Annotated in this window: 387 protein-coding genes, 1 tRNA gene and 16 pseudogenes (1 of these 404 only partly in view); 181 read left to right on the forward strand and 223 right to left on the reverse strand. The window is 62.5% G+C overall.

Annotated features, from left to right (window positions below; genetic code table 11):
* Positions 1 to 118: the 3' end of a hypothetical protein gene (locus YUO_RS0105485; RefSeq protein WP_028346371.1), read on the forward strand. Its footprint begins 134 nt before the window's first position; only the last 118 of its 252 coding nucleotides appear in the window; the start codon falls outside the window, past its left edge; its stop codon occupies positions 116 to 118.
* 532 nt (positions 119 to 650) lie between these two features.
* Here the strand turns inward: YUO_RS0105485 and YUO_RS0105490 are convergent.
* On the reverse strand, positions 651 to 1,406 hold the full coding sequence (locus YUO_RS0105490) for an SDR family oxidoreductase (protein ID WP_028346372.1): 756 nt from the start codon (positions 1,404 to 1,406) through the stop codon (positions 651 to 653).
* A gap of 162 nt (positions 1,407 to 1,568) precedes the next feature.
* Here YUO_RS0105490 and YUO_RS0105495 point away from each other — a divergent pair, with 162 nt between their 5' ends.
* Positions 1,569 to 3,650, forward strand: a complete 2,082-nt coding sequence (locus tag YUO_RS0105495) for a methyl-accepting chemotaxis protein (RefSeq protein WP_028346373.1) — start codon at positions 1,569 to 1,571, stop codon at positions 3,648 to 3,650.
* 9 nt (positions 3,651 to 3,659) lie between these two features.
* Here YUO_RS0105495 and YUO_RS44535 read toward each other — a convergent pair whose 3' ends face one another.
* Positions 3,660 to 3,824 (reverse strand): nitroreductase family protein, encoded by a 165-nt coding sequence (locus YUO_RS44535; protein WP_235782626.1) that lies wholly within the window; start codon positions 3,822 to 3,824, stop codon positions 3,660 to 3,662.
* Positions 3,825 to 3,865: 41 nt separating this feature from the next.
* On the opposite strand from YUO_RS44535, the gene YUO_RS0105505 reads away from it, so the two are divergent.
* A complete protein-coding gene (locus YUO_RS0105505; protein WP_028346374.1) occupies positions 3,866 to 4,840 on the forward strand; it encodes a glycerophosphodiester phosphodiesterase family protein in 975 nt (324 codons plus the stop codon).
* Between the two features lie 39 nt (positions 4,841 to 4,879).
* Here the strand turns inward: YUO_RS0105505 and YUO_RS0105510 are convergent, their stop codons facing one another.
* The gene (locus tag YUO_RS0105510; RefSeq protein WP_028346375.1) at positions 4,880 to 6,502 is read right to left on the reverse strand and encodes an ABC-F family ATP-binding cassette domain-containing protein; all 1,623 of its coding nucleotides are present in this window, start codon (positions 6,500 to 6,502) and stop codon (positions 4,880 to 4,882) included.
* A gap of 262 nt (positions 6,503 to 6,764) precedes the next feature.
* Here YUO_RS0105510 and YUO_RS0105515 point away from each other — a divergent pair, with 262 nt between their 5' ends.
* The 5 genes from YUO_RS0105515 (at position 6,765) to YUO_RS0105535 (ending at position 8,457) form a co-directional block, all read left to right on the forward strand.
* A complete protein-coding gene (locus YUO_RS0105515) occupies positions 6,765 to 7,214 on the forward strand; it encodes a DUF2267 domain-containing protein (RefSeq protein WP_028346376.1) in 450 nt (149 codons plus the stop codon).
* Positions 7,215 to 7,304: 90 nt separating this feature from the next.
* On the forward strand, positions 7,305 to 7,487 hold the full coding sequence (locus YUO_RS44540) for a hypothetical protein (RefSeq protein ID WP_083754509.1): 183 nt from the start codon (positions 7,305 to 7,307) through the stop codon (positions 7,485 to 7,487).
* 15 nt (positions 7,488 to 7,502) lie between these two features.
* On the forward strand, positions 7,503 to 7,727 hold the full coding sequence (locus YUO_RS0105520; RefSeq protein ID WP_028346377.1) for a hypothetical protein: 225 nt from the start codon (positions 7,503 to 7,505) through the stop codon (positions 7,725 to 7,727).
* Positions 7,724 to 8,221, forward strand: a complete 498-nt coding sequence (locus YUO_RS47600; protein ID WP_235782627.1) for a hypothetical protein — start codon at positions 7,724 to 7,726, stop codon at positions 8,219 to 8,221. The genes YUO_RS0105520 and YUO_RS47600 overlap by 4 nt, the downstream gene beginning before the upstream one ends.
* 86 nt (positions 8,222 to 8,307) lie before the next feature.
* The gene (locus YUO_RS0105535) at positions 8,308 to 8,457 is read left to right on the forward strand and encodes a hypothetical protein (protein ID WP_235782628.1); all 150 of its coding nucleotides are present in this window, start codon (positions 8,308 to 8,310) and stop codon (positions 8,455 to 8,457) included.
* A 33-nt stretch (positions 8,458 to 8,490) separates the two neighbouring features.
* Here YUO_RS0105535 and YUO_RS0105540 read toward each other — a convergent pair whose 3' ends face one another.
* The 3 genes from YUO_RS0105540 to YUO_RS47035 form a co-directional block, all read right to left on the reverse strand.
* Complete coding sequence (locus tag YUO_RS0105540) at positions 8,491 to 8,868, reverse strand: response regulator transcription factor (protein ID WP_028346379.1); 378 nt, start codon at positions 8,866 to 8,868, stop codon at positions 8,491 to 8,493.
* On the reverse strand, positions 8,865 to 9,752 hold the full coding sequence (locus tag YUO_RS0105545) for a S1C family serine protease (protein WP_028346380.1): 888 nt from the start codon (positions 9,750 to 9,752) through the stop codon (positions 8,865 to 8,867). The genes YUO_RS0105540 and YUO_RS0105545 overlap by 4 nt, the downstream gene beginning before the upstream one ends.
* Before the next feature lie 117 nt (positions 9,753 to 9,869).
* Positions 9,870 to 10,040: a hypothetical protein gene (locus YUO_RS47035; protein WP_198027971.1), complete on the reverse strand. Its 171-nt coding sequence runs from the start codon at positions 10,038 to 10,040 to the stop codon at positions 9,870 to 9,872.
* A 315-nt stretch (positions 10,041 to 10,355) separates the two neighbouring features.
* On the opposite strand from YUO_RS47035, the gene YUO_RS0105550 reads away from it, so the two are divergent.
* Genes YUO_RS0105550 through YUO_RS39830 form a run of 3 tightly spaced genes read left to right on the forward strand, consistent with a single transcriptional unit; the run spans position 10,356 to position 13,975 of the window.
* A complete protein-coding gene (locus YUO_RS0105550; protein WP_028346381.1) occupies positions 10,356 to 12,617 on the forward strand; it encodes a TonB-dependent siderophore receptor in 2,262 nt (753 codons plus the stop codon).
* A 57-nt stretch (positions 12,618 to 12,674) separates the two neighbouring features.
* A complete protein-coding gene (locus tag YUO_RS0105555) occupies positions 12,675 to 13,778 on the forward strand; it encodes a PepSY-associated TM helix domain-containing protein (RefSeq protein WP_235782629.1) in 1,104 nt (367 codons plus the stop codon).
* Positions 13,775 to 13,975: a hypothetical protein gene (locus tag YUO_RS39830; RefSeq protein WP_051379235.1), complete on the forward strand. Its 201-nt coding sequence runs from the start codon at positions 13,775 to 13,777 to the stop codon at positions 13,973 to 13,975. Before YUO_RS0105555 ends, YUO_RS39830 begins: the two co-directional genes overlap by 4 nt.
* Before the next feature lies 1 nt (position 13,976).
* Here the strand turns inward: YUO_RS39830 and YUO_RS0105565 are convergent, their stop codons facing one another.
* Positions 13,977 to 14,681: a GrlR family regulatory protein gene (locus tag YUO_RS0105565; RefSeq protein WP_028346384.1), complete on the reverse strand. Its 705-nt coding sequence runs from the start codon at positions 14,679 to 14,681 to the stop codon at positions 13,977 to 13,979.
* Between the two features lie 82 nt (positions 14,682 to 14,763).
* Positions 14,764 to 15,057 carry a hypothetical protein gene (locus YUO_RS47040; protein WP_198027999.1) on the reverse strand — a complete coding sequence of 98 codons (294 nt, stop codon included), beginning with the start codon at positions 15,055 to 15,057 and terminating at the stop codon, positions 14,764 to 14,766.
* On the opposite strand from YUO_RS47040, the gene YUO_RS0105575 reads away from it, so the two are divergent.
* The gene (locus YUO_RS0105575) at positions 15,049 to 15,492 is read left to right on the forward strand and encodes a DMT family transporter (protein WP_028346385.1); all 444 of its coding nucleotides are present in this window, start codon (positions 15,049 to 15,051) and stop codon (positions 15,490 to 15,492) included. The genes YUO_RS47040 and YUO_RS0105575 overlap by 9 nt on opposite strands.
* A gap of 3 nt (positions 15,493 to 15,495) precedes the next feature.
* On the opposite strand, the gene YUO_RS0105580 is transcribed toward YUO_RS0105575, so the two are convergent.
* The 3 genes from YUO_RS0105580 to YUO_RS0105590 all read right to left on the reverse strand — a co-directional run bounded on the left by YUO_RS0105580 (position 15,496) and on the right by YUO_RS0105590 (position 18,121).
* Positions 15,496 to 16,182: a substrate-binding domain-containing protein gene (locus YUO_RS0105580; protein ID WP_028346386.1), complete on the reverse strand. Its 687-nt coding sequence runs from the start codon at positions 16,180 to 16,182 to the stop codon at positions 15,496 to 15,498.
* A gap of 6 nt (positions 16,183 to 16,188) precedes the next feature.
* Positions 16,189 to 16,893 carry a GrlR family regulatory protein gene (locus YUO_RS0105585; protein ID WP_028346387.1) on the reverse strand — a complete coding sequence of 235 codons (705 nt, stop codon included), beginning with the start codon at positions 16,891 to 16,893 and terminating at the stop codon, positions 16,189 to 16,191.
* 190 nt (positions 16,894 to 17,083) lie between these two features.
* Positions 17,084 to 18,121: a glutamine synthetase beta-grasp domain-containing protein gene (locus YUO_RS0105590; RefSeq protein WP_028346388.1), complete on the reverse strand. Its 1,038-nt coding sequence runs from the start codon at positions 18,119 to 18,121 to the stop codon at positions 17,084 to 17,086.
* 566 nt (positions 18,122 to 18,687) lie between these two features.
* On the opposite strand from YUO_RS0105590, the gene YUO_RS0105595 reads away from it, so the two are divergent.
* Positions 18,688 to 18,891 carry a DUF2735 domain-containing protein gene (locus tag YUO_RS0105595; RefSeq protein ID WP_028346389.1) on the forward strand — a complete coding sequence of 68 codons (204 nt, stop codon included), beginning with the start codon at positions 18,688 to 18,690 and terminating at the stop codon, positions 18,889 to 18,891.
* Positions 18,892 to 18,984: 93 nt separating this feature from the next.
* On the opposite strand, the gene YUO_RS39840 is transcribed toward YUO_RS0105595, so the two are convergent.
* Entirely contained in the window at positions 18,985 to 19,302 is a 318-nt protein-coding gene (locus tag YUO_RS39840; RefSeq protein ID WP_035725910.1) for an MliC family protein, read from the reverse strand.
* A gap of 86 nt (positions 19,303 to 19,388) precedes the next feature.
* Here YUO_RS39840 and YUO_RS0105605 point away from each other — a divergent pair, with 86 nt between their 5' ends.
* Positions 19,389 to 20,135 (forward strand): tyrosine-protein phosphatase, encoded by a 747-nt coding sequence (locus YUO_RS0105605; RefSeq protein ID WP_028346390.1) that lies wholly within the window; start codon positions 19,389 to 19,391, stop codon positions 20,133 to 20,135.
* Here YUO_RS0105605 and YUO_RS0105610 read toward each other — a convergent pair whose 3' ends face one another.
* Both YUO_RS0105610 and YUO_RS0105615 read right to left on the reverse strand, forming a co-directional pair.
* Positions 20,136 to 20,693, reverse strand: coding sequence for a hypothetical protein (locus YUO_RS0105610; protein WP_028346391.1), 558 nt, complete (start codon positions 20,691 to 20,693; stop codon positions 20,136 to 20,138).
* 200 nt (positions 20,694 to 20,893) lie between these two features.
* Positions 20,894 to 21,094 carry a hypothetical protein gene (locus tag YUO_RS0105615; protein ID WP_028346392.1) on the reverse strand — a complete coding sequence of 67 codons (201 nt, stop codon included), beginning with the start codon at positions 21,092 to 21,094 and terminating at the stop codon, positions 20,894 to 20,896.
* A 241-nt stretch (positions 21,095 to 21,335) separates the two neighbouring features.
* Here YUO_RS0105615 and fabG (YUO_RS0105620) point away from each other — a divergent pair, with 241 nt between their 5' ends.
* Positions 21,336 to 22,016, forward strand: a complete 681-nt coding sequence (gene fabG / locus YUO_RS0105620; RefSeq protein ID WP_028346393.1) for a 3-oxoacyl-ACP reductase FabG — start codon at positions 21,336 to 21,338, stop codon at positions 22,014 to 22,016.
* Here fabG (YUO_RS0105620) and YUO_RS0105625 read toward each other — a convergent pair.
* Positions 22,013 to 22,723, reverse strand: a complete 711-nt coding sequence (locus YUO_RS0105625) for a hypothetical protein (RefSeq protein ID WP_035725914.1) — start codon at positions 22,721 to 22,723, stop codon at positions 22,013 to 22,015. The genes fabG (YUO_RS0105620) and YUO_RS0105625 overlap by 4 nt on opposite strands.
* 194 nt (positions 22,724 to 22,917) lie before the next feature.
* Between YUO_RS0105625 and YUO_RS0105630 the strand changes: the two genes are divergently transcribed.
* Both YUO_RS0105630 and YUO_RS0105635 read left to right on the forward strand, forming a co-directional pair.
* Positions 22,918 to 23,604: a DUF2161 domain-containing phosphodiesterase gene (locus tag YUO_RS0105630; protein WP_028346395.1), complete on the forward strand. Its 687-nt coding sequence runs from the start codon at positions 22,918 to 22,920 to the stop codon at positions 23,602 to 23,604.
* A gap of 143 nt (positions 23,605 to 23,747) precedes the next feature.
* Positions 23,748 to 24,050, forward strand: a complete 303-nt coding sequence (locus tag YUO_RS0105635) for a hypothetical protein (protein WP_028346396.1) — start codon at positions 23,748 to 23,750, stop codon at positions 24,048 to 24,050.
* A 78-nt stretch (positions 24,051 to 24,128) separates the two neighbouring features.
* Here YUO_RS0105635 and YUO_RS0105640 read toward each other — a convergent pair whose 3' ends face one another.
* A complete protein-coding gene (locus tag YUO_RS0105640; protein ID WP_051379236.1) occupies positions 24,129 to 24,761 on the reverse strand; it encodes a GNAT family N-acetyltransferase in 633 nt (210 codons plus the stop codon).
* 259 nt (positions 24,762 to 25,020) lie between these two features.
* On the opposite strand from YUO_RS0105640, the gene YUO_RS0105645 reads away from it, so the two are divergent.
* The 3 genes from YUO_RS0105645 (at position 25,021) to YUO_RS0105655 (ending at position 28,245) form a co-directional block, all read left to right on the forward strand.
* Entirely contained in the window at positions 25,021 to 25,974 is a 954-nt protein-coding gene (locus YUO_RS0105645) for an AraC-like ligand-binding domain-containing protein (RefSeq protein WP_051379237.1), read from the forward strand.
* A 175-nt stretch (positions 25,975 to 26,149) separates the two neighbouring features.
* Positions 26,150 to 27,163 carry a carbon-nitrogen hydrolase family protein gene (locus YUO_RS0105650; protein WP_028346399.1) on the forward strand — a complete coding sequence of 338 codons (1,014 nt, stop codon included), beginning with the start codon at positions 26,150 to 26,152 and terminating at the stop codon, positions 27,161 to 27,163.
* Between the two features lie 32 nt (positions 27,164 to 27,195).
* Positions 27,196 to 28,245: a phenylacetaldoxime dehydratase family protein gene (locus YUO_RS0105655; protein WP_028346400.1), complete on the forward strand. Its 1,050-nt coding sequence runs from the start codon at positions 27,196 to 27,198 to the stop codon at positions 28,243 to 28,245.
* Positions 28,246 to 28,247: 2 nt separating this feature from the next.
* Here YUO_RS0105655 and YUO_RS0105660 read toward each other — a convergent pair whose 3' ends face one another.
* Positions 28,248 to 28,646 (reverse strand): PaaI family thioesterase, encoded by a 399-nt coding sequence (locus tag YUO_RS0105660; protein WP_028346401.1) that lies wholly within the window; start codon positions 28,644 to 28,646, stop codon positions 28,248 to 28,250.
* Positions 28,647 to 28,770: 124 nt separating this feature from the next.
* On the opposite strand from YUO_RS0105660, the gene YUO_RS0105665 reads away from it, so the two are divergent.
* Positions 28,771 to 29,562, forward strand: a complete 792-nt coding sequence (locus YUO_RS0105665; RefSeq protein ID WP_028346402.1) for a cobalamin-binding protein — start codon at positions 28,771 to 28,773, stop codon at positions 29,560 to 29,562.
* A gap of 140 nt (positions 29,563 to 29,702) precedes the next feature.
* Here the strand turns inward: YUO_RS0105665 and YUO_RS0105670 are convergent, their stop codons facing one another.
* Together YUO_RS0105670 and YUO_RS0105675 are read right to left on the reverse strand one after the other, a co-directional pair.
* Complete coding sequence (locus tag YUO_RS0105670) at positions 29,703 to 30,980, reverse strand: ArgE/DapE family deacylase (RefSeq protein WP_028346403.1); 1,278 nt, start codon at positions 30,978 to 30,980, stop codon at positions 29,703 to 29,705.
* Positions 30,981 to 31,038: 58 nt separating this feature from the next.
* Positions 31,039 to 31,752 carry a pyridoxamine 5'-phosphate oxidase family protein gene (locus YUO_RS0105675; RefSeq protein ID WP_028346404.1) on the reverse strand — a complete coding sequence of 238 codons (714 nt, stop codon included), beginning with the start codon at positions 31,750 to 31,752 and terminating at the stop codon, positions 31,039 to 31,041.
* Between the two features lie 76 nt (positions 31,753 to 31,828).
* Here YUO_RS0105675 and pdxR point away from each other — a divergent pair, with 76 nt between their 5' ends.
* Both pdxR and YUO_RS0105685 read left to right on the forward strand, forming a co-directional pair.
* A complete protein-coding gene (gene pdxR, locus YUO_RS39845; RefSeq protein WP_051379238.1) occupies positions 31,829 to 33,334 on the forward strand; it encodes a MocR-like pyridoxine biosynthesis transcription factor PdxR in 1,506 nt (501 codons plus the stop codon).
* Between the two features lie 88 nt (positions 33,335 to 33,422).
* Entirely contained in the window at positions 33,423 to 33,683 is a 261-nt protein-coding gene (locus YUO_RS0105685; RefSeq protein ID WP_028346405.1) for a DUF6719 family protein, read from the forward strand.
* Positions 33,684 to 33,699: 16 nt separating this feature from the next.
* Here YUO_RS0105685 and YUO_RS0105690 read toward each other — a convergent pair whose 3' ends face one another.
* Genes YUO_RS0105690 through YUO_RS47045 form a run of 3 tightly spaced genes read right to left on the reverse strand, consistent with a single transcriptional unit; the run spans position 33,700 to position 34,800 of the window.
* The gene (locus YUO_RS0105690; protein WP_028346406.1) at positions 33,700 to 34,149 is read right to left on the reverse strand and encodes a nuclear transport factor 2 family protein; all 450 of its coding nucleotides are present in this window, start codon (positions 34,147 to 34,149) and stop codon (positions 33,700 to 33,702) included.
* Between the two features lie 49 nt (positions 34,150 to 34,198).
* Positions 34,199 to 34,594 carry a hypothetical protein gene (locus tag YUO_RS0105695; protein WP_028346407.1) on the reverse strand — a complete coding sequence of 132 codons (396 nt, stop codon included), beginning with the start codon at positions 34,592 to 34,594 and terminating at the stop codon, positions 34,199 to 34,201.
* A 44-nt stretch (positions 34,595 to 34,638) separates the two neighbouring features.
* Positions 34,639 to 34,800: a hypothetical protein gene (locus YUO_RS47045; protein WP_198027972.1), complete on the reverse strand. Its 162-nt coding sequence runs from the start codon at positions 34,798 to 34,800 to the stop codon at positions 34,639 to 34,641.
* A gap of 378 nt (positions 34,801 to 35,178) precedes the next feature.
* Here YUO_RS47045 and YUO_RS45985 point away from each other — a divergent pair, with 378 nt between their 5' ends.
* Positions 35,179 to 35,472 carry a hypothetical protein gene (locus tag YUO_RS45985; protein ID WP_156908488.1) on the forward strand — a complete coding sequence of 98 codons (294 nt, stop codon included), beginning with the start codon at positions 35,179 to 35,181 and terminating at the stop codon, positions 35,470 to 35,472.
* Between the two features lie 51 nt (positions 35,473 to 35,523).
* Here YUO_RS45985 and YUO_RS0105710 read toward each other — a convergent pair whose 3' ends face one another.
* The gene (locus tag YUO_RS0105710) at positions 35,524 to 36,015 is read right to left on the reverse strand and encodes a CreA family protein (RefSeq protein ID WP_235782645.1); all 492 of its coding nucleotides are present in this window, start codon (positions 36,013 to 36,015) and stop codon (positions 35,524 to 35,526) included.
* A 403-nt stretch (positions 36,016 to 36,418) separates the two neighbouring features.
* On the opposite strand from YUO_RS0105710, the gene YUO_RS0105715 reads away from it, so the two are divergent.
* From YUO_RS0105715 to YUO_RS39850, 7 genes are all read left to right on the forward strand, one after another.
* On the forward strand, positions 36,419 to 37,867 hold the full coding sequence (locus YUO_RS0105715) for a L,D-transpeptidase (protein ID WP_051379286.1): 1,449 nt from the start codon (positions 36,419 to 36,421) through the stop codon (positions 37,865 to 37,867).
* A 70-nt stretch (positions 37,868 to 37,937) separates the two neighbouring features.
* Positions 37,938 to 38,510 carry a glutathione peroxidase gene (locus YUO_RS0105720; RefSeq protein WP_028346410.1) on the forward strand — a complete coding sequence of 191 codons (573 nt, stop codon included), beginning with the start codon at positions 37,938 to 37,940 and terminating at the stop codon, positions 38,508 to 38,510.
* Between the two features lie 157 nt (positions 38,511 to 38,667).
* Entirely contained in the window at positions 38,668 to 39,615 is a 948-nt protein-coding gene (locus tag YUO_RS0105725) for a polysaccharide deacetylase family protein (protein WP_028346411.1), read from the forward strand.
* Between the two features lie 68 nt (positions 39,616 to 39,683).
* Positions 39,684 to 40,193: a dihydrofolate reductase family protein gene (locus YUO_RS0105730; RefSeq protein ID WP_051379287.1), complete on the forward strand. Its 510-nt coding sequence runs from the start codon at positions 39,684 to 39,686 to the stop codon at positions 40,191 to 40,193.
* A 154-nt stretch (positions 40,194 to 40,347) separates the two neighbouring features.
* Positions 40,348 to 41,448 carry a TRAP transporter substrate-binding protein gene (locus tag YUO_RS0105735; RefSeq protein ID WP_028346413.1) on the forward strand — a complete coding sequence of 367 codons (1,101 nt, stop codon included), beginning with the start codon at positions 40,348 to 40,350 and terminating at the stop codon, positions 41,446 to 41,448.
* 75 nt (positions 41,449 to 41,523) lie between these two features.
* Positions 41,524 to 42,117, forward strand: coding sequence for a TRAP transporter small permease subunit (locus YUO_RS0105740; protein WP_028346414.1), 594 nt, complete (start codon positions 41,524 to 41,526; stop codon positions 42,115 to 42,117).
* Complete coding sequence (locus YUO_RS39850; RefSeq protein ID WP_063830267.1) at positions 42,114 to 43,532, forward strand: TRAP transporter large permease; 1,419 nt, start codon at positions 42,114 to 42,116, stop codon at positions 43,530 to 43,532. Before YUO_RS0105740 ends, YUO_RS39850 begins: the two co-directional genes overlap by 4 nt.
* A 6-nt stretch (positions 43,533 to 43,538) precedes the next feature.
* Here the strand turns inward: YUO_RS39850 and YUO_RS0105750 are convergent, their stop codons facing one another.
* Positions 43,539 to 43,991 carry a DoxX family protein gene (locus YUO_RS0105750; RefSeq protein WP_028346415.1) on the reverse strand — a complete coding sequence of 151 codons (453 nt, stop codon included), beginning with the start codon at positions 43,989 to 43,991 and terminating at the stop codon, positions 43,539 to 43,541.
* 286 nt (positions 43,992 to 44,277) lie between these two features.
* The gene (locus tag YUO_RS0105755) at positions 44,278 to 46,587 is read right to left on the reverse strand and encodes an NADP-dependent malic enzyme (protein WP_028346416.1); all 2,310 of its coding nucleotides are present in this window, start codon (positions 46,585 to 46,587) and stop codon (positions 44,278 to 44,280) included.
* A gap of 255 nt (positions 46,588 to 46,842) precedes the next feature.
* Here YUO_RS0105755 and YUO_RS0105765 point away from each other — a divergent pair, with 255 nt between their 5' ends.
* Positions 46,843 to 48,825 carry a hypothetical protein gene (locus YUO_RS0105765; RefSeq protein ID WP_028346417.1) on the forward strand — a complete coding sequence of 661 codons (1,983 nt, stop codon included), beginning with the start codon at positions 46,843 to 46,845 and terminating at the stop codon, positions 48,823 to 48,825.
* Between the two features lie 12 nt (positions 48,826 to 48,837).
* On the opposite strand, the gene aspS is transcribed toward YUO_RS0105765, so the two are convergent.
* Entirely contained in the window at positions 48,838 to 50,613 is a 1,776-nt protein-coding gene (gene aspS / locus YUO_RS0105770) for an aspartate--tRNA ligase (RefSeq protein ID WP_028346418.1), read from the reverse strand.
* 192 nt (positions 50,614 to 50,805) lie between these two features.
* Between aspS and YUO_RS0105775 the strand changes: the two genes are divergently transcribed.
* On the forward strand, positions 50,806 to 52,278 hold the full coding sequence (locus YUO_RS0105775; RefSeq protein ID WP_028346419.1) for a protein adenylyltransferase SelO: 1,473 nt from the start codon (positions 50,806 to 50,808) through the stop codon (positions 52,276 to 52,278).
* Between the two features lie 590 nt (positions 52,279 to 52,868).
* Positions 52,869 to 54,017 (forward strand): ribonuclease D, encoded by a 1,149-nt coding sequence (rnd, locus tag YUO_RS0105785; RefSeq protein ID WP_028346420.1) that lies wholly within the window; start codon positions 52,869 to 52,871, stop codon positions 54,015 to 54,017.
* A 169-nt stretch (positions 54,018 to 54,186) separates the two neighbouring features.
* On the opposite strand, the gene YUO_RS48630 is transcribed toward rnd, so the two are convergent.
* Together YUO_RS48630 and YUO_RS48875 are read right to left on the reverse strand one after the other, a co-directional pair.
* Positions 54,187 to 54,960 carry a helix-turn-helix domain-containing protein gene (locus YUO_RS48630; RefSeq protein WP_051379239.1) on the reverse strand — a complete coding sequence of 258 codons (774 nt, stop codon included), beginning with the start codon at positions 54,958 to 54,960 and terminating at the stop codon, positions 54,187 to 54,189.
* 13 nt (positions 54,961 to 54,973) lie between these two features.
* Positions 54,974 to 55,189 (reverse strand): annotated as a pseudogene (locus YUO_RS48875) (cupin domain-containing protein); the annotation flags it as partial.
* 235 nt (positions 55,190 to 55,424) lie between these two features.
* Here YUO_RS48875 and YUO_RS0105800 point away from each other — a divergent pair.
* Together YUO_RS0105800 and YUO_RS0105805 are read left to right on the forward strand one after the other, a co-directional pair.
* Positions 55,425 to 56,009: a carboxymuconolactone decarboxylase family protein gene (locus tag YUO_RS0105800; protein WP_028346421.1), complete on the forward strand. Its 585-nt coding sequence runs from the start codon at positions 55,425 to 55,427 to the stop codon at positions 56,007 to 56,009.
* A gap of 52 nt (positions 56,010 to 56,061) precedes the next feature.
* A complete protein-coding gene (locus tag YUO_RS0105805; protein ID WP_028346422.1) occupies positions 56,062 to 56,457 on the forward strand; it encodes a rhodanese-like domain-containing protein in 396 nt (131 codons plus the stop codon).
* 103 nt (positions 56,458 to 56,560) lie between these two features.
* Here the strand turns inward: YUO_RS0105805 and YUO_RS0105810 are convergent, their stop codons facing one another.
* On the reverse strand, positions 56,561 to 57,706 hold the full coding sequence (locus tag YUO_RS0105810) for an autotransporter outer membrane beta-barrel domain-containing protein (RefSeq protein ID WP_028346423.1): 1,146 nt from the start codon (positions 57,704 to 57,706) through the stop codon (positions 56,561 to 56,563).
* A gap of 360 nt (positions 57,707 to 58,066) precedes the next feature.
* Here YUO_RS0105810 and YUO_RS0105815 point away from each other — a divergent pair, with 360 nt between their 5' ends.
* Positions 58,067 to 58,270, forward strand: coding sequence for a cold-shock protein (locus tag YUO_RS0105815; protein ID WP_028346424.1), 204 nt, complete (start codon positions 58,067 to 58,069; stop codon positions 58,268 to 58,270).
* Positions 58,271 to 58,334: 64 nt separating this feature from the next.
* Here YUO_RS0105815 and YUO_RS0105820 read toward each other — a convergent pair whose 3' ends face one another.
* The 3 genes from YUO_RS0105820 to purM form a co-directional block, all read right to left on the reverse strand.
* Complete coding sequence (locus YUO_RS0105820; RefSeq protein ID WP_028346425.1) at positions 58,335 to 59,066, reverse strand: glutathione S-transferase family protein; 732 nt, start codon at positions 59,064 to 59,066, stop codon at positions 58,335 to 58,337.
* A 66-nt stretch (positions 59,067 to 59,132) separates the two neighbouring features.
* A complete protein-coding gene (gene purN, locus YUO_RS0105825) occupies positions 59,133 to 59,786 on the reverse strand; it encodes a phosphoribosylglycinamide formyltransferase (protein ID WP_028346426.1) in 654 nt (217 codons plus the stop codon).
* Positions 59,783 to 60,856, reverse strand: coding sequence for a phosphoribosylformylglycinamidine cyclo-ligase (gene purM, locus YUO_RS0105830; RefSeq protein ID WP_028346427.1), 1,074 nt, complete (start codon positions 60,854 to 60,856; stop codon positions 59,783 to 59,785). The genes purN and purM overlap by 4 nt, the downstream gene beginning before the upstream one ends.
* 149 nt (positions 60,857 to 61,005) lie before the next feature.
* Between purM and YUO_RS0105835 the strand changes: the two genes are divergently transcribed.
* The 4 genes from YUO_RS0105835 to ppx all read left to right on the forward strand — a co-directional run bounded on the left by YUO_RS0105835 (position 61,006) and on the right by ppx (position 66,200).
* Complete coding sequence (locus YUO_RS0105835; protein ID WP_028346428.1) at positions 61,006 to 61,548, forward strand: CDP-alcohol phosphatidyltransferase family protein; 543 nt, start codon at positions 61,006 to 61,008, stop codon at positions 61,546 to 61,548.
* Between the two features lie 97 nt (positions 61,549 to 61,645).
* Positions 61,646 to 62,323, forward strand: a complete 678-nt coding sequence (locus YUO_RS0105840; protein ID WP_028346429.1) for a P-loop NTPase family protein — start codon at positions 61,646 to 61,648, stop codon at positions 62,321 to 62,323.
* Between the two features lie 163 nt (positions 62,324 to 62,486).
* Positions 62,487 to 64,685, forward strand: a complete 2,199-nt coding sequence (locus tag YUO_RS0105845; protein WP_028346430.1) for an RNA degradosome polyphosphate kinase — start codon at positions 62,487 to 62,489, stop codon at positions 64,683 to 64,685.
* Between the two features lie 12 nt (positions 64,686 to 64,697).
* Positions 64,698 to 66,200, forward strand: coding sequence for an exopolyphosphatase (ppx, locus tag YUO_RS0105850; RefSeq protein WP_028346431.1), 1,503 nt, complete (start codon positions 64,698 to 64,700; stop codon positions 66,198 to 66,200).
* Positions 66,201 to 66,287: 87 nt separating this feature from the next.
* On the opposite strand, the gene YUO_RS39860 is transcribed toward ppx, so the two are convergent.
* From YUO_RS39860 to YUO_RS0105870, 4 genes are all read right to left on the reverse strand, one after another.
* Positions 66,288 to 67,712, reverse strand: a complete 1,425-nt coding sequence (locus tag YUO_RS39860) for a TRAP transporter large permease (protein WP_063830268.1) — start codon at positions 67,710 to 67,712, stop codon at positions 66,288 to 66,290.
* Positions 67,709 to 68,272: a TRAP transporter small permease subunit gene (locus YUO_RS39865; RefSeq protein ID WP_051379240.1), complete on the reverse strand. Its 564-nt coding sequence runs from the start codon at positions 68,270 to 68,272 to the stop codon at positions 67,709 to 67,711. The genes YUO_RS39860 and YUO_RS39865 overlap by 4 nt, the downstream gene beginning before the upstream one ends.
* A gap of 104 nt (positions 68,273 to 68,376) precedes the next feature.
* Positions 68,377 to 69,483: a TRAP transporter substrate-binding protein gene (locus tag YUO_RS39870; protein ID WP_051379241.1), complete on the reverse strand. Its 1,107-nt coding sequence runs from the start codon at positions 69,481 to 69,483 to the stop codon at positions 68,377 to 68,379.
* A 327-nt stretch (positions 69,484 to 69,810) separates the two neighbouring features.
* Entirely contained in the window at positions 69,811 to 71,133 is a 1,323-nt protein-coding gene (locus YUO_RS0105870) for an FAD-dependent monooxygenase (RefSeq protein WP_028346432.1), read from the reverse strand.
* 529 nt (positions 71,134 to 71,662) lie between these two features.
* On the opposite strand from YUO_RS0105870, the gene YUO_RS0105875 reads away from it, so the two are divergent.
* Complete coding sequence (locus YUO_RS0105875) at positions 71,663 to 73,771, forward strand: methyl-accepting chemotaxis protein (RefSeq protein WP_028346433.1); 2,109 nt, start codon at positions 71,663 to 71,665, stop codon at positions 73,769 to 73,771.
* 153 nt (positions 73,772 to 73,924) lie between these two features.
* On the opposite strand, the gene YUO_RS0105880 is transcribed toward YUO_RS0105875, so the two are convergent.
* Positions 73,925 to 74,536: a class I SAM-dependent methyltransferase gene (locus tag YUO_RS0105880; protein ID WP_028346434.1), complete on the reverse strand. Its 612-nt coding sequence runs from the start codon at positions 74,534 to 74,536 to the stop codon at positions 73,925 to 73,927.
* Positions 74,537 to 74,725: 189 nt separating this feature from the next.
* Here YUO_RS0105880 and YUO_RS0105885 point away from each other — a divergent pair, with 189 nt between their 5' ends.
* Positions 74,726 to 75,355, forward strand: a complete 630-nt coding sequence (locus YUO_RS0105885; protein WP_028346435.1) for a cation efflux transmembrane domain-containing protein — start codon at positions 74,726 to 74,728, stop codon at positions 75,353 to 75,355.
* Between the two features lie 527 nt (positions 75,356 to 75,882).
* Here the strand turns inward: YUO_RS0105885 and YUO_RS0105895 are convergent.
* The 5 genes from YUO_RS0105895 to YUO_RS0105915 form a co-directional block, all read right to left on the reverse strand.
* A complete protein-coding gene (locus YUO_RS0105895) occupies positions 75,883 to 76,638 on the reverse strand; it encodes a c-type cytochrome (protein WP_235782630.1) in 756 nt (251 codons plus the stop codon).
* 8 nt (positions 76,639 to 76,646) lie between these two features.
* Positions 76,647 to 79,838 (reverse strand): efflux RND transporter permease subunit, encoded by a 3,192-nt coding sequence (locus YUO_RS0105900; protein ID WP_028346437.1) that lies wholly within the window; start codon positions 79,836 to 79,838, stop codon positions 76,647 to 76,649.
* Positions 79,835 to 81,238, reverse strand: a complete 1,404-nt coding sequence (locus YUO_RS0105905; RefSeq protein WP_028346438.1) for an efflux RND transporter periplasmic adaptor subunit — start codon at positions 81,236 to 81,238, stop codon at positions 79,835 to 79,837. Before YUO_RS0105905 ends, YUO_RS0105900 begins: the two co-directional genes overlap by 4 nt.
* Positions 81,235 to 81,642, reverse strand: coding sequence for a FixH family protein (locus YUO_RS0105910; protein WP_028346439.1), 408 nt, complete (start codon positions 81,640 to 81,642; stop codon positions 81,235 to 81,237). Before YUO_RS0105910 ends, YUO_RS0105905 begins: the two co-directional genes overlap by 4 nt.
* A gap of 77 nt (positions 81,643 to 81,719) precedes the next feature.
* Entirely contained in the window at positions 81,720 to 82,091 is a 372-nt protein-coding gene (locus YUO_RS0105915; protein WP_028346440.1) for a hypothetical protein, read from the reverse strand.
* Between the two features lie 224 nt (positions 82,092 to 82,315).
* On the opposite strand from YUO_RS0105915, the gene YUO_RS0105920 reads away from it, so the two are divergent.
* On the forward strand, positions 82,316 to 82,720 hold the full coding sequence (locus YUO_RS0105920) for a four-helix bundle copper-binding protein (protein WP_028346441.1): 405 nt from the start codon (positions 82,316 to 82,318) through the stop codon (positions 82,718 to 82,720).
* A gap of 10 nt (positions 82,721 to 82,730) precedes the next feature.
* Here the strand turns inward: YUO_RS0105920 and YUO_RS0105925 are convergent, their stop codons facing one another.
* Positions 82,731 to 83,366 carry a class I SAM-dependent methyltransferase gene (locus tag YUO_RS0105925; protein WP_028346442.1) on the reverse strand — a complete coding sequence of 212 codons (636 nt, stop codon included), beginning with the start codon at positions 83,364 to 83,366 and terminating at the stop codon, positions 82,731 to 82,733.
* 281 nt (positions 83,367 to 83,647) lie between these two features.
* Here YUO_RS0105925 and YUO_RS0105930 point away from each other — a divergent pair, with 281 nt between their 5' ends.
* The 5 genes from YUO_RS0105930 to YUO_RS0105950 are packed head-to-tail and all read left to right on the forward strand — an operon-like array spanning position 83,648 to position 85,599.
* Complete coding sequence (locus YUO_RS0105930) at positions 83,648 to 83,971, forward strand: ArsR/SmtB family transcription factor (protein ID WP_028346443.1); 324 nt, start codon at positions 83,648 to 83,650, stop codon at positions 83,969 to 83,971.
* On the forward strand, positions 83,968 to 84,399 hold the full coding sequence (locus YUO_RS0105935) for an SRPBCC family protein (RefSeq protein ID WP_028346444.1): 432 nt from the start codon (positions 83,968 to 83,970) through the stop codon (positions 84,397 to 84,399). Before YUO_RS0105930 ends, YUO_RS0105935 begins: the two co-directional genes overlap by 4 nt.
* 36 nt (positions 84,400 to 84,435) lie before the next feature.
* On the forward strand, positions 84,436 to 84,657 hold the full coding sequence (locus tag YUO_RS0105940; RefSeq protein WP_028346445.1) for a hypothetical protein: 222 nt from the start codon (positions 84,436 to 84,438) through the stop codon (positions 84,655 to 84,657).
* 11 nt (positions 84,658 to 84,668) lie between these two features.
* Positions 84,669 to 85,121 (forward strand): DUF1801 domain-containing protein, encoded by a 453-nt coding sequence (locus YUO_RS0105945; protein WP_028346446.1) that lies wholly within the window; start codon positions 84,669 to 84,671, stop codon positions 85,119 to 85,121.
* Between the two features lie 16 nt (positions 85,122 to 85,137).
* Positions 85,138 to 85,599: a DUF1801 domain-containing protein gene (locus YUO_RS0105950; RefSeq protein WP_028346447.1), complete on the forward strand. Its 462-nt coding sequence runs from the start codon at positions 85,138 to 85,140 to the stop codon at positions 85,597 to 85,599.
* Between the two features lie 146 nt (positions 85,600 to 85,745).
* On the opposite strand, the gene YUO_RS0105955 is transcribed toward YUO_RS0105950, so the two are convergent.
* On the reverse strand, positions 85,746 to 85,961 hold the full coding sequence (locus YUO_RS0105955) for a hypothetical protein (RefSeq protein WP_028346448.1): 216 nt from the start codon (positions 85,959 to 85,961) through the stop codon (positions 85,746 to 85,748).
* A gap of 200 nt (positions 85,962 to 86,161) precedes the next feature.
* Positions 86,162 to 86,896 carry a Crp/Fnr family transcriptional regulator gene (locus YUO_RS0105960; RefSeq protein WP_028346449.1) on the reverse strand — a complete coding sequence of 245 codons (735 nt, stop codon included), beginning with the start codon at positions 86,894 to 86,896 and terminating at the stop codon, positions 86,162 to 86,164.
* A 133-nt stretch (positions 86,897 to 87,029) separates the two neighbouring features.
* Between YUO_RS0105960 and YUO_RS0105965 the strand changes: the two genes are divergently transcribed.
* Entirely contained in the window at positions 87,030 to 87,233 is a 204-nt protein-coding gene (locus tag YUO_RS0105965; RefSeq protein WP_028346450.1) for a hypothetical protein, read from the forward strand.
* A gap of 17 nt (positions 87,234 to 87,250) precedes the next feature.
* Here YUO_RS0105965 and YUO_RS0105970 read toward each other — a convergent pair whose 3' ends face one another.
* Positions 87,251 to 87,481, reverse strand: a complete 231-nt coding sequence (locus YUO_RS0105970) for a DUF6894 family protein (protein WP_028346451.1) — start codon at positions 87,479 to 87,481, stop codon at positions 87,251 to 87,253.
* A 304-nt stretch (positions 87,482 to 87,785) separates the two neighbouring features.
* On the opposite strand from YUO_RS0105970, the gene YUO_RS48880 reads away from it, so the two are divergent.
* Positions 87,786 to 88,148, forward strand: coding sequence for a hypothetical protein (locus YUO_RS48880; protein WP_028346452.1), 363 nt, complete (start codon positions 87,786 to 87,788; stop codon positions 88,146 to 88,148).
* Here the strand turns inward: YUO_RS48880 and YUO_RS45990 are convergent.
* Positions 88,149 to 88,247: pseudogene (locus YUO_RS45990) on the reverse strand (IS5/IS1182 family transposase); the annotation flags it as partial. It lies immediately after the preceding gene.
* 196 nt (positions 88,248 to 88,443) lie between these two features.
* On the opposite strand from YUO_RS45990, the pseudogene YUO_RS47615 reads away from it, so the two are divergent.
* Positions 88,444 to 88,899 (forward strand): annotated as a pseudogene (locus YUO_RS47615) (transposase); the annotation flags it as partial.
* A gap of 155 nt (positions 88,900 to 89,054) precedes the next feature.
* Here the strand turns inward: YUO_RS47615 and YUO_RS0105985 are convergent.
* Entirely contained in the window at positions 89,055 to 89,630 is a 576-nt protein-coding gene (locus YUO_RS0105985; RefSeq protein ID WP_028346454.1) for a hypothetical protein, read from the reverse strand.
* Positions 89,631 to 89,901: 271 nt separating this feature from the next.
* Between YUO_RS0105985 and YUO_RS45995 the strand changes: the two genes are divergently transcribed.
* On the forward strand, positions 89,902 to 90,078 hold the full coding sequence (locus YUO_RS45995; protein WP_156908489.1) for a DUF2934 domain-containing protein: 177 nt from the start codon (positions 89,902 to 89,904) through the stop codon (positions 90,076 to 90,078).
* A gap of 932 nt (positions 90,079 to 91,010) precedes the next feature.
* On the opposite strand, the gene YUO_RS47620 is transcribed toward YUO_RS45995, so the two are convergent.
* From YUO_RS47620 to YUO_RS0106000, 4 genes are all read right to left on the reverse strand, one after another.
* Positions 91,011 to 91,160, reverse strand: coding sequence for a hypothetical protein (locus tag YUO_RS47620; protein ID WP_430649527.1), 150 nt, complete (start codon positions 91,158 to 91,160; stop codon positions 91,011 to 91,013).
* Positions 91,147 to 92,007 (reverse strand): tripartite tricarboxylate transporter substrate-binding protein, encoded by an 861-nt coding sequence (locus YUO_RS47625; RefSeq protein ID WP_051379244.1) that lies wholly within the window; start codon positions 92,005 to 92,007, stop codon positions 91,147 to 91,149. The genes YUO_RS47620 and YUO_RS47625 overlap by 14 nt, the downstream gene beginning before the upstream one ends.
* A gap of 77 nt (positions 92,008 to 92,084) precedes the next feature.
* A complete protein-coding gene (locus YUO_RS0105995; protein ID WP_028346455.1) occupies positions 92,085 to 93,302 on the reverse strand; it encodes a CaiB/BaiF CoA transferase family protein in 1,218 nt (405 codons plus the stop codon).
* Positions 93,299 to 94,312 carry a hydroxymethylglutaryl-CoA lyase gene (locus tag YUO_RS0106000; protein WP_235782631.1) on the reverse strand — a complete coding sequence of 338 codons (1,014 nt, stop codon included), beginning with the start codon at positions 94,310 to 94,312 and terminating at the stop codon, positions 93,299 to 93,301. Before YUO_RS0106000 ends, YUO_RS0105995 begins: the two co-directional genes overlap by 4 nt.
* A gap of 60 nt (positions 94,313 to 94,372) precedes the next feature.
* Here YUO_RS0106000 and YUO_RS0106005 point away from each other — a divergent pair, with 60 nt between their 5' ends.
* Positions 94,373 to 95,329 carry a LysR family transcriptional regulator gene (locus YUO_RS0106005; protein ID WP_028346457.1) on the forward strand — a complete coding sequence of 319 codons (957 nt, stop codon included), beginning with the start codon at positions 94,373 to 94,375 and terminating at the stop codon, positions 95,327 to 95,329.
* A gap of 42 nt (positions 95,330 to 95,371) precedes the next feature.
* Here the strand turns inward: YUO_RS0106005 and YUO_RS0106010 are convergent, their stop codons facing one another.
* The 6 genes from YUO_RS0106010 to ndk form a co-directional block, all read right to left on the reverse strand.
* Positions 95,372 to 95,788, reverse strand: coding sequence for a GFA family protein (locus tag YUO_RS0106010; protein ID WP_028346458.1), 417 nt, complete (start codon positions 95,786 to 95,788; stop codon positions 95,372 to 95,374).
* Positions 95,789 to 95,828: 40 nt separating this feature from the next.
* A complete protein-coding gene (locus tag YUO_RS0106015; RefSeq protein ID WP_028346459.1) occupies positions 95,829 to 96,293 on the reverse strand; it encodes an SRPBCC family protein in 465 nt (154 codons plus the stop codon).
* 2 nt (positions 96,294 to 96,295) lie between these two features.
* A complete protein-coding gene (locus YUO_RS0106020) occupies positions 96,296 to 96,610 on the reverse strand; it encodes an ArsR/SmtB family transcription factor (protein WP_028346460.1) in 315 nt (104 codons plus the stop codon).
* Positions 96,611 to 96,717: 107 nt separating this feature from the next.
* The gene (locus YUO_RS39880) at positions 96,718 to 99,066 is read right to left on the reverse strand and encodes a xanthine dehydrogenase family protein molybdopterin-binding subunit (RefSeq protein WP_051379245.1); all 2,349 of its coding nucleotides are present in this window, start codon (positions 99,064 to 99,066) and stop codon (positions 96,718 to 96,720) included.
* A gap of 240 nt (positions 99,067 to 99,306) precedes the next feature.
* Complete coding sequence (locus tag YUO_RS0106030; RefSeq protein ID WP_028346461.1) at positions 99,307 to 100,143, reverse strand: TerC family protein; 837 nt, start codon at positions 100,141 to 100,143, stop codon at positions 99,307 to 99,309.
* Between the two features lie 61 nt (positions 100,144 to 100,204).
* A complete protein-coding gene (gene ndk / locus YUO_RS0106035) occupies positions 100,205 to 100,627 on the reverse strand; it encodes a nucleoside-diphosphate kinase (RefSeq protein ID WP_028346462.1) in 423 nt (140 codons plus the stop codon).
* Between the two features lie 325 nt (positions 100,628 to 100,952).
* Here ndk and YUO_RS0106040 point away from each other — a divergent pair, with 325 nt between their 5' ends.
* From YUO_RS0106040 to YUO_RS0106050, 3 genes are all read left to right on the forward strand, one after another.
* Positions 100,953 to 101,231, forward strand: a complete 279-nt coding sequence (locus tag YUO_RS0106040; protein ID WP_028346463.1) for a hypothetical protein — start codon at positions 100,953 to 100,955, stop codon at positions 101,229 to 101,231.
* A gap of 206 nt (positions 101,232 to 101,437) precedes the next feature.
* A complete protein-coding gene (locus tag YUO_RS47070) occupies positions 101,438 to 101,611 on the forward strand; it encodes a hypothetical protein (protein WP_198027975.1) in 174 nt (57 codons plus the stop codon).
* Positions 101,612 to 101,679: 68 nt separating this feature from the next.
* Complete coding sequence (locus YUO_RS0106050) at positions 101,680 to 103,542, forward strand: ABC-F family ATP-binding cassette domain-containing protein (RefSeq protein ID WP_028346464.1); 1,863 nt, start codon at positions 101,680 to 101,682, stop codon at positions 103,540 to 103,542.
* A 25-nt stretch (positions 103,543 to 103,567) separates the two neighbouring features.
* Here YUO_RS0106050 and YUO_RS0106055 read toward each other — a convergent pair whose 3' ends face one another.
* The 3 genes from YUO_RS0106055 to YUO_RS0106065 form a co-directional block, all read right to left on the reverse strand.
* Positions 103,568 to 104,101: a hypothetical protein gene (locus YUO_RS0106055; protein WP_028346465.1), complete on the reverse strand. Its 534-nt coding sequence runs from the start codon at positions 104,099 to 104,101 to the stop codon at positions 103,568 to 103,570.
* A gap of 123 nt (positions 104,102 to 104,224) precedes the next feature.
* Positions 104,225 to 104,677, reverse strand: coding sequence for a DNA polymerase III subunit chi (locus tag YUO_RS0106060; RefSeq protein WP_028346466.1), 453 nt, complete (start codon positions 104,675 to 104,677; stop codon positions 104,225 to 104,227).
* A gap of 14 nt (positions 104,678 to 104,691) precedes the next feature.
* Positions 104,692 to 106,194, reverse strand: coding sequence for a leucyl aminopeptidase (locus tag YUO_RS0106065; RefSeq protein WP_028346467.1), 1,503 nt, complete (start codon positions 106,192 to 106,194; stop codon positions 104,692 to 104,694).
* 347 nt (positions 106,195 to 106,541) lie between these two features.
* Between YUO_RS0106065 and lptF the strand changes: the two genes are divergently transcribed.
* From lptF to YUO_RS0106100, 7 genes are all read left to right on the forward strand, one after another.
* Positions 106,542 to 107,711, forward strand: coding sequence for an LPS export ABC transporter permease LptF (gene lptF, locus YUO_RS0106070; RefSeq protein ID WP_028346468.1), 1,170 nt, complete (start codon positions 106,542 to 106,544; stop codon positions 107,709 to 107,711).
* Positions 107,708 to 108,805 carry an LPS export ABC transporter permease LptG gene (lptG, locus tag YUO_RS0106075; protein WP_028346469.1) on the forward strand — a complete coding sequence of 366 codons (1,098 nt, stop codon included), beginning with the start codon at positions 107,708 to 107,710 and terminating at the stop codon, positions 108,803 to 108,805. The genes lptF and lptG overlap by 4 nt, the downstream gene beginning before the upstream one ends.
* A 98-nt stretch (positions 108,806 to 108,903) precedes the next feature.
* The gene (locus tag YUO_RS0106080; protein ID WP_083754476.1) at positions 108,904 to 111,300 is read left to right on the forward strand and encodes an LPS-assembly protein LptD; all 2,397 of its coding nucleotides are present in this window, start codon (positions 108,904 to 108,906) and stop codon (positions 111,298 to 111,300) included.
* Positions 111,301 to 111,372: 72 nt separating this feature from the next.
* Positions 111,373 to 112,314: a SurA N-terminal domain-containing protein gene (locus YUO_RS0106085; protein WP_028346471.1), complete on the forward strand. Its 942-nt coding sequence runs from the start codon at positions 111,373 to 111,375 to the stop codon at positions 112,312 to 112,314.
* A gap of 3 nt (positions 112,315 to 112,317) precedes the next feature.
* Positions 112,318 to 113,322 carry a 4-hydroxythreonine-4-phosphate dehydrogenase PdxA gene (gene pdxA, locus YUO_RS0106090; RefSeq protein WP_028346472.1) on the forward strand — a complete coding sequence of 335 codons (1,005 nt, stop codon included), beginning with the start codon at positions 112,318 to 112,320 and terminating at the stop codon, positions 113,320 to 113,322.
* Positions 113,319 to 114,176 carry a 16S rRNA (adenine(1518)-N(6)/adenine(1519)-N(6))-dimethyltransferase RsmA gene (gene rsmA, locus YUO_RS0106095; RefSeq protein ID WP_028346473.1) on the forward strand — a complete coding sequence of 286 codons (858 nt, stop codon included), beginning with the start codon at positions 113,319 to 113,321 and terminating at the stop codon, positions 114,174 to 114,176. The genes pdxA and rsmA overlap by 4 nt, the downstream gene beginning before the upstream one ends.
* Before the next feature lie 34 nt (positions 114,177 to 114,210).
* Positions 114,211 to 115,269, forward strand: coding sequence for an alcohol dehydrogenase (locus YUO_RS0106100; protein ID WP_028346474.1), 1,059 nt, complete (start codon positions 114,211 to 114,213; stop codon positions 115,267 to 115,269).
* 12 nt (positions 115,270 to 115,281) lie between these two features.
* Here the strand turns inward: YUO_RS0106100 and YUO_RS0106105 are convergent, their stop codons facing one another.
* From YUO_RS0106105 to YUO_RS0106120, 4 genes are all read right to left on the reverse strand, one after another.
* Positions 115,282 to 115,494, reverse strand: coding sequence for a hypothetical protein (locus YUO_RS0106105; RefSeq protein ID WP_028346475.1), 213 nt, complete (start codon positions 115,492 to 115,494; stop codon positions 115,282 to 115,284).
* A gap of 147 nt (positions 115,495 to 115,641) precedes the next feature.
* Positions 115,642 to 116,097: a carboxymuconolactone decarboxylase family protein gene (locus YUO_RS0106110; protein ID WP_028346476.1), complete on the reverse strand. Its 456-nt coding sequence runs from the start codon at positions 116,095 to 116,097 to the stop codon at positions 115,642 to 115,644.
* A 75-nt stretch (positions 116,098 to 116,172) separates the two neighbouring features.
* Positions 116,173 to 116,706 carry a YkgB family protein gene (locus tag YUO_RS39885; RefSeq protein WP_035726183.1) on the reverse strand — a complete coding sequence of 178 codons (534 nt, stop codon included), beginning with the start codon at positions 116,704 to 116,706 and terminating at the stop codon, positions 116,173 to 116,175.
* A gap of 76 nt (positions 116,707 to 116,782) precedes the next feature.
* Entirely contained in the window at positions 116,783 to 117,592 is an 810-nt protein-coding gene (locus YUO_RS0106120; RefSeq protein ID WP_028346477.1) for an SDR family NAD(P)-dependent oxidoreductase, read from the reverse strand.
* Positions 117,593 to 117,704: 112 nt separating this feature from the next.
* Here YUO_RS0106120 and YUO_RS0106125 point away from each other — a divergent pair, with 112 nt between their 5' ends.
* The gene (locus YUO_RS0106125; protein ID WP_028346478.1) at positions 117,705 to 118,652 is read left to right on the forward strand and encodes a LysR family transcriptional regulator; all 948 of its coding nucleotides are present in this window, start codon (positions 117,705 to 117,707) and stop codon (positions 118,650 to 118,652) included.
* Between the two features lie 18 nt (positions 118,653 to 118,670).
* Here YUO_RS0106125 and YUO_RS0106130 read toward each other — a convergent pair whose 3' ends face one another.
* From YUO_RS0106130 to YUO_RS39900, 5 genes and pseudogenes are all read right to left on the reverse strand, one after another.
* Positions 118,671 to 119,684: a fatty acid desaturase gene (locus YUO_RS0106130; RefSeq protein WP_051379290.1), complete on the reverse strand. Its 1,014-nt coding sequence runs from the start codon at positions 119,682 to 119,684 to the stop codon at positions 118,671 to 118,673.
* Between the two features lie 406 nt (positions 119,685 to 120,090).
* Complete coding sequence (locus tag YUO_RS39890; RefSeq protein WP_051379247.1) at positions 120,091 to 121,038, reverse strand: alpha/beta hydrolase; 948 nt, start codon at positions 121,036 to 121,038, stop codon at positions 120,091 to 120,093.
* A 131-nt stretch (positions 121,039 to 121,169) separates the two neighbouring features.
* Positions 121,170 to 121,619 (reverse strand): ester cyclase, encoded by a 450-nt coding sequence (locus YUO_RS0106140; RefSeq protein ID WP_028346480.1) that lies wholly within the window; start codon positions 121,617 to 121,619, stop codon positions 121,170 to 121,172.
* Positions 121,620 to 121,870: 251 nt separating this feature from the next.
* A pseudogene (locus YUO_RS46005) lies at positions 121,871 to 122,030 on the reverse strand (DUF2277 domain-containing protein); the annotation flags it as partial.
* Positions 122,031 to 122,090: 60 nt separating this feature from the next.
* On the reverse strand, positions 122,091 to 123,347 hold the full coding sequence (locus tag YUO_RS39900; RefSeq protein WP_198027977.1) for a tetratricopeptide repeat protein: 1,257 nt from the start codon (positions 123,345 to 123,347) through the stop codon (positions 122,091 to 122,093).
* A 315-nt stretch (positions 123,348 to 123,662) separates the two neighbouring features.
* Between YUO_RS39900 and YUO_RS0106155 the strand changes: the two genes are divergently transcribed.
* Positions 123,663 to 124,601, forward strand: a complete 939-nt coding sequence (locus YUO_RS0106155; RefSeq protein ID WP_028346481.1) for an AEC family transporter — start codon at positions 123,663 to 123,665, stop codon at positions 124,599 to 124,601.
* A gap of 36 nt (positions 124,602 to 124,637) precedes the next feature.
* Here the strand turns inward: YUO_RS0106155 and YUO_RS39905 are convergent, their stop codons facing one another.
* Positions 124,638 to 124,841 carry a hypothetical protein gene (locus YUO_RS39905; RefSeq protein WP_156908491.1) on the reverse strand — a complete coding sequence of 68 codons (204 nt, stop codon included), beginning with the start codon at positions 124,839 to 124,841 and terminating at the stop codon, positions 124,638 to 124,640.
* 290 nt (positions 124,842 to 125,131) lie between these two features.
* On the opposite strand from YUO_RS39905, the gene YUO_RS0106165 reads away from it, so the two are divergent.
* Entirely contained in the window at positions 125,132 to 125,353 is a 222-nt protein-coding gene (locus tag YUO_RS0106165) for a hypothetical protein (RefSeq protein WP_156908492.1), read from the forward strand.
* A gap of 219 nt (positions 125,354 to 125,572) precedes the next feature.
* On the opposite strand, the gene YUO_RS0106170 is transcribed toward YUO_RS0106165, so the two are convergent.
* The 5 genes and pseudogenes from YUO_RS0106170 to YUO_RS0106195 form a co-directional block, all read right to left on the reverse strand.
* A complete protein-coding gene (locus tag YUO_RS0106170; RefSeq protein WP_156908493.1) occupies positions 125,573 to 125,926 on the reverse strand; it encodes a hypothetical protein in 354 nt (117 codons plus the stop codon).
* A gap of 257 nt (positions 125,927 to 126,183) precedes the next feature.
* Positions 126,184 to 127,131, reverse strand: a pseudogene (locus YUO_RS47075) (sensor histidine kinase); the annotation flags it as partial.
* Positions 127,132 to 127,561: 430 nt separating this feature from the next.
* Entirely contained in the window at positions 127,562 to 128,254 is a 693-nt protein-coding gene (locus YUO_RS0106180; protein ID WP_028346485.1) for a response regulator transcription factor, read from the reverse strand.
* Between the two features lie 359 nt (positions 128,255 to 128,613).
* Positions 128,614 to 129,216: a hypothetical protein gene (locus YUO_RS47080; RefSeq protein WP_028346486.1), complete on the reverse strand. Its 603-nt coding sequence runs from the start codon at positions 129,214 to 129,216 to the stop codon at positions 128,614 to 128,616.
* Positions 129,217 to 130,161: 945 nt separating this feature from the next.
* Positions 130,162 to 130,536 carry a group I truncated hemoglobin gene (locus YUO_RS0106195; protein WP_028346488.1) on the reverse strand — a complete coding sequence of 125 codons (375 nt, stop codon included), beginning with the start codon at positions 130,534 to 130,536 and terminating at the stop codon, positions 130,162 to 130,164.
* Between the two features lie 204 nt (positions 130,537 to 130,740).
* Between YUO_RS0106195 and YUO_RS0106200 the strand changes: the two genes are divergently transcribed.
* Positions 130,741 to 131,433 (forward strand): winged helix-turn-helix transcriptional regulator, encoded by a 693-nt coding sequence (locus tag YUO_RS0106200; protein WP_028346489.1) that lies wholly within the window; start codon positions 130,741 to 130,743, stop codon positions 131,431 to 131,433.
* Between the two features lie 183 nt (positions 131,434 to 131,616).
* The gene (locus tag YUO_RS0106205; RefSeq protein WP_035725930.1) at positions 131,617 to 131,970 is read left to right on the forward strand and encodes a hypothetical protein; all 354 of its coding nucleotides are present in this window, start codon (positions 131,617 to 131,619) and stop codon (positions 131,968 to 131,970) included.
* Between the two features lie 134 nt (positions 131,971 to 132,104).
* Here the strand turns inward: YUO_RS0106205 and YUO_RS0106210 are convergent, their stop codons facing one another.
* Both YUO_RS0106210 and YUO_RS0106215 read right to left on the reverse strand, forming a co-directional pair.
* Positions 132,105 to 132,434 (reverse strand): HigA family addiction module antitoxin, encoded by a 330-nt coding sequence (locus tag YUO_RS0106210; protein WP_028346491.1) that lies wholly within the window; start codon positions 132,432 to 132,434, stop codon positions 132,105 to 132,107.
* A gap of 9 nt (positions 132,435 to 132,443) precedes the next feature.
* Positions 132,444 to 132,734: a type II toxin-antitoxin system RelE/ParE family toxin gene (locus YUO_RS0106215; protein ID WP_028346492.1), complete on the reverse strand. Its 291-nt coding sequence runs from the start codon at positions 132,732 to 132,734 to the stop codon at positions 132,444 to 132,446.
* Positions 132,735 to 134,198: 1,464 nt separating this feature from the next.
* Between YUO_RS0106215 and YUO_RS39910 the strand changes: the two genes are divergently transcribed.
* Positions 134,199 to 135,335, forward strand: coding sequence for a hypothetical protein (locus tag YUO_RS39910; protein WP_156908494.1), 1,137 nt, complete (start codon positions 134,199 to 134,201; stop codon positions 135,333 to 135,335).
* 18 nt (positions 135,336 to 135,353) lie between these two features.
* Here the strand turns inward: YUO_RS39910 and gmk are convergent, their stop codons facing one another.
* The 10 genes and pseudogenes from gmk to YUO_RS0106270 form a co-directional block, all read right to left on the reverse strand.
* Positions 135,354 to 136,007: a guanylate kinase gene (gmk, locus tag YUO_RS0106225; RefSeq protein ID WP_028346493.1), complete on the reverse strand. Its 654-nt coding sequence runs from the start codon at positions 136,005 to 136,007 to the stop codon at positions 135,354 to 135,356.
* A gap of 3 nt (positions 136,008 to 136,010) precedes the next feature.
* Positions 136,011 to 136,898 carry a YicC/YloC family endoribonuclease gene (locus YUO_RS0106230; protein ID WP_028346494.1) on the reverse strand — a complete coding sequence of 296 codons (888 nt, stop codon included), beginning with the start codon at positions 136,896 to 136,898 and terminating at the stop codon, positions 136,011 to 136,013.
* Between the two features lie 126 nt (positions 136,899 to 137,024).
* Positions 137,025 to 138,308 (reverse strand): endolytic transglycosylase MltG, encoded by a 1,284-nt coding sequence (mltG, locus tag YUO_RS0106235; protein ID WP_028346495.1) that lies wholly within the window; start codon positions 138,306 to 138,308, stop codon positions 137,025 to 137,027.
* A gap of 125 nt (positions 138,309 to 138,433) precedes the next feature.
* Positions 138,434 to 139,699 (reverse strand): beta-ketoacyl-ACP synthase II, encoded by a 1,266-nt coding sequence (fabF, locus tag YUO_RS0106240; RefSeq protein WP_028346496.1) that lies wholly within the window; start codon positions 139,697 to 139,699, stop codon positions 138,434 to 138,436.
* Positions 139,700 to 139,795: 96 nt separating this feature from the next.
* On the reverse strand, positions 139,796 to 140,035 hold the full coding sequence (locus tag YUO_RS0106245) for an acyl carrier protein (protein WP_008969609.1): 240 nt from the start codon (positions 140,033 to 140,035) through the stop codon (positions 139,796 to 139,798).
* Positions 140,036 to 140,338: 303 nt separating this feature from the next.
* Positions 140,339 to 141,076 (reverse strand): 3-oxoacyl-[acyl-carrier-protein] reductase, encoded by a 738-nt coding sequence (gene fabG / locus YUO_RS0106250; protein WP_028346497.1) that lies wholly within the window; start codon positions 141,074 to 141,076, stop codon positions 140,339 to 140,341.
* 22 nt (positions 141,077 to 141,098) lie between these two features.
* Positions 141,099 to 142,052: an ACP S-malonyltransferase gene (gene fabD, locus YUO_RS0106255; protein ID WP_028346498.1), complete on the reverse strand. Its 954-nt coding sequence runs from the start codon at positions 142,050 to 142,052 to the stop codon at positions 141,099 to 141,101.
* 111 nt (positions 142,053 to 142,163) lie between these two features.
* Positions 142,164 to 142,790: pseudogene (locus YUO_RS39915) on the reverse strand (LysE family translocator).
* 53 nt (positions 142,791 to 142,843) lie between these two features.
* Positions 142,844 to 143,869, reverse strand: a complete 1,026-nt coding sequence (locus tag YUO_RS0106265) for a fatty acid desaturase family protein (protein WP_028346499.1) — start codon at positions 143,867 to 143,869, stop codon at positions 142,844 to 142,846.
* Positions 143,866 to 144,573 (reverse strand): TetR/AcrR family transcriptional regulator C-terminal domain-containing protein, encoded by a 708-nt coding sequence (locus YUO_RS0106270; RefSeq protein ID WP_028346500.1) that lies wholly within the window; start codon positions 144,571 to 144,573, stop codon positions 143,866 to 143,868. The genes YUO_RS0106265 and YUO_RS0106270 overlap by 4 nt, the downstream gene beginning before the upstream one ends.
* 339 nt (positions 144,574 to 144,912) lie before the next feature.
* Here YUO_RS0106270 and rpsF point away from each other — a divergent pair, with 339 nt between their 5' ends.
* The 6 genes from rpsF (at position 144,913) to rplI (ending at position 150,897) form a co-directional block, all read left to right on the forward strand.
* The gene (rpsF, locus tag YUO_RS0106275; protein WP_028346501.1) at positions 144,913 to 145,383 is read left to right on the forward strand and encodes a 30S ribosomal protein S6; all 471 of its coding nucleotides are present in this window, start codon (positions 144,913 to 144,915) and stop codon (positions 145,381 to 145,383) included.
* Positions 145,384 to 145,388: 5 nt separating this feature from the next.
* Complete coding sequence (gene rpsR / locus YUO_RS0106280; protein ID WP_002711478.1) at positions 145,389 to 145,628, forward strand: 30S ribosomal protein S18; 240 nt, start codon at positions 145,389 to 145,391, stop codon at positions 145,626 to 145,628.
* Between the two features lie 407 nt (positions 145,629 to 146,035).
* The gene (locus YUO_RS0106290) at positions 146,036 to 147,022 is read left to right on the forward strand and encodes a TAXI family TRAP transporter solute-binding subunit (RefSeq protein WP_083754478.1); all 987 of its coding nucleotides are present in this window, start codon (positions 146,036 to 146,038) and stop codon (positions 147,020 to 147,022) included.
* Positions 147,023 to 147,032: 10 nt separating this feature from the next.
* On the forward strand, positions 147,033 to 148,919 hold the full coding sequence (locus YUO_RS39920) for a TRAP transporter permease (RefSeq protein ID WP_035725934.1): 1,887 nt from the start codon (positions 147,033 to 147,035) through the stop codon (positions 148,917 to 148,919).
* 357 nt (positions 148,920 to 149,276) lie between these two features.
* Positions 149,277 to 150,248 carry a hypothetical protein gene (locus YUO_RS0106300; RefSeq protein WP_028346503.1) on the forward strand — a complete coding sequence of 324 codons (972 nt, stop codon included), beginning with the start codon at positions 149,277 to 149,279 and terminating at the stop codon, positions 150,246 to 150,248.
* A gap of 49 nt (positions 150,249 to 150,297) precedes the next feature.
* Complete coding sequence (gene rplI / locus YUO_RS0106305; protein ID WP_028346504.1) at positions 150,298 to 150,897, forward strand: 50S ribosomal protein L9; 600 nt, start codon at positions 150,298 to 150,300, stop codon at positions 150,895 to 150,897.
* A gap of 45 nt (positions 150,898 to 150,942) precedes the next feature.
* On the opposite strand, the gene YUO_RS0106310 is transcribed toward rplI, so the two are convergent.
* The 3 genes from YUO_RS0106310 to YUO_RS0106320 form a co-directional block, all read right to left on the reverse strand.
* Positions 150,943 to 151,407, reverse strand: coding sequence for a PaaI family thioesterase (locus tag YUO_RS0106310; protein WP_028346505.1), 465 nt, complete (start codon positions 151,405 to 151,407; stop codon positions 150,943 to 150,945).
* Positions 151,404 to 152,030, reverse strand: a complete 627-nt coding sequence (locus YUO_RS0106315) for a TetR/AcrR family transcriptional regulator (RefSeq protein ID WP_156908495.1) — start codon at positions 152,028 to 152,030, stop codon at positions 151,404 to 151,406. Before YUO_RS0106315 ends, YUO_RS0106310 begins: the two co-directional genes overlap by 4 nt.
* A 74-nt stretch (positions 152,031 to 152,104) precedes the next feature.
* Positions 152,105 to 153,190, reverse strand: coding sequence for a hypothetical protein (locus YUO_RS0106320; RefSeq protein WP_028346507.1), 1,086 nt, complete (start codon positions 153,188 to 153,190; stop codon positions 152,105 to 152,107).
* Between the two features lie 253 nt (positions 153,191 to 153,443).
* Here YUO_RS0106320 and YUO_RS0106325 point away from each other — a divergent pair, with 253 nt between their 5' ends.
* Positions 153,444 to 154,694, forward strand: coding sequence for a cyclopropane fatty acid synthase (locus YUO_RS0106325; RefSeq protein ID WP_028346508.1), 1,251 nt, complete (start codon positions 153,444 to 153,446; stop codon positions 154,692 to 154,694).
* A gap of 18 nt (positions 154,695 to 154,712) precedes the next feature.
* On the opposite strand, the gene YUO_RS39925 is transcribed toward YUO_RS0106325, so the two are convergent.
* Positions 154,713 to 154,919, reverse strand: a complete 207-nt coding sequence (locus YUO_RS39925; RefSeq protein WP_028346509.1) for a hypothetical protein — start codon at positions 154,917 to 154,919, stop codon at positions 154,713 to 154,715.
* 573 nt (positions 154,920 to 155,492) lie between these two features.
* On the opposite strand from YUO_RS39925, the gene YUO_RS0106340 reads away from it, so the two are divergent.
* On the forward strand, positions 155,493 to 156,995 hold the full coding sequence (locus YUO_RS0106340; RefSeq protein ID WP_028346511.1) for a replicative DNA helicase: 1,503 nt from the start codon (positions 155,493 to 155,495) through the stop codon (positions 156,993 to 156,995).
* Between the two features lie 53 nt (positions 156,996 to 157,048).
* Positions 157,049 to 158,284 (forward strand): alanine racemase, encoded by a 1,236-nt coding sequence (gene alr, locus YUO_RS0106345; protein WP_156908496.1) that lies wholly within the window; start codon positions 157,049 to 157,051, stop codon positions 158,282 to 158,284.
* 206 nt (positions 158,285 to 158,490) lie between these two features.
* On the opposite strand, the gene YUO_RS0106350 is transcribed toward alr, so the two are convergent.
* Complete coding sequence (locus tag YUO_RS0106350) at positions 158,491 to 158,712, reverse strand: cysteine rich repeat-containing protein (protein ID WP_028346513.1); 222 nt, start codon at positions 158,710 to 158,712, stop codon at positions 158,491 to 158,493.
* 48 nt (positions 158,713 to 158,760) lie between these two features.
* On the opposite strand from YUO_RS0106350, the gene YUO_RS0106355 reads away from it, so the two are divergent.
* Complete coding sequence (locus YUO_RS0106355) at positions 158,761 to 159,528, forward strand: exodeoxyribonuclease III (protein ID WP_028346514.1); 768 nt, start codon at positions 158,761 to 158,763, stop codon at positions 159,526 to 159,528.
* A 45-nt stretch (positions 159,529 to 159,573) separates the two neighbouring features.
* On the opposite strand, the gene YUO_RS0106360 is transcribed toward YUO_RS0106355, so the two are convergent.
* Positions 159,574 to 160,023: a cupin domain-containing protein gene (locus YUO_RS0106360; protein WP_028346515.1), complete on the reverse strand. Its 450-nt coding sequence runs from the start codon at positions 160,021 to 160,023 to the stop codon at positions 159,574 to 159,576.
* A gap of 160 nt (positions 160,024 to 160,183) precedes the next feature.
* Between YUO_RS0106360 and YUO_RS0106365 the strand changes: the two genes are divergently transcribed.
* The 9 genes from YUO_RS0106365 to YUO_RS0106410 all read left to right on the forward strand — a co-directional run bounded on the left by YUO_RS0106365 (position 160,184) and on the right by YUO_RS0106410 (position 170,815).
* Complete coding sequence (locus YUO_RS0106365) at positions 160,184 to 160,912, forward strand: adenylate/guanylate cyclase domain-containing protein (RefSeq protein ID WP_028346516.1); 729 nt, start codon at positions 160,184 to 160,186, stop codon at positions 160,910 to 160,912.
* Between the two features lie 145 nt (positions 160,913 to 161,057).
* Complete coding sequence (locus YUO_RS0106370; RefSeq protein ID WP_028346517.1) at positions 161,058 to 161,780, forward strand: sulfite exporter TauE/SafE family protein; 723 nt, start codon at positions 161,058 to 161,060, stop codon at positions 161,778 to 161,780.
* A 133-nt stretch (positions 161,781 to 161,913) separates the two neighbouring features.
* A complete protein-coding gene (locus tag YUO_RS0106375; protein WP_051379251.1) occupies positions 161,914 to 162,810 on the forward strand; it encodes a prohibitin family protein in 897 nt (298 codons plus the stop codon).
* Between the two features lie 230 nt (positions 162,811 to 163,040).
* Positions 163,041 to 164,435, forward strand: a complete 1,395-nt coding sequence (locus tag YUO_RS0106380; RefSeq protein WP_028346519.1) for an adenylate/guanylate cyclase domain-containing protein — start codon at positions 163,041 to 163,043, stop codon at positions 164,433 to 164,435.
* Between the two features lie 104 nt (positions 164,436 to 164,539).
* Positions 164,540 to 166,003, forward strand: coding sequence for a DNA repair protein RadA (gene radA / locus YUO_RS0106385; protein ID WP_028346520.1), 1,464 nt, complete (start codon positions 164,540 to 164,542; stop codon positions 166,001 to 166,003).
* Between the two features lie 167 nt (positions 166,004 to 166,170).
* Complete coding sequence (locus YUO_RS0106390; RefSeq protein ID WP_028346521.1) at positions 166,171 to 166,800, forward strand: CvpA family protein; 630 nt, start codon at positions 166,171 to 166,173, stop codon at positions 166,798 to 166,800.
* A 31-nt stretch (positions 166,801 to 166,831) separates the two neighbouring features.
* Positions 166,832 to 168,337, forward strand: coding sequence for an amidophosphoribosyltransferase (purF, locus tag YUO_RS0106395; protein WP_028346522.1), 1,506 nt, complete (start codon positions 166,832 to 166,834; stop codon positions 168,335 to 168,337).
* A 155-nt stretch (positions 168,338 to 168,492) separates the two neighbouring features.
* Entirely contained in the window at positions 168,493 to 169,233 is a 741-nt protein-coding gene (locus YUO_RS0106400; protein WP_028346523.1) for an SDR family NAD(P)-dependent oxidoreductase, read from the forward strand.
* Positions 169,234 to 169,588: 355 nt separating this feature from the next.
* Complete coding sequence (locus YUO_RS0106410) at positions 169,589 to 170,815, forward strand: ABC transporter substrate-binding protein (protein ID WP_028346524.1); 1,227 nt, start codon at positions 169,589 to 169,591, stop codon at positions 170,813 to 170,815.
* A gap of 132 nt (positions 170,816 to 170,947) precedes the next feature.
* Here the strand turns inward: YUO_RS0106410 and YUO_RS0106415 are convergent, their stop codons facing one another.
* From YUO_RS0106415 to YUO_RS0106430, 4 genes are read right to left on the reverse strand one after another with little or no spacing between them, the layout of a single operon-like run.
* Positions 170,948 to 172,189 carry a TCR/Tet family MFS transporter gene (locus YUO_RS0106415; protein ID WP_028346525.1) on the reverse strand — a complete coding sequence of 414 codons (1,242 nt, stop codon included), beginning with the start codon at positions 172,187 to 172,189 and terminating at the stop codon, positions 170,948 to 170,950.
* Positions 172,186 to 173,568 (reverse strand): ribosome biogenesis GTPase Der, encoded by a 1,383-nt coding sequence (gene der, locus YUO_RS0106420; protein WP_028346526.1) that lies wholly within the window; start codon positions 173,566 to 173,568, stop codon positions 172,186 to 172,188. Before der ends, YUO_RS0106415 begins: the two co-directional genes overlap by 4 nt.
* Before the next feature lie 55 nt (positions 173,569 to 173,623).
* Positions 173,624 to 174,139 carry a hypothetical protein gene (locus tag YUO_RS0106425; RefSeq protein ID WP_028346527.1) on the reverse strand — a complete coding sequence of 172 codons (516 nt, stop codon included), beginning with the start codon at positions 174,137 to 174,139 and terminating at the stop codon, positions 173,624 to 173,626.
* 29 nt (positions 174,140 to 174,168) lie between these two features.
* Complete coding sequence (locus YUO_RS0106430) at positions 174,169 to 174,822, reverse strand: tetratricopeptide repeat protein (protein WP_028346528.1); 654 nt, start codon at positions 174,820 to 174,822, stop codon at positions 174,169 to 174,171.
* Positions 174,823 to 175,061: 239 nt separating this feature from the next.
* Between YUO_RS0106430 and YUO_RS0106435 the strand changes: the two genes are divergently transcribed.
* On the forward strand, positions 175,062 to 175,922 hold the full coding sequence (locus tag YUO_RS0106435) for a hypothetical protein (RefSeq protein ID WP_028346529.1): 861 nt from the start codon (positions 175,062 to 175,064) through the stop codon (positions 175,920 to 175,922).
* Here the strand turns inward: YUO_RS0106435 and YUO_RS0106440 are convergent.
* From YUO_RS0106440 to YUO_RS0106470, 7 genes are all read right to left on the reverse strand, one after another.
* The gene (locus YUO_RS0106440; protein ID WP_028346530.1) at positions 175,919 to 177,514 is read right to left on the reverse strand and encodes a class I adenylate-forming enzyme family protein; all 1,596 of its coding nucleotides are present in this window, start codon (positions 177,512 to 177,514) and stop codon (positions 175,919 to 175,921) included. The genes YUO_RS0106435 and YUO_RS0106440 overlap by 4 nt on opposite strands.
* Positions 177,515 to 177,529: 15 nt before the next feature.
* Positions 177,530 to 178,351 carry a 3-methyl-2-oxobutanoate hydroxymethyltransferase gene (gene panB, locus YUO_RS0106445; protein WP_028346531.1) on the reverse strand — a complete coding sequence of 274 codons (822 nt, stop codon included), beginning with the start codon at positions 178,349 to 178,351 and terminating at the stop codon, positions 177,530 to 177,532.
* Position 178,352: 1 nt separating this feature from the next.
* Positions 178,353 to 178,937, reverse strand: a complete 585-nt coding sequence (locus tag YUO_RS0106450) for an NnrU family protein (protein WP_028346532.1) — start codon at positions 178,935 to 178,937, stop codon at positions 178,353 to 178,355.
* 173 nt (positions 178,938 to 179,110) lie between these two features.
* Positions 179,111 to 179,713, reverse strand: a complete 603-nt coding sequence (locus YUO_RS0106455; protein ID WP_028346533.1) for a hypothetical protein — start codon at positions 179,711 to 179,713, stop codon at positions 179,111 to 179,113.
* Between the two features lie 72 nt (positions 179,714 to 179,785).
* A complete protein-coding gene (locus tag YUO_RS43630) occupies positions 179,786 to 180,343 on the reverse strand; it encodes a TetR/AcrR family transcriptional regulator (RefSeq protein WP_051379252.1) in 558 nt (185 codons plus the stop codon).
* Positions 180,344 to 180,402: 59 nt separating this feature from the next.
* On the reverse strand, positions 180,403 to 181,128 hold the full coding sequence (locus YUO_RS39935; protein WP_035725941.1) for a crotonase/enoyl-CoA hydratase family protein: 726 nt from the start codon (positions 181,126 to 181,128) through the stop codon (positions 180,403 to 180,405).
* A gap of 279 nt (positions 181,129 to 181,407) precedes the next feature.
* A complete protein-coding gene (locus YUO_RS0106470; protein ID WP_028346534.1) occupies positions 181,408 to 183,027 on the reverse strand; it encodes a peptide chain release factor 3 in 1,620 nt (539 codons plus the stop codon).
* 156 nt (positions 183,028 to 183,183) lie between these two features.
* Between YUO_RS0106470 and sugE the strand changes: the two genes are divergently transcribed.
* Entirely contained in the window at positions 183,184 to 183,507 is a 324-nt protein-coding gene (gene sugE / locus YUO_RS0106475; protein WP_028346535.1) for a quaternary ammonium compound efflux SMR transporter SugE, read from the forward strand.
* Here sugE and YUO_RS0106480 read toward each other — a convergent pair.
* The 7 genes from YUO_RS0106480 to YUO_RS0106510 form a co-directional block, all read right to left on the reverse strand.
* Positions 183,499 to 184,503: an inorganic phosphate transporter gene (locus tag YUO_RS0106480; protein WP_028346536.1), complete on the reverse strand. Its 1,005-nt coding sequence runs from the start codon at positions 184,501 to 184,503 to the stop codon at positions 183,499 to 183,501. The genes sugE and YUO_RS0106480 overlap by 9 nt on opposite strands.
* Before the next feature lie 15 nt (positions 184,504 to 184,518).
* A complete protein-coding gene (locus YUO_RS0106485; RefSeq protein WP_028346537.1) occupies positions 184,519 to 185,163 on the reverse strand; it encodes a DUF47 domain-containing protein in 645 nt (214 codons plus the stop codon).
* 151 nt (positions 185,164 to 185,314) lie between these two features.
* The gene (locus tag YUO_RS0106490; protein WP_028346538.1) at positions 185,315 to 186,283 is read right to left on the reverse strand and encodes a branched-chain amino acid ABC transporter permease; all 969 of its coding nucleotides are present in this window, start codon (positions 186,281 to 186,283) and stop codon (positions 185,315 to 185,317) included.
* Between the two features lies 1 nt (position 186,284).
* Entirely contained in the window at positions 186,285 to 187,172 is an 888-nt protein-coding gene (locus YUO_RS0106495; RefSeq protein WP_028346539.1) for a branched-chain amino acid ABC transporter permease, read from the reverse strand.
* A 90-nt stretch (positions 187,173 to 187,262) separates the two neighbouring features.
* The gene (locus YUO_RS0106500) at positions 187,263 to 188,480 is read right to left on the reverse strand and encodes an ABC transporter substrate-binding protein (protein ID WP_028346540.1); all 1,218 of its coding nucleotides are present in this window, start codon (positions 188,478 to 188,480) and stop codon (positions 187,263 to 187,265) included.
* A 37-nt stretch (positions 188,481 to 188,517) separates the two neighbouring features.
* Positions 188,518 to 189,261 carry an ABC transporter ATP-binding protein gene (locus tag YUO_RS0106505; RefSeq protein ID WP_028346541.1) on the reverse strand — a complete coding sequence of 248 codons (744 nt, stop codon included), beginning with the start codon at positions 189,259 to 189,261 and terminating at the stop codon, positions 188,518 to 188,520.
* Positions 189,254 to 190,009 (reverse strand): ABC transporter ATP-binding protein, encoded by a 756-nt coding sequence (locus tag YUO_RS0106510; protein ID WP_028346542.1) that lies wholly within the window; start codon positions 190,007 to 190,009, stop codon positions 189,254 to 189,256. Before YUO_RS0106510 ends, YUO_RS0106505 begins: the two co-directional genes overlap by 8 nt.
* 316 nt (positions 190,010 to 190,325) lie before the next feature.
* Between YUO_RS0106510 and YUO_RS39940 the strand changes: the two are divergent.
* A pseudogene (locus YUO_RS39940) lies at positions 190,326 to 190,981 on the forward strand (PAS domain-containing protein).
* On the opposite strand, the gene YUO_RS0106520 reads toward YUO_RS39940, so the two are convergent.
* A complete protein-coding gene (locus YUO_RS0106520) occupies positions 190,978 to 191,349 on the reverse strand; it encodes an ArsC family reductase (protein WP_028346543.1) in 372 nt (123 codons plus the stop codon). The pseudogene YUO_RS39940 and the gene YUO_RS0106520 overlap by 4 nt on opposite strands.
* A gap of 110 nt (positions 191,350 to 191,459) precedes the next feature.
* Here YUO_RS0106520 and YUO_RS47085 point away from each other — a divergent pair, with 110 nt between their 5' ends.
* Positions 191,460 to 191,618 (forward strand): DUF5993 family protein, encoded by a 159-nt coding sequence (locus YUO_RS47085; RefSeq protein WP_198027979.1) that lies wholly within the window; start codon positions 191,460 to 191,462, stop codon positions 191,616 to 191,618.
* Positions 191,619 to 191,625: 7 nt separating this feature from the next.
* Positions 191,626 to 192,183 (forward strand): disulfide bond formation protein B, encoded by a 558-nt coding sequence (locus tag YUO_RS0106530; protein ID WP_028346544.1) that lies wholly within the window; start codon positions 191,626 to 191,628, stop codon positions 192,181 to 192,183.
* Here the strand turns inward: YUO_RS0106530 and YUO_RS0106535 are convergent.
* Complete coding sequence (locus YUO_RS0106535; RefSeq protein ID WP_028346545.1) at positions 192,180 to 192,884, reverse strand: glutathione S-transferase family protein; 705 nt, start codon at positions 192,882 to 192,884, stop codon at positions 192,180 to 192,182. The two genes, YUO_RS0106530 and YUO_RS0106535, sit on opposite strands and share 4 nt — an antisense overlap.
* 78 nt (positions 192,885 to 192,962) lie before the next feature.
* Between YUO_RS0106535 and YUO_RS0106540 the strand changes: the two genes are divergently transcribed.
* Together YUO_RS0106540 and YUO_RS0106545 are read left to right on the forward strand one after the other, a co-directional pair.
* On the forward strand, positions 192,963 to 193,835 hold the full coding sequence (locus YUO_RS0106540) for an SDR family oxidoreductase (protein WP_028346546.1): 873 nt from the start codon (positions 192,963 to 192,965) through the stop codon (positions 193,833 to 193,835).
* A 21-nt stretch (positions 193,836 to 193,856) separates the two neighbouring features.
* Positions 193,857 to 194,492: an HAD hydrolase-like protein gene (locus tag YUO_RS0106545; RefSeq protein WP_028346547.1), complete on the forward strand. Its 636-nt coding sequence runs from the start codon at positions 193,857 to 193,859 to the stop codon at positions 194,490 to 194,492.
* A gap of 41 nt (positions 194,493 to 194,533) precedes the next feature.
* Here the strand turns inward: YUO_RS0106545 and YUO_RS0106550 are convergent, their stop codons facing one another.
* The 3 genes and pseudogenes from YUO_RS0106550 to YUO_RS0106560 all read right to left on the reverse strand — a co-directional run bounded on the left by YUO_RS0106550 (position 194,534) and on the right by YUO_RS0106560 (position 197,294).
* Positions 194,534 to 195,076, reverse strand: coding sequence for a 2'-5' RNA ligase family protein (locus YUO_RS0106550; protein WP_028346548.1), 543 nt, complete (start codon positions 195,074 to 195,076; stop codon positions 194,534 to 194,536).
* A gap of 77 nt (positions 195,077 to 195,153) precedes the next feature.
* A pseudogene (locus tag YUO_RS39945) lies at positions 195,154 to 196,874 on the reverse strand (dihydroxy-acid dehydratase domain-containing protein).
* Between the two features lie 69 nt (positions 196,875 to 196,943).
* Entirely contained in the window at positions 196,944 to 197,294 is a 351-nt protein-coding gene (locus YUO_RS0106560) for a Lin0512 family protein (protein ID WP_028346549.1), read from the reverse strand.
* Positions 197,295 to 198,129: 835 nt separating this feature from the next.
* On the opposite strand from YUO_RS0106560, the gene YUO_RS44575 reads away from it, so the two are divergent.
* Positions 198,130 to 198,696, forward strand: coding sequence for a putative glycolipid-binding domain-containing protein (locus tag YUO_RS44575; RefSeq protein WP_083754481.1), 567 nt, complete (start codon positions 198,130 to 198,132; stop codon positions 198,694 to 198,696).
* A gap of 49 nt (positions 198,697 to 198,745) precedes the next feature.
* Here YUO_RS44575 and YUO_RS44580 read toward each other — a convergent pair.
* A pseudogene (locus tag YUO_RS44580) lies at positions 198,746 to 198,862 on the reverse strand (IS5/IS1182 family transposase); the annotation flags it as partial.
* Positions 198,863 to 199,012: 150 nt separating this feature from the next.
* Between YUO_RS44580 and YUO_RS0106570 the strand changes: the two are divergent.
* Together YUO_RS0106570 and trpS are read left to right on the forward strand one after the other, a co-directional pair.
* Complete coding sequence (locus YUO_RS0106570) at positions 199,013 to 199,666, forward strand: glycerophosphodiester phosphodiesterase (protein ID WP_028346551.1); 654 nt, start codon at positions 199,013 to 199,015, stop codon at positions 199,664 to 199,666.
* A gap of 409 nt (positions 199,667 to 200,075) precedes the next feature.
* Positions 200,076 to 201,095, forward strand: coding sequence for a tryptophan--tRNA ligase (gene trpS, locus YUO_RS0106575; protein ID WP_028346552.1), 1,020 nt, complete (start codon positions 200,076 to 200,078; stop codon positions 201,093 to 201,095).
* A gap of 166 nt (positions 201,096 to 201,261) precedes the next feature.
* Here trpS and YUO_RS0106580 read toward each other — a convergent pair whose 3' ends face one another.
* The 5 genes from YUO_RS0106580 to YUO_RS0106600 all read right to left on the reverse strand — a co-directional run bounded on the left by YUO_RS0106580 (position 201,262) and on the right by YUO_RS0106600 (position 204,403).
* Positions 201,262 to 201,528, reverse strand: a complete 267-nt coding sequence (locus YUO_RS0106580) for a hypothetical protein (RefSeq protein ID WP_028346553.1) — start codon at positions 201,526 to 201,528, stop codon at positions 201,262 to 201,264.
* Positions 201,525 to 202,274 carry a DUF899 domain-containing protein gene (locus tag YUO_RS0106585; protein WP_051379255.1) on the reverse strand — a complete coding sequence of 250 codons (750 nt, stop codon included), beginning with the start codon at positions 202,272 to 202,274 and terminating at the stop codon, positions 201,525 to 201,527. Before YUO_RS0106585 ends, YUO_RS0106580 begins: the two co-directional genes overlap by 4 nt.
* Before the next feature lie 53 nt (positions 202,275 to 202,327).
* Positions 202,328 to 202,861 (reverse strand): SRPBCC family protein, encoded by a 534-nt coding sequence (locus tag YUO_RS0106590; RefSeq protein WP_028346555.1) that lies wholly within the window; start codon positions 202,859 to 202,861, stop codon positions 202,328 to 202,330.
* A 4-nt stretch (positions 202,862 to 202,865) separates the two neighbouring features.
* The gene (locus tag YUO_RS0106595; RefSeq protein ID WP_028346556.1) at positions 202,866 to 203,231 is read right to left on the reverse strand and encodes an ArsR/SmtB family transcription factor; all 366 of its coding nucleotides are present in this window, start codon (positions 203,229 to 203,231) and stop codon (positions 202,866 to 202,868) included.
* Between the two features lie 71 nt (positions 203,232 to 203,302).
* A complete protein-coding gene (locus YUO_RS0106600; protein ID WP_028346557.1) occupies positions 203,303 to 204,403 on the reverse strand; it encodes an adenylate/guanylate cyclase domain-containing protein in 1,101 nt (366 codons plus the stop codon).
* Positions 204,404 to 204,507: 104 nt separating this feature from the next.
* Here YUO_RS0106600 and YUO_RS0106605 point away from each other — a divergent pair, with 104 nt between their 5' ends.
* The gene (locus tag YUO_RS0106605) at positions 204,508 to 204,963 is read left to right on the forward strand and encodes an SRPBCC family protein (protein WP_028346558.1); all 456 of its coding nucleotides are present in this window, start codon (positions 204,508 to 204,510) and stop codon (positions 204,961 to 204,963) included.
* Between the two features lie 35 nt (positions 204,964 to 204,998).
* On the opposite strand, the gene YUO_RS0106610 is transcribed toward YUO_RS0106605, so the two are convergent.
* From YUO_RS0106610 to YUO_RS0106620, 3 genes are all read right to left on the reverse strand, one after another.
* Positions 204,999 to 205,697 carry a GNAT family N-acetyltransferase gene (locus YUO_RS0106610; RefSeq protein WP_028346559.1) on the reverse strand — a complete coding sequence of 233 codons (699 nt, stop codon included), beginning with the start codon at positions 205,695 to 205,697 and terminating at the stop codon, positions 204,999 to 205,001.
* Between the two features lie 31 nt (positions 205,698 to 205,728).
* A complete protein-coding gene (locus tag YUO_RS39950) occupies positions 205,729 to 206,700 on the reverse strand; it encodes an SDR family oxidoreductase (RefSeq protein WP_198027981.1) in 972 nt (323 codons plus the stop codon).
* Positions 206,701 to 206,763: 63 nt separating this feature from the next.
* Entirely contained in the window at positions 206,764 to 207,288 is a 525-nt protein-coding gene (locus tag YUO_RS0106620) for a MarR family winged helix-turn-helix transcriptional regulator (RefSeq protein ID WP_051379292.1), read from the reverse strand.
* A gap of 182 nt (positions 207,289 to 207,470) precedes the next feature.
* Between YUO_RS0106620 and YUO_RS0106625 the strand changes: the two genes are divergently transcribed.
* The 7 genes from YUO_RS0106625 (at position 207,471) to YUO_RS0106655 (ending at position 212,174) form a co-directional block, all read left to right on the forward strand.
* The gene (locus YUO_RS0106625) at positions 207,471 to 208,157 is read left to right on the forward strand and encodes a VOC family protein (protein WP_028346561.1); all 687 of its coding nucleotides are present in this window, start codon (positions 207,471 to 207,473) and stop codon (positions 208,155 to 208,157) included.
* Positions 208,158 to 208,227: 70 nt separating this feature from the next.
* Positions 208,228 to 208,629, forward strand: a complete 402-nt coding sequence (locus tag YUO_RS0106630) for a cupin domain-containing protein (protein ID WP_028346562.1) — start codon at positions 208,228 to 208,230, stop codon at positions 208,627 to 208,629.
* A gap of 34 nt (positions 208,630 to 208,663) precedes the next feature.
* Positions 208,664 to 209,365 (forward strand): cytochrome c biogenesis CcdA family protein, encoded by a 702-nt coding sequence (locus tag YUO_RS0106635; RefSeq protein WP_028346563.1) that lies wholly within the window; start codon positions 208,664 to 208,666, stop codon positions 209,363 to 209,365.
* A gap of 2 nt (positions 209,366 to 209,367) precedes the next feature.
* Entirely contained in the window at positions 209,368 to 210,348 is a 981-nt protein-coding gene (locus YUO_RS0106640) for a thioredoxin family protein (protein WP_051379257.1), read from the forward strand.
* A 133-nt stretch (positions 210,349 to 210,481) separates the two neighbouring features.
* Positions 210,482 to 210,946 carry an Rrf2 family transcriptional regulator gene (locus YUO_RS0106645; protein ID WP_028346565.1) on the forward strand — a complete coding sequence of 155 codons (465 nt, stop codon included), beginning with the start codon at positions 210,482 to 210,484 and terminating at the stop codon, positions 210,944 to 210,946.
* Complete coding sequence (locus YUO_RS0106650; protein ID WP_028346566.1) at positions 210,936 to 211,637, forward strand: class I SAM-dependent methyltransferase; 702 nt, start codon at positions 210,936 to 210,938, stop codon at positions 211,635 to 211,637. The genes YUO_RS0106645 and YUO_RS0106650 overlap by 11 nt, the downstream gene beginning before the upstream one ends.
* A gap of 39 nt (positions 211,638 to 211,676) precedes the next feature.
* Positions 211,677 to 212,174 carry a peptide deformylase gene (locus YUO_RS0106655; RefSeq protein ID WP_028346567.1) on the forward strand — a complete coding sequence of 166 codons (498 nt, stop codon included), beginning with the start codon at positions 211,677 to 211,679 and terminating at the stop codon, positions 212,172 to 212,174.
* 64 nt (positions 212,175 to 212,238) lie between these two features.
* On the opposite strand, the gene YUO_RS0106660 is transcribed toward YUO_RS0106655, so the two are convergent.
* Positions 212,239 to 213,453, reverse strand: a complete 1,215-nt coding sequence (locus YUO_RS0106660; RefSeq protein ID WP_028346568.1) for an MFS transporter — start codon at positions 213,451 to 213,453, stop codon at positions 212,239 to 212,241.
* Between the two features lie 405 nt (positions 213,454 to 213,858).
* Here YUO_RS0106660 and YUO_RS39955 point away from each other — a divergent pair, with 405 nt between their 5' ends.
* A complete protein-coding gene (locus YUO_RS39955; protein ID WP_156908498.1) occupies positions 213,859 to 214,563 on the forward strand; it encodes an arginase family protein in 705 nt (234 codons plus the stop codon).
* Positions 214,564 to 214,621: 58 nt separating this feature from the next.
* Here the strand turns inward: YUO_RS39955 and YUO_RS0106670 are convergent, their stop codons facing one another.
* Entirely contained in the window at positions 214,622 to 216,070 is a 1,449-nt protein-coding gene (locus YUO_RS0106670; RefSeq protein ID WP_028346569.1) for a carotenoid oxygenase family protein, read from the reverse strand.
* Positions 216,071 to 216,149: 79 nt separating this feature from the next.
* Positions 216,150 to 217,028: an NAD(P)/FAD-dependent oxidoreductase gene (locus tag YUO_RS0106675; protein ID WP_028346570.1), complete on the reverse strand. Its 879-nt coding sequence runs from the start codon at positions 217,026 to 217,028 to the stop codon at positions 216,150 to 216,152.
* A gap of 131 nt (positions 217,029 to 217,159) precedes the next feature.
* On the opposite strand from YUO_RS0106675, the gene YUO_RS0106680 reads away from it, so the two are divergent.
* Entirely contained in the window at positions 217,160 to 217,570 is a 411-nt protein-coding gene (locus YUO_RS0106680; protein WP_028346571.1) for an Rrf2 family transcriptional regulator, read from the forward strand.
* 32 nt (positions 217,571 to 217,602) lie between these two features.
* Here YUO_RS0106680 and YUO_RS39960 read toward each other — a convergent pair whose 3' ends face one another.
* The 3 genes from YUO_RS39960 to YUO_RS0106695 are packed head-to-tail and all read right to left on the reverse strand — an operon-like array spanning position 217,603 to position 219,603.
* Positions 217,603 to 217,959: an Atu4866 domain-containing protein gene (locus YUO_RS39960; RefSeq protein WP_035725946.1), complete on the reverse strand. Its 357-nt coding sequence runs from the start codon at positions 217,957 to 217,959 to the stop codon at positions 217,603 to 217,605.
* Between the two features lie 31 nt (positions 217,960 to 217,990).
* Entirely contained in the window at positions 217,991 to 218,509 is a 519-nt protein-coding gene (locus YUO_RS39965) for a nuclear transport factor 2 family protein (RefSeq protein ID WP_035725948.1), read from the reverse strand.
* 32 nt (positions 218,510 to 218,541) lie between these two features.
* Entirely contained in the window at positions 218,542 to 219,603 is a 1,062-nt protein-coding gene (locus tag YUO_RS0106695; protein ID WP_035725950.1) for an aldo/keto reductase, read from the reverse strand.
* Positions 219,604 to 219,701: 98 nt separating this feature from the next.
* On the opposite strand from YUO_RS0106695, the gene YUO_RS0106700 reads away from it, so the two are divergent.
* From YUO_RS0106700 to YUO_RS0106715, 4 genes are all read left to right on the forward strand, one after another.
* Positions 219,702 to 220,592, forward strand: coding sequence for a LysR family transcriptional regulator (locus YUO_RS0106700; RefSeq protein WP_028346574.1), 891 nt, complete (start codon positions 219,702 to 219,704; stop codon positions 220,590 to 220,592).
* A gap of 51 nt (positions 220,593 to 220,643) precedes the next feature.
* Complete coding sequence (locus YUO_RS0106705) at positions 220,644 to 221,078, forward strand: antitoxin Xre/MbcA/ParS toxin-binding domain-containing protein (RefSeq protein WP_028346575.1); 435 nt, start codon at positions 220,644 to 220,646, stop codon at positions 221,076 to 221,078.
* 2 nt (positions 221,079 to 221,080) lie between these two features.
* Positions 221,081 to 221,557: an RES family NAD+ phosphorylase gene (locus tag YUO_RS0106710; RefSeq protein WP_035725953.1), complete on the forward strand. Its 477-nt coding sequence runs from the start codon at positions 221,081 to 221,083 to the stop codon at positions 221,555 to 221,557.
* A gap of 139 nt (positions 221,558 to 221,696) precedes the next feature.
* Entirely contained in the window at positions 221,697 to 222,089 is a 393-nt protein-coding gene (locus tag YUO_RS0106715; protein WP_028346577.1) for a VOC family protein, read from the forward strand.
* A gap of 95 nt (positions 222,090 to 222,184) precedes the next feature.
* Here YUO_RS0106715 and YUO_RS0106720 read toward each other — a convergent pair whose 3' ends face one another.
* Positions 222,185 to 222,661, reverse strand: coding sequence for a VOC family protein (locus YUO_RS0106720; RefSeq protein WP_028346578.1), 477 nt, complete (start codon positions 222,659 to 222,661; stop codon positions 222,185 to 222,187).
* Between the two features lie 195 nt (positions 222,662 to 222,856).
* Here YUO_RS0106720 and YUO_RS46015 point away from each other — a divergent pair, with 195 nt between their 5' ends.
* Positions 222,857 to 223,207, forward strand: a complete 351-nt coding sequence (locus YUO_RS46015; protein ID WP_156908499.1) for a hypothetical protein — start codon at positions 222,857 to 222,859, stop codon at positions 223,205 to 223,207.
* 253 nt (positions 223,208 to 223,460) lie between these two features.
* Here the strand turns inward: YUO_RS46015 and YUO_RS39970 are convergent, their stop codons facing one another.
* The 4 genes from YUO_RS39970 to YUO_RS39985 all read right to left on the reverse strand — a co-directional run bounded on the left by YUO_RS39970 (position 223,461) and on the right by YUO_RS39985 (position 227,409).
* Positions 223,461 to 224,180, reverse strand: a complete 720-nt coding sequence (locus YUO_RS39970; RefSeq protein WP_051379260.1) for an SDR family oxidoreductase — start codon at positions 224,178 to 224,180, stop codon at positions 223,461 to 223,463.
* Positions 224,177 to 224,479 carry a hypothetical protein gene (locus YUO_RS0106735; RefSeq protein ID WP_028346579.1) on the reverse strand — a complete coding sequence of 101 codons (303 nt, stop codon included), beginning with the start codon at positions 224,477 to 224,479 and terminating at the stop codon, positions 224,177 to 224,179. The genes YUO_RS39970 and YUO_RS0106735 overlap by 4 nt, the downstream gene beginning before the upstream one ends.
* Before the next feature lie 260 nt (positions 224,480 to 224,739).
* Entirely contained in the window at positions 224,740 to 225,915 is a 1,176-nt protein-coding gene (locus YUO_RS43635) for a spondin domain-containing protein (RefSeq protein ID WP_051379261.1), read from the reverse strand.
* Positions 225,916 to 226,563: 648 nt separating this feature from the next.
* Positions 226,564 to 227,409 (reverse strand): helix-turn-helix transcriptional regulator, encoded by an 846-nt coding sequence (locus YUO_RS39985; RefSeq protein ID WP_051379262.1) that lies wholly within the window; start codon positions 227,407 to 227,409, stop codon positions 226,564 to 226,566.
* Positions 227,410 to 227,579: 170 nt separating this feature from the next.
* On the opposite strand from YUO_RS39985, the gene YUO_RS0106765 reads away from it, so the two are divergent.
* A complete protein-coding gene (locus YUO_RS0106765; RefSeq protein ID WP_198027982.1) occupies positions 227,580 to 228,047 on the forward strand; it encodes a hypothetical protein in 468 nt (155 codons plus the stop codon).
* Between the two features lie 105 nt (positions 228,048 to 228,152).
* Here the strand turns inward: YUO_RS0106765 and YUO_RS0106770 are convergent, their stop codons facing one another.
* Complete coding sequence (locus YUO_RS0106770) at positions 228,153 to 228,908, reverse strand: SDR family oxidoreductase (protein ID WP_028346581.1); 756 nt, start codon at positions 228,906 to 228,908, stop codon at positions 228,153 to 228,155.
* 137 nt (positions 228,909 to 229,045) lie between these two features.
* On the opposite strand from YUO_RS0106770, the gene YUO_RS0106775 reads away from it, so the two are divergent.
* On the forward strand, positions 229,046 to 229,936 hold the full coding sequence (locus YUO_RS0106775; protein WP_028346582.1) for an AraC family transcriptional regulator: 891 nt from the start codon (positions 229,046 to 229,048) through the stop codon (positions 229,934 to 229,936).
* A gap of 60 nt (positions 229,937 to 229,996) precedes the next feature.
* On the opposite strand, the gene YUO_RS0106780 is transcribed toward YUO_RS0106775, so the two are convergent.
* Positions 229,997 to 230,632: a class I SAM-dependent methyltransferase gene (locus YUO_RS0106780; RefSeq protein ID WP_028346583.1), complete on the reverse strand. Its 636-nt coding sequence runs from the start codon at positions 230,630 to 230,632 to the stop codon at positions 229,997 to 229,999.
* 155 nt (positions 230,633 to 230,787) lie between these two features.
* Positions 230,788 to 231,288, reverse strand: a complete 501-nt coding sequence (locus tag YUO_RS0106785) for a styrene oxide isomerase (protein WP_028346584.1) — start codon at positions 231,286 to 231,288, stop codon at positions 230,788 to 230,790.
* Between the two features lie 137 nt (positions 231,289 to 231,425).
* Between YUO_RS0106785 and YUO_RS43640 the strand changes: the two genes are divergently transcribed.
* The 4 genes from YUO_RS43640 (at position 231,426) to arsH (ending at position 233,706) form a co-directional block, all read left to right on the forward strand.
* A complete protein-coding gene (locus YUO_RS43640) occupies positions 231,426 to 232,022 on the forward strand; it encodes a DUF3237 domain-containing protein (RefSeq protein ID WP_051379263.1) in 597 nt (198 codons plus the stop codon).
* Between the two features lie 303 nt (positions 232,023 to 232,325).
* Positions 232,326 to 232,715 (forward strand): PadR family transcriptional regulator, encoded by a 390-nt coding sequence (locus YUO_RS39995; protein ID WP_235782632.1) that lies wholly within the window; start codon positions 232,326 to 232,328, stop codon positions 232,713 to 232,715.
* An 85-nt stretch (positions 232,716 to 232,800) separates the two neighbouring features.
* On the forward strand, positions 232,801 to 232,947 hold the full coding sequence (locus tag YUO_RS0106800; RefSeq protein ID WP_156908500.1) for a hypothetical protein: 147 nt from the start codon (positions 232,801 to 232,803) through the stop codon (positions 232,945 to 232,947).
* Positions 232,948 to 232,953: 6 nt separating this feature from the next.
* Entirely contained in the window at positions 232,954 to 233,706 is a 753-nt protein-coding gene (gene arsH / locus YUO_RS0106805; protein WP_028346587.1) for an arsenical resistance protein ArsH, read from the forward strand.
* Between the two features lie 296 nt (positions 233,707 to 234,002).
* Here arsH and YUO_RS47630 read toward each other — a convergent pair.
* Positions 234,003 to 234,176, reverse strand: a pseudogene (locus tag YUO_RS47630) (dihydrofolate reductase family protein); the annotation flags it as partial.
* Here YUO_RS47630 and YUO_RS47635 point away from each other — a divergent pair.
* Positions 234,170 to 234,256, forward strand: a pseudogene (locus YUO_RS47635) (winged helix-turn-helix transcriptional regulator); the annotation flags it as partial. The pseudogenes YUO_RS47630 and YUO_RS47635 sit on opposite strands and share 7 nt — an antisense overlap.
* A 71-nt stretch (positions 234,257 to 234,327) precedes the next feature.
* Here YUO_RS47635 and YUO_RS40000 read toward each other — a convergent pair.
* Positions 234,328 to 235,398: a nucleoside recognition domain-containing protein gene (locus tag YUO_RS40000; RefSeq protein ID WP_156908501.1), complete on the reverse strand. Its 1,071-nt coding sequence runs from the start codon at positions 235,396 to 235,398 to the stop codon at positions 234,328 to 234,330.
* 117 nt (positions 235,399 to 235,515) lie between these two features.
* On the opposite strand from YUO_RS40000, the gene YUO_RS0106815 reads away from it, so the two are divergent.
* A complete protein-coding gene (locus YUO_RS0106815) occupies positions 235,516 to 235,968 on the forward strand; it encodes an Lrp/AsnC family transcriptional regulator (RefSeq protein WP_028346588.1) in 453 nt (150 codons plus the stop codon).
* 105 nt (positions 235,969 to 236,073) lie between these two features.
* Here YUO_RS0106815 and YUO_RS0106820 read toward each other — a convergent pair whose 3' ends face one another.
* Positions 236,074 to 237,333 carry a serine hydrolase domain-containing protein gene (locus tag YUO_RS0106820; protein WP_028346589.1) on the reverse strand — a complete coding sequence of 420 codons (1,260 nt, stop codon included), beginning with the start codon at positions 237,331 to 237,333 and terminating at the stop codon, positions 236,074 to 236,076.
* Positions 237,334 to 237,503: 170 nt separating this feature from the next.
* Between YUO_RS0106820 and YUO_RS0106825 the strand changes: the two genes are divergently transcribed.
* Both YUO_RS0106825 and YUO_RS0106830 read left to right on the forward strand, forming a co-directional pair.
* Complete coding sequence (locus tag YUO_RS0106825) at positions 237,504 to 237,818, forward strand: ArsR/SmtB family transcription factor (protein ID WP_035725955.1); 315 nt, start codon at positions 237,504 to 237,506, stop codon at positions 237,816 to 237,818.
* Positions 237,815 to 238,294, forward strand: coding sequence for an SRPBCC family protein (locus tag YUO_RS0106830; RefSeq protein WP_028346591.1), 480 nt, complete (start codon positions 237,815 to 237,817; stop codon positions 238,292 to 238,294). Before YUO_RS0106825 ends, YUO_RS0106830 begins: the two co-directional genes overlap by 4 nt.
* Positions 238,295 to 238,530: 236 nt before the next feature.
* On the opposite strand, the pseudogene YUO_RS47640 reads toward YUO_RS0106830, so the two are convergent.
* Together YUO_RS47640 and YUO_RS40005 are read right to left on the reverse strand one after the other, a co-directional pair.
* Positions 238,531 to 238,644, reverse strand: a pseudogene (locus YUO_RS47640) (MmcQ/YjbR family DNA-binding protein); the annotation flags it as partial.
* A 12-nt stretch (positions 238,645 to 238,656) separates the two neighbouring features.
* Entirely contained in the window at positions 238,657 to 239,151 is a 495-nt protein-coding gene (locus tag YUO_RS40005; RefSeq protein WP_051379264.1) for a MarR family winged helix-turn-helix transcriptional regulator, read from the reverse strand.
* Positions 239,152 to 239,275: 124 nt separating this feature from the next.
* On the opposite strand from YUO_RS40005, the gene YUO_RS0106840 reads away from it, so the two are divergent.
* On the forward strand, positions 239,276 to 239,788 hold the full coding sequence (locus YUO_RS0106840; RefSeq protein WP_028346592.1) for a DUF1993 family protein: 513 nt from the start codon (positions 239,276 to 239,278) through the stop codon (positions 239,786 to 239,788).
* A gap of 149 nt (positions 239,789 to 239,937) precedes the next feature.
* Here the strand turns inward: YUO_RS0106840 and YUO_RS0106845 are convergent, their stop codons facing one another.
* The 3 genes from YUO_RS0106845 to YUO_RS0106855 all read right to left on the reverse strand — a co-directional run bounded on the left by YUO_RS0106845 (position 239,938) and on the right by YUO_RS0106855 (position 241,703).
* Entirely contained in the window at positions 239,938 to 240,729 is a 792-nt protein-coding gene (locus YUO_RS0106845) for an aminoglycoside nucleotidyltransferase ANT9 (RefSeq protein ID WP_035725958.1), read from the reverse strand.
* A 202-nt stretch (positions 240,730 to 240,931) separates the two neighbouring features.
* Positions 240,932 to 241,324 carry an MAPEG family protein gene (locus tag YUO_RS0106850; RefSeq protein WP_051379265.1) on the reverse strand — a complete coding sequence of 131 codons (393 nt, stop codon included), beginning with the start codon at positions 241,322 to 241,324 and terminating at the stop codon, positions 240,932 to 240,934.
* Between the two features lie 43 nt (positions 241,325 to 241,367).
* A complete protein-coding gene (locus YUO_RS0106855; RefSeq protein ID WP_028346595.1) occupies positions 241,368 to 241,703 on the reverse strand; it encodes a VOC family protein in 336 nt (111 codons plus the stop codon).
* A 96-nt stretch (positions 241,704 to 241,799) separates the two neighbouring features.
* Here YUO_RS0106855 and YUO_RS0106860 point away from each other — a divergent pair, with 96 nt between their 5' ends.
* The gene (locus YUO_RS0106860) at positions 241,800 to 242,216 is read left to right on the forward strand and encodes a winged helix-turn-helix transcriptional regulator (RefSeq protein WP_028346596.1); all 417 of its coding nucleotides are present in this window, start codon (positions 241,800 to 241,802) and stop codon (positions 242,214 to 242,216) included.
* Positions 242,217 to 242,378: 162 nt separating this feature from the next.
* Here the strand turns inward: YUO_RS0106860 and guaA are convergent, their stop codons facing one another.
* From guaA to YUO_RS0106875, 3 genes are all read right to left on the reverse strand, one after another.
* Entirely contained in the window at positions 242,379 to 243,974 is a 1,596-nt protein-coding gene (guaA, locus tag YUO_RS0106865; RefSeq protein ID WP_028346597.1) for a glutamine-hydrolyzing GMP synthase, read from the reverse strand.
* A gap of 215 nt (positions 243,975 to 244,189) precedes the next feature.
* On the reverse strand, positions 244,190 to 245,488 hold the full coding sequence (locus tag YUO_RS0106870) for an RsmB/NOP family class I SAM-dependent RNA methyltransferase (protein WP_028346598.1): 1,299 nt from the start codon (positions 245,486 to 245,488) through the stop codon (positions 244,190 to 244,192).
* A 10-nt stretch (positions 245,489 to 245,498) separates the two neighbouring features.
* Entirely contained in the window at positions 245,499 to 245,921 is a 423-nt protein-coding gene (locus YUO_RS0106875) for an MAPEG family protein (protein WP_028346599.1), read from the reverse strand.
* Positions 245,922 to 246,241: 320 nt separating this feature from the next.
* On the opposite strand from YUO_RS0106875, the gene YUO_RS0106880 reads away from it, so the two are divergent.
* From YUO_RS0106880 to YUO_RS40015, 3 genes and pseudogenes are all read left to right on the forward strand, one after another.
* A complete protein-coding gene (locus YUO_RS0106880) occupies positions 246,242 to 246,934 on the forward strand; it encodes an acriflavin resistance protein (protein WP_156908502.1) in 693 nt (230 codons plus the stop codon).
* 120 nt (positions 246,935 to 247,054) lie between these two features.
* Entirely contained in the window at positions 247,055 to 248,023 is a 969-nt protein-coding gene (locus YUO_RS43645) for a dienelactone hydrolase family protein (protein ID WP_028346601.1), read from the forward strand.
* A 205-nt stretch (positions 248,024 to 248,228) separates the two neighbouring features.
* Positions 248,229 to 249,062: pseudogene (locus YUO_RS40015) on the forward strand (metallophosphoesterase family protein).
* 3 nt (positions 249,063 to 249,065) lie between these two features.
* Here the strand turns inward: YUO_RS40015 and YUO_RS40020 are convergent.
* The 4 genes from YUO_RS40020 to YUO_RS0106915 form a co-directional block, all read right to left on the reverse strand.
* Complete coding sequence (locus tag YUO_RS40020) at positions 249,066 to 249,332, reverse strand: hypothetical protein (RefSeq protein WP_035725961.1); 267 nt, start codon at positions 249,330 to 249,332, stop codon at positions 249,066 to 249,068.
* Between the two features lie 117 nt (positions 249,333 to 249,449).
* A complete protein-coding gene (locus tag YUO_RS0106900; protein WP_028346602.1) occupies positions 249,450 to 250,475 on the reverse strand; it encodes an NADP-dependent oxidoreductase in 1,026 nt (341 codons plus the stop codon).
* Positions 250,476 to 250,633: 158 nt separating this feature from the next.
* The gene (guaB, locus tag YUO_RS0106905; protein ID WP_028346603.1) at positions 250,634 to 252,124 is read right to left on the reverse strand and encodes an IMP dehydrogenase; all 1,491 of its coding nucleotides are present in this window, start codon (positions 252,122 to 252,124) and stop codon (positions 250,634 to 250,636) included.
* Between the two features lie 222 nt (positions 252,125 to 252,346).
* On the reverse strand, positions 252,347 to 252,595 hold the full coding sequence (locus YUO_RS0106915; protein ID WP_028346604.1) for a hypothetical protein: 249 nt from the start codon (positions 252,593 to 252,595) through the stop codon (positions 252,347 to 252,349).
* A 138-nt stretch (positions 252,596 to 252,733) separates the two neighbouring features.
* Between YUO_RS0106915 and YUO_RS0106920 the strand changes: the two genes are divergently transcribed.
* The gene (locus YUO_RS0106920) at positions 252,734 to 254,212 is read left to right on the forward strand and encodes a DHA2 family efflux MFS transporter permease subunit (RefSeq protein ID WP_028346605.1); all 1,479 of its coding nucleotides are present in this window, start codon (positions 252,734 to 252,736) and stop codon (positions 254,210 to 254,212) included.
* Between the two features lie 110 nt (positions 254,213 to 254,322).
* Here the strand turns inward: YUO_RS0106920 and YUO_RS40025 are convergent, their stop codons facing one another.
* Together YUO_RS40025 and YUO_RS0106930 are read right to left on the reverse strand one after the other, a co-directional pair.
* Complete coding sequence (locus tag YUO_RS40025) at positions 254,323 to 255,291, reverse strand: Crp/Fnr family transcriptional regulator (protein ID WP_347335912.1); 969 nt, start codon at positions 255,289 to 255,291, stop codon at positions 254,323 to 254,325.
* Between the two features lie 75 nt (positions 255,292 to 255,366).
* Positions 255,367 to 256,050 carry an RlmE family RNA methyltransferase gene (locus YUO_RS0106930; RefSeq protein WP_028346606.1) on the reverse strand — a complete coding sequence of 228 codons (684 nt, stop codon included), beginning with the start codon at positions 256,048 to 256,050 and terminating at the stop codon, positions 255,367 to 255,369.
* A 524-nt stretch (positions 256,051 to 256,574) separates the two neighbouring features.
* Between YUO_RS0106930 and phaP the strand changes: the two genes are divergently transcribed.
* On the forward strand, positions 256,575 to 257,204 hold the full coding sequence (phaP, locus tag YUO_RS0106935) for a phasin family protein (protein ID WP_028346607.1): 630 nt from the start codon (positions 256,575 to 256,577) through the stop codon (positions 257,202 to 257,204).
* A 233-nt stretch (positions 257,205 to 257,437) separates the two neighbouring features.
* Here the strand turns inward: phaP and YUO_RS0106940 are convergent, their stop codons facing one another.
* Entirely contained in the window at positions 257,438 to 258,481 is a 1,044-nt protein-coding gene (locus YUO_RS0106940; RefSeq protein ID WP_028346608.1) for a Ppx/GppA phosphatase family protein, read from the reverse strand.
* A gap of 220 nt (positions 258,482 to 258,701) precedes the next feature.
* Here YUO_RS0106940 and YUO_RS0106945 point away from each other — a divergent pair, with 220 nt between their 5' ends.
* The gene (locus YUO_RS0106945) at positions 258,702 to 261,077 is read left to right on the forward strand and encodes a xanthine dehydrogenase family protein molybdopterin-binding subunit (RefSeq protein WP_028346609.1); all 2,376 of its coding nucleotides are present in this window, start codon (positions 258,702 to 258,704) and stop codon (positions 261,075 to 261,077) included.
* Positions 261,078 to 261,227: 150 nt separating this feature from the next.
* Here YUO_RS0106945 and YUO_RS0106950 read toward each other — a convergent pair whose 3' ends face one another.
* On the reverse strand, positions 261,228 to 262,022 hold the full coding sequence (locus tag YUO_RS0106950; RefSeq protein WP_028346610.1) for a hotdog family protein: 795 nt from the start codon (positions 262,020 to 262,022) through the stop codon (positions 261,228 to 261,230).
* Positions 262,023 to 262,174: 152 nt separating this feature from the next.
* On the opposite strand from YUO_RS0106950, the gene YUO_RS0106955 reads away from it, so the two are divergent.
* The 3 genes from YUO_RS0106955 to YUO_RS0106965 are packed head-to-tail and all read left to right on the forward strand — an operon-like array spanning position 262,175 to position 265,606.
* Positions 262,175 to 262,669, forward strand: coding sequence for a YaiI/YqxD family protein (locus YUO_RS0106955; protein ID WP_028346611.1), 495 nt, complete (start codon positions 262,175 to 262,177; stop codon positions 262,667 to 262,669).
* A 3-nt stretch (positions 262,670 to 262,672) separates the two neighbouring features.
* Complete coding sequence (locus tag YUO_RS0106960; protein ID WP_028346612.1) at positions 262,673 to 264,487, forward strand: ABC-F family ATP-binding cassette domain-containing protein; 1,815 nt, start codon at positions 262,673 to 262,675, stop codon at positions 264,485 to 264,487.
* A 36-nt stretch (positions 264,488 to 264,523) separates the two neighbouring features.
* On the forward strand, positions 264,524 to 265,606 hold the full coding sequence (locus YUO_RS0106965) for a D-TA family PLP-dependent enzyme (protein WP_028346613.1): 1,083 nt from the start codon (positions 264,524 to 264,526) through the stop codon (positions 265,604 to 265,606).
* Between the two features lie 91 nt (positions 265,607 to 265,697).
* Here YUO_RS0106965 and YUO_RS0106970 read toward each other — a convergent pair whose 3' ends face one another.
* From YUO_RS0106970 to YUO_RS0107005, 8 genes are all read right to left on the reverse strand, one after another.
* Complete coding sequence (locus YUO_RS0106970) at positions 265,698 to 266,927, reverse strand: TIGR03862 family flavoprotein (RefSeq protein WP_028346614.1); 1,230 nt, start codon at positions 266,925 to 266,927, stop codon at positions 265,698 to 265,700.
* A gap of 171 nt (positions 266,928 to 267,098) precedes the next feature.
* The gene (locus YUO_RS0106975) at positions 267,099 to 268,016 is read right to left on the reverse strand and encodes an SDR family NAD(P)-dependent oxidoreductase (protein ID WP_028346615.1); all 918 of its coding nucleotides are present in this window, start codon (positions 268,014 to 268,016) and stop codon (positions 267,099 to 267,101) included.
* A 245-nt stretch (positions 268,017 to 268,261) separates the two neighbouring features.
* The gene (locus tag YUO_RS0106980; protein ID WP_028346616.1) at positions 268,262 to 268,741 is read right to left on the reverse strand and encodes a MaoC family dehydratase; all 480 of its coding nucleotides are present in this window, start codon (positions 268,739 to 268,741) and stop codon (positions 268,262 to 268,264) included.
* Between the two features lie 3 nt (positions 268,742 to 268,744).
* Positions 268,745 to 270,475: an AMP-binding protein gene (locus YUO_RS0106985; RefSeq protein ID WP_028346617.1), complete on the reverse strand. Its 1,731-nt coding sequence runs from the start codon at positions 270,473 to 270,475 to the stop codon at positions 268,745 to 268,747.
* A gap of 10 nt (positions 270,476 to 270,485) precedes the next feature.
* Positions 270,486 to 271,373 (reverse strand): 3-hydroxyisobutyrate dehydrogenase, encoded by an 888-nt coding sequence (gene mmsB / locus YUO_RS0106990; protein WP_028346618.1) that lies wholly within the window; start codon positions 271,371 to 271,373, stop codon positions 270,486 to 270,488.
* Between the two features lie 32 nt (positions 271,374 to 271,405).
* Complete coding sequence (locus tag YUO_RS0106995; RefSeq protein ID WP_028346619.1) at positions 271,406 to 272,479, reverse strand: enoyl-CoA hydratase/isomerase family protein; 1,074 nt, start codon at positions 272,477 to 272,479, stop codon at positions 271,406 to 271,408.
* Positions 272,476 to 273,621, reverse strand: coding sequence for an isobutyryl-CoA dehydrogenase (locus YUO_RS0107000; RefSeq protein WP_028346620.1), 1,146 nt, complete (start codon positions 273,619 to 273,621; stop codon positions 272,476 to 272,478). The genes YUO_RS0106995 and YUO_RS0107000 overlap by 4 nt, the downstream gene beginning before the upstream one ends.
* Positions 273,622 to 273,740: 119 nt before the next feature.
* On the reverse strand, positions 273,741 to 275,237 hold the full coding sequence (locus YUO_RS0107005; protein WP_028346621.1) for a CoA-acylating methylmalonate-semialdehyde dehydrogenase: 1,497 nt from the start codon (positions 275,235 to 275,237) through the stop codon (positions 273,741 to 273,743).
* A 103-nt stretch (positions 275,238 to 275,340) separates the two neighbouring features.
* On the opposite strand from YUO_RS0107005, the gene YUO_RS0107010 reads away from it, so the two are divergent.
* Positions 275,341 to 276,255, forward strand: coding sequence for a LysR family transcriptional regulator (locus YUO_RS0107010; RefSeq protein WP_028346622.1), 915 nt, complete (start codon positions 275,341 to 275,343; stop codon positions 276,253 to 276,255).
* A gap of 99 nt (positions 276,256 to 276,354) precedes the next feature.
* Here the strand turns inward: YUO_RS0107010 and YUO_RS0107015 are convergent, their stop codons facing one another.
* On the reverse strand, positions 276,355 to 276,972 hold the full coding sequence (locus YUO_RS0107015; RefSeq protein ID WP_028346623.1) for a TetR/AcrR family transcriptional regulator: 618 nt from the start codon (positions 276,970 to 276,972) through the stop codon (positions 276,355 to 276,357).
* A gap of 62 nt (positions 276,973 to 277,034) precedes the next feature.
* Positions 277,035 to 277,571, reverse strand: coding sequence for a PaaI family thioesterase (locus YUO_RS0107020; RefSeq protein WP_028346624.1), 537 nt, complete (start codon positions 277,569 to 277,571; stop codon positions 277,035 to 277,037).
* A 135-nt stretch (positions 277,572 to 277,706) separates the two neighbouring features.
* Between YUO_RS0107020 and YUO_RS0107025 the strand changes: the two genes are divergently transcribed.
* Together YUO_RS0107025 and YUO_RS0107030 are read left to right on the forward strand one after the other, a co-directional pair.
* Positions 277,707 to 278,477, forward strand: coding sequence for an enoyl-CoA hydratase (locus YUO_RS0107025; RefSeq protein WP_028346625.1), 771 nt, complete (start codon positions 277,707 to 277,709; stop codon positions 278,475 to 278,477).
* A gap of 222 nt (positions 278,478 to 278,699) precedes the next feature.
* Positions 278,700 to 279,980: an MFS transporter gene (locus YUO_RS0107030; protein WP_028346626.1), complete on the forward strand. Its 1,281-nt coding sequence runs from the start codon at positions 278,700 to 278,702 to the stop codon at positions 279,978 to 279,980.
* 102 nt (positions 279,981 to 280,082) lie between these two features.
* Here the strand turns inward: YUO_RS0107030 and YUO_RS0107035 are convergent, their stop codons facing one another.
* Positions 280,083 to 281,642: an acyl-CoA carboxylase subunit beta gene (locus YUO_RS0107035; protein ID WP_028346627.1), complete on the reverse strand. Its 1,560-nt coding sequence runs from the start codon at positions 281,640 to 281,642 to the stop codon at positions 280,083 to 280,085.
* The gene (locus tag YUO_RS0107040; RefSeq protein ID WP_028346628.1) at positions 281,572 to 282,552 is read right to left on the reverse strand and encodes an IclR family transcriptional regulator; all 981 of its coding nucleotides are present in this window, start codon (positions 282,550 to 282,552) and stop codon (positions 281,572 to 281,574) included. The genes YUO_RS0107035 and YUO_RS0107040 overlap by 71 nt, the downstream gene beginning before the upstream one ends.
* A gap of 140 nt (positions 282,553 to 282,692) precedes the next feature.
* Between YUO_RS0107040 and YUO_RS0107045 the strand changes: the two genes are divergently transcribed.
* The 4 genes from YUO_RS0107045 (at position 282,693) to glsA (ending at position 288,200) form a co-directional block, all read left to right on the forward strand.
* Positions 282,693 to 282,914 carry an acyl-CoA carboxylase biotin carboxyl carrier protein subunit gene (locus YUO_RS0107045; RefSeq protein WP_028346629.1) on the forward strand — a complete coding sequence of 74 codons (222 nt, stop codon included), beginning with the start codon at positions 282,693 to 282,695 and terminating at the stop codon, positions 282,912 to 282,914.
* A gap of 122 nt (positions 282,915 to 283,036) precedes the next feature.
* On the forward strand, positions 283,037 to 284,200 hold the full coding sequence (locus YUO_RS0107050) for a TAXI family TRAP transporter solute-binding subunit (protein WP_028346630.1): 1,164 nt from the start codon (positions 283,037 to 283,039) through the stop codon (positions 284,198 to 284,200).
* Positions 284,201 to 284,251: 51 nt separating this feature from the next.
* Positions 284,252 to 286,318, forward strand: coding sequence for a TRAP transporter permease (locus YUO_RS0107055; protein ID WP_035726233.1), 2,067 nt, complete (start codon positions 284,252 to 284,254; stop codon positions 286,316 to 286,318).
* Between the two features lie 22 nt (positions 286,319 to 286,340).
* On the forward strand, positions 286,341 to 288,200 hold the full coding sequence (glsA, locus tag YUO_RS0107060) for a glutaminase A (protein WP_028346632.1): 1,860 nt from the start codon (positions 286,341 to 286,343) through the stop codon (positions 288,198 to 288,200).
* Between the two features lie 163 nt (positions 288,201 to 288,363).
* Here the strand turns inward: glsA and YUO_RS0107065 are convergent, their stop codons facing one another.
* Positions 288,364 to 290,697, reverse strand: coding sequence for a Tex family protein (locus tag YUO_RS0107065; protein WP_028346633.1), 2,334 nt, complete (start codon positions 290,695 to 290,697; stop codon positions 288,364 to 288,366).
* A gap of 227 nt (positions 290,698 to 290,924) precedes the next feature.
* On the opposite strand from YUO_RS0107065, the gene YUO_RS0107070 reads away from it, so the two are divergent.
* Positions 290,925 to 292,181, forward strand: coding sequence for an Hsp70 family protein (locus tag YUO_RS0107070; RefSeq protein WP_028346634.1), 1,257 nt, complete (start codon positions 290,925 to 290,927; stop codon positions 292,179 to 292,181).
* A 29-nt stretch (positions 292,182 to 292,210) separates the two neighbouring features.
* Here YUO_RS0107070 and YUO_RS0107075 read toward each other — a convergent pair whose 3' ends face one another.
* The 14 genes from YUO_RS0107075 to YUO_RS0107145 all read right to left on the reverse strand — a co-directional run bounded on the left by YUO_RS0107075 (position 292,211) and on the right by YUO_RS0107145 (position 306,285).
* Positions 292,211 to 292,738 carry a carboxymuconolactone decarboxylase family protein gene (locus YUO_RS0107075; RefSeq protein WP_028346635.1) on the reverse strand — a complete coding sequence of 176 codons (528 nt, stop codon included), beginning with the start codon at positions 292,736 to 292,738 and terminating at the stop codon, positions 292,211 to 292,213.
* A 524-nt stretch (positions 292,739 to 293,262) separates the two neighbouring features.
* Positions 293,263 to 293,622, reverse strand: a complete 360-nt coding sequence (locus YUO_RS0107085; protein WP_028346636.1) for a Zn-ribbon domain-containing OB-fold protein — start codon at positions 293,620 to 293,622, stop codon at positions 293,263 to 293,265.
* Positions 293,619 to 294,755: a thiolase family protein gene (locus tag YUO_RS0107090; protein WP_028346637.1), complete on the reverse strand. Its 1,137-nt coding sequence runs from the start codon at positions 294,753 to 294,755 to the stop codon at positions 293,619 to 293,621. Before YUO_RS0107090 ends, YUO_RS0107085 begins: the two co-directional genes overlap by 4 nt.
* A 164-nt stretch (positions 294,756 to 294,919) precedes the next feature.
* Complete coding sequence (locus tag YUO_RS0107095) at positions 294,920 to 296,086, reverse strand: acyl-CoA dehydrogenase family protein (protein ID WP_028346638.1); 1,167 nt, start codon at positions 296,084 to 296,086, stop codon at positions 294,920 to 294,922.
* 9 nt (positions 296,087 to 296,095) lie between these two features.
* Positions 296,096 to 297,298, reverse strand: a complete 1,203-nt coding sequence (locus YUO_RS0107100) for a CaiB/BaiF CoA transferase family protein (protein ID WP_028346639.1) — start codon at positions 297,296 to 297,298, stop codon at positions 296,096 to 296,098.
* A 148-nt stretch (positions 297,299 to 297,446) separates the two neighbouring features.
* Positions 297,447 to 297,647 carry a hypothetical protein gene (locus YUO_RS0107105; protein WP_028346640.1) on the reverse strand — a complete coding sequence of 67 codons (201 nt, stop codon included), beginning with the start codon at positions 297,645 to 297,647 and terminating at the stop codon, positions 297,447 to 297,449.
* 147 nt (positions 297,648 to 297,794) lie between these two features.
* Positions 297,795 to 298,964: an acetyl-CoA acetyltransferase gene (locus YUO_RS0107110; RefSeq protein WP_028346641.1), complete on the reverse strand. Its 1,170-nt coding sequence runs from the start codon at positions 298,962 to 298,964 to the stop codon at positions 297,795 to 297,797.
* Between the two features lie 56 nt (positions 298,965 to 299,020).
* A complete protein-coding gene (gene eda, locus YUO_RS0107115; protein WP_028346642.1) occupies positions 299,021 to 299,671 on the reverse strand; it encodes a bifunctional 4-hydroxy-2-oxoglutarate aldolase/2-dehydro-3-deoxy-phosphogluconate aldolase in 651 nt (216 codons plus the stop codon).
* Positions 299,668 to 300,627 carry a sugar kinase gene (locus YUO_RS0107120; protein WP_028346643.1) on the reverse strand — a complete coding sequence of 320 codons (960 nt, stop codon included), beginning with the start codon at positions 300,625 to 300,627 and terminating at the stop codon, positions 299,668 to 299,670. Before YUO_RS0107120 ends, eda begins: the two co-directional genes overlap by 4 nt.
* Positions 300,628 to 300,660: 33 nt before the next feature.
* Complete coding sequence (gene denD / locus YUO_RS0107125; protein ID WP_028346644.1) at positions 300,661 to 301,644, reverse strand: D-erythronate dehydrogenase; 984 nt, start codon at positions 301,642 to 301,644, stop codon at positions 300,661 to 300,663.
* 188 nt (positions 301,645 to 301,832) lie between these two features.
* Positions 301,833 to 302,678, reverse strand: coding sequence for a carbohydrate ABC transporter permease (locus tag YUO_RS0107130; protein ID WP_235782650.1), 846 nt, complete (start codon positions 302,676 to 302,678; stop codon positions 301,833 to 301,835).
* A gap of 73 nt (positions 302,679 to 302,751) precedes the next feature.
* Complete coding sequence (locus YUO_RS0107135; protein WP_028346646.1) at positions 302,752 to 303,711, reverse strand: carbohydrate ABC transporter permease; 960 nt, start codon at positions 303,709 to 303,711, stop codon at positions 302,752 to 302,754.
* Between the two features lie 129 nt (positions 303,712 to 303,840).
* The gene (locus tag YUO_RS0107140) at positions 303,841 to 305,160 is read right to left on the reverse strand and encodes an ABC transporter substrate-binding protein (protein WP_028346647.1); all 1,320 of its coding nucleotides are present in this window, start codon (positions 305,158 to 305,160) and stop codon (positions 303,841 to 303,843) included.
* Between the two features lie 57 nt (positions 305,161 to 305,217).
* The gene (locus YUO_RS0107145; RefSeq protein WP_028346648.1) at positions 305,218 to 306,285 is read right to left on the reverse strand and encodes an ABC transporter ATP-binding protein; all 1,068 of its coding nucleotides are present in this window, start codon (positions 306,283 to 306,285) and stop codon (positions 305,218 to 305,220) included.
* Between the two features lie 193 nt (positions 306,286 to 306,478).
* Here YUO_RS0107145 and gntR point away from each other — a divergent pair, with 193 nt between their 5' ends.
* The 7 genes from gntR (at position 306,479) to YUO_RS0107180 (ending at position 312,874) form a co-directional block, all read left to right on the forward strand.
* On the forward strand, positions 306,479 to 307,537 hold the full coding sequence (gene gntR, locus YUO_RS0107150) for an HTH-type transcriptional regulator GntR (protein ID WP_028346649.1): 1,059 nt from the start codon (positions 306,479 to 306,481) through the stop codon (positions 307,535 to 307,537).
* A 159-nt stretch (positions 307,538 to 307,696) separates the two neighbouring features.
* Positions 307,697 to 309,517, forward strand: coding sequence for an IlvD/Edd family dehydratase (locus YUO_RS0107155; protein ID WP_028346650.1), 1,821 nt, complete (start codon positions 307,697 to 307,699; stop codon positions 309,515 to 309,517).
* Between the two features lie 136 nt (positions 309,518 to 309,653).
* Complete coding sequence (locus tag YUO_RS0107160) at positions 309,654 to 310,388, forward strand: SDR family oxidoreductase (RefSeq protein ID WP_028346651.1); 735 nt, start codon at positions 309,654 to 309,656, stop codon at positions 310,386 to 310,388.
* A gap of 124 nt (positions 310,389 to 310,512) precedes the next feature.
* The gene (locus tag YUO_RS0107165; RefSeq protein WP_028346652.1) at positions 310,513 to 311,259 is read left to right on the forward strand and encodes an SDR family NAD(P)-dependent oxidoreductase; all 747 of its coding nucleotides are present in this window, start codon (positions 310,513 to 310,515) and stop codon (positions 311,257 to 311,259) included.
* 8 nt (positions 311,260 to 311,267) lie between these two features.
* A complete protein-coding gene (locus YUO_RS0107170; RefSeq protein WP_028346653.1) occupies positions 311,268 to 311,660 on the forward strand; it encodes a GFA family protein in 393 nt (130 codons plus the stop codon).
* A gap of 50 nt (positions 311,661 to 311,710) precedes the next feature.
* The gene (locus YUO_RS0107175) at positions 311,711 to 312,391 is read left to right on the forward strand and encodes a site-2 protease family protein (RefSeq protein WP_028346654.1); all 681 of its coding nucleotides are present in this window, start codon (positions 311,711 to 311,713) and stop codon (positions 312,389 to 312,391) included.
* A gap of 45 nt (positions 312,392 to 312,436) precedes the next feature.
* Entirely contained in the window at positions 312,437 to 312,874 is a 438-nt protein-coding gene (locus YUO_RS0107180; RefSeq protein WP_235782633.1) for a hypothetical protein, read from the forward strand.
* A 96-nt stretch (positions 312,875 to 312,970) separates the two neighbouring features.
* Here the strand turns inward: YUO_RS0107180 and YUO_RS0107185 are convergent, their stop codons facing one another.
* Complete coding sequence (locus YUO_RS0107185; RefSeq protein WP_028346656.1) at positions 312,971 to 313,882, reverse strand: helix-turn-helix domain-containing protein; 912 nt, start codon at positions 313,880 to 313,882, stop codon at positions 312,971 to 312,973.
* A gap of 172 nt (positions 313,883 to 314,054) precedes the next feature.
* On the opposite strand from YUO_RS0107185, the gene YUO_RS0107190 reads away from it, so the two are divergent.
* From YUO_RS0107190 to YUO_RS0107215, 6 genes are read left to right on the forward strand one after another with little or no spacing between them, the layout of a single operon-like run.
* Positions 314,055 to 315,278 (forward strand): amino acid ABC transporter substrate-binding protein, encoded by a 1,224-nt coding sequence (locus YUO_RS0107190; RefSeq protein ID WP_028346657.1) that lies wholly within the window; start codon positions 314,055 to 314,057, stop codon positions 315,276 to 315,278.
* 30 nt (positions 315,279 to 315,308) lie between these two features.
* Entirely contained in the window at positions 315,309 to 316,178 is an 870-nt protein-coding gene (locus YUO_RS0107195) for a branched-chain amino acid ABC transporter permease (RefSeq protein ID WP_235782635.1), read from the forward strand.
* The gene (locus YUO_RS0107200; protein WP_028346659.1) at positions 316,175 to 317,119 is read left to right on the forward strand and encodes a branched-chain amino acid ABC transporter permease; all 945 of its coding nucleotides are present in this window, start codon (positions 316,175 to 316,177) and stop codon (positions 317,117 to 317,119) included. The genes YUO_RS0107195 and YUO_RS0107200 overlap by 4 nt, the downstream gene beginning before the upstream one ends.
* Complete coding sequence (locus tag YUO_RS0107205) at positions 317,116 to 317,865, forward strand: ABC transporter ATP-binding protein (protein WP_028346660.1); 750 nt, start codon at positions 317,116 to 317,118, stop codon at positions 317,863 to 317,865. Before YUO_RS0107200 ends, YUO_RS0107205 begins: the two co-directional genes overlap by 4 nt.
* Positions 317,858 to 318,589, forward strand: coding sequence for an ABC transporter ATP-binding protein (locus YUO_RS0107210; RefSeq protein ID WP_028346661.1), 732 nt, complete (start codon positions 317,858 to 317,860; stop codon positions 318,587 to 318,589). Before YUO_RS0107205 ends, YUO_RS0107210 begins: the two co-directional genes overlap by 8 nt.
* 24 nt (positions 318,590 to 318,613) lie before the next feature.
* Positions 318,614 to 320,065 (forward strand): aldehyde dehydrogenase, encoded by a 1,452-nt coding sequence (locus YUO_RS0107215; protein ID WP_028346662.1) that lies wholly within the window; start codon positions 318,614 to 318,616, stop codon positions 320,063 to 320,065.
* Between the two features lie 161 nt (positions 320,066 to 320,226).
* Here YUO_RS0107215 and YUO_RS0107220 read toward each other — a convergent pair whose 3' ends face one another.
* The 4 genes and pseudogenes from YUO_RS0107220 to YUO_RS47090 all read right to left on the reverse strand — a co-directional run.
* Positions 320,227 to 321,018 (reverse strand): TonB family protein, encoded by a 792-nt coding sequence (locus YUO_RS0107220; RefSeq protein WP_028346663.1) that lies wholly within the window; start codon positions 321,016 to 321,018, stop codon positions 320,227 to 320,229.
* Positions 321,015 to 321,482, reverse strand: coding sequence for a TonB system transport protein ExbD (exbD, locus tag YUO_RS0107225; RefSeq protein WP_028346664.1), 468 nt, complete (start codon positions 321,480 to 321,482; stop codon positions 321,015 to 321,017). The genes YUO_RS0107220 and exbD overlap by 4 nt, the downstream gene beginning before the upstream one ends.
* Positions 321,483 to 321,485: 3 nt before the next feature.
* Positions 321,486 to 322,469: a tonB-system energizer ExbB gene (gene exbB, locus YUO_RS0107230; RefSeq protein WP_051379294.1), complete on the reverse strand. Its 984-nt coding sequence runs from the start codon at positions 322,467 to 322,469 to the stop codon at positions 321,486 to 321,488.
* Between the two features lie 8 nt (positions 322,470 to 322,477).
* Positions 322,478 to 322,779, reverse strand: a pseudogene (locus YUO_RS47090) (2OG-Fe(II) oxygenase family protein); the annotation flags it as partial.
* Between the two features lie 361 nt (positions 322,780 to 323,140).
* Here YUO_RS47090 and YUO_RS0107240 point away from each other — a divergent pair.
* From YUO_RS0107240 to YUO_RS0107250, 3 genes are read left to right on the forward strand one after another with little or no spacing between them, the layout of a single operon-like run.
* The gene (locus YUO_RS0107240) at positions 323,141 to 324,313 is read left to right on the forward strand and encodes an efflux RND transporter periplasmic adaptor subunit (protein WP_028346666.1); all 1,173 of its coding nucleotides are present in this window, start codon (positions 323,141 to 323,143) and stop codon (positions 324,311 to 324,313) included.
* Entirely contained in the window at positions 324,310 to 327,456 is a 3,147-nt protein-coding gene (locus YUO_RS0107245; protein ID WP_028346667.1) for a multidrug efflux RND transporter permease subunit, read from the forward strand. The genes YUO_RS0107240 and YUO_RS0107245 overlap by 4 nt, the downstream gene beginning before the upstream one ends.
* Positions 327,457 to 327,516: 60 nt before the next feature.
* Positions 327,517 to 328,083, forward strand: a complete 567-nt coding sequence (locus YUO_RS0107250; RefSeq protein WP_028346668.1) for an invasion associated locus B family protein — start codon at positions 327,517 to 327,519, stop codon at positions 328,081 to 328,083.
* A gap of 158 nt (positions 328,084 to 328,241) precedes the next feature.
* Here the strand turns inward: YUO_RS0107250 and YUO_RS0107255 are convergent, their stop codons facing one another.
* Positions 328,242 to 328,409 (reverse strand): hypothetical protein, encoded by a 168-nt coding sequence (locus YUO_RS0107255; protein ID WP_156908504.1) that lies wholly within the window; start codon positions 328,407 to 328,409, stop codon positions 328,242 to 328,244.
* Positions 328,410 to 328,524: 115 nt separating this feature from the next.
* Here YUO_RS0107255 and YUO_RS0107260 point away from each other — a divergent pair.
* Positions 328,525 to 328,598 (forward strand) — tRNA-Gln (locus YUO_RS0107260).
* Positions 328,599 to 328,815: 217 nt separating this feature from the next.
* Here YUO_RS0107260 and YUO_RS0107265 read toward each other — a convergent pair.
* From YUO_RS0107265 to YUO_RS0107315, 10 genes are all read right to left on the reverse strand, one after another.
* Positions 328,816 to 330,033, reverse strand: a complete 1,218-nt coding sequence (locus tag YUO_RS0107265; RefSeq protein WP_235782636.1) for a transporter substrate-binding domain-containing protein — start codon at positions 330,031 to 330,033, stop codon at positions 328,816 to 328,818.
* Positions 330,034 to 330,398: 365 nt separating this feature from the next.
* Positions 330,399 to 331,607 (reverse strand): cytochrome P450, encoded by a 1,209-nt coding sequence (locus YUO_RS0107275; RefSeq protein ID WP_028346671.1) that lies wholly within the window; start codon positions 331,605 to 331,607, stop codon positions 330,399 to 330,401.
* Positions 331,608 to 331,728: 121 nt separating this feature from the next.
* Entirely contained in the window at positions 331,729 to 332,679 is a 951-nt protein-coding gene (locus YUO_RS0107280; RefSeq protein WP_028346672.1) for a catechol 2,3-dioxygenase, read from the reverse strand.
* Between the two features lie 96 nt (positions 332,680 to 332,775).
* Positions 332,776 to 333,618 carry a substrate-binding domain-containing protein gene (locus YUO_RS0107285; RefSeq protein WP_051379296.1) on the reverse strand — a complete coding sequence of 281 codons (843 nt, stop codon included), beginning with the start codon at positions 333,616 to 333,618 and terminating at the stop codon, positions 332,776 to 332,778.
* A 7-nt stretch (positions 333,619 to 333,625) separates the two neighbouring features.
* Positions 333,626 to 334,318 (reverse strand): 4-carboxy-4-hydroxy-2-oxoadipate aldolase/oxaloacetate decarboxylase, encoded by a 693-nt coding sequence (locus tag YUO_RS0107290; protein ID WP_028346674.1) that lies wholly within the window; start codon positions 334,316 to 334,318, stop codon positions 333,626 to 333,628.
* Complete coding sequence (locus YUO_RS0107295; RefSeq protein ID WP_028346675.1) at positions 334,315 to 335,040, reverse strand: PIG-L deacetylase family protein; 726 nt, start codon at positions 335,038 to 335,040, stop codon at positions 334,315 to 334,317. Before YUO_RS0107295 ends, YUO_RS0107290 begins: the two co-directional genes overlap by 4 nt.
* A 55-nt stretch (positions 335,041 to 335,095) precedes the next feature.
* Positions 335,096 to 336,100: a Bug family tripartite tricarboxylate transporter substrate binding protein gene (locus YUO_RS0107300; RefSeq protein WP_035725967.1), complete on the reverse strand. Its 1,005-nt coding sequence runs from the start codon at positions 336,098 to 336,100 to the stop codon at positions 335,096 to 335,098.
* Positions 336,101 to 336,113: 13 nt separating this feature from the next.
* Positions 336,114 to 336,983 (reverse strand): amidohydrolase family protein, encoded by an 870-nt coding sequence (locus tag YUO_RS0107305; protein WP_028346677.1) that lies wholly within the window; start codon positions 336,981 to 336,983, stop codon positions 336,114 to 336,116.
* A 34-nt stretch (positions 336,984 to 337,017) separates the two neighbouring features.
* On the reverse strand, positions 337,018 to 337,743 hold the full coding sequence (locus YUO_RS40035) for a TetR/AcrR family transcriptional regulator (protein WP_083754487.1): 726 nt from the start codon (positions 337,741 to 337,743) through the stop codon (positions 337,018 to 337,020).
* A gap of 171 nt (positions 337,744 to 337,914) precedes the next feature.
* Entirely contained in the window at positions 337,915 to 339,174 is a 1,260-nt protein-coding gene (locus YUO_RS0107315; protein WP_028346678.1) for an MFS transporter, read from the reverse strand.
* 404 nt (positions 339,175 to 339,578) lie between these two features.
* Between YUO_RS0107315 and YUO_RS0107320 the strand changes: the two genes are divergently transcribed.
* The 4 genes from YUO_RS0107320 (at position 339,579) to YUO_RS44300 (ending at position 342,982) form a co-directional block, all read left to right on the forward strand.
* A complete protein-coding gene (locus tag YUO_RS0107320) occupies positions 339,579 to 341,342 on the forward strand; it encodes an ATP-binding protein (RefSeq protein WP_156908505.1) in 1,764 nt (587 codons plus the stop codon).
* 111 nt (positions 341,343 to 341,453) lie between these two features.
* Complete coding sequence (locus tag YUO_RS0107325) at positions 341,454 to 342,038, forward strand: peroxidase-related enzyme (RefSeq protein WP_028346680.1); 585 nt, start codon at positions 341,454 to 341,456, stop codon at positions 342,036 to 342,038.
* A gap of 127 nt (positions 342,039 to 342,165) precedes the next feature.
* Entirely contained in the window at positions 342,166 to 342,516 is a 351-nt protein-coding gene (locus YUO_RS0107330; RefSeq protein WP_028346681.1) for a hypothetical protein, read from the forward strand.
* Positions 342,517 to 342,829: 313 nt separating this feature from the next.
* A complete protein-coding gene (locus tag YUO_RS44300; RefSeq protein ID WP_198027983.1) occupies positions 342,830 to 342,982 on the forward strand; it encodes a hypothetical protein in 153 nt (50 codons plus the stop codon).
* A gap of 81 nt (positions 342,983 to 343,063) precedes the next feature.
* Here YUO_RS44300 and YUO_RS0107340 read toward each other — a convergent pair whose 3' ends face one another.
* Both YUO_RS0107340 and YUO_RS47650 read right to left on the reverse strand, forming a co-directional pair.
* On the reverse strand, positions 343,064 to 343,375 hold the full coding sequence (locus YUO_RS0107340) for a YnfA family protein (protein WP_028346683.1): 312 nt from the start codon (positions 343,373 to 343,375) through the stop codon (positions 343,064 to 343,066).
* 72 nt (positions 343,376 to 343,447) lie between these two features.
* Entirely contained in the window at positions 343,448 to 344,170 is a 723-nt protein-coding gene (locus tag YUO_RS47650) for a hypothetical protein (protein ID WP_235782637.1), read from the reverse strand.
* A gap of 92 nt (positions 344,171 to 344,262) precedes the next feature.
* On the opposite strand from YUO_RS47650, the gene YUO_RS44605 reads away from it, so the two are divergent.
* Positions 344,263 to 344,730, forward strand: coding sequence for a MerR family transcriptional regulator (locus YUO_RS44605; RefSeq protein WP_083754488.1), 468 nt, complete (start codon positions 344,263 to 344,265; stop codon positions 344,728 to 344,730).
* Between the two features lie 488 nt (positions 344,731 to 345,218).
* Here the strand turns inward: YUO_RS44605 and YUO_RS47655 are convergent.
* From YUO_RS47655 to YUO_RS0107370, 4 genes and pseudogenes are all read right to left on the reverse strand, one after another.
* A pseudogene (locus YUO_RS47655) lies at positions 345,219 to 345,324 on the reverse strand (ClpX C4-type zinc finger protein); the annotation flags it as partial.
* 93 nt (positions 345,325 to 345,417) lie between these two features.
* Positions 345,418 to 345,540 (reverse strand): annotated as a pseudogene (locus YUO_RS48460) (glyoxalase superfamily protein); the annotation flags it as partial.
* Between the two features lie 204 nt (positions 345,541 to 345,744).
* On the reverse strand, positions 345,745 to 346,314 hold the full coding sequence (locus tag YUO_RS0107365; RefSeq protein ID WP_035725970.1) for an inner membrane-spanning protein YciB: 570 nt from the start codon (positions 346,312 to 346,314) through the stop codon (positions 345,745 to 345,747).
* 120 nt (positions 346,315 to 346,434) lie between these two features.
* The gene (locus YUO_RS0107370; protein ID WP_028346687.1) at positions 346,435 to 346,902 is read right to left on the reverse strand and encodes a MarR family winged helix-turn-helix transcriptional regulator; all 468 of its coding nucleotides are present in this window, start codon (positions 346,900 to 346,902) and stop codon (positions 346,435 to 346,437) included.
* 188 nt (positions 346,903 to 347,090) lie between these two features.
* Between YUO_RS0107370 and YUO_RS0107375 the strand changes: the two genes are divergently transcribed.
* The 6 genes from YUO_RS0107375 to YUO_RS0107400 all read left to right on the forward strand — a co-directional run bounded on the left by YUO_RS0107375 (position 347,091) and on the right by YUO_RS0107400 (position 353,665).
* Positions 347,091 to 349,016: an FAD-binding monooxygenase gene (locus YUO_RS0107375; RefSeq protein ID WP_028346688.1), complete on the forward strand. Its 1,926-nt coding sequence runs from the start codon at positions 347,091 to 347,093 to the stop codon at positions 349,014 to 349,016.
* Between the two features lie 359 nt (positions 349,017 to 349,375).
* Positions 349,376 to 349,669, forward strand: a complete 294-nt coding sequence (locus YUO_RS0107380) for an acyl carrier protein (RefSeq protein ID WP_028346689.1) — start codon at positions 349,376 to 349,378, stop codon at positions 349,667 to 349,669.
* A gap of 9 nt (positions 349,670 to 349,678) precedes the next feature.
* Positions 349,679 to 350,152 carry a 3-hydroxyacyl-ACP dehydratase FabZ family protein gene (locus tag YUO_RS0107385; protein WP_028346690.1) on the forward strand — a complete coding sequence of 158 codons (474 nt, stop codon included), beginning with the start codon at positions 349,679 to 349,681 and terminating at the stop codon, positions 350,150 to 350,152.
* On the forward strand, positions 350,145 to 351,344 hold the full coding sequence (locus tag YUO_RS0107390) for a beta-ketoacyl-ACP synthase (RefSeq protein WP_028346691.1): 1,200 nt from the start codon (positions 350,145 to 350,147) through the stop codon (positions 351,342 to 351,344). The genes YUO_RS0107385 and YUO_RS0107390 overlap by 8 nt, the downstream gene beginning before the upstream one ends.
* Before the next feature lie 88 nt (positions 351,345 to 351,432).
* Complete coding sequence (locus YUO_RS0107395) at positions 351,433 to 352,710, forward strand: beta-ketoacyl-ACP synthase (protein ID WP_028346692.1); 1,278 nt, start codon at positions 351,433 to 351,435, stop codon at positions 352,708 to 352,710.
* A gap of 19 nt (positions 352,711 to 352,729) precedes the next feature.
* Entirely contained in the window at positions 352,730 to 353,665 is a 936-nt protein-coding gene (locus YUO_RS0107400; protein ID WP_028346693.1) for a lipid A biosynthesis lauroyl acyltransferase, read from the forward strand.
* Positions 353,666 to 354,149: 484 nt separating this feature from the next.
* Here YUO_RS0107400 and YUO_RS0107410 read toward each other — a convergent pair whose 3' ends face one another.
* From YUO_RS0107410 to YUO_RS0107435, 6 genes are all read right to left on the reverse strand, one after another.
* Complete coding sequence (locus tag YUO_RS0107410; RefSeq protein ID WP_035725972.1) at positions 354,150 to 355,256, reverse strand: polyamine ABC transporter substrate-binding protein; 1,107 nt, start codon at positions 355,254 to 355,256, stop codon at positions 354,150 to 354,152.
* Between the two features lie 3 nt (positions 355,257 to 355,259).
* Positions 355,260 to 356,432, reverse strand: a complete 1,173-nt coding sequence (locus tag YUO_RS0107415; protein WP_028346695.1) for an aminotransferase — start codon at positions 356,430 to 356,432, stop codon at positions 355,260 to 355,262.
* Positions 356,433 to 356,439: 7 nt separating this feature from the next.
* Positions 356,440 to 356,718, reverse strand: a complete 279-nt coding sequence (locus YUO_RS0107420) for a rhodanese-like domain-containing protein (protein WP_051379298.1) — start codon at positions 356,716 to 356,718, stop codon at positions 356,440 to 356,442.
* Positions 356,719 to 356,931: 213 nt separating this feature from the next.
* Positions 356,932 to 357,381 carry a GNAT family N-acetyltransferase gene (locus YUO_RS43650; protein WP_051379266.1) on the reverse strand — a complete coding sequence of 150 codons (450 nt, stop codon included), beginning with the start codon at positions 357,379 to 357,381 and terminating at the stop codon, positions 356,932 to 356,934.
* Between the two features lie 232 nt (positions 357,382 to 357,613).
* Complete coding sequence (locus tag YUO_RS0107430; protein WP_028346697.1) at positions 357,614 to 358,660, reverse strand: cyclase family protein; 1,047 nt, start codon at positions 358,658 to 358,660, stop codon at positions 357,614 to 357,616.
* 28 nt (positions 358,661 to 358,688) lie between these two features.
* The gene (locus YUO_RS0107435) at positions 358,689 to 358,940 is read right to left on the reverse strand and encodes a hypothetical protein (protein WP_028346698.1); all 252 of its coding nucleotides are present in this window, start codon (positions 358,938 to 358,940) and stop codon (positions 358,689 to 358,691) included.
* 590 nt (positions 358,941 to 359,530) lie between these two features.
* Here YUO_RS0107435 and YUO_RS0107445 point away from each other — a divergent pair.
* Together YUO_RS0107445 and YUO_RS0107450 are read left to right on the forward strand one after the other, a co-directional pair.
* A complete protein-coding gene (locus YUO_RS0107445) occupies positions 359,531 to 359,821 on the forward strand; it encodes a hypothetical protein (protein ID WP_156908506.1) in 291 nt (96 codons plus the stop codon).
* 183 nt (positions 359,822 to 360,004) lie between these two features.
* Positions 360,005 to 360,184, forward strand: a complete 180-nt coding sequence (locus tag YUO_RS0107450) for a hypothetical protein (protein WP_028346701.1) — start codon at positions 360,005 to 360,007, stop codon at positions 360,182 to 360,184.
* 128 nt (positions 360,185 to 360,312) lie between these two features.
* Here YUO_RS0107450 and YUO_RS0107455 read toward each other — a convergent pair whose 3' ends face one another.
* On the reverse strand, positions 360,313 to 361,047 hold the full coding sequence (locus YUO_RS0107455) for an SGNH/GDSL hydrolase family protein (protein WP_028346702.1): 735 nt from the start codon (positions 361,045 to 361,047) through the stop codon (positions 360,313 to 360,315).
* 281 nt (positions 361,048 to 361,328) lie between these two features.
* Here YUO_RS0107455 and YUO_RS40050 point away from each other — a divergent pair, with 281 nt between their 5' ends.
* The 3 genes from YUO_RS40050 (at position 361,329) to YUO_RS0107470 (ending at position 365,359) form a co-directional block, all read left to right on the forward strand.
* On the forward strand, positions 361,329 to 362,504 hold the full coding sequence (locus YUO_RS40050) for a vanadium-dependent haloperoxidase (RefSeq protein WP_156908507.1): 1,176 nt from the start codon (positions 361,329 to 361,331) through the stop codon (positions 362,502 to 362,504).
* A gap of 693 nt (positions 362,505 to 363,197) precedes the next feature.
* Positions 363,198 to 364,418, forward strand: a complete 1,221-nt coding sequence (locus tag YUO_RS0107465) for a vanadium-dependent haloperoxidase (protein ID WP_028346703.1) — start codon at positions 363,198 to 363,200, stop codon at positions 364,416 to 364,418.
* A 323-nt stretch (positions 364,419 to 364,741) separates the two neighbouring features.
* Entirely contained in the window at positions 364,742 to 365,359 is a 618-nt protein-coding gene (locus YUO_RS0107470) for a L,D-transpeptidase (RefSeq protein ID WP_028346704.1), read from the forward strand.
* A 75-nt stretch (positions 365,360 to 365,434) separates the two neighbouring features.
* On the opposite strand, the gene YUO_RS0107475 is transcribed toward YUO_RS0107470, so the two are convergent.
* From YUO_RS0107475 to YUO_RS0107485, 3 genes are all read right to left on the reverse strand, one after another.
* Entirely contained in the window at positions 365,435 to 365,914 is a 480-nt protein-coding gene (locus YUO_RS0107475; RefSeq protein WP_028346705.1) for a Crp/Fnr family transcriptional regulator, read from the reverse strand.
* Between the two features lie 150 nt (positions 365,915 to 366,064).
* Positions 366,065 to 366,652, reverse strand: a complete 588-nt coding sequence (locus YUO_RS0107480) for a response regulator transcription factor (protein ID WP_235782638.1) — start codon at positions 366,650 to 366,652, stop codon at positions 366,065 to 366,067.
* Between the two features lie 8 nt (positions 366,653 to 366,660).
* Positions 366,661 to 368,304 carry an ATP-binding protein gene (locus tag YUO_RS0107485; RefSeq protein ID WP_028346707.1) on the reverse strand — a complete coding sequence of 548 codons (1,644 nt, stop codon included), beginning with the start codon at positions 368,302 to 368,304 and terminating at the stop codon, positions 366,661 to 366,663.
* A 158-nt stretch (positions 368,305 to 368,462) separates the two neighbouring features.
* On the opposite strand from YUO_RS0107485, the gene YUO_RS0107490 reads away from it, so the two are divergent.
* From YUO_RS0107490 to YUO_RS47095, 3 genes are all read left to right on the forward strand, one after another.
* Positions 368,463 to 369,725, forward strand: a complete 1,263-nt coding sequence (locus YUO_RS0107490; protein ID WP_051379268.1) for a putative Na+/H+ antiporter — start codon at positions 368,463 to 368,465, stop codon at positions 369,723 to 369,725.
* 90 nt (positions 369,726 to 369,815) lie between these two features.
* Positions 369,816 to 370,268: a universal stress protein gene (locus tag YUO_RS0107495; protein ID WP_028346709.1), complete on the forward strand. Its 453-nt coding sequence runs from the start codon at positions 369,816 to 369,818 to the stop codon at positions 370,266 to 370,268.
* 133 nt (positions 370,269 to 370,401) lie between these two features.
* A complete protein-coding gene (locus YUO_RS47095) occupies positions 370,402 to 370,569 on the forward strand; it encodes a hypothetical protein (RefSeq protein WP_198027984.1) in 168 nt (55 codons plus the stop codon).
* Positions 370,570 to 370,676: 107 nt separating this feature from the next.
* Here YUO_RS47095 and YUO_RS0107505 read toward each other — a convergent pair whose 3' ends face one another.
* Positions 370,677 to 371,966, reverse strand: coding sequence for a serine hydrolase domain-containing protein (locus YUO_RS0107505; protein ID WP_198027985.1), 1,290 nt, complete (start codon positions 371,964 to 371,966; stop codon positions 370,677 to 370,679).
* A gap of 170 nt (positions 371,967 to 372,136) precedes the next feature.
* Positions 372,137 to 374,329 carry a PAS domain S-box protein gene (locus tag YUO_RS40055; protein ID WP_083754491.1) on the reverse strand — a complete coding sequence of 731 codons (2,193 nt, stop codon included), beginning with the start codon at positions 374,327 to 374,329 and terminating at the stop codon, positions 372,137 to 372,139.
* Positions 374,330 to 374,642: 313 nt separating this feature from the next.
* On the opposite strand from YUO_RS40055, the gene YUO_RS0107515 reads away from it, so the two are divergent.
* Positions 374,643 to 375,938: an ABC transporter substrate-binding protein gene (locus YUO_RS0107515; protein ID WP_235782652.1), complete on the forward strand. Its 1,296-nt coding sequence runs from the start codon at positions 374,643 to 374,645 to the stop codon at positions 375,936 to 375,938.
* Between the two features lie 142 nt (positions 375,939 to 376,080).
* Here the strand turns inward: YUO_RS0107515 and YUO_RS0107520 are convergent, their stop codons facing one another.
* The 3 genes from YUO_RS0107520 to YUO_RS0107530 all read right to left on the reverse strand — a co-directional run bounded on the left by YUO_RS0107520 (position 376,081) and on the right by YUO_RS0107530 (position 379,051).
* Entirely contained in the window at positions 376,081 to 376,848 is a 768-nt protein-coding gene (locus YUO_RS0107520; RefSeq protein ID WP_028346712.1) for a substrate-binding periplasmic protein, read from the reverse strand.
* Between the two features lie 37 nt (positions 376,849 to 376,885).
* A complete protein-coding gene (locus YUO_RS44615) occupies positions 376,886 to 377,233 on the reverse strand; it encodes a c-type cytochrome (RefSeq protein ID WP_235782639.1) in 348 nt (115 codons plus the stop codon).
* Between the two features lie 93 nt (positions 377,234 to 377,326).
* Complete coding sequence (locus YUO_RS0107530) at positions 377,327 to 379,051, reverse strand: pyrroloquinoline quinone-dependent dehydrogenase (RefSeq protein WP_028346714.1); 1,725 nt, start codon at positions 379,049 to 379,051, stop codon at positions 377,327 to 377,329.
* 608 nt (positions 379,052 to 379,659) lie between these two features.
* Here YUO_RS0107530 and YUO_RS44620 point away from each other — a divergent pair.
* Positions 379,660 to 379,844 (forward strand): helix-turn-helix domain-containing protein (locus tag YUO_RS44620; RefSeq protein ID WP_028346715.1); only part of this gene is annotated, 185 nt, incomplete at its 3' end.

Consider the following 379,844-nt stretch of genomic DNA (forward strand, 5'->3'; position numbering starts at 1 on the left):
CCATGCCTATCAGCAGGCGGCCGACGGCTCATGGACGCAACTGCCCTGTCAGGAAATGGGTTCAAAGGCGCCGCAGCCAAAATCCGCATCGAAGAACGCGGAAGAGGAAACGCGCTGAGCGCGGAGCCTGTGACTGGAGGCGCCGGACCTCCAGTGCAATCCGCCGCAGGCAAATCACTTCTGATTTTCCGAAATGGTGTCAAGCCCCGGAATCAAAAATATTCCGCTTAACGCGAGGGGCAAATCAGTCGCATAACTCCGCTGTCTCACCCGATGGAGGGGCGGCTCGCGATCGTCACGAACGTGCGGTGAGATGCGGTGGACGCGGATGGCGCGCTAGACGTACGCGCAGGAAGCGTACGGCGAAGTCGTGTGGTTCGGGCGTCGCGGTGCTGGCGCTAAGCTGCGTGAAACTATTTGCGCAGCGACGGAGCCGGAGCCTGTCATCGGGCGCGCATTCGCGCGACCCGTTGGCGGAGGATGACAGCTTGTGGTGCTTCGACACTCGTCGTCATTGCGAGCCACCCGGTCGGCGCGAAGCGCCGCCGGATGACAGGCTCAGCGAAGCAATCCATGCCACCGCAATGACGTGGATAGGCCGCAGCGGACTGGATAGCCGCCTTTCGCTGTCTATCACGAGCTCATGTAATTCATGCCGAACGAACCGCCCCACCCAGCCAATCGTCGAAACGCGTCGGCATGATCCGCGCGCCGTCGTCCGGCACCAGCGTGCGCAACGCGAGTGGCGCGCCGAAATACGGCACGTCCGCGCCCGCCACGATCTTGCTGGTATCGCCTTGCTTGCGGAGCCAGCGGCCGACGAAATCCGCAAGCGGCGCCGCTTCGGGACCCGCGACCTCGCTTATGCCGTTGGCAGGCTCGCCAAGCGTCACGTCGGCCAGCGCTTGGGCGACCTCATCGGACAACAACGGCTGCATCAACTGGCTGGAAACGTGAACCTCGCCGTCCCTGCGCCCGTAGTCCGCGATTCCACCGATGAATTCGAAGAACTGGGTGGCGCGCAGGATCGTGTAGGCCAGCCCGGAATTTTCGATCAGCCGCTCCTGCGCCAGCTTGGCGCGGAAATATCCGCTGCTCTCAAGCCGATCGGTACCGACGATCGACAGTGCAATGCAGTGCCGCACACCGGCCTGTTTCGCCGCCGCAATCAGGTTGCGGGTTCCGCTCTCGAAGAAGTGCAGCACCGCCTTGTCCTCGAACGAGGGCGAATTCGAGACGTCGACGACAATGTCGGCTCCCACGAGCGCCGGTTGCAGCCCCTCCCCGGTCACGGCGTTGATCCCCCTGCTCGGGGACGCCTGCTGCACCTCGTGACCGCGCGAGGCGAGCAACGGGGCCAATTTCGAACCGATCAGACCTGTACCGCCGATAACAACGATCTTCATTTCCTCGCTCCTCTGCCGCTAAGGCCGCGGCACCACGCGCCATCGCCAAGACCAACTGGGACGGGCCGGTGTGACACGTGCAACCATAAACCCTGGATTAATTTGCACCACCTATACTGGCAGTCCGCACATCCGTTACCAGCGCAAATGGCCTAAAATCCCATGAAAATCGGTACCCTCCTCACCGCTGCCATCGTCTCGCTTTCCGCCGTCGGCGGCGGGCTCGCCGTCTACGTGGCGGTTTCGAAGTACCAGACCATGGACAAGGTCTCGGTCGCGCAGACCCGGCTGGAGGTGGTGCGCGCGGTCGGCGATATCCCGCGCTACATGAATCCCGAGCGCGGTTTTGCCACCAACATCATGTTCGGACCTCCTGCCGTGGATCCGAAACTGCTCACCGAACTCGACAAATATCGCAAGAACACCGATGGGGCGCGCGACAAGATGAACCGGGTCAAAGCGACCCTGGCAGGCGCGATCGATGACAGTGCCGCCGTCGGCAGCAGCATCGATGCCCTGAACACTCAGTTCTCCGCACTGCGCGCAGCCATCGACAAGGCCCTCACCGGTCCGCCGGAAGCCCGCCGCGATGCTGCCAAGAAGATCGTTTCCGACAACTCCGTCTTCAACAAGGCTGTCACAACGCTGCTCGACGAGCAGGTGCGCAAGATCGCGCTGCTCGACGGCACGGCCTACCGGCAGGCAAGCTACGCCAATATCGCCTGGACGCTACGCGACGTCGGCGGTCTCAACTCCAGCCTGCACAAGAATCTCATCGGTGCCAACCGGGTAGCCACTGAAGCCGAGAAGATGGAGATCAGCCGCTCGCAGGGGAGAAACGATCAGATTCTGATGTCGCTGCAGGAATTGCGCGGCAATCCCTCTACGCCGGCCAATGTGGCCGCGGCGCTCGACAAGATGAACGCGGCCTATGTCGATCGCTTCGGCAAAGAGCTGAAGCTCGTCAAGGATGGCGCCATCAGCGGCAAATATGAACATGATATGGAAACCTACTACGCGGAGACGCAACTCGGTCTTGCGTCGATCATTACGGTCCGCGACGCGTTCTACGACAACGCCGAGCAGGTGCTCGGTGAGGCCTATTCCTCCGCGCGCTTCAGCTTCCTGGTCGCGCTGGCGGGCCTGATCGCGGTTGTCGCCGCCAGCGCCACGCTGATCGTGATGGTACGCCGCCGCGTCTGCAAGCCGATCTTGGACCTCACCGCCACCATGTCGCGGCTGGCCAGCGGCGACGTATCCGGTGAAATCGCCGGCGCCGGCCGCGGCGACGAGATCGGCGCGATGGCATCGGCGGTAGGCGTCTTCAAGGACAACATGATCGAGGCGGAACGTCTTGCCGCCGAGAAGGCCGCCGAGAACGACGGCAAGATGCGCCGCGCCCAGGTGCTCGACGAACTCACCCGCGCGTTCGAAGCCAAGGTCACCGAACTCGTCGGCGGACTTTCGGCCGCCTCGTCCGTCATGGAAGACACCGCGCAGTCGATGTCGTCGACGGCGACCGCCACCAACCGCCAGGCGGCAATCGTTGCCGCCGCTTCCGAGCAGACCTCGGCTAACGTACAGACGGTTGCCAGCGCCACCGAAGAATTGACCTCCTCGATCTCCGAGATCGGCCGCCAGGTCGCGCAATCGACCGAAATCGCCGCCCGCGCCGTCGATAATGCGCGGCGCACCGGCGAGACCGCCCGCTCGCTCGCCGAGGGCGCGCAGAAGATCGGCGACGTCGTGACGCTGATCCAGAGTATTGCCGCGCAGACCAACCTGCTGGCGCTGAACGCGACCATCGAAGCCGCGCGCGCCGGCGATGCCGGCCGTGGCTTTGCGGTCGTCGCTTCCGAAGTCAAATCGCTGGCCGGCCAGACTGCCAAGGCAACCACCGAAATCTCTGAGCAGATCGCGTCCATTCAGGCGGCGAGCGATCAGACCGTGACGGCGATCCAGAACGTCGCCAACGTGATCGCCGAGATCGACCAGATCGGAACCGCGATTGCCGCCGCGATCGAGGAACAGGGCTCCGCGACGAAGGAAATCTCCCGCAGCGTGCAGGAAGCCGCGCGCGGCACACAGGAGGTCAATTCCAACATCACCGGCGTCCAGAAGGCCGCCGACGATACCGGCGCTGCCGCCAATCAGGTGCTCGGAGCGGCCGAGCAGTTATCCTCGCAGTCCAAGGATCTCGCCGGACAAGTCAACCGCTTCCTCTCGGAGGTGCGTGCGGCGTAAATTCGCTCGTCAATCCGCAAAGCCGACATAGCGGACGAAATCGCCGTTCGGCTCGCGGTCGGAGCGGACGGCATTGGCGGGAAAGCTGTCGTCGGGATAGCCCATGGCGACGCAGGTCATGATGACCTCGTCCTCGGGGATATTGGCGACCTCGCGCTGCCGCAAATAGACCAAAAATCGTGCCTAGCGATCCGCCTCGCAGGCGGGGGCAAGTCTTGAACAAGAAACTGAAATATGCGGCAGCGGCGATCGCCGTCTTTGGCGCAGCCATTTACCTCAACAACACCAATCATCTCGCCGCCCATCAGGAAGGCAAGCCCGTCCTGCTCGCGCATCGCGGCATCGCCCAGCGCTTCGACGAGCGCGAGCTGAAGAACGACACCTGCACGGCGGCGCGAATGCTGCCGTCAAACCATCACTATCTCGAGAACACGATCGAATCGATGCGAGCCAGCCTTGCGGCCGGCGCCGATGTCGTCGAGCTCGACGTTCACCCGACGACCGATGGCGAATTCGCGGTGTTTCATGATTGGACGCTGAATTGCCGCACCGACGGGCGCGGCGTCACGCGCGAGCACTCCATGGCCTATTTGAAGAAGCTCGACATCGGCCATGGCTATACAGCCGATGGTGGCAAGACCTTTCCGTTTCGCGGCAAGGGCATCGGCCTGATGCCGACGCTCGCCGAAGTACTGGCGGCCTTTCCGCAACAGCGGCTGCTGATCAACGTCAAGAGCCGGGACGCGTCCGAGGGAGAGAAGCTGGCAGCCGTGCTGACCAAGCTCCCCGCCGAACGCCGAGCGCAGATCATGGTCTATGGCGGCGACGAACCGGTCGAAATGGTCCGCCGGCGGCTGCCGGATGTCCGAACCATCTCGCGTTCGACCATCAAGAGCTGCCTGCTCGGCTACATCGGTTACGGTTGGACCGGACTCGTCCCTCAGGCCTGCAACAATGCGATGGTGATGGTGCCGATCAACGTCGCCCCATGGCTCTGGGGCTGGCCCGACCGCTTCCTCAGCCGCATTCGAGCAGCCAATAGCGAAGTGTTTGTGCTCGGCCCTTACCGAGGCGGCGAATTCTCAACCGGAATAGATACGCCCGAGCAGTTTGCTCGATTGCCGCAAAACTATTCCGGCGGCATCTGGACCAATGAAATCGAAGCCATCGCGCCGCTGGTGGGCAATTAGGCTGTAGCCGGATCGCGCTTCGCCATCGGGGTTACGAGGTTAACTCCGCAATCCCGGCGCCTCGTGCCCGGTGCGCGCGACATATTCGGTGTAACCGCCGCCAAATTGGTGGATGCCCTCCGGCGTCAGCTCCAGCACGCGGTTGGAGAGCGCCGCGAGGAAATGCCGGTCGTGGGACACGAACAGCATGGTACCCTCGAACTCGGACAGCGCATTGATCAGCATTTCCTTGGTCGCGAGGTCCAGATGGTTGGTCGGCTCGTCCAGCACCAGGAAATTCGGCGGATCGTAGAGCATTTTTGCCATCACCAGCCGCGCCTTCTCGCCGCCCGAGAGCACGCGGCACTTCTTCTCGACGTCGTCGCCGGAGAAACCAAAGCAGCCCGCGAGCGCGCGGAGCGATCCTTGTCCCGCCTGCGGAAAGGAATCTTCCAGCCATTCGAAAACCGTGCGTTCACCGTCGAGCAGGTCCATGGCGTGCTGGGCAAAGTAGCCCATCTTGACGCTGCCGCCGATCGCCACCGTGCCATCGTCAGGTTCGGCCGAGCCCGCCACCAGCTTCAGCAGCGTCGACTTGCCGGCGCCGTTGACGCCCATCACGCACCACCGCTCCTTGCGGCGGATCATGAAATCGAGCCCCTGATAGATGGTGCGGCTGCCATAGCCCTTGTGGACGTTCTTCAGGCTGACGACATCCTCACCCGAGCGCGGCGCCGGCAGAAACTCGAATGCCACCGTCTGCCGCCGCTTCGGCGGCTCGACGCGCTCGATCTTGTCCAGCTTTTTCACCCGGCTCTGCACCTGCGCCGCATGCGAAGCGCGCGCCTTGAAGCGCTCGATGAACTTGATCTCCTTCGCCAGCATCGCCTGCTGACGCTCAAACTGGGCCTGCTGCTGCTTTTCGTTCAGCGCGCGTTGCTGCTCGTAGAACTCGTAATTGCCGGAATATGTCGTGAGCGTCCCGCCGTCGATCTCGACGACCTTGTTGATGATACGGTTGATGAACTCGCGGTCATGCGAGGTCATCAACAGCGCGCCCTCGTATCCCTTCAGGAACTGCTCGAGCCAGATCAGGCTCTCGAGATCGAGATGGTTGCTCGGCTCGTCCAGCAGCATCACGTCAGGCCGCATCAGGAGGATGCGCGCCAACGCGACCCGCATCTTCCAGCCGCCGGAAAGCGCGCCGACGTCGCCCTCCATCATCTCCTGGCTGAAGCCTAAGCCCGACAACGCCTCGCGGGCCCGGCCGTCAAGCGCATAGCCGTCGAGCTCCTCGAAGCGGTGCTGCACCTCGCCGTAGCGCGCGATGATATCTTCCATCTCGTCTGCACGATCCGGATCGGCCATCGCGGCCTCGAGCTCCCTGAGCTCGTTTGCCACGACGCTGACAGGCCCGGCGCCGTCCATCACCTCGGCCACGGCGCTGCGGCCCGACATCTCGCCGACGTCCTGGCTGAAATAGCCGATAGTGATCCCCCGATCGAGCGAGACCTGGCCCTCGTCGGGTAGGTCCTGGCCCGAGATCATCCGGAAAAGCGTGGTCTTGCCCGCCCCGTTCGGGCCGACGAGGCCGATCTTCTCGCCCTTCTGAAGGGCTGCGGAGGCTTCGATGAAGAGAATCTGGTGGCCGACTTGCTTACTGACGTTATCGAGACGGATCATTGGGCCCTGAAGGGAGAAAATCGCTGTGGGCCGCTCCTTAGGACATCTAGCGTGCTTGTGGAAGCGGTTCCGAGATAGTCCCGCCGCAACAAGCGGCGCTACCTGACGGTGTTTTATCTTGTCGACACAACTGCATCCCAGGAGACATATACCAGTGGCCGAATGAACTCGCGTATGGGCAGTAAAACCTTCCAGCGCTGCGAACCGATCTGTACCAGCATCGTTAGCCCGTCATCTCCAATTGAACCGACGGAGAGTTCCCATGAGCGCAACGGGTCTCGAAGTATTCGATAGAACGCTCCAGATCACCAACACGTGGTTGGACGAAGTGATGACAAACCTGCCGCGCGATCGCAAGCTGGCGTGGCATATTCTGGGATCGGTATTGCGAACCATCCGCGACCGGGTTCCGGTCAATCTGGCCGCACATCTCGGCGCGCAGCTTCCGCTATTGGTGCGCGGCACCTATTACGACCAATGGCGGCCGAGTGAAACGCCGAAGGCGTGGCGATCGGCAGATGAGTTTCTCTCCATCGTCTCGGCAGAACTTAGTTCGCAGAAGCCGGTCGATTCCAAAGATGCAGCGCAGGCGGTGTTCCGCGTTCTGAACCATCATGTCGATCCCAATCAGGTCGAGAAGGTGCGCCACGCGCTTCCGGAAGACGTCCAGGCGTTGTGGCCTCGTAACAACCGGGTTTCATCGGCGGCCTGATGCGGCATCTGATCGCGGTTCCGAAGATCGACAAGAACCCTGATGTTCGCCGGGCGTTGTCTTGCAGCACGAAAACAACGGGAGCGAACCATGACCAGACCTCCGCCCGTGCCGCAGGACAATCAAAGCCACAAGGGTACAGGTGATCCGAGATCCGGCAACGCCCATGAAGTTCGGAAGGGCCGCGGCCGCGTTGAAAATCCCCGTGAGCAGGGGCAGCAGGGCAACACCGCTCAGAACACGACTCACCAGGGCTATCAGCAGGATCGCTAGTCAGGAGCGAGCACCATGTCGACTTCAACGAAGACGCGCGCGAGCATTCGCCAGGGCGGCCCGGGTGCTTCCCATGAAAACGCCAAGGCGCCGCTTCACGTCGAAAAGCCGCCCGCCGATGATCCGCAGCGCCGGCACAGCAAGGTGTCCGGCGGCGGGGGCGAACATGATACCCACCACACTCACGATCCGGAGCGAAAGGGCGGCGGCACCCATCCCGCATCGAAGGACGCGTCATGAGCACCAAGCATGTGAAACTGAACCGACCGACTAACGTCGATCTTGTTCGCAATCCGCTGATCGGAGGCTCGAAGGGAACATCGATGGCGCAGGTAACGTCCGACGAGCTTGAGGAATTCGAGGGCGCCAATACCTTCGAGGGCGACATCGAGAACGATACCAATCCTCAGGGCGGTATCACCAAAGCAGAAGTTCGCGACCGCCGCCGCGGGCCGCCGCAAAACGATCGGGATAGTGCTCCGCGGAGAATGCCGCTGCAAGGGAAGAAGACGCACGAGCAGCAAATGCGCATTCTCGAACGGAAGCCCGATGTGCCCGACGCGAGGCAGATGGAGGAGATTGCACAGACCCAGCACCGTGGCGGCGCCAAAATAGCGAAGCGCCAAGCACGTCAATCGGAATTTCCGGTAAGCCGCGGCGGGCTCAACCAGGAAAGCCAGCACAACAAGCACAATCGTCAGGGCCAGTCCGGCCACAAGCCTCAAAAGCCATAGGGGACAGTACTATGACACGTGGAGCACACGGAGACGGCAAGCACCTCGGCCCTGGCGCGAAGGGCAAAGGCACCGGAACCGGCGCTATGACCGACGTGCAGAACGACCTGATCGGCGACAACGCGGTGCTTTCCAACCGCGACAAGGCTGAGCATTCGCGCGATCGTGGCCAGGACAGCAAATGGTCTCAAACCGAGCAGTTGAAAGACCACGCGGCAAACAAGGGCCGCGGATAAGGCGCGAGATTGCCGGTCGAGCGCGCGCGGAGATCACAGGTTGATCACGCCAAGTCGTGCGGCATGTGCCACAGCATCGGTGCGGCCGGTGGCATCAAGTTTGGCAAGCAGCGAAGCCACATGGAATTTGGCGGTATGCACGGATATTCCAAGTTGGCGCGCAATGGCTTTGTTGGATGCGCCTTCGGCCATCAGGACAAGCACGTCGCGCTCGCGTGGCGTGAGATCGATTTCGGACGCGTCGACGGCCGTCGGCGCGTCACGTGATATGAGCGCGACTGTCGCTGCCTCTCCCGACGCCGCCAAGCGAAGCCCGGATACTCCGCCGAGCAGCGACGCGAGCCGGTCCGCCAGCACCGGATCGGCGATCTCGATAGCCACCACAATGACCGGCGAGGCCTCCTCGCTCACGGTTCTGGCCTTTCACCGATCGTGAGCTTGACTTGCAGCGGTTGGCCGGCGCGGCGAATTGTAATGTCGACGACGGAGCCGATACTGTCGGGCCCAAGCGATCGGATCAGCGAGCGCATGCTGGTCAGCTTCTCGTTATTCCAGCCGACGATCACGTCGCCTTGCAGGATACCGGCGGCGGCCGACGGACCTGACTTGTCGACACTCATCACCATCGCTCCGACGCCATCGTCGAGCTTGATCGGCTGCAATCCAACCCCGAGATAGCCGCGGGCAATCCGGCCGTGGGTTTCAAGCCTTCCCGCGATCCGGTCGATCGTCGCGCCGGGAATCACGAGAATGCGTCGCACCCCTTGAACGGCCATGCCGATCGCTTCGCCGGAGGCATTGACGGCAAGTCCCCCCTCGTGATTGCTGCGCAGCCGCACGTCGAGCTCGATCCTGGCATCGATCTCACCGCCCCGAAGGCTGCGCCAGCGGCCCCCGATTAGCGAGACGACGCCGAGCGCCGCCGTGGGAACGCCATGCTCGGCAGCGACCACGACCATCAGCGAGCCCAGATTCGGAACAACAGGCGAGAGCGCGACAGAGGCAGTATTGCTGGCATCACTTTTGGTCTCGAGCCGCAGCAGCGCGATATCGGTGGTGTGATCGCGTCCTGCGATCTTGGCCGACTGCGTCGTTCCGTCGGCAAATTTGACTGAGACTTCGCCTTCGTCGGCCAGTGCTTCATCAGCCGTCACGATCAGGCCGGGTTTCCAGATGAAGCCCGAGGCCCGCGAGCGGTGCGAATGCACCGAGACGATCGCGGCCTTTGTCCGGGCGACGACATCGGCAAGGGCGGAGGATAACGACGGAAGGATAGCTGCGGTCGGGTCGGGCATGACAGAACTCCTGGATCGGTTGAATCCAATCTGGGAGTTCAGATTGCGTTCGGGAACTAGCCTGATGGGCAGGCCGCGGGAGTTTTCGGCCTCGAACGCGAGCGCTCCCGCTTCGCGCTATGCCGTGTGTCCGGGTTCGATGTGCTTTGGCGTCTTCTTCTCCCGTTGAGGCGTCATCCTCGCAGGGTCGGGGGCACCAGGCACGCCGCGCGGTCCGAGCTGCTCTCGCTGAATATCGTCTTCCGACTTCTCGGGCTCGACGCCATTGGGCTCGCGATTTCGGGTCATGGCTGAACGGGTTCTCCTTCGAACATTAGCTCACGCTGTTAATGTCTCAGCAGAATACCTGTTCCTATTCCTGAATCTGGCCACGCGGTGGAACCAGCATTGCAGCGCGTCCAGTGCCACACCTTTCGAGCGCTGACGCGGCATCAATCAATCCACGGACGTTAAATTGGAGACCTTCTAAGAGTCTCTCTAAGAACCATTCCATTAGAGGAATCGTAATACCTCACGTATGCGTCACCGCGTTGCGCTGCCGAACTTTCTGAAGGCGCGACGTAAGTGCTCGCAGGTTTGGGGTGAACCTTGAAGTCTCGTGATTTGTTCCGGATCGCCACGTTGGCGACCGTATCCGCATTGGCGTTGTGGCCGCAGTCGACGTTCGCGCAGTCAAGCTCTTCGTCGCAATCCGGGGCGCAGTCGTTACCTCCTATCGTCGTCGCCTCGCCAGAGGCTCGCCGTCGCGCCGCAGCGCCGGAACGGCGCCAGATACGACGCGCAACGCAGACAGCGCAAACCACTAGACCGCAGCCGCAACGCGGCGTCGGCTTCGTCGAAAACCCGCGCGGCGCCGTCCAGGGTTATGTCGCCGGCCGCTCGATGGCGGGCACCAAGACCAACACGCCGATCATGGAGACGCCGCAGTCGTTGTCGGTAATCGGCAACGAACAGATCCGCGACCAGAAGCCCGGCAAGTTCGACGAGATTTTGCGCTATACCCCGGGCGTTGTCGCCGGAACGTTCGGCGCCGACACCCGCAACGACTGGTTCCTGATCCGCGGCTTCAAGTCCGACGATGTCGGCCTGTTCCTCGACGGGCTGCAGCTCTTCTACACGTCATACGCGAGCTGGAAGCTGCAGCCGTTCAACCTCGCCCGAGTCGAGGTGCTACGCGGCCCCTCCGCCGTGCTGTATGGCGGCTCCAGCCCGAGCGGCATTGTCAATGCGGTCAGCAAAATGCCGCCCGCTGAGCCGATCCGCTATCTCGAGACCGGCGTCAACAATTTCGGCAACGCCTATCTATCGTTCGATTTCGGCGGCCCGGTTGCAACCGCGCCCGAAAACGGAAAGCTGTTCTATCGTGTGGTCGGACAGGTCCAGAACGGCGGCACGCAAGTCGATTTCACGCCCGACAATAACTACTTCATCGCACCGTCCGTCACCTACAAGCCGGACGCAGACACGACGTTCACCGTGCTGGCTTCAGCGTCGAAGCAGGATACGCGCGGCATTAACTTCCTGCCCTATGTCGGAACGGTGGTCGATGCACCGTTTGGCCGCATCCCAACAAAACTGTTCGTCGGCGATCCCAGCGTGGATACGTTCAAGCGCGAACAGGAGATGGTCGGCTATCAGTTCGAGAAGAACCTCTCCGACAGCGTCACATTCCGGCAGAATGCCCGCTACGCGCACGTTGACATCACTTATCGCGGTTTGGTCGGCAATAGCTATACCAACATAGCAACCGGTGACCTCGGTCGCTACAATTGGTACGCAAAGAACACCGCCAACCAGGGCAATCTGGACAACCAGTTGGAGTATCGTTTCGATACCGGCCCCGTGCAGCACACGATGCTATTCGGCCTCGATCTGAAAGCCTATCGGATCGACGACTACCAAATCTTCGACTTTGGCGGTGTGCCCTCGATCAACGTGTTCAATCCGATCTACGGTGTCGGCGACATACCCTTCACTGTCGCGCCGTTCCGCAACTTCCTCCTGACTCAAAATCAACTCGGCACCTACATTCAGGACCAGATCAAATTCGGCGGCTTCACGCTGGTATTGAGCGGCCGCAACGACTGGGTATCGACCAGCCAGGGCGATCGTCCGACCGGCGCCACTCTTTTCAACCGCGAAGATAGCAAGTTCAGTGGCCGTGCCGGCCTGATCTACAATTTCGCTAACGGCCTCGCGCCCTATGTCGCCTACGCGACCAGCTACAATCCGATCATCGGCCTCAACGCTTCGAACCAACTGTTCCTGCCGGAAACCGGCGAGCAGGCCGAGATCGGATTGAAATTCAAACCTAACGGCTTCGACGGCCATTTCAGCATTGCCGTATTCGATCTGAAGCGGCAAAACGTGCCGACGACGGTCCCGAATACCACGCCGGTTCTTCAGAACCAGACCGGTGAGGTCACCTCGCGCGGTCTCGAGTTGGAGGCCGTGGCCAATCTCGCACCCGGCCTGAAGATGGTTGGTGCATTCACTACCTACGACCTCTTCATCAGCAAGGACGCGAATCCGGCGCTGCTTGGCCTGACGCCGACCAACACGCCGCAGCAGGTTGGATCCGTCTGGGGTGACTACACCTTCCAGGAAGGACCGTTGAGGGGCTTTGGCTTTGGTGGCGGCGTGCGCTACATCGGCAAGTCCTTCGCTAATGCCGCGAATACGCTTGTGGTTCCTTCGGTCGTGCTCGGTGACGCTTCGATCCATTACGAATGGCAAAACTGGCGCGCAGCGTTGAACGTCATCAACATCGCCGACAAAACTTATGTCGCCAGTTGCGCGTCGGATACCTCGTGCTTCTACGGCGATCGCCGCCGCGTGACGGCAAGTCTCGCCTACAAGTGGTAACGCGCCGCAATCGGAAGGGAGGCAGCGCTGAAAGCCAGGACGGTTCGCATCTGGTCGGTGGTCCACACCTGGAGCAGCCTGATATCGACGCTGTTCCTGCTGCTGCTGTGCATCACCGGCTTGCCGCTCATCTTCCATCATGAGATCGATGAGCTGCTCGGCTACGATCCAAAGCCCGAGATCGCACAGCCGGGCGCGGTGAAACGGAGCATTGACGAGATCGCCCGCACGGCGCTGGCGCATGACCCGGGACGCGTCCTGCAGTACATCTTGTGGGACAAGGACGAACCGAACAACGTGATCGCCTTCACCAACAACAAGGTCGATGGCGATCCGGATGCCGCGACGCTCAGGGCCTATGATGCACATACCGCCAAGCCGCTCGGCTCGGTCGGTGGCGGCCCGATGCTGATCTTCCTTAAACTCCACGTCGATATGTTTGCGGGCCAGCCCGGCAAGCTGTTCCTCGGCGCCATGGGATTCCTGTTCCTGGTCGCCATCGTCTCCGGCGTGGTGTTGTACTGGCCGTTCACGCGCCGCCTGAGCTTCGGCACTCTCAGGGACAAGTCGCGCCGCATTGCCTGGTTCGACTGGCACAACCTTCTGGGCGCTGTAACCATCGCATGGGCGCTGGTGGTCGGCGCCACCGGCGTCATCAATACGCTCGCCGAGGTGATGCTGAGCCAGTGGAAAGCCAACGAGCTCACTGACATGGTCAAACCCTATGCCGGCAAGCCGCCGCCGGTCCATCTCGCCTCGCTTGATGTAGCGCTTGAGAATGCGCGTAAGGCCGCGCCGGACATGAACGTCTCCTTCGTTGCCTTCCCCGGCACGCCGTTCACGAGCTCGCATCATTTCGCGGTGTTCATGCGCGGCGACACGCCGCTGACGTCGCGGCTGCTGAAGCCGGTGCTGCTGGATGGCGAAACCGGCGAAGTTTCCGACGCGCGCGATCTTCCGGTCTATCTCAAGGCGCTGCTCGTGTCGCAACCGCTGCATTTCGGTGATTATGGCGGCATGCCGCTGAAGATCATCTGGGCCCTGCTCGACATCATGACCATCGTCGTCATCGTGAGCGGGCTCTATCTGTGGGTCGTCAAACGCCGCAAGCACCGCAGCCACGCGATCGCGGGACAGCCTGCGTTGCAGCCGTCGCGATGACCGACGCACGCAAGTTGCGCTCCAGTGGCAACTGGTGGACCGTGTATGGCGGTCCACTGCTGATCGGGGTGCTGTCGGTCGCTGGGTTGTTGACGGCGCTGCTTTCGGAAGGCGCCGGCCGTTATTTTTCCTGGATCGCGGTTGGCGCGCCCGTGGCGCTGACCGGCTGGTTTTTCGCGCGGCGCAAGCGACGTTAGACTAGACCGGCCGCATCAGCTTCAGCGTCGCGGCCAGCCGCAAGCTGCGCTTTCCGGCCAACGCAATGGCTTCGAGTTCAGCGCCGGCTTCGTCGCAGGTGCCGGTAAAGCCGATGCCCACCTCATGGCCGCCGAACACAGGGTTTTCGCCCTTCGCCGGCGTATGCTCCTGGTTCAGGATCTCGCCCTTCCAGCGGCCGTCGGCCGAAGCGTAGGACCCGAGGTAATAGAAAAAAGCGTCGCCGCCGAGGATGCGGCCGTCCAGCAGCAGCATGACGCCGGACAGACCGGCCTCGATACCGTCGAGCGCGCGGAGCTGGAGGGAATAGAGCCCGTTGACAATGCCGCCCGGTCCGACGGTGCCGACCGGCGGCAGTGCCTCGTCGTCGAGCCGCGTCAACTCGGCCCAGAACAAGGCGCCCGGCCGCGGCGCGGCGCTGCCTTCAAAACGAATCCTGTTGCCCTGCAGCCGGCCGCGCACGCTGATGGCGGCGACGTCGGTATCCATAAGCGGCTTGTAGTGGGGGTCGTCATTGTGGCGCTGGGTGATGACCTCGCCGATAATTTCCCCAGCCGTCTCCCGGTAGGTGCCGAGATGGGCAAAGGCGGAATTGCCGCCCAACAGCTTGCCATTGTGCATGCACATGATGCTGCGGCCGAACGCGTCGTTCCCGCCGTACTCGACCTTGTAGAGCCCGTTCAGCAACGAAAATGTCCTGCACTATGGAATCGTCCGGCGGGCTTAGCACCGCCGCCGAGATGGAACCAGCGCGCGTTTTATCGCAGTTTCAATGCCGTTTGAAATACTGCACGGCGCGCTCGTGCTTTTCCGCCGCCGCACGCGATTTGAAGGTTCCGAGGTTACGGCGCTTCCCGGTTTTCGGATTGATTTTGCGGGAATAGAGCCGGTATTCGCCCGAGGATAGCTTTCGGATCATGGCCAGCACCGCTTTGTTGCTTGCCCCGTCCGCAATAATGACGCCAAGGGTCCCTTGTTCCGCTCCGGCTATTCGCGTTGTCTGGCCTTGCAATGCCGGCATCGTTCGGCCGGTGTGCAATGAACGGGGGATCATGTGCAACATTTCTTCCTCTATCTCCTTGCGCTCGGCGCTGGCGTCAGCGTCGCGACCCAGCAGGTGCTCAATGGCGGCCTGCGCACCGCGCTGGGCTCGCCGGCCTGGGCGGGGCTGATCAGCTATGCGGGTGGCCTCATCACCATGGTCGTCGCGGTGATCGCGCTCGGCGAACGCGTGCCGTCCTGGAAAACGATGGTCGATGTGCCGTGGTATGCGTGGTCCGGCGGCGTGTTCGGCGCTGCCTTCATCCTGCTGGCGATCCTGTTGTTGCCCTCGCTCGGCGCCGCGACGCTGTTTGCGCTGGTCATTGCCGGCCAGGTGCTCGCTGCGGTGACGCTTGACCATTTCGGCGCGTTCGGGCTGACGCCGCATCCCGTGAGCGCCGCGCGGCTCGCAGGCGCAGTGCTGTTGATCGCCGGTGTCGTCTTGATCCGGGATTGAAATTCAGGGCTCGAGCCCGCTCTCGCGCAACGCCGGTGCGACCGCAGGCGACGCAAGAAATCGCAGCAGCCGGTCCGCTTCATCCGGCTTGTCGCTCGCTACCATACGCCCACCGGAAAACACCGCGGGCTTTTGCAAGTCGCGTGGAATGGCTCCAACCACCTCGATGCCGCCGACCTGCTTCAACTCGCTGATCTGCTGGACGGCGAGATCGGCCTCGCCGGTCACCAGCTTCTCAGCAGTAAAACCCTGCGGGATGATCTGCGCCCTCGCATTGACCTCGGAGGCAATGCCGAGTTGCGCGATCAGTCTTGCAAACAGAATGCCGCTGGCGCCGAGCCGCGAGTAGGCTACCGAGCGCGCGCCGAGTAGCGCCGCACGCAGCGCCGCCTCGGTCGCGATATCAGGATGGGCCGCCCCGGCCTTCACGGCGATGCCGACGAAGGAGCGGGCCAGGTCCACGCAAGCCTCCGGGACCACCCGCCCCTCGCGCACGACTTCGTCCAGCCCCTCGCGGGTCAGGATGACGACGTCTGCAGCCTCGCCCGCGCGCAGCCGGTCCAACAGCGCCAGCGTGGGCGCGAAATCGGCGTCGATGCGTGCGCCGCCGGCCGCCTGATACTGGCCGGCCAGGCCTTGCACGGCGCCCTTCAACGCCAGCGTCGAAAGCATGCGGATGGTATCAACCATCAGCTGCTATACCCGGCGCATCAGCTTGAGCACCGCGGTCATGCGAAGGCTGCGCTTGCCGGCGAGCGCGGTCGCCTCCAAGAGCGCGCCTTGCTCGTCGCAGGAGCCGGAAAAGCCGATGCCGACTTCGTGGCCGCCAAAGATGGGGTTCTCGCCCATGGCGGGTGTGTGCTCCTGATTGAGGATCTGGCCTTTCCAGCGGCCGTTCTCCGAGGTGTACGTGCCGAGATAGTAGAAGGATGCGTCGCCGCCGAGGATGCGCCCGTCATTGAGCAGCATCACGCCGGTCAGGCCGCCCTCGACGCCGTCGAGCAGGCGAACGTGGATGGAATAGAGGCCGTTGACGATACCGCCTTTGCCGACGCTGCCGGCGATCGGGATGGCCTCCTGCTCGATCGGCGTCATCACCGAATGGAACGCCACGCCGGGCAACTCCTTCAGGCCCCCTTCGAAGCGGTACAGATTGCCATCTGCCCTGCCCTTCGCCAGCAAGGTGGCATCGTCGGTGCCGGCCATCGCGCGGTAATTCGGGTCCGGGTTGTGGCGCACGGTCTGGATCACGATGTCGACGCCATCGTCCCGCTTTTCGTAACTGCCGATATGGGCAAAGGCCGAATTGCCGCCCAGCATCTTGCCGCCGCGCGCATACATCACGCTGCGGCCGACCGCCGCGCCAAGCTGAAACCTGACTTTGTAAAATCCCTCAAACAATGCCGTCACCCCGGCAAACCCGGCTAATTGTCTAGCGCGGTTCATAACGCAGGGAAACGGCCTTGAACCGCCGTATTTGAATCAACCTATCAAGACAGCGGTGTCATCAAAACGCAATGATCCGCCAAGGTGGTGCCTTGGCGGATCAGCTTTGCACCCAGGCGCGCCCCGGGTCCTATCGTTAAGTCCCTTAGGCCGCGGCCGCCTTGGCGCCGGTCGGGACTTCCGCGATCGTCTTCAGGATCTGGGATGCGATCTGGTAGGGGTCGCCCTGCGAGTTCGGGCGGCGGTCTTCCAGATAGCCCTTGTAGCCATTGTTGACGAAGGAGTGCGGAACGCGGATCGAGGCGCCGCGGTCAGCCACACCGTAGCTGAACTTGTTCCAGGGCGCGGTCTCGTGCTTGCCGGTCAGGCGCTTGTCGTTGTCCGGCCCGTAGACGGCAATGTGGTCCATGAGATTCTTCTCAAAGGCAGCCATCAGCTTCTCGAAGTATTCCTTGCCACCGACTTCGCGCATGTACTTGGTCGAGAAGTTGGCGTGCATGCCCGAGCCGTTCCAGTCGGTATCGCCGAGCGGCTTGCAGTGGAATTCGATGTCGATGCCGTAGCTCTCGGTCAGGCGCAGCATCAGGTAGCGAGCCATCCACATCTGGTCGGCAGCGGTCTTGGAGCCCTTGCCGAAGATCTGGAATTCCCACTGGCCCTTCGCCACTTCGGCGTTGATACCTTCGTGGTTGATGCCGGCGGCGAGGCAGAGGTTGAGATGCTCTTCCACGATCTTGCGGGCGACATCGCCAACGTTCTTGTAGCCAACGCCGGTGTAGTACGGGCCCTGCGGACCCGGATAACCGTCCGAGGGGAAGCCGAGCGGACGGCCGTCCTTGTAGAAGAAATATTCCTGCTCGAAGCCGAACCAGGCCCCTTCATCGTCGAGGATGGTTGCACGCTTGTTCGAGGAGTGCGGGGTCTTGCCATCGGGCATCATGACTTCGCACATCACCAGCGCGCCGTTTTCCCGCGCAGCATCCGGATAGACGGCGACCGGCTTCAGCACGCAATCGGAGCTGTGGCCTTCGGCCTGCATGGTGGACGAGCCGTCGAAGCCCCACAGCGGAAGCTGTTCGAGCGTCGGGAACTTGTCGAATTCCTTGATCTGCGTTTTGCCGCGCAGATTCGGCGTCGGCGTATAGCCGTCGAGCCAAATATACTCGAGCTTGTACTTGGTCATTGAGCCTCTCTTGAGTTGCTATGAAATGCGGAAGACCGAAACCTTGAATTCTGGATTTTGACGCCCAGCCCCCGGAGGTCTCCGCATACGTGTACCCGGCCACGTCAGGCCACTTCTCACTAAGCACGTAACGTGCCAATCGCTGCAGTGCGGTATTGGCCATCCACAGCCCAGGCCGGCGGCGGCCCAAAATAGAAGCTGCGACATAGGAGCGCGGTCGGCCCGCAAATCGGGCGGTCTGAGGGCGGGTCGGCGGTCCGAATCCAGCCCATTTTTCCGGCATTTTCGCTTCGCTACCGCTAAGCGCTCAAAGGTGCGGCATCCCTTTGAGCCTCCCAGGTCGGACGCCAACTCACCCGAGCAACCATCCCGTCGGCCCACGCGTTGGTCATGCAAACGCTGCCTCGCAGAATGCACCGCCAAAGCTGCCTACGAAATAGACAAAACCTGCCGCTCTCTTGGTCACTTGCACCCGCCCGGGGCACCGACAATATCGCCTTACGTAACCAGTAGAGAACGAGTCGGGCGCACCATGGAGGCTCGCGCTTCGACAACAGGAGACTGCAATGATGAATCCGAGTTTGAATCACGGGTCAGCCACGATCTACCAATTCCCAACCGGGGGCCGGGCGGCTCTCGGGGGACGTCGCTATGGCGAGACCAAGGCCGTGACCGAGTTTGTGGCCCAACCGGTCAACCTCGCGGACTGCTGCGATAGCTGGTACCACGCCGCGGCGATCGAGGACGCCAAAACCGAGCGGGATCACTGATGCTTGGGAGGTGTTTGGCAGGGGCGCGCCGGGCAAACGAGGCGCGGACAGAGAACTAGAAAAGGGTCGGAACGAAATCGTTTCGGCCCTTTTTCATGTCTGCTCGCACGTCGTGGTCCGCCGTCTGGCATGCTTGAGTGTGGTGACGCCGGCTTTGGTGATCCGTAGCGTCACGCCCTTCCCCTGGTAACGCGACCCTGACAGGGTCCAACGCTTGGGTAGCGTCACCGCCTTGCCGTCGAGTTGTAGATGGGCACGCTTGTCGTATTGAAAAAATCCAACCGTGAACTGCGAGCCGTCGGCGCAACGATAATTCTGGAAGCTGGACTGCGCCGACGCCGGTGACGGCATGGTTGCAACCGCGGCGAACCCTAGCGCCGCGCCAAAAATCGTGATGTTCCGCCGATTCATGCTTCGCCCTCTTGCGAGTTCAGTATAGACGAGACGGGGCCGAACGACACCCGTCCCTTGTTCTCCGTCCGAACCCTTGCTGCATGATGTCAGATTCCCCTGCCCGCCATCTCAATCTCGCCGGCGCCAGCAATTTTCGCGATCTCGGCGGCTACCCCACAAGCGACGGCCGGACCGTACGCTGGCGGCAGATTTTTCGTTCCAACCATCTTGGCCACCTCACCGAAGGCGATGTCTCCGTCCTGCGGGAGCTGGGCGTCCGCAGCGCGTTCGATTTTCGCGGCACCGAGGAGCGCGCCGTCGCCCTGTGCGGCATGCCGGAAATCACTGTTCATTCGCTGCCGGTCGAGCCGACGGTGGTCGCGGCGCTGCGCGCGATCGCAGCCGCCGGTACGCCGCTGTCTACGGACCACGCCGTCGAGGTGATGCGCGATTCCTACCGCAGCTACGTACAGAACAACACGCAGCATTTCCGCGCGCTCTTTGCCCATCTGTTGGAAGACCGCGCGCCCCTGGTGATCCATTGCACCGCCGGCAAGGACCGCACCGGCTTTGCGTGCGCGCTGATCCTGCATACGCTCGGTGTTTCCGAGGACATCATCTCGGAAGACTATCTGCTGACCAACCGCTTCTACCGCAGGGACCCCAATCACAGCAGCGACCTGCCCGAGAACGTCAGCCAGGTGCTGGGCTCGGTGCAGGCATCGTTCCTCGCCGCCGCCTTCGAGGCCATCGACGCCGACTATGGTGATCTCGAAAGCTATCTCCGCGATGGTCTTGGCCTCGGCGAAACCGAACGCGCCCATCTCGAAGCGCGCTATCTGCAGCGCTGATCACCTCACCCGCTGCATCGACACGACCTGCGCGGACAGCTTGCCGCCTCTCGCCCTGACGTTGACCTGCACCTTGTAGTCGTTGCTGGTTTCGCCCTTGGGCGCATAGAGCATCGCGGTAAAGCGCACACGGCCGCGCGCATCGAGTGTCACGGGCAGGTCCTCATGCACTCGGAATGAATTACCCTGGCGGTCTCGCGGCGGAAGCCTGGCCGTCATGACCGGCTCGACCAGCGCACGCAGATTGAGCTTGGTCGCCGTTTCACCATCAATCCGGTAATAGGCAAAGGAATCGCTCTCCCAGCGGCTGTTCGCCACCTCGACGACGGCCCGGCTGTCCGGCGACCAGGCCGCAAGCAGTTCGTAGCGGTTCGCCCGCATTTCACCCGTCTCCCAATAGGTGCCGCCCAGTGTGGCCAGCACCGCGCCATCGGTGACACGGATCAGGACGTTTTCGACGTCGTTGGGAGTATCCTGGCCGTACGGCAGCCCTTGCGCGGTTCGCCAGGCGAACGCGTAGTCCTTCGAGGGCGAGGTGGTGCCGGCGACGACACGCATCGCGTCCCTCCCCCCACCGCATACGAGGCTGCCATGTTGATCGGCGACGCAGGCCTGCGCATAGGCGCCGGCCATTGGCTGAACGCAAAATGCGAGGAGCGCGAGTCGAAATGCCAGATCGCGACGCATGGCGCCATCTTATCTGGTAGACGCCCGCCGTAAAGCGAGCCGGAGCGGCCCGGAAGGCGGCGCTTATCGGCTCAGGCCGCCGCTTCCATTTCCAGTTCGGCGTCGAGATCGGCGATGACGTCCTCGAACGCCGAGATCGCCTGCTGGATCGCTGCGATCTGCATCAATTCCCAGCTCGAGACCGGACCGCTGCGATTCTGCAGCGCTACAACCAGGTCGCGCCGCTGCTCCTTAAGCTGAACAAGCGGTAAACCATGATCCGGCAAACCCATGACAAATCCCCCTGCCTTTTTGTTGGAGTCCTGTTGTACCGAATGGATTCTGCAAACGGCTTACAGAACTCCGGCAAATTTTATCGATTTGGCTCCATCCCTACGTAGCTCGCCACCGCCAGCCAGCGCGGACCGCGATAATTTGGGCTGGCGAGACTGACGGTCATGCAGAAATTCGCCGCATTGGGATTGAAAATCTCCTGATAGGGTGCGCTCCCTCATCCGCATGCGGAGGCCCTTCATGGACGGAAAAGTCATTGTCGTGACGGGCGCGCTGGGTGCGCTCGGCCGGGTGGTCGTGGACGAAGCGCTGGCGCAGGGCGCCCGGATTGCAAGCGTCGATCATGCCCCGACGCAAGTCCCCGCCACGGCGGATCTATTCGAACTCGGCGGCGTCGACCTCACCGATGCCGCGGTAGCCAAAAAGGCCATCAACGCCGCGGCCGCGCATTTCGGCAAGCTCGATGCGCTGATCAACATCGCCGGCGGTTTTGCCTTCGAGACGGTGGCGGAGGGCGATCCCAAGACCTGGCAACGGATGTACGCGCTCAACGTCATGACCGCGCTCAACGCCTCGTGCGCGGCGATCCCGCATCTCGCCGCATCGGGCGCGGGCCGCATCGTCAATATGGGCGCAATGGGCGCGCTGCAGGCAGGTAGTGGCATGGGCGCCTACGCCGCCTCAAAAGCCGGCGTACACCGCCTCACCGAGGCGCTCGCCGCCGAGCTCAAGGGCAAGATCACGGTCAACGCCGTGCTGCCGTCGATCATCGACACCGCGGCCAACCGCGCCAGCATGCCGAACGCCGATTTCACCAAATGGGTGACGCCGAAGGAACTGGCCGACGTGATCCTGTTCCTCGCCAGCGACGCCGCAAGCGCCGTCACCGGCGCGCTGCTGCCGGTGAATGGGCGGGTTTAGCCCTCCACCTCCACCAGCTTTCGCAGCACCGCCCTGAAGCGGATGCTGCGCTTGCCGACGAGCGCGGTGGCTTCGCCTTCCGCACCGTCGCGGTCATACGTGCCGGAAAAGCCGATGCCGACTTCATGGCCGCCGAACACCGGCCGTTCGCCCATGGCCGGGGTATGCTCGCGGTTGATGAGTTCGCCCTTCCATCTGCCGTTCGCCGCAGTGTACGCCCCGACATAGTCGAAGAACGCATCGCCGCCCCTGATGCGGCCGTTTTGCAGCATCATGACACCGGTGTTGCCGGCATCGATTCCGTCGAGCATACGAATGTGGATCGAATAGAGCCCGTTGCCGATCCCGTCAGGGCCGACCGTACCAGGCGGCGGCGCATCGGTATCATCGATAGGGCTCAGAACCGTCGTGAAATGGATGCCGGGCAAGGCCGCGCTGCCGCCGTTAAAATGAAACTCCTCGCCGCGGGGCGCGCCCCTGAAATTCATCACGGCATGTTCAACTTCGAACATCGGAACGTATTTGGGATCGTGATAGTGGCGCGACATCGTAACCTGGCAAGAGACGATGCCATCGGTTTCGGTGAAGTGGCCGACAAAGGAAGAGCCGGAATCGCCGCCGTACAGTCTGCCGCCCGATGTCGCAAACATCACGCCGCTGCCCGTGCCGCGGGCCGTGGTGAAGCGGAATTTGTATAGCCCTTGCAACGCGCCTACTCGCTGTGGGAGCGGCAAATGCCTGTGGCCCGCGAACGATCGATTCGCAGGTTCCCTCAAACTGCCGCTGGCCTTGTCCCCGCGCCGACAATAGCCGCTCCGGGGCTATCCGATCAAACGCTTTACCGGAATTGGGCTAGGCTCGGCGTGTTGAGTCGCGGCAGCCAGCGCCGCCGGAGCTTGCCTTGGAAACCGCACTTTATCTTCCCGTCAAACGCTTCCTCGAAAAGCTCGGCTTCACCGTCAAAGGCGAGGTCGGCGGCTGCGATCTTGTGGCGCTGAGTGGCGACGATCCGCCGATCGTGGTGATCGGCGAACTGAAGCTCTCCTTCAATCTGGAACTGATCCTGCAGGCGGTCGATCGCGCCGGCGCTGCCGACGAGGTCTGGCTTGCGGCTAAATTATCCGCCCGCGGCAAGGGCCGCGAAAGCGACGCGCGGTATCGTAACCTCTGCCGCCGGCTTGGCTTCGGCATGCTCGCTGTCACCAACACCGGCGATGTGGAAGTACTCGTCAAGCCGCCGACATCAGCGCCCCGCCGCGATCCCAAAAAGCGCTCGCGGCTGATCGCGGAGCACCAGAAGCGCAAGGGCGATCCCGTCATGGGTGGATCGACGCGCGCGCCGATCATGACGGCGTACCGTCAGCAGGCGCTGGCCTGCGCCTCCGCGCTGTCAGGCGGGCCGCGGCGCGTCAGGGATTTGCGGGCGGAGATTCCCGATGCCGGAAAAATCCTCTTGCATAATGTTTATGGCTGGTTCGATCGCGCCGAGCGCGGCATCTACGTGCTGACTGATGCCGGCCATGCCGCGCTGAAGCGCTGGCCACAACCGCCGCTGGATCTGGCTGTCGCGGGCAATCCCTCGCCATGATGGCAAGCATGGTGACACCGAACCATACAGCGCTACCGGACTTGAAAGATTTTAGACGCATGGCTGTATTGCCGAGCGAAATTCATATTGCAATGCAACATTAGGGCACCTAGGTATCTCCGCAATCAAATGCGAGGCGCCTTATGAGCGAAGACTGGAACACGAAATACGGCACACGACGCGTCCGGCGGGATCCGCCGACGCTGGAGGAGGCAATCTTCGCCGCGGTCGGGATCACTGACGATCAGCAGCAGCAGGCGGAAATCGCCGCCGCGCTGATGGGCCTGCCTTATGAGGAAGTGCTGGCTGAAGTGAAGAAGACCGGCCGTGCGCTGGCACGATCGGCCACCCGCGTCATTGCAGGCGAGCAAGGCGCACAGCGTTCGGTCGTGGTCGAGCGCCGCGTCGTCAGGCGTTTTGGCAATGACAAGCGTACCGGCACCTGAACAGCCGCGACTAGCTGAATTGCACGGAGAATTGCCCAAGGCGTTGGGCAATCCTCGAGATCGAACGTACGGATCGGCTTAAGAGGCCCCCCACTCAGACGGGGCGGTCCCGGCCATACGAAGCAGCATTCGCCGATAAGCGCGGTTGAAAGCCACCACCGCCCGCGTCGTATTCAGCACGCTCTCGATCCAGGACGTCGCAAGTTCGGCCTGATCATACTTCGTCAGATCGATCGTGCCGGTGGATTCGCCGTGGCGGAATACAAGCTGCGCGCCAAACTTGCTGGCGAGCGCCCGCATCGCCTCGTTCTGCGCGCCGGTGGTGATTCGCAGGCTTTTATAGCCCTTGGCGCGTGCTTCCTTGATCAGCTTGCGGAACAGGATGCTGCCGACGCCGCGACGCCGCACGGAGGTTTCGACGCTGAAGGCGATCTCGGGAAGCGAATCCGGTGACTGGTCCGGCGGATGCAGCTCCGCCGCTCCGCGAACCACGCCGTTTTCAAAGAAGGCGATGATCGTCGTGCCGTCATTGGCGCATTTCTCGGCGTAGCGCTCGATGAAGCTGTCGTCCATGAAGCCATGGAAACGATCGCGACGGCTGGTGCGGTCGAGCCGCAGCAGGTGATCGCGCAATAGCGGCAGTTCTTCCTGCTGGCTCAGCGTGCGCACGCTGCTATCGGCAAGCGCAGCCGCAATAACGGTGAGGTACATAGTCCAAAACTCCTCTGAGAAAACCCTCGAGGAGGCGTCGAATCCCTAGACCACCCATATTGTGCGGCGCAACATCGAATTCAAGACCGGATTGCTCCGTGTACTGCCTTAAATAACAGCAACATTTCCAGCGATTTAGCCGACCCGCCATTAACCAATTGTTAAGCTTCGTCACCCGGCCCAAAGTGGGCATGGAGCTTGCTTATTTTGGATGCGCCAAGCCCAGGCAACGCACCCGGATGGTTCGTGGAGACCCATTGTGGCTGTCGTGCTCGACACCAGATCTTGCCTTCCGGAGCGCCGGCTTGCGGTGTGGCAGGACATCGTGTGCGACACCTTCGTCGGGCTCGACTGCAAATCGGACCTGCGCGGCGCGTTTTGGGGCTCGGTGTCGCAATCCAGAATTGGACAGGTCGCGCTCACGCAGGTCGATTCCACTGCACAGCGGGTATTCCGCACGCCGTCGCGAATAGCCCGCGCCAGCGAAGATTTCGTGCTGATGGCGCTGGGCAACAACGGCGTGAACGGCGTGTTTCAGGATGGCCGCGAGGCTGTCGTCTCCGCGGGACAATTCGTCATTTACGACACCACCCGCCCCTACGAGCTGCGGTTCGACGACAGCTTTTCGCAGACCATCTTCCAGATGCCGCGCAAGCTGCTGCAACAACGCGTCGGCTCGTTCGATAGTCTGACTGCGACGACGTTTGCAGGCGATCGTCCGCTCGAACGGCTGACATATGATTTCGCGCGCAATGTGAGCAAGACGATCGAACTGGTTGATCCCGCCGCCGCAACGCGCCTGCTCGACCAGGCGCTCGACCTGCTGGCGATGACGCTTGCCGAAAGGCTGCATGCCCGCTTGCCGGAGCAGTCGGCCCACCGGTCGGCGCTGCTCTATCGCCTCAAGAACCATATCCTGACGCATCTTTCCGATCCCGAACTGTCGCTGCCGCGCGCTGCAGCCGCAGTCGGAATCTCGCCGCGTTATGCCAGCGATCTGATGGCCGCCGAACAATCCTCGTTCCGCAGCTATGTGCAGGCGCAACGGCTGGAGCGCTGCAAGCGTGATCTTGCCGACCCCGCCTACCAGGCCCGGCACATCGGCGAGATCGCCTTCGCCTGGGGCTTCAACGACCTCGCCCATTTCAGCCGCATCTTCAAGCAGCGCTTCGGCATCTCGCCGCGCGAATGGCGCGAGCAGCCGGGCAAGTAACGTCTTTCGACCTCACCTCTTCTTCCCGTTGCGCCCACCCATCGGACGCCGCTTAGCGCCGTCCTCCTGCCGGTTAAGACAAGTTTTCGTTCCGCCGCGGACAAGCGGTGCGCATCGCCACGGCTGTAGGCTTGGCATCAGCGAATGTCAGTTGTCGATGCGGGAGGACGATGCGATGGGTCTGGTTCATCAGAAATACAAGGTGGCGGTGGTTCAGGCGGCGCCGGTTTTTCTCGATCTTGATGCGACCGTGGACAAGACTATCAACCTGATCGAGGAGGCTTCCGCCAACGGCGCGAAACTGATCGCGTTTCCCGAAACCTTTATTCCCGGGTACCCATGGCAGATCTGGCTCGGCGCGCCGGCCTGGGCGATCGGTCGCGGTTTCGTGCAGCGCTACTTCGACAACTCGCTCGCCTTCAACAGCCCGCAGGCGGAAAAGATCCGCCAAGCCGTGAAGCGCACCAAACTGACCGCGGTGCTCGGACTATCCGAACGCGATGGCGGAAGCCTCTATATCGCGCAATGGCTGATCGGCCCTGACGGCGAGACCATCGCCAAGCGGCGGAAACTGCGGCCGACCCATGCCGAACGCACCGTGTTCGGTGAAGGCGACGGCAGCGATCTCGCCGTGCACGATCGCGCCGACGTCGGACGGCTCGGTGCCTTGTGCTGCTGGGAGCATCTGCAGCCGCTGTCGAAATACGCGATGTATGCCCAGAACGAACAGGTCCATGTCGGCGCCTGGCCGAGTTTTTCGCTGTACGATCCGTTCGCGCATGCGCTCGGCCATGAGGTCAACAATGCCGCCAGCAAGGTCTATGCGGTCGAAGGCTCGTGCTTCTTCCTCGGCCCCTGCGCTGTCGTTTCGCAAGCCATGATCGACGAACTCTGCGACACCCCCGAAAAGCATGCCTTCCTGCATGTCGGCGGCGGCCACGCCGTGATCTACGGGCCGGACGGCAGTTCGCTGGCCGATAAACTCCCGCCTGACCAGGAAGGAATTTTGTATGCCGACATCGACCTCGGCATGATCGGGGTAGCGAAGAACGCCGCCGATCCGGCCGGGCATTATTCGCGGCCCGACGTCACGCGGCTGTTGCTCAACTCCACGCGCGCCAACCGCGTCGAGCATTTCTCGCTTCCTGTCGACGCCGAGGTCATGAGCGAAATCAGGCTGCAGGCCTGACGCGCTTCATTTTTTCGAGAAGGAGCAGGCCCATGGAATCCGCAATCCCTGCGCATCTGCAAACCGCGCGAACGCGTCACCGCCGCGTCGGTGAAGATTATGCGCCGCCCTACCCGTCCTTCGTGGCGCGGCACAAGCCAAGCGTGACGCGGGTCGTGATGGCCTATTTCGGCATCCAATCCCGCGGCGCGTTCCCGGCCGTCGCGGAGCAGGCGTTGGCCCGGCTCGCATCGGATTTCGCAGCCGCGGACGGCCCTTCCCATTGGGACCGCGCGAGCTATATCGATGAGGCCGGTTTCACCAACGTCATCACGGTGGCCTATTGGGATGACCGGCAGAAATTCGATCGCTGGTTTCCCGCCGTGCGCGAGCGCTGGACTGGCGAGCAACGGACCAATAACGGGTGCGGGACTTTCATCGAGGCGCTTTACCCGTCCGTGGAAGGCTACGAGACGCTGTTCTCTTCGCTCGGAAGGCCCGAAGGCGTCGCCGTTCTCGCCGATGGCATGAGCGGCGAAGTGTTGGAGCACGCCTATTGGGGTGGCATGCGCGACCGCATCCCGCTGTCCCAAACCAGCGAGATGGCGCCCTCAGGTTCCGCGCGAGCCATTCGTGAGGGCGCGCGCATCCGGATCATCCCGCACGACAACATCTGCCTGATCCGCTCGGGCCAGGATTGGGGCGATACCGAATCCGCGGAGCGCAAGATGTACCTCGGCGATGTCGAGCCGGTGCTGCGCGAAGGCATGGATTTCCTCCGCGACCAGGGACGTTCGATCGGCTGCTACGCCAACCGCTACATGACCGTCATCGGCCCTGACGGCGCGCGAGCCGAAAAGTCCTACGGCATGAGCTGGTGGAAGAGCCTGTCGGCGCTGGAGCGCTGGGCTGAATCGCATCCGACCCATGTCAGGATTTTCGGCGCCGCCATGAAATATCTGTCGACGCTCGGACCGGCCGCAAAACTGCGGCTGTACCACGAGGTCACCGTCGCCCGCGCCGACGAACAGCTCTTCGAATATGCGGATTGTCACCCGCAAACCGGAATGCTGAACGCCGTGCAGAGGGTGGAGACGGCCTGAGGCTACAGCACCATCTGGGTTTGCGTAACGACCGCGACCAGCTTGCCGTCCTCTGTCTCCAGCCGCGTCTGCCAGACTTGGGTGCGGCGCCCCCGATGCACCGGTGTGGCGGTCGCTATCACCGTAGACCCTTCCTTGGCGCCGCCGATAAAATTGGTCTTGCTCTCGATCGTGGTGGTGCCCTTGGCATCTTCGGGCAGATTGATGAAGGTCGCGGCAGCGCCGACTGAATCCGCAAGGGCCATGATCGCGCCGCCGTGAATCGTATTCCGCAGCGTGCAGAGGTCCGGCCGCACCAGCATCCTGGCGACCACCCGATCCATTCCGGCTTCCGTGAAGGTAACCCCCTTCAGTTCCGCAAACGGCATCTTCATCGACTGGATCTTTTCGAGCGGCGTCATTCGTCCTCCGGCTTTTCTTTGAAGTGATTTCCTGAACAGAATGGAGGCTGCCGGTAAATCAGGCAATGACCTCCGAGGTAATGGCGGCCGTGACATGGCGCGCGGAATTCGGCATACCGTCGGCATGCGCTACTTCCCGCCCCGCCGGATCGTCTGCCTGACCGAGGAGACCGTGGAGACGCTGTACTTGCTCGGCGAGCAGGACCGCATCGTCGGTGTCTCCGGCTATGCGGTGCGCCCGCCGGGCGTCCGTCGCGAGAAGCCGCGGGTCTCGGCCTTCATATCGGCGGACATTCCAAAGATTCTGGCGCTTGAGCCCGACCTCGTGCTCGCCTTTTCCGATCTGCAGGCAAACATCGTTGCCGACCTCGTGCGCGCGGGCGTCGCCGTCCATGTCTTCAACCAGCGCGACATTGCGGGCATCCTCGCGATGATCCGGACGCTGGGGGCTATGGTCGGTGCGGCGGAGCGCGGGGATCAACTCGCGCGCGGCTTTGAAGAGCGCCTCGCGCAGGTCGCCGCGACGCCCCGGGCCGCACCGAAGCCCAAAGTCTATTTCGAGGAGTGGGACGATCCGCTGATCTCCGGCATCGGCTGGGTTTCCGAACTGATCGAGATCGCCGGTGGCGAGGACGCGCTGCCGAAGCTGCGGTTTCAGCAGGCCGCCAAGGACCGGATCATTTCGTCCGACGTGGTGCGCGACGCCGCACCCGATGTGATCCTCGCCTCGTGGTGCGGCAAGAAGGTGGTGCCCGACCGCATCCGGCAGCGTTCGGGCTGGGGCGATATCCCAGCGGTGCGCAACAACCGCATTGTCGAAATCAAGTCGACGATCATCCTGCAACCGGGGCCGGCTGCGCTGACGGATGGGCTGGATGCGATTGTTAGGGCGTTGTGGCCGGAGTCGACAATTTAACCGTCGTCCCTGCGAACGCAGGGACCCATAACCACTGGCGCCAATTGGAGCAGAAGGTCACGACCATCTCGCGCCACTGAGAGGCCGCGGCGTATGGGTCCCTGCGTTCGCAGGGACGACGTAGCTTTCGCAGCGCGCGCCTACATCTTCTCCACACCGCACCATTCCGCAATGAACAGCGCGGTGGCTTTGGTCGACTTTCGCAACGAGTCCAGCTCGACATACTCGTTGAAGCCGTGCATCGCGGCGCCCTTCGCGCCGAAGCAGAGGCTCGGAATGTTGTAATTCAACCCGTAGAACCGGGTATCGGTCAGCGCGGTGAACGCGCGATCTGGCACCGCGCCTCCATAGACGGCGTCGAACGCTTTTGCGAAAGCGGCTTCCGGCTCAGCCGAGTTCGTCAGCTCATAACCCTCAGACAAAAAGCCCGACCATTCGACCTGCGGCGGATTGTTGGAGAGGAATCGATGACCGCGCGCCGCCGCCGACACGCAGGCCAAAATCTCCTTCTGGCATTCGGCGATCGACCAGCCCGGCAGGACTGCAATCCGGCAATCGACGTCGCACCAGGCCGGCACGCTGGAGGCCCAGTCGCCGCCCTTGATGATGCCGGGGTTGAAGTTGAGCGGATGCGCGACCGCCTTGAAATGGCGGTCCGCCTTGGCACGCTCGTTCCAGTCGGCCTCGAGCTTCTGCAGCGCGTGGATCAGATGATACGCCGCCATGATCGCGTTGGCACCGGCGCCGGCCTCGAACACATGCACCGGGAAGCCGCGCACCTTCAGGCGAAACCAGATCACGCCGACCTGCGAGCGCACCATGGTCTCGCCGGTCGGCTCCGGGATGAAGCAGGCGTCCGCGCGATAACCGCGCTGGAGGGTAGAGAGTGCGCCGACGCCGGTCGACTCTTCCTCGATCACGGATTGAAAATGGATGCGCGCCGTCGGCCTTAGCCCGGCAGCCTTGATCGCATCCAGCGCATACAGCGCACCGATGGTGCCGGATTTCATGTCGCAGGCGCCGCGGCCGTACATTTTGCCGTCCTTGATGGCGGGCGAGAACGGCGGCGTTTCCCACATGTCGAGGGGACCGGCCGGCACCACGTCGCAATGACCCTGCAAGATCAGCGATTTGCCTGAAATGTTCGCGGGACGGTACGTGCCGACCACCGTGCGCGCTCTGGAAAAATCATGCTCGATCGGACCGAAGCCGCGCAGACCCTTCAAATCCTCGACGTCGATATGCCAATCGTCGACCTCGTAGCCGCGTTGGCGCAGGAGATCGCCGATCATGTCCTGGCACGGCCCCTCGGCGCCGCGGGTCGAGGGGATCGCAACGAAATCCTTCGTCGTCGCCAGTTGCGCATCAAAGCCGGCGTCGACGGCGTCGAGGATTCTTTGTTGCGTATCGGTCGTCATGCGGCAGCTCCAGTGAAGGAAATTTCGGGAAGTCGGGTGTGCGCACCCTACCCCGATCTCAGCCGCCGGCGTAATGCGTAAAATGCGCATCCCGCAATGCATCTTCGAGCAGGCGGCCTTCGGAATAGCCGCTCAGCGAGGCCGGTCGCTCGACGCCGTCAAGGAGCCGCGGACAGGGTTCCGGCCGACCCAGCACGGTCCGCACCGGAATACGCTCGGCATAAACAGGCAGTTCATAGTCTTCATCGTCGTCAGCGACACCCTTCGACCTGATCTTGGCGGAGGCCTGCTCGATTTCCATCGCGATCACCGACGTCGCCTTGATCTCCTGCGCCGTGCTTTGCCTTAGCGTCGCGGTCCGATCGGGAAAGAAGCGGTCGACCATGGCGACGAGCGCGCGCTCCTTCTCCACCGGATCGGTGACGAGATAGGCGGTGCCGAAAGCCATCACGGCGCGGTAATCCGCCGAATGATTGAAGCCGCAGCGGGCCAGCACCAGGCTGTCGAGATGGGCAACGGTAAGACAGACCCTCTCGCCCTCGGACTGGTTTCGCAGCATGCGGCTGGCGCTGCTGCCATGCCAGTACAGTTTGCTGCCCTCCCGCCAGAAGAACGTCGGCGTGCAATAGGGCTGTCCGTCGATGACGTAGGAGACGTGGCACAGCATCGAGGCGTCGAGCAGGCTGTGCACGGTGGCGTGGTCGTAGAAGCCGCGATCATGACGGCGCTTCACCTGGTTGCGCGGCGATAACGGATACACATCGGCGGTCACGGCAGCTCCTGTTGGATCGGGTGAGCGGTCGTTGAGAGTTGTACCGGCCAATTTGGTCTGCGATAGTGCCAATTCGATGCGAAAAATTCCGACCAATTCCCCGCCGGCGCGACGCAAGGCCGAGCTCGCGCTCGATCTCTCCGGCCCCCACGTGGCGCCGGGCGCCTCGGCCCCGCACCGGCTCTATCAGGCGCTGTGCCACGCCATCACGGGCGGAATTGCAAAGCCCGGCGAGCCGCTGCCGCCGTCGCGCACGCTTGCGAAGCAGACCGGCTTCCGCCGCAACGCCGTCACGTCAGCCTATGAGCGGCTGATCGCGGACGGCTTTGCGGTAGCCACCGTCGGCTCCGGCACTTTCGTCGCCGCGCGCATTCCCGCCCGCGTCCATGACTCTCGCAGGACGAAGATTGTAATCGAGCCGCCGCAGCAAGGCCCGCTGGCGCTCGGCTGCACGCACATCGACGAACGGGCGCTGCAGCGCTTCCGGGCATTTGTCGGCCGGCGCATGCGCGCCTTCGGCACCGAACACCTGCAGTACGGCGATCCCAGGGGCAGCCGCGAACTCCGCGCCGCGATCGCCGATCATTTGCTGTCGGCGCGTGGGCTGCGCTGCGATCCCGACCAGATCATGCTGACGTCGGGAACGCAGCATGCGCTGCGGATCGTGCTGGGCGCGATCCTGAAATCCGGTGATCAGACCTGGTGCGAAGACCCCGGCTATCCCGCGGCACGAAGGGCGATCGAGCATTGCGGCCTGCGCCCCATCTCGGTGCCGGTCGACGCTTCAGGCCTGATCGTGGCCAGGGGCCGAGCCCTCGCCCCTTCGGCTGGCGCGGCCTATGTGACTCCGTCCCACCAATTTCCCCTCGGCGTGCAGATGTCGATGCCGCGGCGGCTGGAACTGCTCGACTGGGCCAGGGATGCGGATGCCTTCGTGATCGAGGACGACTACGACAGCGAATTTCGATACGACGGCGCGCCGCTGCTGTCACTCGCCGGCATCGATCATCTCTCGCGCGTCATCTACATGGGCACGTTTGCAAAGACATTATTTCCCGGATTGCGCATCGGCTACTGCGCGCTGCCCGAGCGGCTCGTCGAGCCGGTGACGACCGCCCGTGCCGCGCTCGACCGTTTTCCCGGCACACTGCTCGAAGGCGCCGTCGCAGACATGCTGAATTCCGGCGCGTTCGCGGCCAACCTGCGCCGGGTGCGCGGGATCTATCGCGAAGCGCGGGACGTGCTGGCTTCGACCCTGTCGACCGCGTCGAATGGAGCGCTATCAGTGCCGGTGCCCTCGCAGGGTCTGCATCTGGTCGCGCAGTTCGATCCATCGACCGATCCCTGCATCGCCGCGCAGGCCAAGGCCGAGGCCGGCGTCGCAGGTTGGCTGCTGGCGGAAACTTATTTCCGCGCCCGCCCGCTTGCCGGCTTCGTCCTCGGCTTTGCCGGCCACAAGCTGCCACAACTGATCGCGTCGGCCGAGCGACTCGCGAAGTCATCGCTGGCCGCTTTGCAGGCAAATGGCAAGCCGAACAAGGCTGGAATTGGCAAGGTCAAACGGCTGAAGGCCGTGACGTGACCACTCACACCGGCTGGCACCCTATCAGAATCGCGGCCGCGTCACTAAGCTCGATAGTCAAAATCAACTTCACGAACGGAAATACCCAATGCCCGGCCATCGCAACGTCTCGCATCTCGTCATCGGTGCATTGATCGCAGGCGTGGTCGGCCATGCAACGACGGCCCTCGCCCAGACGGTCTCGCGCGAGCAGGACATTGTCGACCTCAGGCTCGGCCAGCGCGTCCTGGTCGATGATGGATCGTGTCCGACGGGACAAATCAAGGAAGTCCAGGGCTCGCAAATGACGACGTCAGGCGTGCTCCGCACCCGCAAGTGCATTCCGCGGCTGGGGACCAAAAAGCGCTAGCGGCGATCGCGCCGGCCTAGAACATGCCGTTGTTGTTGGCGGCCTTCTCGGGAATTTCCTGCACGACATCCCAGTGCTCGACGATCTTGCCGTTCTCCAGCCTGAAAATGTCGACGATGGCGCGGCCGCGCGTGCCTTTCTCGCGCACGCTATGGACGTGGACGATCACGTAGTCGCCATCGGCAAAAGCGCGCTTGATCTCGCTGCGGGAGTCCGGAAATTTCTCGCGCAGAAAACCGAGGAAGGCCTTGAAGCCCTCGATGCCATCCGGCGCCGTCGGATTGTGCTGAATATAATGCGGCCCGAAAAACTTCGCCGCGGCATCAAAATCCTTCCGATTGAGAGCCGCATCGTAAAATTCGAGCACGGCCTTCTTGTTGGCCTCCTGTGTTGCTGCGTCGGCAGCGAACGCCGGAGATATGGCCAGCGACAATAGGGCGATCAGGCCGACAAAAAGAGATTTCATGACAGCTCCCTTGTGCAATCGGTCTAGATACGGAGCCTAACCTACCAGCTTACTGGTTCGTCGCCGGCTCGAACATGCATTGCAGCGTCGGCTTGGCGATCTTGGTGAAGGTCGGGCCGATCAGGGATTGCTTTGATGCCGGCACCCACGCGGTCTCGATCGTCGGCACCCCGGTCTCGCTGATGCCGCGCAGCAGCGCTTCGCGCAGGTCGGCATCTTCGACGGTCGCGGCGGCGTAGTCGTGCAGGCAGGCGCAAACGGTTTCGGGATGCGCCCAGCGTCCGACCATATGCGGCGCGCAGAGCCGCACGAACTCGCCGCGCGGATCGGGCATCTTGAACAGCGAACGGAACGAGGTCTGCGGCGGCTGAAACTGGACTTGAGCCTGCGCCGCACCGCTGAGAAGAGACGCAAAGATAACAGCAGAACAGATGCGTACGAACATACCGAGCCTTTATCGGCGATCTCGTTGCAAAGGATCCGCTACGCTCAGTTGGCGGCCACGACCATTGGTAACGGCGCCGGAGCCGCAACCGGCGAGCCGTTATAGGCGAAGGTGCCAACCCCCGGCAGGTCCTGATCCGAAGAACCAGCCATCGAGGGACCAGCCAGGACGAAGACCAAGGCGAGGATGAAGCTGATGGTCCACATCTGACTGTCTCCAGGTGGCCGGCGGTGCCCGCCGTCTCGTTGGCCACCTGATAACTGTCGGCTGTTTCCAGACATCTGCTCCAAAAACGAAAAATGGTTTCGTCGCGCGGGAGAATTGTTTCGTCGGTCCTGTCGGACGAAACAATAGCGGGAAAAATCCAATGAATTCAGCCGGGCCGCTCGTACTTGAGATGCTCAGGCTGAACTTCGCAAGCTGGTCATTGCGGCCACTTTGGCCCTCGTCCAATGACCGAGGACCGCCTCACTCGCTGGCAGATCGGATGAACCGAAGCTTCGGTCCAGCCGACTCAGCGAATGCCACGCAACCTTCCGCGTGCCTGTGCGTTGTGATCCTTCCTCAACAAAAGGACAGCAGTCGTGGGCAATGGCAACAGTGCACCCCCGACCCGCAAACCCGGCCAGCCGGGGGGTGAAAATTTGTCTGGAAGTAACGGCCCCGAACAGCGGATCAATACTTCCATGAAGACAGAGCGCCACGGAAAAGCCTCAGAGCATCCTGTGAGCCTTTGTGGCGCGATGTCGCAACAAGGCAGCGAGTTTCGCGGCAATGTCTCTGCGCCGCAGAAATTCGTGCATCTGGTCGGCTGCCGCGACCGCAAGGTCGGATCCGGCCTGGAGGTCCGCCAATATTCCAATCCGCTCAAGCGGTAAGCTTGATGCCCTCATCCCGGATCCGATCTCGGATCCCGGCCGGTATCGGACTTACTGGAAGAATTCACCGCATTTCTGAACCGCGGCCTCAGTGGCCCCCCAGGGCATGATCGGCACCGAGGACGTCGAGTTTTTGGGCGAACCTTCGATCAACTTGTCCGAATAGACCATGTAGACCAGCACATTGCGCTTGGCGTCGCAGCCGCGAACGATCTGCATCTTCTTGAAGAACAACGAGCGGCGCTGGCGGAACATGTCGTCGCCCTGCTCCATCTTGTGCTTGAACTTGACCGGGCCGATCTGGCGGCACGCCAGCGAGATGTCCGAGACTTCCTCGGCAAGGCCGAGCCAGCCCTTGAAGCCGCCCTTTTCCGGCACCGTGAAGTGACAGGCCACCCCCTCGACCTCGGGGTCATCGACCGCGTAGGTCGCGAGCTTGTCGTTGGGGCTAAGCCATTTGAAAACCGTCGAGCGACGAAAGATCAGGTCAGGCTCTTCCGCGGCTGACGCCGGTGCCGCCTGCCACAATGTCAGCGCCAACATCACCAAGGCCAGAACTTCCCACTTCTTGTCACACTTAACGATGGCCTTGGATGTCATTGATATCTCCGCTGAAGGGCTCGCCGCGTATGTAGTGCCGGAATGTCGCAGAGGAAGGCTGCTAGCGGACTTGGAGGCCTCAGTGCTGCCTTATGGATGGCGTCAGATTGAGCCGGCCAGCGTTTAACGGAATGTGAGGCTTTTTTGCTACGATCGGGGCGAAAAGCGCTGCAATTAGAAGGCCTATGCTGGTGAACGCTTTTCGCCTCTGCGACAACAAACGGATTGGCAGGACGGCAGATTCGAGTACCTGGATTTGAGGGTTATGCGCGTGAGCGGGCATCGGTTTTTCAGTGCGAGTACTCCGGGCGCGACGCTTTCGAAGCAGCGATTTTGGCAGATTGCGATGTTGACCGCGGCCGGCATAGTCGCCGCCGCTCCCCAAGCCGACGCCGCCCTGTTTTACTGGCAGGATTTCGATCCGGGCTATTACCGGCCCTTGCCGCCGATGCAGCCGCGCAAACCGAAGGTACGGCGACCGTCAGCAAAGACCGAGGCGGTCATCAAGGAGACCAACGCCAAACCGCAAGGGCCGTTGATTATCGCAGTCTCGATCGAGCAGCAGAAGGTCCGCGTCTACGACGCCAACGGGTTGTTTGCCGAAAGCCCGGTGTCGACGGGCATGAAGGGTCATTCGACCCCAATGGGCGTATTCAGCGTCATCCAGAAGCACAAGATGCACCGCTCCAACATCTATAGCGGAGCGCCGATGCCTTACATGCAGCGCATCACCTGGTCGGGGATTGCGCTGCATGCCGGCGTGCTGCCGGGCTATCCGGCGTCGCATGGCTGCATTCGCATGCCAACGGCCTTTGCCATAAAGATGTGGAACTGGACCCGGATGGGCGCGCGCGTCATCATCACGCCCGGCGAGATCACGCCTGCAAGTTTCTCGCACCCGTTGCTGGTGGCGCAGAAAGTCGTCCCGCAGCCGCTCATCGCCGACGACCCCACGACCGATGCGCCCGCGGTGAAGGGCGACAAGGGCGCGGACGCAGGCCATGCGGAACCAAGCCTCGAACTCCGATCGACCGTCGGCCACGCGGCGCCGCTGCGCGAACAGACCCACACGGCGGATGCCGGCAGCACTCGGCCGACGAGCGCCGTCGTGACCATGTCCGACGCAACGCCTGTCAGTGATACATCGAGCGCGGAGGCAAAGGCGGACGCGCCGAAATCCGAGCCAGCTATCTCGGCAGCCGATGAGGCCACGAAGGCGATCGTTGATACACCGGCTGCGTCGCCTGTTGCGCCTGAGGTCAAGAAGGATACCGCGCGTCTGCCCGGCGCGGACAAGGGTCCCAGGGCCGAACCGCCCAGGCGTCCCGGCCAGATCGCGGTGTTCGTCAGCCGCAAGGATTCCAAGCTGTACGTCCGCGAGAGCTTCAAGCCGCAGTTCGATTTGCCGGTGACGATTGCGCCGAGCGACCGGCCGCTTGGCACCCATGTGTTCACCGTCGCGTCTGACAAGAACGATCCCAACCTGTTGCGCTGGTCGGTGGTCTCGCTGCCGGTCACGGCCCGCAACGCTGCGCGGATCGATAACACCGACCCTGCTGCGCGGCGCGGCAGGATGCCCGCAGCAGCGCCCGCCGAGGCAAAGCTGCTGCTGGCGGCGAACAGTCCGGCCGAGGCGCTGGACCGCATCGCCGTCGCTCCAGAGGCGATTGCGCGGATCGCCGAGATGCTGACCACGGGCAGCTCGATCGTGGTGTCCGATCACGGCATCAACACGGGCGGCGAAACCGGCGAAGGCACCGACTTCATCGTCCCGCTGCGCATGGTCCAGCCATAACGGCTTGTTGAGGGCGGAGGCCCGCGCATTGCGCTATGCTTCGGTCGCTAAACCGCAGCCCGAGGCTTTCATGATGGACCGCAGGAGCGTGATGACCGCGGCGCTAGCCGCGATCGCAGGCATGGCTTCGAGCACGCAATCCCTGGCGCAGGCCGGCATGAGTCGAATCACGGCTTACGCGTTTTCGTTTCCGGGATTGGCCGGCGGCGACATCAGGCTTTCCGAATTTGCCGGCCGGCCGATCCTGATCGTCAACACCGCTTCGCTCTGCGGCTTCACCCCGCAATATGGCGGGCTGCAGGAATTGTGGACCGAGTTCGGTGGCCGCGGCCTGATGATCGTCGGCGTTCCCTCCAATGATTTCGGCGCCCAGGAGCCGGGCGGCGCGACCGAAATCACAGCGACGGCGCAGAGCCACCATGTCACCTTTCCGATCGCCGCGAAGGCCGTCGTCAAGGGACCGAACGCGCATCCGTTCTACAAATGGGCGGCAGGAGCGCGACCGAAAGAAGTTCCACGCTGGAACTTCCACAAATACCTGATCGGCCGCGACGGATATATCGCCGACGTCTTCCCGGAATCCATCGAACCCGTAGATACACGGGTGAAAACCGCGGTCGCACGGGCATTGGCTGCTTCCTGAATTAACCGCCTCGGGCACAAAATCCGCTGCATGTGATTGCAACGGTTGCATTGGCGCGCCTGCTCCAACTAGGCTACTGTGCGTCGCGGAATGGAGGCAGACCGGACGATGGCGACGCCACCGACCGGGTGCGGGATTCGAACTTGGGGAAAGCAAGATGCGTATTGGGGCGGGGGTGATCTTTGCCGGCGCGGTTTCGCTGTTGGCATCAAGCGCGGCGTGGTCGCAGGTTCCACCAGCCAAAGGCGTGGCCGCGCCCCAGGCAGCAGCGGCACCAGTTCCCGCTCCGCCGCCAGCGCCCGTCTCGACCCGTCCGCCTTGCAACAATCCGAACGCGCTCGGCATCGGCCGCACGGTCGAGATCGATACGACCGGCGGCCCCGGCTTCGGTTTCGAGCATTTCAAGGATCTCGACTTCCTTCGCGACAAGGAGGTGGTGCTGACCTTCGACGATGGCCCGTGGCCGGTGAATACGCCTGCGGTCCTGAAGACGCTCGCGGAGGAATGCACCACCGGCATCTTCTTCCCGATAGGCAAGCACGCCACCTACTATCCCGAAATCCTCAGGCAGGTGATGGCGGCCGGCCATTCGATCGGATCGCACACCTGGTCGCATGCCGCCCTCGTCAACAAGAAGCTGAACGAACAGCAGCGCAAGGACGAAATCGAAAAAGGTTTTAGTGCCGTGAAATGGGCACTCGGCGGCAAGGCGCCGGCGCCGTTCTTCCGCTTCCCCGCGCTGCAGCACCCGCCGGAGATGGTCACCTACCTTGGCGACCGCAACATCGGGATTTTCTCCTGCGATCTCGATTCCTTCGACTTCAAGGCGAGCAAGGCGCAGACGATCATCGACACCGTGATGCGCAAGGTCGAGAAGAACGGCAAAGGCATCATCCTCATGCACGACTTCCAGAAGCACACCGCCGAAGCCCTGCCCGAGCTACTGAAGAAGCTGAAGGCCGGCGGTTACAAGGTGGTGGCGATGCGCGCCAAGACGCCGGTGCAGACCATCGCCCAGTATGACGAGGACATCGTCAAGGATCTGAAGCTGCCGACCGTGAGCTCACGCCCGGTTTCCAGCGTCGTCCAGACGATCTCGGAATAATAGCGGCGCGACGCAGGCCCGTGCCGGCGCTGCGCATCGAAGGCTATGTCATCGTTTCCGCCGACGGCATGCTGGCGGACGCGCGGAACGTCATGCCGGACGAATTGAAGTTCGAGGGCGACAAGGCGTTTTTTACTACCGCCCTCGACCGCGCCGACCTGATCCTGCACGGCCGCAATTCCTATGAGGATCAGCCGAACTCGCCGCGGCGCAAGCGGGTCATCCTGACGCGCAAAGTCGATGCCATCGCGCCCAACCCGTCCAATCCGATAGCTACGCTGTGGAATCCCGCGGGCGCTTCGTTCGAAGCCGCCTGCCATCATGCAGGCGTGGATACCGGCACCGTCGCCGTGATCGGCGGCCCCGGCGTGTTCGGCATGTTCATGGACCGCTACGACGTGTTCTGGCTCTCGCAAGCGCCGCATGTCCGGCTACCCGGCGGCGAACCCTGCTTCCCCGGAGTCCCTGCCCGTTCGCCGCAGGAAATCCTCGCCGCGCACGGACTGCGCGCCGGCAAGCCGCAAATGCTTGATGCAGCGCACGAGGTGACCGTCACGCCGTGGCGGCGCGGCGCGTAGGGCGTCATCCTTTCGTCCAATCAATCTCGCCGCAAGCCAACCCGTGGCCAGAGATCGCTTGACAGCGCGCGGGCGCGGTTCCAACCTGAAAAGAAAAAAGAAAAACACACGTAATCATCGGGAGGACCACGACATGTTGAGGCGCGCTTCAACTATGCTTGCAGCGGTGACTCTTGGGTTCGTCACTGCTTTGACCGGGCCGGTTCAGGCCCAAACCACCGAAAAGCCGCTAGTGCTAAAGGGTCAATCGACCCACCCCGCATCCTCTAACTTCCATCTCATCTTCAAATTGTGGGCCGAGACCGTCGAAAAGATGACGGCCGGACGCCTCAAGATCGAGACGCTGCCGGCGGGAGCGATCGTGCCGCCGTTCGAGGTATTCGACGCCACTTCCAAGAACGTTCTCGACGTCGGCATGGGACCGTTCGGCTACATCCTCGGCCGCAACACCGCGACGATACCGATGTCGCATGGTCCGCTGTTCGGTATGGACGGCTCGGACTACTGGGCCTGGTACTATGACGGCGGCGGCATGAAGCTGCTCGACGAGTTCTATCGCGACGTCCTCAGGCTCAACGTCGTCGGCTTCCCGATCCCGACCGATTACCCGCAGGGAATGGGCTGGTTCAAGAAGGAGATCAACAGCCTCGGCGATCTCAAGGGCCTGAAGTACCGGATCTACGGCATCGGTGCGGAAACCTACGGCAGGCTCGGTGTGTCGGTCGTCACCATTCCCGGCGGCGAAATCGTGCCCGCCATGGAGCGCGGCGTGATCGAGGGCGCCGAGTGGATCAACTGCGAGGAAGACAAGAAGCTCGGCCTGCATCAGGTGGCCAAGCACTACTACACGCCGGGCATGCACGAGCCCGTCACCGGCGGCCAGTTGATGATCAACGGTGACGTCTGGAAGAAGCTCACGCCTGACCTGCAGGAGATCATCAAGGTGGCGAGCGTCTATGCCACGACGCAACGTAACTTCGCCTTCAATCGCGAGACGGCGCATGCTTGCCAGGACCTGATCAAGGCGGGCGTTCAGATGCATCGCACGCCCGACGATGTCTTGAAGAACTTCCTCGACGAGTGGGAGAAGATCCAGGCGGAGCACGCGGCAAAGAACCCCTTCTACAAGAAGGTCATCGATAGCCAGAAGTCCTATGCCGAACAGATCGTGCCGTTCAAGCTCTCCTGGTTCCCGCCGTACAATTTCGCCGGCGAGTACTACTGGAAGAGCAAGATCTACCTGACCAAGAAGTGATCTCTCTTGCCGCATGAAGCGGAGGTGCTGGTGTCCGTACCGCCGGACGCCAGCACCGTATGAAGAGGAGTGATCATGGCGGCGGACACCAGCAGTGCTTCGGTCCCGGGCAATCCGGGCGGCGAGTTCCCGCGCGCCTTTTATGCGATTATACGGGCGATCGACCGCTTCACCGACGTGACCGGCAGGCTCATTGCTCTAACGATGCTGTTTCTGATGGTGACGATCTCGTACGAGGTCGTCATGCGCTACGGATTCAACGCGCCGACCGTTTGGGTTTATGAATCGAGCTTCATGGCCAATGGTTCGGCCTTCATGCTCGGAGCCGCATATGCGCTGTTGAAAGGCGCACACGTTCGCACCGACATCTATTGGGAGAATTACTCGGAGCGAAAGAAGGGCGTCGTCGACCTAATCTCCTATTTGTTATTTTTTTATCCGGCCATGATCACATTCATGCTGATCAGCATTGACGACGCCTTGCACTCCTATGACACCGGCGAACGCTCGCAGGAAAGCGTTTGGCGCGCGATCATGTGGCCGTTCCGGGCCACGGTTCCGCTGGCCGCCCTTCTTCTCATGATCCAGGGCATCTCCGAAGTACTGAAGTGCTGGTACCAGGTCCAGTTCGGGCGCGAGTTCGTGCACAGAGAAAAGATCGAGATATGACGGGACTCGAACTTCTCGGACTTGCCATGCTCCTTGTGATGCTGGGAGCGATCTTCATCGGCCTGCCGATCAGCTTCACGCTGCTGTTCCTGGCGCTGATGTTCGGCTACGTCGGCATGGGCGAGCGGGTCTTCAACCTCGCCTACCTCCAGACCATCGGCCTCATGAAGCAGGACGAACTCGTCGCGGTGCCGATGTTCATTCTGATGGGGTTCATCTGCGATCAGGCCGGACTGATGGAGCGACTGTTCAAAGCGTTCCGCGACCTGTTTGCACCGATCAATGGCGCTCTCTACGTGGTCGTCATCCTCACAGCGACGCTGTTCGGCATCGCCGCCGGAACCGTCGGCGCGACGGTTACGCTCCTCGGCATCATGGCCGGGCCGATGATGATCCGGGCGGGTTATGACGTGCGCATGTCGGCCGGCGCTATTGCGGCCGGCGGCACGCTTGGCATCCTGATCCCGCCGTCGGTGATGCTGGTCGTCATGGCGCCCGTGCTGGATATCTCGATTATCGATCTCTATGCGGCCGCCTTCGGCCCAGGCTTCCTGCTGTCCGCCATGTTCATTGCCTACACCTTGATACGCTCTCACTTCAATCCGAAGCTCGGCCCGCCCGTGCCGATCGAGGACCGGCCCGATTCGATGCGGATCGTGCTGTGGGAGTGTGTGGTCGGTCTTGTGCCGGTTACAGTACTGACGATCCTGACCCTCGGCGCCATCCTCGCCGGAATCACAACGGCGGCAGAGGCCGCGGCGTTTGGCGCACTGGGGTCAATCGTCCTCGTCATTGCCTACGGCCGGTTCTCGTGGCGCGGGTTGCTGGATGCCTGCTACGGCACACTTGCAACGACCAGCATGGTGCTCCTCCTCGCGGTAGCTTCCAACGTGTTCGGTTCGGTCTTCTCATGGCTCGGCACGGCAACCTGGATGACCAATGCCTTGCTGGCCTCGCCGTTGCCGGCCTGGGGCACCATGTCCCTGCTGCTGGGCCTGATCTTCCTGCTCGGCTGGCCATTCGAATGGCCGGCCATCGTGTTCATCTTCCTGCCGATGCTGGCGCCGGTGGCCAAGGGCCTGGGCTACGACATGGTCTGGTTCGGTTGCCTCGTCGCGGTCGTGCTGCAAACCGCCTTCCTGTCTCCGCCGGTCGCCATGTCGGCCTACTATCTCAAGCAGGTCGTCAAGGAATGGAACCTGAGGATGATCTACCGCGGCATGGCCGACTTCATGGTTATCCAGTGCGTCTGCGTGGTCCTGGTGCTGGCCTTCCCGGCCATCGCGATGTGGTTCCCGCAATGGTTGCAGGCGCGCAGGATAGCAGCACGCACCGCGCAGATCGAACACGTCGCGCCGCCGCCGACTGCGGCCGCAGCGCTCGATGGTCCGCGCGTTGCGATCCGGAATTTCTGACCGCGGTTAGATGTCCCCGTAGGCCGGCTCATTCGGCCGCGGACCCTTGCCATAGCCCGCGATCATGAACAGGGCACCGATGATCGACAGGTTCTTCAGAGCCTCGATCAACGTCTTGGCATTTTCGGGCGCCGGCTGATTCCAGAAATCGTGGAAATAGAAGGTCGTGGCGAGCACGAAGAAGATCAAGAGGATCGCGAAGAAGCGCGCGCCGAAATTGACCGCGATCATCAGGCCGGCGAGGATTTCGAAACCGCCAACGCCGACCGCCAGCAGTTGCGGCATCGGCATGCCCGCCATGGTTTCGAGCTGCGAGGTATAGGGCGCAAGCAGCGCCGGAATCGTCACCTTGGATGCGATGAAGTCTGCCGTCTGCTGTATCGCGAAAAGCTTGGTCGCTCCCGTGTACATGAAGAGCACGGCGAACAGGACTCGCCCGAAGGTAACTAACGCTGGCATGGGATCGGCCTCACTGAATGGCATGCAAAGATAGCAGGCGGCGCGAAACGATTATGGGCGTTTCGTCTCCGCTTTTCAAACGCTCAAAATCGAAACCATCCGCGCAGCAGCCTGCGCGCGCCCCAACCAGACCTTCCGATAGAAGCAGAACCAAGGCGCTTTCTTGATCATAGCTTTTCAAGCGAAGCATGCCCGGCCTGAGCCGGGGGCCGGTAGCGGCCCGCGTAAAGAAAGCTCGTCAGAACAAAAGGCTAAATCCCGATTTTGATTCAATCTGAACCGGGCTCTACCCGAACAAAGTTGGCTGCTGGCGGCCGGCGCGCTCCTGGGCTTCGACGGCGGCGACCGCCGTCATGTTGAGGACGCCGCGCGCCGTCACCCCCGGGGTGAGGATGTGCGCCGGGCGCGCCGGGCCGATCAGGATCGGACCAACGGGAAGCGCATCCGCCAGCGTCTTGATCATCTGGTAGGCGACGTTGGCGGTGTCGAGGTTCGGCATGATCAGGATGTTGGCATCGCCTTCCAGGTTGGAATGCGGCAGCACGAGCTTTCGCGCGGCAGCCGAGAGCGCGGTATCGCCCTGCATCTCGCCGTCGGCCTCGAGCTCCGGATGCTTTTCCTTCAACAGCGTGGTGGCACGGCGCATCTTGCGCGAGGATTCCGTATCATAGCTGCCGAAGTCGGAGTGTGACACGAAGGCGACGCGTGGCTTCATGTTGAACCGCTGGACATGGGTTGCCGCCAGCGACGCCACCTCCGCCAGCTCCTCGGCGCTCGGATTCGGACGCACCTGAGTATCGGCAATGAAATAGGAACCCTTGCTGGTGATCATCATCGCCAGCGCCGCGAAATCGCTGACGCCGGGCAGAAAGCCGATGATCTCGCGAACATGGCGCAGATGGCTCATATAGCGGCCTTCGACGCCGCAGATCATGGCGTCAGCCTCGCCGCGCACCACTGCCAGCGCGGCAATCACGGTGTTGTTGGTGCGAACCACAGTGCGCGCAGCCTCGGGCGTGACGCCGCGCCTGCCAGCCACGTCGATGTAGGTCTGCACATAGGAGCGGTAGCGCGGATCGTCTTCCGGGTTGACGAGATCAAAATCCTGTCCGGCCTTGATCGAGAGGCCGAACCGCTTGATCCTGGCTTCGACCACGGAAGGCCGCCCGACCAGGATCGGCCGCGCCAGCTTCTCTTCCAGCACGACCTGCGTCGCGCGCAGCACGCGCTGGTCCTCGCCCTCGGCATAGATCACGCGGACCGGCTGGGTCTTGGCCTTGGCGAACACCGGCTTCATGACGAGGCCGGAGCGGAAGGCGAAGCGTTCCAAGAGCGCGGTATATTCCTCGAAATTCGTGATCGGGCGCGTCGCCACGCCGGATTCCATCGCGGCTCGCGCCACTGCCGGCGCGATGCGCAGGATCAGCCGCGGATCGAACGGGCTCGGGATCAGCGAGCCCGGCCCAAAACCTTGCGTCTCGCCGCTGTCAAAGCCCTGCGCCACCGCATCCGACGGCGGATCGCGCGCGAGCTGCGCGATGGCATCGACGGCAGCATGTTTCATTTCCTCGTTGATCCCGGTAGCGCCGACGTCGAGCGCCCCACGGAAGATGAACGGAAAGCACAGGACGTTGTTCACCTGGTTCGGAAAGTCGGAACGCCCGGTGCAGATCATCGCGTCGGGGCGCGCCTTCCGCGCTTCGTCCGGCATGATCTCCGGGACTGGATTGGCCAACGCCATCACCAGCGGTTGGTCTGCCATCGACTTGACCATGTCAGGCGTCAGCACGTTGGGCGCGGACAGCCCTAAGAAAATATCCGCGCCGCCGATCACGTCCGCCAGCATGCGCGCACTCGTTTTTTGCGCATAGACCGCCTTCCAGCGGTCCATCAGCGTGTTGCGCCCCTCATGCACGACGCCGTCGATGTCACAGACCCAGATGTTCTTGCGCTGTGCGCCCATCGACACCAACAGATTGAGGCACGCGATCGCCGCAGCACCGGCGCCGGAGCAGACGATCTTCACATCGGGCAATTTCTTGCCGTTCAGCAGCAACCCGTTGACGATGGCGGCTCCCACAATGATGGCCGTGCCGTGCTGATCGTCGTGGAACACTGGGATCTTCATGCGCTCCTTGAGCTGCGCCTCGATCTCAAAACATTCCGGTCCCTTGATGTCCTCGAGATTGATGCCGCCGAAGGTCGGCTCCAGCGCCGCGACCGTCTCGACCACGCGCTCGATGGTGTCGGCGGCGATCTCGATGTCGAATACATCGATGCCGGCGAATTTCTTGAACAGGACCGCCTTGCCTTCCATCACGGGCTTGGAGGCCAAGGGACCGATGTTGCCGAGCCCCAACACCGCGGTACCGTTGGAGACCACGGCGACCAGATTGGCGCGCGAGGTCAGCGACGCCGCTTGGGCCGGATTGTTGGCGATCTCCGTGCAGGCCGCCGCCACGCCCGGCGAATAGGCCAGCGCGAGGTCGCGCTGGTTGGCGAGCGGCTTGGTCGCCTGTATTTCGAGTTTACCGGGCCGCGGCAACTGGTGATACGCCAGCGCCGCAGAACGCAGATCTTCAGAATAGGACGACATGTAGGCTCCCGCGTTTCCGGTCCCGAACTCTTGTCTTATTGATACTTCCAGATCAGGGTCAGTTTTCCGGCAAAATGAGGGGGATGTGAAGCACGGGCGACCACTCGGATGCAACATCCGCGAACGCCGCCGTCAACAGGGGCTCATCGACGAAGCGCGGCAAATCCGGTAGCATATTCGTCTCCCTACCCCATCCCCCTGGCCGACAATATGGCAAATTTGCCTCCCGCAAGGTCGGCGTCCGGAGCACAACTAATGGTAAAGATACTGCTGGGTCTGGTCGCCGCGGTCGTGATCGCGGTGGGAGGCTTCTTCGGCTTCGAGTACTACACCCAGCATCGAATCAAGGGCGAGGTCGAGGCCGCGTTCGAGCAGATCAGAGCCAGCGGCAGCAAGGCCAGCCACGGCAAGGTCTCGTTCGACCTGAAGAGCCGCACGCTCAGGATTGACGATATCGCGTCTGAATCGGCATCGCAGCCGCCGGTTCGTGTGAAGGTTGCCAGCATCACAGCCTCCGGCGTCGGTCAGCCGGATGCGACGCGCTTCTCGGCCGATGCGATCGAGGCGATCGACCTCGAAATCAATGCCAGCATGCCGGCAGGGGCAGATTGGCAAGTCACCTACAAGGTGCCGCGGATCGCGGCGAAGGATTTTTCCGGTCCGGCAAGCCCGCCGCGGCCACCGGCGTCCTCGTCGACGATAGACCTGTATCGATTGCTTATCGAACAGTTTGGTGCACTCACCGCCTCCTCGATCACGGCACCCAGTGTTGCCGGCACCATGAACTCCGGAAACCCGGCGCTGGGGAAGGGAGAATTCGCCTACTCCAACCTTACGCTGCGCGACATGAAGGCCGGCAAGATCGCCGCCGTCACTCTCGACCGAATGACATTCACCGCGACCTCGCAACCGAAGGGCAAGCCCGAGAAGGTGACCGGGGACCTGGCCAACCTCGTTGCGCAGGACGTCGATATGGTAGCCGCCGCAGCCATCCTCGATCCGCAGCGCGCCAATGACGACCAATACTATCGCGTCTACCGGCAGATTAGCGCCGGCCCCTATACGATCACCTCAGGGCAAGGTCCGGCGGTGCGTATCGAGGCACTGACGGCCGACGATATCGGGGCGCGGCCCTCGCGGCTGCAGTTGGCTGCGCTGCTGGCAACGATACCGTCCGGCACGGCCCAACCGACGCCGCCGCAGGCGCGCGAAATGATGGAACGGGCAGCCAAAATCTACGAGGGCATGCGCATTGGAAACGCCGAGATACGCGGCCTTTCGATGGATATGCCGGAGGGCGGCTTCAAGCTCGCGTCGATGCGCTTCAGTCTGGAGAACGGAAAGACGGGCGAATTCGCAGTCGAGGGTTTTGACGGCCGTTCGCCGCAGGGTCCGATCAAGCTCGCCCGCTTCGCTCTCAAAGGATTGGATGTCGCCGGCTTGTTGCGCATGACCGCGCAGTTCTCAAATCCGGCGCAACCGCCGCCGCCCGACCAGGCGCTCGGCATGATCGCGCTGCTCGAGGGCGCCGAGCTCAAGGGCCTCGCAGCTCCCTACAAGAACACCGGCAAGCCGATCAACGTCGACCTCGTTCGCTTGGATTGGGGGCAGTTCGTCGGACCTATCCCGAGCAAGGCACGGCTGATCGCGAAGATGTCCGGCCCCCTCGACACGACGCATCCCGGCCAGCGAATGCTGATTGCCACCGGCCTCGACAAGTTGGCGCTCGATCTCGATCTCGGCACGGTGTGGACCGAAGCATCACGCTCATTCGTGGTGGAGCCGGCAAAAGTCGAGCTTGGTGGCATGCTGAGAGCGTCGGCAAGAATTTCGCTCGCCAACGTACCGCGCGAGATTTTCTCGATCAATCCGATTCAGGCAGCCGCCATGGCGACGCAAATCGAGGCCGGCGGAATCGAGCTCACGGTGCGCGATCTCGGTGCCGTTGATCGCGCGGTCGCCCATTATGCCCGGATGCAGAACATCAGCCGCGACGCGGCGCGGCAGGCGATCGTCAAGGACGTCAGGGACACCGGCGCCAAAACAGCGGCCAGCAATCCCGATGCAGAGGCGGTGGTGGATTCGCTCGCGCGCTTCATCGAGACGCCGGGGACAGCCCTCACGATCAAGCTGACACCGCTCGGCAAGGTTCCGGCTATGCAGCTATTCCATCTGCTTCAGACCGATCCGCTCATTGCCCTGTCGCAGTTTCGGCTGGAGGCCGCGACGGCGCTCTGAGCCGTCGCGTGCCTACCCCTTATCCGGCAGGTTGAGCCGGATGTGGAGCTCGCGGAGCTGCTTTGTGGTGACCTCCGACGGCGCACCCATCAGGAGGTCCACAGCCTGCTGGTTCATTGGGAACAGCGAGATTTCACGCAGGTTCGTAGTGCCGCACAGCAGCATCACGATGCGGTCGACGCCGGCCGCCATGCCGCCATGCGGCGGGGCGCCGTACTGGAACGCGCGATACATGCCGCCGAAGCGCTCGATGACGTCCTTCTCGCCATAGCCCGCGATCTCGAACGCCTTCACCATGGCTTCCGGCTTGTGGTTGCGGATGCCGCCGGAGGCGATCTCGTAGCCGTTGCAGGTGATGTCGTACTGGAACGCCTTGATGGTCAGCGGGTCCTTCCCGTTGAGCGCATCGAGGCCGCCCTGCGGCATCGAGAACGGGTTGTGCGAGAAGTCGACCTTCTTGTCTTCCTCGTTGTACTCGTACATCGGGAAGTCGACGATCCAGGCGAGTTCGAACCGATCCTTGTCGATCAGGTTCAATTCCTCGGCCACCTTGGTGCGGGCGAGGCCCGAAAACTTCCAGAATTTTTCCGGATCGCCCGCGACGAAGAAGGCGGCGTCGCCTTCCTTCATGCCGAGCTGGTCGCGGATCGCGGCCGTCCGCTCCGCGCCGATGTTGTTGGCGAGCGGACCCGCGCCCTCGCCGCCCTCGCGCCACATGATGTAGCCGAGGCCGGGCTGGCCTTCACCCTGCGCCCACGAGTTCATGCGATCGCAGAACGCGCGTGAGCCACCGCCCACGCCCGGGATCGCCCAGACCTGGTTCTTCGGGTCTTCCAGCATCCGCGCGAACACCTTGAAGCCGGAGCCGCGGAAGTGCTCAGAGACGTCCTGCATCTGAATCGGGTTGCGCAAGTCCGGCTTGTCGGTGCCGTATTTGCGCAGGGCTTCCGCAAACGGAATCCGCGGCCAGCCTTTGGTCACCGGCTTGCCCTTGGCAAACTCCTCGAACACGCCGGTGACAACCGGCTCCATCGCCGCAAACACGTCCTCCTGCGTGACGAAGCTCATCTCGACATCGAGCTGATAAAACTCGCCCGGCAGGCGATCGGCGCGCGGGTCCTCGTCGCGGAAGCATGGCGCGATCTGGAAGTAGCGGTCGAAGCCACTCATCATCAGGAGCTGCTTGTATTGCTGGGGCGCCTGCGGCAGCGCGTAGAATTTTCCCGGATGGATCCGCGACGGCACCAGGAAGTCGCGCGCGCCTTCCGGGGAGGACGCGGTCAGGATCGGGGTCTGGAACTCGAAGAACCCCTGCTCCTTCATCCGCCGGCGCATGGAATCGACAATCGCTCCGCGGGTCATGATGTTCTGGTGCAGCTTCTCGCGACGGAGGTCGAGGAAGCGGTATTTGAGCCTGATGTCTTCGGGATATTCCTGCTCGCCGAACACCGGCAGCGGCAGCTCGCCGGCAGGTCCCAGCACCTCGATCTCGCTGACGTAAACCTCGACCCTGCCGGTCGGCAGTTCCGGGTTGTCGGTCCCCTCGGGACGGCGGCGCACCTTGCCGTCGATCCGCACCACCCATTCCGAGCGGAACTTTTCCACTTCCTTGAACGCCGGCGAGTCCGGATCGGCGACGCATTGAGTGATGCCGTAATGGTCGCGCAAATCGATGAACAGCACGCCGCCATGGTCGCGGATGCGATGGCACCAGCCGGAAAGACGGGCGATCTGCCCGATGTCGCTCTCGCGGAGCGCGCCGCATGTATGTGACCGGTAGCGATGCATGGAAGTCCCAAAAAACAGATGTCGGAGGTTGAGAATCGGGGGCCAAAGGCGGTCCGAAGTTGCGGAGGGTTTACCCGACGCAGCCGGGGGCGGCAACCAATGGCGCGGCTGTTTTCGGCTCAAAAACGGCCATTTCGGCAGGCCGGCATCCGGGCCGTTTGCCTATTCCTGGGCTGCGCCTATCTTTAGGTCATGACCATTCATTTCCCGTTCCAAAACACCTATTCGGCGTTGCCGGCGAACTTTTTCGCCCGGGTGGCCCCCACTCCGGTCGCCGCCCCGAGATTGATCAAGCTGAACCGGGCGCTGGCCGTTCAGCTCGGCCTCGATCCAGATGTGCTTGAGAGCCCGGAAGGGGCCGAAATCCTCGCCGGAAAGCGCGTGCCTGAGGGCGCCGATCCGATTGCGATGGCCTATGCCGGTCACCAGTTCGGCCAGTTCGTGCCCCAGCTCGGCGATGGCCGCGCCATCCTGCTCGGCGAGGTCATCGACAAGGACGGCGTCCGCCGCGACATCCAGCTCAAGGGCAGCGGGCCTACGCCATTCTCGCGCCGGGGTGACGGCCGCGCCGCGCTTGGGCCGGTCTTGCGCGAATACATCGTCAGTGAGGCGATGTTTGCGCTCGGCATCCCCACCACCCGTTCGCTCGCCGCCGTCGTCACTGGCGAGGGCGTGATGCGCGAGACCATGCTGCCGGGCGCGGTGCTCACGCGCGTGGCCGCAAGCCATGTTCGCGTCGGCACCTTCCAGTTCTTCGCGGCGCGCGGCGACACCGATGGTGTGCGCAAGCTCGCCGACCACGTCATCGCCAGGCACTATCCGGAGGTGGCGAAGGCCGAGCGTCCCTATCACGCGTTGCTCGAAGGCGTGGTCGCCCGGCAGGCCGATCTCATCGCGCGCTGGCTTCTGGTCGGCTTCATCCACGGCGTCATGAACACCGATAACACCTCGATCTCCGGCGAGACCATCGATTACGGCCCCTGCGCCTTCATGGACGAGTACAACCCCGCGCAGGTGTTTTCGTCGATCGACGAGATGGGCCGCTACGCCTATGCCAACCAGCCGCGCATCGCGCTGTGGAATCTGACGCGGCTCGCCGAATGCCTGCTGAAGCTGTTCTCCGACGAGCAGGACAAGGCGATCGAACAGGCGCAACTCATCCTCGGTGAATTCGCCGACAAATTCACCGCCGCCTATCAAGCCGGCCTACGCAAAAAGATCGGCCTGTTCACCGAACGCGACGGCGACGAAGCCTTGATCCAGGATCTGCTCGACGCCATGGCGAAGAACACCGCCGACTTCACCCTCACCTTCCGACGCCTCACTGAGGCCGCCGGTGATCCCGCCGAGAACAAGGCGCGCGATCAGTTCACCGATCCCGCCGCGTACGACGAGTGGGCCGCACGCTGGCGCCAACGCCTCGCCGACGAGCCGCAATCCGCGAGCGAACGGCAAACCGCGATGCGCGCGGTGAATCCGGCCTTCATCCCGCGCAACCACCGTGTCGAAGCCGTGATCGCGGCGGCCGTGAACAACGACTACGCACCGTTCGAAGAATTGCTGAAGGTGCTAGCAAAGCCATACAACGATCAGCCTGAGTTCGCGGCCTATGCCGATCCGCCGCTGCCGGACCAGCGTGTGCTGCGGACGTTTTGTGGGACGTGAGGTCGCGCTGACAGCTTGTAGGATGGGTAGAGCGAAGCGAAACCCATCAATAGCTCGCGTGATGCTGATGGGTTTCGCTTCGCTCTACCCATCCTACACATTGCCGTTAACCCAACTCCTTAAGCAGCCGTCCACCATCCGCCGACGCGCTCATCTGCCGGTTCCACAAATTAAGAAGCCGTCAACGCGCTCCCCACAATTCTAGCGGTTTACCGGGGAGAATTGCCGTGGACGCCTTTGCTTTCGAATTCATGGGAATGGTGATGATTGCGCTATGCCTCGTCGTGCTCGCGATCCCATCGGGCCGGCGACCGTCGCGGCATGTGCGTTACGAGTGATCGACTTCCTGACGGCACCGTCATACCCGCGAAGGCGGATATCCAGTACGCCGCGGCCTCTCGATTAATCACCAGCATCTTTGGGATACTGGGTCGCCCGGCTAGCCGGGCGATGACGTTCCGGGTCCGGCTCGCCAAATCGACGCAAAAAAGCCGTGCTCAGGCTCAAATGCAGGGCTCAAATCCTCCGCGACACCCTTGACATATCAGCGTTTTCGGCAGAACGCCTGTCCGACGCGTCATGGATTGTTCATGGATCTGATTACCACCACTACCGACCTCGCCGCCGCCTGCTCCCGGCTCGCCCAACACAAGGTCATCACGGTCGATACCGAGTTCCTGCGGGAGACGACCTACTATCCCCTGCTCTGCGTTGTACAGATGGCGAGTCCGGACGAGGCCGTCGTGATCGACACGCTGGCACCCGGCATCGACCTCAAGCCGTTCTTCGACCTGATGGGAAACGAGGCGGTGCTGAAGGTGTTTCACGCCGCCCGCCAGGACATCGAAATCGTCTGGCACCAGTCCGGCACCATTCCGCATCCGATCTTCGACACGCAGGTCGCGGCGATGGTGCTGGGTTACGGCGACAGCATCGCCTATGACCAGCTTGTCGAACGCGTCACCGGCCACCGCCCGGACAAGACGCACCGTTTCACCGACTGGTCGCGCCGGCCGCTGACGCCGGAGCAGATGCATTACGCGATCTCCGACGTCACCCATTTGCGCGACGTCTTTGCCGCCCTCGACGCCGACCTGAAGAAGCGCGGCCGCAGCGACTGGGTCAGCGAGGAGATGGAAGTCCTGACCTCGCCAAGGACCTACGATTTCCACCCCGAGCGCGCCTGGGAGCGGCTCAAGAGCCGGGTCCGCAAGCCGAAAGAGCTTGCCGTGCTGATGGAAGTCGCGGCCTGGCGCGAGCAGGAAGCGCAAAGCCGCGACGTGCCGCGCTCACGCGTGCTGAAGGACGATGCAGTCGGCGACATCGCCACCCACGCCCCGACCTCGCTCGAGCGCCTTGCCAACCTGCGCTCGCTGCCGAAGGGCTTTGACCGCTCTAAATGGGGCAGCGACATCATCGCCGCCGTGCAGCGCGGCCTCGCGCGCGATCACGCTACCTTGCCGAAGATCGAAAGACCGCGCGGCAGTTCGAATGGCGCTGCGACCGTCGAGCTCCTGAAAGTGCTGCTGCGGATGACGTCGGAGCGCCACGCCGTCGCCAGCAAGGTGATCGCGACCGTCGACGATCTCGACCAGATCGCCGCCGACGACCACGCCGACGTCGCTGCCCTGCACGGCTGGCGCCGCGAATTGTTCGGCGAAGCGGCGCTGGCGCTGAAGCACGGCAGGTTGGCGCTCGCGATCGAAAAAGGCAGGGTCATCCGGGTCGATCGGACGTAAGCAACAACTTCCGAGAACGTTCCCCGGATGCTGCTCAAGTAAGCCGCCAGGTGGGCGACTTCCCATCCGAAGCGTCAACCGGCGGCACGATCGGCATCGAGATTCCGAGACCGCACTTCTGCGGCTGTGCACCGCGCCATCCTTCGATCGAATCGCGGCACAGCATGCCTCATGCACCGGCCTGCGACAGCCCCTTGCTCTGCCGCCATGTGCCGGGAGGCGCACCGACGAGGCGGCTGAAGGCGCGGTTGAAGGCGGCTTCGGATTCGTAGCCGACACGGGACGCGATCTCGGCAAGGCTGAGGCTGCTATCGCGAAGCAGTCGCCTGGCGAGGTGCATCCGCCATCCGGCCAGATACGTCATCGGCGCCTCGCCGACCAGCTCGACGAAGCGTTTGCCCAGCGCGGCGCGCGAGATCGCCGCGCAGTCTGCCAGTTCCTCGACGGTCCAGGGCCGCGCCGGCTCGGCGTGAAGCAGCGTCAGCGCCCGGCCGACATGGGGATCGTTGAGGCCCGCCAGCCAGCCGCGACGCCCCTCGGCGACATGGATCAGCTGCCAGCGCACGACCTCCATGAAGAGCAGCTCGGACAAGCGCGCGAGCATGGCGCGGTTTCCGGGACCTGGCCGCATCGCTTCGGCGATGAGCTGACCGGTCGCAGCCTGCCACCAGCCGGCCTCCTGATCGAGCGTGACCGGCTCCGCATAGCGCGCGGTATCAGAAAATGCGTCGAGGATGACCTTGCCGTAGCGCAGGCGGACGCAAATGAATGCCGGCATCGCATCGAGCAGCGGCCCGAACCGTTGGTCGGAATGCAGGTAACCGCAAACAAAGCGCGTCTCCTCCCCGCCCCCGCCATGCTTCACCCAGGTGATCTGCTCCGCCGACGCCCTGGGGAAGATGCTGGCAATCGTGACGGGAGAAAGCCCCGGGTCGCTGGTCATGAACGTCGCCGGCCTCAATCCTAATCGGTTCGAGCTTGCCGCATGTGATCCAGCAGCCGGCGTTCATTGCCAGGTGAAACAGCGTGATCGCTTCCGCGCCCGGCATCAACCGCGAAGCCAGCAAGTCCGGTGGGGAGGTCACGACCGACCATGGCCGCGTAAACTCGGCATTGAAATGAATGGCGCCCGACACACGGATGACGCGCAGAACCTCGGACAAAACGTCCATTTGGCCTCCAGGGCTGGATCACTAAACGGTGCGTAGCGTCTCGGCAAAGAATCTGAGCGCCCCGATCATTGTGTCAACTCTGGCCCGGCCTTAGTTCACCGTCCGGTCGGTTGAAGCGAGCTTTCCCGGCACGCCCGATCGGGTCGATCGGGCCATAGCCGGTCCGTCGCGGCAGAACCGGCCGAATTTTATGCGGCACTAGCCGCGGAAATTGTTTCACGAACGGAGATTTTGGATGTTTCTCAAGACGGTTGACGAAACTGAGGCGACAGGCCGCATCGCCGAGCTCTATGCGGCGCAGAAAGCCCAAAGCGGCTTCGTAATGTCCGCGACGCGCTGCTGGACCGCGCGGCCGGATCTTCTGCCGATCTACCAGGAGTTCGCCGACAAGATCCGCACCGGCTTCTCGCTAAGTTCGCGCGACTGGCGGCTGATCACATTCGTCGTAGCAAAGCAGGTGCCGTCCACCTACTGCTCGCACGTGTACGGCAAGCAGCTTCTCGCTGACCTCGGCTCGAAGGAAGCGGTTATGGCCGTGCGACGCAACTTCGCCTCGGCACGACTAAGCGAACGGGACGTCGAAATGCTGCGCTATGCCGAGACGATCGCAAGCGACGCGTCCCGCGTGACGGCGAAAAACATCGAGCGGCTGCGGGCGGTGGGCTTCACCGACGTCCAGATCTGCGACATCGCACTCTGCGCCGCGTTCCGCTGTTTCGTCGCGCGGTTCTTCGATGCGGTCGGCGCCGGCCCGGAGCCGACCTTCATCGACGCAGACGCCGAATTTCGCAAAGCGATGACGGTCGGCCGAGCGATCTGATGAAGAGATTTTTCAACCCAGGACTTTCAACCGAGCATAAGAGGAGATGACTATGACCACCAGCGTCAAGCAGATGATGGAAGCCGCCAACGCAGCGGTGCCGCGCATCACGCCCGCGCAGGCCAAGGAAATGATTGCGAAAGGAAATACCCTCGTCGTCGACGTGCGTGACGCGCCGGAAGTGGAGAAGAGCGGCAAGGTCGCAGGAGCCATCCATGTCTCCCGCGGCATGCTGGAGTTCCGCGCCGATCCCGAGACGCCCTACCACGACAAGAATTTTGCCAAGGACAAGACGGTCATCCTGTATTGCGCGTCCGGCGGACGATCCGCGCTTGGCGGCAAGGTGCTCAAGGATATGGGGTACCCCAATGTCTACAATCTCGGCGCCTTCAAGGACTGGGCCGAGAGCGGCGAGGCGATCGATAAGCCGATAGAGCCTGACATGTGACAATCGTAATCGTCATCACTTGGGGCGAGCGCGAATATCCGAGCCGCCGCCAGAGTGGCGGGCCGGCCGTGCATGGCGCGGTGGGCCGAACTAGTACAGTTCGCTACCACTTCAACTCAATGCCCACCGTGCCCTGATGCGACTGCATCGCGGCGCGGAGTTTGGCGTCGTAGTTTACGTAGAGCCGTGCGCTATTGGTCAGGCTCAGCGATGCTGAGCCGCCGGCATCGGCGCCGTACCGGCTTTCGCCGACACCCTGGAACGTAATGCTCTGCACTCCCTGGCTGACGGTGATGTCGGAGAAATTCTGCACGACATTGTCGACGAACTTGCCGTAACCCGACAGGTCGAAAATCTTGCCGTCGAAGATCCAGTAATGGCCGATCTCCGCGCCGATCAGCAGCCGCGCGCGCTCCACGGTGGCGCCCGTTGCCGCCACGGGATCGAGGCCGCCGATCTCCTGCAGCGATCCGGTCCGGGCACGGACATATTCGAACGCGGCTTTCGGCACGACGCGGGCCTGGTCCTTGGACCAGTAATAGCTGATCTCGCTCAACACGCCGTCGAGCCGCGCATTGTATCCGGCAGTCGCAATCCCGAGCCCCGTGTCTCGGCGCGAATTGATGTTGCCAAAGCCGTGCACGACTGCGCTGGCCCAGGTCCACGGCCCGCTGTCGACGGAGGCCGTGAAACCGAGCTGAGTCAGGTCGATGGTGGCCGATTGCGGCGCCAACGGAATATCGATCGCCGAGCGGCTCTGGTCGACCGAGAAACCGACATTGACGCCCGGCATCACCCGCGCGCCAATGCCGGCAACACCGCCCCAGGTCTTTCTGCTGTCGCCGACGAAATCGCCGACCGCGCCGTTCTTGGTCCAGTTCCCGTAGCCTTCGAACCAGGTCCGGTAGCGCGGCGCTTCTATGCTCTCGGAGGCGCCGCCCCCGCCCGGATTGGTCCGCTGCAGGCGGTTGAAACCATTGCTCGACTGGTTGCCCAGCCGTTCCAGGAAATTGCTGCCGAGATTGGTCAGTGTCGCGCCCGATGAGACCGTCGAATTGATCACGGTCGGGGTCGGGCTAGGTGTCGGCGAAGGCGTGGGTGTCGGGGTTGGCGTCGGAGTGGGCGTCGGCGATTGCGCGTGGGCGGCGGACATGGCGGTGATGAGCGCGAACGCAATCGCGGCCAGACATGCAAGCGCGCGCCCGGTTCCGATTTTCCATGCTCGCGAAGGCCGCCGAGAGCCGCGCATGCAGTCCATTCCAGAGGGCGAAAGCGCCAGCCCGAAAAATGCGCAAATGCCGATAAACCGTAACGATTTGCCCCTAGTTCGCGCAAACGGTCAATCGGCGCGCTGCCGAATACGCGTCATTGTGGTTCGGCTGCCACAGCCGGCCGACACCAGAACGATTTGCCGGAGCCCGCCAGAACCTTGCGAACGCCCGAATTTCGTGTTGCAATCCCAAGCGCAATCGGATTCAGGCCGTTCGACTGTGCGTTTCGCGAGCAGGAAATCTAGCAGCTATCGGGAAGCCCGTTTGTGGCGTGGCACGTGGAAAACGTGGCCGCGTCTTTTTTATATCTAGACCAAACTTGGAGACAGGCGATGGCGATGCACAAGGGCAGCGTCAAGTGGTTCAACCCTACCAAGGGGTATGGGTTCATCAAGCCGGCGGTCGGCGAGAAGGACGTGTTCGTCCACATCTCGGCCGTCGAGCGTGCGGGACTCACCACTCTCAACGAGAACCAGCACGTCGAGTACGACCTTGTCGAAAACCGCGGCAAGACGTCCGCGGAAAACCTCAAGGTCACGTAGACTTCGTCCACGCAAATTGCCCCCGGCCTCGCCGGGGGATTTTGTTTGCGCCCTGCCCTGGAATTCAGGCCGCCGCCTCGCAGCCGGCGATCTCGCTGAGTTCCGGATAGAATCGCGCGGTCATCCGGCCGACATAGCGCCGCAGGTTGGCATGGCTTGCGGCTGCCCGCTGCAAATTCGACTCGAACAGCGGACAAATCGCACAGACCGCGAAGGCGAACATCGTGGCGTCGATGCCGGCGGGCTCCCTGCCCATGAAAAACGGCTTGTCGCCGAGATAGGCCGCCATCGCGTCGATCGAGCGGATCCCGATCGCGGTGATCTCGTCTTCGGAGTGACGGCCGATTCCCTGGCCGTGCAGCGTCTTGCGCAGGCGGCGCCGGACCATCGAAACGACGACCGGCCGGACCGGCGCCGGCACGCCCCTGAAGAAATTGACCGGACCCTTGCGAAAATTGTCCTCGATCATCCAGCGGAAGTAGACGCTGGCCCAGTAGAGATTGTCCTCCGCCATCTTCTCGAAGGCCCAGGAGATGGCGAGCTGCTCGGCGCTGAGGCCCTGGTCGAAATCGATGCCGTATTTCTTTTCGAGATGCCAGCGGATCAGCGTGGAATCGCCGAGCAGTTGGCCGTCGTCCTCGATGTAGGGAATTTTGCCCTTGGGCGCTTTCGAAAAGCTCATCGGCGCTTTTCTGAACGGCAGTTTCGACATCCGCAGCAAGGTCTCGGCCTTGGTCACGAACGGGCTTGCGTCGGGGAGGCCGAAATTGGGCCCGGAGCCATAGAGCGTGATCATGGAAACCTCGATGGATTTAGTGAAGCGCGGTCGCCGCGCTCGTTCGCGCATACCTTTCGGATAATATCAGATCGTCCGCGGCGAAATCAGGGTGCCATTGCGGTCGGCCCCGTCGGCGACCTTGCAGATCTCGCCTTCGAGGCGGAGCTTTCCGCTCGCAAGCAAACGCAGCGCCTCGGGGTAAATGCGATGCTCGATGCCCAGAATGCGCTGCGACAACGTCTCTGCCGTATCGTCGTCGGTCACCGTCACCGCGCCCTGCATCACGATCGGGCCGGCGTCGGTCTCGGGAATCACGAAGTGCACGGTCGCGCCCGAGATCTTGACCCCGGCCTGCAACGCCTGCCCGTGCGGATCGAGACCCGGGAAGGATGGCAGCAGCGAGGGATGGATGTTGAGCATCTTTCCGTACCAGCGCTGCACGAATTCGGCGGTGAACAGCCGCATGAATCCGCCGAGGCAGATTAGTTCGACCTGCTTTTCGTCCAGCGCCCGCTGCAGGACGGCCTCAAAGCCCGCGCGGTCCTTGCCGAACGGCTTGCTCTCGACGACCAGTGTCGGGATGCCGCTCGCGGCTGCCTTCTCCAGCCCAGGCGCATCGGCCCGGTTGGAAATGACGGCGACGATTTCGGCCGGAAAATCCGCAGCCTTCGCCGCACCGATCAGCGCGGCCATGTTCGACCCGCGCCCGGAGATCAGGATGGCGACGCGGCGCTTCATTGCGCGAGATCTAGATGGCCGTTGTAGGCCACGCGATGGTCGCTCGCAGCCGGGATCACTTCGCCGAGCAAGGCGACGGTCTCGCCGCTTTCGGTCAGGATCTCCGTCACCTTCTCGACCGCATCCGGCTTGACGATGGCGACCATGCCGATGCCGCAGTTGAAGGTGCGCAGCATTTCGAGTTCGGCGATGCCGCCCTGCTCCGCCAGCCATTTGAACACCGGCAACACTGGTAGCCGCGCCAGATCGATGCCGACGCCGAGGTGCTTTGGCAGCACGCGTGGGATGTTGTCGGTGAAGCCGCCGCCGGTGATATGGGCAAGCCCCTTGATCCCGCCGGTTTCGCGGATCGCGCGCAGGCAGGATTTCACATAGAGCCGCGTCGGCGTCAGCAGCGCGCCGCCCAGCGTCATGACCGGCGAGAACGGCGCCGGGGCATCGAACGAGACCCTCGATTGCGCGACGATCTTGCGGACCAGCGAAAAACCGTTGGAGTGAACGCCGGATGAGGCCAATCCGATCACGGCGTCGCCCACGGCAATGTCCGCGGTCGGCAACAGCGTGCCGCGCTCGGCAGCCCCGACCGCAAAGCCTGCGAGGTCGTAATCGCCATCCTTGTAGAGCCCCGGCATCTCGGCGGTCTCGCCGCCGATCAGGGCGCAGCCGGACTCCCGGCAGCCCTCGGCGACGCCGGCCACGATGGCCGCCGCGGCGTCGGGGTCCAACTTGCCGCAGGCGAAATAGTCGAGGAAGAACAACGGTTCCGCGCCCTGCACGACGAGATCATTGACCGACATCGCCACCAGGTCGATGCCGATACCGCCATGCAGGCCGGTCTCGATCGCGATCTTGACCTTGGTGCCGACGCCGTCGGTCGCCGCCACCAGCACCGGGTCCTTGAAACCCGCCGCCTTGAGGTCGAACAAGCCGCCAAAACCGCCGATTTCGGCATCGGCGCCGGCCCGGGCGGTGGCGCGCACCATCGGCTTGATGAGATCGACCAGGCGGTTGCCCGCATCGATATCGACGCCCGAATCCGCGTAAGTCAGCCCGTTTTTGCGGTCGTTCATGCCCAAATTCCAGTATGATGACGGCTGGTTACGAGGAATTCAGCGATCCTGCAATGGCTCGCAAGCGCTTGGCGCATATACTATGTAGATAAGAGCCGGCTGTACCCGCCAGGGGCCGGATTTAGGCCGGGAGCCGGGAAGCGACCGAGTTGAGCATTCCAAATATCATTACGCTGGGGCGCATCATTCTGGTGCCGGTCATCGTCTGGGCGATCGTTTCCAGCCAGATGGAAATCGCGTTTGCGATTTTCGTCATTGCCGGGGTCAGCGACGCCGTCGATGGCTTTCTCGCCAAGCGCTTCAACATGTCGAGTGAACTGGGCGCCCTGCTCGACCCGCTTGCCGACAAGGCACTTCTGGTTTCCATCTTCGTGGCGCTCGGCATCTGGGGTGCGGTGCCGCGCTGGCTCGTCATCCTCGTCGTGTCGCGCGACATCATGATCGTCACGGCGGTGATCGTGTCATGGCTGTTCGACAAGCCGATCCCGATGAAGCCCCTGATGGTATCGAAGCTCAACACGGTAGCGCAGGTGGCGTTCGCGGCGCTGGTGCTGGCGTCGCTCGGTTTCAACTTCAAGCCGGCACCCTATGACGTGATCCTGATGGGTTTTGTTACGGTCTTTACTTTGGTTTCCGTCTCGCTCTATCTCGTCGAGTGGGTGCGGCACATGAGCACGATCGAAGCGCGCTAGCTTGTTCGTTGCTTCGACGCATTTTCTTCACACGAACCGGTGGCGATTTAGCTTGAAAGCGCTATGAAAGCCGCAAGATCCCGGCCTGGAGATTTGCGTGGTAGTTCGCGTTCAACCCCGTCAGCTTGCCTTTGCGCTGCCGCATGCGGAGAGCTTGACGCGCGACAATTTCCTCGAGGGGCCGGCCAATGAAGCCGCGCTCGCGCTGATCGAAAGCTGGCCGGACTGGCCGAACCGCATCATGCTGCTGGCGGGGCCGGAGGGCTCCGGCAAGAGCCATCTCGCCGCGATCTGGGCCGAACAGGCGGGCGCGCGCTCGATCTCGGCGCACGCGCTTGATGCTGCTGCCGTCCCCGGCGCACTCGCCACCGGGGCACTGGTGGTCGAGGATCTGAGGCCGGCCGACTTCGACGAACGCGCCTTGTTTCATCTGCTGAACCTGGCACGCGAGGACGGGGCCTTCGTCCTGATCACGGGACGCGTTCCACCGGCGGCGTTCGAGATCGAACTGCGCGATCTCCGGTCGCGGCTGCGCGCCGCCCCACTCGTGTCGCTGTTGCCGCCGGATGACCTGTTGTTTCGTGGCCTGATCGTCAAATTTTGCGCAGACCGCCAATTGAGCATCGACGAAACGGTGGTGAGCTACCTCGCCACCCGAATCGAGCGCTCCTATGCCGCTGCTCGCCAGGCGGTTGAGCTTCTGGATAACGAGGCGCTGCGGCTCGGCCGGCCGGTCACCCGGGCGCTGGCCGCGGAACTCTTGCGCAACGCCTGATCGGGCAGCTCCTGCTGCGTCCTGCCGCCTTGACGCCGGCTCTGCGCGGAACATCAATGTCATTGAAACGTCATCGGCGTATCACATGCTGTGGGCCGCATTCCCTTAAAGTCGGCCCTGCCTCGAAGTCGGCCCTGCCTCGCTCGCGATGGATTAAAGCCTTATGGAATTGGTACAAGCTGTTGAAATAAAAGAAAAAGAGCCGATTGCCGAGGCTCCGCCCACGATCGTCACGAGCCCAGAGCGATTTATCAATCGGGAACTATCCTGGCTGCATTTCAACCGCCGGGTGCTCGAGGAATCGGTCAATCTGGGCCATCCGTTGCTGGAACGGGTGCGGTTCCTGTCGATTTCGGCCAATAACCTTGATGAGTTCTTCATGGTTCGCGTCGCCGGCATCAAGGCGCAGGTCCGTGAAGGCTTCGCCGAACGCAGCCCCGATGGCTTGACGCCGTCCGAGCAGCTCACTCTCATCAACAGGACGGTTTCGGAACTCGCTTCCGACCAGCAGGCGATCTGGCGCGATTTGCGCACCGCCCTGTCCGATGCCGGCATCAAGCTCGTCGACGGTCACGACTTCACCAAGGCGGAGCGCGGCTGGCTCGAGGATCACTTCCTCCGCAACATTTTCCCGCTGCTGACGCCGCTGGCGATCGATCCCGCGCACCCGTTCCCGTTCATCCCGAGCCTCGGTTTCACCATCGCGCTGCAATTGTTGCGAACGTCCGACGGCAAGGCGATGAACGCGCTGATCCGGATGCCCGGCAAGATCGACCGCTTCATCCGGGTGCCGGCGACCAAGGACGGCGTGGTGCACCTGATCCCGCTGGAGCAAGCCACCGGAATGTTCATCGGCCGGCTGTTCCCCGGCTACACCGTCAAGGGACAAGGCGCTTTCCGCATTATCAGGGACTCCGAGCTCGAAATCGAGGAAGAGGCCGAAGATCTCGTCCGCCTGTTCGAGACCGCGCTGAAGCGGCGGCGGCGCGGTTCGGTGATCCGGCTGGAAATGGAAGACAAAATGCCCGAAGCGCTGCGCACCTTCGTGCAGCAGGCGCTTTCCGCCGCCGACGACGAGGTGTTTCTGGTCGATGGCGTGCTGGCGATGAACGAGCTGTCGCAGCTCACTCGGCTCGACCGTCCCGACCTCGAATTCATGCCCTATGTGCCGCGCCATCCCGAGCGGGTGCGCGACCACGCAGGGGACATCTTCGCGGCGATCCGGCAAAAGGATCTCATCGTCCATCATCCTTACGAATCCTTCGACGTCGTCGTGCAATTCCTGCAGCAAGCCGTCCGCGACCCCGACGTCGTTGCCATCAAGCAGACGCTCTACCGCACCTCGAGCAATTCTCCGATTGTGCGGGCGCTCGCCGAGGCCGCGGAAGCCGGCAAATCGGTGACCGCGCTGATCGAGCTGAAAGCGCGGTTCGATGAGGAGGCCAACATCCGCTGGGCGCGCGACCTCGAACGCGCGGGCGTTCAGGTCGTGTACGGCTTTCTCGAACTGAAGACGCACGCCAAGCTCTCGATGGTGGTGCGGCGCGAGGGCGGTAACCTGACGACCTACGTCCATACCGGCACCGGCAATTATCATCCGGTCACCGCGCGCATCTATACCGACCTTTCCTATTTCACGTCGGACCCGATCATCGGCCGCGACGCGGCGCGGGTATTCAACTACATCACGGGCTATGCGGAGCCGAGCGACATCGAGCGGATGGCGGTGTCGCCGTTGACGCTACGCCAGCGCATCATCGAACACATCAAGGGCGAGACCAATCACGTAAGGCACGGCAAGCCGGGCGCGATCTGGATGAAGATGAATTCGCTGGTCGACCCCGACATCATCGACGCGCTCTACGAGGCCTCACAGGCCGGCGTGTCGATCGAACTGGTGGTGCGCGGCATCTGCTGCCTGCGGCCTGGCGTACCCGGACTATCAGACAATATCCGCGTCAAATCGGTGATCGGCCGCTTCCTGGAGCACGGCCGAATCTACTGCTTTGGTATGGGGCAAGGCCTGCCCGGGCCGAAGGCGGCTGTGTATATCTCGTCCGCCGACATGATGCCGAGAAACCTCGACCGCCGCGTCGAAATCCTCTGTCCATTGCAAAATCCCACGGTACATCAGCAAGTTCTCGAACAAATCATGGTCGCGAATCTGAAGGATACTGAGCAGAGCTGGCAATTGTTGCCGGATGGGTCTTCAACGCGTATGAAGGCCGCGAAAGGCGAAGAGCCGTTCAACCTGCATAACTATTTCATGACGAATCCGAGCCTGTCTGGACGTGGAAAGTCTCTCAAGGAATCTTCGCCGCGCCGCCTCACGCGCCGTACCGAACGTCAGCAATCGTCATAAGGGAGCGCCGCTGTGAAGCGGCCGCGCAAGCGCGCTTCCAGCGTCGCCGTCATCGACATCGGTTCGAACTCGGTTCGTCTCGTCGTCTATGAGACGATGGCGCGCAGCCTCGTCACCATCTTCAACGAAAAGGCGCTGTGCGGGCTCGGCCGCGAGGTGCAGAGCACCGGTTTGTTGGCCGAGGATGCGGTTACGAAGGCGCTGACGGCACTACGGCGATTTCGCGCGCTGTGTCGTATCCAGCAGGTGGAGCGCGTCTTCGCCATCGCCACCGCCGCCTGTCGCGACGCCAAGAACGGTTCCGACTTCATCGCCAAAGCCGAGCGCATCTGCGGCGCGCCGATTCAGATTCTGTCCGGTCCGCGCGAGGCAAGACTGTCCGCGCTTGGCGTCATCTCCGGCATCCACAATCCCGATGGCATCGTCGGCGATCTCGGCGGCGGTTCGCTCGAACTGATCGATGTGGAGAAAAACCGGGTCCACAGCGGCGTCACGCTGCCGCTGGGAAGCCTGGCGCTGCAGGATCTCTCGGAGAAATCCTTGAAGCGCGCCGAGCGCATCGTTCGCGACGATCTGTCCGGCGTCGCCCAGCTCAAGGCCGGCCATGGCCGCACCTTCTATGCGGTCGGCGGCACCTGGCGCGCGCTCGCACGTATTCACATCGTCCAAAGCGGCTATCCGCTACGCGTGATGCATGGCTATTCGTTACCTGCCGCCGACGCGCTCGATTTCGCCCGGCGCCTGCGCCGGCTGGCGGCCGCCAACATGCTCGCCGATATCGAAGTCGTCGCGGATGCACGGCGCCCGCTCCTCACCTATGCGGCGCTGGTGCTCGAATACATCATCCGCGTCGGCCGGCCGAAGACGATCGTGTTTTCCACCTTTGGCGTCCGCGAGGGCCTGCTCTACGAGATGCTGCCGCCGCAGGAGCGCGCCAAGGACGGATTCATCTGCGCAGCCCAAACCCTGAATGGATTGTTGTCGCGCTCCGCACGCCACGCCGAGGAACTTGTCGCATGGACCGATCGGCTGGTGCGGGTCGTGAAGCTGCGCGAGACTGAGGAGGACCGCCGCCTGCGCCACGCCGCGTGCCTGCTTTCCGATATCGGATGGCGCGTGCACCCCGACCACCGCGGCGAGGAAACGCTGAGCCTGATCACCAACGGCAATTTCGGCTCGATCAGCCATCAAGGCCGCGCCTTTGTCGCGCTATCGGTGTTCTACCGCTATGCGGGCTTAAGCGAAGAGAACGAGCCGCCGGAGCGCGTCCGCGGGCTGGTGCCGCCCGCGATGGATGAGCGTGCGCGCCTTCTCGGCGCGGCGTTCCGCGTCGCGCACCTGATAACGGCGGCGCGCACCGGCGTGTTGCCCGCGACGCATTTCCGAACCCAGGGCCGCAAGCTGATGCTGGTGTTTGAGCATCGCATGGTCGATCTCGTCGCCGACCGCGTCGGCAGCCGCTTCAAGCAACTGGCGCGGCTCGTCGGGCGCGCCGGCTCGATCGTGCGGAAGTGAGACGGAAAGGCGGCGTTCACAACGCGCCTTCCGTTTGTCGCCCTTTCCGCCACAGCCGCTTTTTGGAGCCGGCACGCACAACACCCGCTACTTCTTTTTTGGTGTCAGCCAGTCTTCGTCTTCCAGGGATGGTGCCCGCTTCTGCTGCTCCAGGATTTTCTTGTACTCCTCGGGAATCACCTGACTGCGCGACGCCTCGTGCAGCGTGTGCGGGAACCAGGTCGCAATGCCGGGGAAGACAATCATTAGACCAACGCAGATCACCTGCAGGATCATGAACTGGAACATGCCGGCGTAAATCGTCGCAAGACTCCAGCCCTTGACCACTTGCTTGAGATAGTACGCTGACATGGCGACCGGCGGCGACAGAAAGGCGGTCTGCAGCACCACCGCAACCAGCGCGCCGAACCATATGAGATCGATGCCCATGCCCTTCACCACGGGATAGAAGATCGGCAGGAACACCAGGATGATGGCTGGCCATTCGAACGGCCAACCCAGCAGGAAAATGAGCACGAGCACGACGATCAGCATGAGACTTGGCGGCAACTGGAGGCCGAGCATCGTCTCGGTGATCCAGTTCGCCGAGCCGAGCCGAGCGAACACCGCACCGAAAATATTCGACGTGACCGCGAGCAGCAGCACCATGCTCGACGTCGCCATCGTCGAGATCAGCGCGCGCTGCAGTCCGCTGAGTGAGAACCTGCCATAGGCGATGGACAGGATCAGCGCGCCGACGCTGCCGATGCCGGCAGCCTCCGTCGGTGTCGCGAGCCCCCCGATGATCGAGCCGAGTGTCGCCGTGATGAGCCCGAGCAAGGGCAGCGTGCCGATGATCACCTCGCGCGCAATGTACCACGCAGAATAGATCCGCTCGTCCATGGGCACCGGCGGCCCGAGCTTGGGATTCATGAAGGCGCGGACCATCAGATAGCTGATGTAGAGGCTGGCCAGCAGGAAGCCCGGCCCGAAGGCTGCGGCGTAGAGATCGGCGACCGAGACCCCGAGCACCGGCCCCATCACGATCAGCATCACCGACGGGGGGATGAGAATGCCGAGCGTGCCGCCCGCGGTGATGGTGCCCGCCGAAAGCTTGGGGTCATAGCCCGCCTTGTTCATGATCGGCGAGGCCATGATGCCAAGAACGGTGACGGCTGCTCCGACGATACCCGTCGCCATCGCGAACACGGTCGAGGTCAGGATGACGACGAGGAAGAGCGCTCCTCGCACCGGCGCAAGCAGCATGCGGAACGCTGTAAAAAGGCGCTCCATGAGCCCTGCCTGCTCGGTGATGAAGCCCATGAAGATGAACAGCGGCACGGCGGCCAGCAGTTCCTCCTTCATCATGCCGATGGTCTGGAAATAGCCTAGTTCGAAGACCGTTGAGCCCATGCCCCAGTAGCCGAACGAAAAGGCGAGAAACAGCAATGTGAACGAGATCGGCACGCCGATGAAGATCGCTCCGAGCAGCACCAGGAGCATGATGAGGCCGATGAGCGCTTCTGCGGTCATATCTCGACCTTCTCCTTGTGCTCGAGCTCGACACCGGTGCGCATCATGTAGATGCTCTTGATCAACTCGGACACGCCCTGGATGAGCAGCAGGAAGCAGGCGAGCGGCACGACGAACTTGAACGGCCACAGCACGGGTCGCCATGGCGTCTGGTCCGAGGTCTCGTTGATCTGAAAGGCGTAGTGAAATTCGTTCCAGCTAATCAGCAACAGCATGATCAGGCTCGGGAAGAAGAAGACGATATAGGAGATCGTATCGATCCAGCCCTTCTTGCGGACGGAGAACTTCTCCCAGAAGAAGTCGGTGCGTATATGAGCGCCCTTGTGCAGCGCATAAGCAGCGCCCAGCATGAACAGCGAGCCGTAGAGCATGTAGGTTGCGTCGTAGGCCCAAATGGTCGGCGCGTTGAACAAATAGCGCGCTGTAACCTCGTAGGCGACCGCCAGAACAAGCGGCACTGCCAGCCACGAGATGATCGTGCCGGTCCGGTCGGTGAAGCCGTCGATGACCCGGATTGCTGCCAGCAGCGCCGGCGATTGTCTGTTAGTTATCTCAGCCATCCCTCCCCCTACCGCCGACGCCGATGCGGCGCGCCTTGTGGCGCGACGCAGGCCGACTGCGCGTGAATGGGGGCGGCCGAAACCGGCCGCCCCCGGACGAAGCCCTATTTCTCGACGGGGAAGTAGTAGTTCGCCATGAAGGAGTATGGCGGGAAATAGGACCGCTTGTACGGCACCACGGCGCTGGCATAGGCCTTCTGCGAGTCGTGCACCTTCTTGAAGAACGGGTTCTTGGCGCTCTCGGCCGCCGCGATTTCGTCCCACTTCTTGATGAAGGTCAGCAGGATCTCGGTCGGCGTGCGCAGGATCTGTACGCCGTGCTTCTGCTGCATCTCGGTCAACGCATCGGCGTTCTGGCGCTGCCACTTGGTCCACCAGACGAGGAATGTCTCGTTGGCCGCCGACTTGATGATCTCCTGGTGTTGCGGGCTGAGCTCTTTCCACACATCGCCGTTGATCACGATTTCGCCGACCGTCACGTTCTCATGCAGGCCGGGCGAATAGTGGTACTTCCAGACGTTGTGGAAGCCGAGCTGCATGTCCTCGATGCCGCCGACCCATTCCGCGCAATCGATCACGCCGCGCTGCGCGGAGGGAATGATCTCGCCGCCCGGCATGTTGACCACTGTGAAGCCGAGCGCTTGCCACACTTCGCCGGCCATGCCGGTCTGGCGGCATTTCATGCCCTTCATGTCCTCGACCGTCTGGATCGGCTTCTTGAACCAGCCGAAAGCCTGCGGCCCAGCAGGCAGGATGGGGAATACGACGACGTTGAGCTTGAGCTCCTTCTGATAGAACTCGTTGTAAAGGTCGAGGCCGCCGCCGTGATAGAACCAGCCCATCACGTCCATGTAGTCCATGCCGAACGTGCCGCCGGGACCGCCGGTGAACAGAATCGCGGTCTTGTTCTTGCCGGTCCAGTAGCCGGCCCACGCATGCGCGCCGTCGAGCACCTTCTTGTTGGTCGCGTCCAGCACCTCGAACGCCGGCACCACCTGGCCGGCGGGCATTGCTTCGATCTTCAGCGCGCCGGCCGATAGTTTGTTCACCCGCTCGGCGAAGTAGGTGAAGTTGTCATAGAGCGTAAGCGACGCCGGCCATGTGGCCTGCATCTTCAGCACCTTCGTCTGCGCCATGACTGCAGTGTTGGATCCGACAAACGCCGATGCGATCAAGGCAACGGCGGTTAATCCCAGAAACAAGCGTTTCATGAGTCCTCTCCTCCCTTGGACAACGTGACCTTGGCGATGGCTTTTCTTCGTTTCTTCTCAGTCGCCAAGCTTGAAACCACGTCTGCCACCAGTCTGCCACCATCGCCTCAAGTTGTCATCTTGCTTTCTGGCCGCAGCAAGCGCCGGCAGACTGCTGCAGCGTGGTTGTGCTTTTGCGCGGAGTCGCGCTGATGGATTTGCCGCTGGTTGTTGCACCGCACGATCGCGCTACAGCCCCCCGCGGCCCGAACCGCTGACGGCCATGTTGAGCTTGATCGCTCCGTTCGTCACGGTGACAAAGTCCATCACGGTCCCCCACGCCGCCCATCATATTAGCGACATCACGCGCGCCGCGAGCGCTGGCTCACGCAGCGCAGCCTGCGGCTTGAGGAGCTGCGAGACTTCTACGGTCAGCCGGTGCACCTCGGGATCCTGCGCGGCAAGCTTGGTCAAAGCCATACCATATTGCAGGCGCTGCGCGAGATCGGCGGGCCGCGCGCCGCGCGTGGCGGGATAGACAAAATCGTTGACAGCAACGCCCCATGGCGTCGCGATGGTGTCCTGGATGGCAGCGAAGAATTCACGCGCCAGGCGCTCCTTGGGGACATCTTCCGTCAGCAGCCGGTCCAGGATCACGGCTTCCTGCGCTGCCACGCTCATGCCCTGCCCGAACACTGGATTGAAGCGGCAGAGGGCATCGCCTGTCGCAAGCAGCCCCGCCGGAAAAGACTCTAGGCGCTCGAAATGTCGCCGCGTGCTGCAAGGCAACTGGTAGCGGACGATATCAGTCAGCGGGCGCGCGTCCCTGACCGCGTCATAGATCGTCGGGGTACGCAGGCTCCTGACGAAATCCATAAATCCCGCGCGGTCGCCCGGAGGCGTATCGCCATGATTGCCTCCGATGGAAAGCAGCCATCGCTGCTTTTCGATCGGAAATAGGAACGCGCCGCGGCTGCTGCCGGGTGCAGACGGCAGCATGATATTGCCCAGCCAGTCGGCATTGTGATCGAGCCGCTCGACAATGGCGCTCGCATAGGCCTGATCAATGCCGATCTCGGTTTCTTCGGGCTTCTGCAAAGAAAGCTCTTCGAGCAGTTGCAGCGTCAGGCCGCCGCGGCCGGAAGCTTCAACGACCAACTCAGCTTCCAGCGTCACAGCACGACCATCTTCGCTATCGTAACGGACCGCCTCAATCCGCGTTGCATCACGCGATGCGACAAGCTTGGTTACGCGGCAACGTGCGCAAATGCCTATGTTCGGGGTTTTCTGAACGCGTCGTCGAGTAACAGCTTCGAGCAATGGGCGCGACATGCTGAAAATATCGAAGCCGAGATCGCGAACGGGGAATGGGTCGAATCCGGGGCGCTCGAACCGGAGATCCTTCCCGGCACGGATCTTCACTGCGCCAGCTTCCGCCAGATCCTTCTCAAAGCCCGGAAACAGAGTCTGCAGGGCTCTCAGCCCGCCCGCGAGCAGCATGTGGGCATGCTGGGCCTGCGGCGTGCCGCTACGGGGCGCGGGCTCGGCAGGAAGCACGTCCCGCTCGATGACTGTGACTTTCCTGAAATGCCTGGAGATCGCCTGAGCGGCTGTAAGTCCGGCCATGCCGGCGCCAACAACCACGGCATGATTTCTTGTAAAATCTGACACATGTTCCTCCTGGAAAGGAGTACGTCAATGTGATCGGAAAAAATTCAAAAGGTCACGTACGCTCGACGCAGTTGCTCGGACCGACCCAAGCTTATCTGATCTTTTTTGCGGCAATAGTGAAAGGCGTCACAAGTGGGGTGGGAGCCCGCCACCAAGAGGTCGACTCTTTGGGTCATCGCATCGCTTCGCTTGCCTGCGCACCAACTGGCCACTTTGGGGAACAGCAGCCGCCTGGGACAAGGATCGTGGCAACTACTTCCCAGTCGCCTTCCGCGCGGCGAATCTGATCTCGTCGGACGCGCCGGATCGATCGTCGAAGCTTCGCCCTCGCGCGGCATGCTGCCGACCCTGTCCGCGCCTGCAACTTGAGGGACGTGGCTCGTTCGAACGAATATCAGAAAATGCCGAAAAGACTTTCAAGACAGTACTTTGGCATTACAACCCAGCGCTCCGATTAGCGGCTTGGTAACGGCCGGCTGGTAGTAACGAGAGGCCATCATCAAGGGGCCGCCAGCCGGAAGGTATCCCCATGCATTCGAAGCGCGAGGCCCTTTCGGGCACGCTCACCGTCAAGACCACCCTCGCCGTGATCGTCGGGGTGCTCGCGGTACTGGTCCTGATCTCCTGCGCCATTACCGGCGCAGATGCCTGGCGCAGCTACACGGCCGCCGTCCGCGTTGCCGAGGTGAATGCAAACGCCGATCACCTGCTCAAGGGATTGGAGAACATTCAGCTTGAACGAGGTCAGACCAATACGGCCCTGCAGGCGCCCGCCCCGGCAAATGCTCAGACCGGCGAAGTGATCCAGAAGCGCCGTTCGCAGGGCGATGCCGTGCTGGCCCCGGCGCTCCGGCAGATTGCCGCCACCGCGACGCCGGAAGGCAAGAAGCTGATTGCCGACGTCGAGCAAGCCTATGAACGTGTCAAGCAGCTCCGTCGCAGCGCCGATTCCGCGCTTCAAATTCCGAAGGAGCAGCGCGATGCCGAACTGCTCAAATCCTGGTACCCGGCCGTCTCGGACCTCCTGACCCGGATTCAATCGCTCTGGACCATTGCCTCGCGCGAGATCAGCAGGGAAGACGCCATCGTCGGCGAGCTTACGATGGTCAAGCAGAGCGCTTTCCAGATGCGCGAATATGCCGGCCGCGAACGCGCCGTTCACGCCGGCAATATCTCGGCCGGCCGTGCGCTATCGACCGAGCAGCAGCGTGACATTGCCAATTGGCGCGGGCAGGTGCAGTCGAACTGGCAGACGATACGCGATCTAACCGCCGGTGCGGCGTCGCCGCTTGTCTCTGCCGTTGCCGCCGCCGAGCAAAACTTCCTCGGTAGTTTCAAGGCTCAAACCGATACGATCTACAAGGCAGGCATCGCGGGCGCCGGCTATCCGATGACGGTCCAGCAATGGTACGACGCGTCGAACCCTGCGCTGGAATCCATCGTCCGGATCAAGGATGCCGCGGTCGAAGTCACCAATGTCCACGCGGCAGCCAAGGCTGCGGCGGCAAGAACCCAACTCATTCTCGTGGCCCTCGTCACGCTGCTCGGTATCGTTGTCGGCATGGGGTCGATCTGGGTGCTGTCCCGACGCGTGATCCGCCCATTGACCGCCATGACGGCCGCCATGCAGCGCCTTGCCGGCGGCGATCTGTCGATCGACATCCCTGCTCTGGCGCGGGCTGATGAGGTTGGCGAAATGGCGCGATCGGTCGCGGTCTTCCGCGACAATGCCGTCAGGGCGAACGCACTGGCTGCCGAACAGCGAGCGGAGCAACAGAAGAAAGAGCAACGTCAACAGGTGATGGAGACGCTGACTTCAGGCTTCGACCAGAGCGCCAGCCGCGTGCTCGATGCCGTCGCGGCATCGATCGTCGAAATGCGCGCCACCGCCGAAAGAATGGCGGCGGTCGCAACCGAGAATACCAACAAGGCCTCGGCCGTGGCATCGGGCGCGCGGGAAACCTCGAGCAACGTGCAGACGGTAGCCACCGCCACGGAGGAACTGTCCGCTTCCGTCACGGAGATCAGCCGGCAGGTCAGCCAGTCTGCGGCCATCGCGGCAAAGGCCGTGCAGGAAGCACAGGGCACCAACGCCGAAATTCAGGGCCTTGCGGCGATGGCGCAGCGGATCGGCGACATCGTCAAGCTGATCAACAACATCGCCTCGCAGACCAACCTGCTGGCGCTCAATGCCACCATCGAAGCGGCGCGTGCCGGCGACAGCGGCAGGGGCTTTGCCGTCGTCGCGGCCGAGGTCAAGAGCCTGGCCGAGCAGACGTCAAAAGCCACCGAGGAGATCGCCTCCCAGATATCAGCGATCCAGGACGCCACGCAGAAATCCGTCGTCTCGATCGAGGCGATCGGCAAGACCATCGGCGAAATCAGCGAGATTGCAACAACCATCGCCTCTGCGATCGAGCAACAGGGCGCGGCGACCCAGGAGATCGCGCGCAATGTGCAACAGGCTGCGGCCGGCACCCAGGAAGTGTCCGCCAATGTCGGCGGCGTGACCGAGGGCGCGGCAGCCACCGGCGCAGCGGCAAGCCAGGTCGAAACCGCCGCCGGCAATCTGTCGCGGCAGTCGCAGCAATTGCGCGAGCAGGTCGACGCGTTTCTTGGTCAGGTGCGCGCGGCATAGCCTGGCTAGTCTTATTGCGTCATGTGTCCCTCATGGTGAGGAGCGCAAAGCGCGTCTCGAACCATGAGGCCCCGTCTGTGGCCTACATCCTTCGAGACGCCCGCTCTGCGGCTCCTCAGGATGAGGGGATTAAGCAGCTATGACGCAGTAGGACTAGTTCGGCCGGGCGCTGCCTTCGTACATGAAGGTCATCGCCTTGGGTCCTGGCATATAGCCGGTCTCCACCCGATCAATCCTGAAGCCTGCAGCTTCGATCATCGTGCTGATCGGTCGATTGAGGTGACAGCCGCCGCTGATGCATTTCCAGGCCGGCGTCAGCCAGTCCTGCCATCGCCTCACGTTCCTGTCCGGCGCCATGCCGTGCTCCACGAACAAGAGCCTGCCGCCCGGCTGAAGCACCCGGCGCATTTCGGTGAGCGCCTTGGCGGCATCCGGAATGCTGCACAAGGTCCAGGTCGTCACCACCGTGTCGACGCTGCGGTCATCGAGCGGAATGGCCTCCGCCGAAGCTTCGATGAAGTTGACCGGCGTACCCGGATGCAGAACATCGCGGGCCATTGCGATGAGCTTCGGGGCCGGCTCCAGCGCCAAGAGCTCCCTCACCGGCGGCCGATAGAACGGCAAATTCCGGCCCGAACCGATCCCGATCTCGAGCACACGACCCTCGGCCGCGCCGATCACCCGCTCGCGATATGGCCGAAGTTGCTTGTTTCGCATCGCAAGATCGCAGAGCCTCGGTAGGATGACGTCGTTGTAGAAGCCCATAACTCGTCTCCATCAGTTCTGCTCGCGAGTCCCATAAGGCCGGCGCGTAACCCCGATGATAGATTTCACGGAGCATGTCAGGGTCGTGATTGGCCAATGAATATGCAACGCTCGCACTGCTCCAGGGTCGACTGTCGCTTCCCTGGTGACGCAATTGTGTAACACGAACTTGCGTCCTACTTTCCGTGGATGGCCGATGCTTGTTGTGTACCTCCGCCCCTGAACTTGGACCGGAACCGCGGCAATCCGGCTTATCGCCGGGTTCTTTGGGTGGTCCTTGGCATTAATGCCGCCATGTTCCTCGCCGAGGTCGGCGCAGGCTTGGCGGCGGGGTCGGCTTCGCTCCAGGCCGACGCGCTCGATTTTCTCGGCGACGCGGGAAACTATGCGATCAGCCTCTTTGTGGTTGGGATGACGCTGCGCTATCGCGCATCAGCAGCGCTCGCCAAGGGCGCCACCATGGTAGCTTTCGGCTTGTGGGTGATTGCCATGGCCATCTGGCACGCCGCGCAAGGGACGCTGCCGAGTGCATTCACCATGGGTGCGATCGGCGTCATGGCCCTTGCCGCCAATGTTGCGTCATTCGGACTCTTATGGGCCTATCGCAACGGCGACGCCAACATGCGCTCGGCCTGGATTTGTACGCGTAACGACGTTCTGGGCAATCTCGCGGTACTGCTGGCCGCGCTCGGCGTGTTTGGCACCGGTACCGGTTGGCCGGATGTGATTGTCGCTTCCTGCATGGCCGGACTTGCGCTTCAAGGCGCATTCGTGGTGGTGCGCCAATCCGCTGGTGAATTGAAGGCTCAGCCAGCGTAGAAATGCGGCGTGCAAAGTGTCTGTCGACGGGCGGCAGCTTCGGAAAGCTCGGCTGCCGGTTACAGGTTCACAGCGACGTGAGAGTGCGTCGCGATAAAGCCCCAGCGCCCGTCCAACACCACGGAGGTACCGAAGAGGAACCTTTTTCCCGGGTGCTCGTTAGACGCGGTTATTTAGCGGAAAGGGCTGGGTCACTCAGCTTGCTCGTACTGCGACATTCATCGCATTTGGAGTCCGGTCATGATGGATCTGATGTCCGGCGGAATGATGATAGGCATGGGCCTGATCTGGCTTCTCGTCGTTGTTTTTCTGATTCTTGGGATCGCTGCGGCGGTTAAATATCTTCGCTCCCATTGAGGCTGAAGTGCTGTGAGTTACCCAGCGCAACAGTCGCGGCCCAAACACCGCGCCTGCCAACGTGCGTAACGCAATCGTGCCACCCGTTCGGTTACAGCCACGAACGCTTTTGTTCGAAATCGTGACTAAGGAAAGCCGCGGCCGAACGGTACAGCTGTCTGTCCGGAAGTCTAGCAGCGGCGTTCAACGAACTTCATGATTTCCTCCGGCGCCGAAAAGATCACGGCTGCCCGATCACCCATCATTCCTGCGCCCAAGAGAGCCGGCGCATCCTTCTCCGGCCCATCCTTGCTGGTATCGGTCCTAAAGCGGAGGTTACGCTCCCAGAAGGCGCGTGTTTTGCCGTCGGCTGTGGTGACACGATAGGTGTCGCGGCAATAACTGATGGTTTTAACCTGAATGTCCGGCTCAGGCTTCTTGAGATTTGGATCGGCGCCGCCGCCCATCATGCCACCCATCATCCCTCCCATGCCGCCCCTCTGGCCCTGTTGCGCACTTTGGCTCGCCGCTGCGCCGGGTTTAGTGGCTTCTTTCAGGAACGCCAGCAGGTCTGCTCGGGCCGGAGCCTCCTTGATCCCTTCAAAGGTCATCTCGTTGCCCGGAACAAGATGCGTCGGATCGGTCAGCCATTGATCGAGCGTTCGGTCATCCCATGTCAGTCCGGACGATTTCAATGCATCGGAAAAGCGCTCGAAGCTTGGCAGCGTACCGGCCTTGCGTCCCCATAGTTCAGCAAGGCTCGGTCCCGTCATGTTGCGATCGCGCTCCAGCGAATGGCATGCTGCGCAGGCCCTGAAATTACGTTCGCCGCGGGCTGCATTGCCTTGTTGCGCATGGAGAGAAGAGAAGCTGAGAACAGCCATAAGGACCGAAGCGGCCACCAACCTGAAGCTCGGCGTCGTGCGGGGAATCGCTGCGTAAATCATGGTTCACCTCATTCGGCTGGCTCCACAACGCGTGGGACTTTTTTCGATGGCTTAGCAATCTCCGCAACTGATTTGCCGCTTTCGGGATCGCCGGGCAATCCAAAGCCCTTGACGATGCCGAATACCGCCGGAATCACGATCAGCGTCAGCAATGTCGACGAGATCATGCCGCCGATCATCGGTACCGCGATGCGCTGCATGATCTCCGACCCGGTGCCGGTGCTCCACATGATCGGGAGCAGGCCTGCCATGATGGCCACCACCGTCATAATCTTTGGCCGCACGCGTTCGACCGCGCCCTCCATGATGGCGGCATACAGATCGTTGCGCGTCAGCGCCTGGCCCTGAACCTGACGTAGCTTCGTGATCTCGGCCAGCGCCTGATTGAGATAGATCAGCATGACGACGCCGGTCTCGGCGGCGACGCCGGCGAGTGCGATGAAGCCGACCGCAACCGCGACCGAGAGGTTGAAGCCGAGCCACCACATCAGCCACAGCCCGCCAACCAACGCGAACGGCAGCGACAGCATGACGATCATAGTCTCGGTTACCGAGCGGAAATTGAGATAGAGCAGGAGGAAAATGATGAGCAGCGTCACCGGTACGACGATCTTGAGCCGCGCGATCGCACGCTCCAGATATTCATATTGGCCGCTCCAGACGACGTAATAGCCGGGTGGAAACTCAATGCTCGCCTGCACCGCGCGTTGCGCCTCGGCGACGTATCCGCCAAGGTCGCGGTCGCGGATGTCGACATAGATGTAGGTCGCCAGTTGTCCGTTCTCGGTCCGGATCGAGCTTGGCCCGCGCGCTGGCGTAACGCTGGCGACCTCGCCGAGTGGGACCGCCCCGCCGGCCGGCATCGGCACCAGGATGTCGCTTGCGATCGCCTTTGGATTGTCGCGGAGATCGCGTGGGTAGCGCATGTTTACAGAGAAGCGCTGGCGGCCCTCCACGGTCGTGGTCACAGTCTGGCCGCCGAGTGCGGTCGCGATGGTGTCCTGCACGTCCTGCACCATGATGCCGTAGCGCGCCAGCGCCTCGCGGTTCGGCGTGATCTCGAGGTAGTAACCTCCGAGACCGCGTTCGGCATAGGCCGAGGACGTGCCCGGGACGGCTTTGAGCACCTGTTCGATCTGTTTGGCGAGCGTTTCAATTCCGGCGAGATCTGTGCCCATGACCTTCACGCCAATCGGCGTGCGGATGCCGGTCGAGAGCATGTCGATGCGCGCCTTGATCGGCATGGTCCAGGCGTTGGAAACGCCGGGAAACTGCAGCGCCTTGTCCATTTCGGCGATGAGGCCGTCGATCGTCATGCCGTTGCGCCACTGCTCCTTCGGCTTGAGATTGACCACCGTCTCGAACATTTCGGACGGCGCCGGATCGGTCGCGGTCGCCGCCCGTCCAGCCTTGCCGTAGACCGAGGCGACCTCGGGAAACGATCGGATAATCCGGTCTTGCGTCTGCATCAGTTCGGACGCCTTCGTCACCGAGATCCCCGGCAGGGTCGTCGGCATGTAGAGCAGCGTACCCTCGTTGAGGTTTGGCATGAACTCGGTGCCGAGCTGGCGCGCCGGCCAGATAGAGGCAGCGAGCACGCCAAGCGCAAGCAGGACTACCAGCGCCTTCGCGCGCAGCACGGTCTTGATCACGGGTCTATAGATCCAGATCAGGAAGCGGTTGATCGGGTTCTTGTGCTCGGCGACGATCTTGCCGCGAACAAAAATTACCATCAGTGCCGGCACCAGCGTGACCGATAGCAATGCCGCCGCCGCCATCGCAAAGGTCTTGGTGAAGGCGAGCGGACTGAACAGCCGGCCTTCCTGCGATTCCAGCGTAAAGATCGGCATGAAGGACACGGTGATGATCAAGAGGCTGAAGAACAGCGCAGGGCCGACCTCGGCGGCCGCCTCGATCAGGATTGCGACGCGCGACTTGTCCGGCTCGGCGCGCTCGAGATGTTTGTGCGCGTTCTCGATCATGACGATCGCTGCGTCGATCATGGCGCCGATTGCGATCGCGATGCCGCCGAGGCTCATGATGTTGGAGCCTAGGCCCAGGAGCTTCATGGCGCCGAACGCCATCAGTACGCCGACCGGCAGCATCAGGATCGCGACAAGCGCGCTACGGACATGCAGCAGGAAGACGATGCACACCAGCGCCACTACGATGCTTTCCTCGACCAGGGTATGTTTGAGCGTATCGATCGCGGCATAGATCAGGTTCGAGCGGTCGTAGACCGGGACGATCTCGACCGATTTCGGCAGGCTGGTCCCGATCTCCTTGAACCGCTTCTTGACGTTCTCGATGACATCGAGCGCATTCACGCCGAAGCGCTGCAGCACGATGCCGCTCGCCACTTCGCCCTCGCCATTGAGCTCGGCGATGCCGCGCCTCTCGTCGGGGCCAAGCTCGACGCGCGCAACATCGCGCAACAACACCGGCGTCCCGTTGTCGGTCTTCAGCACGATGTTGCCGAGATCATTGATGCTCTTCAGGTACCCCTTCCCGCGGATCACGTATTCGAATTCGGAGAGCTCGACGGTGCGGCCGCCCACATCGGCATTGGAGGCGCGGATCGCCTCGCGCATCTTCTGCATGGTGATGCCGCGATCGCGCATGCGCTGCGGGTCGAGTATCACGTTGTACTGCTTGACGAAGCCGCCGACGCTCGCGACCTCGGCCACGCCCTCGGCCTTGGCTAGCGCGAATTTCAGGTTCCAGTCCTGGATCGCGCGGGTGTCCGCGAGATTCAGTTCCTTGGACATCACCGCATATTGGTATACCCATCCCACCCCGGTCGCGTCGGGACCGATGGTCGGCGCGACCCCGGACGGCAATCGCGAAGCGGCGCTATTGAGAAACTCCAGCACTCGCGAGCGCGCCCAGTAGATGTCGGTGCCATCCTCGAAGATGACGTAGACGAAGGAGACGCCGAAGAACGAGAATCCGCGCACCACCTTCGATTTCGGTACCGTCAACATCGCGGTGGTGAGCGGATAGGTGACCTGGTCCTCGATCACCTGAGGCGCCTGCCCCGGGTATTCCGTGTAGACGATCACCTGGGTGTCGGAGAGGTCGGGAATCGCGTCGAGCGGCAGATGGACGAGCGCGTAGACGCCGGCCGCAGCGGCGAAGCCGCTGCCGAACAGCACCAGCAGGAGGTTACGAGCCGACCAAGCGATCAAGCGGGCAATCATGGCTGGGCTCCCTCGGCAAAGCCCTTCAGCGCCGCCTTCAGGTTGCTTTCGGCATCGATCAGGAAATTGGCCGAGGTGACGACGGGCTCGCCGTCTTTCAGCCCGCTGCGGATTTCGACCAGTCCGTCTCCCCGACGGCCGATCTTGACGTCGCGGGGCTCGAATCGGCCCTCGCCCTTGTCGACCAGAACGACCTGGCGCGCCCCTGTATCGAGCACCGAGCTGTCGGGAACGGCCAAAACAGGCTCCGTGCCACCAATCTCGACGTCCGCGTCCACATACATGTCCGGCAGCAATGCGAGGTCGGGATTTGCGAGTTCGATCCGAACGCGGGCTGTCCGTGTCTCGCGGTTGACCTGGGGATAAATGACAGAGATCTTTCCGGAGAAGTCCCGCCCCGGGAAGCTGCGCGCGCGCACGGTTACGCCTTGTCCGACCGCAAGCGAGCCGAGATCGCGCTCCGCTATATCAATTATCGCCCAGACCAGCGAGGTATCCGCAACGCGGAAGAGCACATCGCCCGGTTGAGCTCGCATACCCTGGACGGCGTTGCGTTCCAGCACGATGCCGTCCCGTGGGGCCGACCAGGCGACAGTCACCGGCACGACCCGCGTTCTCTCGACCTCGCTGATTACCGCGTCGGGCACGTCAAGGTTCATCAACCGCTGCCGTGAACCGCGTCCGTAGGACGGTTCGCCCGCCGTAGTCTTTGACGTCAATGTCGTCACATACTCTGCGGCCGCACTGGAAACTGCCGGACTGTAGACCTGCATCAGCGGCTGCCCCTTCTTGACAAAGGTGCCAGTCGTGACGTCGGCAACTGTTTGCAGGTAGGTTTCCGCGCGCATCGCGATGACTGAGACTCGACGCTCGTCGAGTTGGATCGTGCCTGGCGCCCGCACGACCGTCCGGATCGCGCGAGTGGCCGCCGGCTCCGATTTGACGCCGGTGCGCTGAATCTTTCCCGGCGAGACCTTGACCGACCCGTCATCGCTGTCCTCTCCCTCATAAACGGGGATGTAATCCATCCCCATCGAATCCTTCTTGGGCGTCGGCGAAACGTCCGGCAGGCCCATCGGATTGCGGTAGTACTTGATCTTGCGGTCGGCGGGTGGAGCCGCCGCGCTTTCCTGGGGCGGGTCGTCAAAACTGATGTCGGCGCCCCGCGGAACGGCGCGGTAGTCGCGGCCATCCGGCGTCTTCTTCGGCGTCAGCGAGTAGAACGGCTTGCCGTCCGGATCCTGATAGTAGATCGCAGCGCCCGCCGGTTCGCTCGCCTGGGCCATGACGTGGGCATGCTTCGCCTCGCCGCTCGGCCAGAGATAGGGACGCGCGAGCACGCCGGCGATCACGGCAGCCATAACGGCAGCAGCGATCGCAACCTGAACTGACCGGTTCATTTGTCGGCCCGAATGACGAGCTTGTTGTCGACCGTGCCGGTTTCGCCCTGCACTTTTGCGCCGAGCGACAATTGCCAGCGGCCGGCCATGCTGAAATCGGCCTTGAAGCGGTAGGTACCCGGCTCCGATCCCGGCAGGGGCGTAAGCTCGCTCACCATCTCTTGCATCGCATCCGGTGCCATATCGAGACGCGTCGCAAAGATCACCGCGTCCGGAACGGCCTTGCCCGTCGTGTTATCGATGAGCTTGACCGCAATGATCTTGTCGCGACCGGTCTTCACGGCCGGTTCGACGAGCTTGAACTCGTAATTCCTGATATCGGCGAGTGCGACGGTTGCGGCGCATGTCAGGATAGCGGCGCTCAGCGCGACCCGCAGGCCGCGCGAAAACTGAATAGCCTTCATCATGGTATCCTCGATCTACAGGTCAGCCGCTATGGCGGCATGGCGCGGACGCCACAAAGCGCCACGAGATTCCGGCGTTATGCCGAAAGGACCAGGGATCGGGGAGGTTTTGGCGGAGGTGAATACCCGAGGCTTTCCACTTCCGGATCGCTGCCCGGCAGCAGCATCCGAAGCGTCACGGGCTGGATTTCGGCAATGCCGGCCGGCAGCGGCGCCTGCAACGTCGTCGACACGCAAAGCGCCATTAGCGGACACTGGTCGCAATCGATCGGCGCCGATTTCTCCGGGCAGCACGGCATGTCGTCGGACATGGCCGCCTCATCGGGCATCGCCGTCATGGCCATTGGTGCCATGGCACCCGTATTCGCCCGCGCCGAGAGCGGGGCGATAACGAGGCCGACGATCACAAAAATCGCCAGCAGCCGGCGAAGGTGAATCGAGTATTTCACGCGTCCAGTTTCGCACATCTCGGCCCACGATGGGAAGCAGAGTTCCATCACGAAACCGCGGGTTTGCTTAACATATGCCAGCGGACGAAGACCGCATTGCGATGAATCAACCCCTCCGCGACCCGAATTCATTCTAGCCGGCTGCCCAGAACATTTTTCAAGGCCGCGACTTGAGTTAGCGACCGCCCCCCGGCGGTGGTCTGTCCTCAGCAAGGAGCCCAGCCATGTACGCCCGTGAAATGATTGGCACCCACCCGGCCGTCCAAGGCCAGATCAGCGACACCCTGATCCGTTGCATCGAGGAATGCTACTCCTGCGCCCAGACCTGCACCTCCTGCGCCGACGCCTGCCTGTCGGAGCGCATGGTACAGGAGCTGACCCAGTGCATCCGGCTTGACCTGGATTGTGCCGATATCTGCAATATCACCGGCCGCATCATGACCCGCCGAACGGGTTTCGACGACGAAGTGATGCGCCGCATGCTCAGCGTCTGCGCCGCCGCCTGCCGGCTTTGCGCGGAGGAATGCCAGCGGCACGCCGCAATGCACGAACATTGCCGCATCTGCGCGGAAAGCTGCCGCCGCTGCATGGAAGCTTGCCAGGAGGTCTCGCGCGGCATGGCGCATTAGCGCGCGGCGATCAGCCCTCGTGCCGGAACACGCTGAACTGAAAAGCCTGCCGGGACTGCCACGGCGTAGTGTGCTCATGACGCTGCGTATGGACCAGCTTGAACGCGGCACCGAGCGTCCGTCCGAGACTCTCGCTGTCGTAGCGCGCGACCGGCAGGCCGCTGCACTTTTCAGGGCCGTCAGGTGCGAAGGTAGCGATGATGGCGTGCCCGCCGATCCTCAGGCCCCGCTTGAGGCGCGCAATGTAGGCGACTCGATCGCCTGCGTCGGTGAGAAAGTGGAACGCTGCCCGATCGTGCCAGATGTCGTAGGGCTTCACCGGCTCCCAGCTCGTCGCATCTGCGACGATCCAGCTAACCCGCTCGGCGCTGGCGCCAAGGTGGCTCTCCAGGCGGCGCTTGGCAGCGGCTAACGCCGCGGCGGAAAGATCGAGCACGGTGACATCCTCAAATCCCTGCTCGACGAGACCGTCGACCAGCCGCGAGGCGCCGCCGCCAATGTCGATGATGGCCGACCTGTGCGCCACCCCCGTCTGCACGATCAGGTCGAGCGAAGGAGCCGGCCTTTGCTGAAACCAGCTAACCTCGTTCTCGCTCTTTGTCGTGTAGACGTTCTCCCAATGGGCTTGGCGGCCGGCATCTCCCATAGGACCTCCCTCGCTGTATATGACGTCAAATATCTGGTCATCCTATCGTCCTCGACAACGAGGAGCGACCATGCCGTCGGCGCTCGCACCCGCAGCTCGACTTCGCAACATCAAGATAATGCATAACCTGCACGGCATGCATTCAGCGGTAGCTTACTGACGTCAAATTGCAGTGCTTGAGGGCGCGCGAAAAGACGCCACCTATTTCGCATTCCCCACTTGACTGACACATACCCCGCCGGTTATGTATCCATCAATAACCATCGAGTTATCGATTTCGAATGCCCAACGCTCATGATGTGCTGTTCAGGACACTCGCCGACCCGAGCCGTCGAGCGATCTTCGAGCGGCTGTGCCGCGAAGGAGAGCAGACGGTCGGGGCGCTGACGGCCCGGGCCGGGATCTCGCAGCCGGCCGTCTCGAAGCATCTTGGCGTTCTGAAACAGGCAGGGCTGGTGCGCGACCGCCACGAAGGCCGCCAGACGCATTATAGCGCGCAGCTCGGCGCCCTCGCCCCGCTGATCGACTGGACAAGCGAGATGGCCGGGTTCTGGCAGAGGCGGTTCGACGATCTCGAAGACCTGCTCAAACGGATGGACCAATGACCAATCGTGCGACCGAAACGCGTTCCGTCGTCGTCGAACGCGAGATAGCTCATTCGCCGGAAAAGCTCTGGCGTGCGCTGACGCAACCGCACCTGATCGAGGAGTGGCTGATGAAGAACGACTTCAAGCCGACTGTTGGCCATCGCTTCAATCTTCGCGGCGAATGGGGCGGCGTGCTGGACTGCGAGGTCCTCGCCATCGAGCCGAACAAGACGCTGTCCTACACCTGGAATTTCAAGCACGACGATGCGGCCTACGATCTGCAGAGCGTGGTGACCTTTACGCTCACCCCAACGGGCACCGGGACCCTCCTGCGCATGGAGCAGACGGGCTTCCGGCCTGATCAGAAGCAGGCTTATGGCGGCGCCCACGCCGGATGGAAGCAATTCTTTGCGAAGCTGGAGGAGGTTCTGGCGCGAACGGAATGAGTCTGCCGCCTCGCGCTCGTTTCAAGGGAGGTTTCATTGAACTGGAATACGTGTATTCGGCAAATCCACCGCTGGCTGTCCATTGCCTTTACGGTGGCTGTGATCATCAACGTCGTCGCCATGGCGCAAGAGAAGCAGGCCATCTGGGTCGGCCTTCTGGCGCTGTTCCCGCTCATCCTGTTGCTCCTCACGGGTCTGTACCTGTTCGCGCTCCCTCATGCCGCCAAATGGCGTAGCGTGCGAGGCATCAGCGGATAGGAGAGAGCGCGATGGCCAGCAAGACGTCCACGAAGGCAGCGAAGGTCGCGAAAAAGACGGCAAAGCCCGTCCTGCTCTCGGGCGGCAATCCTCAGATCGCAAAGGGATACGGCGATGCCCCCGTGCAGGCCTACATCGCAGCCATGCTGGGCTGGAAACGCGACCTTGGGCGCCAGCTCGACGCGCTGATCGTGCGCACTGTCCCTGGCGTGCACAAGGCGGTCAAATGGAACTCGCCCTTTTATGGCGTCGAGGCTCAGGGCGGCTGGTTCCTCGCCTACCACTGCTTCACCAAATACGTCAAAGTGACCTTCTTCCGCGGCACGTCGCTGCGCCCTGTCCCACCCGGCGAGTCCAAGCACAAGGAAGTGCGCTATCTCGACATCTATGAGGACGGATTTGACGAAGCCCAACTCGCCGCTTGGATAAGGCAAGCCAGCCAATTGCCCGGCGAACGATTGTGAGCGAATGACAACGGCCATGAAGAAGGCAACAATGAAGAAGAGCGGCGCGAGCGAAGCAAAAGGCGGAAGCTCTCCCTCTCAGCACATCGATGGGCGAATCAAGGAGCTGGGCGATTGGCGCGGCGAGATGCTCGCGCGGATCCGAAGCATCATCAAGCAGACCGATCCCGAAGTGATCGAGGAGTGGAAGTGGCGCGGCGTTCCGGTGTGGGAGCACGACGGCATCATCTGCACCGGAGAGACGTACAAGGCGGTCGTGAAGATGACCTTCGCCAAGGGCGCCTCGCTGGAGGACCCGTCAGGCCTCTTCAACTCCAGCCTGGAAGGCAACACCCGGCGCGCCATCGATTTCCATGAAGGCGACAAGATCGACGAAAAGGCATTGAAGGCGCTCATTTGCGAGGCCGTGGCACTGAACACGTCGAAGCGAGCAGCCGCTCGACCCGCCAGCGCCCGGAAGAAATCAAAGAGCGCTTGAACAAACAAAGGCGGCTAGAGCCTTTTCGGTTCTGATTGGATCAGAACCGGGCTCTAGATTCTTGTTTTGACGCGTTTTCTTGACGCGAACCGGTGTCCACCCCGGATCAGTCCGGGGCAGGCTTTCGCTGGAAAACGCTATAGCTCTCACCGAGGATGAAGCTGCAGCTCCAGCAATGCGAGCCGTTGCAGGACAACCGGGTCACGCTCTCCGCTGTGAGCGGCGCGCAGGATCGCTTCCGCGATCACTTGAACGTGGTGGGAATGGACGGGCTCCGGGAGCGTCGCGACGGCGGCGTCAAGCGCCTGCTCCATCACCGAGATGACCTCGGGCGGGAACGACGCGTTTGCAAAATCCTTCATGGCCGGCGGCTAAAAGAAAGCGGTCGCCGATGCGCCATGTAAACGGGACTGCATCGGCAGCCGCTCGAGTTCATGTGTCTATCCCTGACACAGATTGCATAATTTTCCCGATCTTGAATCGTTCCAGTGACGCGAACAAAATCGCTGCGTCCGATCGACCCAAGCGCGGCTGGACCGCTGCCACCGCACGATCGGACGCTTCAGGCGGCCGGATCCTGGTGCAGGTAACGGTCGTCAAACTGCGCCAGTTCCGCGAGCTTTGTTTCGTCGAGCACGCGCACTTGCCCTCTGCTGACGTCGACGATCCCGTCCTCGCGCAGTTGCCTGATGATGCGGTTCGCATGCACCGGAGTGATGCCTAGCGCCTCGCCGATCTGCTCCTGGGTAAGCGGGAATTCGAACGTAGCAGGCTCCATGCCGCCCCTGACTGCACGAAGACGCCTGCGAAGTTCGAGCGCGATATGGACAAGCCGGGCCGGCGCCGGCCGCTGTCCGACATTGACGATCCACTCCCGAAATATCGCGGCATCGATCAAGGTGTCGCGCCAGAGCGCATCCACAACATTGGGTCTCGCATGCGTCAGGGTTCGCAGCGAAGCATGGCTGATAAACCCCAGCGTCGAGGGGACCAGCGTGGCGAGATCATGATCCATCCTCTGCAGGTGCAAGCTCTGAAGGTCGGGAATCTCGCCAGGGATGTGAATCGAGAGAATTTGCCGCTCGCCGGCCTCTGTCGTTTTGGAACGGATACAGAAGCCCTCGATGATCAGGCAGCAATCCGACGGACGTTCGCCGTCAGATACGATGGCTCTTGCGCCTTCCCAGTGGCGAACCGCAATCGGAAGCGAACGGATCGCGGCAATATCAGCCGGATCGAGTTTCGAGACGGTATCGAGCCGCCGCAACAAGCTTGCCAACACCGAATCTCGATCCACGCGCCTGTCCTGTTCGATTGAATGATCTTCTGCCTCTGAGTGAACGAAACCTGCCCGATGCCGGTTCCAAACAAAGGTTAAGGATGCGGTTGCCGAAACGTGGAAGGGTCGAAGCCAACAAGGAGATCCGTCCATGAAGAAAAAGCGCAATCGCAGCCGCCCGGCACTCTCGCTCCAGGAGCGCCTCAAACAAATTGCAGTTCGCGCCCGCGAAAAGGCGGAGAGCTCACCGCCAGGACAGGAGCGTGATCGTTTGATACGAGCGGCGGTCGCGACCGAGTCGGCAGCGGTCATCGAACGCTGGCTGACGTCGCCTGGATTGCAGCGCCCGAAATAGCGCTGCGGTCTTCCAGCCTATCTGGACTTGTCGGCGCAGGCGTGAATGACGTACAGCAGATTTGCGAATTCGTCGGTGACTTCCATCCGCCAGTCCTTGCCCGGACGTAGCCTCCCATCGAGATCCTGGATGATCTGCCCCGCCGTCACGGTCGCTTCCCGCCAGGCGGCTTGCAGATCGGGCAGTTCCTCGCCTTCTTTATCGAGTTCAGCCCTGTCGTGATACACGTTGAAGAAGTAACGCGGCATGAGGACTGTTCCTTAATTTCGGGCGGCGTTTCGCTCGATCCCTACGCCTTTGAGCTTCGCGGTCGTTTTTTTCGCTGGCTTCCTCACCGCCATGTCCGTTTTCTGTGTTGGCTGCATGACACAGTCGCGAAGTCACGACCCTGCTGAATGTTCCTAGTCGGAACGCAGTCGCCACTGCGCGGCGCATGCTTTGCGATTGAGCAAGAACAGCGGCGCGCTGTGCGGCCGTCCGCCTCTCCGCCCGATATGGAACGAATCGAAAAAAGCCAGCTTGATTCCCCGTTCTGCAGTCCGGGAGTTGTTGATGCGTAACGCCGGCTCGGGTCCGTCGATCGTGCCACATGATGATGAGCACGACGTCTATATCGTCGAGCATGAGTCCCTCGAACACGGCCGGGTCTGGGCCGAAGTCAGTTCCGAGAGCCCGGGATTTGAGCCGGTGGTAATGGACCTGCTCACCGGCCAGTACACCAATCCGATCCGGGTGGTTGCTTTCAACGTCGCCGCGGGGTGGTGTCGTGACGCTTCGGTGGATGTCGCGCACGAGTTGCGGCGACGCTGCGACCTCCAGCTACGGGACATTCCGTTTTTCCTGCAGGATTTTGTCGATCGCTACGAAGGCCGCTATCAGGACGTCCAGTTGCCGCTGCCGATGCGGCTGTACTAGGAGGACACGACTATCATTCACCCGCGGCACGCCGCGCGGCTTGTTCGGTAGCATCGGCTTGATTGCAGCCCACTCTTTGTCGGTGAGTTCGTAACGCATAATTCGCCCCCACGATAGGAGGCTTGAATCACGGCAAGACAGTCCGGCTCAATGTGGCCCGCCAAGGAGCGGGTCGGACGCTATGCACCCGAAAGCGGACCTATTATGCCCGCCCTGAGCTTTGTCGTTGTTGACCCTGGCTGTGTGAAAACGCCGTGCGGCTGTTATGATTCTCCCGTGATTCTAGGGGAGATCGATGAGGCGCTTCGTTGAGGAGGCCGATCGTGGGCAATGGACGCTACGGCCCGAGTGCCTCGATGATTTCATTGATGAGAGCAACCCCGTCCGCGTGATCGACGTGTTTGTCGGTGCGCTCGATTTGGCGGAGATGAGCTTTGAAGGAGTGAAGCCGGCGGCTGGAACGAGAGGCCGAGCGCAATGTCGAGATGATGTGGCTGCTGGGTCGGCTCGCTCCCGATCACAAGACGATTGCCGACTTCCGCGAAGACAATGGCCTGGCGCTACGCAAGGTATGCCGCGCGTCGAACTCTGCCGCGAGACGGGTCTCCTTGCGACGGCGCGCGTGGCCATCGATGACAGCAGGTTCAAAGCCGTGAACAACCGGGACAGGAACTTCACACGGGCGAAGGTGGAGCGGCGGCGCGCGCAACTCGAGGAGAGCGTCGCTCGCTATCTGAGCCAGCTCGATACGGTCTAGCGCGGTTTCCGGGTCAAGCCACGGGCAATGCCCGGACCTGGGCATTGCCGATGACCGGCCCATTGCGCCGTCACGGCGGCGCGTCAGGGGCGGCTTGACGCTCGTATCACCTTTGACGTGGCGACGGGACGGAACTGCCTCGGCAAGGATCACTCGGCCGAGTTCACGCGGATTTCGGATTGGACGAGCCTGCAGCCCTTAGCTTCGGCGCAGCGGTCCATCGGAACAACGAGCATCTCCCTCAACCTGCGTTGCTTCTCTCCTTGGGAGAAAGCGGGCGCTAACTGGTCGGCTCTTCTCCGAATCTCACTTTCCAAAGCGGCTCGCTGGTCAGGAGTAAGAGCCTTCCCAGCCGTCATTAAAAGGAAACCAACTAGGTCATGCCGCCGCAAGTCCAAATCCAGAATGATGAGCCCGAAAGGACCGTCAGGGATGCTCACCCGCTTGAAAATGCAATCATAGCTGTTCTGGCAAAGCGAATATTGCTTCAAGTTCACATACCGCATGCTGCATTCCGGAGGCGTTTCCAAACGAACGACGCAGACCGCCAGATCCGGCGCATTTTTGTGGGGGATGGGAATGGCCGCCGGACCGCGGCCCCCGCCGAGGCCTGAAATGCCGTCCCAGGGTTCTCCGTTGGCCTTCGTGTGGTCGGCCGCCACAGTGATGCTGATGGGTTTCCCTTCCCCGGCTAGGCAGTAGGCGGGGAACACAAAAATAAACAAAATGGCCCACGAGAACCGTCGGCTTATGCGTGAATGCCAACTAGCGACTCGGTAAGAGCGCCTGAACAAGCACAACTGATGTATTTGCATATGGCGCCTCCGACAGGTTTTTCCTGACGCGGGCTCGCGATTCATTAATGATCCTTTTGCGAGATCAACATATTCTCGCGTACGGATGCGTCAACGCCTGAGCGACAAGCTCTATGGCAGAGCGCCCAAGAGAGGTATCCATATTCCGTTTCTCCGCGAGCGCTTCGGAAGGAGAGATATCATGGATAATGGCCAACAAATGAGGATTACACGGCGAGCTTACGAGCTGTGGCAGCAAGCAGGCGAGCCGATAGGTAGAGACGAAGAGTTTTATCGTCAGGCCGCGCGAGAACTCAAGGAAGGCGCCAAATCCAATGATGGCAACAATCCAGCTTCGGATTGTAAAGGGCGGCTATGACTTTACCTTCGACTGGATCTGCTACAAACTGCATTGATCCGGCCGCAATATGAGTACTCCTGAACCAGAACGGTTGAAGGAGCAAATCGGCAGATCAGTTTTCGGTCGGCACTTGCCGACCGCTTGAGCGCTGCGCATTGACCGCAATGCAGCTCGCGAGCAGGCTTTGAACAAGCGGGCGATCAGCGACTTGAATGCCTCATCTCAGCCAGGAAACAGCGTCGGCTCATGTCAATCGGATTCCAGCGGCGAATACAGGATAAGGAACAGTCTGCCGTGCCAGATTTTGGCCGGACGTTCCAGTTCGCCTATTGGCCCTGGACTTTCTCACGCATCTGCTGAGTTCAGGAACGGTCTGGAGTTGCCAATCTGTTCCCATGCGCTGCCGGGTGCTGCCCTGATTGGATCCCTGTTGGCCCAGTTTGAATTTCGGGGTGGCCCAGTTTGGGTGATTGCCCAGAAGCGAGTAATCTAAGCTTGGAGGCGACGGTTAAATTACGGCGGAGCAACTTGTCATGACGCCTCTCAATAGAAACATACTGATCGCTGCCGTGGTGGCTATTCTTGCTGGAGTGCTCATTTATATTTACGGCGGATCCGGTACGACTACGACAACATCAACACCTCCAGCCGCGACCACGCCCTCGCCGCCTGCAACGCCGCCCGCGCCTACACAGAAGTAGCCGTCGAAGCACGAATCAAAGAAGTGTACGATTTGCTAGTCGAAAAGGGGCCGCCTCAGTTGGCGGCCTCTTTCATTTCAAATGTCACCTGTTGGCCCTTCTGCGACATCGGGCTATGTCCGCTATTCCGCCGCTGTTCAGGGTTGAGCGGACATCAGTCAGTCGCTTAATGAGTACACGCCCTAGCCACGGCCCGATCAGCGCAGAAGCCGTCGCCGTTCTCCTCCGCGCGTTGCGGCACTCCTGGACTCACTCGCTGGTGATGCCGAGAGCGCGGACAAGTTCACCCCGCGCTTGATAGTCGATCTCGATCTGGCGCTTGAAATCATCAGGCGTGCCGCCAACGGCGACCATGCCCTGCTTGTCCAGCCATGCGCGCATCGTGTCAGTGGCAAGCACCGCATTCACTTCCTTGTTCAAGGTCGCGATGACAGGCGTCGGGGTTTTCTTGGGCAGCATGAAGCCGATATAGCTGGATGATCTTGAAGCCTGCGAAGGTTTCGCTGATGGCCGGAAGGTTGGGCAGCAACGGGAAGCGCTTCTCCGACGTGACGCCGAGCAGCTTGATCTTGCCGGCCGCAGCCAGCGGCTCCACCGCCGTGGGCGCGCCGAACAGTAGCGGTATCTGGCCGCCCAGGAGATCATTCACCGACGCCGCCGTTCCCTTGTAGGGAATGTGGGTCATAGTGAAGCCGCCGTATTTCTGCAGCATCTCACCGGCGAGGCGATGCGGCGTCGAGCTGCCGGAGCTGCCGAAACTCAAATTCTGCGTCTTCTGCTTACCCAAAGCGACCAGCTCGGCCACCGAATTCGCCGGCACATTGTTGGCCGCGGCAAGCAGGAGCGGCGACCACGCGACGTTGACGACCGGCTCCATCGCGGTCGAAAGATCGAAATGGTTGCTGGTGGCGAGGTGCGGATCGATGGCGACCATCGCATCGGTCACCATCAGGATCGTGTATCCGTCAGGCTCGGCGCGCGCCGCCGCCTGCGCCGCGATCATGCCGTTGGCGCCCGTCTTGTTCTCGATGACGACGGATACTTTGAGATTCTCGCCGAGTTGCTTGCCGATCGTCCGGGTCAGCGCGTCGGCCTGTCCGCCCGCGGAATAGCCGACCAGGATGGTGATCGCCCGGGACGGGTATGGTTGCGCCGTGGCGCTCGACACCATCGCAACCAGCGCCATCGCGACGACCGCCACGCCGAGAATGCGTGCCTTCGCTTGAAGCAGTCTATCGGAAATCATGTTCGCCTTCTCCCTGACTAGGCGTTATGAAAGCGGTTGGACCGCCCTTTTCATTGTTCGCTTCGTGTTGTTCGCTTCTATGCAGGCGCGCTCACCGCCGCGCCCAGCACGCCGGCCGCGCGCAGATCGGCAATTTCGTGCGCCGAATATCCGGCCGATTGCAAAATTTCATCGGCGTGCTCACCGACCCGTGGCGGCTGGCGCGCGAGGCCCGGCCGTTCGCGCACATCGCCGAATTCCACCGGCAGCGCCGGAATTCCGACCATCGGTCCGCCGCCGAAAGCCGACACGGCGGTCGCGAGCAGACCACCACTGGCAAGCAGATGCGGATCGGTCGACAATTCGTCGGGCCGCCCCACGCGCGAATAGGCGACCCGCGCTGCCTCGCACTTTTCGAGGATCTCGTTCAGCGGCAGTTTCGTGATCCGCCGCTCCAGTTCGGGGAGCATCCACTCGCGCGCCTCACAACGATTGGCGTTGCCGACGAGCCTCGGATCATCGCGCCAGTCATCGAAGCCGAACGCGTCGCAGAAGCGTTGCCAGTGTCCGTCCGACGTGCAGCCGATGAAGACCTGGCCGCCGTCGGAAGCGGTGAAAACGTCATAGACCCCCCAGGCGTTTTTCCGTGCCGGCATCGGCGGCATCGGCCCGCCGGTAACTGCGCTGCCGACGACGACCGCGCCGAGCATGAAGGTTGCGCTTTCAAACAGCGAACTCGCGACCTTCTGCCCTACGCCGGTGACGTCGCGCTCGCGCAGCGCGGCCAGCGCGGCTACCACGCCGAACACGCCGCCGAGAATGTCGATGACCGGCGCGCCCGCGCGCAGGGGCCGCCCCGGCGGGCCGGTCATATAGGCAAGCCCGGACTGCATCTGCACCACTTCATCGAGCGCGCCGCGGTTCTCGTACGGCCCCTTCAGAAATCCTTTCATCGAGAGGTACACAAGACGCGGGTTGATCGGGCGCAGATCCTCCCAACTGCACTTCAGCCGCTCGATCGTTCCTGGTCCGAAATTTTCCAGCACGACATCGGCGTCCTTCACCAGCCGATGCACGATCGCCTGTCCCTCGGGCCGCTTCAGGTCGATCGCGATCGAACGCTTGTTGCGGTTGTAAGTCGCGAAAAAGCCGGCCGCGAAACCCGGCAACCGCCGCGTCGGATCGCCGTCGGCCGGCTCGATCTTCACGACGTCGGCGCCGAGATCGGCAAACAGGACGCCCGCGCACGGCCCCATGATGGTGTGGCCGAAGTCGAGCACCTTCAGCCCTGCGAGCGGTTTGGAAAAGGTCGTCATGCACCCCGTCTCCTGAAGGCGGCAAGCGTCCCCGATCGCAGCGCGGCGCTCGGCAGCCGATGTCCGACGATACGCTCGGCTAGACGCCCGGCCTCGATCAGCGCCTCGATATTTAGGCCGGTGGAGATGCCCATCTCCTCGCACAGCAAAGCGAGCTCTTCGGTGGCGATGTTGCCCGGCGCACCGGGTTGGCCGGCAAACGGACAGCCGCCGAGCCCTGCCACCGCCGCATCGAAAGCCGTGACCCCGAGCCGCAGGCCCTCATAGGCGCAGGCGATGCCCTGCCCGCGCGTATCGTGGAGGTGAAGCGCGATCCGCAAATCGTCCCAGCGGTCGCGAACGGCGCTGACCGCTGCCGCAACCCGCCTCGGCGTGGCCCAGCCCATGGAATCCGCCAGCGCAACGTCGCGCACCTCTACGCCGGCTTCGCGCGCGATGGCGAGCGCGTCCGAAACTGTCGCGACGACCTCCGCCGGTGAGATGTCGCCTGCGAAGTTGCAGCCGAATGCGGCCATGACGATGATTTTCGCAATCGGCACGCCGGCTTCCCGATGCACACGCACGTACTTGCGCATGGCTTCGATCTGTCCGGCACGGTCGCGGTTGAGGTTCCTGATCGCGAACGGCTCGGATGCGCTCAGCGAGATGAACCCGGCAAGGGTGAGCTTGTGCTTGAACGCAAGCGCGCGCTTTAGCCCGCTCTCGTTGAACCACAGGGCGGAGTACTCGACACCTTTCCGCGCGGTGAACCCTTCAATCACGGCCTCGGCGTCGGCCCAACCCGGGACGTGCTTGGGATTGACGAAGGAGGCGATCTGGATCCGGCGAAGCCCACATGCGGAGAGCGCATCGATCAGCGCGATCTTGTCGGCGGTCGCGATCGGGCCCGGCTCGATCTGAAAGCCTTCGCGGGGCCCCTCCTCGCTGATGACGACGCTATCAGGCAGGTCCATGCGCTGGCGCTCCTCGGGGTCGTCCTTGTTGATTGCGGGCGAGCTTGCCGCGCGCATTGGTATCTGACAAATATAATATGAAGATCATTATGTTCTAGTAATTAGATGGCAGGCTCTATGGCGCTCGGATTGCGGCAGCTTCGCTACTTCATCGCCATCGCCGACGCCGGCGTGCTGTCGCGGGCTGCGGAGGCGCTCAACGTCGCCCAGTCGGCGCTGAGCCATCACGTCGCCGCACTTGAAACCAATCTGGGCGTCAAGCTGCTGGAGCGCAGGCCGCGCGGGATCGCACTGACCGCGGCTGGCCGGCGGCTTTACGAGCACGCCAGCGCCGTACTGTCGGCGCTCGGCAAGGCAGAAGAGGATGTGCGAACTTTCAATGAGGCCGCGACCGGTCCGGTTTGCCTCGGCCTCAGCCATACCGCGATCTCCATCGTTGCGCTCGACGTCATGAAGGCGGTGCGAAAAAATTCCCCAGGCGTACACCTGACGGTCGTCGAGGCGCTGTCGCCGGCGCTGATCGAACGCGTCTTCTCAGGGACAGTCGATCTCGCACTCACCTATAATCCGCCCCGGGATGCCCGCCTGGACGTCGAGTGGCTGCAGGACGAAGATCTCTATCTCGTCGGACATCCGAGCCTGATCGGCAAATCTTCCAGTCCGATCGCCTTCTCCGCCATTCCGCAACGGAGCGTGGTTGGACTGACGCCGATGCCGGCATCGCGCGCGATCATCCAGACCCAGGTTCTGCGCAATCAGATCACGCCGAGCGAAACGCTCGAAGTCGATTCGTTGTCGGCATTGCGAATGGCGCTCGAGGCTGGTTTAGGATGCGCGATCCTCTCCCGCGCAACCGTTCTCGCCGATTTGGCGGCGGAGAAATATCACGCACGGCGCATCATCGATCCGCCGCTGACGCGCTCGTGCGCCTTGGTTTCGCTCGCGGACCGTCCGCAAACAAAAGCCTTTCTCGAGGTACGCAAGACAATGGTCGAAGTGGTCCGCTCAGCGGTCAGCGCAGGGCGATGGCCGGCAAAGGGAAACGGCCGGCGGAGCAAGCGCGCCGCGAACTAGGTTCAGGACACTCTGCAACACGAGTGCTTCTCCCCGCGAAAATTATCTGGGCGGCATTCGCTCGAACTTCTGCAGCGAAGGGTCCATCCTGTCCCACGCGTGTCCGCGGATGCCGTACGTGATCAGTTGCGGATTGAATTGGCTTGGGTCGTCCAGGCTGGCCGCGTGGACCGCTATCGGCTCCGGATTGGCGACGAATGTCAGGTAGACCGGCGTTCCACAGGTCGGGCAGAAGGCGTGGACCTTTTCATTTCCGTTGTCGTCCGCCACCCGCCATTCTTTCGCTTCGCCCGTAATTGTCACATCGGCTCGCCGGGGGAAGACCAGGTAGGATCCGTGGCCCGTGCCGCTTCGTTTCTGGCAATCGCGGCACTGACAGTGGCTCTCGACGAGCGGTTCGCTGCTCGTCTCAAAACGGATCGCGCCGCACGCACACCCGCCGATAAAGGACTTGGTCATGGTCATTCTCCCGCTTCTAATTGATTGACACGACCAAGGATCAGGCCGATTTCGGCTTGGCGAAAACGTCGAGGCCGTGGCCGGTTTCCAACAAGGATTTCAGGCTGGCGAGGACGACCGGCCAACCTTTCTTGATGCCGTTCGCCATCCCGCTGCCGGCTTCGAGTTCGTCATGGGTGACCGTCAGCCGGACCATGTCCTCGTATTCCTCAGTCTCGAACGTCACCCGGCTGTAGGCGGAAGGATCTGAGGCCTGCGACGCATTCGCCCAGGTGATGACGAGACGGGTCGGCGGCGAGACCTCGATGACCTTGCCGACCAGTTCGACGCTCCGTTGATCATTGGCGCGGACGTGCTCCCATTTCGATCCGGGATTCCAGTCAGAGACGTTCTCGTGGCCCCAGTAGCGCCTTGCGATCTCCGGTTTCGTGATGGCCTCGAACACTTTTTCCGGCGTCGAGCGAATATAGGTCACGTAGACAAAGCTGGTCGTCTCTTTGGTCATCGTCATTCTCCTTCGAGTTCTTTCTTCAGATCGTGCAGCAGGCTGAGCCGCTGTCGTTCGAATTTCCGCACCCACCGCTCGTAGACCTCATGAAGCGGCACCGGGTTGATGAAATGCAGCTTCTCCCGGCCGCGCCTGACCGTGCTCACCAGATTGGCCGCCTCTAGGATTTCGAGGTGCTGCGTGGCGGATTGCCGGGCCATGTCCAGGTTTTCGCAAAGCTGGCCGAGCGTCTGCCCGTTCTTTTCACAGAGAAGATCAAGCAGCTTTCTGCGTGTCGGGTCGCCCAGCGCTTTGAAAACCTTGTCGGCCTGCATCGGTCTCACTCTGTGAAGAATAGAATATGCAGGTAAATACCTGCATGTCAAGCACCATCCAGCAAGTCATTCGTCACCTTGCTGTGATTAGGGGCGGACGATCGGGACTATTGATCGGCGGACGTGGTGTCCGTGCGCTGACGCGATCGCGCTTCTGCCGCCTGGATCGCGTGCCAGATGCGGGAGGGCGTTGCGGGCATGTCGAGATGACGCACGCCGAGCGGCGCCAGCGCATTCATCACGGCGTTCATGATGGTGGCAGGTGCTGCGATGGCCCCGGCCTGACCGCTTCCCTTGACGCCGAGCCGGTTGGCACGGCTCGGAAAGTCGGGCGTGAGATCGCCCTCGAACGCAGGAAGATCGCCCGCGCGCGGCAGCGCATAATCCATCAGCGACCCCGACAGAATCTGTCCTGTCTCCGCATCGAACAGCGCGTGCTCGAACAACGCCTGCCCGATGCCTTGCGCGACGCCGCCATGCACCTGCCCCAGCGTCTGGCGAGGATCGAGCAGGCGGCCGTAATCATCAAAGATGACGTAGCGGTCGAGCCTCACCTCGCCGGTCTCGGGGTCGATCTCGACCTCGGCGACATGGCAGCCGTTGGGAAACGTGTAGCGGTCGCACAGATGGGTCGCCCTGTGCGCCAGGCCCGGCGCGATGTCGTCACCGGCAAGCTGATAGGAAGCTCGCGCCACCTCATCGAGGCTGATCTCCTGCCCGGTCGCGGCCACACGCAACATGCCTGCTTCATACTGGACCGCTTCCACGTTGGCCTGCAGCAGGCGCGCGGCAAGCCGCCGCGCATTCTCGATCAGGCCTTCCGCCGCCATCAACAGCGCGGTGCCGCCCTGGTGCATCGAGCGCGCGCCGCCATGACCTCCGCCGGAATCAAGATCGTCCGTATCGCCCTGCCGAAACCGGAAGCGCGCCAGCGGCAGGCCGAGCGCGTCGGCGGCGATCCGGGCGTAGGTGGTCTCGTGGCCCTGACCACTGGAATGCGTGCCGACCTTCATGTCGATCAGGCCATCCTCACCGAACTGCACTTCCGCCACTTCGTTGGGCTGTCCGCGCGCTGTCTCGAGAAAGCAGGCAAGCCCGAGGCCGCGCAGCCGCCCCAGCTTGCGTGAACTTTTCTGGCGCGCCTTAAAACCCTCCGCGGCGGTAGCCGCGTGATCGATCGCGTGGGCAAAGCTGCCCTGCTCGACCGAAAGTCCCATCGCGCTGCTGTAAGGGAAGCGACGCATGATGTTCTTCCGCCGCAGCTTCAGCGCGTTCATCCCGAGTTCGGCGGCTGCGATATCGATGCAGCGCTCGATCAGATAGTTCGCCTCCGGCTTGCCGGCGCCGCGATAAGCATCGACCGGCGTCGTATTGGTGAACACGCCGTTGGTCTGAAATGCGATCAGCGGAATGTCGTAGACGCCACCCGTCGCGCTCGCCATGGCCATGGTCGGGACGCCCGGCCCCACCATCGAGACGTGAGCGCCTAGATTAGCGAGGACTTTAACGTCGAGCGCCAGAAAGCGGCCATCGCGATCGAGCGCTAGGCGGGCCCGAATGATGCTGTCGCGGCCATGCGCGGAGCCGGTGAAATCCTCGCTGCGATCGCCGATCCACTTCACGGGACGGCCGAGCCGGCGCGCCGCCCACAGCACCAGTACCCATTCCGGATAGAGCACGTTCTTCATCCCGAAGCCGCCGCCGACATCGGGAATGCTGACGCGAAGTTTTTCTCTGCCGATGCGAAAGACACTGTCAGCGAGCAGGTCGCGGATCGCATGCGCGCCGGCGGCCGAGGCGGTCAGGTGCAGCCGGCCGCTCGAGGCATCGAACCGCCCTATCGCACCGCGTGTCTCCAGCGGCGCGGCGACGACGCGGTTGTTGACCACCTCGCATTCAACGACGTGGGCGGCGTCGCGGATCGCCGCTTCCACCGGGCCGATCTCGCCGCGGTTGAACTGGAACGCGATGTTGCCCGTAGCCTCCGGCCAGATCGACGGCGCGTCCGGCAGAATCGCTGCTGCGATCGAGACCACCGGCGGCAGCGGCTCATAGTCAACGATGACGGCCTCGGCGGCATCGCGGGCGGCTTCGGCGGTTTCCGCAACCACGAACGCGACCGGCTCGCCGACATGGCGCACCACGCCGCGCGCCAGCGCGTGATAGGGCGGCACCACGAGCGGCGTGGTCATCGGGATACTGGTCACGGCGCACGGCAACGGGCCGATATCGTCGGATGCCAATTCGGCTCCCGTGAGCACGGCCGCGACGCCGGGCGTCCTGCGCGCCGCCTCGATGCCGATCGCGGTGATGCGTGCATGCGCATGCGGCGAGCGAACGACGACGCCATGAAGCGCGTCTGGCGCCACGAGATCAGCGACGTAGCGCCCACGCCCCTGCACGAAGCGCGCGTCTTCAAGCCGGTCGAGGCTGCGCCCCAATAATGGTTCGGTCATGTGAAGCTGTATGGAATTAGGCGGCGGCAAAGGCAATCGGAAGCCCTCGTCACGCCGCCCGGCATCGATCAAAATTCAAAATTGTCAATAAAATCAAGTCGATCTGTCAGGACCGTTGCGTAGGGAATGCCGGCCGTCCGGCGCTCCCTGACGACCGCCTGCTTGCGGGCTGCGGGTGCACCGTGCACCCGGCAGCCTTCCGACCTCGCCATCCATGCCGCGAGATCGCAAGGCCCTTGCCTACGCCGTCGCCGAATGCTCCGCGCCCTGCAGCCTGCGCTTGCGCCAGACCGAGCCCGCCAAAAGCACCACAGCGATGCCGATGAGTCCAAGGATCACCTCGCCGCCATGGCCGCCATTGGCGAACTGCGGCGCCATGCCGATCGACTTGAGGACCCCGTCGAGGCCGACACCGACCGGACCGTTGAAGAATGCGTGCAGAGACGGTTGCAGCGCCGGGTCGGTTGCCATCACCTCGCCCGCGACCCAGCCCAGCAAGCCTGCACCGGCCCACACCAGCGCGGGAAGACGCGTCAGCAACGCCATGATCAGCGCAGCGCCTGCAACGATCAGGGGAACGCTGATGGCAAGGCCGATGACGAGCAGCGGAATGCTGCCATTGGCGGCCGCTGCGACCGCGATGACGTTGTCGAGGCTCATGACGATGTCGGCGATCGCCACGATCTGCACCGCTGCCCATAGGTGCGCGGCCGCGTCGACGTCGCCCTCGTCCTCGTGTTCAGGCACCAGAAGCTTTGCCGCGATGAAGAGCAGCGCCAGGCCGCCGACCAGCTTGAGGAACGGCAGCGCCATCAGCGTCACGACGATGCCGGTGAAGATGATGCGCAGCAGGACGGCAACGCCGGCGCCAAGAATCATGCCCCAGAACTTCTGGCGCGGCGGCAAGCTGCGGCAGGCCATCGCGATGACAAGCGCGTTGTCACCCGACAGCAGGATGTTGATCCACATGATCTTGCCGAGCGCGACCCAGAAGGCCGGTGTCTGCATCTCGGCGTGGAACTGGGTGAAGAACGCAGAAATCGTCGCAGGATCGAAGATTTGCAAGAACCAGTTCACAGCGTTGCCCCCCAGGCCTCTTCAGCCGTTGCGCGGCTATTGCGGCCGCTCTTCCAATCGATTAGCCGACGATTTCGTTACCGGAAAAGAACTGCGCGATTTCGATCGCGGCGGTTTCCGGCGCGTCCGAACCATGCACCGAGTTCTCGCCGATCGATTTCGCATGGACCTTGCGGATCGTACCCTCCGCCGCCTTCGACGGATCGGTGGCCCCCATCACGTCGCGGTATTTGGCGATAGCGCCCTCGCCTTCCAGCACCTGCACGACGACCGGGCCGGAGGTCATGAAGTCGACCAGTTCGCCGAAGAATGGACGCGCCTTGTGAACGGCATAGAAGGTTTCCGCCTGTTCGCGGGTCATGCGAATGCGCTTCTGGGCGACGATCCGCAGGCCGGCCTTCTCGATCAACGCGTTGACGGCGCCGGTCAGGTTGCGCGCGGTCGCGTCCGGCTTGATGATCGAGAAAGTGCGTTCAGTCGCCATCGTTACATCCTTGCAAAACACGCTGATTGGAGAGTTGCGGGGCTTATATCGGCGCCACCTCGCGACGGCAAGCGGCCCGGTGACGCGCCTGCCCCTCATTTTGGGCGCCTTTTCGTGCGGCACGTCACACCGCAGGGGCGAAGATTACCGCAATTTCAGGGAGGTGAACCCACTCTGTAACGTGCGTCACGCCGCCATTCAGCTTCGCGGCCGTAAACTTTCCGACGATCGGACACCGGGTGCGCATCCGCGAGGCCCGGGGCGTCACGGGAGGCGATCTCACCGATGGCGCGCATTTTCGCGCCTGAACCTTGAGGAGACGATCATGTTACGCAAACTCTCGCTCGTTGCAGTGGCCGCGGCTTCGCTGGGCGCGGCTGCGCTGGCGCCGACATCGGCCTCGGCCCACGGCTGGCGTCACGGCTGGCACCACCATCATCATCACCATCACGGCTGGCATCATCGCCATCACGACTGGGGCTGGGGCCCGCGCGTCGTCATCGGCGGCCCGGCCTATTTCGGCGGCTATGGCGGCTGTTATGTGCGGCGTCTGGTTCCGACCCCCTGGGGCCCGCGCTGGCGGCTGGTGAACCGCTGCTACTGAGCTGATTTGAGCTTCTCCCTGACTGACGCCCCGGCCGCCGCCGGGGCTTTTTTGTGCGGAAGCGAACAGCGTGATTCGACCACTTGCACGCGAACGCATGGGGCTCTGCACGGGAAACAAATTTCGCGGTTGTGACTTGATCCTTCATCATTGTTTCACTCAAGCCTTGCGAGCGCCGCGAGGTGGAACTCGCGAAGAGACTGCCGATGGATGGCCGAATCATTAGAGATTTCGAACAACTCGATCATAAGACATGCGTATCGATCTGCGACGCCATCGGCGAACGGCTTCAGCAAAGCTTGCGCCCCGAAACTGAACTACCACCGCGTCTACGAGAACTCGTCGACGAGCTGCGCCGCCGCGACAATGAGTTGCATTGAGGCCGCTGGCTAGCTGATTTTACCGATAAATGAGTTGCGTTTGGCACCGGCTCCGGTGACAACGCCGCATGCTTTCCATCACAGATATTTCGATCCGGATTGCCGGGCGGCTCCTGATCGACAACAGCACGGTGCAGATCGTGCCGGGTGCTCGCGTTGGCTTCGTCGGGCGCAACGGCGTCGGCAAATCGACGCTGTTTCATGCGATCCGGGGCGACCTGCCGACCGAATCCGGCAGCATTACGCTACCGCCGCGCTGGCGCATCGGCAGTCTGGCGCAGGAGGCGCCGGACGGCCCGGAGAGTCTCATCAATGTCGTACTGAAGGCCGATCTGGAGCGCGATGCGCTTCTCCGTGAGGCCGAAACCGCCACCGATCCGCACCGCATCGCCGAAATCCAGAGCCGGCTGGTCGACATCGACGCGCACTCCGCGCCGGCGCGCGCTGCGGCAATCCTGAGCGGCCTCGGATTTTCCGCCGCGGACCAGGCGCGGCCGTGCTCGGAATTCTCGGGGGGCTGGCGCATGCGGGTGGCGCTGGCGGCGACGCTGTTCGCGGCGCCGGATTTGCTGCTGCTGGACGAACCGACCAACTATCTCGACCTCGAAGGCACGCTGTGGCTGGAAGACCATCTTGCGAACTATCCACGCACCGTCATCGTCATCAGCCACGACCGTGACCTGCTCGATACCTCGGTCGACCAGATCCTGCACCTCGATCGTGGCAAGCTGACCCTCTACAAGGGGACCTATTCCTCTTTCGAAGAACAGCGCGCCATGCGCGAGATGCTGGACGCCAAGCACGCCAAGCGCCAGGCCGATGAGCGCAAGCGGCTGCAGGCCTTCGTCGATCGCTTCAAGGCAAAAGCCTCGAAAGCCCGACAGGCGCAATCCCGCGTCAAGATGCTGGAACGAATGAAGCCGGTTACCGCGCTGGTGACCCAGGATGTGCGTGAAATCACGTTCCCGACGCCGGAGAAGATGCTGTCGCCGCCGATCATCGCCGTCGACGACGTCTCGGTCGGCTACGACCCGAAAAAGCCGGTGCTCAACCGCGTCACGCTGCGCGTCGACACCGACGACCGCATCGCCCTGCTCGGCTCCAACGGCAACGGCAAGTCGACGCTCGTCAAGCTATTGGCGGGCAAGCTGCAACCCTTCTCCGGCCGGATCACACGGGCGGAAAAGCTTTCGGTCGGCTATTTCGCGCAGCATCAGGTCGACGAGCTCAACCTCGATGCCTCGCCCTACGATCATGTCCGCAGACTGATGCCCGATGCGCCGGAAACCAAGGTGCGCGGCCGCACCGGCGCGATCGGATTTTCCGGAAAGGCCGGCGACACCCTGGTCAAGAGCCTGTCGGGCGGCGAGAAAGCGCGGCTGTTGCTCGGGCTCGCCACTTTCTTCGGCCCGAACATGATCATCCTCGACGAGCCGACCAACCACCTCGACATCGACAGCCGCGCGGCACTGGCGGAGGCGATCAACGATTTCCCCGGCGCCGTCATCATGGTCTCGCACGACCGCTATTTGATCGAAGCCTGCGCCGATCAATTGTGGGTCGTCGCCAACAAGACGGTAACGACCTACGATGGCGACCTCGACGATTACAGGCGAATGGTATTGTCGATCGGGGATAAGCGCGAGCGCGGCAGCGAGCGTGTCAAGGAAAGCGTGAAGCCCGAGCGCGCCAGGAGCGAAAGGCGATCACCGCTGAAGCAGCGGATCGCCGAAGCGGAGGCCGAAATCGAGCGCATCAGCGGCATCATCGCCAAGATCGACACCGCGCTTGCCTTGCCGGATCTGTTCACGCGCGATCCCAAGCAGGCCGCCCAGCTCAGCAAGGCGCGCGCCGGCGCCGAAAGCGCGCTGCGCCGCGCCGAGGAAGATTGGCTGGAGGCCAGTTCGGAATTTGACGAAGCGGCCGGCTAGCTAGGCCGGATCGTCGTCGGCGAATTTACGCCGCCGGCTTCTTCTTCGGCTTGGCGCCCCTCGCCGGCGCCACCGGCTCCGGTGCACGCTCGATCGACGTCAGGCGTCCGGCGGTGAAGGTGTAGATGCCGGCCCGCTGGCCGCGTGAATAGTTGACGACCGCCACGCGGTCGCCGCGCGGGTTATTGGAAAGGCTGACATTGTCGGGCGCACCGATGCCGCGCACGACGTCGCATTCGGTATGGCCGAGCGCCACCGTTCCCGTCGTCGATGGAGGCGGGTTGCCTGCAGCGCCATTCGCCAGCGCATTGGCGTCGGTGCCCGGCGCTGCCATTCCCGGACAAGCGCCGTCGGCACTGACGAGTTCATCCGGCGTAACCGCTTTGGTCGGGGTGAGCGGCGGCGTTTCGATCGAGACGTTGCGGATGAACACGCGTCCGGAGCGCGAAAACCAGTCCGCATCCTTCGACAGCAGATCTGTACCCGAGCAGCCCGCAAGCGCCGGCCCGAGCAGCAACAACGTCAGCAGTGGCTTTCGATCGATTGTTCCGCGTCGCACGCTAAACCCCAGGCCCCCACCCTTACTGTAACCAGCTGTCCGACCATCACTTTGCGGCACGACCATGGCTGCCCGCAAGGTGCGGCGCAGAAACCGCTGATTATCATTAATTCCTGTGGATCGCTATTGCCGCCGCTGCCATCGGCCTCGCTCGTCGGCCTGCCAGTAGGTCACCTCGAATCCCCGCGCCTTGCAATCGGCCCAGGCCCCGCGCGCAGCCGTCAGCGCATCGGCATCGTCACCGTTGAAAACCAGCACCACCCGCTCGTAGCTGTCGCAGTCGGCCGGCAACGCCGCGTTGTCGATCAGGAACCTGACATTGGCCCCATTCGGATTGCTCTCCTCGATCGAGAGAATGATCGGCTGGTCCTGGGCATCGCCGGCGCGCCATGTGGCGTGCGGCAGGAACGAATCGTCGCTGTAGGTCCACAAATGCGCATCGAGCGCCTCGGTGCGCTCCGGCGAAGTCGATTGCACGACCACGCGCCAGCCTCGCTCGAGCGATTTTTCCAACAGCGGCGGCAATACGCTTTCGAGCGACATGGCCTGCAAATGGTAGAACAGCACTTCCGTCATCGCCTGCAACCGAACTATTTCGTGGCTTCGTAATATTCCGCGACCAGCCGGTCCAGCAGGCGAACGCCGTAGCCGGATCCCCAACTGTGGTTGATGTCGGTTTTCGGCGCGCCCATCGCGGTTCCCGCGACGTCGAGATGCGCCCACGGCGTGTTGTCGACGAATCGCTGCAGGAACTGTGCGGCGGTGATCGAGCCGCCGTGGCGCCCACCGGTATTCTTCATGTCGGCAAACTGCGAATCGATCAGCTTGTCGTATTCAGGACCGAGCGGCATGCGCCAGACGCGCTCGCCGGTTTCATTTCCGATCTTGCTCAGCCGTTCCGCCAGTTCGTCATTGTTGGAGAACATGCCGGAATACTCGGTTCCGAGCGCGACCATGATCGCGCCGGTGAGCGTTGCGAGATCGACCATGAATTTGGGTTTGAACTTCTTCGCCACGTACCAGAGCACATCGGCCAGCACGAGCCGGCCTTCGGCATCAGTGTTGATGATTTCAATGGTCTGCCCCGACATCGAGGTGACGATATCGCCGGGACGCTGGGCGTTGCCGTCGGGCATGTTCTCGACCAGGCCGATCGCGCCGACTGCGTTGACGTTCGCTTTGCGCGCCGCGAGCGCATGCATCAGCCCGACCACGCAGGCCGCGCCTCCCATGTCGCCCTTCATATCCTCCATGCTGGCGGCACCCTTGATGGAGATGCCGCCGGTATCGAAGCAGACGCCCTTGCCGACGAAAGCAAGGGGCTGATCGCCCTTCTTGCCGCCGTTCCAGCGCATGATCACGGTGCGGCCGGGCTGGGTCGAGCCCTGTGCGACGCCGAGCAAGGCGCCCATGCCGAGCTTCTTCATCGCCTTGACGTCGAGCACCTCGACATCGACGCCGAGCTTCTTGAGCTGGCTTGCGCGGCGTGCGAATTCCACGGGGTAGAGTACGTTCGGCGGCTCGTTGACGAGTTCGCGCGCAATGATCACGCCGTCGACGACATGGGACGCGGGCGCAAGCGCCCTTCGCGCGGCGGCGACATCGTCAACGGCAATCGAAACGTCGGCGCGCAGAGCGCCATTCTCGCCGTCCTTCTTCTTGGTCTTGTAACGGTCGAACTTATAGGCGCGCAGCCGGATGCCCGACGCGATCGCGGCGACCGAGTCGGGCTGCATCGCCCCCTCAGGCAGTTCGGCGATCACGGTGACCGCTGTGCTGGCGGTGTTGAGCTTGCCCGCCGTCACCCCGCCGAACTTGAGAAAATCCTTCTCCTTGATATCGGCCGCCTTGCCGACGCCGACGACGATCAGGCGCTCTGCCTTGATTCCATCCGGCGCCGGGATGTCGAGCGTCGATCCGCTCTTGCCCTTGAACTGGTTGGCCGCCGCCGCCCGCTTGACCGTATCGGCCGCCTTCCCCAGCGCCTTCCGCGTCGCCTCGCCGAACTTCAATGCCTCGTCGCAAAACACCACAAGAACGCCGCGGGGAGCAGCGGAAAAAGCGACAAAGCCGACCTTGACGGCGTCGGACATAGGTAAATCCTCCAGAATTCAGGGCTGTCTTGCGCGGCCGGAATCGGTCCGCATTATGGAATGTTCTCTTCGGTAACGGCCCAAATCGTTCAGGACCTGATGTTTTCGGCACTATGGCCTGTCTGCCGCGCCACTGCCAAGCGCCGCAGTGGCTGGAACGCCACGTGGGGCGAATTATTAACCGTGTCGAGGGGACGCCACGGCCCGGCCATTTTGTTGACGGATCAACGGGATGGTAGTGAGAATGTAGACGGCTAACGATTGGCGGCCCGACCATGGGGAACCCTCAACAGGGATTGGTCGGAGGCTGCCCTTTGGGCGTGCAAGGGTGGGATTGTGCGGTAACGATGGGGTCGATCGACAGGTACATTTTCCGCACGACGCTCGCGTCGTTTGCGCTGGTCCTGGTCAGCCTCACCGGCGTGATCTGGATTACGCAGGCGTTGCGCGGCATCGACCTGATGACCAGCCAGGGCCAGACCATCATCACCTTTCTCGGCATCACCAGCCTGGTGATCCCGGCGCTGGTTTTGATCATCGCCCCGATCGCGTTGATGATCGCGATCTCTCACACGCTGAACAAGCTCGCTACCGATTCTGAAATCATCGTGATGAACGCCGCCGGCTTCTCGCCTTTCCGGCTGTTCCGCCCATTTTTCTATGCCACCTGTGTGGTGGCGCTGATGGTTGCCTTCATCGGCTCCTATCTCGCGCCCGACGGCATGCGCCGGATCAAGCAATGGGATGCCGAAATCACTGCCGACGTGCTGACCAATATCCTGCAGCCCGGCCGCTTCGCCCAGCTCGATCAGAACCTGACGATTCGGATCCGCGAGCGCCAGCCGGGCGGCGTGCTCGCCGGCATTTTCGTCGACGACCGCCGCGATCCCAAGGAGCGCGTCACCATCATCGCCGACCACGGCACGGTGCTGAAGAACGAGAACGGCTCCTATCTGGTGCTCGAAGACGGCAATCTCGAACGTTTCGAGACGGGAAAGCGCGATCCGGCCTTTGTGGCGTTCGTTCGTTACGCCTTCGACATGTCGAAATTCTCCAATCGCGGCCGCGACGTCGCACTGGGGATTCGCGAACGCTATCTCTGGGAGCTGATCTCGCCCTCGGAGGACGATCCGGTTTTCAAGCAATTATCCGGTCAGTTTCACGCCGAGCTGCATGATCGTTTCCTGGCGCCGGTCTATCCCTTCGCCTTCGCGGTGCTGACGTTTGCCTTCCTCGGCACGCCGCGCACCACGCGCCAGAGCCGCAATTTTTCGATCGGCGGGTCGATCCTGGCGGTGTTTGGCCTGCGCATGGCGGGATTCGCCTGCTCGGTAATGACGGTGAAGACGCCAAGCATGGCTCTCGTGCAGTATTCGATGCTGTTCGGCGCGATCGGCGTCGGGCTGTGGATGATCATCGGCGGCATCGTGGTGGAGCCGCCGGCCGCGCTGATGGAGGCCATCAACAGGTCGAACGCACGCCTCGCTCGGCTCTTTGGACGGCCTGCCGCCGCATGAGCATGGTAACCAACACGCTCGGACGATACTTCGCCGGCCGCTTCCTGGTCTCGGCGGTGGGCGTGTTCGCGAGCATTTTCGTGCTGCTCGTGCTGGTCGACTACATCGAAATGGTCCGCAAGACGTCCGGGCTGGTATCGGCATCGGCGATCACGGTGGCGCAGACGTCGCTGTACCGGGTGCCGCAACTGCTCGAAAAGCTGATGCCGTTCTGCGTCCTGATCGGTGCGATGACCTGCTATCTCGCGCTGTCGCGGCGGCTGGAGCTGGTGGTGGCGCGTGCGGCCGGCGTATCCGCCTGGCAGTTCATCTCGCCAGCGCTGGCAAGCTCGATCATCCTCGGCACCCTGGCGACGGTTGCCTACAACCCGATGTCGGCGAATTTGCGCGAACTGTCCAAGCGGATGGAGGCCGAACTGTTCGGCTCGGCGCCCGGCGGCGGCATTCAGGATGCATCCGGCTTCTGGCTCAACCAGGTCAACAGCGACGGCCAGTCGATCATCAATGCGGCCCGCAGCGAGCAGCAGGGTATCCGGCTGACGGGGCTGACCGTGTTCCGATTCGATACCGATCTCCAGTTCAAGGAGCGAATCGAGGCGCGCGAAGCCTCCCTCGAAGAGGGCCGCTGGGCCTTCAAATCGGTACGCAGATACTCCCTGGATAAACCTCCGGTTGACCAGGAGAACTATTACCTCTCAACCACCCTGACACCGGCCCAGGTTCGCAACAGTTTCTCCACCCCCGAAACCGTGTCTTTTTGGCAACTGCCCGGCTATATCCGCTCTTCCGAAAGCTCCGGCTTCGCGACCGCAGGCTACCGTCTGCAGTACCATAAGCTCATCGCACAGCCATTTTTGCTGGCTGCAATGGTGATGTTGGCGGCTTCCGTCAGCCTTCGCTTCTTCCGGATGGGCGGCGTGCAAAAGATGGTTTTAAGTGGCGTGGGCGCAGGGTTTCTGCTCTACGTTCTATCGAAAGTTACTGAGGATTTGAGCAAGGCTGAGTTGATGCATCCCATCGCTGCGGCGTGGTTGCCTGTCTGTGTGGGCGGCCTCACCGGCTTCTTAGCCTTGCTGTACCAGGAGGACGGGTAGTGGCCGTTGTCGCCGCCCGCCAGTTGAGGTCGCCTGCGTTCAGGCGGAGCACTACCGTGCGCCGCCATCGAGCCCGTTTGGCCGCCGTTGGCGTACCTATGTTTGCCCTGCTTGCCGGACTGGTTTTCGGCGGCACGATCGAGTTTGCCCTGACGGCTCCCGCCGCGGCGCAAAGCTTCACATACAATCCGCGTCCGCCCAAGCCGCCGCCGCGCCCTGCCAACAACGACGGCAGGATGCTCGTGCAAGCCGTCGAGGTGGACTACGACTATAACAACCAGCGCGTGTCGGCGGTCGGCAACGTGCAGATGTTCTACAACGGCACCAGCGTGGAGGCCGACAAGGTCATTTACGACCAGAAGACCAAGCGGCTGCATGCAGAAGGCAACATCCGCCTGACGGATGCGGAAGGCAAAGTCACCTACGCCAACATCATGGATCTGAGCGACGACTACCGCGACGGTTTCGTCGATTCGCTGCGCGTCGATACGGCTGACGATACGCGCATGGCGGCGACGCGCGCCGACCGTTCTGCCGGCAATTACACCGTGTTCGAAAACGGCGTCTATACCGCCTGCGCGCCGTGCAAGGACAATCCGAAGAAGCCGCCGCTATGGCAGGTCAAGGGTGCGCGCATCATCCACGACCAGACCGACAAGATGCTGTACTTCGAGAACGCGCAGCTCGAATTCTTCGGCGTGCCGATGGCGTATCTGCCGTATTTTTCGACGCCCGATCCGACCGTCAAGCGCAAGACGGGCTTCCTGATGCCCGCCTACAGCTCAAACTCGACCTATGGCTACGCCGTCGAGACCCCGTTCTACTGGGCGATCGCGCCGGACTATGACGCGACGTTCAATCCGCGCTTCACGACGCGGCAAGGCGTGCTGTTCCAGGGTGAATTCCGCCAGCGGCTGATCAACGGCTCGTACCAGATCCGCGGCTATGGCATCAATCAGCTCGATCCCGGCGCGTTCGCCGGCCAGCCCGGCGATCGCGACTTCCGCGGCGGCATCGACACCAAGGGCCAGTTCGCCCTCAACGACAAATGGGTCTGGGGTTGGGACGGCGTCCTGCTGTCGGACTACTTCTTCTTCTCGGACTACCGGCTGGCCCAATACAGGGATCCGCTGGGCTCGTTCCTGACCCTGCCGACGGAAGCGATTTCGCAGCTCTATCTGACCGGTGTCGGCAATCGCAGCTTCTTCGATGCGCGCACGATCCATTACCTCTCCTTCTCCGGCAACCAGGACAAGGTGCCGGTGATCCATCCGGTCATCGACTATTCCAACGTGATCAACCACCCGATCCTCGGCGGTGAAGTCAGCTACAAGACGAACTTCACCAGCCTGTCGCGCACGACCGCGGCCTTCGACCCGATCACGACGCTGGCCAACACCAACGGCCTGTGCCTCACCGCGTCGGCCGATCCGCTGGCCCGGATTCCCTCGCAGTGCCTGCTGCGCGGCATGCCCGGCACCTACACGCGGCTGACGGCCGAAGCGCAGTGGCGGCGCTCGTACACCGATCCCATCGGCCAGATCTGGACGCCGTTTGCGATCATGCGTGCCGATGCCATTGACGCCTCGATCTCGAACCAGCCGGGCGTTTCGAACTTCCTGCCCGTGGGCGACACGCAGGCGGTCCGCCTGATGCCGACGGTCGGCCTGGAATATCGCTACCCCTTCATCAACGTTCAGCCCTGGGGCACCACCACGATCGAGCCGATTGCGCAGATCATCGCTCGTCCGAACGAGACCTTCGCCGGCCGGCTGCCGAACGAAGACGCGCAGAGCATGGTGTTCGACGCCAGCAACCTGTTCGCGATCGACAAGTTCTCCGGCTACGACCGCGTCGAGGGCGGCGGCCGCGCCAATGTCGGCGTGCAGGCGACCACGCAGTTCGATCGCGGCGGCAGCGTCAATGTGCTGTTCGGCCAATCCTACCAGTTGTTCGGCCTGAATTCGTATGCGGTGCAGGACCCGACTAACACCGGCCTAGAATCCGGCCTGCAGAACACCCGCTCCGACTACGTCGCCCGCGTCAACTATTCGCCGAACCGGACCTATACGTTCAGCGTGCGCTCGCGCATGGATGAAGCGACGATGGACGTCAATCGCTTCGAAGCCGAAGGACGCGCCTCGTTCGACCGCTGGTCGGTCAGCATGATGTACGGCAACTATGCCGCCCAGCCGGAACTCGGGTATCTGACCCGGCGCGAAGGCCTGCTCGGCAGCGCATCCATCAAGGTGGCGTCGAACTGGGTCGTTTCGGGAGCCGCTCGCTGGGATCTTGAAGCCAACAAGCTGAACCAGTACATCATCGGCGCCGGCTATGTGGACGACTGCTTCGTGCTGGCCGCCAACTACGTCACGTCCTATACCTACTCCGCCGGGACGACGCCGCCGGTGCTCAATCACGCTTTCATGGTGCAGATCGGACTACGGACCATTGCGAATTCGTCCTCGTCGTCCGGCACCAGCGGCCTTCAGTAGCGTGAGGCCCGACCTTGCCGGAGAATACCCAGCACCGCGCGGTACGAATTGGTTGATACGACTGATATGACCATGACGACCATTACGCTCCTTCCTCGCCGATTTTGGTCCCTGATCGCCGGCGGCGCCGTTGCGCTCGCCGTTCTGGCCGGCGGCGCTCCACCGCTGCAAGCGCAGTCCGTAGCGGTGATGGTGAACGGTGAGCCCATCACCACTCTCGATATAGAGCAGCGCACCAAGCTCAACTTCCTGACCACGCGGAAGCAGATGCCGCGGAAGGAGGTGATCGAGGAACTGATCGACGAAAAGGTGAAGATCAAGGAAGCCAAGCGGTTCGGCGTCGACCCTTCGGCGAGCGATATCGATCAGGCCTTTGCCGGGATGAGCCAGCGGATGCGTATCTCGCCCGAACAGTTGACCAAGTCCCTGGAGAGCCAGGGGGTCCGGCCGGAAACGCTGAAGGCCCGCCTCAAGGCCGAGATGGTCTGGGGCAGCCTGGTGCGCGGCCGTTTCAAGGAGAGCCTCCAGGTCGGCGAGAAGGACGTTGCCGACGCCGCCCAGCAAAGCGGCGAAGCGACCCAGGCTGACGCGTTCGAATACAAGCTGCAGCCAATCGTGCTGATCGTGCCGCGCGGTTCGGCGCAAAGCGCGATCGACTTGCGGCGTAAGGAGGCAGAGTCCTTGCGCGAGCGCGTGCAGAGCTGCGAGCAGGCCAACTCTTACTTCAAGTCGATGCAGAATGCCGCGATCCGCGGCATCGTCACCAAGACTTCGGCCGACATACCCGGCCCGCTTCGCGAGCTCCTGGACAAGACGCCGGTCGGTCGCCTGACCCCGCCCGAAATCACCAAACAGGGCGTGGAGATGGTGGCATTGTGCGACCGCAAGCCGACCAAGATCGATACGCCGAAGAAGCGAGAAATCCGGGAAAAGATGTACACGCAGAAGTACGAGGCAAAGTCGAAGGCTTACCTGGCCGACATCCGCAAAGCTGCGATGATCGAATATCGTTGATGCATGGCAAAGCCCCTCGCGCTGACATCGGGCGAACCTGCGGGCATCGGCCCCGACATCGCCCTTGAAGCGTGGCGGCGGCGCGGTGAGCTGGATCTCCCGCCATTCTATCTGCTCGGCGATCGCGCCTTCTTCGCCGCGCGGGCGAAAATCCTGGGATTATCGATCGAGCTCGCGGACGCCGTGCCCGAGGACGCGAGCGCGGCATTTGCGAAGGCCCTGCCCGTGGTCGCAACCGGCGACATCGCGACCGCGCGCCCCGGACAGCCAGACCAGACCAGTGCGAGCGCGGCGCTTGCCTCGATTCGCCATGCGGTCGACCATGTCAGGGCCGGACGCGCCGGCGCCGTCGTCACCAACCCGATCGCCAAGAGCGTGCTCTACCGCGCCGGGTTCCGCCATCCCGGCCACACCGAGTATCTCGCCGAGCTTGCCGCCGATGGCGGCCGTGTGCCGCAGCCGGTGATGATGCTGTGGTCGCCGGCGCTCGCCGTCGTTCCGGTGACTATCCATCTTTCGCTTCGCGAGGCGCTGGCCCAGCTCTCGGCCGAGCTGATCGTCACGACGGCCCGGATTGCGGTTGCGGATCTGAAAGCCCATTTCGGCCTTGCCCAGCCGCGGCTTGCGATATCGGGCCTCAACCCGCATGCCGGCGAAGACGGCTCGCTCGGCAACGAAGACATCGACATCGTAGCACCCGCGGTCGAAATGCTGCGCAAGGAAGGCATCGATGCCAGGGGGCCCCTACCCGCGGACACCATGTTCCACGCGGCGGCGCGCAAGACCTATGACTGCGCGATCTGCATGTATCACGACCAGGCGCTGATCCCGATCAAGACCATTGCGTTCGAGGACGCCGTCAACGTCACGTTGGGACTCCCGTTCATCCGGACGTCGCCGGACCACGGCACCGCCTTCGACATTGCCGGCACCGGCAAGGCCAACCCGTCGAGTCTCGCCGCGGCGCTGCGGCTCGCCGCGCGCATGGCGGCAACCAAACCTGCATGAGCGCGATCGACGATCTGCCGCCGCTGCGCGAGGTCATCCGCGAACATTCCCTGTCGGCCCGCAAATCGCTCGGCCAGAATTTTCTGCTCGACCTCAACCTCACCGCGCGGATTGCACGCGCCGCCGGCCCGCTCGAAGGCACAACGATTATCGAGGTCGGTCCCGGCCCCGGCGGCCTGACGCGCGCGCTGCTGGCGCTCGGCGCCAAACGCGTCATCGCGGTCGAGCGCGACGAGCGCGCGCTGGCTCCGCTCGATTACATCGCCAAGCGCTATCCTGGCCGGCTTGAGATCGTTCACACCGACGCGCAGCGCTTCGATCCCCGTCCGATGCTCGGCGGCGAGCGGGCAAAGATCGTCGCCAACCTGCCCTACAATATCGCAACCGCGCTTCTGGTGGACTGGCTCTCGATGGAGCCATGGCCGCCCTGGTACGACTTGATGGTGCTGATGTTTCAGCGCGAGGTCGCCGAGCGGATCGTCGCCAAGGAGAACGACGAGGCCTACGGCCGGCTCGCCGTGCTCGCCAACTGGCGCTCGGAGACCAAAATCCTGTTCGACATTTCCCCGGCCGCGTTCGTGCCGCAACCGAAGGTAACCTCCTCGGTAGTGCGGCTGGTGCCGCGTGAGGCGCCCGAGCCGTGTGACCGCCGCGCTCTCGAACAGGTGGCGGCCGCGGCCTTCGGCCAGCGCCGCAAAATGCTGCGGCAGAGCCTCAAATCGCTCTCGGTCGATCCGGCCCGGCTGGCCGAGGCCGCGCATATCGACGCAACCAGGCGCGCCGAAACCATTCCCATCTCCGGCTTTGTTGCCATGGCACGCGAATTGACCGATATACGAAGCATAAAAACTTAAAACGCCCGAAGAAACTGCTCGAGGAGATGATGCCATGGCGCTGATGCGTCGCCAGTCGCTGGTCAAGTTCGATGCGCCGTTGTGCGAAACCATCGTCGACACGCCGAAGCCGCAAGGACGCGAAGTTCTCATCCGCATCGAACGCTGCGGTCTCTGCCATTCCGACCTGCACATCCAGGATGGCTATGCCGATCTCGGCGGTGGCAAGCGGCTCGACACCACGCGCGGCATGACGCTGCCGTTTACGCTCGGGCACGAGATTGCCGGCGTCGTCGATGAGGTCGGTCCCGATGTTTCGACGGACCTGATCGGAAAGAAGCAGGCGGTATTCCCCTGGATCGGCTGCGGCCAGTGCCGCGACTGCGCCAATGGCGACGAAAACCTCTGCGTCAAGCAGCGCTTCCTCGGCGTCTCCATCGATGGCGGTTTTGCCACTCACGTGCTGGTGCCCGACGCCAAATATCTGCTGGATTACGATCCGCTGCCGGTCAACCAGGCGGCGACGCTGATGTGCTCGGGCGTCACCGCCTACGGCGCGCTGAAGCGGCTGGTCGACCGTCCGCGGCAGCGCAACCTCTTGCTGATCGGGCTCGGCGGCGTCGGCATGATGGGGCTTTCATTCGCGCAGGCGATGTTCAAGCAGAACATCACGGTCGCCGACCTATCTCCTGCCGCGCGCGAGACTGCGCTGCAGAACGGCGCAGCGGTTGCCTACGATCCGGCCGAGCCCGAAATCATAAGACGCATCCTGAAAGAGACCGAGGGCGGCTTCGACGGCGTCGTCGATTTTGCCGGCAATGAGAAATCGATGGCGTTCGCCGTTGCGACGGTCGCACGCGGCGGCAAGATCGTGGTGTCCGGCCTGATGGGCGGCAATTTCAGCCTGCCGATGGTGCAATGGGTCTACAAGCGCATGACCGTCGAGGGCTTCATGGTCGGCACCCTCGCCGAGGCCAAGGAATTGATGGCACTCGCCCGCGCCGGCAAGATCAAGCCGACGCCGATGAAGGAAGAGCCGATGGCCGACGTCCAGAAATGGATCGACGAGCTGCGCGCCGGCAAGGTCGTGGGACGTATCGTGCTGAAGAACTGAGGCGGGCGACCGTTATGCCGACTTTGGCTTCGACAATTCCTGAACCGCCCGGTGCGCGACAACGTCCAATCCGCCCAAGGTGGTGTTTCCCTCCACTGCACTCTGCATCAGCTTTCGGGCGACATACTTGCGGCTTTCGTGATCGCCGCCGTTGGGAAATCGGCTGCAGGCCTTTTCCAGCGCAACTTCCATGTTTGCAATCGTGCGGTCATCCAATTTAGCCACGATGCCACCTCCCCGGGGTGAACCAAGCTAATCAACATCCCTTCCGAGTACAGCGATCTTTGAATGATAGCACTTTCGGGAAAAAGCGGAATAGGCACCTCGCCGGGAGGCGACGTGCCGTCTCCACGGCCATGGTATGCGTAATACCTACTTCCCGAGCGCCGCCTGCGGCGTGTTGCGAAAGCTGATTGCCATGCGGTTGTAGGCGTTCATCAGGCCGATCGCGATCGTGAGGTCGACGAGTTCGCGCTCCTCGAACACGGCGCGGGCGGCCTGATATGCTTGATCCGGCACGCCGGTATCGGCGACGCGCGTCACCGTCTCGGCCCATGCAAGCGCGGCGCGTTCACGCTCGTCGAAGAGATTGCCGGCTTCCGCCCACGCCTGCACCAGCGCGAGTTTTTCGATCTTCTCTCCCTTCTTGAGCAGGTCGCGTGTGTGCATGTCGAGGCAATAGGCGCAGTTGTTGATCTGGGAAATTCGCAGGTAAACCAGTTCGACCAGCGCAGGAGGAAGGCCGCTCTGCATGACGTAGCCGTAGACGCCGCCCAATGCTTTCACGCCTGCCGGCGCGATCTGGTTGTAGTCGAGACGCTTACTCATTTTCTTGCTCCTTGATGACTGTTCTTGCTCAAATGGAAGTAGTCACTTGCTTTTCTCAGGATGACGATTGGCCGCTCACCTGCGAACCACCGCCTTCAGAGAGTCGACGAATACCCAGAAAGAAGCGGCGAACAGGCCGACATCCTTCAGGAGGAACTGACCCGGCGCGACCGTGATCGCGGGTAGCCCGAGCTCCGGCACCACGACGCCCGGCGTCGAGATCATGAAGCTGACGGTGGTGACGAAGAGTCCGGCGGAGAGAAGACCGCCTGCTGCAGAAAAGATCGGGCTTGCCAGTCTGAGGATGATCAGCAGCCCGATGCTGAGTTCGACGAAGCCGAGGAAATTGGAGAAGCCGCGGACCGAAAGCAGCGCATAGAACCAGCTCACGAGCGGGCTGTTCTCCACCAGCGGCACCAGCCCCTGGGCCTCATAATCGGTGAACTTCATCCCGCCGAACCAGGCGTAGATGATCCCGAGCGACAAATAGAGACCGGCTCGGCTGACCGGCTCAGCATAGGCGATCAGGCGTTTGGCCTGATCGCGCCATCGGATGATGGAGCCCGGTGCGAAGATCGGCGCCGGGAGCTGGGTGATAATGCGTGACATGGGAATCTCCGTTTTCATGGGTCAAGGTTTCAATCCGATATCCGGCTGTAAGACTTGTCCTGCGCCGGCCGAGCGCTCACGCATCCACGCGCTTGCGCAAATTGTAGCGAGGGGCCGGGATGGCACTCGAAAGCCTGTCCGACATGGCGAGGCGTGCCGCCTCATGACGGTCCCACTCTGCCTTGTCCGGCAGCGACGGAATGGTCACGGTCTCGCCGAGGTCGAGGCCGGCGAGCGCAGCATCGACCAAGTCATCGGCCGACATCACGATCTGCGCCGGAAGCTGATGAACCGGCGTGCCAGCGACGTCCCAGAATTCGGTGGCGGTGGCGCCCGGCAGCACCGCCTGCACGCGAATGCCCTTGTCGGCGAGCTCGTGAACGAGCGAGTGGCTGAATGCGAGCACAAACGCTTTGCTGCCGCCATAGACGCCGTTCAGCACCTCCGGCGCGATCGCGACGACCGACGAAATGTTGATGATCGTGCCGTTGCCGCGGGCAACGAATCCCGGGACCGCCGCATAGGTCAGCCGCGTCAGCGCGGTGACATTCAGGCGGATCATCTCCTCCATCTTGTCGACGTCGGAAGCGACCAGCGGGGCTGCCGCGCCGACGCCGGCATTGTTGACCAGCACGGAGATACCCGCATTGGTCTTGAGGATATTCTCAACGCGCCGCAGGTCCGCCGGGGATGTGAGATCGGCTTCGACCGTCTCTACGTTCCGGCCGGTCTCGTTGGCGAGCCGGCGCGCCAGCGATGCAAGCCGCTGCTTGTTGCGCGCAACAAGAATGAGGTCGTGGCCGCGCTTCGCCAGACGATCGGCGTAGATCGCGCCGATGCCGGTTGATGCGCCGGTAATAAGAGCAGTGCCTTTGGTCTGGGTCATGTCCATCTCCGCTGGTTGGGTTCGTTGCCTCGCGCTGATGGATAGGCCCTTCCGGAATTGATGGGTATCTGGCAAAATCGAGATACATCCTTCCAAAAAATGGAAGTGTCCGATGGACCGTCTCGAAGGCATGTCGATTGTGTTGGCGGTCGCGGAGGCCGGAAGCCTGTCGGCTGCGGCGCGCCGGCACAGAATGCCGCTGGCCACGGTGAGCCGAAAAGTGTCCGAGCTCGAAGCGCACCTGCGCACCAAGCTGTTCAACCGCTCGAGCCGCGTGCTCGTCCCGACGGAGGCAGGCCGCTCCTACATCGCCGCGGCAAAAAGGATCATCGCTGACGTGGCCGAGGCCGAACGCGCAGCTTCCGGCGAGTACACGACGCCGCGCGGAGAGCTGAGCGTGTCGGCACCCTTTGCGTTCGGCCGGCTACATTTGGTGCCGGTGCTGGCGGAATTCGCGGCGACGTTTCCCGAGGTGGACATTCGCCTCGATCTGGTAGACCGGCCGGTCAATCTTCTGGAGGAGCATGTCGATGTCGCGCTTCGGATCGGAACGCTGGCCGACAGCAGCCTGATCGCCATCCGGATTGGCGAAATCCGCCGCATGCTGTGCGCGAGCCCGGCCTATCTGAAATCGCGCGGGACGCCGAGATCCCTTGACGACCTCTCCAGGCACGACTGCATCAGTTTCGTGCCGTTGCAGTCACCAGCCGAATGGACGTTCAAGAAAGACCAGACCGATTATGTCGTGCCGGTGCGGTCGCGGCTGGTGTTGAACCATCTTGAATCGACGTGCGATGCCGCGCGCTGCGGCATGGGCATCGCAACGGTGTTTTCCTATCAAGTTGCAGAATCGGTCAAAACCGGAGAGCTCGCGCTGCTGCTGCAGGATTTCGAGCCGCCGCCGATACCCGTCAGCCTCGTCTATCCGCCCAATCGCTTCATGCCGGTCAAGTTGCGCGCCTTCCTGGACTTCGCGCTCCCACGCCTCAAGGCACGCATCGCCGATCTACCGAAACGCGCCGCGCCGCGAGGGCGAGCTGGGCCTCCACGGTCACCGTAATGCCTAAAAGTCCCGGGCTCAGATTTCGCGGAACGACACCAAACGGCGCTGCGCCTCGTCCCACAACACAAGTCGTACACAGCGAAAGCTCTGCAGGAGCGTTATGTGGCCGACATCGCGCAGCTCCGGGTAGTCACGCAGCACGTGCGGCAGCCGGTAGTAGGGAATCCGGCTGGAGAGGTGATGCACGTGGTGAATACCGATATTGGCTGTGAACCAGCGCAGCAGCGCCGGCAGTTCGTAATGCGAGCTGCCGTACAGAGCGGCTTGATGCAGGTTCCAACTCTCGTCGCGCTCCCACGTCGTGTGCTCAAACTGATGCTGCACGTAGAACAGCCAAACGCCGGCCGTGGCGGCCAGCAGCGTAATCGGAAGATGCACGAGCAGGAACGCCTTGATTCCGATGAACCATGTGAGCACAGCGACGATGACGGCAATCGCGAGATTGGTTGCCATTGTACTGAGCCAAGGCTGCCAACCATTGCGCATGAGGCCGACCGGAATCCTCTGTTGCAAAAGAAACAGATAGGCCGGTCCGAGCCCGAACATGATCAGCGGGTGGCGATAAAGCCGGTATTTCAGACGACCCCACCAGGAAAGGGCCCGGTATTCGCGCACGGTCAGCGTATCGACATCGCCGATGCCGCGGCGATCGATGTTGCCGGTGGTGGCATGATGAATCGCATGCGTGCGGCGCCAATAGTCGTAAGGCGTGAGCGTGAGCACGCCAATGACGCGGCCGACCCAGTCATTCGCCAGGCGACCGGCAAAAAAGGTGCCATGGCCGCAGTCGTGCTGGATCATGAACAGGCGTAAGAGAAAGCCAGCGGCCGGAAATGCGATAAGCAATGAAGCCCAGGCATAGCCAAGGGAGAACGTGAACCAGGCCGCGGCCCACAGCATGACGAGCGGCAAAGCCGTGATCGCCAGCTCGGTCAGGCTCCGCAGCCGAATTGGGGTGCTGTAATTGCCCAAAATGCGCTTCCAACGCCGTGCGTTGAAGACATCATCGCTGCCAATGGGAGTCTGAATGAAGCCAAAGTCTTTTGGCCCATCAGACCCCTGCACAGTTCTCTTATGCACAGATATCCCCTTCTGACAGTGCACGTAAGATCGAAGCGCCGGTGGATCGGCACCTACGTCCGTTGATCGATTTTGGAGAAGGGTCTGAAACGTGCGTGCCTGTCAGCAGCGAGGCAAAGCGGGCCCAGTCGTTCGGCCAAGTGTCGATTGACCCGCATATGGACACAAATTGGAGGAACGTCAAGGACTGCAGCACCGCGTTACCCGTGTCCCATGGGTCCATTCGCGTCAATTTGGTCGTCGGCCGACTACTTCCGGTCTTCCGCCGGAAAACGGACACCGTCACGGCCGGTCGGCATGTCTCAAGAGGGCCGCCATGAGCCGCCATTCCTTTGGATGCTTGTTTTGATCCATCTCATGGATTTTCACCCGAGGTCAACGCGGGTAAGTAAACTCGCGGCAACTCCGACGCTGCTTTAGTTGTTCCGTAGAGGCTTCGGCCTAGGAGGTGGCGGTAAAGAAACTCGATCTCATCCGCGACCACTGCCTCGTGGGACGGCCCGTCGTAGATGTCGAAATGATCGACACCCGGATAGATGCGGAGTTCACCTTTCGGGGCTTGGCGCGCGGCCTCAATTGCTGGCCCCGGCTTGGCAACCTGATCGTCCGCAGCGACGCAAACCAGCCAGGGACAGTGCAGCGAGGCGGCATGTTGGATTGGACTATATGGAGGACCTAGCAGCCAAGACGCCGAGACGCGATTCCGCCATCGAGATTCCTCACCGATTGCGACAACACGACGCCAACCGACCTCGGCTCCGGGCGCGCTAATGAATGCCGCCTCATGGGGCTGACCAACGGCAGCCAAATAACGACCTTCGACTGCTGCAGCCTTCATTTCCTTCGCGAGGTGCTGAGGTTTGGTGTAGGTCTGGGTGTCCCTGTCGAGATATGGAACCTGGCTAATAACCGCGGCCACCTTGGGATCCTCCGCTGCCGCGGCGAGCGCGTTGCCCCCGCCCAACGAGGAACCAAACGTCGCCACGCGTCCGGCATCGATATTGGGAAGAGAACGAGCAAACGCGATGGCGGCGCGCCAGTCTTCCAACTGACGAGAAGGCTCGAATAGGTCCGGCTCGCCCGTGCTGTCGCCAAAACCTCGATAGTCGAATACGAGCGCCGCGATACCGGCGGCCGCAAACCGTTCGGCGAACGCGCCAAGACGGTCTCGGCGTGTGCCGGTCAATCCGTGGGCCATGACGATAATAGGTCTCGCCCCTTCATCCGCTGCCGCGGGGTACAACCACGCAGCGCATGTATCATTGCCGGAGGCGAACGTTAATTCCTTGCGACTCATACTCATTGAGTTTGCCCTCCTTGATTTTAATAACGCGGCTTGCGGCCAGGCAGCGAATCTAACCGGGGAATAGCCCCGGTCCGGCTCGTTTGTGGATGGCTGTTTCCAACCTCGTCGGAAACGGCCATCATGATTGATCAGGCCGCGCGCAGGATGTTGAGCTGCTGCAGGGCGGTCGCGCCGTCGTCCAGGCCGACCTCTTCCGCGATTTTGCCGTTCTCGACGCGGAGCACGGTAATTCCGGTGAAGCGCATCTTCCGACCGGAAGCTTCCGGCAATGATCCGATGATGAAGTCATCGAAAGCGGAACCAGTGTGTGTACCGCCGCCTTCCCAGCGACCGACGACGTAATCGCCTTCCGCAATCAAGTCCGCAGTGCCCCCGAAGTTGAGATCTGGAAACGCATTGCGGAATCCAATCATGAATTCCTTCACATCCTTGCGACCGCGGCGCGGGTCATGCAGCGAATACTGCAACAGTATGTCAGGCGCAGCCAGCTCGTCGACGATATCGGGGTTCCAAGGATTGCCCCAGAACTCCTTAAACCAACGGCCCACGACAGCTTTGTTTTCCTCTTCCTTCGACATTCCCAACTCCTTCTCCATTGTGTGCCCCACACTTCGTAAGCGAAACGTGCACCGCGGCCTTCGGCGGTAAACTCAGAGCCGCGTTCAAATTCTTGCCGCGTGGCATCGTCCCTCTCACCTAGTGCACGACTGATGTTCCAACCACCCGTTTCCCGACGCGGAAAGAATTTCGTCTCCGCCATCGTGCCTTTACGGGCTAACGCGGAAAACTGCTGCCTCGAAGTGAGTCATCAATCAATTCCGAAGCATGCGGCGACTTCGGAAACCGCGCGGTTGAACGCCTCGGCATTTGCCTGCGACGGCGAGGTGAAGCCGGAGAGTTTTCGCACGAATTGCTGCGCGGAGGGCATGGATCTCCGCGTACGTGGCCGGCGGATCGAAACTGAACTGGGCCTTGATGTTGCGGCACATGGTTCTCTCCTCTGCTCCGATCACAGCCGAGGACAAATGGCCGATTTGAACGGCACGCGGTCAGAAACCCAGCATGCGGAGCTGTTGCTTGCTGACCCGGTCGGCCGAGTCGATCGATTGCGCCTTGCGGAAATCGGCGATCGCCTCGGCGCGACGGCCCAGCGCTTCATAGGAGAGGCCGCGGTTGTTGTAGGCCTCGACATAGGACGGACCGAACTGGATCGCTAGCGTGAAATCTGTAATCGCGCGGTCGCTGTCACGCTTTGCGACGTAGGCTTTGCCGCGGGAGTTGAAAGTGTTGAAGTCCTTGGGGTTTATCGCGATCGCCTGGTCATAGTCGGCGATCGCGTCATCGACCTTGCGCAGCGCCATATAGGCATTGCCGCGATTCCAATACGCCACGCTGTTCTTTGGATTGATGCTGATCGACTGATCGTAGTCGGCGATCGCGCGGCCATAGTCCTTCGAGCCTTCGTAAGCGACGCCGCGGCAATTGTACCCGCCGGAATTTCTTGGCTCGCGCTTGATGACCTCGCTGCAATCCGCAACGGCGATGTCGTATTGACGATTGTTGCTGTAGGCAACGCCACGCGAGCTGTACAGCCAAACCAGATTTGGATCGAGCTTGATAGCCTCGCTGTAGTCCCCGATCGCGGGCTCCCATCCGCCCTTTTTCGTGATCAACCTCTTCTTGAAGTGCGCGTGACCCCTTTGCCCAAAACCAAAGGCGTATGTCGGATCGATTGTGACCGCCTCGGCGATATCGGCGATCGCCTGGTCGAATTCACCCTTTTCCGTCCACGCCATGCCGCGGCGGGCATAGGCCCACACGTCCCTGGAATTGACCCTGATCGCCTCGGCGTGGTCGGCCAGCGCTGCGTCGTAGTCATGCAGACCGTAATAGGCGACGCCACGGTTGTTGTAGGCCCAGCCGTATTTCGGATCGATCTTGATCGCCTCGGTGCAATCCGCGACGGCCGCGTCGTGGTCCTCTTTGCTCTCGTGTGCCTCGCACCGGTGCGCAAAGGCCCAGGCATCCTTCGGGCTGAGCTTGATGGCCTCGCCGTAGTCGGCAATCGCGCGGTCGTAATCCTTCCTGTTGAAGGAGCCGCGGCCGCGGTTCTTGAAGGCGTTGACGCGTTCTGCCACCGACGCGCTTGCATCGTCGATGATGCGGCTGCAGGCCGCGCCTCCGACGTCGGGCTTGTCGGCGCTGGCGGCGCACTCGCCCCGGTCGGCCGGTGTGGCGGCCAGCGCCGGCATCGCAAGCAGGAGGCCCACGCAAAGGAGCAGTCCACCTGATCCGCGCACTGCCATGCTGTTCCCCTCCGCCTTGCGCTCCGACGCGATACTGATGACTTTAGCCCCAACGGCAGACATTCTGCCATCGTCAACCTAGGTCCGAGATGGGTCACTCGCGTCGGTTTGACGATCTGCCAGCCGCTTCCGCTCTACCCCCTTCAACGGACATTCTCAGAATAGGCGGGCATGTCTCAAAGGTGCCCGAGGCGGCCATTCGGTCAATTGGCTTCCGTGGCCAATCAGCTTAACTTGGGAGACCCCGCCAGACTTGAATTATTTCACCGGGATCGCTTCACGCGCCTGATCAAAGGACCGTCAAGGGGAAACAAGATGGCAGTCGCCGACCTGGTCCTTCCTGTGTTTGCGATTATCGTCACGGGTTGGCTGGCCGGTTGGCTCGGTTACATTTCGCGGTCGTTGGCCGACGGGCTTGTGCATTTCGCCTATAACGTCGCGATGCCGGCGCTGCTATTCGTCACCATCGCGCAGGAGCCGGCGCGTAATCTTCTCGAATGGCGCTTTCTGCTGGCGTTCGGCGGCGGCTCCATTCTGTGCTTCGCGGTGGTCTTTCTGACAGTCCGCGTCCGGTGGGGACGCGACCGCGCAAGCAGCACGCTCTATGGAATGGCAGCGGCGATGACCAATACTGGATTCGTAGCGCTGCCAATCCTGCACTCCATTTACGGACAGCCTGCCGTTCTGCCCGCCGCCATCGCAACCTTGTTCGTGGCGGGGGTGATGTTCCCCGCGACGGTTATTCTCCTGGAAAGCGAGAGGCGCGGCGCGCACGCGAGGACGGCAGGTTTGGTAATGCTGGTGAAGCAGATCGTGCTCAATCCGATGGTACTATCGACTCTGATCGGTCTTGCGTGGTCGACCACAGGCCTGCCAGTGCCGGCCCCACTCGCGGCCTATATGAACATCTTGGCGGCTGCTCTAACGCCGTGCGCGCTCTTCGCCATTGGACTAAGCCTGTCAGTTGAAGCAATACGCTCGAACGTCATGGCATCCGTCGCCCTCGCGGTCGTGAAGCTCATAATCATGCCGCTGATCGTCTACGGGCTTTGTTTGGCGTCAGGCCTCAATCCGCTCTACACGATCGCCGCCGTCATCTGTGCCGCCGTGCCGACCGCCAAGACGGTGTATATCCTGGCAGGCGAGTACAAGGTGGAAGAACCTCTGGTCGCGGCCACAGTCTCGATCACAACGCTGGTGTCGGTAGCGACGCTGATGGGCTGGCTCTACGCCCTCGCGGCACAGGCGCGCTAAAAAGCGCCAAGAGCACAAGCGATCGGGCGAACAAAATCAAGTCGGCTTCGAACGGTTGTCAGGATCCTCGGCCAAGTCTTCCTCGGCCATGTTGCCGGGCGCAGGCTCCAGCGAACTCAACGCTGCATCGACTTTCTCCAAAAGGCGTTCCAGTTCGGCGCGCTCGTTGGGCCCAGGGCCCTCCTCCAGCCTGCCTAGCAGTTGTTCCTTTTGAGCGAGCAGTTTCGCAAGTGAAGTCATGGTGTCCTCGCCCGAGTACGGAACCGGAAGTGCATCGAACAAAATCGATCAACCATTCGGAAAGGCATCAAGTTCCACCGCTCGCAACCACACGCGAGAAACCTGCATCGAGTTCGACAATGACAACGAGGTCTGCCGGTTACCGCGATGAGCGATCGGTGATCGAAACCGAGACGGTTCACTGCAATATTCTTTCGCGGAACCTAAGATGAGAGCGTCATCAAAATCTCCGACGAGCGGAACGAATGCCGTCCGAACCCTTTGGTTTTGATCGACAAGAGGAGGTATCTATGAGGCTATCTGTCTTGGCGATTGCGACACTGCTTACGGTCGGAACCATCGCTTCGGCCAACGCTATCGAGTTCGGCGTCGGCCCTGGCGGCGTTTACGTTGGTCCCGGCTATGATCGCCCCTATTACCGTGATTACAGAGATGACTGCCGGATCGTGATCCGCGAACGCACCAACCGCTTTGGTGAACGCGTCAGGATTCGTGAGCGCATCTGCGACTAAACACGCAATCGACGGTTAGCGGCGATCAGATCAGGGTCCGGCTGGGACGCTGGACCGATCGGTAGCTGAGGAATTGGTGCGATGTCGCACCTCCCCTGCGACACCGTTCCCGCAAAAGAAGGGCCTCAGCGCCGCTGGAGCCCTTCTTGTGTTTCTTGGATGCTGTCAGCAAGTAGCCCGCATGAGCGCATGCGATATGCGAAGAAGGCTGACGGGTAACTAATCAATGCGCTGCGCGTGGACGCGCTGCCGCGCCCTCGAATTGTCGTAGCGCGCCTGATCGCGCGTCGCCGGCGTGACGCAGACCTTGTCGTCCGCCGTTGCTTCGCGCCATACGTAGCCTTGCCTGCAAGTCTCGTATCCGTACGGTCCACGCCCTGCCCGCCGGGCGTCCTGCTGCGTATTGTCGTTCCAGGCCTGCCGGCGGGTTTGGGGCGTGACGCACACGTAGTCGCCGCGCGTAGCCTCCCTCCAAACATAACCTTGAGTGCATTTCGCTTGGGCGTAAGCTTGGGGCGCGTAGAGAATGATGCCGAACAGTAATGCCGAAAGCGAGAAAGAGAGCTGCTTCATCAAACCCTCCATTGAGTAGAAATATCGCGGGAGGTCTTCTCTGCACTAGTTAAACTTTAGCGTGTATGAACTGGTTCACACGGGCGCGTAACGCTAACGTGACGGCGGGACTCCACTGTCGTTGGCTTACACAAAAACTCAAGCTATGTGCGCTAGTTGGGCCCTAGGAATTACGCGACAGCAATTGATCGGTGCAATACGCTTTGCTGTTGCGCCCTACGCGTAGCACGCCGCCGGCGCCGCGTCGGACGGCTCCATCAAGCCTCGTTCCGCGAACCTGCCGTCGGAAAGCAGAGTCGGAGCTTGAGCCCTGGCGCGTTGTCGAGCAGTTCGATCCGTGCGCCGTGGAGACGGGCAACGGCCGCGACCAGGCTCAATCCGAGACCGTTGCCCTGCGCGTAGCGGCTGTGTTCGAGCCGGTAGAAGCGCTTGAACACATGCTCATGCTGATCGGCGGGAATTCCCGGGCCGTCGTCGGCGACCGAGACGGCCGGCTGACCGTCAATGGTTTCGTGCACAACCACCACCTGCCCTCCGGCTCGGCCGTGCTTGACCGCATTGTCCACGAGATTGGCAATGGCATCGAAGATCAGATCGCGATCACCGGTCACCAGCACCTCGCGATCGCCGGCAATGGTGAGACGGGTGCCGTCCTGCTCGGCCGCGGCATCGTACAGCTCGACCACCTCGCCGGCGATCTCCGCCAGGTCCACGCGGTGGAACGCGTCCTTTCGCGCCTGGGTCTCGATCTGCGCGATCCGCGTGATGGATGCAAAGATCCGCAAGACAGCATCGAGGTCGGCGATGGCGTCGCCGATCAGCGTCTGATCGTCGTCGCCGATGCGCGGCCCGTGCCAGGCCTTCTCCAGCCGTCCGCGCATGCGCGTCAGCGGCGTCCGCAAATCGTGCGCGACATTGTCGCTCACCTGCTTGATCTCGCCCATCAAGGTTTCGATACGGTCCAGCATCAGATTGAGGTTCTCCGCCACGCGATCCCATTCGTCATGGGTGCCGCGCAGCGGGATGCGCTTGTCGGGACCGCTGAGCATGACGGCGCGGCTGGTGGCGTTGATCGACTCGATCCGCCCTACCGTCCGCCGCGTCACCAGGATGCTAGCAACACTGCCTATCATGAACATCAAGGCAATGCTCAAGGCCACCGCCGTCTTGATGTGATCGGTAAAGCCGTCGAGGTCGCTGATATCCTTTCCGATCAGCAGACGATCGCCGTTCGGAAAGGTTTCGACCGCCGCCCGCAGCAATGGCCGGCCGTCTGCGCCGGGCGGCGGCTCCACTCCGCGAAACTCGGCCCATCCCCCAGCCGACGTGACCGCCGGTGGCCAGGTCTTGAGATTGCCGGCCAGCGCGGCCGATGCGGGATCGACCAGGAGATAGATATTGTCGGCAAAAGTCTGGTCGGCAACGCGTTGCCGGATCAGGGCGACCAGCCCATCGCGCCCGGAGCGCTCGTAAGCTCCGCGCAGGCTGGCAAGCTCGACCATGATGGCGCGGTCCGACTGGCTGCGCACATAGGAGGAGGTGGCGAGATAGACGTAGGCAAAAATCGCCGACGCTATCACGCCAAAAATCCCGATCCCGAGCAGCGCCTGCTTGAACGTCGACGAGGTGAAGGTCTTAGCCAGGAGCACGGAGACAATACCCGATGCCGCGCACCGTATGGATCAGTGGATAAGCCTGCTGACCGTCGACCTTGCGGCGAACGCGCCCGACATAGACGTCGATGATGTTGGTTGAGGGATCGAAATGAAGATCCCAGACTTGCTGCAGCAGCATGGCGCGTGATACGACGCGGCCTTCGTTGCGCACCAGATACTCCAGCAACTGAAATTCCCGCGGCAACAGCAAGATGTCTTTGCCGCGCCGACTGGCGGTGCGAGACACCAGGTCGATCACGAGATCGCCCACCCGTAAAATGGTCTCCTTCACGATGGTGTCGCTGCGGCGCCCCAGCGCCTCGACCCGCGCCAGTAGTTCTACGAACGAAAATGGCTTCACCAGATAGTCGTCGCCGCCGGCGCGCAAGCCGCGCACCCGATCGTCGACCTCACCGAGCGCGCTGATGATCAGGACGGGCGCGGCGTTGCCATCGTCGCGCAGTTGCCGCATCACGGCGATGCCGTCGATATCCGGAAGCATGCGGTCGATGGTAATCACGGCATAGTCGCTGGCGGCGCTGCGACGCAACGCCTCATGGCCGGTGGCGGCCAGATCCACCTGGTAGCCGCTGGTCGTGAGCGAATCCACGAGCTGGCCGGCGGTTTCCGGGTCGTCCTCAACGACCAGAATACGGCGGTGACCTCCCGTCATGGCGTTTCGTCTCCGAACGACTGCTCAAAAGCCGAACCCAGTCTGGCAAGAAAATCGAAAAGTCGTTGCGCGACTCCATGGCCGAACCAACCCACGCGTCATCAGAGGGTTGCCTGCGGAAGCGCAAATAAGCGTGAGGCCGAAGACCGATCCGGCGTCCGGATGGCCGTCCTTGGTTGCGACCGTCACGACGTTCCGGGCCGGAGAGGTGATCGAAGTCCACGCGTCCACTCCGAACCCTTCACGCTCGATCCTTTTGTTTGGAGCATGATCTTCGCGCTAACGCGTTCCGCGTTTGTCGCGAGGGAAAACCGGTACCCACGTTGCGCTAACGCAGCCCCGCGGGTCCGGATCATGCTCTAGTAGTAACCGTAGTCGCCGCAGACATTGACCACCCGGAATCCACGCGGCGTCCACACCCTGCGCCAGCAGTTGTCGTAAGCGGCGTAAACTGCGGGCGCGCCAATGAACGCAAAGCGGTGGAAGCGATGATGATGGCGGTGATGGAAGCCGCGATGGAATCGGCCGCCGTGAAATGCGAACCGCGGCGAGGCTCCGGCATGCGCAAAGGACGACGACCCTGCGAAACGGCTGCCGCTGAAACGGGGTCCTGCGCCCGAAAAGCGCGCGCCGCCGCCGATGTTCGTGCCGCCGCCAACGCGCGGACCGCCGCCCACGGCGCCGGCACGCATCCCGCCACCGAAGCCTCCCGCGTGCATGCCACCGCCGAAACCACCGCCACCGCCGGCGCGCATGCCGCCGCCTCCGATACCGCCGCCACCACCGCCGCCCCCGACAGCACCGGCGGCGGGACCACCACCACCGCCGCCACCCATACCGCCAGCGGCGTGTCCACCGCCACCCATACCGCCGCCGCCACGCTGCGCGAGCGCCGGCGACGCAAGCGCCAGCGTCGTACCAAGCGCAGCCGCGATGAGGCCATTAAGGAGCCTGCTGTTCATTTGCGATTCTCCTCCCGTGATTGGACCATAGCGACGGATGCCGTCGCTGGAAGAAGACGATCAAGCGACGCAAATGATCCCGCGATGACCAATGACAAATGCGACAGTTTCTGACAGCGAAGTTAGTTTCATCGCGGCGCGGCGGTCTACAACAAGGACCGGCTTCACTCGGCGCTCGGATACCAATCGCCCCTTGAGTCGAAACCGCGTTCGCGCAAAACAAAGCACGATGACGCATCATGGCAACCGCGCTGTCACAGAAATGATCGTGTCTCATTCCGGGGTGCAGTCCAGCACTGTCACCGTAATTCTAAACACGCAATCGACGGTTAGCGACGATCAGATCAGGGTCCGGCTGAGACGCTGGACCGATCGGTAGCTGAGGAATTGGAGCGATGTCGCACCTCCCCTGCGACGTCGTTCCCGCAAAAGACGGGCCTCAGCGCCGCTGGAGCCCTTCTTGCGTTTCTTGGATGCGAGTAGTCGGGGTCAGCATCACACGCGCTGCCGAAAATCTTCGTGATGGCGGTGTTGCAGAACGCAATCGTTGCAAGACGTGGGCAAGCCTTCCGCGATTTAGGGATAATCTTCGGATAGAATTTTTGCGCCAAATGCCAGCAAAGTCCGGCTCAATGTGGCCCGCCAAGGAACGGGTCGGACGCAATGCACCCGAAAGCGGACCTATTATGCTCACCCTGAGCTTTGTCGTTCTTGACCCTGAGCTGACGAAGACATCATCCATCTTGATGGCGATCCACGCACTCTTCCGTTCCTACGCCGCCACTTGCCGCGGTCGGTGGCCCATGAGCTGCTTCGAAAAAGCCAACGAGACCGGCGGTTCGGACGAACTCAAAGCTTGAAGCAAGAACTCTTCAACCAGCAGGTTTCGCCCCGAAGTGCAAATTAGCCTTGCTCGATCGATCGAGGCCCCGAGCCTGCTGCGGTTTAAACGTGGATGATTTCGTTCTTGAGCGAGTATGCGATCGCTAAGACGTCCTTCCGCGTTTGTTCGTCAATGTTGTGCTTTTCCAGCGTACTCATGATGTCGTCGATCGCCGCCATATACTCCTGCGCATTGACATTCATACCGCGATGGGCGTCGCACATGCTGCGGCCGCTGTATTGCTCCGGCCCGCCGCTGCCTGCGCCGAGAAAGTTGCGCAGATGCTGCTTGACCTTAGCAAGACGGTCAGGGTCCTCGCGATAGGGCAGAAACCTGGCTTTGATAGTTGGGTTGCTCATATGCGCTTCGACGATATCGTCTACCAACGTTGCGACACCCGTTGCGCCACCGAGGCGCTCATAGAGACTTTTGTCCACTGTATTCCTCCCGTTTCCCTATGCTTGGCCCGAAAAAAGGGCCACCACTGCCTGGACCTGAATGGAATGCCGATCCAAGAGGCCATGGTCACCATAGTCGCGGTGGCTACGACCTGCTAGTACAGTAGTTGTATCGGAACGGTTCGGCAGGAAACACTCATCGATCAATTCCCATCGAGTCGGCGAAACATTGGGAGCGCGGGCATGCCACAGTCAGGTTACAAGCAATTCTGTCCGGTAGCTATGGCGGCCGAAGTTCTTTGCACGCGTTGGACAATGGTGCTGCTACGCGAACTGATCGCCGGGTCAACGCGGTTTAACGACCTGCGCCGCGGCGTCCCGAAAATGTCGCCGACGCTGCTGTCGCAAAGGCTCAAGGAATTGGAAGGTGCCGGCATCGTTGAGCGAAAGGCGGCCCGTGAGGGCAATGGCGTGTTGGAGTACCGCCTGACCGCGGCCGGCCGCGATTTGCGTCCTGTGGTTGAGGGGTTTGGTTTCTGGGGGCAGAAATGGGTCGAGTCCCAGCCGTCACTGAATAACCTCGACCCGTCGCTGCTGATGTGGGACATGCGCCGCAACTTGAACCCATCGCCTCTGCCGAAACGGCGGACGGTAATCCAGTTTCAATATCCGGAGCTTCCGGCTTCGAAACGGGATTGGTGGCTCGTGGTCGAACCGGATGGAGACGTCGACCTGTGCTGGTCTCATCCTGGCTTCGAAGTCGACCTATACGTGACGACGGACCTGCGGACGATGACCGCAATCTGGATGGGGCTAACAACAGTAGCCAAGGAGCGCGAACGCATCGATTTGGATGGCAATAACGGCATCGCCAGAACCATGCAAACGTGGTTGGGCCTGAGCCCCTTCGCTGCGGAAAGGAAAAGGGTTGGGTAACTTCTCTCTGGCGCGAATGGATGATCGGATGCGTTACGCCACTATCCAAGCACTCACAGTGTCCGATCATGCCCTTCTGCGACATCGGGCTATGTCCGCTATTCCGCCGCTGTTGAGGGTTGAGCGGACATCAGTCAGTCGCTTAATGAGTACACGCCCTAACTAGCCATCCATGGTGTGCTTATGTTACGCCTCGTTTCGATCGCCATCATCCTATCGCTGCTGCCCGTCGTCGCGACGGCTGCGCCACCTCATAAACGGCCGGCGCCACGCTGGCACGGCTACGGCTTCCTGCCGGGCTATCAACAGCCGCCGAACAACAGCCTTCCAGCTTACACTCGGAAAAATTCGATTTCGCGCATGGCGCGTTCCAACCGGCGCCCTTGGTATATCGATCCTGTCCCGCGCTATTACGGATACGATGGCGACTGGCACTATTTCGGTCGGCCCGGCTTTTACGGCGGTCGCTACAATGGCGGCAGCTTCGGCCCTTGCTGGACGCGCACGCCGATCGGGCCGATCTGGAATTGCGGCTGATAAGCTAGCTGCGACCAACCGGCGCGACAGCAAGTAGCCCGCATGAGCGCATGCGATATGCGGGACCGCTGGATGTAAAGACCCCGGATATCGCTTCGCTCATCCGGGGCTACGCTTGCTGGTCGAGGGTCCTCTCACGCGAGAGCCGGGCCGCGATCGCCAACCTTGCGAAACCGCGCAACCTTGATCTGCCCGGCACGGCGACGCGCCTGCGCAATGTCGTAACTATTTTGCATGCGCATCAACGTATCCATGGATACGCCGAACGCCTTCTCGATACGCAACGCCATTTCAGACGATAGCGCTGCACGCTCATTGAGCAGCGCCGAGAGCGCGGGACGGGTCACACCCAGCGCCTTGGCCGCGTCGGTCACCGAGAGGTCGAGCGCCTCGACGATCTCGCTCTTCACGAAACCACCGGGATGGGCCGGATTTTTCATGCGAATACCTTGTATTGCGTTCATGGCCACCTCCTAGTGATAGTCCTCGTAATCGAGGTCGATAATCTCAGTCTCGTTTCGGTCGATCCGAAACGTCAGCCGCGAGTTCTTGGTGACGAAAAGGCTCCAGGTCCCCTTGCGGTCCCCAGTGAGTTGATGGGCTTTCCAGCTCGGCACCGCCTTCAATTCCGTCTCTTTCTGCATATCCTGAAGAAAAGAGATCATGCGGCGCAGCTTCTCCGCGACCGCAGCCTGTATGCCGCTCTTGTCATCGTCCTCGATAAAGCGCCGCAGCCCCTTATGCAGGACGTTCCGAATCCTCATACAACCAGCATATATGGACCTGTTCGTATCGTGTCAAGCTACGCTTTACGAACCTATTGGCCCCCCGAGATAACCTGAAGTTGCATAGTTACGTGATAGTGCACCTTACGCCTGATGCTGGACGGGTCTTTGAGTCTTTTTTCGTGTCCCGGACGCGAAGCAGCGTGAAACGCTGCTTCGCAGAGCCGGGACCCAGCACCCGGCAGGTGGGCCCCGGCTCAGCAGGGCATCACTACGTGCTGCGCTGCGTCCGGGGCACGAGATTTAACCCAGTGCAGCAAGTAGCAAGTAGCCCGCATGAGCGCATGCGATATGCGGGACCGCTGGATGTAAGGACCCCGGATATTGCTTCGCTCATCCGGGGCTACGCTTGCTAACTTCAGCACGGCAAACCGCCAGTTGCCTGGCCAAGCAAATCACTCGCGCGGTTTGGTACTTCCGTGTCCAGCAAATTTTGCGCGATCAACCTGCGACCAACAGGCAAATCACTTCTGATTTTCAGAAATCGTGTCAAGCCTCGAAATCAAAAATATTCCGCTATCGTTCGCACCCAAATCAGCCGTACAACTTCGCCCGTTCCGGCCCGCTAAGAGGGGCGTATCGCGAACGTCACGGACGTTGGGCATGGAATGCGGTGGACGCAGCAGCGTCAGGCGCGCGCGTGATTGCAGGGCGGGCTTTGTCTCGTGAGCGATTGAACGGCGCGCAGACGACCGGCGCTTAAACGCCTCGGCCAAAACTTCTTCCGGCAGCATACGGGCTGGTTGAAGCGCTTCGGCCCGAGGAAGCTGCGGACGGCAAAACCGCGTGGTCCTGGCACCCGTTGCTGGTGTCAAGCCGATGGAGATTGTCGGGCCCAACCGGGCCTTCGATCGATCGCCAATCCGTCGGCGACGGAGGCCAGAGGAATTCGGCTCCGGGGAGATCGCGGCATAAGCGTTAAAACCACTGCGCAGGGAAGGCCGGGTGTTCCGGCGCACCTGCGGTCCACCGTGTGCATTCTTGCGCACGACTGCGGGTGTCATGGGCACCCGGCTTTCCCTGCGCCCTCAATTTCCTGAGGGCATCGTCGATGCATAACTTCGGGCGCTACCCGCGCCGCGAGATCGCAATGTCGTATCCAGTGCCTGCCGCATCCAGCGAAAACAATTATGCGTTATCCGAGCACCGGCATCACCCTGCCCCACCCTCGCGCCGCAGCGGCTCCGGTTCATTCGTGCGATCAGATGAATGTTCGGGACGTTGGACCGTTTCTAAACTGCAGCGCTTTCAACCCACAGAAAGGCCGCTGTTTTCCACCGCTTTTTCACTGATTTTCCTTGGCTTTAGCCTGCCACATGTGAGGCGGGGCGCGAGCCGCAATTATACCCCATCCGCTCCGAAATTGCGGCTCATTGCGACCCAAGTCTCTGACCAGATTGGGCGCATCAAGCGTTGAATAGCGTTGCGTTGCCGGGGATGTAGATGTCGAAGTGTTCCGTGAAATTCGTCCCGGCTCTCTTTGCCGGTGTTGTGGCGGGAGCGAGCCTCGCCACCATAACGGATCTCCGGGCCCAGGTGTCGGAAGCGCAAGCGGCTCCAGTGGCGCAAGCCGCCGCAGCCGACAGTTGCCTGTCCGCGCCGAAGGGCGCGACGCCGTCGGGCAGCCATTGGTACTATCGCATCGATCGCGCCACCAAACGTCAATGCTGGTATCTCCGCGAGGAGAACGACAAGGCCGACGACAAATTTGCGCGCGCCGCGCCGCCCGCATCAGCCCCGGCGTCATCGCCGCCAGCCGTTGAACCGGCGCCGGTGCAGGCGCAAGCAACCTCGCGCAAATCGTTCGACGACGCGCGCGCCGAATGGATTGCCCAGCAAAACCGCGCAGCGGCAAGTTCGCTAGACAAAGCCGAGCCGCGAACGACTGGCGCAGCTCCCGCGCCCGCCGCTCAGAACGGACCAAGCGCTGCCATGCCGAACGTGCTCGCACCGGCGCCGCTGGCGAGCATGAGATGGAACGACGCTCCCGGCGCTGGCTCCTCGACCAACCCACCCAATCAACAGATCGCTGCCGCCGCTACGCCCGCAGACCCACCGGTGCAGGCGGAGGAAGTGCAACAGCCCGCGGCAGAACAGGCTGCACCTGTCGCGGCAGAACCGGCAAAGCCGACCGCCTCACTGCAGAAGCTGCTTTTGGTGATGGCGGCGGCGCTGGCGCTCGCCGGCCTCACGGTCAGTGCGATCGTCAGGATCGGGCGCATGCGGGCGCGCCGCGCCATGCACCGCAAGCGGCGCGCGATGTGGGATGCCGCGCGCACCAAACGTCCCGCGCCGCCGGTGTTCCACGATGAAGAAGCCCGGCTGCGGCGCACCGGCGCTGTGCAGCATACCCGCGTACCCAAGGAGCGGCCCCGCGTGCCGCAGGAGCGCGCCCGCGTACCCCAGGAACGAGTACGAGTACCGCAAGAACGAGTGCGCGTACCCCAGGAGCGAGTGCGAGCACCGCAGGAACGAGTGGTGCGGGCACCGCAGGAACGAGCACGCGTCCCTCAGGAGCGCGAGCGCGATCAGCAGGTTACGGAAATGCTGGCCCGGCTCGCCCGCAGCGCGCAGACGTAATCGAAGCCTACGCGGCAGTTATTTTTCCAACTGGCGCTGCAGTTTGCGAACGAACTCGGTCAGGCCAGTGCGGCGCTCGCGCTTGAGCCGCTCGGCCTTGAGGATCGACTGCACTTCAGCGAAGGCGTCATCGACGTTCTGGTTGACGACGATATAGTCGTATTCCGCCCAGTGACTGAGTTCATGGGTGGCGCGGCTCATGCGCCCGCGAATGACCTCGTCGGAATCCTGCGCCCGCGTGTGCAGCCGTTTCTCGAGGTCGGCTGCCGAGGGCGGCAGGATGAATACGCTGACGACGTCGGCGCGGGCCTTTTCCCGCAATTGCTGCGTGCCCTGCCAGTCGATGTCGAACAGCACGTCCTGCCCGGCCGACAAAGCGGCCTCGACCGGCGCACGCGGCGTGCCATAGCGGTTGTCGAACACGGTCGCCCACTCCAGCAATTCGCCCTGCGCGACCATCGCCTCGAACCTGGGCTTGTCGACGAAAAAATAATCACGGCCATCGACTTCACCCGGCCGCATCGGCCGGGTGGTCGCGGATACCGACATTTTCAAACCCGGCATCCGCTCGATCAGAAGGCGCGACAGCGTGGTCTTGCCTGCGCCCGAAGGCGAGGAGAGCACGAACATCAGCCCGCGCCGTTCAACTCCGTCGAAACCACCAGCCGTCATCGGTCACTCCAGATTCTGGACCTGCTCGCGGAATTGCTCGACCACGTTTTTCATCTCAAGCCCGGTCTGGGTCAATTCCAGATCGTTCGATTTGGAGCAGCAGGTGTTGACCTCGCGGTTGAATTCCTGGGCGAGGAAATCGAGCCGCCGCCCGACCGGTCCGCCCTTGCCGATCATCTCGCGGGCCTGCGCGACATGCGAGGCGATGCGGTCGAGCTCTTCGCGAATGTCGGCCTTGGTCGCAATCAGGATGGCTTCCTGATTGAGCCGGTCAGGATCGAAGCGTTCGGAGGTCTCCAGCAGCGCCGCAACCTGTTCGGCCAGCCGCGCCCGGATCGCCTCCGGCTTGCGGCCGGGCGCGGCCTCGGCCTTTTTCGCCAGCCTCTCGATTTCATCCATGCGCTGGATCAGGATTTGCCCGAGCGTCACGCCCTCGCGGCGGCGCATCTCGACGAGATGGCCAAGCGCCTGCTCGAAGGCGGCCGCCGCCGCGTCCCGTGCCGCCTTGTCCTCCGCCTCGTCGCTTTCGGGTTCGACCACCTCGATGACGCCCTTGATGCCGAGCAGTCCGTCGATGCTGGGCGCCACCGCGTCGATCTTGCCGGCGAGCACGCCCGCGACCTTCACGATCGAGGCGAGCACGTCTTCATTGATGCGCACGGTCGAGACCGCGTTGGCGCGCTTGACGTTGAGGTTGGCGTACACCGTGCCCCGCGACAGCACCTCGCCGGCGCGTTTCTTGGCAAAGGCCTCCAGCTCGTCCCAGCCGGGCGGCAGGCGCAGGCGCAGGTCAAAGCCCTTGGCGTTGACGGACTTCAGTTCCCACTCGAACGTGTAGGGGCCGCTGGCGCCGTGGCTCCGGGCAAAACCGGTCATGCTCGATAGCGCCATCGCGTAACACTCTCCAAAAGACAGGGATTTCGAGACTCGAAATGAACGGCGGGACCATAAGCCGATTTCCGCCAAAGTGGAATTGCGTTCCGGCTGGGCCTGGAACGCCTTCTCGACTGGCCGGCGTCAGCGCTGAACCACCGGCGGCGTCGTGGTCGATTGCGCAGCACCCTGGCGGGCCGGCGCGGTTGCAGGTGCCGGAGGACGGGCGGGCGGCTTTTTAGCCGGCGCTGCCGGCCGCGGCGTCGTCGCGGTTGGATTGGTATCGGCCGGTGCTCCGGCCGCCGTCGGCGGCGGCGCGTCCTCCGATGGTTCGACAGTGTCGTTCTGAATCTGCTTTTCCAGCGACCGCAGCTTGGCGACGTTCTTCTGGTGCTGGTCGTAGGTCTCGGTAAAGGCGTGCCCACCCGTTCCATCAGCCACGAAGAACAGGTCGCGCGTGCGTGCCGGGTTGGCGGCGGCTTCGAGCGAGGCGCGGCCCGGATTGGCGATCGGCCCGGGCGGCAAACCGTCGATCACATAGGTGTTGTAGGGCGACGGCTGCGTAATCTCGGAGCGCTTGATCGGCCGGCCCAGCGTTCCCTTGCCGCCGACCAGGCCATAGATGATCGTCGGATCCGACTGCAGCTTGATCCTTTGCCGCAGGCGATTGGTGAATACCGCCGCTACGCGGCTGCGCTCGTCGGCCCGGCCGGTTTCCTTCTCGATGATCGAGGCCAGCGTGATGAGCTGATCCAGCGACCTGACCGGAACGTCCGGGTTGCGGCGCTCCCAGATTTCCGTGAGCACCCGCTTCTGGGTCTGCTGCATGCGCTGGATCACCTGCTCGCGCGTGGTGCCGCGCGGAAACTTATAGGTTTCGGGCAGCAACGTGCCTTCGCGGGGTATTTCCCGCACCGAGCCGGCGAAGATGTCGTTGTCGAGGAGTCGCGTCACGATCTGTTCGGAGGTCAGTCCTTCCGGAATAGTGACGGCGTGTTGCACCACCTTGCCTTCGACGATGGTGGCGATGACCTCGCGGAGGCTAGCGCTCTTCTGGAAGGAATATTCGCCGGGCTTGAGGTCGGAGCTCGCCTTCAGCGCAAACACGCCGCCGATGAATATCCAGGGATTGACGTTGATCACACCTTCGCGCAGCAGCGCGTCGGCGATGTCGCGCTTTCCGGCACGCGAGGGAATGTTGACGATCTTGTCTTCCTTCAGCGGGCCGGGCGTTTCCAGGATTTGCCTGCCGTAATAGTACACCGCTCCCACCCCGATCATCAGAATGATCAGGATGGTGAAGATGGCATTGCCGACCACCACGAATGGATTGCGGGCACGCTGCGACCGCTTCGGCGGCGGCGGCACCTGCTCGGGCTCCAACGCAGCGCGCGGGCTTCGTGGTGAAATGGGCGGCCTCTCACTCATCGATGCAACCTGAATCCTGTCGGTTCAATCGCGACTCGGCAATCCCTTGCCTAGCGATAGCATACGCCCGCATGTAGAAGTCATCGCCGAATGCGGCAAAACGGTGGAGTCGTTCCAAAGACTTGCTAGTCGGCCACGCGCCGAATGATCACGGAGGCGTTGGTCCCCCCGAAACCGAAGGAATTCGACAGCGCGACGTTAATCTCGCGCTTCCGCGCGGTCTGCGGCACCAGATCGATCGCCGTTTGCACCGACGGATTTTCCAAATTGATGGTGGGTGGAGCAATGTTATCGCGAATCGCAAGGATACTGAAAATGGCCTCGATTGCACCGGCAGCGCCGAGCAGGTGCCCGGTCGACGATTTCGTCGACGACATCGACACCTTGGAGGCGGCGTTGCCGAGCAGCCGCTCCACCGCGCCGAGTTCGATCTCGTCGCCGATCTGCGTCGAAGTTCCGTGGGCGTTGATGTAGTCGATATCCGATACCGTGATGCCGGCGCGTTTGATCGCCGCGCTCATGCTGCGGAAGCCGCCATCGCCATCCGGCGACGGCGAGGTGATGTGATAGGCGTCGCCCGACAGGCCATAGCCGATCACTTCGCAATAGATTCGCGCACCGCGCTTTTTCGCGTGCTCATATTCCTCGAGCACCACGACGCCGGCGCCTTCGCCCATCACGAAGCCGTCGCGGTCCTTATCGTAGGGCCGCGAGGCCTTTTGCGGTGCGTCGTTGAAGCCGGTCGAGAGCGCGCGCGCCGCGCAGAATCCGGCCATCCCCAGCCGGCAGATCGGCGATTCCGTGCCGCCCGCGACCATCACGTCGGCATCGCCGAGCGCAATGAGGCGGGCACCATCGCCGATCGCATGCGCGCCGGTCGAACAGGCCGTGACCACCGAATGATTGGGGCCCTTGAGACCGTGCTCGATCGATACATAACCGGAAGCGAGATTGATCAGCCGTCCCGGAATGAAGAACGGCGAAACCCTGCGCGGCCCGCGTTCCTTTAACAGCAGCGACGTCTCGGCGATGCCGGACAGGCCGCCGATCCCCGAACCGATCAGGGTGCCGCTGGAGCATTTGTCTTCTTCGGTCGCCGGATGCCAGTTGGCGTCGTCGAGCGCCTGACGTGCCGCAGCCATCGCAAAGATGATGAAGTCGTCGACCTTGCGCTGTTCCTTCGGCTCCATCCACTGGTCGGGATTGAAAGTACCATTTGAGCCGTCGCCACGCGGAATCACGCAGGCGATCTGGCAGGCGAGATCGGCGACTTCGAACGTGTCGATCTTCTTGGCGCCGCTCTGGCCGTTGAGGATACGCGCCCACGTTGTCTCAACGCCGCAGCCGAGCGGCGTAACCATGCCCAGCCCCGTGACGACAACTCGCCTCATGTCAAAACTCCAGCCCGAAACCGATGGCCCAAAACAAGAAACCGGGGGACCGTTTGATGACGGCCCGTCCGGCTCTGTCTCTACCCGCCCGGGACGTCAGCTCTTAGCGTTCTTCTCGAGAAACTTCGTCGCGTCGCCGACGGTCAAAATCGTCTCGGCGGCGTCATCGGGGATTTCACAGCCGAACTCTTCTTCAAATGCCATCACAAGCTCGACGGTGTCGAGGCTGTCGGCGCCGAGGTCGTCGATGAAACTTGCGTTGTCGACAACCTTATCGGGTTCAACACCGAGGTGTTCGACCACAATCTTCTTAACCCGCTCGCCAATCTCACTCATCTTTAACCTCGTGCTTGTTCTATTGGACCCGACCCCAAGACGCTACAGAGACGCTACGAGCTATCGTGGTCGTTAAACTTCCTTCGCTATCGCGCATAGTCTTGATTCGGCCCGGTGGTAGCCGACAAAGCCCCGGCGAACGGCAGGCGTCGCCACGCCAATATACAGGGTTTCAAAATCCTGCAATGGCCTTGTTTGCCCATCCGTCGGGGGTTCGGTTACCATACTTCCCAAGCCTTGACTACAAGCCTCACCCGCCCCGGACAACGGCCTTTGGCCGCATAGATCGGGGCAATAACTCGCTCAAATCATGGCCATCCCGCCGTTGACGTGAATCGTCTGGCCGGTGACGTAGGCCGCCTCGTTGGAGGCGAGATAGACGGCTGCCGCCGCGATGTCCTCCGGCGTCCCCAGCCGCGCCGCAGGAACCTTCGCCAGGATGGTCTCGCGCTGCTTGTCGTTGAGCGCGTCGGTCATCGGCGTCTTGATAAATCCCGGTGCGATGCAATTGGCGGTCACGTTGCGCTTGGCGTACTCCGCACCCAGCGTCTTGATCAGGCCGATGATTCCAGCCTTTGACGCGGTGTAGTTGGCCTGGCCGGGGTTGCCGGTCACGCCGACGATCGAGGTGATCGCAATGATCCGGCCGAAGCGCTTGCGCATCATCAGTTTGGTTGCGGCGCGGGCAAGACGGAAGGTCGCAGTCAGGTTGACGTTGATGACGTCGTCCCAATCCTCGTCACGCAACTGGACGAAAAGATTGTCGCGCGTGATGCCCGCATTGGCGATCAGGATATCGACCTGCCCCATCGCGGCTTCGGCCGCGGGCACCAACGCCTCGACCTCCGCGCTGTCGGAAAGGTTGCACGGCAGCACGTGGACGCGTTCGCCAAGCTTGCCGGCAAACGAATCCAGCACCTCGCGACGCGTGCCGGAGATCGCCACCGTCGCGCCCTGACTATGCAACGCCTGCGCGATCGCACCGCCGATGCCGCCGGTCGCGCCGGTTACCAGCGCTGTCCTGCCAGTCAAATCGAACATCAATGTCTCCTTCCGGGAGCTTTTAGGCCGAAGCCGCCAATGCGTCCTTAGCGGCGGCAATATCGTTGGGTCCCCCGATCGCCACGCCGACCGCGCCGTCGGCGATCCGCTTGACCAGCCCGCTCAGCACCTTGCCGGAACCGATTTCGAAGAACCGCGTGACGCCATGCGCTGCCATATAGGCCACCGACTCGCGCCAGCGCACGGTGCCAGTGACCTGCTCGATCAGGCGGCGGCGAATCTCGTCGGGATCGGTGATCGGCGCGGCCAGCACGTTCGCCACCAGCGGCGAGGCCGGCGTCTTGATGGTTACACCTGCAAGCGCCGCCGCCATTGCGTCGGCGGCAGGCTGCATCAGCTTGCAATGGAATGGCGCAGAGACCGGCAGCAGCATTGCACGCTTGGCGCCTTTGGCTTTGGCGATTTCCACGGCGCGGTCGACGGCCGCCTTGTCGCCGGACACCACCACCTGCCCGCCGCCATTGTCGTTGGCGGCCTGGCAGACCTGCCCCTGGGCGGCTTCGTTGGCGACAGCCATCGCCGCCTCATAGTCGAGCCCAAGCAGTGCCGCCATCGCGCCGGCGCCGACCGGCACGGCCTTTTGCATTGCAAGACCGCGGGTGCGCAGCAGGCGGGCGGTATCGCTGATGCTGAGGCTGCCGGCAGCGGCCAGCGCGGAATATTCGCCAAGTGAATGGCCAGCGACAAAGGCCGCATCCCGCCCGACGGAAAAGCCCGCCTCGGTCTCCAGCACGCGTAGCGTGGCAATCGACACCGCCATCAGGGCCGGCTGCGCATTCTCAGTGAGCTGGAGGGTTTCGGCCGGGCCCTCCCAGATGATCGCGGTCAGCTTTTCGCCGAGCGCCGAATCAACTTCATCGAACACCGCCCGCGCCGCCGGGAAGGCCTCCGCCAGAGCCTTGCCCATGCCGACCGTCTGGGAACCCTGCCCCGGAAATGTAAATGCAGCCGTCATCCGGTGCTCCCTCGTAAGATTGGGGCCGTAAGACACTGACGCGGGCCGGGATGTCAAGCCGCGGTGCGGTATCGCCGGGCCGTTGCCGGGGTCATCAATGGACCGGAGGGGTCATCGTTCCTGCAGCGCCAGGCGAATACCCAGAGCGCAGTAGAGACCGCCGATTGCCTTCCCCTGCCATTTCAGAACCGCAGGATTGCGGCGGAGGAAGGTCCCGAGACCTCCGGCGCCGACTGCAAAAACCGTCGTACTGACGAACCCCAATAAAACAAAGATGATCCCCAGAATCGTGAGCTGAAGCATGACCGAACCATTTTCGGGCCGTACGAACTGGGGGAGAAACGCGAGGAAGAAAAGCGCCGTCTTCGGGTTCAGCACCTCGGCCAAAATCGCTTGCCGAAATGCCTTTCCTGCTGAAATCGGCAGTGCGCCGGCCGCAAATTTGCTGGCGTCCTTTCGAGGACGGCACGGATGCCGAGGTAAACCAGATTAGGCCGCGCCGAGGTACTTGATGATGCTGAACAGCATGGCCGAGGCGGCAATGATCGCCGAGATGCCGACGATCGCCATAAAGGTGTGAATCATGTCGCCGGCCGCGATTCCTGCGCCCGTGGCGATGCCTACCGGGGTGCCTGAAGTCGTTGCCCGCGCAACCGCGAGAAGCGTCGCGGGGCCTGGAATGAACACAAAGCCAAGCACGACCGCGACATACGTAATCAATGTGGCCGGATCGATCATTCGTTGGCTCCGCTTGGTCGCCGACGGAAGCTACACCACCGTCGATCACCGCACTAGAAGCCGCCCGCCGCCTGGTCGCCACCGACGTCAGCGCCAGCCCGCGCGCGGCGTGCGCTGCTTACCAGCTTGCCGGGCCGGTCCTCGTGGTCGGACTTGGCGGTCGCAAGCCGCAGCACAGCGGCGTAGCTCGGCTGTACTTCCATCCGGTCCGCATATCGGCTGTTAGAAAGGATGCGGTGCACGCGCGGCAGGTTGTAGCAGGGCACGTAGAACAACAGATGATGCTCGAGATGGTAGTTGACGTAATACGGTGCGATGAACAACCGCTCGAGAAAGCCCGCGCGCGTGGTGCGGGTGTTGCGCAAGGGATCGCTCGAATCGGGCACGACGGCGTGTTCGGCGATGTTGCGAATGCGGGTGATGACCATCTGCCAGGTAAGCAGCGGCAACAGCCACAATAGCGGATAGGCCCACCATATGCCGGCGCCGGCGAGGCCAGCAAACAGCACCGCGTTGGCCGCAAATTGCGGGCCGAGTTTTTCCCAGAAATGCGCCGCGCGCCGTGCAAGCGGCCATTCCTTTGGGCCAAGCGCATTCAACAATTGCGCCTTGCGCTGCTGATAGCCGGTCTGCCCAGTGATATCGCGGAAGAATTTGCGGCGGTAGCTCATCTTGGTGATCGGGAACGGCGCCGACAAAATCAGATCGGGATCGTCGTCCTGCTGGGTGCGTGCATGATGCTGCAGATGGTAGCGCCGATAGGCGCGGGTCTCGGCGAAGATCGGATAGGCGCAGAACCACTGGCTGAGCGTCAGGTTGATTTTCTCGTCTGCCGACAGGCATCCATGCGCCCCGTCATGCATCAGAATCGCTAGCCCGAGCTGGCGCGAGCCGATGATGCCGACCGCGAGCAAAAAGGTCAGCGGATTGGGCCACCACGCCACCAGCGCAATCGAACCCAATATCAGCGCCCATGCATGTGCGATCAGGGCTGCACCCTTCCATGTCACGCGCTGGCGCACGGCGACCAATTGATCTTCGGTGAGAAAGTCGCGGGCGCGCATGCGAAGTGCGGTCATGCTGATGTCTCCCTGTCGGGTTCATCGTTGTCGCCAACCAGGCGCAGCCTGACGCTGTCGGCCGCGGATGTTGTCGTGGCCTGATCGCCCAGCACGCGCAGCATCTCGCTGCACAACTCCTCGGCCGAACGGCCCATGGCGTAGCCCTCCACCATCACGCCGATGGCGATCGCCCAGAATCGCCGTGAGCTGGCATCGGGATCGCGCAGGCTCTTCCAGCCGTGCCGCTCGATCTGGCCGGCATAGGCGCGCATCCCCTCGCCGTGCAGCCGCTCGATGGTGCGTTCCACCAGCGGCGCGAGATCCTGGCGGCGGCGGGTGAGCGTCAGGGCTTCGGTAAAGAAGGCGACCGAATCCGTTGCCGTGACCGTCTCGACCAGCGCGCGCGTGTAGTCGCGCGGCGCGTGGGCCTGCAGCGCCGCCTCCTCCGCCGCACGCGCCACGTACAGCATGTCGCGGCAGGCAGCTTCGACGAACAGAGCTTCCTTGGTGCGGAAGTAGTAAGTGATCTGGCTCGGAAAGGCGTCGGCCGCCGCCGCGATGTCCGAGATCGACGTTCCGGCGAGGCCCCGCTCCTTGAACAGCCGGCTGGCGCCGTCGAGCAGCCGCGAGCGCATCTGGCGCCCGGCCGTGCGCGTGGCGCGGGCGGCGTGCTTGGGATCGCTGGGCGCTTTTGGCGCTGTCCGGACGGACCTTGGGGCCATCGTTCACCTCTGACCCGTTACTTGTATGATATACAAACAAATACGTCAACCATCCGTTGGGCCTAACCGCCTCCCGTGCTGACGCCAAAAGCCTTTCAGGCCTGCTCAAGAAGCCTTGCCAGCACGCTGAAAATCCTTATAAACCGCGCATCCGTGGATCCCGGCCGGGAGCTGAACGGACGGTCTCAGCAATCTCACCTTTGCAGGCGTTATTGATGTGGCAGGGCCAGTCGGCCCGTCGTCCCGTGCTTCCGCCTTCTGAGCTTATCCCCGAGTCCTTTCCGAAGGCCTCGAAGGGCTTGCCGCCGGGGACCGCGCCAACACTAGGAAAGGACATCCATGCCTCTTTACGAGCATGTTTTTCTCGCGCGCCAGGATGCGAGCACCCAGCAGGTCGAAGAGCTGACCACCCAGATGACGGGCATCGTCGAAGGGCTCGGCGGCAAGGTCACCAAGACCGAGAACTGGGGCGTACGCTCCCTCACCTATCGCATGAACAAGAATCGCAAAGCACATTTCGTGCTGATGAACATCGATGCGCCGTCTGCTGCGGTCACCGAGATCGAGCGGCAGGAGCGGATCTCTGAAGACGTGATCCGCTATCTCACCGTCCGCGTCGAAGAGCACGAGGAAGGTCCCTCGGCAATGATGCGCAAGGCCGATCGTGACCGCGAGCGCGACGATCGCGGCGGCGGTTTCCGCGGCGACCGCGAAGGCGGCTTCCGTGGCGATCGTGAAGGCGGTGGCTTCCGCGGCGACCGTGGCCCGCGCCGTCCGCGTGAAGACGAAGCTGCAGCGGTAGAGGAGTAAGAATTATGGCTGAAGCTGGTGCACGCCGTCCGTTTTTCCGTCGCCGCAAGACCTGCCCGTTCACGGGTCCGAATGCGCCGAAGATCGACTACAAGGATTCCAAGCTGTTGATGCGTTACGTCTCCGAGCGCGGCAAGATCGTGCCGAGCCGCATCACCGCCGTCTCCGCCAAGAAGCAGCGTGAACTCGCGCGCGCCATCAAGCGCTCGCGTTTCCTCGGTCTCTTGCCCTACGTCATTCGCTAATACCTTCGACCGGCGGCGTCCACGCCGCCGGTCTTATTCTTCAGGCTCCGGTCGCCGATGGTTGGTCGAAACAACCTCTCGCCGCCCGTCGAACCCGCAAATTTTTCTCCCATTGCAATGCGTCCGATGCCGCCCGTCCGCATCGTGTACAGCTTTCCGGATACGTCTTTAGTTCTAGTACGTAACTGGTGCGCCCTCCCCCTGATAAATCCTCGCCCGCGGCTTCCTGCACATGAAGGGAGCACACCTCGTTGACAATCGCTGCGGCGGGCACGTACGCTGTCTGACAGCAGCACGGATGCCAAATTCCCGGATGCTACGGGCGTCGAAGTTGCCGCCGATCACGTGCGGACACGAGCCCCAATAAGCGGCGCCAAAGAGCGCAACCGCCAAAGGGAGTGCAAACGATGTCCGTCCACATCCGTGGTCTACGGCAAATTGTACGTCTGGCCGTTATTTCAGCACTGACCGCCGCTGCAGCAGGCGCAGCCCATGCCCAGAAAACCGATGTCATCTTTAGCGCCGGCCCAACGGGCGGCAGTTGGACACCGATGGCGGCAGCAGCGTCGCAGGTCGTGAACAAGCGTTATCCCGAGCTGAACGTGCAGGTTGAGCCGGGTGCCGCCCTCATCAACATGGAGAAGATCCGCAACGACAAGGCCGATATCGGCTGGTCCATGACGACCGTCATGGCCGATGCGCAGAAGGGCGAAGGTCAGTTCGCCGGCAAGGCGACTGATAAGGGCCTTTTCGTAGCCAATTTCTATCCCAACGTCTGGCAGTTGGTGGTGCCTGCGAACAGCGATATTAAGAGTGTCAAGGATCTGAAGGGGCAGCCGGTGGCGCTGCCGGCACGCGGTAACACCAGCCTGGCCGCCGGCTGGGAGTACCTGCTCAAGGTGAACGGCATGACGCTGAACGACTTGGGCGCGAAGAGCTACGGCCCGGTGTCGTCCAATGCGGAGGCCGTAAAGAACCGGCAGGCGATGGCGGCCGGATGGTTCACCGTAGTGCCGGCATCCTTCGTCCTGGATCTTGGCTCGGCGATGCCGCTGCGGGTGCTTCCGGTCAGCGACGAGGAGTTCGCCGCACTGCGCAAGCTCAATTCGGGCTTTGTGCGCTACACCATCAAGGCCGGCACCTACAAGGACCAGGGCGTGACCGACGCTGTTCAAACCTTCCAGTCGCCGACCGTGCTGATTGCATCGTCCAAGACGTCTCCCGAGGTGATCTACAAGATCACCAAAGCCATTGTCGAAGGGCGGGACGAGTTCGGTAACGTCACCAGCGAAATGAAGGGCGTGAAGGCGTCCGACATGGCTGAGAGCCTGGGCATGCCGTATCACCCCGGCGCGGAGAAATACTACCGCGAAGCTGGATTGCTCAAGCAGTAGAGGGCGTGCCGTGCGCAAACTCTCCGGCTACGCAGGCCTGGTCGTCGGAGTGGTTGCGGTCGCAATGTCCGTGTACCACGTTTACGCGCGACTGACGGTATACGCTCCCGATCAGCAGGCCCTGCTCTACATAACGCTGGCCTTCAGCCTGGTGCTGTCGTTCCTGCTGTGGCCTCGCAGCAAGCACGCAGCACTGGGTCGCGTGCCGTGGGAGGATCTCGCTTTGGCAGGCCTTTCGCTCGCGTGCATTGGCTACATGTTCGCGAACTACGACTACATCGTGAACCGTTTTCCCACCGCCGAGTCCCTCACCCGAATGGACATGGCGGTTGGAATTACCGCCACCCTGCTGGTTCTGGAGGCGACGCGACGCACAATCGGCGCGTCGCTGCCGATCGTGGCAATCGTGTTCCTGCTCTACGGATTCGCGGGCCCCTGGCTGTACGGCTGGCTCTACCACAGAGGTCTCAGCCTCGAGCTCACCATCGACCAGACCTACTTCACCACGGAGGGAATTTTCGGGGTGCCGATGACGGTGGCCGCGACCTACGTCATTCTTTTCATCATCTTCGGCACGTTCCTCGAGAAGTCCGGTGCAGGCCAGTTCTTCATGAACTTCGCAAACGCGATCGCTGGTGGCGCGCGCGGTGGCCCCGGCAAAGTTTCGATCGTCTCCTCCAGCCTGTTCGGTACCATCTCCGGCTCCGCGGTCGCCAATGTCATGGTCGACGGTTGGTTGACGATTCCGATGATGAAGAAGACCGGCTTCAAGCCGGAAGCGGCAGCCGCCATCGAGGCGGTGGCCTCCACCGGCGGGCAGATCATGCCGCCGATCATGGGCGCGGCGGCGTTCGTCATGGCCGAGTTTCAGGGCGTCAGCTACACGCAGGTGATGATCGCGGCGGCGATACCTGCGCTCTTCTACTATGGGGCGCTGTTCGCTGCCGTCCACTTCAACGCCGTGCGCTCGGGACTCAAGGGCTTGCCACGCGAAGAACTGCCCGTCCTGGGCTACATCATGCTGCGCCAGGGGCACCTGTTCCTGCCGGTCATCGTGCTTCTGGCGCTGCTTCTATTCGGCTTCACGCCGACCTATGGCGCGATCATCGCCACTTTAGCGCTGGTCGCTATCTCGTGGCTTCGTCCTTCCACGGCGTTGGGTTGGCGCGCGTGCCTTGAGGGCTTGCGCGACGGGGCGGTGCAAACCGTGCCGGTGGCGATGGCCTGTGCGTCCGCCGGTATCGTGATCGGAATCGTGCTGCAAACCGGACTGGCGCTGCGGTTCACGGCCTTTCTCATCGACTTCACCTATGGCTCATTGCTGCCCGCACTGCTCATCACGATGGTCGCCGGCGTCATTCTCGGCATGGGCATGCCAACCACTCCCGCCTACATCATGCAGGCGGCGCTGCTCGTGCCCGCGATCATGAAGCTCGGTGTGGAGCCCATGGCGGCGCACATGTTCGCGTTCTACTTCTCCTGCCTGTCGGCCGTGACGCCGCCCGTGGCGCTGGCCGTGTATGCTGCGGCGTCAATCGGCGGGGCCGGCCTGTGGGCCTCGGGCGTGCAGGCGATGAAGTTCGCTGCCGCCGGCTTCATCGTGCCGTTCTTCTTTATCTATAACCCTGCGCTGCTGTTCGAGGGCCCATGGCCCGACATCCTCCGCGCGGTGGCGACCGGCACGATCGGAGTGATTGCGCTCGCAGCCAGTCTTGAAGGCTACTTCCTGCGTGTTGCTACGTGGTTCGAGCGGGCGCTGTTCTTTGTGGCCGCAATGCTGCTGATCGACCCCAATGCCATCACCGACGTCATCGGCTTGGGCCTGCTTGCCATCGGCCTGCTGGTGCAGAAGGTATGGACGATACGACCAACGATAGCGCCGGAAACCAGCACGTGACCCGCACACAGTTCGCCGCGTTGACGCTTATCGCTGCCGCCCTCCTCGCTGGCACCGTGGCTTTCGGTGTTTTGCGTATCTACGCCTAAGCAAGGCGGGGCAGCGTCACATCACGCCCTACGGCATGAAACGCCGGGAACTCCTGCTGGGCAGCTTCGGCCAAACACCCTTGATCGGGTGAGCCTCATGATCTAAAAGGCCGCCAATCATCACGGTCCCGGCGGGGCCGTGAACGTTTTGAGGGCCTGACTGCGCTCGGTACCAAGATACCGATCAGCCCTCGGATCTCTAACTAGTTGGTAAAGGCGGCATTTTTGCTGACCTCTATCTAACCGCTCGAAAGGAGCGGGACAGCTTATGATCGCGATTATCCTCATTGGTCTTGCGGCCGGCTGCGCGTCGGCGCTGATGTTCGCCTCGATCATTTCGGGCGCGCTGATCTCGCTCGTGCTGTTCTACCTAGCGCCGCTGCCGCTGATGGTGGCGGCCATGAGTTGGGGCCCGCTCGCCGCGACGATCGGCGGCATCGTGGCAGCAGCCGGCCTCGGTGTGATCTTCGGCATTCCCTACTGCATCGCCTTCGCCATCACCGTTGCGCTGCCGGCATGGTGGCTTGGCCATCTCGCGCTGTTGGGACGGCCACTGCCCGATGCAGTTCCCGGCGATGGCACGGCGTCGACGGCGCCTCAACTCGAATGGTATCCCGTCGGTCGTATCCTGCTCTGGATTGCGGGCTTTGCCGCACTGACGACGATCGCGGCCATGCTTACGCTTGGCACCGACGCCGAGGCTATCAAGGACGCGCTGCGCCGTGGCTTGCTGCGAATTTTGGGCACACGCGATGCGACATCGTCGGGCGATGTCGAGCGCTGGGCCACCGCCTTTGCCGCCATCGCTCCATCAGCCGCAACCATCATCGCGATGATGACGCTGACGCTCAATCTCTGGCTCGCTGGCAAGATCACGGCGACTTCGGGTCGGCTGCACCGGCCCTGGCCCGACTTGAAGAGCGCCGAACTGCCGCCGATGACGCTGGTGGCGCTGTCGGTCGCGCTGGCCTTCTGCTTCATCGGCGGGCTCATTGCCATGTTCGCGCAGATTACGACCACGGCGCTGATGATGGCCTACGGACTCACCGGCTTTGCCGTGCTGCACACGCTGACGCTGGCGCTGAAGAGCCGCGTGTTCTGGCTCTGCTGTACCTACGCTGTCGTGGTCACCTTCGGCTGGCCGGTGCTGGCAATGATCGCGCTGGGCCTGGCGGACGCAATTTTCGGCCTGCGCCGACGCTATCTAAGCGGCAAGCCGCCGCCTTTGCCTGCAGCCTGAAATCTCAACCAAAACCTCAACTGGATATCGAACTCAAAGGAGAACGAAAATGGAAGTCATCTTGCTGGAACGCGTCGTCAAGCTCGGTCAGATGGGCGAAGTCGTCCGCGTCAAGGACGGATTTGCCCGCAACTTTCTGCTCAAGCGCGGCAAGGCGTTGCGCGCCACCGCCGACAATCGCGCCAAGTTCGACGGCATGAAGGCCGAACTCGAGGCCAACAACCTCAAGGCCAAGGGCGAAGCGACCAAGGTCGCGGAGAAGATCAGCGGTCGCAACGTGATCGTGCTGCGCCAGGCGTCGGAATCAGGCCAGTTGTTCGGATCGGTCAGCATTCGCGACATCATCGCCTCCTTCGAGGCCGACGGCGTCACCATCAACCGCAGCCAGGTCCTGCTCGACGCGCCGATCAAGACCATCGGCAAGCATGAGATCAACATCGCCGTGCATCCGGAAGTCGAAGTCAGCGTCAGCGTCACCGTCGCGCGCAGCGCCGATGAAGCCGAGCGCATCAACCGCGGTGAAGACATCTCGACCCGTCAGGAAGACCAGGACGCCGCCGCCGAGGCAATCGCCGCCGCCGGCGAGTTCTTCGATCCGGAAGCCCAGCACGAGGAGGTCGCGCCGGCGCCGGCTGCGACCGAGAAGTAAGGCGCTTCGCTCCAAACGTTTTGACGACCTTCAAGCCCGGCCCCTTCAGGCCGGGCTTGGGATTCTGGCAGCCGCCTTCTCGTCCAGCATCGCGATCGAGGCCAGCGCGGTTGCGGTATGCTTCTCGACGCCATCGGTTACGCAAAACACGTCGGCCGCAACCACGGCGACCTGGCGTCCGGGCTTGATCACGCGCGCCCGGCAGATCAATCGCTCACCGATCGCCGGCGACAGCAGATTCAATTTGTATTCCGCCGTCAGCGCCGGTTGCCCGCGCGATGTCGCGGCCGCGATCGTGGTGGCGTTGTCGACCAGGAAGGCGGTGACGCCGCCGTGAAACAGGCCGTGCTGCTGCAACAGCTCGGGCCGGCGGTCGACCGCAAGCGTGCAGGTGCCACGCGTCAGCTCGGATAATTCCGCGCCCATATGAATCATAAAGCCCTGGCGGCCGACATTGTCGCGGATACGCGTCGCGATCGGCGCGAAGTCGGGATCGTCATTCGCACTCATACGGCTTCTCCCGCTTTATCGGCTACATCGGGCGCGACCACCGCGCGGATGGCACAGGCGATCAGGATTTCGGCCTGTTCTCGCGGATCGGCGCGGTCACGGCCCGACAGCCATGCGCGGCAAAAAATCTGCGCCGGTCCGATGATCTGGCTGAAGAAAACCGACGAAGTCATCGGCAGCAATTCGCCGCGCGCAACCAGCGGCGCGCGCCATCGTTCGACGGCTTCCGCAAGCCGTGAATTTTGCGCGCGCTGCGCGCCGCGGATCCCCTCGGTCCATTCACTGCGGGAAATCTCGAAGAGATAGCGCGCCTCGCGCCGGGAATTGACGACCCAGTCCAGATGCGCGCGAATCAGCCGCGCCACGCCTTCCCGCGCGCCGCAGGATTCATCGACCGCCGCTACGACGGCGGCGTGATAACGGGCGAGGATTTCCAGGAACAGCGTGCCGGCCAATTCCTTCTTCGACCCGAAGAAATGGAAGAAGCTGCCGTTGGACGCTCGCGCGCGAGTTCTGATGGCGGCCACCGTGGCGCCGTCGAAACCGTCGCGATCGAACACCGCCAACCCCGCCGCCAGCAGATCGTCCCGTGCCGTAGCCACCTGCGCCGCCTTTCGGCTCATTAGATCGTTACTCTAGAGTGATACTCTAGAAACGGTCAAGCGCGTTGCCGGCCCGTATTTTGGAAATCTGCATCCTATCGCGAGATGGGTGGCGCGGGGGGACCGACGGGCTCGGCCGGCGGCGTTGCAGGCGCCGCAGTAGCTGTCACCGGCGGAGACGTCGCGGGTGCCGACGCCTGGGGGCTCGCGGCCGGCTCAGGGGCAGTCGCGGCGGGAGCTGGCGGCGCAGGCGTCATCGGGTCGGGCCGGGGCGCGGCCGGCTCGCTATCGGCGCTCTCCTTGGGAGCACTGACCTTGGGGGTCTCGGACCCGCCCTCGCTGGCCGGCTTTTCCGACTCGCCGGCCGGCTTCGCGGCCTCCGTGATGGCCGGCTTGTCGGCCTCACCTTTGGCGGAGTCGGTCCTGTCGGTATCAGGCTTGGCAGGATCCGGCCCACCAGAATCGGTCTTGGTGGGATCAGGCTTGGCAGAATCAAGCTGCTCGGCAGTTCCGGGCTTCGCAGTTTCGGATTTGGCGGTATCCCGAGACGCATCTTCCTTCGCGGCGTCGCCGCGGGCGGCCTGGTCCGGTTTCGGCGGTTCTTCGGCAGCGGGCCTGCCACGCCTGCCCTGCTTCTGCCTGACACCCGATTTGCTGTCGGTAGCGGCCTGCCCATCACCTGCGGGCTTAGCAGCGTCGGGCGCCGTGTGCGGCCGTGCAAGCCGCTTCGCGTCGCGGCCCGGGCGCGCGCCCTCGCCTTGCGGCGGCGCTCCGTCGGCATCCGGCCGGGAAGCCTCCTGGGCTGGTGCGGCGGACGGCTGCCGGCGACCGAATCGGTCGGGCTGATCCGACCTTCCATCCTGCTTGGCGTCCTTCTGCCTGGGTTGCTCCTTAGCTTGATGCCGGGGATCTGCAGCCCCATTGGATATCAAGTAGGAAGAAAGCACCGAAGCCATGTTGGAACCGGTGGTATAGTGCTGGCGCAGAAAGCCCGGCAACGACGAAGCCGACGTGTTCTTCAACAGGCCACGGGGGCTCCTGTGGCAGGCGCTGCAGGTGCTCGAAAATATTTGGGAAGGGCTCTTGCCGGCGTCGAGATTCTCTACGGCCCATACCACGTCTGCTGTGAGGCAGCCGATCAGGAGCGTCACCGTCGCTAAACTGAGCGCTCGGCTCAACATTCCCTGCTTCTCCACGTGGAATCTGCCTGCGACGCACAACGTCGCCGACGGAGGCGTCACCTTTTAGCCGATTATGACGCGAATGGAAGCGGGCTTACTACGCATCTGCGTGAGTGTGACATTTAAGAATATCCGCTTTGATGCCAACGCAGTAGCGCTGCGGCATCATCATACTTACGATGTTCCGGTGCACATGGAACTCTCTGTTCCCAGGTGCATTGGTGTAACGGCTGGTCGTTCCATTGGTGCTTCGATGGATCGTTTGTTGCGTTATTTCCTTGGTCAGTTCATTCGCCGCGGCACGATGAATTTCACATCCGCGAGCGGGGCGAGATTTACCTGCGGGGACGGAACCGGTCGTCCGGTATCGGTGCGGTTTCTGAATAAGCGGACGCAACTGCGGATTCTCCTCAATCCCGAGCTGGCGCTTGGCGAAGCCTATATGGATGGCTCGTTCGTGGTCGAGGACGGCTCGATCGCCGACACGCTGGAAATCCTGCTTGGCCAGCCCGAAATGCTGCCACGCTGGGCCAAGCTGCAATGGTGGCTGCGCTACTTCGGCAGGCACGCGAGACAGTTCAATTGGCGGGGCCGGGCGAAAAACAATGTCGCCCACCACTATGATCTGGACGGTCGGCTCTATTCCCTCTTCCTCGACGCCGACCGGCAATATAGCTGCGCGTATTTCGAAGCGCCGGACATGACGCTCGACGACGCCCAGCTAGCCAAAAAGCGTCACCTTGCTGCCAAGCTTCTTGTTAGGCCCGGCGACCGCGTGCTCGACATCGGCTCAGGCTGGGGTGGCCTTGGCCTCTACCTGGCCGAAATGACGGGCGCCCACGTCACCGGAATCACGCTGTCGTCGGAACAATTGCAGGCCTCGAATGCCCGCGCCACCGAGAAGAACCTGACGGGGTCGGCAAGATTCCTGCTGAACGACTACCGCGATATTGCCGGCCCGTTCGACCGGATCGTGTCGGTCGGGATGTTCGAGCATGTCGGCATCGACTTCTATGAAACCTACTTCCGGCGCTGCGCCGAACTTCTCACCGACGACGGCATCATGGTGCTGCACTCGATCGGCCGCTCCACGGGACCCGATGTGACGAACCCATGGATCACGAAATACATTTTCCCGGGCGGCTATATCCCCGCCCTATCAGAGGTCATCCCCGCGATCGAGAAAGCCGGCCTTCTGGTCTGCGACATCGAAATCCTGCGGCTGCATTATGCGGAAACGCTGAAGGCCTGGCGGGAGCGCTTCATGGCGCGGCGCGAAGAGGCGGTGCGCCTCTATGACGAGCGTTTTGCCCGGATGTGGGAATTTTATCTGGCGGCATCGGAAATGTCGTTCCGGAAGCAGAACCTGATGAATTTCCAGATCCAGCTCACCAGGCGGCAAGGAATTGTGCCGATGACGCGCGATTACATCGCCCGGGAGGAAGCAAGGCTGCGCGGGATGGAAATCGGAAAGCAGCCGCGGCTGCAGTTGGCCGGCGAATAAGCCGCAAAGGCGGCGCAGTCAGTTTCTCAGGCTATAGGCCGAGGCGTAAGGCACGCGGGCCAATGCCGGGCGGGAGAGCTGGGCTCGCAACGCGGCAAGCAACTGGGCATCACAGGGCTCGTCACACCGTTCCGGGCGCGAAATCTCTTCCATGGTGTCGATCAGCATCGACAGCCACAAACGCTGAGCGCTTGCCGATCGCCATCCCTGGAGCTGCTGACCCATCGCCTCTTCCTTTTGGTCGGTGCAACTGGCAACTCGAAAATCGCCGGCCCGTTCCCGATTTGGTAACCAATCCATCCTGAGCGAAGAAAATCACATTCGATGTGATCTACTTCACAGAGCCGCTCGGCGGTCCGTCGTACATCTCCGCCCATGAGCAGGCAGACCTACCCAGCCCCGTTCGATTCCGACATCAGGATCGACTACGCCTTGATCGCAATCGGCGTAGCTGCCGCCCTGTTCGCGTTCGTCTATCTGATCCTGGTTTGATCAACGCTTAAGATCAGGGCGCAAAACGCCTTCTGCCTTCGGATATGTCGGCCCAACTCGCGGCAAGGTTCAGACTCTCCTAAGATCTTGCCTGGCTTTTTCACAAAAGCCACTCCGGTACCGCCGGACGGCGGGCTGCTTTTGGTCCAAATCCGTCAAGGGGCCAGCTTCGGATTCACACATGACATTGTGTGAATCGGGCATAAGGCCTACTCGGGCTTTCGGATCGCCTGCACGTGGCGCTTTATCGCTGCCCCGCTTCCAAGCGACCTGACAAAACCAAAAACCTAAAGAACATTGCAAACTATGGCTCTGACTGATTCGAATGTCCTCAAGCTCGCCCCGGACGCGGGAACTCCGGCCTACCGGACCGCGCCGCACAATATCGAGGCGGAGCAGAGTTTGCTGGGCGCCATTCTGGTCAACAATGACGCGTTCTACCGGGTTTCCGACTTCCTGGAACCGAAGCACTTCTTCGAGCCGATCCACCAGACCATTTTCGAGACCGCCGGCAGCCTGATCCGGATGGGCAAGGTCGCAACGCCCGTGACGTTGAAGACCTTCCTGCCGGCCGATACCGATATCGGCGGCATGACGGTTGGCCAGTACCTCGCGCGCCTCGCGGCCGAGGCCACCACGATCATCAACGCGCAGGACTATGGCCGCACGGTCTACGACATGTCGCTGCGCCGCGACCTGATCCGGATCGGCGAGGACATGGTCAACGTCGCCTTCGATGCGCCGGTGGATTTTGCCCCGCGCGCGCAGATCGAGGACGCCGAGCGCCAGCTCTATGAGCTCGCCGAATCCGGCCGTTATGACGGCGGCTTCCAGCGCTTTTCGCAGGCGATGAAAATCGCTCTCGACATGGCTGCCAATGCGTATCAACGCGACGGTAAGCTGTCCGGCATCTCCACTGGCCTGCGTGATCTGGACTCGAAGATGGGTGGCCTGCAGCGATCCGACTTGATCATCTTGGCCGGTCGTCCCGGCATGGGCAAAACCTCGCTTGCAACCAATATTGCTTACAATATTGCAAAAGCATACCAGCCAGAAACCAAGGCTGACGGCACCACGATGGCCGTCAACGGCGGCGTTGTCGGCTTCTACTCTTGCGAAATGTCGGCAGAACAGCTCGCCACCCGCATTCTCGCAGAGCAAACCCGTATCGCCTCAAGCATGATCCGCCGAGGCGGCATCAACCAGGAAGAGTTCGACAAGATTCGCGACTATACGATAGAGCTGGAGCATTTACCGCTGTATGTTGACGAGACCGGAGGCCTTTCAATTTCGCAATTGACGGCGCGCGCCCGGCGGCTGAAGCGCCAGAGGGGCCTCGACGTCATTGTGGTCGACTACATCCAACTGCTTCAAGGCTCGGGCAAGCGCGGCAACGACAACCGCGTCCAGGAAGTCACAGAAATCACCACCAGCCTGAAGGCGCTCGCGAAAGAACTCAATGTTCCCGTGATCGCGCTTTCACAACTTTCACGCCAAGTCGAGAATCGCGACGATAAGCATCCGCAATTGTCGGACCTGCGTGAGTCCGGTTCGATCGAGCAGGACGCAGATGTCGTGCTGTTCGTGTACCGCGAAGAATATTATCTGCAGAACAAGGAACCCAAGCTCGGGACACCCGAGCACGAGAAGTGGAAACTCGACATGGAGCTCGCGCATGGCAAGGCCGAGGTCATCATCGCCAAGCAGCGCCACGGACCAACGGGTACGGTCCCACTGCAATTTGAAGGGCAATACACTCGATTCAGCGATTTCACGGAAGAGGACAGCTTGCCTTACCGCGTGCCGTAATTCTGGCTTTCAGCGCAGTTGAACCGCAGCGTTCCGCCGCGTAGAACTGTGGCATGAACGTGGCCCCTGATCCCAAGTCCATCCCGCAAGGCACCCTGCTCTCGCTCGAGGCGAACAAGGCTGCCGCGCTCGCGACCGCAACCGGCGTGCTGACGGTCGATCTCGACGCCATTATCGCCAACTGGCGCAAGCTCGAGAAGACGGCCGTGCCGGCCGAATGCGCAGCCGTCGTCAAGGCAGACGGCTATGGCTGCGGCGCCGAACAGGTCGCGCGTGCCCTCGCAAGCGCCGGCTGCAAGACGTTCTTCGTCGCCACCCTCGACGAGGCCCGCGTGGTTCGCGCCGCGGCGCCTGCGGCCGCGATCTACGTGCTTGGCGGCTTCTTCCAGAACACCGGCGACGCCTACGCCAAGTTTGACTGCAAGCCCGTCATCGGCGACCTCAACGAACTCGCCGAATGGGACGTGTTCTGTCGCCGTTCCGGCTGGTCCGGCGGCGCCGCCATTCACATAGACACTGGCATGAACCGGCTCGGCCTCACCGTTACCGAGGCGCAGGGCATCATCCCACGCATCAATGCCGGAGATCACGGCATCACGCTGGTGATGAGCCATCTCGCCTCCGCGGAAATGCTCAACAATCCTGCCAACGCCAGGCAGCTCGCGGCCTTCCGCGAGATCGCGAGCCTGTTCGCCGGCGTCCCGGCCTCGCTGGCAAACTCGTCCGGCATCTTCCTGGGCGCCCAGTTCCAGTTCGATCTGGTGCGGCCGGGTTGCGCCCTCTATGGCATCAACCCGACGCCCGAAGCCGACAACCCGATGCTGCCGGTCGTCGAGCTGAAGGCGCGCATCGTGCAGATCCGCAACGTCGAACGCGGCGATACCGTCGGCTATGGCGGCACCTGGACGGCGCGGCGTCCAACCAGAATAGCGGTCGTTTCCGCGGGCTATGCCGACGGCTATTTCCGCGCGGCCAGCGCCAATGACGGCACCCGAGGCGCCGAGGTGATCGTCGCCGGCAAGCGCTGCCCGATCGCAGGACGGATTTCGATGGACCTGATGGCGGTCGACGTCACCGATCTCGACAAGAATGCGGTGCGGCGCGGCCATTGGGTGACGCTGATGGGCGAAGGCATCACGGCCGACGAACTTGCCCATCATTTCGGCACCATCGGCTACGAAGTGCTGACCAGCCTCGGCAAGCGCTACGCCCGGGTTTATAAGGGCGGCAGTGCCACCGCAGATCCCCCTGCTCCGCCTCCAGCGGAGCCGGGTGCTACAACCACGTAAGTCTTCGTTCCGAGTGGTTCCTTCGCGGCGTTTCCTGTCGATGCCATCCGCGGCCTTTTCAAGCGTCAGTTCACAAAACGTCGTTCGGCGGACAGCACCAGGCCGCCGAACGATTTGTCGAAGTCAGACTTGGAGGCCGCAAGTTGCCGAGGACGCCACCATCAAAGCAATGACGGCGAAATCCGACGCTGGAGCGTTGCCCGGTCCTACTGTTTCTTCCGGCTAGCCAACACTTGCTTGCAGGCGTCGCTGAGTTGGTGATGCTGCTTGTTCAGACATGCGACGACACGGCCACCGCCGGGCAGCGTGCCGGCGCAATATCTGTCATAATCCGCCTTGCAGGCGCCGCGCCCATCGGCGGTTTGAGCAACTGCGGCTCCGGAGCATCCGATGGCAAGCACGAGAATGGCAAAGCGTAATTTCGACATGGAATCTCCAAGTGTTCGCCGAAGCACAGTGATGCCAGCCAGCTCTACATGAAGATCGCGACCTTCAACATTAATAATGTCAACCGTCGCCTGCCGAACCTGTTGCGCTGGCTGGGCGCGGCGAAACCCGATGTCGTTGCCTTGCAGGAATTGAAATCGACCGACGCCGAGTTCCCGATTCTGGCAATCGAGAAAGCTGGGTACGGCGCGGTGTGGCGCGGACAAAAAACTTGGAATGGCGTTGCCATCCTGGCGCGGAATGCCGAGCCGGTATTGACCCGGACCGCGCTCCCCGGCGATGGGGGTGTCGAGGCCCGCTATATCGAAGCCGCAATTAACGGCATCCTCGTCACCAGCATCTATCTCCCGAACGGCAATCCGCAGCCTGGACCGAAATTCGATTACAAGCTCGACTGGTTCAAGCGACTGCGGTCCCACACCGGCAAGCTGCTCAAGCAGGACATCCCCGTGGTGCTAGCCGGCGATTACAACGTCGCGCCGACCGAGTTCGATATCTATCCGACAAAGTCCTGGGACAAGGACGCGCTGATCCAGCCGAAGAGCCGCGCCGCGTTCAGGGCGCTGGTGGATCAAGGCTGGACCGATGCGATCCGGACGCTTCATCCGTCTAAACCGATGTTCACGTTCTGGGACTACAAGCGCAACCGCTGGCCACGCGATGCCGGATTGCGGCTCGATCATCTGCTGCTGAGCCCGTTGATAGCGCCGCGCCTGATCAAGGCCGGCGTCGATCGCACGGTTCGCGGCGAGGAAGGCGCCAGCGACCATGCGCCGGTATGGATCGTGTTGAAGTAGCAAGCCCTGCCGGCCGAATTTTCTGCGCGGCAGGATGGCGGCTGTTCAGCCCTTTCGCGTGTGACCCCACGCAGCGTCCCAGTCTTCGCCCGCAGCATCGATGACGCGGCCATCGGCCTCGAAGAACTTGTTCGGCACCTGGAAGATTGCGAGCATCAGCCCACCTTGTGGACACCACGCGACGTGGCGGCTGCCCTCTTCCCGCCAGATGAACTCGCCCGCCTTGCATTCGATGCCCTGCGCCGGACCTTCCTTGTCGACGAGCGAGCCTTCGAGCACGTAGGTCTGCTCAATGTTGACGTGTTCGTGGTCGGGGAGCACCGCGCCGGGCGCGAACCGCATCAGCGCGGTCATCAGGCCGGTCTTGCGATCGAACAGCAGCGTCTTGGCCTCGCAGCCGGGAAAGCGGGTCTTCTGCCATTCCATGCTGTCGGGTCGAACCAGATGGGAATGCGTGTCTGCAGTCTGCGCATTTGCCGGCGTCGCAGCGTCCATGGCGATCCTCCGTTCTGCTTGTTTTGACGCGATCCTAGCAGCTTTGCCTCTCGCCGCCAGCCGGCAGGTGTGCGCTGCGGCGTCCTTGCCCGCACCTGCGGCCAACTGTAGGATCGACCAGCCAGCCAAACGCGCAATGTACGGATGAACAATGGCGGCTCTGCAACAGGCAAGAATCTGCAAGGGGTGCTGGGAGCAGATGCATGTTCCGGTGCCGCTTCGCGGCGTGATCTCCGCGCCATTTCGCGCGTTCGGCATTCGTCCGAGCCGAATGAATCCCAATACCTGCACCATCTGTGAGCTGATGTTCACGAAGGTGATGCGGGCCCGCAAGATCACCATCGACGCAACCATCATGTTTGCCGATCTGCGCGGCTACACCAGCCTGTCGCAGTCGCAATCGCCGGATGCTGTGTCAGGGCTGCTCGATGCATTCTACGATGAATGCGCCAACGCGATCTGGGAGCATGACGGGCTCCTCAACAAGACGATCGGCGACGCCGTCATGGCCGTCTTCAACTTTCCCCTGCACCGGGAGGAGCATGCCAGAAACGCCGTCCTCGCAGCGCGGCAAATTCAGACGAGTTGGCGCGAGCGGCGCGCAACTCTTGTTGAAGCGCATGGCCTCACCGCGGACCAACTGGGGATCGGCATCGGCATCCATTCCGGCGAACTAAGTTTTGGCGAGTTCGGTCACTCGCATCGCGACCTGACGGCGATCGGTACCGTCGTCAACACCGCCTCCCGAGCCCAGTCGGTTGCCGAAGCCGACCAGATACTCGTGACAAGAGCCGTCTTCGAGCGCGTCCAGCCGGATATGAAAGACAGCCAATCAAAGGCATTCCAGCTCAAGGGATTTGACGCCCCGGTCGAGCTTTACCTCGCCTAGCGTGAGTGAGCTGGCGGCTCTGTTGCCATCGCATAGCAGCTTCCCTTCGGCACGATCGGCTCCCTTCCGAGTGATTTTTAGACCTCGTAACCCGAGCCCATCGGCACCATGATATCGGCATCAGGGAATCGCGAAAGACTGCAGCGTGGGCTTCCTCTTTGTCCTCATTGTCGGCCTGCTCGCCGGCACCATCTCAGGCATTGTCGGCACGGGCTCGTCGATCATGCTGATGCCGGTATTGGTCTATCAATATGGGCCGAAAGAAGCGGTGCCGATCATGGCGGTCGCGGCGGTGATGGCGAACCTGTCGCGCATTCTCGCCTGGTGGCGCGAGGTCGACTGGCGCGCCTGCCTTGCCTATTCGGCCACGGGGATTCCGGCCGCTGCGCTTGGCGCGCGGTCCTTGCTCGCCCTGCCCGCGCACGCGGTAGATATCGCGATCGGCCTGTTTCTCATCGCGATGGTGCCGCTACGGCACTGGCTGGCCCGCCATCAGCTTAAAGCGCAGCTCTGGCACCTGGCGGTCGGTGGCGCATTGATCGGCTATCTCACCGGCATCGTGGTTTCGACCGGGCCGCTCAGCGTGCCGCTGTTTCTGTTTTACGGACTTACCAAGGGTGCCTTCCTCGCCACCGAGGCCGCAAGCTCGCTCGGGCTCTATCTGAGCAAGTCGGTCACGTTCGAGCGCTTCGGCGCGCTGACGCCGGATGTGGCGCTGAAGGGCCTGATTGCGGGCTCTTCCCTCATGTTCGGTGCCTTCATCGCCAAAGGCTTCGTGCTGCGTCTTCAGCCCGACGTCTTTCGGCTGTTGATGGACGGCATCATGCTGGCCGCCGGTCTCGCCCTGCTATGGACGGCATTTTCGTAAGCATTCGGCACGGCACCGCCTGAACCATTTCCCATCAGCGGCCGACCAAGTGACGCGTGTCACATCCATTCGGCAAGTAACCACAGATCAGTGCCGGGCATGGAATCGCATCACCCACGTCTGGAGAACTGAAATGCCCAAGGGAAACATCAGGGGAATCATCGGCGCCATCGTCGCCGTCATTGTCGTCGCCATCATCGCCGCAGGAAGCTGGTACACCGTCGATCAAACCGAGCGCGGCGTGAAGCTGCGCTATGGCGCGGTCATCGGCACCGCGCAGCCGGGCCTTGGCTTCAAGGTCCCGCTGATCGACAGCGTCGAAAAGGTCAGCGTGAAGACCTTCACCTATACCTGGGACAAGATGAATTCGTATTCCTTCGACCAGCAGCCGGCCGACCTCAAGATCAGCGTCACCTTGCGAGCCTCACCTGACAAGGTGGCCGATCTCTATGCCAAGTTTGGCGGGCTCGACACCGCGGTCAAACAAGTGGTCAGCCCGGCCGTCAATCAGCAGGTCAAAATCGTGTTCGGCCGCTACACCGCCGTGAAAGCGATCCAGGAGCGCGGGCCGCTGAATTCCGCGATCAAGGACGCCATCACCGCTTCGCTGAAGGACGATCCGATGATCACGATCGAAAGCGTCCAACTCGAAAACATCGAGTTCAGCGCAAACTATCTGCATTCGATCGAGCAGCGCATGCTGGCCGAGGTCGAGGTGCAGAAGCTGCAGCAGAATGCCGAGCGCGAAAAGGTGCAGGCGCAGATCACCGTCACGCAGGCGACCGCCAAGGCCAACGCCGTCCGCGCCGAGGCGCAGGCGGCAGCCGACGCGCTGCGGCTGAACGGCGAAGCCCGCGCCACCAATATCAGGATCACCGGCGAGGCCGAAGCCGCCGCCATCGAAGCCCGCGCCAAGGCGCTCGGCACCAACCCGAATCTGGTGACGCTGGTGCAGGCGGAACGGTGGAACGGCGTGCTGCCGACCACGATGGTGCCGGGCTCGTCGGTGCCCTTCGTTTCGGTGAAATAACCATCGCAAATTCAGAAGGGCGACGCCGTGCAGAGCAGCATCGCGCGTCGCCGTCTGGATTTCCGAAGCGCAGAAACGCGCTTCCGGCCAGTTTCTTTCTGCTACAATCCCCATCGGAGCAATGCGCTCCGCAAGTAGCCGTTGGCCTTCAGGCGTGCCAATTTGGTCGGTGATTAGCGTGCACCTTGCGCGAACTGATTCTCGACATGGGAGAATGTGTCTTGAGTGTGATGACGGAAACGGCTGATCTCGCCGATATCGGCGACCAGCGAACCGGACGAACCGAAGCCCGACAAGACACCCTGAAATTTGCGGAAGCCGCCCTTGTCGAGAGCAAGCGTGAAGGCCTGCTGCTCGCCGTCCGGGCACGCTGGGTCGCGCTGGCCATCACTGCCGTTACCCTGCCGGTCATCAACCCGAATTGGGACGTGATCTACTACGTCCTGATGCTGGGCTTCTTTGCCCTGATCGGCTGGGCTCAACTCAAAGTCGGCAAGGTCGGCCGTTCGCCGATCGAGGTTTTCCTGATCATTTGCGATCTTGCGTTGCTGACCTTCCTCAGCGTCGTGCCCAATCCCTGGAGCACCGAGCACTGGCCAATCGGAATGCAATTCCGGTTCGACAGTTTCATCTATTTCTTCATTTTCCTTGCCACCGCCACCCTCGCCTATTCGTGGCGAACGGTTGTCGCGATGGGCGGATGGACTGCTGCCCTGTGGGCCATTGCCGTCGGTTGGGCCTATCTGCAGCCCGAAACCCATGCCGCGCTGTCGCAGCGCGTCAGGGAGGCTGTCGGTGCCGATGTTCGCTTGTTCGAGATCATCGATCCTTCGTCGATCGGCTTCGGCGCCCGTTTCCAGGAAGTGACGGTGTTCATCATCGTGGCCGCGATCCTGGCGCTAGCGGTGCGCCGTTCGAATGCGCTCCTGATCAGCCATGCCGGGATCGAACGCGAGCGCGCCAACCTGGCGCGCTATTTTTCACCCAACGTCGTCAACGAATTATCCGGCAATGATGAGCCGCTCACGCGGGTTCGCACACAAGACGTCGCGGTGTTGTTTGCCGATATCGTGGGATTCACCGCCTATTCCGATGGACGAGACCCGAAAAAGGTCATCGACACGCTGCGGCAATTCCATGAGCGAATGGAAAGAGAAGTGTTCCAGCACGGCGGAACGCTCGACAAGTACCTCGGCGACGGCCTGATGGCGACGTTTGGCACGCCATTCGCCAGCGATTCCGATGCACTCAACGCCTTGCGTTGCGCGAGGGGTATGATCGCCTCGATTGCCGAGTTGAACAGAGAACGGCAGGACCGCAACGAGCCGCCGATCCAGGTCAGTGTCGGATTGCACTATGGTCAGGTCGTGCTGGGAGATATCGGCCTCAATCGGCTTGAATTCGCAGTGATCGGCACCACCGTGAATGCAGCGAGCCGGCTGGAGGCGCTGACCCGAGAATTCGGATGCGCCATCGTTGTCAGCGACGCGCTGGTGCGGCAGGCCCGCTCGGAATCGAACCATTCGAGCGCCGACTTCGCGTCGCTTGTCGAGCGGCCCGCGCAGATTATTCGTGGTCTCGAGCAACCGGTCGGCATCTGGACATGCGCGAACGTTGCTTCCTGAACTCCTGAAGCACGCGATGGATGCATCTCGGCACCCGTCACGCCCCACGGCTTCTTTTCGTGTTATGAGTCTCACCCGCCTCACCGAGTCTGCTATTTCCCATCATGGCCAAATCCACCCTCTCTTTCGTCTGCCAGAACTGTGGCGCGGCGTATAACCGCTGGCAGGGCAAGTGCGATTCCTGCGGCGAGTGGAACACGCTTGCCGAGGAAGACACCACCGGCGCGACCTCGATGCCGGTGTCGGTCCGCTCGCGGCGCAAGGGCCGGACGTTTGCGCTGGAAAGCCTCACCGGCAAGAGCAACGACGCCCCTCGCCTGCCTTCGGGGATGACTGAGCTTGATCGTGTCACCGGCGGCGGTTTTGTCCGCGGCTCGGTGCTGTTGGTCGGCGGCGATCCCGGCATCGGAAAATCGACGCTGCTCACGCAGGCTACCAGCATGCTGGCGCGCGCAGGCCACCGCGCGGTCTATATATCGGGCGAAGAGGCCGTGGCGCAGGTGCGGCTGCGTGCCGAGCGGCTGGGTCTGGCGGACGCGCCGGTGCAGCTCGCCGCCGAAACCTCGGTCGAGGACATCGTCTCGACGCTGTCGGAAGGTGCGGTGCCGCGCCTGATCGTGATCGATTCGATACAGACTATGTGGACCGACACGGTGGAGTCGGCGCCGGGAACGGTGACGCAGGTTCGCGCCTCCGCACAGGCGCTCATTCGTTTCGCCAAGAAAACCGGTGCTGCGATCATTCTGGTCGGGCACGTCACCAAGGACGGCCAGATCGCGGGCCCTCGCGTGGTCGAGCACATGGTCGACGCAGTACTGTCGTTCGAGGGCGAAGGCTCGCAGCATTTCCGCATTTTGCGCGCGATGAAGAATCGTTTTGGCCCGACCGATGAAATCGGCGTGTTCGAGATGACGGGGCTAGGCCTTCGCGAGGTCTCCAACCCCTCGGAATTGTTCCTCTCGGAGCGCGATCTGGGCAGCCCGGGAACCGCGGTTTTCGCCGGGATCGAAGGCACCCGCCCCGTGCTGGTGGAATTGCAGGCATTGGTGGCGCCGACCACGCTCGGCACCCCCCGGCGGGCGGTGGTCGGCTGGGATCCGAGCCGACTGTCGATGGTGCTGGCGGTGCTCGAGGCCCATTGCGGGGTCAAATTGTCCGGTTACGACGTTTATCTGAACGTGGCTGGGGGCCTGCGAATTCAGGAGCCCGCGGCCGACGTTGCGGCCGCCGCCGCCCTGGTATCGTCGTTGGTGAACGCGCCGTTACCGACGGATGCAGTCTATTTCGGCGAGATTTCGCTCTCGGGCGCCGTCCGGCCGGTGGCGCAGACCTCCGCCCGATTGAAGGAGGCCGCGAAACTGGGCTTTGGCCGCGCCTTTCTGCCCGAATCGGCGCGCGGCGAGGTCGGCGGCGATGGTGGCCTTGCGCTGAACAGCATCGGCGGGCTAACCAGCCTGGTGGCCGAAATCGCGGCGCGCGGCAACCCGAGAGGCAACCGCGACACCAGTCGCGAGGGTGCGGCAGAGAAAAATGCCACACCAGCGCGATTCCGTCGTGAAAACAACTAAAGCGGCGTGACGCGCCCGCCCCTCGCCGCTATACAACGCGCGCGAAAGGCGGGCGGGATGGCACGATTTCCGGCCTTGCGGGATACGCCGTCTGCCCCTCACTTGGGGGGTGACCCTGAGCCGCCGATTCGCTGCCTAACGGACTTACGAGCGGACCTGACCAGCCGATGCCGATAACGATACTCGATCTCGTCCTGCTCGGAGTGATGCTGATTTCGGGGCTGCTCGCCATGGTGCGCGGCTTCATGCGCGAAATCCTGTCGATCGCGGCCTGGGGCGCGGCGGCGCTGGTGACGCTGTATGCCTTCTCGAAGCTGCTGCCGACCGCCAAGGCCTATTTCAACAATGATACCGTAGCAGCCGTGGCGGTGGTGGCCGGCACCTTCATCGGCACCCTGATCGTGGTCTCCGTGATCACGGTGCGGATTTCGGACATGATCCTGGATTCCCGGATCGGCGCGCTGGATCGCACCCTCGGCTTCCTGTTCGGGCTCGGCCGCGGCCTTTTGATCGTGGTGGTCGCGTTCCTGTTCTTTAGCTGGCTGGTCCCGGACAAACAGCGGCCGGACTGGATCACCAACGCGAAGTCCCGAACAGTGCTGGATGGAACCGGGCAATGGTTAATGTCGCTCTTGCCTGACGACCCCGAGAACACCATTTTAAAGAGATTCAAGAAGAATAAACCGGAAGACGATCAAACTGACGCCGACCAGGCAGCCCCTGCGTCTGGTGATGGCTACAGCAAACCTGCCCGTGACAGCCTTAAAAAGCTGATCGAGAAACCCGCGGGCCGCTAAGTCTGGCCAAAATAGAGAGGCGATGGACGCGATGCAAAACCCTTCCGATCACGCCGGGCAACTCGATCTAAATCGTGGCATCGAGTTGCAGGACGATCTCGAAGGCGACACGTTACGCGAGGAATGCGGCGTGTTCGGCATCTTCGGCCACCCCGAGGCCGCTGCCATCACGGCGCTCGGACTACACGCCCTCCAGCATCGCGGCCAGGAGGCCGCCGGCATTGTCTCCTTCGACGGCAGCCGTTTCCATTCCGAACGCCGCCTCGGCCTCGTCGGCGATACCTTCTCCCGCCGCGAGGTGATCGAGCGCCTGCCCGGCAGCATGGCGGTCGGCCACGTCCGTTATTCCACCACCGGCGCGACCATCCTGCGCAACGTGCAGCCGCTGTTCGCCGAACTCAATGCCGGCGGCTTTGCGGTCGGCCACAACGGCAACCTCACCAACGGGCTGACGCTGCGCCGCGAACTGGTCAAGGGTGGCGCCATGATGCAGTCGACCACCGATACCGAGGTCATCCTGCATCTGGTCGCGCAGTCAAAGCGCAACCGTTTCATCGATCGTTTCGTCGAGGCGCTGCGTGCGATCGAGGGCGCCTATTCTCTGGTGTCCCTGACAAACAAGAAACTGATCGGCGCGCGCGATCCGCTCGGCATCCGACCGCTGGTGCTCGGCGATCTCGATGGCTGTCCGATCCTGACCTCGGAAACCTGTGCGCTCGACATGATCGGCGCCAAGTATGTTCGCGACGTCGAGCCCGGCGAGATCATCGTGTTCGATGAAAAGGGCGCCAACAGCCACAAGCCGTTTCCGCCGAAACCGCCGCGGCCCTGCATCTTCGAATACATCTACTTCTCACGGCCGGATTCGATCGTCGGCGGCCGTTCGGTCTATGAGGTCCGAAAGGCTTTCGGCGCGCAGCTCGCCCGCGAAAGCCATGTCGAGGTCGACGTCGTGGTGCCGGTGCCGGATTCCGGCGTGCCGGCGGCGGTCGGCTACAGCCAGTATTCCGGCGTGCCGTTCGAGCTCGGCATCATCCGCAACCACTATGTCGGCCGCACCTTCATCCAGCCAACCCAGAGCGTGCGCGAGCTCGGCGTGCGCATGAAGCACTCGGCCAATCGCGCCGCGATCGAAGGCAAGCGGATCATCCTGATCGACGATTCACTGGTGCGCGGCACCACGTCGAAGAAGATCGTGCGCATGATGCGCGACGCTGGCGCGCGCGAGGTCCATTTCCGGCTCGCTTCGCCGCCGATCCTGTATCCCGACTATTACGGCATCGACCTGCCGGACCGCGGCGGACTTCTTGCGGCCACCCATACGCTGGAAGAGATGCGCGACATCATCGGTGCGGACTCGCTGGCGTTCCTGTCGATCGACGGCCTGTACCGCGCGATGGGCGAACCGGGGCGCGATCCCGCCAATCCCAAATTTTCGGATCACTGCTTCACCGGTGCCTATCCGACGCACCTCACCGACCAGACCCAGGTCGAGCCGCAGCCGCGCCAGCTCTCGCTCTTGGCAGAGGCGAGCTGACAACACAAACGGTGTCGTCCCTGCGAAAGCAGGGACCCATAACCACAGGCCTTCGTTTTTCCGGATGCCATCAGTTATTGACACCTCCTCACCTCATGAGCGCCGCGGCGTATGGGTCCCTGCTTTCGCAGGGACGACGAGATCGAGCTAGTTCCATGACCAAACCCCTCGCCTCCCGCATTGCGCTCGTCACCGGCGCCTCACGCGGCATCGGCTATGCCGCGGCGCTCGCGCTGGCAAAGGCCGGCGCGCACGTGGTCGCTGTCGCGCGCACACAAGGCGGCCTTGAGGAACTCGATGACGAGATCCGCAAAGACGGCGGCAGCGCCACGCTGGTGCCGCTCAACCTCACCGATTTCGATGGCATCGCGCGGCTCGGCGCGGCGCTGCATGAACGCCACGGCAAGCTCGACATTCTCGTCGGCAATGCCGGGGTTGCCGGCCCCTCCTCACCGCTCGGGCATATCGAGCTGAAGTCCTGGAACGACGTGTTCGCAGTAAACGTCACCGCTAACTTCCAGCTCATCCGCTGCATGGATCCGCTGCTCAAGATCTCGGACGCCGGCCGCGCCGTCTTCATCACTTCGGGCGCTGCCAGCAAGGCGAACGCCTATCAGGGGCCCTACGCGGCCTCGAAGGCGGCGCTGGACACGCTGGTGCGCTCCTGGGCCAACGAGACCGTGAGCACGAAACTGCGCGTCAACCTGTTCAGCCCCGGCCCGATCCGCACCCGCATGCGCGCCAGCGTCTTTCCCGGCGAAGACCCGATGACGCTGGATACGCCGGAACAGGCGGCTGAATTCATCGTGCCGATGTGTGCGCCGGAATGGACCGAGACCGGCAAGCTCTATGACTACAAGACCCGCACACTGATGAGTTTTCGTCCGCCGGCTTGAGCATCTTACGAGCTCTCTCATTGTAGCGGCCTCATTGTAGCGGAGCGACTTGTCCATCGAAGCTTTAGCGAAGGCGGAAGCAATCCATTTCGCCGCTTGCTGAGACATGAATTCGCCAATCCCGTGCATTGCGTGAAGCTCGCCAATGACGGGTTGCTCTATGATCTGCGATCGCATCCAGGTGTCCAGAAAGATGGAACCTTCGTTAAGGAATGGTTTTACGAAAAGGGAAAGTTCAAGCTGACGTCAGACGCGCGACGATAGGTGCATTGCCCGCGGTTTCGAGAAGGACTATCGCAAAGCCGCTGGCAGGTTCCAAAAAGAGAGCCGGCGAACAACATTTCTGGAGGAAACCATGATGACTAGGATTGCGCGGCGCTTCGCCGCTTCCGTGGCGCTTGCCGCACTCGCCCTCGCGACGCCAGCACTGGCCCAGGACAAAACCGTCAAGATCGGCGTGCTGAACGACATGTCGAGCCTCTATGCCGACATCGGCGGACCAAACTCGGTGGTCGCGGTCAAGATGGCAGTCGAGGATTCCGGTCTCCAGGCCCAGGGCTGGAAGATCGAGGTATTGAGCGGCGATCACCAGAACAAGCCCGACATCGGCGTCAACATCGCGCGTCAGTGGATCGACGCGGACAAGGTGGACGCGATCGCAGATACGCCGAACTCCGGCGTTGCGCTCGCTGTGAGCAATCTGGTGAAGGAAAAGAACTCGGTGCTGCTCAACTCTGGCGCCGCCACCGCCGACCTCACCGGCAAGGCCTGCAATCCCAACACTATCTCCTTCACCTACGACACCTACATGCTCGCCAACGGCACCGGCAAGGCGCTCACCAAGGCCGGCGGCGACACCTGGTTCTTCCTAACCGCCGACTACGCCTTCGGCCACGCGCTGGAGCGTGACACCGGCAATGTCGTCACCCAGACCGGCGGCAAGGTTTTGGGCGCGGTCAGGCATCCGCTCAACACCTCGGATTTCTCCTCTTTCCTGCTGCAGGCGCAGTCCTCGAAGGCCAAGGTCATCGGCCTTGCCAATGCCGGCGGCGACACCACCAACTCGATCAAGCAGGCGGCCGAATTCGGCATCGTCCAGGGCGGCCAGAAGCTCGCCGCGCTGCTGCTCTTCATCAACGACGTGCATGCGCTCGGCCTGAAGACGGCGCAGGGCCTGACTTTCACCGAATCCTTCTACTGGGATCTCAACGACAGGACCCGCGAATGGTCGAAGCGCTTCCAGAAGCTCTCGCCCAAGGGCTCGATGCCCTCGATGACCGTCGCCGGCCTCTATGCGGAGATCCTGCATTACCTGAAAGCTATGGAAGCGCTCGGCAGCAATCCGCATGACGGCGCCAAGGTCGTCGCCAAGATGAAGGAATTGCCGACCGACGATCCGCTGTTCGGCAAGGGCCCGCTGCGCGCCGACGGCCGCCGCCTCATTCCGGCCTATCTGTTCGAAGTGAAGAAGCCGGAAGAGTCGAAGGGACCGTGGGATTACTACAAGCAGATCGCCACGATCTCCGCGGAAGACGCCGCCAAGCCGCTCGAAGCCAGCGAGTGTCCGCTGGTGAAGAAGTGACGGCCGAAGGCCGTCATCCCGGAATGGTGCGCTAGCACCATATCCGGGATCTCGAGATTCCGGGCCTGGTGCTAACGCACCATCCCGGAATGACGAAGCACAACGAGCGGCGGGTTACGCCTTCGGCTCCCCCTACTTTTTCAACGTCCGCCACGCAATCAACAGCGCGAGCCCCAACAGCGCTGCCGCCAGCAGGAACGGCGCGCCCGGCAATTTCACCGGCGCCTGGTCGCCGATGAAATAGGCAAAGGTCAGCGTGAACAGGAACGGTCCCGCCATCTGGGCGATGCTGTTGACGCTGTTGGTCGCGCCCTGCAACTGGCCCTGCTGATCCGGTGCAACGAGCTGCGTCGTCAGGGCCTGGATCGCCGCGCCTGCCACGCCCCACAGCGCCATTACGGGAATGCCGGTCCAGAACAACGGCCCGGTGGGGGCCGCGCCATAGATGAAGAATCCCAGCCCGCCGGAAGCGAGCCCGAGCAACAGCGCACGGCGCTCGCCGAGACGCGTGACGATCGGCCCGACGCCCGCGCCCTGCACCACCATGGCGCAGACGCCCACCAACGCCAGCGTAAGCCCCACCGTTGTCGTGTCCCAGCCATACCGATAGGTGGCGTAGAGCACGAAGGTGGAAGGCAGCACCACATGCGCGACCTGGCCAAAGAAATTCGCCAGCGACAAGCCAGCGAGAATCCGGTTGGAACGCAGCAAGTGCAGCGCACCGAGCGGACTGGCGCTCTTCCAGCGGAACGGCGCGCGCCGGTCCTGCGGCAGCGACTCGGGGAGGATCAGCCAGCCATATAGCGCGTTCGCAAAGCTCAAGCCCGCCGCGACCCAGAACGGCAGACGCGGATCCATGCCGCCGAGCAGGCCGCCGATGGCGGGACCGAGAATAAACCCGGCGCCGAACGCGGCGCCGATCTTGCCGAACACCGCGGCACGCCGTTCCGGCGGAGTCACATCGGCGATGTAGGCAAAAGCCGTGGAAATGCTGGCCGAGGTGATGCCTGAGATCACCCGGCCGATGAACAGCCAGGTCAGCGACGGCGCCAGCGCCATCAACACGTAATCCAGCGCCAGTCCGAAATTCGATAGCAACACCACCGGCCGGCGGCCGAAGCGGTCCGAGAGCGCGCCAAGGATCGGCGAGAACAGGAACTGCATCAGCGCCCACGCGGTGCCGAACAGGCCGAAGATCCGTGCCGCCGTCGCGGTGTCGTTGTCGACAAAACTCTCCACGATCTTGGGCAGGATCGGCAGGATCAGGCCGAGCGCGAGCATGTCGAGCAGGATGGTGACGAAAATGAAGGCCGCCGCGCCGCTGCGTACCGGCGGCCTATCGTCGGCAGCAGCGGTGGACGGCTGTTCGCTCATGAGGGCCGCTTGCGCTTGTGCGCGAACGGATTGGCCTTTTCGCGCAGCGTGATGCGGATCGGCGTGCCCGGCAGGTCAAAAGCCTCGCGCAGGCTGTTGGTGAGATAGCGCAAGTAGGATTGCGGCACGGCGTCCGCGCGCGAGCAGAACAGCACGAAGCTCGGCGGGCGTCCCTTGGTCTGCGTGATGTAGTTCAGCTTCAGCCGGCGGCCCGACACTGCGGGCGGCGGGTTGGCATCGACTGCCTGCTCGAACCAGCGATTGAGCGCGGCCGTGGGCACGCGCTTGTTCCAGACCGCGTAGGCATCCTGGATTGCGGTCATCAGCCGATCGATGCCCTCACCCAGCAAGCCGGACACAGCGACGATGGGGACGCCTTTCACCTGCGGCAGCCAATGATCGGCATCGCGGCGCAGCGCCGAAATCAGATGCGGCTTGCGCTCCATCAAATCCCATTTGTTGACCGCCAGCACGATCGCCCGCCCCTCGCGCTCGATCAGATCGGCGATGCGCAAATCCTGTTCCTCGAACCGGTTCTGCGCATCCATCATCATCACGACGACTTCGGCAAAGCGCACGGCGCGCAGCGCGTCAGCTACCGACAGCTTCTCCAGCTTCTCCTCGATCCGCGAGCGCCGCCTTAAGCCCGCGGTATCGAACACGCGAAAGTCGCGCCCCTGCCAGGTGATCTCCACCGAAATGGAATCGCGGGTGGTGCCCGCCTCGGCGCTGGTCAACAGCCGCTCCTCGCCGAGCAGATGATTGATCAGCGTCGACTTGCCGGCATTGGGGCGGCCGACGATGGCGACGCGGATCGGACGCTGGGCGAGATCCTCGTCCGATACGATATCGTCGTCGTCGAACTCTTCCCGCGCTTCAGCCGGCTCCGGCATCAGGGCGGCGAGTGCGTCGTAGAGATCGCTCATGCCCTCGCCATGCTCAGCTGAAATCTGCACGGGATCGCCGAGCCCCAGCGCGTAGGATTCCATCGCGCCGATTTCGCCGTGCTTGCCCTCGCTCTTGTTGGCGACCAGCACCACCGGCTTGTTGGCGCGGCGCGCGAAATCGGCAAAGGCGCGATCGTTCGGCGTCAGGCCGGCACGGGCGTCGATCACGAACATCAACGCATCGGCCAGGCCGATCGCGGCTTCGGTCTGCTCCTGCATTCGTGCCGTGAGCGAGCCCTTGGCGCCCTCGTCGAGACCTGCGGTATCGATCACAGTGAATTCGAGATCGCCAAGACGTGCGCTTCCCTCGCGGCGGTCGCGGGTGACGCCGGGCTCGTCGTCCACCAGCGCGAGCTTCTGCCCGACCAGCCGGTTGAACAGCGTCGACTTGCCGACGTTGGGCCGGCCGATGATGGCGATCGTAAAGGACATAAATGACCCAAACGCCCTTTTTTGAAGGGCGTGTCAATCGAACGAAAACAACAAATCAGCGCGAGAAACTGCCGCTCGGCATCGGAGCCGGGAAAGCCGATTGTTGCGAGGATTGCGCGGGCGGGGCCGCTTGATCGGGCGGTGGAGCCGTGGTGCGCTTGCGCACGATCTTGGCCGGCTTGGGCGCCGGCGGCGCTGCGGCGGTGCTGCCCTCTTCCTCGGGCGCGGCGTCGGGATCCGCAGCGGCGGGTGCGGCAGCCTGCTTGCCCTTGGACTTCGCGCCACGCTTCGACTTGGGCTCTTCGGGCGGAGGGGCTGCAGCCGCTACCGCGTTAGGATCAACTTGCTGGTTGGCGCCCTTGTAGAGATCCTTCGGCACGCCCTGCTCAAGGCCCGGCACACCGTCGGGGAACACCGGCTTGCGCTCACCGGGCAGCTTTTTCTTGGTATCGAGGAAGTCGAGCAGATCGGTGGGATCGAAATTGCCCAAGCCGCCACCGCCGCAGCCTGCCAGTGCGCCGGAAAGCGCGACGAGAATGGCGGCTGCGATCAAACGTTGCGGGCGGCGCATGGTCGGTTTCCCACTCAACTCGTCCTCCGTCAGCTCTTCGCGACCGGCGGCAGCAAGGCCTGCAGCGCTTCGGCACGCGAACGCAGGCTCGGCGGCGTCTCGCCGTCATTGGCGATCATGTCCAGCCATTGCCGCGTCGCTGCGGCATCATTGGCGCGCCAGGCCGATAGCGCCAGCAATTCGCGCGCGGTGTGGCGGAACGTGGCGCCCGGCGCAGCGGCGGCTTCGAGGCGTTCTTTCATGTTGGGATAGCTGGTGCTTTCCAACAGCAACTGGGCCGCGCGAATCCGCGCGAGGTCCTGCTCGGCGACACCGACGCTGCGGTCAGCGGCAATCTCGTCGAACATCTTTGCCGCCGCCTGCGCATCGCGGTTGGCAACCTCCGCCGCCAGGCGCAACCGCGCCAGCACGCGGTAGCCGAACGGCGCCTTCGCAACGAGATCGGCGAACGCCGCTTCGGCCTCGGCGTGCTTGTTGGCTTCCGAAAGCTCGACCGCCTTGTCGAACGCCGCCCCTGCCGCGGCCGCCTTCTTGGACTCCAGATACTGGTAGCCGCGCCAGCCGCCCACGGCGGCGATGATCAAAATCAGGCCGGCGATGATCAGAAGCGAATACCGGTCCCACAGCTTTTTGAGCTGCTCGCGACGGACCTCCTCGTCTACTTCATCAAATAATTCAGACACTTAAAGATATCCCATCCCCGGGGAACTGCTGCTTCGGCGGCAGTATCGCGCGCCCGATCCCGCATCGCCGGGGCGTAGCCTATTGATATGGCGGTGGCAAGGCAAAGCGAGGCGGATCAAAGTGTTAACAGCGGCTCCCAACCGCCTCCGAAATCGGCTGGCAATGTTGACATTGCCGTTCAAAGTTTGGCGTAATCCCGGCCGCTTCCCTTGTCGATCCGTACTTTTTCAGGTGTTTCATGCCTCGCCACGCGCTGGTTTCGATGCTGCTTGCCCTCGGCCTGGTGCCTCTGGCGGCCGCAGCGTCACTGGCCGACGACTTCAAGCCGAAAGCGCCCGAGACGGCATTCTCGGGCAAGCTGCGCCCCGACATTTTGGGTATCTCGACCGAATCGAACGCCGAATCCGCCCGCGCCATTTTTGATTCGCTGTTCAAGGGCCGGACCGACACCAAGACCGACATCCAGCAGCAGAAGTTCGGCGGTGCCAGCTACGTCGCCGCCTTGAATTTCAGCCTACCCGCCGGTTCGAAACAGAACGGCGAGATGCTCTCGACCAGCTTCTCCTCGCCCGCGAGCGCCAACCGCGCCTATTTCGTTGCCCGCAACCTGACCTTCGCACCGGACCAGCAGCCGTCGAAGGCAGACATGATCAAGGAGATCATGGGCAAATACGGCGTGCCGACCATCGTCGGCGATCAGCATCTGTACTACATCTATCGCAAGGGCTCGATCATGTCGGTCGGCGGCAAGTACAAGGAAGCGACTGCGCTCGAGGCCATCGGCAAGCCGCTCGACCCAAGGGCCGCCGTCAAGCTCAACGGCGACACCGTGCGTGGCAGTTGCGTGGCGGTCGTCAAGCGCGCCCAGACCAAAGCCAAGGAACCGGGCGCCATGCTGACCGAGGCCAAGGGCGCGAACTGCGATGGCGTGTTGAGTGTGCAGCTCGTTCCGGGCACGCTGGCCGACCGCGTCGGTATCGCGCAATTCACCCTGCTGGACGTCAAGCAACTCGTCAGCGCCGCCGCGATCGACAGTGCCGCGCTCGCCGCCGGGCCAAGCGGGAGCGCGATGCCCAAAGGCAGCGCGCCGAAGCTCTAAGCCGCCGTGAAAGCCTCGCGGAGCTGCCGCTTCATCACCTTGCCGTTGGCGTTGCGCGGCAATGGGTCCGTCCGCAGATCCATGGTTTCCGGCACCTTGTAATCCGACAGCCGCTCGGCGCACCAGGTGCGCAGCGCCTCACCGCTGACGGCATTCCGCGTCACGACGACGGCATGCACGCGCTCCCCGAGCACCGGGCACGGCTTTGCGATGATCGCGCTCTCGACCACGTCGGGATGGCCTGCAAGCACCGACTCGACCTCGGCGGAATAGATCTTGAGCCCGCCGCGGTTGATCATGTCCTTCTGACGATCGAACACGCGCACGAAATTCTCTTCGTCGATCGAACCGAGATCGCCGGAATGCCAGAAGCCGGCCGTAAAACTCTCCGCCGTCGCCTTCGGATTGTTCCAGTAGCCCTTGATGACGGACCCGCCGTGAATCCAGATTTCGCCGATCTCGCCGCGCGGCAGTTCGCGGCCCTCGGCATCCATCACGACGATCTGCGCGCCGGGACAGGGCAAGCCGACACTGTCGATGTGGCTGGCGGTCAATTCGCCCGGCATCATGGTCGAGGGCGACGTGGTCTCGGTCGCGCCGTAGCAATTCATCAGCTTCAGGCCGGGAATCTTGGCATCGAGTTTCTCAATGGTGGCGATCGGCATCGGCGCGCCGCCAAAGCCCCCGATCCGCCAGCTCGACAGATCGTAGCTGTCGAAATCCGGCTGCAGCAGGCAGAGATTGTACATCGCCGGCACCATCACGGTGTAGGTGACCCGCTCACGCGCGGCCAACTTCAAATATTCCGCCGCCTTGAACTCCGCCATGATGATCAGCGCGCCTGCGCAACGGACCATGGTCATGACATTGGCGACCACGCCCGTGACGTGCCCGAGCGGCACGGCAGCGATCGAGCGGTCCGCTTCGGTAAGCTTCATGCATGATACGAACACCATGGCCGAATGAATGATGGTGCAATGGGCGAGCATCGCGCCCTTTGGCCGCCCCGTGGTGCCCGACGTATAGAGGATCATGGCAGTGTCCTCTTCGCCGACCTCGATTGGTGCGGCCAGCGGCGCGTTGTCAGCGAGTTCGGAAAAGCGCGAAACTCGCGGGTCGTCGTCGACAACAATCCTGCGCATCACATCGGGGATATCGCCCGCATCGGGCACACGATCGGCCAAGGCCGCCTCGTGGATCAGGAGCTTTGCTCCGCAATCGGTGAGCACATAGGCGATCTCAGGCTTTTGCTGGCGAATCGAAAGCAGCACCGTCACCAGCCCGGCATGGGCCGCACCCAGCATCGTCAGCACGAATTCGATTCTATTGCCGAGCAATAGCGCGACGCGGTCGCCGCGCTGCAGGCCGAGTTTTTGAAATCCTGCTGCGATTTGCGCCGATCGCTGCGCGACCTCGCGCCATGTCATTCGCGTAGCGCCGCAGACCAGTGCCTCGCCGTCCGGGTTGGTCGCAACCGCTTCGGCCACCATCGCCGAAATGCTCTTGGGCCGTTCACAAAAGACCGGAACGATTCGATCGCCAAAGCGCGGCTCGAGCCGCATCGCCGGGATAGAGTGCTGCGACCAGTCCATGGATGGCGCGCCCCGTCAGCTCTTCTTCATCTCGTAGACGTGCTCGGGTCCCGGGAAAGCTCGCGAGCGCACGTCGCTGGCGTAGCCCTGGATCGCCGCTTCGATCGCGGGGCCGAGATCGCCATAGCGGCGCACGAATTTCGGCGTCCGCGGCGACAGGCCCAGCATATCCTCGAGCACCAGCACCTGGCCGTCGCAGGCCGCACTGGCGCCGATGCCGATGGTCGGAATAGCGATGGTCTGCGTGATCTTGCGCGCCAGCGGCTCGGCGACCGCCTCGACCACGACCGAAAACGCACCGGCATCCGAGATCGCCTGGGCGTCTTTCAGGATCGGATCCCAACTGCCCTCGTCGCGGCCCTGCGCGCGAAACGAGCCGAGCGTGTTGATCGATTGCGGCGTCAGTCCGATGTGGCCCATAACCGGCACGCCGCGCTCGGACAGGAACGCGACGGTTTCCGCCATGCGCACGCCGCCTTCGAGCTTCACCGCGCCGCAATGGGTCTCCTTCAATATCCGCACCGCGGAATGAAACGCCTGCTCCTTCGAGGCTTCATAGGAGCCGAACGGCATGTCGACCACGACGAGGGCATGCTTCGAGCCGCGCATCACCGCATGGCCTTGCAGGATCATCATGTCGAGGGTCACCGGCACGGTGGTCTCGAAACCGTGCATGACGTTACCGAGGGAATCGCCGACCAGGATGACGTCGCAGTGCCGATCGACCAGCGCGGCAGTGTGCGCATGGTAGGACGTCAGCATCACGATCGGCTCGCCGTTCTTGCGCGTACGGATATCCGGCGCCGTTTTGCGCTTGATTGCAGATTGCACGGACATGTTAGGCTCCAACCACGGGAACGCCGATCACGACCGGATGGAACGCGAAGGCGAGCGCCAGATAGGCGACGAGACCGACCGCGATCGCGATCAAATCGTTGCCGGGACCACCGACGGGAATCGGCGGGGCGCCGGCGTCGGAACGATATTTCAGCGAAATCCGATCATACACCGCCCATGCGAGAAACGAGCCGAACAGGAGGATCGAGCCGAGATCGCCATTGGCGAGCAGATGCGCCGCCGCCCACAGCTTGATGCCCGTCAGCATCGGATGTTTCAGCGTCGTATAGATCCGGCCGCGGATGTAGGACGCGACCACCATGATGACCGCGGGCAGCATCAGCGCCGTCGTGATGTGCTTGAGCGCCACTGGCGGGTTCCAGACGTTGTACCATCCCGTCGCGCGATAAAGCGCAAAGCCCCAGATGATCAGCGCCAGCCCTGCGATCGAAGCCAGCGCATAGCCGATCTTGTAGCCGCTCTCGCCCGTCGCGGAGATCACCTGCGCGCGCAGCTTGCGCTGCGTGGTGAGCGTGTGGACGCCGAAGAACAGGATCAGGCCCAGGATCAACACCAGCAGTCCCATGACGTGCCTCCCGTTGCGCGGCTGGTTTTCCGGATTATCCGGGTATCATTTTAAGGGCCCGAACTGCAATGCGCATGATACGACGTCATTCCGGGATGGTCCGAAGGACCAGACCCGGAATCTCGAGATTCCGGGTTCGATGCTTCGCATCGCCCCGGAATGACGTACTCGGCTCATGGCTTCTCCGCCTGCTTGCCTAGATCGCGGTTGTCGACGTAGCGGATCGCGATCGGCCGCCCGGCGAGCGCGCCGCCAAGCCCGGACGTGAACTTGAGCGGGGTGCAGCCTGCCAGCGACGCATTGATCGCTTTCAAATAGGTAGCGCGGGTGTCAGCCGGAACGCCTGCCGTGGCATAGGTCACGCGGGGCGTAGCGATGATCTCGCCCGAGCGCTTGAAGCTGAACCGAACCGACATTTGCATGCCCTGGCGCGCAATGTCAGAAGGCGGCGGCGACCAACAGGAGCGCAACGCTGCAAAGAGGTCGCCGATCGTATCGAGATCATGATCCGGCTTCCGGTATTTCGCGGCCTGATCCTGTGGAGGCACGCTTTCGATCGTGAGTTGCAGATTCTGGCCGTACGGATAATCGATCTCGGGAATACAGGGACCTTCGTTGAACACGCTGCAAAATGATGGTGTGCAGGGCTGGCCGTCGAGCACGCTGCAGGGCGCGTGCGAAAATGGCGTGGCGTCGATCTGGCGCCGCGACTGGGCATCGGCGGCGCTCATCCCGACGAATGTGGTGATCAGGCAGACGATGATGCACCGGAACATGCGGCCCTAAGTCCTAAAAGGCGACCCATCTAAGCTGATGCGCGCTTCGCGCCGTATCAAGGCGGACGGTGTTCACATCCCTGCGTTCATGGCGGACAGTTCCGCAATCAGGGCCTTCTCGCTGGGCTGGTCGAGGACGCCGGCCGTATAGAGCGAGATGCCGCCGTAGAGCGTGATGTAGACCTTCATCACCGCGCGGCGACGCTCGACCGGGCTCTCGATATGCTGGCAGAATATCCGCATGGCCTGGGCGATGACCTTATGAACCGCGGCCTGCAGCGGCGGATTGTGCTTCATAGTGGCGTGCGGGCGGCTGGTCATCAGGGCGTACAGCGCGCGGTTGGCGAGCGCGAAGCGGACATATTTCGCGGTGTAGTCCTGCGGCGTCTCTGCCTTGACGAGGATGGCGGCGAGCCGCGTGTAGGCCTCGGCCGCGACCGCGTCGAGCAACGCTTCGCGGTCGGCGAAATGGTTGTACAGCGAACGATGCGCGACGCCGACGGCCTCCGCGACCTCGCGCAGGCTCAATTGCTCATGGCCGGCCGCGGCCACCAGACGGGTGGCGGCCTTCAGCGCTTCGGATTTCAGATTGCCATGGCGATAGGTCGCCCGGCGCGGCTTTGCGGTCATGCTCCCTTCATACAAAGGCATGAGACGCAACGCCACTGCCGGGCGGCCGAAGCTTTCCGTCAGGCGGATGCCCGTTTGGCAACGCGGTCCTCGCCATACTGCGGCGTGATGTCCTCGTCGATCATGGCGCGGATCATCTTGATCACCGCACCGCGCGCCCGCGCCTTGGTAGCGGCATGGGCGGCCATGTTGAGCATGGCAAGCGCCTGTGCGGCCTCCTCGGCGCTGCGCTCCAGCGCATCCGCCGGGACGACGCGGTCAAAGAAGCCGGCCGTGACGGCCTCCATGGGGCCGAACATCTCCCCGGTCATCACCGCCCTGCTGAAATAGGCCGGCGTCAGCCGCTGCCGCGCGATTTCGATCGCAAAACGCGGCACGGTGAGCCCGATCGCGACCTCGTTCATGCCGATCCGGTAGTCGCCCTCGGCGGCAATGCGGTGGTCGCTGGACATGATGAGGAAAGCTCCCATCGGGTAGGCGTTGCCCTGGCAGCCCGCCACCACCGGCGTCGGGAACGAGAGGATGCGCAAGGCCAGCTCCGCGCCCGCTTTCACCATCAGATATTGGTCTTGGGCGCTGCCCTTGGCGAAAACGTTGAGGTCGAATCCCCCTGAAAAATGCTTTCCCCGCGCTTTCAGGATCACCACCGTCTTGTCCTTTTCCGCCTGGTCGAAGGCCACATGCAGGGCGTTGAGCATGGCAAGCGACATCACATTGGCCTTGCCGTCGTCGATCATGATGGTGCCGACGGGGCCGGAACGGGAATAGGTTGCGAGATCAGTCATGGGCGGTCCTCCTTTTCTAAAAAGCATCCAATGGATACTTCCGGAGGCGAAGCAGCGGCGCAAGAGGCTTGTCCGCGCTCGGAACGCATGCCGGCATCCAGTGGATGCATATGTGGGAGGGCGGGCCCGCCTCGCCTTCATTGTCATCGTCCGGCTTGACCGGACGATAGTATTCAAGAGACGTGAGTGGTTTACGGATAAGCCGTGGCGTACTGCGTACTGGGTCCCCCGCTTTCGCGGAGGACGACTGCGGAGATTGGTGCGGGAAGCGTGGGCCGCTTACGCCTTCTTCTTCACGTCCTTGACGTTGGAGAAGGTGATTCCCTCGGCGCGCTCCCTGGTATAGCCCAGGTAGAACTCGTTCTTGGCCATGAATACGGGATCGCCGTCCACATCATCGGCGATGCCCGAACCGTTGGCCGCGATGAAGGCCTCTAACTTCTTGCGGTCGTCGGACGAGACCCAGCGGGCGAGCTGGAATTCCGAAACCTCGAATTCCACCGGCAGCGAGTATTCCGCAGCTAACCGCGCCTTCAGCACGTCGAGCTGCAGCGGACCGACCACGCCGACCAGCGCCGGTGCGCCGTCGCGGGGCCGGAACACCTGCACCACGCCCTCTTCCGACATCTGTTGCAGCGCCTCTTTCAGCTTCTTGGCCTTCATCGCATCCGTCAACCGCACGCGGCGGACGATTTCCGGCGCAAAACTCGGGACGCCGACGAAGGTGATGTCCTCGCCTTCCGTCAGCGTATCGCCGATCCGCAAGGTGCCGTGGTTCGGAATGCCGACGACGTCGCCGGCAAACGCCTCATCGGCCACCGAGCGATCCTGCGCGAAGAAGAACTGCGGCGACGACAGCGACATGTTTTTGCCGGTCCGCACCAGCTTCGCTTTCATGCCGCGGCTGAGCTTGCCGGAGCACAGCCGCGCGAAAGCGATGCGGTCGCGGTGGTTCGGATCCATATTGGCCTGGATCTTGAACACGAAGGCGCTCATGCGCGGCTCGGCTGCTTCGACCTTTCGCAAATTGCTGTCCTGCGCCCGCGGCGCCGGCGCGAACTTGCCAAGACCTTCCAGCAAGTCGCCGACACCGAAATTGCGCAGCGCGCTGCCGAAATAGACCGGCGTGAGATGGCCCTCGCGAAACGCGTCCAGCTCGAACGGCTTGCAGGCTTCGGACACCAGCGCGAGCTCGTCCTTGATCTCGGCGACGTCGAGATTGGGATTGCGGCCGGCGAGATCGGCGATATCGATCTGCTCGGTCGCGCCGGTCTTGGCGCCGCCGCCTTCGAGCAGGCGCACGCCGCCGTTGACGACGTCGTAGGTGCCGAGGAAGTCGCGGCCGCGACCGACCGGCCAGGTCATCGGGGTGGTGTCAAGCGCCAGCGTCTTTTCGATCTCGTCGAGCAGTTCGAACGTGTCGCGGCTCTCGCGGTCCATCTTGTTGATGAAGGTGATGATCGGAATGTCGCGCAGCCGGCATACCTCGAACAGCTTTCGCGTCCGCGCCTCGATGCCCTTGGCGGCGTCGATCACCATGACGGCGGAATCGACTGCGGTTAGCGTCCGGTAGGTGTCTTCGGAAAAGTCTTCGTGGCCGGGCGTGTCCAAGAGGTTGAAGACGAGGTCCTGGAATTCGAAGGTCATCACCGAGGTCACGACCGAGATGCCGCGCTCGCGCTCGATCTTCATCCAGTCGGAACGGGTATTGCGCCGTTCGCCCTTGGCCTTGACCTGTCCCGCCAGATTGATGGCGCCGCCGAACAGCAGCAGCTTTTCGGTCAGCGTGGTCTTGCCGGCGTCCGGGTGGGAGATGATCGCAAACGTGCGGCGGCGCGCCACTTCATCTGATAGCGGCGAGCGGGACGGCGATTCGGCTGTAACGGTAGTGTCGGACATGAGGGCTGAGCGTTTGGCAGGGAAAGGTGGGCTAATCAAGCCTCATTTGGTGGTTGCGGAGGCCGCTGGCCAGTCCCATATCGGCTGCGGAAGGACGGCCTTCCAAATTCACAGCTCATCCGCGGGGACGACCCTGCCGGGGTTCGGAGGGTTGTCATGGCCTGGATCGTGTTGTTCGTCGCCGGTCTTATGGAAGTGGGCTGGGCGATCGGCCTCAAATATACCGAGGGTTTCACGCGACTTGTTCCATCCGTCCTGACGCTCGCCTGCATGGCAGGGAGCATTGTCCTGCTCGGCCTTGCCTTGAAAGCGCTGCCGATCGGAACCGCCTACGCCGTATGGACCGGCATCGGTGCCGTCGGAACGGCTATCCTTGGTATCGCCCTGTTCGGCGAGCCTGCGACCGCCGCCCGCCTCGCCTGCATTGGGCTGATCGTGGCCGGCATCGTCGGGCTTAAACTCGTCACCGGATCAGCGTAGCAACAACACCGCCCAATAGGTCAGCGCCGCGATAATCGCGGACGCCGGAATGGTGATTACCCAGGCATAGACGATCGAGCTCGCCACGTTCCAGCGCACCGCCGAGACCCGCCGCGCCGCACCGACGCCGACGATCGAGCCGGTAATGGTGTGGGTCGTGGATACGGGAACCCCGAGATAGGTCGCCATGAACAGCGTCGCCGCCCCACCGGTTTCGGCGCAAAAGCCCTGCATCGGCGTCAATTTCGTGATCCGCAATCCCATGGTGCGGACGATGCGCCAGCCCCCCATCAACGTGCCGAGCCCCATCGCCGCCTGGCAGGAAATCACGACCCAGAACGGAATCGCGAAATCCGCCCCGAGGTGGCCCTGCGAATACAAAAGCACCGCGATGATGCCCATGGTCTTCTGCGCGTCGTTGCCGCCATGGCCGAGCGAATAGAACGAGGCCGAGACGAATTGCAGAATGCGGAAGGCGCGATCGACCGCAAACGGCGTCGAGCGCACCGACAGCCAGGACACGATCGCGACCAGCACCAGCGCCAACAGGAATCCGACCAGCGGCGACAACACAATCGCCAGCAGCGTCTTCGACAGGCCGCTCCAGACCGCGGCCGAAATTCCGGCCTTCGCCACGCCGGCGCCGACCAGTCCGCCGATCAACGCGTGCGAACTCGACGATGGAATGCCGAGCCCCCAGGTGATCAGGTTCCAGACGATCGCGCCGATTAGCGCAGCGAAGATCACGGCGGCATTGACGACATCGGGTTCGATGATCCCCTTGCCGATGGTATTGGCAACGTGGAGGCCAAAGACGAGGAAGGCAATGAAATTGAAGAACGCCGCCCAAGCCACCGCATAATGCGGCCGCAGCACGCGGGTCGATACGATCGTGGCGATCGAGTTGGCGGCGTCGTGCAATCCGTTGAGGAAGTCGAACAGCAGCGCGACCGCGATCAGGAAGATCAGAATCGGAAGACCAAGCGTGGCGTCCACTAAATTGGCCCTGCCCTATACCTGCTCGATCACGATCGAGTTGATCTCGTTGGCGACGTCGTCGAAGCGATCAGACACCTTTTCGAGATGCTTGTAGATCTCGGCGCCAACGACGAAATCCATCGAATTGCCGTTGCGATGCTTGAGAAACAGCTCCTTCAACCCGATGTCGTGGAGATCGTCGATACGGCCCTCAAGTTTTCCGATTTCCTCCGTGATGGCGGTCAGCATTGCGACGTTACTCCCGATCGACTTCATCAGGGGAAGCGCGCGGCTGACCAGATTGGCGCATTCGACCAACAGCGTGGCTATTTCGCGCATCGGCGGTTCGAACGTTCGGACCTCGAACAGCACTACCGCCTTCGCGGTCTGCTGCATCTGGTCGATCGCGTCGTCCATCGACGTGATCAGATTCTTGATGTCGCCGCGGTCGAACGGGGTAATGAAGGTGCGGCGGACCGCAGTCAGGACCTCGCGGGTGATGCTGTCGGCGTCGTGTTCGAACTGATTGACTCGCTGGCAGAATACCGGCGTCTCCTCGCCGCCGCGCATCATGTCCTGCAACGCCAGCGCGCCCTGCACGACCGTCTGGGCGTGGCGGGCGAATAGGTCAAAAAACTGCTCCTCCTTGGGCAAAAAGACACGAAACCAGCGTAGCATGGGTATTTTTCCGTCGTTCAGAAACAGCCGCGGAGCGAGCTGTCACAAAACTGTCATAGACCATTCGAGGGAAAAGCGCGCGACAGCAGGCCCCGGGGACCGGGTCATCCACCGCTTTGTGGCGCCGAAAACTGTGCCAAAACCGCCGTTTTTACAGGGATCGGCGGAAATAATGCGCGATCTCGCCGATGATGCCCCGGCGGAACGTCAACACGCAGGCCACGAAGATGACGCCCTGGATCACCGTCACCCATTGGCCGAAGCCAGCCAGATATTGCTGCATGGCGATGATAACGAAGGCCCCGACGACCGGACCGAACACCGTGCCGAGGCCGCCGACCAGCGTCATCAGCACGATTTCACCCGACATCGTCCAGTGCACGTCGGTGAGCGAAGCGTTCTGCGCCACGAACACCTTCAGCGAGCCGGCAAAGCCCGCAATCGTTCCGGAGAGGATGAAAGCGAGCAGCTTGTAGTTGTCAGTCTTGTAGCCCAGCGAGATCGCGCGCTGTTCGTTCTCCCGGATCGATTTCAGCACTTCGCCGAACGGCGAGTTGATGGTGCGGAAGATCAGGAGGAAGCCGCCGAGGAACCCGGCGAGCACCACGTAGTAAAGCACCGTAGGCTTGGAGAGATTGAATATTCCAAACAGGTAGCCCTGCGGAATGCCCTGGATGCCGTCCTCGCCGTGCGTGAACGGCGCCTGCAGATAGATGAAATACAGGAGCTGCGAGAGCGCCAGCGTGATCATCGAAAAGTAGATGCCCTGGCGGCGGATCGAGATGAAGCCGGTGACGACGGAAAGCGCGGCGGCGCCAGCGACGCCGACCAGAATTCCGACTTCCGGTGTTACTCCCCAGACCTTGAGCGCATGCGCCGAGCAGTAGCCCGCGGTCCCCAGAAACATGGCGTGGCCGAACGACAGCAGGCCGCCATAGCCGACCAGGAGGTTGAAAGCGCAAGCAAGCAGCGCGAAGCACAGCGCCTGCATCACGAAGAACGGATAGATGCCCGTCAGGGGTACGAGTCCCAGCAGCACCGCCATCCCGGCGAACACGATCATTTCGTCGCGCATCGCTTGCGGCGTTACCGGCAGTGTGTCGTCAGTCAATGTGCTCATGTCAGGCAGCCCGTCCAGTCAGTCCCGTTGGCTTCACCAGCAACACCAGCACCATCAGGACGAACACCACTGTGTTGGAAGCTTCGGGATAAAAATACTTGGTCAGTCCCTCGATCACGCCGAGCGCAAATCCAGTGATGATCGATCCCATGATCGATCCCATGCCGCCGATCACCACCACCGCGAACACGACGATGATCAGGTCCGCGCCCATCAACGGCCGCACCTGGTTGATCGGCGCGGACAATACGCCGGCCAGCGCCGCCAAGCCGACGCCGAGGCCGTAGGTCAGCGTGATCATCCGCGGCACGTTGATGCCGAATGCGCGCACCAGCGTCGGGTTTTCAGTCGCCGCGCGCAGATTGGCGCCGAGTCGGGTCTTCTCGATCAGGAACCAGGTCGCAAGGCACACCACGAGCGAGAAGACGACGACCCAGCCGCGGTAGATCGGCAGGAACATGAATCCGAGGTTCATGCCGCCCTGTAATCCGCGGAACCCGCCGACCTCCGGATAATCAGGAATCGCGTACGGCAGGCCGGACGAGCCGAAGTAATTCTGGAACACGCCCTGCACGATCAGCGCGATGCCGAACGTCAACAACAGCCCGTAGAGGTGGTCGAGACCGGCCAGCCATTGCAGCATGGTCCGTTCGAGGATCATGCCGAAGATGCCGACGACAATCGGCGCGATGATCAGGGCCCACCAGTATCCAATCCCCGTGAGATGCAGCAGAAAATACGCGCAGAACGCGCCCATCATGTAGAGCGCGCCATGGGCGAAATTGATGATGTTGAGCATGCCGAAGATCACGGCGAGCCCGAGACTGAGCAGCGCGTAGAACGATCCGTTGATCAATCCCACCAAAAGCTGGGCGTAGAGAGCTTGCATCGGTTTCGCACTCAATCTCGTTATGATGCGGGTTAGCTTTGTGGGCCACGAGAGAAGGCCCGCCGGCATGACGCCGACGGGCCATCGTTGTTACTTCTTTACCAGCGGACAGGCGCTTTCCGAAAGCGGCCGGAAGGCCTGCTCGCCCGGAGTAGTGCCGATCAGCTTGTAATAGTCCCACGGTCCCTTGGATTCGGAGGGCTTCTTGACCTCGAACAGGTAGGCCGGATGAAGCTTGCGACCGTCGGCACGGATTGTACCCTTGCCGAACAGCGGATCATCGGTGGGCGTTTCCTTCATTTTCGCCACCACCTTGACGCCATCGTGCGGATTGCCGCCCATTGCATCGATCGTCTTGAAATAGTGGATCAGGCCCGAATACACGCCGGCCTGCACCATCGACGGCATCGCCTTGTTCTTCATGCGCTCGGAGAAACGCTTGGAGAACGCGCGGGTGCCGTCGTTCAGATCCCAGTAGAAGGTTTCCGTGAAGTTCAGGCCCTGCGCCACCTTGAGGCCGAGGGAGTGGACGTCATTGATGAACAGCAGCAGTCCCGCGAGTTTCTGGCCGCCCGAGACGATGCCAAACTCCGCGGCCTGCTTGATGGTGTTGGTCGTATCGCCACCGGCGTTCGCCATGCCGATGATCTTGGCCTTGGAAGCCTGTGCCTGCAGCAGGAACGAGGAGAAGTCCGATGAATTCAGGGGATGCCTGACGGTGCCGATAACCTTGCCGCCCGACTTCGTCACCACCGCGGAGGTGTCGCGTTCCAGCGCGTGGCCGAACGCGTAATCCGCGGTCAGGAAGTACCAGGTGTCGCCGCCGGCCTTCACCAGCGCCTGGCCGGTAGAGTTGGCGAGCATGTAGGTGTCGTAAACCCAGTGAATGGTGTTCGGCGAACACTGCGTATTGGTGAGATCCGACGTCGCCGCGCCGGTGTTGATCATGATGGCGTTCTTTTCCTTCACCAGATTGTTGACCGCCAGCGCCACGCCGGAGTTCAGCACATCCACGAAGATATCGACCTTGTCGACGTCGATCCATTGACGGGCGACGGTGGTGCCGATGTCGGGCTTGTTCTGGTGGTCGGCGGAGACGATGTCGATCTTCCAGCCCTTGGCCGCAAGGCCGGAATCCTCCACTGCCATCTGGGCGGCGACCGTCGAGCCGGCGCCGCCAAGGTCAGAGTAAAGTCCGGAATTGTCGGTGAGCACGCCGATCTTGACGGTCTTGTCCTGCGCCACGGCACTGCCTGCGGCAAGTGCCAGGGCGGTGCCGAGGAAGAGCGCTGAAATCCGATGTTTCATAGTATCTCCATTATTCCAGAGTGCAGCAAAGTACCGATTAAACGCCGAGATAGGTGTGGAGCTTGTCCATATTGGCCGACAACTCCGAATTCGCAAAACCGTCGATGACCTTACCGTGCTCGACGATGTAGTAGCGGTCGGCCACCGTGGAGGCGAAGCGGAAATTCTGTTCGACGAGCAGGATGGTAAAGCCTTCCGACTTCAGCCGCGCGATGGTGTGACCGATCTGCTGGATGATGACGGGCGCCAAACCTTCGGTCGGCTCGTCCAGCATCAGAAACCGCGCGCCGGTGCGCAGGATCCTTGCGATCGCGAGCATTTGCTGCTCGCCACCCGAAAGCTTGGTGCCCTGGCTGTTGAGGCGCTCCTTCAGGTTCGGAAACAATTCGAAGATCTGGTCGAGCGACAGCCCGCCACTGCGCACGATCGGCGGCAGCAGCAGGTTTTCGCGCACGTCGAGGCTTGCGAAAATGCCCCGCTCCTCGGGACAGAATGCGATGCCCAGACGCGCTATCCTGTCGGACGAGGCGCGCGTGATGTCCTGACCGTTAAAACGGATCGAACCAGTACGCTTGCCGATAATTCCCATCACCGACTTCAGCGTCGTGGTCTTGCCGGCCCCGTTGCGGCCGAGCAGCGTGACCACCTCGCCCGCCTTCACATTGAAGTTGACGCCGTGAAGGATATGCGATTCGCCGTACCAGGCCTGCAGGTCGGAAACGGAAAGAATCTCCGCGCCCGCCGGTTTGGCGGTGGCTTCGGCCATTTTCAACTCAGGCATGACCGGCCCCCAGATAGGCTTCCTTGACGCGCTCGTCCTTGGACAATTCGGCGTAATTGCCTTGCGCCAGCACCTGACCGCGCGTCAGCACCGTGATGATGTCGGACAGGTTGGCGACCACGGAGAGATTATGTTCGACCATCAGGATGGTGTGCCTCGCCGAGATGCGCTTAATCAGGGCTGCGATCTTGTCGATGTCTTCATGACCCATGCCCGCCATCGGCTCGTCGAGCAGCATCATTTCCGGGTCGAGCGCCAGCGTCGTCGCAATCTCCAGCGCGCGCTTGCGTCCATAGGGCATCTCGACCGCCGGTGTGTTGGCGAACTCGCTCAAGCCCACGTCGTTCAGCAAGTCGAGGGCGCGGCCGTTAAATCGGTCGAGCACGCGCTTGGAGCGCCAGAAATCGAACGAGCTTCCATGCTGGCGCTGTAGCGCGACACGAACGTTTTCCAGCGCCGTCAGGTGCGGAAACACCGCCGAAATCTGGAACGAACGCACCAGCCCGAGGCGAGCCACATCGGCCGGCGCCATCGCGGTGATGTCCTGCCCCTTGTACAGGATCTGCCCTGCAGACGGCCTCAGAAACTTGGTCAACAAGTTGAAGCAGGTCGTCTTGCCGGCGCCATTCGGCCCGATCAACGCATGAATGCTGCCGCGCCGTACCTTGAGGGCGACATCGCGAACGGCGAAGAAACCCGCGAATTCCTTGGTCAATCCGTGGGTTTCGAGAATGAACTCATCAGCCAAACAAATTTCCCCCTCAGCCGTCTCCGCGAGTTCGCCCGCGCGCGGCCAGTTTTTTCCCTGTTCGGGCAGGCTCTGCTGGAGGTCTGGAAACCGCCCGAGCCCGCCGCCTCCGGCCGGAATATGCCGTCAACGCGATGGATTACGCAAGGCGGAATGCTGCCACGCCCGACCGCGCGCTTGCGGTTCCGGATGCGCCATAAGTCGAATGGTCCCGCCGGCGCGGCTCGGCGGGGCCACGGGCCACGCTCAACCGTAACCTCGCGCCGGCAAGCCATCGTTAACGGTGTTTTGCCGCTATCGGGCGCGCTTTCACACAATGTTTTCCCCTCGGGGCGCATCATCTCGCGGTTTCGATCGTGTAGGAATTGCCGCCTTGAAATTTGAAAGCGCCGGACCGTCGGTCATCAAATCTATCAAGCAGCGCGACCTGCTGAACACCTGGCTGCGGCTATACGCCCGCGACCAATCGATACCGCGCACGGCGGAATACCAGCCGGCGCGGATCGAGGACGAACTTCCCGATTTGGTCCTCTACACCGTCGATACCAGCACCCAGCCGCCGCGCCTGACCATCCAGAGCGACGGCACGCGGATGTCGACGGCTTATGGAAATACCGGCAAGGGCCGCTATCTCGACGAGTATCTCGGCGCAAGGCTCGCTCCGATCGTGATGCCCCTTATGAATGCATCGCGCGCCGCCTGCCTGCCTATACCATCGCCAATATCGACGACATCTACGGGCGGATCGTCGCCTATGAGCGGCTGTTGCTGCCGTTCTCGGATGACGGCAGCGTCACCCATATCATCGCTTCGCTGAAAACGATCAGCGAGGACGGCGGCTTCGAGATCAAGAATCTGATGCGCGGAAGCGACCAACTGCCGGTGCCGAAGCTTCGCGCCATCATCGACCGCGATCTCTTCCATCGCGCGCCCGGCCGCATTCCATCCGGCGATGAACTCGAATTCGACTAGGCCTTCCGCCCGCGCGGCTTCGACGCCACCTCGCTCGCATAGATATCCGGCTTGAACCCGACCAGCAATTTGCCGCCAAGATCGAGCACCGGCCGCTTGATCATCGAGGGCTGCGCCAGCATCAGCGCCAACGCCTTGCACTCGTTGAGGCCTTCCTTGTCGCCGTCGGGCAGCTTCTTGAACGTCGTCCCGGCGCGGTTGAGCAGCGTTTCCCAGCCAACATCGTCGGACCATTGCTTGAGCTTGTCCTTGCCGATGCCGGCAAGCTTGTAGTCGTGAAAGTCGTAGGCCACGCCGTGATCGTCGAGCCAGGCGCGCGCCTTCTTCATCGTATCGCAGTTCTTGATGCCGTAGATGGTGATTGGCATTGTCGTTGCATTTCCGGAATTCGTTATTGGTCCTGCCGGACCGGATTAGAATTAAGCAGATCGGCGAATCTATCATAGACTGACGCATCATTCCGTGCCGGGACCAGCCGATGGAATTCACCGTATTGTTTCTGGCCATAGTCATCGTAATGCTGATCGCTTGGCGCGGTCGGCGTCCGCTGGCGCTCGGCCTGTTCGGAGCCGTGCTGATCGCGTGCATCGCCACCTATCTGCATCACGCGACCGATACGCTGAAATTGTCGTTCTGAGGGACGCATGACCCAGGCGCGCGCCATTACGTTGAATGCACTCAGCCTCTACGCGGTGGCGCTGGTGCTGGCGGCGGCCTATGCGGCGCAGTTCATTCTTCATGAGCTGCCCTGCCCGCTCTGCCTGCTGCAGCGGATCCTGTTCGCGGCGCTCGCCGTCGGCCCGATCCTCAATATCCGCTTCGGCCCCCGTCCCAGCCATTATGCGATGTCGCTGCTGGCGGCAGTGGCAGGCGCCGTCGCGTCGACGCGCCAGGTGCTGCTGCATATCATGCCCGGCGACGCCGGCTACGGTTCGGCGTTGCTCGGCTATCACTATTATACCTGGGCGCTGATCGGCTTCATTACGGCCATCGTCCTGCTTGCGGCTATCCTGCTGTTCGACCGCCAGTTCGAGGGAGACCGCGCCGTGCTGCCGGCCACCGGCGGCGCCTTCGCGCAAACCGCGGTATGGCTCGTGATCGCGCTCACGGCGGCCAATGTGGTAACCACGCTGCTCGAATGCGGCTTCGGCGCCTGCGCTGACAACCCGGTGGTGTACGAACTGCTCAAGCGCGCCGCTTAAGACCGCTTGGGTATGTCGAGCCCGCGCTGCACCGCCGGCCGGGCGAGCCCGCGTTGCAGCCATGCCGGCACCTGCTTCAGCGTATCGAACGCGACGAGATCGCGCGCACCGTAGAAGCCGATCAGGTTGCGTACCCAGCCGAGCATGGAAATGTCGGCGATGGTATACTCATCGTCCATGATCCATTGCCGTCCGGCGAGATGCGTCTCCACTACCTCAAGGAGGCGTCTCGACTCGGCGACGTAACGCTCGAGCGGCCGCTTGTCCTCATATTCCTTGCCGGCGAACTTATGAAAGAATCCGACTTGGCCAAACATCGGGCCGATCCCACCCATCTGGAAGTGCAGCCACTGGATAGTCTGGTATCGCCGCGCCGGATCGGCCGGCACAAGCTTGCCGGTCTTCTCGGCGAGATATTGCAGGATCGCGCCGGACTCGAACAGCGGCAGCGGTCTGCCGCCGGGACCATCCGGATCGAGGATGGCCGGTATCTTGCCGTTCGGATTCAACGACAGGAATTCCGGCGTCTTCTGGTCGTCCTTGTTGAAGTCGACCAGATGCACCTCGTAGGGCAAGCCAATCTCTTCGAGCACAATCGAAACCTTCACGCCGTTTGGAGTCGGCAGCGAATAGAGCTGAAGGCGGTCGGGATGTTTGGCGGGCCAGCGTTTGGTGATCGGGAAGGCGGAAAGATCGGACATCAAAACTCGTTTTGCATGGTTGTTGTTGCGCGGCTAATGTACGGCCGATGCCGCACATAACAAGGGTTCGCGCCGTTCATGACCGATCAACCGTCTCCGGCGAAGCTCGGCCTGACTGATGAGGAGCTTGCGGCTCGCCCGACCCTGTTCGCGGCCGATGCGCTGAAGGATCAGGTCGCCGTTGTAACGGGCGGCGCCGGCGGCATTGGGCGGGCGATCGCCTGGCTGTTTGCGCGGCTGGGCGCGCATGTCGCCGTGGTCGGGCGCGACGGCGGCAAGCTCGACGCGCTCGTCGCCCAATTGACGGGCCGAGGCCTCAAGGCATCCGCGCGTGTCGCCGACATCAGAGACCCTGACGCAGTCAACGCCCTGTTCGATACGATTTGGGCCGCACGAGGCCGCCTCGACTGCGTCATCAACAGCGCCGGAGGGCAATTTCCCCAAGCCGCGATCGATTTTTCGGTGAAGGGCTGGAATGCCGTCATCAACACCAATCTGAACGGCACCTGGTACATGATGCAGGCCGCCGCGCAACGCTGGCGCGACCACAAGCATCCCGGCAGCATCGTCAACATCGTGGTTGTAACGACGCATGGGCTCTACGGCATCGCACACACGATTGCTGCACGGAGCGGCGTCATCGGGCTCTCCCGCGCCGTCGCAGTCGAATGGGCGCCGCTGAACATCAGGGTCAATTGCGTGGCGCCCGGCGCGATCGAAACCGAAGGCTGGAACGTGTATTCGCCGGAGGCCCGCGCCGCCTACCCACGCTCGAACCCGATGATGCGCGTCGGCTCGCCCTGGGACGTTGCCGAAGCCACTGTCTTTCTCGCTGGTCCTTCGGCCAAATTCGTCACCGGCGAGACGCTGACCGTGGACGGCGGCGGTCAGCTCTGGGGCGAAACCTGGACCACCGGCAAGCCGGCGTATTTCGGCGGCGATGACAAGTGACACGCTGAAAGCCGGATTCTCATGACACGCTATCGCCTCGCCATCTTCGACTTTGACGGCACGCTTGCCGATACGATCGAGTGGTTTCGTGCCTCCTTTCAGGACGTGATCGCGCGTTTCAATCTCAAATCGGTCACCCCGGAGGAGCTGGAAGGAATGCGCGGGCTGTCCGCACGGGAAATCATGGCGAGGCTTGGCGTGTCGACATGGCAGCTTCCGGCCATTGTGAACGACATGCGAAAGCGCAAGCTTACGGCGGCGAACGAGACATCGCTGTTTGCCGGGATCCCCGAGATGCTCGCCGACCTTCAGCGCCTTGGTGTCAAGACCGCGATCGTCAGCTCCGATAGCGAGGCATCCGTCCGGCAAGTGCTCGGTCCCGCCACCGCCCTGATCGGCCGATTTGACTGTGGCGCCGCAGTGTTCGGCAAGCACTGGAAGTTTCGACGGGTCGCGCGACGGCTGGAAGCAAGCCCCGCGGAAACGATCTGCATCGGCGACGAGATCCGTGACATCGAAGCCGCCAATGCGGCCAGTATGGATTCGGGCGCGGTGGCGTGGGGCTATGCCACCCCGGCCGCGCTTAAAGCGGCGGGACCTACGCATTTCTTCAACTCGATCGAGGAGATGGTGCAGCGGCTTGCGGCGGCGAAATAACGCCGCTCGGGGCTTCCGCTGTTTTTCGCTGCCGGTGGCCATCATCCGCACAGACACCATCGCGCGAGATGCCGATGGCCCCTCTGGCTGTGCACGAGCACGAACTCCGTCACAGTCCAGCCAATCGGTTCGATCGGATACTCATCCACGCTGCGCGCGTCATATAGCAACGTTACGTGCGGCGTGAAATTCGTGTTGGCGAGCCGCCTTAATCCTCTGCGCGCCATCGCGGCACCAAGCATTTGCCGAAACGACTGCAACCGGCACAATCCCTTCTCGCCAATCAGGACAAACGGACGATTGCCCGGCCCCCCGCGGAAACTAGCTGTGCGATCGAACGAGACCTCGAACGGTTCGGTCCGCAATTCCGCGGCCGCCTCGCAGGCGGCGCAAAACTGGCGTTGCGGCAACCCGCCCAGCGAAAATAGCGAAACGTGCAGCCGGTCTGGCGCGATGAGCTTGCCGTTGAAGCAATGGGCGCGCTTGAGCACGCCCGCCAGCCGGTGAATTCGCGCTGCTGTGCCCGCGTCGGGAAGAGCCGCGAGGAATACTTGGCCACTACTAGACCTTGCAAAGCCGTCCATGATAACGCAGCACAAATCATGAACATAAGATTGTGGCAAGGCCCAAATACAACTCGTTCAGGCAAGTTCCCGCAGCCTCATAACACACACCCGTAATGCGCCGACGACACCAGGCGGATGTACTTGTCGTGCACCGATCCCGGTCGCGTCGCAGCCAACGAGGCCGGCGCGCGCCAGTCGGCCATGCGGCGGGCGATCTCTTCCGCTGACACTTCGAGATTCAAGGTGCGGGCGCCTGGGTCGATGACAATGGTATCACCGTCGCGCACCGCAGCGATCGGGCCGCCCGCGCGGCTTCCGGCGAGACGTGGCCGATCAGGATGCCGTGCGAGACGCCGGAAAAGCGGCCGTCGGTAATCAGCGCGACATCCTCACCGAGACCCTGACCCTGCAACTGAATGGTCAGCATTACCATTTCCGGCATACCTGGCCCGCCCACCGGGCCGACATTGCGCACGACGATGACGTTGCCCGGCGCGATCTCACCGGCGCGGATCGCGGCCATCGTATCGGCCTCGGACTCGAATACCCGTGCGGTGCCGCGAAATTGCCCCTTCTCGAGGGTCTTGCCCGATAATTTTAGCAGGCAGCTCTCCGGTGCGAGATTGCCCTTCAGGACGCTGATGTGATTGTTCGCCGGCGCGATCGGTTTCGACACCGGAAAAACGATCTCCTGCAGCGGCATCTCATCCAGCGTCGGAACATCGGCGAGATTTTCTGCCAGCGTCTTGCCGGTCGCCGTCATGACGTCGCCATGCAAAAGACCCGCGCGCAGCAGTTCCTTCATGACCACTGGCACGCCACCGATCGCATGCAGGCTGCCCATCGCGAACGGACCGTGCGGCTGCAAATTGGCGAGCAGCGGGACGCGCTCGCCGACCGCTTGGATGCGTTCGATCGTGATCGGCACCTGGGCCTCGCGCGCGACCGCGAGCAGATGCAGGTACATGTTGGTCGAGCCGCCCATCGCATAGACGGTCGTGATCGCATTTTCGAAAGCGCGCTCGGTCATGATGTCGCGTGGCCGGATGCCCGCCTGCATCATCAGGTACAGCGCGTCAACCGAGGCGCGGGCCTGCGCGCGGACATCGGCGTGAATATCGCTGCCGGCGTTATAGTCAGCGGAATGCGAGGCGCCGCGCGGCAGCATCATGCCGATCGATTCCGCGATCGTGCTCATGGTGTTGGCGGTAAACATCGCGCCACAGGTGCCGCTGCCCGGCATCACGTTGCGCTCGACTTCCAGCAGTTCCTCGCCGGAGAGGCGGCCGGACTCATTGGCGGCACGCGCCTCGGCGTAATCCATGATTGTCAGATTGTTACCTTTGCTCGCCCATGCGCCGAACGAAACGCGGCCCGGCGTGCTGGTGCCGGGATAGAGCACGAGGCCGAAAGCATTGGTGCGCGCCAGCGGCATCAGCGCGGCGGCTCCCGTCTTGTCGCAGCCGGAGATCACGATCATCGCGTCGCCGTGGTGTGCGTAATGACCGATCTCGAAACAGTCGGCAACGACATCGCGCGATGCGAGGCTATAGCCCGCCGTCGGCGTGCCCTGCGTCAACGCATCCGACACTGCCGGCGCCCCGACGACCAGCCCCTGCCCGCCGCGCTCGGCAAGAATTTCCACCAGGAGATCGGTGATGGCGCGAACGCGGTTGTTGCAGCGATGAGCGTTGGTCCAGGCGCTGGCGATGGTCACCACTGCACTGGTCTCCGCGACGCGGTCCGGATCGAATCCGGCAGCGCGCAGTTCGACACGCGATCGCTTCCAATAGGTGCTGCTGTCTTCCGTTGTCATCGGGCGCTCCAAGTCTTCTGATGGACTGCACGGACGTTAGCGTCCGGCCTGATTGACACTGAAACGAATTTAGCCCGTCTTGCCGTCGTCAAAACTGACGATCACAGCGGCGTTGGCGATGATGATGGAGTCGCTTCCGCTCTCGGCAGGAATTTCCAGCCCGCCCTTTACCGCCGTCACATTCACCGTGCCGTAAGGCAGTTCCTTTGCAACGGCTGCAGTATCGACCCCGCTCGGGTCTGGAACCGCGACGGTAACCTCCACGAACATATCGTTGGCGGTCTTTCCCAGCATCCGGAAGAAGCCGAGGCTGGAGTGGCGGATAGCGTCCGAGACGGCGCGCTTGGCGGCCTTGGTCGCATCGCATCCGTGAACGTCGACGCCCATGCCCATTTCGGTGATACAGCGAACGCGTGCCATCGGATTTCCTCTTGTCGTTTGTCGCGTGGTCGTTTTCGGTGAAGCCTTCTCTCAATCCTCGCTTACGGCCACGGCGTCAAGCCGCGGCGCAGAAGTGCGCGACGGACATGCGCATGCATCTCGCGGCGCGATTTCGCCCGAGATATGCGGAAATCTCGGCGCCCCGAAATGAGAGGGCGCAGGGAATGCCGGGTGCTTTGCTGCACCCGCGGTCTCGTGTGCAAATGCACTTAAGAAATGCGCACACGAGCATACAGGTACAGCCGGAGCAGCCCGGCATTCCCTGCGCGATGGGTTGACGGCTTATGCCGNGCTCTCCCTGGAGACGAATTCCTCTTGCCTCCATCGCCGACAGATTAGCGATTCATCGAACCCGGTCGGGTTTCGAAGAACCTCCGCCGGCTTAACACCAGCCACGGGTGCCAGGACCACACGGTTTTGCCGTACGCAGCTTCCTCTGCCAGAGACTTCGACCGGCCAAGTGCTTGCCAGCCGAAGACCTGACGGAGGCGTTTAAGCGCCGTACGTCCTGCGCGCTGTGTTCGCTCACGGATAACCGCCCTGCGATCACATCCACGCGCCCGACGCTGCCGCGTCCACCGCAACCCGCCCCAACGTCAGTGACGATGGCCAACGCCCCCTCTCTCGGGACGGGATGGCCAGAGTTTTACCGGTGATTTGGGTCTGGTGCGAAGCGGAATATTTTTGATTCCAGGGCTTGACGTGATTTCTGAAAATCAGAAGTGATTTGTCGCACCGGATGTCAGCATAATTCGCGCAGGAACCGATATCGGCCAAAATCGTTTTCGATCGGGGTCCAATTCGAGGATCAGTCTTGCAAGGCGACTCCGAAATTCTGTTCTGGCGCCGAACGGACGTCGCCGGGGTGGAGCGATTGGCGCTCCATATTTCCGCTGACGCGGTCTCGGCAGAATCGACCGTGATCTGCGTGGAGGACGGCGGCTTTCGCCTCGACCACCGTTGGAGACTGACGCCTGACTGGCGAGCTCAATCGCTGGACGTAGACCGATGGGGCCCGGGCGGCCACACCCACCTCACCCTTGAGCGGACGGATGGCGGCTGGTGCGTCAACGGCCAACAACGTCCCGATCTCGACGGTGCGGAAGAGCCCGACCTTTCGGTCACCCCCTTCTGCAACACCTTCCCTATCCGCCGGACACCTGCCGGAGCCCGACAGAGCCTCACGCTCGATACTTGTTTCGTGGACGGTGCGGCCATGACGATACAGCGCTCCCGTCAACGATACGACCGTCTCGGTCCGGATCGGATGCGTTACGTAGATCTCGGCGTCTCGGCAGGCTTTGAGGCGGAGCTCGAGGTGGATGATCGGGGTCTGGTACTTCGCTATCAGCACCTTTTTGAACGCGTGACACCTGTCTGACGAAGGCGGCGATAAATCGCTGACCAAAAGGCCACCCATGCCGAGCTGACTAGGGCGTGGCCTCATTACGCGCAGCCAGCCATAGCCGGATGGATGCGAGCTGGACGAAGGCAAGATAGTTGACGGCAAGCTTATCGTAGCGTGTAGCAACCCGACGACATTCTTTCCGAACGGCGCCTTTGCCCCAAAGCCGGCTGTCGGTGACGTCGCCTCTTGGCCCGACGCCAATCATGGGTCAACGTCGGGGCCGCGGATTGACATTTCTCTCTGCGGGGAGATTGCATGGCGCGCGCAGCTTGGCTGTACGGACCTCGTCATGAAGCTTATTGCGCACCGTGGATGGTCCGCGGGTCCGGGTGAAAACTCGCTCGCCGCGTTCGCACGTGCCGCCCGTGACGGCAGAATATCTGGCGTCGAATTCGACGTCTGCCTTGCAGCGGATTCCGACACATTGGTGGTGTCACACGAACCGCCGCCTCATGTCGAGAATGCGCTTACCCTCGATGCGGCACTGTCGCTTCTTTCACCGACTGACCTTGACCTGTTTGTGGAGGTGAAGGAGACGGGACTTGCCTCTAGGGTCATCGAGAGGCTGGTTGCCAGCAACGTAGCCCGTCGCTCAGTCGTATTTGCCTTTGCCGCCGTCGCAAGATCCTTTCCGTGGGAGGGTGCGCGACCGGTGCGCCTGGGTATCATCGTCAAATACCCGTGGAACCTGAATCGTGCGGTGCGCAGGTATGCGCCGGATGTCCTCCTGCTCGGCTGGGACGCGCGCGCTTGGACGCGAGTCGCGTTTCGCGCCTGGTGGTCCGTTTTCTCACTTGAGCAGCTTGCGCGACGCCACCACGTGCCGGTTGTGGTAGGAATCGTGCAACGCATGGACGACCTTCATTGGCTCTCGCGGCAGCGCCTCTACGGGGTGGTTGCCGACGTCGGTCGCACTATCGGCCGCAGCGCCAGACCTGATTAGGCCGCGCAAATCCGTTCGTCGCCCGTGAACTATTCGAAAGCAGCTGACAAATCGGCCTGATCTGGCGTGGGAAACCGGCTCTTTCGGTGACGTCGCCTTCTGGCCACTTTGAGACATGCCGACGAACGACCAGAATGTCTGTTTATTAAGGTAGACCGGAAGTGATGCGCCGGCCGTCAGGATGACGCGAATGACCCATATGAGACATCAAGCCAGCTTGCTTTCCTTCGAAGATTAGTCAATATCGGCCGCATGACTGTCGTGATCACCTTCGCAAACTTGTGGTGGCGCTCCACCTAGGAGCGGCACGGCTTTGTCATTCACCCAACCGTCGCCGCCGTTCATCGGCTTGCGAGGTTGCCTGCATCAACAGTCCGATTGAATGGCGGTTCCTATCTGGAGAACCGCGATGCAACATTCGTCAGCTACCCTCCCTGTTATCTTGACCGGCGACAGAACCACCGGTCCGTTGCACCTGGGGCATTACGTCGGTTCGTTGAAGAACCGCGTCACGCTACAGACGACGCACCAGCAGTACCTACTGCTGGCGGATGCCCAGGCACTCACAGACAACGCGCACAATCCTGGTGGGGTGCGTGACAATGTCCTTGAGATCGCGACAGACTACCTGGCTGTCGGGATCGACCCGAACCTGACCACGATCTGTCTTCAATCGCATCTCCCGGCACTTGCCGATTTGACCCTGCTGTACATGAACTTTGTCACGGTCGCGCGGCTTGAGCGCAACCCAACCATCAAAGACGAAATCCAGGCGCGCGGTTTTGGCCGAGATATTCCTGCAGGCTTTCTTTGCTATCCCGTCGCCCAGGCCGCCGACATCACTGGTTTCAAAGCGACGATTGTCCCGGTTGGGGAAGATCAAGCTCCATTGATCGAGCAAACCAATGAGATTGTTCGCCGCATCAATCGCCAAGCTGGTGCTGACGTGTTGCCCGAAGCTCGCGCGCTTGTTCCTCGCGTCGGACGCCTTCCCGGCATCGACGGCAAGGCCAAAATGAGTAAATCGCGAGGCAATGCTATTCAGCTGTCAGCCAGGGCCGATGAAATACGTGAGGCTGTCCGGCGTATGTTCACTGATCCAAACCATATAAAGGCATCCGACCCAGGTCGCGTCGAAGGCAACGTGGTCTTCACGTACCTGGATGCGTTCGACGATGATCACATTGCGGTAGAGGAATTGAAAGCGCGATATATCCGCGGCGGTTTGGGCGACGGCATTGTGAAGAAACGTTTGGAAGATGTGCTGCAGGCACTTCTCGCGCCAATCCGAGACCGTCGCCGCGCACTCGCTCGTGATCCCAGCCATGTTCTGCAAGTCATCAAGCGCGGCACTGCGCAAGCGCGTGAGATAACAGATGCTACCTTGCGCGATGTTCGCGCCGCGCTTGGTCTGTTCACGCTGAACTAATCGGATTGAGGCCAAACCGTGGAATGTCCGGGTTTTGCCCTTCTGCGACATCGGGCTATGTCCGCTATTCCGCCGCTGTTGAGGGTTGAGCGGACATCAAGTCAGTCGCTTAATGAGTACACGCCCTAATTTCGCACACCCGATGACGATGTCGCGCTGCCGGGCTTCATCGGCGCGAGATCAGCTTCAGCCAGGGCGCCGAATGGAAGGCGCTCATCAGCAAGTACATTGGCACCATGCCCCCCACCGGCGATGCGTTTGCAGCCGAGCAAAGCGGATCCAGCGGACCACCGCCAACCACGGCGGTAAGCAGCGCCATGATTGCGAAGGTCGGCGCGGCCGCAAGCGATAGCCATCTGACTATGCCGGCCGCGGCGCCTTCGTCATCACAGCTCGCCGCGCAGGGCGCGTTGCTGTGAGAGGCCTCGCTCATCCCTTCGTGCCTGCGCTCTGCTTGCGGAACGCGGCCTCTCCGGCGTCCGACACCTCGACCCATCTCTTGTCGGGTGCTGCGCCTTCGACGTAGCTGTCGTGCCAATTCCACCATTTGTACGTCGGAGTCTGAGGATATCCTTCGGGCGAGTCCTCCCAGACCTCCTGGCGGCCGAGCGGCGTGATGTCGAGGTAATTCCAGGTGCCTCCCATCTGCTCGTCGCCGCGGTTGTTGATGAAGTAAGTGCGGTAGATCTTGTTGCCGTCGCGGAAGAACACGTTGGTGCCGTGCCATTCGCCGACGTCGAAGTCGGTGTCGAAGCTGTCGGTGATGGTGTACCAGGGGATCAACTCCCATCCCATTCGCTTCTTCAGGCGCGCGATGTCCGGCTGCGGCGCGCGCGAGGCAAACACGAGCGTGGTATCGCGGGCGTTGAGATGGGCGACGTGGGCGACCTGGTCGGCCACCATCGAACAGCCGCGGCAGGCATGGTCGGGCCAGCCGAACACGCCGGGCTCGAAGAAGGCGCGGTAGAGGATCAACTGATGACGGCCCTCGAACAAGTCGAGCAAGCTCGCCGGGCCGTTGGGCCCCTCGAACCTGTACTCCTTCTCCACGGCCAGCCACGGCATGCGCCGGCGTTCGGCGGCGAGCGCGTCACGGGCGCGGGTCGCGGCCTTTTCCTTCACGAGCAATTGCTGGCGGGCCGCTTCCCATTCCTGTGCCGAAACGGTGTGAATCTGCATGGCTAACCTCCTGTTTGTTGGGATGTTCGTTACTTGAGCTTCGACTTGCAGCGTCAGGCCGGCAGACGCGCGTCGTATTCCTTCATGAGGCCGCTCCAGCCATCCCAGAACGGCGCCGGCTCCTCTCCGCTCGCACGGGCGACCAGAACATCGAGATGCATGTGCCAACCGGCCATGTGCTTGAGCAGCGTGGCGCGGTCGGGGAAGCGCCGATGGGTGACCGTGAGCAGCACGCCCTTGCCTTTGGGCTCCAGTTCGAACGTGACGTCACCGGTACTGTTCCAGGTGATCGACAATTTTCGGGGTGGATCGAATTCGGTAATCCGGCTCTGCATGCGATGCTCGCCGCCGAAGCCGGCCGGGCGCTCGCCCGGCGGGTCCGTCAATTCGTCGTTGCGCCAGACGAGCTCGAAGGGCGCGCCGACCTTCGTGTCCATGTCGCCAGCCGCCATCCATTTGCGGCGCAACTCGCTGTCGGTGAGATAGGCCCAGATGCGCTCGATCGGGCCGGGCAGCAGCCGCTGGATTTTCAGCGTCGCGGGCTCGGGCAAACTGCCGTACGCGTCGGGCTTTGTCGTTGAATTCATCGCTCTACTCCGTCACCGATTTTGATTTGGATTTTGATTTCGCCCGGTCCTCTTCGCGCAGCAGAGCTTCCAGCCTGTCGAGCTTTGCGGTCCAGAAACGCTCGTAACGCTTCAGCCATGCATCGGCTTCCGCGAGCCGCGCCGCCTCGAGGCGGCAGAGATGGGAGCGACCGCGGATCGTGCGTTTGACGAGACCGGCATTCTCCAGCACCCGCACGTGTTTCGAGGCGCCGGCGAAGCTCATGTGAAACGGCGTCGCCAGTTCCCCGATTGTCAGCTCCCGTTCCGCCAGACGACCAAGCATCGCCCGCCGCGTTGGGTCCGCGAGGGCGTGAAAAACGGCGTCGAGATGGGCACTACGTTCAACCATTTGGTTTACAATAGTCGCGCGACGCTAATTGTCAACCAATCGGTTTAACGTTTTCGTGATGAGATTTGGGCCTAGTCCGGCACGGTATACACGGCGCAGGGCGACGCAATGCCGCGCAACTCATGCGTTCCCAGCGGGATCAGTTTTGTAGTGGTTTCGGCGGCGAGTGCGCCTGATATCAGCACCGTCCGACCGAGCGGCCGACAAAGCCCTTCCAGCCGGCTCACCAGATTGACCGCGGGACCGATCGCCGTGAAATCCAGCCGGTCGGCCGCACCGACATTGCCCCACAGAATTTCACCGAGATGCAATGCGACGCCGAACGACAGCGGCGGCAGCCCCTGCTCTCGCCGTGCGTCGCCGAGATGCGCCATCCCAGCCTGCGCCGAAGCGACGGCCCGGAGCGCAGCGTCGCAGGCATTGCGGGGAGATGGACCGGTGACCGGAAAGATCGCCAGCACGCCGTCGCCGATGAATTTCAACACCTCGCCGCCGAAGGCATGGACAGCGCCGGCAATGCAATCGAACCAGGCGCCGAGCGCGGCAATCACCGCCGCGGGAGGCTCGGCCTCGGACAGTGCCGTGAAGCCGCGTAGATCGGCAAACAGCAGCGCGGCCCGGATGTTCTCGCCGACCTCGCGCCGCAGCGGCCCCGTCAGCACGCGGGCGGCGCTTCGCTTGCCGAGATAGGCCTCGAGCGCAGCGGTCACGGTCGCGCGCGCCGAAAGCGCGGCGAGCGGCGCTGCAGCGAAGCGGGCGGCATCGCGCAGGCGATCAGACTCCGCTTGCGTGAACGGCCGCGGTCCGATCCAGCCAAGCATCGGCCCGTCCGATCCAAGACTCACATCATCTTGGCTCACATTATCTTCATGCACCGCTCCGCCTGCGAGCCCGGCCAACCAGCTCCGGCCGGCGTCGCCGGACAAATTCCCCGCCGCTCCGAATCCCGCCGGAGCGAACCCCACGGCCTCGATCACCGCCCCATTCTCGGCGCGCCATAGCCAAGTCCGACGGGCGACGATCGGATGCGGCACGGCAAGCGTCAGCGCTCCGCCGGCGAGCGGCACGCCGTCCTCGATCAGGCGCGTGCCGAGTTCGGCCAGGAACCGGTCGGCGCCCGGCGAAGCGCTGGCTGCATCGACCAGCCATGTCAGCGTCGAACTCAGTTGCATGGATCGATCATGCGGCAGCGATGTTGCATTGTCACCCACGGCGCTTAATTTAGGCACTCGCTGGTTGCATCAGCGCGGCCTGCCAACGACCCACGAGGTTTTCGATGACTGAATCGTTTGTGCTCCAGCGCGAGACCCACATCGCCGCCCCCCGCGCCAGCGTGTTCGCCTTCCTGACGGACCCTGAGAAGATCGTGCAATGGATGGGAAGCGAGGCAGTGACGGAGATGCATCCGGGCGGCATGTACCTCCTGAAAGGCGTCGGCAGCTCCACGGCGCGCGGCGCGTTCCGCGAGGTCGTGCCGGTTCACCGTCTCGCCTACAGCTTTGGCTGGGAAGGCAATGAGGAAGTGCCGCCGGGATCGAGCCTGATCGAGATCGATCTGATCGAACGGGACGGCGGCACGCTGTTGCGCATGACCCATAGCGGCCTGCCCACCGAGTCAACCCGCGACGCCCATTCCAAGGGTTGGGCGCATTATCTCGACAGGTTGACCAAGGTAGCCGCCGGCCAGGACCCCGGGCCGGACGGCGGACCGAGCGGCACACACAACGTGTAAGAATGGCATCGGTCGAGGCGTGCATCGCTGGACGATCAGTCCTGTTTCTTCAACACCGTCACGTGAAGACGGCGGCGGATTTCCATCCCCTGCCGCCGGTAGAGCGCGATGGCCGAATGATTGTTGGTGAAGACGTGCAGGAACGGAATTTCGCCACGCGATACAATCTGGCGCGAGATGGCGGATAGCAGCATCTGTCCGTAGCCGCGGCCGCGATGGGACGGATGCACGCAGACAGCGGTGATCTCGGTGTATTGAGCCGGCTTCATCCGCTCGCCGGCCATCGCGACAAGCTGGCCGTCGACGCGGATGCCGAGAAAGGTGCCGAGCTCATGGGTCCGCGCGCTGAACGGGCCCGGCTTGGTGAGCTCCGTGAGTTCGATCATCGCGGAAACGTCGTCGGCGCCGAGCGTGACGATATCGACGCCATTGGCCGGTGTTTCAACCGGCGTTCCAATCATCTGTTCACCAGTGTCCGCCAGCGCGATCTTGAATTCGGCAGGCGGCTTCACGGGATCCGGCGTGAACAGCACGGCGATGTCCTGCGGCGACATCAGCCCGGCGAGCACAGCAAAGCTTTCAGGCGACATGTCCGCCATCGCTGCGAAGGGCGTGATCTCGGTCGGATAGCGCCGCGCGCGGGCATCGCCTTCGGCCAATGCCTGATGCGTAGTCGTGAGCGCCGTCCAGATCGGATAATCGAGGGGGTGGCTGGAGCTGTCGTGAACGGACATCGGACTACCTTCATTCAATGGCACGACAACCTTAGCGGTAATCACTGATGTCGGCTACCTTGCCGCCCTCCCGGACCTCGGCGGTGTAGCGCCAGATGTCCGGGCGCGAGCCGTCGATATCCGTAAAGCCATAGTGGCGGGCGAGTTCGCCGGCGCTGACCGATTTCTGATTCCACCTGGCGCGATCGGGATCGGCGGCGAGCGCAGCCACGGCGCGGCCGACATAGCGCGGCGATTCCGACAGCGCGAAATCGGGCGGCGCATGGTGCCTGCCGCCTCCCGGCTCCGCCAGCGCCTCGCGCCAGGTCGTTTCGCTGACGCCGAAATTCTCCAGCATCATCTCGGAGCGCAGCCATCCCGGCGTGATCGCAACCGCCGTGGCCCCATGCGGTGCGAGTTCGTGGCCTTGCGAGTAGGCGAGACGGTTCACGCTCTGCTTGACGAGATCGTAGAACACCGAGATCCGGTAATGCTGCGCATTGTAGTCGGCGGTGCCGTCGGTGACTTCGACGAGCAGGCCGCCTGCCTGCGCGATCAGCAGCGGCAGCAGATAATGCGAAGTCACCAGATGCGTCTCGATGCCGAGCCGCAGAATCCGCAATCCCTTTTGCAGGTCGAGCTTCCAGATCGGCGTATTCCACTCGGCGGGCCCGCCCTTCAGCCGTTCGGCGCCCCAGATGTCGTTCACCAGCACGTCGATGTGGCCATGCTCGGCGCGGATACGCTCGGCCAGCGCCGCGACCTGCAAAGGTTCGAGATGATCGACGGCGATGGCGACGCCTTTGCCGCCGAGGCTGGTCACGAGCTCGGCCGTCTCCTCGATCGTCTCCGGCCGGTCATAATCGGATCGCGTTGGAGCATCGGTGCGGGCGCTGCTGCGCCCCGTGCAGATCACCGTGGCACCCGCCTCTCCGAGCGCGGCGGCAATGCCGCGGCCGGCGCCGCGCGTCGCGCCCGCCACCACGGCGATACGTCCGGCCAGCGCGCCTTCATGTGAGACCATGCTCATCCTCCCCTCACCTTCACGCGCCGTTGCAGTCCGATCGCATCGAAGCGCCTGCGCGCATCATTCCGCTTTCTCTGCCGTCGCCTCGATCAGATTATCGCGGAGCTTGACGACGTTTTCCTGCAGCCGCGCGAACTCGTCTGGCTTCAGTCCGGTAGAGGCCACGAGATTCATGTGCATGCCCTTCTCGCGCAGCCGGCGGCCAGCCTCGGTCAGGCTGATGCGCACCTGCCGCTCATCCGCGGGATCACGCTGGCGACGCAGATAGCCCATCTGCTCCAGCTTTTTCAGGATCGGCGTCAGCGTGTTGGACTCCAGGAACATCTTCTCGCCAAGCTCACTCACAGTCTGGCCGTCCTGCTCCCACAACGCCACGATCGCGATCCATTGCGGGTAGGTCAGGCCGAGTTCATCGAGGCCCTTTTTGTAGGCCCGCCCGAAGGCAAGGTTGGCCGAATAGATCGCAAAACACAGGAAATCGCCAAGCCGCCGCTCGCCTGCGGCCGGCTTCGGCTTCTGGCTGGCCTTTGAATTATCTCTCGAATTGTCCCTGGAACCGGTCCGCGGCCCGTCGTTCAGTTTCATGGAGATCGTCCTTTCCGACACGAACATGTGAAGTCTCGCACCCATATATATCGCATCCGATTAAATCGGAAGGGTTGACACTCTGCACCCGAGCCGCTTTATATCGCATACGATCTTATCGCACGCTATGTAACCCGGTGCGCCGGAAGCATTCCCGCCACCACAACATCAAGGAGAGAACCATGTCAGACCTCAAGGAACGCACCAGCACCACTTCCAAGGCCGCTTCGGCGGTCGACCTGAAGCTCGAAGTCATCGTCATCCCGGTTTCCGACGTTGAACGCGCCAAGCAGTTTTATGCAAAGCTCGGCTGGCGGCTCGACGCCGATTTCGCCGGCCCTGACGATTACCGCGTGATCCAGTTCACGCCGCCCGGCTCCAACGCCTCGGTCATCTTCGGCAAGAACGTCACCCCTGCCGCGCCCGGCTCCGCGCAGGGCCTCTACCTGATCGTCTCGGACATCGAGGCCGCCCGCAACGAGTTGCTCGGCCGCGGTGTTGCGATCAGTGAAGCCTTTCACGCCGGCGGCGACGTGCATGTCGGTTCGGACGAGCCCTATCTGTTCGGGCGGGTCCGGCTGAGCGGCCCGGATCCGGAACGCGGCAGCTACCGCTCCTATGCCTCGTTCAGCGATCCCGATGGCAATGGCTGGCTGCTGCAGGAAGTCACCGCGCGATTGCCCGGGCGCGTTGACGCCAACGCGACGGCCTTCAATTCGTCGGCTGATCTCGCGAGCGCACTGCGCCGTGCGGCGGCTGCCCATGGCGAGTACGAGAAGCGCAACGGCGGCCGGCACGATGAGAACTGGCCGGACTGGTACGCCGAATACATCGTCCGCGAGCAGAGTGGCCAGCAGCAGGCGGCATGAGCAGGCTTCGCGATCGTTGCACGCAAGTTCGATGAATTTCCCAACACCAAAGGAGATCAACATGACCAGGATGAATAAGATGCAACTCATGGCGATGGCGGCGATCGTTGCCACTGCCGTTCTGGCGCCGTTTGGCGCGCAGGCGCAACAGAGCGGAATTACCCGAACCGATCTGCAGCGGCACGATCTCAGTGCACAGGGGCGCGAGGCCATTCAGGTCCGCGTCGATCTCGCTCCCGGCGTGGCGTTCGGCAAGCACACGCATCCCGGCGAAGAGATCATCTATGTCCTCGAGGGCCAGCTCGAGTATCAGGTCGGGGACAAACCGCCGGTCACACTCAAGGCCGGCGACGTGCTGTTCATTCCAGCCGGAACACCGCATTCGGCCAGGAATCCCGGCAACGTCACCGGCAGCGAGCTCGCCACCTACATCGTCGAAAAGGGCAAGCCGCTTCTCACATTGATGAAGTGACCGTAGCAGCCTGCAGCTACAAGGAGAGCCCGACATGATCGAGATTGCGTTGGCGTTGGCGGCTGGCCTCTTGACGGCGGCGGCCCCATGCATCCTGCCATTGCTTCCGGTCTTGCTGGGCGCCTCCATCGGCCGGCAGGACCGGTGGCGGCCGCTCTTTCTCGCGGCCGGATTCATCATCGCCTTCTCCGGCTTCGCGATCCTGTTCGGCTCCTTCTCGACCGTGCTTGGCTTGTCGCACGACACGCTGCGGACCGTCTCCGTCATCCTGCTCGGCAGCTTCGGCGTATTACTGTTGTGGCCGCAGCCATACGAGCGGCTCATGACGAGCTTTCACGGCCTGCTTTCATTCGCCGACAACATCGTCGCGCGTGCCGGATCAGGGAATGCAGGGGGTCTCGTTGTTGGACTGACGCTCGGCGTGCTCTGGACGCCGTGCGCCGGGCCGGTACTCGGCTCCATTCTCGCGCTGATCGCAACTTCGGAAAACCTGGCCCGCGCTGCGCTGCTGCTCGTCGTCTACGCTGTCGGAGCCGGCATTCCGATTTTGCTGATCGCCTACGGCGGACAATACGCGACCACGCAAGTGCGTAGGCTTGCGCCCTACACTGTCGCCTTGCAGCGAACATTTGGTGCGGCGGTGCTCCTCGTCGCGCTGGCCTTCTACACGCAATACGACAGCATCGTCGCTGTCTGGCTTTCGGTGCTCTATCCGAATCTTCAACTGGGATTATGACAATGCGCAAGCTTCTCAGCCTGATCGTCCTTGTTTTCGTTGCCGTTCTTGCCATTGCGCAGTTTGGCCCTTCCGCCCTGCTCAGCAACGAACCCACGCAGCAGGACTCCCGGCCTGCGCCGGAGTTTTCCGAGATTTCCGCCTGGCTGAATTCGCCGCCGCTGACGGTGGAGAGCCTCCGCGGCAAGGTCGTGCTGGTTCAGTTCTGGACCTACTCCTGCATCAACTGCCTTCGCACGTTGCCCTATGTCACCAAGTGGCATGAGCAGTACAAAGACAAAGGCCTTGTCGTGGTCGGCGTGCACACGCCTGAATTCGCCTTCGAGAAGGAACGCGCGAATGTCGAGACCGCCGTCAAGCGCCTGGGCATTCATTATCCTGTGGCGCAAGACAATCAATATCGTACTTGGCGCGCCTTCGGAAATCAGTACTGGCCAGCCGCGTATCTGATCGACAGGTCCGGAACGATCGTTGCGACGCAGTTCGGCGAAGGCGGCTATCAGCAGATGGAAAACGCCATCGCGCGTCTTGTCGGCGAAGCCATGCCCACCGCGCAAGCAACCGATCCGGATCTGAGCGCCGTCGCGACGCCCGAATTGTATTTCGGTTCCGAGAAGAACGATGGCGCCATCGTCGAGGCGCAAGACGCTACGCGCGGCGAACGGGCCTACACGCTGCCGGACAACGTGCCGCCGAACCGGTTCGCCCTCTCCGGCCTCTGGAACGTGACGGGCGATCGTGCCACCTCCTCGGCAGACGGCGACGAAATCCTGCTTCGTTTCAATGCGCGCAAAGTCAATCTAGTCGCTGGCAGCGTGTCGCCGCAGACATTGTCCGTGACCGTCGACGGAACGCCTCAGCCGCCAGTCACCGTCGATGGAAGCAGGCTTTATCCCCTCTACGCCGGCCCCGGTGGCGAGCACGTGTTGCGGCTGAAAGCGCCCAAGCCCGGCCTGAGCGCGTACACCTTTACGTTCGGCTGAACGCGACCGTGCGTGCGACGCCGCGACTTCCAATTCAGCCGTCAAATAGCGTGGGCGTATGGGGGCCGCAGCCTGTGGGGACGTGTCAACCCTCGACTTGACCTGCCGGCCCTCATGCAATATCAATTGTTACATGAAACGAGACAGTAGACTATCAGGCGTTCTTCACGTGCTCCTGCACATGGCCGAGCGGAAGGAGCCGGTGACTTCCGAAGCGCTCGCACGGGCCATGGACACCAATCCCGTTGTGATCCGGCGGATCATGTCCGGACTGCGCGATCAGGGCTATGTGCGATCGGAGAAAGGCCATGGCGGCGGATGGACTCTCGCGCGCGACCTCGCGACGATATCGCTGCGGGATGTCTATCAGGCGCTCGGCCAGCCTTCGCTGTTCGCCTTGGGAAACAGAACGGAAGCACCGGGCTGTCTTGTCGAGCAGGCCGTGAATGCTGCGCTCGACCGGGCGTTTGACGAGGCGGAGGCGCTGTTGCTGTCGCGCCTGAGTGCCGTGACGCTTGCAACGTTGAGTGCCGATTTTCAGAAGCGCCTGGGCGACCGGCGCAACCGTCATCGTCTGGAGATCGCCCATGCATCATGACGCGGCGGCTAACGCCTTGTTGGCCCACTTCTCCGATCCCGACGCGGTCGCGCGCTATGCGGCTGGACCGCCGCGCTTCGTGCCCGGCTTTGCGGACCTTCACCGCATGACCCGCATCCTGCTGGCGGAACAGGCTGAGCAAGACGCACGGGTACTGGTCGTCGGCGCGGGTGGCGGCCTGGAGTTGAAGGCATTGGCGGAGGCAGAGCCGCGCTGGAGGTTCGTTGGCGTCGATCCCGCCTCCGAGATGCTGAAGCTGGCGGAGCAGACGCTGGGGCCCTTCAATGCGCGCGTGCAGTTGCAGCAGGGCTATATCGACGATGCGCCCGATGGGCCGTTCGATGCCGCCACCTGTCTGCTCACGCTGCATTTCCTCGATGTCGACGAACGGCGGCGGACGGCCAGGGAAATCCACCGCCGGCTCAGACCCGGAGCGCCGTTCGTGGCCGCCCATTCCAGTTTTCCGCAGCAGGACAGCGAGCGGACGCGATGGCTATCGCGCTATGCCGCCTATGCGATCGCCTCCGGCGCCGATCCGAACCAGGCCAACACGGCGCGTGCGGCGGTCGAGGCGCGATTGCCCGTGCTCAGTCCAGAGCAGGATGCGCAAATTCTGCGTGAGGCCGGGTTCCGGGACGTGGAGTTGTTCTACGCCGCCTTTACCTGGCGCGGCTGGATTGCGTATGCGTGATAGTCAGGCATCCTGATTCAGTCGTCCAAGCAACACATCATGACCATCCGTCCGATTGTCAGATATCCCGACCCTCGCCTTACGCTCCCGGCGCAGCCGGTGACCGTGTTTGACGACGCGCTGCGCGACCTGGCGCGAGACCTGCTCGAGACGATGCACGCCGCGCCCGGCATCGGAATCACCGCGCCGCATGTCGGTGTCTTGCTGCGGGTCGTGGTGCTCGACCTCGACCCCATCAATGGCGCGCGCACCTATATCAATCCCGAGATCGTCTGGGCCTCGCCTGAAATGATCATGCATCAGGAAGGCAGCGTCTCGATGCCCGGAGTTAACGACGAAATTCGGCGTCATGCGCGCGTTCGGATCAGCTATCACGACGTCGACGGCAATGCACACACCGAGGAATCCGAGCGGCTGCGCGCCGTCTGCCACCAGCATGAGATCGATCAGCTCAATGGTCTGTTCTGGATCCAGCGACTATCCCGCCTGAAGCGTGAGCGGTTGATCAAGCGTTTCGAGAAGCTCGCGCGCGGCTGAGATTGTAAGAAACGCCGTCATTCCGGGGTGATGCGAAGCATCGACCCCGGAATGACAGGGAGGTTTACGCCGGGACCGGCACGGGACGCCGCGCCACCATCATCGGCCGGAACGTCATCATGATCAGGAATGCGCCGAGCCCCATGATCCACGAGCCGATATAGAGCCAGGCGTAGCTGGCAAACGTGTCGTAGATCAAACCGCCGGCCAAGGGTCCCGTCGCCATGCCGAGGCTGCCGGCCATCGCGGTGCCGCCGATCACGGTGCCCATCATCCGCAGCGGAAAGTTTTCGCGCACGAGCACGGCATAGAGCGGCATGGTGCCGGCGTAGAGGAAGCCGAACAGCGCGGCAACCGCATAGAACGCCGCGAGATCGCGCACGAAGACATAACCGAGCGCCCCGAACGCCTGCGCCAGCAAGCCAAAGACGAGCACGCGCTTGGCGCCAAAACGATCGCCGAGCAGGCCGAAGGCGATACGGCCGCCCATCCCCGCCAGGCCCTCGATGCTGTAGATGGTGACGGCGGCGATCATCGGGATGCCGCAACTGATGGCGTAGCTCACGGTATGGATGATCGGGCCTGAATGCGTGGCGCAGCAGAAGAAATTCGTCAGCAGCAGGATGATAAATTGCGGCGAGCGCAGCGCCTGCACCAGCGTCATATCAGGTTCTGCCGGCGCACTCGAGGCCACGGACGCCCCGCTCTCGAGCGCCGGCGCGCGGCGCACCAGCAGCGAAACCGGAATCATGATCGCGGCAACGACGAGCGCCACGATCTGCATCGAGGTGCGCCAGTCATGGTTCGAGACCAACCAGGCGGCGAGCGGCGACATCGTCATCGGCGCCATGCCCATCCCGGCGGAGACCAGCGATACCGCAAGGCTGCGATGGGTATCGAACCAGCCGGTTACGCAAGCCATCATCGGCGCGAAGATCGCAGCCGTGGCGCCGCCGACCATGAGCCCGAAGATGAATTGAAAAACGACCAGCGAGGTCGCAAGGCTCGCCAGCCCCAGGCTCGCCGCAAGTACGACCGATCCGGTCAGCACCACCGGCAGCGGCCCCAGCCGGTCGGACAAGTTGCCCCAGATCATGCTGGTGAAGGCCATCGCGAGAAAGCCGATCGTCATCGCGCTGGATACGCCGGTCACTGACCAGCCGGTATCCCGCGCGATCGGCTGCAAAAACACCGGCAGCGAAAACATGCCCCCGATCGCGACACAGCCAAGCAGGCCCCCGGCTGCAACAATCACCCAGCGATAGTTAGAATTTGTCATTCCTGATCTCCTGACAGCCTCTTCGGCTGCAAGACGAACGGAATGGGCCGGAGCCGACAGGCCGAGGGCCGCCGCGGCTCACTTTTTTGCGAGCGAGATGGATTCGTTCTGCTGATACATCTGGGCTTCCATATCTTACCGCTTACGGAGCTACGCCCAAGCTCAAATCGCCCGGAGAAAGCAGCGTGCGAGCTACGAGCAACCGCCTAACCGTTATTGGAGCGCCGACAAGCGCCGGGGCATATGCCCCTGGGCAGGAGAAAGCAGCCGAAGCATTTCGACGCCATGGATTGATTCCCGCCTTGGAGCGGGTCGGATGGCAAGTTCGTGATATGGGCGACATTTCCTGTTTTCGTTGGCGCCCGGACCCCGGCAATCCGAAGTCGATGAACCTGGGAGCCGTACGTGAAGCCGCGGGGAGCCGTCGCCCAGCACGTCGCGCGCGCTATGGCGGATGGCGAGGCGGCGCTGGTCCTTGGCGGTGACTGCACCATCGAGCTGGGCGTCGTTGCCGGCGCGCTGACCGACGATGCTTCGGTTGGATTGATCTATATCGATGGTGACGCAGATCTCAACGTGCCGGAAACCGCCGAAGGTTCCCTTGACTGGACTGGCATCGCCCACATGCTTGACCTGCCCGGCGCGCTTCCTGAACTGAGCGGTCTCGCATCGAGGCGGCCAATGCTTCGTCCCTCCGAGGTGCTGCTGTTTGGCGCTCATGAGATTACAGCGCCCGAGTCAAGAACAATCGCCAGCAACAACATTAGACATATTGCTCTGGCGGAGATCAAAGCACACCCGGCGTCTGCAGCCGAACAAGCAAGGGCATGGGGACGCCGGTTTGATCGTCTGCTCGTTCATATCGACATCGATGTGCTTGCGTTCACATCGTTTCCGATTGCCGAGAACGTCCGCTACGGAGCGCGCGGCATCGGTCTCGAGTTGGAGGAGCTTGGCAACATACTTGATATCCTCCTGACTGCACCGAACTGGCGCGCGCTTACCATAGCCGAATTGAATCCAGATCACGCACCTGATGAGACCGCCGCATTTGGCAGCCTCATTGCTATGCTGACGCGGGCACTCGCACCCGTTGCCGCCGATAGGTAGGAACCGCGCGATCGGAGTTACGTACCAGGCCTCCGCGTGTATCCGTGACCTAAGCTTCTCAGCGGTGAACATATCGCAACGTCAACCCACCATTGCTGGTTGGGAAGAAATTGCCATGGAAGCCAAAAGGAATTTGATGGGGGCATTCCGCCCGAGCGATCTCGGTCATGCGTGTTGCATCGAGAACGAGGAGAAACGACCTGTCATTCCGCCCGTCCAGAACGACCGAAAGCAACGCGCCCTCAGCTTCGCTGCCAGCATCCGGCGCGGCTACGAACACCGGCTCTCCCGGATAGCATTCGGGCTCTGCCCACACAGTGCACTCGCCCGTCTCCACATCGATCCGGACAAGGCTGTCGAGGAAATTTCCCGGCTGTCGATTCCCTGTGCCCCAGACCACACGGTAGGGCTCTCCAGCGACCCTGCCATAGTCGACCCGAGGCAGTTCGATGGCGGTAGTGGCGATCTGATTCTTCTGCGCGGTGCAATTTGCGGTGCCGAACGGAACGACATAGCGAGAGAGGGAGCCCACCGCGTCGACCGGCTTACCGGCGCGCAGACGCGAAAGGTAGAGCTGATCGATGATACCAGCGTCGGGGTACGTGACGAGGTCGAGCACGAGTTCGCCGCCTCGCTCATAGGCATTGACATGATGAAAGGCGAAGACCGCTTCGGCTTCCGCCGTGGCGATGCGTCGGCCCGTGTCCTTCTCGACGACCTGGAAGCGCAGGCCGCGCTCCGGTTGCCACCGATAATTCTTGATGAAGGGTTCGCCTCTCAGGAGCAACCGCAAAGGACTGACCACCAGCGGAAACTCCGTCAGGACGAGATAGCGCCTGGTCATCGCGAAACTATGCATGTACGCGGGCCGATCCACCGGTAAATCGGCGATCGTGGTTTCAGCGCCGTTCTCATCCGCCACGCGAAACAGCCGGTACCGACTTCGCCGGCCGAATTCCACCACATAGCTGAACTGACAGCGGCGGGTTGCGTCATGGTGTGGATGAGCAATCGAGATCTGGCCGCCGAGCTGCTTGCCGTATTCGTAATGCCCCAGTGTTTCGAGGGTTTCGGAATCGAACCGCACCGGCAGGGTCGTTTCCGTGAGCGCCACCAACGATCCACCAAGAGCGTTGACGCTGACATTGCAATTATCGGTCGGCTTATCGAAAAACCTGGAGAGCACTCTGCCGAACAGCGTCCGACAGGGGTCGCTCGCAAACTCGCGCCGGCTCAAGCGTCCGGATCGCCGCTGTTCCCGATAGTTCGCCGAATGGATGAACCGATTCGCATAGGAGACCTTGCCGTCGACGAAGGCAAACCGGTGCAGCATGGCGAGGCCGTCGAACCAGTGATTCACGGTTTGCTTGCCGAGATCGAATTTCGCCGGCGCAGTGCGGAGCAACGCGCCCGACAGCCATGCCGGTACGGTGCCGATGACGGGAAGGCTCTCGACCGCAACCTCGCGGTCGAGATCAGCAAAGCCTTTGGCAAACATGGCGGTCATGGCGTTATCCAGATCTATCGTCTAACGCACAGGCGCGCGATTTGGTCCCGCTCGGGCGCCCTCGCCCTCCGTTCTGAGACTAGAAGATGAGGGATCGGTGGGCGGCCACGCCGGCCATGCTTCCGTCTGATACGGCAAGCGCGATCGATCCGGCGGCGCGCGCGACATCGCCACAGGCAAATATGCCGGGAACTGAAGTTTGCTGCTGCTCGTCAACCCCGATGAATTTTCCGAGCGGCCCGTCCTTCAAGTCGCAACCAAGCTGTTCGGCAAGCGGGCCTCCCATGGTCCGGGTAGCCGTGAAGATGCCGGCGAATTCAATCGTGTGGCCATTCGCGAGTTCAACGGTTGGGCGCTCTCCGAATATCCGCTGAACGCGGCTCTCTTCCACCGAGACGCCACGCCTGGCCAAGGCGGACAGTTGCGTTTCGTCCGGGACAAATCTGTTGTTGATCAGTAGCGTGGTTGGCCCCCAGTCGGGCAGCATCATGGCATGATGCATGGAGATCGCACTGGTCGCCAAGACGCCGATCGGGCCTCGTTCGAGTTCGTAACCATGACAATAAGGGCAATGGAAAATCGAACTGCCCCACCGGTCGGCGAGGCCCGGGATATCAGGCAGGACATCGACGACACCTCCGGCGAAAATCAGCCGCTTGCCATGGAAGGTGTTGCTGTGCGTCTCGACGCAAAATCCCGCCTCCGTGCGTCGCACCTTTGACGCCGATCCCTTCAGCGTTGCGACGGTGACATAGCGCGCCAACTGGCTCGTTGCCTCAGCGATAATTTCGCCCGGCGCCACGCCATCACGCCCGAAAAAGCCATGAGAGGCCGATGCAAAGCGGTTGCGTCGCTGACCCGCATCGATGATGAGTACGGTCCGCCGCGCCCGCCCCAGTTGAAGCGCCGCCGAAAGGCCAGCGAAACTGCCGCCGACAACAATGACATCGAAGTTCATGATGATCTCCCATTCTAATCGTAACTATTACTAGTACGATATTGCAGACGCATCAACGAATTTGTTACTGTGTCAGTTGCGGAACCGATGGAAGCGGTCTAAACTACGATGACATCAAGCGAGGTTCCGCCGTGAGCAAGGACACAAGGCTCGCCCGCGTTGCGCATGTCCTGGTTCACATGAGCTTCAACGAGGGCACAGCAACATCTGAGACGATCGCGGCGATGCTCGATACCAACCCGGTCGTCGTCCGCCGCATCATGGGAGCGCTGCGCGAAGGTGGCTATGTGTCCTCGGAGCGAGGGCCGAACGGCGGATGGCGGCTGGAACGGCCGCTCCGTGAGATCACGTTTTTGAACATCTACAGGGCATTCGACCCGGGCTCGCCCTTCACCATCGCAACCAGCGATGATCATCCGAAATGCGTCGTCGAGCGTGCCGCCAACCGCGCTTTGTCGCTTGCATTGTCCGAAGCCACGGCCCGTTTTGAGCAGTCTCTTGCGAAAATCACGCTCGACCAACTACTGCCGAGAAAGACTTAGGGCTGCGGCGACCCTATTCGAGGCAAGCGATATTACTGGCGGCGAAAGATCATCCCGCCGTGATGGAGGGTATCCTTGTCGACGAACTTGCCGTCAGCGGTAAAACCGGTGTCGTCCCAATAATCGATGTGATCGCCCTTGATCTCGTAGCGCCCTTGATAGGCGCTCTTGCGCGTGCCGCGGGCTTCGTCGTAGCGGCCGTTCGGAAGAAGCTCATGGCGAATGTGGCCGCCATCGGTCACCCACATGCCAACATAGGGATGCTGCGTCATTGTTTTCTCCATGGACTGCTGTTCGGATTTGCTGGCTGGTGCGGCCTCGCCGGAAGCGACAGCCACCGATAGTCCGAGGACACAAAGGGATCCCACGATCAGCGCACGACAGGTCATCTCGTTTTCCTCCAAATGATCGGCTGGCGTCTTACTGCTGCTGAGGCACGGGAATACGCCGCAGGACATCTTCGTACGGAGCGAGGTCGAGATAGGCCGTCACATCAGTTGCTTTTCCGTCGTGCATGCGGAAGATCCAGGCATAGCTGTTGCTGTAGCCCCTGCCGTCGTGGGCGACCCCGCTCCCCTCCCAGTGAGCGATCACATGATCGCCATCGGCAAAGATCCGCACGGCTGTTGGGCGGACGGGCCTGGACAATCTCTCCGCGAATGGGCGGACAGCTCGCTCCAGAAAGGCCTCACGTCCCTTGAACTCCCCGGCGCCTGGACTCGATCCTTTGATCCTCCAGATGACATTCTCGGCAAGCACATCGTTGAAGAAGGACGTTCCGCCCGCCGCCCAGCGATGAAAGGCTTCGGCGACCACTCGCTTGTTATCATCTTCCGCCGTGCTCGTCTGACCACAGGGGGCAGCCGTGGTCAGGCTGGAAGCGGTGAACATTGCGGCGCACAGGCACCATGCGAGTGCGCGAGTTGCCAGGGCTCTCATGAATTTCTCCTTTGCTGCTGCAATTCCTTCTCTCAATTCCGCAGGGCGACGGACGCGCCGCCGAAGATGAGCTGCTGAACCATGGGACGGCCCACGAAGCGGATGGGAAAGATCGGGTCGGGCGCACTCGCCTGATTGAGCCGATCGAGATGTTCAGGCGACAGTACGAGCCCAAGGGCACCGAGATTGTCCTCTGCCTGGGCAACTGTGCGCGCACCCATGACAGGCGACGTGACGGCAGGGTTCGCGAGCGTCCAGGCGATCGCCACCTGCGACGCGCTCGCGCCGACTTCCTCGGCCACAGCACGGACCACATCGGCGATTTCGATGGACCGCTCATTGAGGTGGCCGGACGACGCAATGACGCCCTTGCGCGTCGGCGAGATGCTTGTGTCGCGCGAGTCCGCAATATCCGAACGCGTGTACTTGCCGGTCAACACGCCACCGCCGAGCGGCGACCAGGGCAGCACGCCCATGCCGAGCGCTTCTGCCATCGGCATGAGTTCATGCTCGACCGTGCGCTCGACCAGCCTGTATTCGATCTGCAGCGCCACGAAAGGTGACCAGCCGCGGAGATCGGCGATCGTCTGCATCTGGGAGACACGCCAGGCCGGCGTATTGCAGATGCCGATGTAGTGGATCTTGCCTGATCGCACCAGATCGTCGAGCCCGCGCATCACCTCATCGCACTGCGTGGTCATGTCCCAGCCGTGCAGGTAGAACAGGTCAATGCGGTCGGTGTTGAGCTGCCGCAGGCTCTGCTCCACCGAGCGCAGCATATTGAGCCGGTGGTTGCCTCCCGAGTTCGGGTTGCCCGATTCGCGCGCCATGGTGAATTTGGTCGCGAGCACGATACGGTCGCGCTTGTCCTTGATGAACTCGCCGACGATGCGCTCGGAGGCACCGTCGGTGTAGTTCACGGCGGTATCGACAAAGTTGCCACCGCGATCGGCGTAAAGATCGAAGATCCGACGCGCCCCGCCCGCATCGGCGCCCCAGCCCCAGTCCGGACCAAAGGTCATCGTGCCGAGCGCGATTGGGGATACCCGCAATCCGGACCGTCCGAGCAGACGGTAATTATCCAGAGATGTCATCGTCGGTGCCTCCAACTTCTGTCGAGACGCACATACGACAAGGCCATCGGTGAAAAAATTTGCTCAATCGTGACCGGCTTGGTAAGATTGGCTAACCAATGACGACAGACCTGAACCTCGTTTCGGTTTTCCTGGCGGTCGCTGAAGCGAAAAGCTTTCGCGGTGCTGCCGAACGGCTAGGCGTGACGCGTTCGGCGGTGAGCCAGGCGATCCGGCGAATGGAAGACCGGATGGGCGTGGCGCTCGTGCAGCGGACAACGCGCAGCGTCAGCCTCACCGAGGCCGGCGTGCGACTGCACCAGCGCGTCGCGCCAGCCATTGCCGAAGTCGAACTCGCCCTCGACACCGCGCGGGATCGCGACGCCAAGCCGACCGGACAGCTACGGCTCGCGGTATCTTCGATCGCCGAGCGCTTCATCTGCGGGCCGCTGCTTGCGGGTTTTACGCACGCTTATCCAGCCGTGCAGATCGACATCACCGTCACCGACGAGGAGTTCGATATCGTCGCCGAGGGTTATGATGCCGGCGTTCGTCTTGGCGAGGTGATCGAGCAGGACATGATCGCCGTGCCGGTTTCGGGCGACCAGCGCCAGATGGTTGTCGCTGCACCGTCGTATCTGGCGCGCTTTGGCGCGCCCGTACACCCGACCGAGCTTGCGCAGCACTGTTGCATCGGCTGGCGTCCGGCGCCCGACGTGGCGCCCTATCGCTGGGAGTTCGAAGAAGACGGCCGCGAGTTCGACGTCGCCGTCAATCCCAGGATCACGACGAATGACATGTGGGTCATGGTACGGACCGCTTGCGCCGGCGGCGGCCTGACGTTCGGCATGGAGGAGACGTTCAGGCCCTACATCGAGCGCGGCGAGCTGGTGCCGCTGCTGGAGCAGTATTGCCCGCCCTTTCAGGGCTTCTTTCTCTATTTCGCGGACCGACGAAACCTGCCGCCAAAACTGCGTGCGCTGATTGACCACGTGCGATATCGGCCTTGACTATGTCTCATCTGAGGCATACTTTTGTCTCATCTGATTTTGAGGGTTCCCGTGAGCCATCTAGCCGCGATCCTGGCCGGTCTGCTCGGCGTCAGGCCGAAGAATACGGAGACGACGCTTACCCTCGCCCGTTCCGTGGAGAAGGGCCTGCCGGTATCGGCGTTGGACAAATTCGCCGGCCGCGTATCCCCGCAGGACGTCCGTCACTTCACCTATCGTGTGGTGCCGAAGCCGACGCTGGAACGGCGCCGCAAGGAAAAGCAGCATCTCACGACCGAAGAGAGCGACCGGCTCGCGCGTGTCGCAAAAGTATTCGCCTTCGGCCTCGAAGTGTTTCGCGACGAAGCCAAGGTGCGCGATTTTCTCAACCGGCCGCACCCGATGCTTGAAGACAAGACCCCGCTCGAACTGGCCTTGGCAACCGGCCCCGGGGCGGACGCCGTCGTCAACCTGCTGGGGCGTACAGCCTATAGCGGCGGCGTCTAAGCGTGCCGAACAGCGATCGTGTCCTGACATGCTATCGCATCGGGGACCCAGACGGCGCCTACCCCGTGTACGATGCCGAGGGATCGCGCCTCTACCCGGGCCGGTGGAATACGCATACCAGCCCGATGATCTATGCATCCGAGCACTATTCCACCGCCATGCTCGAAAAGCTGGTGCATGCCAATTTGGTGATGCCCGCCAACCAGCACTTCATCGAGATCACGATACCAAACGGCGTGTCGTATGACGTTTTCCAAACTGCGGCGCATCCCGGCTGGGATTCACGCAACGAAACCATCTGCAAGAGCTTCGGCCAGAAATGGTACGAGGAGAAGCGTTCGGCGCTCCTGATCGTCCCCTCAATCCCGGCGCGGCTGGAGCGCAACTTTCTGATCAACCCGGCTCATCCGGAAGCCAGAAACATCGCGCACACCCTGCCCGAGCCGGTGTGGTGGGATGAGCGGCTTTATGGGCGGTAGCTAGTCCGATTCGGCGGAAGACCCCCTGCGCTATTCACCCCCTGCTGTCGGTTTCGTCAATGGAACGATACAACCTGCGCCCCAGTTAACCAGCTCCATGTCGCGGAACGATGAAGTTGTTCCAGCCCGGGAGATCGCCATGGCCATCCACTTCAATCATACGATTCTTTCGACCCACGACAGCAAGGCATCAGCAACCTTCCTGGCCGAGATGCTCGGTCTCCCAGCCCCACGGAAGTGGGGGCCGTTTTATATGGTCACCACCGAAAACGGCGCCAATCTCGACTACATGGATGTCGAGGGCGACGTTAATCCGCAGCACTATGCATTTCTGACCAGCGAAAGCGAGTTTGACGAGATCCTCGGCCGCGTCCGGGAACGGCAGCTTCCCTACTGGGCCGACCCCGGACGAACGCAGCCGGGCAAGATCAACCACCACGACGGCGGGCGTGGCGTCTACTTCAAGGAGAAGAACGGGCATCTTCTTGAAATTATTACCCGCGAGTACGGCAGCGGCGGCTGGAATCCCTGACGGCACGGCTGCCTACACTCTGATTGCGTGCCCCCTTGAAACACCGGCATCGCCGCCACGCATTGCGCCAGCGCTCGGTGAAGCCGAATGAGCAGCTATCGCCTCGCCGCCGCCCGTTCGATCTCCGCGATGTCGATCTTCTTCATCGTCATCATACTGTCCATCGCACGCCTGGCGGCATCGCGATCGGGTCCGTTGAAAATCTCGAGCATCCGCTTGGGAATGATTTGCCAGGAGAAATCCCAACGGTCCTTGCACCAACCGCACGGCCCTTCCTCGCCCCCATTGGTGATGATCGCATTCCAATAGCGGTCGGTATCCTGTTGGCTATCGGTCTGGACCATGAAGCTCACCGCCTCGTTCGGCGTGTAGTTGGGTCCGCCGTTCAGCCCCAGGAAGCGCCGGCCGAGCACGGTGAACTCGACCGTCAGTTCGTCGCCCTGCCCCACGCCCGGCTTGGCGGATGCATGGCCTGCGCCGACACGGCTATCGGGAAAGGTCGCAGCGTAAAACTCAGCCGCCTCTCGCGCTCTGCCCTGATCGAACCACAGGCATGTTACGAGCTCGGTCATCGCGATCTCCTATCAATAACTCACGCCGTCGACTGGCTTCGAGGGTAGCGCCCGGCATCCACGCCACCGGCGAAGCGAGCCTCCCCTGCATTAAGCTTACGCCTTAACCAATAATTAATTATGGCTTTGCGGGCACGAAAGGCTCAGCTTAGCGTTTTGGCAATGCTGCTCAGTAACCTACGATGGGTGAGTGCCATGACCTATAGAACGACGTTTATCGCGTCTCTCAGTGCAGTCGCGCTTGTCCTTGCCGCTGGCGAAACACTTGCCGATCCGGGCGTGGCGCGCGGCGCAGGCGTTGCGCCGTCGCGCCCGGCTTTCCCGGCATTCCCCAAATCGGGGCACCATCACCATCATCACCGGGGAGTAAGTGGTTTCTGGCCGACCGGCGGCGTCGTCTATGGTCTGTCGGATGAGGTCGACCGACCGGTCGTCGTGGAGACTCCGCCACTCAAAACATCGGACGATATCCGCTTCACGTGCGTGTACGATATTCCCTGGGACTATGTACATCGATGTCCGCAGTTCACCACGCCTCGGCAGTAGTTTTGAGAGCGTAGTCCACCGCGTCTCACCGCGCGCTCGTGACGATGGCCAAATATTTTTGATTCCTGGGCTTGACACGATTTCTGAAAATCAGAATTGATTTGCCGGTCATCCCAGCTTGTGACGCGGCCTTGCGTCACCGTTGCAATTGAGTGCAGCGTAATCCCGCTGCAATCCTAGCAAAAGAGACATCTCGCGTTGCCCCCATCGCACCCTCGCGCATCACGTGCGATCCTTCAGTCAGACGCCCATCTCATCGCGGGTCCGGCTTGAGCCGATCGAGTAGGGAGTTCCAGCTCCCTCGCCGCGCACCCTTGCCCCACACAATCTCGAACGTCGTCCGCGAGGCGTGCGGATGCTCCATGGCTTCGACGAACGCCTCTGCGACATCAGCGCGGGCGATCCGGTTCCTAGGCGCCAGTGGCAGGGCGTCCTGCCCGACGAAGACGGCGTGCTCCCCGGCAGGCCGATTGAGCAGGAAGCCAACGCGGATGATCGTGTAGTCCAGGCCGCTGGCGCGAATATTGTCTTCAACGCGCCGGCGCCAGACCAGCGTGTTCCTCTTGAGCAGGTTGATCAGGGTCCCGGCCAAAGAAGACGTCCCGATGCCGATCGAGTTGAGATAGACAAAGCGGCCGTGGAACCCGGCTCGGCGCGCCGCCGCAAGCGTGTCCACCACGCCCTGATAGTCCGTCGCCTTGACTAGGCGCTCCGGCGCGTAGCGCCCGCTGGGCGCGCCTGCGGTGAAAATGATGTGATCCACATCCGCCACCGCGGCAGGGAGCGTCTCCACCTTTGTGAGATCCCCGGCGACGACCTCAAAAGAGTGGCCCAGTTCGGCCGCGGCTGCGGCCGGGTTGCGCGCGAGCACCCGGACCTGATAGCCGCGTTGGTGCAGCAGGCGCGCTATCAGCAGCCCGGCGCCCCGCGTGCCGCCAATAACCAGAACCCGACTCTTTCGGACCTTGCTCATCGGGCCTCCTGCTCAAGCGCTCGCCGCAAGATCCAGCGCATCGCAGCGAAGGCACGTTCGCGATCCTCACCACCCGCCAACACGTCGGCGGTCTCGTGGATGACCGCAAATAGAAGCCATCCTGCTAGCGCCGCATCGGCCCTTGCGAACGCTCCGGCCCCCTGGCCGGCCCGGATGATGGCGGTCAGGCGGTTGATCGGATTGTCGGTAGGCGGCATCGGCCGCCGCTGGGCGAAATCCGTGTGCCACAGCACCGCATGCAAGCCGCCCATCCCGACGATCGCATCGACGAACGCCACCGCCAGCTAGTCCAAGAGTTGTGGGCAGTCTGCTTGTGTGCAGGCTTCGATCTGAAATGGATGAGCGGCATCGAACGCTACATGAGGGCCCCAGCGGAGGTGTAATTATCAGTTTCATCCACGCTGGGGCGCACCTACGCTAGGCTGCGACCGCTGCGATACCGCGTCCTGTGGGTGGGGCATGCTTTGCGTGCCCGCCCCGAGTGAATAATGCTTCGGCCTGTACGGGATCGGCATAATGTCGATGCCCAGCCGACATCCTAGGCGAACAGCAAGTTGTCGGCCGAGAGACGATTGAGCGATTCTCCCAGCAGGAAAATGCTGCCGTTGTCGCCGAAGTCGATGTCGACGCCGGAATTGCGTTGTGTCGCATGCGCAAGCACGTCCTCAAAGCTGTCGACGCCCTCGACATTGAGTGCGATCCGGTCGTCCTTGCCAAACCCCACAATCGCGTCGTTGCCGTCGCCTCCTTGGAACATGAACGTGTCGGCGCCCGCACCGCCCACTATCCAGTCGTCGCCCTCCCCGCCGGCAATCAGGTCGTCGCCCCGGCCGCCGAAGATCTTGTCATCGCCGGTGCCGCCATTGAGCTGGTCGTCGCCCCGGCCGCCAAAAATCTTGTCATCGCCGCTGCCGCCATCGACCACATCCCAGCCGGCGCCGCCAAACACCGTGTCGTCACCCCCGCCCGCCGTGACTAGGTCATCGTCTCCGCGGCCGATGATCAGATCGCGGTCGTCCGTTCCTTCCCGAACGCGAACCGTGTTGATGTGGACTTCAGCGAGCTGGGCGCCCGGACGGGTGAAGTCGGCCGCGACCGGATCAATGAACTCGCCGGCCTCATTGACGCCACCGAGGATGATCTGGTCGCCTTCGCCGACCGGGTTGCCCAGAGAGCCGTTGAATCCGGGATGGAGGTGAACGACACCTAATTCATCCACGCCAGTGTTGGGCGCTGTCTGGTTGATGAAGGCCGCGTCAAGTTCGGTGTTTACTTCGGTGCCTGCGTCCAAAGCATCTTGGCCTGCGAATGCGATTGTCGTCTCGCCGAGGAAGCGACCCTGGGCGTCGAACAGCCGCAACGCCTCATCCGTGCCGATGAACGCATCGTTCGACGGGATAATCATCGATCCGAAACTGGCAAACGGGTTGGAGACACCGTCGACGTCGAGGATGGCCGAGGTGGTCTCCTGCGTCGCGATCGGGCCGGCGGCGCCGGTAACAACCAAACCCTGCCCGTCGGCATCGGCGGCGGTGAGCTCGGTCCCAAGTATCGCGGCGGCGCCGTCCTCGGCCAATTGCTCGAGCCCCGGCGAAGCCGCTTCGCCAACGTTGAACAGATCAAAGCTTCCATCGTGGAAACCGAACCAGACCGGCGTCAAAAATGTGCCGCCCTTTTCGGAGGTATTTTTGATTGTGACCCGGAGATCAGTCATGGACGCCTCCCCTTGACCGTGGGCCCCCAGAGGATCACGTCACTAGTCAGCAACTTCGATCAGATCAAATGACAATAGCTCACGTCCATTCACAAGGCGTTGCGACATACAACCTGACTGACCCATCGCAATGCGTGCCCCTGATCAGCGGGATGCCACAGCAGCCGGCGTGCGACGATCTTTGCGCTTACACCTCTGGGCAGTCTGAGTTCGGCCGCGGCCTCGTTTCTGGCGGTAACTCGTTCTGATGAGACAATACGGTGGATTACGCCGGAGCCTACCATCGGGCCGCGCCACTTCGAACGTGGCGGTGCAGCAGACTTCGGCCTTCGCCTTCTCGCGCGCGATCGCGATCATTTCGCTCATAGCCCGTCATATCGGCGATCGGGTCGCCGGCATATTTGCGCGCACTGCGATCCCAGAACGGCGTATCATTTGCGATAAGAAACATGGTGGCTCCCCCCGGGCGGCTTCTAGCATTGTGCAGGAAATGGAAACGCTGACGGCGGCGCAGGTCCGTGGGTGGGTTCGCGAAAGCGTAACCCGCCGTTCACGCGTTCGTCACAGTGAGGCTGGTACTTCAGTTGCCGCTCAGCTTCTCGCGCGTCCGGTCATGGATTTCCGTGACCTCCGGCGCCGGACGTCAGGCTACCAAGTCGCGAATAAGCGAGCCGTTACCGCTGGCGTGGTGTTTGACGGGGGCTGCTCCTGCACCATGCTTTTAGTAATCTCAATAGTCCTGGCATCGGCTGGGAAGAGCATTTCCAACGCGAGCTCGGCCAATGTCACATCATTGGGTGTGCCGAAAACGGTCACGGTATTCAGGAATGACACCGTGCCCAGGCGTGTAGCGATACGAAGTGGTGTTGCCAGACGCTGCGATGCCTCCAAGCCCCCGGGCGGCTCGGAATTGGGCGGAACAGGGTAGGCCGCTATTTCTGCATGCAATCCCTGAACAACCGGATCGGCCCGCGTCTCGATCTGTTGACGAAGGACGCTCAGAGAGTGCGCGCGCCATTCCACGAAATTCAGGATGCGCGGACCCATTCCGGAAGGATGCAGGAGGAGACGCATGGCGTTGACCGGAGTGCGCAAAAGCTCCGCCGAACAACCTTCGTAAAGCTGTGGAAGCGCCGCATTCGACAATACCACGTTCCAGTGCCGATCGACCGCGAAGGCCGGGTATGGCCGATGAGCCATCAGCACACGATCAATGGCGCTCTTTGCCGCCTCCAATTCCGTGAGCGCGCGCTCCTCGAAGGCGGGAGCAAAGCCCGCGGCGAGCAGCAGCTTGTTCTGATCGCGAAGCGGCAGATCCAAATGTTCGGCAAGTCGCAGGATCATTTCACGACTGGGCTGCGACTTGCCGGTCTCAAGACAGGACAGATGCCTGGTCGAGCTCTCCGCTGCGTGCGCGAGGTCGGCCTGCGTCATGCGGCGCCGCTCGCGCCAGCGCCGGAGAAGGATGCCGAAAGGGAGCGGATAGGCACTCATCGCGCGAGCCTAGCGCCGACCCGGCTGTTCTCAATGACCTCAGAGGTCAAGTTGGCTGCGCGGAACTGCTGTTTTTTGACCTGTTGGGTCATCGATTTCGGCCGACGCTCAAGCGAATGCTGGCGCGGGGCTTTGGTTCGAACTCAAACCGCGAAACTTCGAGGTGGAACATGCCCAGGATTGATTACTACCTGCTCGCATTTCTGATGAGCGCAGTGCTTGCGATCCCTGCTCTCGCTCAGAACGCCAGATCGCCAATTGGAGAAAAAGCGATGCTCGACCCACAGACGCTAGCCGATCGATACGTTGCCGTATGGAATGAAGCCGACGAGAAGCGCAGGCGGGACGCCATATCGGCGCTTTGGGTGCCAAGTGGCCAACACTTCGTCGAAGGCCGGCAGGCCCGGGGCTATGACGAGCTGGAGAAGCGGGTCCGGGGATCCCATGAAAGAAATGTCAGGGATAGCGGCAACAGATTTCGCGCGGCGCCCGGCGCCCGTCGTCTGCACGACGTCATCACGTTCCATTGGGAGATGCTACCCGCCAATGGTGACACAGTCCTGGTCAGGGGATTGGAGTTTCTGATCATCGACGACGAAGGCCGGATCATCATCGATTATCAGTTCTTCCCGGCTTAGGGCATGATCCGGAAAGACAGAGCGGGATGACGTTTCGAAGAAGAGCCATCCCGCTGTGGTCACGCCCCGCACCGACATTAGCGTCAACGCGCTCCGGCGTACCGGTCAGATGACCTGGCCGCCGGAGACTTCGATCCGCTGGGCGTTGATCCAGCGATTGTCCTCGCGGAGCAGGCTCGCGATCATCGGGCCGATGTCATCGGGTTGGCCGACACGGCCGAGGCTGGTCATGCCCGCGAACGTCTTGTTGAGATCCGGCGTATCGCGGACGGCGCCGCCGAGGAAGTCGGTCTCGATCGCGCCCGGTGCCACTGTGTTGACCGCAATGCCGCGGCTGCCGAGCTCCTTCGCCATGTAAACGCTGAGCACTTCCACCGCACCTTTCGCTGCCGCATAGGCGGAGAAGCCGGGGAAGGACACGCGGGTCAGGCCGGTGGAAAGATTCACGATGCGGCCGCCATCGGCGATCAGCGGCAGCAGCGCCTGGGTAAGGAAGAACACGCCCTTGAAGTGAACGTTGACCAGCTTGTCGAACTGCGCCTCGGTCGTCTCGGTGATCGACGCCATGTCGCCATGGCCGGCATTGTTCACGAGATGATCGAATGTGTCGCGCTGCCAGGTCTTCCGAAGCATCGTCCGCAGCCGATCGGCGAACGAGGCGAAAGTAGAGACATCGCTGACGTCGAGTTGCAGGGCGATCGCCTTGCGGCCGATCCCCGCGATCTCGGCGACGACGGCTTCGGCGTCCTGCTGCCGGCTTTGATAGGTGATGATGACGTCGCTGCCGTTGCGGGCGATGTTGAGCGCCGTGTTCCGGCCGAGCCCGCGGCTTGCACCGGTAATGAGGGCGATCTTGGTCATGGTCAGACTCCCATTGCATACGTGACCACGCCGATATGGCGCACGCTAGCCTGCCTTAGTTGCCGGAACCTCGACGATCCTTGCCTAATCCTCCAGATCGAATTTACGCGTCAATCCGGGCGCGATAGGATGGCCGCATGACCGACACTCTCCTCAAGGCTGTTCGCCGCTATGCGCAGGCCAATGCCGATCCGGCCGGGATTGCCCGGACTCCCATTGCCGGTCTGACGGCCATTCGTGCGACTGCACCGAGCGGCCTCGACTACGCGATCTCCCGACCGCTCATCTGTCTCGTGCTGCAGGGAACCAAGCACGTGACGATGGGCAATCGGGCCTTCACGTTCAGCGCGGGTGACTCTTTGCTGGTCACGGCTGACGTTCCAACGGTGAGCCAGGTCAAGCGGGCGAGCATCGCCTCGCCCTACTTCGCGCTCGTGTTGGACCTGGACCCGGCGGTGATCGCAGATCTCGCCGTGGAGATGAAAGCCGTGCCGACCGCCGACGGCGCGCCCGTGCGCTGGGAGCCGACCGATGCCGAGGTTACCGACGCGGCCCTTCGGCTGATGCGCCTGATTGAGCGCCCGGCGTCCGTGCCGGTGCTGCGCACACAGTTGATACGTGAGATGCATTACTGGCTTCTGACCGGACGGCACGGAGAGGCGATCCGGCGTCTTGGCTGGCCGGACGGTCACGTGCAGCGAGTGGCGCGCGCGGTCGCAGTGCTTCGGGCCAAGTTCGCTCAGCCATTACGGGTCGAGCAACTGGCGGCCGTTTCCGGGATGAGCCCGTCGTCCTTCCATCAGCATTTCCGGGCCGTGACGTCGCTTTCGCCGCTCCAGTTCCAGAAACAATTGCGCCTGATCGAGGCGCGACGCCTGATGTTATCCGACGGGATGGCCGCGAGCAGCGCGGCCTTTGCGGTCGGCTACGAGAGCGTGTCGCAGTTCACCCGGGAATACAGCCGCCTGTTCGGCTTGCCGCCGGGCCGGGAGACCAAGGCAGCGAGAGGGAACGTCCAGGCGGCCTGATTCACCCTGCGCACTGTTCACCAGTTCGTCACGATGAGAACAGCGTGTGGTTATCGATAATTACTTCTTTGCCACAACGAACGGCCGCGCGTCCTTGCCACGCGAGGCATGGCGGGCGCGCTCGATGATTTCAAATCCCGCTGCCGAAATTTCGCGCTCCAGGTCCTCCGTGGACAGGAACGCCACATAGGGCGCCTTGCCGACGAGTTGCATCAGGGGCAGCGCAATGCGCAATAGCGGATTCATTTCCTTCAGGCACGGCGTCTTGGAAATGAAGATCCCGCCGGGCCGCAGCAGCCGATGGACGCTTCGGAGCGCCGCTTCGCGCTCAGCCACCAGATGCAGAACGTTGAATCCGAAAGCGATATCGAAAGTCCCGTCCGGCCACGGCGCCGCCTCGGGCCGCACCACTTCGAACGTGGCGTTGCTGCAGCCTTCGGCCTTCGCCTTCTCGCGCGCGATCGCGATCATTTCGCCCGATAAGTCGGTCGCCACAATGCGTCCGACTGATGGCGCGAGCTTTAGCGCCGTCGTTCCCGTTCCGCATCCGAACTCGAATGCCGTCTCATCCCCCTTGAGGTAATGTCGCGTCCGATCCAGCGTGCGCTCATAGCCCGCCATGTCGGCGATCGGGTCGGCGGCATACTTGCGCGCAGCGCGATCCCAGAACTGAGCGTCATTGGCGATACGAAACATGGCGTGCCCCTCCTGCGCGACGGCTTCTAGCATATGTGCAGGAAATGGAAATGCTAACGGCGGCGCAGGTCCGCAGGCGTAGGTTCGCGAAAGCGTAATGTGCCGTTCACGCGTTCGTCACGATGTGACAATGCGGTGGATTACGTCGCAGCCTGTCATCGGGCCGCGCTTTGCGCGGACCCGTTGGGCTCATCCACCCTTCGAGCGGTGTTCTCATGAACCCCGCTGCCGCGAAGGCCCCAGAGGATCAGCGCAAAGGATATGATTCCCGTCGGGGCGGCTGGGTACATGACGAGTTGGATCAGCATCTCCTGAGCGTCGCTCCCACGAGCGCCGGCCGCCGCGATCGGAATGATCGAACCACCGGCTCCCAAGAGAGCCGCGATCACGAAACCGGCGATCGTTGCAAGCGCGGAATAGATGAGAAACCAGAATGCCAGCCGTGACGGCATCGATGTGAGCTTCAGCTTCGGCCAGACCAGACCCACGGCCACAAGCAACACTCCGGTGAATCCGCTGAGCGTGTGAACCGAACGGCCGAGATTTGGTGCGGCGAAATACGGCACAGCAAATCCCTGAAAGCTCGTGAAGAGGAACAGGGCCACGCCGATCTGAATCAGCCGGTGACCCTGCACGGCCAGTGCTGTCGCGCTCATGCGTTGCTCCTTTTCGGCTGTTATCGTGATGTCTAGCGTATTCGGCTATCGCACTCTCCTCCGCGACGAGGAGCAGATAGGGCTGGAAAGCCGATGTCGAAAGATGGATCCTTGCCGATCGGGCGTAGTGCGAGAAAGTGCATGAAGCACGTCTTGATCACGAGCATGTCTGGAACCAAAAAATCCTCGGTGATCCCGGCCCAGCCAGGCAGTCCTTCACCGGGAACGGCGCGCCTGCGCCGCCGTTGACCGATGTTGCCGAAAAGGCCGATCCAATGGCTGGTCTTGAATTCGAAATGACCTATCGTCTGCGCGTGCGCGGTCCGATGCCGGCGACGCAAGGCTCGCCCCTTGGGGAGCACATCTACTGGGAGATGAGCGAGGGCACACTGGAAGGTCCGCGTATCAATGCGCGGATCGCGATGCCGGGCGGTGACTGGTACCGGCCGGGCGCGGATGGCTTTGGCCGACCCGATGTCCGCGTGCAATTCATCACGGACGATGACGCGGTTATTCTGCTGCACTACACCGGCCTCGTGCAGATGAATGACGCATTCACCAAGGCCGCCGAAGCGGCCGACGCCACGCGCTTTGAAGATCACTACATGCGGATGGCGATGCGCTTCGATACCGGCGCACCGAAATACACTTGGCTCAACCAGCATTTATTTTTGGCCGATGGCCGTCTCACCGGAAAAAACCAGATCGAGTACCGCATTTACCGCGTCACGTGATTGCTGAATGCGCCGGATTACGCCGGAGCCTGTCATCGGGCTGCGCTTACGAGCTTCCGGCAGCAGATTCCCGTCGCCAATCAGCCGACCGGTCAAATCTTTGTGCACAGATGCGAGCGGGGTCCCAACAACAAGCGCTTAAGAACACCGTCACCCTGCATATCACCAGGCGCGGACGCTGGCCGACGAGTACATCACGGCTTAGGCTCTGCATCGCTTGACACCTCGATGTTCGAGGCCTACATGCTTCGTATGCCTCGCCTGCCTCGCCCCGTAAAGGCCATCCGTTCGGCGCCTCGCCCAATGCTCGATTACACCGATCGCGCGTACTGGCAGGGAACGATCAAGATGTCGCTTTCCAAGTTCTTCGTACTTTGCGTGCTTCATCAGAAGCGGATGCACGGATACGAGGTCGTCCAAGCGGTCCAAAGAACGACAAAGGGATGCTGCAGTCCGACCGAGGGAACGGTCTATCCGGTGCTCAACGAGTTTGAGGCAGGCGGCTACCTCACCTCGCATTCCGAGATTGTCCAGGGGCGCGAGCGGAAGGTTTACACCCTCACCGGGAAGGGGCGCGAAGCGTTCCAGACCGCAGTCGACGCATGGCTGGAGGCGACAGATTGCATCATCGCCGGCAAGGCTGCAGCAGATGCGATGAATCGTTCGCGCGGCAAGGCCAAATACACATGCTGATATTTACGCTCATACGTCGATGATCGAGGCATTGGCGCCCGATGCGTCTCTTGGGTCGCTGCTTATATGCATTTCGAAGGGTCAAATGAACGTGATCATCGCGCTTGGTGGCGCTCAGGCCGGCCGCGAGATCGACCTGTTCGGTGGTCGCGACGTGCTGGCCGTTATCGGTCGCGCTCGAACTCGCCGGCTTCGTCGCCATCCTTGCTCCCACCCCTTCATCGACGGTTGAACAAGCATGAGACTTCGTTTACTTGCCGATCCGGATTTCCTGCCCGCGCTCGACAAGCGCTACGCCCTGCAACGGCCGAAAAACGACCTTGGCAGCGGACCACAGTATCCCCCACGCATCCTGCTGCTCTACGGGTCGCTGCGGGAACGCTCCTATTCCCGGTTCGTCGTCGAGGAGGCAGCGCGCCTGCTGCGGTTCTTCGGAGCCGAGCCGCGGATATTCGATCCCTCAGATTTGCCGCTACCCGATCAGGTCAGGGCGGACAATCACCCCGCGGTCCACGAGTTGCGCGAGCTCGCCATGTGGTCGGAAGGACAGATCTGGTGCAGCCCGGAGCGCCACGGCCAGATCACCGGCGTCATGAAGGCGCAGATCGATCACTTGCCGCTCAACATCGGCGGCATGCGGCCAACCCAGGGCCGGACACTGGCCGTCATGCAGGTTTGCGGCGGCTCGCAGTCGTTCAATGCGGTGAACACACTCAGGCTCTTGGGACGCTGGATGCGGATGTTTACCATCCCCAACCAATCGAGCGTCGCGAAGGCCTTCCAGGAGTTCGATGAAGCCGGACGGATGCGGTCGTCTGGCTACTACGAGCGGATCGTCGACGTGGTCGAGGAACTTTTCCGTTTCACGATCTTGCTCCGACCGCATGTCGCTATCCTGAGCGACCGATACTCTGAGCGCAAGGAGGCTGGCGGCCCGGCGAAAGATGTCGGGACTGACCTATCGGCGATCGCAACAGCGCACCAGCGGTAAGGAACACGAGCGTGACGAAGCTGGTCTGGCCGACTGATCTCCACTTGGTCAAGCGCGACCGAGCACCGTGCTAAGTCTCACCGAGCCGTCAGAAATCTGCGTTCTTGATTTCAAACACGAATTTCGACGACCGCGATTTGCTCAGTTTCGAGGACTATCGGCGTCGATCGGTCGATTTCCGACATCCGCGGCTACTAACGACTGTGCGCTTCGTGGCCAGAAAGACCGTCGCAACGACAATTCATGACAGACCGCGATGGCCGTCCTAGACAGGGCCGACGGCACCGGACGAGCGATCAGGCAGGGACGTACGTTAGCCTGGCCGCGTCCTCGCCAACGGCATCACAGGCGACAAGCCGAAGCGGTGGTCGCGCGCCGGCGAAGTACGGCTTGCCGCGCCCAAGCACGAACGGGCGGAAGTAGAGATGATACACATCGGTAAGGCCGAGGTCGGTTAGGTACCCTGCCAGACCATCGCTCGGGCTGTCCGATCAACCTGACGTTGGAGATGCTCGGCAACCGGTGGAGCCTTATTGTCATCCGCGATTTGACGTTGAGCACAAATCAGATTTGATCTGAACGGCATCCGGATATCCGCCGAATTGCGCTCCACACGACGCTTCAGTTCTCCGCGGACCCCGCCCCTCCCTTTACTTCCCGGCTGGTCCCGCCCAAAGGACGCGAGGCGAACAAGCGCCCTGCTAACGTTTCGTCGAGCGACGGCGCGAACTGACGTTCTTCCCTATGGAAGAGGGCTTTGAAGAAAAGAGTGTCAGAAGCCGCATTGATTGTTCTGGCGATCAAGGCGGTCGCGAGCACGGCAAAGGCCAGGCGAGCAAGGAGCACGCTCGTAAGGTCAGCGCCGAGCGCGACGACGACCACCGTGTCCTCGATGAGGCTGTGGGCAAAACCCATGAACACGCAAGCGAGGAATATCTGACGCGGCTCTGCGCTAGCCGTGCGCGCCTCGCGGATCAGCAGTCCTGCGCCATAGGAAATCCCAAGAAACAGGCCGACAGCGGCGAAAGGTACCGTCTGCTTTTCAATGCCAGCCAGTCGAAAGAGTGGCGCAAGCCCTCTGTTCATCCAGTCCAGGATGCCCGACATCTTGAGAAGCTCGATTAGCCAGCTCAGCGAAAGCAGAACGAACAGCATGATCGCCAAGGTCTTGAGTGTGCCCAGGAGAACGCCGCTCCAACCGGTGCTTTCATTCATCGGCATCCAGGCCGGCTTCACCGGCTCGGACTGCCATCCGGTCGCGGCGAATATCTGGTGCAGAAGGACGGCAAAGATCAACCCTCCGCCGACACGAAGCGCCGCGGTGGCCAGGAAGCTAGGTCCGGCTTTTTGAATTATCCGTTGCTCGATCGGAATGGCGTGCGCAAACAGCAGAAGAGCCGAAAAAACTGTCATGTCGGCTGTGCTGAGGGCTGAAACCGGAACCAGGGTGAATATGGTCACAAGCGCCCCCCAGATCCCGACCAGCAATCCGGTCAGCCAGGCAAAGGCCAGTTCGGGTGGCAATCCCACCAGCGTCATGACTGGGGAGAAGAACGGAGAAATCGCCTGGATGACACCAAGGTCCTGCAGAAGCTGGGTGGCTATCGCAACCGGGACGATGACGCGAACCAGCTCCCAATAGATTTCAAGCGTTTCCAATGTCTTGCGATAGACGGCGGTGCAGATCGCCATTGGCGGCTCCATCAGCGTTGGAGCCCGTGACTAGCGTGAGACGCTTCGCATTTGCGATCAAATTTTGCGATTCTGTGCAATAAAATTGCAATCGACAGACGCCGAGCGAGGACCGAGATGGACAAGATCGACAGGAAGCTTCTCAACCTGCTCCAGGATGACGCTTCACGGACGAACGCCGAACTGGCGGAATTGGTCGGGCTTTCTCCCTCGAGCTGCCTGCGCCGCATTCGACGACTGAAGGAAAGCGGCGTCATCAGCCACGTTGTCGCGCTTCTTGCCCCGGCCAAGGCTGGCCGAGGCATGAAGGCGTTCGTCACCATCGAACTGGAGCGACATGGCGAGCAATACATGCGTGATTTTTTGGAGCGGGCCGCTCAGGAAACGGCCGTCACTCAGGCCTATAGCGTGAGCGGCCAAACCGACGCCGTCCTCATGCTACGCTTGACGGATATGGACGAGTTCGATGCGCTGTGCGAGCGGCTGTTCCGAGAGCGAAGCAATGTCGCACGATACTACACGATGTTCGTGATCCGAACGGCCAAAGAAGTGACCGCAATTCCGCTCTAGATTCTACAGTTCGATAGACCTACCGGCTGCCTTCGCATTGCGGTCGTTCGCGACCACATGCTCAGCGGGGGCTGCCCCTGCGGATCGACGTGAGCGCCAACGGCGTCAGCCTCCCGCCATCAAATCCTTCGCCAGCGCCATGTAAGCCGGCAGCGTCACCGGGTCGTTGGCGGCGTTGCCGGCGGCCGGGTGTGAGGCATAGCGGGCGATCACCATCTCGGCTTTCGGATCGATATAGATGCCCTGCCCGTGAACGCCGCGCGCCATGAAGGCACCGTGCGCGTTGTGTGTTACCCACCACTGGTTCCGGTACGACGCGCCGGGCAATGTGGTGTAGCCGGCCGGCTTGAATTTTTCGGGATCGCCGCCGCGCGCGATGTCCTCGATCACTTGAGACGGCACGATCTGGCGGCCGTTGAAGCGGCCGTGATTGCGGATCGTCTCGCCGAAGCGGGCGAGATCACGCAGCGTGGTCGAAAGCCCGCCGCCGCCGCTTTCGGTGCCGATGCGGTCGACGTGATAATGCGCGTCCTCTTCCGCACCCATCGGAATCCAGATCCGCTCCGAGAGCAGATCGGAAAGCGTCATGCCGCTCGCCCGCCGGCAGATCCAGGCCAGCACGTCTGAATTGACGGTCTTGTAGGCGAAGGCCTTGCCGTGCTCGCCCTGCTTGCGCTGCGCACACAGGAAATCGAAAATGTTGGTCGCGCCCTCGTAGCCCTGCTCGATCGGCGCTATGCCGTTCGCCCGCCTGAGCCCGAACACGCCGGAATTCTTGTCGGTATAGACCTCGGTGTATTCGAGGCCCGTGGTCATATCCATCGCCTCGTGCACGCGCGCATCGCCGAAAGCGCTGGCCTTAAGCTCCGGCACATAGTCCGTGATCGGCGCCTGCGGATCGATCTTGCCCTCCGCGACCAGAATGCCGGCGAGCGTGCCGGTGAACGATTTTGTCACCGACATCGCGATATGCGGCTTGTGCGGCTTCAGCGCGCCGAAATAGCGCTCGTAGATCAGCTTGCCCCGGTGCAGCACCGCAATGCCGTCGGCATAGGTCTCCTCGAGCATCCGTGCAAACGTCATGGGCCGCCCGTCCATCGTGATCGACGCGGACGCGCCGATATCATGCTCCTCGCGCGGCAACACGGACGCCGGCCCCGCGCCGCGCCAGACGTTTACGGTCGGCACCAGTTGGCGGATATTGCTCCACGCCCAGCGGAGTTCGGGAAAGCTGCGGAACGAGCCGCTATGGAAAGTGATGGTTTTATCCGGCGGCGGCGGAAAGCCCTGCATCCAGCCGATTGCTTGCGGATCGGTCTCAGCGGCGGTTGCAGGCTGTTGGCTAGCGGCGGTCGCGGCGGTCATCGACGATCACTCCAGAGAGGCGATGCCGATGTCGTACCATGCGGTCACGCACAGGCGCAGCGCATTTGCGCCGCCCGACGATCGGCCGAACCACCGGCGCCGAAAATCTCCGTCCGGCCCCTTGAGACCGTTGACAACGCTACGCGTAACTATATTCTTACGCGTCAGTGATGACTTACGCGAAAACTGGCTGGACGACCCTGGCCGACCCGACTAGGCGCACGATCTTCGAGCGGCTAGTCGAGCGGCCGTGCTCGGTCAGTGAGTTGGCTAGTGCCCTGCCGGTCAGCCGGCCGGCAGTCTCGCAGCACTTGAAGGTGCTCAAGGACGCGGGCCTCGTGGCCGATACGCCGTCCGGCAAGCACCGCATCTACCGGGTCGATCAGGCCGGGCTAGCAGCCCTGCGTACGGAACTCGACCAGTTCTGGAGCAAGACGCTAGCGGCCTACAAGCTGGCCGTCGAGCAACCGCCGGAGGAGCAATGAGCACGCCTGCAGCAGACAATTCAGTAAAGCATTCCATCGTGGTCGAGGCGCCGATCGAGCGCGCATTCAAGGTCTTCACCGAAGAGTTCGGCAGCTTCAAACCCGCCGAACACAACTTGCTCGGTGTTGAAATCGCGGAAACCGTGTTCGAGCCTCGAGTCGGAGGCTACCTCTACGACCGCGGCGTTGACGGCAGAGAGTGCCGCTGGGCGCGCGTGCTGGCTTACGAACCACCCAACCGCGTGCTCCTGAGTTGGAACATCAGCCCGCGGTGGCAGATCGAGACAAATCAGGACAAGACCAGCGAGTGGGAGGTGCGGTTCACCGCCGAAACGACACACCGGACCCGCGTCGAGATCGAGCACCGTAAGCTTGAGCGCCATGGCGAAGGCTGGGAAGGCGTGCGCGACGGAGTTGCCGGTGACCAAGGTTGGCCTCTGTACCTGCGGCGCTTCGCCGAGCTATTCAGCCGCTAGAGCGTTTTCCAGCGAAAGCCTGCCCCGGACTTGATCCGGGGTGGACCACCGGTTCGCGTCAAGAAAACGCGTCAAAACAAAACCTAGAGCCCGGTTCTGATTCAATCAGAACCGAAATGGCTCTAGGCCTGTACAGAAACTGGCCATGACGGGATCGTCGGCACCGACACTATGCGTGTCTTCTTTACGTTGAAGGGAGCGGCGAAGCGGCTGCAGGGTTGGTCACGCTGTGCGCTGGCGATCGCGAAGACTTTGCCGCCGACTTTCCAGACATGCGAGCCGCCCCACTGGACCACGCGAGAGGTCGCTGGAAGCGCTCGACAGAATACATTGTATTCTGCGAGGGTCACGTTTCCGTTCGCTCAGCTACAGTCGGACGCGCCGTTGACCGCGCTTCGCTCGGCAAGGGTCGAAAGCGCAATCACCTGATCGAGTCGCGCGTGAATATCTATGAGCGTCTCTGCTCCAAGAGACGTTGTGATTTGCCCAAGGACGCGCTCCCATACCGGAAAGATCGATTGGATCGCGCGCTCGCCGGCTCGAGTAATCACGACTGTTTTAGCGCGAGCATCGTCCCGTGACCGCGCAATGCGTATGAGCCTTGCACGTTGGAGCGGCCGAATGCCTCGCGTAAGGGTCGTGCGATCCATGAGCAGAGCCCGCGCGAGCTTGCTCATCGTCGCTCCGCGATCGCCGAACATTGCCGTTGCGGTCAGTATCGGCAATTGCGACGACAGCAGGCCGAACGGCGCCAACTCGTCGTCGAAAAGCTTCGTGAGAACGCGCGACGCTTGCCGCACGCGGAGCGCGGGGCACTCCATGGCCATCGTCCGAGCCAGTTGAGAGAGTTCGGCCATATGGTTGCCTGCGCTGCCCACTGCATTCAGCGTGAGACAATCTTGACAAGATTGATCCTACCTCCAGGATAGGTGCATATGCAATGTTTTTCTCGAACAAGGCAACGGTAGGGAGACTTCCCCCATGACGATGTCCACCGCAATTCCGGTATTTGAGATCGGTCTCAACGCGCTCTCGGCACTCCTCGACAAGGCCGAAGCCTATGCCGAAGAAAAGTCGATCGTTCCCTCGGTGCTTCTCGACGCACGTCTTTTCCCGAACATGTTCGCATTGACCCAGCAGGTGCAGAGCGCCTGCGACCAGGCGAAGAACGGTTGCTCACGGCTCGCCGGCATCGACCCGCCCAGCTATGAAGACAACGAGAAGACGATCCCGGAGCTCAAGGCGCGCATTGCCAGGACGGTTGCGTTTGTTAAGACGCTCGACGCGAAGAAGATCGACGAGTCAGCCGACCGCGAGATCACCTTCCCACTCGGCCCGAACAAGGGCCACATGAAAGGCGCGGACTATCTCAACCACTTCGCGGTGCCAAACTTCTACTTTCACGTGACAACCGCTTACGACATCCTCCGCCACTGCGGCGTCGAGATCGGCAAGCGTGACTTCATCGGTGCTATCCCGATAAGAGTAACGTGAGACGCCAGGAGAAAGCGTAGCGGAAGACCGGTTTGCCCGCATGAGCATAGCGATATGCGGGGGAAGCGGTCCCGGGTATCGCTGCGCTCATCCGGGCCACACTTGCTCTAACCCCAATAGTCAGACCAACGTGAAGCGTGGGCGAGCGGTCATTGCGGACGTGACGCCGAGGTGATTTCCACCTTGCAGAAGCGGGCAAAGGCCAGAACCTCATTGAGACGATCACCCAGATCGTCTTCACCCCCGCCGAGATAGGCCCGCAGCGCCGTCTCCATGACGGGCCGGTGCTGGTGCGGCACGCGTTCAAGCGCCCATCGGGCTGCGGCATCCTTGGACGCGATTTCGCCCGTACAGGCGCTGAACCAGATGCGGCCAAGCGTAAGAATGATGTTCCTCTCGTCACCGCTGAGATCGTCCTCGCAATTCCACAGGGACAATGTTTCGTGCAGCGCGCGGCGAAAGTCAGCCGCCGGCACAGGATCGAAAAGATCGGATGCGCCGGGCCCCTTCAAGGCGACACTGCGCCGGCGCAGCTTTGTCAGCAGGATCGCCAGATCACGATCTTCGATAGGAGGTTCGACGATCCCCCGCTTCACGTCGTCGCGCAGCCACGCGCCGAATTGCAGTTCACGCCTTGGAGAATAGCGCCACGGCACCACTTCGGCTTTGACGATGACTGTCACTTCCAGTGGGCGCAGCGGCGCGCCACCCTTCGGCGTTCCCGACACCGCCAGCAAGCCAGTCATTAACGAGGCGCGCGCGACAGGCGAAAGCGCGGCATTGACGGTAACCAGCAAATCGATGTCGCTATGTGGCTTCAACCCACCATCGATGGCAGAGCCGAACAGATGGATAGCATGAACCTGGCCGCTGAGGTGCCGCTCGATGATCGCAAGCGCCTGCTGTAGCTGCTCAGCAATTTCGTCGGGAACAGTAGGCATAGTGCTCATGAAAATGCGCGATAGCGAAAGCCCCGCCCTCACTCCCACTCGATGATCTAAGGACATCGTAACGCACTGATTTCTAAGCGCAAAATCTTTCTCAGGATGATCTGATCCCGCCAGCCAAACTGTCAGATTCTTCCGCTGTTGATTGCAAATAGACGGACCCCCGTTCGTGCTCTTCGTGCTTCAATGCGAAGAATCAGGAAGGAAATAGCGACCGCCACAGGCTCCAAGCACCGAATTCGACCATTGCGAGAAAGGTCAGTATCATGCCGCCTGATCGGCCGATGCCCCATCCTGTACGAAGCATTTCGACAGCATGAGCGATGCGGCCGGCGACCAGAAGGGCCCCGCCGGCCCACAGCGCTGCGCTGGGCATCCCGAGAAGCTCCGCACATGCCATTGCGAGGAGCGTGATAGGAACGGTCTCGGTGTAGTTGCCGTGCGCCCGCATGCGCCGCAGCAGAATGTCATCATCGCCGCCGAAGAAGCGGATGCCGGTATGATAGCGGCGCATGCCCACGATCCAGGTCAGCGGCACCTGAGCGATCACGAACAGGCCGACGAAGATTGGTGTGATGACAATCGGCAAGCGGACGTCCCCCCTTCTCAATCCTTGCGCGGAAGCTCTGCGATCAACCGCGCTTCCATAATGCGAAAAGGGTGCCGCCGGGATCCTTCAAGATGACGTACTCGCCTGCCGGACCGCGCCGCCGCTCTTCGACGACCTCGCCGCCTTTTTCGCGCGCTTTGTGTTCGGACGTCTCGAGATCGGCAACCTCAAAGTAGGGAATCCAGCCGGTGCGACCCTTCGTGCTCGCCGACACGCTCGCGAAGGGTCCGTCCCCAGAGGAGAGCATCGGGAATCCGGGGCCCTGCTGCACGCTGAAACCAAGCGTCTCCGCGTAAAATCCCGCTGTCAGATCCGCATCTTTGGACTGGTTGTCGAACCAGGCAATCGGTGAAGTCATCGGGCGTCTCCTCTCCAACGCACTTGCAATTCGCAAGCGCGTTGGCTCATAGCACTTGCACTTGCAAATTGCAAGCGCGAGGGTTATGTTACGACCATGACGAGGAAGCTGGACGACTGGCATGGCTGCCCCATTCGGTACGCCGCGGCGATGATCGGAGACCGGTGGAAGCTGGTCATCCTGCGCGACCTCGCTCTCAAGGAAGCTCGGCGCTATGGTGACTTCGCTGTCGAGGAAGGTGTTGCCACCAACATCCTTGCATCGCGACTGCTCGAGCTCGAGTCAGGCGGTCTCATCGATCGGACGATCGATCCGGAGAATGGCCGGCCGATCTACCGTTTGACCGAAAAGGGACGCGATCTCGTGCCAGCGCTCTTGGCGCTCATCGCCTGGTCCTACAAATGGGACCCCAAAACCGAAGTGCCGAAGAGCTTCGCCCGCGATCTCAGGCGAGCTCCAGATAAGCTTGCACGCCGAATCATGAGCGGCCTTGTGGAGGGCACCTCGGCGTGAAGCGATCGTGGTCAGACGAACCGACACAATATCCCAAAAAACCATGGCCAAATGAAGCAATGGAAAGAAACGATCTAAGTATAGATTTTGCAGGAGCCGCGAGAAGGATGTGAGAACCTTCCGAAACCACGGCGAACTACGATACCGCCGCCGCTTGCACCCTCACTCCCACTCAATCGTCCCCGGCGGCTTTGACGTCACGTCGTACACCACCCGATTCACCCCCTTCACCTCGTTGATGATCCGCGTCGCGGTGGCGCCGAGGAAGCTCATGTCGAAGGGATAGAAGTCGGCGGTCATGCCGTCGGTGGAGGTCACGGCGCGCAGGCCCACGACGTATTCGTAAGTTCTGCCATCGCCCATCACGCCGACCGTTTTCACCGGCAACAGCACGGCAAAGGCCTGCCAGATCTTGTCGTAGAGGCCGGCTTTGCGGATCTGGTCGATGTAGACGGCGTCCGCGTTGCGGAGGATGTCGAGCTTTTCTTTCGTGATGTCGCCGGGGCAGCGGATCGCGAGACCCGGGCCGGGGAACGGGTGGCGGCCGACGAAGATTTCGGGCAGGCCGAGTTCACGGCCCAAGACGCGGACTTCGTCCTTGAACAGTTCGCGCAAGGGCTCGACCAGCTTCATGTTCATGCGATCAGGCAAGCCGCCGACATTGTGATGCGACTTGATGGTCACCGACGGGCCGCCGGTGAAGGAGACGCTTTCGATCACGTCGGGATAGAGCGTGCCCTGTGCCAGAAATTCGGCGCCGCCGATCTTCTTCGCTTCCTGCTCGAACACGTCGATGAACAGGCGGCCGATCGTCTTGCGCTTCGCCTCGGGATCACCGACCCCTTTGAGTTCGCCGAGGAAAAGCTTTGAGGCATCAACGTGCACCAGCGGGATATTGTAGTGATGGCGGAACAGATCGACTACCGTCTCGGCTTCTTTCAGCCGCAGCAGGCCGTGATCGACAAACACGCAGGTGAGCTGATCGCCGATCGCTTCGTGAATCAGCACCGCGGCGACCGCGGAATCGACTCCGCCGGACAAGCCGCAGATCACCCTGCCCTTGCCGACCTGGGCGCGGATTTTTTCGATCGCCTCCTCGCGGAAGGCGCGCATGGTCCAGTCGCCGGTGAAGCCTGCGACCTTGCGGACGAAATTGCGCAGTAGCTTGGCGCCGTCGGGCGTGTGCACCACTTCGGGGTGAAACATCAGGCCGTAATATTTGCGCTTCTCATCCTGGATCACCGCAAACGGCGCATTCGGCGAGACGGCGGCTACCGTAAAGCCCGGCGGCATTTTGGTGATGCGGTCGCCATGGCTCATCCACACCGGATGGCGCTCGCCCATCGACCAGGTGTCGTCGAACAGTTTGCTCGCCGTCTTCACCTCGACATCGGCGCGGCCGAATTCGCGGTGGTGGCCGCCCTCGACCTCGCCGCCGAGCTGAGCGGCGAGCGTCATCTGGCCGTAGCAGATGCCGAGCACGGGGACGCCGGAATCGAAGATCAGTTGCGGCGCGCGCGGCGAGCCCTCTTCGTGCACCGATTCCGGCCCGCCGGAGAGGATCACCGCCTTCGGCTTCATCTCCTTGAAAGCGGCTTCGGCCTTCTGGAACGGCACGATTTCGGAATAGACGCCCTCCTCGCGCACCCGGCGGGCGATCAGTTGCGTCACCTGACTGCCGAAGTCGACAATCAGAATCTTGTCATGCGCCGAGGCCACCGAGGGCGTCGACTCGCGGGCTTTCTGTGCTGCTGTCATGGACAGGAATTACGCGACGGGGCGCGGCCTCGCAACCGCGGCAACGGGCTGACCCACATTCTTTCTGGGGCATGGACAAATCGATATTAGGTAAGTATTATTGACCTACTTTGGAGCGCGTATTGACGCGCTGTCGTTCCGGGGCGCGCAAAGCGCGAACCCGGAACCTCGAGATTCCGGGTTCGCTTCGCGCCCCGGAATGACGGGCGCTCTCCTCACGCCTTCTTCAGCACCGACACAAAAAATCCATCCGTGCCCGTCCTTCGCGGCGTCATCAGCCAGCCCTCCGGCGATCGCAGCGCAGCCTTCTCAAAATCCTCCGCTCTGTCCCACAGCACGCTCGCCGTCTCGTTCAATGGCTGAATCGAAAACTCGGGATGACGCGCCACGAAGGCGCGGACTTGTTCGCCGTTTTCGCTTGGCAGCACCGAGCAGGTGACATAGGCGATGCGGCCGCCGGGCTTGACCAGGCGGCTTGCGCGACCAAGCACTTCGGCCTGGTCCTTCAAGCGAACCTCCAGCGCGCCGGGGCGCATCCGCCATTTGGCGTCGGGATTGCGGCGCCAGGTGCCGGTGCCGGTGCAGGGCGCGTCGATCAGGACGAGATCAGCGGATGCCTTGATGTCGGCCAATGGATCACTGTCGCCCTTCGGCGCGCGAATCTCGGCGTTGTGGACGCCGGCGCGCGACAGCCGCTCGTAGATCGGGGCGAGCTGGCGCTTGTCGCGGTCGGTTGCGATCAATCGCCCCTTGCCTTGCATCATCGCGGCCAGCGCCAGCGTCTTGCCGCCGGCGCCGGCGCAGAGATCGATCACCTGCTCGCCGGGCTTTGCTGCCGTGAACAACGCCGCAAGCTGCGAGCCCTCGTCCTGCACTTCGATCGCGCCCTTGATAAAATCCTCTTCCGCATGAATGCCGGGATTGCGAGCGTCGGCGCCGAGTTCGATGCGCAAGCCCATCGGCGACCACGGCGTCGGCGCAGCGCCGAGATAGCCGAGCGAGGCCAGCACTTTTTCGCGCTTGGCTTTGAGCGTATTGACGCGCAGATCGAGCGGGGCGCGGCTCGCCATTGCGGTTGCCTCCGCCACGCGGTCGTCGCCGAACACGGCGGCGAGATGCGCATCCAGCCATTCCGGATAATCGCCGGCGATGTGCGGCGGCGCGTCGTCTAGGGTCCGCGAGGTGAGCGCAGATCGTTCGGCTTCGGTCAGCGGTTCCGGCGCAAACCGTCCGCCGTCGCAAAGCGCCGATATCGCCTCGACATCGAGCTTTCGCTCGAGCTTCAGCATGCCGAGCACGCGCGCCCGCGGCGTATCGGCGTCCATCAGCCAGGCGCTCGATGCCCGCCGCCGCAGCACGTCCCAGATCAGGCCCGAAATCGCCGCGCGATCGCCCGAGCCGGCATAACGATGCGCAGTGCCCCACTCCTTCAGCGCCTTTGCCGCCGGAACGCGTTGCGCGTCGATGGTGTCGATCAGTTCGATGGCGGCGGAAAGGCGGGCAGCGGGAGTCATCGAAGACTTTCTAGATTAGAAGCAGAAGCTTCAGCGCGAAATAGATCCACATCGCAAGCAGCACCAGCGCGCCGGCAAACCACGCCAGGCTGCGCTGCTGGATGTTGTTCGAGGTGACGAAAATGCCGGCATGGGCAAATCGTGTCACCACGAACACCCAGGACATCAGCACGATGAAGAGATCGGCCCGGCGCAGCGGCAGCGCCAGCGCGATCAAGAGGTAGAACAGCAGGGGTACTTCGAACTGATTTGAGAAGCAATTGCCGATCTGGGCGACGCGGGCCGGATATTTCGGCTGGCCTGCCGCGATGTCCTTCAGGCTGGTTTCGCGGGCCTTCACCGCCTTGGTGCGGGCCGTCACCATCCAGAGCAGCAGGAAGAAAGTGAGCCCGATCAAAACGAAGACCGGCAGCAAAACCATTTGAACCGACATGAGAATCTCCCCGAAGCCCGCCTGTGATCCCATAGCAATAACGAGACGCCCCTCACCTGACAAATGCACTCAATTCTGCGTCATACCGCTCAACCCCTCATCCTGAGGAGCCCGCGGAGCGGGCGTCTCGAAGGATGTAGGCCACAGATGGGGCCTCATGGTTCGAGACGCGCTTCGCGCTCCTCACCATGAGGGTCTTATGACGCAGGACGTTTAACCGGGCTCGCTTGAACCACAAGCAGAGCCCAGACGACCAACCAGCGAGAATTCCGATGGTTCTGGTCTCGAACAGGCCTTGGAAAGCAATCCGCGAGCAGGCGATGAACATCACCTCCCCGATCCTGACCGGCGCCGGCCGCGCCGCCGAGCTGCCCGGCGATTCCGTGACCTCCCTGCTCCGGGCCGTCGGATTCAGCGACGGTCCCGACGGCGGCCTTGGCATCGTGATGTCGGCCTTGGCCGGCATCGCCGCGGCGCTGGCGGTCGCGATCATGCTCTCCGTCTATTTCCACGGCGGCCACCGCAGCCGCCACGATCTGTTCAAACACGGGCTTGCCGCTTCCGCGGTGCTGGTCCTGCTCGCTTTCGCGATCTCGGACATCAGGCACGCGGCGCAGGCCTATCTCGGCCTCAATCCGGCAAAGCCCGCGGTGGAATTTGAAATCCGCCTGCCGAAGGCGACGTTGACGAGCGCCGCAGACATCCAGATCGAGCTGCTCACTGACCGGAACCAGAAACTGGCGAAGGTCGAGGGCGCGCTGGCCTCCGCGCCCGACGGCCGCAGCATCTTGCGCGGGACGGTGACGCTGGATTATCGCACCACCGAGCGGATGATGGTGCTGAACCTGCCCGGCCGGGCCCAAAGCACGTTCCGCCTGCGGCTGCCGGCAAGCCCCTCGCATTCGGAGCAGTTCGGGCCGTGGCATCTGGCCGACGGCATCGTCCCCGCCAATGGCGACACGGTGACATCAGAGATTCATGACGCCTTCGCTATACGATACCGCGTGCTGTGACGCCCATTGAGATATGAGGATGGCGGAACGCTGGACACATTTGCTTTGACGCCAACAACCAGCGCTCTACTGTATCCCTGACGGTCGCCGAGAAAGAGCGGCCGCCGGAGGACAACAACTTTGCGATTTCGCGATCAGGACATTGTTTTCGCTGGCGGCGCCAAGGGACAGAATATCGATATTCTCACCGCCAATCCGGTCAATTACTTCCACGTCATCAGCAATGCAGCCGAGCTGCCGAGACTTGTGGTCGACGGCAAGCTGTTCCTGCCGGCCTCGGATACTCGCAAACGAAACGGAAAGCTTCCGCTGGTGATGGTGGTGCCCGGCAGCCTCGGCGTTGCCCCCTCGCACCTGACGCATGCCGAAACGGTGGTCCGTGACGGCTTTGCGGCGTTTGTCCTCGATAGTTTCGGCGCGCGCGGCGTGACCTCGACGGTTGCCAACCAGACCCAGTTCTCCTTTGCCGCCAGCGCCTATGACGTGCTCGCGGCCTGGCAGGTGCTGTCAGCCCATCCGGAGATCGACGCATCCCGGATCGGCGCGCAGGGCCACAGCCGCGGCGGCTCGGCCGTGCTGACGGCAGCGACGCGCCGCTTCGCCGATGCGGTGGTCGGCGCCGGCGCCGGCTTTCGAAGCGTGCTCGCCGCCTATCCCTGGAGCGGTCATCAGTTCCTCGATCCGTCCGTCGACGAAACCGAAATCCGCGTCATCATGGGCGATGCCGATGAATGGTGCTCGCCGATGCAGGTGCAGGGCCATTGCCAGGCCATCCGCCTCTCCGGCGGCAAGGCGACGATGCGGCTGATCGGCGGTGCACAGCACAGTTTTGACCGCGGCACCGGAATCGAGAACGTCGCTGAAGCGTCCGTCTCCCCCGCCGCGCCGACGGCCTATATCGCCAATGACGGCGCCTTCATCCATCCGCTTCAGGGCGTCGCGGAGAGCAAGCTCACCGACCGCGACCTGATGATCTATGCGCTGAAGGCCGGCTATGGCCGCAAGGGCGCGACGATTGGAAGCCGCGACGGCGATGCTGAGCTGTTTCGGGAGGACATGCTGGCGTTTTGGCGACGGACGTTGGGGTGACGTCTGAGATCCACCACATAAAAAGTCGTCATCACCCGCGAAAGCGGGTGATCCAGTATTCCAGCGACGCTGATGATCGAATCGAGAAGCCGCCGCGTACTGGGTACCCCGCCTTCGCGGGGTACGACGATTGAGGGTGGGCGATAAAATCCCGTCATCGTTCTGACTCCAGACGCGGCGATAATCCGTCCAAAAGGAATACTGCATGTCCGAATTTCGCCTGACGCAAATTTCCGACACCCACCTCGCGCGCCGACTGCACGAACTCACCGACAATTTTCATCGCGTCAGCGAATATATCGATGCGACGCGGCCGGACCTCGTCGTCAACACTGGCGATCTGGCGTTCGATGCGCCGTCCAGCCGGGACGACCTGATATTTGCCAGGGAATTGCACAACGCGCTGCCGGTGCCGTGCAGGTACTTGCCGGGCAATCACGACGTCGGCGACAACCCGACGGAAGTCGCCCCTGCGCCGAAGGATCTGGCGACAGAGAACGAACGGTAGAACTATCTTTCCGTGATCGGCGAAGACCGCTGGCGCTTCGATGCGGCCGGCTGGTGCTTCATCGGATTGAACTCGCTGATCATGAATACCGGGATCGAGAGCGAGGCGGAGCAGTTCGGCTGGCTGGCTTCAGAACTGGGGCGTGTGAACGGCAAGCCGGTCGCGCTGTTCCTGCACAAGCCGCTGTTTTTGAACGCACCTGATGACCCCGAGACATCAGACACGGCGATCCGCTATGTGCCGCAGCCTCGGCGCAGAAATTTGATCGAAATGTTTTCGAAGGTCGATCTGCGGCTGGTCGCCTCAGGCCACGTCCATCAGCGTCGCGACTTCACCTATCGTAACACGCGCCACGTCTGGGCGCCGTCGACAGGCTTCATCCTTCCCGAACGAATTCAGCCGGTCATCGGCATCAAGGAAGTCGGGCTGGTAGAGTATCGTTTCCAGCCCGACGCCCTTGAAGTCCGGTACGTCAAGGCGCCCGGACAAACCGATGTTGATCTGGATTCACTGATTGGCAGGAAACCCTAGACCTCAGTACTCCCGCTCAATGAAGTAGGAACCATCATCCCAGGGCTGTGACGCAAATGCGCCCACGCGTGGAGCCGGGTGAAACCGGTTACCATAATAGTAGCCTGGGGGCGTGGTGGTCCTGACGCCATAGCCACCTGTGACGTAAGCTGAGTTCGGATAGCTATAGCCCATCACACCGGGTTCCTGATAGACCACTTGAGCCATCGCAGGAGTGGCCAGCATCGTGGCGGCAACCATGCCGAGCGATAGTTTCTTGAAGATCGTCATTTGGCTTCTCCATTAGATGTCAGAGGCCAACGACAGTTTCGAAGGGACGTTCCGCCACCTCAAGTAGGCGTGAGTTTCTTGGTTGAGGGTTCCCCGGAAACCCGGGGCGCGCCGGTTTCAAATCTTGTCCGGCCCGACGCGCACCAACTGCTTGCCGAAATTGGCGCCCTTCAGAAGTCCCATGAACGCTTCAGGCGCGCTCTCAAGGCCTTCGGTGACGAACTCCTTGTGCTTGACCTTGCCCTCGCGCACCCACCCCGACATGTCGCGCAGGAAGTCGCCGTGGCGCGCAGCGAAATCGCTGACGATGAAACCGCGGATGGTCAGGCGCTTGGTCAACACCGCGCGCATCAGCGACGGCGCCCATTTCGGCGCCACCGCCTGCGTGTCATTGTAGTGCGCGATCAGGCCACAGACCGGAATGCGCGCAAACGCATTGAGCAGCGGGAATACCGCTTCGAATACGGCGCCGCCGACGTTCTCGAAATAGACGTCGATGCCTTTTGGGCAGGCATCCTTCAACTTGGCCGCGAGATCAGGGTCGCGGTGATCTAGGCAATCGTCGAAGCCGAGTTCATTCTTGACGTAAGCGCATTTGTCCTTGCCGCCGGCGATGCCGACCGCGCGGGCGCTCTTGATCTTCGCGATCTGGCCGACCGCCGAGCCGACCGCGCCGGAAGCGGCCGCGACAACGACGGTCTCGCCCGCCTGCGGCTTGCCGATGTCGAGCAGGCCCGTATACGCCGTCATGCCGGGCATGCCGAGCACGCCGACTGCAGTCGAGATCGGCGCGATTTTCGGATCTATTTTTGCAAGGCCCTTGCCGTCGGAGACCGCATGCGTCTGCCAGCCGGCGCGCGACAGCACGATGTCGCCCTTGGCGAAGCCGGGATTGTTCGAGGCGATCACCTCGCTGACGGTGCCTGCTTCCATCACGCCGCCGATCGGCACCGGCTGCGCATAGGACGGCCCGTCACTCATGCGCCCGCGCATGTAGGGATCGAGCGACAGCCAGATGGTGCGAAGGAGCACCTCGCCAGCACCCGGCGTCGGGATAGGGCAATCCTCGAGGCGGAAGTCAGAGGGTTTTGGTTCGCCGACGGGGCGCGAGGCGAGAACGATGCGTTTGGCTGATGCGGACATGGATGTTCCTCCGGTCCCTGCTTGTTGCTTTTCATCGTTGGGAGCGTAGCGAAGGACTGAGGTAATCGGAAGCCGTCATTCCGGGATGGTGCGTAAGCACCAGACCCGGAATCTCGAGATTCCGGGTTCGCTTCGCGCCCCGGAATGACTGACGGAAACTACGCCCCGCCCGGATAATTCGGGCTCTCCCGCGTAATCGTCACGTCGTGGACGTGGCTTTCGCGCAGGCCCGCGCCGGTGATGCGGACGAACTGTGCCTTTTCGTGGAATTCGGCGAGGTTGCGTGCGCCGACATAGCCCATCGCGGCGCGCAGGCCGCCGGCGAGCTGATGCATGACATTGGCGACCGGGCCTTTGTAGGGCACCTGGCCCTCGATACCCTCGGGCACCAGTTTCAGCGTGTCCTTGATGTCCTGCTGGAAATAGCGGTCGGCCGAGCCGCGCGCCATCGCGCCGACCGACCCCATGCCGCGATAGGCCTTGTAGGAGCGGCCCTGCCACAGAAACACTTCGCCGGGCGTTTCGTCGGTGCCGGCGAGCAGCGAGCCGACCATGGCGATGTCGGCGCCGGCAGCCAGCGCTTTGGCCAGATCGCCGGAATATTTGATGCCGCCATCGGCAATCACTGAAACGTTGGCCTTCTTCGCCGCTTCCACCGCATCCATGATCGCGGTGAGCTGCGGCACGCCGACGCCTGCGACGATGCGCGTCGTGCAGATCGAGCCCGGGCCAATGCCGACCTTGATCGCGTCAGCGCCCGCGTCGATCAGCGCCTGCGCGCCCTCTTTCGTTGCGATGTTGCCGGCAATCACCTGCACCGCGTTGGAAAGCCGCTTGATGCGATTGACCGCGTCGAGCACCCGCGAGGAATGGCCGTGTGCGGTGTCGACCACGATCAGGTCGACGCCGGCATCGATCAGCCGCTCGGTGCGCTCAAAGCCACCCTCGCCGACCGTGGTCGCGGCAGCCACGCGCAGGCGGCCATGCTCGTCCTTGCAGGCGAGCGGATGCGCAACTGCCTTTTCCATGTCCTTGACGGTGATCAGCCCGACGCAGCGGTACTGGTCGTCGACAACGAGCAATTTCTCGATGCGGTGCGTGTGCAGCATCCGCTTCGCTTCGTCCTGGCTGACGTCTTCGCGAACCGTGACGAGGTTCTCATGCGTCATCAGCTCCGAGACTTTTTGTTTGGGATTGGTCGCAAAGCGGACGTCGCGGTTGGTGAGAATGCCGATCAGCTTGCCAGGCGAATTCTTGCCGGCGCCGGTGACGACGGGAATGCCGGAAAAGCCGTGGTCCTTCATCAGCGCCAGCGCGTCCGACAGCATCGCGTCGGGACCAATGGTCAGCGGATTGACCACCATTCCGGATTCATACTTCTTGACCTGCCGCACCTGGGCGGCCTGCCCCTCCGGATCGAAGTTGCGGTGGATGACGCCGATGCCGCCGGATTGCGCCATCGCGATCGCCATGCGCGCTTCGGTGACCGTGTCCATTGCCGAGGCGATAATCGGAATGTTCAGCGGAATCGCGCGGGTCACGTAGGAGCGGATATCAGCCTCCGAGGGCAAGATATCCGAGAGACCAGGCTTCAGAAGCACATCGTCGAACGTGAAGGCTTCACGGATACCCTGAAGTCCCTGCGCCATTGCCAACTCCTTTCGGCGGCTCGCCGCCGCGATCAGTTCTATGGATGAACGCCGCCTTCGGCGATGCTACCGGCATCGCCGTCGAATCGAAGCCCATCGGTGGGGTTGACGGTGGTCGATAGCATGGCGGCACGCCGAATCAAAGCGTTTGACGGCTATGCACAGACTTTTCCGGAAACGCCGCAATCCCAAGGGCTTAGGGCAAGAGTTTACGGGAGGGCCTTACGGCCGATAGCCCGGCGGCGGCCCGTGCTGGCGGATCGCCTCCACCACCTCGCGGTGCCGGCGGTCCTCCCGCTTCATGTGAACCGCGATCAGCGCATGCGCCGACGGCACCAAGAGCAGGACGTGGAAGATCAGCCCGAAAACCAGGCAAAACACGATCAGGACCAGGTTGAAGATCGCCGAAAACGGCTGCCCGTTCAGGAGCAGCCCGAGCGGCGGCAACAGCGCGGCGAGAACGTAGATCATCGTGACCTCCAGCGGCTGGCGCGGTGCATACCAGCGTCACGCAGGATTTAGGTGGTTTGCCCGGTTTCGCAATGGCTTGTGTGACGGCGGGATGATACAGCGCCCCCGCCTGCCTTTCTCTCCAGTCCCCCGATCCCGATGGACAAGCAACGCCTGATCCCGCTGATCGTCGCCACCGCGCTGTTCATGGAGAACATGGACTCGACGGTGATTGCGACCTCGCTGCCGGCGATCGCGGCTGACATCGGCACCAGCCCGCTGACGCTGAAGCTGGCGATTACGTCCTATTTGCTCTCGCTTGCGGTGTTCATTCCGGCGAGCGGCTGGACCGCCGATCGTTTCGGTGCGCGCATGGTGTTCTCGATCGCCATCGGGGTATTCATGATCGGGTCGATCGGGTGCGCGCTGTCGCAGAACATCACCCATTTCGTCATTGCCCGCATTCTGCAGGGCATGGGCGGCGCGATGATGACGCCGGTCGGGCGGCTGGTGCTGTTGCGCTCGATCGACAAGAGCGCGCTGGTCAATGCGATGACCTGGGTAACAGTGCCGGCTCTGGTCGGGCCGGTGATCGGCCCGCCGCTCGGCGGCTTCATCACCACCTACTTCTCCTGGCACTGGATCTTTCTGATCAACATTCCGATCGGGCTGCTCGGCATCTTCATGGCGATGAAGTACATCGACCCGATCAAGAGCGAGGATCCCGAGCGCTTCGATCTCTACGGGCTGGTGCTGGCCGGGATTGGGCTAGCCGGCATCGCCTTCGGCCTCTCGGTCGCGGGTCTCAATCTGTTGCCCTGGCCGATTATCGCGGGCCTCGTCGCGGTTGGCACCATCTCGATGACGCTCTATGTCATGCACGCGAAACGAACCGGCTCGCCGGTGCTGGATTTCTCGCTGCTGCGGCTGTCCACCATGCGCGCCAGCATTATCGGCGGCTTCCTGTTCCGGCTCGGCATCGGCGCGCTGCCGTTCCTGCTGCCGCTGTTGATGCAGGAAGGTTTTGGGTTGACGCCGTTCCAGTCCGGCCTGGTGACGTTTGCCTCGGCCGTCGGCGCCATGGGGATGAAGACACTGGCCGCACGCATCATCCGCGCCTTCGGCTTCCGCTACATGATGACGGTCAACGCCGTCATCAGCGCGGGCTTTCTCGCGGCCTGCGCATTGTTCACGGTGACGACGCCGCTGTTGCTGATTTTCATCATCCTGGTGGTCGGCGGCTTCTTCCGCTCGCTGCAGTTCACCGCGATCAACACCGTCGCCTATGCCGAGGTCGAGCCGGCGCAGATGAGCCGAGCCACCACGCTCGTCAGCGTCAACCAGCAATTGACGATTTCGGCTGGCGTCGCCGTCGGCGCATTCTCGGTGGAATCGACCATGCTGTACCAGCATGTCACAGAGCTGAGTGCCGGCGTATTCCCGCCCGCCTTCCTCGTGGTTGCGATCATCTCGGCGGCGTCGGCATACTTCTTCTGGCAGATGCCTGACGACGCCGGCCACGAGATTTCAGGGCGCAAGGTCGTCGAGATTTCCAGCCGCAAGGGTGCGGAAAAAGCAGCGACCAAGAAGGCCGCCAGTGAAGGCACCGAGGACGCGCGTGATCAGCGGCTGGGGTAACTCGCGGCGCATTTTCACGCCCGAATGCCGGATTTTCCCGTTTCTGTGCCGCACCGAACATCCTGCACCCGTCGAGCCGTTGCGGCCCGGCAATCCGGGTCAACGACCTCTCAATGACCCCTTGGCCGATGGCCGGTCGCTCCCCGCGTCGGAGTGCGCTGCCGCACTTCGTCCGCGTGGGCAGGCAGGGACGCTTCGGCGCCAAGCGGCGGCGCTTTCATGTCTTCCGTCAGGAAGATGCGATCGATTCTACGGCGCATGAGTTGGTAGCACTCGCATGTCGCCGCTTCGAGCCGCTTCCTGTCAATCTCAATCGAGCTGCGCCGATTGGATCGGATTCCACCGGAGTCGCGCAGCTTGCATACGACATGCGTCACCGTCGGGCGGCGCACACCGAGCAGTTCCGAAAGCGTCTGTTGCGTCAGCGGCAGGATGTCGCCGTCGGCACGATCGTGGAGTTGCAGCAACCATCTTGCCAGGCGGGCCGTTACCGAGTGCAGCGCATTGCAGGCTGCGACGTGCTGGAATTGGGCCAATAGCGCCCTGGTGTGAATTTGAACCGCTCCCCTCAAGGCGCTGCTGCGTTCAAGCGCCGCCTGAAATTGTGCCGGCGAAATCTGCAGCGCGGTCCCTACCACCCGCACCACCGCCGTCATCGGAGAGCGGGAGGGCCCCAGCGTCGACAGAACGCTCACGGCTCCCTCGTTGCCGACGACGGCGGTCGCGACCGTTTGTCCGCTCGGCATATCCATGACGAAGGCGATCAGGCCGGTAAGGGGGAAATAAATCCGTTCTATGGGATCGCCCGACCGCACCAGCACGGCGTCCCGTTCGAGGGTGACCAGTCGGAAATGACGCACAAGCAGATCGAGATCTGCCGGTGGCAACGCAGCTAACAATCGATTACCAACTCTGGTCCTCTGCTCCATCACGGGAATACTCCTTCCCAGACGGAGGCGCGGCTCGCTTGCAGAAAATTCCCGGCGGCGTTCGGGCTGCATGCGACAAACAGACCGCGCCTGAGTACTGAAGTACAAATACTGGGTACTGAAATACGCCGCTACGGGAGAAAGTTCCAAGGATTCGACACGTGATCCGGCCCGGGACTGCAACCGTTGGAGACGCTGTCCAGTCCTCGCGCCGTCCCGGTTGCGCTAGTTGCGGTGCCCTCGAAATCCCATCGCCAGCACGTAGCGCTCCGAGGAGTCCTGCCGGCTTGAGGCCGGCTTGACGTGACGCACGCTGGAAAAGTCGCGCTTCAATTGGGCGACGAGCTCGGCATCGGCGCCGCTTTGAAAGACCTTTGCCAGGAACGTCCCGCCGGGATTGAGCACCTCGGCGGCAAAGGCCGCGGCCGTCTCGACGAGGCCGATGATGCGGAGCTGATCGGTCTTGCGGTGGCCGGTGGTGTTGGCCGCCATGTCGGACATCACGACATCGGCGCGCCCGCCCATCATTGCGATCAGCTTTTCGGGTGCGTCCTCGGCCAGAAAGTCGAGCTGCGCGAAATCGACGCCGGGAATTTCCGGCATTTCCAGCAGATCGATCGCGACCACTTTACCCTTGCCATTGATCGCGCCGACACGCTTGGCCGCGATCTGGCTCCAGCCGCCGGGGGCGGCGCCAAGATCGACCACGGCGTTGCCGGGCTTGAGAAACCGATACTTGTCGTCGATTTCGATCAACTTGTAGGCCGCCCGCGAGCGATAGCCCTCCCGCTTGGCCTTCGCCACATAGGGATCGTTGAGCTGCCGCTCCAGCCAGAGCTTTGACGACAGCTTGCGCTTGCCCGCGCTCTTGACCGTGACGTGCAGCCGTCCGGTGGTGTCTTTCGCCATATCGATACTTGTCTTGAAAATGCCAGCCCGGACCCGGAGCCTGGAATCAGTAGCACGGAAGTGGATGCGCATTGAAGCGAGTATGATGAGCCGCCGGACCCACCATCTAACGCCAGCCCCGTTTGCCATGGAACAACACGACGCACCGAGCTGCCGGGTCACCCCGTTCGAGGTAATGCAGCCGCACGCCATCGCAGTCGATGAAACTGCCGATCGACGGGTTCTTCCGCTCGGCCGTGACCTGAGAAAACTATAATCCCAATCGGCAGAACAAGCGGACACCTAAGATGCTTCGGCAGTGGACATTCGCTGAGCCTCGTGCCGTGCCTAGCGATCCGAAATGCGGCGGGTGAAGAGCCAGTCTGCGGCATAACCACGACATGTTGCCGACGTTCCTAAGCAGTCGTTGCGAACTAAGCGAGGTGTGCGGAAAAGATCGGAAGGCTTGGAACGGTCGCACAGCGATTGCGTTGCTCGGGTCGGAGCTGGGGGAGTCATTAACCTGCAATCAGCGGAGAACTAAGATGGCAAACCCACGCCAAGAGGAAAAGTCTACCCAAGGCATGGAAGACGCCGCCCGCCGCGCCGGCGAGAGGACTGCCGAACAGACCAGCCGCTTTGGACAAGCTACAGCCGAGCAGACGACGCGGATCGGTCATGCTGCGGCTGAAGCCGGCGAGGAAGTGGTCCGGGCAGGTGCTACCCTATTCCAGCAAAACGCCGAGACGTTACAGAGCACCTGGCGCTTCGGCCTGGATATGGCGACGACCATGATGGGGCGGTCCACGGAGCAACTTGGTCGTTCGCTCGGCCTGTCAGGAGAGGGAGTGCAACAGGCAACCGAACGATCGGCCCGCAACGCGCAAACCATCCTATATACCGGCACAACGGCTGCCAAAGTGATGGGCGGCATTTCGCAGGAATACCTGCAGTTAGTTCGGCATCAAGTCGAGACGAACATGGACCGCATGAATGAATTGTGGGCCTGCCGAACTCCTCAGGAGGTTGCAGCCGTTCAGACGGACCTGGTCCGTGAGACCGTGGGTTCTGTTTTGGAAAGCAGCCGGCGGATCGCCGATATGTCGCTCAAATTGGCCGACGATGCCGGAAAGCAGATTAAGCAGAATATGGAAGAGGTACGGCGCGCCGCCTAGATTTACTGCGTAAGCCCCTCATGGTGAGGAGCGCGAAGCGCGTCTCGAACCATGAGGCCCCATCTGTGGCCTACATCCTTCGAGACGCCCGCTCTGCGGGCTCCTCAGGATGAGGGTTTGAAACAGCAATGACGCTGTAGAAATAGCGCGGCCTTCCGGCTCAGCTTTGAGGGAAGAGCGGCTGGCTTTCAGCCGCTCTTCCAGTTTGCGGGGATAGCCAGGGACCCCACACATCAGCACGGCCGCAGCGCGCCGTCCTCGCGCATCATCTCCACCAGCATGCCCTCGCGCAGGCCCCGGTCGGCCACCCTGAGCCGAGGCAATGGGAACGCATCGCGGATGGCGTCGAGAATGGCGCAGCCGGCCAGCACCAGGTCGGCGCGCTCGACGCTGATGCAATTATTGCTGGCCCGCTCCTGATAACTCATACCGAGCAGCCGCTGGATCACCGCCGTGACGTCGGGACCGTTCATCCAGATGCCATCGATGCGCCGGCGGTCGTAGCGCGGCAGGTTGAGATGGATGCCGGCAAGCGTCGTCACGGTGCCCGAGGTGCCCAGCATATGCATGTCGCGCAGATCGTTGCCGTGCTCGGCCGCAAACGGCGCCACATATTGCGCGACTTCGCGCACCATCCCTGCATAGGATTCCGCCGTGACGTCACCTCCGCCGAAATGCTCGGCCAGCGTGACGACGCCGAGCGGGACCGACATCCACGCCTTGATGCGCGGCACCCCGTTCTGCTCTTCCGGATCGCGCTCGATCCGCACCAGCTCGGTCGACCCGCCGCCAATGTCGAACAGGATCGCGCCCCGCCCTTTGGCGTCGAGCAGCGGCGAGCAGCCGATCACGGCCAGAGTTGCTTCGGTCTCGCGATCGATCACCTCGAGCCGGATGCCGGTCTCGCTCGCGACGCGGGCACGAAAGCTGTCGGCATTGGCGGCGGCCCGGCAGGCTTCGGTTGCGATCAGCCGCAGGCGCTTGGCCTTGCGGTAGCGGATCTTGTCGCTGCAGATGCTGAGCGCCGCGATGGCACGCTCGATCGCCGCCTCGCTGATGGAACCGGTTGCGGAAATGCCCTCGCCAAGCCGGATAATCCGTGAAAACGAGTCCACCACGCGAAAACCGTCCCCGGCCGGGTGGGCGATCAAGAGCCGGCAATTATTGGTGCCAAGGTCCAGCGCAGCATAGACACCGTTTGCCGCGGCCGCCGCAACCGACCCTGACGGGCTGGCGCAGGCCTCGAGGGCTTCGCGCAGCCGCGTATCGTGGTTCATCAAAACTATCTTTCCGCAGGCCGCGTCCGGGCCGCCGAAGAAAATCACCGTTCACGGAAACTTTAGCAGCGCCAAGGGGCTACGCAACAACCCATCACATAGGACTATGCCCAATCAGGCGTTGTCCGGGATTACACGGTACGTTATCTGAGCGGGAACCCGCGGAACCAAGAATCCAACAAGAAATCCAAGAGAATCCCAAGCATTTCAGGTGTTTTCGATGCAAGATCACACGTCGGCCTCCTCCCTGGACAACGCTATCGCACTGCAAAAATACGGTGTGGGGCAGCCGGTGCGCCGCAAGGAAGACGACACGTTGGTGCGCGGCAGGGGCAAATACACCGACGATTTCACCCTGCCCGGCCAAGCCTATTGCTGGATGGTGCGCTCCAGCCATGCCCACGGAATCATCAGGGGGATCGACACGGCCGCCGCCAAGGCGATGCCGGGGGTGCTCGGCGTCTGGACCGGCAAGGATCTCGAGGCCGCCGGCTACGGCCCCTTCACCTGCGGCCTGCCGTTGAAGAGCCGCGATGGCTCGCTGCTGTTGCAGACCAACCGCCCGGCGCTGGCGACCGACAAGGTTCGCTTCGTCGGCGACCCCGTGGCGTTCGTGGTCGCGGAAACGCTGGCACAGGCACGCGATGCAGCGGAGGCCATAGAGCTCGACATCGAGCCGCTGCCCGCCGTGACCGATGCGGCGGAAGCCGCAAAGCCCGGCGCGCCGCAGCTTTACGATCACATCCCGAACAACGTCGCGCTCGATTATCACTATGGCGATGCCGCCAAGATCGATGCGGCGTTTGCAACCGCCGCCCATGTAACCAGGCTCGACATCGTCAACACCCGCGTCGCCGTGGTGTCGATGGAGCCGCGCGTCGCGCTGGCGGCCTACGACAAGGCCGCCGAACGCTTCACGCTGCAGGTTCCGACGCAAGGCGTTTCCGGCAACAAGGTGACGCTGGCAAGAATCCTCAATGTGCCGAACGACAAGGTGCGGATCGTGACCGCCAATGTCGGCGGCTCCTTCGGCATGAAGAACGTGAGCTATCCCGAATATACCTGCATCCTGCATGCGGCGAAGGCGCTGGGCCGTCCGGTAAAATGGACCGACGAACGCTCGACCAGCTTCCTCTCCGACAGCCACGGCCGCGCGCAGCTCATCCACGCCGAACTGGCGCTCGATGCCGACGGCAGGTTTCTGGCGGTGCGGCTTTCCGGTTACGGCAATCTCGGCGCCTACATCACCGGTGTTGCGCCGGGGCCGCTGTCGCTCAACACCGGCAAGAACCTCGCCAGCGTCTACCGCACCCCGCTGCTTGGCGTCGACATCAAGACGGTTTTGACCAACACCACGCTGATGGGCGCCTATCGCGGCGCCGGCCGGCCCGAGGCGAACTACTACATGGAGCGGCTGATCGACCGCGCCGCCGACGAGATGGGCATCAACCGGCTGACGCTGCGCAAGCGCAACTTCATCAAGCCGTCGCAACTGCCGTTCGCGGCGGCTTCTGGCGTCACCTATGACAGCGGCGACTTTGCCGGCGTCTTCAACAAGGCGCTGGAGATTTCCGACCACGCCAATTTTGCCAAGCGCAAGAAGGAGAGCCGGAAGAACGGCAAGCTGCGCGGCATCGCCGTCGGCTCGTACCTCGAAGTCACCGCGCCTCCGAGCGGCGAACTCGGCAAGATCACCTTTGAGCCTGACGGGTCGGTGAAGCTGACCACCGGCACGCTCGATTACGGCCAGGGTCACGCCACCCCGTTCGCCCAGGTGCTGTCTGCGCAGCTTGGCGTTCCCTTCGAGAAGATCACCATCGAGCAGAACGACAGCGATCTCGTCCGCTTCGGCAACGGCACCGGCGGCTCGCGCTCGATCACGGCGACCGGCCAGGCGATCGTAGAAGGCTCCGCGCTCGTGATCGCAAAGGGCAAGCAGGCGGCCGCTCATCTGATGGAGGCATCCGAAGGCGACATCGAATTCGCCAATGGCCGCTTCACCATCGCCGGCACCGACCGCTCGATCGGCATCATGGATTTGGCGAAGCGCCTGCGCGAGGGCAAGATGCCCGAAGGCGTGCCGCTGTCGCTCGATGTCGACCATGCCACCAAGGACACGCCGTCCACCTTCCCCAACGGCTGCCATGTCGCGGAAGTGGAAGTCGATCCCGAGACCGGCGTCGTGCAAATCGTGCGCTATTTTGCGGTCAACGATTTCGGCACCGTGGTCAATCCGATGATCGTCGCCGGCCAATTGCATGGCGGCGTCGCGCAGGGCATCGGCCAGGCGCTGATGGAGCAGGTCAGCTACGATGCCAGCGGCCAGCCGATCACCGGCTCATTCATGGATTACGCGCTGCCGCGGGCCGAGGACATTCCGCCGATGGAGATCGGCGACCACCCTTCGCCGGCAAAATCCAATCCGCTGGGCACCAAGGGCTGCGGCGAAGCCGGCTGCGCCGGCAGCCTCGTCTGCGTCGTCAACGCGGTGGTCGACGCGCTGTCGGATTACGGCATCACCCATATCGACATGCCGCTGACGCCGGAACGGGTGTGGCGGGCGATTCAGGATGCGAAGGCGAAGCAGGCGGCGTAGCTCGAGAGCCACCGCATACACCACTCTCATCGCCCGGCTTGACCGGGCGACCCAGTATTCCAGAAACGTCAATAATTGAGCCGAGAAGCGGCGGCGTACTGGATTGCCCGCCTGCGCGGGGAATGACAGGTGAGATCGCGGCGCGCCGCCCTACGCCGCCGCCTGCTCGCGCGGCTGGTAGATCGCGATGTGGTGGCAGAGCGCCAACGGCGTGTTGCCGTTGCCGACGACCAGCGCGTCGAGTTCGACGAAACGGTGGCCCTTCTTGTCGTAATTGCCGACCACCTTCGCACGCGCCGTGATGACGTCGCCAGCCTTCGCCGCTGACAGTAGTTGCATGCGGCTGCCGACATGAATCCACGGGCCCAGGATGGCGTTGTCGACCAGCACCCGGTTCATCACCCGTTGCAGCAGACCGGGATGACCGAGACCTTCCTTGGCGTAGATCGGATCGGTCTCCCTGATGTCGGCGAGATATCCCGCGGCCGCTTCGCCTGCCCAGTCGCGCGGGATGGTGCCGAGCCATTTGCCGACTTCATAGGAAGACGCGTTGACCGGCTTGCGTTCCGCCACCGCCGCGACTTCCCTGTAGTCGGCGATCGAAGCAGCCGGTGCGGAGACCGGCAATGACGCGGTGCCGGTGGCACAAAGCTGGCCGCGGCTCTGCACCTCGATCGACAGCACGCCGTTGCTTTCTTCCCCGGTCAGCTCCGCGAGTTCGCCGTCATAGACCGGCTTGACGAAGCGCGCCTCGATCAGGCCGCGTTCGAGGAAGGCGCGGCCCCATTTCGTCACCGGTTGGTGCATCATGTAGGCCATCACGTCGACGCCGGGGACCAGCCCACCCGAGAATCCGAACCGCCTTGCCACGGTGTCGTCATGCATCTTGTTTTCGGATTGTTTGGCGGTGTTGTAAGCTTGGACGCGATAGGGCTCGATGGGCATGCCGGTTTCCTGTTGTTTTTGGTTGTTTTTCCGCCGGTTATGGTAGGCAAAGAATGTGCTGACGCAAGCGTGTTCCCGGCCCCCCGTTTCCCTCGCATTCCGGCATCGAATAGGTTACCACGCGCGGGCAAGAGAACCGCTGTCGAACCGATATGTCTGACGTGAACCAAACCCGCATCTATGTCGATGCCGACGCCTGCCCGGTGAAGGACGAGATCTATCGCGTCGCGATCCGCCACGGCCTGCCGGTCAGCGTTGTTGCGGGAAATTTCATCCGCGTGCCGCAGGATCCGCTGATCGAGCGCATCGCCGCCGGTTCCGGCATGGACGCCGCCGACGACTGGATCGCCGAGCGCGCCGGCCGCGGCGACATCGTCATCACATCGGATATCCCGCTCGCCAGCCGCTGCGTGAAGGCCGGCGCCGAGGTGATCGCGCCGAACGGCAAGCCGTTCACGGAAGCATCGATCGGCATGACGCTGGCCGTTCGCAATCTGATGACCGACCTGCGCTCATCCGGCGAAGTGACCGGTGGTCCAAAGTCCTTTGCCCCGCGCGACCGCTCGACGTTTCTGTCGGCGCTCGACCAGACCATCCGCCGCATCCAGCGCCAGCGGGCGCAGCAGCCTGCGCCGAACCAGGGTTGAACGATGGCGCCGCCGCTGATCCAGTTGAAAGATATAAGGCTGACGTTTGGCGGCACGCCGCTGTTGTCGGGCGTGGAATTGTCGGTGTCGTCGGGCGAGCGTGTCTGCCTGATCGGGCGCAACGGCTCCGGCAAATCGACGCTGCTGAAAATCGCCGCCGGACTGGTCGAGCCCGACAGCGGCAGCCGCTTCGTGCAGCCCGGCGCCACCATCCGCTATCTGCCGCAGGAGCCTGATTTCGGCGCCCACAAGACGACACTGGCCTATGTCGAGGCAGGCCTCGGCCCCGGCGACGATCACTACCAGGCGCGCTATCTGATCGAACAGCTTGGCCTCTCCGGCGACGAGGACCCTGCGCATATTTCTGGCGGCGAAGCCCGCCGCGCGGCGCTGGCGCGGGTGCTGGCGCCCTCGCCCGACATCCTGCTGCTGGACGAACCTACCAACCATCTCGACCTGCCGACCATCGAATGGCTGGAAGGTGAACTGGAAAGCCGCCGCTGCGCGCTCGTCCTCATCAGTCACGATCGCCGTTTCCTTTCCAACCTGTCGCGCTCGACCGCCTGGCTCGATCGCGGCCAGATCCGGCAGATCGACCGCGGCTTCTCCGCATTCGAAGCCTGGCGCGACGAGGTGCTGGCGGAAGAAGAGCGCGAGCAGCACAAGCTCGACCGCAAGATCGTCAACGAGGAACACTGGCTGCGCTATGGTGTCTCCGGCCGCCGCAAGCGCAACGTCAAGCGGCTCGGCAATCTGCACGCGCTGCGCGACCAGCGGCGCAATTATCGCGGCGCTGCCGGCAATGCCAACCTCGCGGCCGCCGAAGCTGAAAAATCTGGCCGGCTGGTCATTGAGGCGAAGAACATCGCCAAGGCCTATGGCGACCGCAAGATCGTCGATGGCTTCTCAATTCAGGTCCAGCGCGGTGACCGGATCGGCATCGTCGGCCCGAATGGCGCCGGCAAGACCACGCTGGTTCATCTTTTGATCGGCAACGATCCGCCCGATAGCGGCACGATCCGGCTCGGCGCCAATATCGAAATGGCGACGCTGGACCAGCACCGCGAAAGCCTCGATCCGAAATCGACGCTGGCGGAAGCGCTGACCGGCGGTCGCGGCGACCATGTCATGGTCGGTGGCAAGCCGAAACACGTCATCGGCTACATGAAGGATTTTCTGTTCGCGCAGGAGCAGCGCGGCACGCCGCTGGAGGCGCTCTCCGGCGGCGAGCGCGGCCGGCTGATGCTGGCGCGAGCGCTGGCAAAGCCGTCGAACCTCTTGGTATTGGACGAGCCGACCAACGACCTCGATCTCGAAACTCTCGACGTGCTCGAGGAAATGCTCGGCGATTACGAGGGCACGGTGGTGCTGATCAGCCACGACCGCGACTTCCTCGATCGCGTGGTGACGTCGGTGATCGTGCCTGAAGGCAATGGCCGCTGGATCGAGTATGCCGGCGGCTACACCGACATGCTGGCCCAGCGCGGCGAGGATTTGTCGCGGGAATCTGTCAATGGTCGGACGCCGGTTGAGGAAAAGAAAGAGACCAGAGCTACGGCCCCTTCCGCCCCGCCAAAACGCCGGCTGAACTTCAACGAAAAGCACGCGCTTGAAACACTGCCGAAGACGATCGCGAAATTGCAGGCCGAGATCGCAAAGCAGCAGAAGCTGCTTGACGATCCCGACCTCTATGCCAAGGATCGCAAGAAATTCGACGCGGCGTCATCGGCAATCGCAAAAGCGCAGGAAGAGCTGGCCGTTGCCGAAGACCGCTGGCTGGAGCTTGAGGTTTTGCGGGAAGAGATCGAGCAGGCATAGCCTACGGGTTCACACGGACTTCCAAGAGAGAAGAGCATGACAACGCCCCTCGCCGCCAAAATCGCCCGTGAATACGGCACGCCCTGCGCGGTCATCGACATGGACCGCGTCGAGCGCAATATCGCCCGCATCCAGGTGGCCTGCGATACCGCCGGCGTCGCCAACCGGCCGCATATCAAGACCCACAAGAGCCCGCTGCTCGCACAGATGCAGGTCGCAGCCGGCGCCAAAGGCATCACCTGCCAGAAGCTCGGCGAGGCCGAAGTGATGGCGGATGCCGGCATCGACGACATCCTGATCAGCTACAATCTGATCGGCGAGGAGAAGATGGCCCGGCTCGCGGCGCTGCAGGCCAAGGCCAACATGACGGTCGCTGCCGACAATTCGACCGTGATCGCGGGCCTGCCACAAGCAGCCGCGGCTTCAGGACGTCCGCTTTCAGTCGTAGTCGAATGCGATACGGGCCGTAAGCGGGCCGGAGTCGAGACGCCGGCGGAAGCCATTGCGCTAGCGCGCGAGATCGCGGGCTTAGAGGGACTACAATTCGCGGGCTTCATGCTGTACCCGACCGAAACCGGCTGGGCTGAGGCACAGAAATTTTTCGACAAGGCGCTGGCGGGCGTCCGCGCGCACGGGCTCAATGCGACGATGGTTTCGACCGGCGGCTCGCCCAATCTGAAAAATCTCGGCAAGCTGAAGGGCGCGACCGAGCATCGACCCGGCACCTATATCTACAACGACCGCATGCAGGTGGCGGCCGGCGTCGCCGAATGGGACGATTGCGCGCTGAACATCTATTCCACCGTCGTGAGCCGCGCCGGACCGGACCGCGGCATTCTGGACGCCGGTTCGAAGACGCTGACATCGGATCCCGGCGGCGGTCTCGACGGCTACGGACTGATCCTTGAGCACCCCGAAGCGAAGATCGCGCGCTTCGCGGAAGAGCACGGCTTCCTCGACCTGGCCCGCAGCAACACGCGGCCGAATGTCGGCGACGTCGTCCGGATCGTGCCCAACCATGTCTGCGTCGTCGTCAACATGATGGACGAAGTGGTGATGGTGCGTGGCGACGAGATCATCGGCACGCTGCCGGTCGCGGCAAGGGGGAAGTTGCGGTGAATTCGTAGTCCGTAGGATGGGTAGAGCGCAGCGAAACCCATCGAGACTTGCCGAGCTGCTGGATGATGGGTTTCGCTGCGCTCTACCCATCCTACGAATTTAGCCATTTCAGCGCACCTCGCCCCGCTGCAGCGCCTGTCGCAAACGACGCCTGCAAGAGGTAACCGCCGGTCGGCGCTTCCCAGTCGAGCATCTCACCGGCCGCGAACACGCCGGGCAAGCGGCGGAGCATGAAAGCGTCGTCAAGTTCATCGAAGGCGATGCCGCCTGCGGTCGAGATCGCGCGCGCGATTGGTGACACACTATCAAGCTGCACAGGCACTGCCTGAATCATGCGGGCGAGATCAGCGGGCGACAGCGAAGATAGCGACATCCCGGATGCTTTGGCGGCTTCCTGCAACAGTCCGATAGCGACGGGCGAGAGATTTGCTGCCTTGCGGAGGAAATTCGAGAAGGACTGTTTGCCTTTTGCGGCGGACAATTTCGCTGTCAGTTCGCCGATCTCCGCGTCGGGACGCAGGGCAATGCTGAGCGTGGCCTGTCCATCGCGCAGGATTGCCTCGCGCAATTCGGCAGACAGCGCGTAGACCGCGCCACCCTCGATGCCGGTGCTGGTGACGATGGCTTCGCCACGTACTGTGTGTTGGCCGAATGTCAACGCCACGCCCTTGAGCGGTTGGCCTTCAAAGCGGTCGCGGAAAATGTCCGACCAGGCGACGGTGAAGCCGGAATTGGCCGGCCGGAATGACGATGTCTTCACCCCTCTTGCCGCTAGAATCTCTGTCCACGCGCCATCCGATCCGAGCCGCGGCCAACTCGCGCCGCCGAGCGCCAGCACGGTGGCGCAGGGATCAACGACGTGTGCCCTATCGTGCGCTTCAAACCGCAGACGGCCCTGTTCGTCCCAGCCGACCCACCGGTGGCGCAGCGCCAATTTTACGCCCTGCGAGTCCAACCGCCGCAGCCATGCGCGCAGCAATGGAGAGGCCTTGAAGGCTTTCGGAAACACCCGGCCGCTGGAGCCGACAAATGTTTCCTGCCCCAGTGCCTCGCTCCAGTCGCGCAACGCCTGCGGCGGAAATGCTTCGATGGCGGCTTTCAGGTTCGGCATCGCCTCGCGATAGCGGACAAGGAATTGCGGCAGCGGCTCGCTGTGCGTGAGGTTCAGCCCTCCGCGCCCCGCCATGAGGAATTTTCGGCCGGCGGATGGCATCGCGTCATAGACGGTGACCGCAGCGCCGCCTTGCGCGAGCACTTCGGCCGCCATCAGGCCGGCAGGGCCGGCGCCGATGATGGCGACTTTTTTGGAGTGCGATGACATGGCGAGAGTGTAGCCGGATCGATGGTCCCGTAGGGTGGGCAAAGCGACTTGTCCGCCGTAGCTCAACGAGCGAAGGCGGAAGCGTGCCCACCAATGTTCACCGGCATCGGAGATGCGTGGTGGGCACGGCGCGAAGTGCGCCTTTGCCCACCCTACGAATTCGCCGCCTCGCTACAGCTTAATCCCCGCCCGTGCCGCGGCCTGGGCGACATACTTCTGCGTCTGCTCGAATGCGCCTTGCAGCGCCTTCGCCTTCGACACGTCGTCGATCTCGGCGAAATGCGCCGCGATAGCGTCGGGCGTCCAGTCGGACTGGGCTAAGTTGACGCCTTCGGTCTCGATGATCTTGATCACCGCAAACGAACCCGCGCCCGCGCCCATGATGGTGCGGGTCGGCGCGTCTTCGCTGAGCAGATATTCCACCGCGGGCGTGATCGCTTCGGGCTTCATCAGCGCCAGCGCCTGCGGCGGCAGCAGTTCTTCCGTCATTCGGGTGGCCGCGGTCGGCGAGATCGTGTTGACGCGAATGTTGTTCTTGCGGCCTTCCTCGGCCAGCACGTTCATCAGGCCGACCATACCTGCTTTCGCTGCGCCGTAGTTGGCCTGGCCGAAATTGCCGAACAGGCCCGACGACGAGGTGGTCAGCACGATGCGGCCGTAATTGCGCTCGCGCATGCCATCCCACACCGCCTTGCAGCAGTAAAACGTGCCGACGAGATGGACGTCGAGCACCTTGGCAAAGTCGGCGACGTCCATTTTTCCAAACGACTTGTCGCGGAGAATGCCGGCATTGGCGCAGAGCAGATCGACACTGCCCCATTCCTTGGTAGCCCGCTCGACCATGGCCGTGACCTGTCCGAACTTGGAGACGTCGGCGCCGTCGGCCATCGCCGTGCCGCCCGCTTTGCGGATTTCCTCGACCACGGCTTCAGCCGGCGACAGCGATCCGCCGGTGCCGTCCCATGCGCCGCCGAAATCGTTGACCACCACCTTGGCGCCGCGGCTCGCCAGCCCCAGCGCATGCGCCCGTCCCAGACCATTGCCCGCGCCCGTGACGATTGCGACGCGTCCGTCAAACCTGATTGCCATGCGAAATTCCTGCTTCTTCTTCCTTCTCCCCTTGTGGGAGAAGGTGGCGCGAAGCGCCGGATGAGGGGTCTGTCTCCGCGGAGAGAACCCCTCACCCGTCCTCGCTTCGCGAAGCCACCCTCTCCCACAAGGGGAGAGGTACCGCGGCTTCGCGGAGATTGACTATTTTTGAGCAGCGATGGATTGCCGGGTCAACTGGTTTGAAGGCGCGCTTCGCGCTTTTGCCCGGCAATGACGGTGGCCGGCTAGTTAAAATAGATCAGCCCGATCCAATCGGCGACCAACGCCGGCTTGTCCTCGCCTTCGATCTCGACGGTAACGTTGGTGCGCGACTGCAATTCCTTCGGCTTGCGCAGCTTGGCTTCAACAAGCGTGAAGCGGCCGCGAACCCGCGAGCCGGCGCGGACCGGCGAGAGAAAACGCAGCTTGTCGAAACCGTAGTTCACGCCCATCGCCGTGCCTTCGATAACCGGCATCACCTCGTACGACATGATGCTCATCAAGGACATAGTGAGAAAGCCATGCGCGATGGTATTGCCGAACGCGGTTTCCTTCTTTGCCCGTTCCGGGTCGACATGAATGAACTGATGGTCCTCGATCACGTCGGCATAGAGGTTGATCCGGCTCTGGTCGATCAGGTGCCACGACGACACACCGATCTCCTTGCCGACCATGGCCTGATAGGCCTCAAAGGAGACCGGCGGCTTCTTCCAGACTTCATTCATTGATTAGCTCTCCAACCCGGCGGTCCGCACTTTCTGCAGCTCCGGGAATTCTTCTTCGCGGAACTCGGCGCCGCGCAGCGTATCGTCTCTGACATTATCATGCTCGAGCCGGCGCAACTGCACGCGGCGGATTTTTCCGGAAATCGTTTTCGGCAGCTCCTTTACCAGTTCGATCTTGCGAATACGCTTGAACGGCGCGAGCCGAGTGTGCAGATGCTTGAAGATCGACAGCGCCGTCTCCGGCGAGCCCTCTACACCCGATACCAGCAGCACATAGGCTTTCGGGATGGCGAGCCGGATCGGATCGGGACTTGGGACAACCGCAGCTTCAGCTACCCATTCATGCTCCAGCAGCACGCTCTCCAGCTCGAATGGACTGATGCGATAGTCGGAGGATTTGAAGACGTCGTCGGAGCGGCCGACAAAGGTGAGATAGCCCTCGTCGTCGGCAAACACCACGTCGCCTGAGCGGTAGAGATCGCCGTCCGCGCCGCTTAATTTGCCGTCCTCGCCCTGATAGCCCTGCATCAGGCCAGCCGGGCGGTCGGCGCCAAGCGCCAGCGTCACCTCACCCTCCTTGGTGACGTGGCCGTCACTGTCGGTGATCCGAACCTGGTAGCCCGGCAACGGGCGGCCCATCGAGCCGACCTTCACCTTCTGGCCCGGCGAGTTGCCGGCGAGTGCGGCGGTCTCGGTCTGGCCATAGCCGTCGCGGATCGTTAGCCCCCATGCCGCCTTCACCTGGTCGATCACTTCGGGATTGAGCGGCTCGCCGGCGCCGCAGACCTCGCGCAGGCTTACCTCGAAATCCGCGAGCTTCTCCTGAATAAACAGCCGCCACACCGTCGGCGGCGCGCACAGCGTGGTGACGCCGCAGCGGCCGATCGTGGTGAGCAAGGCCTTGGCGTCGAAGCGCGGCTGGTTGACCACGAACACGGTGGCTCCCGCGTTCCACGGCGCGAAGAAGCAACTCCAGGCATGCTTGGCCCAGCCTGGCGAAGAGATGTTCAAGTGCACGTCGCCTGGCTGCAGGCCGAGCCAGAACATCGTCGAGAGGTGGCCGACCGGATAGCTGCGCTGGCTGTGCCGCACTAGCTTTGGTTTCGCCGTGGTACCAGAGGTGAAATAGAGCAGCATCGGATCGTCGGCATTGGTCGGACTGTCAGGTGTAAAGTCGTCCGGGGCGCTGGCAGCCTGTTCGAAGGGCAGCCAGCCATCGTGCTTCGATGTCGCGCCGACCACGACGCGCACCAGTCCGTCGCCACCGAGGCCTGCAAATTTCGCGACCTGATCCTGCGAGGCAACCACCGCCCGCGCCCTGCCCCGCTCGAGCCGATCGCGCAATTCATCCGGCGTCAGGAGCGTGGTGGCGGGGATAACGACGACGCCGAGCTTCATCGCCGCCAGCATGGTCTCCCACAGCGGCACGACATTGCCGAGCAGCAATAGCAAATGATCGCCGCGCTTCAGCCCCTGCGCCCGCAGGAAGTTTGTGACCTGATTGGAGCGGCGCGACAGCGTGGCGAACGTGAGCTTTGTTTCCTTGTCGCCGGGATCGACGATCCAGAGCGCCGGGCGATCCCGGCTGTCAGGATTGCGCGCGAGTTCCGCGTCGAACCAGTCGAGCGCCCAATTGAATGGAACGGGATCCGGCCAGCGAAATCCCTTCACTGCCGCATAGTAATCGGTGCGGTGGTTGAGCAGAAACGCGCGCGCTTCCTGAAAGGTCGTCATTAGGTCCCCGTTATTTCGCAGCGAGGCTCCGAACGTGCTGGATAATACCGGAAAAATCCACCCCGCCATGGCCGGCGGCATCAAAAGCCTTGTAGATCTCCTGCGCGTGCTTGCCGAGCGGCGTCGCCGCGCCCGCAGCCTTGGCCGCATCCTGCGCCAGTGTCAGATCCTTCACCATCAGGGCCGACGCGAATCCCGGCTTATAGTCGTTGTTAGCGGGCGAAGTCGGCACCGGGCCGGGCACCGGGCAATAGGACGTCAGCGCCCAGCATTGCCCTGAGGAGGTCGAGGCAACATCGAACAGCGCCTGATGCGACAGGCCCAGCTTTTCAGCGAGCGCAAAGGCCTCGCCGACGCCGATCATGGAAATCCCTAAGATCATGTTGTTGCAGATCTTGGCCGCCTGCCCTGCGCCGCCGACGCCGCAGTGGACGATCTTCTTGCCCATGTTCTCCAACACCGGTTTCGCCGCAGCAAACGCTTTTTCCTCGCCGCCACACATGAAAGTCAGCGTCGCGCCCTTGGCGCCGCCAGTGCCGCCGGATACCGGCGCATCGACCGAGAGCATGCCGTGCTTTGCCGCCAGCGCGTGCGCCTGCTTGGCGCTTTCGACGTCGATGGTCGAGCAATCGATGATCAGCGTGCCCTTGGTCATCACAGGGACCACTTCGTTCCAGACCGACAGCACATGCTTGCCCGCCGGCAGCATGGTGATCACGACATCGACGCCCTTGACGCAAGCGACCGAACTCTCGGCGATCGCGGCGCCGTCGGCCTTGGCCTGATCGCGCGAGGCTTCGACCAGATCGAACGCGGTCACCTTGTGGCCGGCCTTGACCAGATTGGCCGCCATCGGGCCGCCCATATTGCCGAGGCCAATGAATGCGATATTTGCCATCTCGAATCCTCCGCTAAACTTTCTTGTTCTGATCAGGGAAATCTGAGTTCGTCAGCGCCGATCTCGGCGAAATAAGGCGCGACCATTTCCGGCGTCACGTCCTCGATTCTCGGCGGCGACCATCTTGGATTGCGGTCCTTGTCGATGACGGCCGCGCGCACGCCCTCGCGAAAATCGTCGCTCGCAAATACTTCCAGCGCGGCGCGATATTCCCGCACCAGGCATTCCTCCAGCGAGCGCGCGCTGCGCGCCAGCCGCAACAGCTTGAGTGTCACCACCATGCCGCGCGGCGACTTTTCGTTCAGCGTCTTCAGCGTCGCCTGCGCGAAGTCCGAGCCATCGCGCTGCAACGCCGCGATGATGTCTTCCATTCGCTCGTGGGAGAACAAGGCATCGATCTTCGCCTGCTGCGCGGCGACCGGCCCGGCCGTTTCTCCAGTCGAGCAGCCGTCGATCAGCTTCCTGATGTCAGCCGATGTCGTGCCCGACGCCACCTTCGTCAATGCCTCGCGCAAGGCCGGCAGTTTTGCCGACGGCACCACCGCATCGGCAAACTTTGCATGGATGGCATCCGGACCGTTCATGGTCTGCCCGGTCAATCCAAAATACGTGCCGATCTCGCCCGGCGAATGCGACAACAGCCAGGTGCCGCCGACGTCAGGGAAGAAGCCGAGGCCGACCTCGGGCATCGCGAGTTTCGTCTTCTCGGTGACGACGCGATGGCTCGAATGCGCCGACAGCCCGACGCCGCCGCCCATCACGATGCCATCCATGAAGGCGACATAGGGCTTTGGGAACTTCTTGATGCGGGCGTTGAGGATGTATTCGTCCCGCCACAGGATCCTGCCGAGATCGCCCTTGACCTTGGAGCTTTCCCAGAGCGCGCGGATATCGCCACCGGCGCACAGCCCGCGCTCGCCCGCGCCTTCAAGCACGATCACGGCAACATCGGGATTCGCCTCGAAGGCATCGAGCGCCTTGTCGACGTCGTGGAACATCTCCAGCGTCACGGCATTGATCGCCTTCGGCCGGTTCAGGCGGATGATGCCGGCTGAGCCCTCCTTGCGCGCGATCAGGTCGCCGTCTGCAATGGCCGCATCCGTCATTGCGCGCCCTCGATCAGCTTGCGCGACACGATCAGCCGCATGATTTCGTTGGTACCTTCCAGGATCTGGTGCACGCGCAGGTCGCGCACGATTTTTTCGATGCCGTATTCGCTCAAGTAGCCGTAGCCGCCATGCAGTTGCAGCGCCTGGTTGGCGACCTCGAACCCGACATCGGTGCCGAAACGCTTGGCCATCGCGCACAGCGTGGTGGCATCCGCATCCTTGCGGTCGAGCGCTGCCGCCGCGCGCCAGACAAATGTTCGCGCCGCCTCCAGTTCCGTCGCCATATCGGCGAGGCGGAACTGCAGCGCCTGGAATTCATCGAGCCGTTTGCCGAAGGCTTTCCGCTCCTTCATGTAGGCGAGCGACTTGTCGAGCGCGCTCTGTGCGCCGCCGAGCGAGCACGCCGCGATATTGAGGCGGCCGCCGTCGAGCCCGGCCATCGCGATCTTGAAGCCGATGCCCTCCTCGCCCAGACGGTTTTCGACCGGCACGCGGGCGTTTTCAAACATCACCGCGCGGGTCGGCTGCGCGTTCCAGCCCATCTTGCGCTCGTTGGCGCCGAACGAGACACCGGGCGTTTCGGCCGGAATGACAAGCGTGGAGATGCCGCCCGGCCCGTCACCGCCGGTCCGCACCATCACGACATAGAGGTCGCCGCCACCGGCACCGGAGATGAACTGTTTCTGGCCGTTGAGCACATAATGATCGCCGTCGCGCACCGCGCGGGTGCGCAGCGCCGCGGCGTCCGAGCCGGATCCCGGCTCGGTGAGGCAGTAGCTTGCGATCAGCTCCATCGTACAAAGCTTCGGCAACCACTTTTGCCGCTGGGTGTCGTTGCCGAAGGCATCGATCATCCAGGACGCCATGTTGTGGATCGAGATGAAAGCCGAGACGGTCGGACAGCCGGTCGCGAGCGCCTCGAAGATCAGCGCCGCGTCGAAGCGGGTCATCGCGGAGCCACCGACATCGTCCTTGATGTAGATGCCGCCCATGCCGAGGCCTGCGGCCTCGCGCATCACGTCAACAGGAAAATGCTTCTCCTCGTCCCAGCGCAGCGCATGAGGCGCGATTTTCTCGGCCGCAAACGCCCGCGCCATGTCGCGAACCGCCACCTGGTCCTCGTTGAGAGCGAACTGCATTCTGGGCTGCTCATTGTTGTCGTCATTGCGAGGAGCGAAGCGACGAAGCAATCCATTCTTCCTTTTCGCGGCAATATGGATTGCTTCGCTGCGCTCGCAATGACGCCTGGGCTACACCATCACTTCATCAACGGAATCGAGAACTCCGCGCCCTCCTTGACGCCGGACGGCCAGCGCGAGGTCACCGTCTTGGTCTTGGTGTAGAAGCGGACCGAGTCCGGACCGTGCTGGTTGAGGTCGCCGAAGCCCGACTTCTTCCAGCCGCCGAAGGTGTAGTAGGCGATCGGCACCGGGATCGGCACGTTGATGCCGACCATGCCGACATTGACCTTGGCCGCGAAATCACGTGCCGCGTCGCCGTCGCGGGTGAAGATCGCAACACCGTTGCCGTAATCATGTTCGGACGGCAGTGCGAGGGCTTCCTTGTAGTCGTGGGCGCGCACCACCGAGAGCACCGGGCCAAAGATCTCCTCCTTGTAGATCCGCATGTCCTTGGTGACGTTGTCGAACAGCGAGCCGCCGAGATAAAAGCCCTTCTCGTAGCCCTGCATCTTGAAGCCGCGGCCGTCGACGGCGAGCGTGGCGCCTTCCTTGATGCCGATATCGATGTAGTTCTTCACCTTCTCGACCGCTTCGCGCGTCACCAGCGGACCGTAATCGGCGGACGGATCGACGGAGGTGCCGATCTTGAGCGACTCCACGCGCGGGATCAGTTTTTCCATCAGCCGATCAGCGGTGGTCTTGCCGACGGGAACGGCGACAGAGACCGCCATGCAGCGCTCGCCGGCCGAGCCGTAACCGGCCCCGATCAGCGCGTCGACCGTCTGATCCATGTCGGCGTCGGGCATCACGATGGCGTGGTTCTTGGCGCCGCCAAAACACTGGCAGCGCTTGCCGGTCTGGGCGGCGCGCTCATAGATGTATTGCGCGATCGGCGTCGAGCCGACGAAGCCGATGGCCTTGATATCGGGGTCGTCGAGAATGGCGTCGACGGCTTCCTTGTCGCCATTGACGACGTTGAGGATGCCGGGCGGCAGCCCCGCCTCCATCATCAGCTCGGCCAGCCGCATCGGCACACCGGGATCGCGCTCCGAAGGTTTTAGGATAAAGGCGTTGCCGCAGGCGATCGCGGGCGCGAACTTCCACATCGGGATCATCGCCGGGAAATTGAACGGCGTGATGCCGGCGACGACGCCAAGCGGTTGCCGCAGCGAATAGATGTCGATGCCGGGGCCGGCGCCTTCGGTGTATTCGCCCTTCAGCAAATGCGGAATGCCGCAGGCGAATTCCGCGACTTCGAGGCCGCGCTGGATGTCGCCCTTGGCGTCGGGAACGGTCTTGCCGTGCTCGCGCGCCAGCAATTCAGCGAGCTTGTCATAGTCGCGTTGCACCAGTTCGAGGAACTTCATCATCACCCGCGCGCGGCGCTGCGGATTGGTGTTGGCCCATTCGGGCTGGGCGAGCGCGGCGTTTTCGACGGCCGCGCGGACCTCCGCTCTTGAGGCCAGCGCCACCTTGGCCTGGACGTCGCCGGTCATCGGCTCAAACACGTCGGCCGTCCGGCCGGACGTTCCCTTGACCTCTTTGCCGCCGATAAAGTGTCCGATTGAGCGCATGAATGATCTCCCTAAGGTCCCGTCTGGGATCGCTTTCGAGCCCCTTTTTGACCTGCATTTCTTGGGATACAAGTCCGATATATTGCACCATAGATGTGCGGAAATGCTGGATCAAGGCACCAAGACGATCGACTGGGATGACTTCCGTTTCGTGCTGGCGATCGTGCGCGGCGGCTCGGTTTCCGCTGCCGCCAAGCAGCTATCGGTCGACCATGCCACCGTGATCCGCCGTGTCGACCGGCTGGAACGGCATCTCTCCGCAAAACTGTTCAACCGCCGCAAGACCGGCTACCTCCTGACCGAAGCCGGCCAGCGCGTCGCCGACAGTGCCGAAGCGATGGAATCCACCATCGTCGCCAACCAGGAGGCGGTCGGCGGCTCGCGGGCCCAGCTCACCGGTACGGTCCGAATTGGCGCCCCCGACGGGTTCGGCAGCCATTTCCTGGCGGCGCGGCTTCTGAAATTCACCGAGCGGTATCCCGATCTCGACCTGCAGCTCGTCGCCACCGCCCGCCTGTTCAGCCTGTCGAAGCGCGAGGCCGACATTGCGATCAGCCTCTCCATGCCCAAGGAGGGCCGGATCGTCGGGCGCAAGCTGCTCGACTACAGCCTCGGGCTCTATGCCGCGCCGGCCTATCTCGACCGGGCACCGAAAATCACTTCCCGCAGCGACCTGCCGGGGCACCGCTTCGTCGGCTATATCGAGGAACTGCTGTTCACGCCGGAGCTGGATTACCTGCCCCAGGTTTCGCCGAAGATCTCGGCCAAATTCCGCAGCGCCAATCTGATCGCGCAGCTCAACGCCACCATTGCCGGCTTCGGCATTGCGGTGCTGCCGCATTTCATGGCGAAGGCGCATCCCGAATTGCGCGCAGTACTGCCCGACGAGGTCAGGATCTCGCGCACGTTCTGGATGCTGATGCACGCCGACAGCAAGGACCTGGCGCGGATCAGGGCGGTGGCCGATTACATCCACGAGACGGTGGAAAGCGAGCGCGCGCTGTTTGGCGGGCGGTGAGTTGTAGGGTGGGCAAAGCGAAGCGTGCCCACCATTCCAGCAACGCACGTGGAAAGATGGTGGGCACGCTGCGCTTTGCCCACCCTACGATTTGCGCGATCAATTCCCCTTCGCACGCGTCTTCTTCGCGGCCGGCTTCGCCTCGGCGCGGGTCAGCGCCGCCTCGCGGCCGGCGACGAGAATTTCGTCGGACAGTTCGCCGCTGCCGGCAACGCGCGACATCACCAGCGTACCCATCATCGTCGCCAGCGTGCCCATGGCCTGCCTGCGGGCCGTCTTGCGCGGCACGTCGGGAATCTGGTCGGCGATCACATCGATCAACTGCTCCAGCTTGGCGGCAAAGGCCTTGCGCGTCTTCGCGCTTTCCCGGGCGATCTCGGCACCTAACGTCGTAACGGCGCAACCGCGGCCGGGATCGTCGCGATGAACCGTCGAGACGTAGGAATCGATGATCGTCGACAGCCGCTTCTCCGGCGGCGTTTCAGCGGCAATTTTTCGCCAATGCTCGACCGAGCGGTCCATCGCATAGGCAAAAGCCTCGATGACGAGCGCCTCGCGGGAATCGAAATGCGCGTAGAAGCCGCCATGGGTCAGGCCCGCCTCCTTCATCAAGTCGGCGACGCCGATGCCATGCGCACCCTTTTCACGAAGCCGCACCGAGGCTTTTTTCACGATCCGTGCGTGGGTCTCCTGCTTGTGCTCTCTCGAATAACGCATCAACGCATCCCATTAAATGTCCCTGGTCATATAATAACAGTTGTGAGCAGGAAAAGCTGCATCTAAATCGCCTTTTCAACGCCGATCATCGTGAACGTTCCGGTCGCGTGCACCGCAAGATTGCCCGCACGGTCGCGGACGAAGCCTTCGGCATAGCTGGTCTGACGGCCGAACTTTATCACTTTGCCTTCCGCCGAGATCGCGCCCGACCGCACCGACAACGGCCGCAGATAGGTCAGCTTGAGGTCCAGCGTGACTGAGGTCTGCCCCGCCGGCTGCATGGTGGTGATGGCGCAACCCATGGCAGTATCCAGAAGCGCTGCGGCCGTCGCGCCGTGGAGCAGTCCGATGGTGTTTTCGAGGCTTTCATCCGGATCCAGTTCCATCACGATCCGGCCGGGCTCGGCGATGCGCATCTCGAAACCGATCAGCCGCGCCATCGGCGGCGGTGGCAGGACGCCATTGCGGATCGCGCACATGGTCTCCAGCCCGGACATTCCGGATGCCGCCCGGGCAACCGGCCCCGGCGCCTGCCATTCCACCACCCGATGCCTGCGCATATCGAACGAAAACAGATCGACAGTTTCGGTCATAGTCATGGCGGCTCCTTTAGATGACGATCATAATTCTATATCGGTGCGAGCGGTCGCGCAACGGCCCTCGCCCGCCCTTGACAAGCCGGCGCAATGTCCCGGAAGTGAGATCACCGACCAGAACAAGCCCGGACAAACAGAATGGAAATGCTCAACCCTCATTGCGGCATCGACCGCGACGACAGAGGCGTCGTTCGCCTCGCGATCTGCAATGCGGGCCCTCTCAACGTCCTCTCCTCCGCCGTCACCGACGGCGTGCGCGCAGGGTTCGAGCGGCTCGCCGGCGACAACACCATTCGCGGGGTCATCCTCGCCGGCCAGAGCGAGAAGAGCATGATCGGCGGCGCCGACATCAAGGAGATGGCGCGCCTCGACCAGAAGTCGGCGGAAGCCTTCATCACGCGGTTGCGCGACCTCTGCGAGGCCGTGCGCCACTTTCCGGCGCCGGTGATCGCGCGGCTTCCCGGCTGGTGCCTCGGTGGTGGACTGGAAGTCGCCGCCGCCTGTGATTTCCGGATTGCGGCCCACGATGCCAAATTCGGCATGCCGGAAGTCCGCGTCGGCATCCCCTCGGTGATCCACGCCGCGCTGCTGCCGCGGCTGATCGGCTGGGGCCGCGCCCGCTGGCTGGTCATGACGGCGGAAAATATCGACGCGCCCACCGCGCTCGCCTGGGGCCTGGTCGATGTGGTCGCCAAGGAAGGCGGGCTCGATGCCGCGGTCGAGCATACCGTAAAGGCGCTGCTCGAATGCGGGCCCGAAGCGCTGCGTTCGCAGAAGGCTCTGCTGCGGCAATGGGAGGAGCTGCCGTTGACCGAATCCGTCAACTTTAGCGTCGGCATATTCGGACAATCGTTCCTGACCGGCGAGCCGCAGCGGCTGATGCAGGGATTTCTCGACCGCAAGAAATAGACGGAGGGACGCATGAGGCCTGCCGGTGACATCTTTTAATCGGATTGCCTGGTTGCGATACTGTCGCGGTATAATATTAGATTCATAATTCAATATCCGGCTTGCGCGGATCGCGCTGGCTCGTCATGTCCTGAAATGAGGGAAGTACGACATTCAAGTCAGACGACCATCACGTCAGAATACTGAAAGCAAACCCTTCCCACCCGAATTCGCCGAGGCCCAATGATCTCGAACTGGCTGTCAGCCGCCCTCGCCCGCCGCAATATTCATTACGGCTGGGTGATGGTCGCCGTGACCTTCCTCACCGCCCTGATCTCCGCCGGCACGGTCGGCGCGCCCGGCGTCTTCATCGTGCCGTTGCAGAAGGAATTCGGCTGGACGACGGCGGAGATTTCTTCCGCGCTGTCGATCCGCTTCATCCTGTTCGGGCTGATGGCGCCCTTTGCCGCAGCGCTCATGAACCGCTACGGGCTGCGCAATGTGACGCTGCTGGCGCTGCTGATCGTCGTCTCCGGCCTCGTCGCGTCACTGGCGATGACACAGGTCTGGCAGCTCATGCTGCTGTGGGGCGTGGTGATCGGGCTCGGCACCGGCATGACGGCGCTGGTGCTGGGCGCCACGATTGCGGCACGCTGGTTCGTGGCGCGGCGCGGTCTCGTCGTCGGCATCCTGACCGCAAGCGTCGCCACCGGACAGCTCGCCTTCCTGCCGCTGCTGGCGAGCCTGACCGAAGCATACGGCTGGCGGATCGCGCTGGGCCTGGTGTGCATGATGCTCGGCGTTGCCGCTTTCGCCGTGCTGATGATCATGCGCGACCGGCCGAGCGATGTGGGTTTAAGGCCATTCGGCGACGAAGGCACCGAGCCGCTGCCGGCGCCTCCCCCGAACAACACCCCGATCATGGCAGCGGCGCTCGGCACGCTGCGCGATGCCTCGAAGTCGGGCGTGTTCTGGATCCTGTTCGCCACATTCTTCATCTGCGGGGCGAGCACCAACGGGCTGGTCCAGGTTCACCTGATTCCGATGTGCCTCGATTTCGGCATTCCACAGGTGCAGGCGGCGAGCCTGCTGGCTGCGATGGGCATATTCGATTTCGTTGGCACCATCGCTTCCGGCTGGCTGTCGGACCGCTACGACAATCGCTGGCTGCTGTTCTGGTATTACGGGCTGCGCGGCCTATCGTTGCTGTTCCTGCCGTTCTCCGATTTTACACTCTACGGCCTTTCGCTGTTTGCGATGTTCTACGGGCTCGACTGGATCGCAACCGTGCCGCCGACGGTGCGGCTCGCCACCCAGCGGTTCGGCCCCGAGCGCGCCAATTTGGTGTTCGGTTGGATTTTTGCCGGCCATCAACTCGGCGCCGGCGTCGCCGCTTTCGGTGCGGGCTTGTCGCGGACGGTGCTGCAGACCTACCTGCCGGCGTTCTTCGTTGCCGGCGCGCTCTGCGTGGTGGCGGCGCTGATTGTGCTGGCGATCTCGCGGCCGAAGGCGGCGGTGGTGTGACGCTGTTGTAGGGTGGGCAAAGGCGCGTGTGCGCCGTGCCCACCATTTCTCCAAATCCGCGACAGAGTGGTGGGCACGCTTCGCTTTGCCCACCCTACAAGCTCACGGCCGCGTCGACATGTTGCTCGGCGGGCCGACGGTGCGGATCGGTTCGGCGAGTCGCGCGAACTCGCACAGCAGCGAACGCGTCTTGCGCGGGTCGATCACTTCCTCGACCCAGAATTTCTCGGCGGAGCGGAACGGCGAGCGCAGCTTGTTGAGGCGGTCCTCGATCTCTTTCAATTTCGCGGCCGGGTCATCCGACCCGTCGATATCGGCGCGATAGGCAGCCTCGATGCCACCTTCGAGCGGCAGCGAGCCCCAATAGGCCGACGGCCAAGCATAGCGCATCGAATAGCGGTTGGCCGGCTGGTGCACGACGCCGGCGACACCGAACGCATTGCGCACGATGATGGTGCACCAAGGCACGGTCGACTGGTTGACTGCCGCCATCGCCCGCACCCCGTGGCGGATGGTCGCCGACTTCTCGGCCTCGAGCCCGATCATGAAGCCGGGACAATCCATTAGATAAACCACCGGCAAATGGAAGGTCTCGGCGAAATCGACCCAGCGCACCACCTTCTGGCAGGCTTCCGCCGTCCATGACCCGCCATAGTGGAAAGGATCGCTGGCGAGCAGCAGCACCGCGCGGCCCTCGAACCGGGCAAGGCCCGTGATGATCGGACGGCCGAAATTGGCGTTCACTTCGAAGAACGAGCCCTTGTCGACGACGGCGTCGATGATCGGGCGCATCTTGTAGACCTGGCGGCGATTGCGCGGCACCGCGTTCAATAGCGATTCTTCCGCGCGTTCGGGATCGTCGCTGCAGGCCGTGGTCGGCGGCAGGTCGTATACCGAGGACGGCAGATAGGATAGAAAACGCCTGGCGCGTTCGAACGCCTCTTCCTCGGTATCGACGGCATCATCGACGCCGCCGGCGCGGGTCTGGATCTCGGCGCCGCCAAGCTCCTGTTTCGTCAGGTCCTGGCCGAGGCGTTTTACGACCGGCGGGCCGGCGACGAACATCGCGGAATTTCGGGTCATGACGGAATAATGGCTAGCGGCAAGCCGCGCCGCGCCAAGGCCTGCGACCGAACCGAGCCCGAGCGCGACCACGGGCACCCGCGCCATGTTCGCCGTCGTGAACCAATACCAGCGCGTGCCGCCGACCCCGCCGGGCAGATTCGCAGCGCCCCGCGTCTCGATCGTCTTCACCGAGCCGCCGCCGCCCGAGCCTTCGATGACGCGGATGATCGGCACGCGAAAATCGTGCGCCATCTCCTCGGCCATCAGCGGCTTGGCCGAGATCGAGGCATCGGCCGAGCCGCCGCGCACGGTGAAATCGTCGCCGACGACAACCACGGTACGGCCGTCGACCCTGCCGCGGCCGAACACGCAGTTTGCCGGCGTCAGGTGCTTGAGTTCGCTGTTTTCGTCGTATTCGGCGATGCCGGAAATCGCGCCGATCTCGTGGAAGGAGTCCTTGTCGATCAGTTTGTCGATGCGCTCACGAACCGTGAGCCGGCCCTGGTCATGCTGGCGCTTGACCTTGTCAACGCCTCCCATCTCGCGCGCGAACGCTTCGCGCCGAGCGAGCTCGTCGAGCTCCGGCTTCCAGTTCATTCGTATCCTCCGTCTTGATGATCTTGTTGTTATTATTATGGGCCGGCACCGGAAGCGGCTTTCTTTCGATCCGGTTGGCGAAGATGTCGCCCTCGGCGCCTTCCAGCAGGCCGCCGATCGCAACGCCGAGTTCGAGCATCTGCGGCGCCACTTCCCGGTGCAGCCGCTCCTCGTCGAACATCGCGGCGAGAAGGCCGATCGTCACGACGACAAAGGTTTGATATTGCGGCGACCACACCGGCACCGCGCACCCGTTGATATGTGGGCTCCAGGTGCCGCAGCCGACGACATAGCCATGTTCGCGCAGATGGCGGCGGTTATCTTCGATGCGCGGCTTCAACAGCGCCGCATCTGCCGGTATCTCACGCTCCATTTCGGCGATCAGGGCGTCGCCGACGTCGGTGTCGAGCGCTGCGGTGTAGGCAAAGCCGGCCGCGGTGCTCGTCATCGAGATGCGACTGCCGGTGCCTTCGTGCAGGCCGAGCGCGTTCGCCGCGCGCGCGAATTCGAGATAGACGAGGTGATAGCGATCGGGAATCACGAAGCCGACGGTGCCCGGCAATTGATCGGCGACGTCCTGCAGACGCAGCCTGATCAGATTGCGAAGCTGCAACCCCTTCATCATCGAAGTGCTCATCGCCACCGCGCTTGGACCGATGCGGTATTTCTGGTCGCGCGGCAGATAGACGAGTTGGCCCATCCGCGTCAGCGTATGGGTGAGCCGCGATACCGTCGACCGCGGCAGACCGCAGCGGCTGGAAATTTCCAGATTGCCTAGTCTCGCTTCATGACCTTCGAAGCAGCGCAAGACGTCGAACGCCCGCGACACCACCTGGATCACATCACCCTCGCCCGCCAGATCGCTGGCGAGCATTCCTTGTTTGCTAAGCCTTTCCGAGCGTCTTCCCATTGTTATGGCTCCATGGCCTAATTCCGCCCTGCGGAACAAAATTCCACTTGCAGAACAAACTACCTCAGGCAATCTGCGGCGACAACAAAAAGCCGTTCACGAGGACAGCCTGTCCGTCAGACGGTCCCGGGAGAACGGAAATGCCAGAGATCAAGATTGTTACCGAAGTCGCCGGACGCGTGTGCGCGCTTCCCGTCGCAACTGGTGGCAATGTCGGCGACGGCGACGAGATCGCTTTCGTCGAGGCCATGAAGATGGAAATTCCGGTCACGTCGACGACGGCCGGAAAGATCAAGGCCATCCTGGTCAAACTCGACGACGTTATCGCCGAAGGACAGATTGTCGCGATCATCGAAGCTTAACCGGATCCCGGCATAAACTGCTCACGACCAGTTCCGCGACAATCGTTGCCATCGCAAGCCGCCGATGACATGATCAACGCTAACAAGACAATTTTCGCATAGCGAAACAATCTGAGGGGAACATGATTCATCGCTTGAAGGCGCTCGCGCCAATCGCTCTTGCAGGTACCGCCTTGCTGACCTCGCCGGCGGCATACGCTGATGATGTCAAGCTGCCGCCGACCATGGTGGTCACCGCCTATGACACCGGCACCGCGGGCTTCAACATCGCCGTCGGCGTCGGCAAGATGATGAAGGACAAATACGGCACCGACGTTCGCGTGCTGCCCGCCGGCAATGACGTGGCGCGACTGGCGCCGCTGCGCGCCAAGCGCGCAGCCATGTCCGCCATGGGTTCCGGCACCTATTTCGCCCAGGAAGGTGTGTTCGAATTCGGCACCAAGGAATGGGGTCCGCAGCCGCTGCAACTCGTGCTGTCCACGGTCGATTGCAACGCAGCCACGCTCGGCGTTGCCAAGGATACCGGCGTGACCGAGATCAAGCAGCTCAAGGGCAAGCGCGTCGGCTTTGTGGTCGGTTCGCCGGCGCTCAATCAGAACGCGCTCGCCATTCTGGCTTTCGGCGACCTCAAGCAAAGCGACGTCAAGGTCGTCGAGTTCTCGAGCTACGGCGCGATGTGGAAGGGCATGATCAATAACGACGTCGACGCTGCTTTCGCCACCACCATCACCGGCCCGGCGAAGGAACTCGAGACATCACCGCGCGGCATCATCTGGCCGCCCTTGCCTCACAACGACAAGGCCGGCTGGGAGCGCGTGAAAAAGGTCGGCTCGTTCTTTTTCCCGCACGTCGCGACCTGCGGCGCCGGCATCTCCAAGGACAAGCCGATCGAGCTCGGCAACTATCCCTACCCGATCTTCATGGTGTATGGCTCACTGCCCGCCGACGAGGTCTATGCCATCACCAAGGCGATGATCACGGGCTACGACGCCTATAAGGATTCCGCGCCGGGCGCGGCCGGTCTTGCGGCCGACCGCCAAACCAAGAACTGGGTGGTTCCGGTGCATCCGGGCGCCGCCAGGGCGCTGAAGGAAGCCGGTCAATGGACCGACGCTCAGGAAGCCTACAACAAGGAATTGCTGAAGCGCCAGCAGGTGCTGGCCGCCGCGTGGACGGACTACGGCAAGTCCAGCCCGCCATCGGATGACAAGGCGTTTCTCGAAGGCTGGATGAAGGCGCGCGCTGCGGCGCTGGCAAAGGCGAACATGCCCAACGGCTTTGAATAGCGCTGCCTCACTCGCCTGGGGGTCCAAGGCGAATACCGTCTAGGGGGAATGATGTCACCTGCTGCGAGTGATAGCGTAGCCGCGCCTGCAAAACGAGTTGAATTCGACGACCCGCATGCCAACATGCAGGAAGCCGAAGTCACGCGGGTGCGGACATTGCGCGGGGCGTGGCGCTGGACGCTGGTGGTTGCAACCGCGGTAACCATCCTGCTGTGCATCAACCAGCAATTCTCCCTGCGCTTCTTCCTCGGCTACACCCAGCTCAACACCGAGTATTTCTATCTCCTGATCGCGCTGATGCTGCCGTTCACGTTCCTGATCTTTCCGGGGACCGGGAGCGCGCCGCTCGATCGAGTTCCCTGGTATGACATCCTGCTGTTTGTCGCTAGTTTCGCCTGCGCAATCCTCCTGATGCGCAGCGTCCGCAAGGCGGCAGAAGCCGGCTGGGAATTCGGCGGCGCGCCGACCTACGTGATCGTCGCCGGCGTCATCATGTGGGTCGTGCTGATGGAAGCGTTGCGGCGCACCGGCGGCTGGAGCCTGCTGCTGAGCGTGCTGCCGTTTACGGTGTACCCGCTGTTCGCCGACGCGACGTGGCTGGGGCCGTTTCGCGGCACCCAATCGACACTCGAACAAGCGACGGCGTATCACGTGCTTTCGGGCGAAAGCCTGCTCGGAATCCCGATCCAGGCCTTCGCGGATACTGTGATCGGCTTCCTGGTGTTCGGCACGGCGCTGATGATGACGGGCGCCGGAAAGTTTTTCATCAACCTGGCATTCGCTCTGTGCGGTACTTTCCGTGGCGGCGCTGCGAAAGTCTGCATCTTCGCGTCCGGCCTGCTCGGCATGATGTCGGGCTCGATCATCTCCAACGTGCTGACCGCCGGCACCATGACCATTCCCGTCATGAAGAAGAGCGGGTTCCGCGCCTCCTATGCCGGAGCGATCGAGGCCTGCGCCTCGACCGGCGCCGTGCTGGCGCCGCCGGTGATGGGCGCGACCGCGTTCGTCATCGCGCAGTTCCTCAACGTCAGCTACGCGGATGTGGCGCTTGCTGCGATCATTCCGGCGACCCTCTACTACATCGGCCTGTTCATGCAGGTGGACTCGTATGCGGCCCGCCACAACCTGAAGGGCATTCCGCGCGCCGAACTGCCCAGGGTCTGGGACACGATCAAGGACGGCTGGTACTACGTCTTCGTGATCGCGCTGCTGATCGTGATGCTCTTATACTTCAAGCGTGAGAGCCACGCGCCGTTTTATGCTACGGCGCTGCTGCTGGTCCTAAATCAGCTTTTCTCCAAGGATACGCGCTGGACGCCGACGACCATCAGCAAGTTCCTTGAGGTCAACGGCCGCACCTTCGTCGAGCTGGTCGGCATCCTTGCCGGTTGCGGGCTCTTGATCGGCGCGTTCTCGATGACCGGCGTGGTCTCGAGCCTCGCCAATGACCTGTTGCGGATCGCCGGCGACAACGCACTCCTGCTGCTCGTGATGTGCGCCTTCACCAGCCTCGTGCTCGGGCTCGGGCTGACGACGACGGCCTGCTACATCTTCCTCGCCATCCTGGTGGCGCCTGCGCTGGAAAAGCTCGGTCTCAACCGCATGGCCGTGCACATGTTCATCTTCTATTGGGGCATGCTGTCCTCTATCACGCCGCCGGTCGCAATCGCTTCCTTTGCCGCGGCCGGCATCGCCGGCTCGCCAGCAATGAAGACGGGCTGGGAATCGATGTGGGTCGGCTGCATCATCTACTTCATTCCGTTCTTCTTCGTGTTGAACCCGGCGCTGGTGCTGCAAGGACCAGACCCGTATCTCGCAGCCTTGGGGTTGATGGGACTGGCCGCGTTCGGCACCCTGTTCATTTGCGGCGGCATTCAGGGCTATCAGGTCTTTGTCGGAGATCTCAGAGCCGCCGGCACATTGGAATGGCCGCTGCGGGTGTTGTTCGTAGTTGGTGGCTTCGTGGTGGCGACGCCGGGCGGCGGGATCATTCCGCTGTCGCAGATGCAGGTGACCCTGCTCGGTCTGGCCATTCTCATTCCCACGGCGCTGGTCGCGCTGCTGCTGGTGCGCCGCCAGACGCTGGCGTCGCCGAACGGGTTGCACGCACCCTGATTGCGTTGCACAACAGGAGGCGATGAAACAATCGCCTCTTCCGTTCACGACCGGTCCCACAGCCTGGACCAGTTCGAAGCCGCCTTTGCTGCGGTTCCTGAACGCCTGCCACGCCGAATTCACCTCCGAGACCGGCGGCGTGGTCGCCGATTACATCCCTGAGCTCGGCAAGGCCGACCCTGCCCATTTCGGCATCAGCCTCGCCACCCTCGACGGCCATGTCTATGAGGTCGGCGACACGCAGGTCCCCTTCACCATCCAGTCGATGTCAAAGCCCTTTGTGTTCGCGCTGGCGCTCGACACGCTGGGGGCGGCACGGGTCGAGAGCGTTATTGGCGTCGAGCCGTCGGGCGATCCCTTCAACTCCATTCGCCTCAACGCCGAGAACCATCCCTTCAACCCGATGGTCAATGCCGGCGCGATCTCCTGCTCCGGTCTGATCCACGAGGCCAAGGGCGATGCGGCATTCGAATACATCAGGCAGGCGTTGGGCCGGTTTGCCGGGCGCGAGCTCGACGTCGACGATGCCGTCTATGCTTCCGAAAGCGCAACCGGCGACCGCAACCGGGCGATCGGCTACCTCCTGCGCACCAACGCGGTGATCAAGGAGAACGTGGCCGCCGTGCTGGAGGTCTATTTCCGGCAATGCGCCATCCTGGTGACGGCGCGTGATATCGCGGTGATGGCGGCGACGCTCGCCAATCGCGGCATCAATCCCGTGACCGGCGAGCAGGTGATGACGCCGTATGCCATCTCGCGCACCCTTTCGGTGATGACGAGCTCCGGCATGTATGATTATGCGGGAGAGTGGATCTACCGGATCGGCATTCCCGCCAAGAGCGGGGTTGGCGGCGGCATCCTCGCGGCGCTCCCGGCGCGGCTCGGGCTCGGTAGCTATTCGCCAAAGCTCGACAAGCACGGCAACAGTGTGCGCGGCATCAAGGTCTGCGAGGCGCTGTCGTCGCATTACGACCTGCACATGCTCAACCGCAGCGACGACGCGCGCACCAGCATCATCGCCGATTACGACATCGGCAACAGCCCCTCGCGGCGCGTGCGGCGCGCGCAGGAGCAGAACATTCTTGCCGCCCACCACCAGGATGTCCGCGTGATCGAGCTGGTCGGAACGCTGTCGTTTTCCAACGTCGACTACGTCTCGCGCCAGCTTGCGGCCAGGCCGCGGCCGCAACTCGTCATTTTCGACCTGCGCCGCGTCACCGCCATGACCCGCGCCGGCGCCCGCCTGCTCGCCGAGGAATTCCGCGAGCTCGCCGCGCACCACGTCACGGTGGTGCTGTCCGGCATCAGGCGCTCGTCGCCGGACTGGAAAGCGATCGCGGAATGGACCGAAGGTCTCACCAACATCCGCAATTATTATCTGCTCGATGCCGCCATCGAGTGGGCGGAAGACCAGCTCGTCTATCGCTACGGCGGCGCCATCGACTTCTTCGAGGCGACCGAACTCTCCGAGCAATCGCTGCTGGCGGGGCTGACGGAGGAGGAATTGACCGATCTCGCCTCGCGCGCGTCAATCCGGACCTATCAAGCCGGCGAGAAGATCATCTCCGCCGGCGATCCCGCCGCATCGCTGTTCTTCTTGCGGAGCGGCGCAGTCCACGTCACCCTCCCCGACGGCGTGAGGCTGGCGACATTGACGGCGGGCATGCCCTTTGGCGAAATGGCGCTGCTGGAGCCGCTGCGTTCCGCGGACGTGCTGGCCGACATGGCCGCGACTGCTTACGAAATCCCGCTGCGCGATTTCGAGCGCTTCCGGAAACAGCACCCGCGCGCCGGCGAGCACATCATGCGCAATCTCGCGCAATTGCTCGCCGATCGGCTGATCCTCGCCAACGCCAAGCTGGAGCTGCTGACGTCGGGGTAGACTGGATTGGGAGAGGTCACGGGCCGCATGGTTCGAGACGCCCGGCGCTGCCGGGCTCCTCACCATGAGGTCTTAGACCTCATGGTGCAACACACCCAGACCTCATCCTGAGGAGCATCGCGAAAAGCGATGCGTCTCGAAGGATGAAGCCCCCCGACGGTGCCTACCCCGCCTTGCCCCGCCCGTTCTTTTCCGCGGCGCGGCGCAGCGCCTCCGCCAGCGCGCCGCCCTGCTCCTGCGGCTTGCGCGGCGACGACGACGTCATCGACGCCTTGGAATACTCGCGCATCTTGCTGTCCGACAGCTTGGGGCCCTTGTCGCCGATTTCGTCGTCGAGCCGCAGCGTTAGCGCGATGCGCTTGCGGGCGACCTCGACCTCCAGCACCTTGACCTTGACGATGTCGCCGGGCTTCACCACCTCGCGCGGATCCTTGATGAAATTTTTCGACATCGCCGAGATGTGCACCAACCCGTCCTGGTGGACGCCGATATCGACGAAGGCGCCAAACGCCGCGACGTTCGTCACCGTGCCTTCCAGGATCATGCCGCGCTTGAGGTCCTTGATCTCCTCGACGCCCTCCTTGAACACCGCGGCCTTGAACGCCGGGCGCGGGTCGCGGCCGGGCTTTTCCAGTTCGCGCAGGATGTCAGTCACCGTCGGCAGGCCGAAGGTTTCGTCAACAAAGGCCTGCGGCTTCAATTGGCGCACGACATCGGCATTGCCGATCAGCGCCTTGATGTCGCTCTTGGTCGCGGCGAGAATCCGGCGCACCACCGGATAGGCTTCGGGATGCACGCCGGAGGAATCCAGCGGGTCTTCGCCATTGTTGATGCGCAGGAAGCCGGCGCATTGCTCGAACGCTTTCGGTCCGAGCCGCGGCACTTCCTTGAGCTCCTTGCGCGACTTGAACGGCCCGTTGGCGTCGCGATGCTGCACGATGCTTTGCGCGAGCCCTGCCCCGATGCCTGACACCCGCGCCAGCAACGGCGCGGAAGCGGTATTGGCATCGACGCCGACGGCGTTGACGCAGTCTTCGACCACGGCATCGAGCGAACGCGCCAGCTTGGCCTCGCCGAGGTCGTGCTGGTACTGGCCGACGCCAATTGCCTTCGGATCGATCTTGACGAGTTCGGCAAGCGGGTCCTGCAGACGCCGCGCGATCGACACCGCGCCGCGCAAGGTGACGTCGAGCTCCGGCAACTCTTCCGACGCAAAGGCCGAGGCGGAGTAGACCGACGCGCCGGCCTCCGACACCACGATCTTCGACATCTTGAGATCCGGCAGCAGCTTGACGAGCTCGGTCGCCAACTTGTCAGTCTCGCGCGAGGCGGTGCCGTTGCCGATCGCGATCAACTCGACGCGGTGCGCGACCGCGAGTTTTCCGAGCGTCGCCAGCGCTTCATTCCATTGCCGCTGCGGCTCATGCGGATAGATCGTCGTGGTCGCCACCACCTTGCCGGTGGCATCGACAATCGCCGTCTTGACGCCAGAGCGGTAGCCGGGATCGAGCCCCATAGTGACGCGGGCACCGGCCGGCGCCGCCAGCAGCAGGTCGCGCAGATTCGAGGCGAACACCCGCACGCCCTCGGTCTCGGCTGCCGTCCATAACCGCATCCGCAGGTCGATATTGAGATGCACCTGAATCTTGGTCCGCCACGCCCAGCGCGCGGTCTCCACCAGCCAGCGGTCGCCCGGGCGCTTTTGATCGGTGATGCCAAAGCGCTGCATAATCTTCAGTTCATAGGCGCTGGGGACGCCGGCCTCGGGCACATTGGCCTCGGGCTGGATCTGCAGCTCCAGAATTTCTTCCTTCTCGCCGCGGAACAGCGCGAGGATACGGTGTGAAGGCAGCTTATGCAGCGACTGGTTGAAATCGAAATAGTCCTTGAACTTCTCGCCTTCGAGCTTCTTGCCCTTGCGCACCGTGGAGATCATCAGTGCGCCGGTCCACATCTCTTCGCGCAGCCGCCCGATCAGGTCGGCGTCTTCGGCGAATCGCTCCACCAGAATCGCGCGCGCGCCTTCGAGGGCGGCTGCGACGTCCGCCACCTGCTTTTCGGCATCGACGAAATCCGCCGCCACGACCTTTGGATCGTTCTGCGGCTGGGTCAGCAACAGCTCGGACAGCGGCTCGAGTCCGGCTTCCTTGGCAATCTCGGCCTTGGTGCGGCGCTTCGGCTTGAACGGCAAATAGATATCTTCCAGGCGGCCCTTGGTATCGGCTGCCATAATCTGTGCTTCCAACGCGGCATCGAGCTTGCCCTGCTCGCGGATCGAATCAAGGATCGCGACCCGGCGCGCTTCGAGCTCGCGCAAGTAAGTCAGGCGCTCTTCCAGGGTGCGCAACTGCGCGTCATCGAGCCCGCCGGTGATTTCCTTGCGGTAGCGCGCCACGAACGGCACCGTGGCGCCGCCATCAAGCAGTTCAACCGTCGCCGCGATCTGCTCCTCGCGAACGCCAAGCTCTTGCGCAATCTGTCGATTGATATTTGCCACGCGACCTCTTTCCAAAGCCGTTTGCGGCGGGAGGACCGGCCGCGGGGACGCAGCTTATGGACCATCTCGGATTGATTTGCCAACCCGCCGGACGAAAGAAATTGATCTGTGGATCGGCCCATCGGTCAGGAACACCCAGCGCGGGATTCGCAAGCGAAAACGCGCCGAGATAGGGGTGGATTGATGGCCTTGTAATGTGTAAACGGGCGCTCCCTCCCGGAGCTCCCATGTCGATCTGCGGTCTTGATTTCGGAACGTCGAACACGACGCTCGGCACCATGGAAGGCCGGGCGCCGGTTCTGGTGGCGCTGGAAGCGGCGCACAGCACGATTCCCAGCGCGATCTTCTATGAGGCGGATGGCGGCGTTCTGATCGGCCGCAGGGCCATGGAAGCCTATGTCGAAGGCACGGCCGGCCGCCTGATGCGCAGCCTCAAATCGGTGCTCGGTACCTCGCTGATCGAGGAAACCACCCGGCTGGGCCGAGCGCGGGTCAGCTTCCGCGATGTGATTGCCTATTACCTCGGCGCAATCAAACGTCGCGCGGAACAGGCCACAGCCCGCCAATTGCGCCATGTCGTCCATGGCCGTCCCGTGCATTTCGTCGATAGTGCGCCGGACGCCGATCGCAAGGCGGAGCAAACCCTGCGATCGATTGCGCAGGGGATCGGTTTCGAAGAGGTCACGTTTCAATTCGAACCGATTGCGGCGGCGCTGGACTATGAGCGGCAAATCACTTCCGAGGAACTGGCATTGATCGCCGATATCGGCGGCGGCACATCGGACTTTTCGATCGTGCGGCTGGGTCCCGAACGCCACGGCAAGGCCGATCGTACAGCCGATATTCTCGCCAATGATGGCGTCCGCATCGGTGGCACCGATTTCGACCGTCAGCTCAGTCTCGGCGTGGTCATGCCGCTGTTCGGATTCCGCAGCGCCATGAAGCGCGCCGGGCTCGACGTGCCCTCGAGTTATTTTCACGACCTCGCCACCTGGTCGAACATCAACCGCATGTATGAGCCGCGCGTGATGGCCGATATCCGCCAGGTCCGGCTGCAGGCGGCCGAGCCGGAACTTCTCGACCGGCTGATCCGCGTGGTGCACGAGCAGCGCGGCCACACGCTGGCAATGGAAGTCGAAGATGCCAAGATCGCCCTGTCCGAGAAGCGGCGGGCGGACATCCCGCTGGAGTGGGTTGCCCCCGGGCTCAGCGCCGACATCGGCCGCCCTGATCTCGTCAGCCATACCAGGCAGTTGGCCGACCGCATCGCCGCGCGCATCAGGAACTGCCTCGTTCAGGCGCGATTGGCCGCTGAAGATATCGATTCCGTGTTCCTGACCGGCGGCTCGGTAAAACTCGCCCACGTCCACAAGGCGATCACCCAAGCCGTGCCGTCAGCCCGCATCGTCGAAGGCGACATCTTTGGCGCCGTCGGCAAGGGACTGACGCTGGAGGCGCTACGGCGATACGGCCCCGCGAATTGAGATCAGCGGTTCGCGGACCCAGCCGCCGCTCACCCCACCACTTCCGTCACCGGCTGCATGTCGATGGCAAAGGTTTCCAGAAATTTCGACGTCATGACGTAGAAGCCGACCGAAAGCTGCAGTTCGACCAATGCGGCCGGCGTCAGCTTGGCGGCAATCGCGTTGAAAGTTGCCTCCGTCGGCTTGTGACGCCTGACGATCTCGTCCGTGAAGGCGAGCGCAGCGCGTTGCACGTCGTTGAAGCAGGACGCCGCCTGCCAGTTTTCCAGCGCCTCGTTCTGCTCGTCGGTTACGCCGACGTTCTTGCCAATTCGCTTATGGGCGACGATCTCGTAAGGCGCCTCGCACAGGATGCCGGTGCGGGTGATGGCGAGTTCGCGCACGATCGGGTCCAGTTCGCCCTTGTGCCTGATGGCCCCGCCCAGCCGGCAGTATTGCTCGAGGTAGCTCGGCGAGTGCGCCATCATCCGGAAGATGTTCGCATTGCGGTTTTTGCCGAGCAGTTCGCGGGTGCGATCGTTGTGCTTGGCTGGATCGCTATATTCGATGCGGGCCATTCGTCACCTTGGGCTTTGGATTTTCTGATTTGCTGACAGAGAGATCATGCACTGCAGCAGGGAGCCGATCAACCGTCGAAACGCTGCGGTCGCAGGTGGGGCTTGCGCTCAAGCCGTCAAACACGCTCCAAAAAACTCCCTTTCTCGTGCACAAACCGGCTGCGAGCGAGCCAAATTGCCGCCTCAATGCTGGTCGATTCTCCGGACTGTCGATATTCGCTGAGTGGGGACTCAAAAGAGCGAATACTCGTCGCGGGGTGTTCCGAGTAAAACCAAACTGAGCTCATCAGGCCTTCGCGGGCAATGATGACTCATGCCCAAGTCTAGGGAGTTAGGCATGAAGGAAGCCACCAGGAAGGCGGCCTCGGAAGCACTTGCGCAGATGCTGGCGGTAACAGCGATGCTCGTCATCGCCAGCGTTGTGTTCTACTGGCACTGAATGTTGACGCGTCGAAGCACTCAGATTTTTAACCCGTTCCGCGTAATTCTGGGTTGCTTCGCTGCGTAAGCATTGCGCCTGACACTCACCTCGTTTTCTTGAAATACGGGACCAGCCTTCCCGCAAACAGCCGATAGCTTGCAGTAACGGAATCGCCAATCGCGAGATCGTTGACGCCATGGGCCATCATGCGAAAGCCCTCGGCCGCATCGACCAGCACGATATTGTAGGGAACGTGAGCGCGGGTTTCCGGCGTCGCGGCGCGGCAGACCAGCGACGTCGCATAGACCATCGCTCTTCCGCTGGCGCGCTTCTCGACCGGATCAGGTGCGCCACAGGCGGCGCAGAAACTGCGATGAAAATACTGCGCCTTCCCGCAAGCGCGGCAGGATTGATAGACGATGGCCTCAGCGCCCTTGGTCCAGTCGGCGAGTTTTTCGCTCATCGCGCCCGCTCCAGGAACATGCTGACGTGTGACGACAGCACGCCGCCATCGCCATGCAACAGCGCGATCGAGGCATCACGGACCTGCCGGGAGCCGGCACGTTCGGTCATCTGCAGATGCGTCTCGACGAGATGCGCCATCGCGCCACCGACGCCGCAATGGCCGTAGCTCAGTAGCCCCCCATGGGTGTTGAGTGGCATGGCGCCGTTGCGGCCAAAATGCCCTGCCCGCACCCGCGCAGCCGCCTCGCCGCGCCGGGCCAGGCCCAGATCTTCCAGCAGCATTGCGAGCGTAATGGTGAAGCTGTCATAGACCGCGGCGTAACGCACGTCCGAGATCGCGAGACCGGATGCGGCTTTGGCCTTGGCGATCGCGATTTCGGCACCGAGTTCGCTTAGGCGCGGCGCAGCCGTGACGTGCTGATGGGTATGCGCCTGCGCGCAGCCGCGCACGCGAATGCCGGTCGCACCGGTGCGCTCGCGGCTGACGACGAACGCCGCGCCGCCATCCGACACCGGGCAGCAATCCAACAGCTTCAGCGGCATCGCCACCGGCTTTGAGGCCATCACATCCTCGACCGTGATGGGTTCGTGGAACTGCGCACCGGGATGGGTCAGAGCATAGGCGCGCATCAGAACCGCGAACTCGGCAAGATCTTCCTCGGTGACGCCGTATTCGTGCATGTAGCGCGAGGCGACGAGGCCGTAGTAGGCGGGAATGGTCGGCCCCAGCGGCACCTCGTAATCGGGGTGGCCGACCTGCGCCAACGCCTGGATCGAGGCATCGCGGCTCTGGCCGGTGAGACGGTTTTCGCCGCCGACCACAAGCACATGTTTTGCCACGCCAGCATCGACCAGATGGTGCGCCAGCATGGTCATGGCGAGGCCGGTGGCACCTCCGACTTGCACCGCGTGTGCGTAGGATGGCTGGATGCCAAAATGCTCGGCAAATACGGTTGCGAGCATGATGTGCGGCGACACTGTCGAGTAGCCACAAAGAATGCCGTCGATCTCGGATCGCTTCAGCCCGGCGTCGGCGATGGCAAGCTCAGCCGCCTTGCTCATGAGATCGAGCGAGGACGAGCCTTCGTGCTTGCCATAGGAGGTCAGTCCGACCCCGGTGATGAAGCTCATGATGTCAGGACCTCACACTCTATCGTCGTCATTCCGGGGCGCATCGAAGATGCGAACTCTGGTGCGCAATTGCGCACCTGAGAATCTCGAGATTCCGGGTCTGGTCCTTCGGACCATCCCGGAATGACGAACGGAAATTCTCAATCCCGTTACTACGGCGACCGCTAATACGACTTCGGCAGCCCCAGCACCTTCTCGGCAATAAAACTGAGAATGAGCTGCGGGCTGATTGGGGCGATGCGCGGGATCAGGGATTCCCGCAGATAGCGCTCGACGTGATATTCCTTGGCGTAGCCGAAACCGCCGTGCGTCATCACCGCCTGCTCGCAGGCGTGGAAGCCGGCTTCGGCGGCGAGATATTTCGCGGCGTTGGCGGCTGGTCCGCACTGCATGCCCTGGTCGTACTGCCAGCCGGCCGAGAGCACCATCAGCCACGCGGCCTCCAGTTCCATCCAGTTCTTCGCTAAGGGATGCTGGATGCCCTGGTTCATGCCGATCGGACGATTGAACACGATGCGGTTCTTCGCATAGGCCGCGGCCCGCGACAGCGCGACCTGGCCGAGGCCCACCGCTTCCGCTGCGATCAGGATGCGCTCGGGGTTCATGCCGTGCAGGATATATTCGAAGCCGCGGCCCTCTTCGCCCAGACGATCCTCGACCGGGATTTCAAAATTCTCGAAGAACAGTTCGTTGGAATCGACAGGCTTGCGGCCCATCTTTTCGATCTCGTGCACGGTGACGCGCTGCTTGTCGAAGTCCGTATAGAACAGGCTCAAACCGTGGGTTGGGTTCTTCACCTCTTCCAGCGGCGTGGTGCGCGCCAGCAGCAGTATCTTGTTGGCAACCTGCGCGGTGGAAATCCAGACCTTCTGGCCGTTGACGACATATTTGTCGCCCTTGCGCACCGCGCGGGTTTTCAACTGCGTGGTGTTGAGCCCGGTGTTGGGCTCGGTCACCGCGAAGCAGGATTTGTCGCGGCCGTCGATGATCGGCGGCAGCATGCGTGTGCATTGCTCCTTGGTGCCGAACACGACGACGGGATTGAGCCCGAACACGTTCATGTGCACGGCGGACGCACCCGACATGCCGGCCCCTGATTCCGCAATCGTCCGCATCATGATTGCAGCGTCAGTGATGCCTAACCCCGACCCGCCATATTCCTCAGGGATACAGATGCCGAGCCAGCCGGCATCCGCCAGCGCGCGGTGGAAGTCGGCGGGGTAGCCGCCTTCCTTGTCCTTCTTCAGCCAATAGGCATCGTCGAAGCGGGAACAGATTTTGCCGACCGCATCACGGATCGATTCCTGGTTGGCGGATAGCGCGAAATCCATGTGTCCGTCCTATGTGTTTGGCACGGCCTTGGTGACACCCTCGCGCACCAAAGCGGCAATTTCGTCCGCCGAGAAACCCGCTTCGCTGAGGATTTCAGCGCTGTGCTCGCTGAGGCGCGGCGCCAGCCGCTTGGTTTCAACCGGCGTTTCGGAAAATCGCGCCGATGGCTTCATGTTGCGAATGCGGCCCTCGGTCGGATGATCGACGACCGGGAAGAAATCGGTCGCAACGATATGGGGATCGCCGAGCAGGCTCTCGAGATCATGCATCGGCATGACCGGCACGTCGGCCTTCTCCAGGATCGCCGACCATTCGGCGGTGGTTTTGGTCTCGAGGATGCGCGCCAGCTCGGCATAGACAGCGTCGATATTGGCGGCGCGGCCGGCGAAGGTCGCAAATTTCGGGTGGACGCGAAGATCGTCGCGCCCGGTGGCATCAAAGAAGTTCTGCCACTGCTTGTCGTTATAGACGATGACGCAGATATAGCCGTCGGAGGTCTTGTAAGGCCTGCGGTCCGGCGACAGGTGCCGAGCATAGCCGCCCTTGTCGAGCGGCGGCTCATAGGTGAGCCCGCCCATGTGGTCGCCCATCACGAAACCGGCCATGGTTTCGAACATCGGAATATCGACGCGCTGGCCGCGCCCGGTCCGGTTGCGATCGACGAGACTGGCGCAAATCGCGCCCACCGCGGTGAGCCCGACGATACGGTCGACCAGCGCATTGGGCACATAGCGCGGCACGCCGTCGGCGGTTTGCGCCATCAGCGCCGGCAGTGCGGTCGCGCCCTGGATCAGGTCGTCATAGGCGGGTTTTGCTGCATAGGGCCCATCCTGGCCGAAGCCGAATACGCCGGCGTAGATCAGGCGCGGATTGATTTTCGCGACCACGTCGTAGCCGAGGTTCAGCCGCGCCATCGCCTGCGGGCGCACATTGTAAACCAGCACGTCGGCGGATTTGATCAGGCGCAGCACGGCGTCACGCCCGGCGGGCTTCTTCAAATCGAGGCAGATCGAGCGCTTGCTGCGGTTGGTGTTGAGGAACACCGGCCCCATGCCGGGATGACGGGTCGGCCCGATCTGCCGCGTCACGTCGCCGTCGAGCGATTCAACCTTGATGACATCGGCGCCGTAATCGCCGAGCATCTGGGTGGCATAGGGCCCCATTAGCACGGTCGTCATGTCGATGACCTTGATGCCCGCCAATGGTCCCATGGATCAGCCTGCTCCCGAGGGCCATCTACGGCCCGCATTATTGTCTGGGAACCAAGTAACGGCAGGCGCTTACGAAGATCAAGGCGCGCTCAGCGTATGGGCGTATGCGCGATAGCGGCTATTTCTTAGATGGCGATTTCTTCGATCGTTATTTCTTGGCCCTGGCGTCGCGTTCCCGGGTCAGCCGTTCCAGCTCTTCATTCTGCTGACTGAGCCGGTCGGCGATGCGCGCTTCGTTCCGTTCGCCGGAGGCCGCGGCAGCCTGTTCGATCAACTGGCGGATGTTGTCTTCCAGAATCCTGATGCGGTTGTTCAGTTCTGACTCTGACATCGAACTTTCGTTGCTCATAATGCACGCTCCGGAAAACTGTAGGGTGGGCAAAGCGAAGCGTACCCACCAGTCTCACCTCTCGGCACTCATGGTGGGCACGGCGCAGGTGCGCCTTTGCCCACCCTACGGATCGGATGCCTCCCTTTCGCGCGGCATGATGCAACGCTACTTCGCGGGCTCCAGCACGGAGACGTAATTCGCCACCGCTGCGCCGCCCATGTTGAAGATGCCGGCAAGTTTTGGGTTGTTGAGCTGCATGCCCTCGGGCGCCTGGCCGACGAGCTGCATCGCGCTCATCACGTGCATGGAAACACCTGTGGCGCCGATCGGGTGGCCCTTGGCTTTCAGGCCGCCGGACGGATTGACCGGCAGCTTGCCGTCCTTCTGGGTCCAGCCCTCTTTGATGGCGCGGGCGCCCTGCCCGCGCGGCGTCAGGCCCATCGCTTCATATTCGATCAGTTCGGCCACGGTGAAGCAGTCGTGGGTTTCGACAAAAGAGAGATCCGAGAGTTGAACGCCGGCCTGCGCCAGCGCGCGCTGCCAAGCCACCGTGCAGCCTTCGAACTGCAGGATGTCGCGTTTGGACATCGGCAGGAAATCCTGCGCGTGCGCGGTGGCGCGGAAATTCACCGCCTTGCCCATCGTCTTGGCGGTTTCGGAATCCGTCAGCACCAGCGCTGCCGCGCCGTCCGACACCAGCGAGCAGTCGGTGCGCTTCAGCGGGCCGGCGACATAGGGATTCTTCTCGCTCTCAGCGCGGCAGAACTCGAAGCCAAAATCCTTGCGCATCTGCGCAAATGGGTTGGCGACGCCGTTCTTGTGGTTCTTGGCCGCGATCATCGCCAGTGCGTCTGACTGGTCGCCGTATTTCTGGAAATAGCTTTGCGCGATTTTGCCGAACACGCCGGCAAAGCCGCCAACGGTATCGCCATCCTCGGGCAGATAGGACGCCTTCAAGAGGTAGCGCCCGATATCAGCCGACGGCGTCCGCGTCATTTGCTCGACGCCGACCACCAGCACGATCCTGGCGGCGCCCGAGGCGATCGCCCGGATACCCTGGTGCACCGCCGCCGAGCCGGTGGCACAGGCATTTTCGACCCGCGTAGCCGGCTTGAAGCGCAGTTTCGGGTCGGCTTGCAGCACCAGCGAGGCGGTAAAATCCTGCGGTGAGAAGCCCGCGTTGAAATGCCCGAGCACGATCTCGTCGACGTCTTCGGCCGCTATGCCGGCGTCGGCAAGCGCATCGGTCGCAACCTTGACCACGAGGCTCTCGACGGTTTCCGCGTCGAACTTGCCGAATGGCGTGTGCGCCCATCCGACGATGCTGGCTGTCATGGTCGTTCTCCCTATTTCGGTTCTGAAGGCTTATGTAGCCTATCGGGGAACAGACTTCACGCCGGTTTCAGCGATTTCATGGTCCGCGCGCACATGGCGGTTATGCCGGCCCAGTTCCCGGACCGGATCTCCGCCGCCGGACAAAGCCAGGAACCGCCCACCGCCACCACATTCGGCTCGGCCAGCCAAGTTGCGGCATTGGCCTCTCCGATGCCGCCGGTCGGGCAGACCCTGATATTCGGAAACGGCCCGGCGAGCGCCCGAAGTGCCTTGATACCGCCGGACTGTTCCGCTGGGAAGAATTTAACGATGTCGAAGCCGGCCGCCAGCGCCTGCATCAGCTCGGACGCGGTCGCAATCCCCGGGGCAAATGGCAGGTCGCTCGCGGCGGCGGCCTTCAACAGCTCCGGCGTCGCGCCCGGGCTGATACCGAATTTGGCCCCGAGCGCGCGCGCCCGCGCCAAGTCGTCGGCGTTCAGGATCGTGCCGATGCCGACGATGGCTTCCGGCACGTCTGCGATCATGGCCTTGGCGGCGTCCGCGGCGACCGGCGTCCGCAAGGTGACTTCCAGCACGCGCACCCCACCTGCAACCAGCGCGCGCGCCAGCGGCACCGCGTCCTCCAGCCGCTCGATGGTGAGCACCGGGATCACTGTCGCGGACTTGAAGATCGTGGCGAGCTGTTCCTGCCTTGTGGCTGCGGTCATGGAGATGCCTTGCGAGAGGTAGCGGAAATGAGATCGGGCGGCATCGCTGCACGCGGGATAATCGCCCCGGGATGGCATACCACGACGCCGGCTAGGCGGTGTCCCGCGCGGGCGGCTTCAATCGGGTCCGCGCCGGCAAGGCGCGCGGCAACATAGGCGGCGGCAAAACTGTCGCCGGCCGCCGTGGTATCGACCACGGGCGCTTTCAAGGGCTCGGCCTGGACCGGGTGAAGCGCATCCTGGAGACGTAGAATGCTCGCCGGTTCCGAAAGCTTCAATACCACCTCCGCGCCCGGAATCCGCGCCAGCAAGGCTTCATTGCTTTCGCCGGGGTAGAGCGGCAGCAGGTCCTCCGTGGACGCCAGCACGATGTCGGCTGCAGCAAGGGCCTCCTGGAAGACGGCGCGCGCAACGTCGAGATCGGGCCAGCCGCGGGCGCGGAAATTGGTATCGAACGCGAAACGCGCGCCGGCTTCGCGCGCACGCTTGAGCGCTGCGAACAGCCGCGCCCGCCCCTCTCCGCCGTAAAGCGAGAGCGTGATCGCGGAGAGATAGATGACGTCATAGCCGGCCAGCGAACTCAGGATCTCCGGCGTTTGCGGCAAATCCATCAGGCTGCGGGCGGCGGCGCTGTCGCGCCAATGAAAGAACCGGCGTTCGCCTTTGTCGTCGGTCTCGATCATGTAGAGACCCGGCAGTTTGCCCGGCAGCCGAACCACGCGCGCCGTCCCGACTCCCTCCGCGGCCCAGCCTGCTATCATCTCATCGCTAAGGCTATCGTCGCCGAGCGCGGTGATGTAGTCGGCGCTGGCGCCGAGGCGGGCGAGATAGACGGCGGTATTGAGCGTATCGCCGCCGTAGCCGCGCGAATACAGGCCAGCCTCAGTCCCTTGCTGAGTCCCTTGGGCCTGCTTCAGTTCGATCATGCATTCGCCGATGCAGGCTACCTTGCTCATGACCGCATCCGCATGAACGGGTGAGAAATCAACTCAGGCCGCGAACTTGCCGCCGAGTTCATCCTCGATATGGATCCGGATGATGTCGTCGAACGTCTTTTCCGCGGTGGTGAAGCCGAGCTTCAGCGCGCGGTCGGTGGAAAAGTCCCGCGGCCAGCCAGAGACGATACTGATGATGGTCGGATCAGGCACGCGCTTGATGCGCGCGGTGACGTTCTTGCCGGCGACCCGATCGAGCGCCGCGATTTGTTCGCCGACGGTCACCGACATGCCGGGCATGCTGAGGTTACGCCGCGGCCCCATTGCATCGAGATCCATGGTGCCGGCGTGGACCAGAAAGCCCACCGCCGATTTCGGCGAGGCGTGCCAGTGCCGCACGTCTTCGGAGACCGGCAACACGGCCTCCTCGCCGGCGAGCGGCTCGCGAATGATGTTGGAGAAGAAGCCGGAGGCCGCCTTGTTCGGCTTGCCCGGCCGCACGCAGATCGTCGGCAGGCGGATCGAGATGCCGTCGAGCAGGCCCTTGCGGGTGTAATCGTTGATCAGGAGTTCGCAGATCGACTTCTGAGTGCCATAGCTCGTCAGCGGGGTATGGAAGAATTCGTCGCCGATCTTTTCCGGGAAAGGCGCGCCGAACACTGCGATCGAGGACGTGAACACCAGCCGCGGCTTGTAGCCGCCGCCGGCGTGGCGGATGGCATCGATCAGGTATCGCGTGCCGTCGAGATTGATCCGGTAGCCCTTGTCGAATTCGGCCTCGGCCTCGCCGGAAACGATCGCGGCGAGGTGAAAGATCACGTCCGGTCGATGCGCGATCAGCGGCTCCGCCGCGCCGGGATCGGCAAAATCGGAAGCTACGACTTGAATCGGGATCGACGCATTGGGCTTGGTGGGCGCCACCACGTCCTGCAGCGTCATTTGGGTAATGTCGTGCTTGCCGAGGCGGCCGTCGCGCAGCAGCCGTTCGGTCAGCTTGCAGCCCACCATGCCGGCGGCGCCGAGAATCAGAATGTGCAAGACCCCTACTCCCTCTTCATACTTGGTCGTCCCGGCCTTGAGCCGGGACCCATACGCCGCGGCCGATGCAATCAAGATGGGATGGTTGACGGCTTCGTCTCAACAATTGCCGCCGGTGGTTATGGGTCCCTGCTTTCGCAGGGACGACAGCGATAGTTTTGCTATTTCTTGATGCGGACCTTACGCGCTCACTCTTTCACGGCTCCCGTCATGGCCGACACATAGTGCTCGACGAAGAAGGCGTAAAGGATGACGAGCGGCAGCGAGCCCGCCAGCGCGCCCGCCATCAGCGAACCCCAGCGATAGACGTCACCATCGACGAACTCGTTGACGATTGCGACCGGCACCGTCTTGTTCGCGGTCGATTGCAGGAAGGTGAGCGCGTAGATGAACTCGTTCCAGCACAGCGTGAAGCAGAAGATGAAAGCAGAGATCAGGCCGGGGACGGCCAGCGGCAGCACGATCTTGATCAGGATCTGCCAGCGGCTGGCACCGTCGATCAGCGCGCACTCTTCCAGCTCGAACGGGATGGTCTTGAAGTAACCCATCAAAAGCCAGGTCGAGAACGGAATCAGGATCGTCGGATAGGTCAGGATCAGCGCCAGCGGCGAGTCGAACAGGCCGTACTGGAACACGACGGTGGCGAGCGGAATGAACAGGATCGACGGCGGCACTAGGTAGGCAAGAAAGATCAGGCCGCCGACGAGGTTAGCGCCCTTGTAGCGCAGCCGCACGATCGCATAGGCGGCAAGCACGGATGCTACGATCGACAGGAAGGTAGCACAGACCGCCACATACATCGTGTTCCAGAGCCACATCGGATAGTGGCTTTCGAACAGCAGCTTGTAGAAGTGCTTGAAGGTCGGATTCCAGGTCCAGAACGGGCTGTAGGTCTCCATATCCAGGAGCTGCGCATCCGGCTTCACGGCGGTGAGCGCCATCCAGTAGAATGGGAACAGCAGCACGAATACGATGATCGACAGCGGCAGATAGAGCGTCACCAGCCGGCGCGGTACCGACTGCAGATAGCTCATGCCCTCGGAATGGTCCGCGGTCGGCGTGGATGACGTCAGCACACCCTTGAGATTAACGTGTGTGGTCGGGAGATCAGTCATTGTTTTCTCCCTGCTGCCACTTGCGGCGCTGCAGACCGAACCAAGAGACCATGATGGCCGCGAGCAGGAATGGGATCATGGCGCTGGCGATGGCGGCGCCCTCGCCCAATTGCCCGGCGATGATCGCACGCTGGTAGGACAAGGTTGCCATCAGGTGCGTGGCGTTCACCGGGCCGCCGCGGGTCATCGCCCAGATCAGCTGGAAGTCGGTGAAGGTGAACAGCACCGAGAACGTCATCACGACCGCGATGATCGGCGTGAGCAAGGGATAGGTGATGTGGCGGAACATCTGCCAGCGCGATGCGCCGTCGAGCGTCGCCGCCTCGTAAAGCGACGGTGACACCGTCTGCAGGCCCGCGAGCAGCGTGATCGCAACGAACGGCACGCCGCGCCAGATATTGGCAAAGATCACGCAGATCCGCGCCCATGTCGTATCACCGAGGAAATTGATGTTCTGGTTGATGATGCCGAGATGCTTCAGCGACCAGGAGATGATCGAGAACTGGGAATCGAAGATCCACCAGAACGCCAGCGCCGACAGCACGGTCGGCACGATGAAGGGAATCAGCACCGCGGCGCGCAGCATCGCCTTGAACGGCATATTCTCGTTGAGCAGCAGCGCCAGGTATAGGCCGATGCCGAATTTGATGGCGCTGGCGACAAACGTGTAGAGTAGCGTGTTGAACACCGAGAGCCAGAAGATGGCATCGTCCCACAGCCATTCGTAGTTCTCGTAGCCGATGAATTGCCCGACGCGGCCGATCTTGGTGTCGGTGAAGGACAGCCAGATGCCGAGCCCCAGCGGATAGGCCAGGAACAGGATCAGGAACCCCATAGCCGGCACCATGAACCAGAAGCCGAGCCAGTTCCTGTTGTGCTTGAGCTGGTCCCATGACGTCGCCTCGCGGATCTCCGTCTTGGCGCGTCTTGGTGCTATTGCAACGTCAGCCATGGGCGATGTCCCGTTTACGCCTTTGCCTTGAGCACGATCGCACCGGAAAATCCCCTACCCGCTTTTCCGGTGCTGCTCCAAATATTGATGGAGCGGACGGCGGTCGCCCGCCGTTCGCTTCCCACCTTATCAGCGATAGATACGCTTCAGCTGCCGCTCGGCTTCCGCCATGGCGCTCTTGGCATCCTTGGCGCCGGTGCAGAAGTTGGCGAACATGTCGACCACGATGAAGTCGGCGATCGCGGTCGCGGCCTTCTCGCCGACCTTGCCGATGCCGGAAGCCGGCAGCGCGCGCTTGGAGGCTTCGCGGAACACGGCGTTCTTGGGATCGGCGGTCCATACCGGCGAGTTGTCGTAGGCATTCAGCGTGTGGGTCAGATAGCCCCGCGCTCCGGTCAGCCACTTGTCGAAATTCTCCTTCTCCAGCATGAACGCGGAGAAGGCCTTGGCGGCGTTCGGATACTTGGTGAAGTTGAACGTCAGGATCGGAACCGTGAGCTGGAGCTCGGTCGGCTTGCCGATCGGGCCGACCGGCCACAGGGCGTGGTAGGTATCCTCGGTCAGCTCCTTCTTGGTCGGATCGTCCTTCGCCGCCACGTAGATCGAGATACCGTTGGAGGTGCAGTACAACTCGCCGGCGAGGAACGCCTTGTTGTTGGAGGAATCGTTCCACGATGCCGTGCCGGGGATGAAGGTCTCCGAGAGCGCCTTGGTATATTCCAGCGCCTTCGCCGTTTCCGGCGAGTTGATGATGACCTTGTCGTCCTTGTCGACGGTCCACGCGTTGTGGCCCCAGAGGATCCAGTGCAGCCAGGCATTGGCGTCGCCCGAGGCGTGACCCAGCGCAAAGCCGGCCGGCGTGTTGTTCGCCTTCAGCGCCTTGCACATTTCGAGGAAGGACGGGAAATGCTTCGGGAATTCCTTGAAGCCCGCCTTGTCGACGGCCGACTTGCGGTAGGTCATGTAGCCGCCAACGGTGGCGACGGGAATGCCGAGCCAGTCGTTGCCCTGCTTGCAGGTCAAGGCCGCTGCATCGGTCCATCCGCCGTACTTCTTGCCGAGATAATCGGCAACGTCGTTCATCTTCAGGACCTTGGTCGGGAACAGCTGCGGCAGCGTGTGCAGGCCCCAGGCCATGTCGAGGCCCGAGCCGGTGTTGGCGGCAACGGACGCCTTCGGCTGCACGTCCTCGAACGACTCCGAGAACACGTTCATTTCGGTGCCGGTCGCGGCCTTGAACGCGGCGACCATCGCGTTGAACGCCTCGTCTTCCGCCGGCACGAAGCGCTTCCAGCGCATCACGGTGAGCTTGGCGCCCTGTTCCGCCTTCCACGGCGAAGCTTGCGCCCAAGCCTTGGCGAAATCGAGCAGTGCGGGTCCGGTCAGCGCGCCGGCGGCCGCCAGCGCGGTGCCACCCTGCAGCAGAGAGCGGCGGGTAAAGTCTTGCATAGTCCATCCTCCCTTTGAGTATTTTTTGGTTATTGCTCAGCCACTTTTAGTTATCGCTCAGCCATTCAGTCGCTTGCCCGTCGTCTCGTCGAACAGATGTACGAGCGACGGATCCGGCTTGAGCCGGACCTTGTCGCCCGGACTGAATTGATGCCGCTCGCGGAACACGGCGACCACCTGCTCTCCGCCGAGCTTGGCGAAGACCTGGGTTTCCGAACCGGTCGGCTCGACCACGACGATCTCGGCCTCGGCGCCGTCATCGGCGATGGTGAAATGCTCGGGCCGCACGCCGTAAACCGCCGGCTGACCTTCCGAATTGGCGGGCGCCGTCTTCAGCGGCAGCTTGACGCCGTTCGGGCCTTCGAAGCCGGCGACGCCGTTCGACTTCACCTTGCCTTTAAGGAAATTCATCGCCGGCGAGCCGATGAAGCCGGCAACGAACTGGTTGGCCGGGGTGTCGTAGAGTTCGAGCGGGGTGCCCATCTGCTCGACGATGCCGTCATGCATCACCACGATCTTGTCGGCCATCGTCATGGCCTCGATCTGGTCGTGGGTAACGTAGACCGTCGTGGTCTTGAGCCGCTGGTGCAGTTCCTTGATCTCGGTGCGCATCGCAACGCGCAGCTTGGCGTCGAGGTTGGACAAGGGCTCATCGAACAGGAACACTTGCGGGTCGCGCACGATGGCGCGGCCCATGGCGACGCGCTGGCGCTGGCCGCCCGACAATTGCCGGGGATAGCGATCGAGCAGCGGGGTCAGCGCCAGGATTTCGGCTGCGCGCTTGACACCAGTCGAGATCTCCTCGGGCTTGGCACCGCGCAGCTTGAGCGAAAAGCCCATATTGTCGGCGACCGTCATGTGCGGATAGAGCGCGTAGTTCTGGAACACCATGGCAATGTCGCGCTCTTTGGGCTGGACATTGTTGACCACGCGATCGCCGATCGAGATCGTGCCGGAGGTGATGTTTTCGAGGCCTGCGAGCATCCGCAGCAAGGTCGACTTGCCACAGCCGGAGGGGCCGACGAGCACGACGAACTCGCCATCCTCGATCGGAATCGACACGCCGTGCAAAACTTCAAAGTTTCCGAACGACTTGCGCACGTCGCGAATCTGTACCGACGACATCGAACTCTCTCCCCTCAATTTCTGCTTTGTGGCGCCACAGACGGGCGACGACGCCATGCTGTCTTTTCGACTCTAATGCCGGAAGTCGAATTCAACGGTCATTATCATCCGCAGTTTGGCGGCTTTTAGCAATCCGATGGTAGCGCTGTCAATAATTGTTCAAACGTCTAATTTGTTGTGATATGAGCGCAAGATGGGACGAAAACAGACAAAGTCTGGCAAAATCCGCCTCACCGAGGTCGCCAAGCTTGCTGGCGTCAGCCCAATCACGGCATCACGTTTTTTCAGGAACCCCGAAGCGCTGTCGCTTAGCAAGCGGGAACGCGTCGACAGCGCCGTGAAGGAACTGGGTTACGTACCCAATCTCGCTGCGCGGGCTCTGGCCTCGCACCGCACCGAAGTCATCGGCGTGGTCATTCCTTCTCTCACCAACAACGTGTTCGCCGACGTGTTGCGCGGCATTTACGATTCCTCCGAAGGTAGCCGCTATACGATTCAGCTTGCCAATACGCGCTACAGCATCCTGCAGGAGGAAAAGCTGCTGCGCCTGTTTCGGGCGCAGAAGCCTGCGGGACTGATCGTCACCGGCATCAACCAAACCGCGGAATCGCGCGCGATCCTGGAGTCAATGAATTGTCCGGTCACGCAGATCATGGAGATCGGCGACAGTCCTGTCGACATGATGGTCGGCTTTTCGCACTACGACGCGGCTTCTGCGGCGATTTCGCACATCCTCGAGCAGGGACGCCGCCGCATCGGATTTCTCGGTGCGCGAATGGACCCCCGCGTGCAGCGGCGGTTCGAAGGGTATCGTGATGCCATGAAGGCGGCCTCGCTATTCGACCCGAACCTCATCGTCACCACTTCCGTACCCACGACCGTCACGCTTGGCGGAACGCTGTTCGCCGACCTCCTTGCCCAGACGCCCGATATCGACGCGGTCTTCTGCGTCAATGACGACCTCGCACTCGGCGTGCTCTTCGAATGCCAGCGTCGGCAGATATCGATTCCCCGTGACCTGGCCATTGTCGGCTTCAACGACCTGGAATTCACCGCCGCCGCGGTCCCCTCGATCACGAGCGTGCGAACCAATCGATATGAAATGGGCCGGCACGCCGTCACCATGGTAATCGACGCGATCGAGGGCCGCCGCCCCCAGACGCCGGTGCTCGACCTCGGCTTTCAGTTGGTAGTCCGTGAAAGCTCAACGCGACAAAGCACCGTGATGGCCGGGTCTGTGGGCATAGATTGAGCGCGGATAGAAAATGGTAGCGCTATCTTTTGGCCCGAACTAAGATCGATTGCTCAATAGGACACGGGCGAAGCGCGTTGCAGCGGATGAAATTTTCAGCATGGTGCAATCGCCGCCGTGATTTTAGCCGCCCACGAGCTTGCAGTGCGGGAGGAACCAATGAAAAAGAACGACAACAAGACTGCCACCAATGGCAAGGGCCGAAGACTACGTTCCCTCGAGTGGTTCGATAATCCGCATAATCCGGGAATGACCGCGCTCTATCTCGAGCGCTACCTCAATTACGGCCTGACCCGCGAGGAATTGCAATCAGGCAAGCCTATCATCGGCATCGCCCAGACCGGCAACGACCTCTCCCCGTGCAACCGCCACCATCTCGAACTGGCGCATCGCGTGCGCGAGGGCATTCGGGCCGCCGGCGGCATCGCGATGGAATTCCCAACGCATCCGATCCAGGAGACCGGCAAGCGACCGACGGCAGCGCTTGACCGCAACCTCGCCTATCTCGGCCTGGTTGAAGTCCTGTTCGGCTATCCGCTCGATGGCGTGGTGCTCACCACCGGCTGCGACAAGACCACGCCGGCCTGCCTGATGGCGGCGGCGACCGTCAATCTGCCCGCGATCGTGCTCTCGGGCGGACCGATGCTGAACGGCTGGCACAACGGCCAGCGCACCGGCTCCGGCACCATCGTCTGGAAAGCCCGCGAGATGCTGGCCGCCGGCGAGATCGACTACAACGGGTTCATCGAGCTCGTGGCGTCCTCGACCCCGTCGGTCGGCCATTGCAACACCATGGGCACCGCTTCGACCATGAACTCGCTGGCGGAAGCACTCGGCATGTCGCTGCCCGGCTGCGCGGCGATCCCGGCGCCGCACCGCGAGCGCGGCCAGATCGCCTATGAGACGGGCAAACGGATCGTCGAAATGGTCTGGGAAGATCTCAAGCCCTCCGACATCCTGACGCGGAAGGCGTTCGAGAACTGCATCGTGGTGAATTCGGCGATCGGCGGCTCGACCAACGCACCGATTCACATCAACGCACTGGCGCGGCATATCGGCGTCGAGCTCTCGATCGACGACTGGCAGAAACATGGCCACGACATCCCGCTCTTGGTGAACATGCAGCCGGCCGGCTTCTATCTCGGCGAGGAATATCATCGCGCCGGCGGCGTGCCGGCGGTAGTGCGCGAATTGATGGCGCACAAGCGCATCCACGAAGACGCCGTCACGGCCAACGGCCGCACCATCGGCGAGAACTGCCGCGAGGCGCCAAAGCCCGATGGCGACGTGATCTGGAGCTACGACAAGCCGCTGGTGAAAGATGCAGGCTTCCTGGTGCTGCGCGGCAACCTGTTCGATTCCGCAATCATGAAGACCAGCGTGATTTCGAAGGAATTCCGCGACCGCTATTTGATCAATCCGAAAGACCCGAATGCGTTCGAGGGGCGCGCCATCGTGTTCGAGGGACCGGAGGACTATCACGACCGGATCGACGATCCCTCGCTCAATATCGACGAGCACTGCGTGCTGTTCATCCGCGGCGCCGGGCCGATCGGCTATCCCGGCGGCGCCGAGGTCGTCAACATGCAGCCGCCGGCGGCGCTGATCAAACGCGGTATCCTCTCGCTGCCCTGCATCGGCGACGGAAGGCAGTCCGGCACCTCGGGTTCGCCCTCGATCCTCAACGCCTCGCCCGAGGCCGCCGCCGACGGCGGCCTAGCGATCTTGCGGACCGGCGACAAGGTTCGCATCGACCTCAACACGGGCGATGCCAACATCCTGATCTCGAGCGATGAATTGAAGAAGCGCCGCGCCGAGTTGAAGGACAAGGGCGGCTTCCCCTACCCGGCCCACCAGACGCCGTGGCAGGAGCTCTACCGCTCGACCGTCGGACAGCAGGCCACCGGCGCCTGCATGGAGCTCGCCACGCGCTATCAGAATATCGCCGGCTCGGTCGGCGTGGCGCGGGACAATCATTAGGCCATCGCTCATCAGGCAACCACCGTCATTGCGAGCGTAGCGAAGCAATCCAGAAATCCCTCTGCGGAAGCGGTCTGGATTGCTTCGTCGCTTTGCTCCTCGCAATGACGTACGAGGAAACAAGGAGAAAAAGACCATGTCAGACCGCCTGAAGGGAAAGCGCGCATTCGTCACCGCGGCGGCCGTTGGAATCGGCCGCGCCTGCGCCGTGGCTTTTGCGCGTGAAGGGGCGACGGTGTTCGCCACCGATATCGACGAGGCCAAACTCGCCGCGCTGAAGAGCGAAGGCATCGCCGAAGTGGCAAGGCTCGACGTGCGCGACAGCGCGGCAGTCGCCGCCATGGCCAAGCGCGCCGGCACGACCGACATCCTGCTCAACGCCGCAGGCTTCGTGCACCACGGCACCGTGCTGGATTGCTCCGATGAAGACTTCGATTTTTCGTTCGACCTCAACGTCAAGTCGATGCACCGCACCATCCGCGCATTCCTGCCGGGCATGCTGGAAAATGGCCGCGGCGCGATCGTGAACATCTCTTCCGCCGCCGGCGTGTTCAAGGCTGCGCCGAACCGCTACGTCTATGGTGCGACCAAGGCAGCGGTCGCGGCGCTGACGCGCTCGGTCGCCACCGACTTCATCGCCAAAGGTATCAGGTGCAACTGCATCTGCCCCGGCACGATCGAAACGCCCTCGATGCTGGAGCGTGCGGCGGCAGCAGGCCCCAACGGGCGCGAGATGTTCATCGCGCGGCAGCCGATGGGACGGCTCGGCACCGCCGAGGAGATCGCGTCTCTTGCTGTTTATCTCGCCAGCGACGAAAGCGCGTTCACCACGGGCGTCGCCCACGTCATCGACGGTGGCTGGACGTTGTAAACGCAATCCTCATCCTGAGAAGCCGCGAAGCGGCGTCTCGAAGGATGGGCCACGGGCCTCATGGTTCGAGACGCGCAATAGCGCTCGTCACCATGAGGAACATCGAGCGGAAGGGACCATCTTCATGAACAAGATCGATCTGAACGGCCGTTGCGCCGTCGTCACCGGCGGGGCGCAGGGTTTTGGTCGCGCGATCACCGAACGCTTCGTCGCATCGGGTGCGAGGGTCGCGATCTGGGATTTTGACCTGCCGCTCGCGGAAAAGACCGCCAAGGAAATCGGCCCGGCGGTGTCCGCCTTTAAGGTCGATGTCTCCGACCTCGCCGCGGTCGAGAAGACCCGCGACGAAACGCTGAAGGCGCTCGGCAGGATCGACATCCTCGTCAACAATGCCGGCATCGCCGGCGTCAACAAGACGGTCTGGGAGACCGACCTTGAGGAATGGCGCAAGGTGCTGCGCATCAATCTCGACGGCCCCTTCATCTGCTGCAAGGCGGTGGTGCCTGCGATGCTGCAGCAAAAATACGGCCGCATCGTCAACATCGCTTCGATCGCCGGCAAGGAAGGCAATCCCAACGCGGCGCATTATTCGGCCTCGAAGGCCGGCCTGATCGCGCTGACCAAGTCGCTCGGCAAGGAACTCGCGCAGCACGACATCCTCGTCAACGCGGTGACGCCGGCGGCGGCGAAAACCGCGATCTTCGATCAGCTCACTCAGCAGCACATCGATTTCATGCTGTCGAAGATTCCGAAGGGGCGCTTTGTGCTGGTGGAAGAACTCGCGGCGATGGTGGCGTGGCTGTCGTCGGAGGATTGCGCGTTCTCGACGGGCGCCGTGTTCGATATCTCGGGCGGCCGCGCGACGTACTAGGAGCGGCCATGACCAGAGAAGGCGGATGCCTCTGCGGCGCAGTCCGGTTCAAGACCGAGGGCGAGCCGCTCAACGTCCGCATCTGCCATTGCCGAAACTGCCAGAAGGCGATGGGCTCGCCGTTCTTTGCCCGTGCGCTGTTCGACCAGCGGGCACTCTCGGTCGAGGGCGAAACGGCGCGTTATCCGTCGTCCGAGGCGCTCGACCGGGTGTTCTGCAAGGTTTGCGGTACCAGGCTGTTTTCCAGGCGCACCAACGGCACCGTGGTCGGCGTGGCGCTGGCGGCGTTTGACGACCGCAACGCCTTTGCACCAACCGAGCACATCTGGGTCTCGGAAAAGATGGCCTGGGTTTGCCTCGACGACGGCCTGCCGCAATATCAAGAAGCGGTTCCACAGTGACGCGGGCGTGCTAGGTTAGCGGCCTCGAAGCGCAAAGCGAGGCAGATCGATTGAACATCTCACTGTACGGCATTTCGGTCTGGATTCTCCCGCTCCTGATCGCGATCACCTTCCACGAGGCCGCCCACGCATTTGTGGCGTATCGGCTCGGGGACAAGACCGCCTGGGAGCTTGGCCGGGTCAGCTTCAACCCTTTCAAGCATATCGATCCCTTCGGGACAGTCATTCTCCCCGGCATTCTGCTGCTATCGCATTCGCCGTTCCTGTTTGGCTATGCCAAACCGGTGCCGGTGAATTTCCGGAACCTTAACCATCCCCGGCTCGACATGGTCTGGGTGGCGCTGGCCGGCCCAGCCACCAACATCGCCTTGGCGCTTGTCATGGCTTTGGCCTTCCACGCCCTGCCTTTGGTGCCGGCGGAAGCCGCCAAATGGACGGCGGACAACCTCAAAAACGCCTTCCTGATCAATATCGTGCTGGCGATTTTCAACATGATGCCGATCCCGCCGCTGGATGGCGGCCGGGTCGCCGTCGGGCTGCTGCCGCGGGTGCTGGCTTACCCACTGTCGCGGCTGGAACCGTATGGGATGCTGATTTTGATCGGCGTTCTGATCCTGCTCCCTATCATCGGCGCGCAGGTCGGCCTAAATCTTGATGTTATTTCGGCGATACTACGGACACTGACCGGTTATGTGATCAGCGCGCTTCTCTTCATCACCGGCAACGCTTAAGCTTCAAACAGAAACGAACCCACAAGGGAAGAACCGACCCGGGCCATGGCGACAAAAGCTGCCGATATGTTGATCGCACGACGCGCTGATACCCGCGCGAGGGCAGATTTCGCAACCTGGAAAATGCTAGCCAAGCTCAACGGATTTTCCGCCCTGCCCGCCGAGGCGCAAAGCTTTCTTGAAGGCTACCAGCAGTTGCTCCTTGCGAGGATGACCGAGGCGGACGCTTCCGAGGCCACCATCCAGCTCATGTACAAGAGCTACTATTCGGAGATGGGCGGCTCCGGAACGCCACCCGAGATTCCTTCGCGCACGAGCGAGCCGGCCACTGACAGCGGCAACGTCACCGCTTTCCGCCGCCCGCCCGCCCGGCCAAAACAACAGGCCGCATCCGGCCAAGCGGCAAAACCGCGGCTACCGGTCGCCCTGATTTTCATCTGCCTCGCCATCGTCTACGTCAGCATCCGCTACTTCTGGCGCTGAGATTCGAGCGAAGTGATTGCATCGGTCCAAACGGATTGGGGTGGTGACGATGGTGCCGAATCCACCCCTCTACGGTTCAGAAAGATGTTGCGGCTTTCACGGCCACGCCGCGTAGGACGGACCGCTGCGTGCGTGCTCCAGTCGTATCTGCCGGCGATAGCTGCCCGGTGATGCGCCGCAATACTTGCGGAAGAAGCGATTGAAATAAGCGGGATCACGGAAACCCAGGCCATATCCGATCTGCTCGACCGGAAGATCGAGTTGCTGCAGACGCGTGCAGGCCTCGCGCACCAGGCGCTCGTGGATGATCGCGCGCGGGCCGCAGTTTTTCTCTCGCTGGCAATGGGCGTGCAGCTTGTCGGACGTGACGCCGAGCGCGTCCGCATAGCGCGCCACCGGCCAGCCGTCGCGGTAATGCAGTTCGACCATTTGCAGGAAATTGCCGACCAGCGCCGGACCACCGCCACGCGCTGCAACCTCGTGACGCTCATCATGCGAGGCGCTGAGCCGGCAGAGTTGCAGACACAGTAACAGCAGATGTGAGGCGATCAGCGTCGCGCCGCCAAAGCCTGGCGCGCGCAACTCCGCCACGATCGCGCGGCAGGATTCGGCGATGGTATCGAGCTTTGGAGGAAGCGTCTCGCCGGCAACCAGTGCCACGCGCTCAGTGGTTCTGCGCAGATGCAGCGCCTCGGCACTGCCCGCGATAATCTTGATCAGGAAGGCATCGTCGACCGACAACAGGAAGCCACGCGCGCCGGGACCAACGTGCAGCGCTGCATCGGTGCTGCCGGGCAACCAGAGCAGCGCCGGCGCTTCGAGCGCGACACCGGTGCCGTGCCATGAAGCCCGGCCGCGGTCCGATTGGAGCAACAAGAGATGCGCCCGGCGCTCCGCCTTCTGGCGGATAACCCACGATCGAGCCGCCAGGGCAGCCGAAAAAGCCTCCGCGCGTACCGCCAGCGCGACGCCGACCGACAGTCCATTCAGCCCTGGTGATGCCGACATGCCCCCATCTCCTGAGCAATCCGCCGCCAGTGAAGCGGAAGATTTGCCAGAAAAGTACAATCTTTCCCCGGTTTCGTCCAATTCCAAGCATCCGGCAACCTCCCCTAACGTCAGGGCGATCACGAGCGCCAGTTCAATGGCGCCGGTCGACGCACCCTGGGAGGAGAAGATGATGACATTCCTGACGCGGCGCACCACCCTGCTGGCGGCCGCCACCTGCGCCGCTACGCTTGGCCTGACCGTCATCGCCGAGGCGCAAACCTCGATCAAGATCGGCTACGCGATTTCTCGCACCGGCCCCAACACCGGAGGCGCCGCTGTCACCACCATCCCCAACTACGAATTGTGGGTGAAGGAGGTGAATGCCGCCGGCGGCATCAAGCTCGGCGACAAGCGCGTGCCGATCGAGGTCGTGCAATATGACGACCGCTCCAATGCCGAAGAGGCGGTGCGCGCGCTCGAGCGGCTGATCAACCAGGACAAGGTCGATTTTATCCTGCCGCCATGGGGCACCGGCCTCAACCTCGCCGTTGGTCCGACGCTCAACCGCGAAGGCTATCCGCACCTCGCCGCCACAGCCGTGACCGACCGTGCGCCCGAACTCGCCAAGCGCTGGCCCAACAGTTTCTGGCTGCTCGGCACCAGCGCGGACGCCGCAAAATCACTGGTCGAATTGCTGAACAAATTGCGCGACGAAAAGAAGATCGGAGACACCGTGGCGATGGTCAGCATTGCCGACGGCTTCGGGATCGATCTGTCGTCGGCGGCGCGGCCGGCACTCACCAACGCGAAGTTCAAGCTCGCTTACGACAAGAGCTATCCGATCGGCACGCAGGATCTGGCGCCGATCGTCAACGAGATCAAGGCGCTCAACCCCGATGTCTTCATTGCCTTCAGCTATCCGCCGGATACGCTAGCGCTGACCGAGCAATCGCGGATCGCGGGCCTCAATCCAAAAGTGTTCTATACCGGCGTCGGCACCGCCTTCCCGCTCTACAAGCAAAAATTCGGCAAGAACACCGAAGGCGTGATGGGCATCGGCGGCTGGAGCGGCGACAGTGCGGCGATCAAGGACTATCTCGCCCGCCACAAGGCCGCCGCCGCCAACGGGGCGGAGCCGGATCGCTGGGCTAGCGCGGTCACCTACGCCAGCCTGCAGATGCTGCAGCAGGCGATCGAACGCGTCGGCAAGATCGACCGCGCCGCCGTGATCAAGGATCTGCAGACCGGCACGTTCGACACCGTGATCGGCAAGGTCAAGCTCGATAACAACATGCCGACGCGTTACTGGTGGGTTGGCCAGTGGCAGGACGGCGAGTTCTATGGCATTGCGCCGGCGAAGAACGAAGGCGCGCGCGCCGCGATTGTCCCGAAGCCGGCGTGGGTGGCGCCGTAACGTCAAGATAGAGACGCGGCCAGCACGCCAATGACCAACGCCATTCTGACCGGCCTGATGCTGGGCGGCATGTATGCGCTCATCGCCATGGGGCTCACGCTCCAGTACGGCGTTGCGCGCATCATGAACCTCTCTTACGGCGAGTTTCTGATCGCCGCCGCCTTTGCGTCGCACTGGCTGTTCACGGGCTGGGCGATCAGTCCGTTTGTCGGACTGGCGCTGGTCGTCCCTCTCGCTTTCGTGCTGAACTTTGCAATCTACAAACTGCTGCTGACGCCGTTGGTGCGACGCGCGCCCAACCGAGACGCGCTCGAGGTCGACAGCATTCTCGCAACCTTTGGCCTCACCTTCGTCATTCAGGGCTCCATGCTCGCGCTGTTCGGCGGCGCCTATTACAGCTATTCGTTCCTGGCCTTCCCGGTGCAGTTTCTCGGCGAGACGGTCGCTGCCAACCGCCTCGCCGCGCTCGGCATCACCATCCTGCTCGGTCTGGCGCTGTATGCCGCGCTGACGCGGACACGCGCCGGCACGGCGGTACGCGCCGTCGCCGTCGATCCTTTCGCCGCCCAGCTTGTCGCCATCAACGTGCCGCAGGCCTCGGCCCTGACATTTGCATTGGGTGGCGCGCTGGTCGCCGCCGCCGGCGTCCTGGTCAGCACCTTTCTCACCTTCAGCGCGTCATCCGGCGTCGTCTTCACGATGAAGGCCTTGATCGTCGTCGTGATGGGCGGCGTCGGCAACATGCTGGGCTGCCTGGTCGCAGGCCTGGCGCTTGGTCTCAGCGAGGCGCTCGTTGCCTCCTATGTCGATCCCGGGCTCACGCTTGCAGTCAATTTCGCGCTGTTTCTCGCCGTGCTGCTGGTGAAGCCGGCGGGCCTGTTTGGCAGGGCGACGCGATGAGCACGCGTATCGCCGGCTTCGGTGCCACGGCGCTCGCAGCCCTTGCGCTGCTGGCGCTTGTTCCGCGCCTCGGCAATGCCTACTACCTCGCGCTCGCCATCAGCCTTTTGCAATACACCGTGCTGGCGACGGCCTGGGGCATGTTCTCTGGGCCCACCCGCTACGTCTCATTGGCAACCACCGCCTTCTTCGGTGTCGGCGCCTATACCGTTGCCGTCCTCGGCGAGATCCTGCCATGGCCGCTCGTGCTGCTGACCGCAGCCGCGCTCGGCGCCATCGTGGCTGGCATCGTCGGGCTCTCGACGCTGCGCTTGAGCGGCGTGTATTTCGTCATCTTCACCTTTGGACTGACCGAACTGATCCGCCAGCTTGTAGTCTGGTTCGAGGTCAATAAGTCGCGCGTGCTCGGGCGCTATGTCTTCGTCAATATCACCCAGGCCGACATTTACTGGCAATTGCTGGCGCTGACCGCCGCGGTATTCCTGCTGGGCTGGCTGATCGCGCGCTCGCGCCTCGGCTTTGCGCTGCGGGTGATCGGCGAAGACGAGACCGTCGCCAAACATTGCGGGATCAACACCACCTTTGCCAAGGTCGCCCTGTTCACCATCAGCGCCACGGTCATGACGCTGGTCGGCGCAATCATGGCGCCGCGCTGGACCTATATCGAGCCGTCGATCGCCTTCAATTCGATGATCTCGTTTCAGGTGCTGATCATGGCGCTACTCGGCGGCGCGCACCGGCTGTGGGGGCCGGTGCTCGGCGCCGTGCCGCTGACGCTGCTGTTCGAACTGCTGAGTGCGCGCTTTCCGAACACGTTCACGATCATCCTCGGCTGCATCTTCCTGCTGATCGTCTACATGCTGCCGAGGGGCGTCGCGGGGTTGTTCGAGAAGCTGTCAACGACGGCGGGCGGCAAACCCACACAGCGGGTGGCCGCATGAGCCAGGACAGCGGAACACCCGTGCTGACGATCAGTGGGTTGCGGCGCGCATTCGGCGGGCTCGTCGCGGTCAACGATCTCGACTTTACGGTCGCTCAAGGCGAAATCATGGGCCTGCTCGGCCCCAATGGGTCGGGCAAGACGACGGCGCTCAATCTGATCTCGGGCGTGCTCCGCCCCGATGCAGGCACCATCCGCCTGATGGGCCAGAACATCGCGGGCCTTGCATCGTACCGGATCGCGCGGCTCGGCCTTGCCCGGACATTCCAGCTCGTCCGCGTGCTCGACGGCATGGATTGCCGCGAGAACATCAAGGCGGGGTTGGCGTTTCAGAGACCGCATCTGCCCGCCTCCGAGGCAGAACTGCGGATCGACAGGCTGCTTGATCGCGTCGGTCTTGCCGGGCACGACCGGCGGCCCGCGGCGGACCTCACCTATATCGACCGCAAGCGCCTGGAACTCGCACGCGCCCTCGCGGCAAAGCCGCGGCTATTGCTGCTCGACGAATGGCTCGCCGGCCTTAATCCATCCGAGCTTGCGATCGGCATCGACCTGATCCGGTCATTGCGGGCTGACGGCATCACCATCGTGCTGGTCGAGCATGTGATGAGCGCCGTTCGCGCGCTGTGCGACCGCTGCATCGTCATGAGCAGCGGACGCAAGATCGCCGAAGGCGCCACCGCGGACGTGCTGAGCGATGCAGCCGTCGTGAAGGCCTATCTTGGCGGGGTCGCCGTCGATGCTTGAGGTCAATCTCAGCCTCGCCTACGGCCTGCACCGCGCGCTCGACGGCGTCGCCCTCAGCGTCGGCCGCCGTGAGATCGTAACCATCCTGGGCGCCAATGGCGCCGGCAAGACCTCGCTCCTGAAAGCCATCGCAGGCGTCGTGCGTACGCTTCCCGGCAAGCAGGTGCGCCTCGGCGGCCGCGACATCTCCGCGCTTGCCGCCCATGACATCGTCGAAAGCGGGCTGGCGCTGGTGCCGGAAGGCCGCGGCATCTTTGGCGACCTCACGGTGAAGGAAAATCTTCTGCTCGGCGCCAACCCGAAGCGCGCCCGCGAGGGCGAAGCGGCGCGGCGCGAGCAGGTGCTTGCGTTGTTTCCGCGCCTGCGCGAACGCGCCGCCCAGATCGCGCGCACCATGAGCGGCGGCGAACAGCAGATGCTCGCCATCGGCCGCGCGCTGATGTCCAATCCGGATATCCTGCTGCTCGACGAGCCGTCGCTCGGGCTCTCGCCCGCCATGGTGCAGGAGTTGTTCGCCACCTTGCTGCGGGTGCGCGAGGCCGGTGTCGGGCTTCTGCTCGTCGAACAGAACGCGCAGGAGAGCCTGCGGATCGCCGATCGCGGCTATGTGCTCGAAAACGGCGTCATCGTCGGACACGGCACCGCCGACCAGTTGAAAGCCGATCCCGCCGTCCAGCGCGCCTATCTCGGCGGCGTACCGCCGGCCACCGCATCATCATCGTAACGCCACGCGTGAGGAGAGAAAGCCATGTATGAAATTTCGCTGCTGCTCGAGAGCAAGGATGTCCCGGCGTCGAACGGCGCGACCTTCGATCGCCTCAACCCTGTCACCGGCGATCTCGCAAGCCGCGCCGCGGCAGCCCAGATCGCGGATGCGAAGCGCGCGGCCGACACTGCGGCCGCCGCCTTCCCCGCATGGTCCGCTACCGGTCCGAACGCGAGACGCGCGATCCTGTTGAAGGCTGCCGATCTTCTGGCATCGAAGGCACCCCAGTTCATCGAGTTGATGGCGGCGGAGACCGGCGCCACCGCCGGCTGGGCCGGCTTCAATGTTCACTTGGCCGCCGGCATGCTGCGCGAAGCGGCGGCCATCACCACGCAGATTTCGGGCGAAGTCATCCCCTCGGACAAGCCGGGCTGTATCGCGATGGCGGTACGCCAGCCCGCCGGCGTGGTGCTGAGCATGGCGCCGTGGAACGCGCCGGTCATTCTCGGCGTACGCGCCATCGCGCTGCCGCTTGCCTGCGGCAACACCGTGGTGCTGAAGGCCTCCGAAATCTGCCCGGGCACCCACCGGCTGATCGCCGAGTGCCTGCGCGACGCCGGCCTACCGCCGGGCGTGCTTAACGTCATCACCAACGCGCCGGAAGATGCCCCTGCCTTGATCGAGACGCTCATCGGCCATCCCGCCATACGCCGCGTCAATTTCACCGGCTCGACGCGCGTCGGCCGCATCATCGCGCAGGTGGCGGCCAAGTATCTCAAGCCGGCCCTGCTCGAACTCGGCGGCAAGGCGCCGATGATCGTGCTCGACGATGCCGACATCGACGCCGCTGTTGCCGCCGCAGCGTTCGGCGCCTTCATGAACCAGGGCCAGATTTGCATGTCGACCGAACGCCTCGTCGTCGACGAGAAGATTGCCGATGCCTTCGTAACCAAGCTCGCGGCGAAAGCCGGATCGCTCGTTGCCGGCGATCCGCGCAAGGGTAACGCGCCGCTGGGATCGCTGATCGGCACCGATGCAGCGACCCGCATCCAGGCCTTGATCAACGACGCCGTCAGCAAAGGCGCCAAGGTGGTCGCAGGCGGGCGCAGCGAGGGCACGCTGATGTCGGCAACCGTGGTCGACGGCGTCAACTCGTCGATGCGGATCTACGGCGAGGAGTCGTTCGGTCCGGTGGTCTGCGGCGTGCGTGTCAACGGCGTGGACGAAGCCGTTCGCGTCGCCAACGACACTGAATACGGGCTATCGGCAGCGGTATTCGGACGCGACATCGCGCGCGCGTTCGAGGTTGCCAAGCGCATCGATTCCGGCATCTGCCACGTCAACGGGCCCACCGTTCACGACGAGGCGCAGATGCCGTTCGGCGGCGTCAAGGCGTCGGGCTATGGCCGCTTCGGCGGCAAGGCCGGCATCGCCGAATTCACCGAATTGCGCTGGATCACGATCGAGACCGGGCCGCAGCATTATCCGATCTAGTTCTGCTGCGTCACACCCGTTCAAACCCTCATCCTGAGGAGCCCGCAGAGCGGGCGTCTCGAAGGATGTAGGCCACAGACGGGGCCTTATGGTTCGAGACGCGCTTCGCGTCCTCACCATGAGGAGCTTATGACGCAGTGGGGCTAGTGGAATGCGGGGCGTCAGCTCTTGTTCTTGACGCGGAAGATCACCGGCAGCGTGAACGTCAGGCCTTCGTCGGCGATGATAGGCGGCGGCATCGGCACCGGATCGGAGCGGCGCACCATCGCCAGCGCCGCCTCATCGAAGGCCGGATCGCCTGACCCCTTCTCGATATCGGTCGAGAGCACGCGGCCCATGCGGTCGAGCGTGAAGCGAATCTGGATCTCGGCGGATTTTTGCTGCCGTTCCTTCGGGTAGCGCTTGTGCTTGTCGAGATGCGCGACCAGCTCCTTTTGCCAGGTCGCGCGCACCCGTCGTGCGCTCTCGCCGGTGCCGATCACCGGTGCGATGGAACGCTGCCCTTCCGGAATGGCCTCTGAACTCGGCGTCGCGGTCGCCTCGGAGGCAACCGACTCGGGCGACGCCTGCGTCTGCACCGCCGCGATCTTCGGGTCGTCCTCTTTCGGCTTCTTGGATTCGGTCTCCGTCACCACCCGATCGGCCTCTTCGGGCTCGGTCGGCTTGTCCTGCGGCAGATCGGTTTCCTTCGCCTCCGCATTCTGGTCAGGGAGCGGCGGCGAGTGTGCGGAAGCATCGGTGTCCGGACCCGGCGGCAGATCGGTCACCTCGCGATGAACGGAGGCCATTTCGAGCCCGATCTCGATTGCCGACGCGCCGAGCGCGTCATCGGCTTCTTCGGTCTGCAAATGCGCGATCGCCAGCGCCGCGCCGCCAATGTGGAGCGCGAGCGCAATCACCGCGGCGGAAATCCAGAGCCGCCGCGAAGGTTTTTGCTCGTCGAGGCCGGTCAAGGCTTTGCCGGCGCCGCTTGCGACGCCGCTGCTTCGGGAACGCCTTCGAGCGCAACCAGCTTGAGCTTGGAATAGCCGCCGGCGCGCAGGATTTCGAGCACGTTCATCAACTCGCCATAGGGTACGGCGCGGTCGGCACGCAGGAAGATGTGGCGCTCCTTGCTGGCGTCCGGCATCGCATCGAGCGAGCGCACCAGATCGACGCGCTTGACCATGTCCTCCCCGATCGCCACCGAGAGATCGGGCTTGATGCTCACATAAGTCGGCTTGTCCGGCTTCTTCTGCGGGGTTGCGGTCGACGTGGGCAAATCGATCGGCAGGTCGACGGTCGACAGAGGCGCCGCGACCATGAAGATGATCAGGAGGACGAGAATGACGTCGATGAACGGCGTGACGTTGATCTCGTGCGATTCCGCGAAATCGCTGTCGTCATCGAGGTCGTGTTCTGCGATTGACGCGCCCATCGCCTACTCCGCCGCCGCCGCACGCGAATGCGAGCTACCGTGCGAGCTGATGTGCGTGCGGTCAAGATCGCGCGACAGCAGCCGTCCCGCGGCGCCCGATGCACGGCTGACCAGCTCCATGTAGCCCTTGGTCACCCGCGAAAAGTGATTGTAGATGATGACGGCGGGTATCGCAGCGACCAGACCGATGGCGGTGGCGAGCAGCGCCTCGGCGATGCCGGGCGCCACCACGGCGAGGTTCGTGGTCTGCGATTTCGAAATGCCGATAAAACTGTTCATGATGCCCCAGACGGTGCCGAACAGGCCGACGAAGGGTGACGTCGCGCCGATGGTCGCCAACAGCCCCATGCCGAGCCGGATCCGCCGCGCCTCGGCGCGCACGATTTCCGAAAAGCTCGACGCGGCGCGTTCCTTGATGCCGGCGTCGCTCGAGATACCCGCCGACAGCCGCGCCTCGCGCATCGCTGCCGCAAGGAAGGACGACAATACGCTGCCCTTGGCGCCCAGCGCGAATTGCGCTTCCGCCAGCGACCTCGCGTCGGCGATCTTGGCAAGCGCCCTGCGCAGCTTGCGCTGGACGACGGTCAGCTCGAACATCTTGGCGATGAAGACGGTCCAGGTGACGAGCGAGGCAAAGGCGAGACCGATCATCACGGCCTTCACCACAACATCGGCATCCTTGTACATGGACCACGGCGACAATTCGCGCGGTGCAACCGATGTTGCCTTCAACGGGGTGCCCTCTCGCGCGGCGGTCGCGTCTGAACTTGTGGTTGGTGCAACCGGCGCTGCGGCTGCCGTCGGCTGAGCCGGCTGGGTTGCCTGGACCGGCGCCGCTGGGGCTTGCGAAACCGCGGGCGCCTGTTGAACCGGGGACGCAGACGGCGCTGCGGGTGCGACATTCTGCTGGGCCCAGGATGGCGCCGCCAGCCACAGCATCGCCAGCGCCGAGATCACAGCAAATGTCGTCGCGCGAGAAAGAGACATATTCATACTTAGGCCCAGTAGCGGATAAGGTTACGATAGATAACGGTCAATTTGACCGTTTCAGGGTCGTCTCGCCCAAGCCGCTCCACCTGGGCCGGGATCGAAATATCGAGATCGAAGATCAGGCTACGGGCGTTGGCATCCCGTACCACGCTCTGGAGCCAGAAAAAAGCGCCACCCGCATACCTCGTGTGACCGGCGTGACCAGATGCAAACGAGGCGCAGGATAACGCACGAACTCTCCGGCCGCGAGCTTGATTTCGTGGGAACCGCGGGGGTTCTTCGCCATCAGCTCACCGCCATCTTCCTCCGGTCCGACAGGACATGCCGCTAACGAAATTCAGTTCGCGGCAGCCGACGTGCGGCGGACAATCCTGCGCCGTAGGTACCCAGCGAAAATTCTGCGGTCAACGCGGTTGGGGCAAGACGTCGCTTGAATCCATCCAGATCAAAACGATTCTAATTTGCGGTCCGTTCGACAGCCATGAATGAGATTGCGAGCCACGCGGTCGTCATACCGATCCTCACGCGTGCGCTGCCGCAACCTTTCCAATTGTTTAGGATTCTCAAGCGCTCGTGCATGTACGCCCCGAGGGCGCCGAGAGAATATCTGTCTCCGCAGGGAACCGTTCTGGGTGCCATTGCCTGTCTTCCGAAACAAGTAGGTCGGCATGTCGAGATCACGCACCATCCGTTGGGTCTTGTTGGTCGCAGCGATTGCCGGGCTCGGCTATTTGGGCTGGCAGCGATTCCACGGCGAGGAACACCTGGCGCAAGCTGACGCCGGGAAGCGCGCGCCGGCCCGCACGGCCGTCCCCGTCAAGACTGCCCCGGTCGAGAAGGCCGATTTTCCGGTCTATCTGACCGGGCTTGGCACCGTGCAAGGTTTCAACACCGTCGTCGTCCGCACCCGCGTCGACGGCCAGATCAACAGGATCGCCTTTCAGGAGGGCCAGTTCGTCAAGGAGGGCGATACCCTGGCCGAGATCGATCCGCGGCCGTTCCAGGCCGCGCTCGATCAGGCCAAGGCCAAGAAGGCGCAGGACGCCGCCAATCTCGCCAATGCCAGTCTCGACCTGCAGCGCTCTACCAGGCTCGGGGAATTCGCGACCCGGCAGCAGACCGATACGCAGCGCTCGACCGTCGCGCAGTTAACGGCGCAGGTTGAGGCCGACACGGCAGCGATCTCCAACGCCCAAACCCAGCTTGATTACGCCACCGTCAAGGCACCGATTTCCGGTATCGCCGGGCTGCGCCAGGTCGATGTCGGCAATATCGTCAACGCCGCAACCCAGACCGGCATCGTCACCATTGCCCAGATCGAGCCGATCGCGGTGATCTTTACCGCACCGGAAGACCAGTTGCCGGATATCAGAGCCGCGCTGGCCGCCGGTTCTCCCAAAGTGATCGCCCTCTCCACAGACGGCAAGCGGGAGCTGTCCACCGGCACGCTTTCGCTGATCAACAACCAGGTCGACACGTCGAGCGGGACGATCAGGCTCAAGGCGGTATTCGACAACAAGGACCACGCGCTGTGGCCTGGCCAGTCGGTTTCGACGCGCCTGCTCGTTACGACGCTGAAAAATGCCACCGTGATTCCGGATGACGCCGTTCAGCACGGCGCCGATGGTCTCTACGCCTACGCGGTCAACCAGGACAACAAGGCCGAGCTCCGCAAGATCAAGGTGACGCGCTCGATCGACGGCCGCTCGGTGGTTGATGAGGGACTTTCGCTCGGCGAGCAGGTGATCACGGCAGGTCAATTCAAGGTTCAGCCCGGATCGCTCGTGACCATAACGGTCGCCAGTTCCGATCCGGCCCAAGCCAAGGTTGCCCAGGAATGAGCGGCGGAATCTCCGCGCCCTTCATTCGCTACCCGATCGGCACCTCGCTGATGATGGCGGGGATCATGTTCATCGGCCTCGTCGCCTACCCGCTGTTGCCCGTCGCCCCCCTGCCGCAAGTCGATTTCCCGACCATCCAGGTCACCGCCAACCTGCCGGGCGGCAGCCCGGAAACCATGGCCTCGTCGGTGGCGCAGCCGCTCGAGCGCCAGTTCGCGCAGATTCCGGGCGTCGCGCAGATGACGTCTACGAGCTATCTCGGTACGACCGCAGTCAACATCCAGTTCGATCTCAACCGCTCGATCGACGCGGCCGCCAACGACGTCCAGGCCGCGATCAATGCGGCCAGCGGCCAGTTGCCGAAAAACCTCCCCTCGCCCCCGATCTATCGCAAGGTGAACCCGGCGGATTCGCCGATCCTGATCATGGCGGCGACTTCGGACACACTGCCGCTCACGACCGTCAGCGACTCCGTGGACGCTCAGCTTGCGCAGCAGATCAGCCAGATCTCAGGCGTCGCCCAGGTCATCATCGGCGGCCAGCAGAAGCCGGCGATCCGCATTCAGATCGACCCGGCGAAACTCGTCGCCAAGAGCCTGTCACTGGAGGATGTGCGCAGCCAGATCGCGATCACGACCGTTGACAGCCCCAAAGGCAATATCGACGGCGAGCGGCGTGCTTACACCATTTACGCCAATGATCAGCTCACGAATTCCAAGGACTGGAACGACGTCATTATCGCCTATCGCAATGGCGGTCCGTTGCGGATCCGCGATATCGGCCAGGCCGTCACCGGCCCGGAAGACGCCAAGCAGGCGGCCTGGGCCAACGGCAAGCGCGGCGTGTTCCTGGTGATATTCAAGCAGCCCGGCGCCAACGTCATCGAGACCGTCGACCAGATCAAGGCGACGCTGCCCCGGCTGCTCGCTGCGCTCCCTCCGGCTATCAAGGTCGAGGTGATGAGTGATCGCACCACGACGATCCGCGCCGCGGTCGAGGACGTCCAATTCACCATGCTGCTCACGATCGCGCTGGTCGTGATGGTGATCTTCATCTTCCTGCGCAATTTCTGGGCGACGGTAATCCCGGCGGTGACGGTGCCGTTGGCGCTGCTTGGCGCCTGCGCGCTGATGTGGCTGTGCGACTATTCGCTCGACAATCTCTCGCTGATGGCGCTCACCATTGCCGTCGGCTTCGTGGTCGACGACGCCATCGTGATGTTGGAAAATATCACGCGCTATATCGAGAAAGGCGAGAAGCCGATGGCCGCCGCCTTCAAGGGTGCCAGAGAAATCGGCTTCACCATCGTGTCGATCAGCATCTCGCTGATCGCCGTGCTGATTCCGCTGTTGCTGATGGGCGGTATCATCGGTCGGCTGTTCCGCGAATTCGCGGTGGTGCTCGCGATGACCATTTTCGTATCGATGGTCGTATCTCTGACGCTGACGCCGATGATGGCCTCGCGCTTCCTACGCGGGCATGGCGAGGTCAGACACGGCCGGATCTATCAATGGAGCGAGCGCGGCTTCGATGCGATGCTGCGCGCCTACGAGCGCGGTCTCGACCTCGCGCTGCGCTGGAAATTGACGACGCTGTTGATCTTCTTCGCCACGCTCGGTCTGTCGGTCTATCTGTTCGTGATCATCCCGAAGGGCTTCTTCCCGCAGCAGGACAATGGCCTGATCACCGCCACTTCGGAAGCGAGCCAGGACATCTCATTCGCCGAGATGAAGCGGCGTCAGGAGGAACTTGGAAAGATCGTGCAGGCCGATCCCGATGTGGCCTCGGTTGCGATGGTGATCGGCGGCAGCGGCCGGGCCGGCAATAACGGCAATCTCTACATCACACTGAAACCGCGCGACGAGCGCAAGGCATCCGCGCAGCAGATCATCGCGCGCCTGCGTCCGCAGCTCGAGAAGGTCGACGGCGCCCGCCTCTACATGCAGGCGGCTCAGGACGTGCGGCTCGGCGGCCGACCGACGCGAACCCAGTTCGAATTCACGCTGCAGGACGCCAATTTGGCCGAGCTGAACGAATGGGCGCCAAAAATCCTGGCCAAGATGCAGACGCTGCCGCAGCTTCGCGATGTTGCGACCGACCAGCAGACCAACGGCACCACGCTTGAGCTGAAAATCAATCGCGACACCGCCGCGCGCTACGGCATCCAGCCGCAACTGATCGACGACACGCTGTATGACGCGTTCGGCCAGCGCCAGGTGACGCAGTATTTTACGCAGCTCAACACCTACAAGGTTGTGCTCGAAGTGCTGCCGGAATTGCAGGGCAGCCTCGACACCCTGAACAAGATCTACCTGAAATCGCCAATCACCGGCGACCAGGTGCCGCTTTCGACCTTTGCCACCTGGACCAGCGTGCCGGTGCGGCCGCTGTCGATCAGCCATCAGGGCCAATTCCCGGCAACCACGATCAGCTTCAATCTCGCGCAGGGCGTGGCACTGGGCCAGGCGACCAACGCGATTCAACAAGCGATGGTCGAACTCGGCGCGCCGACGACGCTCAATTCGAGCTTCCAGGGCACGGCGCAGGCATTCCAGCAATCGCTCGGCACGGTGCCGCTGTTGATCCTCGCAGCGCTCGTGGTGGTGTACCTGATCCTCGGCATTCTCTACGAAAGCTACATCCACCCGCTCACGATTCTATCCACGCTGCCGTCCGCGGGCGTCGGTGCGCTCGCCATCCTGATGCTCTTCGGATTCGATTTCAGCCTGATCGCCCTGATCGGCATCGTGCTTCTGATCGGCATCGTGAAGAAGAACGGCATCATGATGGTCGACTTCGCGATCACGGCCGAACGCGACGAGCAGCTCGAGCCCGAAGCCGCGATCCGCAAGGCGGCGCTATTGCGATTCCGCCCCATTATGATGACGACCATGGCGGCGATGCTCGGCGGCGTGCCGCTGATGCTCGGTACCGGCACGGGATCGGAAATTCGTCAGCCGCTCGGCTATGCCATGGTCGGCGGCCTGCTTGTCAGCCAGGCGCTGACGCTGTTCACGACGCCGGTGGTCTATCTCTATCTCGACCGGCTTTCGAACGCGTTTGCGCGTTGGAGCCGTTCGACCGGTTCGCACCATGATGAGCATCCGGACGCACACGGCCCGGTCAAGCAAGCGGCCGAATGACTTGACTTTGCTCGGCAACCGACACATCCGAAGGTAGTGTTTCACTTCGGAGCCGGGTCAGTGAAAATTTCAATCAAATTGGCGGTTGTGGCCACAGCGATATTCGGCATGTGCGGCCATGGCCACGCCCAGGCGCTCAAGACCAAGAATGCTGCGCCCACGGCGCAGGCAACGCCAGCTCCCGCCGCCGGCCCGGCCGAGGGCGCCAATACGTCCGCGCCTCCCGGCTGGGTTGCACGGTGCAGCAGCGCCAGCCGCGGCGCGCCGCTCGAATGTGCGATTGAGCAAAGCGCCGTCCTGACCAAGACCGGTCAGTTGATCGTGCTGATCAATATCCGCGTATCAGCCGAAACCCGCACACCGGTCGGCATCGTGCAATTGCCGCTCGGGCTCAACCTGCCGGCCGGAGCCAAGCTCCAGGTCGACGACGGCATGACGTCCGACCTGCAGGTTCAGACCTGCGAGGCGCGCGGCTGCTACGCCAACGCCCAGATTTCGCCTGACATGCTGGCCGCGTTGAAATCCGGCAAACAGTTGAAGGTCTCGTTCCAGAATATGGCCAAGGAAACGATTACGATTCCGATGCCGTTGGCGGATTTCGCCGCGGCTTATGAGAAGATTAAGTAGGCCCCGCCATTGCGACGAAGAGCAACGCCGCCTCACTCGCGCCGTCATACCCCGCGCATGCGGGGTATCCAGTACGCCGCGGCCTATCGATAGTCACTGCCGTCTCTGGAATACTGGATCGCCCGCATGCGCGGGCTATGACAGCTTAGGATTGGCGGCTACTGCCGTGCCATCTCCGCGGCGCCCACGCCCTCGCCATCCAGCTTCTGGTCGGCATGCATGTCGACCGTCACCTTCAGCAACCGCCCGGTGAATTCGAACGGGGCAAGTGCCGCCCGCGGCCCCTGCAATTCGTTGGAAAATGCCCCTCCTTCCACGCTTGCCAAGGCCCGGACCGAGCGAGTAGAACGACGCACCAGCGAAAGCGGCGATTTGCAAAATCCCGCTCCAGCCGATTGCTCAGACATCTATGTAAGGCATTGATGTCATTGAGCAATTCCTTGGGGAATGGTGTAACGGTAGCACAACAGACTCTGACTCTGTTTGTCTTGGTTCGAATCCAGGTTCCCCAGCCAGACTCGGCAATCCCACCAACAATTTGATCCGAACGGGCTTTTCGCCGCAGACGATGGTCCGTCCAGTTGATCGTGGACCACATTCGTGGACCACGCTCGCCTATCTCGCCGGGTGGGCAGCCTCAACGGCCCTTCATGCATGCGACTGTTCCGGTCGGATAAAGCCCCGCGGAAGTTGAGAGACCACAGAAAGCGGATGGGGTCGCAACTGGGCACCTTAGGGAGATCGTGCATTTCCAAGGGTTTGGAATAGCGTTTGTCGCCACCAATCGCTTTCGATCTGATCGAGCACGGCGAGATCGAGCATGGGCCGCAATGTGCTGCCTTTCGGCAGCACGATCGCATAGCTCTCGCTGCTGAAGCTGGTGTCGACAACACGAACCGAGGCCGAGAAGTCTTTCCGAACGACCCAGGTCAGAAGCGGCTTGTCATGGACGAAGGCATCGATCCTGCCACGGCTCAATGCAGATAGGCCGCTTTGAAGGTCTGGAAACGCTCGAAAGGAAAGCTGCTGACGAGTGAGGTAGTCGGTCGTAGCAGAGTTGGCGACGGCGCCGACGCGTACGGATCGCAGGTCGTTGAAACCGTGAACGGCGCCTTCGAGCCCTCGGCGCGTGAGCGTGGAGGTGATGCCTGCGGTGAACACGGCTATGGCGATAACGGAAGCGATCATCCACCCGGTTGCGACGATCCGCCCTGGAAGCGTTGCTGGCGCATTCTGGGCGGCGCCTGCCTGTGTCATGGCAATGGTCGACCACCAAAAGCTGGAGCCGAGCCCCTTGGCTCCCCCGCCGAAATGTTCCGTTTTCCGGCGTTCCAACAGCCAAATAAGGAAGCCGACCGCCATCGCAAAACAAAGCAGTACCGTGACAGCCTGGAAGAACCCGAAGGAAAGAAGCGCCCTCCCGATCGACACCCACGCACTTTCATGTATCGGCACCGCAATCCCGAGTCCGGTGTTGTAGAAGGGTTGGGTAAAATCGACGCTGCGTGCGCGCGCAGCGGTCACAGTTACCGCTGCGACACCAGCGTCGAGCGTGCCCTTCGCGATTTCATCCAGCAGATCCTGCACGTTCTGGGTCTCGACCAGGCGAAAGCGTAGATGCGCTCCAGCAGCGATCTTTCTCCAGAGTTCGATGCTGATACCGCTCCAATTCCCGTCCGGCTGCTTCATCGCGAAGGGCGGCGCTTCCTTGGTCGCTACTACCAACTCTCTGTCAGGGATTGTGCCTTGGGCTCGAACCGCGCCGCAGCCGAGTGCAAGCACCGCCAGCAACAGAAGGCATAGCAGGACAGGTCGAAGTGACGAGATCGCTGGCCCGCCTTGAGAGGCCCGATCTCGCTGCTTAAAACGTCTAACGGATTCTTGAGCGATATCCAGCCGGTCAGATGCGCCGCAGTGCGAGACTGCAGGAGGTTCCTCGAACGAACTCATAGCGGACCTCAATTATCGAGATCGAGCGATGAAAGCATTGCTATTTGGCGGCATTTCGTCTGCTGGCGGGGCGCCGACCAGCTAGCCCATTGCGGAACCTTCCCCTTGGCGCCCCTTCCCCGCGATCCACCTGCTGGCATCTACCATGCGCAACAATGCTGGAAGTTCGCGATGTGCTGTCTGCGCCCTACTTTCGTGGCGATCTCGTTACGCTTGATAAGGCGAGGCTGCGGGACGATATCAGAGGCTCCTGATAAGGCTTGGAACGGCTTGCTCAAACTTCAAGAAGTAAGCGAAGTCGCGCATACCCCTGAGTGACGGGAGCAGATTTCCCGATCTCGACCTGCAGTGCTCGACGGCGCGCATCACCCGCCCGCCACCACCGGCAACTCCGCAATCATGCGAATGCCCGGCCGTCTCCGCCAATGAATTTGTGATGGTTCAACCGCCAGCTTCAGCCCCGGCCAGCGCGTGAACAGCGCCTGCAGCGCGCACATTCCTTCGATCCGCGCAAGCTGGTGGCCGAGACAGAAATGTATTCCCGTCCCGAACGCGAGATGCCGGTTCGGCCGCCGCTCGAGATCGAGGCGTTCGGGACCCTCGTTCGCCTGCGGGTCGAGATTGGCCGCGACGATCATCGCCATGACCCGATCACCCTTCTTCAACTTCACGCCGTCCACATCGACGTCATGGCGCACATAGCGCGGTTTTGAAAATTGCACCGGCGAGACGAAGCGCAAAAATTCTTCCACCGCAAGGCCAGCGCGGCTCCAATCCGCGACCAGCCAATCGCGCCGCGCAGGATCTTTCAGCAATTCGAACACCGATCCGCTGATCAGATGGGTGGTGGTCTCGGAGCCCGCCCCTAGCAAGAGAAACACCATCGAGACCATTTCGTCCGGCGTGATGCGCCCGCCTTCCTTCTCGACCCGCACAAGCTCGGCAATCAATCCTTCGCCGCCCTGTTCCCGGGCGACCTGCAGACGCGCTTTCAGATAGCGCCGCATCTTCATCATTCCGCCGATCAACCGCAGAAGGCCGAACGCATTAGTGAGATTCGCGATTGAATTGGCCCAGGCGATGAATTTCGGCCGGTCGGCCGACGGCAAGCCGAGTAGTTCGCAGATCACCGCAAGTGGCAACATCCGCGCATAACGCTGCACCAGATCGGCGGGGCTTCCCGCCGCAAACAATTCATCGGCGAGGCGATCGGCGATGGCGCGGATGTGCGGTTCCATGTCCATCACGGCTCGGCGACGGAACGCTTCGTCGACGATGTCGCGCAGCCGTGTGTGATCCGGTTCGTCCATTGTGAGCATGTTGTTGGCGAGTGTCCCGATCAACTTCGGCATCCACCAGGGCAAGCCGACGAGCGAGCCACCCTCCTTGCGCAGCGTGAAGGTCGTGCTGTCCTTCAGCACGCGCGCCGTCGCCTCGTAGGTCGTGGTGACCCAGAGCCGGCCCAGGATGGGAAACTTTGTCGCGACGACAGGTCCGGATGACCGCAACAGGGCCACGCCTTTTTGGGGATCACGAAGAAAGGCCTCGCTGGAAAAATCCACAAGCTCTGCCATCGACCACCCACGACGTCATTCGCGCGTTCGCATCAAGATGGTGCGTAACATCGCGGCCGCAAGGCCGGTCATCTTCCCCATCTCTTAGACGTCCGCTGACCGAGGGCGGGCAAACGTCGCCTCACACCGGCGGCGTGCCGTGGGTGTGAAACGACTCGATCGTCTTCAGCCCCCAGGCCTGCCCCTTCTTGCGCTCCTCCTCGGTCCAGACGATCGGCTTCCAGTCGGGCGCGAGAATGAGCCGGGCCCCGGCATTGGCGACTTCGACGCGGTTGCCGCCGGGCTCGTAGACGTAGAGGAAGAAGGTCTGCTGGATCGCGTGCTTGTGCGGACCGGTCTCGATGTGGACGCCGTTCTCCAAAAAAATATCGGCAGCGCGAAGAATCTCCTCGCGGCTGTCGAGCGCGTAGGTGACGTGATGGAAGCGTCCGGCCTTGCCATAGTGATCGCGGGTATAGGCGAAGTCGTAGCTCTTGTTCGACATCGTCATCCACATCGCGGCTTCCGTGCCGTCGTTCAGCACGATCTGCTCGGTGGTGCGCAAGCCCAGATAGTTTTCGAAGAAGAGCCTGTTCGCCTTGATGTCGACGGCCAGGCAATTGAGGTGATCGAGCCGGCGAACATTGACGCCACGCGCCGGAAAGCGCTGCGCCTGGTTCTTTAACGCCGGCTTGAGTTCGGGCGGCGCCTGATACCACTCGGTCTCGTAATAGAGCTCGACGATATGGCCGTCGGGATCGCGACAGCGGAACGTCGGTCCCTGCCCCATATCGCCATCGGTCCAGCCGATGTCGAAGCCGGAGCCTTTCAGCGCGGCGACGCGACGCTCCAGCGCCTGCGGACTGCGCGCGCGCAACGCCATGTGCTCCATGCCGGCAGTTTTCGAGGCCGTCAGCTTCAGCGAATAGCGCTCGTAATCGTCCCAGCCCCGCAGGTAGACCGACTCGCCCTTCTGGCCGCTGACGGTCATGCCCATGACGTCGACGAAGAATTTCAGGCTCTCGTCCGGCTTCGGCGTCAGCAATTCCATGTGGCCGAGATGGGCGAGATCGAAGATCGGCTCGGGGGTCATTATCGGTCTCTCTCGTAGGGTGGGCAAAGCGCAGCGTGCCCACCAGTTCAAACCACATGGAGGGCACGGCGCAATGCGCCTTTGCCCACCCTACAATTACAGCGCCCGCGTCACGTCGTCGAACAATTCGTCGACGGTAAACGCGCGCGGAATAAGCTTTTGCTGCGCGGAGTAATCGATAATCAGTTGAAGCGAACGTTGCATTTCGTCCCGGCTGAAGCGCGGCGCTGCCGGCGAGACCGCCGCGGACTCGGCAAGCAGCCGATGCACCTCCCGCACAGCATCCGGATGTTCCTCCGACAATCTCCGGCTCACCACCACCATATGGTTGATCGGCACCACCCCGTGCTTCTCAAACCAAACCTTCTCTTCAGCAGCGACATCGGCAAACAGCGGCTTCAAATCCGGATGATCCGATTTCTCGCCGAGCACTGCATCGAGTTCGCCATCGATCAGCATTTGGACAATTTGCTTGCCCGAGGGCGCCCGCCTGGTCGTATCGACGAATTCAGCGACATGCGCGTCCTCGAACGTCACCCAGTCGATCGAATCGAGATCGACACCATAGTCATTGGCAAGGATGCCGCGCAGCCATGCGCCGGTGGTCGTCGTGAAGGAGCGGATGCCGACCCGCGTGCCGTTGAGGTCGCGCGGCCCGAGCTTGCCCGCCTTCGCATTGTAAAGCGCATGCCCGTGCTGAAACCGCGCCAGCACAACATCCGGCAGCAGCACCATCGGCTTGCCGAAGGATTTTGCCATCAAATACGTGACGATCGCCATCTCCGAGACGTCGAACGCCCCCTCGCGGACCATCGGCTTGAAGCCTTTGTTGGTCGGCGAATACGGCGCGAAATCGAACGCGACCAGATCCGACCCGATCGATCCGCTCTTCAGCGCGGTCGTGCCGGGATAGTCGCCGAGCAAAGTGCGCAGGCGCATCGCCACCTCAGTCCTCCTCCAGCTCGTCGACATAGACGAGCCCAGCCTTCGCCAGCGGCTCGCGCATACTGTACATGTCGAGCCCGAGCACGCCCGCGGCGAGTTGCTTGCGCTTGCCGTCCTCGTCGGCGACGCGCTTTTCGCCCTTGACGACGACATCGGCGGCGTCCTTGCGTCTGATCACCACGACGCCATCGTCATCGGCGACCACGGCATCGCCCGGCACCACATTGATCCCGGCGCAAACCACGGGAACGTTGACGGCGCCGAGCGTCGCCTTCACCGTCCCTTTGGCCGAGATCGCCTTCGACCACACCGGAAAACCCATTTCACGAAGCGATTTGGCGTCGCGAACGCCGGCATCGATGACGAGGCCCTTGACGCCGCGCGCCATCAATGAGGTCGCCAGCAGATCGCCGAACATGCCGTCGGTATTGTCGGTCGTGCAGCCGACCACCAGAATATCGCCGGGTCGGCACTGCTCCACCGCGACATGGATCATCCAGTTGTCGCCGGGCTGCGCCAGCACGGTCACGGCGGTGCCTGATGTCTCGGCGCCGCTCCAGACTGGGCGCATATAGGGCTTCATCAGGCCGAAGCGGCCATAGGCCTCATGCGCGGTGGCGACGCCGAGTGCGCCGAGCCGCTTCACGAGCTCGGGCTCTGTACGCTTGATATTGCGGACGACGACCGTCTTCATGCCAGTTCCTCCATCGCCATCGGGAACAACCGCTGATAGGCCTCGCCATAGGTCATTGGCTTGCCGGTGTTGCGGCCACCCTGCACGCCCCGCTGCAGCGCGACCCGCTCGTAATAGGCCCACAGGTGCTTCTGGGCCGCGAGAATTTCGAACGTCTTGCGCTTGATATCCCAGACCTCGTCGATGTTGAGAATCACCTGCGGCTTGAAATTGCACATCTCCGGCTGATGCGGCTCGAACAGGAACACCGGCGGCGCCGAATAGGTGTATTTGGCGCCGGGCTTGTGGCCCATCGCTTGCGCGACCACGCGGGTTTCCTGCGCGAAGTGCGCCGCGTTCGGATGATCGAAATTGTAGGGATCCTCCAGCGCATGGGTCAGCACGAAGGACGGATTGAGCTCGCGGTAGATATCGACCATGTGGTCGAAATGCGCCTCCGTCAGCCGCAGCGGATAATCTCCCGCGTCGAAGAACTCGATTTCCGCGCCCAGCATCTCCGCCGCGCGCTGCGCCTCGTCGCGCCTTCCGGCCTTCACCTTCTCCATCGTCGCGCCGGACTCTTTCCAGGCGAACTGGCTTTCGCCGCGCTCGCCGAACGAGAGGCAGGCGATCTTGACGCGATAGCCTTTCTTGGCGTGCAGCGCGATCGCGCCGCCCGCGCGCCAGACGAAATCGCCGGGATGCGCCGTAACCACAAGGCCCGTTTTTCCAGCATTGCTCATGATCGGGATTTCCTCCTTCGATTGTTGCACGTTGCCGGCCGCACCGGCAGCATGACTATTGTTTGGCAATTCCGGCCCGCTCGATCACATCAGCCCATTTGTCGATATCGGCCTTCAGCCGTTCCTGGATTTCCTCGGGCGAGCTGGCCTTGGCCTCGATGCCGAGATCGAGCGCGCGCTTCTTCAAGTCGGGCATCTCGAGCACTTCGCGCAGCGCGGCGTTGAGCGTCCTGATCACCTCCGGCGGCGTGCCCTTCGGCGCAAAGATTGCGTTCCAGGACCGCGCCTCGAAATCCCCGCCGCCGGCCTCCTTCACCGTTGGCACATCAGGCAGGAACGTGGTGCGCACGGGCCCCGAAGACGACACGGCAATCGCCGCCTTGTCGGCAATATGCGATCGCACCGCGCTGTAATTTTCGATCGCCATCTGGATATCGCCACGCAACAGCGCGATCAGCACTTCGGGCGAACTACGGAACGGCACGATCGTAACATCGACGCCGGCTGTCGATTTGAACAATTGCGCGGCGAGATTCTGGGTCGATCCGACATTGATGGTGCCGACATTGAGCGTGCCGGGCTTTTGCTTCGCTGCCTTGATGAAGTCAGCCAGCGTCGGATACGGCGAACCGGTTTGCGTCACGAAGATGAAGTCGAAATAGCCCATGCTCGAAACCGGCACGAAATCGGCCACCGGGTTGAACGTCAGGTTCTTGAACAGCGATACGGAAATCGCGGTGCCATTGCTGAACAGCGCCAGCGTATGGCCGTCCGCGGGCGCGGACAGCACAGCGCGCACCGCGTTGATACCCCCGGCGCCCGGCATGTTCTCGATGACGAAGCGCTGGCCAAGCCTTTCGCCGAGTTTTTCGGTAACGAGCCGCGCCGTGACGTCGGCGACGCCGCCCGCGCCGAACGGCAGGATCAGCCGCACCGGTCGGTTCGGATAGCTTTGCGCGCGGGCGATTTGCGGCAGCAACAGCGCTGCCGCCAGCGCCGCCATGCCGGCGAACAACGCGTGGCGCCGGCTCAAGCTATACTGCTGTCGTTTGTTCGCCATCGCACGCGCTCCTTCAAAACTCGAACAGCCGCGCCGGATTGTCGACCAGAATCTTCTGCTGCAGTTCCGGTTCCGGTGCAAACAGCGGAATGAGATCGACCAGATCGCCATCGTTGGGCATCACCTTCACATTGGGATGCGGCCAGTCGGTTCCCCAGATCACGCGCTCCGGCGCCGTCTCGACGATGCGGCGCGCGAACGGCACCGCGTCGTGGAATGGTGGCCCGCCGGAGGACACCCGCTCGCAACCGCACACCTTCACCCAGCATTTCTCGTCACGCTTCATCAGGTCGATCAGCGTCCGGAACGGAAGCTGGTCGAGACCGTCGGATGCTTTGACGCGCCCCATGTGATCGATAGTGTAGCGCAGCGGCAATTTTGCCAGCATCTCGGCATATTCAGGCAAGTCGATCGCGTCGAAATGCAGGTCGATGTGCCAGCCGAGCGGCGCGACCATCGCGACGACACGATGGAACGCCGCCATGTCGGGCACCCCGCCGAGATGACGGACGAAGTTGAAGCGGCAGCCGCGGAAACCTCCCTCGTGCAGCTCGCGAAGGCCGCGCTCGGTGATGGTATCGTCGATATTGGCGACAGCGCGAAAGGTCCCGTTGCTGACGGCAATGGCATCGAGCGCCACGCGATTGTCAGTGCCGTGCACGCTGGCATTGACGATGACGGCGCGGCCGATTCCGAGCTTGCTGTGCAGCGCCCGAAAATCCTCGAGCGGCGCGTCCGGCGGCGTATAGGGCCGTCCGGGCGCGTAAGGATATTTGTCGCCGGGGCCGAAGATATGGGTGTGCGCGTCACACGCCAGCGGCGGAAGCTTGAATTTCGGCGTTCGCGTGTTGGGATCGGGTCCGGGGATTGTGGGCTTGTTCATGGTGCCTTCTGCAGTGCTCGGTTCGGGCAGGTACCTAGTCGGATGGATTTTCTTTCCGCTTTCGAACGGCACCCACCGCATGCGGTTGTGTTGGCTTGATCCGGCGTGACGCGCCGTCGACATGATCGACGTCGGATGCCTGCAACGAGGCGACCGTCGCCGAGACGATCTGCTCGATCGCTTCCGCCATGTCGGCGCCATCGGCTTCGCCGCGGGACAGCCGCGTCACCCGCTCCGGATTGACGAGGGTGTAATAGAGCGCGCCGAGCAGGAACTGCGACCGCCAGACGATCGTCGTACGCGGCAGATGTGGCAGGCTTTCCGCGATGGCATCGATGAATGCGTTGGTGGTGTCGTCGAAGATTTCCGCGATGATGCGCCCCACCACGGCGTTACCTTCGGCCGACATCACCGCGCGCAGCCGCGTGAATCGCGCCCCGCCGCCGGCAAGATCGCTGCTCGACGAAAACGCCGGCCGCACATAGGCGCGCACGATCGCTTCCAGCCGGTCCTGAATGTCGCGCACGCGCCTTGCAGCCACCAGCAGTTCGATGCGGCGCTTGTTCATGGGGCCGCAATGGCGCTTGTAGATTTCGAGCAGCAACCCGTCCTTGCTCTTGAAGTGATAGGTGATGCTGCCGGGGTTGGCGCCCGCCTCCAGCGCAATGTCGCGGATCGACACGGCATTGAAGCCGCGCGTCGAGAACAACAGCTCGGCCGCGCTCAGGATGGCTTCCCGCATATTGGGGTTTCGCGTCATGGCATTTGCTTTCCGCCCTGGAGTTTTGTACGTTTGTACAAAATATCAGGTCTAGTCAACAAACATCTGGATAGACGAGCCAACCACCGCGACAGACTGAAACGACAAGGGTGATGAAGGGGGCGAATATCAAGGTGCAGTGAGATCGCCGAGCCGGCTTGCGCGGTCAGATCATCGCGCATTCGCCGGAGCATGCACGTGCCAGAGATCGGCACGCCAGTGCAGCACGATCGCCAGCATCAGCGCGAGACCGGCCGCCGCGTAGACCGTGCCGGTCGCCGCAAACCCGATCTCGTCGATCAGGCTGCCGGCGGCCAACAGGCCGATCGGCAGGCCATAGATCACCATCATGCGCACGCCCATCACCCGGCCACGGAAATTCTCGCTCGCGGTCCGCATCAGGATGACGGCGATCGAGATCATGGCGAGGCTTTGCGAAAAGCCCGCCACCACCAGGCACACGATCGCGGTCGGCACGGTCTGCATCTGCACAAACACCAGCAATGTCGCGTACCAGACGACGGTGGCGCCGATCATCAGCCGCGCCACCCGGATATCGCGGATCAGGCTCAATACGATCGAACCGGCCAGCGAACCGACCGCAAAACTCGCCGACAGATAGCCAAGTCCGGTCTGGTTGGTGCCGTAGATCGCCTTGGCGATATAGGGCAGCAGGCCGTTGGAGAGCGGATAGGCCGTGAGGTTGGCCAGAAATGCCACCCAGAGCGCGGCCTGCATCCGCGGCGTGGTCCAGACATAGGCAACGCCCTCCTTGAGATCGCGCAGCGGCGAGCGCTGCAACGCCTCGCTGGAAGCCTCGCCCGTCGCGTGCGGCTTTGCCGGCGCCACGATGCACAGCGTCAGCGCGGTCGCGGTGAGGTAGAGGCAGACGATCGCCACATAGGCCGGACCCATGCCGAGCGAGGCAAACAGGCCGGCGCCGCTCAGCGCGCCGGCGATGCGCGCGGTATCCATCGTGGTGCGCGAGATGCTGATCGCCCCAATCAATTGGCCATGCGGCATGATGGTCGCAACCAATGCGCCGCGCACGCCGAGATCCGATGGGCGAACGATGCCCATCACGGCCGCGATGACAAAAACAAAAATCGGCGCGAGGTGGCCGGACAGCGCCAGGGTCATCAGCACGGCCGCCAGCACCGCGTAGGTCGCGCGCATCGCGCCCAACAGATCGCGGTGACCGATGCGGTCGCCCACCACACCGAACATCGGCGCTACCAGCGTACCGACATAGCCGAGTGAGGCGAACAGAGTAAGCAGCAGGACCGAACCGGTCTCGACCAGCACGTACCAGCCGAGAATGAGCAGCTCCATCTCGAACGCCCACGAGGTGAGCAGATCAGCCGGCCATTGAAAACGGTAGTTCCTGACGCGGAATGGTGCGAGCGCGGAAGATCGCGCAGGCTCGCTCAAGATGCGTTGTCGCGACTCATCGCGGTCCACCCTGCCTTGTTTCTTGTTATGAAAAACTGGATAGCAAGCCGGGCCCTTCGTTTCAAGCAGCCGCGTTTCAAGCAGCCGACGTCATAAGCAGCCGACATGGCCCTGGCGCGGTGCGAGAGCATTCATCGCCGATCGGATGTCCTCTCCTTCGAAATGGTAAACGAGAGATTAATTCGCAGCAGAGCTCGTGCGACCCAGCAGATGCGAGAAAACCCTGATTTTCCAAGCCTAACTCGCACTCGGAGCGTGGGATCGGACTCCGCTGCAAATACGGATCCTAACCGGGATGCCGCAGATTTAGCTGATACGGAACCACGCCGGTTTAACCGTTTCGCTAGTCGGGGCCGCCCATAATGCTGGCCAGACCCCAATTCATGAGATCCAGGTTCAACACCGTGACATCCTTCGGACGTGTGATTTCCGTGCGCGGCTCCCTCGCCCGGGTCGGACTTCTGGCGACAGGCCAGATGCCCCTTTCCGAAGTGCGCGCCACCGTCGGCCGCTTCATCAGTATTCGCTGTGCGACATCCACCACCATCATCGCCATGATTACCGAGGTGTCGTGCGAGAATCAGCCAAGTTCTGATGAATACTTCGCGACCGCATCGGTCGACCTGCTCGGCGAAATTTTCGGCGGCGACCGCCCGAAATTCCAACGCGGCGTCACCAACTATCCGACGATCGGCGACGCCGTCGACCTCGTCACCGCCCAGGACCTTCGCACCGTCTATGCACCGAGCGGGTCGGACCAGATCAATGTCGGCACCCTGCAGCAGGACCGCTCGGTGATCGCCTATGTCGACGTCGAGGAGATGCTTTCCAAGCACTTCGCGGTCCTCGGCTCCACCGGCGTCGGCAAATCGACCAGCGTGTCGCTGCTGCTCAACGAGATTCTGAAGGCGCGGCCGAACCTGAGGGTTTTCCTGCTCGACGTGCACAACGAATATGGCCGCTGCTTCGGCGATCGTGCGGTCGTAATGAACCCGCGCAATTTGAAGCTGCCATTCTGGCTGTTCAATTTCGAAGAGATCGTCGACGTGCTGTTCGGCGGCCGCCCGGGCGTGCCGGAAGAGCTCGACGTCCTCGCCGAAGTCATTCCGATGGCGAAGGGCATCTATACCCAGTATCAGAACTCCGACCGGCTCGGGCTCAAGCGCATGGATCCCAAGTCGGGCGTCTACACCGTCGATACGCCGGTGCCGTATCGCCTCGTCGACCTGATCTCGCTGATCGACGAGCGGATGGGCAAGCTGGAGAACCGCTCCTCGCGCATCATCTATCACAAGCTGATCTCGCGCATCGAAACCGTGCGCAACGATCCGCGCTACGCCTTCATGTTCGACAACGCCAATGTGGGCGGCGACACCATGGCGGAAGTCATCAGCCATCTGTTCCGGCTGCCTGCCAACGGCCGGCCGATGACCATCATGCAGCTCGCCGGCTTCCCCGCCGAAGTCGTGGATTCCGTGGTGTCGGTGCTGTGCCGCATGGCGTTCGATTTCGGCCTGTGGAGCGATGGCGTGTCGCCGCTGCTGTTCGTCTGCGAAGAGGCGCATCGTTACGCCTCGGCTGACCGCAACATCGGCTTCGGACCGACGCGCAAGGCGGTGTCGCGTATCGCCAAGGAGGGGCGCAAATACGGCGTCTATCTCGGCCTCGTCACCCAGCGCCCGGCCGAACTCGACGCCACCATCATCTCCCAGTGCAACACGCTGTTTGCGATGCGCCTTGCCAACGACCGCGACCAGGCGCTCTTGCGCTCGGCGGTCTCGGACGCCGCCGCCAACCTGTTGTCGTTCGTGCCCTCGCTCGGCACCCGCGAAGTCCTGGCCTTCGGCGAAGGCGTGGCGCTGCCGACGCGGCTGCGCTTCAAGGAGGTTCCGGTGCATCAATTGCCGCGCAGCGAAGCCACGATCGCCACCGTGCCGTCGGTTTCCGCCGGCCACGACATGCATTTCGTCTCGGCCGTGCTGGATCGCTGGCGCGGCGCCACCTCGCACCGGGACGTGCCGAACGATCCCTCGATCAACGACCGCCCTGCCGCCCGCGTCATGACGCCGGTCGAAGCGCCGATGCTGCAGCCCTCGATGGGGCTCGATCCCGACCGCTTCTCGCTGCTGAAAAAGCCGCTGCGCTGAGGCATAACAGTTTCGCGCGATTGCTCCGCGCGGGGCGATGTCCACTTCTCCCGAAAACGCTATATGGTTCCGGCAACGCCGCATCCCGCGGCCATCAGCCGGAACCCTTTCATGTCCAAGCCTGCCGCCAAACGATTTCAGCCGCCCGCCATCGACAAGCTTCCGGAGGATATCCGCACGCGAATTCTCGCAGTGCAGGAGAAGTCCGGCTTCGTGCCGAACGTGTTCCTCACGCTGGCCTACCGGCCCGACGAGTTTCGCGCCTTCTTTGCCTATCACGACGCGTTGATGGAGAAGGACAGCGGGCTCACCAAGGCCGAGCGCGAGATGATCGTGGTGGCGACGTCGGCCGCCAACCAGTGCCATTACTGCGTGATTGCCCACGGCGCGATCCTGCGCGTCCGGGCGAAAAACCCCGTGATCGCCGACCAGATCGCGGTCAACTATCGGAAGGCCGACATCACGCCGCGGCAGCGCGCCATGCTCGACTTCGCCATGAAGGTGAGCCGGGCGGCCAATGAAGTCTCGGAGGCCGATTTTGCCGAGGTCGCCGGCCACGGCTTTTCCGAGGACGACATCTGGGACATCGCGGCCATTTCGGCCTTCTTCGCGCTGTCGAACCGGCTGGCCAACGTCACCGCGATGCGCCCGAACGACGAGTTCTATATGATGGGGCGGTTGCCGAAACAGGACTGAGCCCCGTCGTTACGGTTCCATCAGACGTTGCGGAGATGGATGGCTGTCCTGCAGTTGGCAAGATTTCATGTTGGACGCGCTGCCGCCGTGCTAAAAAGGCAGCAGAACTTTTCGTTGGACGAACGCAGTGAAAACCCAGCGGCCCATTATCACGAACGATGAGCACGTCGTGCTCAAGTTCCGGCCGCGTACCTCGGCCCACCCGCCAGGCGGGCGGGAAGAACCTGGCCAGGCCACTCGTCAAGTCAAGGGGTCGCCAACCGCGAACGATCTGTCCCGCTACGAACGGTCGCGCGACGAGGGCGACGACTTCCGTCACCGCATGCTCGCCAACATTGCAGCACTCGCCTTCACCGTGGCGCTGACCGCGATCGGCATCTGGCTTGCGGTAAGCATCGCCGATCTCCGCAAGACCCAGGATTGCGTCCTGATGGGCCGCCGCGACTGCGCAAGGATTTCGGTGGCGCCGCAGGGGTAGCGAGGCGTTTTTCTGAAGCCGCAGAGCGCGTCGCAGCCTATCCACGTCATTGCGAGCGCAGCGAAGCAATCCACATTTCGGCTCGGGGATAGATGGATTGCTTCGCTGCGCTCGCAATGACGCGGAGATAGTGACGCAAAACACCATCGTCATCCCCCGCGCATGCGGGGGATCCAGTGCGCTATCGGTCCAATCATCGACGTCTCTGGAATACTGGATCACCCGCTTCCGCGGGTGATGACGACCGAGTATGGGCTTGCGATCTCGCCGCAGCATCTGCGCGAGTTCGGCAAAGAGTGACACGCCGCCCTACATGGCGCAGACGCTGTTTCCGCTTCTGGTGAACTCCCCGGGCAAACGCTACGTGGCGCTGGCCGAGGGCACGCACTCCATCATCATGGAGTGCAATCGCCTCAAGCTGTTCGAGGCGGTGCAGGCGTTTCTGGATGAAGCGAAGCGGTCGTGACGGTGGGTAGCCCGCATGAGCGCATGCGATATGCGGGACCGCTGGACCGGGATATCGCTGCGCTCATCTGGGCTGCGCTCGCTAGCCGCGCGGTCCCCATAGAATGACGGCTGCGCCGATCAAACATATGGAAGCGCCCGCGATGTCCCAGCGATCCGGACGCACGCTCTCGACCGCCCAGAGCCAGACGAGCGACGCAGCAATGTAGATGCCGCCATAGGCGGCGTAGGCGCGTCCCGCCGCCTCCGTTTGGACGAGCGTCAACAGATACGCAAATACGATGAGGGAGAAGACGCCGGGAAGTAGCCACCAGATGGGCTTGCCGAGGCGCAACCAGCCCCAGAACGCAAAGCAGCCGGCGATTTCCGCGACAGCGGCGCCAACATAAACGATAGTACTCTTCGTAGGCTGAACTTCTCACGGCATCCGCTGCCGCTCAAGGCAGCGGATTAGATCGTCGCGGAGTCAGACCCGCAGCATTCGAATAAGCGGCTTTTCAAGTAGTGGCCATAGCACTGCGACTGCCAATAACGCTGTCGCTGCCCCCATCATGACGAGCGTTGATGTGGCTGGCTTGCGAGCCGTGCGCTGCGTCTGCCACGCGATCCAGCCCCATGCGCCGACGACCGAGAGGATGGCAAGGACGGTGACCCACACATGCATGCCGACAAACCACGCCAGCAAAGGTCCGGCACTGGCGAGAACCGTTGCCGGGAGCGCAAGCGGCAAGACGCAACATACGCCACAAGCAACTGCGCCAGTCGAAAGCGTCACCGCCGTGACGCCTGCGGCTTTCGAACCCGGCGGCTCCTTGGCATCCTTCACGCTGGATGCCGAAGTGGCGCACGCGCATGACGACGGTGCGGCCGCGTTTGCCACAAACTGCTCGAACAAAGTGTCTGCGGCCTCGCGGTCCATTTCGGGCGCTGTGACCGTGACACGGATTTCGCTTCCCGTCTCGCAAAGCTCAAAGGCAAGGAATGCGCAGCAGGCCCGCTCATTGCGGACCATCTCATGCACGCGCTCGCGCGCATCGAGCGCATAGCTCAATTCCAGTACAAGATCGCGACGTTCGTATTTTTGAAGCGCGTCCTTGTTCAAGGCGGCAATCCAGGCAAGCCGGTCTTCAAACTCCCCGGACGCAAGCGTGCAGGCTATCGGCCGGGCTTCAACCATCGTCATCGGCAATCTCCTTGTGCGGTTGATCGGAGCTTGCGGGGACCCTACATCCTCAAGTAACTTGAGGTTCAAGCAGAAAGAAGCGACGGAAAATCAGATAGATGAGCAATCTTAAGATTGGCGCTCTAGCCAAGCAGACCGGTACGAATGCGCCGACAATCCGGTATTACGAGGAAATCGGACTGCTTCGTTCAGCGGGTCGTCAAGCGGGCAACCAGCGCGTCTACAGCGATGCCGATGTGAAGAGCCTGACGCTCATCCGGCGCTGTCGCGAGTTTGGGTTCTCCATCGATCAGGTGCGTTCTCTTGTGGCACTGGTGCAAGACCCTGCCAGCTCCTGCCTGCATGCGCGTGACCTTGCACAGGAGCATTTGGTCGCCGTGCGCGCGAAGCTTGCGGAATTAAAGGCATTGGAGCGCAGTATCGCGGCTTTCGTCGCGAGTTGCGATGCATCCTGCGCGGGCGGCCCGGGACCCGATTGTGTGATTCTGGATGACTTATCGAAGGGGCGCACACAAACGCGCAATACCTCTGGAGGCCGCTGCTCGAAGACTAACGGGTGCTCGTAGAACGCAACACGTAAGTGAACTCAGCCTCATGTGTGGGCGAGTAGCCCGCATGAGCGCATGCGATATGCGGGACCGCCTGCGCCGGATTTCGCGGAGCCTGTCGTCGGGCGCGCATTCGCGCGACCCGTTGGCTTCATCCGGGCTACGCTACGAAGGCATTTACGAGGTCCGTTCGTTCACGATGATCGTCGCCGTTCGTAGCGCCTGCTCGTAGCGCTTCAGTTGAGCTTGCGAATATTCCTGCATGGACCGTAGTTCGTCCGGCGTCTTGTTCTTCAACTGGGCGAAGCTGGGCGACAGCGACACGTCATCACTATCTCCCGACGCGTTCGCGCGATGCGCGAGCACGCGCTCGATACGCTGCAATGCGAGCCGATTGCGCTGCACTCCATTGCCGGCGTGTACGACGTAGTGCTGCAGCCTGTCGGTGGACATGGCGCGGGCGCCCTCCTCGTCCCCTTCGATCAACCGAAGCAGGCTCTCGTCAACGACGTCAGAACAGAGGTCGATGCATTCGTCGCAGATGAACACGAAGGGCCCGGCGACCAGCTTTTCCACCTCGTGCTGGCTCTTGCCGCAGAACGAGCAATAGAGGGGTTTGTCTTGTGAAGCCGGATTCTGCGAGCCGTTCGCCGAGCCAGATTGTGGCCGGGCTGCATCGATCTTCGCGGACAGAATGTTCCAGTTGTCGTAGCCGAACGCTTTCGCGATCAGCTCCAAGGACTCGCTGTGCGTGGTTTGCACAGCCTTGGCACTTAAGGCATCGCGCAGGGAACGCGCCATGGCTTTCGCATCGCGGAAATCGCGCATGAGAGTACCCGTATCGGCGAACGGAGGAGATCGGTGCCTGCCTTGCCGACCCGTTCGCCAATAGCGAGGGCCGAGAGATTTGATACGTTCACCATCCCAGAGGGCGCAGGCGGCCGGTGTATCAACCGGTCATTATAGTTGGCATGGCCGCGGTCATTGTCAACCCGGACGATGAACGCAATGGCGCCGCTCCGAGCAGTAAGACTAACGAGCGAGCTTATCGGATCGCACCGGTGCTAACACGCGGTTCACCTTACTTCTGAAGACGAGATAAGTGACGATTAAGGCCACAGCCTTGGTTGTCGTCGGAACCATTAGTGAATATAGCGCCCAAATGCGTGTACTCGCTGTAGTAGCAACGACTATGTTCAGGGCCGCCAGACCAAACATCAATGCCGCCCACACATAACCCACACGTTCAACCAGAGCTGCAGGTAACGCGTCGCGGGCGATCTTTGGAAGATATCGCGCGAGCCAGCCACGGCGAAGCATGACGATGCCGATCGCCGCTCTGCTGATGCTCGGTTTTGCCATCAGAAATCGGCTGTCGTTGGTGATAAACGCAGAGGCGCCAAACACTAGCACCAGAGCGAGCGCCATCAATTGAATCGGAGGAATAGGACTGCGTAAATATCTCTGAACCGCAATCTGCAAAAAGCCGAAGCCAATTCCGAAACAAAGTGCCAGCATTATATCGTTGGTCAAAAGGACTATGACAAAGAAAACAAGCGTCGAAAGAAGGTCCAGAAGCAAATGCTTCAACGCAATCTGCATTTTTCTTGGGCTCCGGCTTTTCGACTCTTGAAGCAGCCTATGCCGTTAAAGTTGCGCTATGGTGACAGTGCACTTAACAGCGCGTAGAGCGGATGGCGACAGCGTAATCCGCCGTTTCGATTATAAGGGATTAGCCGCCCGCAACGGCGCGCGGCTCAGTTCGTTGCCGGCGGTAATCGCTTTGCGCAGCAGCCGCATCAACTCCGCGCCCTCCTTTTCGGTGAGGCCGCGCAGCATGGTGTGCTGGGCTGCCTCGACGGCCGGCGTGATGGCGCGCAGCGTTCGCTTGCCGCCTTCCGTGATTTGCAATTCGCGGGCGCGGCGATCGCGGGGGCTCGCGTGACGCACCAGCAAGCCCTTCTGCACCAGGCGGTCGACCACGCCGGTGATGGTGGTGCGGTCATAGGCGATGAGGCCAGCCAACGTCACCTGATCGATCCCCGGGTTCATCTTGATGGCTGCCAATGCAGCGTACTGAACTGGCGTAAGGTCGAAGCCCGCCTCCTCGACCTCGGCCAGGAAAACGGCCACCGCGCTCTGCTGGAAGCGGCGCGCCAGATGGCCGGGCATCTCATTGTTGTCTCTCACCAAATTCTCCAAGGTAAACTCAAAGGCAGGCCTGGAATTGACAAGCATACTGAGCATGCTGATCAATATCATCCGTGCGCTTTGGTCGCGGAATCTGCCGGCAGTCAAGTGAACGACGCCATAGATGAAGGGTAACCCGATCAGTCAAAATCAACTCCGGTCGGCCAAGGACGGGAGGAGCAGGTCTGATGCAATTTCACCTGAATGGATTCGAGCCGGGCGACCCCGAAATCGCCGACCCCATCGAGCGGGTTGCCCCCTCCGGCATGTCCGGACCGATTCCGGCGGAAGTCGATGTCCTGATCGTCGGCTGCGGACCGGCGGGCCTGACGCTGGCGGCGCAGCTTTCAGCGTTTGCCGACATCAAGACCTGCATCGTCGAGCAGAAGCCGAGCCGGCTCTTGCGCGGCCAGGCCGACGGCGTCGCCTGCCGCACCATGGAGATGTTTCACGCCTTCGGTTTCGGCGAGCGCGTGCTGAAGGAAGCCTGCTGGATCACCGAAACGATGTTCTGGAAGCCGGACGATCGCAAGCCCGAAAACATCGTGCGCGGCGGCCGGGTTCAGGACGTCGAGGACGGGCTGTCGGAGATGCCGCACCTCATCCTGAACCAGGCGCGCGTGCATGATTGCTACCTCGATATCATGCGCAAATCGCCGGCGAAGCTCGAGCCCTATTATTCACGGCGATTGCTGGATCTTTCGATCGCGCCGACGGCGCAGGTTGAAGATCACGCCGTGACCGTGCGCCTCGAACGGCTCGATGCCGGGCACGAGGGCGAGGTCGAAACCATCAAAGCGCGCTATATTGTGGGATGCGACGGCGCGCGCAGCACGGTGCGCAAGTCGATCGGTCGCGAGCTGCGCGGCGATTCCGCCAACCACGCCTGGGGCGTGATGGACGTCCTTGCCGTCACCGACTTTCCCGACATCCGCTTCAAGGTGCTGATCCAGTCGGCTCGCGATGGCAGCATCATCGTGATCCCGCGCGAAGGCGGCTATCTGGTCCGGCTCTATGTCGAACTCGCCAATCTCGACGCCGGCGAGCGGGTCGCCAGCCGCAACATCACGCCGGATGATCTGATCGCGAAGGCGCGGCGGATTCTCAATCCGCATACGCTCGACGTGAAGGAGATCGCCTGGTGGTCGGTTTACGAAATCGGCCAGCGGCTGACCGACAAGTTCGACGACGTGCCGGCCGAAGAAATCGCAACCCGTCTGCCCCGCGTGTTCATCGCCGGCGATGCCTGCCACACCCACAGCCCCAAGGCCGGCCAGGGCATGAACGTCTCGATGCAGGACGCCTTCAATCTCGGATGGAAGCTCGCCTCCGTTCTGCGCCGACGCAGCGCGCCGCATCTCTTGCACAGCTATTCGGCGGAACGGCAGGCGGTCGCGAAGGAGCTGATCGACTTCGATCGCGAATGGGCCGAGATCCTTGCCTCCGCCAAAGGCGACAACAAGGGCGCCGACGCGGCGCAAACCCAAAACTATTTTGTCCGGCACGGCCGCTATACCGCGGGAACGGCGACGCGTTACGGTGCGTCTATCCTCACCGCCGCACCCGATCACCAGCATCTCGCCAAGGGATTTGTGATCGGCACACGCTTTCACTCCGCGCCGGTCGTCCAGCTTTCGGACGCCAAGCCGGTTCATCTCGGCCACGTCGCCAAGGCGGACGGGCGCTTTCGGCTTTTCGTCTTTGCCGGCGCGGGCGATCCCGCGGCCGCCAACTCCCCTGTTCGCGCGCTGTGCGATTTCCTGAACGAAAACCCCAAATCTCCGGTCAGGAGGCACACTCCTGCGGGCGCAGATATCGATTCCGTGATCGATGTCCGCGCGGTGTTCCAACACGCGCACACCGAGCTCGCCATCGAGACGATGCCCCCGCTCCTGCTCCCGCGCAAAGGACGCTACGGGCTCATCGATTACGAAAAAAACTTCTGCCCCGATCTCAAGGCCGGCCACGACATCTTTTCGATGCGCGGTATCGATCGGAACGGGGGCTGCATGGTCGTGGTGCGACCGGACCAGTACGTCGCGCACGTGCTTCCGCTCGATGGCCATGCTGAGCTTGCGGCATATTTCGATGCGTTCATGCTAAGGGCCGGTTGAACCGTAGCCCGCATGAGCCGGGTCGCGCGAATGCGCGCCACGGGACGAGCGCAATTGCGCTCGCGCAGTGATGACAGGCTCCGCGACATGCGGGACGCGAAGACCCGGATGTCGCTACGCTCCGGGCTACGGTTGGCGAGCGAGAGACGGTGATTCCTTAGGCGACTCCCCGGAACCAAAAACCGCCATCTTTGCCCCCAAATCCCTCTCCGCCCTGACCGCCCCCCTCCATTGAACTCAGCGCCCCGCTCCGATATACGGGCACTCGACTCCGGCCGAGGGAAAAAGGCCTTCCGGGGCCGTGCACCCGCCTCCTCCAAGCCGTTCCGGATTTTCTCCAGTATATCAAAGGCTTAATGATGTCTTCCACATTCGATCAGATCGCCAACATTATCGCGGAGACCTGCGACATCCCGCGCGACACGATCAAGCCGGAGAGCCACGCCATCGACGATCTGGGCATCGACAGCCTGGACTTCCTCGACATCGCCTTTGCCATCGACAAGGCGTTCGGGATCAAGATGCCGCTCGAAAAATGGACCCAGGAGGTCAACGACGGCAAGGCCACGACCGAGCAGTATTTCGTGCTGCAAAATCTCGCCGATCGCATCGACGAGTTGGTCGCCGCCAAGAATGCAGCCCCGGGCGCCTAATCGCCCGCCATGGACCTTGATTACTTTAAGCTCATCGACCGCGTCGTCGACCTGAACCTCGACGAGAAGAGGATCACGGTCGAGGCGCAGGTACCGGCCACGCACACCATCTTCGAGGGACACTTTCCGGGCTTTCCGACCATGCCCGGCGTACTCTTGACCGAAGCGATGGCACAGAGCTCCGGCTGGCTGCTGCTTGGACTCCTGAAATTCGAGCGCATGCCGTTCCTCGCCATCGTGAAGGAAGCCAAGATGCGCGGGTTCGTCAGCCCCGGCTCGTTGCTGACGATCGAGGCGAAGCTCGAGCACGAAGGTTCCGGCTTTGCCGTCACCAAGGCCAAGGGCCGCGTCGGCAAGGAATTGAAGTGCAGCGCCGAGATCACCTTCGGCCTCACTCCGTTCCCCGACCCCACCATGCGCGTGCATATGGACGCGATGGCCAACAAGATCGGCTTCCCACTGCAGGCAATCACGCATGACTGAGCCAAAATCCGCGGGCGCCAAGGAAGTCTGGATCACCGGCATCGGCATCGTCTCCTCGCTCGGCGAGGGGCTCGACGCGCATTGGGATGCGCTCAACGCCGGCAAGATCAACATCGACGACAAGCGGTTCGCGCCCTACATCGTGCATCCGCTGGCGCCTGTTACCTTCGACGCGCAGATCCCGAAAAAGGGCGACCAGCGCCAGATGGAAGCTTGGCAGCGCATCGGCACCTATGCCGCCGGGCTGGCGCTGGATTCAGCCGGCGTCAAAGGCAACAAGGAAATCCTCGGCCGCATGGACATGATCGTGGCCGCCGGCGGCGGCGAGCGCGACATCGCGGTCGACGCATCAATCCTGAGCGCCGACGCCAAGGGCAATTCGAGCCCCGGCTTTCTCAACGAACGGCTGATGAACGATCTGCGGCCGACGCTGTTCCTGGCCCAGCTCTCCAACCTGCTCGCCGGCAACATCGCCATCGTGCACGGCGTCTGCGGCACGTCGCGCACCTTCATGGGCGAGGAAGCCGCCAGCATCGACGCGGCACGGATTGCGTTGGCACGGATCGAAGCCGGCCAAAGCGACATCGCGCTGGTCGGCGCCGCCCATAATGGCGAACGGTCTGATCTCCTGGTGCTCTATGAATTCGGCGACTTCAACCTGACCGAAAAGTTTTCGCCGGTGTGGCAACGCGAGGATAGAGGCGGGTTCGCGCTCGGCTCCGCCGGCTGCTTCCTGGTGCTGGAAGCCCGCGAGCACGCCGAAGCCCGCGGCGCCAAGCCTTACGCCAAACTGACCAAGGTCGTTGCCGACCTTGCGCAGCGCAAGCAGCCCGGCACGGTAACCAAATCGCTGGAGGCGCTGTGGCTGAAGCTCGGCGTCGGCGACAGCGGCACCCTGATCACGGGCGCAACGGGCGTCGAGCCGGTGACGTCGGACGAAAAGGCGTTTTTGCGCCAGCATCCCCGCTTTGCGGTGCGCGCCACCGGCACGATCTTCGGTCACACGCTGGAGACGCAGTTTCCGCTGGGGCTGGCGCTTGCCGCACTCTCGATCTCCCGTGGCGCGCTGTTCCCGCCCAACGACCCGACCGGCCTCGAGGTTGAAAAGGCAGGCAGCCCGGACCAGATTGTCGTGGTGGGGGCCGGTCACTGGCAGGGCGAAGGCATGGCCCTGGTCGAGGCCATCAAGTAGAGCGTGGCCGAAAGACCGCTTTCGGCACCGCCAGAGCAAGCAATGAGCGCAAGCGCGCTTTCAGTTACGGCGCAACATCGGGGGAACCATGTCAGCACCACGCGATAAACTCGGCAGGCCGATCGTCGTCGTCACCGGCATGGGCATAGTGACGTCGCTCGGCGCCGGCAAGCAGGACAATTGGGCAAAGCTGACCGCAGGTGAATCCGGCATCCGCACCGTGACGCGCTTTCCGATCGACGGCCTGAAAACGACCATGGCCGGCACCGTGGATTTCGTCACCGTCGATCCGTTCTCGTCGACCGGCCTCAGCGAACGTCTCGCCGAGATGGCGACCGGGGAAGCGCTCGAGCAGGCGGCGATCGGCGCCAAGGCCGACTTTCCCGGACCGCTGTTTCTGGCCGTTGCGCCGGTCGAGGTCGAATGGCCGCAGCGGCTCGAGCTCGGACGCGCGGTCGGCAAGACCGAATTCGGCTACGAGGATATGCTGCGCGTCAGCGGCGGCGGCCGGTTCACAGCCTACCATCGCCGCTTCATGTTCGGTTCGATCGCGAGCCACCTGGCCGAAACCTTCGGCACCAAGGGATCGCCGATCTCGCTCTCTACCGCCTGCGCCTCCGGCGCCACCGCGATCCAGCTCGGCGTCGAGGCGATCCGCCGCGGCGAGGCCGATGCGGCGCTGTGCGTCGGCACCGACGGCTCGGTGAACCCGGAAGCGATGGTGCGATTCTCGCTGTTGTCGGCGCTGTCGACGCAGAACGATCCGCCGCAGGCCGCCTCAAGGCCGTTTTCCAAGAACCGCGACGGTTTTGTGATGGCGGAAGGCGCCGGCGCGATGGTGCTGGAGAACTACGAGTCCGCGATCGCACGCGGCGCCAAAATTCTCGGCGTGGTGGCCGGCTGCGGTGAGCTGACCGACTCGTTCCACCGCACCCGCTCCAGCCCGGACGGCAAGCCGATCATCGGCTGCATGCGCAAGACGTTGGCGGACGCCGGCCTCGAGCCCGAGCAGATCGACCACATCAACGCGCACGGCACCGCGACGCCGGAAAACGACAAGATGGAGTACAACACGACCGCGGTCGTGTTCGGCGATCATCTGCCGAAGATTCCGGTGTCCTCGAACAAGTCGATGGTCGGGCATACGATTTCCGCGGCCGGCGCGGTGGAAGCCGTATTCTCGCTGCTGACGCTGGAGCATCAGCGGATTCCGCCGACCATCAACTACGAGATTCCGGATCCGGCCATCCTGTTCGACGTGGTCGGCAACAAGGCGCGCGACGCCAAGGTCACCGCCGTGATGTCGAACTCGTTCGGTTTCGGCGGGCAGAACGCCTCGCTGATCCTGACGCGCGAACCGGTGTAGCGAGCTGGCTATTTCTTAAATGAAACGCCTGCTCCTACGCACCAAGGCGCGCTTGCGCGACGCCGCCAAGCCCGTGGCGGAAGCCACCGTCGGCGCGCTGACGATCGCGCTGTTGCGGACCACGCGCTATTTCGATCCGGACAAGACCGCCGATTTCTTCGGCCGCGTCACCCGCTTCATCGGCCGCAGGCTGCGCGAGGACCGCATAGGCCGCGAAAATCTCAAGGCCGCCTTCCCGGAGAAATCGGCCGAAGAGATCGAAACCATTTTGGCCGGCGTCTGGGACAATCTCGGTCGCATCGGCGCCGAGTTCGCCCATCTCGATCACATCTGGGATTACGACCTCGATCATCCGGAGAAGCCGAGCCGCATCGAGTTTCCCCCGCGGACCAAGGAAATCTTCGATTCGTTGCGCGACGACGGGAGGCCTGCGATCATCTTCGCGAGCCATCTCGGCAATTGGGAAATCCCGGCGCTCGGCGCCGTCGCGCACGGGCTCGACTGCGCGATCCTGTTCCGCCGGCCGAACATCGAGGCCGCCGACCGCGCCATCCAAAAAATCCGCGCCGTCAAGATGGGCACGCTGGTGCCGGCCGGCCGCGAGGCGCCGCTCAAGCTGGCGGAGGCCCTGCAGCGGGGCCAGCACGTCGCGATGCTGGTCGATCAGTACATGGGCAACGGCGTCGAGGTGACGTTCTTCGGCCGCAAGACCAAGGCCAATCCGACGCTGGCGCGGCTGTTGCGGCAGGTCGAATGCCCTGTGCACGGCGTGCGCATCATCCGCCTGCCCAACCACCGCTTCCGCGCCGAACTATCCGAAGAGGTCAAGCCGGTGCGCGACGCCTCCGGGCAAATCGACATCCAGGGCACGATGCAGGCGGTGACATCCGTGGTCGAAGGCTGGGTGCGGGAATATCCGGACCAGTGGCTGTGGCTGCACAGGCGGTGGCGGTAGGTCCGCAACCGTCTCTCCCCGTCATTGCGAGCCACCCGGTCGGCGCGAAGCGCCGCAGGATGACAGGCTCCGCGAAGCAATCCATCGCTCGACTCGCTGAGGCATGGATTGCTTCATCGCTTCGCGCCTCGCAATGACGGGAGCAACGCTCCCTCACCTCCCGGTTGGGGCCTATCCGCCGAACAGGCCGAGGCTCCACGCCTTCATCGCAACGGTCGATGCCAGGACGACAATGATCTGCAGCAGTGTGCGTGTTGAAAAGAAGGTGAGGATGTTGGTCATGTGATGCTCCCGGAGGGGAGCTATAGAGTTTCCTTCGCGTTCCGGCAATGGAGGTTTGTTGGCCGGATGAGGTATTGTGCGCGGGAGACCTCTCCACGTCATTGCGAACGAAGCGAAGCAATCCATCTTCCCGCTTGCTGATGCATGGATTGCTTCGTCGCGTTGCTCCTCGCAATGACGGATGGGGCACCGGAGTGCCGTATCACCTCCCCGTCTTCACCCGCGTCCACAGCCGGTTGATGATCCGCTGCGTCGCAGGCTCGCGGGCCCGGATGACGAACAGCTTTTTCTGCGTCGCCTCGTCCGGATAGATGTTGCGGTCATTCAAAATCTTCGGATCGATCAGCTTCTGGCTCGCGAGATTGCCGTTGGCGTAAGACAAAAAGTCGGAATTCTTCGCCGCGACCTCGGGGCGGTAGAGATAGTTGATCAGCTCGTAGGCTTCCGCGACGTTCTTGGCATCCGCAGGGATCGCGAGATTATCGAAGAACATCTGCGCGCCCTCTTTCGGGATGGTGTAGCCGATCTCGACGCCGTTCTTCGCTTCCGCCGCGCGGCTGCGCGCCTGCATGATGTCGCCCGACCAGCCCACCACGAAGCAGATCTCGCCCGACGCCAGCGCACCCAGATATTCGGAAGAGTGAAACTTGCGGACGTTGGGCCTGATCTTGCTGACGAGATCGGCGGCCTTTTCCAGATCGGCCTGCTTGGTGGAGTTCGGATCGATGCCAAGATAACTCAGCGCCGCCGGCAGAATGTCGTCGGCGGAATCAAGCATATGGATACCGCAGTCTTTGAATTTTGCGAGGTTCTCCGGCTTGAAGACGATATCCCAACTGTCGATCTTGGCATCGGGCCCGAGAATCCTCGCGGCCGTCTTGACGTTGTAGCCGATGCCCGTGGTGCCCCACATGTAGTTGGCGGCGTAGTTGTTGCCGGGATCGTAGGTCGCAAGCTGGCTGGTCACCACCGGCCAAGCATTGGCGAGATTGGGCAGCTTCGACTTGTCGAGCTTGAGGAAGACTTTTGCGGTGATCTGGCGCTGCAGGAAATAGCCGGTCGGCACCACGACATCGTAGCCCGACTTTCCGGCCAAGAGGCGCGTCTCCAGCGTCTCGTTGGCGTCGAACGTGTCGTAGACCACCTTGATGCCGGTTTGCTTGGTGAAATCCTCCAGCACCCCCGGCGCCATGTAGTTCGACCAATTGTAGAAGTTCACGGTGCGCTCCTGCGCCCACGCGGGCGAGAGCGACAGCGCCAGAGCAATTGCGCCGATCAGGCGAAGCGGGCTTCGGATTGGAGCGCGCATCCTCTACCTCTTGCGACGGCCGTGCACCGCGTCCGACAGGCGTTCCAGCGCGGTATCCAGCGTTTCGTCCTTCTTGGAAAAACAGAACCGCACCACCGACGTCACAGCATCCTGTTCATAGAAAGCCGACACCGGGATCGCGGCGACCTTGTAGTCGCTCACAATGCGCCTGCAGAACTCGACGTCGGTCTCATTCAGCCCAAGCGGCGAGAGGTCGACGGTGAGAAAATACGTGCCCTGCGACTTCAGCACGGGAAAGCCGATGCTCTCCAGTCCCTTCGTCAACCGGTCCCTGCTCCGCGCCAGTTCCTTGCGCATGTCGTAAAAATATTCGTCCGGCTTGCCGAGGCCATAGGCCACCGCCGCCTGCAGGTTCGGCGCGGTGGTGAAGGTCAGGAACTGGTGCACTTTGGCCGCCACCCTGAGCAGCGGCGGCGCGGCGCAGACGAAGCCGACCTTCCATCCCGTCAGCGAAAAAATCTTGCCGGCGCTGCCGACCTTGATGGTGCGGTCGCGCATGCCCGGGATCGTGATCAGCGGTATATGCTCGCGGCCGTCGAAGATCACGTGCTCCCAGACCTCGTCGCAAATCGCAATGGTGTCGAACTTCTGGCAGAAGCGCGCCAGCAGTTCGAGGTCTTCGCGGGGGTAGACGACGGCCGCCGGATTGAGCGGGTTGTTGAACAGCACCGCCTTGGTCTTGGGATTGAAGACGCTGGCCAGCATCTCTTCCGTCAGCCGCCAGCCCGGCGGCTCGAGCCGCAACAGGCGCGGAATGCCGCCGGCCTGGCGGATGATCGGCAAATAGCTGTCATAGACCGGCTGGAACACGACGACCTCATCGCCGGGTTCGACCACGGCGAGAATGGACGCGGTCAGCGCCTCGGTGCCGCCCGAGGTCACCATCACTTCCGTCACCGGATCAAGCGAGAGCTTGTGCCAGCGGCCGTAATGAGCGGCGATCGCCTGCCGGAGTTCCGGAATTCCCATCATCGACGGGTACTGGTTGTAGCCGTTCACGGTCGCATCGGCCGCGGCGCGGCGGATGTCTTCCGGCCCGGGATCGTCGGGAAAGCCCTGGCCGAGATTGATGGCGTTGTTGTCGCGCGCGGCCTGCGACATCGCCTCGAACACGGTGACGGGAAGGTCGGCAAAGACCTTGTTCATGGAGGTCATTGGCAGATCAGCCGCCGGTTTTGGTCGGCAATCCCGCGGCCTTCCAGCCGATGATGCCCCCTGCCAGATGCTTGTCGTAAGGCAGCCCTGCTGCCTGCGCCGCGAGCGAAGCCGTCACCGAGCGCTTGCCCGAGCGGCAGGCGAAAACCACCTGCTTTCCTTGCGGTTCCGGAATGGCCGCCGGATCGAAGCTCTGGAGCGGAACGACCACTCCATCCGGATAGGCCTCCACCGCCACCTCGTTGGGCTCGCGGACATCGACCAGAAGATAGCGTCCCTCCGCCATCCCCTTGGAAACGTCTTCCGGCGTCAAATCGTGCACCTGATGGTCCGCCACGCAATATCCTCCTGACAACCCGCCGCGCGGGCTCCGACAGGCCCGGCCAAGCGGGCGCCAAAGTCGCCCCTCGCGCGGTGAAAATCAAGCGCCGCGAACGGCTTAATCGGCCACCCAATCCGCGCCGCCGTCCGACGCATCTATACTCCGCCCGCCCCTGTTTCAGGTCAGAAGTTCTTTCTCGATGGGCCAAGCACCTTCCGGCGTTTGCGGACCGGTCGCCCGGTAGCCGCGCCGAAGATAGAAACCGCGGGCATTCGAACTTGCCTCAGCGCGCACCAAAGGGAACTGCCGGTCGCGCATCAGCCCTTCGAGCCGATCGAGCAATCCGGCACCCACCCCCTGCCCGGCAAATTCGGGCGCCGTATACAGGCCCTCCAGGCGATCCTCGCGAATGGCCGCCCACCCCGCGACGATGCCGCCCAGCTCGGCAAGCCATACTTCCAGCTCACGCAGCTTCCGCTCCATGCCGGAGGGCGTGAGCTTCGCCGCCCACGCCTGCGCCTCGGCGGCCGTCATCGTTGGATGCGCGAGTTCAAGGATTGATCGCCGCCGAATGTCGTACAGACGGTTCGCGTCCTTGCGCGTCGCTCGACGGTAAACGGCACCCATGTCATCTGCCTCAAGTCAAACCGACCTGCCGAACCAACAGGGCAACGGCCGCTATTGAGAGAGTTCAAGATCTGACAGATCGCCGGTTTTCTTTTGTCGGTTCGTTGCGCGATCCGTCGTGTACCCGGCGGCAGCGACATCCTCGACCCAGAGAGCGACGACATCGCAGCCGCGAAGTTTTGCAGAGTGGGTACCGTAACCGTTCTCGGTCGCCAATCAGCGCTACGTTCGATTACCGGAGGGCCAGCGGCCGCAGCGTCGTGCCGGCCACGGTGCCGCGGATGGCGTTTGTGGTCAGGATATAGGCGAACTCGTAGACACGATCGGCGGCGAGCTGCTCGAGGTTATTGAACTCCAGGATGTGGACGCCCTGCTGGACCAGCAGATAGACGTGGACCGGGATGAAGCTGCCGCCAACGGCCTGAGAGTCGGCCGGCTTTGGCGGCCCATATTCGAGCCCGGACGTATCGGAGCCGAGCACAAGCGCGCCCTTCTCCTCGACGAGCCACTTCGCGGCTGTCAGGCCGATGCCCGCCGAGTCGTGCTGGCCGATTTTGGCATGGTCGCGGCCGTTCTCGCCCCAGTAGCGCGCAGTTCCCGTGCGCAGCAGAACGACCGTGCCCGGGGTGACGTCGACGTTCTGCGCCTTCAACGCGCCCTCGATATCAGCGACAGTGATCTCATAGGAAGACGGAAGGGCCTCCACGTTCTTGAAGCCCGCAACGTCGACCAGGACGCCCCGCGCAACGATCGGCGGGATCGTGGTCACGTCAGCCTTGCGAACGCCGAAGTCGCCGCCCCACTCGTCGGACGTGAAGCCGTTGTAAAACTCGTTCTTCGGTCCGTGCGTGATGTGGCCGAGCCCATCAATCTGGGTCGCCACGTTGTCGTTCATGAAGATCGCGTTGCTATGCCAGGCGGTGATGCCCGTATTGCCGCCCTCCGGCGTGGTGAACGGCAGGTCCTTCTGGCTCCTCACGCCCGCAGGCGACCGGAAACTCATGATTTCGCCCGGGCTGTGGCCGGGCCATTTGTATGAATAGCGGTCGTACGGAAGGCCGAGATCGTAGACCTTACCCTGTGTCACGAGCTTCAAGGCGGCCAAACGAGATGCATCGGTCATCTCGTTGAGGTTTCCGACCTCGTCCTGAGGCCCCCAAACCCAGCCCCACCCTTTTCCTTTTGACCACTTCTTCATGCCACCGTCCTGCGCATAGCCGCCGCCGGCGGCGAATGCGAGAACGGTCACGGCGAGCAGGAATCGCGAAACTACCTTCATGGAATCCTCCTGGAACGACATGGATAGCTCAGCTTGGCCAGTCTAGGCCTGAGCTGACCGTGGGATCAACGAGATTGTCGGCCGGCGCCGCCCGCTCGGCCACCCACACTTCCAGCTCCCGCAGCTTTTGCTCCATTCCGGCGCGCGTGAGCTTCGCAGCCCACGCCTGCGCGTCGGCGGCCGTCATCGTTGGAGGCACAAGTTCAATGATCGATCGCCGCCGAATGTCGCACAGGCGGCTCGCGTCATTGAACATCGCCCGACGGTAAACGGCACCCATGTCATCTGCCTCGAGTCAATCCGACCTGCCCCTGGCAATGTCCGCTATTCAGAGATGCGGAATCGATAACCGCGCAGGCCGATGTCTAAGGATGACCCCACGGCGGACATTGGCCTGCAGCGAGTCACGTGAAAGCGCTTCTGATACAGGGTACCGCCATTTCAGTACGCGCCGCAGCGTCCCCTAAAGAAATCGGCTATTGGACCAGGCGCGACATTTGCTTAAAAGTCTAACGGCTCGAATTTCCGAAGAGCTACTTAGACCGTGATAATCTGCCGACACGCAACGTCTCGGCAGCATGCTCATTTCACATACCCTGCCCATTGGCCTTTCGTTGTGGGGGCAACTCTGACGCCATTATGCTCGCTTTTCATTTTTGGAAGGCCGGGAATGGGATCCGGCGATGCATTTCTCACTGCGCTGACGTCGGCGACCATGGCCGCAGCAGTGTTTTACTGCGCTGGCTTTCAACTCCTTCAAGGTTTTGCGTTGCCTTCTGACACGACGATGCTCGAGTTTCACAGATTCATGACGGGCCGCTGGGCTCTGAGGCGTAAGTGCGGTTCTGATGTCACCACCAAGGATCAAGTATGACGTATACTGATACTGCCTGGTTGGGCTGTTTTGCGATGCTGGGCGCGTCCGCATTCATGGTGTTGCGCCCGAAATGGTTCTTCGGTCGAAAACTGTCGCTGGAGGAGGCGCTCTCGTTCTGCTGGGTGGCATGGTCGATCTATATGGGGGCGTTCGTGATCTACATCGGGCTTAAGCTGCCGCTCAGTCTTTCGCGCATGGTCCGGCGGTCGGCGTTGCCGTTTGCTCATCCATTGTTGCCGTTCTGTGGTTGGCGCGGGTCACTACCGACTGGAAGAGCGCGGTGACCAAATCACTTTTTGGTCTGTTTACTCTCACTCTTGTCGTGGTTTCCTCTCACGGTTGCCTTGGCGCTGTCTCGAAATTGAGAACTCGTTAAGCCCACCAAATCGTGCTGGGCGCGGCTTAATGACGCCTTAGCTTGGGTCTTCGACAATGAGCCATGCCCCGATTTCGGAATTGCACAACCGATGGCCGATCTAATCGTTGGTTTAGTCAGCGCGGTTTTTGAGGCGTTCTTCGAGGGGACAGGTCGATGCCTGCTGAGCTTATTCGGTTTGCGCCATCCGCACCACCTCACGTCGTTCTTCACTGGCATGACATTCTGGATTTTTGTCGGCCTGCTCGCCTATACCGCCTTCCATCGGTGAGCAAATTATATCGCGACCGAAGGCGAAGCGTCCGCTGTTGACCCGTAGCGGCAGTCGAGGGACACATCCTATTCCGCCGCTGTTCAGGCACAAGCAGACGGCGGCGAGCGTAAATGACCCAACACGCCCTAACTGTTGCTCGCGGCTGCCGCTGACCATACCTTGTCGACGCCGCCGACGATCGCGAGCTTCACCGCCCACGCCACACGTTGCGTGGCCCAATCGCTGTCGTGCAGCCTGTGTTCATCGTTCGGGTCGATCATCCGGTCGAACGAGACCTGCTCGACGTGATGCAAGCCCTTCATGAATGCGAAGCGGCGAAATACATTGACGCCCGCGTCCTCCGCCAGTTCGCTGATCGCCCTGACCATCGCCATCGCCTTGTCCTTCTTGGCCGGCGTCAGCACGGCCGGCACATATTGGAGGTCCATCAGGATGACGTCGGCCTGCGTTTCGTCACGCAGCTTGACGAGTCCATGGCGGATGGCCCGGCATGTTTCGTCAAAAGAGGGAGGCGGAGGAATGTTGTCCGGTCTTTGCCAAACTGCATTCGTCCCGACCTGCCAGATCACCAGATCGGGTTTTTCGGCGATGACGTCGGTATCGAACCGCTCGAGCTCGATCGGCGCTTCCTGGCCGCCGACTCCCTGGTTGACCATGCTGATCCTGCCTTTCGGATATTTGGCCTGAAGAAGCGACAGCAACCGTTCCGGATAGGGTTTGATCTTGCCGTCGCCCGCCGTCGTCGACGAGCCGATCGCGACGATCTTGGCCCGCCCTCTGGCGAGGCTCTGCGCAAAACGGGCCAGGCCGTACTCGAAGGGAATCGGCTCAACCGGGATCTGTGAGGGGTCGCTGTCCATGGGTCACCAGTCTGCTGCAGCCGTGACAACGTGAGGTGGAAGAAGAATAGCGCGCCTCTGCGCGATCGCCTAGCTTTGCGGGCGCAGAGGCCGCTCGGATGTCTCGCGCCACAGGTGAAGTGGTTCACACCAAGATGAAATGCGGAGGACTAAGGTGCCCATGCCCACCTGGCGTGAACCAACGCTCCATCGCGTGGGCGGCAAAAAGGAGTCTTCCGATGAAATCCGTTTTAGGAATGTCGGCAGCTACTCTGCTGCCGGGCATCATCGCTGCCGCGCTGTTGGGCGCGCCGGCGCGCGCCGATGTCGTTACTGACTGGAACGCGACCACCGGTACCCTGGTGGCCAATGACCTCGGCAACAATCCCAAACTGCGCACCTTGGCCATGGTGCATGTTGCGATGTCGGATGCGATCAATACCGTGCATAACCGCTACACCCGCGTGGTCGCGACCGTTCCGGCTGCTCCGGACGCGTCGGCAGAAGCCGCGGCCGCGGCGGCCGCGCGGCAGATCCTTGTTCAGATCTACCCAACCAAGAAAGACAAGATCGAAGAGGCCTACGCGGCATCGCTCCAGGCGATCCCGGACGGGTCGGCCAAGACCGAAGGCATCAAGCTGGGTATGGCGGTCGCCGACGCAGTACAGGCCGACCGCGCAAACGACGGCACCGACGCTGCGGACACTTACCGGCCGCACACTGCCCCAGGGGTATGGGTGCCGACCACACCGCCGATCCGGGAGCAATACACGCGCGCAAAGCCATGGGTGTTTGGGAGTGCCCAGCAGTTCCGGCCCGGCCCGCCGCCAGCACTGTCGAGCGCCGAGTGGGCGCGAGACTACAACGAAGTCAAGAGCCTCGGCGGCACCAAAAGCACGGCGCGTACCGCTGAGCAGACCGAGGCGGTAAAATTTTGGGAAAACATTAATTTCGGCCCGGCATGGCAGGCGGCGGCGCGCGAGCTCACCATGAAGCAGGAGATGCCGCTTGCCGAATGTGCCCGCCTGTTCGCGCTGCTCAACATGAGTCTGGCGAACGCCTACATCGTCAATTGGGAAGCGAAGTACACCTATAATTTGTGGCGCCCGGTCACCGCGATCCGTAATGGCGACCAGGACGGCAATGATGCCACTGAGCGAGATGCCGGCTGGACCTCCTTCAATCCCACGCCGATGCATCCGGAATACCCCTCGCAGGCGACGATCAACGCAACGATCGCGTCGGCAATTTTGGAGTCGGTGTTCGGCCCCGTGAAGGCCATTCCTTTCACGGCAACCGATGTGCGAGATGCGAAGCGAACGCGGCAATTCGCCAGCCTGGCCGATATGGCCGAGGAGCAGAAGAATGTCCGCGTGTGGGGCGGTGTGCACTATCGATTCGCGATCCGCACCAGCGAGGACGTGGGCCGAAAGGTCGCGGCCTACATGATCGAGAACACGCTCAAGCGGGCGCGTTGAGCGCTTGAGCCCGCAGCGCGAAGCCCCGGATGAGAATCCGGGGCTTGGTCGCGAGCATCGAGTCCGCAAATCACCGTAGCCGAAAGAAACTGTGCTCACATTTGCGAAACACAGCCGCGGCCAAGAATGTCGCTACTCCGAAAAAGAGCTGAACATTTGAATCTGGGACAACTTCGTTGTCCGATCTTTGGCTTCGCACAATCCATATTGTCTCCACTGCTGTTGAACCTTTGCGAAGCTCCCGTGACCCACGCCAAGGGGCGTTAAGAACCGCAGGAGGTTCTGATGACAAGGCACCGAACGATTACCGGATTCGTGGCTGTCGCTCTGCTCGCTGTTGCCGCAACTGCGGCCACCATGAGGTCGCATTCGCCTTTGACCGAGGGCACTGTCGTCTCCGGCGGCACGACGATGTCGAAAGACCTCGCAGTTGACGCGAACGAGCTCCCGACTGCCAGTTTTGACGAGCGCTGGTCTGCGATATCAGCTTCGAAAACGGACACGTCTCAGCGATAGGCGCGACTTCGCTAAGCGCCGCTGCAATCGGCCTCCTTAGCGAAAAGCATACTTAGACCCTTGGCAGTTGGGCGACGCTTTCGCGAGACGGGCGCGGATGCGCGCATGAAGTCATTTCGGAGGTACATGCACACCACATTGGCATTTCGAAAACCTAACTTTTCGAAGGAGGCAGCGATGAACGTACTGAAATCTGTAATCGTCGGCCTGGCCCTTATCTCAGCCGATACACCAGTCCGCGCGGACGTCATCAGCGACTGGAACAACACCGCAATGGGCGTGATGAAGGCGGCCAACGTGAGCGGCAATCCGTGGACGCGCAGCATGGCCCTGGTGAACGTGTCCATGTCTGACGCGGTCAACTCGGTGCAGAACCGATATTCGCGTTACATACCAGAGCTTCCGATTGACCCGAACGCCTCGGCCGAGGCCGCGGCAGCGGCGGCTGCCCGCGAAATTCTGATGCGCCAGTATCCCGGCCAGAAGGAGCTGATCGATGCGGCCTTCGCCGAGACGATGAAAACCATTCCGGACAACTCCGCACGGGTTGCAGGCATTGATTTAGGTGAAAAAGTTGCGGGCGCCATTTTCGCGGAACGTCAGAGCGACGCGACAAACACGGCCGACACGTATCGCCCGCTCACCACGCCCGGCGTCTGGGTGCCGACCACCCTGCCGCTGTTTCCTCAATATGCGACGGCCATGCCGTGGGGCATGGAGAGCGCGAGTCAGTTTCGCCCGGCTCCGCCCCCGCTCCTCAACAGTGCTCTTTACGCGCGCGATTACAACGAAACCAAGGAAATGGGTGGCGCGAAAAGCACCAAGCGGACCGACGCGCAGTCCAACGCTGTTCGCTTCTGGACACAGGCCAACCTTGGGTCCGCATGGTTCCAGGCCACCAGGCAGGCTTCCGCCCGTCACGATCTCCCTGTGGCAGAAAGCGCGCGAGTGTTCGCACTGATGTCCATGGCTTTCGCCAATTGCTTCATTGTCGATTGGGACGCCAAATTCCAATACAATTTTTGGCGGCCGATCACTGCGATCCGTAACGGCGACCAGGACAGCAACGATGCCACTGAACGCGACGCAGGCTGGCTGCCTCTGAATACCACGCCGATGCATCCGGAGTATCCGTCGCAGGCCGGGATCAACGCGGGTGCGGTGCGAGGCGTTCTTGAAGCTGTTTTTGGCAACGGGACGGAGAACTTCACCGTGACCGATACTTCCGACGCTCGCCTTTCGCGCCAATTTTCCAGCTTTGGGCAGATGGCCCAGGAGCACAAAGAGGTGCGCATCTGGGGCGGCATTCATTTTCGCAATTCGCTGGAAGTCGGAGAAGCGATGGGTCGCAAGATCGCCGACCATCTCGTGGCAAATTACATGAAGCCGGCGCGGTAGCCGCAGACGCGCTTTACCTCTCCCGCTCGCGGGGGAGGCGTAGGCCACCTTCGGTGGCCGTCCTCTGAGACGCCGAGGCAAAGCCTCGGCTATGGCGAAGCTCCGGGTGGGGCTCTCTCCACTCGGGCAGTGTCGCCCCGCAGAGACACCCCCACCCCAACCCTCTCCCGCAAGCGGGAGAGGGAGCGCACCTTCTTCGTGGTCGTAATCAAATCTTATTTCATGCTTTAGGTCGCGATGCCCCAGCTTTCGGCACCTCCGCCTTGATTTCTGCACTTTTTGAGCAAACAAATTGCGTCCATGCGACTTTTGGAGGACACGCGATGATGGGGCGTGGGCTCGCGTTGTTACTGGTGGGGTTACTCGGCGGCTGCATGCAAGCGACGCTTGCGCCGTCATCAAATGCCAGTTTGACCCCAAGGGACCGGCAGTTACTTGGCCACGCGCGTTATGCGCAGGCGAGCATTCCGGAAACTTATCGCCGACATATCGTCGACTATACGCGCAAAGAACAGCCGGGCACGATCCTGGTCGATAGCAACGCGCGTTATCTCTATTACGTGCTGCCGGGAGGCAAGGCGATCCGTTACGGCGTGACGGTGGGAGAGGAAGCGCTGGCCTGGGCCGGCGTCGCCACGGTTGGCCGCATGGCGGAATGGCCGGATTGGATCCCGACGCCAGAGATCCAGGCTCGATTGGGCCCCTACCCGAAGCGCGTTGCCGGAGGTCCGGACAATCCGCTGGGCGCGCGGGCGATCTATCTTTACGAGGGTAACAAGGACACCCTGTACCGCATCCACGGCACCAACCAGCCGGAATATATCGGTCAGGCCATCTCGTCCGGCTGCATCCGCATGACCAACGAAGACATCATCGATCTCGTCAATCGGGTGAAACTCGGCGCGATCGTCGTCGTTCTCCCGCCGGGCCGTAGTGCGTAGCAAGTTGCGCAGTGTGAGGCGCCACTGCGCTGTTCGCAGTTTTTCGTCCCACCCACGCCGCGCGCGAAACCTGCCTCATTGGCTCGCGTGAAGCATCTGCAGCTTGGCAATGCGGTCGTCGGCGCGGCGGAGCCGCCGACAAAGCTCGCGGTTGATATTCTGCATAACCATTACATACGCATGGATGTCGGCTTTGTAGCACATGTAGAGTTTTTGGGCTGTGAGCTCGTACAGGACCGTTGGGCTCTCCGCGACTACGGTGGCTGATCGGTTCTGCATTTCGATAAGCGTCATTTCGCCGAAGAAATCACCGGGCTCGAGACCCGCCATGCGAATGACTGCTCCGGCATCCGCCCGCTTGCTCACCACGAGCTGGCCGGAATGAACAATGAACATGGAGCGCCCCGGCTCTCCTTCCGCTACGACAGTCGCACCGGCGTTGAAGCGGCGCTCGACCAGCATCGAGATCAGGAGATCGAGGCTTGCATCCGAAAGGCCACCGAAGAAAGGTGTGGCGAGCAAGAACGCTTTCAGATCGGGGGAGCTGATAGCCATTGGCAAAATATACTCCCGCTCCTAACGGCGGCAAGTCTGCCAAGCCCGACGGGATGATCTGCGATAAATAATTGCGGGGCTGTCGGGCTGGCGATCGAGCGGGCCGACCGGCCTTCCGGCATCCAAAGCGGCGCGCTTCATCCATCACATTCAGGCCCGGGATGTTAGGGCAATTACCTTTCGAACCAGATCGGCGAGACTGTTGGCGCCCATCCTTTCCATCACCCAGGCACGATAATTCTCTACAGTCCGAGTGCTGATCCCCAGCTTGTGCGCGATCTCCTTGTTTGACAACCCCTCCGCCACGAGTTGCATGACTTCGACCTGGCGCGGCGAAAGCTCGGCCACACGCGCTTGAAGGGCCGCGCGTTCTCTGTGCTCGCTTCTAAGGCGGTTTCCGCTTTCGATCGCCTGCGAGATGCTGTCGACCAGCCGCTCATCGTCCAACGGCTTCTCGATGAAATCGAAAGCGCCTTGCTTGATAGCCTGCACAGCCATCGTAACGTCACCGTGCCCGGTAATGAGAATAAGCGGTATCGTTCCTTCATCCTTCAGCTTCTGTTGCAGCTCGATACCTGACATCCCTGGCATGCGAATGTCCGAAACGACGCATTGGGGCGGTTCGGTGGCCAGCGCGTTTAAAAAGCTCTCTGCTGACGAATACGCTCGCACCGGGATCCCCCGCCCCTCAAGGAGCATGCTCAAAGAGCGCAGAATTGCGTCGTCGTCGTCGATCAAAGCTATAGTCATGCACCCGAACCCGAACTATGCACGGCTGGCAGCGTAAACGATGCTGTAGTGCCGTGCTTTGTGCTTTCAATCCGAAGCTCCCCGCCATGAGCTTCGATGACCGATCGTGAAAGCGAAAGACCTAGTCCCAACCCATCTGGCTTCGTCGTGGCAAATGCAGCGATTGCATCGTCCCCGAGATCGGGATCAATCCCGGGACCATTGTCACTCACGCGGATCGTGACCTTCCCATTCGGTCCTGTCAGACCCTCGATAACGATCTTGCCATCATACCGGCCCGCGCCGGCCAACGCTTCGGCGGCATTGCGGACAAGATTTAGAATGACCTGCTCGATCTGCAGGCCATCCGCGAGCACCGGCGGAACATCCCGTCCAACCGACGTTTGACACCCGATGCCCCGCCGCTCCAGCTCGGGCCCGAACACCGCGACTGCCTCTGCTACGAGCGTTGTGACACTGACGGAGCTCGTCTCGATCCTCCCAAGCCGGATGAAATCGCGCAAGCGATTCACCACGGCTCCCGCTCGATCAACCTGCACGATCGCCTCCGATGATGCTGTTGCGGCGGCTGCAGTATCAGGCGGCGTTTTCTCGACGGCCCGCTTCGCAAGTCGGGCATAGTTGCCGATCGCGGTGAGCGGCTGGTTGATCTCGTGCGCGACTGCGGCAGCAAATTCTCCCATGGTTGCGAGTCGCCATGCTCGATGAAGGGCGTCCTGGTGTATTCGAAGCTGATGTTGTGTGCGCCGCTGCTCCGAAACCAGTACTCCGATGGCAAGGCCGGTCGCCGATAGGACAGTCATCAGCGCCTGATAGGCAACGACATCAGTCGCACTTTCATGTGACAGCTCGATCGCAGCGATCAATCCAATCTGAATGACGGCGAGGCCAAGCGTCACGCCTTCCAGACCGAAACGCACTGCGATCCAGACGACCGGAACGAAAAACACATAGAAAAGCTGGAAGCGGAGCACCTCGGTGACGCCGAATACGCCCCAGAGTCCGACAAGAACCAGGAGAAGAATGGCCGCGGCTTCCCACGAGACCACGGGAAAGCTCCGCCGCGTGAACACGATAAGAGCAAACGGCGTGAAGACGATCACGCCGATCAAGTCGCCGATGAAACCTCGCAGCGATACCTGTGCGAAATCATGTGATGCAATGATCCCATGCAGTACAAGAACAAGCGCGTGTCCAATCGACACGAGCGCAATGCTGGCGACAGCTATCGTTACGAGCCACAACAGGGAGCTGCGGGACGACAATGAACGATCGAAGCCGAAGCGACGGTGCAGCAGCAGAAGCGCAGCCGAACCATATCCGAGCCCGGTAATCGCCACGACAAGCAACTCGACGCCGGGCGGAAGAGGCAGGTCGCGAACAATCAGATCGGCAATCAGCGGCGCCGCAAACAGCCAAGGCATGTACGCGCCGCCGAACAGCAGGATCAATGCGAAGCTGAGGCCGGTTTGCGGATTCCAGGGTGTGATGCCGAACGTGGCGAACGGATGGACGTAGCTGATCCAGTCGAGCAGCACGTAACTGACAAGATAGCCCAAGCCGATCGCAAGATACCAGCGCGACATCCGAAGCACCAGCGGCCTGCCCGAGCCCATGTTTTCGAAACTCGGTTGCCGCATGATCACAATACTCCGGGACGCACGACGTGCGCGATTAGGTAGTTTTACTCTGGGAACGACCACACCGGAAAAGTCCCGACGGTTTCGCACCGAATTGTTCGGAGGCGGCTTGGTCGTCAGTCTAGCCCGATCGGAATGAGCACAAAAGGCGAGACTCGGTGCCGGATGAAACGCCCTTCGACGTAGCGGTGGCGGCGGCAGCAATCTTTGCCATAGCTGTGCTGCACACGTTCTCGACGCGGTCGTTCGAACGCATGGCGCATATTCAACCGCGCCATGCCGGGCTTTGGCATCTGCTCGCAGAAGTCGAGGTAGTATTCGGGTTCTGGGCGGCGGTTCTGATTGCCTTCATGGTGGTGAAGATGGGCAGCACCGGCGCGCTCGCCTATCTCGAAAGCCGCAATTTTACAGAGCCGGCGTTTGTCTTCGTGGTTATGGTCATTGCCGCGAGCCGACCGATCATCCAGATGGCGGCGGCGCTACTTCGCCTCGTCTCGCACCTAATTCCCCTGTCGCAACCCACCGCCTACTACCTCTCGCTGCTCTCGGTAGGTCCATTGCTCGGCTCCTTCATCACGGAACCTGCTGCAATGACGCTGACGGCGCTACTGCTGCGCGACCAGTATTTTGCTGGCGGAGCGCCGAGAAGGTTCATGTACGCCACGATCGGCGTCTTGTTTGTCAATGTGTCCATCGGCGGTACGCTGACGCCCTACGCCGCGCCTCCCGTGCTCATGGTTGCAGAGCAGTGGGGCTTTGACCTTCCGTTCATGTTGCGAACGTTCGGATGGAAGGCGGCACTCGCCGTGGCAGTCAATGCTGCAGGGGTCACATTTCTGTTCCGAGACTATCTGCGGAAGCTCGCAGTGTCGCCGGCAAAGCTGGATGTCCCAGCCTGGAGTTCCGGAGTTCATCTCGGCTTTCTCGGCGCGGTGGTCGCCTTCAATCATCATCCGATCGTGTTTCTCGCGCTCTTCATGTTCTTTCTCGGCTTTGCCGAGGCGTACAAGCGCTATCAGTCGCCGCTCATCCTGCGGGAAGGTCTGCTGGTTGCGTTTTTCCTGGCCGGCTTGGTGGTGATCGGCGGCCAGCAGAAATGGTGGCTGCAACCGCTTCTCAGTGACATGGGGCCCACCATGCTGTTCACCGGCGCCACCCTGTTGACTGCAGTAACTGACAACGCAGCCCTGACATATCTTGGTTCGCTCGTGGACGGCGTTTCCGACGAGTTCAAATACTCCCTGGTCGCGGGAGCGGTGACGGGCGGTGGGCTCACGGTAATTGCAAACGCACCGAATCCGGCGGGATTCGCGATCCTGAAGAACAGCTTCGAAGACGGAACGATCAGCGCAGGCGGCCTTGTCTTGGCTGCGCTCGCTCCAACCCTCGTCGCCGCTGCGGCGTTTCAGTTGCTCCCGTGAATCCAGACGGAGATGTGCATGACAAACCAGGCTACGACAACTGCACCCGGCGGCATCGGGCATGAGGTCGCCAGTTCGGCAACAAGAGGCATGCGCTTTCTCGCCGTCGTCGATGGCAGCGAACGCACCAATCGCATTGTCGATTTCGTGGCCGCCATAGCCGAAGGCAAGGACAATGTTGAGGCCATCATTCTGAACGTGCAGGATCGACATTATGAGGGTCGCCTGCGCGGCTATCAGAGTTTCAAGAAGGAAGAAATCGAGGACCGTCTGATCAACGATGTCGGGCTGCCCATCGTCAATGCTGTGAGCAAACGGTTGGGCAAGGTGGGCGTGGTTTGCCTGTCGAAGGTCAAGATTGGCGATCCGCTGCCGATAATTCTCCGTTGCGCGGCCGAAGACAAATGCGACGTTATCGTCCTGGCGGATCCGCAACCGCAATACGTGCGGCGCTGGTTACGCGCCATAGGCTTGCCGCTTGTATCTTCCCTGATATCGCGCGTCATCACGGCCGCCTTGGTGCCGGTCGTGATTGTGAAATAGAGGTCCACACTTTCCGGGCTAACAGGACTCACCGCGACGTCACCTAGCGGAACTCGATCGGCATCAGGGCCGTGACCCATCGCGCCCTAGGAATTATGGTAGTGTCCTGGCGTGAAATCGCGGAGGAGTTGCCATGAAAGCCTTTGAGGTATTCGCGATCTACGTGACGCCTTTCGTCATCATTGCGGTGGCAATCAAGCTTTTGATGAAACGTTATGCCGTCGATCTGTCCGACGTCCAAAAGCAGGGCTCCAAGCCGAGGCGCAGATTTCTGCTCGGAGCTTGGTATCCAGACGAATAAGTACCCCTTAGCCGGTGGCCTCTTCCATTTCCAATGTCGCATGCTGGCCCCAATCGGACGTCACCAGTTCGCGGGAACAGAGCGAACCCTAACTTGGTATCGAACCTTCAATCGGCTGCATAGAACGCCTCCCGGACGGCATTCGAAATTGGACCGGAGCCGATAATCGCTGTCTGGGTCATGACTACGCCGATGACGCGATTTGTCGGATCGATCCAAAACTGCGTGCCATAGATGCCGCCCCATCCATAGCTACCGGCCGGAAGACGGCTCTTGGCTGCGGCGGGATCAGTCAGGATCCCGAAGCCCAGCGTGAAGCCCCAACCCGGCCCGCGAATCGTCGGCATGTTGCCGGTCGCGTTCTGCGTCATCTGCCGGACCGTCTCAGCGCGGAGCACCCGCACGCCGTCAAGCTCGCCCTCGTTCAGCAGCATCTGCAAGAACCGCGCGTAGTCGCCGATCGTGGCACTCATGCCGGCGCCGCCGGAATTGTACGCAGTCGGAGAGAAGGCGCGGTTCGGGTCGAGGCTGGCAGTGCCCTTGGTGGGTGGGAACGGCACTGCCTCAGGCCCCATCACGGGAACGTAGCCTGTGCCGAGCGCGCCCGTGACCTGTGCGGGTCGCGTCACCTGCACGAAGCGTGAGCGAAGAGCCTCAGGTGGGTTGAACACAAAGCTCTCAATGCGCAAGGGCTTTGCAATGCGCTCGGTGACAAAAGTTTCCAGGCTGTTTCCCGTCACTTTCTCGATGACGGCGCCGAGCACGTCCGTCGCAAGCGAGTATTCCCAGCCCGTACCAGGCTGATAGCCAAGCGGAACGGAGGCGAGACGCTGCATTGCTTCAGCGGTGGTTACTTCGGGCTGATCTAGCCCGTCTGTCACGCGCGCGTCGCGATAGGCATCCACAAGCCGGGGATTATTGATGAAGTTATAGGAGAGCCCGGCGGTATGGGTGAGCAGTTCGCGGATGGTCGGGGGCCTGTTGGCCGGCCACTCGGCGCCGTCGGGCCCTCTCACCCGCAGCTTGGTGAACTCGGGGAGGAAGCGGCTAACCGGATCATCCAGACCAATCTTGCCCTGCTCGACAAGGATCATCGCCGCCACTGAGGTGACAGCCTTCGTCATTGAGGCAACTCGGAACATGTCGTTTGCGCCGATCGGCGCGGTACCCCCGACCTCGCGAACGCCGACGCTGCGGCTGTACACCGGGCGGCCGTCTTGGAGGATCAGCGCCACGATACCCGGCGTGCTACGGCCTTCCACCAAGCCCCGAATGGCTTCATCTAGCTTGGCGTTGCGCGCCTCGGGCGAAAACGCCTGGGCTACCGGGACGGGGCTGAGCGCGAAAGCTATTACTGCGGCCCCAAGCAGTCGGGTGACAAGACGACGTGAGATCATGATATCCCTCCCGTAGACCTGTTCTGAGGCCGCCATTCTGCAGCCCCTTCAGATGGGAAGCAATGTCTAGCGCACGCACATGTCCGCGCTTGCCTCCTAGTGGCCGGTCCGAGCACAGCGCAGGGACATTTGCTCCAGCCGCGAACGGCTTACTGCTTCTCGCTGCAACCTCATGCGGCCGGGTTGGACCGGATCTGCCGGGCTTGAACGCTCTCGTCTTGTTCCAGCGGCAGGGAAAATTGAAACATGGCGCCCCGCGGTTCGTTCGCGCTCGCCCACATCCGTCCCCCGTGAGCCTCGACCATCGACCGGCAGATGGCGAGGCCCATGCCCATGCCCTTGGCCTTCGTCGTATAGAAGGCCTCGAACACGCGCTCGACATCCGCCGGGTCCAGGCCCGGGCCGGAATCGCGAACCGTGACGAGCACGCCGCCCGCGGCCTCCCTTTCGCTGTTGATCCGCAGTGCGCCTGCCCGCTGGTCGACGCCCTCCATCGCTTCAATGGCATTGAGGATCAGGTTCAGAATCACCTGCTGCAGTTGGGTGCGATCGCCTTTCACCATAGGCAAGCCCGGCGCGAGGTCGGTCTGCAGCAAGATGCCGTCCTTGAGCATTTCGCTCCGGGTCAGCGCGACCATTTCGAGGATGGCTTCATTGAGGTCGAACCGATCATTCCGCGGCGGCACCTTGTTGATGAGGGCCCGGATCCCGTTGATGACGTTGCCGGCGCGCTTGCCGTCCTCGACGATACGACGAAGGGAATCCTGAACCTCGCCGAGATTGGGCGGTTGAGCGCCAAGCCAGCGCAGGGCAGCCCCGGCATTGGTAACCGTCGCCGCGATCGGCTGGTTGACCTCATGTGCAATCGAGGCCGTCAATTGACCCATCGTGGTGACGCGATTGGCGTGCGCGAGCCCCGCCTGCATGGCGCGCAAGGCTTCTTCGGCCCGCCTGCGTTCGGTGATGTGCCGCCCGACACCGCGGTAGCCGACGAAGCGCCCCGTCTTGTCAAACACCGGCAGCCCGGAGACGGACACGTAACGCTTGCTGCCGTCGGGGCCAGCTCGCGCAAGCTCAAAATCGCGAAACGGCAGGTGGGCATCGAGCGTCTCCCGGTGCTTGCGCCAGGCCTCTTCATCCGGCTCCAGGTAAGGCACTTCCCAACGGGTCTTGCCGATCTCGGAGCCCGGCGCTGGCGCGTCGGCAAGGCTCTCCGCGAACTCCTGGTGAGTGAAGCGATGTTGCGCATCAGTCTCCCAGTACACGTCGAAGGAGAACTGCACGAGGGTGCGAAAGCGTTCCTCGCTCTGCCGCAGCGCCTCTTCCGCCCGCTTGCGCTCGGTCAGATCGAGGACAAAACTGACACCTTGATTTGGGCTTTGTTCGAACATCACCCCGCCGAGCAGCACCGGCACGCGGCTACCGTCTTTCCGGAAGTACTCTTTCTCGGATGGCTGGACGGTCCCCGTCCGTCTCAGCTCTTCCGCGGCGCGTGCGTCGCGGTCGCGCCATTCCGCCGGTGTCAGGTCCGCCCAGTTCAGCCGACCCGAGGCAAGATCCTCCCGGTCGTAACCCAACATATCGAGAAACGCGTCATTGGCCTCGAGAATGCGACCTTCGAGATTCCAAATGACGATGCCGACGATGTTGGCGTCGACCAAGCGCCGGATCTTCTTGTCGCGCGCCAGGAGATCGCCGTGGAGCGCGACGTTCTCCGCGATCGCCTTACGCCGCCTTATTGCTTCGAGCCGCGCAAGCGCCAACCCCACCACTGCCAGTGCTGCGACAATGACGATGGCCGTAGCGATCAGCCAGGCCTTGCGTTGTTCGAGTGCCTCGGCGCGCTTCTCCTGATCCACGAGCAGGAAACGCTCGTGGTCCACCATCTGGTCGATTTGCGACTTTATCTCGTCCAGGCTGCGGATCATCGCCAGCGCCGCCTGCCCGGAGGTGCTGGCCGTCTTGACGATGTCATCGATCTCACGCAGCTTTGCTGTAACTGTCAGCGCCAGATGTCCGGCACGATGGTTCTGCAATGGATCGTTCGCGACTAGAGCCTGGAGCGCCTGCGCGTCTCGTCGTACGCTTTCGTCAGAGACGCCGTAAGCCTTGAGATATGAGGGGTCGAGAGTCAGCAGATACCCGCGTCTTTGGGCCTCCACGTCGGCGATGCCCCCCCGCAGCCGATCCAGAGTCTCCAGCACCTGGCGGCTGCGCCCGTGCGCAAAGTCTGCCGCTTGTCGATCCTGACGATATTGGATGGCGAGAAGCCCGGTCGCGGCAACCACAGGCAGGAGCACCGCGACCACGAGCGTCAGCGGACGAGCAAAGCGCCGAGAGGACTGGCTCAGAGGGACTGACATGGCCTGGGCCTTAGATGCTCGCGAGAGCGGCTGTTTTGTGATGCCGACGCAAAGTATTGCTAGTATAATGGAAACACAGCCAGACCCGCGCAGATGAAGTGGGAACCGGCGTGCTCGGCCACATAGATTACACCGGCTCAGGCAGCCCGTCAGTTCTCTCGCAAGGGCCAGAACGTCACGGGACGCCCGCTCGCGTCTTGTGAAGGACTGTCCTCAGGCAGGAGCAATCCTCATGGCTCCGGGTGAAAAGTCGCCACACGGTCGAGGACCGGCTAGCCGGCGCAGCTTCGTCAGGGGATTGGGCGCCGCGGGGGTGGCCTTGCCGGCCCTCGCCATGCTGCCGCGGTGGGGTGTCGCAGAGGATGTCGCCGGTGTCTATGCGCACGCTGCGATAGATTGGAAACAATTTGCCGGGCAGACGATCACGCTCGCAGGCGCGATCCATCCCTGGTCGAACGCGATCACACCGCTTTTGTGGGATTTCACCAAGCTCACCGGTATCAGCGTCGTTACCGACTTCCGATTGGAGACCGCGTACATGGGCGCGCTGCCGATCCAGCTCGCCCGGGGCAGCAGCACACCCGACGTCTTCATGTTTACGGCCTATGGCCAGGGCATCTCGGCAGGATGGCTCGAGCCGCTGAACGCATACTATTCCGATAAGTCGCTGACCGATCTCGGCTGGTATGACGAGGCTGACCTTCTCGAGACAGCCCGCACATTTCCGGTGTGGCGGAACGGTGAACGCTACGCGTGCCCGATCACTTCCGAGGCGGTGACCTTGTTCATCAACGGCGAGGCGCTGGCAGCCAAGAACCTGTCGGTTCCCCGGACTTTCGATGAGCTGCTCGCCACCGCCAACGCAATCAAGACCAGTGAAATGTCCGGGATCGCCATGCGGGCGCAGGCCGGCGGCAATTCGTCCCCGCCGGCCATGAGCTTCGTGTTCTCCTACGGAGGCGACATGGTCAAGGACAACAAGGCCGCTTTCGCGAGCCCCGAGGCCATCGCGGCCATCGAGATGTACGGTCAACTGCTCCGTCAAGCCGGGTCTCGCGGTGTGAGCGGCTACGAATGGTACCACGTGCTGGACGACTTCCTGCAGCGCAAGACGGCGATAGCGATCGACAGCAGCAACTTCGCTACCGACATCTCCAATCCAGCCAAAAGCCACGTTGCCGGGCGGGCCGTGTTTGCCGCCTTTCCCCATGCCGCCGGTCGCCCGTCCGTGCCCTTCATGTCGCACTGGCAGGCGTCCATCAATTCCAGATCACGACACAAGCGGGCGGCTTTTTTGTTTCTGCTGTGGGCGACAAGCAAGCCGACCTCGCTGCGGACTGCCGCAGCGGGGCTGGCGACGACACGCGTGTCGGCTTGGTCGGGCGAGGACTTCAAGAAGGCGTTCGGCGCGCAGGCCGCCGAGGCGGCGCTGACGAACTTACAGAATGCCGATGTTGACCGCGCCAAGGCGATTCTTTTCCATTCGCTCTCGAGACCCATCCTGGACGCATTCATGATCGGCGTGAATGAAGTGGTCACCGGAGCGATGCCGGCGAAGATTGCGATGACCAACGCCGCCGAGAAGGCCAACGCGGCGATCCGCGGATAGCAGGGCTATTACGAGCGCAATGTCCGGCACTGTCGCCGGCTCTCCCGTGCGCTCGTCGCCGGCGCGGGTCCACGCGATCGAGACCCTTGGCCCGATCAAGCACTGTCAACAGAACCGCAAAGGTCGCGACGACAACGCGCAATTACTTCGGCGTTTGCAGCACAACCCCGTAGCGCTTGTAGATTCGATCGATTGTGCCGTCGGCCCGCAACCGCTCGACCGCCGCGTCGATGGCTTCGCGCAGATTGTCATCGGGGCGGACCATGCCAACTGCGACATCCCAGTTCAGGTTCGCCTCGCTCTCATCGCGATCCAGGATACGGAGCGCCTTGTCCGGATGCATCAGATTGAAATAGCTCGCTGCCGTCGGCGTGACTGCCGCCGCGTCGATCTCATGGTTGGCCACGGCCTCAAGGACATCGACCTCAAACCCGAAGGTCGATGTCGGCACCCTCCGCTGACTGATGATCATTGCTGCGAAGGATCCGACCAGAACCCCGACCTTCGTGTGCCCGTCGAGGCTCTTGAACGACGTCAGCTTGCTGGCCTGCGGCACGGCCAGGACAATACCAGTGCGATAGTAGGGTTTTGAAATCCTCAAATTGGTCTCGCCTTGCGCCTCGCGATCGGCAATCACATCCAGAAGAATGTCGCAACCGGCGCTGCGCATCTGGTACCGGGTGATGATCCAGTCGAGCTCCAGTGAGACGCCGAGCTCGCGTGCCAGCGCCCGTCCTAATTCGACCTGAAATCCTGGCGGATCGCCGGCCTTGCTCGCGAATGGAAGCGAGTTGGGATGAGCACATAATCCAAGCACGCCGGTCGAGCGGATGGCGTCGAGGGGCCGCGCCTGAGCCGGGCCGATCAGCCCAATGACGGCGCCGACCATGAACGGGAGAATCGTCTTCATTCCGTATCCCCGTATGGATGGATCGGGTCTCGGCGGTTCAGCCCTCGCGCGGCTTCAAGGCGCGGATGTATTTGATCATCTGTTCGATCTGCGCGTCGGTGAAGGCCCCATCGAATCCAGGCATCGCGCCCTCCTTGCCGTTCTTTATGCGGTCACGCAAAAAATCGTCGTCTCGTGGCGAATTCATCAACTGCGGCCCCTTGCCGGCAGCTCGGCCGCCATTGGAGTGACAAAAACCGCAGGTCCCTGCGAACAACTGCTCGACATCGAACGTCCCGTTGTCGGGCGCAGGGCTCGCAGGCTGCGCCCGGACCGACCCGGCACACGCCAATGACGCGCCCAGCACTGCCGATAGCAGCGCGATGTTCTTCAAGTGCAATTTCAAAACGTCCGGCTCCATTTCCCTAAAAGCCACCCAGCCGCTTCAACGCACGGGGAGCAGGCTTGCGCCCGCCCCCGGCAGATCGTTTGCGATCGCCTATTTGAGGCTGAAGACGACGAGCATGCCGTCGTCGCGCGGCATGCTCTTGTAGATGCCGCCGAAGTTTGGCCCATATTCATCTGCCAACATGCCGCCGAAGCCCGCGGTCACCGCGATGTATTGCTTGCCGCCGACAGAGTAGCTGACGATGCCACCCTGATGGCCGGTGCCGTTGTTGTGATTCCACAGCTCGGTCCCTGTTTCGGCATCGTAGGCGTGAATGGTGCCGCGCGAATCAGGCACGAATACGAGATTGCCTGCGGTCGATAGCACACTGCCCAGCGGCGGCTCGGGGTAGCGAACCTCCCATTTCTTCGCGCCGGTCACGGGGTCGCGCGCGTCGAGATGACCATAGATCTCGCCGCCCGGAGGAGGCGCCATCTTGAAATCGGCGCCGATGTTAAGCTGTGCCTGTGGAGTCGTCACCGGCGTCGTCTTTTGGACGTCGAGCGTCATGCACCATTCCTGGCCGATCTTGTAGTAGAGGCCCGTTTTCGGACTGTACGACCCGGCATTCCAGCTAATGCCGCCACCAATGAATGGGCACAGCGGCGGGTCGGTGACCTTCCCAGCAGTGAAGTCGCGACGTCCGATCAGCGCGCCCGTCTTGGGATCGATGTCCTTGACAAAATTGATGTTCTGGACGAGTCGCCAGACGTTCTTCACGGCAAGATTGCGGTCGTAAACAAAGATGAAGCCGCCCTTGTTCGGATGGACCACGAGCTTCTGGCCGTCGCGCTCGAGCATCACGAACTCGCCGACGGAGCTGTCAAAGTCCCAGGCGTCGTGCGGCAGCTCCTGATGGTAGAATTTCAATTTGCCGGTATCGATGTCGAGACCGATCACTGAGCTCGTGTAGAGATTGTCGCCGGGACGCGCGCCTTGCGTCTTGTAGTCCGCACCCGACCAATCGTAGAGCGGCGCCGGGTTGGCAGTGCCCCATAGAATCGTGTTGGTCTCGGAATCGTAGGTGCCGGGCATCCAGCCGCCGCCTCCGCCGGTGCGCCAGGAGTCACCGCCCCAGGTCTTCATGGCTTCCTCGGTGGGAGCAACCGTCAGGAACTCCCATTTCTTTTTTCCCGTGGCGGCCTCGACGGCGAAGATCGGGCCGCGGCCGGGCCACTCACCGCCCTGCGCGCCGATGATCACCAAGCCCTTGGCATAGAGGGGCGCACCGGTGAAGCCGACCGTCAGCTTCTGGGAATCGATCAGCTTGGTGTCCCACGCCACCCTGCCGGTCTTCGCGTCCAGCGCGATGAGCCGGCCGTCCACTGTGCCGACGTAGACTTTGCCCTCTCCGAGGGCGACACCGCGATTGTAAGGCGAGTGCGTCTGCCGCTTGATCAACGCCTCGTCTAGTTCCGGGAAATAGTGCCAGATCAACTCGCCGGTGGCGCCGTTCAGCGCGAAGGTTCGGCTGTAGGAGCCGGTGTAGTAAAGCACGCCATCAGCCACGAGCGGCATCGACTGCACGCCGCGGGTGGATCTTCCTGGAATATGCATCCAGGCGACACCCAAGTTTCCGACGTTGCTGGTGTTGATCTGAGCGAGCGGGCTGTAGTGATGCGACTTGTAGGAACCGTGATAGGTCAGCCAGTCATTCTGGCCGGCGGCCTCGATCCGCGCGGTATCAACCGTTTGTGCAAAGGCTGACGATGCGGCAAGCGTCGCACCGATCGCAACTGCAACGGGTAGAGAAAGATAACCCAAATGCTTCTTCATCCGTATTTCCTCCCCTTGGTCTTGCTCTTGCGCTGGTTGCTACACTGTCCGGCCCGCCGCACCTGATCGTCTCCCGAGGCGATCGTTTTGTGCCGCGCGCCGGACAATTCCGATTTCCGTTTTCATGAGACGCCCCATCCCGCTCAGGCTCCATCCGGAGCGCAAGCCAACGGTTTCCAGGCAGCGGTCGGCTCGCATCTCAGCAGCCGCTTCCTTGAACAACTGTCCGACACGATCGTGTTCCCTTTGTGGGCGACATTGATGCTGACAGCGACATTGCCGATACCGCAATTACCGCAATTGATGCATCGCACCATCGGCTGTCGGCCTACCCTCCGCGCGCGTGGAGCATTCGCAGCACCACGTCCAATTCCTTCCCGGCTTACACGGGCTTTGCTGCAGTCTAGCGTAGTTTCACGGGATCCGCACCGGTTTCGGTCTTGTAAACCCTGACCGAACGCCAGCCGGTGCCATTTCGCTCAAATGATCATCGCGCTCCTGGCCTACAGGGCTCGACGACTAGATGTGAGCTTTCAGGAGGTTGTCCATTCGGCCCTGACCGAGGAAGCTGAGGTTGCTGAAGCTTCAGATTCTGAGGGGAGAACCGAATGGACACCCATAAGAATGCGCCTCTGACACCGAAAGGTCGAGAGGCGATGGCGCGGAGCGTAGTCGACGGCGGGCTGAGCAAGGCCGCGGCCGGCCGTCAGTTCAACACCACAGCGAAGACGGTCGCCAAATGGGTCGAACGCTTCCGCGCGGAAGGTGTCGATGGTTTGCGCGATCGCTCCTC

This window comes from Bradyrhizobium murdochi (genome assembly GCF_000472965.1).
GTDB lineage: Bacteria > Pseudomonadota > Alphaproteobacteria > Rhizobiales > Xanthobacteraceae > Bradyrhizobium > Bradyrhizobium murdochi.

Excerpts from the sequence above, each read along its gene's own strand:
- YUO_RS39910 (WP_156908494.1), top strand. The coding sequence starts at position 134,199 with ATGTCGAAGTGTTCCGTGAAATTCGTCCCGGCTCTCTTTGCCGGTGTT.
- YUO_RS0106830 (WP_028346591.1), top strand. The coding sequence starts at position 237,815 with ATGAGCACGCCTGCAGCAGACAATTCAGTAAAGCATTCCATCGTGGTC.
- YUO_RS0105765 (WP_028346417.1), top strand. The coding sequence starts at position 46,843 with ATGGTAAAGATACTGCTGGGTCTGGTCGCCGCGGTCGTGATCGCGGTG.
- YUO_RS0106920 (WP_028346605.1), top strand. The coding sequence starts at position 252,734 with ATGGACAAGCAACGCCTGATCCCGCTGATCGTCGCCACCGCGCTGTTC.
- YUO_RS0107110 (WP_028346641.1), bottom strand. The coding sequence starts at position 298,964 with ATGACAGCCAGCATCGTCGGATGGGCGCACACGCCATTCGGCAAGTTC.
- YUO_RS0106720 (WP_028346578.1), bottom strand. The coding sequence starts at position 222,661 with ATGACCGAGCTCGTAACATGCCTGTGGTTCGATCAGGGCAGAGCGCGA.
- YUO_RS0106940 (WP_028346608.1), bottom strand. The coding sequence starts at position 258,481 with ATGAACCACGATACGCGGCTGCGCGAAGCCCTCGAGGCCTGCGCCAGC.
- YUO_RS0106820 (WP_028346589.1), bottom strand. The coding sequence starts at position 237,333 with ATGACCGCCGCGACCGCCGCTAGCCAACAGCCTGCAACCGCCGCTGAG.
- YUO_RS0106085 (WP_028346471.1), top strand. The coding sequence starts at position 111,373 with ATGACGACCATTACGCTCCTTCCTCGCCGATTTTGGTCCCTGATCGCC.
- YUO_RS0105695 (WP_028346407.1), bottom strand. The coding sequence starts at position 34,594 with ATGTTCGTACGCATCTGTTCTGCTGTTATCTTTGCGTCTCTTCTCAGC.
- YUO_RS0106630 (WP_028346562.1), top strand. The coding sequence starts at position 208,228 with ATGAATAAGATGCAACTCATGGCGATGGCGGCGATCGTTGCCACTGCC.
- YUO_RS0107035 (WP_028346627.1), bottom strand. The coding sequence starts at position 281,642 with ATGAACTGGAAGCCGGAGCTCGACGAGCTCGCTCGGCGCGAAGCGTTC.
- YUO_RS40000 (WP_156908501.1), bottom strand. The coding sequence starts at position 235,398 with ATGGCGATCTGCACCGCCGTCTATCGCAAGACATTGGAAACGCTTGAA.
- YUO_RS0106945 (WP_028346609.1), top strand. The coding sequence starts at position 258,702 with ATGCAAGATCACACGTCGGCCTCCTCCCTGGACAACGCTATCGCACTG.
- YUO_RS0106495 (WP_028346539.1), bottom strand. The coding sequence starts at position 187,172 with ATGCAAGCTCTCTACGCCCAGCTTTTGGTGGGATTGATCAACGGATCG.
- YUO_RS0106390 (WP_028346521.1), top strand. The coding sequence starts at position 166,171 with ATGCCGATAACGATACTCGATCTCGTCCTGCTCGGAGTGATGCTGATT.
- YUO_RS0105710 (WP_235782645.1), bottom strand. The coding sequence starts at position 36,015 with ATGTTGGCGCTGACATTGTGGCAGGCGGCACCGGCGTCAGCCGCGGAA.
- YUO_RS0105995 (WP_028346455.1), bottom strand. The coding sequence starts at position 93,302 with ATGACGACCTTTTCCAAACCGCTCGCAGGGCTGAAGGTGCTCGACTTC.
- YUO_RS0106855 (WP_028346595.1), bottom strand. The coding sequence starts at position 241,703 with ATGACTTCACCGATTGCCTGGTTCGACAACCAGTCCAAAGATGCGGAT.
- rpsR (WP_002711478.1), top strand. The coding sequence starts at position 145,389 with ATGGCTGAAGCTGGTGCACGCCGTCCGTTTTTCCGTCGCCGCAAGACC.
- YUO_RS0107470 (WP_028346704.1), top strand. The coding sequence starts at position 364,742 with ATGATGGGGCGTGGGCTCGCGTTGTTACTGGTGGGGTTACTCGGCGGC.
- YUO_RS0107135 (WP_028346646.1), bottom strand. The coding sequence starts at position 303,711 with ATGGCTGACGTTGCAATAGCACCAAGACGCGCCAAGACGGAGATCCGC.
- YUO_RS0106110 (WP_028346476.1), bottom strand. The coding sequence starts at position 116,097 with ATGAGTAAGCGTCTCGACTACAACCAGATCGCGCCGGCAGGCGTGAAA.
- YUO_RS0107140 (WP_028346647.1), bottom strand. The coding sequence starts at position 305,160 with ATGCAAGACTTTACCCGCCGCTCTCTGCTGCAGGGTGGCACCGCGCTG.
- YUO_RS0106825 (WP_035725955.1), top strand. The coding sequence starts at position 237,504 with ATGACTTACGCGAAAACTGGCTGGACGACCCTGGCCGACCCGACTAGG.
- YUO_RS0105740 (WP_028346414.1), top strand. The coding sequence starts at position 41,524 with ATGGCGGCGGACACCAGCAGTGCTTCGGTCCCGGGCAATCCGGGCGGC.
- YUO_RS0106380 (WP_028346519.1), top strand. The coding sequence starts at position 163,041 with ATGACGGAAACGGCTGATCTCGCCGATATCGGCGACCAGCGAACCGGA.
- YUO_RS0106300 (WP_028346503.1), top strand. The coding sequence starts at position 149,277 with ATGATCGCGATTATCCTCATTGGTCTTGCGGCCGGCTGCGCGTCGGCG.
- YUO_RS47095 (WP_198027984.1), top strand. The coding sequence starts at position 370,402 with ATGAAAGCCTTTGAGGTATTCGCGATCTACGTGACGCCTTTCGTCATC.
- YUO_RS0107465 (WP_028346703.1), top strand. The coding sequence starts at position 363,198 with ATGAACGTACTGAAATCTGTAATCGTCGGCCTGGCCCTTATCTCAGCC.
- YUO_RS0105590 (WP_028346388.1), bottom strand. The coding sequence starts at position 18,121 with ATGACCAAGTACAAGCTCGAGTATATTTGGCTCGACGGCTATACGCCG.
- YUO_RS0106410 (WP_028346524.1), top strand. The coding sequence starts at position 169,589 with ATGATGACTAGGATTGCGCGGCGCTTCGCCGCTTCCGTGGCGCTTGCC.
- purN (WP_028346426.1), bottom strand. The coding sequence starts at position 59,786 with ATGAAGCGCCGCGTCGCCATCCTGATCTCCGGGCGCGGGTCGAACATG.
- YUO_RS0107295 (WP_028346675.1), bottom strand. The coding sequence starts at position 335,040 with ATGAGCAATGCTGGAAAAACGGGCCTTGTGGTTACGGCGCATCCCGGC.
- YUO_RS0106470 (WP_028346534.1), bottom strand. The coding sequence starts at position 183,027 with ATGTCCGACACTACCGTTACAGCCGAATCGCCGTCCCGCTCGCCGCTA.
- YUO_RS0107240 (WP_028346666.1), top strand. The coding sequence starts at position 323,141 with ATGTCGAGATCACGCACCATCCGTTGGGTCTTGTTGGTCGCAGCGATT.
- YUO_RS47080 (WP_028346486.1), bottom strand. The coding sequence starts at position 129,216 with ATGAACAGCAGGCTCCTTAATGGCCTCATCGCGGCTGCGCTTGGTACG.
- YUO_RS0107275 (WP_028346671.1), bottom strand. The coding sequence starts at position 331,607 with ATGGCAGAGCTTGTGGATTTTTCCAGCGAGGCCTTTCTTCGTGATCCC.
- YUO_RS47040 (WP_198027999.1), bottom strand. The coding sequence starts at position 15,057 with ATGTTGCACATGATCCCCCGTTCATTGCACACCGGCCGAACGATGCCG.
- YUO_RS0107055 (WP_035726233.1), top strand. The coding sequence starts at position 284,252 with ATGTCACCTGCTGCGAGTGATAGCGTAGCCGCGCCTGCAAAACGAGTT.
- YUO_RS0106005 (WP_028346457.1), top strand. The coding sequence starts at position 94,373 with ATGGCGCTCGGATTGCGGCAGCTTCGCTACTTCATCGCCATCGCCGAC.
- YUO_RS47085 (WP_198027979.1), top strand. The coding sequence starts at position 191,460 with ATGGAATTCACCGTATTGTTTCTGGCCATAGTCATCGTAATGCTGATC.
- YUO_RS0105670 (WP_028346403.1), bottom strand. The coding sequence starts at position 30,980 with ATGACGACCGATACGCAACAAAGAATCCTCGACGCCGTCGACGCCGGC.
- YUO_RS0106900 (WP_028346602.1), bottom strand. The coding sequence starts at position 250,475 with ATGTCCGCATCAGCCAAACGCATCGTTCTCGCCTCGCGCCCCGTCGGC.
- guaA (WP_028346597.1), bottom strand. The coding sequence starts at position 243,974 with ATGACAGCAGCACAGAAAGCCCGCGAGTCGACGCCCTCGGTGGCCTCG.
- YUO_RS47625 (WP_051379244.1), bottom strand. The coding sequence starts at position 92,007 with ATGATTTCCGATAGACTGCTTCAAGCGAAGGCACGCATTCTCGGCGTG.
- YUO_RS0106015 (WP_028346459.1), bottom strand. The coding sequence starts at position 96,293 with ATGACCAAAGAGACGACCAGCTTTGTCTACGTGACCTATATTCGCTCG.
- YUO_RS0105895 (WP_235782630.1), bottom strand. The coding sequence starts at position 76,638 with ATGATTTACGCAGCGATTCCCCGCACGACGCCGAGCTTCAGGTTGGTG.
- YUO_RS0106670 (WP_028346569.1), bottom strand. The coding sequence starts at position 216,070 with ATGACCGCCATGTTTGCCAAAGGCTTTGCTGATCTCGACCGCGAGGTT.
- YUO_RS40020 (WP_035725961.1), bottom strand. The coding sequence starts at position 249,332 with ATGACGATCTTCAAGAAACTATCGCTCGGCATGGTTGCCGCCACGATG.
- YUO_RS0105750 (WP_028346415.1), bottom strand. The coding sequence starts at position 43,991 with ATGCCAGCGTTAGTTACCTTCGGGCGAGTCCTGTTCGCCGTGCTCTTC.
- YUO_RS40035 (WP_083754487.1), bottom strand. The coding sequence starts at position 337,743 with ATGACGCGAAACCCCAATATGCGGGAAGCCATCCTGAGCGCGGCCGAG.
- YUO_RS0106965 (WP_028346613.1), top strand. The coding sequence starts at position 264,524 with ATGACAACGCCCCTCGCCGCCAAAATCGCCCGTGAATACGGCACGCCC.
- YUO_RS0105735 (WP_028346413.1), top strand. The coding sequence starts at position 40,348 with ATGCTTGCAGCGGTGACTCTTGGGTTCGTCACTGCTTTGACCGGGCCG.
- YUO_RS0106155 (WP_028346481.1), top strand. The coding sequence starts at position 123,663 with ATGGCAGTCGCCGACCTGGTCCTTCCTGTGTTTGCGATTATCGTCACG.
- YUO_RS0107155 (WP_028346650.1), top strand. The coding sequence starts at position 307,697 with ATGAAAAAGAACGACAACAAGACTGCCACCAATGGCAAGGGCCGAAGA.
- YUO_RS0106455 (WP_028346533.1), bottom strand. The coding sequence starts at position 179,713 with ATGTTCCGGTGCATCATCGTCTGCCTGATCACCACATTCGTCGGGATG.
- YUO_RS39985 (WP_051379262.1), bottom strand. The coding sequence starts at position 227,409 with ATGAGTGCCTATCCGCTCCCTTTCGGCATCCTTCTCCGGCGCTGGCGC.
- YUO_RS0106875 (WP_028346599.1), bottom strand. The coding sequence starts at position 245,921 with ATGTCGGTTCAAATGGTTTTGCTGCCGGTCTTCGTTTTGATCGGGCTC.
- YUO_RS0106595 (WP_028346556.1), bottom strand. The coding sequence starts at position 203,231 with ATGGTTGAACGTAGTGCCCATCTCGACGCCGTTTTTCACGCCCTCGCG.
- YUO_RS0106585 (WP_051379255.1), bottom strand. The coding sequence starts at position 202,274 with ATGCAGATTCACACCGTTTCGGCACAGGAATGGGAAGCGGCCCGCCAG.
- mltG (WP_028346495.1), bottom strand. The coding sequence starts at position 138,308 with ATGAGTGAGAGGCCGCCCATTTCACCACGAAGCCCGCGCGCTGCGTTG.
- YUO_RS0106230 (WP_028346494.1), bottom strand. The coding sequence starts at position 136,898 with ATGGCGCTATCGAGCATGACCGGTTTTGCCCGGAGCCACGGCGCCAGC.
- YUO_RS0107285 (WP_051379296.1), bottom strand. The coding sequence starts at position 333,618 with ATGCGCCTGCGCACTTTGCTCGGCGACTATCCCGGCACGACCGCGCTG.
- YUO_RS0105615 (WP_028346392.1), bottom strand. The coding sequence starts at position 21,094 with ATGGGTTTGCCGGATCATGGTTTACCGCTTGTTCAGCTTAAGGAGCAG.
- YUO_RS0105510 (WP_028346375.1), bottom strand. The coding sequence starts at position 6,502 with ATGATCCGTCTCGATAACGTCAGTAAGCAAGTCGGCCACCAGATTCTC.
- fabG (WP_028346497.1), bottom strand. The coding sequence starts at position 141,076 with ATGTTCGATTTGACTGGCAGGACAGCGCTGGTAACCGGCGCGACCGGC.
- fabD (WP_028346498.1), bottom strand. The coding sequence starts at position 142,052 with ATGACGGCTGCATTTACATTTCCGGGGCAGGGTTCCCAGACGGTCGGC.
- YUO_RS0105820 (WP_028346425.1), bottom strand. The coding sequence starts at position 59,066 with ATGATCACGCTCTATGGCTCCGGGCCCAATTTCGGCCTCCCCGACGCA.
- YUO_RS0106625 (WP_028346561.1), top strand. The coding sequence starts at position 207,471 with ATGTCAGACCTCAAGGAACGCACCAGCACCACTTCCAAGGCCGCTTCG.
- YUO_RS0105665 (WP_028346402.1), top strand. The coding sequence starts at position 28,771 with ATGCGCTACTTCCCGCCCCGCCGGATCGTCTGCCTGACCGAGGAGACC.
- YUO_RS0106640 (WP_051379257.1), top strand. The coding sequence starts at position 209,368 with ATGCGCAAGCTTCTCAGCCTGATCGTCCTTGTTTTCGTTGCCGTTCTT.
- YUO_RS0107410 (WP_035725972.1), bottom strand. The coding sequence starts at position 355,256 with ATGCGCGCTCCAATCCGAAGCCCGCTTCGCCTGATCGGCGCAATTGCT.
- YUO_RS0107320 (WP_156908505.1), top strand. The coding sequence starts at position 339,579 with ATGAGATCCAGGTTCAACACCGTGACATCCTTCGGACGTGTGATTTCC.
- YUO_RS0106655 (WP_028346567.1), top strand. The coding sequence starts at position 211,677 with ATGACCATCCGTCCGATTGTCAGATATCCCGACCCTCGCCTTACGCTC.
- YUO_RS0107495 (WP_028346709.1), top strand. The coding sequence starts at position 369,816 with ATGCGCTTTCTCGCCGTCGTCGATGGCAGCGAACGCACCAATCGCATT.
- YUO_RS0106980 (WP_028346616.1), bottom strand. The coding sequence starts at position 268,741 with ATGAATGAAGTCTGGAAGAAGCCGCCGGTCTCCTTTGAGGCCTATCAG.
- YUO_RS0106915 (WP_028346604.1), bottom strand. The coding sequence starts at position 252,595 with ATGATCTACGTTCTCGCCGCGCTGTTGCCGCCGCTCGGGCTGCTCCTG.
- YUO_RS0107505 (WP_198027985.1), bottom strand. The coding sequence starts at position 371,966 with ATGATCTCACGTCGTCTTGTCACCCGACTGCTTGGGGCCGCAGTAATA.
- YUO_RS0105520 (WP_028346377.1), top strand. The coding sequence starts at position 7,503 with ATGTCGACTTCAACGAAGACGCGCGCGAGCATTCGCCAGGGCGGCCCG.
- der (WP_028346526.1), bottom strand. The coding sequence starts at position 173,568 with ATGTCCTTTACGATCGCCATCATCGGCCGGCCCAACGTCGGCAAGTCG.
- YUO_RS0107075 (WP_028346635.1), bottom strand. The coding sequence starts at position 292,738 with ATGGCCCGCATCGAATATAGCGATCCAGCCAAGCACAACGATCGCACC.
- YUO_RS0106500 (WP_028346540.1), bottom strand. The coding sequence starts at position 188,480 with ATGAAACATCGGATTTCAGCGCTCTTCCTCGGCACCGCCCTGGCACTT.
- YUO_RS0106350 (WP_028346513.1), bottom strand. The coding sequence starts at position 158,712 with ATGTCGAAATTACGCTTTGCCATTCTCGTGCTTGCCATCGGATGCTCC.
- YUO_RS0107450 (WP_028346701.1), top strand. The coding sequence starts at position 360,005 with ATGGCCGATCTAATCGTTGGTTTAGTCAGCGCGGTTTTTGAGGCGTTC.
- pdxA (WP_028346472.1), top strand. The coding sequence starts at position 112,318 with ATGGCAAAGCCCCTCGCGCTGACATCGGGCGAACCTGCGGGCATCGGC.
- YUO_RS0106700 (WP_028346574.1), top strand. The coding sequence starts at position 219,702 with ATGACGACAGACCTGAACCTCGTTTCGGTTTTCCTGGCGGTCGCTGAA.
- YUO_RS39995 (WP_235782632.1), top strand. The coding sequence starts at position 232,326 with ATGCTCGATTACACCGATCGCGCGTACTGGCAGGGAACGATCAAGATG.
- YUO_RS47600 (WP_235782627.1), top strand. The coding sequence starts at position 7,724 with ATGAGCACCAAGCATGTGAAACTGAACCGACCGACTAACGTCGATCTT.
- YUO_RS0107520 (WP_028346712.1), bottom strand. The coding sequence starts at position 376,848 with ATGAAGACGATTCTCCCGTTCATGGTCGGCGCCGTCATTGGGCTGATC.
- YUO_RS0106315 (WP_156908495.1), bottom strand. The coding sequence starts at position 152,030 with ATGAGCCGAAAGGCGGCGCAGGTGGCTACGGCACGGGACGATCTGCTG.
- YUO_RS0105935 (WP_028346444.1), top strand. The coding sequence starts at position 83,968 with ATGACCAATCGTGCGACCGAAACGCGTTCCGTCGTCGTCGAACGCGAG.
- YUO_RS0107305 (WP_028346677.1), bottom strand. The coding sequence starts at position 336,983 with ATGAACAAGCCCACAATCCCCGGACCCGATCCCAACACGCGAACGCCG.
- YUO_RS0107200 (WP_028346659.1), top strand. The coding sequence starts at position 316,175 with ATGAGCACGCGTATCGCCGGCTTCGGTGCCACGGCGCTCGCAGCCCTT.
- YUO_RS0107160 (WP_028346651.1), top strand. The coding sequence starts at position 309,654 with ATGTCAGACCGCCTGAAGGGAAAGCGCGCATTCGTCACCGCGGCGGCC.
- YUO_RS0106975 (WP_028346615.1), bottom strand. The coding sequence starts at position 268,016 with ATGGCAATCAGGTTTGACGGACGCGTCGCAATCGTCACGGGCGCGGGC.
- YUO_RS0105775 (WP_028346419.1), top strand. The coding sequence starts at position 50,806 with ATGACCATTCATTTCCCGTTCCAAAACACCTATTCGGCGTTGCCGGCG.
- YUO_RS0105845 (WP_028346430.1), top strand. The coding sequence starts at position 62,487 with ATGGAATTGGTACAAGCTGTTGAAATAAAAGAAAAAGAGCCGATTGCC.
- YUO_RS0105815 (WP_028346424.1), top strand. The coding sequence starts at position 58,067 with ATGCACAAGGGCAGCGTCAAGTGGTTCAACCCTACCAAGGGGTATGGG.
- panB (WP_028346531.1), bottom strand. The coding sequence starts at position 178,351 with ATGTCCGTGCAATCTGCAATCAAGCGCAAAACGGCGCCGGATATCCGT.
- YUO_RS0106215 (WP_028346492.1), bottom strand. The coding sequence starts at position 132,734 with ATGAGGATTCGGAACGTCCTGCATAAGGGGCTGCGGCGCTTTATCGAG.
- YUO_RS0107185 (WP_028346656.1), bottom strand. The coding sequence starts at position 313,882 with ATGTCGGCATCACCAGGGCTGAATGGACTGTCGGTCGGCGTCGCGCTG.
- YUO_RS0106180 (WP_028346485.1), bottom strand. The coding sequence starts at position 128,254 with ATGACGGGAGGTCACCGCCGTATTCTGGTCGTTGAGGACGACCCGGAA.
- YUO_RS0107190 (WP_028346657.1), top strand. The coding sequence starts at position 314,055 with ATGACATTCCTGACGCGGCGCACCACCCTGCTGGCGGCCGCCACCTGC.
- YUO_RS40055 (WP_083754491.1), bottom strand. The coding sequence starts at position 374,329 with ATGTCAGTCCCTCTGAGCCAGTCCTCTCGGCGCTTTGCTCGTCCGCTG.
- YUO_RS0106505 (WP_028346541.1), bottom strand. The coding sequence starts at position 189,261 with ATGCCTGAGTTGAAAATGGCCGAAGCCACCGCCAAACCGGCGGGCGCG.
- YUO_RS0107215 (WP_028346662.1), top strand. The coding sequence starts at position 318,614 with ATGTATGAAATTTCGCTGCTGCTCGAGAGCAAGGATGTCCCGGCGTCG.
- YUO_RS0107415 (WP_028346695.1), bottom strand. The coding sequence starts at position 356,432 with ATGACCTCCATGAACAAGGTCTTTGCCGACCTTCCCGTCACCGTGTTC.
- guaB (WP_028346603.1), bottom strand. The coding sequence starts at position 252,124 with ATGGCGCAGGGACTTCAGGGTATCCGTGAAGCCTTCACGTTCGACGAT.
- radA (WP_028346520.1), top strand. The coding sequence starts at position 164,540 with ATGGCCAAATCCACCCTCTCTTTCGTCTGCCAGAACTGTGGCGCGGCG.
- YUO_RS0106580 (WP_028346553.1), bottom strand. The coding sequence starts at position 201,528 with ATGAGCGAGGCCTCTCACAGCAACGCGCCCTGCGCGGCGAGCTGTGAT.
- YUO_RS39935 (WP_035725941.1), bottom strand. The coding sequence starts at position 181,128 with ATGACTGATCTCGCAACCTATTCCCGTTCCGGCCCCGTCGGCACCATC.
- YUO_RS0105930 (WP_028346443.1), top strand. The coding sequence starts at position 83,648 with ATGCCCAACGCTCATGATGTGCTGTTCAGGACACTCGCCGACCCGAGC.
- YUO_RS39950 (WP_198027981.1), bottom strand. The coding sequence starts at position 206,700 with ATGGTCTCACATGAAGGCGCGCTGGCCGGACGTATCGCCGTGGTGGCG.
- YUO_RS0107400 (WP_028346693.1), top strand. The coding sequence starts at position 352,730 with ATGAAACGCCTGCTCCTACGCACCAAGGCGCGCTTGCGCGACGCCGCC.
- YUO_RS0105920 (WP_028346441.1), top strand. The coding sequence starts at position 82,316 with ATGTACGCCCGTGAAATGATTGGCACCCACCCGGCCGTCCAAGGCCAG.
- YUO_RS0106320 (WP_028346507.1), bottom strand. The coding sequence starts at position 153,190 with ATGTTGAGCCGAGCGCTCAGTTTAGCGACGGTGACGCTCCTGATCGGC.
- YUO_RS0106675 (WP_028346570.1), bottom strand. The coding sequence starts at position 217,028 with ATGAACTTCGATGTCATTGTTGTCGGCGGCAGTTTCGCTGGCCTTTCG.
- YUO_RS39850 (WP_063830267.1), top strand. The coding sequence starts at position 42,114 with ATGACGGGACTCGAACTTCTCGGACTTGCCATGCTCCTTGTGATGCTG.
- YUO_RS0105690 (WP_028346406.1), bottom strand. The coding sequence starts at position 34,149 with ATGAAATCTCTTTTTGTCGGCCTGATCGCCCTATTGTCGCTGGCCATA.
- lptG (WP_028346469.1), top strand. The coding sequence starts at position 107,708 with ATGAGCATGGTAACCAACACGCTCGGACGATACTTCGCCGGCCGCTTC.
- YUO_RS0106695 (WP_035725950.1), bottom strand. The coding sequence starts at position 219,603 with ATGACATCTCTGGATAATTACCGTCTGCTCGGACGGTCCGGATTGCGG.
- YUO_RS0105800 (WP_028346421.1), top strand. The coding sequence starts at position 55,425 with ATGTTTCTCAAGACGGTTGACGAAACTGAGGCGACAGGCCGCATCGCC.
- YUO_RS0107130 (WP_235782650.1), bottom strand. The coding sequence starts at position 302,678 with ATGAGCTATCTGCAGTCGGTACCGCGCCGGCTGGTGACGCTCTATCTG.
- YUO_RS0107170 (WP_028346653.1), top strand. The coding sequence starts at position 311,268 with ATGACCAGAGAAGGCGGATGCCTCTGCGGCGCAGTCCGGTTCAAGACC.
- fabG (WP_028346393.1), top strand. The coding sequence starts at position 21,336 with ATGGACGGAAAAGTCATTGTCGTGACGGGCGCGCTGGGTGCGCTCGGC.
- YUO_RS0107265 (WP_235782636.1), bottom strand. The coding sequence starts at position 330,033 with ATGAGTTCGTTCGAGGAACCTCCTGCAGTCTCGCACTGCGGCGCATCT.
- YUO_RS0107000 (WP_028346620.1), bottom strand. The coding sequence starts at position 273,621 with ATGCAGTTCGCTCTCAACGAGGACCAGGTGGCGGTTCGCGACATGGCG.
- YUO_RS44605 (WP_083754488.1), top strand. The coding sequence starts at position 344,263 with ATGAGCAATCTTAAGATTGGCGCTCTAGCCAAGCAGACCGGTACGAAT.
- YUO_RS0105685 (WP_028346405.1), top strand. The coding sequence starts at position 33,423 with ATGCCCGGCCATCGCAACGTCTCGCATCTCGTCATCGGTGCATTGATC.
- YUO_RS0106000 (WP_235782631.1), bottom strand. The coding sequence starts at position 94,312 with ATGCGCGCGGCAAGCTCGCCCGCAATCAACAAGGACGACCCCGAGGAG.
- YUO_RS0105955 (WP_028346448.1), bottom strand. The coding sequence starts at position 85,961 with ATGAAGGATTTTGCAAACGCGTCGTTCCCGCCCGAGGTCATCTCGGTG.
- YUO_RS0106880 (WP_156908502.1), top strand. The coding sequence starts at position 246,242 with ATGAACATCACCTCCCCGATCCTGACCGGCGCCGGCCGCGCCGCCGAG.
- YUO_RS0105910 (WP_028346439.1), bottom strand. The coding sequence starts at position 81,642 with ATGAAGGCTATTCAGTTTTCGCGCGGCCTGCGGGTCGCGCTGAGCGCC.
- YUO_RS0106210 (WP_028346491.1), bottom strand. The coding sequence starts at position 132,434 with ATGAACGCAATACAAGGTATTCGCATGAAAAATCCGGCCCATCCCGGT.
- YUO_RS0105495 (WP_028346373.1), top strand. The coding sequence starts at position 1,569 with ATGAAAATCGGTACCCTCCTCACCGCTGCCATCGTCTCGCTTTCCGCC.
- pdxR (WP_051379238.1), top strand. The coding sequence starts at position 31,829 with ATGCGAAAAATTCCGACCAATTCCCCGCCGGCGCGACGCAAGGCCGAG.
- YUO_RS0107300 (WP_035725967.1), bottom strand. The coding sequence starts at position 336,100 with ATGGCGAACAAACGACAGCAGTATAGCTTGAGCCGGCGCCACGCGTTG.
- YUO_RS0106040 (WP_028346463.1), top strand. The coding sequence starts at position 100,953 with ATGTTACGCAAACTCTCGCTCGTTGCAGTGGCCGCGGCTTCGCTGGGC.
- YUO_RS0106435 (WP_028346529.1), top strand. The coding sequence starts at position 175,062 with ATGCCTCGCCACGCGCTGGTTTCGATGCTGCTTGCCCTCGGCCTGGTG.
- aspS (WP_028346418.1), bottom strand. The coding sequence starts at position 50,613 with ATGCATCGCTACCGGTCACATACATGCGGCGCGCTCCGCGAGAGCGAC.
- YUO_RS45995 (WP_156908489.1), top strand. The coding sequence starts at position 89,902 with ATGGATAATGGCCAACAAATGAGGATTACACGGCGAGCTTACGAGCTG.
- YUO_RS0106490 (WP_028346538.1), bottom strand. The coding sequence starts at position 186,283 with ATGAGCACATTGACTGACGACACACTGCCGGTAACGCCGCAAGCGATG.
- YUO_RS0107100 (WP_028346639.1), bottom strand. The coding sequence starts at position 297,298 with ATGGGACCATTGGCGGGCATCAAGGTCATCGACATGACGACCGTGCTA.
- YUO_RS0107050 (WP_028346630.1), top strand. The coding sequence starts at position 283,037 with ATGATTCATCGCTTGAAGGCGCTCGCGCCAATCGCTCTTGCAGGTACC.
- YUO_RS0107070 (WP_028346634.1), top strand. The coding sequence starts at position 290,925 with ATGTCGATCTGCGGTCTTGATTTCGGAACGTCGAACACGACGCTCGGC.
- YUO_RS0107445 (WP_156908506.1), top strand. The coding sequence starts at position 359,531 with ATGACGTATACTGATACTGCCTGGTTGGGCTGTTTTGCGATGCTGGGC.
- YUO_RS0106970 (WP_028346614.1), bottom strand. The coding sequence starts at position 266,927 with ATGTCATCGCACTCCAAAAAAGTCGCCATCATCGGCGCCGGCCCTGCC.
- YUO_RS0107005 (WP_028346621.1), bottom strand. The coding sequence starts at position 275,237 with ATGCGCTCAATCGGACACTTTATCGGCGGCAAAGAGGTCAAGGGAACG.
- YUO_RS0106310 (WP_028346505.1), bottom strand. The coding sequence starts at position 151,407 with ATGAGTGCGAATGACGATCCCGACTTCGCGCCGATCGCGACGCGTATC.
- YUO_RS39960 (WP_035725946.1), bottom strand. The coding sequence starts at position 217,959 with ATGACCTGTCGTGCGCTGATCGTGGGATCCCTTTGTGTCCTCGGACTA.
- YUO_RS0106845 (WP_035725958.1), bottom strand. The coding sequence starts at position 240,729 with ATGCCTACTGTTCCCGACGAAATTGCTGAGCAGCTACAGCAGGCGCTT.
- YUO_RS0106785 (WP_028346584.1), bottom strand. The coding sequence starts at position 231,288 with ATGAGCGCGACAGCACTGGCCGTGCAGGGTCACCGGCTGATTCAGATC.
- YUO_RS0107085 (WP_028346636.1), bottom strand. The coding sequence starts at position 293,622 with ATGAGCGAAAAACTCGCCGACTGGACCAAGGGCGCTGAGGCCATCGTC.
- YUO_RS0106645 (WP_028346565.1), top strand. The coding sequence starts at position 210,482 with ATGAAACGAGACAGTAGACTATCAGGCGTTCTTCACGTGCTCCTGCAC.
- YUO_RS0106245 (WP_008969609.1), bottom strand. The coding sequence starts at position 140,035 with ATGAGTGAGATTGGCGAGCGGGTTAAGAAGATTGTGGTCGAACACCTC.
- rpsF (WP_028346501.1), top strand. The coding sequence starts at position 144,913 with ATGCCTCTTTACGAGCATGTTTTTCTCGCGCGCCAGGATGCGAGCACC.
- rsmA (WP_028346473.1), top strand. The coding sequence starts at position 113,319 with ATGAGCGCGATCGACGATCTGCCGCCGCTGCGCGAGGTCATCCGCGAA.
- lptF (WP_028346468.1), top strand. The coding sequence starts at position 106,542 with ATGGGGTCGATCGACAGGTACATTTTCCGCACGACGCTCGCGTCGTTT.
- YUO_RS0107030 (WP_028346626.1), top strand. The coding sequence starts at position 278,700 with ATGATCTCGAACTGGCTGTCAGCCGCCCTCGCCCGCCGCAATATTCAT.
- YUO_RS0106620 (WP_051379292.1), bottom strand. The coding sequence starts at position 207,288 with ATGAAACTGAACGACGGGCCGCGGACCGGTTCCAGGGACAATTCGAGA.
- YUO_RS0106020 (WP_028346460.1), bottom strand. The coding sequence starts at position 96,610 with ATGCAGGCCGACAAGGTTTTCAAAGCGCTGGGCGACCCGACACGCAGA.
- YUO_RS0106200 (WP_028346489.1), top strand. The coding sequence starts at position 130,741 with ATGCCACAGTCAGGTTACAAGCAATTCTGTCCGGTAGCTATGGCGGCC.
- YUO_RS0105535 (WP_235782628.1), top strand. The coding sequence starts at position 8,308 with ATGACCGACGTGCAGAACGACCTGATCGGCGACAACGCGGTGCTTTCC.
- ndk (WP_028346462.1), bottom strand. The coding sequence starts at position 100,627 with ATGGCGACTGAACGCACTTTCTCGATCATCAAGCCGGACGCGACCGCG.
- YUO_RS0106775 (WP_028346582.1), top strand. The coding sequence starts at position 229,046 with ATGACCGACACTCTCCTCAAGGCTGTTCGCCGCTATGCGCAGGCCAAT.
- rplI (WP_028346504.1), top strand. The coding sequence starts at position 150,298 with ATGGAAGTCATCTTGCTGGAACGCGTCGTCAAGCTCGGTCAGATGGGC.
- glsA (WP_028346632.1), top strand. The coding sequence starts at position 286,341 with ATGAAACAATCGCCTCTTCCGTTCACGACCGGTCCCACAGCCTGGACC.
- YUO_RS0107475 (WP_028346705.1), bottom strand. The coding sequence starts at position 365,914 with ATGGCTATCAGCTCCCCCGATCTGAAAGCGTTCTTGCTCGCCACACCT.
- YUO_RS0105880 (WP_028346434.1), bottom strand. The coding sequence starts at position 74,536 with ATGGGCTTCTACAACGACGTCATCCTACCGAGGCTCTGCGATCTTGCG.
- YUO_RS0106590 (WP_028346555.1), bottom strand. The coding sequence starts at position 202,861 with ATGAATTCAACGACAAAGCCCGACGCGTACGGCAGTTTGCCCGAGCCC.
- YUO_RS0105885 (WP_028346435.1), top strand. The coding sequence starts at position 74,726 with ATGGCCGATGCTTGTTGTGTACCTCCGCCCCTGAACTTGGACCGGAAC.
- YUO_RS0106570 (WP_028346551.1), top strand. The coding sequence starts at position 199,013 with ATGAAGCTTATTGCGCACCGTGGATGGTCCGCGGGTCCGGGTGAAAAC.
- YUO_RS0106960 (WP_028346612.1), top strand. The coding sequence starts at position 262,673 with ATGGCGCCGCCGCTGATCCAGTTGAAAGATATAAGGCTGACGTTTGGC.
- YUO_RS0105545 (WP_028346380.1), bottom strand. The coding sequence starts at position 9,752 with ATGCCCGACCCGACCGCAGCTATCCTTCCGTCGTTATCCTCCGCCCTT.
- YUO_RS0106050 (WP_028346464.1), top strand. The coding sequence starts at position 101,680 with ATGCTTTCCATCACAGATATTTCGATCCGGATTGCCGGGCGGCTCCTG.
- YUO_RS0106550 (WP_028346548.1), bottom strand. The coding sequence starts at position 195,076 with ATGGACGGCTTTGCAAGGTCTAGTAGTGGCCAAGTATTCCTCGCGGCT.
- alr (WP_156908496.1), top strand. The coding sequence starts at position 157,049 with ATGAACGTGGCCCCTGATCCCAAGTCCATCCCGCAAGGCACCCTGCTC.
- YUO_RS39840 (WP_035725910.1), bottom strand. The coding sequence starts at position 19,302 with ATGAATCGGCGGAACATCACGATTTTTGGCGCGGCGCTAGGGTTCGCC.
- YUO_RS47035 (WP_198027971.1), bottom strand. The coding sequence starts at position 10,040 with ATGACCCGAAATCGCGAGCCCAATGGCGTCGAGCCCGAGAAGTCGGAA.
- YUO_RS0106765 (WP_198027982.1), top strand. The coding sequence starts at position 227,580 with ATGCCCAGGATTGATTACTACCTGCTCGCATTTCTGATGAGCGCAGTG.
- YUO_RS0106950 (WP_028346610.1), bottom strand. The coding sequence starts at position 262,022 with ATGCCCATCGAGCCCTATCGCGTCCAAGCTTACAACACCGCCAAACAA.
- exbB (WP_051379294.1), bottom strand. The coding sequence starts at position 322,469 with ATGTCTCTTTCTCGCGCGACGACATTTGCTGTGATCTCGGCGCTGGCG.
- YUO_RS0105875 (WP_028346433.1), top strand. The coding sequence starts at position 71,663 with ATGCATTCGAAGCGCGAGGCCCTTTCGGGCACGCTCACCGTCAAGACC.
- YUO_RS0105605 (WP_028346390.1), top strand. The coding sequence starts at position 19,389 with ATGTCAGATTCCCCTGCCCGCCATCTCAATCTCGCCGGCGCCAGCAAT.
- YUO_RS39880 (WP_051379245.1), bottom strand. The coding sequence starts at position 99,066 with ATGACCGAACCATTATTGGGGCGCAGCCTCGACCGGCTTGAAGACGCG.
- YUO_RS0107455 (WP_028346702.1), bottom strand. The coding sequence starts at position 361,047 with ATGGACAGCGACCCCTCACAGATCCCGGTTGAGCCGATTCCCTTCGAG.
- YUO_RS0107245 (WP_028346667.1), top strand. The coding sequence starts at position 324,310 with ATGAGCGGCGGAATCTCCGCGCCCTTCATTCGCTACCCGATCGGCACC.
- YUO_RS0106650 (WP_028346566.1), top strand. The coding sequence starts at position 210,936 with ATGCATCATGACGCGGCGGCTAACGCCTTGTTGGCCCACTTCTCCGAT.
- gntR (WP_028346649.1), top strand. The coding sequence starts at position 306,479 with ATGGGACGAAAACAGACAAAGTCTGGCAAAATCCGCCTCACCGAGGTC.
- YUO_RS39905 (WP_156908491.1), bottom strand. The coding sequence starts at position 124,841 with ATGACTTCACTTGCGAAACTGCTCGCTCAAAAGGAACAACTGCTAGGC.
- YUO_RS0107145 (WP_028346648.1), bottom strand. The coding sequence starts at position 306,285 with ATGTCGTCGGTACAGATTCGCGACGTGCGCAAGTCGTTCGGAAACTTT.
- YUO_RS0106860 (WP_028346596.1), top strand. The coding sequence starts at position 241,800 with ATGACGAGGAAGCTGGACGACTGGCATGGCTGCCCCATTCGGTACGCC.
- YUO_RS0107390 (WP_028346691.1), top strand. The coding sequence starts at position 350,145 with ATGACTGAGCCAAAATCCGCGGGCGCCAAGGAAGTCTGGATCACCGGC.
- YUO_RS0105635 (WP_028346396.1), top strand. The coding sequence starts at position 23,748 with ATGAGCGAAGACTGGAACACGAAATACGGCACACGACGCGTCCGGCGG.
- YUO_RS0106600 (WP_028346557.1), bottom strand. The coding sequence starts at position 204,403 with ATGCAACTGAGTTCGACGCTGACATGGCTGGTCGATGCAGCCAGCGCT.
- YUO_RS0106815 (WP_028346588.1), top strand. The coding sequence starts at position 235,516 with ATGGACAAGATCGACAGGAAGCTTCTCAACCTGCTCCAGGATGACGCT.
- YUO_RS0106800 (WP_156908500.1), top strand. The coding sequence starts at position 232,801 with ATGAACGTGATCATCGCGCTTGGTGGCGCTCAGGCCGGCCGCGAGATC.
- YUO_RS46015 (WP_156908499.1), top strand. The coding sequence starts at position 222,857 with ATGACCTATAGAACGACGTTTATCGCGTCTCTCAGTGCAGTCGCGCTT.
- YUO_RS0105490 (WP_028346372.1), bottom strand. The coding sequence starts at position 1,406 with ATGAAGATCGTTGTTATCGGCGGTACAGGTCTGATCGGTTCGAAATTG.
- YUO_RS0107420 (WP_051379298.1), bottom strand. The coding sequence starts at position 356,718 with ATGGCGGAGGGACGCTATCTTCTGGTCGATGTCCGCGAGCCCAACGAG.
- YUO_RS0106930 (WP_028346606.1), bottom strand. The coding sequence starts at position 256,050 with ATGGCGAAAGACACCACCGGACGGCTGCACGTCACGGTCAAGAGCGCG.
- YUO_RS0106100 (WP_028346474.1), top strand. The coding sequence starts at position 114,211 with ATGGCGCTGATGCGTCGCCAGTCGCTGGTCAAGTTCGATGCGCCGTTG.
- YUO_RS0106520 (WP_028346543.1), bottom strand. The coding sequence starts at position 191,349 with ATGCCAATCACCATCTACGGCATCAAGAACTGCGATACGATGAAGAAG.
- YUO_RS39965 (WP_035725948.1), bottom strand. The coding sequence starts at position 218,509 with ATGAGAGCCCTGGCAACTCGCGCACTCGCATGGTGCCTGTGCGCCGCA.
- YUO_RS0105515 (WP_028346376.1), top strand. The coding sequence starts at position 6,765 with ATGAGCGCAACGGGTCTCGAAGTATTCGATAGAACGCTCCAGATCACC.
- YUO_RS0106440 (WP_028346530.1), bottom strand. The coding sequence starts at position 177,514 with ATGGACTGGTCGCAGCACTCTATCCCGGCGATGCGGCTCGAGCCGCGC.
- YUO_RS0106485 (WP_028346537.1), bottom strand. The coding sequence starts at position 185,163 with ATGCTACGCTGGTTTCGTGTCTTTTTGCCCAAGGAGGAGCAGTTTTTT.
- YUO_RS43635 (WP_051379261.1), bottom strand. The coding sequence starts at position 225,915 with ATGACTGATCTCCGGGTCACAATCAAAAATACCTCCGAAAAGGGCGGC.
- YUO_RS0106605 (WP_028346558.1), top strand. The coding sequence starts at position 204,508 with ATGACTGAATCGTTTGTGCTCCAGCGCGAGACCCACATCGCCGCCCCC.
- YUO_RS0106080 (WP_083754476.1), top strand. The coding sequence starts at position 108,904 with ATGTTTGCCCTGCTTGCCGGACTGGTTTTCGGCGGCACGATCGAGTTT.
- YUO_RS39885 (WP_035726183.1), bottom strand. The coding sequence starts at position 116,706 with ATGTCACGCATTATCACCCAGCTCCCGGCGCCGATCTTCGCACCGGGC.
- YUO_RS0107395 (WP_028346692.1), top strand. The coding sequence starts at position 351,433 with ATGTCAGCACCACGCGATAAACTCGGCAGGCCGATCGTCGTCGTCACC.
- YUO_RS0105950 (WP_028346447.1), top strand. The coding sequence starts at position 85,138 with ATGAAGAAGGCAACAATGAAGAAGAGCGGCGCGAGCGAAGCAAAAGGC.
- fabF (WP_028346496.1), bottom strand. The coding sequence starts at position 139,699 with ATGAGGCGAGTTGTCGTCACGGGGCTGGGCATGGTTACGCCGCTCGGC.
- YUO_RS0105810 (WP_028346423.1), bottom strand. The coding sequence starts at position 57,706 with ATGCGCGGCTCTCGGCGGCCTTCGCGAGCATGGAAAATCGGAACCGGG.
- YUO_RS0106375 (WP_051379251.1), top strand. The coding sequence starts at position 161,914 with ATGCCCAAGGGAAACATCAGGGGAATCATCGGCGCCATCGTCGCCGTC.
- YUO_RS39900 (WP_198027977.1), bottom strand. The coding sequence starts at position 123,347 with ATGGCAGTGCGCGGATCAGGTGGACTGCTCCTTTGCGTGGGCCTCCTG.
- YUO_RS0107010 (WP_028346622.1), top strand. The coding sequence starts at position 275,341 with ATGCTGGATCAAGGCACCAAGACGATCGACTGGGATGACTTCCGTTTC.
- YUO_RS0107120 (WP_028346643.1), bottom strand. The coding sequence starts at position 300,627 with ATGAGCAAGGTAGCCTGCATCGGCGAATGCATGATCGAACTGAAGCAG.
- YUO_RS0107015 (WP_028346623.1), bottom strand. The coding sequence starts at position 276,972 with ATGCGTTATTCGAGAGAGCACAAGCAGGAGACCCACGCACGGATCGTG.
- YUO_RS0106140 (WP_028346480.1), bottom strand. The coding sequence starts at position 121,619 with ATGTCGAAGGAAGAGGAAAACAAAGCTGTCGTGGGCCGTTGGTTTAAG.
- YUO_RS0107365 (WP_035725970.1), bottom strand. The coding sequence starts at position 346,314 with ATGCAGATTGCGTTGAAGCATTTGCTTCTGGACCTTCTTTCGACGCTT.
- YUO_RS39925 (WP_028346509.1), bottom strand. The coding sequence starts at position 154,919 with ATGGGTCAGCAGCTCCAGGGATGGCGATCGGCAAGCGCTCAGCGTTTG.
- YUO_RS0105805 (WP_028346422.1), top strand. The coding sequence starts at position 56,062 with ATGACCACCAGCGTCAAGCAGATGATGGAAGCCGCCAACGCAGCGGTG.
- YUO_RS0106120 (WP_028346477.1), bottom strand. The coding sequence starts at position 117,592 with ATGACCCAGACCAAAGGCACTGCTCTTATTACCGGCGCATCAACCGGC.
- YUO_RS0105595 (WP_028346389.1), top strand. The coding sequence starts at position 18,688 with ATGATGAATCCGAGTTTGAATCACGGGTCAGCCACGATCTACCAATTC.
- YUO_RS0107530 (WP_028346714.1), bottom strand. The coding sequence starts at position 379,051 with ATGAAGAAGCATTTGGGTTATCTTTCTCTACCCGTTGCAGTTGCGATC.
- YUO_RS0106400 (WP_028346523.1), top strand. The coding sequence starts at position 168,493 with ATGACCAAACCCCTCGCCTCCCGCATTGCGCTCGTCACCGGCGCCTCA.
- YUO_RS0106715 (WP_028346577.1), top strand. The coding sequence starts at position 221,697 with ATGGCCATCCACTTCAATCATACGATTCTTTCGACCCACGACAGCAAG.
- YUO_RS0106170 (WP_156908493.1), bottom strand. The coding sequence starts at position 125,926 with ATGAAGCAGCTCTCTTTCTCGCTTTCGGCATTACTGTTCGGCATCATT.
- YUO_RS0106545 (WP_028346547.1), top strand. The coding sequence starts at position 193,857 with ATGACACGCTATCGCCTCGCCATCTTCGACTTTGACGGCACGCTTGCC.
- YUO_RS0107090 (WP_028346637.1), bottom strand. The coding sequence starts at position 294,755 with ATGAGCTTCATCACCGGGGTCGGACTGACCTCCTATGGCAAGCACGAA.
- YUO_RS39830 (WP_051379235.1), top strand. The coding sequence starts at position 13,775 with ATGACCGACGCACGCAAGTTGCGCTCCAGTGGCAACTGGTGGACCGTG.
- YUO_RS0107205 (WP_028346660.1), top strand. The coding sequence starts at position 317,116 with ATGAGCCAGGACAGCGGAACACCCGTGCTGACGATCAGTGGGTTGCGG.
- sugE (WP_028346535.1), top strand. The coding sequence starts at position 183,184 with ATGGCCTGGATCGTGTTGTTCGTCGCCGGTCTTATGGAAGTGGGCTGG.
- YUO_RS0105650 (WP_028346399.1), top strand. The coding sequence starts at position 26,150 with ATGGGTCTGGTTCATCAGAAATACAAGGTGGCGGTGGTTCAGGCGGCG.
- rnd (WP_028346420.1), top strand. The coding sequence starts at position 52,869 with ATGGATCTGATTACCACCACTACCGACCTCGCCGCCGCCTGCTCCCGG.
- YUO_RS0106205 (WP_035725930.1), top strand. The coding sequence starts at position 131,617 with ATGTTACGCCTCGTTTCGATCGCCATCATCCTATCGCTGCTGCCCGTC.
- arsH (WP_028346587.1), top strand. The coding sequence starts at position 232,954 with ATGAGACTTCGTTTACTTGCCGATCCGGATTTCCTGCCCGCGCTCGAC.
- YUO_RS0106535 (WP_028346545.1), bottom strand. The coding sequence starts at position 192,884 with ATGTCCGATCTTTCCGCCTTCCCGATCACCAAACGCTGGCCCGCCAAA.
- YUO_RS0106360 (WP_028346515.1), bottom strand. The coding sequence starts at position 160,023 with ATGGACGCTGCGACGCCGGCAAATGCGCAGACTGCAGACACGCATTCC.
- phaP (WP_028346607.1), top strand. The coding sequence starts at position 256,575 with ATGGCAAACCCACGCCAAGAGGAAAAGTCTACCCAAGGCATGGAAGAC.
- YUO_RS0107375 (WP_028346688.1), top strand. The coding sequence starts at position 347,091 with ATGCAATTTCACCTGAATGGATTCGAGCCGGGCGACCCCGAAATCGCC.
- exbD (WP_028346664.1), bottom strand. The coding sequence starts at position 321,482 with ATGGGCGCGTCAATCGCAGAACACGACCTCGATGACGACAGCGATTTC.
- YUO_RS0105900 (WP_028346437.1), bottom strand. The coding sequence starts at position 79,838 with ATGATTGCCCGCTTGATCGCTTGGTCGGCTCGTAACCTCCTGCTGGTG.
- YUO_RS0105945 (WP_028346446.1), top strand. The coding sequence starts at position 84,669 with ATGGCCAGCAAGACGTCCACGAAGGCAGCGAAGGTCGCGAAAAAGACG.
- YUO_RS0107040 (WP_028346628.1), bottom strand. The coding sequence starts at position 282,552 with ATGGGAAGACGCTCGGAAAGGCTTAGCAAACAAGGAATGCTCGCCAGC.
- YUO_RS0105725 (WP_028346411.1), top strand. The coding sequence starts at position 38,668 with ATGCGTATTGGGGCGGGGGTGATCTTTGCCGGCGCGGTTTCGCTGTTG.
- YUO_RS0106560 (WP_028346549.1), bottom strand. The coding sequence starts at position 197,294 with ATGGCACGCGTTCGCTGTATCACCGAAATGGGCATGGGCGTCGACGTT.
- YUO_RS0107385 (WP_028346690.1), top strand. The coding sequence starts at position 349,679 with ATGGACCTTGATTACTTTAAGCTCATCGACCGCGTCGTCGACCTGAAC.
- YUO_RS0106355 (WP_028346514.1), top strand. The coding sequence starts at position 158,761 with ATGAAGATCGCGACCTTCAACATTAATAATGTCAACCGTCGCCTGCCG.
- YUO_RS39860 (WP_063830268.1), bottom strand. The coding sequence starts at position 67,712 with ATGACCGCAGAAGCGCTCATCGGCCTCATCATGCTCCTGGTGCTGCTC.
- purM (WP_028346427.1), bottom strand. The coding sequence starts at position 60,856 with ATGAACGACCGCAAAAACGGGCTGACTTACGCGGATTCGGGCGTCGAT.
- YUO_RS0106870 (WP_028346598.1), bottom strand. The coding sequence starts at position 245,488 with ATGACTCCCGCTGCCCGCCTTTCCGCCGCCATCGAACTGATCGACACC.
- YUO_RS0105660 (WP_028346401.1), bottom strand. The coding sequence starts at position 28,646 with ATGACGCCGCTCGAAAAGATCCAGTCGATGAAGATGCCGTTTGCGGAA.
- YUO_RS0105715 (WP_051379286.1), top strand. The coding sequence starts at position 36,419 with ATGTTGACCGCGGCCGGCATAGTCGCCGCCGCTCCCCAAGCCGACGCC.
- YUO_RS43650 (WP_051379266.1), bottom strand. The coding sequence starts at position 357,381 with ATGGGTGCCGTTTACCGTCGAGCGACGCGCAAGGACGCGAACCGTCTG.
- YUO_RS0106660 (WP_028346568.1), bottom strand. The coding sequence starts at position 213,453 with ATGACAAATTCTAACTATCGCTGGGTGATTGTTGCAGCCGGGGGCCTG.
- YUO_RS0105610 (WP_028346391.1), bottom strand. The coding sequence starts at position 20,693 with ATGCGTGTCGTCGCCGGCACCACCTCGCCCTCGAAGGACTACGCGTTC.
- YUO_RS0107195 (WP_235782635.1), top strand. The coding sequence starts at position 315,309 with ATGACCAACGCCATTCTGACCGGCCTGATGCTGGGCGGCATGTATGCG.
- YUO_RS48880 (WP_028346452.1), top strand. The coding sequence starts at position 87,786 with ATGCGTAACGCCGGCTCGGGTCCGTCGATCGTGCCACATGATGATGAG.
- YUO_RS0106125 (WP_028346478.1), top strand. The coding sequence starts at position 117,705 with ATGGACCGTCTCGAAGGCATGTCGATTGTGTTGGCGGTCGCGGAGGCC.
- YUO_RS40005 (WP_051379264.1), bottom strand. The coding sequence starts at position 239,151 with ATGGCCGAACTCTCTCAACTGGCTCGGACGATGGCCATGGAGTGCCCC.
- YUO_RS44540 (WP_083754509.1), top strand. The coding sequence starts at position 7,305 with ATGACCAGACCTCCGCCCGTGCCGCAGGACAATCAAAGCCACAAGGGT.
- YUO_RS0106840 (WP_028346592.1), top strand. The coding sequence starts at position 239,276 with ATGACGATGTCCACCGCAATTCCGGTATTTGAGATCGGTCTCAACGCG.
- purF (WP_028346522.1), top strand. The coding sequence starts at position 166,832 with ATGCAAAACCCTTCCGATCACGCCGGGCAACTCGATCTAAATCGTGGC.
- YUO_RS0107165 (WP_028346652.1), top strand. The coding sequence starts at position 310,513 with ATGAACAAGATCGATCTGAACGGCCGTTGCGCCGTCGTCACCGGCGGG.
- YUO_RS0107380 (WP_028346689.1), top strand. The coding sequence starts at position 349,376 with ATGTCTTCCACATTCGATCAGATCGCCAACATTATCGCGGAGACCTGC.
- YUO_RS0105755 (WP_028346416.1), bottom strand. The coding sequence starts at position 46,587 with ATGTCGTCCTATTCTGAAGATCTGCGTTCTGCGGCGCTGGCGTATCAC.
- YUO_RS0105925 (WP_028346442.1), bottom strand. The coding sequence starts at position 83,366 with ATGGGAGATGCCGGCCGCCAAGCCCATTGGGAGAACGTCTACACGACA.
- YUO_RS0107430 (WP_028346697.1), bottom strand. The coding sequence starts at position 358,660 with ATGAAGGTAGTTTCGCGATTCCTGCTCGCCGTGACCGTTCTCGCATTC.
- YUO_RS0105730 (WP_051379287.1), top strand. The coding sequence starts at position 39,684 with ATGCTGGCGGACGCGCGGAACGTCATGCCGGACGAATTGAAGTTCGAG.
- YUO_RS39970 (WP_051379260.1), bottom strand. The coding sequence starts at position 224,180 with ATGAGCAAGGTCCGAAAGAGTCGGGTTCTGGTTATTGGCGGCACGCGG.
- YUO_RS0106270 (WP_028346500.1), bottom strand. The coding sequence starts at position 144,573 with ATGGCCCCAAGGTCCGTCCGGACAGCGCCAAAAGCGCCCAGCGATCCC.
- YUO_RS0105655 (WP_028346400.1), top strand. The coding sequence starts at position 27,196 with ATGGAATCCGCAATCCCTGCGCATCTGCAAACCGCGCGAACGCGTCAC.
- YUO_RS0107485 (WP_028346707.1), bottom strand. The coding sequence starts at position 368,304 with ATGCGGCAACCGAGTTTCGAAAACATGGGCTCGGGCAGGCCGCTGGTG.
- YUO_RS0107105 (WP_028346640.1), bottom strand. The coding sequence starts at position 297,647 with ATGAGCAACGAAAGTTCGATGTCAGAGTCAGAACTGAACAACCGCATC.
- YUO_RS0107025 (WP_028346625.1), top strand. The coding sequence starts at position 277,707 with ATGGAAATGCTCAACCCTCATTGCGGCATCGACCGCGACGACAGAGGC.
- YUO_RS0106060 (WP_028346466.1), bottom strand. The coding sequence starts at position 104,677 with ATGACGGAAGTGCTGTTCTACCATTTGCAGGCCATGTCGCTCGAAAGC.
- eda (WP_028346642.1), bottom strand. The coding sequence starts at position 299,671 with ATGACCGCAGCCACAAGGCAGGAACAGCTCGCCACGATCTTCAAGTCC.
- YUO_RS0106635 (WP_028346563.1), top strand. The coding sequence starts at position 208,664 with ATGATCGAGATTGCGTTGGCGTTGGCGGCTGGCCTCTTGACGGCGGCG.
- YUO_RS0106610 (WP_028346559.1), bottom strand. The coding sequence starts at position 205,697 with ATGTCCGTTCACGACAGCTCCAGCCACCCCCTCGATTATCCGATCTGG.
- YUO_RS0106450 (WP_028346532.1), bottom strand. The coding sequence starts at position 178,937 with ATGGGACTGCTGGTGTTGATCCTGGGCCTGATCCTGTTCTTCGGCGTC.
- YUO_RS0107020 (WP_028346624.1), bottom strand. The coding sequence starts at position 277,571 with ATGACTATGACCGAAACTGTCGATCTGTTTTCGTTCGATATGCGCAGG.
- YUO_RS0107435 (WP_028346698.1), bottom strand. The coding sequence starts at position 358,940 with ATGGGTGCCGTTTACCGTCGGGCGATGTTCAATGACGCGAGCCGCCTG.
- YUO_RS0107210 (WP_028346661.1), top strand. The coding sequence starts at position 317,858 with ATGCTTGAGGTCAATCTCAGCCTCGCCTACGGCCTGCACCGCGCGCTC.
- YUO_RS0106165 (WP_156908492.1), top strand. The coding sequence starts at position 125,132 with ATGAGGCTATCTGTCTTGGCGATTGCGACACTGCTTACGGTCGGAACC.
- YUO_RS0105720 (WP_028346410.1), top strand. The coding sequence starts at position 37,938 with ATGATGGACCGCAGGAGCGTGATGACCGCGGCGCTAGCCGCGATCGCA.
- gmk (WP_028346493.1), bottom strand. The coding sequence starts at position 136,007 with ATGACGGCTGGTGGTTTCGACGGAGTTGAACGGCGCGGGCTGATGTTC.
- YUO_RS0105970 (WP_028346451.1), bottom strand. The coding sequence starts at position 87,481 with ATGCCGCGTTACTTCTTCAACGTGTATCACGACAGGGCTGAACTCGAT.
- YUO_RS0106780 (WP_028346583.1), bottom strand. The coding sequence starts at position 230,632 with ATGTTTCGTATCGCCAATGACGCTCAGTTCTGGGATCGCGCTGCGCGC.
- YUO_RS0106985 (WP_028346617.1), bottom strand. The coding sequence starts at position 270,475 with ATGACGACCTTTCAGGAAGCGCGCGCGTTTCTGCTCAACCACCGCACC.
- YUO_RS0106290 (WP_083754478.1), top strand. The coding sequence starts at position 146,036 with ATGTCCGTCCACATCCGTGGTCTACGGCAAATTGTACGTCTGGCCGTT.
- YUO_RS0106540 (WP_028346546.1), top strand. The coding sequence starts at position 192,963 with ATGACCGATCAACCGTCTCCGGCGAAGCTCGGCCTGACTGATGAGGAG.
- YUO_RS0107280 (WP_028346672.1), bottom strand. The coding sequence starts at position 332,679 with ATGACCCCCGAGCCGATCTTCGATCTCGCCCATCTCGGCCACATGGAA.
- mmsB (WP_028346618.1), bottom strand. The coding sequence starts at position 271,373 with ATGGCAAATATCGCATTCATTGGCCTCGGCAATATGGGCGGCCCGATG.
- YUO_RS0105905 (WP_028346438.1), bottom strand. The coding sequence starts at position 81,238 with ATGAACCGGTCAGTTCAGGTTGCGATCGCTGCTGCCGTTATGGCTGCC.
- YUO_RS39865 (WP_051379240.1), bottom strand. The coding sequence starts at position 68,272 with ATGGCTGAGATAACTAACAGACAATCGCCGGCGCTGCTGGCAGCAATC.
- YUO_RS0105580 (WP_028346386.1), bottom strand. The coding sequence starts at position 16,182 with ATGGTTGATACCATCCGCATGCTTTCGACGCTGGCGTTGAAGGGCGCC.
- YUO_RS0107180 (WP_235782633.1), top strand. The coding sequence starts at position 312,437 with ATGGCGACAAAAGCTGCCGATATGTTGATCGCACGACGCGCTGATACC.
- YUO_RS43630 (WP_051379252.1), bottom strand. The coding sequence starts at position 180,343 with ATGACCGCAAAGCCGCGCCGGGCGACCTATCGCCATGGCAATCTGAAA.
- YUO_RS47045 (WP_198027972.1), bottom strand. The coding sequence starts at position 34,800 with ATGTGGACCATCAGCTTCATCCTCGCCTTGGTCTTCGTCCTGGCTGGT.
- YUO_RS0105640 (WP_051379236.1), bottom strand. The coding sequence starts at position 24,761 with ATGTACCTCACCGTTATTGCGGCTGCGCTTGCCGATAGCAGCGTGCGC.
- YUO_RS48630 (WP_051379239.1), bottom strand. The coding sequence starts at position 54,960 with ATGACCAGCGACCCGGGGCTTTCTCCCGTCACGATTGCCAGCATCTTC.
- YUO_RS0105965 (WP_028346450.1), top strand. The coding sequence starts at position 87,030 with ATGAAGAAAAAGCGCAATCGCAGCCGCCCGGCACTCTCGCTCCAGGAG.
- YUO_RS0106770 (WP_028346581.1), bottom strand. The coding sequence starts at position 228,908 with ATGACCAAGATCGCCCTCATTACCGGTGCAAGCCGCGGGCTCGGCCGG.
- YUO_RS0106415 (WP_028346525.1), bottom strand. The coding sequence starts at position 172,189 with ATGAGCGAACAGCCGTCCACCGCTGCTGCCGACGATAGGCCGCCGGTA.
- YUO_RS47070 (WP_198027975.1), top strand. The coding sequence starts at position 101,438 with ATGGATGGCCGAATCATTAGAGATTTCGAACAACTCGATCATAAGACA.
- YUO_RS0106425 (WP_028346527.1), bottom strand. The coding sequence starts at position 174,139 with ATGCGCCGCCCGCAACGTTTGATCGCAGCCGCCATTCTCGTCGCGCTT.
- trpS (WP_028346552.1), top strand. The coding sequence starts at position 200,076 with ATGCAACATTCGTCAGCTACCCTCCCTGTTATCTTGACCGGCGACAGA.
- YUO_RS0107045 (WP_028346629.1), top strand. The coding sequence starts at position 282,693 with ATGCCAGAGATCAAGATTGTTACCGAAGTCGCCGGACGCGTGTGCGCG.
- YUO_RS0106955 (WP_028346611.1), top strand. The coding sequence starts at position 262,175 with ATGTCTGACGTGAACCAAACCCGCATCTATGTCGATGCCGACGCCTGC.
- YUO_RS0107095 (WP_028346638.1), bottom strand. The coding sequence starts at position 296,086 with ATGGATTTCGCGCTATCCGCCAACCAGGAATCGATCCGTGATGCGGTC.
- YUO_RS39890 (WP_051379247.1), bottom strand. The coding sequence starts at position 121,038 with ATGAGTATGAGTCGCAAGGAATTAACGTTCGCCTCCGGCAATGATACA.
- YUO_RS0107325 (WP_028346680.1), top strand. The coding sequence starts at position 341,454 with ATGTCCAAGCCTGCCGCCAAACGATTTCAGCCGCCCGCCATCGACAAG.
- YUO_RS0106995 (WP_028346619.1), bottom strand. The coding sequence starts at position 272,479 with ATGACGGATGCGGCCATTGCAGACGGCGACCTGATCGCGCGCAAGGAG.
- YUO_RS0106010 (WP_028346458.1), bottom strand. The coding sequence starts at position 95,788 with ATGACCAAGTCCTTTATCGGCGGGTGTGCGTGCGGCGCGATCCGTTTT.
- YUO_RS0106325 (WP_028346508.1), top strand. The coding sequence starts at position 153,444 with ATGGATCGTTTGTTGCGTTATTTCCTTGGTCAGTTCATTCGCCGCGGC.
- YUO_RS39870 (WP_051379241.1), bottom strand. The coding sequence starts at position 69,483 with ATGAAACGCTTGTTTCTGGGATTAACCGCCGTTGCCTTGATCGCATCG.
- YUO_RS0106530 (WP_028346544.1), top strand. The coding sequence starts at position 191,626 with ATGACCCAGGCGCGCGCCATTACGTTGAATGCACTCAGCCTCTACGCG.
- YUO_RS0106340 (WP_028346511.1), top strand. The coding sequence starts at position 155,493 with ATGGCTCTGACTGATTCGAATGTCCTCAAGCTCGCCCCGGACGCGGGA.
- YUO_RS0106065 (WP_028346467.1), bottom strand. The coding sequence starts at position 106,194 with ATGTCCGACGCCGTCAAGGTCGGCTTTGTCGCTTTTTCCGCTGCTCCC.
- YUO_RS0106265 (WP_028346499.1), bottom strand. The coding sequence starts at position 143,869 with ATGACCGCACTTCGCATGCGCGCCCGCGACTTTCTCACCGAAGATCAA.
- YUO_RS44300 (WP_198027983.1), top strand. The coding sequence starts at position 342,830 with ATGGCGCAGACGCTGTTTCCGCTTCTGGTGAACTCCCCGGGCAAACGC.
- YUO_RS0107290 (WP_028346674.1), bottom strand. The coding sequence starts at position 334,318 with ATGAAGACGGTCGTCGTCCGCAATATCAAGCGTACAGAGCCCGAGCTC.